The following is a 455,908-nucleotide window of genomic DNA, read 5'->3' on the forward strand; positions in this document are numbered from 1 at the left end:
GCGGCTGCACGCCCGCATCTGGCGCCCCGCGGACGCCGAGACCGCCCCCGTGCCCGCCCTGCTCGAATACCTTCCGTACCGCAAGAGCGACTGGACCTCCCCGCGCGACGCGCAGCGTCACCCCTGGTACGCCGGGCACGGCTACGCCTCCGTACGGGTCGATCTGCGCGGCAGCGGGGACTCGGAGGGCGTGATGCTCGACGAGTACACGGCGACCGAGCTCGCCGACGGCGTCGACGTCGTCAACTGGCTGGCCGCACAGCCCTGGTGCACCGGCAAGGTGGGGATGTTCGGGATCTCCTGGGGTGGTTTCAACTCGCTCCAGATCGCCGCCCTGCGCCCCGCCCCGCTGAAGGCGATCGTCACCGTCTGCTCCACCGACGACCGTTACGACAACGACGTCCACTACACCGGCGGCGCCGTCCTCGGCATCGACATGCTCGCCTGGGCCGGGACCATGCTCGCGTTCACCGCCCGCCCCCCGCACCCCACCTCCGTCGGCGAGGACCGCTGGCTGCCCATGTGGCGGGAGCGGCTGGACGCGCTGGAGCCGTATCTGCACACCTGGCTCGCCCACCAGGAGCGGGACGACTACTGGCGGCACGGCAGCGTCTGCGAGGACTACGGCGCGATCGAGGCCGCCGTGCTCGCGGTCGGCGGCTGGGCCGATCCGTACCGGGACACCGTGCTGCGGCTGCTGGAGCACCTCGACGCGCCCGTACGCGGGCTGATCGGCCCCTGGTCGCACCAGTACCCGGACCGGGGGCTGCCCCCGGGCCCGGCGATCGGCTTCCTCCAGGAGACCCTGCGCTGGTGGGACCACTGGCTCAAGGACGAGCCGACCGGCGTGCTGGACGAGCCGATCCTCCGTGCCTGGATCAACGACCCCGTACCGCCCGCCACCTCGTACGAGACGATGCCCGGCCGCTGGGTCGGTGAGGACACCTGGCCCTCGCCGTCCGTCAGCTGGGACGAGCGCCCCCTCGGCGGCCCTGCCGACGAGCCGGTGATCGTGCGCTCGCCGCTGCACACCGGGCTGGACGCCGGCCGTTTCTTCCCCTTCGGCAACGCCACCGATCTGCCGCCCGACCAGCGCGAGGAGGACGGCCGTTCGGTCTGCTTCGACTCGGCGCCGCTGGACGAGCGGGTGGAGATCCTGGGCCGCCCCCGCGTACGGCTGCGGCTGGACAGTGCCACCCCGCGCGCCCATGTCATCGCCCGGGTCTGCGATGTGGCGCCCGACGGCTCCTCCACCCTGGTCACCCGTGGGGTGCTCAACCTGCTGTCCCGGAAGGGGCGGGAGCGGGCGGTGGAGTGGCGGCCGGGGACGTACGAGGACGTGGAGTTCGAGCTGAACGCCACGGGGTACGCCTTCCCGTCCGGCCACCGCGTCAGGGTTGCCGTCTCCGACGCGTACTGGCCGTGGGTCTGGCCGCACGGCGAACGCGGCCGGCTGACCGTACGCCCCGGTCAGAGCGCGCTGCTGCTGCCCGTACGGGATCCGGGCCCCGACGCGGCCCGCCCGCCGATCACCTTCGAGGAGCCCGAGCAGGCCCCGCCGCTCCCCGTGACGGTCGACCCGCCCGCCGAACCCCGCCCCGAACGCACCGTCACCCATGACGTCGCCACGGGGGAGTATGTGCTGGAGGTGGACCCCAACTACGGCGGCTCCCGCACCTATCCGGACGGACTGCGCTACGAGGAGAGCGCCCGCGAGACCTACCGGATCCGCTCCGGCGATCCGCTGTCGGCCATGGCAAGCTCTCGGTGGACCATCCGGCTGCGGCGCGGGGACTGGGCGGCGGAGGTCGTCACCGCCATGGAACTGCGGGCCACGGCGGAGGAATTCATCATGGACAGCAGCATCGAGGCACGGGCGAACGGAGAGACAGTGGCCACGCGCGCATGGCACCGCACCACACCGAGGACGTCCGCGTGACGTCCCGATCCGAACGCCGCCCGCCGCGCCGCGCCGTCGCCGCCTCCGCCCGCACCCGGCAGCCCACCGAGGTGCGCCGCCGGCTGATCGTGGAGGCCGCGGTGCCGCTCATCGCGGAGCGCGGCACCAAGGCGGTGGGGGTGCGCGAGGTGGCGGCCGCGGCCGGGGTGTCGGTCGGCACGGTCACGTACCACTTCGAGAGCGTGCAGGAAGTCCTCTCCGAGGCGATGGTGCTGCACATCGAGCGCTACTACGCCGCGCTGAGCGACGCCGCGGGGCAGGCCACCAGCGGCGCGGAGGGGCTGCGGCTGCTCATCGACGCGCTCTTCACGGAGGACACGGACCAGCACTGGCGGATGTGGTTCGACTACTGGAACGCGGGCGAACGGGACCAGACCTTCGCCCGTGGCCAGGCCGAGCGGTACGAGAGCTGGCACGGCGAGATCCGGGCCCTGGTGGAACGGGGCCGGACGGAGGGCGACTTCCGCTGCGACGACCCGGCCGACTTCGCCCACCGCTTCTCCGCCCTGGCCGACGGCCTCGCCCTGCGCCGCCTCCGCCAGGTCCCGGCCCTGAGCGTGGCCGACGCCCGCCGCCACCTGCGGCGCTTCGTGGAGGCTGAGCTGCGGGGCTGAGGCGTGCGCGCCGTCAGCGCCCCGAAGGGGCGCCGGGAACTGCGCGACCAGCCACCACGGCGCCGCAGTCGGCCGACGACGCATCGCGACACTTCCAGCGGAGCGCTTAGGCGTCGCCCGAGGCCGTCGTCTCAGACGACCCCGCGTCGAGGCCGGTGAGGAAGGCGGTGAGGACGCGGCGCAGGCGGGGTGCCACCTCGACGATCGCGTGGCCGAGGCGGGGGTCGGTCTCGTAGAGCTCTCGTAGGCGCGGGCCGGGGCTGGCCATCTGCCACAGGGCCCCGGCCAGGCTGGTGGCCGTGGCGACGAGGTCGACGGTCTGGAGCTCGGTCAGCCCGAGCAGCCGTCGCAGCTCGGCGTCGATCAGCTCGATCTCCTCGAGCGTCACCAGTTTGAAGTCGCGCACCGAGTCGATCGACACATTGCGTTCGAGGTTCATGGGCGCCTGGGACAGCAGGTCGCAGAACATCGGCCGGGCGGCCAGTGTGGCGGCGACGACCTCGGCGACCTCCGGGGCCGTGGCGTGCGTCCGGCGTCCGAGATCGCCGCGCAGCTCGGCGGACCACTGCCGCCAGCCCTCCGCGGTGAGCCTGAGGAAGATCTGCTCCCGCGTCTCGAAGTAACGCAGCAGGGCCGACTTGTGCATCCCCACGGCCCCGGCGATGTCGGTGAGGGTGACGTCCCGGACCCCGCGCTCGCGGGCGAGGGCACGGGCCGCGTCCAGGATCGCCTCTTCCCGTGCCTGCTTGGCCTGGGCACTGCGCGCACGTTGGAAGGCAGGCGTCGTCATGCCGGACATCATAGGAACCTTTAACAGAACGGTGTTGCGTAAATAAGAGAACGGTGTTGTACTAACGGCATGAGTTCACAGGTCATGGGTTCACGGGTCTGGTTCATCACCGGTTCTTCGCGCGGTCTCGGCCGCGCCCTGGTCACCGCCGCCCTCGAGGCCGGTGATCGCGTCGTGGCCACGGCCCGGCGCCCCGAGGCGCTCGCGGAGGTATTCAAGGAGTACGGCGACCGCGTTCATCCGCTCGCGCTGGACGTCACCCGCCCCGAGGCGGCGCGCGAGGCCGTCGAGGCGGCGCTCGCCCGCTTCGGGCGCATCGACGTGCTCGTGAACAACGCGGGATACGCGAATGTGTCGCCCATCGAGACCTCGGACGACGAGGACTTCCGCGCCCAGTTCGAGACGAACTTCTGGGGCGTCTACCACGTCACGAAGGCCGCGCTCCCGGCGCTGCGGCAGCAGGGGTCGGGCACCGTCGTGCAGATCTCCTCGATCGGCGGCCGGGTCGGCGGATCGCCGGGCATCGCCTCCTACCAGGCGGCCAAGTTCGCGGTGGACGGCTTCAGTCGGGTCCTCGCCGCGGAGACCGCGCCGCTCGGCGTGCGCGTCATGGTCGTCGAACCGAGCGGCTTCGCCACCGACTGGGCCGGCTCCTCCATGACGGTCCACCCGATCCCCGACGCCTATGACGCGACCGTCGGGGAGATGAACCGGCGGGTGCGGCAGAGCACGGACGGGGCGGCCGGGGACCCTGAGCGCGCCGCCGAGATCATCGTGCGGACCGTCCACCGCGGCGAGGTCCCGGGCCATCTCCCGCTGGGCGTGAACGCGGCGACCATGGCGCGGGACTACTCCCAGCACCAGCTCGCCGAGGCGACCGCCTGGGAGAAGGTCAGCCGCTCGGCCGACTTCGGCGAGCCGTACCCGGCGGAGTTCCCGGCCGGGGGTGCGGCCGGGTGAGGGTCTGCCGGGCTACCCGCGGCGGATCGTGCGCCCCGCGAGGACGTCCGTCCGCCGTCCGTCCTCGATCACGGAACGGCCGTCGATGAGGACGTGGGGGATGCCGGTCGGCAGGGTGCGCGGGGCCTCGAACGTCGAGCCCGCCGCCACCGTCTCCGGGTCGAACAGGACGAGGTCCGCGCGGTAGCCCTCGCGGATCCGGCCCCGGTCGGGGAGGCGGAGGCGGGCCGCGGGGCGTGCGGTGAGGTGGGCCACGCACTCCTCCAGGGTGAGAACGCCCAGCTCACGGACGTAGCGGCCCAGGTACTGGGGGAAGGTGCCGTAGGCGCGGGGGTGCGGTTTGGCGCCGTTCAGGATGCCGTCGCTGCCGCCGGTGTGGGCGGGGTGCTGCATGATCGCCTGGACGTTCTCCTCATGCCCGACGTGCTGAAGGATCGTCGGGCCGAGGCGGTCGTCCAGGAGGAGACGGCGCGCGGTGACCCAGGGGGCCTCGGCTCGCTCGCGGGCGCTCGCGGCGACCGTTTTGCCGATGTATTCGGTGAGGGCCGGGTCGTTCACACCGGAGATCTCGATGGTGTCCCAGTTGATCGGCACCCCGTGGCAGCCGTCCGCCCCCTCTTCCTCCATGACGTGCCGGATGCGCTCGGCCTCGGCGTCGTCGCGCAGCCGCGCGAGGGCCGCCTCGGGGCCGCCCTCGGCCGCCCAGCTCGGCAGCATCGCGGCGAGCGTGGTGCAGCCGGGGAGGTAGGGGTAGGTGTCGAGGGTGATGTCGGCGCCGTCGGCGATCGCGGTGTCGAGGAGGGCGAGCAGCTCGGGGGCGCGGCCCTTGTTGAGGTCGAAGTTCATGGTGGCGTGGGCGAGGTGCAGCGCACAGCCCGCCTCCCGGCTGAGGGCCACCATCTCCTCGTAGGCGCGCAGGGCGCCGGCGCCGTACGAGCGGTGGTGCGGGCAGTAGTAGCCGTCGTACGCGGCCACGACCCGGCACAGCTCGGTGAGTTCGGCGTCGGAGGCGTACATCCCGGGGGTGTAGGTCAGCCCGGAGGACAGGCCGACCGCCCCCTGTTCCAGCCCCTCCGCCACCAGCGCCTTCATCCGCTCGACCTCGGCGGGCGTCGCGTCCCGGTCCTCCCAGCCGAGGGCGAGCATGCGGACGGTGCCCTGGGGGATGAGATACGCGGCGTTGACCGCGATGCCCTGGCCGTCGAAGCCGTGGTCGAGGCGGTCCAGGAACTCGCCGACGGTGCGCCAGGTGAAGTCGATGTCCGAGCCGTCGCCGTTCCAGCCGGTGATGGCGGTACGGATCTGGGCGAGCGTGCGGTCGTCCACGGGCGCGTACGAGAGCCCGTCCTGGCCGATGACCTCCAAGGTCACGCCCTGGGCGGCCTTCGCGGAGTGGTCGGGGTCGCGGAGCAGGGCGAGGTCGCTGTGGGCGTGCATGTCGATGAAGCCGGGGGAGAGGGCGAGGCCGTCGGCGTCCACGACGCGGTGGGCGGTGGGGCGCGCCCCGCTCCCCTCCGGCACGATGGCGGCGATCCGGCCGCCGTCGACGGCCACGTCTGCCCGATACCGGGCTTGCCCGGTGCCGTCGATGACGTCCGCACCGCGAATGACCAGCTCCATGGGGTTGCCCTCGCTTTCTGCCGCCCGCGTCTGGGGCGCGCTGTCCTTTTTCCCACCCACCCGCTCTTACCCGGTGGGGGACCCTGCGGGTCCCCCACCCCCATCCCCGCGGCCGCGGGCCTGGCGGCCCGCAAGCCGGGCGGCCTGTGCCCGTGCTCAGCGTGGGACTTGTGCCCCGGCCGCCGAGCCTGGCGGGGCTCCGCCGCGGGCCTGGCGGCCCGCATGCCGGGCGGCCTGTGTCCGTGCTCAGCGTGGGACTTGTGCCCCGGCTGCCAGGCCTGGCGGGGCTCCGTCGCGGGCTTTGCGGCCCGCATGCCGGGCGGCTTGTGTCCGTGTCCAGCGTGGGACTTGTGCCCCGGCTGCCAGGCCTGGCGGGGCTCCGTCGCGGGCTTTGCGGCCCGCATGCCGGGCGGCTTGTGCCCGTGTCCAGCGCGGGCCTTGCGCCCCCGCCGCCAAGGCCGGCGGGGCTCCGTCGCGGGCTTTGCGGCCCGCGAGCCGGGCGGCCTGTGCCCGGGCCCAGCGCGGCACTTGCCCCCCGGCCGCCAGGCCCGGCGGGGGCTCGCGCCCCCGGCCCGACCCCTGCCCCGGGGCCCCGGTGCCGCTCCGCGGGATCCTGGTGGGCGGAGATCCCGCGTCCCGGGACCGGGGGTGACCCCGGCGGGGTCCGGGGCGGAGCCCCGGGGAAGGGTGGGTCAGAAGAAGGTGCGGATGTAGTCCGTGACCGTGCCGTCCGACTCCGCCACCGGGATCAGTTGCCACTTGTCGAAGCTGGTGCAGGGGTGGGAGAGGCCCAGGGCCACCCAGTCGCCCACCTCCAGCGCCGTGTCGTCCGCGACCGAGACCCAGGCGTGCTGGTCGGAGAGGGCCGTGACGGTGAGGCCCGTGGCGGGGCGGGTGGTGGCGTCCCGGGCGGAGCGGATGAGCTGGGGTTCGGGCATGTCCAGGTCGTAGGCCGCGTCCCGCTTGCCCGCGTTGAGGAAGGCCTGGCCGGGTTCGGGGCGCGAGACGACCTGGGCCCACAGGCGGAAGGCCGGGTGCAGCTCGCCCTCCTCCGGGACGCGGTTGAAGGGGGTGAGGTGCCGGTAGTGGCCGTCGTCGTGGGAGACGTACGCACCCGAGCGCAGCAGCTTCAGCACCGGGCGCGACAGCGTGGGCAGTTCCGCGAAGACGTCCGCCACCGCGTCGAACCAGGCGCTGCCGCCCGCGCTGACGACCACCTCGTCCAGGTCCTCGAAGCGGCCCGCCGCGTCGAAGTCGGCCGCCAGTGCCGTGAGGCGGCGCAGCCAGGCCCGTACCCGCTCGCCGTCCGGCTTCGGCACCTCGCCCTCGTAACCGGCCACCCCGACCAGTCGCAGGGTCCCGGCGGCCGCGACCGCGTCGGCGACCGCCGCGCACTCCGCCTCCGTACGGACCCCGGTGCGCGCTCCCTCGCCGCCGCCCAGCTCGACCACCACATCGACCGGCCGCCGCGCGCCCGCCTCCCGCAGGGCCGCGTCCATCAGCTCCACGCCGCGCACCGAGTCGACGTAGGCGACGAAGCGGAAGTCGGGGTCGGCGTCGAGTTCGGCCGCGAGCCAGTGCAGGGCGGCGGCGTCGACGACCTCGTTGGCGAGGAAGATCCGCTGGATGCCGAAGGCCCGGTAGATCCGCACCTGGGTGGGGACGGCCGCGGTGATGCCCCAGGCCCCGTGCGCGAGCTGGCGCTCGAAGAGCTGCGGGGCCAGGGAGGTCTTGCCGTGCGGGGCGAAGGCGAGCCCATGGGCGGCGGAGTAGCGCTCCATCGCCACCAGGTTGTGCTCCAGCGCCTCGGCCGACAGCGCCAGTACGGGCGTGGTGAAGCCACCGGTGAACAGGGAGCGCCGCTCGGCGGCGAGCTCGCCGACCGTAAGGCCCTCGGCGTTCGGCGGCAGCCCCTTGAAGCGGTGGTCGACGCGCTCCCGCGCGAGGGCGGCGACGGCCTGGTCGCGGTGGTCGGTGGCCATGGAGCGCCTCCATAACGATTTCGGTTGCAATATCTGCAACGTTCATTGCGCATAACGCTTAGCGCTGTCTAACATCCCGCCCAGCACCGGGTCAACGGTGTGGCGTACCCCCATCCGTCCACCCACGAGGAGCGAGACCAACCGTGTCCCACCTCCGCAGCGTCGATGTCGTATGTCTTGGCGAGTCGATGGTGACCTTCGTGCCGTCCCGGCCGGGCCGGCTGTCGGATGTCCCCTCGTTCGCCCGGGGCATCGGCGGCGCCGAGTCCAATGTCGCCTGTGGCCTGGCCCGCGCCGGGCACAGCGCGCGCTGGATCAGCCGGGTGGGCACGGACGGCTTCGGCGAGCACCTCGTACGGGAGATCGCGGCCACCGGTGTGGACACGGCGTACGTCCAGCGCGATCCGCGCCGCCCCACCGGGATCTACTTCCGTACGGCGGGGGAGCGTGCCGTCGGCTCCGAGACGGCCGAGGGGGACGGCGGTGACGCCGCCTCGGAACCGCTCGCCGAGGTGCTCTACTACCGGGCCGGATCCGCCGCCGCGGCCATGTCCCCCGCGCTCGTCCCCCGGGAGCGGGCCTGGTCCGGCCGGGTGCTCCATCTGACCGGGATCACCCCGGCCCTCTCCGAGGACTGCCGCGCGCTGATGCGCGAGCTGACCGCCCCCGCCGCCGGCCGCCCCCTCGTCTCCTTCGACCTCAACTATCGGGTCTCGCTCTGGCAGCGGGAAGAGGGAGCCGACGACGCCGAAAGCGGGCCCGGCGTCCTGCTCGACCTCGCCCGCCGCTGCGACCTCGTCTTCGTCGGCGAGGACGAGGCCGAGGCGGTCTGGGGAGTACGCGGCCCGGAGGCCATACGGGCCGCACTGCCCGAACCGGAGGTGCTGATCGTCAAGCAGGGCGGCGCCGGTGCCACCGCCTACGCCCGCCACCCGGACGGCGACGGCACCGACACCGTCACCTTCGAACCCGCCCCGCGCGTCGACGTCGTCGCCCCCGTCGGCGCGGGCGACGCCTTCGCCGCCGGTTTCCTCTCCGGCACCCTGCGCGGGCTGTCCGTCGCCGAACGGCTGCGCCACGGCCACCTCATGGCCGCCGCCGCGCTCACCGTCCCCGGCGACCTCGGCACCCCGCCCTCCCGTGCGCACGCCGACCACCTGGTGGCACTCGATGCCACGCGGTGGGGCACACTGCGATTCGGCCCCGGCTGGACAGATCTGCCGAGTCCCGCCGAAAAGTGGGCCGAGACCGCAGCGGTGGAGGTACCCGACTCATGAGCCAGACCGTCGACCGAGCGCTGAGCATCCTGCCGCTGCTGGCGGAGGGGCCGGCCAATCTGGAGCAGGTCGCCACGCGGCTGGGCGTGCACAAGTCGACCGCGCTGCGGCTGCTGCGCACCCTCCATGAGCACGGCATGGTCTACCGCCAGCAGGACCAGCGCTATCGCCTCGGCGCCCGCCTCTTCGCGCTCGCGCAGGAGGCGGTCGAGAACCTCGACGTGCGCGAGATCGCCCACCCCCATCTGGTGGCGCTCAACGAACGGTGCGGGCACACCGTCCACCTCGCGGTGTACGAGGAGAACGAAGTGCTCTACATCGACAAGGTGGAGAGCCGCTACCCGGTGCGGATGTACTCGCGGATCGGCAAGCCCGTGGCCATCACCGTGGCCGCCGTGGCCAAGCTGCTGCTGGCCGATCTGCCCGAGCCCGAGCGGCGGACGCTGGCCGAGCGGCTCAGCTACCCCGCGTACACGCCCCGTTCGACGCCCAACGCCGCCGCGTTCCTCAAGGAGCTGGCGACCGTGCGCGACCAGGGCTGGGCCACCGACTTCGGCGGCCACGAGGAGTCGATCAACTGCGTCGGGGCACCGATCCGGGGAGCGGACGGGCGGGTCGTCGCCGCCTGCTCGGTGTCGGCGCCGAACGTCGTCGTCAGCTCCGATGAACTCCTCTCCCTGCTGCCGCTGGTGCGCCGCACGGCGGAGGAGATCAGCCGGGAATACTCGGGCGGCGCCCCGGTGTCCGCACCGGTGTCCCACACCTCGCAGAACCCCTCCCGAGTAACAGCCGAAACACCCGAGAAGAGAGCCGAGAAGACCTCCTCATGACCGAGAAGCTCCAGAAGACCGCGATCACCCCGGCCACGCACACCACACCGCCCGCCAAGTTCTCCCACGGCGTGAAGAAGGGGAACATCCTCCAGGTCGCCGGTCAGGTCGGCTTCGGCCCCGCCGTCCCGGGCCAGGCCCCCACCCCCGTCGGGCCCACCCTGCGCGAGCAGACCCTCCAGACCCTGCGCAATGTGCAGTCCGTGCTGGAGGAGGGCGGCGCGAGCTGGGAGGACGCCATGATGGTGCGCGTCTACCTCACCGACACCGGCCACTTCGCCGAATTCAACGAGATCTACAACGAGTTCTTCGCCGACCTCAAGGAGGCCCCGGCCGCCCGTACGACGGTCTACGTCGGCCTTCCGGCCGGTCTGCTCGTCGAGATCGACGCCCTGGCCGTTCTGGGCTGACGCCCGAAGCGGCCGCCGCGCGAAACGGCCTGCCGACCCCGAACCCCGCAGCGGGCGGGAGCTTTCCCCGCCCGCCGCGGGTTCCACCCCTGACTCGTCCTCACCGTCCCCGTCGTCGGAAGCTCGAGCCCTGATCCCCCCCACCCAGGTTCTGCTCCAGGTTTTCCCAGCGCGCGGCCCCCCGCCGTGCGGCGATACCCCCTACCCACATCCCGGAGTTCCCCATGCTGCTCGCGGCCGCTCCCGCTGCCGAGACCCCACCCCACACCGGTGGTCTGCTCGCCCTCATCCACGGCACCGCCGGTCTGCTGACCGTCGCCGCCCTCGGCATCGCCCTTCTGCTCTACCTGATCATCAAGGTCCGGTTGCAGCCCTTCGTGGCGCTGCTCGGCGTCTCCATCGCGGTCGGTCTGGCCGCCGGTCTCTCGGTCACCGAACTCTTCGGCACGGTCCAGAAGTCCGACGCCGTCTCGCTCATCGAAACCGGTATGGGCGGCATCCTCGGCCACATAGCCATCATCATCGGCCTGGGCACCATGCTCGGCGCGATCCTCGAGGTCTCCGGCGGCGCGGAGGCGCTCAGCGCCCGGCTGCTCGGCCTCTTCGGGGAGCGGCGGGCGCCGCTCGCGATGGGGCTCACCGGTCTGATCTTCGGCATACCCGTCTTCTTCGACGTCGGCATCTTCGTCCTCGCGCCGATCGTCTACGCGGCCGCCAAGCGCAGCGGCAAGTCGATCCTGCTCTACGCGATGCCGCTGCTCGCGGGGTTGTCCATGACCCACGCCTTCCTGCCGCCGCACCCCGGCCCGGTGGCCGCGGCCGGACTGCTCCATGTCGACCTGGGCTGGGTCATCCTGATGGGCATCGTCGTGGGCATCCCGTCGGTGCTGGCCGCGTGGGGCTACGCCGCCTGGATCGGCAAGCGCATCTTCGTGCCCGTACCGCAGGACATGGTGGAGGCGGCCGAGGAGTCCCGGGAGGCGGTCGCGGCCCAGCAGCGCGCCTCCGGCGCCACCCCGGCCGAGCAGCCGGTCTCGGTGGCCACGGTGCTCACGATCATCGGTACCCCGCTCGTGCTGATCCTCTGCGCCACGTTCTCCTCCGTCGCGCTGGACCCGAGCACCGGCCGCTCGGTCATCGAGTTCTTCGGCCACCCCTTCGTGGCGCTGACGATCGCCCTGCTCCTCGCCTACTACCTGCTGGGCATCCGGCGCGGCTGGTCCCGCAAGTCCCTGGAGACCGTCTCCACCGCCTCCCTCAAGCCGGTGGGCAACATCCTCCTGGTGGTCGGCGCGGGCGGCGTCTTCGGCGCGGTCCTCAAGGGCAGCGGCGTCGCCCAGGCCCTGGCCGACGCCTTCGACAGCGCGGGCCTGCCGGTCATCGTGCTGGCCTGGCTGATCTCGGTGGTGCTCCGGGTGGCCCAGGGCTCGGCGACGGTCGCGATCGTCACGACGGCGGGCATCGTCACCCCCATGGTCTCCGGCGGGGACTACTCGCAGGCCCATCTGGCGCTGGTCATCATGTCCATCTCGGCGGGCTCGATCTTCGCCTCGCACGTCAACGACGGCGGCTTCTGGATGGTGGCGAAGTACTTCGGCATCTCCGAGAGTGACACGCTGAAGTCCTGGACGGTCCTGGAGACGGTGCTGTCCGTGGCCGGTTTCGTGGTGGCGGCCCTGCTGAGCCTCGTCATCTAGCGGACGGGGCCCCGCGCCCGCATGACGACGGCCCCCGAATCCCGGCAGAAACCGCCGGGATTCGGGGGCCGTCGCTGCGGGCTCAATTCCGCTCCCTGCCCAGTTGGCATTCACCGCGGCATTCACCCTTGCCATGCACTAATGGGAGCATCCGAATTTGATCAAATAATGGCAAAGAATACTGGTCGAAACGTAAGGTTCTTGCCCAGCGGCGACATCGCGAATGCCAAGTCGCTTCGTGTTCTCCATACATTCAACTCTCCACCTCCATGAGAGGCATGATCAATTCATAGGCTCCTTCCGGCACTTGAAGGAGGGAACCCATGGAAGAACTCCGCGCAATCCGGGCTCGCGGCATCACGAAGAGCTTCGGTGATGTCGTCGCGCTGGACGGCATCGATCTCGATGTGACGCAGGGGCAGATCCACGGCCTGGTCGGACCGAACGGCGCCGGAAAGACGACGTTGCTCGGCCTTCTGCTGGGGCTCGCGGTGGCCGACAGCGGTCGCCTGGAGGTCCTGGGTACACCGGTCGAGCGGGCACTCGACGCTCCCGACGGTGTCGCCGGTTTCGTGGACGGCCCCGCTCTCTACCCCTCGCTCACCCCACGGCAGAACCTCGCCGCGCTGGCCGCGCTCCGCGGCCACGACGCGCGCACGGCGGGGATCGACGACGTACTCGCCGAGGTCGGTCTCACCGACGTCGCCGACGACCGTACCCGCGGCTTCTCCCTCGGCATGCGCCAGCGGCTCGGGCTCGCCGCCGCCCTGCTGACCAAGCCCCGGCTGCTGGTGCTCGACGAACCGTCCAACGGCCTCGACCCGGCGGGCAAGAAGCATGTGCACGGTGTCCTCAGCCGGCTCGCGGCCGGCGGAACCGCCGTCGTGCTCTCCAGCCACAACATGGACGACCTCGAGGCGCTGTGTTCCGAGGTGACCATTCTCGCCGCCGGATGCGTCGTCTTCTCCGGCGCGCTGCCCAAGCTTGCCACCGAGAACCGTGAACTCGACTACCGGCTGCTCACCTCCGACCCGCGGGCCGCGCGCCGGCTGGCGGACGAAGCGCCGGGGATCCAGGTCGTCGACGACGCCGGGGTACGGAAGGACGCCGAACTGCTCGTCGTACGCGCCCTGGTGCCCGCCCTCGACCAACTCGTGGCGCGGCTCGTGGCGAGGGGCGTCGCGCTGCGCGAGCTCACTCCCGTGGTGTCGCCGCTCGAAGCCGCGTTTCTCGCCCTCACCGAACAGCAGGAGGCGGGCAGATGACCGCGACCCTCACCCGGAGCCCGGAACAGGAAAGCGGGCAGCCGACCGGAGGCCGTCGCGTCCCCGTCACCCGCGCCTGCCGCTTCGAGTTCGTCAAGCTCGTCTCCCAGTGGCGGATCCGCTTGCTGGTCCTCGCCTGCTGGATCGCTCCCGCCCTCTTCGTCGCCGGGGTGAGCCAGCAGAGCACGCTTCCCGTCGACACCCTCTTCGGGCGCTGGATGCTCGCCTCCGGGTGGGCCGGGCCGCTGGTGATGCTCGGTTTCGCGGGGACCTGGGCGCTGCCGCTGCTGACCTCGGTCGTGGCCGGTGATGTGTTCGCCTCCGAGGACCGGCTCGGCACCTGGCGCCATCTGCTCGTCGCGGTCCGCTCGCCCCGGCGGATCTTCGTGGCGAAGGCGGTGGCCAGTCTCACCGTCCTGCTGCTGCTCGTGGCCGGGCTCGCGGTCTCCAGCACCGTCGGCGGCCTCCTCGTGGTCGGCGACCAGCCGCTGGTCGGTCTCGACGGCCATCTCCTGGCACCGTCGGACGCCGCCGTCTCGGTCCTGCTCTCCTGGGTCTGCGTCCTCGCCCCGACCCTGGCGCTCGCCGCGCTCGGCCTCCTCGGGTCGGTCACGCTGGGACGGTCCCCGATGGGGCTGCTGGTGCCCGTGCTCGTCTCGCTCGCGATGGCGGTCGCCCAGATGCTGCCGCTTCCGGTGGCCGTGCGCGTCGCCCTGCCGAGCTACGCCTTCATCTCCTGGAACGGTCTGTTCACCAGCCCTCAACAACTCGGCCCGCTGTTGATCGGCATCGTTGTCAGCCTCGTGTGGGCCGTGGTCGCGACGGCGCTGGCGTATGTGCTCTTCGTACGGCGCGACTTCACCAACCCGGCCCACGACGGTTCGGGCCGCCGCGCGATCACCGTCGGCGTCCTGCCGCTCGTCGGGGTGGCCGCCGCGTCGTTCGCGGTCGTCGCCGCGACGACCTCGGCGACGGGCTCCGGGATCGAGCAGGACAAGGTGCAGCGCTCGCTCGCCACGGCGTTCGCGCACCTGTACCGCATGCAGACCGACCAGCTCAACCGGCCCGCCGTCACCGAGGCCCAGTTGAAGGCCACGGCGGCGTGCAACAAGGGAAGCGTCAGGGTCGCGGCCGAAGGTCCGGGCAATGACTGGCGCTGCGTCGTGACCTGGCATCTTCCCGGCGTCGAGGCCACCGGACAGGCCATCTACCAACTCGACGTCACTCCGGACGGGCGGTTCATGGCCGATGGCGATGGACCGAAGGAAGTGAACGGCTACTTCCTGGTGCGGACCCCCGATGGTGACGCGCCGAACCCGCTGTGGCAGTTCGACGGCAACGTCGAACTGCTCGACACCACCCCGAAGGGATAACCCTCAATGCAGGTGACTCGCCGCCGCAAACTCGTCGAGGAAGCCCGGATCAACCTCATCAGCAGACGCATCGGCCGCCGGATACCGCTGTTGACGGCGGGCACCACCGCCGTCGCCCTCGTGGCCGCCGGCACGGCGCTCGGGCAGACCCACCAGTTCGGCACGGAGCAGGTCGGCCAGGTAACCAAGAACGGCCAGGTCGTCTCCAGCAACCAGTACATCGCCCCGTACGGCGACCGTCTTGTCATCAACCAGGGCAAGATCATGTCGTCCTCGGTCAGCCCGGACGGCACACACATGGCCGCCTCGGTCACCGACGGTGGCGCGGCCCTGGCCATCGTGGACCTGAAGAACTGGAAGACGCAGCAGCTGGTCAGCAACGCCGCGTCGTCGAACCCCCGCATCGGCAGCAACAACGTGGGCCAGGAAGGCCCGACGTACTCGCCCGACGGCAAGCAGCTGTGGCTGGGCCAGCCGGACGGCTACACCGTGTTCACCGTGAACGCGGACGGCGGCGTCGCCGGCCCGCGGACCGTCAGCATCCCGGCGCAGGGGGCCAAGCACGCCCTGGTGGGCGCGGTGGCGTTCTCGGCCGACGGCAAGACCGCGTACTCCGCGGTCAACGGTCAGAACCGGGTCGTCGCCATCGACGCGGAGACCGGGACCATCAAGCAGAGCTGGAACGTGGGCAACGCCCCGCGCGGCATGGTCGTCGTCGGCGACAAGCTCTACGTGAGCAACGAGGGCGGCCGCCCGGCCAAGCCTGGCGAGCCCACGATCAACTCGTACGGCACGCAGGTACTCGCCGACCAGAAGACCGCCGCCACCACCAGCGGCACGGTCAGCGTCATCGACCTGGCGAAGCAGGACGCCGCGGTCTCCAGCATCGAGGTCGGTCTGCACCCGACCGCCGTGTACGCCAAGAACGGCGTGGTGTTCGTCACCAACACCGCCGACAACAACGTGTCGGTCATCGACACGGCGAAGGACAAGGTCGTCCAGACCATCTCCACCCAGCCGTGGGCCAAGGCCCGGGTGGGCTACGAGCCCGACGCGGTGACCCTCACCGACGACGGTCACCTGCTGGTGACCCTCGGCCGGGCCAACGCCGTCGCCGTCTACAAGTTCACCTCCGCGCAGGAGCCGGTCAGCTACATCGGTCTGCTCCCCACGGACTACTTCCCCTCGGAGATCACCACCTCCGGCAAGGAGGTGTACGTCTCCAACACCCGTGGCATCGACGCCCGCCGTAAGGCCACCGGCGGTCACGGCACCCACGACACGACCTCGAGCGTGCAGAAGTTCACGCTGCCCGACGACAGCGTGATCAGGTCCTCCACCGGCAAGGTCTTCAAGCAGAACGGCTGGAACGGCGAGTCCCTCAAGAAGACCGACGGCACCCCGGCCAAGCCGGTGCCGGTCCCGGTCAAGCTCGGTGACCGCTCGACGATCAAGCACGTCTTCCTGCTCGTCAAGGAGAACCGGACCTACGACCAGGTCTTCGGTGACATGCCGCAGGGCAACGGCGACCCGTCGCTGACCGAGTTCGGTGAGAACGTCACGCCGAACCAGCACGCCCTGGCCAGGCAGTTCGGCCTGTACGACAACACGTACGACATCGGCACCAACTCCGCCGAGGGGCACAACTGGCTGATGCAGTCCGACGACCCGGAGTACACCGAGTCCTCGGCCGGGGAGTACGCCCGCAGCTACGACACCGAGGACGACGCCCTCGGCCACCAGAAGACCGGCTTCATCTGGACCGGTGCCCAGGCGGCCCACAAGTCCGTCCGGAACTTCGGCGAGTTCCAGCAGTTCCTGACCAAGCCGTCGGACGCCAGCTGGCAGAACCTGTACTGCGACACCAAGAACATGGCGTCGACCGGCCAGGACACCGCCTACCCGCTGAACTCGACCTCGCCGATCCCGTCGCTCAACGATGTGTCGGTGCACGGCTTCCCGAAGTTCGACACCAGCGTGCCGGACGTCTACCGGGCACAGATCTGGAAGAAGGACTTCCAGAAGAACGGTCCGGCGAACCTGAACATGTTCTGGCTCTCCAGCGACCACACCGGTGGCCCGGTGAGCCCTGCCTCCCAGGTCGCGGACAACGACCTCGCCGTGGGCCAGATCGTTGACGAGATCTCGCACAGCAAGTACTGGAAGGACTCGGCGATCTTCGTCGTCGAGGACGACTCCCAGGCGGGTCTCGACCACGTCGACGGCCACCGTGCCCCGGTCCAGATCATCAGCCCCTGGGCCAAGCACGGCAAGGTGGACAGCCACTACTACTCACAGATCAACATGGTGCGGACCATCGAGCAGATCCTCGGGGTCCAGCCGATGAACCAGAAGGACACCGCGGCCACCCCGATGGCCTCGGCGTTCACCCAGAAACCGAACTTCACGCCGTTCAAGGCGCTGCCCAACCGGACCTCGCTGACCGACGGGGTGAAGACCCCGCCGTCCTGTGGTCTCGACACCCCCGCGGCGCAGAGCCCGAAGGCGGCGGCCGTGCCGTCGGCCTCGGTGCCGGCGGACATGAAGAACGTCGCCGCCGAGTGGGACCAGTGGAAGTCGAAGCAGCGGCTGACCGGCCCCAACGCCGTTCCGGACTACGCTCCCCCCGCCCAGATGAACCACCTCACGTGGTACCAGACACACAACTGGGCGAAGCCCTACCCGGGTGAGAAGAAGATCTACGCTCCCAAGGACGTGCCGGGCGCCTACATCCCGTCGGCGGAGAACGACGGCTGACGCGGGCTCTCACGTATCGGGCGGCCCCTGGTCGGCATCATCGCCGATCAGGGGCCCTGCGTTGTGGCGGATCAGGTGATGGGGAACTCCCCGCGTTTGACGGCGGAGACGAACGCCGACCACGCGGACGGCTCGAATACGAGCGCCGGGCCGTGGGGGTCTTTGCTGTCGCGGACGGGTATGTCGGCGTGGCCCCGCGCTACTTCGAGGCAGTCGCCGTTGCTGGGCCCGCTGTAGCTGGACTTGAACCACCCGGTGAGGGAGGAGGCGTCGGAGACGGTGTGATCAGTGCTGGCCATGTTCGTGTTCCTCCGCTATGGCCCTGATCAGGGCCAGGGATTCGTCATGCGACACCGCATCGCCCATGGCGAGATCGTAGGCCGACTGGCAGGAGCTCACCAGGGTCGGATCGTCCATCAAGTTGCCCGTACGGAGACCTTCGACGTATGCGACGGGTGCGGCATCGGTGAAGCGCATGAGGGTGACCATGCTCTCGATGAGAGCGTGAGCCCCGATGCCGAACGGCAACACATGCAGCCGCAATCGTCCAACCTCGGCCATGTCCGCGATCTTGCGCAGTTGTTCCGCCATGGCATGCGGCCCACCGACCCGGCGCCGGAGCACTGCCTCATCCAACAGGGTCCACATGACGGGGCTCAACGGATTATCGAGGATCCGGGCACGCTCTACGCGGTTGACCACGCGCCGGTCAAGATCCTCGGTGCGGTAGTTGGGGCTGGCCGTGCGCAGCACCGCACGTGCGTAGGCGTCGGTCTGGAGCAGCCCAGGAACGAGAGAGAGTCCGTACAGCCGAAGCTCTGACGCCTGCCGCTCCAATTCCGCCGCGACCGCGAAGTGGTCGGCGAACTTCGACTCCAGATCCTCCAGCCACCGCGCGAAGAACCCGTCCGTCCCCAGCGCCTGGTCGATCCGCGCCGCGTCGTCCGGCCTCGGCAACCGGCGTCCCGCCTCAAAGTGACTGATCAGCGTGGGCGAGCACACCACGCGCTCACTCAGCGCTTCCTGCGTCATCTCGGCGGCTACGCGGCGGAGCCTCAGCTCCTCGCCGTACTTCTCCCTGGCGGTGCGTGGCCTTCGATCCATCTGCATGGGCTGACTCCCCGTGTTGAAAGGTGCCTTGTCAGGCGCGCCCTCCTAGCAGCGTAGCCAGCACGACCCCCACTCTGTGAGGAAATCGCCACACAGCGTGAAGAAACGCAGGACCCTCGCGACCGGGGTGCACCGGCCCGAGGGCGTGGCCCACCAGCTAATAGGAGCTGATGAACGTGAACAACCCTAGGGAGCGGCGCCTCGCATGCGTGAGTGCACTTCTCGCCTTATCGCCGTCCGGCTGTCAGCGGGCCGGGGCTCGGGCGGTGATCCGCGGTGCGGAGGTGTCCGGATGGGTGCGATGACCGGTCTGCGCCTGCTGCCGTGGACGGACCCCGACGGCAAGCCGTGTTACCTGGCGTCGGACGACGGGAACAGCCCGCTGAGCCGACGTGCGGACGCCATCGAGGCCGTACAGGTGTCGATGGCGGCCGAACTCCTCCGGCACGCCCGGGTGCTGCTGGACGCCCCCAGGGCGGACCGGCGAGAACTGCGCTACCTCGCGGACCGGTTGTGCGAGGCGCTGCGCGACCTGTTGCGGGTCGCCGAGAGCAGGGGCGCCCGCCTGCCCTCGTACGACGAAGGCGACGGTCCGGCGCCCGGAGGGGGCGGCTGTGACTGACTGGCAGATCGGTCCGGTTCCGGGCCGGGGCTTGCGCCGGGTGAACGGTGAGGCACTCGCGTTGCCGTTCCACATCAGCAGGGGCGGGCAGCATTGCGCCATCGCCGAACTTGAGTTGACCCCGGCCGAGGCGGAGCAGTTGCACGCGGCCCTGTGTTACGCGCTCGGTGAGCAGCTCCCGCCGCCCGACGCGCCCGAGTGCCGTCAGCCTGTCCGCTACCCGGGCGGCCGACGGCGGTACTGAGGAGGACCACGCTCGCGGCCTTCGCGAGGCGCCGTCCCGGGGGCTCCCCTCTGGGATGGCGCCTGCTCAAGTCCGTCCGCCTGAGAGTCCGCACGACGAAGCCGCATGGCGGAAACGGCCCGCCGTACAGGCGGGTGTGACCTGGCTCCTCAGTTCTCCTTGGCGTCTTTCCCCTGGTCACAGCCGCGTTAGCCGGATGTTAGAGGGGCGGCAGGGCGCACGCGGGTGTCGAGCGCTGCCGCACTGAAAACCTGGAAGCCGCCTTCGCCACAGGTGAGGACGCGCTCCCGGTGCCGGAGGACGGTGGGACGACCGCCACCATCGTCCTGATGAACAAGGGCTCCTACTCCTGCAAGCTCGGCGGCTTCCCCGGTGTGGACCTGACCTCGATCAACGGCGGCGAGCGCTGGTCCCTGGCCCGCTCCTCGCAGAAGTGGAGCTCCCTGGAGGTGGAGGCCGGCCAGAGCACCGAGTTCACCCTCAACCTCGCCTTCACCAAGGAAGCAGAGGGCTTCTACCAGCCGGCCTGGGTCGAGATCACCCCGCCCAACGAGACCAAGGCCCTCAAGAAAGTTTTCCGAAGGGCGCTCGTAGCCGAACTCGCGGGTGGTGCGCCCAGAACGGTACCGGAGCGGGCTGGGGTTCGTCCGAGCCTGCCGAACCGGCCTGGGTCTCTGACGTCGAAGGCAGATGCCGCCAGTTCAGAGATAGCTGATGCCGGTCAGTTCTTCGGCCGCCGCCCAGAGCTGCTTGCCAACAGCGGGGTCGGCCGCCTCCCGACTGAGCCGGGCGTCGGTGACCCGGCCCCTCGTCTCCCCAAGCATGGACGGTCCGAAGAACTGGCCGCCCCGCAGGCCGGGTTCGGTCGCGGCGCGCAACTGCGGCAGTGCGCCCTGCTCCACGGACTGGGTGGCCAGGAGGCCGACCCACGCAATCAGCTGCCCGAACCGGCCACGGTGCTCCCAGGCGCGCGGGGTCAGGTTGGTGCGGGTGAGACCGGGGTGGGCCAGCGTGCTGACGATCGGCGATCCGGCAGCGCGCAGGCGGCGGTCCAGTTCAACGCCGAAGATCGTCGTTGCGAGTTTGGACCGGCCGTAGGCGGGAGCGGCCCGGTAGTTACGCTCGAACATCAGGTCGTCGAAGTCGAGGTGCGCGTTCTTGTGGGTGATCGAGCTGAGGTTGACCACCCGGGCTTCCCGCGCCGCGGCCAGCTTGTCGAGCAGCAGGCCGGTCAGCGCGAAGTGGCCCAGCATGTTGGTGCCGAGCTGCAACTCGAAGCCGTCGACGGAGGTGCGGCGCGGGCCGAGCAACACCACTCCGGCATTGTTGACCAGCAGGTCGATCGCCGGGTGGTCGGCGGTCAGCCCCGCGGCGAATGCCCGTACCGAACCGAGGGAGGCCAGGTCCAGCTCCCGTACCTCGACGTCGCCGCCGATCCGGCGGGCGGCCTCCTCACCGGCGTCGGTGTTGCGGACGGCGAGCACGACGTGGGCGCCGTGGCGGGCCAGTTCGGTGGCGGTGACCAGGCCGAGGCCCGAGTTCGCGCCGGTTACGACGGCGATCCGGCCGTGCTGGTCGGGAATGCGGTCGGCGGTCCATCCGGTCATCCGCTGCTCCTGAGGGTGTCGGTGCGGTACACCGACGACGCTAGGAGCGGTGCGCGCCGGATCGGTCGTTCTCGGTTGCCTAGGTCTGCGGGACCTACCTTGCCTGCCCGGCGACGCGGCACACTTGGGGCATGAGCCACCCCTACGCTCGTGAGCTGGGAGATTTCCTGCGTGCCCGGCGCGGCAGACTGCGTCCGCACGACGTCGGTCTGGAACCCGGCGGCCGGCGCAAGGTCACCGGGCTACGGCGCGAGGAGCTGGCACTTCTGGCCGGGCTGAGCACCGACTACTACCAGCGGATGGAGCAGGGCCGGGAGGTACGCCCGTCCGACGACGTCCTGGACGCGCTCGCCCACGCACTCGGACTCGACGACGAGGAGCGCCGGCACCTGTTCACCCTGGCCCACGCCGCCCGCCGGCCCATGCCCGCCCGGGCGGACCACGGTCCGGAAAAGGTGCCGGACAGCACCCGGCGACTGCTGCGGGTGATGGACACCCCGGCGCTCGTACTCGGCCGGCACCTCGATCTGCTCGCCTGGAACCCGATGGCGGAGGCGCTGCTCGGCAGCCCGGACGCCCACCCGTCCGACCGGCTCAACATGCTCCTGCTGATGTTCGACGACACGCTGACCGGCGAGCGGAGCTGCCCGGACTGGGAGCGGCAGGCCCTGGACTACATCGGCATGATGCGCGCCGCCGTCGCCGCTGACCCCACCCATCCGCGCGCCACCGCGATCGTGGGTGAGCTGAGCATCCGCAGCGCCGAGTTCCGGCGGCTGTGGGCCCGGCACGACGTACGCGCGTCGGTCAGCGGCTCCAAGACCTTCCGGGTCCCCGAGGTCGGCGACATCGTCCTGGACTGGGACACCTATCCGCTGCCCGGCAGACCCGGCCCGGTCATGCTGGCCTTCACCGTCGAACCGGGCAGCCCCGACGCGGACCGGCTCCAGCTTCTGGCGTCTTTGCACGCGACCCGCTCGGCACGCGCCGACAGGCGCTCCTTCTAGAAGACGAGCGTTCGCCGTTGTGCAGCGCCCGCTCGCCCGGACGGCCGCGAGCGTCATCAACGCCTCAGCTCACTGGTAACGACCACGCGTCATGGAGAGCGGCAGAGCTTCGGAAATCCTGACGGAACGTCGAACTCTCGACGCGATCGAGTGAAACCCCGCTCACCAGCGCCGCAGGTCAGGAGAAGATGCGTCGAACAGAAGGAACTCACGGGAGTCCCGACAACAGCCGACGCCTCGCGGGGCGCCGTCCCGGCGGGCTCCCCGCCGGGACGGCGCTCGCGTCGGGCCGTGCTCCCTGGCCCAGGCCGACGCTCAGGTGCAGTACTGCGCTTCCTTGCCGATCGAGCGGTACATGCAGTCCGCGTTCTCCACGAGTTGGAGCACCGCGTCGCGGTTGCGGCTGGTTTCGCGGTCGATGACCTCGTCGGGCGGGTAGAAGCCGCCGGCGCCGGAGTCGCTCGGGTACATCTCGAAGGTGTAGGCGAAGACCTTCTGGGTGCCCCACAGATAGTCGTCGATCGCGCCGTCGGTGATGTAGAGCTCGCTGGACTGCTCGGGGGTGTAGCCGTTGCTCGCGGCCATCTTCTTGCCGACCGCCGCGAAGGCGTCGTAGTCGTCCCGCGTCATGCCGGTGGTGGTTTCGTCGTACGTCCAGCCGAAGGGCCACAGCACCAGTTCGCTGTAGGTGTGGAAGTCGATCGCGGCCTTGATCTGCTGCTTGCCGCCCACGACCCGGCTGCGGGCGAAGTCGGCGACGACCTTCACCTCGGGGGCGGAGGCGGCACGGGGGCCGCGGTAGGTCTCGGAGCTGGGTGAGGTGGAGGAGCCGCCGCAGCAGCCCCACTTGAAGTCCCAGTTGCGGTTGAGGTCGGTGCCCACGGACGACGAGCCGGAGTTGGGCTGACGGTTCTTGCGCCAGCTGCGGTAGGAGCCGGTGGCGATGTCGTACTCGCCGCCGTCCGGGTTCACATCCGGGACGATCCAGATCTCCCGGCCGTTGACGGCATTGGTGATCCGGGAGTCGCTGCCGTAGCCCTCGGTGAACTGTCGCACCAGATAGAGCGCCATCTCCACCGTAAGGTGCTCACGGGCGTGCTGATGGGCGGTGAAGAGGACCTCGGGCTCGTTCTCGTCCGTGGCCACGTTGTCGCTGATCTTGAGGGCGATGATGTCGCGCCCCTCGTACGACTTTCCGATGACGCGCTTGCTGAGGATCGACGGATACTTCGCCACCGCGGCGTTGATCTCGGTGTTCGCTTCGGCGTAGTTGTGGTACTTCGCATCGGCCGACGGGAAGTCGAACGGCTTGGCCGACCTGCCCTCGGCGCGGTCGGGCGGGCCCGGGAGCGCGGTGAGCCGGTAGCCGAGCGCGCGCAGCCGCTTGGCCTGCGACGCGTCGGCGGTGACGACCACGGAGCGGGCGTCCACCTCGTCGATGGACACGCCCGTGGCGGCGATGGCGGAGCGGTCGGCCCGGGTGGCGGGGCCGGAGACCTCGTACTGCCGCACGCTCTCGTCGGCGCCCTGGGCAGTGGATGATGCGGTGCGGTCGGTGCCGGGCCGTGGAGCGGGATCATCGGCCTGAGCTGCCATGGGGGCGGCGAGTGCGAGGGTGAGCAAGGCGGTGAGGGCGGTGGCCCGTCTACCGCTGATGCGACGTCGCATGACATCTCCTGGGGGGTGAAGGGCGAGCGACTGCTGCGCCAGTGTTCGGCCATGCGCATGACATGCGCAAGGGTGGGAAATGGTCGAAGCCGAAGGAATCTCTCATCGAGGGAAGGAACCCCCCGCATGAACAGATCTCTCGTCGGTGCGCTCTCGGCCCTGTTACTGGGCGGCGCGACCCTCGTCGGCGCGGGCGCGGCGCCCGCGACGGCCGCGTCCCCCGCCAAGGCCCCGGCCCCCGCCAAGGTCTCCGCCAAGGCCCCGAAGGCGGCCGACTTCGCGGGCACGGTGGCGCTCAGCAACTGCTCCGGCTCCGTCGTCCGCACACCGGGCTCGGCCGACAGCGACCCCGCGCTCGTGCTCTCCAACGGCCACTGCCTGGAGAGCGGCTTCCCCGGCGCGGGAGAGGTGATCGTCGACCAGCCGTCCAGCCGGAGCTTCACCCTGCTGACCGCCTCGGGCGGCCGGGCCGGCACCGTCCGGGCGAGCAAGGTCGCGTACGCGACGATGACCGACACCGACATCTCGCTGTACCAGCTGACGTCCACGTACGCCCAGATCCAGTCGTCGTACGGCATCAAGGCGCTGACGCTGTCGGACAGCCGCCCGACCCAGGGCTCCGCCATCAATGTGGTCTCCGGCTACTGGAAGAAGATCTACTCCTGCAATATCGACGGATTTGCATATCGGCTTAAGGAGGGGGACTGGACCTGGAAGGACTCGGTCCGCTACACCTCCGCCTGTAACACGATCGGCGGAACGTCCGGCTCCCCCGTCGTCGACCCGGCGTCCGGCAAGGTCGTGGCCGTCAACAACACGGGCAACGAGGACGGCGGCCGCTGCACGCTCAACAACCCGTGCGAGGTGGACGAGAACGGCACGGTGACGGTGCGCCAGGGCATCAACTACGCCCAGGAGACGTACCCCATCACCAAGTGCGTGAGCACCGGCAACAAGATCAACCTCAACCTGGCGGGGTGTGTGCTGCCCAAGCCCTAGCGAACAGCTGTACGCCGGTGCGCCCCGCCCATGACGAGCGGGGCGCACCGGCGTACGTCGAACTGTCGTTCGCGCAGTCCTGTGGGTCTACAGCCCGTGGACGTGCGAGCCGACCGCCTTCGACCAGGCGTTCCCGCCGGCCGCGTCCCAGTTGGTGGACCAGGTCATCGCGCCACGGATGCCGGGGTAGGTCTTGGACGGCTTGAAGGAGCCGCAGCCGGAGCCCTTGGCGAGGCAGTCCAGGGCGTCGTTGACGACGCTCGGCTCGACATAGCCGGAGCCGGCGCCGCTGGTGGAGGCGGGCACGCCGATGCCCACCTGGGACGGGTCGAGGCCGTTCTCGAGCTGGATGCAGGCGAGGCCGGTGAGGAAGTCGACCGAGCCCTGTGAGTAGACCTTGCCGTCACAGCCCTGCATCGAGCCGCTGTTGTAGTACTGCATGTTGACCACCGTCAGGAAATCCTTGATCGCCAGGGCGGTCTTGAAGTACTCGGTGGACGCCGACTGCATGTCGATGGTCTGCGGCGCCATGGTGACCACGACATCGCTCTTCTTGTCGTGGACGGCCTTGAGGGCCTTGGTCATGTACGTCGAGTTGACGCCGTTCTCCAGGTCGATGTCGACGCCGTTGAAGCCGTACTTGTCCATCAGGCCGGTGATGGAGGAGGCGAAGGCGTCCGCCGAGGCGTCGTCGCTGACCGAGATGGAGCCCTTCTCGCCGCCGACGGAGACGATCACGGACTTCCCGGCCGCCTGCTTGGCCTTGATGTCGTCCTTGAACTGCTGCTCGTCGCTGTAGCCGGTGGCGGGGTCGAGCTTGAAGTCGACCGCTCCGGGGGTGCCGGTGGCGTCGGCGAAGGCCACCGCGATGATGTCGTAGTCGTCGGGGACGTCCGAGAGCTTCTGCTTCGTCGCGCCGTTGTCGAAGTTCTGCCAGTAGCCGGTGACGGCGTGCTCGGGGACGGCGGCGGCGTGCTGCTTCGCGTCCGGGTGCTCCTCGGACGCGTTGGCCGAGCCGGCGGATATGAGCCCTCCTGCGGCGAGGGCGACGACTGCGGCGGCTCCGAGCAGCCGCTTGGTGAACTGTGCGCGTACCACGACAGCCTCCGTACGTGGGGGGATGTGGGGGAGGTGGTGCCAGTGCGCGTTCAGGGGCCCCTGTGGCGTGCGTATAAGGTGGTCCAGACCAATAGCGTTGTCAAGCCCGAGCGACATCTTCCCTGCACGTGAGGGTGAAAAATGCGGATGAGGGGGCCAAGAGCGGTTGCGCTCCCGGCCCCCTTGGCCCCTCCCCGCGAACGGGGCCGCGTCACGTCCCCCCGGAAGGGGCCGCGTCACGCTACGACAGACCGTGGACCTTGGGGCCCACCGCGTTCGACCACGCGTTGCCCGCCGTCGCGTCCCAGTTGGTGGACCAGGTCATCGCGCCGCGCAGACCCGGGTAGGTCCGGGACGGTCTGAAGGAACCGCAGTTCGTGCCGCGGGCCAGACAGTCCAGGGCGTTGTTCACGACCGTCGGGGAGACGTAGCCGCTGCCCGCGCCGCGCGTCGAGGCGGGCAGGCCCAGGCCGACCTGCGACGGGGAGAGACCGCCCTCCAGCTGGATGCAGGCCAGGGCGGTCAGGAAGTCGACCGAGCCCTGTGAGTAGACCTTGCCGTCGCAGCCCAGCATCGAGCCGCTGTTGTAATACTGCATATTGACCACCGTCAGGATGTCCTTGATGTTCAGCGCCGTCTGGAAGTAGGCGTTGGACGTGGACTGCATGTCGATGGTCTGCGGGGCCATGGTGATCACCAGGCCGGAGCCGGCCTTCGCCGACAGGGAGCGCAGCGCCTGGGTCATATAGGTGGCGTTGAGGCCGTTCTCCAGGTCGATGTCGACGCCGTTGAAGCCGTACTCGCGCATCAGGGCGTAGACGGAGTTGGCGAAGTTGTTCGCGGAGGCCGAGTCGTTGATCGAGACCGTGCCGTTCTGGCCGCCGATGGAGATCACGACGGACTTCCCGGCCGCCTGCTTGGCCTTGATGTCGTCCTTGAACTGCTGCTCGCTGCCGTAGCCGACGGCGGGGTCGAGGGTGAAGTCGACGGCTCCGGGGGTGCCGGTGGCGTCCGCGAAGGCGACCGCGATGATGTCGTACTGGTCCTGGACCTCCCGCAGCTTCTGCACGGCCGCGCCGTTGTTGAAGTTCTGCCAGTAGCCGGTGACCGCGTGCTTGGGCACGGTGCCGCCGCCCTCGCCGCCGCCGGCCGAGGTGGTGCCCGTGACGGCGGCCGACCTGGGCGACTCGCCCGCCGCGTTGGTGGCGGTGACCTGGAACTGGTACGAGGTGGACGGCGCCAGTCCGGTCACGGTCGCGGAAGTGCCGCCGACCGACTGCACCTTGGAGCCGTCGCGGTAGACGTTGTAGCCGGTCGCGCCGGTCACCGGGGACCAGGAGAGATCGACGGAGGACGAGGTGACGGCGCCGGCCTTGAGGCCGCTCGGCGCGCCCGGCACCGGGTCGCCGGGGTCGCCGCCGGGGCCGGTCAGGCTGATGTCGTCGGCGTAGTAGGCGGGCTGGCCGTACCAGCCGTGGGTGTAGACGGTCACCGAGGTGGTGTTGGCGCCGGTGGTGAAGCTGGTGCTGAGCTGCTGCCAGCCGGTCGCGGAGGGCGTCCAGGTCGAGACGTCGGTGGTGCCGGTGCCGCTCGCGCCGAGGTACACATAGCTGCCCTGGACCCAGCTGCTGAGGGTGTACGAGGAGTTGGGCTTGACGGCCACGGTCTGGGCGCAGCGGGCGTTGTCCGAGCCCGCCGGGGTGGCCTTGAGGGCGGCCGAGCCGCTGTGGACGGGGCTCGCGACCGTGGTGCCGCTCGCCGCCGAGCAGGTCCAGCCGCTGAGGCCGGACTCGAAGCCGGGGTTCTGGGCGAGGTTGGCGGCCGCGGCGGTCGCGGTGCCGCCGCCGAGGGCGGCAAGGCCGGTGGCGCCCAGTGCGATGGTGGCGAACGCGCCGGTCAGCCGGGCGACGTTGCGTCTGAGTCGGGTGGGGCGGGGGTGTGGGGCACGGTCCATGACTGCCTCCGTGGGGGAATCCGTTGGGAAGTCGGCGTGAAGGAGGAGATTGCGGACGGTGGCCACCGTGTGAACGTAACGTGGTCCAGACCAATGCCCTTGTCAAGGGGATGCGCACACTGAAGGATCGGGCCCGGGGTGCGTAACCCAGAGGAACTGTTCTCTCACGCCGTTTTCGTGGATAAAGTGACGACGCACCAGGACAGGGGCAGTAAGAGACAGGGGCAGTAACGACCTGCGGCCGCCGCCGCTCGGCGCCGATGTGAGACGGGGTAGCCGACGTGCCCACCGCGATAGCAGTCACCGGCCGCGAGCTGGTGCTTCCGCCGCCCGACGGGCAGACCCCGTCGGCCGTAGTGCTCCGCCCGCCGGACGCACAGTCACTCGACGACGCCCTCGCCGAGGTCGGGACCCTCCTCGACCAGCAGGGCTATCTCGTCGTGCTCTACCCCGCCGCGACCCCCGCGGCCGTGGTCCGCAGGCTCCATACCGTGCGCTCCGTACTGGAGAGCGACCGGATGGCGCTGCTGCCGCTTGAACTCCCGCCGCTGGCCGTGGCCGTGCTGGCACGTCAGCTGCGCCAGCTGTCCATATCCGACTTCAGTCCCGGCGTGCTGGCGTGCGCCGCCCGGCTGCTCTCCCACTACATCCACGCGGGCGCCCTGCTGGGCAGCGTCGCCAAGCTGGACCGGGTCCCGGTCAGCCTCACCTCGCACGTCAAGTCCTGGGTGCCCGGCGCCCACTTCGGGGTGCTCGCCCACCCCACCCCGCACCTGGTCAAGGTCGGCGGCGCGACCGAGCTGCCCGCCCCCGGGTACGCCACCTCCATGACGATCGCCCGGGGCCAGCTCGGCAGCCATGGCTACGGGGGCGGCGGCGCGGGCCGCGACGACTGGGTCACCGGCGCCCTCGCCCCCGCCTGGGGCGTACGCGGCGTGGAGGAGGTGCCGCTGCCCGCCGAGTCGGCGCGCTGGTGGGGCACCCCGAAGCTGATCGAGTTCGCCGCGGCCATCCCCGACCTCTCGGTCCTCTACCAGCTCGTGGCCTCCGTACGGAGAGAGGAGTGCCACTGGTGCGGCTTCGAACTCATCGGCGACCGCTGTGCCTTCTGCTCCTGCCCGGTGGCCCGCGGCGATGAGATCCCCGCACTGCTCACGTCCCCACGTCCCGCCCTGACCAGCCGGTAACGTCCCCGAACGAGGTTGTGCGACCCATGAATTCACGCCAGCGCCGCGGAGTCATCCTGCTGCTCCTGTCGGTCCTGTGCGCCGTCGGCGCCTTCGCCGGAGTCCTCTCCGTCGTCAACGACGTGGAGTCGAAGGTCGGCCCCGAGACCACGGCCTACAAGCTCACCTCGGACGTCAAGCCGTACAAGGCGCTGGAGGCCGGGGAGTTCGAGAAGGTCTCGATGCCCAAGCGCTATGTGCCCTCCACCGCCGTCACCGATCTCGACGAGCTACGCGGGAAGATCGCCGTGACCCAGCTGACCAAGGGGTCGCTGCTCCAGCGCGACATGATCGTGAACCGGCCCGCCCTGAAGCCCGGGCAGCAGGAGATCGCGATCATGGTCGACGCGGCGACCGGCGTCGCGGGCAAGATCACCCCGGGGGCGCGGGTCAACATCTTCGCCACCTTCGAGGGCGACACCCAGGGCGAGAAGCCGGTCTCCAAGCTGATCGTCGCGGGCGCCGAGGTGCTCGACCTCGGCAAGATCACCGCCCTGGAGCCCGACCAGGACGACAAGCGGCGGATCAACGAGGCCGTGCCGATCACCTTCGCGCTCGACACCAGGAACGCCCAGCGCGTCGCGTACGCCGAGTCGTTCGCCTCGCATGTGCGGCTCGCGTTGGTCGCGCCCGGCGGGGGCCCCTCCATAGACCCCGACGACCGCACCTACACCCTCGACGGCGACAAATGAGTGAGGAGGTGCCGCGGTGACGATCAGAATTCTGCCGGCCGTCGGCGACCCCGACGCCGCCCGCTCCCTCAGCGGGCTGCTCGGCCAGTTGCCCGGTGTCGAACCGTCGGCGCCGGTGGGCGACTCGACCCTGCTGCTCGACACCCTCGCCTCGCTGGCCGCCGCCTCCCTGGAGGAGCTGCCGGAGGTCGTCCTCGTCCATGAGCGCATCGGCCCGGCCCCGGCGCTGGAGCTGATCCGCGAGATCGCGCTGCGCTTCCCGGCGGTGGGCGTGGTGCTGGTGACCGCCGACGCGGGACCCGCGCTGTACTCGGCCGCCATGGACGCCGGGGCCCGCGGCATCGCCGGGATACCGCTGGCGTACGAGGAGCTGGCGACCCGGGTGCAGGGCGCCGCCCAGTGGGCCACCGGTGTGCGGCGCCATCTCGGGGGCGGCGGCGATCCGTATCCCACCGGGCCCGGCGGCAAGCTGGTCGCGGTCGCGGGCGCCAAGGGCGGGGTCGGCACCACCGTGACCGCCGTACAGCTCGCGCTCGCCGCGCGCGCCGCCGGCCGTAAGGTCGCGCTGGTCGACATGGACCTCCAGTCCGGGGACATCGCCTCGTACCTCGACGTCCAGTTCCGGCGCTCGATCGCCGATCTGGCGCAGATCAGCGACATCTCGCCGCGGGTGCTCCAGGACGCGGTGTTCACCCACCAGACCGGGCTCGGGCTGCTGCTCGCGCCGGGCGAGGGCGAGCGCGGCGAGGAGGTGACCGACGGCACCGCCCGGCAGGTCATCGGCGCGCTGCGGTCGCGCTTCGAGGTCGTGATCGTCGACTGCGGTACGCAGATGACCTCCGCGGGCGCCGCCGCCGTGGAGCTCGCGGACATCGCGCTGCTGGTGACCACCCCGGACGTGGTCGCGGTGCGCGCCGCCAAGCGCATGGTCCGGCTGTGGGACCGGCTCCAGATCCGCAAGGCGGAGGAGACCGTGACCGTGGTCAACCGGCACTCCCGCAGCGCGGAGATCCAGCCGCAGCTGGTCCAGCGGGCCACCGGCACGACGGTGGCGCGCACGGCGATCCCGGCCGGATTCAAGGAGCTCCAGCCCGCCGTCGACTCGGGCCGGATGCACGACCTGGACGCCAAGTCGGCCGTCAAACAGGCGCTGTGGGGGCTGGCCGGTGAGCTGGGCCTGGCGGAGGCGGCACCCCCGGGCGGCGGCCGCCGCGCCGGCCACCGGGGCGGCCACGCGGCCGGGGGCGGCGGCGAGCGCGCCCTGCCGGGGCTGCGGCGGCGCCATGCCATAGAGGCGGGCGGCGACCCGGCGCAGGACGGCGTGGGCGACGGCACCGACGCGCTGAACGAGATCGCCCCGCCGTCCACCAGGGGCTTCCTGCGCAAGCGGGGCGGCGGCGACCGCGGCCAGGTGACGGTCGAGTTCCTCGGCGTCCTGCCGCTGGCGCTGATCGTGCTCGCGGTCATCTGGCAGCTGGTGCTGGTGGGCTACACGTACTCGCTGGCGGGCAACTCCGCCGACAAGGGCGCCCGCGCGGGCGCCGCCAAGGGCGCGGGCGCCTGCCAGGACGCGGCCGCGAAGGACATCCCCGGCTCCTGGACCGCCGACATCGACTGCGGCGGCGGCGACGGCACCGTCTACAAGGCCACGGTCAAGCTCCACGTCCCGATCCTCTTCCCGGGCGCCGCCGACTTCCCCTGGACGGTCACGGGCACGGCGGGCGCGGCGGACGAGACCGACCTGGCGGGCGGAGGACACTGAGATGACCCGTCACCACATGCGCGCGCGGCTCGCCTCCGGCGGCCCCGCGACGGCCCCCCGCCGCCCCAGCCGCCCGGTGGCGGCCACCACGCCGGGCGACGGCCTCGCGGCCCCGGGGGACGGGCGTACGCCGCCGAGCGGCGGGCCCTCCGGCCGTCCGGCGGCGCCCGGACCCGCCGCGGCGCCGGGCGCCGGGCCCACCGCGACGGCCGCCGCGCGACGCCGCGGTGGGGCGGTCGACGTGCCGCGGACGCGCGGGATGGCCGCTCACCTGTCGTCGCCCAGCCCGGTAGCCCTGCGACGGGGTGGGGCGACGGACCGCTGGGGCCGCCGGGTCGCGGCTGTGCCGAGAGCCGTCCGGCGGGCCGCCGGGGCCGCGGCGCGCCACCTGGCCGCAGGTTCTCCGCGTGCGCGTGGCCGCGCGGGAGCGTCGCTGGGCGAACCGGCGGGGGTACGGCGGCTGCCCGGCGGGGTCCTCGCCCGTACGGGGCCGCGCCCCGGCGGGGCGCGCCGGGGGCGGGGCGACGCCGGGTCGGCGTCCATCGAGTTCCTCGGGTTTCTGCCGATCCTCATCCTCGTCGCGCTCGCCGCCGTGCAGCTCGGCATCGCCGCGTACGCCGCGCAGCAGGCCGGCACCGCGGCGCGGGCGGCGGCGCGGACGGCGTCCCTGGACGAGCCGCGGACCAGCCCGCAGGCCGCCGGCAAGGCGGCGATGAGCGGGTGGCTGGCCGACGGCGCGAGCATCGGCAGCGGTGGCTGCGGCGGCGGGGAGGCGCAGGCCACCGCGACCGTGGTCATCCCCTCGGTCTTCCCCGGCATCGCGGACTTCGGCAGCGCCGAGAGGAGCGCCACCATGCCGTGCGACGACGGGGACGGCGGTACGGGCGACCTGGCGTCGGCCGCGTTGGGAGGCGAACGATGAGCCTGCGGGCCCGTATCACCGCACCCGAGGGGCCCGGCGAGGGCAGCGGGCGCCAGGACGGGCACCTCGTCTCCGCCTACCGCGCCAAGCTGCTGGAGGAGATCGACCTCGCCGAGATGTCCTCGCTCTCCACCGCCGAGCGCCGCTCCCGCCTGGAGCGCGTGCTCGGCCACATCATCAGCCGCGAGGGCCCGGTGCTGTCCACCAGCGAGCGCTCCCAGCTGATCCGCCGGGTGGTGGACGAGGCGCTCGGCCTCGGGGTGCTCGAACCGCTCCTCGAGGACACCTCCATCACCGAGATCATGGTCAACGGCCCGGACCAGATCTTCGTGGAGCGGGCCGGCCGGGTCGAGCTGGTCCCCGTCCGCTTCGCCTCCGAAGAGCAGCTGATGCAGACCATCGAGCGCATCGTCTCCACGGTCAACCGCCGCGTGGACGAGTCGAATCCGATGGTCGACGCCCGGCTCCCCTCCGGTGAGCGCGTCAACGTGATCATCCCGCCGCTCGCCCTCACCGGTGCCACGCTCACCATCCGCCGCTTCCCCCGCGCCTACACCCTCCATGAGCTGATCGGCATGAGCACGCTGGACGAGCAGATGCTGATGCTGCTCGCGGCGCTGGTGCGGGCCAAGTTCAACGTCGTGGTCTCCGGCCCCACCGGATCCGGTAAGACCACGCTGCTCAACGCCCTTTCCGGGCTGATCCCGGACGGGGAGCGCATCATCACCGTCGAGGACGCCGCAGAACTCCAGCTCCAACAGAGCCATGTCATCCGGCTGGAGTCCCGGCCGCCCAACGTCGAGGGCAAGGGCCGGATCACCATCCGCGACCTGGTCCGCAACTCCCTCCGGATGCGCCCCGACCGCATCATCGTCGGTGAGGTGCGCGGCGGGGAGACCCTCGACATGCTCCAGGCCATGTCCACCGGCCATGACGGCTCGCTGGCCACCGTCCACGCCAACAGCGCCGAGGACGCGCTGATGCGGCTCCAGACGCTCGCCTCCATGTCGGACGTGGCGATCCCCTACGAGGCGCTGCGGGACCAGATCAACAGCGCCGTGGACTGCATCGTCCAGCTCGTCCGGCACGCCGACGGCTCGCGGCGGATCAGCGAGATCGCGCTGCTCGACAGCCATGGCCACGAGTCGTACCGCATCGCCACCGTCTGCCGCTTCGACGCCCAGCCGATGGGCGCGGACCGGGTGGTGCACGGGCGGTTCGGCTACTTCCCGCTGCCGGAGCGGGTCGCCGAGCGGCTGCGCATGGCCAGCGAATCGGTGCCGCCCGCCTTCGGCGTGGCCGCCTTCCCGGCACAGCTGGCCACCCGCGCGGCCGGATACGACCCGTACGACCGGCCGCCGTTCGGCCGGCCCCCGCAGGACCGACCCCCGTTCGACCCCAGGGACCGGAGGTAGCAGGGCCCATGGACCATCTCGCGACGGCCGCCCTCGGCGCGACGCTGGTGTGCGGCGCGCTGGGCGTCGTGGGCGTGCACACCTACATACGCGGCAAGGAGCAGCAGCGCGCGCTGATCGACCGGCTGTCGGAGACCGGCCCGCTGCCGGGCACCGCCCGTGCGCGCCGCTTCTCGGGGGTCGACCGGCGGCTGCGCACCACCTCCCTCGGCCGGAAGCTGGAGCTGCGGCTGGCGGCCACGGGCCTGGAGATCACCCCGGGGGAGTTCTTCGTCTACACGGCGGGGGCGGCGGCCGGGCTGTGGGTGATCGCGGCCTCCTTCCTCGCGGCGTTCTTCGGCCCGATAGCGGCGGTGGTCGCCGTCTGGGGGTCCTTCGCGTTCCTCAGCTGGCAGCGCCAGAAGCGGATAGAGCGCTTCATCAACCAACTGCCCGAGCTGTCGCGGATCCTGGCCAACGCCACCCAGGCCGGGCTGGCGCTGCGCACCGCGCTCGGCATGGCGGCGGACGAGATGGAGGCGCCGGCGGGCGAGGAGCTGGCCAAGGTCGCGGCCAAGCTGGCCGTCGGCCACTCGATCGACGACGCGCTGGAGGAGCTGGCCGAGCGGCTGCCGTCCCGGGAACTGGTGGTGCTGGTCACCACGCTGGTGCTGTCCAACCGCGCGGGCGGGACCGTGGTCAGCTCGCTGCGCAACCTCACCCAGACGCTGGAGGAGCGCAAGGAGACCCGGCGGGAGGTGCGCACCCAGCTCTCGCAGGTGACCGTCACCGCCTATGTCGTACCGCTGCTGGGGATCGGGACGCTGCTGCTGATGAACCGGATCTCGGCCGGTTCGCTGGACCGGATGACCTCGTCCTTCTGGGGGCAGGCGGCGGTGGTCGTGGCCTTCTGCCTGTACGGGATCGGCTTCTTCCTCATCCGCCGCATGTCCAAGATCGACGTCTAGCGAAGTCCGGCGAATCCAGGTAGAGGGGACGTGAGGGAGATGGCACTGCTGCTGGCGCTGGCGGCCGGTCTCGCGGTGGCGGGCATCGCCTACGGCATCACGCTGTACCGCAGCGAGGCCAAGCTGCCCAGCGATCTGGCCGTGGCCCTGGAGGTCGGCTCCAGCCGGGCGACCGTGGTCGGCTCGGCCGTCGACCGGCTGGGCATGCGCTACGCCCCGCTGGTGCTGCGGCTGATGGGGGAGAAGCGGGTGGCCCGGGTCCGCCGCCGGATCGATCTGGCGGGCAACCCGGGCGGTCTGACGGTGGATCGCTACGCGGCCCGGCGGGCGGTCTACGGGGCGCTCGGCTTCGTCGGTGCGCTGGTGATGCTGATCAAGGGTCAACTCCTGCTGGCGCTGCTGCTGGTGGCGTTCGGGCTGTTCTGGATCGAGGTGGGCATCTGGGCGGCGGTGCGCGAGCGCAAGGACGCGATCGAGCGGACGTTGCCGGACTTTCTGGACGTTCTGGCCGTCGTGGTGAGCGCCGGTTTGAGCTTCCGGCAGGCCCTGGACCGGGTCGCCGAGAAGTATGAGGGTCCCTGGGCGGATGAACTTCGCATCACACTTCGGCAAATGGACATGGGGGTCAGCCGCCGTCAGGCGTTCGAGGAACTACGTAAACGTAATGACTCAGAACAGGTCGCGCAGTTCGTCACCGCCCTTCAGCAGGGCGAGGAGCTGGGCGCTCCGATTGTCGAAACGTTGATCGCCATTGCGAACGACATGCGCCGTACGGACGCCCAGAACGCCCGGCGGCGCGCGGCCCGCGCGGTGCCGAAGGCGACCATGGTCATCACGACCTTCATGGTGCCCGGAACCATGGTGTTGCTCGTCGCGGGGTTCTTCATCGGCTCGGGCACCGACTTCGGCTCGGTGACCGGGGACTGACGGTCTCTTTTAGGTGAAGCTCCTTCGCGGTTGCAATTGAATGTGGGACAGTCGTCGACGGAGAACTCCTCGGTGCGGGAGGGGGTGAGACGGATGCGCGGTCGGGGTTGGTCGTCACGCCCACGGTTCGAACGTGGTGAACGGGGAAGTCAATGCTTCCTAGGGCACTGTTCCGAGACGGCTGTTTCGGCGTACTTTGCTCGTGTCGCGAGCGACACCACGGGGGTTGAGTCGCCGGACCACACAGGGACGGCAGCCCATGGAGGGGAACACAATGGGGAAGCGCGTCATGCGGAACGATCGGGGACAGACCTCGATCGAATACCTGGGCATCATCGCCGTGGTGGTGGCCATCGTGCTGGTCCTGTCGACCACGGACTTCGGCAGCATGATCGCAAACGCCATCTCCGACAAGATCTCACAGGTCGTCGGCATCTGACCGGTCCCGTGACAGCGCGCCGAGATCTCAGGAGCGACGCGGGGCAGGCGTTTCCGATCTACATCACGGCGGTGGCGGGCCTGCTCTTCCTGGCGCTGGCCCTCTTCGCCGTCGGCCAGGCCGGAGCCACCCGCAACGGCGGACAGACCGCCGCCGACGCGGCGGCCCTCGCGGCCGCCCAGGACTACCGCGACCAGTTGCGCAAGGGGTTCCTGGAGGCGATCGCCAACGGCAGCGCATGGGACGACCTGCTGAACGGACGGGGACCGGGCGTGGGCGACGCCTGTGATCAGGCGCAGTGGTTCGCCGACCAGAACGGCGCGTCGCTCAGCGGAGACGGATGCGTCCCGGGCTATCTGCCGACGTCCTTCACCGTCACCGTGAAGACGCACAAGCCCGTGGGCAAGACCGTCATCCCCGGCACGGAGAGCAAGTACGGGGAGGCGACGGCCAAGGCGGTCGTCACCCCGCGCTGTACGGCCGAGTCGCCCGCCCCGCCGACCGAGCGGCCCGACGACGGCGGCAAGGGCGACGACGGCGGTGGCGGTAAGGACGACGGCAAGGGCGGCGACGGCGGTAAGGACGACGGCAAGGACGACAAGCCGCCCATTGACCTCCTCTGCGACGGAACCGACCTGACCATCGACCCGACGCGTCTCGATCTCTTCCCCGACGCCAAGGACCTCTTCTCCGTGCACCTGGCCGACTGACGGCCTACTGACGAGCGAACGAAGAGCAGAAGAGCAGAAGAGCAAAGGACAGCGAGCGATGAGCATTCGGCACACGACGAAGGCCCGGAGGGGGGCCGCCGCGACGGCGCTCGCCGCGGCCCTGGCCCTCGCCGTGGCCGGGTGCGGCAACGGCGACGGCGACAAGAAGCCCGACGACGCCGCGGACCGGACGTCGACCGCGGGCAAGGACAACGGCGACGAGCAGGAGCCCGCGGCGGACTCCTCCAAGACCATCGGCGAGATGAAGGGGCCCGGCGGGGTCGTCGTCACCCTGCACTCCGCGGTGCGCGACGACGGCGGGTTCGTGACCGTGAACGCCACCGTCACCAACCACGGCAGCCGGCTCTTCAACGCGATCGACTGGCGCTCGAAGGAGACCGAGGTGAAGTCGCTCTCGTCCGTCTCCGGCGCGTCCCTGGTCGACGAGAAGGGCAAGAAGCGCTATCTCGTCCTGAGGGACACCGACGGCCAGTGCCTGTGCACCACGGGGCTCTCCGGAATCAAGCCCAATGAGAGCCGTCCGCTGTTCGCGCAGTTCCCGGCCCCGCCGAAGAGCGTCAAAGAGATCGACTTCCAGATCCCGACCATGCCGTCCGTCAGCATCACCCTCTCCGGGTGAGCCGCGCCATGACACCGCAGACGACGGCCCGCCCCGCGCGCCGCGGCCCCGTGCTGGCCGCGCTGGCCTCCACCGCGCTCCTGGTCACCCTCACCGCCCCGGCGCCGCCCGCCCACGCGGACAGCGGCCCCGGCGCGCCCGCCGACACCACCCCGCCGGTGAAGATCGACGCCAATGACTCCGATCTGAAGATGCCCGAGGGCGCCAAGCTGGCGCCCGGTCGGGTCCTGGACATCAAGTCCGTGGTCGAGACGGACGACGGCGACGAGCGGCGGGAGGACACCAACGCCAAGGTGAAGTTCGCGCTCCAGGCCGAGGTGCTCTTCGGCAAGGACAGCGCGAAGCTGGGCGGCGACGCACGGGCCCGGATCAAGGAGATCGCCTCCGAGGCCGAGCGGCAGAACGCCAAGAGCGTCCGCGTCTTCGGCTTCACCGACGACCTGGGCTCCGCGGGCCACGGCATCGTGCTGTCCAAGCAGCGGGCCAACGCGGTGCAGCAGGCGCTCGCCGAGGACCTCGACCCGTCCGTCAACTACGAGATCCGGGGCTACGGCGAGCAGTACCCGATCGCGGACAACGCGACCGAGGAGGGCCGCAAGCGCAACCGCCGGGTGGAGGTCAGCTTCCCCAGGACCGCCTGACCCCTCCCAACCGGGGCTCCGCCCCGGACCCCGCTCCTCAAACGCCGGAGGGGCTGATTTCAGCCCGTCCGCCCCGAACCGCGGTCCTCAATCGCCGGAGGGCCCGATTTCAGCCCGTCCGGCGATTGAGGACACGCCCGAAGGGCGTCCGGGGTCCGGGGGGCGGAGCCGCATATCGAAATGGTGCGGGAAGGGGCGGGGAGGGGAACAGCCCGCCGCAGGCGAACCGGCCGAGCGTGGTCGCGGTGCCCGATGCCGCATCATGGGTGTGTTGATCGCACCCTTCGCCGGAGTTAGTTCTGAGTACCGCCGTCGCCGAGACCCTTGCTGTCGCCCTGCTCCTCGGCGTACTGGCTTTCGCGGTGGTACGGCCCCGGGGCCTGCCGGAAGCGGTCGCGGCCGTGCCCGCCGCCGGGATCGTGGTGGCCATCGGGGCGGTCTCGCCCGCCCGGGCCTGGGCGGAGGCCTGGGAGCTGCTGCCCGTCGTGGGCTTTCTGGCCGCCGTGCTGCTGCTGGCCCGGATGTGCGCGGACGAGGGGCTCTTCGAGGCGGCGGGACAGGCCGTGGCGCGGGCCTGCGCGGGGCGTACGGACCGGCTCCTGGGCGGGGTCTTCGCCGTCGCGGCCGCCGTCACCGCCGTGCTGAGCCTGGACGCCACCGTGGTGCTGCTCACGCCCGTGGTGTTCGCCACGGCGGCCCGGCTCGGGGCGCGGTCCCGGCCGCATGTGTACGCGTGCGCCCATCTGTCGAACTCGGCGTCCCTGCTCCTCCCGGTCTCCAACCTCACCAATCTGCTCGCCCTGGAGGCCGGCGGGGTCTCCTTCACCCGGTTCGCCGTGCTGATGGGGCCCGCCTGGCTGGTGACCATCGGCATCGAGTACCTGGTCTTCCGCCGCTTCTTCGCCGACGATCTGGCCGCCGGGACCAGCGAGCCCCCGCCCGCCGACTGGCCCCGGGTGCCGGTGTTCGCGGTGACGGTGCTGCTGCTGACCCTCGCCGGGTTCGTCGGGACCTCGCTGGCGGGCCTCGACCCCCAGTGGGCGGCCTGGGCGGGCGCCCTCGTGCTCACCGTAAGGGCGCTGCGGCACCGCCGGGCGACCGTAAGGGAGGCGATCGGGGCGACCGGGCCGCTGTTCTGCCTGTTCGTACTGGCGCTCGGGGTGGTGGTCCAGGCCGTGCTGGCGGGCGGCCTCCAGGAGGCGCTGGGCCAGGTGCTGCCCACCGGGGCGAGCCTGCACGCGCTGCTGGGGATCGCGGCGGTCGCGGCGGTGCTGGCCAACCTGATCAACAACCTGCCCGCCGTGCTGGCGCTGCTGCCGATCGCCTCCGGTGGCGGCCCCGGGCCCGTGCTCGCCGTGCTGATCGGCGTCAACCTGGGCCCCAACCTCACCTATGTCGGCTCCCTCGCCACCCTGCTGTGGCGGCGCATAGTCCACCGCCACGACCCGGAGACCGGCTCCGACCTGGGGGTGTTCACCCGCCTGGGGCTGCTGACCGCACCGGCGACCGTGGTGGCCGCGACGGCGGCGATGTGGGCGATGCTGAGGGTCACCGGAAGCTGAGGCTCGGCTGGGGCGCACCGAAAGCCGAGGGGCCGCCGGCGCGACGGTTCGTCGCGGCGGCGGCCCCTCACCCTGCTGTCAGGACCCGAGAGGGCCTGATGTCAGGATTCGATCCAATGTCAGGATTCGATCCAGTTGTGCGCCTGGGCGATCTCGAGGACCCGCCTGCGCACCTGCTTGATCTGGTCGGCGGTCAGACTGCCGCCCACCTCGACCAGCGCCTCGGTCAGCTCCTGCCGGAACTCGGTGACCGACAGCACATCGCACATGGTGTCGTCGCCGTCCGGACCGGCGGAGGGCCGTACGACCGGCGCTGCGGCACGCTCGACGATGCGCACCTCGGAGGCCTTGGGCCCCTTGTCGCCGTACTCGGGAACGAACCGCACCTTGGACCCGGGCTGGAACAGGTGCTTCTCGTCCAGCAGGTCATTGGCGTGCATGAAGACGTCCTCGCCACCGTCGTCCGGAGCGATGAAGCCGTAGCCGCGGAACTCGTCGAAACGCAGAATCTTGCCCGTGGTCGTCACCGTGCTACCCCTACCCCTATACCTCTACCTCGATGACCTCGACCGCGATCGAGGGTGTCCTGACCATGACCGATCGAGGGTGTCCCAACCATGACACCGAGACGTCAGCGTACAGAAGGTGGCGGCGACGCTGAAGGGCCGGGGGCGATCACGACGCGCACGCCCCGCCGCACGCCCCAGTGCTCCAACGCGCCCGCCTCCGCCTCCAGCACATGACGGGACCGCAGCCGGGGCCGCCCGAGCCGCCCGGGGCGCAGGGTGTGGACGTCCAGGACGGTGAGGTGCCGGTCCAGATAGGCGACGTCGATGGCGAACCGCATCCGGAAGGTGTGCACCCCGCTCGCGGGGGTGAGCAGGAGCGCGCCGGTCAGCCCGTCCCGCCCGAGCAGCCCGCGGGCGCGGGCGCGGTAGGAGGCGGCGATGGTGAGCGGAATGGCCTTCGCGCGCCCCGCGCCGCCCGCCACGCCCCCCGGGTCCTCCTTCGCGCCCATCGGGCCGCCGCCCGAGCCGCCGTCCGCGCCGCCCGAGCCGCCCACCACGAGCAGCGTCCCCGTACCGTCCCGCCAGCGGCCCATGACCCGCGCCCCCTTCGCCCGTTCCACGCCGTCCGCCCGTCCCGGCAGTGTTCCACCGGCCGGTCGCTTCCGTAGGCTCGGCCCGTGCAACCGCTGCTGATCGTGCTCGCCGCCGCGTACGGCGCGGCCGCCGGGCTGCTCGTACCGCGCCCGCTCTACCGGCTGGCCGTCGAGCCGGAGGAGCCCTGGCGCGGCGCCTGTCCGCGCGGGCACGCGCTCACCGGCCCGGCGCGCGGCTGGCTGGGCCCCGCCCGCTGCTCGGGCTGCCGGGACGGCGAGCGGGACTACGGGACCGGCCCGGTGCTCGCCGCCGTGCTCACCGCGCTGGTGTGCGCGGGCCTGGCGGCGGCCGTCGGCGCGCGCCCCGAGCTGGCCGTGTGGCTGCTGCTGGTGCCGCTCGGGGTGCTGCTCACGGCCGTGGACCTGGCGGTCAACCGGCTGCCGGACGTCCTCACCCTGCCCATGGCGGGCGGGGCCGCGGCGCTGCTCGGCGCGGCGGCGCTGCTGCCGCACAGCGCCGGGTCCTGGACCCGGGCGCTGCTGGGCGGCGCGGTGCTGGGCGGGGCGTATCTGGTGCTGTTCCTGATCAGCCCGAGCGGGATGGGGTTCGGCGACGTCAAGCTCGCGCTGACCCTCGGGGTCGCGCTCGGCTGGTACGGCTGGGACGTGCTCTTCGTGGGCGCCCTCGCCGGGCTGCTGCTGGGTTCCTGCTGCGCCGTGGGCCTGGTGCTGACCCGGCGGGCCGGGCGCCGGACCGCGATGGCGTTCGGCCCGTTCATGATCCTCGGGGCGGGCGCCGGACTGGTGCTGGGGGCGCTCGGCGCCGGATGACATCGGCGCGCGGAGGGACGGCCGCGCCGAGATGCATGGACATCCCCTCACGAAGCGTTATGGTGGAAGCCCCCCTCGGGCCGGTCCGTACTCCCCCCCCACGGACCGGCCCGCTCTATTCCGGGCTTCTGGGGCCCAAAAGGGCGGCACGTATCCCACACGGTCGGCTACGAAGCGTGACGGGATGCGATCATTCGGCCGTCCCGGTTAGCCAGTCCCCCTGCCCCGCAGTAGGGTGTCGGCCTTGGGGCGGACTGCCATGGCGAGCCATGTGAAGCACTGAGGGGCTGGAAGACGTGAAGTTGCGCGACCTGGTGTACGGGCTCTACGCACGCCGGGTGGAAGGCCGCCTCGATCACGCCCAGGTGCCCAAGCACATCGGCGTCATCCTCGACGGCAACCGCCGCTGGGCCCGCGCGGCCGGCGGCACCACCGAGCAGGGCCACAAGGCGGGCGCCAGCAAGATCCAGGAGCTGCTCGGCTGGTGCAGCGAGACGGACGTCGAGGTCGTCACGCTCTGGCTGCTCTCCACGGACAACCTGGACCGCCCCGAGGAGGAGCTGGTACCGCTCCTGAGCATCATCGAGGGCGCGGTCCGCGACCTGGCCGCCGACGGCCGCTGGCGGGTGCACCACGTCGGCAACCGCGATCTGCTGCCCTCCCGCACCCAGACGGTCCTCAAGGAGGCCGAGCGGGACACCGAGGGCATCGACGGAATACTGGTCAACGTGGCCGTCGGGTACGGCGGACGGCAGGAGATCGCCGACGCGGTGCGGTCGCTGCTGCTGGACCACGCCACCAAGGGCAGCTCCTTCGAGGAGCTCGCCGAGATCGTCGACATCGACCTCATCTCCGAACACCTGTACACCCGTGGGCAGCCCGATCCGGACCTGGTGATCCGCACCAGCGGCGAGCAGCGGCTCTCGGGCTTCATGCTGTGGCAGAGTGCCCATTCGGAGTACTACTTCTGTGAAGTTTTCTGGCCCGCCTTCCGCAAGGTCGACTTCCTCCGCGCGCTGCGCGACTACGCCGCCCGTCATCGCAGGTACGGCAACTAGTTCCCGCTAGTAGTACCGCAGTTCACCGGCTCGGGGCCGGACGCCGGCCGGCGTCCGGCCCCGAGCCGTGCAGCGCGCTGGTTTCACAACGTTCATATCCGCGCCGTCATATGCCGTTGCATGCCCCCGCACGTTCGAGGGAATATCCCTTCCAGGTCGACGCCCTGTCCCACCTGTCCAGTTGGGCGTCGAACTGCCAGCGGACGGCATCGGGTCGTTCGCCCGGGAGGCCCTTTGCACACGGACGACTGTGCGGATCGTGCGTATGACGCGGAGGGCCGGCGCTCGGCCCTCCCAGTAGGGCCTGAGCCCGGTCCGTTCCCCGTCTGCGGCGGGGACACCTCACTCCCGCGACGCCGTCGCACCCCAACCTCTCCCGAGGGGGTTCGTCCACCCGTGGTGACCAGCAAGAAACGCCGCGAGCACGACCGGCGCACCTATGTCCTCGACACCAGCGTCCTGCTGGCCGACCCCAATGCCATGGCCCGCTTCGACGAGCACGAAGTCGTGCTGCCGGTCGTGGTGGTCACGGAACTGGAGGCCAAGCGGCACCACCCGGAGCTCGGGTACTTCGCACGGCAGGCGCTCCGCCTGCTGGACGAGTACCGCGTCCGTTACGGCCGTCTGGACGCCCCGATCCCAATCGGGGAACTGGGCGGCACGCTGCGTGTCGAGCTCAACCACTCCGACCCGGGCATCCTCCCCGCCGCCTTCCTGAACCACGGCGGCAAGGTGGGGGACAACGACTCGCGGATCCTCGCGGTCGCCAGAAACTTGCAGGCCGAGGGGTACGACGTCACCGTCGTGTCCAAGGACCTGCCGCTGCGCATCAAGGCGTCCTCGGTGGGGCTGCTCGCCGAGGAGTACCGCGCGGAGCTGGCGATCACCGACTCGGGCTGGACCGGGATGGCGGAGCTCGCCGTCTCGGCCGAACAGGTGGACGACCTGTTCGCCGCCGAGACGGCGTATGTCCCCGAGGCGGCCGGACTGCCCGTGCACACGGGCCTGGTGCTCCAGTCCGAGCGCGGAAACGCGCTGGGCCGGGTCACCCCGGACGGGCAGGTGCGGCTGGTGCGCGGCGACCGCGAGGCGTTCGGCATCCACGGGCGCAGCGCGGAGCAGCGCATCGCCCTGGACCTGCTGCTCGACCCGGAGGTCGGCATCATCTCGATGGGCGGCCGGGCCGGCACCGGCAAGTCGGCGCTGGCGCTGTGCGCCGGTCTCGAGGCCGTGCTGGAGCGGCGTCAGCACCGCAAGGTGATGATCTTCCGCCCGCTGTACGCGGTGGGTGGCCAGGAGTTGGGCTATCTGCCCGGCACCGAGGCCGAGAAGATGAGCCCTTGGGCACAGGCGGTCTTCGACACCCTGTCCGCGGTGACCAGCGCCGAGGTGATCGAGGAGGTCGTGGGGCGCGGGATGCTGGAGGTGCTGCCACTGACGCACATCCGCGGCCGCTCGCTCCATGACGCCTTCGTCATCGTCGACGAGGCCCAGTCACTGGAGCGGAATGTGCTGCTGACCGTTCTGTCCCGGATCGGCGCCAACTCCCGGGTGGTGCTCACCCACGATGTGGCGCAGCGGGACAACCTCCGCGTCGGGCGGTACGACGGTGTGGTGGCGGTCGTCGAGAAGCTGAAGGGGCATCCGCTGTTCGCGCATGTCACCCTGACCCGCTCCGAGCGTTCGCCGATCGCGGCGCTGGTGACCGAAATGCTGGAGGACGGCCACATCTGAGCCGGTTGAGTCGTTTGCGGCCACAGGGCGCCGCGCGGAAAAGCCAACGAGCTTAGCCGCGCGGCGTCTTGGTGCGCGGGGATTTCCAGAAATCCTAGGGCGTAAACAGGATGTGAGCTTTCACACCTGGCGGGGAATTGCCTACGGGGCTCCGCGTCCGGCAGTGTGTGGGTTCTGTCAGGCCCCGCATACGGCACACCAGTACCCCCAGCGGTACCGAGCATCAGCAGTAACAGAATTGAACAGCGTTCGCCGTATGCCGCCCGAGCACCTCGAGGATCTCCCGCGGGGGATCCCCACCGGGCCCGTGCCTCCCGTGACCAGCCAACCCCATCGCACCACCGGGGACGGAACAAGGGGAGGACAGCGCCAGGGGCACGATTGCGCCCGCGAGGTCACCTAAGCGGGCGATGCTGGAAGGAAACCGAGTGAGCCGGATTTCGGTCCGGGGATTCGCAGTGGCTTCGGCCACCGCGGTCACCACTGTGGGCGCCGTCGTCGGCGTCGCCGCGGGCGGACAGCAGCAGCAGGGCTCGTCCGACCCGATCGAGGCGACCGCCGCCGATTCGACGCTCCTTGCGGACATACCTGCTGGGCAGCAGGCCGTCGCGCAGACCGCATCCCTGACGCAGCAGGCGGACGTCCAGTCCACCGCGGCCGACGCGGAGGCGCGCAAGTCCGCAGAGGAAGCAGCCCGCAAGCAGGCGGCCAAGGACGCGAAGGCCAAGAAGGCCGCCGCGGACAAGGCAGCCGCCGAGAAGCTGGCCAAGGAGCGCGAGGCCAAGGAGAAGAAGAAGGAGGAGGTCGCGAGCCGTTCGGCGTCGCGTGACGCCTCCAGCTTCCCTCAGCAGGCTTCGTACACCGTGGCCGAGGTCCAGGCGATGGCGCGGCAGATCGTGCCGAGCGGCCAGTTCCAGTGCTTCAGCAACATCGTGGACCACGAGTCCACCTGGAACTACAAGGCCAGCAACCCCTCGTCGGGTGCCTACGGTCTGGTGCAGGCGCTGCCGGCCGGCAAGATGGCCTCGGCGGGCGCCGACTGGCAGACCAACCCGGCCACCCAGATCAAGTGGGGCCTGAACTACATGAACGAGCGCTACGGCAGCCCGTGTGACGCTTGGTCGTTCTGGCAGGCCAACGGCCACTACTGAGCCTTCGACCGGGCCCCGCCCGGTAGCGGCCCAGCATCGAACGCTTCACGAAACCCCCGGCTCAGGTCGGGGGTTTCGCGCATCCTCAGCAGGTAACGTCTCCTTGACGGCCTAGGGGGAAACTGGGGGTAGGAAACGAGAAATGTCCAAATTGCCGCAGTGGATCGGCAGGCTGGGAACCGGACTTACCCGGCTCGCCCACCGGCTCGAATCCCAACAGGCCGAGATGAGGGGGCGCGAGGGCGACGGCGACACCGGCCCGCGGATGCCACCGGGGCCCGGACCGGGGCCCGAACGGGGAGCTGAACCGAGGCCTGGACCGGGGCCCGGACCATCCGAAGAGCGCGCGCGGGCCACCGAAAGCGCCGAGGGCCGGAAGAGCCCGGAAGGCCCCGAGAGCCCGGCGAGCCCCGAGACCCCGACCCCCGAGGGCGCCGAGACCCCCGAGGGCGCCGCCGGGGAGGGCGAGACCGCCCGGCCGGAGCAGCCGGCCAGCGTGCCCGCCCCGCCCGCCTACGCCCCAGCCGTCTCCGCCAGACCCGACCCGGTGGCCGCCGTGCCCTGGGGTGTCCGCGTGGCCGCCGAGGCGGCCTGGCGGCTGCTGGTGCTCGGCGGCACGGTGTGGGTGCTCATGCGCGTCATCAGCTCCGTCCAGCTGGTGGTGCTGTCCTTCACCGTCGCGATCCTCATCACCGCGCTGCTGGAGCCCACCGTCACCCGGCTGCGCCGACGCGGTGTGCCGCGCGGGCTGGCCACCGCGCTCACCTTCATCGCCGGATTCGTCGTCATGGGCCTGGTCGTGTGGTTCGTGGTCTGGCAGGTCATGGAGAACGTCGACGAGGTCTCGGGCGAGGTCCAGGCCGGTATCGACGATCTGCGCCGCTGGCTGCTGCACAGCCCGTTCCATGTGACCGAGAAGCAGATCAACCATGTGGCCAAGAGCCTGCGCGAGGCGGTCGGCGCCAACACCGAGCAGATCACCTCGGCGGGGCTGGAGGGCGTCACGGTCGTCGTCGAGGTGCTGACGGGCATCCTGCTGACGATGTTCTCCACGCTGTTCCTGCTGTACGACGGCCCGAAGATCTGGAACTGGACGCTCAAGCTGGTCCCCGCCCGGGCCCGCGAGGGCGTGGCGGGCGCGGGCCCGCGCGCCTGGTCGACGCTGACCGCGTATGTGCGCGGCACGGTGATCGTGGCGCTGATCGACGCGATCTTCATCGGCGTGGGGCTGTTCTTCCTCGATGTGCCGATGGCCGTGCCACTGGCCGTCTTCATCTTCCTCTTCGCCTTCATCCCGCTGGTCGGTGCGGTGGTCTCCGGCGCGCTCGCGGTGGTCGTGGCGCTGGTCACCCAGGGCGTGTTCACGGGGGCGATGGTGCTGATCGTGGTGCTGGCCGTCCAGCAGCTCGAGGGCCATGTACTCCAGCCGTTCATCCTCGGCCGGGCGGTGCGGGTCCATCCGCTGGCCGTGGTGCTCTCGGTCGCGGCCGGTTCGCTGATCGGCGGCATCGGCGGCGCGGTGGTGGCCGTTCCGCTGGTGGCGGTCGCCAATACGGTGGTCGTCTACTTGCGCGGCTACAGCCAGGAGAACGCCCTGCGCGCCGTCCCGGGCCCGCACGGCGCCACCGCCTCCGGTACGGCGCCCACCTTGCCGCCGGGCGCGCCGCCCGGGGAGGGCGGGGCCTGATGATCCGGCCCGGTGCCACGGGCCGATGGACGAACGCCGAAGGGCGGCCCCACCGATCGGTGGGGCCGCCCTTCGAGTGTCTACGGGACTCTTCGGGTCAGCCGCCCGCGGCCAGGACGCCCTCGGCGTCCAGGGTGGCGCCGACCGCCTGAAGCACCGAGGCGATCTTGAAGGCTTCCTGGATCGTCTCGCGGTCCACGCCCGCCTTGCGGAGCACCTGCTCATGTGAGTCGAGGCACATTCCGCAGCCGTTGATAGCGGACACGGCCAGCGACCACAGCTCGAAGTCGACCTTCTCCACGCCCGGGTTGCCGATGACGTTCATCCGCAGCCCCGCGCGCAGGTTGCCGTACTCCGGGTCGGACAGCAGATGCCGGGTCCGGTAGTAGACGTTGTTCATCGCCATGATGGCGGCCGCCGACTTGGCGGCGGTGTACGCCTCCGGCGAGAGGTTGGCCTTGGCCTCCGGCTCCAGCTCGGTCAGCACACGCGCCGAACGCGAGGCGATCGCGCAGGCCAGCACGGTGCCCCACAGCTGCTGCTGGGGAAGGTCCGAGTTGCCGATCACCGAACCGAGGTTCAGCTTGAGGTCCTTGGCGTAGTCCGGCAGCGCGGACTTCAGCTCATCGAGTGCCATGGCGAATCAGCTCACTCTCCGGAGAGGAGGGCCACCGGGTCCAGGGTGTCCTCGCCCTTGCTCCAGTTGCAGGGGCACAGCTCATCGGTCTGGAGGGCGTCCAGCACCCGCAGGACCTCCTTGGGGTTACGGCCCACGGAACCGGCCGTCACCATGGTGAACTGGATCTCGTTGTTCTGGTCCACGATGAACACGGCGCGCTGCGCGAAGCCGTCCTCGCCCTCGATACCGAGGTCGCGCATCAGCTCGTGCTTGGAGTCGGCCATCATCGGGAACGGCAGGTCGCGCAGGTCCGGGTGGTCCTTGCGCCAGGCGTGGTGGACGAACTCGGAGTCGCCGGAGAAGCCCAGGATCTGGGCGTCACGGTCGGCGAACTCGTCGTTCAGCTTGCCGAAGGCCGCGATCTCGGTCGGGCACACGAAAGTGAAGTCTTTCGGCCACGCGAAAACGACCTTCCACTTGCCCTCGTAGGTCTTGTGGTTGATCTGCTCGAATTCCTTGCCGCTCTCCAGCGACACGCAGGCGGTCAGGTCGTACTCGGGGAACTTGTCACCGACGGTGAGCACGCGTACTCCTTGCAGCTTTCGCGTAGGAAAGACCCGGTCGTCCGGGTTTCCTGGGGTTGGACGGTCCTACCTTGGCACAGAGTGCATTGATCAGTGAAATAGCTACACTCGGTGGGGTTGATTGGAGGTGGCTATCAGTGGCCGCATCACCCACACCGCCCGGCAAACCGCGTCAGCCGAGTATTTCCCAGCTCAGGGCCTTCGTCGCAGTTGCGGAGCAGCTGCACTTCCGCGATGCCGCCGCCGCCATCGGGATGAGCCAGCCCGCGCTCTCGGGCGCCGTCGCCGCGCTCGAGGAGGCACTCGGTGTCCAGTTGCTCGAGCGTACGACGCGCAAGGTGCTGCTCAGTCCGGCGGGGGAGCGGCTGGCGGTCCGTGCACGCACCGTGCTCGAAGCGGTCGGGGAGCTGCTGGAGGAGGCCGAGGCGGCGCGGGCGCCGTTCACCGGTGTGCTGCGGCTCGGGGTGATCCCGACCGTGGCGCCGTATCTGCTGCCGACCGTGCTGCGACTGGTGCATCAGCGCTACCCCCGGCTCGATCTCCAGGTGTACGAGGAGCAGACCGCCTCGCTGCTGGAGGGGCTGACCCACGGCCGCCTGGATCTGCTGCTGCTCGCGGTGCCGCTCGGCGCGCCCGGGGTGGTCGAATTGCCGCTGTTCGACGAGGACTTCGTGCTGGTCACCCCGCGGGACCACTGGCTGGGCGGACGCGATGACATCCCCCGCGAGGCGCTCAAGGAGCTGGATCTGCTGCTGCTCGACGAGGGCCACTGCCTGCGCGACCAGGCGCTGGACATCTGCCGTGAGGCGGGCCGCACCGAGGGCACCCCGGTGACCACCAGCGCCGCCGGGCTCTCCACCCTGGTGCAGCTGGTCGCGGGCGGGCTCGGGGTGACGCTGCTGCCGCGTACCGCGCTCCGGGTGGAGACCGCGCGCAACGACCATCTGGCCACCGGCGACTTCGCCGATCCGGCGCCCGCCCGCCGGATCGCGCTGGCCATGCGGGCGGGCGCGGCGCGCACCGAGGAGTTCGAGGCGTTCGCGGAGGCGCTACGGGAGGCGCTGCGGCCGCTGCCGGTACGGGTCGCCCGCTGAACATGCGTGCGGGGCCGATCCGCCTGAACATGCCACCGGGGGCCGTTCCCGCAGGTGGGAACGGTCCCCGAAGACGGCTGGAGTTCCTACTCCGTCCGCAGACCCTCCGGCCGCATCATCCGCCACAGCGGCGGCAGGCTGACCAGGGTCACCAGCAGGATGACCCCGCCGCCGACGCCGGTCATGGTGGAGAGGCCGGTCCAGTCCACGGCCAGCGGCTGGCCGACCATCTTCAGCAGCATCACGCCCAGCGCCAGCCCGCCCGCGATCGACAGGGCCAGACCCAGCACCACCGGGACCGCGGTCTGCCAGAGCACGGACCAGCTGAGCGTGGTGCGCCGGGTGCCGAAGGCGACCAGGACGGACAGCAGCCGCTTGCGTTCGCGGAGCTGCTCCAGGGTGGTCACGATCATGCTGGCCCCGATGAGCAGCAGGGTCGCGGTGGCGCCGATGAACAGGGCCTTGCGGATGGCCTGGAACTCATCCGACTGCGAGGTGCTGGTGAGCCGCATGACATCCATCGCCGGGGAGAGCGCCGCGCTGGTGTTGCGCACGTACTCGACCCCGTCCGGGACCTTCCGGTCCAGCCGGATCATGGCCGACGCCTGGGGGTCCGGCAGATCGGCGGCGTCGAAGGCGCCGGGGGTGGCGAAGATGCCGGTGCGTTCGCCTCCGGTCGGGTCCTGCCGGGGCTTCGTCTTCGTGGCCGAGCGGGGGATCGTCCACAGCTTCTTCTTGCGCAGGTCAGGCGTACCGTCCTCGCGGTAGGCGAGGTTGACCTGGGCGCCCGGTTTGGCGAAGCCCTTCCCTTCCCCGTAGTAGCTGGGCGAATCGACGAGGAAGACATCGCCGTTCTTGCAGCTCGTGACGCGGACCACCTCGCGGAGCGTGGGGCAGTCGGCGACGGTGATGGCCTCCTCCGGGACCGACGACGGGTCGTCCTTGCTGCGGTGCACATCGGAGACGTAGTCCTCGGTGACACCGAGCAGATCGCGCACGCCCTTGGTCGCACGGTACTGCGCGAAGGCGTCGCGGGCCTGGTTGCCGTCGCTCACCGGGACGTTCGCCATCAGCTGGGCGCGGTTCGGGTCCTGGCCGGTGTCCTCGGTGTTCTGGGCCCCCACGCTGGCGAAGAGCATCTGGAGCGCGATGGCCCCGGCGACGGCGACCGTGATGCCGCTGACCGCGCGCGAGGCGGTGCCGCTGCTGAGCTGGAGCCGGCGGGTGGCGAGCTGCCAGGGCACCGAGCCCCTGCCGCCGAACCGTTCCACCACGGCCTCGACGACCCAGGGCAGCAGGGCGGTGATGCCGATGAGCAGCAGGACGGCACCGGCCGCGGCCTGGTACGCCTTCATGTTGCCACCGCCGCCGCTGCCGGCCCCGAAGCCGCCCGCGAGCGGCAGCAGCAGAGCCATGCCCAGCAGCGGCAGCAGCAGCCGCCACCACAAACGGCGGCGCTTGGGCTTGGCGTTCCGGACCACGCCCAGCGGCTCGATGGCGATACCGCGCAGGGCGATCAGCGTGACCATGACGGCCGAGGCGGGCACGGCCGCCGCGATCACCAGGGCGAGCGGGGCGCTCGGCACGATGTCGGAGGTGAAGAAGCTGATGCCCCAGACCTCGACGCTGCCGATGATCTGCCGCGCCAGCAGGAACATTCCGGCGCCGACGGCGAGCCCGAAGAGGGAGCCGAAGAGCGACTCACCGGCGGCGATCCGCCGGGTCATATGGGTGTCCGCGCCGACCAGCCGCAGCGCGGCCAGCCGCCGGTCGCGTCGCTCACCGCCGAACCGGGCCGCGGTGGCGATGAAGATGAGCACCGGCAGCAGCAGCACCACACAGCCCACGATGATCAGCAGCAGCAGCGCGGGGTCCAGGGGCTCGCTCTTGCCCTTCTTCTCCTTGCCCCAGTGGTCGATGTGATAGCTGGAGTTGACGTGGCCGAACGCCTTCTGGGAGATCCCCGCGTAGTAGGTGAGTTCGGTCGGGCCGGACAGGCCGCTGTCGCCGATCACCCCGATGGCGCGGTACGGGAACCGGTCCCGGAGCAGCTTGCCCTCGTCGGAGTCGAGCAGCTTCTTCAGCGCCGGGGACACCCACATCTCACCGGCGGCCGGTATCCGGTCAATGCCGGGCGGCAGGGGCGGCTTGCCCTTGCCGTCGGGGGCCATGACCATGCCGCCGATGTCCCGGTCGCGATAGGTGGTCCCCGCGCTGGCGATCCGGATCGTCTCGGGGCCGGGCTTCACCTCGGTGTCCATGAAGCTGAGCGCGGAGCGGGCGTCGCCCCGGTCATTGCGCTCCTGGTACATGTGGGGGACGGAGGAGGCCAGCAGCAACAGCGCCACCCCCAGGCCGACGCCCACCGCCGTCATGATCGTCCTGGCCCAGCTCTCCCGGCCGCCGGTGACCGCGAACCGGCCGCCCATGGCCAGATCGGCGGCCCAGCGGGCGACGGAGACACGGGAGCGTGGCTCCTCCGCCGGGGCGTCCTGGCCGCTCATCGGACCCCTGCCATGTCCCGGGCCTTGCCGTCGCGGACGACGACCTCGCGGTCGGAGTAGGCGGCGACCCGGGCCTCATGGGTGACCAGCACCACGGCGGTACGGGACTCCCGGGCGGCCTCGGTCAGCAGCTCCATCACCCGCTCCCCGTTGAGCGAGTCCAGCGCACCGGTCGGCTCGTCGGCGAACAGCACCCGCGGCCCGGTGACCAGCGACCGGGCGACGGCGACCCGCTGCCCCTGACCGCCGGAGACCTCGCCGGGCCGCTTGTGGGCCACATCGGCGACCTCGAGCCGCTCCATCCACGCCGCCGCGCGGGCCTCGGCCTCCTTGCGCTTGGTGCCGTTCAGCCGCAGTGGCAGTGCGACGTTCTCCACACAGCTCAGCTCGGGGACGAGCTGGCCGAACTGGAAGACGAAGCCGAACTCGCCGCGCCGCAGCCCGCTGCGCTCGGCGTCCGAAAGGGCGGTCAGCTCGCGCCCGTTGTAGTGGACGGAGCCGGAGTCCGGCTTCACGATCCCGGCCAGGCAGTGGAGCAGCGTCGACTTGCCCGAGCCGGAGGGGCCCATGACGGCGACGACCTCGCCGGGGTGGATGGAGAAGTCCGCACCGTCCAGGGCGGGGGTGTGACCGTACGTCTTGTGCAGGGACGTGGCGATCAGCAAGGAGCCTGCCGGGGTCATGAACGCACCGCCTTGGCGAGTTGGCCGAGGCGGGCGGCGGTGAGTTCCAGCCAGCGCAGATCGGCCTCGAGGTGGAAGAGGGCGTGGTCGCAGATGAGTTGGTCGGTGAGGTCGCCGCCGCGCTTGCGCTGGGTCAGATCGCGCATCAGCCGCAGATGTTCGGCGCGCTGGACGTCGAGGAGATCGGCCGCGTCGCGCCCGGTGAGCAGGGCGATGATGACCTTGGTGTAGAGGACCGACTGGAGATAGGGCTCGGGCTTCTCGGGCTGGGTGAGCCAGTGCTCCACATCGGTGATGCCCGCGTCGGTGATGGCGTAGCGCTTGCGCTCCGGGCCACCGCCGTGCTCGATGCCGTCGACCTCCACCAGGCCGTTCTTCAGGAGCCTGGACATGGTCGAGTAGACCTGCCCGTAGTGCAGCGGGCGGTCGTGTCCGAATCTTTCGTCGAAGGCTCGCTTGAGGTCATAGCCGTGGCGCGGGCCGCCTTCGAGGAGTCCGAGCAGGGTGTGGCCAATTGACATGCCCAGCACTCTACACCATGCGTATACCTGGAGTGTATAGCTGCGCCGAGGCGTGCGTTGCCGCAGGTCGGAGGGGGTTCGGCTGGGGTCAGGGCTGGCGCGGCTCGCGGCTGGTGCCCTCCGGGCCCTCGGTGGGGTCCGTGCCCTCCGCGCCCTCGGCGGGCCGCCTCGGCGGGCGGCCCCGGCGTGGGATCGGGCGCGCCGCGCCGGGCAGTCGGCCCGCGTCCGCGAGCGCCTTGCGCAGCAGGAACTCGACCTGCGCGTTGGCGCTGCGCAGTTCGTCGTTGGCCCAGCGCGCGAGGGCGTCATGGACGGCCGGGTCGAGCCGCAGCAGCATCTGTTTGCGCTGCCGCGGCTGTCGTGCCGTGCGCCCGCTCTCGTCCGTCACTGGTACAGCGTGCCCGTGTTCAGAACGGGCTGCGGGGAGCGGTCCCCGCAGAGCACCACCATCAGATTGCTGACCATCGCGGCCTTGCGCTCCTCGTCCAGCGCCACGATCTCCTCCTCGGCGATCCGGGCCAGCGCCGCCTCGACCATGCCGACCGCACCGTCCACGATCTGCCGCCGCGCGGCCACCACCGCGCCCGCCTGCTGGCGCTGGAGCATCGCGGAGGCGATCTCGGGGGCGTAGGCGAGGTGGGTGAAGCGCGATTCGATGATGCGGACACCGGCCGCCTCGACCCGGGCGTGCAGTTCGATAGCGAGCTTCTCGGTGATCTCCTCGGCGTTGCCACGCAGCGAGAGGGCGCCCTCCTCATGGGCGTCGTACGGGTACTCGATGGCGATGTGCCGGACGGCGGCCTCGGTCTGGGTGGCGACGAACTCCAGGAAGTCGTCCACCTCGAACATCGCCTGGGCGGTGTCCTCGACCTTCCAGACGACGACCGCGGCCAGCTCGATCGGGTTGCCGTAGGCGTCGTTGACCTTGAGCACCGCGGTCTCGTGGTTGCGCACCCGGGTGGAGATCTTCTCCCGGCTGGTGAGCGGGTTCACCCAGCGCAGCCCGTCGGTGCGGATGGTGCCGCGGTAGCGGCCGAAGAGCTGGACCACCCGGGCCTCGCCCGGCGCGATGGTGTTGAGGCCGCACATGGTGAGGATCGCGGCGAGGATCACCAGGATGCCGGAGACGATCAGCAGCGTGGACCAGGCGCCCTTGTGCTCGGCGGCGACGGCGGCGCCCGCGAGGATCAGCCCGACGCCGCCCGCGAGTCCGGCCAGGCCCCCGAGCAGGGCCAGCCCGCCGCTGACGTTGTGCGCGGGCCGCTCCCGGACCCGGGGCTCCGGGAGGGGTGGTATGTCGGCCTGGTCGGTTATGGGCTCTGTTGAGGTGGCGTCGGACATGGAGGCTCCCCGCTTCGTTCGGTGGTGCGTCTAGCAAAGTGATAGCACATTACGGGCCGGTGGCAACCCTTGGCGCCCGTAAGCCGTCAGTTCCCTTGGGGCGGGTGCTTTTTGTCACCTTCGGAAAAAGCTTGATCGATGGGCATTTGAGGGTTGTTGCGGTGTTAGTTTCATGAGCTGGCCTGGGGGGCTTACGGACTGGAGCGGCGGGAGCGATGGGTAGAGCGGAAGAGCGGCGCGCGCGGCAGAAGAGCGCTCGCAGAGCCAAGCGGGCGGCGAAGTCGGGGGGGATACGCCGCTTCTTCACCTGGAAGTGGCTGCTGGGGTACGTCCTGGGGCTTGGCGTGCTGCTCGTCGGGGCGTTCTTCGTCCTCTATCTGTTGGTCGAGGTTCCGCCCGCCAACGCCGCGGCCAAGGCCGAGGCCAACATCTACAAGTACAGCGACGGCACGATCATGGCGAAGACGGGTGACGTCAACCGTGAGTCCGTACCGCTGTCCAAGATCCCCAAGAAGGTGCAGCACACCTTCGTCGCCGCCGAGAACAAGGACTTCTACGGCGACTCCGGCGTCTCGTTCAGCGGCACCGCCCGCGGTCTCATCAACACCGCGCTGGGCCGGGGCAAGCAGGGTGGCTCCACCATCACCCAGCAGTACGTCAAGAACTACTACCTGAGCCAGGAACAGACCGTCAGCCGCAAGCTGAAGGAGCTGGTGATCTCGCTCAAGGTCGACCAGCAGAAGTCCAAGGACTACATCCTCGCGGGCTACATCAACACCAGCTACTACGGCCGCGGCGCCTACGGCATCCAGGCCGCGGCCCGCGCGTACTACAACAAGGACGTCGAGGACCTCTCCGTCGCGCAGGGCGCCTATCTCGCGTCGGTGCTCCAGGCGCCCAGCCAGTACGACTGGTCGGCGGCGGGCCCCAACGGCAAGCGGCTGGTCAAGGCCCGATGGAACTACGTCCTCAACAACATGGTCGAGAAGGACTGGCTGTCCAAGAGCGAGCGCGAGGGCATGAAGTTCGACGTCCCGGTCCCTCCGCGCCCCATCCCCGGACGCGACGGCCAGGCGGGCTATCTCATCGACGCCGCCAACAAGGAGCTGATCAAGGCCGGGGTCTCGGAGAACGAGATCGAGGCCGGCGGCTGGACGATCACCCTCAACATCGACAAGAAGAAGCAGAAGGCGCTGGAGAAGGCGGTCCGCACGGAGCTGACCGACAAGCTGGACCCGAAGAAGCGCAAGGTCGACAAGTACGCCCAGGTGGGTGCCGTTTCGGTGGAACCCAAGTCCGGTGGCATCGTGGCGATGTATGGCGGCACGGGCTACACCGAGCACTACTTCAACAACGCCCTCCGCGAGGACTACCAGCCCGCCTCTACGTTCAAGCCGCTGATCCTGGCTGCGGGGCTGGAGAACGGCTCCACCACGCAGGACGGCACCCCGATCACGGCGAGCACCATCTACGACGGCACCAGCAGGCGGCCGGTCAAGGGCTCGCTCACCGGCTTCGCCCCGCCGAACGAGGACAACAAGTCCTACGGGCCCATCTCCGTCCAGAAGGCCATGAACAACTCCGTCAACTCCGTCTTCGCGCAGATGGCGGTGGACGTGGGCCTGGACAAGGTGAAGAACACCGCCATCGACCTCGGTATGAAGAAGGACGCGGGCGGCTTCGACGTGCGCCCCGCGATGTCGCTGGGCGTGATGGGCGCCAGCCCCAAGGACATGGCCGGGGTCTACGCGACCCTCGACAACCACGGCAAGAAGGTCACCCCGGCGATCGTGAAGTCCGCCGAGAAGGGCGATGAGCGGCCCGAGTTGCCCGATCCGGTTAACGGCCAGGCGATCAGCCGTGGCGCTGCCGACTCCGTCACCTCCGTGCTCACCGGGGTGGTCGACGACGGCACCGGCCAGGCGGTGCGCCAGCAGGGCCAGGCGGTCGCGGGCAAGACCGGCACCTCCGACGACAACAAGTCGGCCTGGTTCTCCGGCTACACCCCCGACCTGGTGACCTCGGTCGGCATGTTCGGCGAGGGCGAGAAGAAGCAGGTCTCGCTCAAGGGCACCGCGGGCGGCGGCCGCGTCAACGGCGGTGACTTCCCGGCCAGGATCTGGGCCGCGTACACCCAGTCCGCGCTGAAGGGGGACAAGGCCTCGAAGTTCGACCTGGACACCGACATGGGAGCGGCGGTCAAGCCGCCACCGTCGCCGAGTACGAGCGCCACCTCGGAGTCGCCCTCGTCCAGCCCATCGGCGAGCGAGTCCGCCAGCGAGTCGCCCTCGTCGTCCCCGTCGTCCAGCCCGTCGTCCAGCGCCTCGTCCAGCGCCTCGTCGTCGGCATCGCCCTCGGGCGACGGCGACTCCCCGAGCCCGCCCGACCCGTCGAGCTCGCCCTCGGGCGACGGCGATGGCGGCGGCATCCTCCGCCGACAACAGCAGTGACGCCCGGTGCGGGCGTGCCACTGGGCACGCCCGCACCGGATCACGGAGCCCTACGGCCGTACGGCCGTCAGAAGTTCTCCTCGATCTGGCTCTTCAGCATCGCGAGGGCGAAGAAGCCGTAGAAGCCGATGGCCAGCAGCATCATGCCCAGCCGTGGCCCCCGCAGCCGTACGGCGGCCGGCAGATCGCGGCGGTTGAGCCGGATCAGCAGCGCCGTGTAGACGAGGGTGACGAGGGAGGCGGTGCAGGTGGAGATGGTCAGCAGCACGATCGGCTGGTTCACCCCGGACAGCAGGATCGCCGAGCCGATGGCGACCTCGGCCCACACCACCGCGAAGTACAGCCGACCCTCGGTCCAGAAGGCCGAGTCGCGCAGGTAGGTGCGCTTGGCGAAGTCGCTGACCACCCGTCCGATGATGTCGAGCAGTCCGATCGAGGCGGCCCAGAGCGAGACTGTCGCCACCGCGAAGAACAGGATCTTCAGCCAGTCGCCCACCTGCTGCCCCAGCAGATCGCCCTGGAGCCGCAGGAACTCCGGGCTGTTCTCCACATCGTCGCGCCCGAAGAGGGTTTCGTACGCGAGCATGCTCATCAGCCCGATCGTCACCAGGCAGATCACGAAGAACGACACGATGTGTTCGGTGTTGGCCCGCCGCCACCAGACCCGCCAGCGGGCCAGATTGGCCTCGTCCTCCGGAAAGGCGTAGCGGTCGGCGCCCGACGCCTCCGACTGGCCGGTGATGGGGGAGACCAGCTTGGGGACATGGGCGCCCATGCCGTAACCCTTGTCCCGGATCCAGTTGCTGAGCACCAGGTTGTGCACCCCGCCCGCCCCGGCGGCGCCCAGCGCGCTGAGGATCATGGTGAAGGTGATGCCGTCCGGGATCCGGCCGGCGCCGGTGACGGTCTTCTCGCCCGCCGTGGTCCAGGTGTGCCACCCGATGACGGCGACCGCGACGACGGCGAGGAAGAACAGCGTCAGGATGACCTTGACCAGCTCGACCTTCTCGATCGTGCGGTAGACCACCGGTGAGACGGTCAGCACCACCCCGAAGCCCACCAGCGAGCCCACGGTGATCCAGACGACATCGCCGCCGCCGGTCAGATAGGTGAGCACGGTCGATCCGGAGGTGGCCCAGCCCGGCCAGACGTACTGGAACGCCCCGGCCAGGCAGATCAGGATGCCCCACGCCGTGGACCAGCGGGAGAATCCGGCGACCACGGTCTGCCCGGTGGCCAGGGTGTAGCGCTCGATCTCCAGGTTGATCACGGTCTGGATGGCCAGGGTCACCACCGCGAGCCACAGCAGTCCGAGCCCGCCGACCGAGGTCAGATACGGCCAGAGGATGATCTCGCCCGCCGCCATGCCGATCCCGACGGCGACGACCCCCGGGCCGACCATCGTGCGCAGCGGTGGTGGATCGGGCAGATCGAGACAGTCGGGCGGGGCGGCGGTGGGGGACGGGCGCTGGGCGGACGGTGTCGACGACGCTGACGACATGGCGGCTCCTCGGGGGACGGCGAGGCCGTATCGGGACAAGGGGGATCGGGGGGTTCAGCGGGTGCGGGCGTGCTGGGCGGCCAGGCGTACGGGCGCGTTGGCCGCGCCATAGCCCTGGTAGCCGTCGATCCGCTGGACGATCTCGAAGAAGACCCGGCCGACGGTGGCCGTGTACAGGTGCAGGAAGGTGCCGCTGTCGTCCCGGTCGTAGAGCAGGCCGAGCTCCCGCAGGGTGCGATGGAGCCCGGGGTCGAGCTCATGGCGCGCTTCGAGGTCGTCGTAGTAGTTGTCGGGGATGGGCAGCAGGGGCGCGCCGCGTTCCCGCAGCCGGCGCGCGGTGGCGACGATGTCCCGGCTGTGCAGCGCGATGTGCTGCCGCAGCGAGCCGGACGGCCCCGAACCCGGGCGGATCTGGGCCACGTTGAGCGCGAGCCGCACCGAGCCGTCGGCGCCCGAGACGGCCCGGCTGCGCAGCAGCCCGTACGGATCGGCCAGTTCCAGGGACTCGTGCGGCCGCAGCCCCAGGACGGCGCGGTAGAACAGCGACGCCTCGTCGAAGTGGTGCCGGGGCTGGGTGAGCGCCACATGGTCGATATGGGTGATCCCGGCGGGGGAGGCGGAGGCGGCGCGCGGGGTGAAATCGCCGGTCCAGCTGGGGTGGTCGGGGTGTTCGGTGCGGCAGAAGAAGAGCTCGGTGGAGTCGGGCGCGGCCACCGCGTCCAGCGGGGCGTCCGCCACGGCCCGGTGGCGCGGCAGTACGGGGGCGAGCAGGGCCCGGGCCCGGCCCGCGGAGGCGGCCGGGTCGGGGGTCTCCAGGCCGATGGCGGCGAGCGCCGGTTCGGGGTGCCCGGTGGTGGCGTCGAGCCCGGAGTTGAGGACGATCCGGGCGTCGCCCTGCTCCCACAGTTCCACGGGCTTGGAGTGGTGGCGGCCGGTGCGGGCGAAGCCCAGCTCGGTCAGCAGCGCGGGCAGCTCCGGGCCGGTGGAGGCCAGTTCGGCGAAGGCGAAGCCGGTGGGGACGACGGGGGCGGGCAGATCGGTGCGGCCCGCGGCCTCCTCCAGGGCGATCAGCGAGCGCAGCGCGTCCACGGCGGTGCGAGCGGTGTCGCCCTGCCGGAAGACGTCGTTGAAGACCTCCAGGGACAGCGGCCCGTCGTAGCCGGCCCGCAGGACGTGCTCCAGCAGCCCGGCCACGTCGAGACCGCCCTGGCCGGGGAAGCAGCGGTAGTGGCGGCTCCACTGGAGGACGTCCATGGCCATCAGCGGGGCGTCGGCGAGCTGGAGGAAGAAGATCTTCTCGCCGGGGATCTCCTCGATGCCCTTGGGGTCCGAACCGCGCGAGAGGATGTGGAAGCTGTCCAGGCAGATGCCGAGCGCGGGGTGGTCGGCCTGCCGGACGATCCGCCAGGCGTGGTCGTAGGTGTTCACATGCCGCCCCCAGGCCAGCGCCTCGTAGGCGATGCGGATGCCGTGGGCGGCGGCCCGTTCGGCAAGCAGCCGCAGCTGCTCGGCGGCGAGGGCGTCGTCGTCGAGGGCGGCGGGGGAGACGCTGGAGCACACCAGCATCAGATCCGCCCCGAGCCGCTCCATGACCGCGAACTTCTTCTCGGCCCGGCGCAGCGTGCGGGCCAGGAGGTCCTCGGGCACGGCCTCGGCGTCGCGGAACGGCTGGAAGAGGTCGATGGTCAGGCCGAGTTCGGCGGCCCGGTCCCGGATCCGTTCCGGTGACAGGGGGCTGGCCAGCAGGTCGTTCTCGAAGATCTCGACCCCGTCGAAACCGGCGGCGGCGATGGCGGTGAGCTTCTCCTCGAGGGTGCCGCTGAGGCACACGGTGGCGATGGACTTGCGCATGATCAGCCTCCGGCGGGGAGCTCGAGCAGGTCGGAGAGGTCGGTGAGCATCTGTTCGGCGTCGGGTTCGCGGCCGGTGAAGAGGCGGAAGGCGTCGGCGGCCTGGAAGACGGCCATGCCGCCCCCGTCCAGGGTGCGGCAGCCGGCCGCGCGGGCGGCGGCCAGCAGCGGGGTCTCCAGCGGGCGGTAGACCACCTCGGCGACCCACAGCCCGGTCCGCAGCAGCTCCACGGGCAGCGGCAGCCCGGGGTGGGCGGCCATCCCGGTGGGGGTGGCGTGCACCAGCCCGTCGGCGTCGCCGACCGCCGCCGGGAGCCCGCCGGGCGCGACGGTACGGACCCGGGCCGCGCCGAACCGTGTCGCCAGCGTCTCGGCGAGCCCGGCAGCTCGCGCCGGGTCGGTGTCGGCCAGCGTCAGCCGGTCGGCGCCGACGGTCAGCAGCGCGTGGGCGACGGCGGCGCCCGCCCCGCCCGCGCCGAGCAGCACGATCTCGCCGGTGGGCGCGTCGGGCAGACCGCGGGCGAAGGAGCGGGCGAAGCCGGACCAGTCGGTGTTGTGGCCGATGGCCCGGCCGTCCTCGCCGAACACCACCGTGTTGACCGCGCCGAGCAGCGCGGCGTCCTCCGACAGCCCGTCGAGGTGCTCGATCACCGTCTGCTTGCACGGGTGGGTGATGTTCAGCCCGTCGAAGCCCAGCCGGGCGGCGGCCCGCACCAGCTCGCCCACCCCGTCCGGGCCGAGCCCCAGCGGATCGATGTCGATCAGACGGTAGAGATACCGCAGCCCGTGGCGGTCGGCCTCGCGCTGGTGGAGGGCGGGGGAGAGCGAGGGGCCCACCCCGGATCCGATCAGCCCCACCAGACAGGACTCCCGCCCCTCCCGGCCTCCCCGCGACTGCCGCGTGCTGCCCCGCATACCGGCGACCTCCCGCCTTCCCGACTAATGTACGAACTGGTTCGTTAGTAGCGTGGACAGTAAAGGCCCAGGACCGCCCTCTTGTGAACCCCCTGGACGTAGCCCTGGACGTAGAGTGGCCCCAGCATGAGCGATCAGCCGCCGAAGAACAGCCGTCTCCGCGACGCCGTCCGCACCCAGGCCGAGATCCTGGACGTCGCCACCCGCGAATTCGCCGAGCGCGGCTACGCCGGGGCCCGCGTCGACGAGATAGCCGCCCTCACCCGCACCACCAAGCGGATGATCTACTACTACTTCGGCGGCAAGGAACAGCTCTACATCAAGGTCCTGGAGCGCGCCTACACCGGCATCCGCGAGGCCGAACAGGCCGTGGACGTCACCGGTCTCGACCCCGCCGAGGCCATCCGGCACCTGGCCGAGCTGACCTTCGACCACCACACCGAACACGCCGACTTCATCCGGCTGGTGTCCATCGAGAACATCCACCGGGCCGAGCACCTGGCCAAGTCCGAGACGCTGGCCAAGGCCGGCACACCGGTGATCGACCTGATCTCCGGGATCCTCGCCCGCGGCCGGGAGCAGGGCGTCTTCCGGGGCGACGCCGACGCCGTCGACGTCCACCTGATGATCAGCTCATTCGCCGTCTTCCCGGTGGCCAACCAGCACACCTTCGGCACCCTCTTCGGCCGCGACCCCCTGGACCCGGGGCGCCGCGCCCACTACCGCCGGATGGTCGGCGACATGGTCGTGGCGTACCTCCGCGCCGGGGCCTGAAACCGTACGGCGACCGTACGGCGCAGGGCCCGGCGCGAGGGGCGGGGTCGGCTCAGGACGGCATCGCGAGCTCGAACCAGACGACCTTGCCCGTGGACAGCCGGGTCGCGCCCCAGCGCCGCGCCATCCGGTTCACCAGATACAGCCCGCGCCCGCCCTCGTCGGACGGCCGGGCCTGGCGCAGCCGGGGGAGCTGCGGCACATCGTCGCCGACCTCGCAGCGCAGGACGTCCGTGCGCAGCAGCCGCAGCGTGATGGGCCGCTCCGCGTAGCGCACCGCGTTCGTCACCACCTCGCTGACCAGCAGCTCCACCGCGTCCGTCAGATCGTCGAGGTCCCAGCGGGCCAGCGCCCGGCGGGCCAGTCGGCGCGCCTGCCCGGCGGTCTGCGCCTTGGGGTCCAGGAACCAGTACGCGACATCGCTGGGCGCGATGCCCTCGAACCGGGCCGCGAGCAGCGCCACGTCGTCGTCGCGGTCGCCGGGGCCGAGCATGTCCAGCACCTCGTCGCACAGCGGCTCAAGCGGCGGCGGGTTGGGGCCGGTGAGCCGGGCGGTGGCGGTCAGCCGCTCCCGCAGCTGCTCGATCCCGGTCCACACATCGCGCATCCGCGACTCGACCAGGCCGTCGGTGTAGAGCATCAGGGTGGCCCCGGCGGGCGCGTCCAGCTCGACCGCCTCGAAGTCGACACCGCCGACCCCGATCGGCGCCCCCGGCGGCACCCGCAGCACCTCGGCGCGGCCGCCCCGGTGCAGCAGCAGCGGCGGCGGATGGCCCGCGTTGGCCACCACGATGCGGTGCGCGACGGGGTCGTAGACCGCGTACAGGCAGGTGGCCATGCGGTCGGTGCCCAGCCGCTGGGCCTGCTCGTCCAGGTGGTGCAGCACCTCCTGGGGCGGCAGGTCGAGCCCGGCGAGGGTCTGCGCGGTGGTGCGCAGCTGGCCCATGATCGCGGCGGAGGTCATCGAATGGCCCATCACATCGCCGACCACCAGCGCCACCCGGTTGCCCGGCAGCGGGATCGCGTCGTACCAGTCGCCGCCGACCCGCGCGGTCTCGGCCGCGGGCAGATAGCGGCTGGCCAGCCGGACGCCGGTGGGCTGCGGCAGCGAGTCGGGCAGCATGGTGCGCTGGAGCTCGTCCGCGATGTACACCTCGCGCCCGTACAGCACCGCCTTGTCGACGCCGAGCGCGGTGTGGGTGGCCAGCTGGGCCGCCACCAGCAGATCGTCGGGTTCGAACGGCGGCCGGTCCGGGCGGCGTACGAACACGGCCGCGCCGATCACCCGGCGGCGGCCGCGCAGCGGCGCCAGCACGGTGCGCTGACCGGTCGCCACCGACGGCCCTTCGCCGAGCAGTTCCGGCAGCGCGGCGCGGGCCGCCTGCGAGTCGCCGAAGACCGGCCGCACCCCGCGCAGCACCTCGGCCAGCGGGCCGCCCGCCTCCACCTCGCACAGTTCGGCGGCCGGGCCGCCGCCCACCGCGGGCGACAGATCCGGCTGGGAGGGCAGCAGCGACAGCCGGCCGCTGTCGGTGTCCTGGTCCAGCGGGATCCGGTCGGTGCGGCGCAGCCGCAGCACCACCGGGCCGACCGGGCGCTCGTCGCCGACCGGCAGCGGATCGCGCAGATAGACCAGGATCGCGTCGGCGAAGGTGGGCACGGTGGCCCGGCACAGGCCCAGCACGATCTCGTCCAGGTCGATGCCCCGGGCGATCCGGCGGGTGGCGGCCCCCACGAACCGCAGCCGGTCGCCGCTCCGGTCCCGCGCGGTGGCCGCCTCGGCGGCCGCGGAGCCGCCCGCGGGCGGCACGGTGGGCGCTCCGCCCTCCGGCGCGCTGTAGGCGACCTCACCCGCCGTGGCCGCCGCGGTGTGGGCGTCGCCGGATCCGGATGCTCTGCGGGCGTCGTTGGATCCGGGTGCTGTGTGTGGATCGCCGGACCCGGCCGCCGCGTGGGACTCGCTCGACCCGGCCGCCGCATGCGTTTCGCCGGACCCGGCCGCCGCATGGGCCTCGCCAGATCCGGTTGCCGTATGTGCTTCACCAGCCCCGGCCGTCGCGGAAGCCTCGCACGGCCGCTCCGGATGCTCGCCCGCGCCGGTGCCCCGGCGCGCCGCTTCCCGGCCGCGTCCGTCGCCCTGGGCGGCCGGGGGCTGCTCGTCGGGGCCGGTGCCGCCGTTCGCTCCCGGCCGGCGCGACGCGCCTCTTGCGGCATTGCGATCCGCGTCCCACACAGGCTCGCCCTCCGGTGTGCCGTGCTCCGGCTGCGCCGGGTGCTCGCTCTCCGCCGTGTTCCGGCGCTCCCTGCCTCCGCCACCGCGCGCCGCGGCGGCGCTCCCCCGCCCGTCCGCGCCGTCCGCGCCGCTCCTGCCGCGGCCACGGCGCGCGGGCCCGGTCCGGTCGGCGCCCTCGCCGCGCTCGGGGGCGGCGCCGCGCCCTCTGGCGCGGGGCGCGGGCTCCCCGGCCGGACCCGGGGGTCCGTCGTGGGCCGCCGGGCCGGCGGGCCGGTCCGTGGGGTAGGCCGGACGCGGGCGGCCGTCACCCGGCTCCTGGCCGGGGGCAGCCGTCTGCCGCACGGCGGTCCGCGGGTCCGGGACCGCGCCGTGCGCGTCGTCGGGCGCGGCCGCGCCCGGGGCGGCGGCAGAGGTGGCCGCCTGCCGCCTGCTGTGGGAGGTGGGGTGCTCCGTCACGCGTGGGTTTCCATCCGTCCGGGGCCGTGCGCCCGCGTCTCGTGGGCGCACCGAGTGTCAGGCACGTCGTCGGCAGTTCAGATAGAGCTGGATCTCGGGTGGTACGTCCGTGCTGGCCGGGGCGTACGCGTGCGAGTCCTCCCCGGCGACCTCGAAGCCCGCATCGCGGACGGCCTGGCGCAGCTCGTCCCGCAGATAACCGGATACCCGGACCGAGTTGCCGAGGAACGGAATGGGGAAGTCGTCGATGTCCGCCTCCACCATGCCCAGCCCCAGCAGCCCCCCGGGTCTCAGGACGGCGTGCAGGGTCCGCAGTGCGTACGGGATCTCCGGGCGGGGCAGCAGCAGCAGCGTGAAGTAGGCGGCGATGCCGTCGAACGGGCCGAGCTCCCGGGGGCCTCCGGGGCCGTACCGGCCGCCCACCCGCAGATCGACGATGTCCACATGGTGGAAGGTGGCCTCCGGCACATTGTCCCGGGCCAGCTTGAGCATTCCCGGGGAGATGTCGATGCCGACCACCTCGTGCCCCGCGTCGACCAGCTGACGGGCCGTGGGCAGGCCCGTACCGCAGCCGACGTCGAGCACCCGGGAGCCGGGCGGAAGCGTCTCGGCCAGCCAGCGGCCGGCGTCGATCTGGCCCTCCTTGTGCGGAAAGGCGTCGTCGTAGCGGTCGCCGATGTGGTCGAAGGCTTCCGCCTGACCGCTGCGGTCCAGCGCGAGGCGGTCGAAGTCCGCGTAGCCCTCGTAACCGTCCCCGTGCTCGTCCTCACCGCTCACGACTCCGCCCCCTCCTGTGACATTACGTCAGATCTTGCGCATCGCCCGTGACTTGCGCCGGCGTCTGGTGTCCCGCATGGGCAGTGTTCCGGACGACGATCCTACGTTTGAAACACTGGGACACGACAAGAGGTTCATGACCTCGAGTGTGCCGAGGTGTGCTTCTTGTCCGTACGGCCCCAGTCCGCCGGAAGAGCGGGCACGGACCACGCGGGGTCGGGCCGCCAGTTCTCCCACCCGTCCCGGAAGGGCGCTCCCCAGGACTCGATGGTCGCCGCGGCCGCCTGCCCGGCGGCCCGGACCCGCTCCGCCTGCTCGGGACCCATCAGCCCGGCCCGCTGCGCCTGCGCGAACTCGTCCTCGTCCTTCCATTCCCAGCTGCGGTCGGGGTAGACCGCGATGTCCAGGAAGTGGTCCTCGGAGTCCATTCCGCGGTCCCAGCGGACCAGCGGCTCCTCCAGGTTCACGTACCAGTTCCGGAACTGCCAGCCATGGTCCCAGAACAGCCACACCGACCACGGCTCGCCGGGCCGGGCCAGCTTCAGCACACCGGTGCCGAACCACTGGGACCGCGCGGTGGTCCGCGGCTTGGTGTACCGGGTGGACAGCGGCTCGTGGTGCACCGAGGTGCCGTCGGTGAGCTGCGGTTTGACGCAGATGGTGCCGGGGGCGAGCCAGACGGCGAGCAGCTCCGCGGTGTCCTCGACGACGGTTACGGGACGGCAGATGTGGATGAGGTGGGAGGCGTTCGCCCGATAGCGCCACAGAATGTGGTCGCCCGGTGCCCACCGGGCGATGTCCGCCGTCCCCGTCGTCTCCACGATGTCCGCTGTCATGAGCAGATCTTAGGTGCGCGCGGGCCGCGATGCCGTGACCTATGACGCAACCGGGGGCCAACGCCCGGCTAAGGATGTGTCATGCGCAGGACGTCAAGGGCCTCGTCCAGCTGGTCGAGCGTCAGCAGCCCCCGCTCCACGTAGCCGGACTCCAGCACCACCTCGCGGATCGTCTTGCGCTCGGCAAGCGACCGCTTGGCCACCTTCGCCGCCTCCTCGTACCCGAGGTAGCGATTGAGCGGGGTCACGACGGACGGCGAGGACTCCGCGTACTCCCGGGCCCGCTCGGCGTCGGCGGTGATCCCGTCGATCGTGCGGTCCGCGAGCAGCCGCGAGACATTGGTCAGCAGCCGGATCGACTCCAGCAGATTCTTGGCGATCACCGGGAGCATCACATTGAGCTCGAAGTTCCCGGCGGCCCCGGCCGTGGCGACGGTGGTGTCATTGCCGGTGACCTGCGCCGCGACCATCAGCGTGGCCTCGGGGATCACCGGGTTGACCTTCCCCGGCATGATCGACGAGCCGGGCTGGAGATCGGGCAGCGCGATCTCGGCGAGCCCGGTGCGCGGGCCCGAGGCCATCCAGCGCAGATCGTTGGCGATCTTGGTGAGGCCGACCGCGATGGTCCGCAGCTGTCCGGACGTCTCGACCAGCCCGTCCCGCGCGCCCTGCGCCTCGAAGTGGTCCCTGGCCTCGGTCAGCGGCAGCCCGGTGGTGCGGGTCAGCTCGGTGATGACGGCGGCGGCGAACCCGGGCGGGGTGTTGATCCCGGTGCCCACCGCCGTACCGCCCAGCGGCAGCTCGGCCAGCCGGGGGAGCGAGGCGCGCAGCCGCTCGATCCCGTACCGCACCTGGGCCGCGTAGCCGCCGAACTCCTGACCGAGGGTCACCGGAGTGGCGTCCATCAGATGGGTCCGCCCCGCCTTGACCACCTCGGCGAACTCGGCGGCCTTGCGCTCCAGCGCCTCCGCCAGATGGGCCAGGGCCGGGATCAGATCGCCGGTGACGGCCGCGGTGGCCGCGATGTGGATGGACGAGGGGAAGACGTCGTTGGAGGACTGGCTGGCGTTGACGTGGTCATTGGGGTGCACCGGGCGGCCCAGGCGCTCGCTCGCCAGCGTGGCCAGCACCTCGTTGGTGTTCATGTTGGACGAGGTGCCGGAGCCGGTCTGGAAGACGTCCACCGGGAAGTGGTCGTCCCAGCGGCCCTCGGCGACCTCGGCCGCCGCCTCCGAGATCGCCCCCGCGACGTCCTTGTCCACCACGCCCAGCTCGGCGTTGACCAGGGCGGCCGCGCCCTTGATCCGGGCCAGCGCCTGGATGTGCGCCCGCTCCAGGCGCTGCCCGCTGACGGGGAAGTTCTCCACCGCCCGCTGGGTCTGGGCGCGCCACTTGGCGTGCGCGGGCACCCTGACCTCTCCCATCGAGTCGTGCTCGATGCGGTAGCCCTCCTGGGGGCCGTCGTCGCGGTGGCTCTCGTCGGTCATGGGGACACCTCCGTCCAGCACAGCGTCTTCACGTCACGCCGTGTTCCCGCGCCCGCTGAGCCGAACGGGTGAGCCCGGTCACCGTACGGCCTCGGGCGCCCGTGGGGTGTCCACCTCGCCGGTGCGCTTGAGTTTCTGCCACGGCAGCAGGGCGCCGGTGGCCGCGGTGACGCAGGAGTGCAGCAGCACCAGATACATCAGCTGGCGGTAGGCGATCTGCTGCAACGGCAGTACGGCCAGTGCCCGGTAGCTCTCCCGGTCCAGCCGGAACGCGTACGCCGCGCCCAGCAGCTGCACCAGCAGCAGCGCCGCCCACGCCAGCAGCGAGCGCACCGGGTCCAGGAAGATCACCCCGTAGAGGGTGAAGAGGTCGATCAGCGGCGCGCACAGCGGGGTGAGGATCTGGAAGAGCACCACCAGCGGCATCCCCACCCGCCCGAACCGCCCCGAGGGCCCCCGGTCGATCAGCGAGCGGCGGTGCTTCCACAGCGCCTGCATGGTGCCGTAGGACCAGCGGTAGCGCTGCTTCCACAGCTGGCCGAGGGAGTTGGGCGCCTCGGTCCAGGCGCGGGCGTGCTCCTGGTAGACCACCCGCCAGCCGGCCCGGTGCAGGGCGATGGTGATGTCGGTGTCCTCGGCCAGGGTGTCCGCGCTCATGCCCCCGGCCTCCAGCAGCGCCCGGCGGCGGAAGGCGCCGATCGCGCCGGGGATGGTGGGCATGCAGCGCAGCAGGTCGTACATCCGCCGGTCGAGGTTGAAGCCCATCACGTACTCGATGTGCTGCCAGGCGCCGATCAGCTTCCCCCGATTGCCGACCTTGGCGTTGCCCGCCACCGCGCCCACCCGCGAGTCGGCGAACGGGCGGACCAGCTCCCGGATGGTGGTGGGCTCGAAGACGGTGTCGCCGTCCATCATCACGATCAGCTCGTGGTGAGCATGGGCGATGCCCCGGTTGAGGGCCGCGGGCTTGCCCGCGTTGGCCTGGCGCAGCACCCGTACGTTGGGCAGCCCCATCGCCTCGGCGATATCGGCGGTGCCGTCGGTGGAGCCGTCGTCCACGACCAGGATCTCGATGGGGTGGGTGGAGGCGGACAGCGACTTCAGGGTGTTGGCGATGCACTCCTTCTCGTTGTACGCGGGCACGATCACGCTCACCGGATCGGTGACCTCCTGCACCCGGCTCCAGCGCCGCCGCTCCCGGGAGCGCCGGTGCCACCAGGCGAGGATCACCATCAGCAGCAGCCGCCCGATCACCGAGAAGCCCACCAGGCCCAGCAGTCCCATCAGGAACGGCAGCGCGCTGTGGCTGACCGCGGCCGCCCAGATCAGCGCCCGGCCCTCCCAGACCGGCAGGGCGCGGGCCGGGTGGTTGGCGCTGTGGGCGCCGAGCGCGCCGGTGACCGTGGTGAAGGAGTAGCCCTTCTTCTTCATCCGCTCGATGTAGATCGACAGGGCTTTCACCGTGCGGGCGCGGTTGCCGCCCGCGTCGTGGAAGAGCACCGACGCGCCCTTCCTGCCCTCGGGGGTGGCGTTCTGGACGATCTCCTTCACCGGGGGCCGCTGCCAGTCCTCGCTGTCGGTGTCCACGAAGGCGCTGACGTAGCCCTTGGAGCCGATGTGCTGCTGGACCGGCCAGGTGCGGTCGTCCAGCGCGCGGACCTTGGAGGCGTACGGCGCGCGGAACAGCGAGCTGGTGATGGACGCCGCACCGGCCAGGGCCAGCTGGGACTGGGCCAGCTCGCGGTCCATGCGCCCCTTGTCCTGGTACGACAGGTCGACATGGGAGAAGGTGTGCACCCCGACCTCATGGCCCGCGGCCCGCATCCGGCGGACCAGCTCCGGATGGCGGATCACCATCTGGCCCAGTACGAAGAAGGTCCCCCGCACCTTGTGGCGGCGCAGCACGTCGAGGATCTCCGGGGTCCAGCGCGGGTCCGGGCCGTCGTCGAAGGTCAGCGCGATGGTCTTGGACGGGATGGCGTGCTCGGTGGCCTTTCCCCGGTGGTCGAAGGTGATCACCGGGCCGCCCTTGCGCAGCCGGTCGGGGACCGTGCGCGCGGCCTCTGAGCGGTGCACCCGGGCGTCGTTGCCGACCTCGGCGTGCAGATAGCCGTCCAGCAGCAGGGTGCACACCAGCGCGAGGAGGGTCGCGAGGGCGAGCGCCATCCGGGTGCGGGTGCGGAGCTTGCGCAGCCTGACGGTACGGAACCTGCTGGTGAGCTTGAGTCTGCCGATGACCCTGAGCCCGAGCGTGCCCTTGATGCCCGGTCCGCCCGTGCGGCGCGCGGCGCGGCGGCCGGGGCCGGTCAGGCGGAACACCGTACGGGGCGCGCCGTCCTGACGGGGTGCGGGGAGCCGGCGGCGCGGCCGCGGCAGCCTCGGCGGTCTGCCGCCGCTCACGACGCCTCGTCCTCGGCCTTGGGGCCGCCCTTGGCGGTGCCCGGCTCGTCGGCCGGGGCGCCGTCTCCGGCGGGCCCCTTCGGGGGCTTGGGCGTATCGGTCTGCGGGGGCTTCTGGGACTGGGGCTTCTGGGGGGACGCGTGGCCGGGCCGCGTGGTGTGGCCGGGGGCCTGCGGATGGCCGGAGCCCTTGGCGGGCGGCTCGGCGCCGGCGGGGTGCTGCTTCGACGGGGTGTGCGACGCGCCCGCGGGCCGCTTGCCGGGCTGGTGGCCGGCCGGATGTGACGGCGTGTGGCCGGCCGTGTGGTGCTTGCCGGACCGGTGCCCCGCGGTGGACCGGGGGCCGCCGGGGCGGTGGTGCGCGGGGGAGTGCCGCGCCGCCGCGCGGGGGGCCTTGGGCGGGCCGGGCTGCGGAGGCGCGGGCCGTGGCCGGGTGGTGATGGGGGGCAGGGCGACGGGCTCCCGGGCGTCCCGGTGCGCCGGGCGCCCCGAGGCGTGCCGCTCGCGCCGGTGCTGACGGTGGGTCGGCCCGTACCCGTCGTCCCCGTACTCCTCCTCGTAGCCGTACGCGTGCGCGTCACGCCGCTCGTGCGACTCGGAGGGTCCCGAACGCTCCTCGGGGGTGTGGGTCGGGCCCCGGCCGAACGCCTCGGTGGAGACGGGGTGTCCGGGGATCAGCGTCTGCGGCGCGAACGGGGTACCGCCCGCGTAGGCCAACCCCAGGACCGCCGAATAGCCGAGGCAGGCGGCTCCCGCGATGACGCCCACATGTCGTACTAGTCGGCCACGGCGCCCGGACAGGTCCACGAACACGGGCCCCTTCCGGGCCACGTCAGCGCGGAGGGGACGCGAAGGCGCGCGCTCGGCCACATCTGACTGAGGATCCATACGGAAGAGGTTAATGCAGAAAATACGACATGCGATATATAAGTCAAACATGCGGTGTGTCATAGTTCAGTAGGCTTCACCGAATATGCGAGGTTTGGCGGGGAGAGGGCACGGGCGGCACAGACCCCCGGCGCCTCGTACCGGACCCCAAGGAGGAGCCAGAGCCATGAGGGCCAGCCCCCGCATGAGCGGAATCGCCGTGGCCGGCGCGGTGGTCTGCGCCACCATCGCCGTATGGGCGGGACACCAGAAGCAGTCGCCCGAGCCGCACGCCGCGCCCTCACAGCCCCGGGCGTCACAGCCTCCCGCGGCGCGCCCGCCCGCCGAGTTCGTGCCGTACGTCAACGCCTGGTCGGACTCGGGGTACGACATGGCCGCCGCGGCGTCGCGCGGGGTCAAGGAGTTCTCGCTGGGCTTCGTCGTCGCGGACGACGGCTGCACCCCGGTGTGGGACGGCGGCACCTCGCTGGAGGACCAGGGGCTGGAGGCCCGGATCGAGGGCGTCCGCCGGGCGGGCGGCGACGTACGGATCTCCTTCGGCGGCGCCGAAGGCACCGAGCTCGCCACCGTCTGCACCGACGTCCCCGAACTCGCCTCCGCCTACGCCGAGGTGATCGAGCGTTACCAGTCCGCCAGGATCGACTTCGATCTCGAGGGCGAGGTGCTCGCCGACACCGAGGCGGCCGCCCGCCGCGCCCAGGCGCTCGCGCTCATCCAGCGCACCCACGAGGGCCTGAACATCTCCTTCACCCTGCCCGCCATGCCGGACGGGCTGACCCCGCAGGGCGTCGCCCAGTTGGAGGCCGCCAAACAGGAGGGGGTCATCCTCTCGGGCGTCAACATCATGGCGATGAACTACAGCGGCGACCACACCGGCGACATGGGCGACTACGCCGTCCAGGCGGCCACCGCCGCCCAGGCCCGGATCCGCGAGGTGTTCGGCATGTCCGACGCCGCCGCCTGGAAGATCCTCGCCGTGACGCCGATGATCGGGGTCAACGACGTCACGGGCGAGACCTTCACGCTGGAGGACGCGGCCGGGCTGGCGCGGTTCGCCGCGGAGAAGGGGATCGGACGGCTGTCGATGTGGTCCGCCGAACGGGACCAGCCGTGCACCCCGGAGATGACCCGGTCCGCCATCCCGACCGCCCCCACGGCCGGTGCCGCGGCCCCCGAGCCGACCGCGAACATCGTCCCCAACACCCGGTGCAGCGGCGTCACCCAGCGCCCGGGCGCCTTCGAGGCGGCGCTGAGGGGGTGAGGGGCTGAGGGGCTCCGCCCATCCGCCGTGGGAGACGGCGGACAGGCGGGGGCCGGGGTGGCGACGCCGTACCGGCCCCCGTGGGCGTGTGCTCAAGCACGACGACGGGGGCCGCTGGGGGACCGCCCGGCTCTTCGTCCCTCCGGGCGGGCGGCCGTCTCAGGAGCGCTTGAATCGGATCGGGTTGTTGTGTTCACGGTGGCGAGGGCACTGACACGGCGGCCATGCCTGCCCCAGCCCGTAGGTCTCGCTCTTCTCCCCGACGAGGACGGACACCATCGCGCGCCGTGCGGTGACGATTCCGTCGCGCGCCATGCTGTAGACGCGCATGGTCATCGCCGGCCGTTCGCTCCGGTCGGGCGGGCTGTCGGCGTTCACCGAGCGCCCTTTCACCCGGGCGGCGCGAGGAGTTGGAGCACGCTGCGCAGACTCCGTTTCACCGCCCCCAGGTGGTAGGCCAACTCTTCCGGCGCGGCGGTGGACAGCCGGAGAGATTCGGCCCCTGCCAGGGTCTGCCCGGCGACGATCACCACCGCGCTCTCAAGACCCTCACGGGTGGGCATACCAGCCGTGACGCACGCAGGACACAGCCCCCGAGTGCGGGTTGGCGGGGCTGTGCGGCCCGAAAACCCCGGGGGTGGCGCACAGAGCGCACCCGGGCCCCGGAGGGAAAGGGGAGGGCGTGGTCCGGGGATTGACGATCACCGGATGACCACCATGCCATGCGGGGCGCACATCAGCTCCACGCGAGGGATGACGCCGCCCCGCCGCTGTTCGCGCCGCTGCTCATGGGCCAGGCGCAGGGCTGTACTGAGGCGGGTTCCTGGCCGCCCAGGGGCAGGGCCGCTGTGCCCGATCCGGGAGTCGGCACGTCGCCGTGCGGGCTTGTGGCCACCGGCTGGGCCCTGGCGGCGAAGTCCACGTATCCCGGCCTGGGCCGCGAGCTGCCCGCGCGCGGCGCGAGGGGCATCGCTCCGGACCGATGACGGCCGCGCGGCCGTAAGGCGAGAAACGCACTCACCCATGCGGAGAACCGCTGGATAGGGTTGTTCATTGTTCATCAGCTCCCCACGCCCCCGGACGCGGCCACGTCGCGGGGGTCTTGCCTTTCTGACACAAGCGTGCCGCAACTCACTTACGCTCAGGTGTGGTTCATATCCCGATGTCCATTTGGGGAAATGAGAGGACGGCACATGGCGGCACGGCCACGCGAACTCACGCCCGAACGATCCGCCCGACATTTGTTCGGTGCGAAGATGCGTGCCCACCGAGAGCGTGCGGACATGAGCCTTGAGCGGTTGAAGGATGTCGTGATGGTGAGCACGAGCCACCTGTCCCGCATCGAGACGGCCGATGCCATGCCCCCGCCCGACCTGCCCAAGCGATTGGACGCCGCCTTTGGAACGGATGGGATCTTCGCAGAGCTGTACGGGCTTGCCCGCCGGGAGATCCACCCCGACCAGTTTCGGCGGCGTATGGAACTTGAGGCACAAGCGCGGGTCATCGAGGAGTACGCCGGTCAAATCGTGCCGGGGCTTGTGCAGACCGAGGGTTACGCCCGCGCCCTGTTCGAAACATTCGACCCCAAAGCCACGGCAGAAAAGATCGAGGAGTTGGTCAACGCCCGAATGAGTCGGCAAACCCTATTGGGCGCCGATTTCCCGCCCGATATCTCACTTATCCTTGACGAGGCAGTTCTGAGGCGGGCATTCGGCGGGCCGACCGTGATGCGCGCACAGCTTTCTCGTCTGGTTGACCTGACGCTGACCCCCACGAGCGTGGTCCAGGTTCTACCGTTCGAACATGGCGGACATGCCCTGGTGGGGGGAACGCTGACGTTGATGACTCTCGACAACGGTGCTCGCGTAGCCTACGAAGAGAGCATTTCTACGGGGACGTTACTCGAGGACCTTGCAGCGGTCTCGGCGCGCCAGCGGGCCTACGATCTACTGAGAGCCTGCGCTCTGTCGCCGAGCGACACGTCGACTTTCATCCGATCCCTGATGGAGGTACTACCCGATGAGTGCCATACCTGACCAATCCGGTACCGAGTGGATGAAATCCAGTTACAGCGGGAACGGGGGCGGCAGTTGTGTCGAGTGGGCACCTGACCTCGCGTCGGCCGGCATCGTTCCTGTTCGGGATAGCAGGGACCCGTATGGTCCGGTGTTGGCCTTCCCCGTGTCGTCCTGGTCATCGTTCATATCGGCGGTCAAGGCGGGCAGTTGCCAGCAGCCTGATCGGCCCTGACGGAACACCGGATACGGCCCCAGTGCCGCTCGGCAGGGGCCGTTCAGCCAGCCGTGGGGGCTGTCAGTGGTTCACGTGCCGTTGCCTCCTGCGGGGTGGGCTCTCGGGGCGCCTCCGGGAACATCTGGTCTCCGTCGTGTTTCCCGCCATCCGCCTGGGCGGTCACCAGGTCACGTGGGTGCCGGAACGGGACTCCGCGCCAACTTTCGGCGTCAGGCGTGCGCGTCTCGTACGTATCGACGGCAGCCGCAGCGCTCAAGACGCTCGACCTTCCCAGGGTTCCACCGGTGCGCGTGGGGGCGATGCCCGCCCGACAGGCGACGGGTCAGCCTGCCGGGCGAGGTCTATGCGACCACGGCCCGACCGATCAAGGTTCCGATATGGCCAGGGGTCGGGGCTTCGAGAACCTGAACCGACGCTTCTTCGAAGCCAGCCGTACGCAGGTGGCTTTCCCACATCCGGGGCGTGTAGCTGTAGCGGTAGGTGAACATGGCCGGACCCGCGAAGCCCCCCTTGTACATGCCTTGGGGGCCGTAGGCACCAGGGATAGCGGGGGGCTGGGAGAAGACGAAGATGCCACCACGGTTGAGCCGCTGACGCACCAGGGGGAAGAGCTTCTTCGGGTCGCTGAACCAGGCAGCACCGAAGATCGAGTAAATCGCGTCGTACGTCTCAGAGTTGCGGCGTAGGTGGTCAAGAATCTCGGCGCAGATGAACTGCGCCCCCATAGGGCCCCATCGCTCCGTTGTGTTCCGCGCCATCACAGGCGACAGATCGACGCCGGTTGCCTTGATGCCCTGCTGTGCGAGGTAGGCGAGCATGCGCCCGGTACCGCACCCGATTTCAAGCACGCTTTCGGGGTTGCCGAGTAGTTCCATGCCGGGGCCGTGGTCGCCGTACTGAGTCCACCTGAACAGGGGGTCACTCTCGAACACGTCCTTATTCGCCGACTCGGCGTAGGTGTCCCAGAGTTCACGCTCATGGTCGTAGTTGTGCTGGGCAGTCAACAGGCAGCCTTCTCATGGTAGTTGGGACAGGCGCCACGCCCCCGGACGGGGCGGAGGCGGGGCACCCTAACGGCACCGGTCAGTGACTGTCCGGAACCTTGTTGTCGCACGGGGAGCACTCGGCGCCGTCGAGCTGATCCCACAGTTCCCGGTCCGCGTCGAATCCGTTCGAGCGCAGGAAGTCACCCGTGCGGATGACCAGGCCGTCAGTTCGGCGCTGGATGAGTGGCGCGTGGTGCTTGTACCGCCCGTGGTTGTACACGTCGCAGAACGCGAAGTACACGGGCGTGTCGAGAATGATCTGATGAACGCCGATGTCCACGACCTTGCCCACGCCGAGGTGCACGTTCGGGTGTTCCATGGCGGTGATCAGGTAGGCCACGGCATTACCGAGAATGCGTTCTGCCATGTCGCGAACCATGACGTTGTCTCGCCCGAGAAGCGCGATCTCGCGGTCCCACAGGTCGAGCCCGACCGATCCGGGACTCTCCAGCACGTTGTACGTGCACTCTTTGACATGGGGGCGTACAGCGTTCAGTAACGCCCGAGGGTCGCGGTATGTAGTACCGCTCATCTGAGCTTCGACCATGACGGTCATCCGGTGGTTCCCCTTTCCATTGATGGGGGTGTGACCCGTCAATGCCGCGCGGTTGCGTGGGAGACGGGAGCTCATGATCTGCCGGTCGCGGGGAGGGTGATTACTGCGCCGCACGAAGCGGCGGCGAAGAGCACGAAAGACGCCCAGAAGATGAGGTCGAGGAATCGCCTCACCATTTCCATCCGTCGGCTTCCCGCCCGCGCACTGGGGACACCGAACCTTCTCGCGGTTGTCGCACGTTGAGCAGTCCCCGTAGCCTGCGCAGTCTGGGCACCACCGTCCGCTGGCCGAAGCACGTACCGCAAATGGCGGCCAAGGAGTTCAGTCAATCGATCAGGTTGGGGACCCTGTCCCCGCATCTGGTACGGCCCGCCCGCCGCTTTTTCTTCGGGCGCTTCGGGGTCGTGGTCACATCTTTGTCCGGTGCGGGTGATTCCGAAGCTCGATATCGGCATCTGTTGCGGCCGACAGGGTGCCCCTGTCCCGCGCTTTCTGCCGCTGCTTGGCCCAACGCTGCGCAAACATCACACCCTGGCGCGAGTTTCGGAGGTCGACGCGGAAGCGACAGGTGTACCGGTTCCGCTGTCGAGGTGTTCGATGTTGCACTCATTCCCTGGGCCTCCCCGCGACTGCGTGTCGTCTCAGGGATAGTGCCGCGAGGCACCCGGCAATGCGAGCGCTATTGGCGTTGTCGGGTAAAGATCATGGACCACTCGGCCAAGAGTTCCCGGCAGTCATCGCCGAAGACTGCGTATCGCTCGTATGCCTCAAAGTCCCTGAGATATGCCGTTACGTCTCTGTGGTCCCGCAAGATCAACGCGCCCGTGCCGGTTTCCACGGTGGCTAGCCGGCGGTCATAGACCGTGAATGTGTTAAGCGGCCTCTCTGGGATGTGCCCGCCCAAAGGGATCACGCCCAGTCGCACATTTGGAATGCGGGAGACGGATGCCAGCCGGTCGAGCTGCAAGGCCATCGCCGTAGGGGGGAGTAGTGGCCACCTGGCAGCCTGCTCGGTGAGAATGAAGGTGAACGACTTTGAGGATTCGTAAAGCACCTGCTGCCGTTCTAGTTTCTTCGCGATGGTCTTCGACTGGTCGCCGGGAACGTCGGAAATGCTGGCACGCACATACTCCGGCGTGGCCAGCAATCCGGTAATCATTGAGAGCAGAAAGAATCGGAACTCTGTCGAGACCGCTTCAATCCTTGCTAGTTCGTTCTGCTTCTTATCCAAGCCTCTGCGGCGAGAGGACCAGTGGTCTTGCCACTCCGTATTTGCCGTCCTCGCCAGCGAAAGGATCTCGGCAGCAACAGGACTATCCACTCCGAGGGCTTCCAGGATCAGTTCAACATCGACTAGTGAGGGTGTGAGCTTTCCGCTCTCAATGTTGCTGACCTTGGTCTGAGACATGGTGCAGTGGCGAGCGAGCCAGGTTTGAGTTTTCCCGGCTCGCTTGCGCTGGCCTCTCAAGGCTTCCGCTAGGTCTGATCTGGACTGACCCAGCCTCTCTGGCTCAAACGTCAATGCCCATCACGTACTCCTCAAAGGGCACCGACTCAGCTACCGCGATGCGCTGGTATTCGATGTACTGAGCCGCATCCCCTTCGTAGATTTCACGGTTGATCTGGCGCCCGTCCGGGTGGTAATTCATCAGCACCACTTCGGTACGGTCGAACATCCAGAAGTCCTGAACCCCCTCCAGTGGGTTATCTCGGTCGGTCACGTCAAGAATCCGGATGCGCTCGCCAGCCAATGCATGGGGTGCGTAGTACTGGGAGAACTCGAATCGCAGATAGTCCGAGAGCGGACGCGTCAGGACGTGCACACGCCCTTGTGGGCGCCCCTCTGCGACTTGTCGACGCAATCGATCGGTGTACTCGTTCGAGACGGCGTGAGGGTCGATACGGGCCCCGGCTTTAAAGGCCGCGAACTCTTCTTCCTCCTGCGGCATGAAGTATTGGGGCAGGGTCTCAAGCCTCCACGCTTCCCGCTGGAAGCCCTCGAAGCGCGCCGCCCATTCCTCACCAGCCAAGTACACGTACAGCCTCCCTCAGAACGTGCTCGGGGATCTTCACCAGTGCCTCACCGGCCGGAGGCTGGAACGCTTCGCACATGTCTCCCTGGACGACGATCCCGCCGTCGGCCTCGTCCCGGTAGATGTTCGGGCAGTCGTCCTTGCCGCAGGTGCCGTTTCCGTTACCGGTCAGGCGGGTCAGTTCCTCGCGCGCCATGCTGAAAACCCCCTTGTGGCTGGCCCCTGTCGGGGCCTGGTGGCTACGACGGTACGAGGGGCTGGCAGGCCCGGCTATGCGGCAGTGCCAATATTCGCGTAGTCGGGTAAACGGGCGTGGCGCCCGAGCCCAGGACGCCCCTGAGCGGCGCCCCATGCCTCTCCGCGTAGCAACAGACCCCCCAGCCCGGACGCCGAGGGGTCTGGAGGGTCCTACATGGTGGCTCAGGCCAGGCCAGGACCCCGCACCGGAATACTCGTGAACGTCGGCTGGGGCGCCGGGTCCTGGAAGAAGTCGTTCCCCTTGTCGTCCACCACGATGAACGCCGGGAAGTCCTCGACCTCGATCCGCCAGACCGCCTCCATGCCCAGCTCCTCGTACTCGAGGACCTCGACCTTCTTGATGCAGTCCTGGGCCAGCCGGGCCGCCGGGCCGCCGATCGAGCCCAGGTAGAACCCGCCGTGCGCGGCACACGCGTCGGTGACCTGCTTGGAGCGGTTGCCCTTGGCCAGCATGACCTTCGAGCCGCCCGCCGCCTGGAACTGCTCGACGTACGCGTCCATCCGGCCCGCCGTCGTCGGCCCGAAGGAGCCCGAGGCGTAGCCCTCGGGGGTCTTGGCCGGGCCCGCGTAGTAGACCGGGTGGTTCTTCAGGTACTCCGGCATCTCCTCGCCCGCGTCCAGCCGCTCCTTGATCTTCGCGTGGGCGATGTCCCGGGCGACCACCAGCGTGCCGGTCAGCGAGAGCCGGGTCTTGACCGGGTGCTTGGTCAGCTCGGCGAGCACCTCGTCCATCGGCCGGTCCAGGTCGACGGCGACCGCGTCCAGGTCCGGGCCCGCGCCCTTGACCAGCTCCTCCTCCGTCGTCTCGGGCAGGAAGCGGGCCGGGTCGGTCTCCAGCTGTTCCAGGAAGACGCCCTCCGGCGTGATCTTGGCGAGCGCCTGGCGGTCGGCGGAGCACGAGACCGCGATCGCGACCGGGCAGGAGGCGCCGTGCCGCGGCAGCCGTACGACCCGCACGTCGTGGCAGAAGTACTTGCCGCCGAACTGCGCGCCGATCCCGATCTTCTGCGTCAGCTCGAAGACCTTCTCCTCCAGCTCCTTGTCGCGGAAGCCGTGCCCGGTCGGGGAACCTTCGGCGGGCAGCTCGTCGAGGTAGTGCGCCGAGGCGTACTTGGCGGTCTTCAGCGCGTACTCGGCGCTGGTGCCGCCGACCACGATCGCCAGGTGGTACGGCGGGCAGGCGGCCGTGCCCAGCGAGCGGATCTTCTGCTCCAGGAACTTCATCATCGATGCCTCGTTCAGCACCGCCTTCGTCTCCTGGTAGAGGAAGGACTTGTTGGCCGAGCCGCCGCCCTTGGCCATGAAGAGGAACTTGTAGGCGCCGCCGTCGGTCGCGTACAGCTCGATCTGCGCGGGCAGGTTGGAGCCGGTGTTCTTCTCCTCCCACATGGTCAGCGGGGCCATCTGGGAGTAGCGCAGGTTGAGCTTGGTGTACGCGTCGTAGACACCGTGCGAGAGGGCCTCCTCGTCGCGCCCTTCCGTCAGCACGTTCTGCCCGCGCTTGCCCATGACGATGGCCGTACCGGTGTCCTGGCACATCGGGAGCACCCCGGCCGCCGCGATGTTCGCGTTCTTCAGCAGGTCCAGCGCGACGAACCGGTCGTTGGCGCTCGCCTCGGGGTCGTCGAGGATGCGGCGCAGCTGGGCGAGGTGGGCCGGGCGCAGATAGTGCGAGATGTCGTGCATCGCCTCGGCCGCGAGCTTGCGCAGCGCCTCCGGCTCGACCTTCAGGAAGGTGCGCCCATCGGCCTCGAAGGTGCTCACGCCCTCGGAGGTCACCAGACGGTACGGCGTGGTGTCCTCTCCCAGGGGCAGCAGGTCCGAATAGGCAAACTCTGGCATCGCGGCCATTCCTCACTCGACGGGGCTTCGGCTGACTTCGTCGACAGCGCGTCCATAAGCTTGAAGTGCTCTCCCGGATGAATCCGGGAGATTCCTGCCTACCTTACGGTGGCGGGCTTGACGTGGCGTGCGCGCCTGACGACTGCCCTCCCGGCAGCCGGGATGAGCGCGAGGCCCATCCGGTACAGGTGCAAGATGTTCCGAGCTCCGTTGTGGTCGGCGTTGCCCACCCAGCCGCAGTCAGGGTTCTTGCACGCGAACACGGCCTGGGACTCCCTGCTGCCCGGGGTGGTGCAGCCGCACATCGAGCAGCGCTGGGAGGTGCCCGGGGCGGGAACCTTGCGCACAGTGCCGCCATGGCGGGCGGTTTTGTATGTCAGCAGTTCAACCGTGCGGCCCCATGCCTCCTGGCTGATGGCGCGGTTGAGGCCGGACTTCCGCGCGACGTTCTTCCCTGGGGTCTCCATGGTGCCCTTGGCGCTCTTGACCATGTTCGTGATGTTCAGGTCTTCCACCACGACCGTGCCGTATTTCTCGGCGATGGCGGTGGTGGCCTTGTGCTGCCAGTCCAGGCGTCTGCGCTTGGCTCTCGCGCGGAGTCCTGCAATCTGGTCATAGGTGGTCCGCAGGCGGTGGGAGGTGCGCTCCCCCTGCTTGCGGAAGCTCTTGCGGTGCGCGGCCCGCCGCTCCAGTCGGCCCAGCTTGGCCTGTTCTTTCCCGGGCAGCCATGCGTGGTGGTCGAATGTCGTGCCGTCGGAGAGGGCGAGCGGCACGCTGACGCCCACGTCGATGCCGACTTCGGGGCCGGTGTGTGGCTCGGGTCTGGGTTCGAGGGACTGGACGCGGAAGGCTATGTGCCAGCCGAGCGCGTCTTTGACCAGCCGGGCTCCGGTGATCCGGTTCCCGGCGGTGGCGCGCTTTCCCACGGGGAGGTCCTTGGTCCAGCGGAACCGGACCCGGCCGACCTTGGGAATGTTGACCATGCCCCAGCGGCGGTGCACCCGAGTGATGCGCAGGTCCCGGCCCTGGGGGATGTCCATGGACATCACAGTGCGGAAGCGGGCTTTGAAGCCCGGGGCGCCCGCGCGACGCTCCCAGCAGTTCTTCCATGCCTGGAAGTAGGTCTTGAGCACAGCCTGGGCGGCCTGGGCGGGGAGCTGGGCGAGCCAGTCGATCTCCTTGCGGGCCTGGCGGATCGCCGCGTCCGCCGCAGTGAGGGAACGCTTGTCCCTGGGCAGCATCGTCCACCAGTCGTGCAGCAGGTTCCACAAGGTGCGGGCCGCATGCGCCTGGCCATCCATGAGCACGACCTGCGCAGGCGTCAGCACCAGCCGGGCACGGTGCCCGGACTGCCGCTTCTCGCATGCACGTTCCGTGGTCATACGACTACGTTACCCATTGGGTTCATGTCGCCGCGCTGGAATCCGAATCCTGATGTACGCACCGGTCGTCACGCATCGCCCCGTGTAGCCGACCGAGGCCACCACTGCGGACCCGCGCTCACGTGTAGGGCGGAGCAACTTCGGGAGGCGTTTCGCCATCGCCAAGACGGGCCTCACAGGCTTCGGGCGAGCCGTCCCCTAGTCGCGATCTAGCCCCGGCTTGGATCGCTGCCCTCGCGATGTTCGGCCCCTGGGGGCCTCACAGGCTTCGGGCAGCTGCGCCGGGCTCTGTCCGTCGAGTCGCCTCTACCCCTAGTCGCGATAGATCGCGACTGGGTACGCTGAGCCCGTGGATGAGCAGCAGCCCGTGCCCTTGACCAAATCCGCCCCCGCCCCCGCCCCCGAGGCCGCCTCGGCCCCGGCGCCCGCGCCCGCCGCGGAGGCCGAGCTCCGCGCGTCCGACGCGGACCGCGACCGGATCGCGGACATCCTGCGGGAGGCTCTCGCCGAGGGGCGGCTCCAGCCGGAGGAGCACGCCGAGCGGATCGACGCGGTCTATCGCGCCAAGACCCTCGGCGAGCTGGAGCCCCTGGTGCGCGATCTGCCCACCGCCCCCACCCGCGGCGCCGCCTCCGCTTCCGCGCGCGACGCGGAGTCGGAGTGGCCGCGCTCCCTCCCCGAGTCGGAGAACCTGATGGCGGTCTTCGGCGGTGCGACCCGCAAGGGCCGCTGGCGGGTCAGGCGCCGTACGAACGCCCTGGCGGTCTTCGGCGGCATCGAGATCGACCTGACCGAGGCGCTCTTCGAGCAGCAGGAGATCGTCATCCATGTCGTGGCCGCCTTCGGCGGGGTGGAGATCAAGGTCCCGGAGAACGTCTCGCTGCGCGGTTCGGGCGCGGGCATCCTCGGCGGTTTCGACGTCACGGCATACGAGGCGCAGGACCCCGACGCTCCGGTGATCCACGTCACCGGGTTCGCCGTCTTCGGCGGTGTGGAGGCCAAGCCCAAGCGGGGTAAGCGGCTCAAGAACCTGCGAGCGTAAGCCCTGAAGAAGGGGTGTGCACAGGGAAGTTCCGGGTGGGACAACGGTGTGCATAAGCGCGCGCACAGCGGGTAAGGCTTGGTGCATCGTCTCTCGTACGGCTGATGGGGGTGCTAACGGGGCCGTACACCTCGAGGCGGGCAAGGGTGACCACCGGAGCCGTCGTCAGGAGTAGACCGTGCTGCAACCGCATCAGCCCCTGCTGGAAGCCGCCGTGCCCCCGCAGCGCGTCCCCGCGCGGGATCAGGCCGGCCCCTGGCACTCGGAGGCGGTGTGCCGACGGGACGAGGCCGGGCTGTTCTTCGCTCCCTCCAAGGAGCCCACGGCTGCCAGGCTGTCGCGGGAGGAGGCCGCCAAGCGCGTCTGCGCGCGCTGCCCGGTCATGGTCGAGTGCCGGGAGCACGCACTGCTTCAGCCCGAGCCGTACGGAGTGTGGGGCGGGCTGACCGCGGCCGAGCGCCGGGTCGTGCTGGCCCGTCGCCGGCGCCGGGAGGCGGAGCTACAGCGCGCGGTGCGGGTCGCCGCCGCCGGCTGAACTCTTCGGGACCTGGGCCGGGCGCCGCCGGGAGGCGGAACCCGGCCCTTGTCATGCGGGGTCTGTCACGTGGCGTCTGTCACACGGCGTCGGCCGAACGACGCCGTTGGCCGAACATCGCCCTGGCTGAACGCCGCCGTTGACTGAACGCCGCCGTCACCTCGTTCAGCTCGGCCGCTCGAAGTCGACCGAGGCGTAGGCGCGCAGCTTGGCCAGCCGGTGGGTGGAGTCGATCTGCCGGATCGTCCCGGACTTGGACCGCATGACCAGCGACTGGGTGGTGGCGGTCTCCGCGCGGTACCGCACCCCGCGCAGCAGATCCCCGTCGGTGATGCCGGTCGCGACGAAGAACACATTGTCGCCGCTGACCAGGTCGTCCGTCTCCAGGACCTGGTCGAGGTCGTGGCCCGCGTCGAGGGCGCGCTGCCGCTCCTCGTCGTCCTTGGGCCACAGCTTGGCCTGGATGGTGCCGCCGAGGCACTTGATCGCACAGGCCGCGATGATGCCCTCCGGAGTGCCGCCGACGCCCAGCAGCAGATCCACACCGGTGCTCTCGCGCGCGGCCATGATCGCGCCGGCCACATCGCCGTCGGAGATGAACTTGATCCGGGCGCCCGCCTCCCGGATCTCCTTGACGATGCCCTCGTGGCGGGGGCGGTCAAGGACCACCACGGTGACGTCCTCGGGGCTGGACTTCTTCGCCTTGGCGATCCGGCGGATGTTCACGCCCGGGGGCGCGGTGATGTCGACGAACTCGGCGGCGTCGGGGCCGGTGACCAGCTTGTCCATGTAGAAGACGGCCGACGGGTCGAACATGGTGCCGCGCTCGGCGACCGCGAGCACGGAGACGGCGTTGGCCATGCCCTTCGCGGTGAGAGTGGTGCCGTCCACCGGGTCCACGGCCACGTCGCACTCCGGGCCGGTGCCGTCGCCCACGCGCTCACCGTTGAAGAGCATCGGCGCCTCGTCCTTCTCCCCCTCTCCGATGACGACGACGCCGTTCATCGAGACGGTGTGCACGAGGGAGCGCATGGCCTTGACGGCGGCGCCGTCGGCGCCGTTCTTGTCGCCGCGGCCCACCCAGCGTCCGGAGGCCATGGCACCCGCCTCGGTGACCCGGACGAGTTCCAGGGCGAGGTTGCGATCGGGAGCCTCGGGGCTGACCTCGAGCTGGGACGGGAGATGATGCTCGGTCATCGGAGCGCACCTTTCTGTACGGCGACGGACCGTGAGGGCCCCTCCGCCCCGCGAGGGGATCAGAAGGGTGAGGGTGTTCATGACTTTATCCGCTGATTGGCTAAGTGAGCAGATAGCCCCACGCATGAGCGCGCCTCACGCATGGGCGCGGCCCTGTTGCGAGGTGCGGCGACCCGATGAGGGACGATAGGGGGCGTGGCAGGTATGCGTGGCAAAGAGACGGTCCGGGACATGGTGCTGTCGCTGGCGGCGATCGGCGTCGTCGCGGCGGCCATCTACCTCTTCGGTATCCCGCATGACGAGGGCCCCAAGGGCTCCGGGGTGAAGACGGTGAACTACCGCGTGGAGCTGGCCACGGCCCGCCGCGCCGCCCCGTACCCGGTGGCCGCCCCCGAGCCCGGGAGCCTGCCCAAGGGCTGGCGCGCGACATCGGTGACCTACCGCCCGGCCGCCGCGGAGGACGGCGCGCTCTGGCACCTCGGCTTCCTCGACGAGAACGAGGAGTACATCGCGGTCGAGCAGAGCGACGGCAAGCCCGTGCCGTTCGTGGAGGAGGTCACCCAGCAGGCGCGGGAGACCAAGCGGACGCAGCGGATCGACGGCAAGGACTGGGTCCGCTACGACGGCGACAAGTACGACGCGCTGGTGCGCGAGGAGCCGGGTGTGACCACGGTGGTCACCGGGACGGCGTCGTACGGGCAGCTGACGAAGATGGCCGAGGCGCTCACCGAGAAGAAGGGCTGAGCTCACCGAGAAGAGGGGCTGAGCGAGACGCGGGCCCTTGGCCCGGACCGGTGGTCCGGGCCAAGGGCCCGTGGTTGATCACGCGTGACCGAGCGCGGTCCAGTGGTCGATCAGACCGTGGTGATGACGTCGTCGTAGTCCAGGCGGGGGCCACGGGGGAACCAGGCGTCCTCGCCCGGCTTGCCGATGTTGATGACCATCAGCGGGGTGTGGTCATCGTCCAGGAACTCCTTCTGGACCCCGGCCGCGTCGAAGCCGGTCATCGGGCCGGCGGCGAGACCGGCGGCGCGGATGCCCAGGATGAAGTAACCGGCCTGAAGCGAGGCATTGAGCGCCGCGGCCTGCTCACGGGCGGCACGCTCGGCGAAGAAGACGTCCTTGGCCTGCGGAAAGTGCGGGAAGAGCGCGGGCAGCTCCTCGTGGAACTCGTTGTCCGCGGCGAGGATCGCGACCAGCGGGGCGGTGGAGGTCTTGGGCTGGTTGCCCTCGGCCATGTGCTGGACCAGCCGCTCACGGGCCTCGGGCGAGCGGACCAGCACGATACGCAGCGGCGACTGGTTGAACGCGGTCGGCGCGTACTTGACCAGGTCGTAGATCGCCTGCACCTGCTCCTCGGTCACCGGCTCATCGGTGAAGGTGTTGGCAGTGCGGGCCTCGCGGAAGAGCAGGTCCTGGGCGGCGGGGTCGAGAACGAGTGCCATGGAAGAAACCTCTGCATAAGCGGGGATATCGCTGACGGGCTCCACTGTACGACGCTTAGATTAATGTTCAACTAAAAAGATGGTGTGGGGTGGGGAAGGTGCTCCGAATCACAATGTGGCTACGTCCGAGCCGGGCCCGGACGGTCGCCGGGCCCGGACAGTCAGCGCTCCCCGGGGCTCTCCGCTTCCTCGGCGCCTTCAGCGCCTTCGTCCTCCGCCAGCGCCGCGTCCAGCCGGGCCCTCGCGCCCTCCAGCCAGTGGCGGCAGACCTTCGCCAGCTCCTCGCCGCGCTCCCACAGCGCCAGCGACTCCTCGAGGCTGGTGCCGCCCGCCTCCAGGCGGCGGACCACCTCGACCAGCTCGTCCCGCGCCTGCTCATAGCCGAGCGTGGTCTCCGCCCGCGCGCTCTGCCCGGCCTGCCCGTCCGTCTGCCCGGCCTGCCCGGTCTGCTCGTCCGTCTTCGCCATACCCCTCACCCTATTCAGCGGGTCCGACAGCGACCCGCACCCGGAACTCGCCCTCGGAGACCCGCGCCCGCAGCTCCTCGCCCTCCGCGACCTCCTCGGCCGCCCGCACCACCGAGCCGTCGGGGTGCTGGAGCACCGCATAGCCACGGCGCAGCGTCGCGGCGGGGGAGAGCGCGACCACCCGCGCCTGGGTGTGGGTCAGCTCGGAGTCGGCCCGGTCCAGCAGATGGCCCAGGCAGCGGCGGGCGCGCTCCAGCACCGCCGTGATCCGCTCCGCGCGCTCGTCCACCATGCGGTGCGGCTCCCGCATGCACGGCCGGGCCAGCGCGGCGGCCAGCCCCCGCTCCTCCCGGTCCAGCAGCCCGTGCACACTGCGCAGCGCCCGCTCCCGCAGCTGCTGGACGCGCATCAGCTCCTCGCCCACATCGGGCACGATCTTCTTCGCCGCGTCCGTGGGCGTGGAGGCGCGCAGATCGGCGACCAGGTCCAGCAGCGGCGAGTCCGGCTCATGGCCGATCGCGGAGACCACCGGCGTACGGCACGCGGCCACCGCCCGGACCAGCTGCTCGTCCGAGAACGGCAGCAGGTCCTCCACGCTGCCGCCGCCGCGCGCCACCACGATCACGTCCACCTCGGGCAGCGCGTCGAGCTCCTTGACCGCCTCGATCACCTGCGGCACCGCGTGCACCCCCTGCACGGCCACATTGCGCACCTCGAAGCGGACGGCGGGCCAGCGCAGCCGCGCGTTCTCCAGCACATCGCGCTCGGCGGCCGAGGCGCGGCCGCAGACCAGCCCTATCAGCTGGGGCAGAAACGGCAGCGCCTTCTTGCGGTCGGCGGCGAACAGCCCCTCCGCCGCCAGCGCCTTCTTCAACTGCTCCAGCCGCGCGAGCAGTTCACCCACGCCCACCGGGCGGATCTCGGCGGCCCGCAGGGACAGCTGGCCCCGCGGCGCGTACCACTCCGGTTTGGCGTGGACCACGACCCGCGCACCCTCGGTGACCGTGTCCGCGATCTTGTCGAAGACGGCGCGGAAGCAGGTGACGGTGAGCGAGATGTCGTAACTGGGGTCGCGCAGGGTCAGGAACACCACACCGGCGCCCGGGCGCCGGGACAGCTGGGTGATCTGCCCCTCGACCCAGATCGCGCCGAGCCGGTCGATCCAGCCCCCGATCAGCCGGGACACCTCGCCGACCGGGATCGGCGCCTCCGCGGACGTGTTGACAGCCATGACCGCGAGGGTATCGGCCACCACCGACAGCAGTGGGGGTCATCGCCCCCACCAACCGGCAGCCCCCACCAACCAGCGGCCTCCCATCAACCGGCAGCCCCCCACCAACCGGCAGACCCCGCGGTCATCGCCCCTACCATGGGGGACATGACTGCAACCTCCGCCCGCCGGGTCCTGCTCGCGGCCCCCCGTGGCTACTGTGCCGGTGTCGACCGTGCCGTGATCGCCGTCGAGAAGGCCCTGGAGCAGTACGGCGCGCCGATCTATGTGCGCAAGGAGATCGTCCACAACAAGTACGTCGTCCAGACCCTGGAGAAGAAGGGCGCCATCTTCGTCGACGAGACGGAGGAGGTGCCCGAGGGCTCCATCGTGATCTTCTCGGCGCACGGTGTCGCGCCGGTGGTCCACGAGGAGGCCGCCACGCGCAAGCTGGCCACCATCGACGCCACCTGCCCCCTGGTCACCAAGGTCCACAAGGAAGCAGTCCGGTTCGCCAAGGAGGACTACGACATCCTCCTGATCGGCCATGAAGGCCATGAAGAGGTCATCGGCACCAGCGGTGAGGCCCCCGAGCACATCACCCTGGTCGACGGCCCCGACGATGTGAAGAACGTCGAGGTACGGGATGAGTCCAAGGTCGTCTGGCTCTCCCAGACCACCCTCTCCGTCGACGAGACCATGGAGACCGTGGACGCGCTCAAGGAGCGCTTCCCGCAGCTCATCAGCCCGCCCAGCGACGACATCTGCTACGCCACGCAGAACCGCCAGACCGCCATCAAGCAGGTGGCCGCCGAGTCCGACCTGGTGATCGTGGTCGGCTCCAAGAACTCCTCCAACTCGGTGCGGCTGGTGGAGGTCGCCCTCGGCGCGGGCGCCAAGGCGGGCCATCTGGTCGACTACGCGAGCGAGATCGACGAGGCATGGCTGGAGGGCGTCACCACGGTCGGCGTGACCTCGGGCGCCTCCGTTCCTGACGTGCTCGTCGAGGGCGTCCTGGAGTGGCTGGCCGAGCGCGGCTTCGGCGATGTCGAGGTCGTCCAGCCCATGCAGGAGTCGCTGACCTTCTCGCTGCCCAAGGAGCTGCGCCGGGACCTGCGGGCCGAGGCCGCCGCGGCCTCCGGCTCGCCGGAGGCCGCGGCGGTCGCCGGCCGGCCCGAGGGGTCGCAGCGGTGACGTACGGCCAGGGGGACACGGGGGCGTCCGCGGTGAAGGTATTCGGCATCGACATCGGCGGTTCGGGCATCAAGGGCGCCCCGGTCGACCTGGACCGGGGTGAGCTCGCCGAAGAGCGCCATAAGGTGCTCACGCCGCATCCGTCCACGCCCGAGGCGGTCCTGGACGGTGTGGTGGAGGTCGTCCGGCACTTCGACTGGTCCGGGCGGCCGGTCGGGGTGACCTTCCCGGGCGTGGTGAAGGACGGTGTCACCCTTACCGCCGCGAATGTCGACAAGAGCTGGATCGGCACCGATCTGGCGTCGCGCCTCGCCGAGCGGCTGGACTGCCCGGTCACGGTGCTGAACGACGCGGACGCGGCCGGGGTCGCGGAGGTGACGTTCGGCGCCGCCCGCGGCGTCAAGGGCACCGTGATCGTGCTCACCCTCGGCACCGGCATCGGCAGCGCGGTCTTCACCGACGGGCATCTGCTCACCAACACCGAGCTGGGCCATCTGGAGCTGGACGGCCACGAGGCGGAGAAGCGGGCCTCGACCAAGGTCAAGGACGATCACGACCTCAGTTGGCCGCACTGGGCGCGCCGGGTGCAGAAGTACCTCCACCACCTGGAGATGCTCTTCTCTCCCGAGCTCTTCGTGCTGGGCGGCGGGGTGAGCCGTAAGGCGGACAAGTTCCTGCCGCTGATCGAGGGCGTCAGGGCCGAGATCGTGCCGGCGCAGCTTCAGAACAACGCGGGGATCGTGGGTGCCGGGATGGCCGCGGCCGCTGCTGCCGGCGACGCCGGGTGAACAGCAGGGCCCGCCGTACGAGCACGATCACCACGGTCAGCAGCGTCCCCGCGTAGAGCCAGCCGGCTTGCAGCGACAGCGCGGTGAACACCCCCACCGCCTGTCCGCTGAACCCCGCCGAACCCTCGTTGATCGGCAGCAGCCCGACCGTGTACGCCAGCGGCGCCGTCACCGGCGCCGCCAGCAGATCGGCGGGCCGCACCCACAGCCCGCAGGCCGCGCAGGCGGGCAGGAAGAGCACGCTGTAGACGGTGGGGGAGCCGGAGAGCAGCAGCGCGTCCAGGCAGCCGATGCCGAGCATGGTGAGCGTGGTCAGCAGCCCCGCGCCCAGCCCGGTCAGCCGGGGGTCCGGGAAGGACAGCCCCCGGGCCCGCCGCAGGACGGCGGGCCGCGCCGCGGCCGCTCCGGACGGCCCCGTACGGCGTGCGGCAGGCCGGGGCGCCCGGGCCGCGCCGCCGGACTGCCCCCGGCCCTGACCCGTGCCTCTGCCCCGTCCCGGATATGCGTCGTCGGCGGCGGGACGGGGCGGCGGTGCCGCCGCGCGGCGGGGCGTACGCGTGCTGTAATGCTCCACCCGACCAACGTAGGTCGCCGGAGGGCGAGAATCCGGTCTTGGACACGCCCTTCGCAGGACCTTGGCAGTGTGTTCGACCGATTGTCAGCCCGGCCGGGTGATCGAGGGCGGCCCCGTAGACTGGTGGACCGGCCCCGGCTCCACCGGGGCCCGTCATCGGTACTCACATCCCCGCCACGGGAAGCTACGGGAAGTCGTCAACGTGTCGCTCACGATCGGAATCGTCGGTCTGCCGAATGTCGGCAAGTCGACCCTGTTCAACGCCCTCACCAAGAACGACGTGCTGGCGGCCAACTACCCGTTCGCCACCATCGAGCCCAACGTCGGCGTGGTCGGCGTCCCCGACCCCCGCCTGGACAGGCTCGCCGAGATCTTCGGCTCGGCCCGCAAGCTGCCCGCCACCGTCGACTTCGTCGACATCGCGGGCATCGTCAAGGGCGCCTCGGAGGGCGAGGGCCTGGGCAACAAGTTCCTGGCGAACATCCGTGAGTCGGACGCCATCTGCCAGGTCATCCGGGCCTTCAAGGACGAGAACGTCGTCCACGTCGACGGCAAGATCTCGCCGAAGAGCGACATCGAGACGATCAACACCGAGCTGATCCTCGCCGACCTCCAGACCATCGAGAAGGTGCTGCCGCGCCTGGTCAAGGAGGCCCGGATCAAGAAGGACAAGCAGCCCCAGGTCACGGCCGTCGAGGAGGCCAAGGCCATCCTCGACGAGGGCCGCACCCTCTTCTCCGCCGGCATCGTCCAGGGCAGCGAGCGCGCCGCCCTCCTCCACGAGCTGCACCTGCTCACCACCAAGCCCTTCCTCTACGTCTTCAACGTCGACGAGGAGGAGCTCACCGACGACTCCTTCAAGGCCGAGCAGCGCGCCCTCGTCGCCCCCGCCGAGGCGATCTTCCTCAACGCCAAGCTGGAGGCCGACCTCGCCGAGCTCGACGAGGACGAGGCCCTCGAACTCCTCCAGTCCGTGGGCCAGGACGAGCCCGGCCTGGCCACCCTCGCCCACGTCGGCTTCAACACCCTGGGCCTCCAGACCTACCTCACCGCCGGCCCCAAGGAGTCCCGCGCCTGGACCATCAAGAAGGGCGCCACGGCCCCGGAGGCGGCCGGTGTCATCCACACCGACTTCCAGAAGGGCTTCATCAAGGCCGAGGTCATCTCCTACGAGGACCTGGTCGAGACGGGCTCCGTCGCCGAGGCTCGCGCGGCCGGTAAGGCGCGCATGGAGGGCAAGGACTATGTGATGCAGGACGGGGACGTGGTGGAGTTCCGCTTCAATGTATGAACTCCCCTACGTCGCTGACCTGGGGAGATTTCCGCGGTAAGGGCGGCTGGCGATGCCGGGTCGGTTTGGCCCGGCATCGGCTGTGCCCGGAAGGGCTCATGGAGAGTCGTCGTGCTGTTCGGCCGCGGCGCGGCGGAACTCCGCGTTGATGCGCTGAGCCTCCTCGAGCTGGTCCTCGAGGATGACGATGCGGCAGGCGGCTTCGACCGGCATGCCCTGGTCGACGAGCTCGCGGGCGCGGGCGGCGATCCGCAGTTGGTAGCGGGAGTACCGGCGGTGCCCGCCCTCCGAGCGGAGCGGGGTGATGAGGCGGGCCTCACCGATGGCGCGGAGAAAGCCGGGGGTGGTGCCGAGCATCTCTGCTGCCCGTCCCATGGTGTAGGCGGGGTAGTCGTCGTCGTCCAGGCGACCACCGAGCGGATTGTCTGCTGTCATTCTCACCTCGTTGAGCAACGCGTCGAGGGGCCCTGGTGCCGTAAGCACCAGGGCCCCGAAGGAAATTCAACACCATCTGTCGGCGCTACCGCTGTGCCGACCTTCTGTCTTCCGCTACGCCGCCCGAGGAGGGCGGGATCGCGGGGATCGCGAATGCTTGACCGGGGACCACCTTCCGTTCCGGGGTCTTGCGGTACCCGGGCCGGTTCTCCATCCCCGGGCGATCCTGATGGCGTCCGCTTCCTCCGTTCTTCGCTCAGTCATCCACTCCGGGCCGCCCGGTGCGGCTGCCAGTCCCGTCGCCTTCCTGCGAACAACCTGGCTTCGCAACTCCACAGCCGCACCGACCTGGGAACTTCACGTACTTCTACCCGCCAGTTCGTGTCTGCCGGGTCTCGTTCGACTCTGTCTACGAGAAAAACCTTAACCATTCGACAGTCCAATGTCTACTCTGGCGAGTATAGATTTTGTCGTGCGTCGGCCCTCGATAGCCTGCGGCTCGTACCAGCGAGCGTGCGGCTGGTCACTCGGCCGGCTCAGGGGTGGCACCCCGGCAGGAGGCGCTGGCCCGTTCGCCGCCGCGTCCAGTGGGGGACAGCCGGACGGACCGATGAATAAAATCGGCTCTCATGTCGAACGCTGACGAACTGCTCGTTGACGTAGCCGCCATAGTGGAGTCCGAGCAGAGCAACCAGATGTCCCTGACCGTGGTCACCGGCGGCGCTGTCATCACCGGACGGTTGGCTCCCGAAGCCGTGTGGAGGCAGCGTGTGTCGGAGATCCTGAGGGACTCGGACCGCCTCGGCCCCTTCGCCGGGGTCTTCACCGCCGACGAGGCGCAGGACCGGCCCGACCGCGGCGGTCCGCCCACGCATCTGCACTTTCACGTCGCCCGGATCCTGCAAGGCAGCATGGGGATCCCCGAGACGGGCGGGATGTACCGCGTCGCGATCAAGGACGTCAGCGGTTGGACCGTTGGCGACTTCAGCTACTCCGACTCATGAGTCACGGACCCCTGGTCGGCCCTGGAGGCGCTGTCTTGCCGACCGGACACTGAACGCGTTGAGGGCTCGACCGGCGCGTGCCGGTCGAGCCCTCAACGCTGTCCTGGTCCCGGCTTTCGCCTGTCCCGTCGGTTACCTGGGCGCCGGGGTGCCGAGCTGAGCCGACGCTTCCTCAAGCGGAGTGAGGCCGCGCGTGGGTGAGATTTCGGGGAGGGCACGGCACGTGAAGCCGAGACGGGTCATGGCTCTGGTGACTTCGCCGGCGGTGAAGTCACGACGGTCCTGCCCGGTGATGACCGCGCCCACCTGCTTCACGGGGTACTGGCGGCGGCCGATGATCACGGAGTCACCGGTGACGAGCTCGGGCGTGACGCCCTTCATGGACGCCAGCACCCCACTCCTGGTCAGGTCGAACGGGAAGCGGGCGATGACACAACGCATGGGTGCCTCACAGGTAGAGGGAGAAGGTCTGAGCGGGGGAGGCGGATCAGCGTGAGAGGGCGAGAACGCCCACGGCGCAGCCGTGCTCGTCGATGACGGGCAGGGCCCCGAGCCGCCCGTGCCGCATCGTGCGCTCCGCTTCGGCGATCGTGGTCATGGGCGAGGTGAAGGGTCCGTTGTCGCCGAAGACGTCCCGCAGACGGACCCGATCGGTGTATGCGGAGCTGTCGCGGACGACGGTGAGCTGGTCCTGAGCGATCAGGCCCGTGCACCGGCCGTCCTCGTCGTAGACGAGCAGGTGCCGGGAAGGGGCACTGGCCATGACGGACAAGGCCACCTCTACGGTCATGTCGTCCCAGACCTGCGGGCCGGGCGCGTCCATGGCGTCGACCACGGTCTCGGTGGCGGAATCCGCCGGGTGCGGCGTCATCTGATCCAGCGTCAAAGGGTGCCTCCTTGGGGAATGGCCAAGAGTCCTGATCGAGGAAGGTTCTAGGCTGCCGCGTCGAGGGCGGACTGCCGCCGAGCTTTACGGTGGGTCGCCTCGCCGGTCCGGCGGTCCCCAGCGGCGCGGCCGCGTCGATCGCGAGAGTGGGGGACGCCGCGCCTGGGGCGCTCCACCCCCGCTGTGGTGATGACGACCGGAATGCCCGACGGAGTGCGCGCGCCGGTGATGTGGCTCAGCTCGGCCTCACCTGAGCGGACCTGGGTGGTCCGAGGGCGGATCCCGGCGTCCGACATGAGACGGACCGTGCCGCGGCGCTGGCCGGGCGTCACCAGGGTGACGACGAGACCGGACTCGCCGGCGCGGGCCGTGCGGCCTCCCCGGTGAAGGTAGTCCTTGTGGTCGTTGGGCGGGTCCACGTTGACCACCAGGTCGAGGTTGTCGACATGGATCCCGCGCGCCGCGACATTGGTCGCCACCAAGACCGTCACATGCCCCGTCTTGAACTGGGCCAGGGTCCGGGTGCGCTGCGGCTGCGACTTCCCACCGTGCAGTGCGGCGGCCCGTACACCGCTCTTCAGCAGGTGGCTCGTGAGCTGGTCGACGGCATGCTTGGTGTCCAGGAACATGATCACTCGGCCCTCTCGCGCCGCGATCTCTGTTGTCACCTGATGCTTGTCCGCGCCGTGCACATGCAGCACGTGGTGCTCCATCGTGGTGACCGCGGCCGCGGACGGGTCGACGGAGTGGACCACCGGGTCGATCAGGTACCGGCGGACCAGACGGTCGACGTTGCGGTCCAAAGTGGCTGAGAACAGCATCCGTTGCCCCTTCGGGCGCACCTGCTCCAGCAGCGCCGTGACCTGCGGCATGAAGCCCATGTCGGTCATCTGGTCAGCCTCGTCCAGGACGGTGATGTCGACCTGGTTCAGGCGGCAGTCGCCTCGCTCGACGAGGTCCTTCAGCCGGCCCGGCGTCGCGACGACGACCTCCGCCCCACCACGCAGCGCACCGACCTGCTTGCTGATCGGCATCCCGCCGACCACCGTGGCCATCCGCAGCCGCACGGAGCGGGCGTACGGAGTGAGCGCATCGGCGACCTGCTGTGCCAGCTCCCGGGTGGGCACCAGCACCAGCGCCAGCGGCTGCCGGGGCTCGGCTCGCCGGCCGGCCGTACGGGCCAGCAGCGCCAGGCCGAAGGCCAGGGTCTTGCCGGATCCGGTGCGCCCGCGGCCGAGTACGTCACGGCCCGCGAGGGAGTTCGGGAGGGTCGCCGCCTGGATCGGAAACGGTGTGGTCACCCCTTCGGCGACCAGCGCGGCCAGCAGCTGCCGGGGCATCTCGAGATCAGCGAACGTCTCGGCGGCGGGGAGTGCGGGGCTGCTCGTCACGGGCGGGGCGAACTCCCCCCGCGGTGCGGCGGGCCGGCCCCCGTGACCGCGCGAACGGCTCGGACCACCGGAGCGCTTGGAGACCCTAGCCCCCGAGCGGCTGCCGTCCTGTCGGGAGCCGGAACCGCCGGTACGGGTGGGGACGGAACGGGCGTTCGTACGTGTGCGGTTCATGCGGAACCTTCCTCGAAGCGGCACGCATCAAGGAATTCCCGCAGCGCTGAGCAGCGCAGAGAATCGCAAGAACGGGCCAGAACAAATACCGATACGGGTTCGGCCGGAGGAAATGCTCACCGGCTGAGACCCTGAAGCGGGCGGCGCGATCCGGGTCGGAGAGGCCGGGGCGTCGAGTGTGGCGTGACGGGGACAGCGCCCTGCGGCGCGACGATTCGGGGCCCGCGCCCAAGGCGCGTGCCCCAGCTTCTCACTGCGTGCGTCAGCTTCGGGAGGGAACGATGTTCTCGGCCATCGGGCCCTTCTGGCCCTGTGCGATGTCGAAGGTCACCTTCTGGCCTTCCAGGAGTTCGCGGAAACCTTGGGCGGCGATGTTCGAGTAGTGGGCGAACACGTCAGCGCCGCCGCCGTCCTGCTCGATGAAGCCGAAACCCTTTTCCGCGTTGAACCACTTCACGGTGCCAGTAGCCATGTGTCACATCTCCCTTGGGGCAGTGCCCGTGAGCCCGCGCTGTGCGGACTCCGCGTCGCGCGATGATTGCCCAGCCCGGAATGTGACCGGAAATACAGAAGAACTGCCATTGGCAGGGAAAGACAGTGAGGGCGCTTGAAGATTTTGGGAACCACAACTGCAACTCGAAGCAACACTAGCACGGCGCCTGCGGCTGCGCATGATAAATCATTTCGCTCTGTCTGGCACGTCAGAAATCTTCTTCGCGCGCTGAATCGATTTCTCATTTCGTCACCACAGGTATGGTCCGCCCGGAACACGGCCGAGTGGCCGGGCACAGACTACTTGCCGCTGCCGCACCCAGTGACCTTCAGCGGACACCGTAACGGCCGAGGAACATGGCGATTCCCTCTTCCACGACCACGTCGAACGGCGGGATGTTCATGACGTCCGGCCCGATCGCCATGACCTGCGGCCAGATGATGAATTCCTGGAGGAGTCCCAGGAACTGATGTGCCGCCAGCCCCGGGGACGGGCAGTTGATCTTGCCTGTCTCGTGCAGACGCTGTAGGCACTCGGTGAGTGCCCTGGTCAGCGGCTCCTTGCCGACTCGGTAGAACTCCTCGGCGATCCAGGGGCTCCGGCGGGACTCGGCGATCACCAGCCGGGTGAAGGCGACCTGGTCCGTGTCGTCGATGAAGGTCAGCAGGATCTCGGAGAACTGGCGCAGGAATCCGGCCGGGTCGCCGTCGCTCTCCAGGCTCCGTTCGAGGCGTGTCGACAGGTCTTCGAGCGGCAGGCTGGACCAGTGGTGCTCCATCACCGCGCGGAAGACCGCCTCCTTGCTGCCGAACTGGTTGTAGACCGTCTGCCGGGCGACCTCGGCTTGGGTGGCGACCCGTTCGAGGTTCACGCCGTCGTAGCCGTCCCGCAGGAAGAGCGCCTTCGCCGCCGCGAGGATCTTCACTCGGTTGCGGGAGCGGCCCTTGCCTTGCCGGGCGGGCTGGGAGGGCGCGGGGATCACCGTCAGGCACCTCTTTCTGTACTGGACGCACCAGTCTAGTGCGGCGCGATGCGCGGATCCGGGCTCTGGCCGGGACCCTTGTCAACCTTCAAGTTGGACTGTACTGTCCAGTCAAATTCTGGGGGGTCGATTAGCGGTTCAGCCCGGAAGGAGATGAATGCGATCTTTCTCAGGGGTGACTGACCCCTCCGTCGCGGCACGGCTCGACCGGCTGCCGATCACCAAGCTCCACAAGCGCTTCGCCGGTGTCATGGCGCTGGGCAACTTCTTCGAGATCTACGAGCTGTTCCTCGCCGGGGTTCTGGCGACCACGCTGAAGACGACCTTCGACCTGGCCGGCTTCGAGCTGTCGCTCGTCCTGGCCTCGGCGTTCGTCGGAGCCTTCGTCGGGGCCGTGGTGATCGGGCGGCTCGCGGACCGGGTCGGTCGGCGGACCGCGTACATGGTCACGCTGACCCTGTACTCCGCGGCCACGCTCGGCTGCGCCCTGTCCCCGGACCTGTGGACGCTCGTGATCTTCCGCTTCGTGGCCGGTGTCGGCCTGGGCGGGGAGCTGCCGGTGACGGACTCGTTCCTGGGCGACATCCTCCCGCCGGCCCGGCGCGGCTACTACGTGGCATGGGCCTTCACGGGTGCCTACCTCGCCGTACCCGCCGTCGGCTTCCTGGGTCTGGTGCTGGTGGACGGCGCTCCGCTCGGTGTCGCCGGATGGCGCTGGATGTTCGCCATCGGGTCGCTCGGGGCCCTGCTGACGTTCCTGGTGCGCAGAGGTCTGCCCGAGTCGCCTCGCTGGCTGGAGTCGGTCGGACGCACGGCGGAGGCCGACGCCGTCACCAGCCGCTTCGAGAAGGCCGCCGAGGCCGAAGGCTGGACGCCCCCCGCGGGCTCCGGCGAGGCCGAGCAGCCGCCGGACGCCGGGTCTCCGGTCGAGCCGGTGCCGGTCCGGGCCATCTTCCGTCGGCCGCTGGCCCGCCGCACGGTGATCATGGCGATCCTGTGGATCCTCGCGCCCATCGGCTTCTACGGCTTCGGCAACCTCGCCACGCTCGTCCTCGCCGACAAGGGATTCGACCTCGACACCTCGCTGGCCTATCTGACCTTCTCGTTCATCGGCTATCCGCTCGGCTCCGCCCTCTCCGTGCTGATCATGGAGAGGGTGGAACGGAAATGGATCCTGTCCGCGTCGCTGGCCGGCATGGCGGTCTTCGGGCTCATGTACGGGAGCGCCCGCTCGGCGGCCATGATCATCGCTTCGGGTTTCTGCTTCACCGTGGTGGCCAATGTCATGTCAAATTCGGGCCATATCTACCAGTTGGAGCAGTTCCCCACGAGTGTGCGCACCACCGCCACCGGCTGGCTGTACTCACTGAGCCGGCTCTCGACGGCGGCCGCCCCCTTCTACCTGGTCCCTCTCCTGGACGCCTACGGAGCGGCGGTCGCCTTCACCGTTGTCGCCGTGGCGATGCTGCTGGCCGCGGTCGCGGTCGTCTTCGGCGTACGGACCACGGGACTGGGGCTGGAAGCCATCTCGGCTCCGGCCCGCGCGGCGGCCCGCGCCGCGGTCGCCCGGCCGGGCGACCCAGGAGGGGTGACGTCTCCCGTCGGGTCCACATCCCCCGTCATTCCCGAGAACACGCACTGACCTCCGCCAGCCGCCAAGCCACCAAGCCGTCACACCGCCGAGCCGTCACACCGCCAAGCCGTCACACCGCCAAGCCGCCACGCCCGCCAGGAAAGGGACCCCCATGTCAGAGATCCTCTGGAACCGCATGACCGCTCGCGCTCTCAAGGAGCTGGCCGCCCAGGACGCACCGGTGCTGCTTCCCGTGGGCTCCACCGAGCAGCACGGTCCGCACCTCCCCACCGGCGTTGATGACTTCCTCAGCGCGGAGGCATGCCGCCGGGCAGCGAGGATCATGGTCGCTCAGGGCAGGCCCGTGGCCGTCGCTCCGTCCCTCTGGTGCGGGCTGGCGGACCATCATGTCGAGTTCGGCGGCACCTTCACCCTCACCCTGGCGACGTACCACGCGCTGTTGCGCGATGTGTGCCGCTCCATCCTCATGGCCGGCTTCAGCAAGATCCTGATCGTCAACGGCCACGGCGGCAATGTCACGGCCTTGAACGCCATCAGCGGTGAGCTCTCCCGGGAACTGTCCGCGCCCATCGCCGTCACCAGCTACTTCACGGCCGGGCAGGCGCGGATCGCGGAGATCCTGGAGGACCAGGACACCCTGATGCACGCCTGCGAGGGCGAGACATCCATGGCGATGGCGATCGTGCCGGACCTCGTCGACCGGGGACGGCTCCCCGAGGCGGTCGGCCCGGAGATCGCGCTCCAGTCGGATCCGAGCGAGGCGATCCACGTACCGCGCCCGTTCCACACGGTCACGTCGTCGGGCGTGGCGGGTGACGCGCGCAGGGCGTCCGCCGAGAAGGGCGACGCCATTTTGGACGCATGCGCGGAGGCCATCGCCGAATGGCTGATGAAATAACCCTGGCGCCCGGCGGGCACATCCGCTGGGCTGACCCTGGTGCCACCCACAGGTCCTTATGTATGGGACGGGCGCGGGCGGGAGGCACCTCCCGGCACGGCGCGGGCGGAACGAGGAACGCGGAACGAGGAGAGGGGCATCGACATGACGCAGGCGCCGAAGCAGGACGGCTATGCGGCTGAGTACCGGCGCAGCCTGGACGATCCGGAAGGCTTCTGGCTGGACGCCGCTCGTGCCATCGACTGGACCGTCGCCCCGACCCGGGCCCTCGACGCGTCGGAGGCCCCGCTGTACCGGTGGTTCCCGGACGGGCGGTTGAACACCTGCCACAACGCTCTGGACCGCCACGTCGACGCCGGGCGCGGCGAGCAACTCGCGCTGGTGTACGACAGCCCGGTCACCGGCCGCAAGGCGGCGTTCACCTACCGGGAGTTGCGTGACGAGGTCGCGCGGTTCGCCGGAGTGCTGACCGGGCTCGGGGTGGCCCAGGGCGACCGCGTCGTGATCTATATGCCGATGATTCCCGAGGCTGTCGTCGCCATGCTGGCCTGCGCCCGCATCGGCGCCGTCCACTCGGTCGTCTTCGGCGGATTCGCCGCGCGTGAGCTCGCCGTGCGTATCGACGACGCCCGCCCCAAGCTCGTCATCGCCGCCTCGTGCGGCATCGAACCGGCCCGTGTCGTGCCGTACAAGCCGCTGCTGGACGATGCCCTCGCGCTGGCCGAACACCAGCCGGAGCACTGTGTCATCCGCCAGCGGCCGCAGTGCACGGCGGAGATGACCGGCCGTGACCTCGACTGGGACCGGGTCATGGAGACCGCCGAGCCGGTCGGCTGCGTCCCCGTGGGCGCCACCGACCCGCTGTACATCCTCTACACCTCCGGCACCACCGGTCGGCCCAAGGGCGTGGTGCGCGACAACGGCGGCCACGCGGTCGCGCTGCGCTGGTCCCTGGAGAACGTGTACGACACCCACCCCGGTGAGGTCTTCTGGGCGGCCTCGGACGTCGGCTGGGTCGTCGGCCACTCCTACATCGTCTACGCGCCGCTGCTCACCGGCTGTACCACCGTGCTCTACGAAGGCAAGCCCGTCGGCACGCCGGACGCCGGTGCGCTGTGGCGGGTGATCGCCGAACACCGTGTGACGGCACTGTTCACCGCGCCGACGGCGATCCGCGCGGTGAAGAAGGAGGATCCGCGCGGAGCGCTTCTGGACGCCCATGACATCGGATCGCTGCGCCATCTGTTCCTGGCCGGCGAGCGCCTGGACCCGGAGACCTACCGCTGGGCCACCGATCTGCTCGGCGTTCCGGTGGTCGACAACTGGTGGCAGACCGAGACCGGCTGGCCGATCGTCGCCAACCCGATGGGCCTGGAGCCCTACCCGCTCAAGGCCGGTTCGCCCACCGTGCCCATGCCCGGCTACGACGTGCGCATCCTCGACGCGACGGGCCGCGACGCGCCGCCGGGCGCCGACGGCGCGGTGGCGATCCGGCTGCCGCTGCCGCCCGGCACGCTGCTCACCGTGTGGCAGGACGACGCACGGTATGTGCGCTCGTACCTGTCCGCCTACAGCGGGTACTACCTCACCGGCGATGGCGGCCGTAAGGACGACGACGGCTATGTCTACGTCATGGGCCGCGTCGACGACGTGATCAACGTGGCCGGGCACCGGCTGTCCACCGGCGCGATGGAGGAGGTGCTGGCCGCTCACCCGGATGTCGCCGAGTGCGCTGTCGTGGGCGTCGCCGACCCGCTCAAGGGGCAGGTGCCGCGCGGTCTCGTCGTGCTCAAGGCGGGCCTCGACCGCGATCCGCGGGGCATCGCCACGGAACTCGTCGCCGCCGTCCGGGAGACGATCGGCCCCGTGGCGGCGCTGCGCCGGGTCGACGTGGTCGCCGCCCTGCCCAAGACGCGCTCGGGGAAGATCCTGCGCCGCACCATGCGCGACATCGCCGACGGCCGGGACACCGAGCTGCCCTCCACGATCGACGATCCCGCGGTGATCGAGGCGCTGCGACCGGTACTCCGCGGCGACGTCTAGTCCGTCCAGCTCGGACTTGATCACTGGTGGATCTCCCGACCCCACCGCGCATGCATGATCCGCCGGGTGCCGGTAACCCGCCGGGGGTCCACCACAGACGAGGAGGGGAGCAACGCCGTGCGCATCGGAATCATCGGAGCGGGTCACATCGGCTCGACGCTGGCCCGCCACTTCGCCTCGATCGGCTACGAGGTGGCGATCGCCAACTCCCGAGACCCGGACACCCTGGCCGACCTGGTGACCGACATCGGCGGCCGGATCCGCGCGGTGACCGCCGAGGAGGCGGCCCGGACCGGCGAGGCGGTGGTCGTGTCCATCCCCTACGGCCGCTACCGGGAGCTGCCGACCGAACCGCTGCGCGGCAAGGTCGTCATCGACACCTGCAACTACTACCCCGAGCGGGACGGAAACGACCCGGACCTCGACTCCGACGCCACCACCTCGAGCGAGAAGATCCAGGCTCACACCGGTGCCAACCTGGTCAAGGCGTTCAACGCGATCTACTGGGAGAACCTCCGCGACCACGCCCGCCCCAAGGGCGCCACCGACCGCGTGGCCATCCCGCTGTCCGGCAACGATGAGGAGGCCAAGGCCGCCGTGGCCGGACTGATCCGCGACATCGGCTTCGACCCCGTGGACGCCGGCCACCTGGGCGGGGGCGGCCGCAAACACCAGCCGGGCAGCCGCGTCTACGCCACCGAGCTGTCCTCCGCCGAAACCAGCGCCCTCCTGAGCGTCGCCTGAGCCCAGCGCTGACGCCTATGGGCGCACCTCGTCAGCTCTTCCGGTTCGGTACAAGCCTGCTCAGGTCGATCTTGATTTTGAACGGGACGGGGCGCTCCAGGATCTGCCGGAAAATGCCTGCCGGAGCGTAGACACCCGTCGGCTCGTCGAGTTCGTACACATGCACGACTGGCGCGCCGTCCTGTTCCTCCACACGCCAGTAGTGCTGGATCCCGGCCTCCGCGTACTTGCGCAGCTTGACCGTACGGTCGCGGTGCGCGGACTCGGGCGAGACAACCTCCACCACCAGCTGTACGTCCTCCGGGGCGTACCAGGTGCGATCGGGATCGAACGGTTTCGTGGTCACCAGGAGATCGGGCTCCGGGCGATTGCGGGCGTCGAGCCGTATGGTCATCTCTCGTTCGATGTCGAAGCCGTCCGATGCCTGCTCCATCAGCGTGGTGGTCAGGGCGGTGACGAGACGGCCATGCCATGACCGCTGGGGCGACATCATGAAAACGAGTGCGCCGTCGATGAGCTCGGTGTGGCGCGGTGCCTCGGGGAGACGGTCCAGGTCCTCCGCGAACCAGCCTTCCGCGCGCGGCGGGCGCATCCAGTCGGGCAGTGCGGTCATGGCTCAACGGTAGCGGTTTCGGGCGATGGGAGGGCGCCGCCTTCCCCCGTCGTCAGGGCTTCTTCGGCTTGCCCTCGCCGTACAGCCACACGTCGAAGAGGCGGGTCAGGTCCTTGCCCGATTTCCGCTCGCACAGCTCGATGAACTGCTTGGTGTCGGCGTTGCCGTGGCGGTGGTCCTTGAGCCAGGTGCGGAGGATGGTGAAGAAGGCCGTGTCGCCGACGGCTCGGCGGAGCTGGTGGAGGACCATCGCGCCGCGGCCGTAGACGGGCGGGTCGGAGACGCTGGCGACGGTCGGGGGGTCGGCGGGTGGGAAGTCCCAGATGCCCTCGCTCTCGTCGTCGGTGCCGTCGTAGAAGTCGTCGAAGATCTGCTGGGCGCTACGGCCGTCGTGGTCCTCCTCCCACAGCCACTCGGCGTAGGTCGCGAAGCCCTCGTTGAGCCACATGTCCTTCCAGACCCGGGGCGTGACCGAATTGCCGAACCACTGGTGGGCGAGTTCGTGGACGACGAGGGCCTGGTCCGGGGCCGCGTCGAAGAACGGCTTGGTCTGGGTCTCCAGGGCGTAGCCGAGGCCGGGGAGGTGGCCGACGACGGCGCCGGTGGAGGAGAAGGGGTACGGGCCGAAGGTGCGGCTCTCCCAGGTGATGACGTCGTCGACCTGCCTGGCGATGTCCTTGGCACCGGCGGCCTCGGTGGGGTCGACGGCCAGGTACGCGGGCAGGCCCTGGCCGGTGGTCGTCGTACGGACGCCGAAGCGGCCGATGGCGACCGTGGCCAGGTAGCTCGCCATGGGCTCGCCGGTGTGCCACCGGAAGGTGGTGCGGCGGCCCCGGGTCTCCTGTCCCTTCAGCTCGCCGTTGGAGACGGCGGTGTAGCCCCGGGGAACGGTGACGGCGATGTCGTAGGCGGCCTTGTCGGAGGGGTGGTGGTTGCCGGGGAACCAGGTCATGGAGCCGGTCGGCTCGCCGAGGGCCACCGCGCCGTCGTGGGTGCGGAGCCAGCCCTCCTTCCCGGTGTCCTCGCCGGTGAGGGTCTTCGGCTCGCCGTCGTAGACGACGGTGGCCGTGAACGTGCGGCCCTCGGGGAGGGCCGCGGCGGGGGTGAGCACCAGCTCGGTACCGCTGCGGGCTGCTTTGGCGGGGCGGCCGTTCACCGTGGCCTTACGCACCCGCAGCCCGTCGAGGTCGAGGTGGAAGGAGCTCAGGGCGCGGTCCGCGCGGGCGGTGATCCGGGCGGTGCCCTTGAGATGGTGCGAGCCGGGGGTGTAGTCGAGGGCGAGGCGGTAGCCCCGCACGTCGTAGCCGCCATTGCCGAGCCGAGGGAAGAGCGCGTCCCCGATCCCGGCGCCACCCGCCCCGGCACCGGACGCCCCGCCCGCATCCTGCGCCCCGCCCGCACCCTGCGCCCCGGCACCCCCGGTGCACCCTGCGCACAGGGCGATGAGCAGCACCCCGGGCGCCACCCGCGAGAAGCGCCGTCTCGCCGTGCCCGCCGCGCGTGACCCGCTCATCCCCGCTCCGGCCCGGACGCCGGGGGTTCGGCCCACTCCGGCATCGGTTCGTCGTCCATCTCACGTCCCTACGCTTCGGCGGCTGCTCCTGCGGCTGCTCCTTAGGAGCGTAATGCGCCCGACGGGCCGAAACGTGCGGGACCGCCGATGGCACGACACCGCGTCACGGCCGCAAAGGGCGGTGCGGTGTCCGGCGTCGGGCAGCTCACCGACTTTGGGCGACTTAAACGTCGCTGAGCTGCGGTTCACCACTTCTAGTGAAGCCCTGGCCTGTAGTTGCAATCGACAACCCTGAGTTGCCAAGCTGTTGCTGACTGTCAACCCAGGGAGTGCACGTGGCCTTTGGTGACCAGCCCGCATACCTCCGCGTCGCCGACGATCTGCGGAAGAAGATCACCGCGGGTGAGCTGCCGCCGCATGCGCGTCTCCCCTCTCAGGCCAGGATCCGGGAGGAGTACGGGGTTTCGGACACCGTGGCGCTCGAGGCACGCAAGGTGCTGATGGCCGAGGGGCTGGTCGAGGGGCGTTCCGGGTCGGGGACGTATGTGCGGGCGCAGCCGGTGCCGCGGCGGGTGGTCCGGGGTGGGTTCCACACCGCCGGGGAGACCACGCCGTTCCGGCAGGAGCAGGCCGACGACCGGATCACCGGCGCCTGGGAGGCCGAGAGCGAGCAGGAGGAGGCCGGGGGCGAGATCGCCGGGCGGCTGGGGGTCGAGGTGGGGGAGCGGGTGATGCGCACCCGCTATGTGTTCCGGTCGCAGGGGGAGGTGGTGATGCTCTCCACCTCCTGGGAGCCGCTCGAGCTCACCGGCCGTACGCCCGTGATGCTGCCTGAGGAGGGCCCGCTGGCCGGGCGCGGGGTCGTCGACCGGATGGCCGCCCTCGACCTGGTGGTGGACAACATGGCGGAGGAGGTCGGCGCGCGCCCCGGCCGGGCCGAGGAGGTGCTGGCGCTGGGCGGGGTGCCGGGCCACTGGGTGATGGTCGTCTCGCGTACGTACTTCGCGGGCGGCCGCCCGGTGGAGACCGCCGATGTGGTGGTGCTGGCCGAGCGCTACCGGATCGCGTACCGGCTCCCGGTGAAGTGATCGTTCGCCCGCTGTCGGTGCTCGTCGATAGTCGGACGGCCCGTCTCGGCTTGTCTTACCGCGAGTTAACCGCCGCCCCGCCGCCGTAACGGTCCGGCAATGGCTCGCAGCGGACGCGCGTCACCTGCGACTTCTACCGTCCTCGGGCGTAAACGGAACGGCCCGAGCGACAGGGGAAGCCGGTATGACGGATGCGGTCGATACGGTCACACCTGAGGCGGGAGCGCCAACACAGGCGGGAGCGCCAACACAGGCGGGAGAGCCGACAACCGCCCCGCGGCGCGGCTACGCCCGGCTGGCGGCGGACGAGAGCCGTGAGGACTACTCGCTGCGCTACGCACCCCACTCCTACCGCCGCTGGTCGCCCACCATGGTCGCCTCCACGGCGCTCGGCGGCATCGCCTATCTCGCGGACTTCGCCATTGGCGCGTCCATCGTCTTCACCTACGGCTTCACCAGCGGTATCGCCTCGATCCTCACCGCGGCGACGATCATCTTCCTGACCGGCATCCCCATCGCCCGCGCCTGTGCGACCTACGGCCTGGACATGGATCTGATCACCCGGGGCGCCGGATTCGGCTACTTCGGCTCGACGTTGACCTCGCTGATCTACGCCAGCTTCACCTTCATCTTCTTCGCGCTGGAGGGCTCGATCATGGCGCAGGCCATGCATCAGGCCCTCCATATCCCGCTGCCGGTCGGCTATCTGCTGACCACCCTCATCGTGATCCCGATCGTCTTCCGCGGTATGGGCGCGCTCGCCAAGGTGCAGGCGTGGACCCAGCCGATCTGGCTGATCGGGCTCGCCCTGCCGTTCGTGGTGCTGGCCTTCGAGGCGCCGGACTCCTGGGGCGCGTTCGCCTCCTTCGGCGGGACCGAGGGCGCGGGCTCCGGATTCGACTGGATCGGATACGGCCTGGGCACGGGTGTCGCGCTCTCGCTGATCGCACAGATCGGTGAGCAGGCCGACTATCTGCGGTTCATGCCCGTGAAGACCGATGAGAACCGGCGGCGCTGGAATCTGGCGGTCCTGGCCGCCGGCCCCGGCTGGGTGGTCATCGGCGCGGCCAAGCAGATCGGTGGCGCCTTCCTCGCGTTCGTGGCGCTCGACGCGGTCGGCAAGACCCATGCGCTGGAGCCCATCGCCCCGCAGATCGAGGCGCTGAAGCCCTGGCTGGGCTCGGTCGCGCTGCCCGCCGCCGCGCTCTTCGTGGTGGTCTCCCAGATCAAGATCAATGTGACCAACGCCTACAGCGGCTCGCTGTCCTGGTCCAACTTCTTCTCCCGGGTCACCCACCGCCACCCCGGCCGGGTCTGGTACATCTTCCTCAACCTCGCCATCGCGCTGGCGCTGATGGAGATGAACATGTTCGCGGTGCTCAACAAGCTGCTGGGCTTCTACTCCAACGTCGGCATCGCCTGGATAGCCGCCGTCGCCGCCGATCTGGTCATCAACAAGCCGCTCGGGCTGAGCCCGAAGTACATCGAGTTCAAGCGGGCGTATCTGCATCCCGTGAACCCCGCCGGATTCGGTGCGATGGTGATCGCGTCGGCGGTCTCGATCGTCGCCTTCTTCGGGGCCTTCGGGGAGGTGGCCGAGGCGTTCTCGACCTTCATCGCCTGTGGTCTGGCGCTGGTGCTCTGCCCGCTGCTGGCCTGGCTCACCGGGGGTCGCTACTACCTGGCCCGGACGAACCCGGTGAACGGGCCCGGTGCCGACGTCCCGGACATCACCGCCACCCACCTGTGCGCCTCGTGCGAGACGGCGTACGAGCTGCCGGACATCGCCGACTGCCCGGTGCGGGCGGGGGCCGTCTGCTCGCTGTGCTGCTCGCTGGACGCCGAGTGCGGGGATGTGTGCCGCAAGGCGCCCACGGGTGAGCCGGTGCTGATGCCGCTTCCCACGGTGGGCGGCCCCGCTGTGGGCGGCCCCGCTGTGGCCGGCCCCTCCGCGAGTACATGAGCTGAGCGCGGTTCCCGCGCCCTCTGTTGCAAAACTCACATCAGTGCAGGTGAAAGGGGTTACTGGAAGGGGACCCTCCATTTCGCTCTTACGATGGATCGGTTTATGTCCGGTCGTCGGGGGGCGAAAGGAGTGCCAGGAACTTGAGCACGGAGCAGGGTTCCCACTCGCATTATCGAAGGTCACTCGGACCGGTGGCCCTCACCGCCGTGGGTCTCGGGTCGATCATCGGCTCCGGCTGGCTGTTCGGCGCCGAGCGCGCCGCCGCGCTGGCCGGGCCCGCCGCCATTCTGGCCTGGGTGATCGGCGCCGCCGTGGCCCTGACCATCGCCCTGACCTACTCCGAGCTGGGTTCGATGTTCCCCAAGGCCGGGGGCATGGTCCGGTACGGCCAGTACTCGCACGGGTCACTGGCCGGATATCTGGCCGCCTGGGCCAACTGGATCGCCATCGTCTCGGTGATCCCCGGTGAGGCCACCGCCTCCGTGCAGTACATGTCCTCCTGGGACTTCGGCTGGGCCAAGGCGCTGTACGACGGGAAGGAGCTGACCGGCAGCGGTGTCGCGTTCGCGTCCGTGCTGCTGCTCTTCTACTTCTTCCTCAACTGGTTCGCGATCACCCTCTTCGCGAAGACCAACACCGCGATCACCGTCTTCAAGGTGGTCGTGCCGACCCTGACCGCCGGCGCGCTGCTGCTGTCGCACTTCGACACCGGCAATGTCACCGGCAACGGCGGCTTCACGCCCAACGGCTGGAGCTCCGTTTTCACCGCGGTCGCCGTCTCCGGCATCGTCTGGGCCTACAACGGCTTCCAGTCGCCGCTCAACATGGCGGGTGAGGCCCGTGAGCCGGGGAAGTCACTGCCCAAGGCCGTCATCAGCTCGATCCTCATCGCGCTGGTGATCTACGTCGCGCTCCAGATCGCCTTCCTGACCGCCGTCCCCGCCGCCGATCTGAAGCACGGCGGCTGGTCCGGGCTCTCCTTCAACTCCCCGCTCGCCGATCTCTCCCTGGCCTGGGGCCTGAACTGGCTGGCGATGCTGCTGTACGCGGACGCCTTCATCTCCCCGTCCGGCACCGGCATGATCTACGCGGCCACCACCTCGCGCATGATCCAGGGCGTCCAGGAGAACGGCCATCTGCCGGGGATCTTCGGCAAGGTCGACCCCAAGACCGGCATTCCGCGCCCGGCGCTGCTGCTCAACCTGGGGATCGCCTTCATCTTCCTCGCGGTCTTCCGCGGCTGGGGCTCGCTCGCCGAGATCGTCTCCGTCGCGACCGTGATCTCGTACATCACCGGCCCGGTGGCCGTGATGTCGCTGCGCCGCCTCTCGCCGGAGCTGCCGCGCCCGGTGCGGCTGCGCGCGATGCCGGTGATCGCGCCGATCGCGATGGTCTTCGGCTCGCTGGTGCTGTACTGGGCCCGCTGGCCGCTCACCGGCAAGGTCATCTTCATCATGGCGATCGGGCTGCCGGTCTGGGCCTGGTACGAGCTGCGCAAGCCGTGGGCGGAGCTGCGGCCGCATCTGGCCGCCGGCGCCTGGATGGTCACGTATCTGCTCGTCATGGCGGCGGTGTCGTGGGCCGGCGGCAAGGACTTCGGCGGCCGCGGCTATCTGCCGGGCGGCTGGGACATCGTGATCGTCGCGCTGATCGGGCTGGCCTTCTACTTCTGGGGCGTACGCAGCGCATGGCGCAATCCGACGCTGCTGGAGGCCGAGCGCGAGCTGGGCGCCACCCCGGCCGACGAGGCGGGCGAGGGCGGCGACGGTGACCGGGTGAAGGCCGAAGTCGGCGTCTGAGACATGGCCGGATGAGTGCCTCCTTGTAAGAACACGTATCCGCTGCGTGAAGGTAGGGCGTAGGCTCGGGCATATGCGGAACGGGATTTCCTTAACGGTGTCGCGGGGTCGTGCGCCCGGGCGCGCCACAGCGGAGGGGGCGGGGAGATGAGTGACGGGAACGCTGTGCTGCCCTGGCTCGTGATCCGCCAGGACAACAACGGCAACCGCTACCGCGTCGGGCGCTACGCCACCAGGACGGAGGCCCAGGAGGTGGCCGACCGCCTGGAGGGTGAGGGCCAGGAGCAGCTGTACGTGGTCGAGCGGACCGCTGCGTCCCGTCAGTCCGGTTAGCCCGAGTCCGGTCGGCCTCTTTCTGAGCCCCGGGGCGCTCCCGCCCCGGGGCTCCGGTGTGCTTCCGCGCAGGCTAGGGTGCGGATCATGAGCGTGCGTGTGGTGGTGGGCGGAGCGGTGTTCGACCGGGGACGGCTGCTGGCCGCGCGGCGCAGCGCCCCGCCCGAGCTCGCGGGCCGCTGGGAGCTGCCCGGCGGCAAGACCGAGCCCGGGGAGACCCCGCGGGCCGCGCTCGTCCGCGAACTGCGCGAGGAGCTCGGGGTCGAGGTCGAGCCGCTCGAACCGCTGCCGGGGGAGTGGCCCCTCAAGCCCGGCTATGTGCTGCGGGTATGGACCGCGGCCCTGCGCTCCGGTGAGCCGCGTCCGCTCCAGGACCACGACGAACTGCGCTGGCTCCCCCCGGACCGGGTGGACGAGGTGGACTGGCTGGACGAGGACCGCCCCGCGGTGGCGGAGGCCGTCCGCCGCCTGCGCGCGGGCGATGCCGGGACGTCAGGCGCCGGGTCGGCCGATGCCGGAGCGTCAGGCGCCGGGTCGGCCGAGCCCGCCGAGGGGACCCGTCCACGCACTTCCTGAGAACGTCCCGGGCGGGAAAATCCATGGGGTTCGAGCCGCCTCCGTCTGGTTAGGAGTGAGGGGGAGCGCTGATCATGAGCGCTTCACCAAAAGCCGGGACGGACTCTGATGGCGGGCTGAGATAGTGCTGTGATCGTGAAGACCGTACTCGGGATGGCCGAAGTGCTGGATACTCGGCTATCTGAAGCCGGTCGGAGCACCTGAGCCGGAGGGGACGGGCGCATGAGCGAGAAGCCAGCGGGAGCTGATATGCCCGAGGAGACGGTGGGTTCGCAGGTGTCGCCGATGTCACAGGGGTCCTCGATGTCGGACATGTCGTCCATGTCCTCGATGTCGGCAGTGTGGCAGAGCAGTCCTCCCGGCTCGATCTATGACTACATCCGGGTCGCCTCCTTCGCGCTCGGGCCCGACGGCCGGATCGCGCAGTGGAGCGAACGGGCCGGGGAATTGCTGGGGCTGACGGCGAACCAGGCCATCGGCAGGGATCCGGTGGAGGCGTTCGTACCGCCGGAGTACCAGGAGACGGGCCAGCGCGCGGTGGCCGACATCCTCGACGGCCGGGAGTGGACCGGGCTGGTCCCCTACCGTAACCCCCGGACGCCGAGCGGGCATGGCATCGCCGAGGTCTATGTGATGCCCGCTCAGGACGAGCACGGGAAGCGGGCCGCGCTCTGTATCGCGGTGGACGTCAGCGCGTTGCGCGGGCTGGAAACTGATCTTGCTTCGTCACAGGCCGTTTTCGGTCAATCTCCGCTCGGCTTCTTCCTCTTCGGGACCGATCTGCGGATCCTCCGCGTCAATGAGCGCTTTGCCAAGGTTTTCGGTCGCCCCACCGAGGAGTACCGCGGTACGACCCCGCACGATCTGCTGCCGCGCGGCGAGGCCGACCGGCTGGCCGCCGCGCTGCGCCAGGTCCTGGACACCGGCCAGTCGCTGACCGATATGCCCATCGTGGGCCAGGCGCCGGGCAGCCCCGACCGCCGCCGCTGGTCGGTCTCGCTCTACCGGCTGCACAGCGGCTCCGGCCGCCCCATCGGCGTCGCCGGGCTCGCCACGGATGTCACCGGCCGCCGCCGCGCCGAACAGGAGGCCGCGGGCGTACGGCGCAATCTGGCGCTGCTGAACGAGGCCGGGGCCCGAATAGGCACCTCGCTCGACCTGGAGACCACCGCCCGCGAGCTGCTGGACGTGGCCGTACCGCAGTTCTGCGACCTGGCCTCGGTCGACCTCTACCAGGGGCTGCTCTCCGGCGACGAGACCCCGCCCGGGCTCGCCGACGGCAGCGCCGAGCTGCGCCGCGTCGCCTTCGCCAGCGCGGTCTCCGACGGCCCGGTCGCCTACGGCGACATCTGCCGCGTCAACACGGTGGAGGACCCCAAGCCCATCCAGGTCGGCGAGGTGCACCGCTACCCCTTCAACTCGCTGTGCGCCCACGCCCTGCGCACCGCCCAGGTCCGCGTCGTCCCCGGGCGGGACGGCAGCGAGGCCCTGGAGCTCGGGGCCATGCTCCAGTCCACCCTCGTGGTGCCGATGGTCGCGCGGGACACCGTCGTCGGTCTGGCCCAGTTCTCCCGCACCAAGGGCAGCGAGCCGTTCGGCGAACGGGACCGCGCGCTCGCCGTCGAGCTGGCCGCCCGCGCCGCCGTGAGCATCGACAACGCCCGGCTGTACCGCAGGGAACATGAACGCGCGCTGATACTCCAGCGCAGCCTGCTCCCGCCCGGTGACCCGGAGGCCGCCGGGCTCGATATCGCCTGCCGCTATCTGCCGGGGAACGCGGCGACCGAGGTGGGCGGCGACTGGTTCGACGTGATCGAGCTGCCCGGGCACCGCACCGCGCTGGTCGTCGGCGACGTGATGGGGCGGGGGCTGCGCGCCGCCGTGGCCATGGGCGAGCTGCGCACCGCCGTACGCACCCTCGCCCTGCTCGACCTGGAGCCCGCCGAGGTGCTCTCCGCGCTGGACGAGATCGCCCGGGGCCTCGGCACACCGGGCGGCTCGCACGCCGGCGCGCGGCCCGGCTCGCGCGCCCTCGTGCGCGACGGCAAGGCCGCGGAGGACTCCTCCGATCTGACCGAGGTCTACCTCGCCACCTGCGTCTACGCCGTCTACGACCCGGTCACCCGGCGCTGCACGTTCGCCAACGCCGGGCATCCGCCCCCCGTCCTCGTGGAGCCGGGCGAGGACGCCCTGCTGATGGAGGTCCCGCCCGGATTGCCGCTCGGCGTGGGCGGCGAGCCGTTCGAGGAGATCGAGGTCGAGCTACCCGACGGCGCGCTGCTGGCCCTCTACACCGACGGTCTGGTCGAGTCCCGCGACCACACCCTCGACGAGGGGCTCCACGCCCTGCGCGCGGCCCTCAACACCCCGGACGGCGCCGACGGCGGGAACGCCGCGGCCGGATCGGCCGGATCGGCCGGATCGGCCGGATCCCTCGAGGACGTCTGCGACCACGTCCTGAGCACCCTCGACACCCACCACGGCGAGGACGACATCGCCCTGCTGATGGCCCGGGTGCAGGGTCTGTCGGCCGAGTCGGTCGGCGACTGGCGCCTCCCCAGCGCCCCGCAGTCCGTGGGCCGGGCCCGCGAACTGGCCCGGGAGCAGCTGGAGTCCTGGGGCCTGGACGAGCTGGTGGACACCACCGAGCTGCTGGTCAGTGAGCTGGTGACCAATGCCCTGCGGTACGGCGAGGGCGAGATCCGGCTACGGCTGCTGCTGGACCGCACGCTGGTGTGCGAGGTCTGGGACGGCGGTCTGGTGCAGCCCCGGCGGCGGCGCGCCCGGGACACGGACGAGGGTGGGCGCGGGCTCCAGTTGGTCGGGCTGCTCAGTGCGGGCTGGGGCAGCCGCAGGACCCCGCTCGGCAAGACCGTCTGGTTCGAGCTGGCCCTTCCGGACGGCCAGGCCTCGGGGCCGGACTCGGTGGAGGCGCTGCTCAGCCTGTGGTGACGGGTCGCGGCCGGTTACGGCAGTGGGCCCCCGCCGGCAGTGGGCCCCCGCCGGCAGTGGGCCCCCGCCGGCAGTGGGCCCCCGCCGGTGGTGGGCCCACCGGTGGTGGCGGGCCCGTGACACGATCCGCGGGGAGCGCTGCTGCTCCCGGCGGATCTTTCCCCACCCCGCCCCTTCCCGAACTGGGGCTCCGCCCCAGACCCCGCTCCTCAAGCGCCGGAGGGGCTGGATGGCGGGGCTTCGCCCCAGGCCCCGCTGCTCAAGCGCCGGAGGGGCTGGATGGCGGGGCTTCGCCCCAGGCCCCGCTGCTCAAGCGCCGGAGGGGCTGGATGGCGGGGCTTCGCCCCTGACCCCGCTGCTCAAGCGCCGGAGGGGCTGGATGGCGGGGCTTCGCCCCAGGCCCCGCTGCTCAAGCTTCCCCAGCTACCGCTGGGAGGTGCCCCCTGGAGGGGCTGGAAGGTGGGGCTTCGCCCCTGACCTCCGGGGTCTGGGGCGGAGCCCCGGTTTCGGGAAGGGGCGGGGTGGGGAGCAGCCCGCCGCAGGCGTCACTCCCCCCGGCGCCGGATCTTGTTGCCGAGCCAGACCAGCGGATCGTACTTACGGTCCGCCGCCCGCTCCTTCAGCGGGATCAGCGCATTGTCGGTGATCTTGATCTGCTCGGGGCAGACCTCCGTACAGCACTTGGTGATGTTGCAGTAGCCCAGCCCGTGCTCCTCCTGGGCGGTGCTCTTGCGGTCAAGACCGGTCTCGGCCGCCGCGTCCAGCGGATGCATGTCCAGCTCCGCGACCCGCATCAGGAACCGCGGCCCGGCGAACGCCTCCTTGTTCTCCTCGAAGTCCCGCACCACATGGCAGGTGTCCTGGCACAGGAAGCACTCGATGCACTTGCGGAACTCCTGGGACCGGCCCACGTCCTCCTGCCACATCCGGTACTCGCCCGGACCCAGCCCCTTCGGGGGCACGAAGGACGGCACCTCACGGGCCTTGGCGTAGTTGAACGACACATCCGTCACCAGGTCCCGCACCACCGGGAAGGCCCGCAGCGGGGTGATGGTGATCGTCTCGTTCCGTTCGAACACCGACATCCGGGTCATGCACAGCAGCCGGGGCCGGCCGTTGACCTCGGCGCTGCACGAACCGCATTTGCCCGCCTTGCAGTTCCAGCGGACCGCCAGGTCGGGGGCCTGGGTGGCTTGCAGCCGGTGGACGATGTCGAGCACGACCTCGCCGTCGTTGACCTCGACGTGGAAGTCCTTCAGACCGCCGCCGTCCTGGTCGCCCCGCCACACCCGGAAGTGGGCCTCGTACGCACTCACTGGGTCAGCTCCTCGTCCGTCAGGTACTTCACCAGCTCGTCCTTCTCGAACAGGTTCAGCAGGTCGGGCCGGATGGGCGGCATCTCACGCCGCTCGAGCCGGATCTGGCCGTGCCCGGTGTCGGGGGCCGCAAGACCGCCCGAGGGGTCGGAGAGCCGGCAGACCAGATTGAGCCGCCGCCATTCGCGGTCCATCTCCGGGCAGTCGTCGCGGGTGTGCCCGCCGCGGCTCTCGGTCCGCTCCAGCGCGGCGCGCGCCACGCACTCGCTGACCAGCAGCATGTTCCGCAGATCGATCGCCAGGTGCCAGCCGGGGTTGAACTGCCGGTGGCCCTCGACCCCGGCGCGGCGCGCCCGGATCCGCAGACTGGCCAGCCGGTGCAGCGCCTCCTCCATCTCCTCGGCCTTGCGGATGATTCCCACCAGGTCGTTCATCGACTGCTGGAGCTCCTGGTGGAGGGTGTACGGGTTCTCCGGCGGCCCGGCCGGGCCCGCGGTCTCGTCCGGCTCACCGGCCTCGGCGCTGAACGGGCGCAGCGCCTCGGCCGCCGCCAGGTCCAGCTGCGCCTCGTCCGGCACCGGACGGGTGCCCGAGTCCGCGATCTCCTGGGCGTAGCGGGCCGCGTGGAGCCCGGCGCGGCGCCCGAAGACCAGTAGGTCGGAGAGGGAGTTGCCGCCGAGCCGGTTGGAGCCGTGCATTCCGCCCGCGACCTCGCCCGCGGCGAAGAGACCGGGCACGCCGGTGGCGGCCGCGGTGTCCGGGTCGACGTCCACCCCGCCCATCACGTAGTGACAGGTGGGGCCCACCTCCATGGGCTCGGCGGTGATGTCGACGTCCGCGAGCTCCTTGAACTGGTGGTGCATCGAGGGCAGCCGCCGCTTGATGACCTCGGGGGGCATCCGGGTGGAGACGTCGAGGAAGACCCCGCCGTGCGGGGAGCCCCGGCCCGCCTTCACCTCGGCGTTGATGGCGCGGGCCACCTCGTCGCGGGGGAGCAGCTCGGGCGGGCGGCGGTTGTGGTCCGGGTCCTCGTACCAGCGGTCGGCCTCGTCCTCGGACTGGGCGTACTTCTCCTTGAAGACGTCCGGGATGTAGTCGAACATGAACCGCTTGCCCTCGCTGTTGCGCAGCACCCCGCCGTCGCCGCGCACCGACTCGGTGACCAGGATCCCCTTCACCGAGGGCGGCCAGACCATACCGGTCGGGTGGAACTGCACGAACTCCATGTTGATCAGCGGGGCGCCCGCGAGCAGCGCCAGCGAGTGGCCGTCGCCGGTGTACTCCCAGGAGTTGGAGGTCACCTTGAAGGACTTGCCGATACCGCCGGTGGCCAGCACCACGGCCGGGGCCTCCAGGGCGAAGAATCGGCCCGATTCGCGCTCGTAGCCGAAGACCCCGGCGACCCGGTCGCCGTCCTTGACGATCCGGGTGACCGTGCACTCCTGGAAGATCTTCAGCCGGGACTCGTAGTCGCCGGTGGCGGCCTTGTCCTCCTGCTGGAGGGAGACGATCTTCTGCTGGAGGGTGCGGATCAGCTCCAGGCCGGTGCGGTCCCCGACATGGGCGAGGCGGGGGTACTCATGGCCGCCGAAGTTCCGCTGGGAGATCTTGCCCTCCGGGGTGCGGTCGAAGAGCGCGCCCCAGGTCTCCAGCTCCCAGACCCGATCCGGGGCCTCCTGGGCGTGCAGCTCGGCCATCCGCCAGTGGTTGAGGAACTTGCCCCCGCGCATGGTGTCGCGGAAGTGCACCTGCCAGTTGTCGCGCTCGTTGACGTTGCCCATGCTGGCGGCGATGCCGCCCTCGGCCATCACCGTATGGGCCTTGCCGAACAGCGACTTGCAGATGACGGCGCAGCGCATGCCCTGCTCGCGGGCCTCGATCGCGGCACGCAGCCCGGCGCCGCCCGCGCCGATCACGACCACGTCCCACGCCTGCCGCTCGACTTGCGTCATCGGATGAGCACCTCTCCTAGAAAAAGCGGGGATCGTCGAAGGCGCCGCTCGCCACCAGATAGACATAGAAGTCCGCGACGGCGACGCTGATGAGAGAGGCCCAGGCCAGCTGCATATGGCGTGCGTTGAGCCCGCTCACCCAGCCCCAGAGCCGATAGCGCACCGGATGCCGGGAGAAGTGCTTCAGCCGGCCGCCGACGATATGGCGGCAGGAGTGGCAGGAGAGGGTGTACGCCCAGATCAGCACGATATTGGCGAGCAGCACCAGGGTGCCCAGGCCCATATGGCCCCAGCGGCCGTGCTCGTCCCGGAAGCCGAGCACGGTGTCATAGGTGAGGATCCCCGCGACGATCACCGCGAAGTAGAAGAAGTAGCGGTGGATGTTCTGAAGGATCAGCGGGAAGCGGGTCTCGCCGGTGTACTTGGCGCGCGGCTCGGCGACCGCGCAGGCGGGCGGCGAGGCCCAGAAGCCCCGGTAATACGCCTTGCGGTAGTAGTAGCAGGTGAGCCGGAACCCGAGCGGGAAGATCAGGATCAGCAGCGCCGGGGACAGGCCCCACCACGCGCCGAAGATCTCCCAGTTGGCGCCGCCCTTCATGGGCACGCAGTTCTGGGCGACGCAGGGCGAGTAGAAGGGGGAGACGTACGGCTCGGCGTAGTAGTCGTCCCCCGCGAAGGCCCGCCAGGTCGAGTAGACGATGAACGCGAACAGTCCGGCGGCGGTGATGGCGGGGGAGAGCCACCAGCGGTCGCTGCGCAGATGGCGGCCGGGGATGGCGGCGCGCGAGGCGCTGTGCACGCCGTGCGGGGCCGTTCCGGAGCCTGCGGGTGCGGACGTGGTGGCTTGGGGGTCGGTGCCTGTGGCCAAGGGGAACTCCGCGGTGGAGTGGTATGGGGGGACGGTGGGGATGCGCCCCGTGACGGGAGGCGCTCCGGCCCGTCCCTAGGGCGCGTGGCGATCTCGTGCGCCGAGGCCCTCGTCGTCGACGTCCGACCACAGCGCACTGTCGTACGGGGCGTCGGGGACCGGAACCATCTCGGGGCGTGATCGCTCCACGGGAGCCGTCTCGCGCAGCAGGGCGAGGCTCTCGCGCAGGTGGTCCGCGTCGGTGCGGACCCGGCGTATCTCCAGCCCGCCGGCGCCCACCCGCTGCTCCAGCCGGGAGACGGAACGGACCAGGTCATCGAGACAGCGCTGGACGGCCGTCAAGTCGTCGTTCAAGGACATGACTTGCCCTCACTTCCGCGGTTGCGGTTGGCGACGCTCATGCGACAGCGAGTGTTACGCGCCACGGTCCTGGTTGTGAAGGGATCTGTCGGGATTGGCGCCGTCACCGGCGGGATTCCGCCGCCGCGCGCCGGAGTGCGCGCCCGCCGCATTGATCCGGGCGGGTGATCCTTTCCCCTCATGGCCGTCTCCATGGCCCTCTCGGCGTGCTGTCCCATGAACCGTCGCTTTGAGTGAGGAGTATATGCGATCAGCGTCACACTATGCCAAATGCGCATATATCCGTCACCCTGCGGAGGTACGAGCCATGCCGATCACCAGGAGCCGCCGCACCATGCTGCTCGCCGCGGGAGTGATGCTGCCGCTGCCCGTACTGACCGGTTGCAGTTCGGACGACGACGGCCCGCCGCCGCGCGCCGCCTGGGACATCGCCTCCGCACCCCGCTCCGGGACCGCCGGCACCGGCACCCTGCGCTGGGCCCTGGACGCCACGCCCACCACGCTCAACGCCTTCCAGAAGACCGCGGACACGGGAACCCAGCGGATCGCGGGCGCCGTGCTGCCCTCCCTCTACACCCTCGACGCCCGCGGCCGCCCCCAGCGCAACGGCGACTATCTGACGTCCGCCGACGTCACCTCGACCGATCCCAAGCAGGTCGTGGTCTTCAAGCTCAACCCCAAGGCGGTGTGGAGCGACGGGCGCCCGATCGGCGCGGAGGACTTCCAGGCCCAGTGGAAGGCGCTGCGCGGCACCGACGACACGTACGGGACGGCGCGCAACGACGGATACGACCGGATCGCCAAGGTCGAACCGGGGGACAAGGAGCACGAGGTCAAGGTCACCTTCGCCAAGCCGTACACCGATTGGCGCTCGCTGTTCACGCCGCTGTACCCGAAGAGCGTGATGGGCAACCCGGCGGTCTTCACGGCGGCGGCGAGCAAGGGGCTCGCGGTCGGCGCCGGGCCCTTCATGGTCCGCGAGGTCACGGACTCCGAGGTCACCCTCGTCCGCAACCCCCGCTGGTGGGGCGACCGGGCGCGGCTGAGCCGGATGGTCTTCGAGGCGGTCCCGGCCGAGAAGCGGGCCGAGGCGCTGATCGCCGGGCGGCTGGACCTGGCCGAGGTGGACCGGACCACCGCCCGGCGCATCCAGGCCACCGCCCCGGGCAAGCAGGCCGCGGGCGCCGGGCGGGGCTCCTCCTCCGCCTCGGGCAAGGCGGGTGCGCCGGAGGCGTCCACCGGCGGCCGGGAGGCGTCCGCTGGTGGCCGGGAGGCGGCGGAGACGACGCGTACGGGGGCGGGGCCCACCGGGAACGGGGCGGCGCGGGAGGAGGCGGAAGCCCGGGCAGGGGCCACCGGCGACACCGACAAGAACCGGGCGCGGACCCGGGCGCTGAGCAGGTTCACCCTGCGCAAGGCCCTGGACCCCGGCTACACCCAGCTCGCCCTGAACGGCACCAAGGGCCCGCTCGCCGATGAGCGGGTGCGCCGCGCGGTGGCCCGCGCGATCGACCGGAAGGCCCTGGCGAAGCTGGTGCTCAAGCCGGTGGGGTTGCCGTCCGAGCCGCTCGGCAACCATCTGCTGATGGCGGGCCAGCCGGGCTACAAGGACCACAGCGGCGCCCTCGGCGACCCGGACACCAACGCCGCGCAGTCGCTGCTCGCCGACGCGGGCTGGCGGGCGGGCGGCACCGGCCGGCAGAAGGCGCTGGACGGCAAGACGGACGACCGGGGCAGGAGGCAGAGCGCCCCGACCGCCACCGAGAGCCCTACGAATCCCGCCACCGAGAGCTCCACGAGTCCCGCCACCGAGGGCTCCACGAACGAGAGCTCCACGAGTCCCGCCACCGAGAGCGCCTCCGGCGCCGTGTCCTTCACTGCCTCCGGCGCCCCGCCCGCGGCCGGTGACGCCGGGCGGTCCGGACGGCTCCGGGAGACGGCGGTCGTACGGAAGAAGGGACGGCCGCTGGTGCTGCGCTTCGTCCTCCCCGACGACCAGACGGGCGCCCGGCTGGGCACGGTCGGCGAGCGCATCGCGCGAATGCTGGAGAAGATCGGCGTACGGACCGAGATCACCAAGGTCTCCGGCGAGAGCTACTTCCGGGACCACATCGCCACCGGCGACTACGACCTGGCCCTCTACTCCTGGCCCGCCTCCGCGTACCCGGCCACCGACGCCCGCCCCATCTACGCCAAGCCGCAGCCCGCGGCCGACGGCTCCCTGGTCGTCGAGCAGAACTACACCCGGGTGGGCACCGACCAGATCGACCAGCTCTTCGACCAGGCGCTCTCCGAGCTGGACGACGGCGCCTCGCGCTCGCTGGTCAGCCGGGCGGATGCGCGGATCTGGGCGGCGGCCGGATCGATTCCGCTCTATCAGCGGCCCCAGCTGGTCGCGATGCGCAAGGGTCTGGTCAACGCGGGCGCCTTCGGCTTCGCCACCCCGCGCTACCAGGACATCGGCTTCCGCCGCTAAGGGGTGTCCACCGGTCCGCAACGCCTGCGGCGGGCTACTCCCCTCCCCGCCCTTCCCCGAAACTGGGGCTCCGCCCCAGCCCCCGGCCCGGAACTCCATCCCTTCCCCCAGCATCGGTATGCGGCCCCGCCGCGTGGCAGGACGACGCCCCGGGTCCCGGGGTCCAGGGGCGGAGCCCCTGGTAGTGGGAAGGGGCGGGGAGGGGAAAGACCCGCCCGGAACCCTCCCCGTGGAGCCGCCGCCGAAGGCGGCTCCGGGCGGGGGACCGGCGCGGGGATGGGCCGCGAGATGGGGTGCGGGATGGGCTGCGGCATTCGTCCGCGTGCCGTCCCCGTACCATGGGGGTGAGGCCGAGGCGTGATCAGCCCGGCGGAAGGCGCGCCGCCCAAGGAGCGCGCCGCCACCCAACAACCGGGAGAAGCGCGCTTTCATGCCCACGCGCCACGACATTCGTAACGTCGCCATCGTCGCCCACGTCGACCATGGCAAGACGACCCTCGTCGACGCCATGCTCAAGCAGGCGGGCGCGTTCGCCGCCCACCAGCAGGTGGACGACCGGGTCATGGACTCCAACGACCTGGAGCGCGAGAAGGGCATCACCATTCTCGCGAAGAACACCGCCGTGAAGTACCACCCGGCGGACGGCGGCGACCCCGTCACCATCAACATCATCGACACCCCCGGCCACGCCGACTTCGGCGGTGAGGTCGAGCGCGGCCTGTCCATGGTCGACGCGGTGGTCCTGCTGGTGGACGCCTCCGAGGGGCCGCTGCCGCAGACCCGCTTCGTGCTGCGCAAGGCGCTCCAGGCCAAGCTGCCGGTGATCCTGTGCATCAACAAGACGGACCGCCCGGACTCCCGGATCGACGAGGTCGTCAACGAGGCGTACGACCTCTTCCTGGACCTGGACGCGACCGAGGAGCAGATCGAGTTCCCGATCGTCTACGCGTGCGCCCGTGACGGTGTGGCCTCGCTGACCAAGCCGGAGGACGGCACCGTCCCGGCCGACAGCGACAGCCTCCAGCCGTTCTTCTCCGCCCTGCTGGAGACCGTCCCGGCGCCGGAGTACGACGCGGCCGCGCCGCTCCAGGCCCATGTCACCAACCTGGACGCGGACAACTTCCTCGGCCGTATCGCCCTGCTCCGGGTCGAGCAGGGCGAGCTGAAGAAGGGGCAGACGGTCGCGTGGATCAAGCGCGACGGCACCATCTCCAACGTCCGGATCACCGAGCTGCTGATGACCGAGGCGCTCACCCGCAAGCCCGCCGAGGTGGCAGGCCCCGGTGACATCTGCGCGGTCGCGGGTATCCCGGACATCATGATCGGCGAGACCCTGGCCGACCCGGAGAACCCGATCGCGCTGCCGCTCATCACCGTCGACGAGCCCGCGATCTCGATGACCATCGGCACCAACACCTCCCCGCTGGTCGGCCGCGGCCCCGGCGGCAAGGGCGCCGACAAGTCCGCCGTGAAGGACCGCAAGGTCACCGCGCGGCTGGTCAAGGACCGGCTCGAGCGCGAGCTGATCGGTAACGTCTCGCTGCGCGTGCTGCCCACCGACCGCCCGGACGCCTGGGAGGTGCAGGGCCGCGGCGAGCTGGCGCTGGCGATCCTGGTGGAGACCATGCGCCGGGAGGGCTTCGAGCTCACCGTCGGCAAGCCGCAGGTGGTCACCCGGGAGGTGGACGGCAAGCTCCACGAGCCGATCGAGCGCATCACCATCGATGTGCCCGAGGAGCACATGGGCGCGGTCACCCAGCTCATGGGCACCCGCAAGGGCCGGATGGACAACATGTCCAACCACGGCTCCGGCTGGGTCCGCATGGAGTTCATCGTCCCCTCCCGCGGTCTGATCGGCTTCCGTACCGAGTTCCTGACCGCGACCCGCGGCACCGGTATCGCCCACTCCATCCACGAGGGCCACGAGCCGTGGTTCGGCGAGCTGAAGACCCGTAACAACGGCTCGCTGGTGGCCGACCGCTCGGGCGCGGTCACCGCCTTCGCGATGACCAACCTCCAGGAGCGCGGGGTGCTGTTCGTCTCGCCGGGCACCGAGGTGTACGAGGGCATGATCGTCGGCGAGAACTCCCGCTCCGACGACATGGACGTCAACATCACCAAGGAGAAGAAGCTCACCAACATGCGGTCCTCCACCGCGGATGTGACCGAGTCCCTGGTCCCGCCGCGGCTGCTCTCGCTCGAGCAGTCCCTGGAGTTCTGCCGCGACGACGAGTGCGTCGAGGTGACGCCGGAGACGGTGCGGATCCGCAAGGTGGTGCTGGACCAGAAGGAGCGCGCCCGCACCGCCGCCCGCGCCAAGCGCTGACGCGCCCGCACGCCCGCGCGCCGAGGGCTGACGCCCCGGGCTCCGGTCGTACGGTCCGCCACCCCTTCGGTAGGGGTGGCGGACCGCCTGCGCCCTCACCACCAGGGATCAAACGGTTTCCGCGTCAAGCGCGTTGAGTTGGAGCCGGACCCGTTGGGCCTCCTCGGAGCGGCCTTGCGCGCGGTACTTCTCCACGGCCTGCTGCCAGGCGTGGCGGGCTTCGATGTCCCGCCCCAGCGCGTGGTGGGTGTCGCCCAACCGGACCAGGGTGTCGGCTTCCTGATGGGCATTGCCTGTCTCGCGCCGGATGGTGAGGGCCTTGCGGTAGTGGTCGAGGGCTTGGTCATGGTTTCCGCTGTGGTGGGCGATATAGCCCAAGCTGTCCAGGGTGGCCGCCTCGCCGTGCCGGTCACCATGTCGGCGAAACAGCGTAAGCGCCTCCTCGCAGTGGCCGTGAGCTTGTGCGTACTGACTGAGCTGGGCGTGATACCAAGCCACCGCATTGAGCGCGTTGGCTTCCCAAACGGGATCCCTGAGGCTTCGCTGGAGGTCCAAGGCGCGTTCAGCGTGATCCAATGCCCTTTGATGGTCGCCCAGCTCCGACCAGACCCATCCGAGAGAATCGTGGGTGTGCGCCTGGCCGACGGCATCATCAGCCATCTCGAACAGGCTCAGTGCCCGCAGCAGATAGTGCCGGGCTTCACCGCTCTGACCCGCGAAGGCATGGGCATGGCCGAGGCGCCAGTGGGACAAGGACCGCGCGAGGGGCTGCCCCAGTTTCTCGGCGGCGTCGAACCCGTCCCGCCAGACGGACAGATGGTCGTCCAGGAGCCCGCGAAGGTAGTGGAAGGTGTCCATGGCCCACGCCAACTGCCAGGCCGGAGTGTTCCACCCCTTCTCCATCGTCAGTCGCTGGGCGGCGAGGAGGCATGGGTGTTCGGCGTCGAACCAGGCCAGTGCCGCCGTCGAGTCCTCCAACGGCTGCGGCCCGCAGTCGGCCGGCGGGCCGAGCTCGATCAGGTGGCGGTGTGGCCTCAGCAGATGGTCGGCGGTGCCCGCGGTGTGAAGGTAGAAGTCGATCAGGCGGCGCAGAGCGGTGTCCAGCGCTTCGGGGGAGAAATCCAGCTCCCCGCGTTCCATGGCATAGAGGCGGACCAGGTCGTGCATGTGGTAGCGGTCGGGAGGACCCTGTCGCACCAGATGCGCGGCTTCGATACTGCGCAGCAGAGCACGAGTACGGGGCACGGGTTGACCGATGAGGGCGGCGGCCGCCCGCAGACTGATATCCGGCCCGGGCGCCAATCCCAGCAAAGCGAAGACTTGGGCCGTCTCGGGGGCCAGCGCGCGGTATGAGGCGGCGAAGACCCCCCGGAGGTCGCCACTCACGTCGCCGGTGTCGAACACGTCCAGTTGGGCGGCGTCTTCACTGAGTTCGTCGGCGAGGACCGCGAGGGAGAAGTCGGGATGCGTGGCGGCGCGGGCGGCCAGGATGCCCAGCGCCAGTGGTAATCCCGCGCATCGCCGCACAAGAGCGGACACGGACTCGGGCTCGGCGGCGACCCGCTCCGCCCCGAGGCGGTGGTGGAGCAGCTCGCGGGCCTCGGCGTCCGAGAGAACGTCCAGGGCCAGCGGACGGGCGCCGTAAACGGTGGCCAGGCCGGTCAGCTGGTTGCGGCTGGTGATCAGGACAGCGCAGCTGGGGCTGCCGGGCAGAAGCGGGACGATCTGCGCGGCGTCGCGGGCATCATCCAGCAGGATGAGGAGGCGTTTGCCGGCGACCAGGGACCGGTACAGCCCGGCCTGGGAGTCAGGGTCGGAGGGAATGGCCTGCGGAGCGGTGCCGAGCGTCTCCAGGAAGCCACGCAGGGCCGTCGTCGGAGACAAGGGCTCAACGGCGGGGTCGAAGCCGCGGAGATTGACATACAGCTGCCCATCGGGAAACTCCTCGAGATGGCGGTGCGCCCAGTGCAACGCCAGCCAGGTCTTGCCGATGCCGCCGGTGCCTCCCAGGGTCGAGATCACCACCATCCGGTCGGCGTCGGCCCGCGAGGCCAGAATATGATCCAGCTCGTCCAGTTCACGGCTCCGGCCGGTGAACGGCGAAGGGGGCAGGGGAAGTTGCTGCGGTACCGGTAGCGCCGACATCGCCTGCGGAACGGAGGCCGAGTCGCTCAGCGCCGGATCGGCGACCAGCATCCGCTGGTGCAATCCGTGCAGTTCGGGACCGGGGTCGATGCCGAGCTGCTCGGCCAACCGCTTACGGGTGCTGTCGAAGCACTCCAGGGCCTCACCCTGGCGGCCGCATCGGTAAAGAACCTCCATCAGCTGGCCAACGAGACGCTCGTCCAGCGGATGAGCCGCTACCCACTCCCGCAGATCGGCCAAGAGAGCCTCGGAACGTCCGAGACGTATTTCGATGTCGTGGTACCGCAGCGACGCCGCGATGCGCTCCTCATCCAGCCGTGCGCGGGTGGCCTCAACCCAAGCGCCGGTCAACCCGGAGAGTGCGTTGTCCGTCCACAGCCCAAGCGACTCGCGCAGAAGGGCGGCCGCCCGCTCGTCGTCGGCGGCCGCGCGTGCATCCCTCTCCATGCGGCGGAAAAGGTGGAGATCAATCTGTTCCGGGGCGACCTCGAGCACATACCCCCCTCCCTGACGGGTCAGGTCGACGCCGCCGGTCTTGGAGCCCGGGGACTGTAGCGCGGCACGAATGCGGGTGATGTAGCTGTACAGCGTGGAGCGCACGGTACGCGGTGGTGCCTCGCCCCAGACGCGATCGATCAACTGATCGATGCCGACCACCCTCTGAGCTTCGACCAGAAGCACCGCCAGTACCGTACGTTGCCTCGCAGGACCGATGTCGATGCGACGACCTTCGACGGACGCTCCCACGGGGCCGAGTAAATGAAAGCGCATAGGCCACCCCACTCAGCGCAACTCACAGAGGCAGCGGGCACGCCATGCCTCACCACCCAACACTGTAGCCATCTGGGTGGGATAGTCGTCGCTACGCGGTGCCAGAGGGAAGGATCGTCCGCACCGATACGATCGGGACCCGCCTATAGAGGCAGATCGGCCTGCCCGAACTCCGCGGCCTGCATCATGTACAGATCACGGAACGTCCCGGGGCGCCCTAACAGCTCTTCGGGTGCCCCGATGTCGACGACACGGCCCTTCGCGAGCACGACGACCTGTTCCGCGTGGCGCGCTGATGCCAGTCGGTGAGTGATGAGGAGGACCGACTTCCCCGAGTCTGCCAGGGCGCGAAGTTTCTCGAAAGCCTGAATTTCTGACTTGGGGTCGAGGGAAGAGGTCGGTTCGTCACAGATGACGAGGTCCGCATCACGGAAATGCGCGCGCGCCAGGGCGATACGCTGCCATTGTCCTCCTGACAGTTCCTGGCCACCGCGAAAAGTGCGATCCAGAACGGTATCCCAACCGTGCGCGAGGCTGTTGAAAAGGCACTCAAGATCAGCATACGATACGGCGTCTTTGAGAGCGTTGACGTCATCCGACTTCCTGGTGTCGGAAATTGTGATGTTACTGCGCGCGGTAAAAGGGTAGTGTTTGAAGTCCTGGGTGAGCAGTGCTATATGCTGGAACATTTCATGACGGTTGGCGCGGGCAATATCAATGCCGTTCCAGTACACGCTCCCGGCTTGTGCGACATAAAGTCCGGCCATGATCTTGGCCAAGGTCGACTTCCCGCTTCCGTTCTCCCCCACCAGGGCGACCACCTCGCCCGGACGGACGGACAGACTCACGTCGCGGACAGCGGGCACCTTAGTGCCGGGGTACCAATAGCTGACTCTTCTTACCTCCATCGCCCGGAACGGTCCGGTAATCGATTTTCCTTCAGTCGTCATCGCGCGCAACTCGGCCTCATTGCAAGCCCTCCTCCAGTCGTTGAAGAAAAGCGCTTGTTCATACAGCTGATTGATGCTCATGACGAGTCGCTGCAGCCCTGACGTCCCTATCCTCATGGCCAATAGGGCAGTCGCCGCCCCGGCCATCGCCATGTGTTGCGTGGCGAGCAGTGCGGCGAGAATCGCATAGGCGGCCACAGTGGATACTCCTGAAACCGCAGACGCTACTAGTTCGGTAAGGGTTGCATTTCTGGAGATTCGACTCTGCTCAGCTTCGCCACCCGCAGCCATTGATTCGTAATGCGCCAGCAAATAAGCCCCGGCGCCATGCACACGAAGTTCCGCAGCACCGTGCTGCTCCGTCAGCAGCCGGCCGAGTGCCTGCTGCTGCCTGATATGTTCGACCCGTGACTGCATGAACTGATAAGAGCGTCGGGCGTTGCGAACGGCCCCCCACCCTTTGGGAATTACCACGAAGAGCAGCAGAGGCAGCAGAACGGGATGAAGAATGGCGAGGACTCCACCCATGGCAAGCAGCGAGACTGCGCCGCCGATGATGGCTGCACTATGACCAATCATACGGCCGGCCGAGATTGTCCCAGGTTGCGCGGAGTCGACCAGGGTCCGAAAATCCGGGTCTTCGAGTGACGTTAACTCGACACGCACCACGCGGCGCAACAGATCAGTGGCGGCGAGTTTTTCAACCTTCGGCCCGAGCCGGTTCGTTGCCCCCGTGCTGATGGCGCGGAGAAACGCGCTGACCGTACTCGCACTCCCGATGTACAAGAGAGACGGTGCTGAACTTCTTGCGTGCTCCCAGGTAGTACTCCCCATGAAGAGGGAGGCCAGAATCGTGTTGATCGACAGCAAGACATACGTGGCAGCGGCCCCTTGACCCACCTCTGCCACAAAGAAGACCATCAGCGTCTTACGGTCCGCGCGCCAGCCCAACTGTACGGTCCGTCGCAGTAGCGCAGGGAGCTGTCGAAGCATCATAAAGAAACGAGCACCCTGAGCTGCGCCCTCATGCCGCGTCATTCCATGCGATGTGCGAAGACGTCCGCCGAACAGCTCCTTCTCTGATCGGGCGCCGACCTCCTCCGCCTCGGCGCCATCAAGGATTCTGTGCATGAACAGATCGCCGTTCTGCGCCACCGAAGATACGAGAGGAGGAGCTCCCCTCCATGCTCCGACCGATCCTGATGAGTCGGTCGACTTCCGACTCGGCCTCCATATCACCGATCAGCTTCTGCAGTGATTCGAACTTCTCCTGCAGCTGAAGTTCCACGCGCCGGCGATCATTTGACGGGAGGTATGGGTAATCGTCAAACGAAGGATCGTCGAGAAGTTTATGGAGGGTGAGCATCAGCAGATCTCGCCATAGTCGTGGTCGAACCGTTATGGAGAGATGCAGCGATACATCACTTTCTGTGCAGACAAGGTGGGGTGTTCGATAAGGAAGGTAGAAGATGTCGCCCGCTGTGAGAGTGACGTCGAAGTCAGGTGGGCCCAGTTTTTCTGTGTCGCACAGTCCGGTACCCTCGTAGCGATCATTCCAGACCTGCCAATGCTTCTGTCCGGCGAGTTGAACGACGAAGACGTCGACTGCATCCCGGTGGGCCTCGTAACCTCGGGAATGCGGCGGGGTCACGAAGGCAACCGCATCGCTTCGCGAGGCAAATGTGCGGCTGAACACCCGACAAAAGTCTCGCACCTGTGGAAATATCTGATTCAAAGACATCCACGTAACGCTGGCGCCGGACTTGAACAGCTCATGCACTTTTTCCGGAACTACCGCATCCGGTATCAGAGTCCCTTGCACCACGGTGGCTCGTGTAAACCATTTCGCATCCACCGGCTTTCCGTCTTTGGTAATACCGATATACGGTGGCCGAACCGCCTCCAAATTGACAAGATCGTCCAGATCCGTCAGCGAAAGGATCTCTTGGGGGTCGCCCGGCACGGCACCGCGCTTGAGCAGCGGGCGCTTGTCGAAGTACTCCTCGGCGAAAAAGTCCGCGTCACCGAGCAGATCCTCGAAACTATATCTTTGCACGAGGTACGTCCCTTTCTGCAGACAGCGAAGCTATGCGATGAGCATGCACATTTCCCAGTCAGGATGACTTGAGTCGGTGGCGTAGGATTCCAGGGCAAGCGAGATTCCGGTCGCTCCTTCGAGGAATCCGGGTACATCGGCTCCCTGCGGCACATTGAGCATTGCGGCGCGAAATCCGAACGGTGCCTCTTCATCCAGCTCGGACAAGATTCTCTCTGCTATCCGATGACTGAAGTCAGTCAATCTGTCATCCGAGATCACATGATTGCACGCCCTCACCATATGCAGGAGGCCGGCCCATCCATGACAGAGTGATGCGTCTTGAATTCCCATCTCGCCCAGTGGGATAGAAAGCAGCGAAAGCAATGACTGCGCGGCGATTTCATGCCAGTTCGAGTTCTGGAGAGCCAACGCGGCCAATTGAATTGCCCGCGTTACGCCCGGCGTACCATAACACCACGAGGGGCGCGGCCGGTAGCGGTCGCTGGAAGTCTGGTTGCTCCAGTCGGTAAGTGTCATGAGCCGCGGCCAATAGATCCCGTGGGCATCCTCGCTTATAGAATCCAGGAGCACACCCACTATTTCCTCGATAGCTTCTCGCTGTCCCTCGACGATTACGCCGGAACTGTACGCAGTGGCGAGAAGAACGAGTGGGCCACAGATCCCATGGGCAAGGCCCAGATTGAGGTGGCCGTCGCTGAAATCGCCCTGCGGAGACTCACCTCGTGGCCCCTCCAATGCCCACCACCCGGGAACCCGGTGACCACGGAACGGAACTCTCTGACTCAGTTCAACGAATCTTGAGAGGATGAGGCGCAGCTCCGTCTCTCCCGCTGCACCTCGGGCGAGAAGATATCTACCGATACCGCTGAGCCCTCGGGTGACATCAAAATCTGCGAGTGCGGACAAACGGGCCTTCGCCGAACATTCGACCATCCATCGCGCCTGTTTCTTCACCCGTTGGTCAAGGTGCGCCATGGCGTTTATGTATCCGGCGCTCCTGGCACGGTGGGCCATCAATGTCGCGAAGGCCAGTGATCCGACGCCCAGGTACATGCCCCGCTGTTGAGGGATGTGTGGGTCAGCATCGCTCACCGACAGGGCGTACGCCCCGGCGGACAGATATTCATGAGCGCGGAGGACATCATCATTCTGTCCGGAACGCGCCCCGCTGAACGCAAGCGAGACACCCGCATACCCGCTGGTGAGCGATAAGTCATCCCAGAGGAGTTCGTCACGGCCGTGCATCGATGCTGCCGCCGGTACATGCGTATGATGGACAGTGAAGTCCTGATCGGCTAGTGCCCTCTTAATGAGTCGGACGGCGTCCTGTGCTTGTTCTTTGTAGCTCCTCGTCATAAGCGAGTGATCCAATTCATGAGTGGGAAAACCGAAAGCAGATCAGACAAGTCCCCGGCGCCGCTTGTGCCAGTACGCAGAAACGGCTCCGCGAAGAATGGCGTAACTGCGCTTTTCCTTCTCCGGGTTGATTCCTATCAGCCTATTGTGCTGCATATGGAGAAGTGATGTGATGGTGCCTTCGTTGGCCGGATGAGCCTTGTCGATACCTATGGCCACCGCATAATTCTGGCTCGCTTCCGACGGCTGCCACAGCGTCTTGAGCGTAGGAGCGGAAAATATCTCCGCAAGCCTTTCGGCGGCTCTTCCGGGTACAATCAACCTTTCTGCCTCAGCGCGGTGCTTTTTATAGTATTCGTGTTCGGCCTCCTTCTGGAAAGCATGATGAACCCAGGATGCCCAGTCCCAGGATCCAAGGGAATCGAGGAGCGCCGCATAGTTGAGGGCCGCCCACAGTTCGTCGGCCATATTAATCCCGCTGTGCGCTCGGCCCCTTAGCTGAATAAGTGCGGAAGTGCTGTCCTGGTGGAAAATCTCTTCGGCCCAGCTCATTGCCGCGCGGCCGCCGTAGCGATGTTCCTCCGGTTCATATGAAGCCAGTTGCATCGAGGAGATGGCACCAGACATCTGCAGCCGTCGTGTATGCCGCTCCAAGGCGGTGAGGACATGATTTCGGAGAGCCTCGGCATCCCCGTGAAAGCGGACCCGCAGATGTGGCTGAGGATCGCGGTATCTCATGAAGAACCAACGTCGCACATGCGGTCTTACTTCTTCAAGGAGCAGCGGAAGCTGGTGCGTGATAAAGAAGTTCTGTCTCTCTGATTGTGCGTAGAACTTTGCAAACAGCCATTTACCTCCGGGGGGATGGACAGTCTTGTTCTCTTCATGGACTACTGTGATCTTCTGTCCGGTGAATGGGGCGGGCGGGCGATGACGAGACTTCAGCGGTATGATGAGTTCATTACTGTGACCGTTGAGCCAGCCCAGTCGTCGGCCGCCATCCGTCATATCCTCGAGGAGGGAGACCTCCCCTCGAGTCAACTCCTGGCGCAGCATCTTTCGATGCCAATGATCGTTGAGGTCGATGCATATCGCCTGGTCCCGCCGTTTGATGTGAACGGTGTCCGGCACCCGGTAACGCTCGCGCCATTCGTCCAGACTTCTATTCCATGCCCGCCAACTCTTGGAAGTGTCCCGCATATGACGGTCGGCCTTCCACCGCAGTGGTGACAGCACGGTTCTTCCGTGTGTCACGCGTGGCAGGACCGGAAGAGCCTCGAGGCCGGCCCATCGCCACGCATACCATGGTTTGGCGCAAGAGAAGCTGAAGTCACTGAGCAATCGGGCCAGGTTCGGTGCTCCAGATTCCAAGTCCAGCATGTGGGGCACAACGGGGGTGACCCGTTGCCCAGTACGCCGCCAGGTGATCTCAAAACCACGAGCGTTTGATGAAACCAGCAGTTCTCGCCAGTCTATGACGCCCGGTTTTCGGAGGTCAGAGAACACCCCCAAGGGAATTTCAAAAGGCAGGAGATTCGTGGGAACCTGTATGACATTCAGTGCTCGAGGTGAGCTGGGGGTGAAGGTGACCTGCGCGTCGATGGTTTCCTCGTCACCTCCGGAACTCATGAGCTGGGCGGTGGTTCGGGAGGAGTCGAGAAGATGAGAGAATCGAGCTGTCGCAGCGCCTGCCACCCATGATCCGGCGAACGGTGAGGTGAGCAATTGAAAGTCACCGTTGTCCAGATCATGCGGATCGCGTGCCAAGACCTGAAGGCACAACTCCAGCGATCGAAGAGGCACCTGAGGCTTGCCACCGGACAAATGATTCAGTATTTCGTCCGTGAGGGCTAATTCTCGGTCACCCGCCAGTAGGGCATCGTGTACGATTTCGCCGAGAAATCGTCGTCTCTCGAGTGTCGCTGCTGTCTCTCGTCTAGACTCCTCATGCAGTAATCCCTCCGCAGGCGGATTGCGATAGCCACTGGGGTAGCCAAGACCTTTGTGTGGGTCGATCAATTCCGGAAGTGCCACAGCCGTGTGGATCCCGTACTTATCCCGGAACTTGACCAAATAATCGTTCAAGTGCGCACGCGGTTCGGCTTCCGGGGCTATGCGCCAGATGGTCGTGGCGTAGTTCTCCACTTCCTGGACGACCATGTGCGGCAGGGTTACCCGAACTCCAGAGCGCATTCCCGCGTTAATCGCAGGTTCTACTCCCTGTGACGTTTCCCGGATCGCTGCGAGTGCCCGATCCCAAGCGGCCCTTCCCGCACCCGATCCACTCTCTTCGTAGTCGGTAAGCGCAGATTGGACTTTCCTGAATCCATGCCCCGCAGCTGTTTCGATGAGTGCGTTACTCAGCTGCTCGGAATAGGTTTGGTCGATTTTGTTGGGAGAAATCGACGTGAGGAGGAAGCCATAGGAGATCATTTGAGCCAGCAAGCGGTCGATATCGCTCTCCGAGTACTGCGGGAAGGCGACCCCTGCGCTCTTTATCAGGTGATCGTACGGTATTGGCCCGCGTGCCGCTTCCAACAACCACTCAATGAACCCAGAGCAGCGAATGGAGGTCTCCCTCTGCGCTGTTCCTGACCTTGGCGATCTCTCCGCCCCGGCCACGACCCATGAGATATAGATGCGGCCGTCACGCACGGCGTGCAGGTTGTTGATCACCACGTTTACCCGACGCCGAATGGTTTCAACGTTCAACCACTGGGATACCGCCTCGTGCAGCCAATGACCGTCCAGGCTGGCAGATTTCTTGTTCGGGTCCCCATGAGTGACATCGGCAACTGGTCCGAGGGAGGAGCGCGCCACGCCGGCGAAGAGTCCGAACGGGGTTGACCTCCCCTCCATGCGCAAGGCGTACCGGGTCATGGACATCGCGATACTGGTGAGCTTTTTCAAGCTGAGCTCGCGGCCGCTTTCCACGTCGTCGAGCGCGCGCGAGAGAGCTGCGCTGGCTATGTGGACTGCCTCGCGGAGCACGGCGTCCTTTGCGAGATTGCTGATATATGTAACGAGGTCGGCCCGGGTTGTCGTTCCGTCGTCCGTCAGCGCAGGACTGGCGACGTGCCGCCGATGCCTGGGCAGTGCGGAAACTCGCAACGTAAGCGTGTCGCATGCGTTGAAAACGAGGTTGTCCATCTGTACCTATCCCGCTCGCTTTGCAGAAAAATGAGCGGGGAGGGCCCGCTGGGAATGGCCTCCCCGCTCGTATCGCACTATGTGAGTGTCAGCACAGCAGGCACATGGAGACAGGATCAAGCGTGCTGGGCGAGCCCCCACCAGTGCTGCAGCAGTCGGCGGTGACCCAGCACATTGTGCTGGTCGTGGCGGATTCTTCGAGGGTCGTCCCATTGCCGGTTACCGGTGTGAGCTGGATATCCAGATCGAGATCCAGGTCTGCAAGGGAGCGGGAGTCCGCTCTTTCTTCGAGAAGCGGGATGGCGGCCATGGCTGTGCTCCTTGTCTGCTGGTGTCAGTGATTGCCGAGGTCGTGCGGCGGGGCCGGGGGGTTGTCTTCGTTGAATGGTGCGAACGGGGGATTGTCGAAGTCGAGCGGCGCGATCGGTCCCCGGTGGTCGTAGTTGGCGGGCGCGATCGGTCCCCGGTGGTCGTAGTTCGCCGAATGTGCGGAGAGGCCCGAATCGGCCATGGCCAGTGGGGCAACTCCCAACACGGCTATTCCTGCGGCGGCCGTGGAGACGAAGGCCCTGACGACGAAGCGTCCATGCTTCATATGTGCTCCTCGCTGTCGTATGCGTCCGATCGTGGCAGGTGAGCAAGGAAGGAACCTTGAAAGGTTCTTGAATCGCGTTGTGTGGTTCCGAAGGTCGTGCCGACGGGGCGCTTCTGATCGAGCGGGGCCAGGGTCGGCACCGACGCGCTGTACCCACGAAGCTGCGGCTACCGGGAGGAGAAGGAGCCCGGCCGCCTGCTGCACGCGCCGGGCGCTGACCGGCGCTGCGCGCGCCGGCGCCGGGCGCCCCGCGTGCCGCCGTACTGTGGATTCATGATCTGCCAACGGCCCGGGCTCATCGCTTCCTTGCGGAGTGCGGGCCGCTCCCATGACGGGAAGGGGTCAGTCAAGCGCTTATCCGGATTCATCTGTTCGGATATCGGAGTCCGAGCTCCGCATGATGTGTTAACAGTCCGTTTCGCGTGTGTCTGTCTGGGGTAGTTTTGTCCGGATTTCGAAGCTCCGCGCGTAGATCCTGTGACCAAAGCGAGACCCATAAGGTGTGGTTTAAGGGCCGGGCGTGCTCAATCATGGGGTCCATTGAGCTCGGGTCAACGGGTCACGCGCTGTGGGGGGCGCCGACTCACGAGCACACTGGGGCACCGCAGGTCTTCTCCGTCGGGGTGACGGTGGACGATGCGCGTGCCCCCTCGTAGTGGACAAGTGGACTCATGAGGAGGAGCCCGATGCGTGGTGCCAAGAGCGCCAAGTGGGTTGCCATAGCCGGCGTCGTCTCTCTCGCCGCCACGGCGTGTGGTGGCGGGGACAGCGGCAGCTCCAATGCCAACAAGAAGGTCGATCCCAAGGGGATCGTCAGCTACGCCAACGGTGAGCCGCAGAACTCGCTGATGCCGGCCAACACCATGGAGGCGTACGGCAGCGTCGTCATCGACTCCCTCTTCACGGGTCTCGTCGGCTACGACAAGGCCGGCAACATCACGTACGAAAACGCCGAGTCGGTCACCCCGAACAGCGACAACAGCGTGTGGACCGTCAAGCTGAAGCCGGGGTGGACGTTCCACAACGGCGAGAAGGTCACCGCGAAGTCCTACGTCGACACATGGAACTGGGACGCCAACCCGGCCAACGGCCAGCAGAACAGCGCCTGGTACCGCGACATCGAGGGTTACGACGAGGTCCACCCGGAGAAGGGCAAGGCCAAGGCCAAGGCCATGTCCGGCCTGAAGGTCGTCGATGACAACACCTTCACCATCAAGCTGTCGAACCCGATCCCGTACTTCGCGTACAAGCTCGCCTACCAGTCCTTCTACCCGCTGCCTTCGGAGGCGCTGAAGGACCCGAAGAAGTTCGGTGAGAGCCCGGTCGGCAACGGCCCGTACAAGTTCAAGAGCTGGGAGCACAAGAAGTCGATCCAGGTCACCAACTGGGACGGTTACAAGGGCGCCAACAAGCCGAAGAACGGCGGCATCAACTTCAAGGCGTACACCTCGCCGCAGGCCGCGTACAACGACCTGCGCTCGGACAACGTCGACACCATGCCGCTGGTGCCGGACAGCGAGCTCGCCAACTACAAGCAGGACTTCGGCAAGCGCGCCATCAACACCGAGTTCTCCGCGCTGAACACCATTAACCCCGCCTATTACACGAAGCAGTGGAAGGACATCGACCCCAAGGTCATCCAGGGCCTGTCGATGGCGATCGACCGCGAGACCATCGCCAAGACCACCTTCTTCGGCAACCGTGAGCCGGCCACCGGCTGGGTCGCCAAGGGCGTGAAGGGCTACCAGGCCGACGCGTGCGGTGAGTACTGCAAGTTCAACCCGGCCAAGGCGAAGCAGTTCATCAAGGAAGGCGGCGGCGTCCCGGGCAACAAGATCTCTATCCAGTACAACGCCGACCAGCCCCACAAGGGCTGGGTCACCGCGGTCTGCAACAGCATCACCAAGGCGACCGGTGTGAACTGCGTGGGCGACCCGGTCACCGACTTCCAGGCCGACACCGAGATCCGTGACCAGAAGAAGGTCAAGTCGATCTACCGTTCCGGCTGGGTGCTCGACTACCCGTTCAACGGCAACTTCCTCGCCGACCTGTACGGCACCGGTGTCGACGGTAACAAGGGCGACTTCTCGGACAAGAAGTTCGACGCCCTCGTGAAGAAGGCCGACCAGGCCAAGACGGTGGACGAATCAGCGAAGCTGTACCAGGCCGCCGAGAAGGAACTGCGGAACTCGATGCCCGGCATCCCCACCTTCTACACCAAGGTCAACTCGGCCTACTCGAACAACGTGAAGAAGATCGAGTTCGACCAGGCCGGCGACCCGATCCTCTGGAACGTCGAGGTCTTCAAGAAGTAAGTCGCTACGGAGCATTCCGTCCCGCAGCGGCGTCCGGCGATGCCGGGCGCCGCTGCGGGCGGCTCCGGAATGGACGGAGGCACCAATGGGGCGCTACGTCGCGAGGCGACTGCTCCAGATGATCCCGGTATTCATCGGGACAACCCTGTTGATCTTCCTCATGGTCAACGTGCTCCCCGGCGACCCCGTACGGGCGCTGTGGGGAGACAAGCCGCCGGACCCCGCGCAGGTCGCGCAGATCCGGCACGACAGAGGGCTAGACCTTCCGCTGTGGCAGCAGTACCTGCACTACATGGGGGGCCTGTTCCAGGGGGACTTCGGCAGGACCATCGCCGGTAACCGGCCGGTCCTCGACGAGATCACGCAGGCGTTCCCGGTGTCGATCCGGCTCGCCGCCATGGCCTGGACCTTCGAGCTCGTCGTCGGCATCACCCTGGGCGTCATCGCCGGCATCCGGCGCGGCAAGGTCATCGACACCGCCGTCACGCTGTTCACCCTGGTGGTCATCTCCGTCCCGATCTTCGTCATCGGTCTGGCCTGCCAGCTGTACTTCGGAAACGACCTCGGGTGGATCACGCCGACCGTCCAGGACTCCACCAACTTCGGTCAGCTGATGGTCCCGGCACTGGTGCTCGGCATGGTGGGCCTCGCGTACGTGGCCCGGCTGACCCGCACCTCGATCGCGGAAAACCGGTCCGCCGACTACATCCGCACCGCCACCGCCAAGGGTCTGCCGCGCAGGCGGATCATTACCGTGCACCTGCTGCGCAACTCGCTGATCCCCGTGGTCACCTATCTCGGCACCGACATCGGCAGCCTCATGGCCGGCGCCGTCGTGACGGAGGGCATCTTCAACGTGACCGGCGTCGGCAACCTGCTCTTCGAGGCGCTCGCCCGCCGCGAGGGTGCGGTCATCGTCGGCATCGTCACCGTTCTGGTGCTCGTCTACCTCCTCGCCAGCCTGCTCGTCGACCTGCTTTACGCGGTCCTGGACCCGAGGATTCGTTATGCCTGACCTCACCAAGACCCCGTCCGCGAGGGATGAGGCCGCCGCGGTCGTCGTGGGCACGCCCGTCACCTCGCACGCCGGTCCGGCGCCCGAGAAGCCGCGCAGCCTCGGCGCCGACGCTTGGCGGGACCTGCGCCGCAACCCGCTGTTCGTGGTCTCCGGACTGCTGATCCTGGTGATCCTGCTCGTCGCTGCGTTCCCCGGTCTGTTCACCGGCGCCAACCCGAACACCGGCGACCAGGCCAACCACTTCCTGGGCAAGCCGAACCTCGGCCACGTCTTCCAGGAGGACTGGTTCGGCTACGACGGCACGGGCCGCAGCCTGTACGCGCGGGTGCTCTACGGCGCCCGCAACTCGATCATCGTCGGCCTCGGTGTGACCCTCCTCGTCACCGTCTTCGGCGGTCTGATGGGCATGCTCGCCGGCTACTTCGGCGGATTCTGGGACAGCCTTATCTCGCGTCTGACCGACGTGTTCTTCGGCATCCCGTTCCTGCTCGGCTCGATGGTCGTGCTCAACGCCTTCACCGACCGCACCGTCTGGGTGGTCACGGGCGCGCTGGCCTTCCTGGGGTGGACGCAGATCGCCCGTGTCATGCGCGGCGCGGTCATCACGACCAAGCACGCGGACTACGTGGTGGCGGCCAAGGCCCTGGGCGCCGGCACCAGGCGGATCCTGTTCCGGCACATCCTGCCGAACGCGATCGCACCGGTGATCGTCGTCGCGACCATCTCGCTCGGCACATATATCGTCGCTGAGTCGACGCTGTCCTATCTGGGCCTCGGGCTCGGTGGCGACTCCATATCCTGGGGCGGCGACATCTCGGACGGCACCCAGTTCATCCGCAACTTCCCGCACGTACTGCTCTTCCCGGCCGGCGCCCTGAGCATCACCGTGCTGGCGTTCATCATGATGGGCGACGCCGTGCGCGAAGCCCTCGACCCGAAGCTGCGCTGAGGGAGGCGTACGTGACCATTACCGACATGCCTGCGGACGTCCCCGCCCCACGCTCGGGTGAGGACGTCGGTGGGAAGCTGCTCGACGTACGCGATCTGCATGTCGAGTTCCACACCCGCGACGGCATCGCCAAGGCCGTCAACGGAGTCAACTACAGCGTGGACGCGGGCGAGACGCTTGCCGTGCTCGGGGAGTCCGGCTCCGGAAAGTCCGTGACCGCGCAGGCGATCATGGGAATCCTCGACATGCCGCCCGGCAAGATCCCGCAGGGCGAGATCCTCTTCCGCGGCCAGGACATGCTGAAGATGTCCGCCGAGGAGCGGCGGAAGATCCGCGGCAACAAGATCGCGATGATCTTTCAGGACGCGCTGTCCGCCCTGAACCCGGTGCTCTCCGTCGGCTACCAGCTCGGCGAGGTATTCCGGGTCCACGAAGGGCTCTCGCGCAAGGAGGCCAAGACCAAGGCCATCGAGCTGATGGACCGGGTCCGCATCCCGGCGGCCAAGGAGCGGGTGAGCGACTATCCGCACCAGTTCTCCGGCGGTATGCGCCAGCGCATCATGATCGCCATGGCGATGGCGCTGGAGCCGGACCTGATCATCGCCGACGAGCCGACCACGGCGCTCGACGTGACCGTCCAGGCCCAGGTGATGGACCTGCTCGCGGAGCTCCAGCGCGAGTACCACATGGGTCTGATCCTGATCACCCATGACCTGGGTGTGGTCGCGGACGTCGCCGACAAGATCGCCGTGATGTACGCGGGCCGGATCGTCGAGACCGCCCCCGTGCACGAGCTCTACAAGCGCCCGGCCCACCCCTACACCCGCGGTCTGCTGGACTCCATCCCGCGCCTGGACCGCAAGGGGCAGGAGCTCTACGCGATCAAGGGGCTGCCGCCCAATCTGCTCAAGATCCCCACGGGCTGTGCCTTCAACCCGCGCTGCCCCAAGGCGGAGGACATCTGCCGCCGGGACGTCCCCGCCCTGGTGCAGGTCACCGAGCAGGACGGCACGGAGCTGCCGGGCCGCGGCAGCGCCTGCCACTTCTGGAAGGAGACCCTCCATGGCTGACGCCAACGAAACGCCCATGGAGCCGACCGACACCACCCCGAACGTCACGGAGGTGGAAACGGTCGAGGCGGCCACCGAGGACGAGGCGGTCGCGGCACTCGAGGCCAAGGTCGACCGGGGCGAGCCGATCCTCCAGGTGCGCAATCTGGTCAAGCACTTCCCGCTGACCCAGGGCATCCTCTTCAAGCGGCAGATCGGCGCGGTCAAGGCGGTCGACGGCATCTCCTTCGACCTCTACCAGGGCGAGACCCTCGGCATCGTCGGCGAGTCCGGCTGTGGCAAGTCCACCGTCGCCAAGCTGCTGATGACCCTGGAGACCGCCACCGCGGGCGAGGTCTTCTACAAGGGCCAGGACATCACCCGGCTGTCGGGCCGCGCGCTGCGCGCGGTCCGCCGCAACATCCAGATGGTGTTCCAGGACCCGTACACCTCGCTCAACCCCCGGATGACGGTGGGCGACATCATCGGGGAGCCCTTCGAGATCCACCCCGAGGTGGCCCCGAAGGGCGACCGCCGCCGCAAGGTCCAGGAACTCCTGGACGTGGTGGGCCTCAACCCCGAGTACATCAACCGCTACCCCCACCAGTTCTCCGGCGGCCAGCGCCAGCGCATCGGCATCGCGCGCGGCCTCGCCCTCAACCCGGAGATCATCATCTGCGACGAGCCGGTCTCCGCGCTCGACGTGTCCGTCCAGGCACAGGTCATCAACCTGATGGAGGGCCTCCAGGACGAGTTCAACCTCTCCTACATCTTCATCGCCCACGACCTGTCCATCGTCCGGCACATCTCCGACCGGGTCGGCGTGATGTACCTGGGCAAGATGGCCGAGATCGGCTCCGACACCGAGATCTACGACCACCCGACGCACCCCTACACCCAGGCGCTGCTGTCGGCCGTCCCGGTCCCGGACCCGGAGTCGCGCGAGGGCCGGACACGCATCATCCTCACCGGCGACGTCCCCTCCCCGGCCAACCCGCCCTCCGGCTGCCGCTTCCGCACCCGCTGCTGGAAGGCCGAGGCCCGCTGCGCGGAGGAGGTCCCCCTCCTCGCCATCCCCGAGCGCTTCGCCGGCACGGATTCGCCTGCGGCGCATGAGTCGGCGTGCCACTTCGCGGAGGAAAAGGACGTGGTCCACGCCTAGCGCCCCCGCGCGGGCCGCAGTTTGAACGACGAGGGCCGCCCGGACCGTGAATAGCACGGTCCGGGCGGCCCTCCTCGTCGTTCAGGATCCGTCTGACTCGGGCCAATGCTGTACCCGGACGATGAAGACGGTGGTGAAGCGACGATGCTCCTGATACCAGACGATCAGTCGACCCTCTGCATGGTCGAGTAATCGGGACACCCCGGACTCATGGATCGGCGGGTCGCCGAGGTACTTGACGGCGGCGGCGTCGGCCAGCCGCTGGGCGAGCCGCTCCACGTCGTGCTTGATCTGCGGATTCAGACCCCCGACCACGTTCTCGGCATCGGGTAGGTATTCCCAGGTCCAATCGCTCACGCTGCGACCTCGCGACGCGCGGCGTCCAACAGCAGTCCGATCTCGGCTGAGGCCCGCCGGGCGTCCTCGATGTTGGGCGCCTCGGCGACGGCCGCCTCCAACTCGTGGAGCCGTCGGGCCCGCCCGGGATAGCGCCGCAGAGCCACGAACACGCCCCAGCGGTGGAGGAAGGTGTGCATGGGGACGGTGCTGTCGGTCTGCACCGCCTCCTGCCACGCGCTGTGGAACTCTTCCTCGAACCGGACAGCCGCGCTGAGGTCCAGGGAGCGCACGGCGACCCGCAGCGCCTGTTCGGTCAGCGGCGGCATGGGGAACAGCGGCTCGTCGTGGGAGTCCTCTATGGGCTGTGTGCTCACGGCGCTGTCTCCTCCGATGTGCCGTAGGTCGTCCACGTAGGGTGATCGCTTCAGGCCAGCGTTCATCCAGTTTGCCCCATCACGGATGGCGGCGGGGCCAGCGTGAACCAAACAGCTTTGCCGGATACGCCTGCGTCCTTGTCGGTGTAGTCGTGCACGCCCCAGGCGGCGGAGCACGATTCGACGAGCGTGAGCCCGCGCCCGCTCTCGTCCTCGACGTTCGCCGTCACCGGTTGCGGCAGCCCGCAGCCGGAGTCCCATACGGTGACCCGGAAGTCGGACGGCGACGGCTCCCAGTCCATGCTGACGTACGCGTCGGTGGTGGTGTTCCGGTACGCGTTGGTGACCAGCTCCGACACGAGCAGCTCGGCCGTGTCCACGATGCAGTCGAGCCGCGCCGCCCTGAGGATGTGACGGATGGTGGCCCGTACGACGCTCACGGCGCGTGGGTCGTGGGGGATGAACAGGCCGTAGGACCAGGGCTCTTCGGGCGTGCGCATGGGGCAGCCTCCGGTTGAGTGCCTATTGTGACTGGCGCCATACGTAAGGTAGCGATACGGCGCGTATATATTCAACCCGTGGGGGCGTGGTGAAGTTACGGAGTGGACGCGTGTGCGTGCGCCGCGCAACACTCGCCGAACGAGAGAGGGGAACCGCATGGGGCTCAGGGGCGATCCCACGTACCGGCAGCGTCGATTCGGCATCGAGGTGCGCAGGCTGCGGGAGGCGGCGGGGCTTACTGTGGGCGAGGCGGCCCAAGTGGTGGGGATGCGTCAGCCGCACTTCAGCAACGTCGAGGCGGGCCGCACTGGCCTATCGGCCGAACGCCTCCAGAAGCTGTCCCAAGCACTGAGTGGTACGTATACGTATCCCGTTGATGCCCTGCTGGCCCTGGGGCAGGAATCCGGGAAGGGATGGTGGAGCGACTACCGCACGACCCTCGGTGTGACTCACCTCGACTTGGCAGAGCTGGAGGCCGGAGCCGTTGCCCTGCGCAACTACGAGCTGCTGTTCATTCCGGGGCTGCTCCAGACCAGCGACTACGCAACCGCTGTGCACAGCGGCGGCTTTTCGCCGACCGTAAGCGAAGTGCGCGACTCGGCTGTGGAATTCAGGATGCGGCGTCAGAAGGTCCTGTCGGGCGAGCGGCCTCCTCGTTTCCACGCGATCATCCATGAGGCGGCGTTGCGCGTTCTCTACGGAGGGCGTGCGGTGATGCGTGACCAGCTTCTGCGGCTGATCGAGGTGTCGCGCTTGCCGAACGTCACGATCCAGGTCGTCCCGATCGACAACGAGGGAAGCGCGGCCTTCAGCCACCCGTTCATGGTGATCGACCCAGGCGTGATGGAATTGGGCACGGTGCTCGTCGACCAGGTGGGCAAGGCGCAGTTCCTCGACGAGCGCCAAGCGCTGGCCGAGTATGGGGAGTCGTTCGAGAGATTGAGTGAACTGGCCCTGCCTCCGGTCGATGCTGAGTCTGTGCCGGAGGCTCGTACGGCGAAGGATTCCCTCGGGCTCATCCAGCACATCCTCTACCCGCTTCTCTAAGGAGAGAGCTGCATGTCCTCGCTTCCGTGGCGGAAGTCCAGCTTCAGCACGGGCGACGCCCCCAACTGCGTCGAACTCGCCGCCGACTCCGTCGGCACCCCGCACCTCCGCGAGAGCGACGACCCGGAGGTCGTCATATCCACGACCCCCGCCGCGCTCCGCGCGTTCCTGCGGGCCGCGAAGGCGGGGGCATTGGACCGCCCTTCCCAAAGTACTTGATCTGGCGCAACTAATTTGTCAAACGATTTCCAGAGGGGTACCCCACCCCCGGCAACCCGGAGCCGGTCCGGCGGTCCGGCGACGGTCTCGGCCCCCACCCCCGACCCATGCTCAAATGCGCCGAAGGCGCGAGACGGCGCCGCGCCGCGCCTCGTAGGGTCGTGGCATGACTGCCCCTCACTCACCGGTCTATGAGGCGTTCTACACCCGCACCCCTTTCCAGCTCTTGACGAGCGCTGGGTGGAAGCGACGGGTCGCCTTCCGGGCCGATGAGTCCGGTGTCACCCTGGGCGGCGCCGCATTGCGATACCGCCGGTTCCTGGCCGTCGTTCCATGGCGGGACATCGAAGCCGTCGTGGTGTGGGCCAGGCAAAGCCGCACGGAGAAGCCGGAATGGTACGTAAGTCTGAAGCTGTGGCCGGGCGTTCCCGCCCCTCCCGGCCCCAACCGGAAGCTCACCCAGCAGTTCGCCGCGGGTTTCGCACCGCACATCGAGTACGAGGTCGTCAGGAATTGCCGGCGCATCATGCTCTGGAAGGTCGATCGGGCCCGGCTCGCCGTCGCCGTGCAGGCGTTCGCGCCTGAAGTGCGACTGCTTTTCCCTCCGGTGTACCAGGTGCCCCAGGGGCCGGGCTCGAACCTGGGGAACGACTCCGGCGGGAGCATATTCGACATCTTGCCCTGAACGTCATGCCCTGACCTCCGCGCGCTCCTCCGCGAAGTGGCACGCCGAGGCGTGGGCGGCCGGGCCCGCCAGGCTCGACGGCACCGCCAGCGCCGGAACCTCCACCGCGCAGCGGTCCTGGGCCTTCCAGCAGCGGGTGCGGAAGCGGCAGCCGGAGGGCGGGTTGGCGGGAGAGGGGACGTCGCCCGTCAGGAGGATGCGGGTCCGGGCCCCGCGCGGTTCCGGGTCCGGGACCGGGACGGCCGACAGCAGGGCCTGGGTGTAGGGGTGCGTGGGGTGGTCGTAGATCTCGGGGCCGGTGCCCGTCTCGGCGAAGCGGCCCAGGTACATCACGGCCACCCGGTCGGAGATATGCCGGACCACCGACAGATCGTGCGCGATGAAGACGTAGGAGAGGTTGAACTCGTCCTGTAGGGACTCCATCAGGTTGACCACCTGTGCCTGGACGGAGACGTCCAGCGCCGAGACCGGTTCGTCCGCGACGATGATCTCCGGTCGTAGCGCCAGACCCCGCGCGATGCCGATGCGCTGGCGCTGGCCGCCGGAGAACTGGTGCGGATAGCGGTTGATGTGCTCGGGGTTCAACCCCACCACGTCCAGGAGTTCCTGGACCGCCCGTCGCCGGTCGCCCTTCGGGGCCGCCTCGGGGTGGATCTCGAAGGGCTCCCCGATGATGTCGCCCACCGTCATCCGGGGGTTGAGCGAGGTGTACGGGTCCTGGAAGACCATCTGGATGTTGCGGCGGACGGCCCGCAGCGCGCGGCCCGACAGCCGGGCGATGTCCTCGCCCCGGTAGTGGATCGTCCCGGCGGTCGGCCGTTCCAGGCTGACCAGCAGCTTGGCGACGGTGGACTTGCCGCAGCCGGACTCGCCGACGATGCCGAGGGTCTCCCCGCGCCGCAGGGCGAACGAGACCGTGTCGACCGCCCGTACCGCGCCGGTCTGGCGCTTCACCAGCACCCCCCGCGTCAGCGGATAGTGCTTGGCCAGGTCGCGGACCTCCAAGACCGGCCCATCCGGCTCGGGCATGTGCTCAGGCATGCAGCTCCTCCTTCCAGAAGTGGCAGGCGCTGGTCCGTCCGTCGGCCCCGGCGTCCTCCGCCACCTCGTACAGCGGTGGCCGTTCGACGCGGCAGACCTCCTGGGCGCGCGGGCAGCGGGGGTGGAAGGGGCAGCCGGGCGGCAGGGCGAGCGGACTGGGCGGCGCGCCCTTGATCGCGTAGAGCCGCTCGCCCCGATGGTCCACGCGCGGCACGGAGTCCAGCAGGCCACGGGTGTACGGGTGGGCGGGGCGGCGGTAGAGGTCGCGTACCGGCGCGGTCTCCACGATCCGGCCCGCGTACATCACGGCGATGGTGTCGGCCACGTCCGCGACCACGCCCAGGTCATGGGTGATGAGGACCAGCCCCATCGCGTACTCCCGGCGCAACTCCGCGAGCACCTCCATGACCTGGGCCTGAACGGTCACGTCCAGCGCGGTCGTCGGCTCGTCGGCGATGATCAGGTCCGGCTCCAGCGCCATCGCCATGGCGATCATGATGCGCTGGCGCATCCCGCCGGAGAACTGATGCGGATAGTCCCCGGCCCGCTGCCCCGCCGCCGGGATGCGGACCCGGTCCATCAGCTCGACCGCCCGCCGCCGGGCGTCCTTGCGGGACATCCCCCGGTGCACCTCGTACATCTCCGCGAGCTGGGCGCCCACGGGAAGCACCGGGTTGAGGGCGGAGAGCGCGTCCTGGAAGATCATCGCCATCGCGGCGCCCCGGATCCGGCGGCGCTCCTCCGCGCCCATCGTCAGCAGGTCCCGGCCCTGGAAGAGCACCTGGCCGCCGGTGATCCGGCCGGGCGGGGAGTCGAGGATGCCCATGATCGCCTGGGCGGTCACCGACTTGCCGGAGCCCGACTCGCCGAGCACGGCCAGCGTCCGACCGGCGTCGACGGCGTACGAGACACCGCCGACCGCCTCGGCGATCCCGTCCCGGGTGCGGAATTCCACGCGCAGGTCCCGTACGTCCAGCAGGCGGGCCGCCATGGCTAGCGCAGCTTCGGGTCGAGGGCGTCGCGCACCGCGTCGCCGAGCATGATGAACGCGAGCACCGTGATGGACAGCGCCCCGGCCGGCCACAGCAGCATGTGCGGGGCGTTGCGGATCTGGGTCGCGGCCGAGGAGATGTCGATCCCCCAGGAGACGGTGGGCGGTTTGAGCCCCACGCCGAGGAACGACAGCGTGGCCTCCAGCGAGATGTAGGTGCCCAGCGCGATGGTCGCGACGACGATCACGGGCGCCACGGCGTTGGGCGCGATATGGCGCAGCAGCGTCCGGCCGCTGCTCGCGCCGAGCACCCGCGCCGCCTGGACGTAGTCGTGCTCCTTGACGCTCACCACCGAGCCGCGCGCGATCCGGGAGATCTGCGGCCAGCCCAGCAGCACGATGAAGCCCACCACCGGCCAGACCGAGCCGCTGGTGACCACCGACAGGAAGACCAGCCCGCCCAGCAGGATCGGGATGCCGAAGAAGACATCGGCGATCCGCGAGAGCAGCGCGTCCCACCAGCCGCCGAAGTACCCGGCGAGCCCGCCCAGCACGCTGCCCAGCAGCGCCGCGCCGAGGGTGGCGCAGATGCCCACGGTGATGGAGGCGCGGGCGCCGTAGACCGTGCGGGTGTAGACGTCGCGGCCCTGGAGGTCGTAGCCGAAGGGGTGGCCGGGGGCCGGGCCGTCCTGCGCCATGGCCAGATCGCCGTGGTACGGGTTTCCGCTCGCGATCAGCTGCGGCCAGATCGCGATCACGACGAGGAAGAGGATGATCAGCGCGGAGACGACGAAGATCGGATTGCGGCGCAGATCGTGCCAGGCGTCGGTCCACAGCCCCCGCCCGGTCGGCGCGGCCGGTTCGCCGGAGCGGCGGCCGGGCTCCCCGCGCCAGGGCAGCGGGAGGCGCCAGGGGCCGCGCCGCGCCCCGCCCCTCGGGGCTGGCCCGTCCTTCAGGGTCTGGGGGCCGGAGGCGGGGAGGTCCATCGGACCGCCGCCGCTGCCGGCCGGTGCGATCGCCTCGGTCATGTCGTAGCGCGGGTCAAAGGGCTCAGGCATACCGGATCCTCGGGTCGAGCACGGCGTAGAGGAGGTCGACGAGCAGATTGGCGAGCAGGAAGACGATCACCAGGATGGTCACGAAGCCGACGACGGTCGGCGAGTTCTGGCGCAGGATGCCCTGGTAGAGCTGGTAGCCCACACCGTGGATGTTGAAGATCCGCTCGGTGACGATGGCCCCGCCCATGAGCGCGCCGACGTCCGTGCCGATGAAGGTCACCACCGGGATCAGCGAGTTCCGCAGCAGATGGCGGGTGACGATCCGGTGGCGCGGCAGCCCCTTGGCGACGGCGGTGCGGACGTAGTCGGCGCGGGCGTTCTCCACGATGGAGGTACGGGTGAGGCGGGTGGTGTACGCGAGCGACACCAGCCCCAGCACCACCCCGGGCAGCAGCAGTTCGTTCAGCGGGGCCTCCGGCGAGACCGACGGCCTGGCCCAGCCCCAGCTCACACCGAACAGATACTGGAGCACCGTGCCGCTGACGAAGGTCGGGACCGAGACCACGACCAGGGTGAGCAGCAGCACCGAGGTGTCCAGACCCCGGCCCCGGCGCAACCCGCTGAGGACGCCCAGGGTGATGCCCAGCGCCATCTCGAAGGCGACCGCGACGAGGGTGAGCCGGAGGGTGACCGGGAACGCGCTCGCCATCAGCTCGGTCACCGGCTGCCCGTTGAAGGCCGTACCGAAATGGCCGCTGAAGATCTGCCCCATGTAGTGCGCGTACTGCCGCCACAGCGGCTCATCCAGATAGAGGTCCTTACGGATCCGGGCGGCGGTGGCGGGGTCCGGGGCCTTGTCGCCGAAGAGCGCGGCCACCGGGTCGCCGAGCGCGTACACCATGAAGAAGATCAGGAAGGTGGAGCCGATGAAGACCGGGATCATCTGCAGCAGCCGCCGCAGCGCATAGCGGCCCATGGCTCAGCCGACCCTGATCTGTGAGTAGACCGGCACGCTGAACTGATTGAGCGCCACCTCGCTGAGCCGCCGCGAATAGCCCGCGCTGCCGTTCTGGTACCACAGCGGGATCGCGGGCATCTGCTCGGCGAGGATCTTCTCCGCGTCCCGGAAACCGGCGATGGCCCGGCCGTCGGCGGAGGCGGCGTTGGCCTGGTTCACCAGCCGGTCGAAGCCGGTGTCGCTGAAGTGGCCGTCGTTGGAGGAGGCGCCGGTGTAGTACAGCGGCTGGAGGAAGTTCTGGATCAGCGGGTAGTCCATCTGCCAGCCGGCCCGGAACGGCCCGGTCATCTTCTTCCCCGCCATCTTGTTGCGGTAGTCGGCGAAGGTGCCGACCGGTTTGCCGACACAGGCCCGGTCGTTCCGCAGCACGGTGTTGACGCTGTTGCAGACCGCGTCCACCCAGTCCTTGTGGGAGCCGGTGTCGGCGTTGTACGTGATCGTCATCCGGCCGCCGGGCAGTCCGCCGCCCGCCTTGATCAGCTTGCGCGCCCGGACCGGGTCGTAGCGGCAGGCGTCCCCGCACAGCCCCGGCTGATAGCCGCCCTGGCGGCGCAGGACCGGCGAGGTCCAGTCGGTCGCGGGGGTGCGGGTGCCCTGGAAGATGCGTTCGGTGATCTGCGCGCGGTTGATCGCCATCGAGATGCCCCGGCGGACCTTGGCCCTGGCCGGGCCGCTCCAGACGTGGTCGTACATCGGGAAGGTGAGGGTCTGGATGATCCCGGCGGGCTGGTTGATGTAGCGGTTGCCGAGGTCGGAGCGGACGAATTTCAGCTGCTGCGCCGGGACATCGTCGACCAGATCGAGATTGCCCGCCTGGAGATCGGTGTAGGCGGTGTTGCTGTCCGTGTAGACACGTAGGTCGACGCCTTTGTTACGGGCCTTGTCCGGGCCGAGGTAGCCGTCCCAGGCCCGCAGCTTCATCACCGAACCCTTGGCGTACGACCGCACCTGGTACGGGCCGTTGCCGATGGGCTTCCTCAGCCAGGCGGCGTGGTCCGTGAAGAACGCCCGGGGCAGCGGCACATAGGCGTTGTAGCCCAGAGTCTTGGGCCAGGTGGAGAACTTCTGGGTGAGCCGGACGGTGAAGGTCCGGTCGTTCCTGACCCGCAGCCCGGAGAGGGTCTTGGCGGTGGGGGCGGCGCCGGAGGCGGGGTGGACCTTGTCATAGCCCTCGATGTACTCGAAGAAGTAGGCGTTGCGCTGCTTGTGGTCGATCCGGGCGCCGTAGTTCCAGGCGTTCACGAAGGACGCGGCGGTGACCTTCTCCCCGTTGGCGAACCGCCGGCCCTTCTTGAGGGTGATGGTGTAGTTGCGCTGGTCGGAGCTTTCGATCCGCTCCGCAAGCGCGTTCTTGGCCTCGCCGGTCCTCGGGTCGTAGCGCTTGAGCCCCCGGAAGATCATGTCGAGGACCTTGCCGCCCTGGACGTCATTGGTGTTGGCGGGCTCCAGCGGATTGGGGGGATCGCCCCAGGAGGAGCGGACGACACCGGCGTCGGCGCCGCCGCCTCCTCCGCCGCCGCAGGCGGTCATGGCGGTCGCCGTGGTCGCGGCCGTCACGATCAGGACGACGGCGCGTACGGACTGCCGGGCCCCCAGGGGATGCCAAGCGCGGACGGGGTGCCGGGCACCCGGGGAAGGCCGGGCACGCAGGGGATACGGTGCTCCGCGACGCATGGCGCCTCCCGACGATCCGGTCCAAGATCGGCCTTACGGGGCATCCGGCGGATCTCTCCCCCTCCCCGCGGGCTCCGCCCCCAGACCCCGGGGTCCAGGGGCGAAGCCCCTGGTTTCGGGAAGGGGCGGGGAGGGGAGTGGCCCGCCGCAGGCGGCAAGATCCGTCGATCACCACCTAGGCCCATCTGACATCCGCCGGGGCGGCGGCGCACGTCGATGACCGCTGTCCGGGGTGACGGGGCCGGAGGTGAGGGAAGTAGGTGTGCCACCGGGCGTCGCGGACACTCCCCGTCCGCGACCACCCCTACCGTGCGGCCCATGGAGATCCGTCCCTTCCGCATCGCCGTCCCCGAAGCCGACCTCGACGATCTGCGCCGACGCCTGGCACGCACCCGCTGGCCGGAGCGGCTCCCCGGCGCCGGCTGGTCCGACGGGGCGTCGCTCGACCATGTCCGTGAGCTGGCCGGGTACTGGGCCACCGGGTTCGACTGGCGGGCGCGAGAGGCGCGGCTGAACGCGTTTCCGCAGTTCACGACCGAGATCGACGGGCAGCGGGTGCACTTCCTCCAGGTCCGCTCGCCCGAGCCGGATGCCCTGCCGCTGCTGATCACTCACGGCTGGCCGGGTTCGGTCGCGGAGTTCACCGAGGTCATCGGCCCGCTGACCGATCCGCGCGGACACGGCGGCGACCCGTCCGACGCCTTCCACGTCGTCATCCCGTCCCTCCCCGGCTTCGCCTTCTCCGCCCCGCCCCGCGAGCCCGGCTGGGGCATCCGCCGCATCGCCACCGCGTGGACGGAGCTGATGCGGCGCCTGGGGTACGAGCGCTACGGCACACAGGGCGGCGACTTCGGCTCGCTGATCTCCCCCGAGGTGGCCCGGGTGGCGCCGGCCCGGGTCGTCGGCGTCCATGTCAACGCCCTGGTGACCGCGGGGTCGGCCGACGCGGCTGATCCGGAGGAGCTGACCCCGGCCGAGCGCTCACGCCTCACCGGGCTCGAACGCTGGCACCGCGAGCTCTCCGGCTACGCCGCCATCCAGGGCACCCGCCCCCAGACCCTGTCCTACGGCCTCGCCGACTCGCCCGTCGGCCAACTGGCCTGGAACGTGGACTGGTTCGCCGCCCACGGCGACAAGCCCGAGGCGCTCGACCGTGACGCGGTCCTGACGAACGTCTCCCTGTACTGGTTCACCAACACGGCGGGCCCCTCCGCCCGCCTCTACAAGGAGGCCGCCTCGGCCTGGGGTGCGTCCCCCGAGCGCTCCGGGGTCCCCACCGGCGTCGCGGTCTTCGCGGGCGACACCGCGATCCGCCGCCTCGCCGAGTCATGGCATGCGATCACCCACTGGTCGGAGTTCGAGGCAGGCGGTCACTTCGCGGCGATGGAGGTCCCGGAGCTGCTGGTGGGCGACGTACGGACGTTCTTCCGCGACCTGCGCTGACCTGCGCTGACCTGCGCTGACCTGCCTGGGCTGATCAGGGCGCGACCGGCCCCGGGGAACGTCATTTCGTCAGGATCGCGCTCGCGACAACGTCGAAGAGGTGATCGGCGCGTGGCGCGAGCGAGGGTTGGTCGCCGAGCCATGCGAGCGCCGCGATCAGCGCGAACAGGTCGGTGCCATCGATGTCCGTCCGTGCCATGCCCGCGTCCTGAGCACGGGTGAGCAGCCGCGTGCCGGCCGCGCGGAGGGTGACGCACGAAGCGTGGAGCGCGGATTCGGTGTCCTCGATGGCGGCAGCCATCAGCACGGTCACGCCCCGGTACTCGGTTGTCCAGGCGACGCAGTCGCGTAGCCACGACACCAGCGCGTCCTCGGGCGAGCTCGACGTCTCGAGTTCGCCCGCCCTTGCCGTCAGCTCGTCGAAGCTCGTGTGGAGCAGGGCCTCGAGCAGCACCTCGCGCGTCGGAAAGTGACGGAGCAGCGTCGCGAGCCCCACACCGGCCTTGCGTGCGATGTCGCGCAGCGACGCGTCGACGCCCTGCTCGGCGATGACGGTGCCCGCGACTGCGAGCAGGTGGTCACGGTTCTTCCTGGCGTCGGCCCGCATCTGCCCCTCTTGACTATCCGGCTTGACTATCCGGATCAGTGGTCCATATATTCGGATCAGTGGTACGAATATATGGACCACTGATCCGATCAGCGTATCCCCTGGCAGGGGTAGGAGAAAATGATGTCGACACGCACGATGAGGGCGATCCGGCTGCACGACTTCGGCGGCCCTGAGGTGCTGCGTTATGAGGAGGCGCCGGTCCCCGAACCGGGGCCGGGCGAGGTGCTCGTCCGCGTGCACGCGGTCGGTGTCAACCCTCCCGACTGGTACGCGCGCGAGGGCATGCCCAACGTACCTCCCGAGCTCAAGCCTCCGTTCCATCTCCCCCTGATTCCGGGGACCGACGTCTCGGGCGTCGTGGCAGCCGTCGCCGCCGATGTCACCGGCTTCGCGGCCGGGGACGAGGTGGTCGGCCTGCTGCGCTTCCCCACCGCTCTCCAGGGCGGCGCGTACGCCGAGTACGTCACCGCGCCGGCGTCCGACCTCGCCCGCAAGCCCGCTGCCATCGATCATGTGCACGCGGCCGGCCTGCCCATGTCGGGGTTGACGGCGTGGCAGTTCTTGATCGAGCTCGGGCACGACCATCCCTCGCCGTTCCAGGAGGCCCGGCACCGTCCGGTGGCGCTCGACGGCGAGACCACGGTGCTCATCAACGGCGCCGCCGGTGGTGTGGGGCACCTCGCTCTCCAGCTGGCCAAGTGGAAGGGGGCGCGCGTCATCGCCGTGGCCTCCGGCGCCCATGAGACCTTCCTGCGCGAGCTCGGCGCCGACGAGTTCATCGACTACACCAAGGAGCGGCCCGAGGAGGCCGCCCATGACGTCGATCTCGTCCTGGACACCGTCGGGGGCCCCGACAGCAGGCGCTTCCTGCGCACCCTCAAGCGCGGCGGGTCCCTCTACCCGGTGTACTTCGGCGAGTTCGACGACGAGGAGAACGCGAGGCTGGGCGTCACGGTCACGTCCACCCAGGTCCGCTCGCACGGCGCGCAACTCGCCGAGCTGGGACGCCTGCTCGACGCGGGCACGGTTCGCGTCGCGGTGGACAGCACGTTTGCGCTCGCGGATGCCCGAGCGGCGCACGAACGCGCCGCCCGGGGGCATATCCAAGGCAAGATCGTGCTCACGGTCGCCTAGGAACGAGCCGTTCGGCGGTGCGGCGAAGGCGGAGACATCGCTCCTCGGGAGGGGTCCCGGGCGGTCCCGCGGATGATGGGCCGCCCGTAGCCGAGGTGAACGTAAGGAAGTTCCGCCATGACCCCCGTGCGAGTCGACTGGCTGTCCATCGTGCTCGGCCCCCTCGCCCTCATCGCGCTGGCGTTCGCCTTCTCCGCCCAGCGCTCGGCGGTCAAGCGGGGCGAATCCATGTCCGGCTGGGGCAAGGCCGCGCAGGGCGTGGGGATCACCTTTGTGCTGTTCGTGGCCCTGTCCAACATGATGTGGGGTACGTGAGGTGGTGGCAGCCGGCCGTCAGTCCTGCTGAGCGATCGCACCAGGCGCGCCTGCCGCGCCCCCCGCGTCATGGACGGCAGGACGCCTGCCGCGATCGCCCTGCCGCGCGCTTGGCCGCGCGCTTGGCCGCGCGCTCGGCCGCGCGCTCGGCCGCGCGCGAGAGCCGGGCCGAGACGCTCATGCCCTCGCGGTCCGCCGCTTCCTTGGCGGCGCTCAGGGTCTCGCTCGGCATCGTGATCGTGACACGTTCGAGGCTCATACCGGCGATCATGCAGGCGGACTACCCATTCCCGGTGCCCACGGACGGTGGTTCATCCGGACGAGGGGACGGGCAGATTGTGGGACGGCCCACCGGCGTGTGTGAGGAGAGTCCCATGACCAGCTCGCCCTTTCCGGCGGAACCGCGGATCGTCCTGATCGGTGACCCACGGGTCCGGGCGGTGCCGGTGCGCGAATGCGGTGAACCGCTGGTCGACTGCCGGGGGCGGATGCGCGTGGACGGTCGGCGGGCCGATCCGGCGGGGCACTTCGCGCACCTCCGGGCCGGAGTCGCCGAACGGCTCGAGCGGGCCGAGAAGTCGCTGCCGGATGACTGGCGGTGGTTGCTGGTCGAGGGTTACCGGCCGCCGGCGCTCCAGCGGGAGATCTTCGACGGCTACGCGGCCACGCTGCGGAAGCTCGATCCGGGCGCCGACGAGGAGCGGATCCGGACGGCGGCCAGCCGCTGGTGTGCCCCGGCGGAGACGGCAGGGCACGTCGCCGGGGCGGCGATCGACCTCACCGTGTGCACGCGGGACGGTACGGAGATCGACATGGGCAGCCCGGAGGCCGCGACACCGGAGGAGAGCGGCGGGGCCTGCTACACCCACGCCCCCGGCCTGTCCGCACGGGCCCGCGAGAACCGGGCGCTGATGATCGAGGCGCTGTCCTCGGTCGGCATGGTCAACTACCCCACCGAGTGGTGGCACTGGTCATACGGCGACCGCTACTGGGCCTGGTCCACGGCCGCCCCCACGGCCGTCTACGGTCCCGTCCCGGAGCCCTGACGGGCCGCGAGCCCGGCGGCCGGGTCACCCCCGGCGGGCCGGGGTCACCAGGGGCGCGGGACCACCTCGGCGCCGACCGGCTGGAGGGCGAGGGCCGGGCGGGGGTGGATGTGGTCCGGGGTGGTCAGCTCCAGCCGGAAGCGGCGCCAGATGTCGGCCACCAGGTGGACCGTCTCGGTGGTGGCCACGGCGGCTCCCACACAGACGCGGGGGCCGAGCCCGAACGGGAAGTACGAGCCGCGGGGCACCGAGGAGGGGCCGCCGCCCAGCCAGCGTTCGGGGCGGAACGCCTCGGCCTCCTCCCAGAAGCGCGGATCGCGGTGGGCCACCCACTGGCTGACGGTGACGGTGGTCCCGGCGGGGATGAGATAGCCGCCGAAGTCGAGGTCCTGCCGCGCGTCCCGGCTGGTCAGCCAGACCGGGGGGGTAGAGGCGCAGCGCCTCGCGGACGACGGCGTGGGTGTAGGGCAGGGCCTCCATCCGGGAGAGCCCGGCGGGGGTGGTGGCGAAGGCGGCGTCGGCCTCGGCCCGGACCCGCTCGGCGATCCGGGGGTGCCGGGCCAGCAGGACGCTCGTCCAGACCACCGCGTCATTGGTGGTCTCGAAACCCGCCATGATCAAGGTGGCCAGCTCGTCCCGGAGCTCCTCCGGTGAGGGGGCGGGGGTGCCGTGGACGAGGGCGTGCAGCACGGGGGCGCGCTCCGGGTCGTTCGCGGCGGGGGAGGCGGCCAGGGCGCGCAGGGTGCGGTCGATCCGGGCCATCGAGCGGCGGATGCGCAGCTTGCGCGGGGTCGGCACCCACTCGGGCAGCAGGACCGGCGAGGTCGACAGGTCCATGATGGGCGCCACCAGCCGGGCCACTTCGGCGGTGTCCCGGTCGCTGAACTCGTCCCCGAACATCAGCTGGGTGACCAGCCGCAGGGTCACCACGGCGATGTCGTCCTGGAGCGTACGGGCCTGGCCGGGCCGCCAGGTGCGCAGCAGCTTCTCGCCCTGGGCGTCGACAATTTCGGCCGCCCTGGTGGACAGCGACCGCCCGAACGCCGGTTGCAGCCGGTGCCGTTTGGCCTTCCACCGGTCGCCGTCGCTGTTCATGGTGGAGTGCGGGAAGCCCTGCCGCCGTGAGCCGCGCCGGGTGTCCGCGCTGGCCTTGGAGAACAGGGAGTCCCGGTCGACCAGCATCTTCTCCACGTCGCCGGGGTCGGTCAGCAGGACGTTGTTCTCACCGAGCCGGACCACGTCGCCGTAGCGGCGCGAACAGTCGGTCAGGAAGCCCAGCGGATCGGAGGAGAAGGCGTGCAGATTGCCGAGGTACTTGTCCCCGGAGGGGCCCGGCAGGTCGGTGCGGTAAGGAGCGGCGGTCATGGACGTCCCCTCGGATCGTGGCCGACGGCGGTGGCCACGGCATCGCGCCGCGGCCACCGCCCGCTCATCCGCGCCGGTTTAGTAGTACGAGTACGGCAGCGTGAGACGGTCCTTACGAGTGAGCCGGGCGAAGAGCGCTCCGGTGAGGATCAGCTTGCGCATGGCGAACACCTCCCTCTCGTTGGGGGCCGGACGCAGTGGGATCACTGTTCCGGCATGCGCTAGACAGTAAATATCCGGCGCAGAACTATCAAGAGTTGACATTTTCCATCAGAAGGTAGTGGATCGCTTAATTCCTTTTACCCGGTGGGTTACCCGTGTTATCCGTGTTGACCAGTTATCGAAAGCCGTGTCATTGTGCGAGTTCGCTTATGATCGCGACGTGTCGCAGAACGACCCACGGAACGCCCCGCGGAACGACCCGTCGAACGACCTTCAGCGCATCATCGACTTCCGGATCTCCTTCGCCCGCCGACAGGCCGGTGAAGTGCGGGAGGTGCCGGGCGGTTTCCTGGTGCTGCACCGGCAGTACGAACGCTCCCATGAGCACAATCAGCTCCATATCACCGGGCCCGCCGACCCCGAGGGGCTGCCCGAGCTCGCCGATGAGGTCATGGCCTTCCTGCCGCACCGCCGGATCACGGTCCATGACGAGGCCCTGGGCCTGATCTCCGTGCCCGCGCTCGAACAGGCCGGATACACCCATGTCACCGAGGTGCTGATGGTCCACACCGGGCCGGTGCCGGAGGCCGGGGCGGCCGATGTGGTGGAGCGGGAGCTGGGGCCGGATCCGCACGGGCTGCTGCGGCGGGCGGTGACGGCGCAGCAGTGGCGGTGGATGCCGGACGCGGACGAGAAGACCGTGCACGACCTGGTGGAGCGGCGCACCGCCCGGCGGGCCGGGGCCGAGGAGGTGCTCTTCCTCGCCGCCCACGACGACAGCGGCGAGATCGTCTCCTGGGCCGATCTGTATCTGGAGCCCGCCGCCGGGGTCGCCCAGATCGAGGAGGTGGCGACCGCCGAGCCGTATCTGCGCCGCGGCTACGCCGACTCCGTCCTGGCCGGCGCGCTGCGCCGCGCGGCCGCCGCGGGGTGCGCGCTGCGGTTCCTCGTCGCCGACCAGGACGACTGGCCGCTGCGCTGGTACGGCCGTCGCGGGTTCCGCGCCGTCGGGCGGGTGCACTCCTTCTCGCGGTTCTGACGGCGGACTCGGTTCTGACGGCGGACTCGCGGTGCTGAGGCGCTGGTTCAGCTTCTTACGGCTCCTTGCGCGGCAGGGCCTCCGACTCCGCCGCGATCAGCGCCGGGTCCAGCACCACGTCCTCCTCGCGGGCCTCGAGCGTCGGGTCCTCGGGGAAGTGGCAGGCGGACAGGTGGCCCTCGCCGTTGCCGTCCAGGCGGATGAGCGGTGGCTCCTCCCGCGCGCAGATGTCCTGGGCCTTCCAGCAGCGGGTGCGGAAGCGGCAGCCGGAGGGCGGGTTGATGGGGGAGGGGACGTCCCCGGCGAGCCGGATGCGCTCCCGGCGGGTGGTCCGCACGGCGCCCGGGCCCTCCGCCTCCTCCTCGGCCATCACCACCGCCGCGTCCGGCACCGCGGACAGCAGCGCGTGGGTGTACGGGTGGCGGGGGCGGCGGTAGATGGACTCGCGGTCGCCCACCTCGACCACCTTGCCCAGGTACATCACGGCGACGCGCTGCGAGAAGTGCCGTACGACGGCGAGGTCATGGGCGATGAACAGGAAGGCGATGCCCAGCTCCCGCTGGAGCTTCTGGAGCAGATTGACGACCTGCGCCTGGATGGAGACGTCCAGCGCCGAGACCGGCTCGTCGGCGACGATCAGCTTGGGTTCCAGGGCGAGCGCGCGGGCCACCCCGATGCGCTGGCGCTGACCGCCGGAGAACTCGTGCGGGAAGCGGTTGTAGTGCTCGGGGTTGAGGCCCACGATCTCCAGCAGCTCGCGCACCCGGGCCTCGCGGCCGCCCGGCGGCTCGATGCCGTTGATCTCCATGGGCCCGGAGATGATCGTGCCGACGGTCTGCCGGGGGTTCAGCGAGGAGTACGGATCCTGGAAGATCATCTGGATCTCGGAGCGGATCGGGGCGAGCTCCTTGCGGCCCGCGTGGGTGATGTCCCGGCCCCGGTAGGTGATCCTGCCGCTGGTGGGTTCCAGCAGCCGGGTCAGCAGTCGGCCCGTGGTGGACTTGCCGCAGCCGGACTCGCCGACCAGCCCGAAGCTCTCCCCGGCGTGCACGGTCAGATCGACCCCGTCCACCGCCTGTACGGCCCCGACCTTCCGCTTGAACGGAAAGCCGCCCATGATCGGGAAGTGTTTGGTCAGCCGCTCGGTGACCAGGAGGGGTTCGGGTGTGCCCGACTCGATGCTCATGCGTCAGCGCTCCTAAGCCCTGGTCCCTAGCCCAGCCGGGGCTTGATCTGCTCGGTGAAGAGGGTCTGTTTCCGCTCGGCGCCCAGATGGCAGGCGGCGCCGCGGCCGTCCGGCAGCGACGGCCGCTCGGTGGCGCAGCGGTCGCCCCCCACCTGGTCGGTGTAGCGGCACCGCGGATGGAACGGGCAGCCCGGCGGGGGGCTGAGCAGGCTCGGCGGGGAGCCGGGTATGGGGCTCAGCGGCTCGTCCACGGCGGAGGTCAGCCGCGGCATGGAGCCCAGCAGTCCCCAGGTGTACGGGTGCTGGGGCGCCCGCAGCACCTCGCGGACCGTGCCGCGCTCCACGGCCCGGCCCGCGTACATCACCAGCAGGTCGTCGGCGGTGTTGGCCACCACGCCCAGGTCATGGGTGATGAGGATGATCGCGGAGCCGAACTCCTGCTGGAGGTCCTTCAGCAGATCCAGGATCTGCGCCTGGACGGTGACGTCGAGGGCGGTGGTCGGCTCGTCGGCGATCAGCAGATCGGGGTCGCAGACCAGCGACATCGCGATCATCGCGCGCTGCCGCATCCCGCCGGAGAACTGGTGCGGATAGTCGTCCACCCGCAGCCGCGGGTTGGGGATGCCGACCTTCTCCAGCATCTCGATCGCGCGGGAGCGGGCCTCGCTCTTGGAGGCGCCGGTGTGCTTGCGGTACGGCTCGGCGATCTGGCGGCCCACCGTGTAGTACGGCGACAGGGCGGTCAGCGGGTCCTGGAAGATCATCGCCATGGTGTTGCCGCGCAGCCGCTCCAGGGTGCGCTCGGGGGCGCCGGTCAGCTCCTGCCCGTCCAGCAGTATCTCGCCGCTGACGGTGGTGGTGCGCGGGTCGTGCAGGCCCAGCACGGTGAGGTTGGTGACGGACTTTCCGGAGCCGGACTCGCCCACGATGCCGAGCGTCCGGCCGCGTTCGAGGTCGAAGGAGAGGCCGTCGACGGCCTTGACGATCCCGTCCTCGGTGGAGAACCGGACGTACAGATCGCGTACGGACAGGAAGGCGCCGTCGCCGGGGGCCGGTGGCGGCGTCGCGCCGTCGTCGGGCTTGGTGAGTGTGGTCATCTCGGCAGCTCCGGGTCTGTCAGGCGAGGCGCACGCGCGGGTCGATGAAGGCGTAGGCGGCGTCGACCAGGATGTTGAACACCACGATGGCCGCGGAGCTGACCAGCATCACGCCCATCAGCATGGGCAGATCGGTGAGCTGGACGGACTCCACCGCCAGCCGTCCGATGCCGTGCAGGGTGAAGGTGTACTCGGTGACCATGGCCCCGCCGAGGAGCGATCCGAGGTCGATGCCGAAGATGGTGACGATGGGGGCGATGGCGCCGCGCCAGGCGTAGCGGAAGAAGACCGTACGGCTGGAGAGCCCCTTGGCCCTCGCCGTGCGGACGTGGTCCTCCTGTAGCTGCTCGACCATCTGGGAGCGGGTCATCCGGCTGTAGTTGGCCATGAAGATCAGCGAGAGCACCACCCAGGGCAGCAGCATTCCGCTGAACCACTTCGCCGGGTTCTCGGTGAAGGGGTAGTAGGCGGGCTGGTCCATGATCCCCAGCCCGCTGACGAACCAGGCCAGGGCGAGCACCCCGACGAAGTAGATCTGCATCGAGGCGCCGAGCAGCGACAGCGAGCTGAAGAACTTGTCGATCCAGGTGCCGCGCCGCCAGGCCGCGATCATGCCGATGCCGATCCCGCAGACCAGGAAGACGGCGGCGCCGCCGAGGGCGAGCGAGAGGGTGGTCGGGAAGCGGTCCACGATGGTGCTCCAGACCGGCTCCTGGCTGACGAAGGAGTAGCCGAAGCAGGGCGCGGCACAGTGCCCCACGGCGAAGTCCCGCCCGGCGACGATCCCCACCATGAACTTCCAGTACTGGACCGGCACCGGCTGGTCCAGGCCCAGATTCTTGTTGATCATGGCGAGCGAGGTGGGATCGCAGTTCTTGCCGCAGGCGAGCCGGGCCGGTTCGGCGGGCAGGGCGAAGAAGAGGAAGAACGTGATCGCACTGATCAGGATCATGATCACGATCGCGCCGAGGGACCGGCGGGCGAGGAATCTCAACATGACGTCGGTGATCTTCCGCTAGGGGCGGGTCCCGGCCGCGTCCGCCGGGGCGGACGCGGCCGGGTTCTGCGCTGCCTGGGTGCGGCCGCGGCTCCGTGGAGAAGGTGACTACTTGATGAAGACGGCCGTCGGGTCCACGGCGCCGTAGACCGAGTTGAACTTCACTCCGCCCAGCCCTGAGCCCCAGAGGGTGAACAGCCGGTTGTAGAAGGTCGGGACGGCGGGGATCTCATCGGTCAGGATCTTCTCGCTGAGCTTGATCCACTCCGAGGTGGCCCGGCTGAGGTCGCTGACCTTCGTGACCTTGCCGATCTCGTCGTTGACCGACGGGACGTTGAGGTGCGAGTAGTTCGCGGAGTCGTCGTAGACGTTCTGGCCGCCGTACACCGGCGGGACCACGGTCGAGGCGGACGGCCAGTCGGCACCCCACGAGGACCGGTACAGGTCGAACTTGTTCTTGACCTTTCCGATCTGGGTGTAATAGGTCGACTGGTCGATCTCCTTCTTCTGCACCTTGAACCCGGCCCGCTCCAGGGCCTGCTCGACGACCACCGAGGCGTCCTGGTGGGTGTCGCCGTTGCCGTAGGCGTAGACGAGCTCGTAGTTCTCCTTGCCCGCCTCCTTCAGCAGCTCCCTGGCCTTCTTGGCGTTGCCGCCGGGGTACTTCTTCTTCTGGAACGGGTCGAACGTGGGGTCGTAGCCCTTGAGCGTGGGACCGACCAGCCCGCCGCCGATCTCACCGGCCTTCGGACCGCCGAACTGCTGGAGGTACTGACCGCTGGGGAAGGCCCAAGCGATCGCCTCGCGCACCTTCTTGTCCTTGACTCGATCGGTGTTGATCGAAACGACATCCACATAGGGCTGCGTTTCGGTCAGCGACCGGGCCATCGCCTTCTTGTCCTTGAGGACCGTGGAGATCTGCGACGGGTCGACCGCGTTGGTCCACGTCATCCCGTTCCGGTCGGCGCCCTTGTCCGCCTGGAGCCGGCGGGTGGAGTCCACCCACTGGTGGCCGAAGGAGACGTCGAACTTCTCGACGTACTGATGGCGTATCGGGTCGGTCTTGGGGTCCCACTTGTCGTTCTTGACGAACTGGATGCCCTTGCCCGGCTTGAAGTTCTGGATCTTGTACGGACCGGAGGCCAGCGGGGCCTTGTCGTACTTCTCCTTGGTGTCCTTGGCCGACGGCACCGCGCCGATGTTGGGCATGGCGACCGCGAACGGCACCTCGGCGCGCGGCTGGTCGAAGTGGAAGACGACGGTCTTGTCGTCCGGGGTGTCCAGCACCGACTTGGGCAGGTGTTTGCCCTTGTAGGGGCCGTCCGGAAGCGCCTTGCGGTACTTCTGGCCCTCCCCGGAGAGCCACTGCTGGAGGTAGGTCGGCCCGTTGGTCTGATACGGCGCGTAGAGCCGCTCGACGGCCTGGCGGACGTCCTTGGAGGTGATGGGCGAGCCGTCCTCGAACTTCAGCCCGTCCTTGAGGGTGTACGTCCAGGTGCGGCCGCCGTCGGAGGACTTGCCGGTGTCGGTGGCGAGGTCGCCGACCAGCTTGGCCTTGCCCGTCTTGTCGTCGAACTGGTAGTTCGTCAGCGTCCGGTTGTAGAGCGTCTGCATGATCAGCTCATCGCTGACATAGATCTGCCCCGGGTCCAGATGCTCGAAGGCGTCCCGCTGGAGCACCGTGACGGTGCCGCCCTTCTTGGCGCCCGGCAGGTCCTTGGCCGGTCCGGTGGAGTCGGCGGCGGTGCCCAGGGTGATGTCCTGGGACTCCATCTTGGGCTCGTTCGAATCCTTGGGATTCGAACTGCCGCCACCGCTGCTGCACCCCGCGAGCGCCAGGGCCCCCGCGGCCAGGGCGACGGCGAAGGTACGGGCTCTGCGACTGTTCTTGGACGGTTCTTCGATGTTCACGTTGCCACTGCACCTGCCTCATCGGACGGAAGACTTGCCGTTCACTGCCTTGGGCTCGCCGGCCCCCGGTCACCGCGTGGTCTTCGGGTCCATCGCGTCCCGGACCGAGTCCCCGAGCAGGTTGAAGGCGACCACGAAGACCACCATGGCGATGCCGGGGAAGAACATGTAGGTGATGTCGCCCTCGTAGAAGTTCGCGCCCTTGGCGAACATCCGGCCCCAGTCGGGGGTCGGCTCCACCACGCCGACGCCGAGGAAGGACAGCGCCGCCTCCGTCGTCACGAAGTTCGGCAGCATGAGCGTGGACTGCACCAGGATGGGCGTGACGAGGTTGGGCAGCAGCTCCTTGCGGACGATCCGCCACGGTGAGGCGCCGGTCACCCTGGCCGCCTCGACGAACTCACGCTCCCTCAGGGAGAGCACCTGGCCGCGCAGCAGCCGGGCCAGCTGCATCCAGCCCAGCAGCCACAACACCATCACCAGGGCCGTCACCCGGAAATAGGTGGGCGTCTCCTTCTGCGGGCTGACGAACAGCGCGGTGACCACCGGCATGAAGGCGACGAAGAACAGCTGCTGCGGAAAGGACAGCAGCAGGTCGATGAGACGGCCGAGGAAGTAGTCGGTGCGGCCGCCCGTATAGCCCGCCACCACGCCGATCACGATGCCGGTGAGCGTGGACAGCACGGTCGCGGCCAGCCCGATCAGCAGCGAGGTGCGGATGCCGTAGACGAGCTGGGTCAGCACATCGCGGCCCAGCTTGGGCTCGATGCCGAACCAGAACTCGCCGTCGATGCCGCCGTTGGGCTTCATCGGATAGCCGGTGAGGGGGTCCAGCAGCTCGGGCCGGTCAAGGCCGTAGGTGGTGTACGGATCCTTGCCGTACAGCCAGGCGATCACCGGCGCCAGCACGGCGACGGCGAAGAAGAAGACCACCACGCACGCGGAGACCACACCGGTGCGGTCGCGTCTGAAGCGCCGCCACATCAGCTGGCGGGGCGCCAGACCGGCCGGCGCCTCGCCCTCCGTGCCGCCCGGTGCGGTCTTTTCGACCACGCCGGTCTGGGATGGACTCGTCATCGAAGTAGCGTCCCCCCGCACTGGTGTCACACCGTCAACTCGCGTTGTCTATGCGCGTCATGTCGCCGCCCGCTCGCCAGGGTTGGTGCATGCGTGTCGGGTTGAGCGGACTGTCGCAATCGGGGAACGGCGCAGTCAAGGGTCCGGCGAGGGTGGATGTGCCGCTCGTTCGAACCTTGAGCGAAGATTTGGCAGATCGAGGTCCGGGCGTGCTTGACAGAGATCCCCCATGGGGGACAAAGCATGGACTATGGGCAGGAAACGCGTTAACACACCGGCAACTCATCTGTCGCAACACCGATATACGGACGCGTCAGGCTGAACTGCGTACGGCCGTGCGGGTGCCGTGGACCGGCCGGGGCGCGAGATGTCGCCCCGGCCGGTCGCACCACTTCGGGGGCTTGGCCGACATGTCTCCCGGTGGTCTCCGGACGGACGCGATCCGCATTTTTCTTCCACGATCGGTATTTTTCTTCGGCCCGCGACGGTTGCCCGGGGTGCGAGGCGGGGGAGACCTACGGCTATGGGGCAGGGACGGATACTCAACAGCGGAGCGCGCGTCTTCGGGGCGCTCGTCTGCGCGGTTCTCGGGCTGATCTCACTGGGATGGATCATCCACGACCTGGACAAGGCCGATGAGGCGAACCATCTGTGGTGGACCTGGGCCGGGCTGCCGTTCCGGGCCACCGGAGGGATCTTCGGCTCCTCCCTGCTCGACCTCGCGCTGCTGCTGGTCTACGCGGTCGTCGGGATCACCGCCCTGCGCTCACCGTCCGCCGCGGGCGCGCTCGGCGCGGTCGCGGTGGTGACCGTCGCGGTGCGCCTGCCCAGCCTGTGGAACCTGAACTCCGACTGGCTCCAGGGCATCCCCGGCGATCTGAAGACCCGGGCGAATGCCAGCGCCTGGGCGCAGGTGGTGCTCGCGGGACTGCTGCTGGCCGCCGTGGCCGCCGCACGCCGCCCCGTCGACCCCGCCGCCCCGCCGGTCTCGCCCGCCGACCGGCCGCCGGGCCGCCCCGCGCCCGGGGCGGCGGTCGTCGGCGCGCTCTTCCTGGGCGCGATCGGGGTCGTCATCGCCGCCTGGCAGATCTACTGGGCGCAGGAGCGGGGCTGGGAGATCTACAAGTACCTGCTCACCGGCAAGCACACGCTGCCCACCCTGCTCTCGGCGCCCGGTGCCTGGGTCGCGTGGGCGGCGGTGGCGCTGTGCCTGGCCGGAGCGGCCGCCGCGCTCGCCCGCGCCCCGCTGGCGCGCCCGCTGGGGATGGTGGCGGCGGCGCTGGTGACGGCCATGGGGATCAGCGAGGCGTCCCTCTACATCAAGCTCGACTATCTGGACCATCTCAGCGATCTGCCGACGGTGGGCGTGCTCAGCGTGCTCACCGGCTTCTTCGAGGCGATCGCGGGGCTGATCGCCCTGCTCGTGCTGGCGCGGCGGGGCGTGGAGGAGTACGCCGCGGGCGCCGGGGGCCTCGGAGGCGCCCCGGCGTACGGCGGCGGCTATGGGAACAGCGGCTACGGCAGCGGCGGCTACGCCCCGTCCCCGCCCGCCACTCCGCCGCTGGTACCCCCGCCACCCGGCACCCCGCCCACCGCGCCCCCGCCCCCGTCCGCACCTCCGCCGCCACCGGGCTGGTGACGGCGGTTCGGAGGCGCCCCGAAGGGGCGCGGGGCTGTGTCGATGTGCGGCTCCGCCGCGTGGGCGCGACCAGCCACGACGCAGCCGCAGACAAAAGACGGCAGCCTGCGGCTCTTCCCACGCGCCTAGCGCCTAGCGCTACCGCAGGCCGAGGGCCCGCTTGAGGAAGTCCACCTGGAGCAGGAGCAGATTCTCCGCGACCTGCTCCTGCGGGGTCATATGGGTCACCCCGGACAGCGGCAGCACCTCATGCGGACGGCCCGCGGCCAGCAACGCGGAGGAGAGCCGCAGGGTGTGCGCGGCCACCACGTTGTCGTCCGCCAGACCATGGATGATCATCATCGGACGTACCGTGTCGGCCGCACCGGACAGCCCTTCGTCGGTCATCAGCGCGTTGGCGGCGTAGACCTCGGGCTGTTCCTCCGGCAGGCCCAGATACCGCTCGGTGTAGTGGGTGTCGTACAGCCGCCAGTCCGTCACCGGGGCGCCCACCACGCCCGCGTGGAAGACATCGGGGCGGCGCAGCACCGCCAGCGCGGCCAGATAGCCGCCGTAGGACCAGCCGCGGATGGCCACCCGGCCGAGGTCCAGCGGATAGCGCCCGGCGAGCGCCGTCACCGCCTCGACCTGGTCCTCCAGCGTGACCGCGGCCAGGTCGTCGCGCACCGCCTTCTCCCAGGCGGGGGAGCGGCCGGGGGTGCCGCGGCCGTCGGCGACGACCACCGCGAAGCCCTGGTCGGCGAACCACTGCGAGGTGAGATGGGCGTTGTGCGAGGCGACCACCCGCTGGCCGTGCGGGCCGCCGTAGGGGTCCATCAGGACCGGCAGCGGTCCGTCGCCCTCCTGATAGTCGCTCGGCAGCAGCACGGCGCACGGAATGTCCCGCTTGCCCGCGAAGACGAGCTCGGGGCGGGCGGTGATGACGGGCCGCTCCGGGTACGCGTCGAGCTCGGCGATGCGTTCGGCCGCGCCGTGGTCGGCGGGCCGGAGGAGCTCCACGCTCACCCCGGGCCGCTCGAGGCCCGTGTACGACAGCGCGATCACCTCGCCGCCGCGCACGGCGGAGTGGACCGCCGGGAAGGGCCGCCTGCCGACCGGCTCCCAGCCGCCCTGGTCGCCGCTGCCCCGGAACCAGGCGCGGTGGACGGCGATCTCACCCGGCTGCTCGGGCAGCGGGGCACCGGCCCCCGGGGAGGCGGAGAACAGCACGTCGTCCGTGCCGATGTCGAGGACCGCGCGCGCCTGGAGGGCGCCGGAGGTCAGCTTGCGGTCGCCGACCATCAGCACCCGGGCGCCCCCTTCGTCCGCGATGCGGACGAGTCGTCCATCTTCGGTCCAGGCCGGCACCCCGGGGAAAAGATCCAGCCAAACCGCGTCCTCGTCCACATGGACCGTGCTGGTCCGGCCGGTGTCGGTGTCCACGGCCAGGTAGAGCTGGCTGCGCTGGTCCCTGGCCTGGACCAGAAGCAGCGGCGGACCGTAGGCCGACCAATGCACCCGCGCGAGGTACGGATAGCGCTCCCGGTCCCACTCGATCTCCGTACGGGAGCCGTCCAGACCGAGCAGAACCAGCCGCACCTCCGCGTTGGCGGTGCCGGCGGCGGGATAGGCCACCTCCGCGGGCTCCCGGCCGGGGTGGGCGGGGTCGGCGATCCACCAGCGCCGTACGGGGGACTCGTCGGCCCGGGCGGTCAGCAGGGCGTCGCTCCGCGGCGACCACCAGAAGCCGCGTGAGCGGTCCATCTCCTCGGCCGCGATGAACTCCGCGAGGCCGTAGGTGACGGAGTCCCCCTCCGGCTCGGCGAGCGCCCGGTCCCCCTCGCCGTCCGCGCCGGTGACCCGCAGCGCCCCGCCCGCCGCGTAGGCGATGTGGCGGCCGTCGGGGGAGGGGCGCGGGTCCACGACCGGGCCGGGGACGCGCAGCTCGCGGGTGGTGCCCGTGGCCAGTTCCGTGGTGAACAGCCGCCCGGAGAGGGCGAAGGCGGCCCGCTCGACCGCGGCGTCCACCGCGTAGCCGACCACCCCGGCCGAGCCCTCGCGGCTGCGCTCGCGTCGCGCCCGCTCCTCGGGGGACAGCTCCTCGTCGGCGCCGCCGAGCAGCTCGGCCGGGTCTGCGGCGGGGTACTCGCGCCGTCCGGCGAGGTCGTACACCCACAGCAGGCCGGTCCGGTCGGTGCCCGAGCGGGAGCGCAGGAAGACGACGCGTGAATCGTCGGGGGCCACGGAGAGGGCCCGCGGCGTCCCGAGGGTGAAACGTTGGGTGCGCGCGTGCTGCCGTGGGAACGAGAGCTGTCCGGTCATAGGGGGAGCGTACGGCCGTCGGATCATCGCGGGGGAGGGTACGGATCGGTAGGCCGGGCGGGCGTTGCCCCTGGCACGGTCCGGCCGGGACGGCACCGGTCTCAAGCGGCCCCGGGCGATGGCGAGATGGCGCATAACCAACGAGAAGTAGCCCCCGGGGCCGGGAAGTTCGTGCGATCAGGCATGCGCCCCTGTCATGCTCCCGTGCACCGAGTCGTGTGCACACCGCCATAGTTATGATCGATTGCGCATAGTGGGTAGCCCCCCTGTGGCATCAATATGTTGTCCGTCCGAGTGCGTGTACCTGGAGGTGAGCCGCTGTGGCGCTCTCGATCTCGATGTCAGTGCTGCTGCTGATCATCGTCTTCATGCTCGTGAACAAGGCAGGACTGAAGGCGGTTCATGCGATCGTCTGTGTCCTCCTCGGCTTCTACCTGGCCAGTTCATCGGTCGCTCCGACGATCGACGACCTCACCACCAACGTGGCGGACATGATCGGCGGCGTGAAGATCTGACCCCGAGCGGGGCCGGGGCGTGCGACCCATGGGCACGTGTGTGCGAATCGTAGGCTGTGCCCATGACCGTTCTTCCCGCCCGTCGTCTGCTGCTGGTGCACGCACATCCCGACGACGAGTCGATCAACAACGGCGCGACCATGGCGAAATATGCCGCCGAGGGCGCACACGTCACCCTGGTGACCTGCACCCTCGGTGAGGAGGGCGAGGTCATTCCGCCTGCCCTGGCGCATCTCGCCGCCGACCGGGACGACGCGCTCGGCCCGCACCGGATCGGCGAACTCGCCGCGGCCATGGACGCCTTGGGGGTCGAGGACCACCGCTTCCTGGGCGGGCCCGGCCGCTATCGCGACTCCGGGATGATGGGCGCCCCGCAGAACGACCGGCCGGACTGCTTCTGGCGGGCCGATCTGGACGAGGCCGCCGGGCATCTGGTGTCCGTGGTCCGCGAGATCCGGCCACAGGTCCTTGTGGCGTACGACACCAATGGGGGCTACGGCCACCCCGATCACATCCAGGCGCACCGCGTGGCGATGCGCGCCGTGGAGCTGGCCGCCGATCCCGGCTTCCGCCCCGATCTCGGCGAGCCGCACGACATTGCGAAGGTCTACTGGAACTGCGTGCCGCGCTCGGCCGTCGAGGAGGGCTTCGCCCGGCTGCGGGCCGAGGGCCGTGACTCCCTCTTCCCCGGCGTCGCCACGGTGGACGACATCCCCGGGGTCGTGGACGACGCGGACGTCACCGCGCTCATCGACGGCGTCCCCCACGCCGCGGCGAAGGCCGCGGCGATGCGCGCCCACGCCAGCCAGATCGCGGTGGACGGCCCCTTCTTCGCGCTCTCCAACGACCTGGTCCAGCCGATGTTCCTCCACGAGCACTACCGGCTCGTCAAGGGCGAGGCCGGGGCGGACCGCGAGGACGACCTGTTCGCGGGGGTGACGGCATGACGGCCCCGCGCCTGGGCGGATACGCCCTGCTCGCCGTGGCCGGAGTGCTGGTGGGCGCCGCGGGCGCGCTGGTCCAAGCGGCGTGGTTCCCCGGCGGGTTGCTGCTCGCGCTGCTCGCGGTGGCGGGCCTGTGCTACGGCGGGGTCAAGGCCATGGGCGCGCGGATGGGCGGCGGAGTGCCCGCGGGCGCCTGGACGGTGGCCGTGTTGCTGCTCACTTCCTCCCGTCCGGAAGGGGATTTCCTTTTCGGCGCCGGGCTGGGGTCGTACGCTTTCCTCCTCGGCGGGATGTTCATCGGTGTGATGTGTGCCACGCTGCCTTTGGTGCCGCAACCTCCTGGCCCGCCGGTCCGACTTGGTAAGTGACGTGACGTTTTCGGCGCGACGTCCCCGGCACTCGGAGGCCCTTCGGGCACACGGCGAAGGGTGCGCCTCGGGCGTACCGGATGCGGTGATCCGGCGGCCGTCAAGTGCGCGTCCGCACCGCCCAGTATGGTGGTGCCGCCGCCGAGCCGCCCGCGCGAGGTCTGACGGGCGGCGGAGCTAACTGGGAGAACCTGCTTTGAGCCGTGAATCTGACAGTTCGTCCTCCGGGCCCCGGGAGGGAAGCGGCGGTGCCGCCTACCCGTCGGGCACCCCGCCGTACGGATCCCGCCAGTACCCCTCGCCGAACCCCACGCAGGAGGCCCCGCAGGGTGCCGCCGAGGATGGGCAGGCGCGTGCCGCGGCCAAGCCGGAGGAGCCGAAGACCGAGACCACGCTGACGACCCGGATCAAGATCAACATCCCGGGGTCGCGGCCCATCCCGCCGGTGGTCATGCGCACACCCGTCGCGGAGGACGGCGTGCCCGCGCCGCGCTCCGGCGGGGACGAAGACGCCCCCGAGCGCACCAGCGCCCTGCCCCGGGTCGACTTCACGCCGACGCCCGAGCGCGGTGTGCCGGCCGAGCCCGGCGGGGCCGACGAGCCCACCGAGGGCCGGGAGAGGAAGAGCGGCAAGGGCGACGGCGAGCGGACCAGCGACTGGTTCGCGCCCCGTAGGCCCAGAAGCGGCTCGTCGGCCACCGGCAGCACTCCGAAGCCGCCGGTGCCCCCGGCCCCGGACACCACGCAGGGGTTCCCGGCGCCCGACACCACCCAGGGGTTCCCCGCGCCCGACACCACGCAGGGTTTCGCTTCCCCGGAGACCACGCAGGGATTCCCGGCGCCGGACACCACTCAGGGGTTCCCGGTACCGCAGCAGGGCGGCGGCCCCGTCGCCGATCTGCCGTACTTCACCGACGCCCAGGCGCCGTCCGGCCACCCCGAGCCGACCGGGCCCACCACCGGCCCGGTCACCGGCGACATGTACGTGCCGCCGTCCGGCCCCGGTGCGGGCCCGCGCGACGGCGACCTGCTGGCCCCGCCGGGACCGGGCCCCGCGGGCGGCTCGTACGGCGGTGACCCGCAGACGCCTCCGGGCGGAGTGGGCCCGCTGGCCGGGGGAGGCCCGGCCGGTCAGCCGCCGACCCCGCCGGGTGGTTCGCCGCTGTCCGGCAGCCTCGGCGCCACCACCGGCGTGGGACCGCTGACCGGTCCCGGGGCGGGGCCCGCGGACGGCCCCGGAGCCGATCCGGCCCCCTCGCTGTTCCGCGACCCCGAGCCCACGCCGACCGGTGGCGTGCCGCCGGAGCAGATCTCCAGCGACACGCTGGTCAGCGGGGTGCCCGTGGTGCCCTCGACCGAGGGCCGGGCCAAGCCGCCGTCCCCGTCTGCTCCGGGCGGTCCCGGGGCCCCGGCGCCCGGCGGCAACAGCGCCCCGGCGCCCTCCGCCCCGAAGGCCGGTAAGCCCAAGAAGAAGGGCCGGTCCAAGGTCGTCATGGCCGGGGGCCTGCTGTTCGTGATCGCGGGCGGGGCCTACGCGGCCGGTCTGGTGATGAACCACGCCGATGTGCCGAACGGCACCACCGTGCTCGGCGTCGACATCGGCGGCACCTCCAAGGAGGTCGCCGTCGACAAGCTGGACACCGCGCTGGGCAAGCGCACCACCGCCCCGCTGACGGTGTCGGTCGACGGCCAGGAGAAGGAGATCAAGCCGTCCGTCGCGGGCCTGGCGCTCGACACCGAGGCCACGGTCCGGGACGTCGCGGGCCGGGACTACAACCCGGTCACCGTGATCGGCTCGCTCTTCGGCGGCACCCATGAGGCCGACCCGGCGGTCACCGTCGACGAGGAGAAGCTGCGGGACGCCCTGGAGCGGCTCGCGGGCGACTCCGGCACGGCCCGCGAGGGCGGCATCAGCTTCACCTCCGGCAAGGCCGTCCCGGTGTACGGCAAGGAGGGCAAGGGGCTGGACGTGGACAAGGCGGTCAAGGCCGTCTCGGACGGGTTCCGGCTGCGCGCCGAGACCGGCCAGAACAAGGCCATCACCCTGCCGGTCACCATCAAGCACCCCACGGTCAGCAAGGCCGAGGTGGACCGGAAGCTGAAGACCTTCGCCGAGCCCGCGATGTCGGGGCTGGTCACGGTGCAGACGGACGCCCAGCACTCGATCCCGTTCGGCCCGGACAAGTCGCTGCCGAAGATCCTCTCCATGCGGGTGGTCGACGGCAAGCTGGTGGAGCACTACGACCTGGCCGTCCTCAAGCAGCTCTACGGCAGCACCTTCGACGGCGTGCTGCTCGAGCGGGGCGACGGCTCCAAGAAGCCCGTCACCCCGGAGGACGTGGAGTCGGCGCTGCGCCAGGCGCTGCTCGGCAAGACGCCCAGCGAGCGCATCGGCATCGTCGGCAAGGACAACTGACCGGCCCGTCACCCACGGTCGGACGACGCGGCCCCCGCCCGGCACCGGGCGGGGGCCGCGTCGTCGTCCGGCCTTCCGGCCCGCGTCACGCCGCGGCCCATGACATCTGTCATCCCCAGGTCACGACCGCTGACACTGCCGGGCACACCCCGCCCTCGGCCAGTCTCATGGCCATGACCCCATCGACCGCTGTTTCCGCCCCCGGCACCGGGGCCGCCACCACGGGCGCGCCGCCCGTGGTCCGCTTCGAGAAGGTGAACAAGTCCTACGGCGGCGTGCGCGCCGTGGCGGCGAGCGGCCGTGCCAGGCGCGCCGGGAGCAAGGCGTCCCCTTTGACGACAGGCCCTAGTTTGACGACAGGCCCTGGCGACCGCCGAAGGGGCCCGCCGGTCGGCGCGGGGCCGGTGGCGCGCTCAGTTCAGCATCGCGCGGGCGGCGCGGGCCTGGCGGCGTATCGTCTCGGCGGCGTCGGGCTCCACCGCCGCCACGACCTCCGCGTACTCCTCCAGTTCCCTGGCGCCGGTCAGGAACTCGCCCCGCTCCACCAGGAGTTTCGCCCGCTCGTAGCGCAGCTCTGCCGGATGGCTGGGCAGCAGCAGGGACAGCTCCAGCGCCCAGAGCCGGACATCGGTGCGCTCGGGGCGTGCGGACGCCCAGGCGCGGATGTTGTTGAGGATCCGCAGCACGATGTCCAGCGGCCCGGCCGGGGTCAGCATCGACGGCGAGAGCGGGGTGCCCGTGGCCCCCGACACCAGCGTCGCCGCGTCCTCGGCGGACAGCGGCTGCCCGCCGTCGAACGGATCGGCCAGCACATGGCCGCCGTAAGGATCGCCGAAGCCGACCACGAAGTGGCCCGGCAGCCCCACCCCGTACACCGGCGCGCCCGCCCGCCGCGCCACCTCCATCCACACCACGGACAGCAGGATCGGCAGTCCGCGGCGGCGCCGCAGCACCTGGTGGAGGAGCGAGGACTCCAGCCGCCGGTAGTCGGCCGGGCCGCCCCGGAAGCCATGGCGCTCGCCGAGGAGGCGGGCCAGCGCGGCGGCCCAGTCCTCGGGGCCGCCGGGGGAGAAGGGGAGCTGACCGGCCAGCCGGTCCAGCTCGATCTGCGCTTCGTCGATTCCGCTCTCGTCCAGGCCGGGGTCGGCCTCCATGCCCACCAGCAGGCACAGCAGCGCCAGATCGGGGCGCTCTTCGCGGGCCGCGTCGGCGAACCAGCGGCGGCGGGAGACGTCGTTCATCCGTGGCATAGCCGCCTCGTACCCTGCTCAGCGCGGATCCTCCCCGGACGCGCGCCAGTGATGGTAGCTGTGGTGGACGGTGAAGCCCATCCCCTCGTAGAGAGCGTGCGCCCCGCCATTGTCCGTCTCCACCTGGAGATACGCGGCCGAGGCGCCCTCGTCGAGCGCCTTGCGGGCCAGCGCCGTCATCACGGCCTTCGCCAGGCCCTGGCGCCTCCGCTCCGGGGCGACCTCCACGGCGGTGAACCCGGCCCAGCGGCCGTCCACCACACAGCGCCCGATCGCGGCCGGGGCGCCGCCCTCATCCGCCGCTATGGTCGCGAACCACACCGACGGGCCGCCCGACAGCACCGTCCGCGCCTCGGGCGAGGGCTCGCCTGACGACCGCTGGTAGCGGGTCAGCCAGGCGTCGTCGAGTTGGCGGGAGAGGGTCACCGCCGAGGTGTCGGCGTCCAGGTCCCCGATGGGGGCGAGCGCCGCGATCTCCATCCGCGAGGAGACCTCCCGTACCCAGCCGCGGCTCTCCAGCTCCGCGGCGAGCACCTCCTGGGCGCCCTCGGCGCCCGTGCTGACCTGGATGTACGCGGGCAGCTCCCGAGCCGCGTACCACTCGGTCACCCGGCGCAGCGCCGCGTCGAGCCCCATCCCGGGGTCGCCGAGGGGCAGCACCGAGTTGGCGCGCCGGGTGAAGCCGCCGGAGGCGCGCAGCGTCCACTCGCCCAGTGGCTCGCTGATCACCGGCGGCCAGGCCCGGGCGGCCACCCGGTCCAGCTCGGGCGCGCTCGCGGCGGGGCCGCGGCGGCGGGCCGGAGCGGCGGGCACCACCTTCCCCGCCACCAGGGACGACTCGGCGATCCGCACCGGCTCACCGGTACGCCGGGTGATGGAGAGCGTGCCCTCGGTCCACGATGTGAGAACGCCGACCACGTCGGTGAAGGTCGCGCCGGGCTCACGATCTTCGGTCACAAGCCTGACCGAGACGCGTTTTCCCACGTCATCCGGGGTGATCCGGACTTCGAGACGTCCGCCAGTGGTGAAATCCACAGCTCTGTCAGCCCCTCATGTGCGCTCGGTGCCCAAGAACGGAGATACTAGGTGTGGGCATCGACGACGCCGCGCTCCCGCGCGATAGCAGCCCTAACGAGGAGGAACGACAGCGTGACCTACGTCATCGCGCAGCCTTGTGTCGACCTGAAGGACAAGGCGTGCATCGAGGAGTGCCCCGTCGACTGTATCTACGAGGGCCAGCGGTCCTTGTACATCCACCCGGACGAATGCGTCGACTGCGGGGCCTGTGAGCCGGTCTGCCCGGTCGAGGCGATCTTCTACGAGGACGACACTCCCGAGGAGTGGAAGGACTACTACAAGGCGAACGTCGAGTTCTTCGACGAGCTCGGTTCGCCCGGTGGCGCGAGCAAGCTCGGCCTGATCGAGCGGGACCACCCCTTCATCGCCGCGCTTCCGCCGCAGGAGCACGACGAGTAAACCCCTGCCCCGGCGCCATCGCCCGGAAGCAGTCGGCGGTCCCGTATGGCCTTGTGGCCTGCGGGACCGGGCTGTTTCCCGGGCCTTGCCGGCGCTCCCGCGGGTTTCCCCGGCGCTCCCGGCTCCCGCGGGTTTCCCCGGGCCCCTCGGCCCGGGCAGTTCCGAAGAAAGCGAGCCACCCCGTGCCACCCGTCTCCGCCCGCCTCCCGGTCTTCCCCTGGGACCGGCTCGAACCGTACAAGGCGACCGCCGCGGCCCACCCCGACGGCATTGTCGACCTTTCGGTGGGCACCCCCGTCGACCCGGTCCCCGAGCTGATCCGCGCGGCGCTCGCCGACGCCTCGGACAGCCCCGGCTATCCGACCGTCTGGGGCACGGCCGCACTGCGCGACGCCCTCACCGGCTGGGTGGAGCGGCGGCTGGGCGCGGCCGGGGTGACCCACACCCAGGTACTGCCGGTGGTCGGCTCCAAGGAGCTGGTGGCCTCGCTGCCGACGCAGCTGGGCCTGGGCCCCGGCGACCGGGTCGCCTTCCCGCGGCTCGCCTACCCGACGTACGAGGTGGGCGCGCGGCTGGCGGGCGCCGAGCCGGTGCCGTACGACGAGCCTACGGAGCTCGACCCGGCCGGGCTGAAGCTGCTCTGGCTCAACTCCCCGTCCAACCCCACCGGCCGGGTGCTGTCCGGGGACGAGCTGCGCACCGCGGTCGCCTGGGCCCGTGCCCACGGGGTGCTGGTGGTCAGCGACGAGTGCTATCTGGAGCTGGGCTGGGAGGCCGATCCGGTCTCGGTGCTCCACCCGGAGATCTCCGGCGGCTCCTTCGAGGGGCTGGTGGCGGTCCACTCGCTCTCCAAGCGGTCCAATCTGGCGGGCTACCGGGCGGCCTTCCTCGCCGGTGACGAGGCGGTGCTGGGCGAACTGCTGAAGATCCGCAAGCACGGCGGGATGATGGTCCCCGCACCGGTGCAGGCGGCCACGGTCGCGGCGCTCGGCGACGACAAGCATGTGACGGAGCAGCGCGAGCGCTACGAGCGGCGCCGGGCCGCGCTGCGGTCGGCGCTGGCGGGTCACGGCTTCCGCATCGAGCACAGCGAGGCGTCGCTGTACCTGTGGGCGACGCGGGACGAGCCCTGCTGGGACACCGTGGGCGCCCTCGCCGAGCTGGGCATCCTGGTGGCCCCGGGCGAGTTCTACGGCGCGGCCGGAGAGCGGCACGTCCGGGTCGCGTTCACGGCGACCGACGAGCGCGTGGAGGCGGCGGTCCGCCGGCTGGCGGGCTGAGAGCGGGAAGCCGACTGGGGGCGGCGGATCGCGACGCCTGCGGCGAGCTGCTCCCCTCCCCGCCCCTTCCCGAAACTGGGGCTACGCCCCAGACCCCGGTCCGGGGCTTCGCCCCTTCCCGCGACATCGGTGTGCGGCTCCGCCGGGTGGTGGGGCTTTGCCCCGGGAGCCGGGGTCCAGGGGCGGAGCCCCTGGTATCGGGAAGGGACGGGGAGGGGAAAGCCCCGATATGCGGCCGCCGCGTGGTCCGCTGGGCACCCCGCTACGGGCCGATGGACCCGGAGGGGCCCGGGGAGTGCGAGTGCTCCCCGGGCCCCTGCGTACGTCCGGTGGGCGATCAGCCGAGCAGCGGCAGGCCCTTGATCGGCAGGCCCCTGACCGGGAGGTCCGCGCCCTGCGGGGCGCTGGGCGCGGGGGGCTGCGGGGCGGTGGCCGGCGCGGCCGGGGCGGCCGGGGCGGGCTGCGCGGGTCGCATCGCCTTGCCCTTGCCCTTGCCCTTGGCGTGGGCGCCGCCCTTGCCCTTCCCGTGCCCGAGGGCCCGGCTCTCGCTCTTACCGGCGGCCTTGGCGTGGGCGGCCCTGGCCGGGGCGCTCTTGGCGGCCTTGTGGGACTTGGCGGTCTTCCCGCCCTTGGCGGGCTTCGCGGGCTTTGCGGGCTGCGCGGGCTTGGCCGGGGTCACGTTCGCCGGGGCGGCCCGGCCCGGCAGGATCTCCTTGACGGTCCCGCCGGCCTTGCCGCTGACGTCACCCGCCGTGCTCCCGACCTGCTGCGAGGCGACGTCGGCGACCTCACCGACCGAGGCGGCGTCCAGCGAGGACAGCCCCAGGTTGGAGGTCTGCGGCTGGGCCGGCTCCGCCGCACTCGCGGCGCCGGCGGCGCCGACGACGGGAGTCGCGCTCGCCGCGACCAGTAGCGCGGCGCGGGCGATCCGACGGGTGAGAGGGAGGGACATGGTGCTCCTTTGGCGAGGGGACAATTGGCGTCTGCGTCCGGCGATTCGGACGCTGTGAATACCGCGTGAACCTCGCGAAGGTTGCGGTGCCCCAAGGCAAAGAGTTGGTAATGCGTCGCATTATCCGTTTCTGCGCGTAATACGCCCGGACCATTCCGCCGTACGTACCACGCAATCCACCGTCAGCCGCTCTGAACTGCGGTGATTCCATGCGCTATCGCATGGTGTCGATCCGTACTTCCGCCCCGGAAATCCCCTTGGCCGGACGCCAACCCGCCCCGGAATTCCGTGCATTCCATTCGCGGCCGCCGTAAGAGACATGTTCGATACGCAACTCGTCCGAGTGGGCCACCGCCCAGTGCGCGATCTCCCAGCCGCGCTGCCCGGCACGCCCCGGGGCCGCCGCCTTGGGCACCGGAACCAGCACCGTGTGCGGCGAGGGGGCGGCCTGCTGACCGCCGCCGTGCCCGGCCAGGGCCGGCCGCGCCTCCGTCTCCGGGCCGAACTCCCGCTTGAGCGCGGCCCGTACGCGCACCGGATCGCCCGCCTCGCCGTCGTCCGGCGGTCCCGGGCAGCTGAGGGCCGCCCCGGAGCGCCCGGTGAGGGCGCCGGTCAGCACCACCGCTTCGGTCTCGTGCTTCGCGTACGCCTGCGGGAAGCCGCTGCGCTGCACCCGCTGCGCCGCCACCGTCAGCGGCAGCCGCGAATAGCCGGGCATCCGCACCAGGTCGTCGTAGAACTGCCCGGCGGCGTAGACCGGATCGCGGATCTGCTGCACACTTCCCCAGCCCTGGGAGGGGCGCTGCTGGAACAGCCCCTGCGAATCCCGATCGCCGTGGCGGATGTTGCGCAGCCCCGACTCCTGGAGGGCGGTGGCCAGCGCGATGGTGACGGCCCGCTCGGGCAGTCCGCGGGAGGCGGCCACGGCCTCGATCGTGGCGGCGTTCACGGTCTGCTCGGGGGAGAGCCGCACCTGGACGCCGCCCGCCCGTACGACACAGCGCGGCGGTCCCACACCGCCCGTGACCAGCTGCGCCGCCAGATAACCGGCCAGGCCCAGCAGTACGGCACAGGCGACCGCGGCCCGCAGCAGACGGGCGCGGTGGGAGAAGACGGACAGGGGCACGGGCCACACGGTACTGGAGCCTCCCGCGGCCTGTTTCCGGTTCCGGGGCGCGGGGTGGGGAACGCCACGTTGGCGGGGGTGACCGGGGGCCGGGGGCCGGGTGGTCGGCGGCCGGGGCCGGGGGCCGCCCGGGGGCCGCCCGGGGGCCGCCCGGGGGCCGCCGGGCGCACGGGCCGACCGGCTAGGGTCGCGGGTATGGCACACCCAGCACTCGACCTGTCCCTGGACGCGGCCCGGCTCACCGCCCGGCTCGTCGACTTCCCCTCGGTCAGCGGTGAGGAGAAGGCGCTCGCCGACGCTGTGGAGCAGGCCCTGCGGGCCCTGCCCCAGCTGACCGTGGACCGGGACGGGGACGCCGTCGTGGCCCGGACGAACCTGGGCCGGGACGAGCGGGTCGTGCTGGCGGGCCATCTGGACACCGTGCCGATCGCCGACAACGTGCCCTCGCGCCTCGACGACGACGGCATCCTGTGGGGCTGCGGCACCTCCGACATGAAGTCCGGCGTCGCCGTACAGCTCCGCATGGCCGCCACGGTGCCCGAACCCAACCGCGACCTCACCTTCGTCTTCTACGACCACGAGGAGGTCGCCGCCGAGCTCAACGGGCTGGGGCGGCTGGCCAGGAACCACCCCGAGTGGCTGGCCGGGGACTTCGCCGTGCTGCTGGAGCCCACCGACGGCAAGGTCGAGGGTGGCTGCCAGGGCACGCTGCGGGTGCGGGTGAGCACCCAGGGTCGGCGCGCCCACTCCGCGCGCAGCTGGCTCGGCGAGAACGCCATCCACAAGGCCGCGCCGATCCTGGACCGGCTGGCCGGTTACCTGCCCCGGCGGGCGGAGATCGACGGGCTCACCTACCGCGAGGGCCTCAACGCCGTGACGATCGAGGGCGGCCACGCGACCAATGTCATCCCTGACTTCTGCACGGTGACGGTGAACTTCCGCTTCGCCCCCGACCGCTCCGAGGAGGAGGCGCTCGCGCACGTCCGCGAGGTCTTCACCGGCTTCGAGGTCGAGCTCACCGACAGCGCGCCCGGCGCCCTGCCCGGTCTCGCGCATCCGTCGGCCGCCGCGCTCGTGGCGACGCTCGGGGTGGAGGTGGCGCCCAAGGACGCCTGGACCGATGTGGCCCGCTTCTCGGCGCTCGGCGTGCCCGCCGTGAACTACGGCCCCGGCGATCCGAAGCTGGCCCACACCCGCGAGGAGCACGTCCCGGTCGCCGCCGTCCTGGAGGCCGAGGAACGACTGCGGGCCTGGCTGACCCACTAGGCGATGCCCAGCGGCCGGTGACGCCCGCGGCGGGTTGTTCCCCTCCCCGCCCCTTCCCGAAACTGGGGCTCCGCCCCAGCCCCCGGATCGGGGCTGCGCCCCAGACGCCGAGACCGGGGCTGCGCCCCAGACCCCTGGACCGGGGGCTTTGCCCTAGACCCCGAGATCGGGGCTGCGCCCCAGATCCTGGACCGGGGTTTCGCCTCAGGCCCTGGGCCGGGGCTGCGCCCCAGACCCCGAAGCCGGGGTTCCGCCTAGGCTCCGGGCCGGAACCCCGCCCCAGACCCCGGACCGGGGCTCTGCCCCTTCCCGTGGCATCGATATGCGGCTCCGTCCCGGGCCTCGGGGTCCAGGGGCGGAGCCCTTGCCACGCGGCGGAGCCGCATGTCGATACTGCGGGAAGGGGCGGGTAGGGGAGAGAGCCCCGCCGGGCACCACACCCCCCTAGCGCCGCTAGCCGACCGTGCACCTGTGTGATCAGCGGTTCGGCGGGTGAGCGTGGCCCGGATTTCGGCTTTATGCCGCCCGAGGGGCCTACCCTGAAGCACAGATCTTTGACCAGATCTTGGTCTTGGCGAAGGGAGCACTCAGTGGGCAACGCCGAAGAAGAGCGAGCGCTGCGGGAGCAGCGTCTGGGCCCGGTCGTGCGCCGCCGCCATCAGATGCGACCCGAGACGACCGACCAGCGGCTTCTGGACACCCAGGGGGCCACCCACTGGGTGCACGAGGACCCGTTCCGGGTGATGCGCATCCAGTCGGAGTTCGTCGAGGGCTTCGGCACCCTGGCGGAGCTGGGCCGGGCGATCAGCGTGTTCGGTTCCGCCCGTACGCCCGAGGGGTCCCCGGAGTACGAGGCGGGGGTGCGGATCGGCCGGGCCCTCGCGGAAGCGGGCTTCGGGGTGATCACCGGCGGGGGCCCCGGCGCGATGGAGGCGGCCAACCGCGGTGCGACCGAGGCGGGCGGTGTCTCGGTCGGCCTGGGCATCGAGCTGCCGTACGAGCAGGGCCTGAACCCGTATGTCGACATCGGGGTCAACTTCCGCTACTTCTTCGTACGGAAAACGATGTTCGTGAAGTACGCCCAGGGGTTCGTGGTGCTGCCCGGCGGGCTCGGCACGCTCGACGAGTGCTTCGAGGCGCTCACCCTCGTCCAGACCAGGAAGGTCACCCGCTTCCCGATCGTCCTCTTCGGCAGTGCCTACTGGAAGGGCCTGGTCGACTGGCTCACCAACACCCTCATCGCCGAGGGCAAGGCGTCCCCGCACGACCTGGACCTGTTCCACCTCACCGATGACATCGACGAGGTGATCGACCTGGTGACCAAGGAGTCCGGCCCCTGACCGCGGGCGTCTCCTCAGGGCCCACTCAGGCCGGTCCCCACGGGCCCACTCAGGCCAGTCCCCACGGCCCACTCAGGCCGGCCCCCACGGTCCACTCAGGCCAGCCCCCGGCGGGCGACCGCCGGGGGCCGGTGGCCCGCGATGGACGACACCATGTCCAGCACCTGACGGGTCTCCGCCACCTCGTGCACCCGGTAGATCCGGGCCCCCAGCCAGGCCGATACGGCGGTCGTCGCGAGCGTGCCGATCAGCCGCTCCTTGACCGGCCGGTCCAGGCTCTCACCGACGAAGTCCTTGTTGGACAGCGAGACCAGGACGGGCCAGCCGGTCTCCGTCAGCTCGCCCAGCCGGCGCGTCGCCTCCAGTGAGTGGCGGGTGTTCTTACCGAAGTCATGGCCCGGGTCGATCATGATCCCGTCGCGCCGCACCCCCAGCTCGACGGCGCGCTCGGCGAGCTCCAGGGTGACCCGCAGGATGTCCTCCACCACGTCGTCGTAGCCGATCCGGTGCGGGCGGGTGCGCGGCCGGGCCCCGCCCGCGTGGGTGCACACCAGCCCGGCGCCGTACCGGGCGGCGACCTCGGCCAGCTTGGGGTCGACCCCGCCCCAGACGTCGTTGAGCACATCAGCGCCCGCGGCGCAGACCGCCTCGCCGACCTCATGGCGCCAGGTGTCCACACTGATCACCACGTCCGGATGGCGCCTGCGCACCTCGGCCACGAAGCCCACCGTGCGGCGCGCCTCCTCCTCGGCGCTCACCTCGTCGCCAGGACCGGCCTTGACGCCGCCGACGTCGATGATCGCGGCGCCGTCCGCGACCGCCTGCTCCACCCGGGCCAGGGCGGGCTCGTCGCTGAAGGTCGCACCCTGGTCGTAGAAGGAATCCGGCGTCCGGTTCACGATCGCCATGATCACCCGGTCGTTCTCGCCGAACTCACGTCGTCCCAGCCGCAGCATCGAACTTCCCTCACGTCTTCTTCCAGGTTGCGGGCAGCGACGATAACTGTCCGAGGGGCATGGCACGATCGGGGCAGACAGTTATCGAGGCCGACGGACACAGACTCAACCATGCATCTGACGGGGAGACGATCACCGTGTTCTTGTTCTTGCTGATCGCGCTGGTCGTGGTGGTCGGCGGGGTCACGCTCGCCGTCGTCGGCGGCGGTGACGGCCCGCTCACCGACGCGCCCCCCGACCGGCTGGACGATCCGCTGCCCGCCGACCGGCCGCTGGCGCGCGCCGATGTGGAGGGGCTGCGGATCCCCATGACGCTGCGCGGCTACCGGATGGCGGATGTCGACGATGTGCTGGGCCGCCTCGGCGCCGAGCTCGCCGAGCGGGACGCCCGGATCGCCGAGCTGGAGGCGGCGCTCGCCGGTCCGCGCCCGAAGCCCTTGTCGCCCTCCGGGCCCGGCCCCGATCCGCTGTCGGCCCTGGAGAGCGACCATGGCTTCGGGCCGGGCGGCCTCGAGGGCCCCGGGCCCGAGCGGCGCGGCGTGCAGGACGGCGGCTTCGAGGACAGCGGTTTCGACGGCGGTTTCGAGGGCAAGGGCTTCGACGCCTTCGGGCGGCGCGGTTTCGAGGGGAACGGCCTCGAGGGCCGCGGATACGAAGGGCATGGCGCATGAGCGAGCAGGGTGTGGTCGAGGGGCCGGACGGTCTGCCGCGCTGTCCCTGGGGCCTGGAGAGCGAGACCATGGCCGACTACCGCGTCTACCACGACACGGAGTGGGGCCGCCCGGTCCACGGCGATGACGCGCTCTATGAGCGGGTCTCCCTGGAGGCGTTCCAGTCCGGGCTGTCCTGGCTGACGATCCTGCGCCGCCGGGAGGGGTTCCGGGCCGCCTTCGCCGACTTCTCGATCAAGAAGGTCGCGGAGTTCACCGAGGCCGACGAGGCGCGGCTGCTCGCCGACCCCGGCATCATCCGCAACCGCGCCAAGATCGCCGCCACGATCGCCAACGCCCGCGCCGCGGCGGCCCTGGCCCCCGGTGAGCTGAGCGAGCTGATCTGGTCCCATGCCCCGGCGTCCGACGGCCGCCCGGTCCCGCGGACCTTCGCCGATGTCCCCGCGATCACCCCCGAGTCCACGGCCCTCAGCCGCGACCTCAAGAAGCACGGCTTCCGCTTCGTCGGCCCCACCACGGCCTATGCGCTGATGCAGGCGTGCGGCCTGGTCAACGACCATCTGGCCGACTGCCACATCCGCGACGCGGTCTGAGCGCCCCGACCGCCGGCCGCCGGGGCGGGGTCCCGTCAGCGGCCGGTGAACCTCGGCTTCTCCTTGTTCACGAACGCGTTCACCGCGATGGCGTGGTCGTCCGAGGCCCCCGCGCGGCGCTGCAACTCGTCCTCCATGGCCAGGGCCTCGGTGAGGGTGTGGCCCGCGGCGAAGGCCAGGGACTCCTTGATCGCGGCATAGGCCGCGGTGGGGCCCTCGGCCAGCCGCCGGGCGACCGCCGCCGCCTCGGAGGCCAGCTCCTCCGCCGGGACCACCCGGTGGGCGATGCCCAGGCCGAGCGCCTCCTGGGCGTCGATGGTGCGCGGGAAGAGCAGCAGATCCGCCGCCCGGCCGTAGCCGATCAGCCGCTGAAGGGTCCAGGAGACGCCCGAGTCGGCGGTCAGCGCGACCCCGGCGAAGGAGGTGTTGAAGGAGGCGGTGTCGGCGACGATCCGGTAGTCGGCGGCGAAGGCGAAGCCCGCCCCGGCGCCCGCCGCGACGCCGTTGACCGCGGCGACCACCGGCTTCGGCATCCCGGCGATCGCGGTGACGATCGGGTTGTAGTGCAGCGCCACCGTGCTCATGGTCGACCCCTCGCCGCTGCCGTCGCGGTCGGCGGCCAGCAGTCCGGTGTGCTCCTTGAGGTCCTGGCCGACGCAGAAGGCGCGCGGCCCGGAGCCGGTGAGCAGCACGGCCCGTACCGCCGGGCTCTCCGCGGCCTCCAGCAGCGCGTCGCGCAGCGCCTCCTTGGTGTCGATGTTCAGGGCGTTCATCGCGTCGGGACGGTTCAGCGTGATCGTCGCGAGACCCTCGGTGAGGTCGTAGAGCACGGTGTCGGCCATGGCGGTCCTCCGGCGGTGGGGCGAGGCGGGTGGGCGGCTCGGGCTGCGGCCGCACCGGCGGGCCCGGGAGAAGGCCCGCCGCGGCGGTCAGCGCACAGCATGCCGGAGATCATGACCGACCGACATGTGACCTGCGTCAAAGAACCGACCCTTCGTTCGGTGACGGCGGGCGTACGCTACCGCGATCCCCTCCCCGAATTGAGTGGTTTTGGGAGAGCGCCTCGTACAGGCGTTGCCGACCGATGTTGGTCATCGGGTCGTGCCATGCGGGATAATGACGGGGAAGCAACGTGTTCGATGCCGGTGACACCTGGGTTGTCGGCTGCGATGAGCTGGTTTCAGGAAGGGGAACGAGCATGGCGGCCATGAAGCCGCGGACGGGCGACGGCCCGCTCGAGGTGACCAAGGAGGGGCGGGGCATCGTCATGCGCGTTCCGCTCGAAGGCGGCGGTCGGCTCGTCGTCGAGCTGACACCGGACGAGGCCGACGCCCTCGGCGACGCCCTGAAGAAGGTTGTCGGCTGACGGCTTGCGGCCCACCATCACCCGCGCGCTGCCCCGGCGGCCGGTACGTCAGGTACCGACCGCCGGGGCAGCGCTTGTAGGGGGTTCCGCCGGAGGCGGCGGACGGCTGTTCCCGGCCCTTCCGACTGTTCCGGCCGTTCCGGCCGTTCCGGCCGCGCGGTTTCGGCCCCGCCCGGCCGCGCGGTTTCGGCCCGGTCCGGCCGTTGGGATCCAGCCCCGACCGGACGTGGGGATTCAGCCCCGCTTGACCGCGCAGAGCAGGCCGTCGCCGACCGGCAGCAGGGACGACTGGAGCACGGTGGACTCCCGTACGGTCCGCAGCAGCTCGCGCACCCGCAGCACCTCCGTGGGCTGGGCCGCGGAGTCCACGGTCCGCCCGTTGGTGAAGACCCCCTCGAAGCAGACCAGTCCGCCGGGCCGCAGCAGCCGCAACGATTCGGCGAGGTAGTCCAGGCACTCCAGCCGGTCGCCGTCGCAGAAGACCAGGTCGTATCCGCCGTCGGCCAGCCGGGGCAGGACGTCGAGGGCGCGGCCGGGGATGAAGCGGGCCCGGTTCCCGGTGAATCCGGCCTCGCGGAACGCCTGCCGGGCGAACTGCTGCATCTCCGGTTCGGTGTCCACGGTGGTCAGCACGCCGTCCGGGCGCATTCCGCGCAGCAGGTGGATTCCGGAGACGCCCGTCCCGGTGCCGATCTCGGCGACGACCTTGGCGTCGGCGGTGGCAGCGAGCAGCCGCAGCGCGGCGCCGGTGCCTGCCGACACCGAGCGCAGCCCTGCTTCCCGGGCCCGGTCACGGGCCCAGTGAAGGGCTTCGTCCTCGGCGACGAACGCGTCGGCGAACGCCCAGCTCGTCTGCCGGTTGCCGGTAATGACCCTCTCCTGTCCCCGTAGTTGGCGCAACGGTGACTGTATCCGCTGCGCACGGGAACCCGCAGATGGGACCAGGCGTTGTAGAAGCCGGGGGGACTGTATGGATCACGACCAAATGCAGGTCAAAAATGCTTATCCGGAGCTAACGGGCGAGGTGGATATGGTAGGGGCTCTACTGGAGACCACCAGAGCCGACAGGGGAGGTGCGGCTGCGGCCGGTGACCGGCGAGTGCTGAAGCGCTTTCGCAGGTCAGTGGGCGAGCCGAAATCCGTGACCAACACCGCTGACCGTTCTCACCCCCGTAGCCCGAAGGGCACGGGAGGTGCGCCCCTCGCCGAGTCCGCCACCACCGCGACCTTCGCCACGGATGCGGACGCGGCGTGGACGCCTCCCACCTGGGAGGAGATCGTCAGCACTCACAGCGCACGGGTCTACCGCCTCGCCTACCGGCTCACCGGTAACCAGCACGATGCCGAGGATCTCACCCAGGAAGTGTTCGTCCGCGTCTTCCGCTCGCTGTCGACGTACACCCCGGGCACCTTCGAGGGCTGGCTGCACCGCATCACCACCAATCTCTTCCTCGACATGGTCCGCCGTCGGCAGCGCATCCGCTTCGACGCGCTCGGCGAGGACGCGGCGGAGCGGCTCCCCAGCCGCGAGCCCTCTCCCCAGCAGCACTTCAACGACACCCACTTCGACGCGGATGTGCAGCAGGCGCTGGACACCCTCGCCCCGGAGTTCCGCGCCGCCGTGGTGCTCTGTGACATCGAGGGGCTGTCGTACGAGGAGATCGCGGCCACCCTGGGCGTCAAGCTGGGCACCGTGCGCAGCCGTATCCACCGCGGCCGCTCGCATCTGCGCAAGGCGCTCCAGCACCGCGCCCCCGCGGCGCGGACCGGTCAGCAGCATGAGGTCGCCGCGGCGGCGCCGGGTGTCACGGCCCCCCGGCTGAGCGGGGAGGTCGGAATCGCGTGACCCGATCAGGCGGTCCGTCCCCCGCCGAGCAGCATCTCGGCGACCGCCTTGCGGCTCTGGTCGACGGTGAGCTGGGGCATGACGCGCGGGAGCGCGTCCTCGCCCATCTCGCCACCTGCTGCAAGTGCAAGGCGGAGGCCGATGCTCAGCGTCGGCTGAAAAACGTGTTCGCCCAGACGGCGCCCCCGGCACCGTCGGAGGGCTTTCTGGCCCGGCTCCAGGGCCTGCCGGCCGCGGGCGGCGATGACGGTATGGGTGGCTCCCCGTTCGGGGGCTCGGGCGTCTTCGGCCCGCGCGATCTGCGCGGCGGATCGCGGGATGTGCGCGAACTGGGCGATGTGCGGGAGCCGGAGGAGAGACGGGAGCGGGCGTTCGCCTTCGTGCCCGCGATGCCCCCGGGTACCGCGATCGCACCGGCGGCGTCGGCCCGCGCCTCGCGTCAGCGCGGCTTCCGGATCCATGAGGTCGAGCGCCCCGCCCCGCGCCGCAGGTTCGCCTTCGCGGCGGCCGGAGCGGTCTCCCTGGCGGCCTTCGCGCTCGGCGCGGCCCTGCCGCTGGACGCGGCGGTCGACCCCCCGGGCAATTCGGCCGACGGGGCCGACACCGCGGTCTCCCCGGCGGGCGCCGACACCGCCGTGAACGCGGGCGTCCGGGAGCGCACCCGCCAGGACGTGGGCCTGCTGGCCACCACGGACACCCGCACGGGCGCCCCGTCCCCGACGGCCACCCCGTACCCACCGTCCCTGCGCCAGCCCGTGGCGGCGCTGAATCCGCTGATACAGCCGATTCTGTCGGTCACGGAGCTGCTGCGGACGTCGAACTCCACGCCCCCGGCCCCCCGGCCGACCCAGCTGGAGGTCCCGTCCGGGCCCGCGTCGGGCGGCTCGCCGTACCTCGGGGTCAGCGCGCCCCCGAAGTAGCACGGAAGAAGTAGCGCGGAAGCGGTACGACGGCGATCACGGCATCCCGTTTCCGGCCGCCCGTGTCTTTGCCGATCATGACAAGGTCTTTTCGTCCGCCCTGCGCGAGCGCCGACGGACCTGATTGAATCGCCTCCGGGCAGCGCGACCCGGAGGCGGCGATGTATACCCCGGACGGGTGCGGTCCCTGCCTGTCTGCGGGAACTTGGGGAGATCATGGACGAGCCGAGGGCCCCTGGGCCCGAGCCGAAGCCGAAGTGGTGGAGCCGCCCGGCCGCCGCGCGACCCGGCGACCGGCCGAACGACGCGGCGGAGGGCGCCGGGGAGCGTACGGAGGCGGTCGCCGAGCGAGTGGCGCCGGAGCCGGTGGACGCCCCCGTGGAGGGCCCGGCGCCCGAGGAGCGGGCGCCCCGGCCGTTGCACGAGCCCGATCCGTACAGCACCCCGCCCTACGGCGACCCCGGGCCCTGGGCCCCGGCCCCGCCGGTTCAGCACCCGGTGGCGACCCCCGCGCAGGGCACGCATGTCCCGCCCGGGATGGCTCAGGCGCCGCCCCGGACGCCGTCCCAGGCGCCCGGGATGACCCCGCCGCACGGCACCACCGTGCCGCCCGCCGCGGGGCCCGTACCGGGCCGGAGCGCGCCCCCGCCCCTGCCGCGGCACCCCGGGATGACCCCGCCGCACGGCACACAGCTGCCTCCGGGCCCCGGAGAGCCCCACCAGGGCCACCAGGGCGCCCCCATGGCCCAGCCCGCCCAGAACGTCCAGTGGGGCGGCTACGACCCCTGGACCGTGATCCCGCCGCCCGCCGAGCGCGAGCGGAAGACCGTCTCCCGCCGCGGCGCCTGGATCGCCGTGCTGCTGATCGCCCTGGTCGCGGGGTGCCTCGGCGGCGGTATCGGCGCCTACGCGGAGCGGGACCGCGCCTCCGGGGGCGTCGATGTGAAGCTGCCGCAGGCCCCGGTCGAGAAGGAGGCCAGGTCCCCGGGCAGCGTCGCCGGGATCGCCGCCCGCTCATTGCCCGGCGTGGTGACCATCCATGTGCGCGGCGGCGCGGAGGAGGGCACCGGCACCGGCTTCGTCCTCGACAAGCAGGGCCACATCCTCACCAACAACCACGTCGTCCAGCCCGCCGGCACGGACGGCGACATATCGGTCACCTTCAACGGCGGCCAGGATGCCAAGGCCGAGGTGATCGGCCGGGACGCCGGGTACGACCTCGCGGTGATCAAGGTGGACCGCGTCTCCGGGCTCACCCCGCTGCCGCTGGGCAACTCCGACTCCGTGCGCGTCGGCGACCCCGTCGTGGCCATCGGCGCCCCCTTCGACCTGGCGGGCACGGTCACCTCCGGGATCATCAGCGCCAAGGAGCGCCCCATCACCGCGGGCGGCGAGAAGGAGGACGGCAGCGACGTCAGCTATGTCGACGCGCTCCAGACCGACGCCCCGATCAACCCGGGCAACTCCGGCGGCCCCCTGGTCGACCGCAAGGCGCGGGTCATCGGGATCAACAGCGCGATCCGGGCCGCCGACGACGGCTCGGGCCTCGGCGGCGGCCAGGGCGGCAGCATCGGTCTGGGCTTCGCCATCCCGATCAACCAGGGCAAGCGGGTCGCCGAGGAGCTGATCAACACCGGGAAGGCCACCCATCCGGTCATCGGCGTCACCCTCGACATGGGCTACACGGGCGACGGTGCCCGGGTGAACACCAAGGGTGCCGACGGCGGTGCGCCGGTCACCGCGGGCGGCCCCGGCGACAAGGCGGGGATCAAGCCCGGTGACGTGATCACGGAGGTGGACGGCGTCCGGGTGCACAGCGGCCAGGAGCTGATCGTGAAGATCCGCAGCCACCGCCCCGGGGACCGGCTCGGGCTCACCGTCCGGCGCGACGGCAAGGAGCGCGCCGCGGAGCTGACCCTGGGCTCGGCGAGCAGCGGCTGACGCCCGTTGTTGGCCCGGCCGTCTCCCGCGCCGACCCCACCGCCAGGTACGGTATTGAGTGGCCCAGGCCGGGGCCCGGACGTCTTGAGGAGCTGCAAGGTGTTGGACATAGGACCTCTCGAGCTTGTCGCGCTCGTTGTCCTTGCGGTGCTCGTCTTCGGCCCGGACAAGCTCCCGAAGGTGATTCGGGACGTGACGCAGTTCATCCGGAAGATCCGGGAGTTCTCCGACAGCGCCAAGGAGGACATCCGCTCCGAGCTGGGGCCGGAGTTCAAGGACTTCGAGTTCGAGGACCTCAACCCCAAGACGTTCGTGCGCAAGCACGTGCTGGACTCGGATGAGCTGGGCCTGAAGGAGATCCGTAACGGCTTCGACCTCCGTAAGGAGATGGCCGAGGTCGCCGACGCGGTGCACGGCCGGGAGAGTGATCCGCCGCAGGGCTCTTCAGGGGCTTCCGGCACCACCCCGCTGTCCCTGTCCAAGGACGACTCCAGCACGCCTGACCTGCTGCGCAAGCGCGAGGAGCCGGGGCGCGAGGAGCGTCCGCCGTTCGACTCCGACGCCACTTGATCCCCCCGTATGCCCGGCCTGGTTGACCCGTATGGCTATCCTCCCTTTGTCCGGGGTGAGGGTCGCCCGAGGGGGGCGGGCCGCCCACGACGCAGGGCAAACGAGGAGGCCGCGCGCACATGGAGACCACGGGTCGGCTAGGGGAACGAGGGGTGGCAGCGGCCGCGCAGGGGATGCCCGCCGACGCCCGGCGGAGCGTCGACGGCTATCTGATGGCCGCCTTCCCCTGGTACGGGCTTGACGAGGCGTTCACCGGCCCCCGCTGGCTGATGCAGGTGGGTGCGGCGGCGGACGGCATCGTCGAGTACGGCTCGACCGGCCATGGCGAGGAACCGTCCCTGAAGGTCGAGACCGATATGGACCAGCAGCGCTTCACGGTCGTCGTCACCGTCGCCAGCCGCCCGGGGCGGGACAGCGCCGACGGCACCGGCAAGCTGGAGGCCACCTCGGTCTCCTCGGCCGCCTGGCTGGCCGGATCCGGTCTGTTGTCGTGCACCTGGCCGACCCGCATGGAGCGGGCGCTGCGCCAGGACTGGCTGGACCAGCAGACCGCGATCGCCTGGGAGCTGGCGGACGATCTGGAGGGCGAGAGCTGGTCGCAGCTGTCGCTCCCGGTGGACGGGGTGCCGACCGACTTCCACTACCGCGAGTCGGAGTACGGCTGGGTGCTGGCCGGTACGGCGAACGAGGACGTGCACATCGGGGCGTACGGGCGCGGGATGAGCGCCTACGGCCTGGGCTTCGCCGTCGTGAAGGACATCGCCCGCTACGACGGGCAGGACGGGTAGGGCCGTACACGGCTGAGAGGGGCGGTTTCCCCGGGGAAACCGCCCCTCAGCCTCGCTCAGAACCTGTTCAGAACTTGTTGCGCGGGGTGACGCCCAGCGACATGCCCGCGAGGCCGCGCCGGCGCCCGCCGATCTTGCCCGCGATCGCCTTGAGCGCGCTGCCCGCCGGGGAGTCGGGGTCGGTCAGCACGACCGGCTTGCCCTCGTCGCCGCCCTCGCGCAGCCGTACGTCGATCGGGATGGCGCCCAGCACCGGCACCGTCGTACCGGTGGTCCGGCTGAGCCCGTCGGCGACCACCTGGCCACCGCCGGTGCCGAAGACGTCGACCATCTCGTCGCAGTGCGGGCAGGGCAGCCCGGACATGTTCTCCACCACGCCGACGATCTTCTGATGGGTCTGGACGGCGATCGCGCCGGCCCGCTCGGCGACCTCGGCCGCGGCCTGCTGCGGCGTGGTCACCACCAGGATCTCGGCGTTGGGCACCAGCTGGGCGACGGAGATCGCGATGTCGCCGGTGCCCGGGGGGAGGTCGAGCAGCAGCACATCGAGGTCGCCCCAGTAGACATCGGCCAGGAACTGCTGGAGCGCGCGGTGCAGCATCGGCCCGCGCCAGACCACCGGGGCGTTCCCCGGGGTGAACATCCCGATCGAGATCACCTTCACACCGTTCGCGGACGGCGGCATGATCATGTTCTCGACCTGGGTGGGCCGTCCGTCGGCGCCCAGCATGCGGGGCACCGAGTGGCCGTAGATGTCGGCGTCCACCACGCCGACCTTGAGCCCGTCGGCGGCCAGCGCGGCGGCCAGGTTGACCGTCACCGAGGACTTGCCGACCCCGCCCTTGCCGGAGGCCACCGCGTACACCCGGGTCAGCGAGCCGGGCTTGGCGAAGGGCACCTCGCGCTCGGCCTGGCCGCCGCGCAGCGAAGCGGCCAGCTCACGCCGCTGCTCGTCGCTCATCACCTCGAGGTCGACCGTGACTCCGGTCACACCCTCGACCTCGGCGACCGCCGTCCGCACATTGCCGGTGATCGTGTCCCGCATCGGACAGCCGGAGACCGTGAGGTAGACCACCACGGCGACCGAGCCATCCGCCGCGATCTCGACGGATTTGACCATGCCGAGTTCGGTGATCGGCTTGTGGATCTCCGGGTCGTTGACCGTCGCGAGCGCGGCGCGTACCGCGTCTTCGCTCGGCGCTGGGAGGGTGTCGGTAGCCATACGGAGATGGTACGGCGCCGTGGGCGGGGCGCGGACGGCCGTCAGCGGTCGCGTTCCTCACTCGGCCGGGGTTCGCCGTGGCCGCCCGGCCGCGGGGCGCTCCGGCCGCCGTCCGGCCCCTGGCGCAGGTCCGCCAGCTGGTCGCGGAGCCAGTCGCGGGTGGCCACCTCGCCCAGGCCCGTCCGCAGTGCCGCGATCTCCCGGGTGAGGAACTCGGTGTCGGCCATAGACCGTTCGTTCCGCTTGCGGTCCTGTTCGAGGCTGACCCGGTCGCGGTCGGCCTGCCGGTACTGGGCCAGCAGGATCAGCGGGGCGGAGTACGACGCCTGGAGCGAGAGCATCAGCGTCAGGAAGATGAACGGGAACGGGTCGAACCGCAGCCGCGGCGGCGCCAGGATGTTCCAGAGCAGCCATAAGGCCACGAAGGCCGTCATCCAGGCGATGAACCGCCCGGTGCCCAGGAAGCGCGCGATCCGCTCCGACACCTTGCCGAACGCCTCGGGGTCCCAGCGCGGCAGCGGACTGCGGCGCGGCGCCTTGGGCCGGTCCAGACGGCCGCCGTCACCGTCCATCGGCGGCCTTCGGCAGGGCCATCCCGGCGTGCAGCTCGCGCTCCCGCCAGTCGGACGGCAGCATATGGTCCAGGACGTCGTCGACCGTCACCGCGCCGAGCAGCGAGCCGGTCTCGTCCACGACGGGCGCCGCGAGCAGGTTGTACGTGGCCAGATGGCCGGCGACGACAGGCAGCGGGCTGTCCGGCGGCAGCGTCGGCAGATCGGAGTCGACGGCCGCGCCGACGAGGGTGAACGGTGGGTCGCGCAGCAGCCGTTGGAAGTGGATGATGCCCAGATAGCGCCCGGTGGGCGTCTGGTCGGGCGGGCGGCAGACATAGACCTGGCCCGCGAGCGCGGGGGTCAGGTCCTGGTCGCGCACCCGGGCCAGCGCGTCCGCGACGGTGGCGTCCGGGCGCAGGACGATCGGCTCGGTCGTCATCAGACCGCCCGCCGACCCCTCCTCGTACGACATCAGCCGCCGCATGTCCGCCGCGTCCCGGGGGCGCATCAGGTCCAGCAGCCGCTCCTTGTCGGGTTCGGGGAGCTCGGAGAGCAGATCGGCCGCGTCATCGGGGTCCATGGCCTCCAGGACGTCGGCCGCGCGCTCCTCCTTGAGCTTGCCGAGGATCTCCACCTGGTCGTCGTCGGGCAGCTCCTCCAGGACGTCCGCGAGCCGCTCGTCGTCCAGGGCCGCCGCCACCTCGCCCCGGCGCTTGGCGGACAGATGGTGCAGCACATTGGCCAGGTCGGCGGGGCGCAGCTGCTCGAAGGTGGCCAGCAGGTTCTCCGCGCCCTGTCCCTGCTCCTCCAGCGAGAAGCCGGTGACCGCCGACCAGTCCACGGTCAGCGTCTCGCCGCGGCGGCGCAGCGCGCGGGTCCTGCCGCGGCGGACGAAGACCTTGTCGACCTCCCAGTCCCGGCGCGAGGGCAGCTGGCTCATCGCCACGTCCAGGACCGTCACCGGCTCATCGGTCTCGACCATCCGCACCGTGCGGTCGAGCAGTTCGCCGATGACCAGGGTCTCGGTGGGGCGCTGTTCGAAGCGGCGCATGTTGAGCACGCCGGTGGTGATGACCTGGCCGGACTCCACGCCGGTCACCCGGGTCATGGGCAGGAAGATCCGGCGCCGGCCGACCACCTCGACCACCAGGCCGAGCACCCGCGGCGGGCGGCCGGCCAGCCGCAGCATCGCCACGACATCGCGCACCCGCCCCACCTGGTCGCCGTTCGGGTCGAAGACGGCGATGCCCGCGAGATGCGAGACGAAGACCCGGGGGGTGCCTGTCGGCATGCCCTGCCTCCCCTCGTATCCGGGGTTACTTGTCAGGTTTCGTGGTCGTTCAAGGCAATAATCCGCTCTTCACCGGGTTCAGGCTAACGTGCCCGCACCTGCCCTGCCGCCGGGCGAGGGCACCCCGGCACCCTGCGGACACCGGGGGACGGCACCGGTACGCTGCCCTACTGCACCGGCATCAGGAGGCAGAGCGGACGTGCGCACCCGGAACAGGGCTGTCGTTGCGGCGATGTGCGCGGGGTTGGCCGCCACGCTCGCCGCGTGTGGCGGCGGCGGGGAGAAGGACCCCGACGCGGGGACGAACGGCGTGGGAAAGCTCCCCGCCACGAAGATCGAGAGCAAGGCCCGTCTGGCGGCCAGTAGCGCGAAATCGGTGCGGCTCTCCGGCAACCTCGTCACCAGTGGAGCCACCTACAAGCTGGACATGCGGCTCAACGCCGACGGCGGCACGGGCCAGGTCTCCACCAAGGGCTCCAGCTTCGAGCTGCTGCGCGTCGGCAAGGAGCTCTACCTCAAGGCCGACGCGGGCTTCTGGTCGCACGACGGCTCGCACGCCGGCGAGAGTGGCGGCGGCGAGAGCGGCGGGGGCGTGGGCAACGCGGCCGGCAAGCTGGACAACAAGTATGTGAAGGTCCCCTCCGGCGACCCCTCCTACCAGCGGCTCAGCGGTTTCACCGATATGAAGCTGCTGCTCGACGGGTTGCTCGGACTGCACGGCAAGATCGCCACGGGCGACCACGGACAGGTGGACGGCGTGCGGACCATCACCATCAGCGCCGGCAAGGCCGGTGAGGGCGGCTCGCTCGACGTCTCCCTGGAGGGAAGGCCGTATCCGCTGCGGCTCCAGCGGGCGGGCGGCGCGGGCGTGATCCGGCTCGCGGACTGGAACCAGGGCTTCAAGCTCACCGCCCCGGAGAAGGGCCATGTGCTCGACTACGGGCAGCAGATCCCGGAGACGCCGTAGGCGCGGGTGAGCCTTGCCCCTTCCCGGCACCAGACGATATGCGGCGCCGCCGCGTGCGGGGCTCCGCCCCTGGACCCCGGGGTCTGGGGCGGAGCCCCAGTTGCGGGAAGGGGCGGGGAGGGGGAAGCACCGCTGTGCGGCTCCGCCGCGTGGCCCGCCGGACACCCCGTAGGACACGTCCTTCCCGTAGGACACGTCCTTACGGTCGTCGGTTCGCTGGGACGCGTCCTTACGGGCGTCACCCGGCTAGGACGCGTCCTTACGGGCGTCACGGGCCCGCTTCTTGCGGCGGGCCAGGAGCTTGGGGAGCGCGGCCGGGATCGGTCGGCGGGTGATCGCCGGGGACGGCAGCGGGGCCGCCGCCAGGGAGCCGGTGGGGTGCCCGGCGAGCGCCCCGGGCGCCGGCTCCAGCCGCAGCACCCGGCACTCACGGGCCCAGCGCTCCGCGATGTGGTCGGCGTCCGCCGCGTTCAGCCGCTTGCCCTTGAGCTCGTCGACCGCCGCGGTCCACGCCTCGCCGCCCGGGGCCAGCTCGGCCACCCGCGCGGACCAGCTCACCAGGCGCCCGCCCTTGTCCTTGCTGCGCACGGTCACGGTGGCGCTGCCGCCGTCGGTCAGCCCGAGGTCCTCGAGGGGCTGTTCGTCGGGCCCGTCCCCGACGAGCAGGACCGCGCCCTCGTGCCAGATGTGCCACAGGGCGCGCGGGGCACCCTCGGTGCCCTGGACCCAGATGAGGGCGGACTTCTTGGCCGCCTCCTCGACAAGGGCACGGTCCATCGGCGTCTGCGTCATGCCGACAGCCTAGGCCAGTCCGACACCCGTCCCAGCTCGTGAAATGTCAGTTCCGTCGCGGGGCCACGCGCCTTACCCTGGCGCCGTGCCCACCGCCCGTGCCGCCCGCGCCTCAGCCCCCGCCGCCACGCCCACCGCACCCGGTGACGGTGGCCGCTTCCACAGCGGTCCCGTGGACATCGCGCTCCTTACGGTCGCCATCGCCGGGGTCTCGCTCTCCGCGCCGCTGGCCGCCGCGACGGTGGCGCCCGCGCTCGCCATCGCCTTCTGGCGCAACGCCATGGCGGTGGGCGCGCTCACCCCGTTCGCCCTGTGGCGCCACCGGGGCGAGCTGCGCGGGATGGGCCGCCGGACGGCACTGCTGTCGGTCGGGGCGGGGGCGCTGCTCGCGGTGCACTTCGGGGCCTGGCTGCCGAGCCTCCACATGACCTCCGTGGCCTCCTCGACCGCCCTGGTGACCACCACCCCCATCTGGACGGCGCTGCTGCTGCGGCTGCGCGGCCACCGCCCGCCCGCGCTCGCCTGGCTGGGCATGGGCCTGGCGATCCTCGGTGTGGTGATCCTCACCGGGGTCGATCTGTCCGCCTCCCCGCGTGCCCTGCTGGGCGACGGGCTCGCGCTGCTGGGCGGGATCGCGGCGGCCGGGTACGTGCTGCTCGGGGCGGAGGTGCGCCGTTCGGTGAGCACCACCGCGTACGCCTACGTCTGCTACACCACCACCAGCGTGCTCCTGCTGTTGACCTGCCTGGTGGCGGGCGCGGAGCTCGGCGGCTACAGCGGCACCACCTGGCTGCGGCTGGCCGCGCTGACGGTCACCGCGCAGCTGCTGGGGCACACCCTCATCAACCGGGTGGTCAAGGGCCTCGGCCCGTCCGTCACCTCGACCGCGATCCTGCTGGAGACGCCGGGGGCGGCCCTGATCGCGGCCCTGTGGCTGGGCCAGATGCCGCCCGTGGCCGCCTACCCGGCGCTCGGGGTGATCCTCGGCGGGCTCGCGCTGGTCATCATGGCGGACGGGAAGGGCGCGTCGAACGAAACCGGCTGAGTGAGGGCGAGGCCCGCCCGCCGTCCGGCCCTACAGCCAGCCGTTGCGCTTGAAGCCGCGGTGGATCGCGAAGCAGATGCCCACCGTGACCACGAGCACGGTCGGGTAGCCGAACTTCCAGCGCAGCTCCGGCATGTAGTCGAAGTTCATGCCGTAGATCCCCGCGATCATCGTCGGCACGGCGAAGATCGCCGCCCAGGATGTGATCTTCCGCATGTCCTCGTTCTGCGCCACCGTGGCCTGCGCCAGATTGGCCTGGAGGATCGAGTTCAGCAGGTCGTCGAAGGCCAGCACCTGCTCGCTGACCCGCGCCAGATGGTCCGCGACATCCCGGAAGTACTTCTGGATGTCCGGGTCCACCAGCCGCATCGGACGCTCGCTCAGCAGCTGCATCGGCCGCAGCAGCGGCGAGACGGCCCGCTTGAACTCCAGGACCTCGCGCTTGAGCTGGTAGATCCGGCCCGCGTCGCCGCCCCGCCGGGAGGTCGCGGCCGAGAAGACGTCGATCTCGACCTCGTCGATGTCGTCCTGGACCGCGTCGGCGACCGCCAGATAGCCGTCGACCACCTGGTCGGCGATGGCGTGCAGCACCGCCGAGGGGCCCTTGGCGAGCAGCTCCGGGTCCTGCTGGAGCCGGTGGCGCAGGGCGCGCAGCGAGCCCTGGCCGCCGTGCCGGACGGTCACGATGAAGTTCCGGCCGGTGAAGCACATCACCTCGCCGGTCTCCACGACCTCGCTGGTCGAGGTGAGTTCGGCGTGCTCCACGTAGTGGATGGTCTTGAAGACCGTGAAGAGGGTGTCGTCGTACCGCTCCAGCTTGGGCCGCTGGTGCGCCTGCACCGCGTCCTCGACCGCCAGCGGGTGCAGCCCGAACTCCTGGGCGATCCCCGCGAACTCGCGCTCGGTCGGCTCGTGCAGCCCGATCCAGGCGAACCCGCCCTCCTCGCGGACCCGCTCCATGGCCTTCGCCGGGCTCACGTGTTCGCTGACCCTCTTGCCGTCGCGGTAGACCCCGCAGTCGACCACGGCGCTGGTGACCGACGGGTCACGCGTCGCGTCGTAGTCGCTGGCGGTGCGGGAACGGCGCAGGGCGGGCCGAACGGCTGCGCGCAGGTCACGGATCATCGACATGACGGGCTCCTTCACAGGCCGGCCGTCAGCGGCGGGCGCGCGGCGCAGCGCGGCGCCCGGAAGGTGGACGTACGACACCCCGTGCCCGTACGTCCGCAAAGCGGGCGGCGCTCCGTGCGATGGCGCTGACGGAAGGTTCTTCGGAACTGAACAAAGCGGTACGAAGGCGCTCTACCGTCAGATGCCCTGGATGCGAGTGGGCTTCGCGTGTTTCACCGCACGGCGGCGGGGTACGGAAGGCTCAGATCATGAAGCCGCATACCAAGGGGAAACGACGGGAGAACTGTCGGTACTGCACGGTCGACTAGGATCCACCGCAGCCCCACCTCCTCCGGCCGGTCCCCCGTGAGGGACGATCTGTAACTCCCTGGGCAGAGATTAAGGCTATCAGTCGGCAGAAGCGTTACGTCGCCGCTTTGCCTGTTCGATACGCGATCTATGCTCACCGCATGTCAGACGTTCTTCAGCTGGTCGAAGCCCGGTTGATCACCGCGCTGGGCGAGCCGGACGCCCGCGCCGCCGTCACTTTCGTCGGTACGGACCGCATCGAGGTGCTGCGATTCCGCGATGAGAGCGATGTGATCCGCTACGCCACCCTCGGCATGTCGGACCATCCTATGACCAGCCCGACCGCCGCCGTCGCCGACCCGCTGCGCGGGCCGCGCGCCGAGTTGGTGCTGACCGTGAGGAGGGGCGGTTCCGGTCCCGACCTCTCCGTACTCGACGAGGTGCTCCGCCCGCTCGCCGTGCTGGCCGCCTCGCCCCAGGTCGAGGGGGTCGTGGTGACCCCCGGCGCGTCGCTGGACCTCGGCGGGCCGCTGTGGCCCGGGGCGCCCTTCAGCTCCGTCCTGGTCGCCGAACCGGGCGGCCTGGTCGAGGACTTGGAGCTGCTGGAGCCCATGGAGCCGGTGCGCTTCCTGCCGATGCTGCCGATGACCACGAACGAGGCGGCGTGGAAGCGGGTGCACGGCGCCGGCGCCCTCCAGGACCGCTGGCTGCGGCACGGCACGGATCTGCGCGACCCGGTGCGGCCCGGGGTGCCGTTGTCGGGCTGAGATCCGTACGGAAGCCCCGCGATGCCCCGGGCGCGAAGCCGGACGGGAGCCGTGGCGGGGCCGTACGGGAAGCCTGGCAGGGCCGTAAGGGAACCCTGGCGGGGCCGTACGGGAACTGGTGCGGGAAGTGACCTCCGGACGGGTGATCGTCCTTGACGCGACGACGACCGGGGAGGACCGTGGGGCCCTATGAGGGGCGAACCCAGTTGCCCGAAGTGCGGTGGCCGGGTGCGAGCGCCCGGTCTCTTCGCCGACTCCTGGCAGTGCGGTGTGCACGGCACGGTGCACCCCCTCCAGCCGGTCGTCCCGCCGAGCGTCGAAGCACTCGTGGTCGTCACCAACCGCGCCCGGGTGCCCGTATGGATGCCGTGGCCGCTGCCCGTGGGCTGGCTGTTCACCGGTGTGGCCTGCGCCGGGGACGACCGCAGCGGCGGCCGTGCCACCGCCGTGGCCTGCTCGGGACCCGGACCGCTGGGCGGCCCGGGTGAGCTGCTGCTGATCGCCGAGGAGCTGGGCGTCGGCCTCGGCGCGCGGTTCGCGGGCCTCCCGGGGCCCGATCCGGGGCCGGGGATGCGGGTGGACAAGCCGCCGCACGTCAAGGTGCTGGCCGCCGGGCGGCCCACCCCGCTGTGGCATGTCGAGGGCACCCCGGACGACCGCGCGGTCTTCGCGGGCGAGGCGTGCGGGCTGTGGCTGTGGGCGGTCGTCTGGCCCGAGCAGACCGGGCTGCTGATGTACGACGAGCTGGTGCTCACCGATCTGCGGGACGCGGGGGCCGAGGTCGACCTGGTGCCCTGCGGGGCGCTCTCCCCGAGGCTGCTCTCGCCCTGAGCCCCGTCCCCCGCCCTGAGCCCCGTCCCGTTCCCTCCGGGCCGGTACGTCATGCACAGGTCAGGGCCCGCCGACGCGGGCGGGTGCGGGCGTGGTTATGCTGGGGCGTCCCCTCGGTCCATCCCGAACGCAGCTTGGAGCCCGTGCCGTGCGCATCGATCTGCACACCCACTCCACTGCGTCGGACGGTACCGACACCCCCGCCGAGCTGGTACGGAACGCCGCCGCCCAGGGGCTGGACGTCGTCGCGCTCACCGACCACGACACCGTCGGCGGCTATGAGGAGGCGACGAAGGCGCTGCCCTCCGGGCTGACGCTGATCACCGGCGCCGAGCTGTCCTGCCGTCTCAACGGGGTCAGCCTGCACATGCTGGCGTACCTCTTCGACCCGGCCGAGCCCGAGCTGGCGCGCGAGCGCGAGCTGGTGCGCGACGACCGGGTGCCCCGGGCCCGGGCGATGGTCGCGAAGCTGCGCGAGCTGGATGTGCCGATCACCTGGGAGCGGGTGGCGGAGATCGCCGGGGACGGAGCCGTCGGACGGCCGCACATCGCCACCGCGCTGGTCGAGCTGGGCGTCGTGGAGAGCGTCTCGGACGCCTTCACCCAGGACTGGCTGGCCGACGGCGGCCGGGCGCATGTGGAGAAGCACGAGCTGGACCCCTTCGACGCGATCCGGCTGATCAAGGGCGCCGGCGGGGTCGCGGTCTTCGCGCATCCGCTGGCCGTCAAGCGCGGCCAGTGCGTTCCGGAGAGCGCGATCGGCGAGCTGGCGGCGGCGGGCCTCGACGGTATCGAGGTCGACCATATGGACCACGCCGAGGACACCCGTGCGCGGCTGCGCGGTCTCGCCGCCGAGCTCGGCGTGCTCACCACCGGCTCCAGCGACTACCACGGCAGCCGTAAGACCTGTCGGCTCGGCGAGTACACGACCGATCCCGAGGTCTACGGGGAGATCGTGCGCCGGGCGACCGGGGCCTTCCCGGTGCCGGGCACGGGCGGCTGAGCCCCCGCCGCTCTCCCGCTACTCCGTCTTCCCTTCGTCTCCCGTACCGCATCAGCACGCACCGCTGCTCGTCCCCGCAAGGCCATTCACCGTGTTCGACGTCGCCGTTTTCGGCTCCCTCTTCCTCACCCTGTTCGTGATCATGGACCCGCCGGGCATCACGCCCATCTTCCTGGCGCTGACCTCGGGCCGCCCCGCCAAGGTCCAGCGCCGGATGGCGGGCCAGGCGGCGGCCGTCGCCTTCGGCGTCATCGCCGTCTTCGGCATCGGGGGTCAGCAGATCCTCGACTATCTGCATGTCTCGGTCCCCGCGCTGATGATCGCGGGCGGGCTGCTGCTCCTGCTGATCGCGCTCGATCTGCTCACCGGTAAGAACGACGAGCCGACCCAGACCAAGGACGTCAATGTCGCGCTCGTCCCGCTCGGCATGCCGCTGCTGGCCGGGCCGGGTGCGATCGTCTCGGTGATCCTCGCCGTCCAGCACGCGCGCGGGATCGGCGATCAGGTGGCGGTGTGGACCGCGATCGCGGCCATGCATGTCGTGCTGTGGGTCACCATGCGCTACTCGCTGCTGATCATCCGCGTGATCAAGGAAGGCGGAGTGGTGCTGGTCACCCGGCTGTCGGGCATGATGCTCTCCGCCATCGCGGTGCAGCAGATCATCAACGGCGTCATCCAGGTGGCCCACACCGCCTGACACGCACGAGCGCCCCCGTACCGTCTGTACGGGGGCGCTCGATGCTCTGTGCTGCTGGGAGGGCCTTACGGCACTACCGGGCGGCGGTGTCGGCTGGACGGATGTAGATGCGCTGGCCGATTGCGGCGGCCTGCTGCACGATCCGGTTGACGGAGGCGGCGTCTACGACGGTGCTCTCGATGGCGCTGCCATCGATGTCGTCCAGGCGCATGATCTCGAAGCGCAAGGCTTCTCCCTTCGTCTGATCCTCCTGAGGAGAACTGATGTGTACGGAGTCGCGCAGCGTCGCTGCCGCGCCCTCCTGTACGTGTTCAACCAAAGGGTCCCCCGAAAACATTCCCTACGCTAATAAAATTTTTTCGCAGCCTAAGTATCCGCTGGTAGCCGGGGCGGGGTCCGGTTGTGCCCCTCACAGAGCCGCCCGGAGAATGAACCGCGTATGAGTGAAGCCATGCCTCCGGGCCAACAAGACCTCGCCTCGATCGTCGCGGGCATCGAACGCACGAACGAGCTGCTCCAGCGCGTACTGGCCGAGGTCGCGACCACCCCCTCGACTCACGCGATCTTCGTGGACGCGGGGTACGTCTATGCCGCCGCCGGGCGGCTGGTCGCGGGCACGGAGGACCGCCGGGCGTTCGAGCTGGATGCCGAGGGGCTCATCGAGGCGTTCATCGACAAGGCGCGCACGATCTTCCCGGACAGCAGGCTGCTGCGCGTCTACTGGTTCGACGGCGCCCGGCGCCGGATCCACACCCCGGAGCAGCAGGGCATCGCCGAGCTGCCCGACGTCAAGGTCCGGCTCGGCAACCTCAACGCCAACAACCAGCAGAAGGGCGTCGACTCGCTCATCCGCTCCGACCTGGAGTCCCTCGCCCGCCACCGCGCCATCGGCGACGCCGTGCTGATCGGCGGCGACGAGGACCTGGTCTCCGCGGTCGAGGCGGCGCAGGGCTACGGGGCACGCGTCCACCTCTGGGGCATCGAGGCCCTCGACGGGCGCAACCAGGCCGAGCCGCTGCTGTGGGAGGTCGACAGCCAGCGCACGTTCGACCTCGACTTCTGCAAGCCGTACGTCACCCGGCGGGCCACCGGCTACGAGCCGAACGGCGACGCGCCCCTGTGCGGGCCCGCCCCGACCCGGGACGAGGTGCGCTTCGTCGGAGCGCAGATCGCCGCCCAGTGGCTGTCCGCACGCGGCCGTGAGACCCTCGCGGAGCTGCTGCCGGGCCATCCGTATCTGCCCGGCTCCGTGGACCAGGAGCTGCTGATCGACGCGGAGGGGCTGCTGCGGCTCTCGCTGCGCGCCCACGCCGATCTGCGGCGGGCGCTGCGGGACGGCTTCTGGGAGCATCTCCAGGCGCAGTACTGAGCCTGCGGAGTTTCTGAGCGGGCTTGGGGCTCGGCCGACGTCATGGGCCTCGGGCTCAGCCCACCTCATGGGGCTCGTGCTCAGCCCACGCCTTCGTGCTCAGCCGAGGTCGCGCCAGAAGGAGATCAGGGCGTCGGCGGTGGGATGGGCCCGCTCGGCGTTGGGGGAGTGCCCGGCGCCCTCGATCACGGTCCGGCGGGCGGACAGCCGTCCGGCCATTTCGTCCATCAGCGGCACCGGCCAGGCGTAGTCCGCCTCGCCTGAGAGCACATGGACGCGCAGCCGCAGCGCCGCCAGCTCATCGACCCGGTCCGGCTCGTCGGAGAGCTGCCGCCCGGTGGCGATCAGCTGTTCCGGTACGGTCCCGAGCCAGCGCTGATGCAGGAACTCCGCCACCCCGGGCGGTGTCGACTGATCGGCCGCCTCGGGCGGATCCAGCTCGCGCATCGCCTGCCATACGGACTCCATGTCCATCACGGTCAGCGCGTCGATCAGCAGCTTGATCCGGGCGCGCTGCGGGGCGGAGATGGCCGCCGGGCCGGAACTCATGATCGTGAGTGAGGCGAACGCCCCCGGGTCGCGCAGCGCGGCGGTTCGCGCGATCAGCCCGCCGAGCGAATGCCCGAGCACATGGACGGGGTCTTCGGTCGCCGCGCTCAGGGCGGTGACCTGCGCGAGCAGGTCCTGCGCCAGCTCGTCCTGGGCGTACGCGGCCTCCTTACGGGGGCCAGGGCTCTCGTGCTGCCCCCGGCCGTCGACGGCGACGGCCCGGAAACCGGCCGCGGCGAGCGGCTCCAGCAGCGCGATGAAGTCCTCCTTGCTCCCGGTGAACCCCGGGACCAGCAGGACGGTCCCGCGCGCCGCCGAAGCGGGCCGCGCGTCATGGACGGCGAACTCGCCGCGCGCGGTCCGGAGGCGGTAGGCACGGGCGCTCGCGGGCAGTGTGAGAAAGGGCGGCCTGCTCATGGGACGAGGCTATACAGCCCGCGGGAAACGGCACATGAACGCCCAGGGGCCCGAACCGCGGTGTCGCGGAACGGGCCCCTGGGCGTGCTGCTGTGGCGTGTCACCGTGGTGCCGTTGTGCCGGGTCAGCCCTCGACCGTGGCCTCGACGGCCTCGGCCGCCTTGGCGCGCGTACGGCGCCGGGGCTTGGCGGGCGCGGCCTCGGCCTCGTCCGCCGCCGGTGCCGCCGTGGCGGCCTTGGCGCGCGTGCGGCGCCGCGGCTTGGCGGCTTCGTCGCCCTCGGCCTCGGTGGTGCCTTCGGCGCTCGCGACAGCGGCTTCCGCGGCCTTCGTCGCCTTGGCGCGGGTGCGCCGCGGCTTGGCGGGAGCCTCGGCGGCCTCCGCCTCCGGCTGCGCGTCGACGGCGTCGGCCTTGGCGGCGGCGCGGGTGCGACGCCGGGGCTTGGCCTCCTCCGTCATCCCTTCGGCCGTCTCGACGGCGGCCTCGGCCGTCTCGACGGCCTTACGGGTGCGGCGGCGGGGCTTGGCGGGGGCGTCGGCGGTTTCGGCGGCGTCCACCGGCTCCGTCGTGCCCTCGGCCGCTGCCACGGCGGTCTCGGCCGCGGCAGCCTTACGGGTGCGGCGCCGGGGCTTCGCTTCCTCCACCGTGCCCTCGGCCGTCTCTGCCGTTTCGGTGGCCTTACGGGTGCGGCGGCGGGGCTTGGCGGGGGCGTCGGCGGTTTCGGCGGCATCCACCGCGTCCGTCGTGCCCTCGGCCGCTTCCGCGGCGGTCTGGGCTGCCTCGGTGGCCTTGGCACGCGTGCGGCGCCGCGGCTTCGCGGCTTCGGCGGCCTCGGTGGTGCCCTCGGCCGTCTCGACGGCCTCCGCGGCTTTGGCGCGGGTCCGGCGGCGCGGCTCGGCCGGGGCCTCCACGGCCTCCGGAGCCTCCGCTGTCGCCACAGCCGTCACCGCGGCTTCCGCCGCCTCAGCGGCGTGCGCGGCGTCCGTGGACTCAGTCACGCCACTCTCGGCCGCCTCGACGGCCCTCGCACCCCGTGTGCGGCGGCGGCGCGGCTTGGCGGCGGCCTCGGCGGCCTCAGCGGGCTCCGCCTCCGGCTGAGCCGCCTCCGCCGTCTCGACGGCGGCCGTGGCCGCCTCGGAGCCGGCCGACGCCATGCCGCCGCGCGTACGGCGGCGTCGGCGGGGCCTACGAGGCTCGGTGGCGCCCTCGGCGGTGTCGGCGGCGGACTCGGCCGCCGCCGCGCCCTCCGGTGCGCCCGCGTCGTCCAGGTTCACACCGCCACGGGTGCGGCGCCGGACCCGGCGGTTGCGCGCGGGACGCTCCTCCGCGGCGGGGGCGGTGGGGGCGGCGGCCCGGCGGCCACGGCCTCCGCGGCCGCCGGTCTCGCCCAGGTCCTCGACCTCCTCGGCGGCGAGCCCGGCCCGGGTGCGCTCGGCACGCGGGAGCACACCGGTGGTGCCCTGGGGGATGCTCAGCAGCTCATAGAGGTGCTCGGAGGTGGAGTACGTCTCCTCCGGCTCGTTGAACGGCAGGTCCAGCGCCTTGTTGATCAGCTGCCAGCGCGGGATGTCGTCCCAGTCGACGAGCGTGATCGCGATGCCCGAGGCGCCCGCGCGACCCGTACGGCCGATGCGGTGCAGATAGGTCTTCTCGTCCTCGGGCGACTGGTAGTTGATCACATGCGTGACGCCCTCGACGTCGATGCCGCGCGCGGCGACGTCGGTGCACACCAGCACGTCGACCTTGCCGTTGCGGAAGGCACGCAGCGCCTGCTCGCGCGCGCCCTGGCCGAGGTCGCCGTGGACCGCGCCGGAGGCGAAGCCACGGCGCGCGAGCTGATCGGCGATGTCGGCGGCGGTGCGCTTCGTACGGCAGAAGATCATCGCGAGACCGCGGCCGTCGGCCTGGAGCACCCGCGCCACGACTTCCGGCTTGTCCAGGGAGTGGGCGCGGAAGACATGCTGCGTGATGTTGGCCACAGTCGCGCCCTCGTCGTCCGGCGCGGTGGCACTGATGTGCGTGGGCTGCGACATGTAGCGCCGGGCCAGCGAGATGACCTGGCCCGGCATGGTGGCCGAGAAGAGCATCGTCTGGCGCTTGGCGGGCAGCAGCTGGATGATCTTCTCGACGTCGGGCAGGAAGCCCAGGTCGAGCATCTCGTCGGCCTCGTCCAGGACGAGCGCCTTGACGGCGGAGAGCCGCAGCTTCTTCTGGCCCGCCAGGTCCAGCAGCCGGCCCGGGGTGCCGACGACCACGTCGACGCCCTTCTTCAGCGCCTCGACCTGCGGTTCGTAGGCGCGGCCGCCGTAGATCGACACGACGCGGACGGCGCGGACCTTACCGGCGGTCAGCAGGTCGTTGGTCACCTGCTGGCACAGCTCGCGGGTGGGGACGACCACGAGCGCCTGCGGGGCGTCGGTCAGCTGCTCGGGCTTGGCCCGGCCCGCCTCGACGTCGGCGGGGACGATGACGCGCTCCAGCAGGGGGAGGCCGAAGCCCAGCGTCTTGCCGGTGCCGGTCTTGGCCTGTCCGATGACGTCGGTGCCGGAAAGGGCGACCGGAAGCGTCATCTCCTGGATGGGGAACGGGGACGTGATGCCGACGGCTTCCAGGGCCTCGGCAGTCTCGGGGAGGATCCCGAGTTCTCGGAAGGTGGTCAGGATGCTTGCCTCTTCTGTGAGCGCGGCGGGAGGCGGCGAAGGGGGTCGCACGGCGCCCGGGTGCACCGGCCTTGGGGATGGCCGGTTCGGCGCGGGACCACGGCCTTCGCTCGAGCGCACACGCCGCGAGCGGGTCCCTCCTGCCGTGCGCATAGGTGATGCGCGCCGCGCGGAGGGCGGTCGGGTTTGGAGCCGATCGGGCCACCGACCGGGCATCCGCATTCGTGGAACGACCCGCCGATACTCGGCGGGCGCATTTATCACTGTACCCCGTAAGCGCGCATCTGTGACCGGGCTGTCCGATGCGGGGCATCCGTGGGCATGGCTGACCAGGGCCTTCCCCGGGGCGCGGAGCGGGCTATTGTGCGCTCCATGGAGACGCCTGACACACCTGAGACGCCCGCCGCGACCACCGGGGACCGCGCAGGGGACGACGCAGCTCCGGGGAAGGACGGCGGGGAGAAGGCCCCGGAGCCCACCGGGATCGCCGCCCAGGACTGGGACACGGCGGCCGCCGATCCGCAGTACCGGGCCGCCGTGGTGGATCTGCTCGGCGCCCTCGCGTACGGCGAGCTGGCCGCCTTCGAGCGGCTGGCGGAGGACGCGAAGCTGGCGCCCACCCTCGAGGACAAGGCGGAGCTGGCGAAGATGGCGTCCGCCGAGTTCCACCACTTCGAGCGGCTTCGGGGGCGGCTGTCGGCGATCGGCGAGGAGCCCACGGAGGCGATGGAGCCGTTCGCGGCGGCGCTGGACGGGTTCCACCGGCAGACCGCGCCGTCCGACTGGCTGGAGGGCCTGGTCAAGGCGTATGTGGGCGACTCGATCGCCAGTGACTTCTACCGCGAGGTCGCGGCCCGGCTGGACTCCGACACCCGCGATCTGGTGCTCCAGGTGCTGGACGACACCGGCCACGCCTCGTTCGCGATCGAGAAGGTGCGGGCCGCGATCGAGGCCGATCCGCGGGTCGGCGGGCGGCTGGCGCTGTGGGCGCGGCGGCTGATGGGCGAGGCGCTGTCGCAGGCCCAGCGGGTGGTCGCGGACCGTGACGCGCTCTCCACGATGCTGGTCGGCGGGCTGGCCGACGGCTTCGACCTGGCGGAGGTGGGCCGGATGTTCTCCCGGATCACCGAGGCCCACACCAAGCGGATGGCCGCCCTGGGGCTCGCCGCCTAGGGGCGCCCGACGGATCGTGGCGGCTGCGGCGGGCTGTTACCCTCCCCGCCCCTTCCCACAACTGGGGCCTCCGCCCCAGACCCCGGGGTCCCAGGGGCGGAGCCTGGTATCGGGAAGGGGAGGGGAGAGGAAAGCATCGATATGCGGCGCCGCCGCGTGGTCCGCACGGCCTTACGCCGGGACCGAACGCCGGCGGCGCGTCCTGGCCGGGCGGATGAGGAGCGACAGCAGCGCCGCCGAGAAGCCGAGCGCGACGATCAGCACGGCCGCCGTGTGCCCCGAGCCCAGCACCGTATGGGTCAGCAGAGCGCCCAGAAGCGCGGCGGCGGGGCCGGTGGACAGGACGAGGGGCCGTGCGGGCAGCCTTCGGGGGAGCCGGTGGAGCGCCCCGTACGCGATGACGAGACCGATCAGTACCGAGGCGAGCGCTTCCCAGAACAGCATTGGCGCGTCCTTCCCGTGAGCGGACCGGGACCGATACGTGATCACGAGTCGGTCACGCCCGTCCTACCCGTGCCCGACCGGAGGCAACCCTGTCCATGGGGGCGGTCTGCGGCGCATGTCGAGCCGGGGGCGTGCGTGCGAGCGCAAACGGCGGCGGGGCCCGGTGGTCTTGCTCCACCGGACCCCGCCGCTGTGGGTGAATCCTCAGGCCGCGCCGAAACCGACCTTGCGGGCGGTCGGCTCGCCGAGCTCGACGTAGGCGAGCCGGTCGGACGGGACCAGGACCTTGCGGCCGTGGGCGTCCTCCAGGGTCAGCACCTGAGACTTGCCACCGAGTGCCTCGGCCACCAAGCGCTCGACCTCCTCGGCAGACTGCCCGCTCTCCAAGGTGATCTCGCGGGGCGCGTGCTGCACGCCGATCTTGACCTCCACGGCCTTGTCCCTCCGACGGTCATCTGGGGTAGCGCGATCATCCGCGCTGTACCCAGCACACACTAGCCGGGCCGGGACACCCGCCGGGGGCCGCGGGTGAACGCCGGCAGCGAACACGCCCGCCGCCGCGAACACGCCCCTTCGCGGCCGGGAACGCTTCCCCGGCCGCTCAGTGGCCGCGCTGATCCGCCCCGCAGCGCTCAGCGGGTCCGCTCGGCGGTCCCGCTCAGTGGCCGCCCTCGGCCCCGTGCAGCGGGAAGCCCGCGATACCCCGCCAGGCCAGCGAGGTGAGCAACTGTACGGCGGTGTCCCGCGGCACGGCGCTCTCGCTGGAGAGCCAGTAGCGCGCGACCACCTGGGACACCCCGCCGAGGCCCACGGCCAGCAGCATCGACTCGTCCCGGGACAGCCCGGTGTCCTCGGCGATGACCTCGCAGATCGCCTCGGCGCACTGGAGCGAGACGCGGTCCACGCGCTCGCGCACCGCGGGCTCGTTGGTCAGATCGGACTCGAAGACGAGCCGGAAGGCGCCGCCTTCCTCCTCGACGTAGGCGAAGTACGCCTCCATGGTCGCCGCGACGCGCTGCTTGTTCTCGGTGGTCGAGGCGAGCGCGGTGCGCACCGCCTGGAGCAGGGCGTCGCAGTGCTGGTCGAGCAGGGCCAGATACAGCTCCAGCTTGCCCGGGAAGTGCTGGTAGAGCACCGGCTTGCTGACCCCGGCGCGCTCGGCGATGTCGTCCATAGCGGCCGCGTGGTAGCCCTGCGCGACGAAGACCTCCTGAGCCGCCCCCAGCAGCTGATTACGTCGGGCTCGGCGCGGCAGGCGCGTACCCCGTGGGCGCGCCTCGGTCTGCTCGATGGCTGTCACGCCGCCTCCCATTGAATGATCCCTGTGCACGATGTCCATCGCGCCCGCCATCGTACTTTTGGGTAACAGTGCGGCGCGCTGTTCGTGCGGAGAATTTCATGTACCGGACTCTATGAAAAGCCCATAAATGACGCTGGTCACCGGTAGTCCTCCTCGTTCTCCTCGACGATCCGTGCCTGTTCCGCCCGGTCGGCCTCGTTGGCTTCCACGAACTCGTCGGCCCTGGGCCGTTCGTCGCGGCGGGAGATCACCTCGCGGTGCTGTTCGACGGCGTCCGCCTCGGGAGCCTCGACGTCGCGCGTGGCGGTCTCGTCGGCGTTCTCCACGGAGTCCTCGAAGGTGTCGGGGTCGGATGGGTCGATGGACATGTACTCCCCTTCCCTGTTCCCTGTGGCGGCTTCGCACCGGTGGTTCGCCAGTGGTGGGCGCCAGTGATGGGTTCCCACTTACGGCGGCTTTCCACTGACGGCTGCCCATTGGCTGCCATTCGGTGGTGAGCCAGTGGCAAGGTGATCGCCCCTGTGACTTACGAGCCTAGGAGAGGTCACTTTCGGACGCTACGTGGTCTGTGAGCGTGAACACACGGTCGCGCGCGTGATCGTCTCGTAACATTGCCGCATGTCTTCGACCGAGCCGCCGGAAGCACGCATGGTCGCGGCGGTGCCGCCCGCGAGGTCCGTGCGGGTCGGAGCGGGGGAGAAGGTGCGGACCGCCGCCCTTCCGGGGCTCACGCTGACCGTGCGCTCCCGTCCGCCGTCCGCCTCCGGGCTGCCGCCCGCGCTCTTCGTCCACGGCCTCGGCGGCTCCTCGCAGAACTGGTCCGCGCTCATGGAACTGCTCGCCGACCGGGTGGACGGCGAGGCGCTCGACCTCCCCGGCTTCGGTGACTCCCCGCCGCCGGACGACGGCAACTACTCGATAACGAGCCATGCCCGCGCCGTGATCCGCTACCTCGACGCGCAGGGTCGCGGACCGGTCCATCTGGTCGGCAATTCGATGGGCGGTGCGATCGCCACCCGCGTCGCCGCGGTGCGGCCCGATCTGGTGCGCACCCTCACGCTCGTCTCGCCCGCGCTGCCCGAACTGCGCCCGCAGCGCACCGCGGTGCCCACCGGACTGCTCGCGGTGCCCGGGGTGACCCGGCTGTTCACCCGCTTGACCAGGGACTGGGACGCGGAGCGGCGCACCCGCGAGGTGATGCTGCTCACCTTCGGAGATCCGTCCCGGGTCACCCGGGAGGCTTTCGCCCACGCGGTCGAGGAGTTCGAACGCCGACTCGACCTCCCGTACTTCTGGGACGCGCTCACCCGCTCGGCACGCGGTGTCGTCGACTCGTACACCCTGGGCGGTCAGCACTCCCTGTGGCGTCAGGCCGAGCGGGTGCTCGCCCCGACGCTGCTCGTCTACGGCGGCCGCGACCAGTTGGTGTCCGTGAGGATGGCGGATCGGGCCAACGCCACCTTCCGCGACTCGCGTCTGTTGACGCTGTTGGACGCCGGGCATGTCGCGATGATGGAGTATCCCGAAGCGGTGGCGCGCGGGATGCGCGAGCTGCTCGACGATGTTGATCAACGAGATGACCGGGACAGCCGGGAGGCGCGGGGGGCCGTACCGGTGTCCGGCGCGGACGGGAGCGGTGCGGCGCGTGGGTAAACACAGCGCACGTGGCAGCCAGGAGGGCCGGGAGAGCCGGCCCGCCGTGGCGGGCTCCGGCCAGGGGCAGGGCTCGGGCCCCGCGTTCGTCGAGTACCGCGCGTCCGGTGAGGCCCCTGCGGCCGACGGTGGCAGACCGGGGACCGGGCGCCGCCGGGCCGCACCGGGGCCCGGCGCCCCGGATCCCGGGATCACCCCGCCGCAGGGCGTGCCGAGGCTGCCGCACGGTGCCGGCGGGCCCGCGGCGCGCACCAGGGGCGGACATCCCGAGCAGCGCGAGGCGGGCGGCGGCTGGGGCGCGGTCGGTGGCCGCGGCGGCGGTCCGGGCGGGGTCAGGGGTCCCGGTGGGCCCGGCGGCGGTCCGGGCGGCGTCAGGGGTCCCGGTGGGCCCGGCGGCGGTCCGGGCGGGGTCAGAGGCCCCGGCGGACCCGGCGGTCAGCGGCCCCCTTACGGCATGCGCACCATGAACCCGCCGCAGCGCCCCACCACGGGCGGCACGGGTGGCGCGGCCGGTCTGATGCCCGGTACGCGCAAGGAGTACATCGAGGCTTTCGACGCCCCCGACGCCCTGGACTGCGACGGCGACGACGTCTTCGCCGCCGGTGCGCCGGGCGGCGTGCCCCCGCAGCGCCGTACGCAGCGGACGGCCACCCCCTCCGGGGGGATCGGCGGCGGCTCGGGCGGCGACGGCGGAAGCGGGCCGGACAACGACGAGCAGGAGCCCCCGGGCAAGGGGGCGCGCGGTGTCGCCAAGGGCGGTAAGGGGCGCACGTTCACCGGTATCGCCGCCGCGGCCGTGACCACCGTGCTGGCGGTCGTGGTGGCCGGACAGGTCGCGGGCGGACCGCAGGGCGGCGGCGGTAAGACGCAGGCCCAGGGCGGCTCGGAGCAGGGCGACGACGCCGCCTCCCGCGGCTCCCATGACGACGACGGCCGCGGTGCGGCCCGTTCGGCGAACTCGCCCGCCCCCGTCACCTATGACGAGAAGATGGCGGCCCTCTATCCGCTCGACGCCAAGCTGCGCGGATCCGGCGCCTTCCAGACCGTCCGCGGGCACGACAAGGCGCCCGGCCGGGGGCAGGTGATGCGCTACCGCGTGGACGTGGAGAAGGGGCTGCCGCTCGACGGTCAGCTGTTCGCCGAGGCCGTGCACAAGACGCTCAACGACGACCGCAGTTGGGGGCACGGCGGCGTTCGTACCTTCGAGCGGGTCTCGTCCGGGCATGCGGACTTCGTGATCACCCTCGCGAGCCCCGGGACCACGGCGGCGTGGTGCGCCAAGTCCGGCCTGGACACCACCGAGGACAACGTCTCCTGCGACTCGGCGTCCACCGAGCGCGTCATGATCAACGCCTATCGGTGGGCGCAGGGCGCCAAGACCTTCGGCGACGACAAGATGCACTCCTACCGCCAGATGCTCATCAACCACGAGGTGGGCCACCGTCTCGGCCACAACCACGAGATCTGCTCCAAGCAGGGCGCGCTCGCGCCGGTGATGATGCAGCAGACCAAGTTCCTGTCGACGGACGGCGCCACCTGCCGCCCCAACGCCTGGCCGTTCCCCAAGGGATGACGGGCCCGTACCGGCGCATATAGCGCCTCGCAACGCCTGAATTCCCGATAGGTCACGTGCGTTCACCCCTTCCGGTGGTGCGACGGACAACCGTCCATCGCGCCATGGCCCTGCGCGCATAACGTGCTCCCGCTGCCTGACGGCGGCCGCCGCCGGTGACGGCGGCAGACGAACGGCCCGTTTGGGAGATCGGGGGTGCGCTCATGCGCGTGGGACTGCTTACGGAGGGTGGCTATCCGTATGCGACCGGTGATGCGCGGGTGTGGTGCGACCGGCTGGTGCGCGGGCTCGCCCAGCATGAGTTCGAGGTGTACGCGCTCAGCCGCGACCCCGGCCAGGAGGGCGCGGGCTGGGGCGGGCTGCCCCGGCACGTCGGCCGGGTGTGCACCGCGCCGCTGTGGGGAGAGCCCGAGCCCCGGCGGGGCGGTTGGGGCGGCCGTCGGCAACGGCGGCGGTTCGCCGAGCACTTCGGGGAGCTGGCCGCGGCGATCAGCGCGCCTTACGGTTCCGGCGCGCCCCATGGCTCCGGTGTGCGTGGCCCCGATGCCCCCCATGGCTCCGATGCGCTCCATGACTCCGGTGTGCTCCATGGCTCCGGTGGGCCCGGGTGCTCCACGGACCAGGCGGACCGTTTCGCCAATGGTCTCCACGGTCTCGCGGACTTGGCGGGGGAGTACGGCGGACTGTCCGCCGCGCTCCGCTCCGAGGACGCCGTAAGGACGCTGGAGCGGGCCTGCCGCACGCTCGGGGCGCCGCACGGCGCGCAGCGGGCGCGGGTCGCCGATCTGCTGACCGTCACCGAGGCCCTGGAGCGCGCACTGCGTCCGCTGTCGCTCGACTGGTACGGCGACGGCGCCGGAGGCGACCCGGGGCTGTCCGGGGTGGATCTGTGCCACGCCGCGACCGGCGGCGCGGCCGTGCTCCCCGGGCTGCTGGCCAAGCGCCGCTTCGGCACCCCGCTGCTGCTCACCGAGTACGGGGTACGGCTGCGCGAGTGCTATCTGGCGGGCGCGACCGGTGCGGCAGGCGCGACCGGTACGGCCGGTGGCGCGGAGGCCGGACGGCCGCTCTCCGGGCCCGTACGGTCCTTGCTGACCGCGTTCCACGGCCGGCTGGCCGCCGAGGCGTACGCGCGGGCGGATCTGATCACCCCCGGCAACACCCACACCCGCCGCTGGCAGGAACGGTGCGGCGCCGACCGGGAGCGGCTGCGCACCGTCTACCCGGGCATGGACGCCGCCCGCTTCGCGGAGGTCGGCGAGCAGGGCGCGGCGCCGTCCGAGGGCGACGACCGGACGCTGGTGTGGGTGGGCCGGATCGAGCCCCCCAAGGACGTCATCGCCCTGCTGCACGCCTTCGCCGAGGTGCGCCGGTGGCAGCCGGACGCACGGCTGAGGATCATCGAGACCCGGCGCGGCGAGGACCCGGAGCCGGACGGCTATCCGGCCCACTGCCGGGCGCTGGCCGACCATCTCTTCCCCGACGAGGCGGCGGACGCCCACTCCGCCGGTGACAGCCCCGTCTCCTTCGAGCGGCTCGGCGACCCCGAGGTGCCGAGCCTGGCCGACGCCTATGGGGCGGGCTGCGTCGTGGTGCTCTCCAGCGTGGTCGAGGGCTTTCCGGTCGGGCTGGTCGAGGCGATGTTCTGCGGACGGGCCACGGTGTCCACGGATGTGGGCGCGGTGTGCGAGGTCATCGGGGGCACCGGCCTTGTGGTGCCCCCGCGCAACCCCCGGGCGCTCGCGGACGCGTGCCTGGCGTTGCTGAGCGATGCCGAGCGCTGTGCGCGCCTGGGCGCCGCCGCGCGCGCCCGTGCGCTGGAGCTGTTCACCGTCGAGCAGAACGTCGCGGCCTTCCGCGGGATCTATCTGGAGCTGATGTCGCACTGCCCGGTGCCGCGTGAGGAGGTCGGCGAGGGCGGCGGGCCACTGCCGTTCGCCCGTCCCGCCGAGGCCCATGTGCCGGGGCGCTGGACCGCGGGCCGCGACGGTGACGGATTCGGGCACCGGCCGCCCGGTCCTGCCGCCTCCCGCCCCGCCCCGGAGCACACCCCCACCTGGGCCGGTCCACCGCCACCCGAGCCGCTGGGCGTGGGCCCGCGCCCGTCCGAGGAGGGGGCATGACCACGCCTTCCCGGTGGAACGGCCCGTTCGATCCGGCTTCCGCCGACCGCGGCCCCGCCCCGGATCGTGGCCCCGCCTCTGACAGCGGCCCCGCCTCTGACAGCGGCCCCGCCTCCGATCGCGGACTCGCCGCCCTGTCCGGGGCCGCTCGGGTGCCGGTCTCCGGGGTGCCGGTCTCCGGGGTGCCGGTCTCCCGGCGGCCGGACGAGGCGTCCGCGCGCACCGGCGCCGGGAAGGGGCAGGTGAAGGGGCGGCGCGGGCCCGCCGATCCGGTGCGGGCGCTGATGCACCGCCACCACGACCTGTGCGCCCGAGCCGTCGATCCGCTGGAGATCGCCGCCGGGCTGGAGGCCCACGGTGTGACGGACCGCACCGCCGCGCGCTTCCGGCACCGCGATGTCTTCTCGCTCGCCGAGGAGCTGTACGCCCGGGTGCCGCGCGCCGAGGAGCCCGCGCCCCCGGCCGCCCCCGCGCCGGGGCGCGCGCCTGGCGTGCGGATGACGCTCGCGGCGCTGTGGCTGTTGCCGGGCGCCCTGTGCGCGGCGACCGCCTCCGTGGCCCTCCGCGTCGATGCCATCCGTAAGGACACCACCGTCGGCCTCGCTCTGGGCGCGGGCGGCGCCGTCCTGACGCTCATCGCCCTGTGGCTGTGTCTGCGCCGCGGCCCCCTGCGTGTCCCTGGGTGCGGGCGCGGGGGCCGTATCGCGCACGCCCTCGGCGCCGGCTGGCTGCTCGGGTACGCCGCTGCCGGGAACTGGCTGCTCACCGGGCTCCTCGACGGGCGCCGCCCCTACGACGCGGCGCCCGCGGCCGAGGCCGCCGTCCTCCTCGCCCTGGCGGCCGCGCCCGCCGCGTGGTGCGCCCGCTGGTTCGCCTTCAGAGCGCGCCGCAGGCTGGCGGTCAGCCGTGGTCTGGAGGAGTTCGCGGCGGGGGTGCGCCCGCTGTTCGCGGGCGTGGTGACGGCCTTCCTCAGCGCTCTGGCGGCCCTGGTGCTCGCGGCCCGGATCACGGTGCCCGGATCGCCTCCCGCCGCCGCGCCCCTCTCGACGGCCGAGGCCGCCGTCGTGGCGCTCTGCGGGCTGCTGTTCCTCGCCCGGCTGCTCGCCGTCCACGGCTTCCGCAGGGCCGCGCTCGGCGGCATCGCCGTGGCCTGCGCGGTCCAGGCCGTGGCCCTGGCGACGGCGGCGGCCGCCCGGCTGCCGGGCGCCGCGCCGCTCGGGGAGCCCGTGGCACGGCTGACCGCCACCCAGGGCGTGGCAGCCGCCCCCGCGGCCGCCTGCGGTGCCGCCGCGCTCGTCCTGCTGATCCACGCGTTCGGCGTCCTGTGCCGGGCCTCCGCCCATGGCGGCCCCGGCGCGCGCACCGCCCGGGCCGCTCATGACATCCGTACGACCCGCACCGCCCCGTAAGGCGCCCACCGCGCCCCCATAAGGCGCCTGCCGCGTCCGTAAGGGGCCCACCGCGTCCGTAGGGCGCCCACCGAACCCGCCACCCCCCGTCCTTCCCCCCCCTCAATGAGTCCGAGGAGCAACCACATGAGCTGCGACATGACCGATCAGCGCGCCGGTACGGGGAGGCGCGACCGATGAGAGTCCTGTTGCTCGGGTCCGGCGGTTTCCTCGGCCGCTATGTGGCCGAACACCTGCTCGCCGACCCCGCCGTCCAGCTCACCGCGCTCGGCCGCGGCGACGACGCCGATGTGCGGTTCGACCTCTCCAACGGCAGCCCGGGCGCGCTCACCCGCTTCCTCAACGCGGTCCACCCCGGCGTGGTGATCAACTGCGCCGGTGCGACCCGCGGCGGGGCGCGCGAGCTCACCCGGCACAACACCGTCGCCGTGGCCACCGTCTGCGAGTCGCTGCGCCGCAGCGGCTGCGGTGCCCGCCTCGTCCAGATCGGCTGCTCCTCCGAGTACGGGCCCTCGCAGCCCGGCTCCTCGACCGCCGAGGACGCCGTGCCGCGCCCCGGCGGCCCGTACGGTGTGAGCAAGCTCGCCGCCACCGAGCTGGTACTGGGCTCCGGGCTGGACGCGGTGGTGCTGCGGGTGTTCTCGCCCGTGGGCCCCGGCACTCCGGCCGGTTCGCCGCTGGGGCGGCTCGCGGAGGCGATGCGGCGCGCGATGCAGTCCGGGGAGAGCGAGCTCAAGCTGAGCGGCCTGGGCGTGCAGCGCGACTTCGTGGACGTACGGGACGTGGCGCGGGCGGTCCATGCGGCCTCGCTGTCGGCCGCGCAGGGCGTGGTCAACATCGGCAGCGGGCGCGCCGTAAGGCTGCGCGAGGCGGCCTCCGTGCTCGCCAGGGTCGCCGGGTTCGGCGGCGCCCTGCACGAGATCGACAGCCCGCCGGGGCGCGGGGGACCGCATCACGTCCCGGCCGCCGCGGTCCACGTCCCGGCGCCGGGGCATCCCCATGGCGCGGCCCACGGCCATGCCACCGCCCACGGCCACGCCCCCGCCCACCCCCAGGTGGCGGGCGAGCACGGCGGCGGCCCGGCGGGCGCCGGCGGCGCCACCACCTACCCCTACCCGGACGGCTGCGGGGGCTGGCAGCAGGCCGATGTGCGCACCGCCCGCGACCGGCTCGGCTGGCGCTCCAGGATCCCGCTGGAGGAGTCGCTCGCCGACATCTGGATGGAGGCGGCATGTCGCATCTGATCCCCGCGGACCCCGGGCACGAGGTCCCGGCCACCGCCGCCCGGCTGGGCTTCGGAGTGCCCGGCTACGCCCACCCCCTGGTGGCGCCCACCGAGTGGGCCGAGCTCACCCGCCCCGGCGCGCCCCTGCACTGGGCGGTCCTCAACGTCGCCCGCGGCCCCGGCTCGCGCAGGGATCCGCACTGCCTCACGGCGGCGGCCCGGCTGCGCGCCACGGGCGTACGGGTGCTGGGCCATCTCGACCTGCGGTGCGGCACCCGCCCCTTCGGCGAGGTGATCAGTGACGCGAACCACTTCCTGGACTGGTACCAGGTGGACGGCTTCTGTCTGGAGCGCTGTCCGGTGGACCGCCCAGGACTGCCCGAGGTGCGTCGTACGGCGGCCACGCTGCGCGCGCTGCTGGGCGGGGCCTATCTGGTGCTCGGCCAGGGCATCCATCCGCATGAGGGCTATATGGAGCTCGCCGATCAGCTGGTGACCTTCCGGGGCTCATGGCCCGACTACCGTTGGTCCCAGGTGGCAGAGTGGACCGCGGGGTATCCGCCCGAACGGTTCTGCCACCAGGTGCACGGCGTTCCCCGCCGACATCTCGGGGAAGCGCTGAGGATCGCCCGCTGGCAGGGCGCGGGCACGATCTACTTCACCGACCGTACAGCCCATCCCGAGGGGCGGACCTGCACCGATTCCCCCTGGACGGCCCTGCCCGGCTACTGGGACGAAATCGTCTCGCGACTCGGACCACGTGTCATGGAATGAGATGGGGCGTGGCAGTGTTACGAGAAGAAAACCACCCCGCTCACGCGGGGGTGAACCGTCTGCTCCCTCCCCTTACGGAGTCCCCGTGTCGCTGCCACCCCTGGTCGAGCCGGCTCCCGAGCTCACCGTCGACGAGGTCCGCAGGTACTCGCGCCATCTGATCATCCCCGATGTCGGGATGGACGGGCAGAAGCGGCTGAAGAACGCCAAGGTGCTCTGTGTGGGCGCGGGCGGCCTCGGCTCCCCGGCCCTGATGTACCTCGCCGCGGCCGGCGTGGGCACCCTCGGCATCGTGGAGTTCGACGAGGTCGACGAGTCCAACCTGCAGCGCCAGATCATCCACAGCCAGGCGGACATCGGCCGGTCCAAGGCGGAGTCCGCCCGTGACTCGGTCCTGGGCATCAACCCGTATGTGAACGTCGTGCTGCACGAGGGCCGTCTCGAGGCGGACAACGTGATGGAGATCTTCTCCCAGTACGACCTGATCGTGGACGGCACCGACAACTTCGCCACCCGCTACCTGGTCAACGACGCGTGCGTGCTGCTGAACAAGCCGTACGTGTGGGGTTCGATCTACCGCTTCGACGGCCAGGCGTCGGTCTTCTGGTCCGAGCACGGCCCCTGCTACCGCTGCCTGTACCCGGAGCCCCCGCCGCCCGGCATGGTCCCGTCCTGCGCCGAGGGCGGCGTGCTGGGCGTGCTGTGCGCCTCCATCGGCTCCATCCAGGTCACCGAGGCCATCAAGGTGCTCACCGGCACCGGGGACCCGCTGGTCGGCCGTCTGATGATCTACGACGCCCTGGAGATGACCTACCGCCAGGTCAAGGTCCGCAAGGACCCGGACTGCGCGGTCTGCGGCCCGAACCCGACCGTCACCGAGCTGATCGACTACGAGGCGTTCTGCGGTGTGGTGTCGGACGAGGCCCAGGAGGCGGCGGCCGGTTCGACGATCACTCCCAAGCAGCTCAAGGAGTGGATCGACGACGGCGAGAACATCGACATCATCGATGTCCGCGAGCCCAACGAGTACGAGATCGTCTCGATCCCCGGCGCCCGGCTGATCCCGAAGAACGAGTTCCTGATGGGCGGCGCCCTCCAGGATCTTCCGCAGGACAAGAAGATCGTCTTGCATTGCAAGACGGGTGTCCGGTCGGCGGAAGTCCTGGCCGTGCTGAAGTCCGCGGGCTTCTCCGACGCCGTCCATGTGGGCGGCGGCGTGATCGGCTGGGTCAACCAGATCGAGCCCGACAAGCCGGTCTACTGATCTCCGGTACGCACCGCCCGTAAGGGGGCCGGACCGCCGCGCCGACGGCGATCCGGCCCCCTTACGGCTGTCGTCGGCCCCTTACGGCTGCCGCGAGAGCGTCAGCGGCACGTCTTGCCGCCCGCGGGCACCTTCCCGTCCAGCAGATAGGCGTTCACGGTCTTCGTCATACACGCGTTGCCGCTGTTGTACGCGCCATGGCCCTGCCCCTTGTAGGTGACCTCGACGCCCACGCCCTTGCCCAGCTCCCGCACCATCTTCCGGGCCCCCTCGTACGGGGTGGCCGGGTCGCCGGTGTTGCCGACCACGAGGATCGGCGCCGAGCCCTCGGCGCTGACGTCAGGGGTGTCCGTGGTGCCGTCCACCGGCCAGCCGGTGCAGCCGAGCATGCCCCAGGCCAGATACTCGCCGAAGACCGGTGACGCCTTGCGGAAGCGCGGCAGCTGGGCCTTCACATCGGTCACCGTGTAACGCTGCCGGTCGTCCACGCAGTTGATGGCCGCGTTGGCGGCGTTGATGTTGCTGTAGCGGCCGTCCTCGTCGCGGCCGGACATCGAATCGGCCATCGCGAGCAGCATGTTGCCCTCCTCGAGCTGCATCGCCTCCTGCAACCCGAGCGTCAGGTACTTCCAGCTCTCCTTGTCGTAGAGCGCGGCGGCGATACCGCTCAGCGCCCCGTCCTGGGTGAGCTTGCGGCCGCTCTCGGTGGACAGCGGCTTCTTGTCGAGCTTCTTCAGGAAGGCCACGATGCGGTCGGTGCCCGCCGCCGGGTCGCCGCCGGTCGGGCAGGCCGTGCCCTTCTTGGCGCAGTCCGCGAGGTAGTTGTCGAGCGCGAGCTGGAACCCCTTCGCCTGGCCGTAGGAGCCCTGCTCGGGGTCCTCGGTGGGGTCGACCACGGCGTCCAGGACCGCGCGCCCCACCCGCTTCGGGTACAGGTGGGCGTAGACGCCGCCGAGTTCGGTGCCGTAGGAGATGCCGAAGTACGACAGCTTGTCGTCGCCCAGCACCTGCCGCATGAGGTCCATGTCACGCGCGGCGCTCACGGTGTCCACATGGCCGAGCACCTTGCCGGAACGCTTCTCGCAGCCCTTGATGAACGCCTTGGCATCGGCCATCGCGGTCTTGACCTCGGCGTCGTCGTCCGGGGTGCTGTCCACGGCGTCCGAGGCGTCGATCTCCTTGTCGCTCCGGCACCGCACCCCGGCGCTCTCGCCGACCCCGCGCGGATCGAAGCTCACCAGGTCATAGCGTGAGCGCAGGGTGTCGTAGGCGGTGGCGAAACCGGGGAGCGAGGAGACACCGGAGCCGCCGGGGCCGCCGAAATTGAACACCAGGGAGCCGATGCGCTCGCCCGATCCGGTGGCCTTGGCGCGGATCATGGCCAGATCGATCGTTTCGCCTCTGGGCTTCGCGTAGTCCAGCGGCGCCTTGAGAGTGGCGCATTCCCACTCGCTTCCCGGCTTCTCACCGGTGCCCTGCATCGCGGTCGGGGCAGGGCAGGACGACCAGTTGAGCTTCTGACCGGTGAGCGAGCCCGGCAGCCCGGAACCCGAAGGCGCGGCCGGGGCCGACGCCGAGGGCTCGGACGACGCCTTGCCCTGCTCGTTTCCCCCGTCGTCGTCGCAGCCCGCGACGGCGAGGAGGGTGACCATGGCGGTCATGGAGACCAGCGCCCTGGTCCGTATGGTGCGTGGGGAACTCGGCATATCCGGAGATCCTATGAGGAGGCGGGGGCGGAATCGTCCGCAACTCTTCTCAAAGCCGTCACGGTTCGCGCCTTCGTACGGCGGGCCCGGCCACGGACCCCGGCTCTAGGCGCAGACTTTGCCCTTCGGCGGCACCGTGCCCTGGAGCAGATAGGCGTTGACCGTCTTACGGACACAGGCGTTGCCGCTGTCGTACGCCCCATGGCCCTCGCCCTTGTAGGTGAGCTGGACGCCGACCCCGGGGCCCAGCTCCTTCGCCATCCGCGCGGCACCCTCGTACGGGGTCGCCGGGTCACCGGTGTTGCCGACGACCAGGATCGGTGCGGCCCCCTTGGCGCTCACGTCGGGCGTGGTCCAGGCGCCGTGGACCGGCCAGTCGGCGCACTGGGTCAGGCCCCACGCCATCATGTCGCCGAAGACGGGGGAGACCTTACGGAAGGCGGGCAGCTTCCGCTCGATGTCCGGGACCGTATAGCGCTGCCTGAAGTCGGCGCAGGTGATGGCGGTAAGGGCGGACTGGAGGGTGCTGTAGCGGCCGTCCGGGCCGCGTCCGTTCATCGCGTCCCCCAGGGCCAGCAGGATCCTGCCGTCGCCCTGTTGGGCGGCGGCGATCCCCTGGGTGAGGTACTGCCAGTACTCCCGCGAGTACAGGGACTGCGCGATACCGCCGTCGGCCAGGGACTCGGTCAGCTTCCGGCCGCCGTAGCCGCGCACCGGACGGCCGTCGAGCCGCTTCAGCAGCGTGCGGATCCGGTTCTGGGTGGGGCAGCTGTAGACGCTGGTCCTGGTGCATGCCTTCAGATAGTCGTCGAGGGCGCGCTGAAACCCCTTGGCCTGGCCGAGCGCGCCCTGTTCGGGTGTCTGCATGGGGTCCACGACCCCGTCGAAGAGGGCGCGCCCCACCTGCTTCGGGTACAGGTGGGCGTAGACGCCGCCGAGTTCGGTGCCGTAGGAGACGCCGAAGTAGTGCATCTTCTTGTCGCCGAGGACCCGCCGCATGAGATCCATGTCACGGGCGGCGTTGGTGGTGCCGACGTACGGCAGGATCGTGCCGGAGTTCTTCTCGCATCCGGTGGCGTAGGTCTTCACCCGGCGGACCAGGCTCTTCACCTCGGCGTTGTCGTCCGGGGTGGAGTCGGCGGCGTAGTAGGCGTCGAGCTGCCGGTCCCCGAGACAGCGCACCCCGCTGCTGCGGCCGACCCCGCGCGGATCGAAACTGACCAGGTCGTAGCGGGTGCGCAGTTGCTTGTAGCTGCCCGCGAGCGCCGGGAGGGTGGCCACGCCCGAGCCGCCGGGGCCACCGAAGTTGAAGATCAGGGAGCCGATCCGATGGCGCCGGTCGGTGGCCTTGGCGCGGATCATGGCGATGCCGATGGTCTTGCCGTGCGGCTTGCGGTAGTCCAGCGGCACATGGAGCGTCGCGCACTCCCACTCCCCGCCCGGGGCCTTGGTGGCGGCCGCGTCCTGGCTCGAGGAGGGGGCGGGACAGCCGGCCCAGTGCGGCTTCTGGTGGGCCGAGGTGTCCGGCCGTCCCCCGCCGCCACCGCATCCGGCGGCCAGGGCGGTCAGCAGCAGGGCGGCGGACAGCGCACCGAGGCGCAGAGGTCGGGACACGGCGGCTCTCCCATGGGTGGGGGTACCGCCATCGTGAGGTCCGTGGCCGCCGCACGCGCGCACAGCGGGGGCGTACGGGTGAGGGAGGCCCCGGGTGCCCGGCGGCCGCGGGAGGGCCCCAGCGGGGCTTCTACGGGCGCTACAGCGCCTCTTCGCGGGTGAGCCTCTCCAGCGCCCGTTCGCGGGCGGGCACCGGCGCTACAGCGCCTCTCTGCGGGTGAGGTGGGTGAAGGCCACCCAGCCGGGCAGCACCGGCAGCCAGAAGACCATCAGCCGGAAGAGCAGCACCGCGGGCGCCGCCGTCTCGTACGGCAGTCCGGCGAAGGTCAGACCCGCGATCAGGGCGGCCTCGACCGCGCCCACACCGCCGGGGGTGGGCGCCGCGGACCCCAGGGCGTTGCCCGCGAGGAAGACGACGGCGATGCTCGCGTAGCTCAGCTCACCGCCGAACGCCCGGATCGCGGAGTCGAGGCACATCACGTTCGCGGCGGTCAGCAGCAGGGTGCCGCCGATCCCGGCGAGCAGCTTCTTGGGCCGCTGGAGCACGTCCAGCATGCGCGGGACGACGCCCGCGAACAGCGACCGCACCCGGGTGGAGACGAACTTCCGCAGCACCGGGATGGCGGTCACCACCAGGACCAGGACGGCGGCCGTCAGCAGCCCGGCGATCACCGTCCGGGACGGCGAGAGCGCCGGGGTGCGCTCGGTGCCGGTGATGTAGCCGAAGGTCAGCAGCAGCACGATATGGCTGGCGAGCCCGAACAGCTGGGAGGCGCCCACACTGGCCACCGCGAGCCCCGGCCGCACCCCCGCGCGCTGGAGGAAGCGGGCGTTGAGGGCGACCCCGCCGACCGCCGCGGGCGCCACCAGCTTCACGAACGAGGCGGCCACCTGTGCCAGCACCGTCCGCCCGAGCGGCACCTTCTCCGGGACGAAGCCGAGCAGGCTCAGCGCCGCGGCCAGATAGGTGAGCGCGGAGAAGACGAGCGCGAAGATGACCCAGATCCAGTTGGCCTCGCCGACCAGGGCGCCCAGCTTGAGGTGGGTGAACTGGGACAGCAGGAAGTACGCGGCGAAGGCCCCCGCGCAGAAGCTGACCAGGGTGCGCGGCTTGATGCGCTCCAGCCGTTCGGGCTGTATCGGAGCCTGGGGCCGCACCAGCAGCACCTGCTGGCGGATCTGGGAGAGCAGATCCTCCTCGCGGGCGTCCTCCAGGGCCTCCTCGATGGCGCGCTTCTCCGCCTGCTTCTCGGCCTTGGCCGTCTTACGGTCGCCGGCGGCCGCCTCCGGGCCCCCGGCGGCCTCCTGTGCCTCCCGCGCCTCGGTCTCCCGGGCCTCCTTGGCCTCCTTGGCGGCGTGGGACGCCTCCAGGACGGCCTCCCGGTGGCGCTGGGCGCGTTCGCGCGCGAGCTGGCGCAGGGTCGCGCGGGTGCCCCGGCCGAGCGCCAGGGGCTGGAGCAGCGGAAGGCTGCCGGCGACCGCGTCCGGGCCGAGGACCTCCACCGCGGCGGTCACGGAGCGCTCGGCGCCCACCCGCAGCCCCAGGGTGGTCAGCAGCTGAGCGATGTCCATCCGCAGCACCACGTCACCGGCCGCGATCTCGCCGCTGCGCAGATCGGTCAGGAAGACCGTGCCGTTGCGGTCGATGAGCAGGGCGTCGCTGTCCAGCCGCCGGTGGGCGATCCGCCGCGACTGGAGCGCCTGGACCTGGTGCCAGGCCTCGGCCAGCAGCTCGTCGGTGATCGCCTCGTCCGGCAGGGCGTGCAGCGGGCGTCCCCCGACGTGCTCGTAGACGAGCATCACGGCGTCCGGGCCGAGCTCGGAGGTGGCGATCAGCTTGGGCGCGTTGGCCCCGGCCGCGATGGCCGCGTAGGCGAGCAGCGCCTCCTGCTCCAGGGCCTGGCGCAGTGACTGGAGACTGCGCGGCGGGGTGATCGTCCGCAGGGTCAGCCGCTGCCAGACGCCGTAGAAGAAGCCCTGGGCCTGCTGCTCCCGGTCGACGACCGTGACGTCCAGGGGCGGGCCGTCCTCCAGGGTGACCAGATAGCGGCGGCCCCGGTCGCCATGGCCGCCGTGCTCGTCCTCGGGTTCCTCCGCGCGCATGGCGCTGACCGGGTTGAAGCCGACCCGGCGCAGCCCGGCGAGCAGGTGCTGGCCGGTGGGGCGCACATTGGGGGAGCCGACCGCGTAGAGCGTGCCATAGGCCACCGCCCAGCCGATGAGCACCGTAAGGATAATCGAGAACGGTGTGGTGTAGCCGCCCACCAGCACCGCGAAGGCGTCGAGCAGCAGTACGCACCACATCGCCACCCGCCAGCGCGGGCGCCGGGCCATGCCGACGGCCGTCATATAGGCGATGACGGGGGCGAGATAGCCGTGCACGGGGTCGCTGAAGGTGCCGCCGGGCGCGGGCTGGGTGAGCGCCTCGCGGAGCGAGCCGGGGGCGCCTCTGGCGACCCAGAGGTCCATGGCCAGGGACACCCCGTGGGCCAGCACCGCGGCCAGCACGCCGTCGGCGATCCGCAGTCCGTCCCGTTTGATCAGCCGCTCGAAGGCGAAGGCCACCGGCAGGACGAGGACGGCCACCCCGGCCGTGAGCCCCGCGAAGTCGATCAGTAGCGGGGGCGCCTGGTCGGCGCCGTGCCCGATGTCCTTCTCCAGACCCGCGGTGGTGCCGTGGGCGAAGGCCGCGATGGCGAGCACGATGGCCATGCCGAGGATCCCGAGCAGCGTCCGCAGCAGATCGGAGGGGCGGTGCACACGGGCCGGCAGCAGCGGCTCGTCGCCGGACACCCGGTCCACATGGCCCTCCGGTCCGTCCGGGCCGCAGTCATCCCCCGAGCCCGGGGCCGCTGTCTCTGGCCGTCCGGACGGTGTCGTGGAGTGCGGCAACGCCTCAGGGGTGCGGGCCTCCTCCTCCGGAGGCTGCGCACCCTGCTGCTTCGCCGTCTCTTCTTGATCTCGTATCACCAGTCACCGCCCGGAAGATGGTGGCATGCCCGGGCTGCGGAGGGGGGCATCAGGGTGCATTTCGGGGACGTGGACCCCGAATGGTACGCCCTGCTGAGGATTCCCGCACAATGCGTGATCGAACCGCGATCCGGCCCGGAGCGGGCCCGTCGCGGCCCCGCGCGGGGCACGCGGGGGTGCGCTCCGCGGGGCGTGCGGAGGGGCGTGCGGCGCAGCGTGTGGCGCGGTGTGTGGCGCGGCTGTCGTCGGGGCTGTCGGAGGGGTGCGGCAGGATGGGGCGGATGAGCCGGGAGAGCAGGGAGCCGGAGGACGGGGGCAGCGCCGAGGAGCTGCCCGAGTACGCCGAGCGGGTGCTGGAGGTGGCCGAGCTGATCCCCTCCGGCCGCGTGATGACCTATGGGGACGTCGCCGAATGGCTGGAGGAGGGCGGCCCGCGCCAGGTCGGGCGGGTGATGGCGCTCTACGGGGGCGCCGTGCCGTGGTGGCGGGTGGTGCGCGCGGACGGTGTGCTGCTGCCCGGCCACGAGCTGCGCGCCCTTGACCACTACCGCGAGGAGGGCACCCCGCTGCGCGAGGCGGCGCGTTCGGCCGAGGGCCATGTGCCGCGGATCGACATGGCCAGGGCGCGGTGGGACGGGGGCGGGCAGGACCACGGCCGGTAGCGGGGCGGATTTCGCAAGCGTGGCGGGACCGGGGCGGCCGTCCCCGGGGGCGGCGGACGCGCGGCCGTGCCGGGGCGCGGTGCGCGCGGGGCCGTACGCGTGCGCGGCGGGCCCGCGTTCGTACCGGCGTCCGATGAGCGTGAAGCGGGGAGCGCGTGCGGCGGGCCCGCGGTCGTACCGGCGGTATCCACAGCCATACGGGTGAGGCCCCACGGCACATGAGAGGCTGTCCCGCACCCAGCCAACCCACCAGGACCGGCGATCCAACGTGAGCTCCTCCCCCTCGTCCCTTCCGCGGCAGCGGCAGGCACGGCAGCCGTCCTCACGGCAGTCGGCCCAGGGCGTCTACCGCCTGCTCCGTCAGCGGCCGCAGCCAGGTGCCCTTCCTGTCCTGGACGCACGGCAGCGCGCTGTGGTTGAGCATCGGGGCGGTCCTTTGCTGGTGCTCGCCGGGCCCGGCACGGGCAAGACGACGACGCTCGTGGAGGCGGTGGCCCGCCGGGTGCGCGAGGGCGCGGATCCCGAGCGGCTGCTCGTGCTCACCTTCAGCCGTAAGGCGGCCGTCGAACTGCGCGACCGCATGTCCGCGCGCCTGGGCGGCGCGAGCGCCCCGCGGGCCACGACCTTCCACTCCTATTGCTACGCCCTGGTCCGCGCCCACCAGGACGTCGACCTCTTCGTGGATCCGCTGCGGCTGCTCTCCGGACCGGAACAGGACGTCGTGGTCCGGGAGCTGCTCGCCGGTCAGGCCGAGCTGGCGAGCGAGGGCCGGGCCTTCGTCCGCTGGCCGGACGACCTGCGCGCCTGCCTGACCACGCGGGGCTTCGCCGACGAGGTGCGCGCGGTGCTGGCCCGCAGCCGGGAGCTGGGCCTCGGCCCACGGTCGCTGGGGGAGTTCGCCGAGCGCACCGGTCGCCCCGACTGGTCCGCCGCGGCCGGCTTCCTCGCCGAGTACCTCGACGTCCTGGACGCCCAGGGGGTGCTGGACTACGCGGAGCTGGTGCACCGCGCGGTGCTGCTCGCCGGTCGGCCGGAGGTCGCGGCCGAGCTGGCGGGGCGGTACGACGCGGTGTTCGTCGACGAGTACCAGGACACCGACGTGGCCCAGGGGCGGCTGCTGCGGGCGCTCGCGGGCGGCGGCAGGACCCTGCTCGCCTTCGGTGACCCCGATCAGTCGATCTACGCCTTCCGCGGCGCCGACGTGGGCGGCATCCTCCGGTTCCGCGAGGACTTCCCGCGGCTGGACGGGCGGCCCGCCGACATGGAGGTCCTCACCGTCTCCCGGCGCTCGGGGGCCGCCCTGCTCGCGGCCACCCGGCAGATCACCGCCCGGATGCCGCTCACCCGGCTGCCCGCGCGAGCCGTAAGGGCGCACCGGGAGCTCGCGGCCACCCGCGACGGCGGCCGCGTCGAGGCGTACACGTACCCCACAGCGGGCGCCGAGCTCGACAACGTGGCCGACATCCTGCGCCGCGCCCATCTGGAGGACGGGGTGCCTTGGCGCGAGATGGCCGTCCTGGTGCGCGCCGGGGGGCGCTCGATTCCCGGTGTGCGCCGGGCGCTCACCTCGGCGGGAGTCCCCGTCGAGGTGGACGGCGATGACATCCCGCTGCGCCATGAGCCCGCCGTGGCCCCCCTGCTGACGGCGCTGCGGGTGGCCGCCACGGCCGCGCTGCCGGACAGCGGCGGGCTGTCCGCGGTCCTCGGTGTCGAGACCGCCCTGACCCTGCTCGCCTCGCCCCTCGGCGGTATGGACGCCGCCGATCTGCGCCGCCTGGGCCGTGCGCTGCGCGAGGAGGAGCGGTCGGCCGGGCGGGCGGTGCCGCGCCCCTCCGACGTCCTGCTCGCCGAGGCACTCGCCGAACCGGAGCGGCTGGCCGTCCACGACCCGGCGTACGCGCGCGGCGCCCAGAACCTCGGGCGGCTGCTGCGCACGGCCCAGGAGGCGCTGGCCCGGGGCGGCACCGCCGAACAGGCGCTGTGGGGGCTGTGGGACGGCACCGCCTGGCCCGGCCGCCTGGAGCGGGCCGCCCAGCGCGGCGGCACCGCCGGGCGGAACGCGGACCGCGACCTGGACGCGGTGTGCGCGCTGTTCGAGACCGCCGCGCGCGCCGAGGAGCGCACCGGCGGCCGCGGCGCCCTCAACTTCCTGGAGGAGATCGACGCCCAGGACATAGCGGCCGACACCCTCTCCCGCCGGATGGTCCGCCCCGACGCCGTACGGCTGATGACCGCTCACCGCTCCAAGGGGCTCGAATGGGCCCTGGTGGTCGTCGCCGGGGTGCAGGAGGGGCTGTGGCCCGATCTGCGGCGGCGCGGTTCGCTCCTGGAGGCCGACCGGATCGGCCGGGACGGGCTGGCCGAGCCGCTGCCGCCGGGCGCGCTGCTGGCCGAGGAGCGGCGGCTGTTCTATGTGGCGGCGACGCGCGCCAAGCAGCGGCTCGTGGTCACCGCCGTCAAGGCCGCCTCCGAGGACGGGGACCAGCCCTCCCGCTTCCTCGCCGAGCTGGGCGTCCCGCCCACCGACGTCACCCACCGGCCGCGCCGCCCGCTGTCCGTCGCCGCGCTCGTCGCCGAGCTGCGCGCCACCACCGTCGACCCGGACGCCTCGGAGACGCTGCGGGACGCCGCCGCGCGCCGGCTGGCGCGGCTCGCGGCGCTGCGCGACGAGGAGGGCCGCCCGCTGGTCCCGGCCGCCCACCCCTACCGCTGGTGGGGGCTGTACGAGCCGACGCACAGCGAGGTCCCGCTGCGCGACCGGGACCGGCCCGTGGCGCTGTCCGGCAGCGCGCTCGACCAGCTCGTCAACACCTGCTCGCTCCAGTGGTTCCTGGGGCGCGAGGTGAAGGCGGACGCGCCCTCGACGGCCGCCCAGGGCTTCGGCAACGTCGTGCACGTCCTGGCCGACGAGGTCGCCTCCGGCCGCACCCCGGCCGATCTCGCGGTCCTCATGGAGCGCCTGGACTCCGTATGGGACGCGCTCGCCTTCGACGCCCCCTGGAAGTCACGGCAGGAGAAGGAGCAGGCACGGGCGGCCCTGGAGCGCTTCCTGCGGTGGCATGTGATGGAGCGCGGCGGCCGCACCCCGGTCGCCACCGAGCACTCCTTCGACGTCACGCTCGAAGCCGACGTCTACAAGGTGCGCATCCGCGGCAGCATGGACCGCGTCGAGACGGACGAGCGGGGGCGCGCCTATGTGGTCGACTTCAAGACCGGTAAGCAGGCCGTGACCCGCGGCGATGTCGAGCACCACCCCCAGCTGGCGGTCTATCAGCTGGCGGTGCGCGAGGGCGCCGTGGACGACGTCTTCGACGGCGGGCGGCCCGAGCCGGGCGGCGCGGAGCTCGTCCAGCTGCGGCAGGGCGCCGCCAAGAAGGACGGCGGCGACGACGTCCCCAAGGTCCAGGCCCAGGAGGCGCCGGACGGGGAGTGGGTGGGGCAGCTGCTCGCCACCGCGGCCGGGCGCGTCCTGGACGAGCGGTTCGCCCCGAGCACGGGCGACCACTGCGAGCGCTGCGCCTTCCGAAGCGCGTGCAGCGCGCGGGCGGAGGGGCGCCATGTGGTCGAGTGACGCCGTCGCGTACGGGGTTGGGGCGGCGCGGCACGGGGCTGGAGCGGCGCGGCACCGGGTTGACGCCATGGCCCGTCGAGCCGTGAGCCCGGGGCGGCTGTCGACCGGCGCGGCGGGGCGTGTCGGTGGGCACCGATAGCCTCACTGGAGTGTCAGCCCGCATCACCGATCCCGAGGAGCTCAAGGAACTCCTCGGGATCCCGTTCACCCCGGAGCAGGTGGCGTGCATCACCGCACCGCCCGCCCCGCAGGTGATCGTCGCCGGGGCGGGCTCCGGCAAGACCACGGTGATGGCCGCCCGTGTCGTCTGGCTGGTCGGAACCGGACAGGTCGCGCCCGACCGGGTGCTCGGCCTCACCTTCACCAACAAGGCCGCCGGAGAGCTGGCGGAGCGCGTCCGTAAGGCCCTCGTCACGGCGGGCATCGTGGACCCGGACCCGGATCCGGGCGCCACCGAGGAGGCCCCGGGCGAGCCCGTCATCTCCACGTACCACGCGTTCGCGGGACAGTTGCTCAAGGACCACGGGCTGCGCGTCGGCCTCGAACCGAGCGCCCGGCTGCTCGCCGACGCCACCCGCTTCCAGCTCGCCGCGCGCGTCCTGCGCTCCGCCCCCGGCCCGTATCCGGCACTCACCCGCCCCTTCGCCGACCTGGTCACCGATCTGCTCGCGCTCGACGCCGAGCTCGCCGAGCACCTCGTCCCCACCGGGCGGCTGCGCGCGTACGACACCGAGCTGCTGCGGACGCTGGAGGGCACGCGGCTCACCAACGAGGCGCTGCGCAAGGTGCCCGAGGCCGCCCGCGCCCGCCAGGAGCTGCTGGGCCTGGTCGAGGCGTACCGCGAGGAGAAGCGCCGCCGCGATCTGCTCGACTTCGGCGACCAGATCGCCCATTCGGCCACCCTGGCCCTGGACCACCCGGAGGTCGGCCGGATCCTGCGCGAGCAGTTCACGGTCGTGCTGCTCGACGAGTACCAGGACACCTCCGTCGCCCAGCGGCTGCTGCTGTCCGGCCTCTTCGGCGGCGGCACCGGACACCCCGTCACCGCCGTCGGCGACCCCTGTCAGGCCATCTACGGCTGGCGCGGCGCCTCCGTGGCCAACCTGGACGACTTCCCCGAGCACTTCCCGCACGCCGACGGCCGCCCGGCCGAGCGTTTCGCGCTCAGCGAGAACCGGCGCAGCGGCGGCCGCCTCCTGGACCTCGCCAACGGGCTGGCCGCCCCGCTGCGCGCCATGCACGAGGGCGTCGAGGCGCTGCGCCCCGCGCCCGGCGCCGAGCGGGACGGGGCGGTGCGCTGCGCGCTGCTGCCCACCCACGCCGAGGAGCTGGCCTGGCTCGCCGACTCCATCGCCCACCTGGTGCGCACCGGCACCCCGCCCGGTGAGATCGCGGTGCTGTGCCGTACGGCGGGTGACTTCGCGCAGATCCAGGGCGCGTTGGTGGAGCGGGACGTTCCGGTGGAGGTGGTGGGCCTCTCGGGGCTGCTGCATCTGCCGGAGGTGGCCGATCTGGTGGCGGTCTGCGAGGTCCTCCAGGACCCGGGGGCCAACGCCGCGCTGGTCCGTCTGCTCACCGGGCCGCGCTGGCGGATCGGCCCCCGCGACCTCGCGCTGCTCGGCCGCCGCGCCCGTGCGCTGGTCTCTTACGGCGGGCCGGACGGGGCGGAGGACGATCCGGACCGACGGCTCGCCGAGGCCGTCGAGGGCACCGACCCCGCCGAGGTGATCTCCCTCGCCGACGCCCTCGACACCTTCCTGGAGGCGGGCGGCGGCCCGGACGACGGGCTGCCCTTCTCGGCCGAGGCACGGGTCCGGTTCGCCCGGCTCGCCGCCGAACTCCGCGAGCTGCGCCGCTCGCTGGCCGATCCGCTGATGGACGTCCTCCACCGGGTCCTGGCCACCACGGGTCTCGAGGTCGAGCTGTCCGCCTCACCGCACGCCCTGGCCGCGCGCCGCCGCGAGACCCTCGGCAACTTCCTGGACGTCGCGGCCGCCTTCGCGGGCCGGGAGGGCGGCGCGGCCGTGGACGGCGAGGCCACGCTTCAGGGCTTCCTCGGCTTTCTGCGCACCGCCGCGCAGTACGAGAAGGGGCTCGACAACGCCCTGCCCGGCGGCGAGAACACGGTCAAGGTGCTCACCGCCCACAAGGCCAAGGGGCTGGAGTGGGATGTGGTGGCGGTGCCGGGGCTGGTCGCCAAGCAGTTCCCGAGCGAACAGTCCCGCGAGTCCTGGACGGCGAACGCCAAGGTGCTGCCGCACGAGCTGCGCGGGGACGCGCGGACCCTCCCGGACGTCACCGCCTGGGACAGCAAGGGGATCGCGGCCTTCAAGGACGCCATGAAGGGGCATCAGCGGACCGAGGAGCTGCGGCTGGGCTATGTGACCTTCACCCGGCCGCGCTCGCTGCTGCTCGGCTCCGGCCACTGGTGGGGCCCCACCCAGAAGCGTCCGCGCGGCCCGTCGGGCTTCCTGGACGCGCTGCGCGAGCACTGCGAGGCGGGGTACGGCGAGATCGAGGCATGGGCCGAACCGCCGGAGGAGGGCGCGGAGAACCCGGCCCTGCGGCAGTCGGCGGCCGACCGGGCCTGGCCGCTTCCGCTGGACCCGGCCGCGCTGCGCCACCGGCGCCGCGCCGCCGATGTGGTGCTCGCCCATCTGGCGCGCATCGAGACGGCCGGGGAGGAGCCGGCCGCGCGGGACGAGGCGCGCCCTTCGGCGGACGGGGACCCCTTTCCGGAGCCCCCGGAGGAGCTCGAACCCCTGGAGGACCCGGAGTGGCCCGAGCCTCCGGAGGGTCCTTACGGTTCGTACGAGGACGAGCCGTACGACGACGCACCGCCCCCGGGCCCTTACGACGCACCGCCCCCCGACCCTCACGGCGCGCCGGGACCTGGCGCACCGGAGACCGATGTGTCCGAAATCACGTCAGAACCGGCCGCGGACGAGCCGACGCCCGAGGAGGCCCGGCTGATCGGGTCCTGGGACCGCGATCTGGACGCGCTCGCCGGGGAGCTGCGCCGGGCCCGCGAGACCGTGCACGAGGTGCCCCTGCCGGGCACGCTCACCGCCTCCCAGCTGCTGCGCCTCGCCGCCGACCCGGACGGCTTCGCACGGGAGCTGGCCCGCCCCATGCCCCGGCCGCCGCGCCCCGCCGCGCGGCGCGGCACCCGCTTCCACGCCTGGGTCGAGTCGCGGTTCGAGGCGCTGCCGCTGCCCTTCCTCGGCCCGGACGAGCTGCCGGGCGGCGAGGACGACGAGGCGGAGATCGCCGACGAGCGGGATCTGACCGCGCTCAAGGAGGCGTTCGCCCGCACGCCGTACGCCCGTCGCACCCCTTACCGCGTGGAGGTGCCGGTCCAGCTGACCCTGGCGGGCCGCACCATCCGCGGCCGGATCGACGCGGTGTACCGCGAGTCGGGTACGGGCCCCGACGACGGCCCGCGCTACGAGATCGTCGACTGGAAGACCGGCCGCTCCCAGGACGCCGACCCGCTCCAGCTGGCCATCTACCGCGTCGCGTGGGCCGAACAGCACGGGCTGCCCCTGTCGGCGGTCACGGCGGCCTTCGTGTACGTACGCAGCGGTGAGGTGGTCCGCCCCGCCGGGCTGCCCGGCCGGGCCGGGCTCGAGCGCGTCCTGCTCGGGGAGCCGGGGGACGCGGACGTCGGCGGGGACGGGGATGTCGACGGGGACGTGGCCATTGGCCGGGACGGAGACGGGGACGTCGGAAGGGACGGAGACGCGGACATCGGCTGGGACGGAGACGCGGATACGACCGGAAATGACCGTATCGACGCCGGAACCGTCACCGAGAGCGAGCGCACCTGAGCGGCCCGGAGGCCCCCGCCCTCGCCCGGCCGCGGGCCGGATAGGCTCACATGCATGAGCAACACCCCGGACACGGACAACGCCGTCCGCGCCTTTGTGGACGGCCATCGCGCCGCCTTCCTCGCCGAGCTCTCCGAGTGGCTGCGCATCCCGTCCGTATCCGCCGACCCCGCCCGCGCCGAGGACGTCCGGCGTGGCGCCCAGTGGCTCAGGGACCACCTGGCCGCCACGGGCTTCCCGGTGACTGAGATATGGGACACACCAGGCGCCCCGGCCGTGTTCGCCGAATGGCCGTCCGGTGATCCCGACGCCCTTACGGTGCTCGTCTACGGCCACCACGACGTCCAGCCCGCCGACCGCGCGGACGGCTGGCGCACCGACCCCTTCGAGCCCCTCATCGAGGACGGGAGGCTCTACGCCCGCGGCGCCGCCGACGACAAGGGGCAGGTCCTCTTCCACACCCTGGGGATACGGGCGCACCTGGCCGTTACCGGCCGTGCCGCGCCCGCGGTGAACCTCAAGCTGCTGATCGAGGGCGAGGAGGAGTCCGGCTCCCCGCACTTCCCCGAGCTGGTCCGCGCGCACGCCGACCGGCTGGCCTGCGACACCGTGATCGTCTCCGACACCGGGATGTGGTCCGAGGACACCCCGACCGTCTGCACCGGTATGCGGGGCCTCGTCGAGTGCCAGATCGACCTCCACGGCCCCGGCCAGGACATCCACTCCGGCTCCTTCGGCGGCGCGGTCCCCAACCCGGCCACCGAGGCCGCCCGGCTGGCCGCCGCGCTGCACGACGACGACCGTAAGGTGGCGATCCCCGGCTTCTACGACGGCGTCGTGGGGCTGACCGACCGTGAGCGCGAGCTCTTCGCCGAGCTGCCCTTCGACGAGGCGGGCTGGCTGCGGACCGCGCATTCACGGGCCACGCTCGGCGAGGCCGGGTACTCCACCCTGGAGCGGATCTGGGCCCGTCCGACCGCCGAGGTCAACGGCATCGGCGGGGGCTACCAGGGGCCGGGCGGAAAGACCATCGTGCCCTCGGCCGCCCAGCTGAAGCTGTCCTTCCGGCTGGTGGCGGGCCAGGACGTGGAGAAGACCCAGTCGGCCGTGCGAGACTGGGTCGCCGCCCAGCTCCCGGCCGGGATCCGCCATGAGATCACCTTTTGGGGCGCCACCCGCCCCTGTCTGACCCCGCTGGACCACCCCGCGCTCCAGTCGCTCGTCCGCGCCATGGGGCGCGTCTTCGGCCAGGAGGTCCGCTTCACCCGCGAGGGCGGATCGGGCCCCGCCGCCGATCTCCAGGACATCCTCGGCGCTCCGGTGCTCTTCCTGGGCATCTCGGTGCCGTCCGACGGCTGGCACGCACCCAACGAGAAGGTCGAACTCGGCCTGCTCATGAAGGGCGCCGAGACGGCTGCCCACCTCTGGGCCGATCTCGCCGAGAATGGACGGAATTAGCTTGCTCTGTTATGTGAACCACCCATTGCTCTGGGGGAGTTGGAAGCAGCCGTGACCACCTCGACCGACCACGCCACCGACCGGCCGATCACGCTCAGCGCGCCGAGCGGCATCGACCGCTCCGCGCACCACCGCTTGGACGAGGCGTGGCTGGCCGCCGCGTGGAGCCACCCGACGACGCGCGTCTTCGTGGTCTCCGGCGGCCAGGCCCTGGTCGACGACGCCCCGGACGGCCGCACCGAACTCGTCATGACCCCGTCCTTCGAGGCCCCGCCCACCGAGAACCACCGCTACTTCCTGGGCACCGACGAGGAGGGCGTGCGCTACTTCGCGCTCCAGAAGGACTCCCTGCCGGGGCGGATGGACCAGTCGGCACGCCCCGCCGGGCTGCGCGAGGCGGGCGCGCTGCTGTCCGAGCGCGACGCGGGGCTGCTGGTGCACGCGGTCGCGCTGGAGAACTGGCAGCGGCTGCACCGCTTCTGCTCACGCTGCGGTCAGCGCACGGTGATCGCGGCGGCGGGCCATATCCGCCGCTGCTCGGCGTGCGGGGCCGAGCACTACCCGCGCACCGACCCCGCCGTGATCATGCTGGTGAAGGACGATCAGGACCGGGCGCTGCTGGGGCGCCAGGTGCACTGGCCGGAGGGGCGCTTCTCGACGCTGGCGGGCTTCGTGGAGCCGGGCGAGTCGATCGAGCAGGCCGTGGTCCGCGAGGTGGCGGAGGAGGCGGGTGTCACGGTCGGCGAGGTCGAGTACGTGGCCAGTCAGCCGTGGCCGTTCCCGTCCAGCCTGATGCTCGGCTTCATGGCCCGGGCCACGTCCTCCCGGATCCAGGTGGACGGGGAGGAGATCCACGAGGCGCGCTGGTTCTCCCGGGACGACCTGCGGGCCGCGATCGAGTCCGGGGAGGTCCTGCCTCCCTCCGGAATCTCGATCGCGGCCCGGCTGATCGAGCTCTGGTACGGCGAGCCGCTGCCGCGGGGCTGAGTCAGGCCCCGACCTTGGCCTTGACCTGCGCCAGGGACGGGTTGGTCAGGGTTGACCCATCGGGGAAGAGGACGGTCGGCACGGTCTGGTTGCCACCGTTCGCCTTCTCGACGAAGGCCGCGGACTCCGGGTCCTGCTCGATGTTGATCTCGGTGTAGGCGATGCCCTCGCGGTCCATCTGCCCCTTCAGGCGTCGGCAGTAGCCGCACCAGGTGGTGCTGTACATCGTCACAGTGCCGGACATCGGTCTTCGCTCTCCTTGGGGTCGTGGTGGGTGGGCAGAAGGTGAACGCACACCCTCCGCCGGTCATTCCCGGATTCATATGACCGGAGGGCCACGGCTGTGGACAACCGGCATCGGGCGTCTCAGGGGACCTGGCAGCATGGCGGGGTGACAGCAGCAACGTCCTCCACTCTGTTCCCGCAGGGCTCCACGCCGGGTGCCTACGCGGCCACGCCGCGTGACGCCGACGCGGTGCTCGACGGACTCGACCCCGAGCAGCGCGAGGTGGCGACGTCCCTGCACGGCGCGGTCTGCGTGCTGGCCGGGGCCGGCACCGGCAAGACCCGCGCCATCACCCACCGGATCGCCTATGGGGTGCGCGCGGGGATACTCCAGCCGGCCAGTGTGCTGGCCGTCACCTTCACCAACCGCGCGGCGGGGGAGATGCGCGGCCGGTTGCGGCAGCTCGGCGCGGGCGGGGTGCAGGCGCGCACCTTCCACTCGGCGGCCCTGCGTCAGCTCCAGTACTTCTGGCCCAAGGCGGTCGGCGGTGAGGTGCCGCGGCTGGTCGAGCGCAAGGTGCAGCTCGTGGCCGAGGCCGCCGCCCGGTGCCGGGTCCGGCTGGACCGCAATGAGCTGCGCGATGTGACCGGCGAGATCGAATGGTCGAAGGTCACCCAGACCGTGCCCGAGGACTATCCGGCCGTGGCCGCCAAGTCCGGCCGCGAGGCCCCCCGGGACGCCGCCGAGATCGGCCGGATCTACGCCACCTATGAGCAGTTGAAGCGCGACCGCGGCGTCATCGACTTCGAGGATGTGCTGCTCCTCACGGTCGGTGTGCTCCAGGAGCGGCCGGACATCGCCGATCAGGTGCGCCGTCAGTACCAGCACTTCGTGGTCGACGAGTACCAGGACGTCAGCCCGCTCCAGCAGCGGCTGCTGGATCTGTGGCTGGGCGAGCGGGACAGCCTCTGCGTGGTCGGCGACGCCAGCCAGACCATCTACTCCTTCACCGGCGCCACCCCCGACCATCTGCTGAACTTCCGCACCCGCCACCCCCGGGCCACCGTGGTCAAGCTGATCCGGGACTACCGCTCGACCCCCCAGGTGGTCCACCTGGCCAACGGGCTGCTGTCCCAGGCCCGCGGCCGGGCCGCCGAGCACCGGCTGGAGCTGGTCTCCCAGCGGGAGGCGGGCCCCGACCCGGCCTACGCCGCCTATGCGGACGAGCCGGCCGAGGCCGAGGGCACCGCCCGCCGGATCCGTGAGCTGATCACCCCGGTCGAGCAGGGGGGCGGCGGGATCCCGGCGAGCCAGATCGCGGTCCTGTACCGGGTCAACGCCCAGTCGGAGCTCTATGAGCAGGCGCTGGCCGATGCCCAGGTGCCCTATCAGCTGCGCGGCGCCGAGCGGTTCTTCGAGCGGCCCGAAGTCCGCGAGGCGGGGCTGCTGTTGCGCGGCGCGGCCCGCGGGGGAAGCGCCGACCCGGCGCTGGCGGACGCCGACATCCCGTCCCAGGTGCGGGCCGTGCTGACCACCCGTGGCTGGACGTCCGAGCCCCCGGCGGGCTCGGGCGCGGTGCGCGACCGCTGGGAGTCCCTGGCCGCCCTGGTGCGGCTCGCCGAGGACTTCGCAGCGAGCCGCCCCGGGGCCACGCTCTCCGATCTGGTGGCGGAGCTCGATGAGCGGGCGGCGGCGCAGCACGCCCCGACCGTCGAGGGTGTGACCCTCGCTTCACTCCACGCGGCCAAGGGCCTCGAATGGGACGCCGTCTTCCTGGTGGGTCTCACCGAGGGAATGATGCCGATCACCTACGCCAAGACGGAGCAGCAGATCGAGGAGGAGCGCCGGCTGCTCTATGTGGGGGTCACCCGTGCACGGCGTCATCTGACGCTGTCCTGGGCGCTCTCGCGGGCTCCCGGCGGCCGGGCCTCCCGTCGCCCCACCCGCTTTCTCAACGGGCTGCGGCCCGGCTCCCAGGCCGCCGCCGCCCGCACCCCGGGCGGGGGCGGCGGGATCGAGCGCGGGGCGGCGGTCCCGGGCGGGGGCGGCGGGGTGCGCAGGCGGCGCGGCCCGGTCCACTGCCGGGTGTGCGGCCGGGCGCTGACCGACGCGGGCGAGATGAAGCTGATGCGCTGCGAGGGCTGCCCGTCCGAGCTGGACGAGGCGCTCTATGAGCGGCTGCGCGACTGGCGGGCGGAGCAGGCGGGGCAGCTGGGGCAGCCGGCGTACTGCGTGTTCACCGACAAGACACTGCTCGCGATCGCCGAGGCCGTTCCGGGAACCGAACCGGAGCTCGCCCGCATCTCCGGTGTGGGAAGGCGCAAGCTGGACCGGTTCGGGGCCGATGTTCTCGCGCTGTGCGCGGGCCGGGAACTGCCCTCCGCACTCGACGACGAGGGCGACGGCGATGCCGGGTGAAGCCATTCGGGTGACCCTTGGCAAAACTCGACGGAAAAATAGTTTGCGCGCGTGGAGGGCATACCCATAGCCTTCCGAGCACGGAGCACAACGGCCCTTCCAGGAGCCGAGGATTCCGTGTTGTACTTGAACACCCGGACTGGTTTCGGACCGGTCCCTGAGACGCCGAGAGGAGGCGAAGACCAGTGATCAGCTACATCAACACCATCAAAAAGGCCGATCGGTCGGTCGTCGCCACATGCCTGCTCGGATCCGCACTGCCTGGCACCGGTATGCCCGGCGCCAATGAGGCGCGTCTCAGTGAGCGACCGATCCAGGCACCTGCGGTAGCAGCAGCGGCACAGGCAAAGGCCTATGCCTTTGCGGCCAATGGTGCCGAATCCCGGACGACGCAGCAGCACCACAAGACGTGGGCCTTCCGCAGGCTCGAACCCTGGAGTTATCCAGCCTGATCCAGGATCAGGTCGGCACCTTCCAGGGCCGCGGAACCCACACCGGGATCCGCGGCCCTTTTGATTTGCCAGAGCCCGGCCACCAGCCGGACCGAAGAGACGAGGAACACACACCGTGCAACTCAACGCACACGCCCCGTCCGCATCGACCGACCTGAACCGCCCGCCTGACTCCTCGGAGGACTCCTTGACCCCGCTCACCGCCCTCACCGAACTCGATGACGCCATCGAGAACCTGGGTGTAGCCGTGCCGTGCCGCTCGTACGACCCGGAGGTCTTCTTCGCCGAGTCCCCGGCCGACGTCGAGTACGCGAAGTCGCTGTGCCAGACCTGTCCGCTGCGGGAGGCATGCCTCGCCGGTGCCAAGGACCGCCGGGAGCCCTGGGGCGTCTGGGGCGGCGAGCTCTTCGTCCAGGGCGTGGTGGTGGCCCGCAAGCGGCCGCGTGGTCGCCCGCGTAAGAACCCGGTCGCGGCATGAGCACCACCGGCACCATCGATCGCCCAGCGACGCACGACCCCATGAAGCAGGTCCCGACGATGACCCCACCGGTCTCCGAAACCCCCGCACCCGATACCTCCGGTGCGCCCGAGGCGCGCCAGAACAGGAACCGAGAAATGCAACTCATGCAAGAAGCCCTGGCACGTGCGCATATGCACGACCGGTTGCAGGAGGCCGAGTCCGAACGGCAGGCCGTTCGGCTCGCGGCCGCCCGCCGGATGCAGCGGCGTGCGGAGCGTGCCTCGCTCCGCGCCCGCCGCGCCCTGGCCATGGCGGTCATGCAGTAACCAACACACACCGACGGGTCCTACGCCGACCCATCGCGTTACCACGGGGGGCCGGTCCGATCGGACCGGCCCTTCGGCTATCCCAAGGCGCCCGAGTTCAGGCCAAGACGCCCGCGCTCAGGCCGAAATCTCCGCGCTCAGGCCGAGGTCTCCGCGGCCTCGGGCTCCTCCTCGGCGCCGTCCGCGGCCTCTTCCCCGGCGTCTGCCGCGGGGCCTTCTTGGGCGTCTGCTTCGGCGCGGTCCCCGGACTCCGGGTCCGCGGCGAAGCCGGGGACCCATGCCTCGAGCTCATCCCGCATCCGCACCGTGGCACCCAGCTGGCACAGCACCCCGATGGTGCTCAGGGTCACCCGGTGAATCAGCAGATAGGCGGGCGGCAGATTCAGCTGATTGCCCAGCTCATAGACGGGGGAGTGGCGGTCGGCCATCCGCGCCGCCTGGCTGCGCAGCCACTGCCGGTCGAAGACGAACGCGTCGACCTGGGCCGGTTCGAGCATCGGCAGCAGGAAGTCCAGCAGATCATCCGGGTCGAGCTCGATCGTCGGCTTGACGAAACCCTCACCGCGCATCAGGTCATAGACCCCCGCCGCGTCGCCCTCCAGCGCCATGCGCAGCGCGATGCCGATGGGCTCCGGAAGCCCGCCGGGGAGCCGGTCCACCGAACCGAAGTCCAGGACGCCCAGCTTCCACCGCTCCGGCGGCCCGTCCGGGGCGTCACCGGTCAGCAGCCGGAAGTTCCCCGGATGGGGATCGGCGTGCAGCAGCCCGGTGCGGGACGCCCCCGAGAAGAGAAAGCGGGCCAGCAGCTGCCCGGCACGGTCCCGCTCCTCCTGCGTGCCGTCGGCTATCACCTCGGAGAGCGGCACCCCCTCCAGCCATTCGGTGATCAGTATCTGATCGCTCTGGTGCACCACCTCGGGCACCACGATCTCCGTGTCCTGTGCGTACTCCTCCGCATGGATCCGCTGGGACGCCGCCTCCAGCTCGTAGTCCAGCTCCTCGGCGACCCGCTCGCGCAACTCCGCGATCAGCGGCTTGACGTCCAGCCCCGGCACCAGCGGCCCCAGCACCCGGGCGAACCGGCTCAGTTGGCTGAGGTCGGACAGCAGCGCCTCGCCCGCCCCGGGATACTGCACCTTGACCGCCACCGTGCGCCCGTCGTGCCAGACCGCCCGGTGCACCTGCCCGATCGAGGCGGCCGCCGCCGGCTTGTCCTCGAACTCCTGGAACAGCTCCGGCCAGTCCGGGCCCAGCCGCTCCTCCAGCGCCGCGTGGACCGTGCGGCTGGGCATGGGAGGGGCCGCTTCCTGGAGCTTGGTCAGGGCCGCCCGGTAGGGCCTGGCTATTTCCTCGGGCAGCGCCGACTCGAAGACCGACATGGCCTGCCCGAGCTTCATGGCCCCGCCCTTGAGCTCGCCGAGGACCTTGAACATCTGCTCCGCGGTGCGCTGCTGCACCTCGCGTGCGACGATCTCCGCCGGCCGTCCCCCTATCCGCTTCCCGAGCCCCCATGTGGCGCGCCCCGCGAATCCCAAGGGCAGCGCCGCCAGTTTGGCGGTACGGGTGATCGCCTTGCGCGGCAGATCGGTCATGCGCCCCTCCAACTACAGCCGTGCCATCCCGGAAGGTGGCCTCCGGGCCCCCGTGCCCACTCCGCGGACGTGGGTCACCCGGACATTGTCGCGTGCGGTGCCTCTACGGCCGAGGCATATACGGCATCCTCCTCCCCGGCCGCTCCACAGCCGCATCCGGGATGTGCTTCGATCGGGCGCGCCTCCCAGACGAGCGAGGGAAGCGCCAGCTCCCACCGGACCCCCGCGCCTCCGGAGGGACGGCCGTCGAGGAAGGCCAGCGCCTGGACCGCGGTGAGCCCCGCCACCACCATCGCCAGCGCCGTGTCACAGGCCGGGGCGGTGCGTCGGCGCCCGGACCGCCACTGCGCGAGCATTCGCGGCCAGACCGGCTCCCGCTCGGCTCGGCCCGCCGCGGCGCAGCCCGCGCAGGGCGTGATCCCCGGCACCACCAGAGGGCCCACCACCCCCGTGGCCTCGATGACTCCCGTATAGAGATGGGGTGTGCCGGAGGCGAGCAGCGGTCGGGTCTGCTCGGGATCCGGTGCGTACGCCGCGAGGCCGTCACGCGGGGCGATCACCACCAGCGCCAGCCCGGGCTGGGCCGAGGCGGCCGGTTCTCCCGAAGGAGCCGCCCGCTTTCCCGAGGCGGTCCGCTCTCCTGAGGGGACCTTCGCCCGTGAAGGGCCGCGCTCTGGCGCGGAGGTCCGCAGCCGCGCCGACCGGCGGGGGAGCGGAGCGGGGGCGGCCTGACGCACCACCCGGCGCGCGGCCAGATCCCGGCGCTCCCCGATCTGCTCGGCCGACAGCCCGCCGGGAGCCACATCCCAGGGCTCGACACAGCCGCCGTCCACCACATCGACCCGGCCGATCCCCGAGCCCGACAGCGCGGCCGCGACCGCCGCCCCGACCCGCCCCGCGCCCCGCACCTGAACCCGCATCGCCCGCCGCGCGGCGAGCAGCCGCGCCGCCGCTCCGGGCTCGGGGTGCAGCACCGACAGCGCCCCCGCGTCGGGCCGCAGCCGGTCCAGGGCCGCGGCGGGCTCGCCGCCGTCCCTCGGCTCGTCCAGCAGACCGGCCGCCGCCAGCCGGTCCACCAGTGCGTCGGCCCGTCCCTCCGGCAGCCCGATGGCGCGGGCCTCCTGCCGCAACAGCGGCAGACCGCGGGTGCCGTCCAGCAGCTCCAGAAAGCTGCCCGTGGCCGTGTCCACCGGCCCCATCACCACCGCATGCGCCCGGGCCACCCCGAACTGCACCGTGTCCCGGCTCCGCCAGCCGCGCCGCAGCGCGGGCTTGAGCATCGGATGCATCGCCGTTCCCTCCCCCGTTTGATGTGCCGTTCCCGTTTGATGTGCCGTTGTTGTGCCGTCGATGTGCTGTCCGTTGAACCGCCTTCAGCATGCGGCCCGGCGCCCGGACCCCGCAGCGCGTTATCCACAGGCAGTGGATTAAGTCGTACGAACGCCGGTCGTACAAGTCGTGCACACCGTGGAGTGGTTCGGTCCACAACCATTGGCGGCGCGGGACTTCCCCGGCTGCCAGCGGGTAACGTCGGGGCGTGTCCGCCGACCCGCCCCCTCGCACCGTGGGACAGAACGTCTCCCGCAGCGCCGCGAGCGCACCGAGCACCGTCCCGAGCCCGCAGAGCCGAGGCTCCGACGCGAACGCGGTCGAGGTCCGCCGGAGCACCCGGCGGCGCAGGACGGTCTCCGCCTATCGCGAGGGCGACCGCACCGTCGTCCTCATCCCCGCCCGGATGTCCGAGGCGGAGGAGCAGCGCTGGGTGAGGGTCATGCTGGAGAAGCTGGCGGCCCAGGAGAGCAAGCGGATGCTGGGCGACGCGGAGCTGGCCGCCCGCGCCGAGTGGCTCTCCGGTCAGTACCTGAGCGGGCGGGCCCGGCCCGACTCCGTCCGCTGGGTCACCAATCAGAACACCCGCTGGGGGTCGTGCACCCCGGCCGAGGGCAGCATCCGGCTCTCGCACCGGCTCCAGGGCATGCCGGAGTACGTCGTGGACTATGTGCTCCTCCACGAGCTGGCCCATCTGCTGGTGCCGGGGCACGGCCGCCGCTTCTGGCAGCTCCTGGAGGCGTATCCGCGGACCGAGCGGGCGCGGGGCTATCTCGAAGGGGTGGTCGCCGCCGCGCGGTTGCCGCACCTCTCCGGCCCCCCGGACGACCAGCCGTAAGGCGACCGTGCCCGGGCGGTGAGGGATCAGCACCCGGGAGCCCCCGGGCCGTGCGGGAACCACATCCCGGTTCCCGGCGTCGCTCATAGTCGGCGGCAGCGGCTAGCCTGGCGCGCAACGCACACACCGGTACGGCGATGGGGGACGGTCCTAACGTATGGCCAGGGAATTCCAGCGCGGCCACAAGGCCAGGATCAGTGATCTGACGGCCGGGAGGGATCTGTACGTCGGGGTGCAGATCGCCGGACCCGGCCTGAGCTTCGACATCAGCTGCTTCGGTCTCGACGCGAACGAGCGGCTGTCGGACGACCGCTACTTCATCTTCTTCAACCAGCCGAAGTCCCCTGAAGAAGCGATACAGCAGCTCGGGCCGCAGGCCGGTGACACGGATTCGTTCCGCGTCACGCTCGACAGCGTGCCGGCCGCCATCCAGAAGCTCTCCTTCACCGCGACCATCGACGGCGCCGGGCAGATGTCGCAGGTCGGCCCCGGCTACCTGCGGATCGTCGCGGGCGGCGAGGAGGTGGCCCGGTACTCCTTCACCGGCTCGGAGTTCAGCACCGAACGCGCGGTGATGCTGGGCGACTTCTACCTCAAGGACGTCTGGCGGTTCGCCGCCGTCGGACAGGGCTTCGACGGGGGACTGGAGGCGCTGCTCAAGAACTTCGGCGGTGAGGTGGCCGAGGAGGAGCCCGCCCCCGCGCCCGCCCAGGGCGCCACGCCCGGTTTCGCGCCGCCGGGACAGGCCGCCCCCGCACCGGGCTTCGCGCCCCCGGCCGGAGCCCCTGCCCCGCCGGCCCCTCCGGCTCCCGTCCCGCCCGCACCGCAGCCCGCCCCCGCCTTCGGCGCTCCCCAAGGAACGCCACCCCAAGGAACGCCACCCCAGGGAACGCCACCCCAGGGAACGCCACCTCAGGGCACGCCGCCTCCGGGTGCACCCCAGGGCACGTCCCCGCAGGGCGTTCAGCCGCCCGCCCCCGGCACCCCGCAGATGCACGGCGCCCCCACCATCGCCGCGCCCATCGCGCCTCCCGGCCAGGTGCCGCCGCCCGGCCAGGTGCCGCCCCCGGGGCAGGTACCGCCGCCCCCGCCGCCGGGCCAGTTCCCGGGCCAGCAGCCGCCGTTCGGCCAGCAGCCGGGCCAGGCCCCGCCCCCGCCCGCCCCGTACGGCCAGCCGCCCGCCCAGCCCTACCCCGGTCAGCCCGGCCAGCCCGGTCAGCCGGGCCAGCCCGCTCCTTACGGTCAGCCGCAGCCCATGGGCGGCGTCCCTCAGGGCGGTGGCGCGCCCGGGCTCCAGGCCGCGCTCTCCAAGTACCGCGAGGCGCCCACCGGCCAGCGCTGGACGCCGCAGAACTCCAGGCTGATGCGGGTCGACCTCGGCGTCGGCGGCCAGCCCGTGCTCGCCCGCCAGGGCACGATGGTGCTTTACCAGGGCAAGGTCGACTTCAGCTACAAGGGCGCCGGTTTCCGCGGCCGGATCGTCGGCAACGCGACCGGCCAGGAGATGCAGCTGATGCGCTGCACCGGCCAGGGCCAGGTCTTCCTCGCCGAGAACGCCGCCGAGCTCCACCCGATCGAGCTCCAGGGCGACGCCATCTGCGTCTCCGCCGAGAACGTGCTCGCCTTCGACGAGTCGCTGCACCACGAGGTGCGCCGGATCGAGGGTCACGGCATCCCCGGCGGCGCGCTGTTCACCATGCAGTTCCAGGGCACCGGGACCGTCGTGGTGAAGACCGAGGGCACGCCGGTCGTCCTCCCGGTCACCCCGACCACCTTCGCCGACAGCAACGCCATCGTGGCGTGGTCCGCCGGAGCCCAGGTGATCATCTCCAGCCAGGTGCGGCTGCGCCGCAGCGCCTACCCCGGCCACAGCGGGGAGACCGTGAACCTCCAGTTCCGTGGCGCGCCCGGCAACTTCATCGTCGTCCAGCCCTACGAGGTCTGAGGGAGCCCGATATGGACCAGCAAATGATCTCGGGCTTCGCACCCGCCCCGGTCGCCGCCCGCATGGAGAACCACGGCGCCAGCATGCTCAAGGTCGCCATGCAGAGCGGCCAGGACCTCTTCGCCCGCACGGGCTCGATGGTGGCCTACGAGGGCTTCGTCCAGTACGAGCCCAACCCGCCCGCCGTACGGCAGATGGCCTCCCAGTGGCTGACCGGCGAGGGCGCCCCGCTGATGCGGTGCAGCGGCGACGGGCTGCTCTACCTCGCCGACTACGGGGCCAACGTGGTCTGCATCAACCTCAACGGCGACTCGCTCTCGGTCAACGGCACCAACCTCCTCGCCTTCGACGCGCACCTCCAGTGGGGCGTCGAACGCGTCAAGGGCATCGCCAAGTTCGCCGGACAGGGCCTGTTCAACGTGGGCGTCTCCGGCACCGGCTGGGTCGCCCTGACCTCCCGTGGCACCCCCATCGTGGTCGACTGCGGCCGCGGCGAGGACGAGACCTATGTGGACCCGGACGCGCTCGTGGCCTGGTCCTCCGGGCTCAAGGTGAAGGGCAAGCGCAGCTTCAAGGCGTCGTCCCTGATCGGCCGGGGCAGCGGCGAGGCCTATCAGCTCGGCTTCTCCGGGCAGGGCTTCGTCGTCGTACAGCCCAGTGAGGACAGCACCGACCGGCTCCGGGCCCGGGGCTGAGAGGGAGGGACACCAGATGCAGAGCCCGCTTTTCGCCTTCACCGAGGCCCAGACGCAGGACCGTTACGCGCTCCAGAACCCGCATCTGCTGCGGGTCGCCCTGAGCGGCCATGAGGACGTGCTCGCCCGTAAGGGCAGCATGGTCGCCTATCAGGGGCTCATCGAGTTCGACGGTGAGTACCAGACGCCCGGGCAGCACAGGGCCCGGGCCCGCACCGGTGAGGGCCTGGACCTGATGCGCTGCTCCGGGCAGGGCACGGTCTACCTCGCCAACCTCGCCCAGCACATCCATGTGATGGACGTGGACCACGACGGGCTGACCGTCGACAGCTCCTATGTGCTCGCGCTGGACTCCACGCTGCACTGGGAGTCGATCGCGGTGGACAGCCAGTTCGGGATCTCCGGATCCGGCAAGTACAACCTCAACATCTCCGGTCAGGGCAAGGTCGCGCTGATGACCTCGGGGCAGCCGCTGCTGCTCCAGGTCACCCCGGACAAGTACGTCAACGCCGACGCGGACGCCATCGTCGCCTGGTCCAGCTCGCTGCGGGTCCAGATGCAGGCGCAGACGCACTCCTCGGGCGTCTGGCGGCGGCGCGGCAACACCGGCGAGGGCTGGGAGCTCAGCTTCCTCGGCCAGGGTTACGCCCTGGTGCAGCCCAGCGAGCTGCTCCCGCCGCAGAACGCGGTGGTCGGGGGCGGTATGGCCGCGCAGTTCGGCATGGGCCAGCAGGGCGCCCGCGGTCAGAACCAGGGCAACATCTTCAGCAACTGACCGAGGTCACCGCTGATGGAGCACGGCGGCCGCGGACCCCTCGGGTCCGCGGCCGTCCCGCATTCCAGCGGGCTCCTCGATTCCAGCGGGCTCCTCAGCGCAGCCCCGCGCGCTCCTCAGAGCAGCGCGCGGGTGCGCGTCACCAGGTGGCGCACCGACTCGTCGGCCACGTCCGCCACCTCGTCGTAGCCGAACCAGCGCAGATCCAGCGACTCGTGGCTGATGGCCGCCACCGCGCCCCGGGGCGCCACCGCCGCGTACTGGACGTCCAGGTGCCAGGCACAGGGGGTCTGGTGCCGGTCGAGCCGCACCGGGCCGCCGGGCAGCAGCGTCAGCCCCGCGATCCCGGACTCCTCGCTGGCCTCGCGCAGCGCCGCGCCCGCGAGCGTGGCGTCGTCCGGCTCGCAGTGGCCGCCCATCTGGAGCCACATCCGCAGCTTCCGGTGCAGGGTGAGCAGCACCTGCTCCCGGTCCGGGTCGATCACCAGCGCGCTCGCCGTGATGTGCCCGTCCCCGCACGCCTTCCACATACCGTCCGGATACGCGGCCAGATGGTCGCCGTACAGCCGCCGCAGCCGCTCCTGGGCGGCATCGGGCGCGGGCCACTCGGTGAGCACCCGCGCCGCGTCCTGGTGCAGACTCACTTCTCGCCGTCGCCCCGGTCGCCGCCCTCGCGGCCCTTACGGAGGTCGGGACCCTCGGAGCCGCCCTTACGGTCCTCATCGCCGCCCGCCGCCTCGCCGAGCATCTTGTCCAGCTCGGAGAAGTCCAGCTGCTCGCGGTGGACGAAGCCGTCCGGGTCGTCGAGGTCCTGCGCCGTCGGCAGCATGTCCGGGTGCGCCCAAAGACCGTCGCGCCCCTCCAGGCCGCGGGCGTCGGTGAGGGAGGCCCACAGCCGGGAGGCGTCCCGCAGCCGACGCGGCCGCAGCTCCAGCCCGATCAGCGTGGCGAAGGTCTGCTCGGCGGGGCCGCCGCTCGCCCGGCGCCGCCGCAGCGTCTCGCGCAGGGCGTCGGCGGACGGCAGATGCGGCTTGGCGGCGGCGTGCACCACCGCGTCGACCCAGCCCTCCACCAGCGCCAGAGCGGTCTCCAGACGCGCCAGCGCGGCCTTCTGCTCGGGGGTGTCCTCGGGCTGGAACATGCCCTGCTGGAGTGCTTCCTGCAACTGCTCGGGGTGGGTCGGGTCGAGCTGGCCGACCGCGTCCTCCAGCTTGGCGGTGTCGACCTTGATGCCGCGGGCGTACCCCTCGACCGCGCCGAAGAGGTGCGAGCGCAGCCACGGCACATGGGCGAACAGCCGCTGGTGGGCCGCCTCGCGCAGCGCCAGATACAGCCGGACCTCCTCCTTGGGCACGCCGAGGCCGGAGCCGAGCGCCGCGATGTTGACCGGCAGCAGGGCCGCCTTGCCCGCCGGGCCGAGCGGCAGCCCGATGTCGGTCGAGCCGACCACCTCACCGGCCAGCACGCCCAGCGCCTGCCCGATCTGGGTGCCGAACATGGCGCCGCCCATCGAGCGCATCATGCCGAGCAGTGGGCCGGCCATGGCCTGCATCTCCTCGGGCAGCACATCGCCCATGGCGGCGCCGACGCGCTCGGCCACCGGGTCCACCAGGTCCTTCCACACCGGCAGGGTCGCCTCGACCCATTCGGCGCGGCTCCAGGCCACCGCGGTCCCCGAGCCCGAGGGCAGCGAGGTGACGCCGTCCAGCCACAGGTCCGCGAGCCGCACGGCCTCCTGGACCGCGGCGCGGTCGGCCGGGCCGACGCTCTCGTCCTTGCTGCCGTCGGCGGTGCCGCGCGCGACGGTCTGGCGGGCGATGTCCTTGGCCATGTCCCAGTTCACCGGGCCGCCCTCGTACGAGAGCATCTGCCCGAGCTGCTGGAAGGCGGCGCCCAGGTCGCCCGGGTTCAGCGAACCGAACATCGCGGCGAACGGATTCTCCGCGCCGCCCGCTCCGCCGGGTCCGCCGCCGAACCCGAAGGGATTCGCGGGGCCCTGCTCGCCGCCCTGGCCGCCCTTCTTCTTGCCGTCGTCGCCGTCCTCCGGCTCCTCCGGCGGAAGGCCGAATCCGAATGGGGAGTCACTCACGGGTTTCCTCGGCTCGTTGGGCCACCGGCCCCGGGCCGGTGGCGGATGCCCGACATCACCACCCAGCCTAGACACCTCGCCGGTTTCCGGGCTCGGTGCTTCGCTGATCGCCGCCCTGCGGCAGGATGGACGTCACCTGGTACGTATGCGTGCATGCGCTGCGTACTGAAGACAACCGCTGGAGACGCCCGGTGAGTTCCCCAGACCGAGAAGTTCGCGCTGCGCGAAACGATACGGCCCGCACCGCACGACGACCCGTCGTGGCGGTGACCGGTGCCGCCTCGGGCCCAGGTGCCCTGCTCACGCAGCGGCTCGCGGAGTCCGAAGAGGTCAAGCAGGTCCTGGCCATCGACGAGCGCCGCGGTGAGGTGACCGAGGCGCAGTGGCATGTGCTGGACGTCCGCGATCCGGCCATCGCCGAGAAGCTGCGCGGCGCCGACGTGGTGGTCCACCTCGCCGTCGACCTGGATCTGGGCACCGACGCCGCCGCCCGCACCGCCTACAACGTGCGCGGCACCCAGACCGTCCTGACGGCCGCCGCCGCGGCCGGGGTGCGCCGGGTGGTGCTGTGCACCTCGGCGATGGTCTACGGGGCGCTCCCCGACAACGCCGTGCCGCTGGCCGAGGACGCGGAGCTGCGGGCGACCGCCGAGGCCACCGGCGTCGGCGACCTCCTGGAGATCGAGCGGCTCGGGGAGCGCGCGCCCCGGGCGCATCCGGGGCTGAATGTGACCGTGGTGCGCCCTGCGCTCCTGGTCGGCGGCACGGACACCGCGCTCACCCGCTACTTCGAGTCACCGCGGCTGCTGGTCGTCGCCGGATCCCGTCCCACCTGGCAGTTCTGCCATGTGGAGGACCTGGTCGGCGCGCTGGAGTACGCCGCCCTGGAGAAGGTCGAGGGCGAGCTGGCGGTCGGGTGCGAGGGCTGGCTTGAGCAGGAGGAGGTCGAGGAGCTGTCCGGGATCCGGCGCATGGAGCTGCCCTCGGCGGTCGCCCTGGGCGCCGCCTCCCGGCTGCACCGGCTCGGTCTGACGCCGTCCCCGGCGGGCGATCTCGCGTACACGATGCACCCCTGGGCGGTCAGCGGCAGCAGGCTGCACGCGGCGGGCTGGCGGCCGCGCTGGACCAACGAGGAGGTCCTGGCGGAGCTGCTGGAGGAGGTCGCCGGCCGCCATACGGTCGCGGGTCGGCGTCTCGGCCGTAAGGACGCCACGACGCTCGGCGCCGCGGGCGCGACCGTGGCCCTGGTGGGCACCGCGGCGATCGTGCGCCGCGCCCGTAAGGCGCGCCGCCGAGCCTGAGACAAGCGGCCCGGAAGGTGGTTTCCGGGATCCGGTAGTCCAGTGGCTCCACAGATTCCCCGAGGGCGGGACGGTACGGCACGATGGACGACATGGCACATTCGTACGATCACCCCGGCGAGCTCGCGGCCGCCCATCCCATCCGGCTGCTCGCCGTCCGTGACACACCCCTGTCGGTGGACGAGGTGTTCGGGGCGGTGGGCGATGCCGCGGCGGGCGGTACGGCGCTGTTCGTGGGCACCGTGCGCAACCACGACGGAGGCGCGGAGGTCGGCGCCCTCGGCTACTCCGCGCACCCGACCGCCGAGGCCGAGCTGCGCCGGGTGGCCGAGAAGGTCGTGGCCGACTTCCCGGTGCGCGCGCTGGCCGCCGTGCACCGGGTGGGCGATCTGGCGATCGGCGATCTGGCCGTGGTGGTGGCCGTCTCCTGCCCGCACCGCGCGGAGGCGTTCGCGGCCTGCCGCCGGCTGATCGACGACCTCAAGAGCGAGGTCCCGATCTGGAAGCACCAGACGTTCGCGGACGGCACCGAGGAATGGGTGGGCGCGTAGCGCCTCGTTGAGGGGTGGTGGTCGGGCGACGGGAGGGCGGGTGGGCGCGTAGGGGGAATGCGCATGCGCGTGGGGGCACGGAAGGGTGTACTCCGCTTGCGTAACCCCCACCCTGCCGTAAGCGTTGAGCTGGCAGAGGATTAATCTGCTCATCTGTCAGTCGCGGTCCTGAACCGCGATTTTTCAAGGGGTCGGGAGGCTGCTGTGGCCGCGCTTCTCTGGTTGCTGATTCCGTTGTTCGCGGCGATAGGCGCGGCGATATACGCCGGCATAGCCGCCCGAGCCGGTAAACGGAAGTCCGGGGGGGACGTAGCTGAGCTGGCCGGATACGCCCGCTTCCGCGAAGCGATGGAGCGCCGGCCCTCCGATTCGGACGCCGCGGCCTGAGGCCGTCGCCCCGTCCGCGCCGCCCCTCGTACGGACGGCCCCGACGGTGGACTGACGGACGCGTCCCGTACTGTCGTTCCATGCCACGCCGCACTGCGACGATGCTCGCCTCCCTTCTGATGCTGATCGCGCTGCTGTGCGCCGGAGTGCTGATCCCGGTGCCGTATGCGGAGATGTCCCCGGGGCCGACGTACAACACCCTGGGCGAGCACAACGGGGAGTGCGTGCTCCAGATTTCCGGCCGCAAGAGCTGTGAGACCACCGGCGGGCATCTGAACATGACCACGGTCCGGGTCACCGGGTCCGAGTACCGGATGAACCTCGTGGAGGCCGTCTACGGCTGGCTGGCGCACGATGACGTGGTCGTGCCGCACAGCACCCTCTACCCGGACGACAAGACCCCGGACCAGGTGGACCAGCAGAACGCCGAGGAGTTCACCCAGTCCCAGGAGTCCGCCAAGGTCGCGGCGCTGCGGGCGCTGAAGAAGCCGGTCACCGCGCATGTCATCGTCGGCGCGGTCCAGAAGGGCGCCCCGGCCCAGGGCACGCTGCACGCGGGCGATGTGATCAAGTCGGTGGACGGCACGGCGGTGCGCGAGCCCGATGACGTGGCCAAGCTCGTCACCAAGCACAAGCCGGGCCAGAAGGTGGTCTTCTCGGTCGTCCCGGCCAAGAACGTGGCGGCGGCGGAGAAGAGCGGCAAGCAGCCCACCGGCGAGGAGCGCGTCTCGGTCACCACCACGAAGGCGGACAAGGGCCCGGCCCGTGCCATCGTGGGCATCCAGGCCGGGGTCGACTACACCTTCCCGTTCCGGATCGACATCAAGCTGGCGGACGTGGGCGGGCCCAGCGCGGGTCTGATGTTCGCGCTGGGGATCGTGGACCGGCTCTCGCCCGGCGATCTCACCGGCGGGAAGTTCATCGCGGGCACCGGGACGATCGACGACAAGGGCACGGTCGGCCCGATCGGCGGCATCGAGATGAAGACGATCGGCGCGCGCGAGGCGGGTGCCCGGTACTTCCTCACGCCCAAGGAGAACTGCGCGGCCGCCGCCAAGGACGTGCCGAGCGGGCTGCGGCTGGTGAAGGTGCACACGATCGACGACGCCCTTACGGCGCTCGAGAAGATCCGTAAGGGGGACACCGCCGGTCTGCCGAAGTGCACGACGGGCTGAGCGGCGCCCCCGTTCCGGGGGTCGGGTCGCGGGGGTCAGTCGGTGGCGAAGGTGGCGGCGAGCGCGTCGGCCAGGCCAGGCACCAGACCGGCCCCGGTGAGCACCTCGGTCGGGGAGTCCTTCTCCCGCAGCCGCAGGGCCGACTCACGCGCGCCGTCCCGCAGCACGGCCACGGTCATCCGGACCTCCTGGCGGTCCGGGTGGTCGGCGACCCACTTGGCCAGCGCCGCGTCGTCCAGGCCCTCGGGCACGGAGCTCTCGGCGGACGGCGGCAGCATCTGCCGCTCCACGGTCAGGGCGCAGCCGGTCACCGCGTCCGGCCAGGCGATGGTGGCGAGGAACTCGTCCAGTGGGGCGCCGGAGGGCAGCTCGTCCTGCTCGATGGGGGTCAGGGAGGCGATCTCCTCGCCGCCCTCGTCAAGGCCGAGCTGAGCGGCGAGGCCGGGCTCCTCAGTGCGCAGCCGGGCGGTGTCGACAAGGGCGAAGAGCCGGGCGGGCTGGTCCCAGCCGAGCCCCGAGGCGTACTCGTCGATTTCGAGTACGGCTCGGGTCAGTGGATTCGAGGTCAGCGGGCCGCTGCCGGGGGTTGCGTTGGACATGGTTCATATCGTGCCCTGTTCGGACCCGGAAACGGGAACTGAGTAAAGCCTGAGTAAGTTGCATCAGGTGGGCCCTGGAGTTCAGGGTTCCTCAATCGACAGCGAACTTCGAGGTGCGCACCTTGGCTTTCCAGATGCCGGACCGCGGCGGAGGCCCGACGGGGCCGCGGGTGAGAGTCGGCCGTCCGTCCCGGCGTGCCAGAACCCTGCTCATGACCTTGGGCGTGCTGGCCGTGTTGGCCATGCTCTTTGTCATGTTTGCCGGATTTTGGACGGATTGGCTCTGGTATCGCTCACTTCATTACTCTTCCGTCTTCAGCACCACCCTGAAGACGAAGATTGGGCTGTTCTTCGTCTTCGGCGTGCTGATGGCCACGGCCGTCGGGATCAACATCTGGCTGGCCCACCGGCTGCGGCCGCCGCTGAGCGCGATGTCCATGGAGCAGCAGAGCCTGGACCGCTACCGGATGGGCATCGCCCCGTTCAAGAAGTGGGTGCTGCTCGCGGTCACCGCCCTGGTGGGGCTGATCGCGGGCGCCTCGGCGGCCGGCCAGTGGCGCATCTGGCTGCTGTGGGTCAACGGGGTGCCGTTCGGGCAGAAGGACCCGCAGTTCCACAAGGACGTGGCCTTCTACGCCTTCGATCTGCCCTGGTACCGCTTCCTGCTGAGCTTCGGCTTCGCGGCCACGGTGCTCTCGCTGATCGCCGCCGCCCTGGTGCACTACCTCTACGGGGGCCTGCGGGTCACCAGCCCCGGCGCCCGCGCGACCGCCGCGGCCACCGGCCATCTGTCGGTGCTGCTGGGCGTCTTCGTGGCGCTCAAGGCGGTGGCGTACTGGCTGGACCGCTACGGCCTCGCGGTGAAGTCCAGCGACTTCAAGGCGACGGGCAACTGGACGGGTCTGCGCTATGTGGACGCCAACGCCTATCTGCCCGCCAAGACCATCCTGTTCTGCATCGCGGCGATCTGCGCGGTGCTCTTCTTCGCCACGCTCTGGCGCCGCACCTGGCAGCTGCCGGTCATCGGCTTCGGGCTGATGGTGCTGTCGGCGATCCTGATCGGCGGGCTCTACCCGGCGATCGTGCAGAAGTTCCAGGTCCAGCCGAACGAGCAGGCCAAGGAGGCGCCGTACATCCAGAAGAACATCGAGGCCACGCGCAAGGCGTACGGCATCGATGACTCCAAGGTGGCGGACTACTCCGGCAAGAACGACAGCGACGGCGGCGGCGAGAAGCTCCGTAAGGACGCCAATACGACGGCCAGTTACCGGCTGATCGACCCCAGCGTCATCTCGCCGACCTTCCAGCAGCTCCAGCAGGAGCGCAAGTACTACCAGTTCCCCTCGACGCTCGACGTCGACCGTTACAAGGGCGCCGACGGCAAGGACCAGGACACCGTCGTCGGTGTTCGCGAGCTGAACCTCGACGGCATCCCCAAGCGGAACTGGATCAACGACCACTTCACCTACACCCACGGCTACGGCATGGTGGCGGCGAAGGGCACCACGACCGACCCCAACGCGGACCCGGCGGGCTCGCCGGACTTCACCGAGTCCGGGCTGCCCACCAAGGGCTCCAGCGGCGGCGGTGTCGGCACCTACAAGCAGCAGGTCTACTACGGCGAGAAGACCGACCAGTACTCGATAGTCGGCGGCCCCCAGAAGGAGCTCGACTACGAGAAGAACGGCGAGCGGACCACCAGCTACAAGGGCAAGAGCGGGGTCAGCCTCTCCAACCCGGTCAACCGCGCCGCCTACGCGGTGGCGTTCGGCGAGCCCCAGATCCTCTACTCGGGCGCGATCGGGGACGGTTCGCGGATCCTGTACAACCGCACCCCCAAGGAGCGCGTCGAGAAGGTCGCCCCCTGGCTGACCATCGACGGTGACGCCTATCCGGCCGTGGTCCATGGCCGGATCAAGTGGATCGTGGACGCCTACACCACGACCAACGGCTATCCGTACGCCTCGCGGACGACCCTGGGTGACAGCACGGCCGACTCGCTGAGCAACGGGGACCGCTCGGTGGTCGCGCAGCAGAACAAGGTCAACTACATCCGCAACTCGGTCAAGGCGACCGTGGACGCCTATGACGGCACGGTCAAGCTCTACGAGTGGGACTCCAAGGACCCGGTCCTGAAGACCTGGGAGAAGGCGTTCCCGGGCACGGTCGAGCCCAAGGAGAAGATCAGCGGCGAGCTGATGGAGCATCTGCGGTATCCGCAGGACCTGTTCAAGGTCCAGCGCGAGCTGCTGACCCGCTACCACGTCACCGACCCCACGCAGTTCTACAGCGGCAGTGACGCCTGGCAGGTGCCCGAGGACCCGACCCACAAGGAGGGGAACGCGGTGCCGCCGTACTACCTGAGCATGCGGATGCCCGATCAGAAGGGGCAGACGTTCTCGCTGACGACGACCTTCACCCCCAACGGGCGTCCCAACCTGGGGGCGTTCATGTCGATCGACGCGGATGCCAACAGTAAGGATTACGGCACGATAAGACTGCTGAAGGTCACCTCCAACGTGCCCGGCCCACAACAGGTGCAGAGCGAGCTCAACGGTGATCCGGAGGTCGCCGAGTTCGTCCGGAACCTGAGAGGCACCGACTCCGACATCGAGTACGGCAATCTGCTCACCGTGCCACTGGACAACGGCTTCCTCTATATCGAGCCCGTCTACGCACGCGGCGGCAGCGCCAACTACCCGCTGTTGAAGAAGGTCGGCGTCTCCTACGGCAAGGAGACGGTCTTCAAGGACACCCTGGGCGAGGCCCTGGACGCCGTCTTCGGCAAGTCGTCCGAACAGCGGCCACCGGGCGACGGCGGCCAGGAGGAACCGCCGTCGAGTGACAACCCCACGGTGAAGGACGCCCTGAAGGACGCCCAGGCGGCCTATCAGGATGCCCAGGACGCCCTCCAGAAGCAGCCGCAGGACTGGGAGGCGTACGGCAGGGCCCAGGAGGATCTGAAGGACGCGCTGGACCGCGCCGCCAAGGCGGAGGGCAAGGCGGTCGGCGACAAGCAGGGGCAGCAGCAGAACCAGCCACGGAGCCAGAGCGCCGGCGGCGGTTCCGACAAGAAGGGCGGCTGAACCGTGACGACCTGCGAGAACGGCCGGGCGGTCGGCCTCTCGCGCCGTGGTACGGTGGTTCCACCACGGCGCGGGGTGGAGCAGCTCGGTAGCTCGCTGGGCTCATAACCCAGAGGTCGCAGGTTCAAATCCTGTCCCCGCTACTGACACACGAGGCCCGGATCCGCAAGGATCCGGGCCTCGTTGTGTGTTGTATGAGCGTCCACTCGGGGTATGCGGATACAAGCGTTTGGGTTGTCTCTCTGTGGGCATGTCGACAAAACGCTGAAGTGACCTCCTCGGCTGCGGTATACCAGGTGTACGCCGGATGCGGGTGATGCCACGATGGGATTTATGGGGGACAGGGTCAGTCTGTTGGAGACAGGGCGTTTTGCGCACACGCATGACGATGCCGAGGAGGAGACCCGGCACCGTGGTGCCGCCGAGGCCGGTGACACCGCCGCGATGAGCGCGCTTGGCGCACTGCTGCTGCGCCGTGGCGACCTCGACGGCGCCGAACCGCATCTGCGGGGAGCCACCGCGGCGGGCGATCGCGCCGCCGCCAACAACCTCGGCGTTCTGCTGCACCAGCGCGGCTACGCCGATGAGGCCGCCGGCTGGTGGCGCATAGCCGCCGTCGCCGGATCTCCCGCAGCGGCGCACGCCCTGGGCCGCCATCACCGCGAGCGGGGCGACGAGCCCGCCGCCGAGTACTGGCTGCGCCAGTCCGCCGAGTCCGGCCACACCCTGGGCGCGTACGCGCTGGGCGATCTGCTGGAGCACCGCAGTGACATCGGGGCCGAGCGCTGGTTCCGTACGGCCGCCGAGCGCGGCCACCGCGAGGCCGCGTACCGCCTCGCCCGCATCCTCGACGACCGTGGCGACGAGGGGGACGAGCCGGCGGCCGAGCGGCGCCGTGGCGCCGACGGGGGCGGCCGGGAGGAGGCCGAGCAGTGGTACCGGCAGGCCGCCGCGCGCGGTCACCGGCGCGCCGCCCTCCACCTCGGCACGCTGCTGGAGAAGCGCGGTGAGACCAAGGAGGCCGGACGCTGGTACCTGATGTCCGCCAAGGACGGCGAGGCCCGGGCCGCCTGCGCGCTGGGCTTTCTGCTGCGTGACGCGGGCGACACCGACAGCGCCGCCGTCTGGTGGCACCGGGCGGCCCAGGACGGCGACGGCAACGCGGCCAACGCGCTGGGCGCGCTCCACGCCGACCGTGGCGAGACCCAGACCGCCGAGCGCTGGTACCGCGCCGCGCTCGACGCCGGGGACATCAACGGCGCCTACAACCTCGGGCTGCTCTGCGCCGAGCAGGGCCGCACCGCCCAGGCCGAGCAGTGGTACCGCCGCGCCGCCTACGCGGGCCACCGCGAGGCCGCCAACGCGGTCGCCGTGATGCTGCTCCAGCGCGGCGACGCGGCGGGCGCCGAGCCATGGTTCTCCAAGGCGGCCGAGGCGGGCAGCGTCGACGCCGCGTTCAACCTGGGGATCCTGCACGCGGGGCGGGGCGAGGACCGGGCGGCCCGGCAGTGGTACGAGCGGGCCGCGGCCGCCGGGCACACCGAGGCCGCGTTGCAGGTCGGCCTCGCCCTCCAGCGGGAGGGCGACCTCCAGGGGGCCGAGCGCCATCTGCGCTGCGCCGCGGGCGGCGGCAGCGCGGAGGGCGCCTTCCGGCTGGCCGCGCTGCTGGACCGCTCCTCGGTCGGCGGCGACCCGGCGACCGGCACCGGCTTCGGCAGCTCGTCCGGGACCCGCTTCCCGACCCCGCCGCCGGACGACGGCTCCGGGCCGCACGTCCCCGAGTACGAGGAGTGGTACGAGCGCGCCGCGCGCCAGGGCCACCGGCGGGCCCAGGTGCGGGTGGGCATGTTCGCGGCCGCGCGCGGCGATGTGGTGGAGGCCGCGCGCTGGTACCGCACGGCCGCCGAGGCGGGCAGCAGCAACGGCGCGTTCAACCTGGGGCTGCTGCTGGCCCGGGAGGGCAGCGAGCCGGAGGCCGCCCTGTGGTGGACGCGTGCCGCCGAGGCGGGGCACGGCCGGGCAGCGCTGCGGCTCGCGCTGCTCGCGGCCCGTCGCGGGGCGCTCGCCGAGGGGCAGCGGTGGTGTGCGCGGGCGGTCGAGCTGGGGCCCGCGGAGGTCGCCGAGCGGGCGGCCCGGCTACGAGAGGCGCTCCAGCAGGAGCTCACGGCGTAGGGCGGCGGGCTCGCGGCGTAGGGCGGCGGGCTCGCGGCGTAGGCGGCAGGGCTCACGGCGTAGGGCGGTGGGCTCGCGGCGGAGCGCGCCGGGCCGGATCCCCGGCCCGGACCCGGCCAGGCTCGGCCCGGACCCGGCCCCCAGCCCAGGCTCGGCCTCGGCCCGCCCGGATCCGGTGCGGGGACCCACCGCCGGGGGTCTCGCCGGTAACCGGTTTGCTCCTGCTGTCCACCCCGGGTTAAGGTTGCTACACAACGACGCGGGGTGGAGCAGCTCGGTAGCTCGCTGGGCTCATAACCCAGAGGTCGCAGGTTCAAATCCTGTCCCCGCTACCACGGCGAAAGGCCCGGATCCTCCAGGATCCGGGCCTTTCGTCTGTCGCTGCCCCATGGCCTCCTCAGACCGCGCAGTCGGGGCACAGCCCCCGGTACGTCACCTCGACCGCGGAGATCGCGAAGCCGTAGCGCTCCTGCGTGGGCAGGTCGGCGAGCAGGTCGCCGGAGGGGTGGACATCGCGGATCGTGCCGCAGTGCGCGCACACCAGGTGCTGATGCGCGTGATGCGCGTTCGGGTCGTAGCGCTTGGCTCTGCCGTCCGTGCTGACCTCGATCACCTCGCCGAGCGTGACGAGCTCGCCGAGGGTGTTGTACACGGTCGCGCGGGAGATCTCGGGCAGTCGCTCGGCCGCCAGCGCGTGGACTTCGTCGGCGGTGTAGTGCACGTGGTCCCCGTCGAGGACCTCGGCGACGACACGCCGCTGCGCCGTCAGCCTCCAGCCGCGTCCCCTGAGCCGTTCCAGCAGGTCACTCATGCCATTCACCTATCAGTCAGATAAGGACAAGGGTAGCAGCGGACGAGTCCTTGACCAGACCGGGTACGAATCTCAAACCCATCTTGACTTAGACAATGTCCAATGTAGGATCGTGGCCAGCCCCAGACCAAGGGACAGCATGCGAGTACGCAGGAGGCGCACGTGACGGTCCAGGACAACATCACTGGTCCGCTGACCACGGAGTCCGGGGCTCCGGTGGCGGACAACCAGAACAGCGAGACGGCGGGCGCCGGCGGTCCGGTCCTGATCCAGGACCAGCACCTGATCGAGAAGCTCGCCCACTTCAACCGCGAGCGGATCCCGGAGCGGATCGTGCACGCGCGGGGCGCCGGTGCGTACGGCACCTTCACCGTGACCGCGGATGTGACGAAGTACACCCGCGCCGCGTTCCTCTCCGAGGTCGGCAAGCAGACCGAGACGTTCCTGCGCTTCTCGACGGTCGCCGGCAACCTCGGCTCGGCGGACGCGGTGCGCGACCCGCGCGGTTTCGCGCTGAAGTTCTACACCGAGGACGGCAACTACGACCTGGTCGGGAACAACACCCCGGTGTTCTTCATCAAGGACGCCATCAAGTTCCCCGATTTCATCCACACCCAGAAGCGCGACCCGTACACCGGCTCGCAGGAGGCGGACAACGTCTGGGACTTCTGGGGGCTCTCGCCCGAGGCCACCCACCAGGTGACCTGGCTGTTCGGCGACCGCGGCATCCCCGCCTCGTACCGCCACATGAACGGCTACGGTTCGCACACCTACCAGTGGAACAACGCCGCGGGCGAGGTCTTCTGGGTGAAGTACCACTTCAAGACCGACCAGGGCATCAAGAACCTCACCACCGCCGAGGCGGCCGAGACCGCCGGTCTGGACCCGGACAGCCACCAGCGCGATCTGCGCGAGGCCATCGAGCGGGGTGACTTCCCGACCTGGACCGTGCAGGTGCAGCTCATGCCGGCGGCCGACGCGGCGAACTACCGCTTCAACCCGTTCGACCTGACCAAGGTCTGGCCGCACGAGGACTACCCGCCGATCGAGATCGGCAAGCTGGAGCTCAACCGCAACCCGCGGAACATCTTCGCCGAGGTCGAGCAGTCGATCTTCTCGCCCGCCCACTTCGTGCCGGGCATCGGCCCGTCCCCGGACAAGATGCTCCAGGGCCGCCTGTTCGCGTACGGCGACGCCCACCGCTACCGCGTCGGCATCAACGCCGACCACCTGCCGGTGAACCGTCCGCACGCGGCCGAGGCGCGCACGTACGGCCGGGACGGCTTCCTTTACGACGGCCGTCACGCGGGCGCCAAGAACTACGAGCCCAACAGCTTCGGCGGCCCGGCCGAGACCGGCCGGGCGCTGTGGCAGCCGTCGCCGGTGTCCGGCCGGACCGGGGACCACGAGGCCCCCTCGCACGCCGAGGACGACGACTTCGTCCAGGCGGGCAACCTCTACCGGCTGATGTCGGACGACGAGAAGGAGCGCCTGATCGAGAATCTGGCGCAGTTCATCGCCAAGGTCTCCCGCGATGACATCGCGCAGCGGGCGATCGAGAACTTCCGCAAGGCGGACGCCGACTACGGCAAGCGGCTGGAGGCCGCGGTCCAGGCCCTGCGCGGCTGACGGACGCTTGCCGTACCAACCGAAGAGGCCGGACGCCGTTGGGCTCCGGCCTCTTCGTGTGCCGGTTGGGCCGGTTGTGCCGGTTCGGGTGCCGGGCGCGGTGCGCCGGGCCCTTACGCCGGTACGGGCTGGGGCGCCGGGGCCCAGCAGCGGATGATGTCGCGTACGGACACCACCCCGACCGGGTCGCCCGCGTCGAGGACGACCAGATGGCGGAAGCCGCCCTGGGACATCGCGCGGGCCGCGTCGTCCAGCGTCCACCCGGGGGCGGCGAAGACGACGTCGGCGGTGGTGTGGTCGTGTGCGGTCTCCTGGTCGGGGTCCTGGCCCGCCCCCAGGGAGTTGAGGATGTCGCGCTCGGTGAGAATCCCCAGGCCGCTGGTGTCGGGATCGAGCACGATGGCCGATCCCACCCGGCGGGCCGACATCAGCCGGGCGGCCTGGCGGAGCGTATGCGCGGGGCCGATGGTGAGGACCACCGAGCTCATGGCGTCACGGACGTGCATGGGCATGGATGGAGCCACCTCCTTGGTGAATCCCCGATCCCATTAGAGAAAGGATTCACAAGTTCACAAGGTCTGGAATTCTCATGTTCACATGCCTCGGTGAGTCCAACAAGGGCGCGCGGAAGCCGATCTGCCGCGGAGCGCGCCCCGCGCTCCGGTTCACACTCCGGTCAGCCCGGAAGGCCCCTCAGGGCCGCAGGTAGTCCAGCATCACCCCGTGCAGCAGCCCATTGGACGCCGCCGCATCGCCGCTGTTCGGGCCGGGTACGCCGTCGAGTCCGGTGAAGCGGCCGCCCGCCTCCTGGACGATCACCGCGTTGGCCGCCATGTCCCACAGCGACAATTCCGGTTCGGCGCAGATGTCCACCGAGCCCTCGGCCACCATCATGTACGGCCAGAAGTCGCCGTAGCCGCGGGTGCGCCAGCAGGCGCGGGTCAGATCGAGGAAGCCGTTCAGCCTGCCGCGCTCCTCCCAGCCGCTGAGCGAGGAGTACGCGAACGAGGCGTCGGAGAGGTTGCTCACCTTCGAGACCGCGAGCCGGCTCGCGGAGGACAGGCTGCGCCCGGTGTACGCCCCGAGCCCCTCGGCGGCCCACCAGCGCCGTCCCAGTGCCGGTGCGGAGACCACGCCGACCACCGGCCGGTCGCCGCCCTCGCCGCGCTCCATGAGGGCGATCAGGGTGGCCCAGACCGGGACCCCGCGTACGTAGTTCTTGGTGCCGTCGATCGGGTCGACCACCCAGCGCCGCGGACCGCTGCCCTCGCTGCCGAACTCCTCGCCGAGCACCGCGTCGCGCGGCCGGGCGCGCTGGAGCGAGGTGCGGATCAGCTCCTCGGCCGCCTTGTCGGCCTCGCTCACCGGCGTCATATCGGGTTTTGTCTCGACCTTGAGGTCGAGCGCCTTGAACCGCTCCATGGTGGTCGCGTCGGCAGTGTCGGCGAGAACGTGGGCGAGACGCAGGTCATCGTGGTAGTCGGGCATGGCCGAACAGTATCGACAGGAAAAGACGCGGAGCCACACGACTCCACAACGGCCAGGGGACTTCGGCTGGACGGCCCTCTCGCGCGGGGCGCTTGCGCGGGGCTCTTGACTTCATCTGGCGGCCCGTCAATTCTGTCGGGCACGTGCCCGGCCGGGAGGCGAGGATGCCCCTTCCGGGCGGCGACGACGATGCCCGCTCTGGGAGGCGACGATGCCCGCAGCGCGTGAATCCTTACTCGACGCGGCTTTCGCCGCGCTTGAGCGCCGTCCGTGGCCGAGGGTGAAGATGTCCGAGGTCGCGGCGGCGGCCGGGGTCTCCCGACAGACCCTCTACAACGAGTTCGGCAGCAAGGAGGGCCTCGCCCGCGCTCTGGTGCGGCGCGAGGCCGACGCGTATCTGCGCGGGGTCGAACGGGCGCTGTCCGGGGTGTCCGGGGCGGCTGCCCCCGGGGAGCGGCTGGCCGCCGCGGCGGTGTGGACGGTCCGCTCGGCGACCGAGAACCCGTTGGTGCGGGCGGTGCTCACGGGCTGCTGGAACGAGCGGTTGCCGGCGTCCGTGACGTCCGTGAGTTCCGTGACGTCCGTAAGGACGACACCGCCGGGGGAGCCGGAGCCGCTGCCCGCGCCGGGGGAGCTGATCGGCGAGGCGCGGGACCGGGCGGTGCGGCTGCTGGAGGGCGACTGGCCGTCCGGCGCGGTCGAGCTGCCGCTGGCCTGTGAGGCGGTCGCGAGGCTGGCCCTGTCGTACGTGGTGGCGTCCGCGCCGGCGGCGGATGTGGCCCGTATGGTGCGCGCCGTGCTGGGCTGAGCGGGGCCGAGGGGGTACGGGGCGTCTGGTGGATCGTGGCGCCTGCGGCGGGCTGTTCCCCTCCCCGCCCCTTCCCACAACTGGGGGTCCGCCCCAGACCCCGGGGACACAGGGGAGAAGCCCCTGCCACGCGGCGGAGCCGCACAGCGGTGCTTTCCCCTCCCTGCCCCTGCCCGACACCTGACGATATGCGGCTTCGCCGCGCGGGGGGCTCCGCCCCTGGACCCCGCCACGCGGCGCGGAGTCCCGTCACGCGGCGCGGAGTCCCGTCACGCGGCGCGGAGTCCCGTCACGCGGCGCGGAGTCCCGTCACGCGGCGCGGAGTCCCGTCACGCGGCGCGTGGCCGCATATCGATGCCGCGGGAAGGGGCAGAGCCCCGGTTCGGGGTCTGGGGCGGAGCCCCGGTTCGGGAAGGGGCGGGGAGGGGAACAGCCCGCCGCAGGCGTCGGGATCCGTCCGCCACCCCCCCCAAGGGGCCTACGGGCTCAGTGGGCTGAGCCGGAGAGCTGGAGCCCTATCACGCCGACGATCACCAGCGTGATGGAGATGACCTTGAGCGTGGAGACGAGGTCGCCGAGGAAGACCATGCCGTAGATCGCGGTCCCGGCCGCCCCGATCCCCGTCCACACCGCGTACGCGGGCCCCACGTCGAGCTTCTTCAGGGACAGCGTCAGCAGCCCGAAGCTGCCGAGTGCGAACGCGCAGAAGGCGATGGTCGGCCAGAGGCGGGTGAAGCCGTGCGAGAGCTTGAGGCAGACGGCGAAGCCGGTTTCGAGTAGCCCGGCGACCACGACCAGCAGCCACGCCATAGAGATGCCCTCCCGTGCCGCCGTGGGCTGCCGTCGCCCGGGGCGTCCCCGGTCGCCTGGATTGCTCGAGCCGTCTCGATTGCTTGATGCGATTATCCATTTACCGCCCGGATGGAGCGGCAAACACGCTCTGCCAGGGGGCGTCCGGCGGATCGTGGCGCCTCCGGCGGGCTGTTCCCCTCCCCGCCCCCTCCCACAACTGGGGCTCCGCCCCAGACCCCGGGGTCCAGGGGCGAGGCCCTGCCACGAGCCGCAGCCGCATACGGGCGCCGCAGGCGATCGACGCGATCGACGCGATCGACGGCTCAGGGCGCTTCCAGGCCGTCAGCGGAGCGCCTAGTCGCCCTCCCGCCGCTCGCGGGTGGCCAGCAGCCGCCGGAGGGAGTAGAGCCGGGCCGGTTCGGCGTGGCCGTCGGCCACCCACTGGTCCAGCGCGCAGTCCGGCTCGTCGTGGCTACAGGCGCGCGGGCAGCCCTCGGTGCCCGGCTCCAGGTCCGGGAAGGCGTGGATGACCCGCGCCGGGTCCACGTGGTGCAGCCCGAAGGACCGCACGCCCGGTGTGTCGATCGCCCACCCCTTGGCGTCCGGCAGGGGGAGCGCGAGTGCGGAGGTGGTGGTGTGGCGGCCGCGGCCGGTGACCGCGTTCACCCGGCCGGTGGCCCGCTGGCGGTCCGGGACCAGCGCGTTCACCAGCGTCGTCTTGCCGACGCCCGAGTGGCCGACGAAGACGGTGATCCGGTCCGTCAGCCGCTCCCGCACCCGGTCGGCGGCGTCGCCGTCGGCCAGCTCGTCGCGGCTGGTGACGACATAGGGGACGCCGAGCGGCTCATAGGTCCTCAGCATCTCGTCGGCGGGCGCCAGATCGGACTTGGTGAGGACGAGCAGCGGCTCCAGGCCCGCGTCGAAGGCGGCCACCAGACACCGGTCGACCAGCCGTGGGCGCGGCTCCGGATCGGCCAGGGCGGTCACGATCGCGAGCTGGTCGGCGTTGGCGACCACCACCCGCTCGTACGGATCGTCGTCGTCGGCGGTCCGGCGCAGCACGGAGGAGCGCTCCTCGACCCGGACGATCCGGGCGAGCGTGTCCCTGTCGCCGGAGAGATCCCCGACGACCGCGACCCGGTCGCCCACCACGACGCCCTTACGGCCGAGCTCGCGGGCCTTCATGGCGGTGATGGTGCGGTCCTCGACCAGGACCGTGAGCCGGCCGCGGTCGACCGTGAGGACGAAGCCCTCGGCTGCGTCCTCGTGTTTGGGGCGGATGTTGGTGCGCGGCCGGTTGCCCTTGCGGTTGGGGCGGATCCGAACGTCGTCCTCGTCGGTGTGCTTGCCGTAGCGGCGCATGAGTCCAGGCTCTCAAGATCTCCGCGCCGAGGTCGTCGTCGCGTCGAGCATGCCGGTCCACAGACCGGGGAAGTCGGGGAGGGTCTTGGCGGTGGTCGCCACGTTCTCGACCAGCACGCCGTCGACGGCCAGGCCGAGGACGGCGGCGGCGGTGGCCAGCCGGTGGTCCTCGTAGGTGTGGAAGATCCCGCCGTGCAGCGGGCGCGGGCGGATCCGCAGGCCGTCCTCGGTCTCGGTGACGTCCCCGCCCAGCTCGTTGATCTCCTTGGCGAGGGCGGCGAGCCGGTCGGTCTCGTGGAGCCGCAGATGGGCGATGCCGCGCAGCACCGACTCGGAGTCGGCCAGCGCCGCGACCGCCGCGATCACCGGGGTGAGCTCGCCGACCTCGTGCAGATCGGCGTCGATCCCGGTGATCCGACCCGTTCCGGTGAAGGTCAGGCCGGTGTCGGTGAGCTCGCAGGAACCGCCCATCTCGGTGAAGATCCGGCGCAGTTCGTCCCCGGGCTGGGTGGTGCGCTCCGGCCAGTCAGGGATCGTCACCCGGCCGCCGGTGACCAGGGCGGCGGCCAGGAACGGCGCCGCGTTGGACAGATCGGGCTCGACGACCAGGTCGCGGCCGAGCAGCGCGCTCGGCGCCACCCGCCAGACGCCCCGCTCGCCGCCCGCCTCCGGGGTGTCCACCCGCGCGCCCGCCGCGCGCAGCATGTCCACGGTCATCCGGATGTGCGGCAGGGAGGGCAGCGCGGCGCCGATGTGACGCACTTCGACGCCCTGGTTGAAGCGCGGCGCGGACAGCAGCAGGGCGCTCACGAACTGGGAGGACGACGAGGCGTCGACGGGGACCGGGCCGCCGTCCAGCGCCCCGCCGCCGTGCACGGTCATCGGCAGCGCGCCGCGGCCGTCGTCGTCGATGCGGGCGCCGAGGGCGCGCAGCGCGTCGATCACGCCGTGCAGCGGGCGCTCATGGGAGCGGGGGTCGCCGTCGAAGTGGACGGGGCCGTCGGCCAGGGCGGCGACCGGCGGCAGGAAGCGCATCACGGTGCCGGCGTTGCCGACGTCGATGGTGGCCGGGCCGTGCAGCCCCGCCGGGATGACCCGCCATGCCTCTCCGCCACCGGAGGGGCCGCTGGAGCCGAGCGCGCCGTCGGACACCGTCTCCTCGATGCCGACGCCCATGGCGCGCAGGGCGGCGGCCATCAGGAGGGTGTCGCGGGAGCGGAGCGGGCGGCGCAGCCAGCCGGGTTCGGCGGCGAGCGCGGCCAGGATCAGACCGCGGTTGGTAACCGACTTGGATCCGGGCACGGTGACGGTCGCGTCGACCGCTCCATCGACGGTCGGAGCGGGCCAGAGGGCGGTGTGGTCGCCCGGGGAGGTCTCAATGCCGGTCATGGGTCTCACTTTAGTGGTTCGCCCGGAGTGCCAATCTTGATCGAAAGTGGTGAAACCCAGTCGAAACACGGCGCTGCTACAAGCTGCTCCAAGGCGCCCATGAGGTGGCGGCGGTGGCGCGCCGGGCGCTCGTACGGGGGGCACGGCCCCAGCGGCCGGGGTCACAGCCCCAGCAGCCAGCGCCCTCCGGCGAGCAGCGAGCACAGCGAGACCACGTGGAAGAGCAGCAGCCAGGCGCCGGCCGGAATGCCCGTCAGCCGGGCGAGCTGGTCGGGGTCGGAGTCGTACGCGCCGCCGTGACGGCGCTTGCGCTGGAGCTCGAAGGCCGGACGCACGCCCCCCAGGAGGAGGAACCACACCACGGCGTACGCGAACCCCGCCTGCACGTCCGGCCCGGTGAGCCAGGAGACGAGGAAGAAGGCGGCCCCGCTGATGACGACCGTAAGGACGCCATAGGCGTTGCGGATCATCACCAGCATCGCGACCAGCAGCGCCGTCGTCCCCCACAGCAGCAAGGTGATGTGGTTCGCCGCCAGCAGCCAGGCGCCGCCGAGGCCCAGCAGGGAGGGGGCGGTGTAGCCGGACGCCGCGGTGAGGATCATGCCCAGGCCCGTGGGCTTGCCGCGCGAGACGGTCAGCCCCGAGGTGTCCGAGTGCAGCCGTATGCCGTCCAGCCGCCGCCCGCTGAGCAGGGCGACCACGGCGTGGCCGCCCTCGTGGGCGATGGTGATGGCGTTACGGGCTATCCGCCACGCCGTGCGGAAGACCACGACCGCGAACGCGATCACGCCGGTGGAGACGACCAGCCAGGTGGTGGGGTCGGGCTGGGCGCCGGTCACCCGGTCCCAGAGATCGGCGGCGTTCGTTGCGTCCATGTGCGGGCGGCTCCTCGCGTCGGTAGGGGTCGTGGCAGTGTGGCACCTATGTGCGGTCGATACGCAGCGAGCCGGAGGCCGGAGGATCTCGTCGGGCTCTTCGGAGTGGAGAAGTGGGAGCCGGAGGAGACTCTGGCGCCGGACTGGAACGTCGCGCCCACCAAGGACGTGTACGCGGTGCTCGAACGCCCCCTCAAGGACGCAGCCGAACCGCGCCCGGTTCGTCAGCTGAGGGCGCTGAAGTGGGGGCTGGTGCCGTCCTGGGCGAAGTCCCCCGGGGGCGGCGCCAAGATGATCAACGCACGGGCCGAGACCGTGCACGAGAAGCCGTCCTACCGGCGCCCGTTCGCCTCGCGGCGCTGCATCCTGCCCGCCGACGGCTACTACGAGTGGGTCACCGCGGCGGGGGAGCGGCAGCTGGAGGAGAAGGGCAAGCGGAAGCGGCCCCGCAAGCAGCCGTACTTCGTGACCCCGGTGGACGGCTCGGTAATGGCCATGGCCGGGCTGTACGAGTTCTGGCGGGACCGGACGCTGCCGGACGAGCACCCCCGGGCGTGGTGGGTCACCTGCACGGTGATCACCACCGAGGCGGACAAGGAGCCCTTCGGGGGCGCGGCCCGGGACGAGGGGCCGGGCTCGCTCGCCGAGATCCACCCGCGGATGCCGCTGGTCCTCACCGAGGACCGCTGGGCCTCCTGGCTGGACCCGGGCCGCACCGACCCCGACGACCTGCTGCCGCTGCTGGCGCCGCCGCCCTCCGGGCTGCTGCGGGCGTACCCGGTGGCCACCGGGGTGAGTGATGTCCGTAACAACGGCCCCGAGTTGCTCGAGGAACTCGAGGCCCCGGAGGAGGGCACGCTGTTCTGATGGCCGCGAAGAAGACGGATGAACCTCGGGAGAAGACGGACACACCTCGGGTCACCACCGAGATGGTGGCGACCCCGGCCGGGGACGCCCGGATCACCTGGCACCACGCCCCCGGCGCCCATGCCCTGCTCGCCGCCAGTCACGGCGCGGGCGGGGGCATCGAGGCGCGGGACCTGCGCGCGCTGGCCGGGGCGCTCCCCGGGCTCGGGGTGAGCGTCGCGCTGGTCGAGCAGCCGTGGCGGGTGGCGGGCAAGAAGATCGCGCCCGCGCCCTCGACCCTCGACACCGGATGGCGTGCCGTATGGCCCGCGCTGGAGAAGGCCGGGCTGCCGATCGTGGCGGGCGGCCGCAGCGCCGGGGCGCGGGTGGCCTGCCGGACCGCGGCGGAGCTGGGCGCGAAGGCCGTGCTGGCGCTGTCGTTCCCGCTGCACACGCCGGGCAAGCCGGAGCGGTCCCGGGCCGAGGAGCTGCTGGCCACGGGCGTGCCGACGCTGATCGTCCAGGGCGGCCGGGACCCGTTCGGGCGCCCGGAGGAGTTCCCGGAGCTGCCCGCGGCCATGGAGCTCGTGGAGGTGCCGTACGGCGATCATGTCTTCGGCCTGCCGAAGTCGGCGGACCTCGACGAGCCCGCGGCGCTCGCCCTGATCACCGGGGCCGTCACCGACTGGCTGCCGCGCGCCCTGGGCTGATCGCCGACCGCCGCCCCCTCCCTGGCCAGGGGCGCCGGGGCGGGGGCGGGGCGGGAATGCGACGGGAGGGATCCGTGTTGAACGCGCTGTCGGTACTCACCGTGTAAGAGGCACTGATACGCGGAATACGAGGAAAGGGAGTCCCCCGCATGGGTTCGCTTGCTTGCCCGGCCCGTCCACGCGGCGCTGACCTGGACTGGTCTCAGCTGTCGGCGGCGCAGGCCGTGAAGATCGAAGCGGCGGGCGCACCGGATCGTCGTCTATTCTCCGATTCCAGCGGGTCCACATCCGGACCCGACACGAAGCTGGAGGAGGTGGGTCAGGTCACTGGGACCGACGCAGGTACCGACGGCGTGACCGAGGGAGAGCCGGTCGAGCGGTCGCAGGAGTCGTCCTCGGAGCGGAACGCGCGCTTCGAGCGGGACGCCCTTGCCTTCTTGGACCAGATGTACTCGGCCGCGCTGCGGATGACGCGTAACCCGGCTGACGCCGAGGACCTCGTGCAGGAGACCTACGCCAAGGCGTACGGGTCCTTCCACCAGTTCCGCGAGGGCACCAACCTCAAGGCATGGCTGTACCGCATCCTGACCAATACCTTCATCAACTCGTACCGCAAGAAGCAGCGGGAGCCCCAGCGCAGTGCGGCCGAGGAGATCGAGGACTGGCAGCTCGCGCGCGCCGAGTCGCATATGTCGACCGGTCTGCGCTCGGCCGAGTCGCAGGCCCTCGACCACCTGCCCGACTCCGATGTCAAGGAGGCCCTTCAGGCCATCCCCGAGGAGTTCCGCATCGCGGTCTATCTCGCGGATGTCGAGGGCTTTGCCTACAAGGAGATCGCGGACATCATGGGTACACCCATCGGTACGGTGATGTCCCGGCTGCACCGTGGGCGCCGCCAGCTGCGCGGTCTGCTGGAGGACTACGCCCGTGGGCGCGGGCTGGTCCCGGCCGGCGCGGGCGCCGCGGCGGACGAGTCGCACGATCGGAAAGGCGCGGACTCATGAGCTGCGGAGAGCCGCATGAGACGGACTGCTCCGAGGTTCTCGACCACCTCTACGAGTTCCTCGACCACGAGATGCCGGACGGCGACTGCGCCAAGTTCGAGGTGCACTTCGACGAGTGCTCCCCGTGCCTGGAGAAGTACGGCCTCGAGAAGGCCGTGAAGAAGCTCGTCAAGCGGTGCTGCGGCCATGACGACGTGCCCACCGACCTCCGGTCGAAGGTCATGGGGCGGATCGAGCTGATCCGCTCCGGGCAGGCGGTGCCGGAGCGCGAGATCACGACGGAGACGAAAGCGCCGGGCAGCGCGCCGAGCAACGCGCCGAGCAGCGCCCAGGAATGACCCCGGGGCTCGAGCCCAAGTGACCGCGCAGCTCGGGCTCAAGTGACCCCGCAGCTCGGGCTCATGTGACCCCGGGGCTCCGGCCCCAGCGGATCCCTGGTCGAACGCCAATCGAGTTGGCGCGTTCTCATTCCCACCCTCGGTGATCAGATCATCACTCGAAGGGGTGTAATCGGACAGTCCCTCCGGTCCCATACGCCCCGTCTCGTCCTAAGCTCCCCAACCACCTGAACCGCCCCGCCCGAGGGGGCGGCGCAATGGCCATGGATGGGGAGGAGGACACCGTGCGGGCACTTCCCCACGGGGCGCGCGCCTATGTCCTGTGCGCCGTGCTCGCCGGGGCGTACTGCGCCGCCCCGGCCGTACGGCCCGGAGCGGCCGTCCCCTGGGCCACGACCGCCCTGCTCGCCGCGGTGCACGCGGTCGGCTCCAGGGTTCGCGGCCGCTGGCCCGAATGGTGCAGCCCCGTCCTTCTGGCCGGGGCTTTTCTGCTGCCGCCCGCCGCCGCGGCGCTGGTCGCCGTGCCCGGGGCGCTGCTCGCCCGCGTCGAGCGGCCACCCGCCGGGGCGCGGCGGGCCTGGCGCGCCGCACGGCTCTCACTGGCCGTCTGGACCGCCTCATGCGCCTTCGCGGCCCTGGACGGCCCCGGGACCCTCAGCGCCCTCTGGGCCCTCGGCGAGGGCGCCCAGGTCCCCGCTGCGCAGGCGTCGTCGTCCGGTGCGCCCGGCTTTCCGTACGCCCTGGCGGCCGCCGTGGCCGCCGCGCTCGTCCTGGGCCTGACCGCCACCGCGCTGGAGGGCGGGGTGCTGGTCACCGCCGAGCGGCAGTCCGCGCGCGCCGCCTGGTGGGGGCGGCTGCCCGGCGCCCTCGCCCCGTATCTGGTGCACGGGCCGGCCGGGCTGGCCATGGCGGTGCTGTGGCGTAGCCCTTACGGACCGGCGGCGGCCCTGCTGGTGCTGCTGCCGATGTACGTCTGCGCCTGCGGCTTCGTGCTCTACCGCCGCGAGAGCGCCGCCCACCAGGCCACCATCCGGGCCCTCGTCCAGGCGGTCGACATCAAGGACCGCTACACCCGCGGCCACAGCGAGCGCGTCGGCCGCGCCTCCGCGATGATCGCCCGCGAGCTGGGCATGAGCGGCGACCGGCTGGAGGCGCTGCGGATCGCGGGCATCCTCCACGACGTCGGCAAGCTCGGCGTGCCCACCCGGCTGCTGCGCAAAAACGGTCCGCTGACGCCCGACGAGCGCCGGGTGATCGAGCTGCACCCCGAGTACGGCGACGAGATGGTGCGCGGCATCGGCTTCCTGGGCGAGGCGCGGGCCGCGATCCTCCACCACCATGAGCGGCTGGACGGCAGCGGCTATCCGTACGGGCTCGCCGGGGCGCAGATCCCGGAGTTCGCCCGGGTGGTCGCGGTGGCGGACGCCTTCGACGCGATGACCTCGACACGTACGTACCGCAGGGCCCGGCCGGTGCCCACGGCCGTGGCGGAGCTGCAACGGTGCGCGGGCTCACAGTTCGACCCCCGCATGGTGGGGGCCCTCACCCGCGCCCTGGACCGCCACGGCTGGCACGCGGCGGTCACCGCGGACGCCCCTGAGGAGCGCGGAAACGTCCCGCCAGAGCCCGCCGCCTCGCCCCTGGTACGTGCCGCCGCCCCGGGCGCGTCGGACGCCCCCGGCGGACCCCACCCCGGCGCGGGCACCCCCGGCGGTGGACCATGACCCCCGCCGAGGACCCCACCCCGCCCAGCACGAACGATTCCCCCCGTGCTTCCCGGCCCACCCACGAGAAGCCCGGGGAATCCCCGGACACCTCGGCCAGAGGCGGACCGGGGGCCCCGGGCCGCCCCGGTTCCGATCGGGGCCCTCGGCCCGTCCCCGGGCGAGCTGACGCGGGGGCCGGGGGGTCCGCGGGCACCTCGGCCGGAGGCGAGCCCGGCGCCTCGGGTCGCCGCGGTGCGCGTGAGCGGGATGAGAGCGCGGCTCAGTGGCCCGCCAGGGTGGCCCGCTCCACCTCAGGAGCGGCCACCCCCCGCGCCATCGCGCGGATCGCCGAGCGGCATGCCCGTGCCGTCCACCGTGCCCGCCGCCAGCGGGCCGAGACCGCCGCCGCCCGGGAGGAGGGGCGGGAGCGCATATCCCGGGGTCGTTATGGCGGCCTTACGGTCGTCGCCGTGTATGGCGCGGCGGGGGCGCTCGCCGTGGTGGCGCTGGTGTGGACCGAGTGGCATGGGGTGCGGCAGGCGGAGGCGGCGCTGGCCTTCGGGGCGCTTATCGCCGTCGGGGAGGCGATCCGGTGCGTAGAGGCGCCGCCAGCTCTGGCGGGCGGCGGCGGGGGAGTGCCCGATCCGCGCGGTGAGCCCGCGCCCCTCGCCGCCGCCGGCGCCCTCGGTTACGCCCTGCTCGGGCGGCTCGGCGGGGAGCCCGCCGGCCACGGCGTCCTCCAGGTGGTCACCGTCGTCGTGGCCGCGTCGCTCGCCGGGCTGGTGGCGCCGCTCGCGCTCGGCTGTCCGGTCGACCCCGGCCACACCGCCCGCCGGGTGCTGACCGCCGCGTTCGCCGCCGTCTGCTTCCAACCGCTGCACCGGACCGGCCGTTTGGCCGACTGGCTCGGCCACGGCCCGTTCATCGTCGGCTATTTGCTCGCCCTGCTGGCCCTGACCGCCCTGTGCGACGCGGTCCTGGCCGCCGCCCTCGCCCGCGCCCGTACCGGCTGGCCTTACGGCCCGCTCCTCCGCGACGAGCTGCGCTCGCTGCCCGGGGTCGGGGCGGCGGTGTGCGCGACCGCGGCCGTGATGGCGCTCACCGTGGCCGTCGCCGGGTTGTGGCCGGTGCCGGTGCTGGCGGTGCCGCTGCTGCTGATCCAGTACTCCTACCGCCGCTACGCCGGGATACGGGCCACCTACCGCCAGACCATCGCCTCCCTGGCCCGGGCGACCGAGATAGCCGGGTACACCCCGACGGGCCACGCCCGCGAGGTGGCCGGGCTCAGCCGGGCCGTGGGGCGTGAGCTGGGCCTCTCCGAGCCCCGGCTGACCGTGCTGGAGTACGCGGCGCTGATGCACGACATCGGCCAGCTGTCGCTGGTGGACCCGGTGCCCGCGGGGGCCACCGAGCCGCTGCCCGCCCCCGAGCAGCGCAAAATCGCGCTGCTCGGCGGCGCTGTGGTGCGCCAGACCGGGGTACCCGCCGAGGTGGCGCTGGTCGTGGAGCGCCAGGCGGACCCGTACCGCGAGCAGCCGCTCGCCGCGCGTATCGTGCGCGCGGTGAACGCGTACACCGAGCTGGTGGGCGGGCCCGCGGCCGAGGGAGCGGCCGGGGTGGCCGCGCTGCGCGCCCTGGAGCGGCTGCGGCTGGCCACGGCGCGCGACTTCGACCCGGTCGTGGTCGAGGCGCTCGCCACGGTGCTGTCGCGCGGGGTTTACGGCCGCCCCCGGTGAGAACTGATAACTCGCCGGTAATGAGCGGGGCTCCCGAGGGGCATGGTTGGATGCGAGGAGAGGGGTGCCAGGCCAGATGGCCGGTGGCAAGGAGGTGTGGTGGGCGTCGCATCCCGGCCGCAGCGTGAGGGGTCGGGCTGAGATGTCCGCGAATGTGTGGCAGGTTGTCTTCAAGGGAGGGCGACGCCGTCCGCGAAGGCATCTGGTACGGGACGACTTCGATACCGGCAGGCGGGAATCGTGAAGATCTTCGGCAAGGTACGGCACCGGCCGTCCGCCTCATGGCGGCAGGCCACGGACCGTGCGTTCACGCTCATCGGCGACGGCCGGTACGAGGACGCGGGCGCGCTGCTGACCCGCGCCGCCGACCTGGAGCCGTGGCTGTCGGAGTCCTGGTTCAACCTGGCGCTGCTGCACAAGTTCCGGCACGACTGGGAGCAGGCGCGCGCCGCGGGGCTCCGGGCGGTCGCGCTGCTGGACCGCGAGACGGGCGCTCCGGACTGGTGGAACGTGGGGATCGCCGCCACCGCGCTCCAGGACTGGCCGCTGGCCCGCCGCGCCTGGCAGGCGTACGGGCTGAAGGTGCCCGGAGAGGCGTCCGCGTCCGGTGAGCCGCTCGGCATGGAGCTGGGCAGCGCGGCGGTGCGGCTGTCCCCGGAGGGCGAGGCCGAGGTGGTCTGGGGCCGCCGGCTGGATCCGGCCCGGATCGAGGTGCTGTCCATCCCGCTGCCGTCGTCCGGGCGGCGCTGGGGCGAGGTGGTCCTGCACGACGGTGTGCCGCACGGTGAGCGGGTGACCTCCGCGGGCCCCGCGTACCCGGTCTTCGACGAGATCGAGCTGTGGGCGCCGTCCCCCGTGCCGACCTGGGTGGTGCTGCTGGAGGCGGCCACCGAGGCCGACCGGGACGCCTTGGAGCGGCTCGCGGCGGACGCGGGCTTCGCGGCCGAGGACTGGTCGTCGTCGGTGCGGCTGCTGTGCCGTTCCTGCTCGGAGAGCCGGATGCCCAGCGACGAGGGCGAGGGCGAGCATCTGGACCCCCACGACCACAGCGAACCGGGCCACCCTGGGCCGCTGGGCCACCGTATGGCGGGGTCGGGGTCGCTGTGGGTTCCCGAGCGTGAATGCGGGATCGCGGCGCCTGGGGGGTTGGTGCGGGGGTTGCTGGACGGGTGGGTTGCGGACAGTCCGGACACGCGTGAGTGGCGGGATCTGGAAGAGGTCTGCTGACCGCCTGGCGGCTGGCGGATCGTGGGCGCCTGCGGCGGGCTTGTCCCCTCCCCGCCCCTTCCCGAAACTGGGGCTCCGCCCCAGCCCCCGAACCGGGGCTCCGCCCCAGACCCCGGACCCTGGGCCAGGGCTTCGCCCCAGACCGCGGGCCGGGGCTGCGTCCCGGACCCTGGACCCTGGGCGGGGGCTCCGCCCAGATCCCGGAGCGGTCCGCCCAGACTTCGGACCCCGGGCCGGGGCTCCGCCCCAGACCCTGGAGCGGGCCGCCGCCCAGACCCCAGACCCCGGCCCAGGGCTCCGCCCAGACCCCGGACCGGGCTGCGTCCCGGACCCCGGATCCTGGGCCAGGGCTTCGCTCCAGACCGCGGGCCGGGGCTGCGTCCCGGACCCCGGCCCAGGGCTCCGCCCAGACCCCGGACCGGGCTGCGTCCCGGACCCCGGATCCTGGGCCAGGGCTTCGCTCCAGACCGCGGGCCGGGGCTGCGTCCCGGACCCCGGGTCCTGGGACGGGGCTCCGCCCCACACCCCGGGCCCTGGGCCGGGCCTTCGCCCCAGACCCTGGGCCAGGGCCCTGCCTCAGACCCCGGAGCAGGGCTCCGCACGGACCCCGGGTCCTGGGCCGGGGCTTTGCCCCAGACCCCGAACCGGGGCTCCGCCCCAGCCCCCGGACCCCGGAGCGGGGCTTCGCCGCAGGCCCTGGGCCCTAGGTCGAGGCTCCGCCCCAGTCCTCGGTCGGGAGCTCCGGGTGTGTTCGGTCATCCGACTGCGTCGGCGTGCCGACCGCGTCCCGCGGACGGGCCTGGCGCCCTGCTCACCGGCCGGCCGCTCGACCATCGCGGCGCAGGTGGCGTGGTCGGCGCACCGGCCGGGGAGCTGAGCGCGGCAGCGGTCGACGCGGCGGCACCCGGGGTCCAGGGGCGGAGCCCTTGCCACGCGGCGGAGCCGTATGTCGGTGCTGCGGGAAGGGGCGGGGAGGGGAAAGACCCGCCAGCGGCCCGTCACACCGCGTAAGCGCGCCGCACCCCGCCGCGCCGTGCCCGTACCCTGTAGGGCGACGCATCACGGTTGAAGGAAGGCATACGGCGGACGATGTCGCAGCAAGGGACGAAGCAGCGGGTGGACGACGAGTTCATCGTGGACACGGAGGACTGCGAGGAGCGCGAGCGGGCCTTCCGCGAGCGCGGCACCGCCCGCCCGATCACCGTGTACGGCAACCCGGTCCTGCACAAGGAGTGCCGGGACGTGACCGTGTTCGACGAGGAGCTCGCGCGGCTCGTCGACGACATGTTCGCCAGCCAGCGGGCGGCGGAGGGCGTGGGCCTGGCCGCCAACCAGATCGGTGTCGACCTTAAGGTCTTCGTCTACGACTGCATGGACGACGAGGGCGTTCGCCATGTGGGCGTGGTGTGCAACCCGGTCCTGGAGGAGCTGCCCGCCGACCGCCGGGTGCTGGACGACTCCAACGAGGGCTGTCTGTCGGTCCCCACGGCCTACGCCGAGCTGGCCCGCCCCGACTACGCGGTCGTGCGCGGCCAGGACCTCGACGGCGAGCCGATCGCCGTGCGCGGCACCGGCTACTTCGCGCGCTGCCTCCAGCACGAGACCGACCACCTCTACGGCTACCTCTACATCGACCGGCTCTCCAAGCGCGACCGTAAGGATGTGCTGAAGCAGATGGCCGAGGGCACCGCCCGCTATGAGACGGTGCCCAACGACTGAGTGTGTCCTAGCTCACAGGGCGGGCCGGGTCCCTCGGGGTCCGGCCCGCCCCGTTGCCGTCAGAAGTCTTCTGACATCAGAAGCTGACATAGAAGTCTTCTGACATCAGAAGTCGTCGTCGAACGCCACCGATCCCTCGACCGCGACCTGGTACGCCGAGGCGCGCCGCTCGAAGAAGTTGGTCAGCTCCTGGACGTTCTGGAGCTCCATGAAGGAGAACGGGTTCTCCGAGCCGAAGACCGGCGCGAAGCCGAGCCGCTGGAGGCGCTGGTCGGCCACGCACTCCAGATACTCCTGCATCGACGCGGTGTTCATGCCCGGCAGCCCGTCCCCGCACAGATCGCGGGCGAACTGGAGCTCCGCCTCGACGGCCTCCTTCAGCATGTCGGTGACCTGCCGCTGGAGCTCGTCGTCGAAGAGGTCCGGCTCCTCCTCGCGGACGGTGTCCACGACCGAGAAGGCGAACTCCATGTGCATCGACTCGTCGCGGAACACCCAGTTGGTGCCCGTCGCCAGGCCGTGCAGCAGCCCGCGCGAGCGGAGCCAGTACACGTAGGCGAAGGCGCCGTAGAAGAACAGCCCCTCGATGCAGGCCGCGAAGCAGATCAGGTTGAGCAGGAAGCGGCGGCGGTCCGCCTTGGTCTCCAGCCGCTCGATCTTCTCCACCGAGTCCATCCAGCGGAAGCAGAACTCCGCCTTCTCCCGGATGGAGGGGATGTTCTCGACGGCGGCGAAGGCCGCGGCGCGGTCGTCCGGGTCGGGGAGGTAGGTGTCCAGCAGCGTCAGATAGAACTGGACGTGCACCGCCTCCTCGAAGAGCTGCCGCGACAGATACAGCCGCGCCTCGGGGGAGTTGATGTGCTTGTAGAGCGTCAGCACCAGGTTGTTGGCCACGATCGAGTCGCCGGTGGCGAAGAAGGCGACCAGACGGCCGATGAGGTGCTGCTCACCGGGGGAGAGCTTGGCGAGGTCGGCGACGTCGGAGTGGAGGTCGACCTCCTCCACGGTCCAGGTGTTCTTGATCGCGTCCCGGTAGCGGTCGTAGAACTGCGGGTACCGCATCGGCCGCAGGGTCAGCTCGAACCCGGGATCCAGCAGGTTCTTGACGTGGCCCGGCGCGGTGTTCACGGTGGTCATCTCGGATGCGGTGGGCATTACTGGCAGGCCTCGCAGGACTCGGGGTTTTCCAGGGAGCAGGCGATCGCGTCGGCCTCGGCCGGGGCCTGCTGTACGGGGACGGTGGGGGTGGGGGTGGCGGCCGCGGCGCCGCCCCGGGCGCTCTGGGCGATCCGGGTGGCCGGACGCGAGCGCAGGTAGTACGTGGTCTTGATGCCGCGCTTCCAGGCGTAGGCGTACATCGAGCTGAGCTTGCCGATGGTCGGTGAGGCCATGAACAGGTTCAGCGACTGGCTCTGGTCCAGGTACGGCGTGCGGGCCGCCGCCATGTCGATCAGGGCGCGCTGCGGGATCTCCCACGCGGTGCGGTACAGCTCCCGTATGTCCGCGGGCACCCAGGAGAAGTCCTGGACCGAGCCATTGGACTCGCGCAGCGCCTCACGGGTCTGGGCGTCCCAGACGCCCAGCTTCTTGAGGTCGTCCACCAGATAGGAGTTGACCTGGAGGAACTCCCCGCTGAGCGTTTCGCGCTTGAAGAGGTTGGAGACCTGCGGCTCGATGCACTCGTAGACGCCCGCGATGGAGGCGATGGTCGCGGTCGGCGCGATCGCCAGCAGCAGCGAGTTCCGCATCCCGGACTTCGCCATCCGCGCGCGCAGCGCCTGCCAGCGCTCCGGCCAGGTGGCCACCGCGTCCGTGTAGTGGTCCGGGTGCAGCACACCGCGCGCGGTGCGGGTCTCGGCCCAGGCGGGGTGCGGGCCGTGGCGCTCGGCGAGCTCGCAGGACGCCTCGTACGCGGCGAGCATGATGCGCTCGGAGATCCGCGTGGAGAGCGCCGTGGCCTCGGACGAGTCGAACGGCAGCCGCAGCCGGAAGAAGACGTCCTGGAGCCCCATGAGGCCCAGACCCACCGGGCGCCAGCGGGAGTTGGAGGCCCCGGCCTCCTCCGTGGGGTAGAAGTTGATGTCCACCACGCGGTCGAGGAAGGTCACGGCGGTGTGGACGGTGGCGTCCAGGCGCTCCCAGTCCAGCTGCCCGTCCTCGCCCAGGTGCGCGGCGAGGTTGACCGATCCGAGATTGCACACGGCGGTCTCGCCGTCGTTCGTGACCTCCAGGATCTCGGTGCAGAGGTTGGAGGAGTGGACGACCCTGCCGGGCTCGGCGGTCTGGTTGGCGGTGCGGTTGGCGGCGTCCTTGAACGTCATCCAGCCGTTGCCGGTCTGCGCGAGGGTGCGCATCATCCGGGCGTACAGCTGGCGCGCCGGGACCTGCTTGACGGCCTTGCCCTCGGCCTCGGCCCTGCGGTACGCGGCGTCGAACTCCTCGCCCCACAGGTCCACCAGATCGGGCGCGTCGGCCGGGGAGAACAGCGACCAGTCGGCATCCGCCTCGACCCGCCGCATGAACTCGTCCGGGATCCAGTGGGCGATGTTGAGGTTGTGGGTGCGGCGGGCGTCCTCGCCCGTGTTGTCCCGCAGCTCCAGGAACTCCTCGAGGTCCGCGTGCCAGGTCTCCAGGTAGACACAGGCCGCGCCCTTGCGCCGGCCGCCCTGGTTGACGGCGGCAACCGAGGCGTCGAGCGTGCGCAGGAACGGCACGATGCCGTTGGAGTGCCCGTTGGTGCCCCGGATCAGCGAACCGCGGGCCCGGATGCGGGAGTAGGACAGGCCGATGCCGCCCGCGTGCTTCGACAGCCGCGCCACCTGGTGGTAGCGGTTGTAGATAGAGTCCAGCTCGTCCAGCGGGGAGTCCAGCAGATAGCAGGACGACATCTGCGGATGCCGGGTGCCGGAGTTGAACAGCGTGGGGGAGCTGGGCAGATACGACAGCGTGCTGGTCAGCCGGTAGAGCTCGGCCACATCGTCCAGCGCCCGCTCCGAGAGGTTCTCGGCGAGCCCGCAGGCCACGCGCAGCAGGAAGTGCTGCGGGGTCTCGATCACCTGACGGGTGATCGGGTGGCGCAGCAGATAGCGGCTGTAGAGGGTGCGCAGCCCGAAGTAGCCGAAGCGGTTGTCGGCGCCGTCGGCCAGCGCCCGCTCCACCAGCGCGTCCAGCCGCTCGGCGTGGGCGGCGGCGAACTCCGCGGTGGAGTCGGCGAGCAGGCCCTCGCGGTGGCCCACCCGGACGGAGGTGGAGAAGGAGACCGCGCCCTGCCCGGCCGCCTCCTCCGTGATGGTCAGCGCCAGCAGCCGCGCCGCGAGCCGTGAGTACTCCGGCTCCTCGGCGATCAGTCCGGCCGCCGCCTCGGTCGCGAGCCCGCGCAACTCCGCCTCGTCCGAGCCGGGATGACGGCCGCGCAGGGCGGCGGCCGCGACCTTGCCGGGGTCGGTGGCGGGCAGGTCGGCGGTGAGTCCGGTCAGAGTCCGTAGCAGGGCGGTCCCGGGCGCGTCGTCCGCTGCCTGAGAAGCCGCCTGCGCTGAAACCGGATCGGCGGGCGCGATGGTCACTGAGGTGCTCTCCTTCGCTCGGTCAGGGCCTGTCCGGATCACAACTCCGGACGGGCCTGAGGCCGCGAAGGGTGGTGCGACGGTCGCGTACGGGCATGCCGGTGCCGCACTCCTCGTACGCCAGACACACCACGCAGCGTCCATCGGCCCAACCCTCGAGGCCGGGGGACGTGTTCACAGGGCTGTCGGCAGGCGCTCGGACTTACGGGCACGCCGAATTGAGCGCACACGTACACCGTTGCGGGACAGTTCCGGATTCCCACCGGATTCCCCTGCGGCGACAGCGAGGACGAGCATACATCTTGTGTTGGCCGACGCACGTGCCCCCATATCTTGTGTCGGAGCTGCGGAGTTTCGCATGAATGTGCTAGTGCGTTCCGGCCCGGCGAGCCAGCGTCCTGGTCGGGCGGCGCCCAGGCGGGGCCTACTTGCCGGTCTCCTTCTCGTACGCCTTGATGACCTCGTCGGTCGGGCCGTCCATCAGCAGCTCGCCCTTCTCCAGCCACAGCACCCGGTCACAGGTGTCCCGGATGGACTTGTTGTTGTGGCTGACGAGGAAGACCGTGCCGGCCTCCTGACGGAGCTCCCGGATCCGGGCCTCGGAACGCTTCTGGAACTTCCTGTCACCCGTGGCCAGCGCCTCGTCGATCATCAGCACATCGTGGTCCTTGGCCGCGGCGATGGAGAACCGCAGCCGGGCCGCCATACCCGAGGAGTACGTACGCATCGGCAGGGTGATGAAATCACCCTTCTCATTGATACCCGAGAAGTCCACGATGCCCTGGTAACGCTCCCGGACCTGCTCACGCGACATCCCCATCGCCAGACCGCCCAGGATCACATTCCGCTCACCGGTCAGGTCGTTCATCAGCGCCGCGTTCACCCCCAGCAGCGACGGCTGACCATGGGTGTAGACCTTGCCGCGCTCGGTGGGCAGCAGCCCCGCCACCGCCTTCAGCAGGGTCGACTTCCCCGACCCATTGGACCCGATCAGACCGATCGACTCACCCTTGTACGCCACGAAGGTGACCCCGCGCACCGCGTGCACCTCACGCATGCCCGGCGCATTCTTGCGGCCCAGCAGGCGGCTGAGGGCGGCGGTGGCACTGCCCTTCCCCTTGGGGCCGCCGTTGACCCGGTAGACGATATGGACGTCGTCGGCGATGACGGTGGGCACCCGCGCCGGCGCGGAAGCCGCCCGAGCGGCCTGGTCGGCCCGCTCCGCCTGGGCACCTTTGTCGAGGGTCTGCTCAGCCACGGCCGTACTGCTCCTCTGCCTTCCAGAAGTACACGAATCCCCCGACACCGAAGAGCACCGCCCAGCCCAGGGCCAGCGCCCACACATGCGGCGGCAGGTTCGACGAGGGGTAATCGTTGATCAGGGCGTACCGCATCAGGTCCATGTAAACGGCCGCCGGATTCGCCAGCATGGCGTCGCTGATCCAGCCGCTCGCTCCCGCGTGTTCGAGGGTGCGGGCCAGCGGAAACATCACGCCCGAGGCATACATCCAGGTGCGCAGAATGAAGGGCAGCAGCTGCGCGAGGTCCGGTGTTTTGGCCCCGAGCCGCGCCACGATCAGCGACAGGCCGGTGTTGAAGACGAATTGCAGGGCCAGGGTGGGGACAATCAGCAGCCAGGCCAGTGCCGGGAAGTGGCCGAAGCCCACCAACACGACGGCCAGCACGATCATCGAGAACAGCAGCTGCTGGAGCTGCTGGAGCGCGAACGAGATGGGGAGTGAGGCGCGAGGGAAGTGCAGGGCCCGCACCAGCCCGAGATTCCCGGAGATCGCCCGTACGCCCGCCATGGCGGAACTCTGGCTGAAGGTGAAGACGAACACACCCGTCACCAGGAACGGAATGTACACGTCGTTCGGCAGGCCCCGGTTGCTCTTCAGCAGCATGCCGAAGATGAAGAAGTAGACCGCCGCGTTGAGCAGCGGGGTCGCCACCTGCCACAGCTGACCCAGCTTGGCCTGGCTGTACTGGGCGGTGAGCTTTGCCTGCGAAAAGGCCAGGATGAAGTGGCGTCGGCCCCACAGCTGACGGCTGTATTCACGCAGCCCCACCCGAGCGCCACTGACCGTGAGGCCATGGGCGGCTGCCAGGGCCGCGAGATTCTCGGGAGGGCGGATCCGTTCGCTGTCTCGAACGAGGAGCTGGCTCACGTAGACACCTTTCGGCCCTGCGGCTGGCCTCGGCACTTACGACGGAACGGATGCGTTCCGTCGTTGCGTAACCTAGAGCAGGCGACGATGGAACGCAACCGTTCCGCCGTCGAGTAGGCTCAAGCCATGGAGAAGGAGCCAACCAAGCCCCGGCGTGTCCCCGCGGGCGCCGCGGTACTCCAGGAGAACGTCACGGACGCCATCCGCGCGGCGGTCTTCGAGGAGCTGGCGACCGTCGGCTATGGGCGCATGTCGATTGAACGAGTGGCGCGCCGGGCCGGGGTGGGGAAAGCGGCCATCTACCGTCGCTGGCGTTCGAAACTTCCCATCGTTCTCGAGGTCGTCTCCGCCTTGGCGAAACAGGGCCTGCCGACGCCGGACACTGGTTCTCTGCAAGGCGACATAAAGGTTCTGCTGGAAGCGACGGCTCGGGTTCTCTGGCATCCGATGGCCGCGCAAATCATTCCTGACCTTTTCGCGGAATCCGCGCGTAACCCGGATATGGCCCAGGCATTGCAAGCGGCAGTGCGGGATTCCCAGCGCGGGATCGCCGACGTGGTCATCCGCAACGCGGTCAACCGGGGAGAGCTGTCAGCCGACACGGATGTCGATCTCGCTCTTGACCTGGCCAGTGGCCCGCTTTACTGGCGCCTGAGCACCATGCGATCGCCCCTCCCCGAGGGATATCTGGACGGCCTGGCCGCGGCGACCACCGCTGCTTTGGCCGCCGCTCGTATTTCTGGCTGAACGGCGGCCGGTCTCACAGCTCCACGGTGAAGGCCCAAAGGGTGATGTCCGTGCCGGGGAGGGGTGCCCAGTCGCGTTCCGGGGCGCGGGTGAAGCCCAGGCGCTCGTACAGGCGGTGGGCGGCGGTCATCGCATGCTGGCTGCTGATCACTATTCGTCGCAGGCCCAGTGCGCGGGCCCGGTCCAGGCAGGCACGCACGAGCGCTTCGGCGGCGCCGCGGCGGCGGGACTCGGGACGGACGGCCAGCATCCGGAACTCGCCCTCGCCGGGGCGGGCCAGCTCCGCGTACGCCCCGCCGTGCACGGCGAATGCCACGGCACCCAGGACCTCGTCGCTCGCGGCGTCCGCCGCGACCAGCAGCTCGGCCTCGGCCGCCCGGCGGCGGGCATCGCGCAGGGTGGCGAGATAAGAATCACTGTCCCCGAAGTCCAGGAGGCCGTCCCCGAGATACGCCTGCGCGGTGAGCTCTCCTATCTCGTCCAGCTCCTCGTCCCGCGCGCGCCTGATGGTGATGTCCATGCCCGCAGTATGCCGCAGGCCGGGTTCCCGGCGTCACTGGGTGACGGCGCTGATCACTCCGGTGGAGCCCGCGCGCTTGTTGGCGGCGTCGGCTTCCTGGTGGGTGACATAGCGCCGGACCGTGCCGTCCGGCAGCGTCAGCTCATAGACGACAACGGGTTGGGGCGGCCATTGAGCCGCCGTTCCGCCGCAGTTGCAGGCCATGGTTGCCCTTCCTTTCCCTCGGGTCGTTGGTGCGGTGGGGTGGGGTGGGGGTGCGGGGGTCAGTCCAGCCATCGTGAGGCGATTCCGGCCAGGTAGGAGAGCGTCAGGGCGGTGGCCGGGAGGTGGAACCACGCGGTGGTGTGCAGCAAGGAGGCGTAGACGGCGATGGCGGCGGCCACCCATGTGCTGGTGCACCAGCCGCAGTTGACCAGGTAGGTGGGGCGGGAGTCGTCGCCGAAGCGGTCGGCGACCCAGGTTCTGAACCCCGCCGCCAGGGTGTCCTTGGTGATGAAGCGGGTGATCCGGCAGGTGGTGCCGAGGGCGAGAAGGAACGCGGCGAGGCTCATCGGATCGTTTCCTCCCCGGGTGGTCATACGGGGTCGGCACGGCCGATGGCACTGCTGGGTCGGCGCTGCCGATATCACTCATTAGAGGCGTGACGGGCGATGGCAGGCCATACCCCTTGGTGCGCATTCGCCCGAATAGCCGAGCGCTTGTCATACAAGTTCGGCGCCACGTGCGCCCTGATGCGCCAAACGAGTGATGGCCGCCGTGAGCCCTTGAGCGTCGCCGAGGGGCGTGGATAACTGGAAACGTGGCCGTCGAGGCCGCCCCATACCTCGTCGGCCACCCCAGGAGCCGGGCGTCCACCCCATGGCTCCGCCCTTCATCCGCGCACCGCTGCCGCGCACTGTTCTGTTCCCGCACACCGTTTCCGCGCGCCGACCGGCCGCCCGCGGCTCATCCGTTCCTCCGGTGCGGTCTGTCTCGACCGCGCGGTGACGGCGGGGCGTTCACCGGCGGTGTGCGCACGTCCGTCGGCATGCCGCCGGCGCACATCACCCGAAGCCGAACCCGAACCCGAAGCCGAACCGGAACCCGAACCCTTCCCCGGGAGGACCGACCATGACCTCGACCGCTCTCGCGACCGCCGCCGCCACCAACGCCGCCGCCGCGGGCTACTGGCCGCCGGTGGGACCGCCGACGCTGCTCGCCGTGGTGCCCGACTCCGGCCCCGCGGCCGGTGGCAACTACGTCCGGCTGTTCGGCCAGAACCTGCGCGGCGTCACCGGTGTGTCCTTCGGCGGCACGCCCGCCACCATCGTCTACCAGGACAACCCCGGCGGTGGCTGGGGCGGCGGTGGAGGCGGCTGGGGCGGCGGCGGAGGTGGCTGGCCCGGTGGCGGCGGCAACCCCGGCTACGACGGCATCGTGGTGATAGCCCCGCCGCACGCACCCGGGACCGTCCAGGTCACCGTCACCACCGCCGCCGGGACCAGCAACGGCCTGCCGTACACCTATGTGGCACCGGCCCCGCCCGCCGCCGTCGCCATCACCCCGACCGTGGGCCGGACCACCGGTGGCACCCTGTACGTGATCACGGGCACCAATCTGACCGGCGTCACCAGCGTCACCTTCGGCGGAAGCCCCTCGACCATCCTGGCCATCAACCCCGCCGGGACCAGCCTGATCGGCATCACCCCGGCGGGCCCGGCCGCGGGCGGCAACGTCACCGTGACCCTCACCGGCCCCGGCGGCAGCGGCAATGTGCCCGGTGGCTTCACCTATTTCGTCGCGCCGCCCGCACCGGTGCCCGTCGCCATCACACCCGCCACCGGACCCGCCGCCGGCGGCACCGCGTTCACCATCACCGGCACCAGCCTCGGCGGTGTGCTGGGCGTGCTGTTCAACGGCGTTCCCGCCACCGGCGTGACCGCCACCCCCACGACGGTGGCCGGTATCACCCCGCCCGGGGCAGTCGGCAACGCGACCGTCACCCTGGTGACCGCCTTCGGCACCGTCACCGTGCCCGGCGGCTTCCTCTACGTCTGACCGCACACATCCGGCCGATACGTCTGACCACGCACATCCGGCCGAACCGCGCCGGTCACCGGGCCGCTTCCACCAGGGCCCGGTGACCGGCGACGTACGGTCGAGCTGCTGAGGACGCACCGGTCACCTTTGCTCGTTCCCGGCCGTCAAGGGCGGTATGGATGTCTACGAAGCGGTCATGAGCCGACGGGCGGTGCGCGGGTTCACGGATGAGCCGGTTCCGAGGGAAGTGCTGGAGCGGGTGCTCTCCGCCGCGGCCCGTTCACCCTCCGGCGGGAACCTCCAGCCGTGGCGGACCTATGTGCTCTCCGGTCCGCCGCTGGCCGAGCTCAAGAAGCGCACCGCCGAGCGGGTGGCCGCGGAGGATCGCGGGGACGAGCGGGAGTACCCGATGTACCCGCCCGAGCTGAGCGGTCCGTATCGAGAGCGCCGCGCCGAGGCCGCCGAGCGGCGGTACGCCGCACTCGGCATCCCACGGGACGATCCGCGGGCCCGCCACAGGGCCGTCGCCGCCAACTGGGACTGCTTCGGCGCGCCTGCCGCGCTGTTCTGCTACCTCGACCGCCGTATGGGACCGGCCCAGTGGGCCGACGCCGGGATGTATCTCCAGACCGTGATGGTGCTGCTCCGCGCCGAGGGGCTGCACAGCTGCCCCCAGATGGCGTGGTCGGTGTACCGCCGGACCGTCGCGGAGGTCGTATCGCCCCCGGAGGGGCTGATCCTCTTCTGCGGCATGTCGATCGGCCACGAGGACGTCGGCGTGCCGTACGCCCGCACGGAACGGGCCCCGCTCGCCCGGACGGTCACCTTTCTCGATGACTAGAATCACGTGCTCAACTCACAGATTATCGCCGCCAAGGTGCATGCGTGCACTTGACCACGCCCCTTCATCGTGTGCATTCTGCACACGATGAACTTACCCATGGAAGGCGAAGCCATGCCCCGTGTCCCGGAACCCGAAGTGATCATCTGCGGCGCCGGTGCCGCCGGACTGACACTCGCCATCGATCTCGCCCGCAGAAATATCGGCTTCCTGCTGATCGACAAGGCGGCCGGGCCCTTCAGAGGATCCCGGGGCAAGGGGATCCAGCCCCGCAGCCAGGAGGTGTTCGAGGACCTCGGCGTCATCGACCGGATCGTGGCCTCCGGCGGGGAGTACCCCGTACAGCGCTTCTACACGGACGAGGGTCCGGTCGACCGGTCCGCCTTCGAGCTGTCCGGCCCGACGCCGGAGGAGCCGTACCAAATCCCCCTGCTGGTCCCGCAGTTCCTCACCGAGCGCTGTCTGCGCGAGCGGCTGGCCGAGCTCGGGCACGCCCCGCTCTACGGCCACGAGCTCACCGGAATCGACCAGGACGACGACGGCGTGTCCGCGCGGATCGCCACTCCGTCCGGGGAGCGGACCGTGCGCGCCGCCTACCTCGTGGGCGCCGACGGCGGATCGAGCTTCGTCCGCAAGTCCCTGGACATCGGCTTTCCCGGCCGGACGCTCGGCGTGCGGGCCGTCGTCGCCGACGTCCGCGCCGACGGCGTCTCGACGGACGCCTGGCACCGCTGGGGGGAGGGCACGGACACGCAGGTGTCACTGTGCCCGCTGTACGGCACGGACATGTTCCAGTACGTGGGGCCGGTCCCCTTCGACGTGGACATCGACGTCTCGGCGGCGGGCCTGACCGCCCTCTTCCACGAACGCACGGGCCGCACCGACATCGTCGTCCGCGAGGTGTCCTGGGCTTCCGTCTTCTCGATGAACGCCCGTCTCGCCGACACGTATCGGATCGGCCGGGTGCTCCTGACCGGTGACGCCGCCCACGTCCATCCGCCGACGGGTGGGCAGGGCCTCAACACCGGCGTGCAGGACGCGTACAACCTCGGCTGGAAGCTCGCCGCCGTCCTGGACGGCGCGCCGGACCCCCTCCTTGCCAGCTACGAGCAGGAGCGCCGCCCGATCGCCGAGGCCGTCCTCGGCCTCTCCGAGCGGCTGCTGGAGGCCGCGAAGAGCCGCTTCACCAGCCGGGGTCGCGAGGTCAGCCAACTCGACCTCGGCTATGCTGACTCGCCTCTCACGATCGCCACGCCGCACCGGGACAAGGGCCCGCTGGCCGGGGAACGCGCCCCCGACGCCCCCGTCACCGGGGCCGGAGGGCTCGACACCCGCCTCTTCAGCCTCTTCCAGGGCCCCCACTGGACCCTGCTCGGCTACGAGGCCGACCGCACCGCCGCCCCGACCGCTCGCAAGGGCCTGCACATCCACACCACCGGCCCGCGCGGCGATCTGAACGACGCCGGGGGCCACTTCCGTGACGCGTACGGCCTGGCGGCCGGGCAGTGGGTGCTCGTCCGGCCCGACGGATACATGGCGGCCATCGCCGACCTCCACACCATCGAGGCCCACCTCGACGCCGTCGGGTTGCGCACCGGGGGTGCCTCACCCGGGTGGCGGTAGTCTCTGGGCCATGGCCACACGACGCCAGCGGCAGGTCACGCAGCGACGGCTGCATGAATCGATCATCGACCTCATCGCGATCATGAACCAGCCGCACCGGGACGAGATCCTCATCGCCGAAGCGGGCATCCAGCTCGACCGGGCGCTCTTCCCGCTGATCGTGGGCATCCACCGGTTCGCCCCGATCGGCGTGGTCGAGCTCGCCGACCGAGCGGGCCGCGACCACACCACGGTCAGCCGCCAGGTCGCGAAGCTCGCGGAGTTGGGTTTGGTGGAGCGCCGCCCCAGCGCGGAGGACCGCCGCGTGAAGGAAGCCCTCCTCACCGAGGAGGGGCGCCGCGTCATCGACGCGATCGACGCCGCGCGCGGGCGGCTCAACCAGCCGGTGTTCGAGCAGTGGAGCGACCGGGATCTGGTGGAGCTGGAACGGCTCATGCGGCGCTACGTGGACGACCTGGTCGGTTTGTCCGCGGCCGGAAAGGCCGCGGACGACCGCTGATCCTTAGGCCGTGCCGAGGTGGTCGAGCCGCCCTGCCTTGGCGCTGCGTATGAGGGCGCCGAGGGCGGTTGGGTTGGTGGTGAGGATGGTGTCGGGTTCGTCGCTCTCGCGGAGCCGGATCGTGGCGTTGCCGGGTGCCGATACGTAGAGGCAGTTGGCCCCTTGGGCGCTGTACGAGGACTTCCGCCAGGGGTGGGTGCGCATGCGTTCCCTCTCAGGTGTCCTGCGCGATGCCATGGATCAGGTCGCGCGACTTCGCGGGCTCAAGGGCGCAGCTTTCCATCCGGTCCAGCACCGAGCGGTACATCACCAACTTGGCTTCCGCGTCGACGAACTCGCAACCGTGATCCGTGTCGAGCTGGACGGTGTCGAGCTGCGGCACCGGGCCGTGAGCATAGACGATGGGCTGGCCCGAGCCCGGGAACGTGCCGCCGCCGAAGGGGATCACCAGGATGGTGATGTGCTCGTGTTCGCTCATCTCGACGAGGTGGCCGAGCTGTTCGCGGGTCGTCTCCGGGCCACCGAAGCCCATGCGCAGGGCGGCCTCGTGGAGGATGGCCGTCAGTGGGGTCGGCTGGTCCCCGTAGAGGACCGCCTGCCGCTTGATGCGGAACGAGACCCGGTGCTCCACCTCGTATCCCGCGAGGGGCGGAATGGCTTCGTTGAAGATGGCGCGCGCATGCTGGGTGGTCTGCAACAGGCCGGGCATGTGGACCACCGATGCGATGCGCAGGGCCGTGGCGTGGTGCTCCAGTTCGGCAAGGTCGAGCAGGCCGGGGACGAGGATCTCGCGGTACTCCTCCCACCAGCCACGGGTGCGGCCGCCGGTCATGGCGGCCAGCTCCTCGACGAGCCGCGCGTCCGCGCAGGTGTAGTTGCACGCCATGGCGCGGACGCGTTCGGCGCCCACGGCGTACCGCCCGGCCTCGATGTTGCTGATGCGGGACTGATTGACGCCGAGGAGTGAGGCGGCCGCGGTGGTCGACAGCCCGGCGCGATCGCGTAGCTTGCGCAGTTCAGCGCCCAGTCGTTGCTGACGCAGCGTCGGGGTGGTGCTCGACGGCATGGTTCGTCCTCCCGGTCGGCACACAGTGTGCACGTGTCACCCACACAGGGCAACTTGGCCCATATTTCGTCGCTGGAATGGAATATAGGCCATCGCAGGTTCTACGGTGTGTGCCCGGACATCGCACAACTCCGCGCACAGACAGGAGACTTCATGCCCACCCTTGCGCCGGAAACGCCGGAAAACCCCTGGTCCTACTCACTACGACTGCCCCATGACCCCCGCGCCTCGGCCATCGCCCGCATTACCCTCCGTGCGGTCCTCGCCCGGCACGGGCTGGGCGAGTTCACCGACCCCGCGACCCTCGTGGCGAGCGAGATGGTCACCAACGCGTACCGCCACACCACCGGCCCGGCCGAAATGCGTATCCGCACCGTGGAGGAGGGGCGTCTGCGGATCAGCGTGTGGGACACCAATCCGGACATCCCGCCGCCCTTCGACAAGCCCCCGGCCCTCTTCGACCGCTCGTCCGCCCTCGCGGAGGCCGCCGCGAACACCGAGGCCACGTACGGCCGTGGCCTCCTCATCGTCCGGATCTGCGCCGACAACTGGGGCGGTTACGCCCTCGCCGACGAGCTGTTCGGCAGGAGCGGCAAGCTGCTCTGGTTCGAACTCGACCCGACGCCCTGCGACGCCTTCGGGATCGCCGCCTAACGAGGGGACGTGCCGGTGTCAGGCCGGGGTGAGCGCCGGGGGGAAGTCCAGGTCCGGCTCGTCGTATGAGCCGCTGTATCCCTGCTCCTCCTCCTGCTCCCGCTTCTTCTCCGGCCAGCTGGGATCCATCGCGCAGGACGATGTGCTGACGAAGCCGGAGAGCCGCTGATATTCCGGTTCCCAGGTCACCTGGATCGCGTAGCCGCCGTCGCGCTCCGCTTCTACGCTCCACTCCTCGATCTGCTCGTTCTTGCTGTACTCCGTGATGTGCCATCCCTTGCCCTCGAGGCGGTCGCGCACCCCGCGCAGGGCGGGGAGCGCGTCCGCCTTGCGCACCTTGCTCAAGGTCCACTCCTGGTACAGCCGGTACGCGCCGTCCACGGGCGGGTCGGCGAAGCTGAACAGGCCGTCCGGGTAGCAGTCGTTGGACCCGTAGGTGTTGTTGGTGAAGACGTCGACGTAGCCGCCTTCGAGGGCGCGGTCGATGCCGAGTGCCGCATAGGCGTCCTGGGAGTAGCCGGAGAGCCGGCGCGCCGTCTTCTCCGGGTCGACGTCGGGATAGGTCGAATCCGTGCTCGCGTACGCGAGCAGGGCCATGGCCACGGCCAGCACAAGGAGCACCACGCTGGCGCACCCGGCTCCGCACCCGCCGCAGCTCTTTCCGGCGGAAGCCTCGCTCTCGGTCATGTACCGGACGGTAGGTCCCGGCCCCGGCGGGCCGGATCCGCGCGGCCGCTCATCGCGGCGTAGGTACCCGTACTCATACGAACGGGCCTGCACGCACCGCATTAGCCGTCATTAGCCGTCCGTTAGCAGAACGCCAATCCGCTCTTCGAAACTGAAGATCGTCCGGGAACGAGCCGAGAGAACAGAACAACAGGAGCACCACGATGAACACCGTCACCAAGCGCTTCCGCGGCCGCGCCGGCCGCCGCATCGCCGCCGCCCTCGTCGTCGCCGCGGCGCTGGGCCTGGGCGCCACGGCCTGCGGTCCTGACGACTCCGAGTCCGCGGGTTCCTCGAACTCATCGGCCTCCGCCTCGGCCACGAGCAGCTCCTCCTCGGACAGCTCCGGCTCGCAGGGCCAGGACAGCGGCAGCACCGGCGGCGGGTCAGCCTCGAACGGCGGCGGGTCAGCCTCCAGCGGCGGCGGGTCAGCTTCGAACGGCGGCGGCTCCGCCTCCAGCGGCGGCGGGTCCGCCTCCACCAGCGGCGGTTCGGACGCCACCGGCGGCGGCGCCGCAAACGCGGGCAACCACCGCACGGTCGTCGGCAAGCTGAAGTACCTCGCGCCCGGCAAGCTGATCGTCAAGCCTGATGACGGCAGCACCGACCAGGCGTTCTACGTCTCCAACGCCACGCAGGTCCTCGGCGCGGCCGCGATCTGCGGCGAGGAGTCCGGACACGTGGCCCTCGGCAAGGACGGCTACGGCACCACGAAGTGCACCGTGGACGATCTGGAGAAGGCCGCGAAGACCGGCAGCGTGACCGTCCGCGTCACCATGAGCACCAAGTCCGGCGGTGCCGAGACGGTCGAGGAGAAGTACCACCCGTAAGTCCCTCGCCACACGAATGGGCCGTCGGCTCCCGCGAGGGAGCCGACGGCCCGTTCGACGTCAATCCGCGCGGCCCGCCGCCAGGCGTCAGTGGCCGCCCGGGGCGCCCGCCGTGGCGGGCGGGAGGTCGGTCTGGACGCCCGGGTCGCCCGCGTCCGCCTTGTAGTCGGCCGAGGACGTCTCGTCCACGCCGTCCGGGGCCTTGACCGCCCGCAGGATCAGCGTCAGGACCACCGTGACCACCACGTTGAGCACGAAGGCGGTGAGGCCGATGTAGCCGATCTCGCCGATACCCGGCACATCGGCGGTGTTGCCGAAGTGCTTCTGGGTGCCGCTCGGGGTGTCGTACGCCTTCCACGTTCCGTAGACCATGCCGACCGCCCAGCCCGCCAGCAGCGCCCAGCGGTGGAACCAGCGGGTGAACAGGCCGCCCACCAGGGCCGGGAAGGTCTGGAGGATCCAGATGCCGCCCAACAGCTGGAAGTTGATCGCGACGGTCTTGTCCATGCCCAGCACGAAGATCAGCGCACCGACCTTCACCAGCAGCGAGACCAGCTTGGAGACCTTGGTCTCCTCCTCGGCCGTGGCGTTCGGCCGCAGGAAGTCCTTGTAGATGTTGCGGGTGAAGAGGTTGGCCGCGGCGATCGACATGATGGCCGCCGGGACGAGCGCGCCGATGCCGATCGCGGCGAAGGCGACGCCCGTGAACCAGTCGGGGAACATGTCCTCGAAGAGCTGGGGGATGGCCAGCTGGCCGTTCTCGACCGTCACCCCGGCGGCGATGGCCATGAAGCCCAGCAGCGCCAGCAGCCCCAGCATCAGCGAGTACAGCGGCAGGATCGTGGTGTTGCGGCGGATCACCTCACGGCTGCGGCTGGAGAGCGTCGCCGTGATCGAGTGCGGATACATGAACAGCGCGAGCGCCGAGCCCAGGGCCAGCGTGCCGTACGCCCATTGGCCCTCCGCGGCCGGCGCCAGCCCGCCCGCCCCGGCCTTGGTGAACTTGTCGTTCGCCGCGCTGAAGATGTCGTCGAAGCCACCCAGCTTGATCGGGATGTAGATGATCGCCACCGCGATGACGATGTAGATCAGGGTGTCCTTGACGAACGCGATCAGCGCGGGGGCGCGCAGACCCGAGGAGTAGGTGTACGCCGCGAGCACACCGAAGGCGATCAGCAGCGGCAGGTCCTTGATGAACCAGTTGGTGTTCTCGCCGCCGCCGACGCCCATCACGTCCAGCACCGCCTGGATGCCCACCAGCTGGAGGGCGATGTACGGCATGGTGGCGAGGATGCCGGTGATCGCGACGGCCAGCGAAAGTCCCTTGGAGCCGAAGCGGCCGCGGACGAAGTCCGAGGTGGTGACGTACCCGTGCTTATGGGACACCGACCAGAGCCGGGGCAGGAAGGTGAAGATCAGCGGGTAGACCAGGATGGTGTACGGGACCGCGAAGAACCCGGCCGCGCCGGTCGCGTAGATCGCGGCCGGGACGGCGACGAAGGTGTACGCGGTGTACAGGTCGCCGCCGAGCAGGAACCAGGTGATCCAGGTGCCGAAGCTGCGGCCGCCCAGACCCCACTCGTCGAGGTTGTTGGCGTTCTCGGCGGCGCGCCAGCGCGCGGCCAGGAAGCCCATGACCGTGACGGCCACGAAGAAGAAGATGAAGACGGCGAGCGCGACGCCGTTCACTCCGCCGTTCATGCGGAGTCACCCCCCTTGCGCTCCCGCCGCTCACGGCGGACCAGGACGTAGGCGACCGAGGTCAGCACGGCCGAGATCGGCACCCAGAGCATCTGGTACCAGTAGAAGAACGGGATCCCGATGAAGGCCGGCTCGACCTTGCCGTACGAACCGACCCAGAGCATCCCGACAAACGGGGCGATCAGGCACAGAGCGGCCACGACGCGCGTGGGCGTCACGACCGGTCTCCTGCCGGGTGAAGCGGACGTGTCTGACATGTGGCGGGCTCCAGTCCCCTCGGCTCATCACCTGCGTCGCAGTCGATACCTGCGGCACAGTCGATCACCTGGATCACAGCTGATCATTTGTGTAATGCGCAGGAAATCTAAGCCCGGGGCCCGGCGGCAGTCACTACCTGTCCGTATATCGGTATGAGAAAGTTGACGTCTCCCCCTCATGGATGAGGGGATTCCCGCCTGGCCGCCGTTGTTGAGCGGCGACCTTCGGGTGGTTCCTGCTTCATCCACCCACCGCCCGGCTTGCCGGGTCTTACACGGGCTCCACAGGCGTTTTACGTGTCGGCCCGCCCGGCCGCCATGATGCTCCGCCCCTCAAGGCGGAGGTTGTACTCAGCGTTCTGGTCCCGGTCGTGCCGGGCTCCGCAGTCGCATGTCCAGGTGCGTATCGGCAGCCCTTTCTTCCCCTTCGGCCCGGTGAGCGCGCCGCAGTTGGAGCACAACTGGGTGGAGGGAAAGAACCGGTCCACCTTGACGAAGGTCCGCCCGTATCGTGCGCATTTCACTTCGAGGGTACGGGCGAACATGCCCAAGGACTGGTCCTGAACGGACTTGCCGAACCGGCCGCGTGCCATGCCCTTCACGTTCAGGTTCTCCAAGTAGGCCGCTTGGCTCTCGCGGACCACCTGGGTGGTTTCCTGCTCGATGAAGTCGCGCCGCTGATCGGCGATGCGCGCGTGGATCTTGGCTACGGCCAGCTTGGCCTTACGACGGTTGCTGCTTCCCTGGGCGCACCGGCTCAGCTTGCGCTGGGCGCGGCGGAGTTTCTTCTCCTGACGGCGGAAGAACTTCGGAGAGGCGATCTTGCGCCCGCGCAACACCGCATACGAGGACAGGCCCAGGTCGATGCCGGTGTCCGTCTCCTCCCGGTCCAACTCGGGAAGCGGCTTGTCATCGGTCTCGACCACGAACGACGCGAAGTACCTTCCGGCCGCGTCCTTGATGACCGTGACCGATGACGGGTCGGAGGGAAGCTCCCGGGACCAGCGGACAGAGATGTCGCCGATCTTCGGGAGCCGGAGCCTGCCCTCCCCGGTGATGGAGAAGCGGGCGGCTTTGGTGAACCTGACCGCCTGGCGGGAGGTCTTCTTCTTGAAGCGCGGCGGCCCGATCTTCGGCCCCTTGCGTGTGCCCTTCTTCGAGGCGAAGAAGTTAGAGTACGCGGTCCTCAAGTCGCGCAGGGACGACTGGAGTACGACCGCCGATACCTCGCCGAGCCATGCACGCTCGGGCGCCTTCTTCGCCTCGGTGATGACCAGCTTCGCCAGCTCGACAATCGACGGGACTGGCTTTCCCTGCTTGTATGCCTCCTGTCGGATGCGTAATGCGTCGTTCCATACGACGCGGGAGCACCCGAACGCCTTCGCCAGCTTGATCCCCTGCGGGGCGCTCGGATACACGCGGAACTGGTACCTGAGCTTCACGACAATCACGATATCACCGTGACACTATGATGGCATCATGGTTCAGTTGACTCTGCGGCTCCCCGATGATGTACATGCCCGGCTGACCGCTCAGGCGGAAGCCGACCGGCGGTCCCTCAACTCGGAGATCATCCACCTGCTTGAGGCCGCTCTCACCGCCGTGGGCGCAGACGACGAATCGCCCTGACGGCGATTGGTCTTTCCCTGCCCCGCTACGCGGGAAAGCAGCTACACCTCCGCCCTGAAGGGTGGAGTACTGCCGACGGATCCGATAGCCGGTCAGCAGTACCAGGGCTCTGGCCGGTCAGTCGTAGAGCTGTCAGCGGTACCAAAGCCCGGCTGAGCCCGGCGGCGCCGCCACGCTGCTCAGTCGTTCGGCCGCTGGAGCCGGGCCACGAATTTGTAGCGGTCCCCGCGGTAGACCGACCGCACCCACTCCACCGGCTCCCCGGACGCGTCCCGCGAGTGCCGCGAGAGCATCAGCATCGGCAGCCCCACGTCGGTGCCCAGCAGCCCCGCCTCGCGCGGGGTGGCCAGCGAGGTCTCGATGGTCTCCTCGGCCTCGGCCAGCCGGACGTCGTACACCTCGGCCAGTGCCGTGTAGAGCGAGGTGTACTTCACCAGGCTGCGGCGCAGCGCGGGGAAGCGCTTGGCCGACAGATGGGTGGTCTCGATCGCCATCGGCTCACCGCTGGCCAGCCGCAGCCGCTCGATGCGCAGCACCCGCCCGCCGGCGGCGATGTCCAGCAGCCCGGAGAGCCGGTCGTCGGCGGTGACATAGCCGATGTCCAGCAGCTGGGAGGTGGGCTCCAGGCCCTGGGCCTTCATGTCCTCGGTGTACGAGGTGAGTTGCAGCGCCTGGGAGACCTTGGGCTTGGCCACGAACGTGCCCTTGCCCTGGATCCGCTCCAGGCGACCCTCGACGACCAGCTCCTGGAGCGCCTGGCGCACGGTGGTGCGCGAGGTGTCGAACTCCGCGGCCAGGGTGCGCTCCGGTGGGACCGGGGTGCCCGGTGGCAGGGTCTCGGTCATCTCCAGCAGGTGGCGCTTGAGGCGGTAGTACTTCGGGACGCGCGCGGTGCGTGCCCCATTGGAGCCGTTGCCGTCGCTCTCGGCCGTCGTGGTGGCCGCCGCTGCCGCCGTTGCCCCCTCGGTCTCCATCGCGCCCTCTCCGACTCCTGGTCCGCTGCCGTCACCGGCGTCTACCGCCGTCACCGGTCTCCTGAAGAATCCAGCGCCTCACATCGTGGCACGGTCCCGGCTCCGGGCGGTCCGCCGGTCCGGATGTCGGGAAGTGTCGGTCCGGTAACGGAGCCGCCGGTGACTCTTATACACCCTTGACACCCCAAAAGGTCTAGGCCAAGCTGCGGGCACTGGTCTGGACCATTAAACCCCCTGATCCGGCCTTCTGAGGAGAGTGCTGTGAAGCGTGGGCTCATAGCGGCGACGGGTGTCGCGGCAATGCTGGTATCCGTCGCGGCCTGTGGGTCCGACGGCGATGACGACAAGGCCGGAGCGGACGGTTTTAAGGGGCAGACGCTCACCGTCTGGGCGATGGACGGCTCCACGCCGGACGGCTGGACGAAGGATGTCAAGGCCGCTTTCGAGAAGAAGACGGGCGCCAAGCTGAAGCTGGAGACCCAGCAGTGGAACGGCATCCAGCAGAAGGTGACCACCGCGCTCTCGGAATCCAATCCGCCGGATGTGCTGGAGATCGGCAACACCCAGACCCCGTCCTACGCGCAGACCGGCGGACTGGCCGAACTGGATGACCTGAAGAAGTCGATCGGCGCCGACTGGTCGGAGTCGATCAACAAGTCCGCGGTCTACGACGGCAAGCAGTACGCGGCGCCGTGGTACGCGGCCAACCGGGTCGTCCTCTACAACAAGAAGATCTGGGCCGAGGCCGGGATCAAGGACACTCCCAAGACCCGTACCGAGTTCTTCCAGGACCTCGACGCCATCCAGAAGAAGACCGAGGCCGAGCCCATCTATCTGCCGGGCCAGAACTGGTACTTCTTCGACGGGCTGACCATCGGCACCGGCGCCGACCTGGTGAAGAAGGACGGCGACAAGTGGGTCTCCAACCTCGCCGACCCCAAGGTCGGCAAGGCCATGGACATCTACAAGCAGTACCAGTCCTTCAGCAAGGCCCCCAAGGACAAGGACGAGGCCACCCCGCAGCAGGGCGAGGTCTTCGCCAAGGGCAAGACCGGCGCCTTCATCGGCATGGGCTGGGAGGCCGGGATCGCGATCAAGGCCAACCCGAAGATCGAGAAGGACATCGGCTACTTCACCATCCCGGGTGAGACCGCGGGCAAGCCGGAGGGCGTCTTCCTCGGCGGCTCCAACCTCGCGATCGCCGCGGGCAGTGAGAAGCAGGAACTGGCCAAGGAGTTCCTGAGGATCGCGCTCAATGACACCCACGAGGGACAGCTCGCCAAGGAAGGCGGCGTCATCCCCAACAAGGAGTCGCTCCAGGCGCAGCTCAAGGGCAACGCCGCCGCGCAGGCGGCCGCCCCGGCCGCGGCGACCGGCGGCACCACCCCGCTGATCCCCGAATGGGCCGCGGTGGAGAACGCCCCGAACCCCGTCAAGACCTATATGACCGCCGTGCTCAACGGTAAGTCGCCCGCCGAGGCGGCGAAGTCGGTCGAGGACGAGCTGAACAAGCGCCTCAGCCAGGAGCGTTGAGCCCGATGGCCGTAGCGACCGAACGCCAGGACCCCGGCCCGGCGGCGGCCGGGGTCCGCCGGGGCGGGGCACCGCCGGGCACCCGCCGCCCGGCCCCGGGCCCCGCCGGGCGCGCACGGCTGACCGGCGCCGCCCCGTACCTCCTGCTGCTGCCCGCGCTGGCGGCGACCGCGCTGCTGCTGGGCTGGCCGCTGGTCAAGGACGGCCTGCTGTCGTTCCAGAACCTCAATATGCGGCAGCTGATCCAGCACCTCACCGAGTGGAACGGGGTCGACAACTACCGCGAGGCGCTGACCAGCGAGGACTTCTGGCGGGTCACCCTCCGGTCGGTGATCTTCACCGCGGTCAACGTGGTGCTGATCATGCTGCTCGGCACCCTGGTCGGACTGCTGCTGGCCCGCCTCGGCAGCACGATGCGGCTGCTGCTCTCGGTCGGCCTGGTGCTGGCCTGGGCCATGCCGACCATCGCCGCCACCACCGTCTTCCAGTGGCTCTTCGCCACCCGCTTCGGGGTGGTCAACTGGGTGCTGGACGCGCTCGGCTGGCACTCCATGGCGCACTACAACTGGACCGGCGGCCAGTTCTCCACGTTCTTCGTCATCACCGTGCTGATCGTCTGGCAGTCGATCCCCTTCGTGGCGATCAACCTCTACGCCGCGACCACCACCATCCCCGGTGAGCTCTACGAGGCGGCCGCGCTCGACGGCGCCGGCGGCTGGAAGAGCTTCACCTCGGTGACCTTCCCCTTCCTCAAGCCGTTCCTGCTGGCCACGACGTTCCTCGAAGTCATCTGGGTCTTCAAGGCGTTCGCCCAGGTCTTCGCGATCAACGAGGGCGGCCCCGACCGGCTCACCGAGACCCTCCCCGTCTACGCCTTCATCGAGGGCGTCGGCAACCAGCACTACGGCATGGGCGCCGCGATCTCGCTGCTGACCATCGCGGTCCTGCTGGCGCTGACCTCCTACTACCTCCGGATCGTGCTCAGGCAAGAGGAGGACGAGCTGTGAAGCGCTCACCGCTCGCCCGGCTGTGGCCCAACGCGACCGCCGTCGTGCTCTTTCTCGGCTTCGCGTTCCCCGTCTACTGGATGTTCAGCACGGCCCTCAAGCCGACCTCGGACATCATCTCGGAAGACCCGGTGTGGTTCCCGACCGGAGCCACGCTCGAACACTTCCGGAAGGCCATGGACGCGGAGCACTTCTGGACCCTGGTGGGCAACTCGCTCACCGTCACCCTCTCGGCGGTCGGCCTCTCCCTGCTGATCGCGCTGCTCGCGTCGTTCGCCCTCGCCCGGATGCGGTTCAAGGGGCGCCGCGGCTTCCTGGTGACGTTCATGATCGCGCAGATGGCGCCCTGGGAGGTCCTGGTCATCGCCATCTACATGCTGGTGCGCGACGGCGACATGCTGAACAGCCTGCTTCCGCTGACCCTGTTCTACATGGTCATGGTGCTGCCCTTCACCATCCTCACGCTCCGCGCCTACGTGGCCGCGATCCCCAAGGAGCTGGAGGAGTCCGCGATGGTGGACGGCTGCACCCGTCCGCAGGCGTTCATCCGGGTGATCTTCCCGCTGCTCGCCCCCGGCCTGATGGCCACCTCGCTCTTCGGCTTCATCACGGCCTGGAACGAATTCCCGCTCGTGCTCATCCTGAACAAGGATCCGGGCGCCCAGACGCTTCCGCTGTGGCTGTCCAGCTTCCAGACCGCCTTCGGCGACGACTGGGGTGCCACCATGGCGGCGGCGTCGCTGTTCGCCATCCCGATCCTGCTCCTGTTCCTGTTTCTGCAACGCAAGGCGGTCGGTGGGCTCACTTCCGGCGCTGTGAAGGGATGATCCCGGTTTATGACGACCCTCGCACACGACTCGGCCACCCTCACCCGCGACGCTCTCACGGTTCTCCAGCCCGGCTTCACCGGAACCACCGCCCCCGACTGGGTGCTGCGGCGGCTCGGTGAGGGGCTCGCCTCCGTCGGCCTGTTCGGCCGGAACATCGCCACCCCCGAGCAGCTGGGCGCCCTCACCGCCCAGCTGCGCGCCGAGCGCGACGACGTCCTGGTGGCGATCGACGAGGAGGGCGGCGACGTCACCCGGCTGGAGGTGCGCACCGGCTCCTCCTTCCCCGGCAACCTGGCGCTCGGCGCCGTGGACGACCCGGAGCTGACCCGCGCCGTCGCCCGCGAGCTGGGCCGCCGCCTCGCCGAATGCGGCGTCAACCTCAACTGGGCGCCCTCCGCCGACGTCAACTCCAACCCCGACAACCCCGTCATCGGCGTGCGCTCCTTCGGAGCCGAGCCGGGGCTCGTGGCGCGGCACACCGCCGCGTACATCGACGGTCTCCAGGGCGCCGGGGTGGCCGCCTGCACCAAGCACTTCCCCGGCCACGGCGACACCGCCGTCGACTCCCACCACGCCCTGCCGCGCATCGACGCAGGTCTCGACACCCTGACCGCCCGCGAACTGGCGCCCTTCCGCGCCGCCGTCGCCGCCGGGACCAAGGCCGTGATGAGCGCGCACATCCTGCTGCCCGCCCTCGACCCCGACCTGCCCGCCACCCTCAGCCCCGCCGCGCTGCACGGCCTGCTGCGCCGGCCGGTGGCCGACGGCGGACTCGGCTTCGACGGGATGATCGTCACCGACGGCATGGAGATGCGGGCCATCGCCGACGCGTACGGCATCGAGCGCGGCAGCGTCCTGGCGATCGCCGCGGGCGCCGACGCCATCTGCGTGGGCGGCGGGCTCGCCGACGAGGGCACCGTGCTGCGGCTGCGCGACGCGCTGGTCACCGCCGTCATCGAGGGGCGGCTGGCGGAGGAGCGGCTGGCCGAGGCGGCGGCGCGGGTGCGCGCCCTGGGGGAGTGGACGCGCCGCTCCGGAGGACCGCGCACGGCGCACGGCATCGAGCCCGCCGCGGGGGTGGGGCTCGCCGCCGCGCGCCGGGCGCTCAGAGTCACCCCGGCCGGGTCCTCGTACGAGCCGGTGACCGGACCCGCCTACGTGGCCGCCTTCACCCCGATGGCCAACATCGCCGTCGGCGAGGAGACCCCCTGGGGCGTCGGCGCCGAACTGGCCCGGCTGCGCCCCGGCACCGGGGCCGCCACCTACGGGCGGCAGGACGCCGATGCCCTGGGCGTCCATGGCCTGATCGAAAATATGCTCGACACCGCGGGGGACCGTAGGATCGTGGCTGTGGTCCGCGATGTCCACCGCCACCCCTGGATGGCCGACGCGCTGGACGCCCTGCTCGCCGCCCGGCCGGAGACGGTCGTCGTGGAGATGGGGGTGCCCCAGGCGCCGCCCGCCGGGGCGCTGCACATCGCGACCCACGGCGCCGCCCGGGTGTGTGGACGGGCGGCCGCGGAAGTGATCGTCGGCAACGGCGCCGGTGACCACCCCGGGGACTGACTCCTCAGCCCCTCGGCCCAGCCCGGCACATCAGCCACCTGGAGGCACCCAGCATGTCCGCCACGACGACGGCCCAGCGCAGCGACCAGCCGGGCCGGATCATGTCCGGCGAGATGGCCGAGCAGCCCGCCGTGCTGCGCCGCATCCTCGACCAGGGCGCCCCGAGGATCCGCGAGGTAGCGGAGCGGATCGCCGCCCGCAACCCGCGCTTCGTCCTGCTCACCGCCCGGGGCACCTCGGACAACGCGGCGCTGTACGCCAAGTACCTGCTCGAGGTCCTGCTCGGCAAGCCGTGCGGGCTGACCTCCATGTCCACCACCACCGCGTACGGCGCCCAGCCTGACCTCACCGACGTCCTGGTGATCACCGTCAGCCAGTCCGGTGGCTCCCCCGACCTGGTGGCCTCCACCGAGGCCGCCCGCGCGGCCGGTGCGATCACCCTCGCGGTGACCAACAACGCCGACTCGCCGCTCGCGGCCGTCTCCGAATTCCACATCGACGTCCTGGCCGGGCCGGAGAAGGCGCTGCCCGCGACCAAGACCTACACCGCCGAACTGCTCGCCCTCTACCTCTTCGTGGAGGGGCTGCGCGGCGGCGACGGCGCGGCCGCCAAGGTGCTGCCCGACCTCGCCCAGCAGATCCTCGACCGCCAGGACGAGGTCCGGCTGCTCGCGGCGCGCTACCGCTTCGCCGAGCGGATGGTCCTCACCTCCCGGGGCTACGGCTACCCGACCGCCAAGGAAGCCGCCCTGAAGCTGATGGAGACCAGCTACATCCCGGCGCTCTCCTACTCCGGCGCCGATCTGCTGCACGGCCCGCTGGCCATGGTCGACAACATCTCGCCGGTGATCGCGATCGTCACCGAGGGCAAGGGCGGCCAGGCGCTCCAGCCGGTCCTGGAGCGGCTGCGCGGCCGGGGCGCGGACCTCGTCGTCATCGGGAGCGCGTCGGAGGTGGAGCGGGCCTCGGCGGGGTTCGCCCTGCCGACGGACGGCGTCGCCGAGGAGGTCCAGCCCATCCTGGAGATCCTGCCGCTCCAGATGCTGGCGTACGAGGTGACGATCGCGCGCGGGCAGGACCCGGACGCGCCGCGGGCGCTGGCGAAGGTGACGGAGACCCGCTGAGCCTTGCGGCGGGGCCCACTGAGCCCTGCGGCGGAGACCCGCTGAGACACACAGAAAAGGAGGCTCCCGCGGCCTTCGAGAGGCGCGGGAGCCATGTGTAACACCCGCGGGCCGCGGCGCCAGGGCGGGACCCTCAACCCGCCCGGCACCGCAGCCCGGAGTTGCGTCGGCCCAGCGGCCGACCTGAGGACTCCCGGGCGGTCAGGGCAGAGCGCTCCGGGTTCCTCGATCCGCCCTCCTGTGCGGGGAGAGCGGAAGATCGCAGTGCTCGATATTCTGGACTAGACCACTGCTGTCTGTCCACGCTTATGCGCGAATAGGCTAATCCACCGGTGAGGGTAGGCTCACAACGTGCCCTCCATGAACGACCTCGTACGCCAGCACACCGCACTCGACGATTCCGATCTCGAGTGGCTCCACCTGCTGGTCTCGGAGTGGCAGCTGCTCTCCGACCTCTCGTTCGCCGATCTTGTGCTGTGGGTCCCCACCAGCGACGGCACCCGGTATGTCTCCGTGGCCCAGATGCGGCCGAACACCGGGCCCACCTCCTACCAGGACGACATGGTCGGCCATCTCGTCCCCCGTGGCCGCCGCCCCATGCTGGACGCCGCCCTGGACGAGGGCCGGATCGTCCGGGAGGGCGACCCCGAGTGGCGCGAGGAGGTGCCGGTCCGGGTGGAGTCCATCCCGGTCCGGCGGGAGAGCCGGGTCCTCGGCGTGATCGCGCGGAACACCAATCTGCTGACCGTACGGACCCCCAGCCGGCTGGAGCTCACCTATCTCCAGAGCGCGTCCGACCTCGCCCAGATGATCGCCGCGGGATCGTTTCCGTTCCCCAATCAGCAGGTCGACATGGACGCCTCACCGCGCGCGGGCGACGGGCTGATCCGGCTCGACGCGGACGGGGTGGTCCAGTACGCGAGCCCCAACGCGCTCTCCGCGTACCACCGGCTGGGCCTCGCCGCCGATCTCGTCGGCCACCACCTGGGCAAGACCACCGCCGAACTAGCCCCGGTGCGCGGCCCGGTGGACGAGGCGCTGGTCAAACTGGCCAGCGGCTGGGCGCCCCGGGAGTTCGAGGTCGAGGGCGGCGACGGGGTCATCCAGCTGCGGGCCATTCCGCTCAAGCCCAAGGGGCTGCACATCGGCTCGCTGGTGCTGCTGCGGGACGTCACGGAACTGCGTCGCCGCGAGCGCGAGTTGATCACCAAGGACGCCACCATCCGGGAGATCCACCACCGGGTGAAGAACAACCTCCAGACGGTGGCGGCCCTGTTGCGGCTCCAGGCCCGCCGCATGGACTCGGAGCAGGGGCGGGAGGCGCTCAACGAGGCGGTGCGCAGGGTCGGCTCGATCGCGATCGTCCATGAGACCCTCTCGCAGAACCTCGACGAGCGGGTCGAGTTCGATGACATAGCCGACCGGGTGCTGGCGATGGTGGCCGAGATATCGCCCGGGAAGGTGACCGGCCGCCGCACCGGGCGGTTCGGCATCCTCGACGCCGAGGTGGCCACCCCGCTGTCCATGGTCCTCACCGAGGTGCTCCAGAACGCGCTGGAGCACGGCTTCGGACCGGGGGAGCAGGGCACGGTCGAGGTCTCGGCGGTGCGCGGGGGCAGCGGTGAGGAGAGCCGGCTGTCGGTGGTCGTCCAGGACGACGGGCGCGGGCTGCCCGAGGGGTTCGACCCCCAGCGGGCCGGAAACCTCGGGCTTCAGATCGTCCGCACCCTGGTGGAGGGGGAGCTGGGCGGGACGTTCGACATGGTGCCCGCCCCGGAGCGCGGCACCCGGGTGATGCTGGACTTCCCGGTGGGTGCGGAGAAGCACTGAGCGCGTTGCGAGTCCGTGAGCAACCTGTTACCGGAAAGCACTGAGCCCCGGACCCATCTGGTCCGGGGCTCAAAGCTCATGATGCTGTGCGCATGGGGGTTACTACGCGCTGCGGCTCGGGGGCCACGGGGTGCCGGGCTTCAGGCGCTGGCGTTGCGTGCCCGGTTGCGAGCGGCACGGCGCTTCATGGCGCGGCGCTCGTCTTCGCTCATTCCACCCCAGACGCCGGAGTCCTGGCCGGACTCAAGCGCCCACTGCAGGCACTGCTCCATGACGGGGCAGCGGCGGCAGACGGCCTTGGCTTCCTCGATCTGCAGCAGCGCAGGACCGGTGTTGCCGATGGGGAAGAACAGCTCGGGGTCTTCCTCGCGGCAAACGGCGTTGTGACGCCAGTCCATGGCTGCTCCATCTCCTCGTATTGCGGGCTCGTTGCTTGTGAATGTGAACGCTTTCACGAATCCCCTCGCAACGGTAGGGTGCCGAACCAGTTGGGGCTGGTGCGGTCCTGTGGAATGAGGAGGGGGTTCGGGCTCTCAAGGGGGCCTTTCAGAAGGCCGTCCCGATCGCCAAGAAGAGACTCGCAAACCTCGGCGACGGATACAACCCCTTCCGGAAAGTTTTTTTTGATTCCTTGGTGTCGGCTCGGTCACAGCCGTACTTCCGGTGGGTGGAGTCCAGGGTAAACGTTCGACTGGAAGGACTTTTTGCGGTCTCACTCACACAATCACACGCAGTGCACGGCGTACGCCTGTGAACGTCACGCTCGTACGCAGTCCCAGGTGGTCACCGTCCATCTGGAACGGCAGTGGCGCCTGGGATTGCAAGGTGAAGTCCGTGAGATCGTGAAGCGCTACCACATGCTTGCCGCGGGGCCCGCGCTCGGGGGTCGACATCAGCAGCTGGGTCGCGTAGCGGGTCACCGCCGGCGCCGACAGCTTGGCGAGTCCCAGCACGTCGAGGGCGGTGTCGAAGGACGCCTGGGGCGCCGCGTAGACCGGGCGGTTGCCCAGAAAGGTCCACGGGGAGGTGTTGCAGACTATCGACAGCGCGAGCTCCTCGATCGGGTCCTCGCCCGGCCGCCCGATGGTGATGGTGCCCTGCCGCCGGTGCGGCTCCCCCATGAACTGCCGCACCATCTGCCGTATGTAGAGGGCATGGGTGGACCGCTTGCCGCGCTCGCGCTGCTGCTCCACCCGGCCGATGACGCTCGCGTCGAAGCCGAGCCCGGCGCAGAAGGTGAACCAGCGGGCCGGGACCGACTCGTCCCGGGTGCCGGGCGTGCCGCCCGCGAGTCCGAGGCCCACGGTGCGCTCGGTGCCGTCTCTCAACGCGTCCAGCAGGGCGCCGGTCGCCTCGACGGCGTCATTGGGCAGCCCGAGGGCGCGGGCGAAGACATTGGTGGAGCCGCCGGGCACGACCGCGAGCCGGGGCAACTCCTGTGGGGCGGGGCCATGGTGCAGCAGTCCGTTGACGACCTCGTTGACGGTGCCGTCGCCGCCGAACGCCACGACCAGTTCATGAGTGCCGCCGTCGACCGCCCGCCGCGCCAGGTCGCGGGCGTGCCCCCGGTACTCCGTGGTCGCCACGTCCAGCTTCAGATCGCTGGCGAGCGCGTGGAACAGAACATCCCGGGTGCGGGCACTGGTGGTGGTTGCTGCCGGGTTGACCACGAGGAGTGCGCGCATGCGCGCCAGCCTACCTATCCGTGACGACCGGCCCCAGGGGGGTAGGGGCCGGGCGCCTCGAGGACGGCTAGGCTGCTGGCGTGAGCAGTAAGAAGTCCGCTACGGGGAAGTCCGCTACGGAGAAGAAGGCGCAGAGGGCCACGGGGCAGGGGCAGAAGGCGACGGCCCGGCCGGGCGCCGCGGCCGCCAAGGCGGCCGACGCCGCCGGTGCTCCCGCCGACGCCGCGCCCACCGGGCCGCGCCCCGCTCGGCTGACCGCCGCCGCGGTGCTGGCCGCCGCGGAGGGCGTGGTGCTGCTGGGCTTCGGCGTCTACGTACTGATCATGGGGCTGACCGGGGATCCGGAGAGCCCCCAGCAGGCGGAGATGCTCGGGGTCACCGTGCTGGCGCTGGCCCTGCTGCCGCTGCTGGCGGCCCGTGGGCTGTGGCTGCGGCGCCGCTGGAGCCGCGGCCCCGCGACGATCACCCAGCTGATGGCGCTGCCGGTGGCCTGGACGCTGGTGCAGAACGGTGGCGGGCTGATCGCCGCCGGGGTGGCCACCGGCGTCGCGGCGCTCGCGGTCCTGGCGCTGCTGATCAATCCGACGGCGACCGAAGCTCTCGGCATCGGTCCGCGCGACGCATAGCCGGTTTCCGCCTGCGGCGGGCTGCTCCCCGCCCCGCTCCTCCCCGAACTGGGGCTCCGCCCCAGACCCCGCTCCTCAATCGCCGGAGGGGCTGGAAGGCGGGGCTCCGCCCCAGGCCCCGCTCCTCAAACGTTGGGGGGCTGGGAGGCTGGGCTCTGCCCTAAGCAGGTCAGAGGAAGTCCGCTACGGTTCGGGCAGCGCCCCGAAGGGGCGCGGGGAACTGCGCGACCAGCCACGACGGCACCGCAGCCGGCCGACGACCCATCGCGACACTTCCCGCGGAGCGCTTAGGCCCCGGGTCGGGGCCCCGGCCCCCTTCCCGCGGTATCGATATGCGGCTCCGCCGCGTGGCAGGGGCTCCGGCCCAAGTCCAGGGGTCCAGGGGCGGAGCCCCTGCCGCGCGGCGGAGCCGCATGTCGGGTGCTTCGGGAAGGGGCGGGGAGGGGAAAGGACCACCGGGCACCCCGTGGCGCGCGCTCGCTACTCCTCGACCAGCAGCTTGTCGCGCAACTGCGCGAGCGTGCGGGCCAGCAGCCGGGAGACATGCATCTGGGAGATGCCGACCTCCTGCGCGATCTGCGACTGCGTCATATTGCCGAAGAAGCGCAGCAGCAGGATCTTCTTCTCGCGCGGGGGCAGATCCTCCAGCAGGGGTTTGAGCGACTCGCGGTACTCGACGCCCTCGAGCGCCTCGTCCTCCGCGCCGAGGGTGTCGGCGACCGCCGGGGACTCGTCGTCCGTGTCCGGGACGTCCAGGGACAGGGTGCTGTAGGCATTGGCGGACTCCAGCCCCTCCAGCACCTCCTCCTCGGAGATGGACAGATGCTGGGCCAGCTCATGGACGGTCGGGGCGCGGCCATGGCGCTGGGAGAGCTCCGCGGTGGCCGTGGTCAGCGACAGCCGTAGCTCCTGGAGCCGGCGCGGCACCCGCACCGCCCAGCCCTTGTCGCGGAAGTGGCGCTTGATCTCGCCCACGACCGTGGGTGTCGCATAGGTGGAGAACTCCACACCGCGGTCCGGATCGAACCGGTCCACGGACTTGATCAGCCCGATGGTGGCGACCTGGGTGAGGTCGTCCAGCGGCTCACCGCGGTTGCGGAAGCGCCGGGCCAGATGCTCCACCAGCGGCAGATGCATACGCACGAGGTTGTTGCGCAGCTCGGCCCGCTCGGCGGAGCCCTCCGGCAGCCGTCGCAGCTCGGCGAACATCGCCCGCGCGCCACTCCGGTCCTGCGGATCGTGCTGCTGATGCACCTGCTCGTGCTGATCCATGTGGTCCGCCCGCTCTGGTCGGTCTCCTGCCGCCTCCGAGTCCGCGGGATGCGGCCGGGCCGGCGGGTGCGGGATGGCCGGGGTACCTACTCCCCGCGATGATGCAGTGCTCACGGAGCCCCCTTGTTCCGTCACGGCTGTCCGGGGCCGGCGCCGCGCTCCTTGTACAGGCTGATGCTGACCGTTCGGTCCTCGGCCACCGTCGAGTCCACCTTGCCCGCCAGTGCGGAGAGCACCGTCCAGGCGAAGGTGTCGCGCTCGGGGGCGCGACCGTCGGTGGTGGGAGCCGAGACGGTCACCTGGAGTGCGTCGTCGATCAAGCGGAAGACGCAGCTCAGCACACTGCCGGACACGGCTTGCTGAAGCAGGATCGCGCATGCCTCGTCTACGGCGATACGCAGATCCTCGATTTCGTCGAGGGTGAAGTCCAAGCGGGCTGCGAGGCCGGCGGTGGCCGTCCGCAGCACCGACAGATAGGCACCCGCAGCGGGCAGCCGGACTTCCACGAAGTCCTGGGTCCCGGGCTCGCCTGCGATCTGGGACACCCTCACCTCCAAGGTGACACAAGCTGATTGAGCTGAGCTGATTGGAGCGTCGGCCCCGAACCCTTATGGTGGAGGGTGATACGGGTCGACGCTGTATGTACTTTGGCTGCGACGCTATCGCGATCTGCGGTTCGGTGTCGCCCGGACGATGCACGGCCCCCATCACGGGTGAACCCCGGCCCACAAGGCCGCGATATCACTCATAGTAAGCACATGAGTACGCAGCGTGGCTAGAGGGTTTGCGGTCTCAATTCGAAAGAGATGTCGCCTCACTCAGGAAATCGCTGGTCACGGCGGTGCCCATGGCCTGAGCGGCCAACGCTCGCAGTGGCTCTCCCGAGAGCCTGCGCACCGTCCATTCATCCATCGCCTCCGCGCCGATCGCGGCGTAGAAGCCGATCGCGGGCTCGTTCCAGTCGAGCACCGACCATTCGAAACGGGCATATCCCCGCTCCACGCAGATCCGCGCCAGCTCGGCGAGCAGCGCCTTGCCGTGGCCGCCCCCGCGGGCCCGCGGGGTGACGTACAGGTCCTCCAGATACACGCCATGGGTGCCTGTCCAGGTGGAGAAGTTACGAAACCACAGGGCGAACCCCACCGGACCGGCGGGCTTTCCGGCGCCACCCGCCTCCTCGGCGATCAGCGCGAACACCGCGGGATGCGCCCCGAAGAGCGCCTCGCGCAGCTGCTCCTCGGTGGCCTTCGCCTCCTGCGGAGCCCGCTCGTAGTCCGCCAGCTCGCGGATCATCGCATGGATCGCCGGAACGTCGGACGGCTTCGCTGATCGGATCATGTGGTGAAGGCTAGCGGGCCGCACCGACAAACGCGGCAGTCGATCTCCGACATTGCGCGGAAAACGCCAAGACCAGGGCGTCCGCGGAGCCGGGACCGACCACACACCGGCATCTCACCCCACGATGAGCTGATCCATCTCACCCCACGATGAGCTGATCGACGAAGCACCAGCGCCAGTCCTCACCCTCCTCGAAGCTGCGCATCACCGGATGGCCGGTCTCCTCGAAGTGGCGGGTGGTGTGCTGGTACGGCGAGGAGTCGCAGCAGCCCACATGGCCGCACACCAGACACTTCCGCAGCTGGACGGGGTGGCTGCCGACCGCCAGGCATTCGGGACAGGTGTCGGACCGCGGCTCCGGTTCGGGACGCGGCAGTGCGGGAACATGCGGGCACTCGTTCATGATTGCCAGACTAAAACGCCGCGCGAGCGGAGCACATGGACGACCGTCGGGACGGCCGACGGAGACAGGGCCGGACGATGGATGTATTGCCGTTGTTGATGCTGGTCGCGGGCAGCGCGGCGGTCGCGGGCGCGGCGCGCCGGACCCCGGTGCCCGCGCCGCTGATGCTGGTCGCGGCCGGGCTCGTCGTCTCGTACCTGCCCGGGGTGCCGGACTACACGCTGGACCCGCATATCGTGCTGCCCCTGGTGCTGCCGCCGCTGCTGCACAGCGCCGCGCTGGACAGCTCGTACCTCGATCTGCGGGCCAATCTGCGGCCGATCGCGCTGCTCTCCGTCGGGTACGTGCTCTTCGCGACGGTCGCGGTCGGCGTGGTCGCCCATCTGCTGATCCCGCAGCTGCCGCTGACCGCCGCCCTCGTGCTGGGCGCGGTGGTGGCGCCGCCGGACGCCGTGGCCGCCACCGCCATCGCCCGCCGGATCGGGCTGCCCTCCCGGCTCACCACGCTCCTCCAGGGCGAGTCCCTGTTCAACGACGCGACCGCGATCACCGCCTACCGGGTGGCGGTGGCCGCGGCGGTGGGGGAGGGCGTCAGCTGGGCCGAGGGCCTGCGGGAGTTCGCCTTCGCGGCCATCGGCGGCGTCGTGGTCGGTCTGATCCTGATGGTGCCGCTGCACTGGCTGCGCACCCGGCTGCGGGACTCCCTGCTCCAGAACACCCTCTCGCTGCTCATCCCCTTCGTCGCCTACGCCGTCGCCGAGCAGTTCGAGGCGTCGGGCGTGCTGGCCGTCGTGGTGGTCGGGCTCTACCTGGGACACCACTCCTGGCAGGTCGACTTCGCCACCCGGCTCCAGGAGGCGGCGGTCTGGCGCATGATCGACTTTGTTCTGGAGTCGGCGGTCTTCGCGCTGATCGGGCTGCAACTGCGGGTCGTGATGGGCGGCCTGGGGGAGTACGGGGCGGCCGAGGCCGCCTGGTACGCGACCGTCGTCTTCCTGGCCGTGGTGGTCACCCGCTACGTCTGGGTCTTCCCGTCGACCTTCGTGCCGCGCATGCTCTTCCCCGGGATCCGCGAGCGCGAGCCCGGCACCAACTGGACCGCGCCGGTCATCGTCGGCTGGGCCGGGATGCGCGGTGTGGTCTCGCTGGCCATCGCCTTCTCGATCCCCGAGACCGTGCACGGTGGCGCGCCCTTCCCGGCCCGCAATCTGATCCTCTTCCTGACCTTCACGACCGTCATCGGCACCCTGGTGATCCATGGGCTCACCCTGCCGTCCCTGATCCGGCTGCTCGGGCTGCCCGGCCGCGATCCCCACGCCGAGACCCTTGCCGAGGCCCAGGCGCAGAACACGGCGTCGCTGGCGGCCGAGCGCCGACTGGCGGAGCTGCTGGCCGATGAGCGCAACGCCCTGCCGTCGCCGCTCGCCGACCGGCTGCGCACGGTGCTGGAGCAGCGCCGCAACGCCGTGTGGGAGCGGCTGGGCGCGGTCAACGAGGTGACCGGCGAGTCGGCGGACGACACCTATCGGAGGCTGGCCCGGGAGATGATCGAGGCCGAGCGGGCGGTGTTCGTGGATCTGCGGGACGCCCGGCGGATCGACGAGGAGATGCTGCGGTCGCTGCTGCGGCGGCTGGATCTGGAGGAGGCGGCGCTCTACCGGGAGGGGGCCACGGAGGATGGGGCCTGAGCCCTGGCCCTCTTCGCGCCGCCTGCCGTGCCCGTGCCGGCGCCGGCGCCGGCGCCCGTACCCGGACCGGCGCCCGTGCCCGCGCCCGTACCCGGACCGGCGCTAGGGGGTGTCCGGCGGATCGTGCCGCCTGCGGTGGGATGTTCCCCTCCCCGCCCCTTCCCTCAACTGGGGCTTCGCCCCAAGGCCCCGCTCCTCAAGTGCCGGAGGGGCTGGATGGCGGGGCTTCGCCCCAAGGCCCCGCTCCTCAAGTGCCGGAGGGGCTGGATGGCGGGGCTTCGCCCCAAGGCCCCGCTCCTCAAGTGCCGGAGGGGCTGGATGGCGGGGCTTCGCCCCAAGGCCCCGCTCCTCAAGTGCCGGAGGGGCTGGATGGCGGGACTCCGCCCCAAGGCCCCGCTCCTCAAACTCCCCCAGCTACCGCTGGGAGGTGCCCCCTGGAGGGGCTGGAAGGTGGGGCTCCGTCCCAGGTCCCGCTCCTCAAGCTCCCCCAGCTGCCGCTGGGAGGTGCCGCCCGGAGGGGCTGGAAGGCCGGGCTTCGCCCCAGATCCCGGGGTCTGGGGCGAAGCCCCGCCATGCGGCGGACACTCCGTAGGTGAGCGTCCTACTGTCCTACTTGAGCTGTTCGCGGATCCGGTCGCGCATCGAGGCCATGGTGAAGCCGCGCGGATCCACCTTGCCCGGCTGCCATTCGAGGTGGCCGATCACCGAGCGCTCGGTCCAGCCGTGATGCCGGCACACGGCCGCCGCGGCCCGCGCGATCGCGTCCAGCTGGGCCTCGGGCCACGGGTCCTCGCCGTCGCCCAGGTTCTCGCATTCGAAGCCGTAGAAGGCGCGGTTCCCGTCGGTGTTCGCCTCGTTGTCCGACGGGAGGGCCTTCTCGGCGATCACCGCCCGCAGGACGTCGTCGTCGCCGAGCCCGGCGTGGTTGGCGCGGCCGTAGCCGACCAGATGGACGCCGCCGTCCTTGGCGATCACGCCATGGCACAGTGGGCCGGGCAGCCCCTCGAAGCCGTCCCGGCAGATCTGCACGGTCTCCTCGGTGCCGGAGGTGACGGTGTGGTGGATCATCACCCCGTGCACCGGGCCCCACGGCCCCTTGTGGTTCCGGTTGTGGTGCCGCCAGTCGCCGACCTGCGTCACCCGTAAGCCCTCATTCGTCAGCGCCGCCAGGAAGTCCCCCGCGGACATGGGTGAGGCCATGCCCCGCCTCCGTTCTGGTCCTGAGGCGGGCCCCGGTCGCGGTCCGCCTCGTTCACTCGCTTGCTTACCCGCCGCACACCCATAAACGCATGGGGTGATGAATGGTGGGGGGCGCGTTATCGTGCGGACCGGCTCATCCGTACGACCTCGCAACAGGAGACGCACCGCACCATGGACTACCAGGCAGTGCTGGAGGAGGTCGCGGCCCATGTGGAGCCGCAGATCGGCCGGGGTCGGGTGGCCCAGTACATCCCGGCGCTCGCCTCGGTGGACGCGGACCGCTTCGGGATCGCCCTCGCCGACGTGGACGGCCGGGTCACCGGGGTCGGCGACTGGGAGCGGCCCTTCTCGATGCAGTCCATCTCCAAGGCGTTCAGCCTCGCGCTCGTCCTCGCCGACGACGGCGAGAAGCTGTGGCGGCGGGTCGGCCGGGAGCCCTCGGGCAACCCCTTCAACTCCCTGGTGCAGCTGGAGTACGAGCACGGCATCCCGCGCAATCCGTTCATCAACGCCGGGGCGCTCGTCGTCACGGACCGGCTGCACACCCTTACCGGTGACGCCAGCACCACCATGCTGGACTTCCTGCGGGCCGAGAGCGGCAATCCGGACCTCGCCTTCGACCAGGAGGTCGCCGTCTCCGAGACCGCCCATGGCGACCGTAATGCCGCCCTCGCCCACTTCATGGCCGGGTACGGCAATCTGGACAACCCCGTGCCGACCGTCCTCGAGCACTACTTCTGGCAGTGCTCGATCGAGATGAGCTGCCGCGACCTCGCCCTGGCCGGCAGCTTCCTCGCCCGCCACGGGCTGCGCGCGGACGGCTCCCGGCTGCTGTCGAGCAGCGAGGCGAAGCGGGTCAACGCGGTCATGCTCACTTGCGGTACGTATGACGCGGCGGGCGACTTCGCCTATCGCGTCGGGCTGCCCGGCAAGAGCGGGGTCGGCGGTGGCATCGTCGCGGTGGTGCCAGGCCGCTGCACGCTGTGTGTCTGGAGCCCTGGCCTCGACGCGCGCGGGAACTCGGTGGCGGGGGTGGCGGCGCTGGACCACTTCACCACGCTGACGGGCTGGTCCGTCTTCTAGGGGCGTCGGGTGGGCCCTTGCCGCCCGCGGCGGGCTGTTCCCCTCCCCGCCCCTTCCCGAAACTGGAGCTCCGCCCCAGACCCCGAAACTGGAGCTCCGCCCCAGACCCCGAAACTGGAGCTCCGCCCCGGGCCCCGGGTCGGGGCTTCGCCCCAGGGCCTGGACCGGGGTTCCGCCCCGGACCCTGGATCGGGGTTCCGCCCCGGGCTCCGGATCAAGGCTCTGCCCCGGGCCCCGAAACTGGGGTTCCGCCCTGGGCCTTGGATCGGGGCTCTGCCCCGGGCTCCGGATCGGGGCTCTGCCCCCGGCCCCGAAACTGGGGTTCCGCCCTGGGCCTTGGATCGGGGCTCTGCCCCGGGCTCCGGATCGGGGTTCCGCACCGGGCCCCGAAACTGGGGCTTCGCCCCAGGCCTTGGATCGGGGTTCCGCCCCAGGGCCTGCACCGGGGCTCCGCCCTCAGACCCCGGACCGGGGCTCCGCTCCAGGCCCTGCACCGGGGCTCCGCCCTCAGACCCCGGACCGGGGCTCCGCCCCTTCCCGCGCCGTCGATATGCGGCCTTGCCGCGTGGCGGGGGCTCCGCCCCAAGGCTCGGGGTCCAGGGGCGGAGCCTCTGGTATCGGGAAGGGGCGGGGAGGGGAAAGCCTCGATATGCGGCCACCGCGTGATCCGCCGGACACCACGTAGCGCGGGCGCATGGCTCCGGCGCGGGCGCGGGAGCGTGGACGGCGCGTTGGCGGGGGTGGCTGCGTGGCCTGGCGTGGTGGCGGGGGGTGACTGCGCGGCCCGCCGTGGCGGCGGGGGTGGCGCGTGGCCTGGCGTGGCGGGAGCATGGAGGGGAGTGGTGGTGAGCAGGAGGTGTACCGCCATGCAGCACGAGATGCGCGCCGAATACGAGGAGGGCAGCTCGGGGCGGGTCGCGGGCGCGCCGGTCAAGATCTGGCACATGGTCCGCGGGAATGGAACGACCGCGATGTGCGGGCGGGAGCTGGACCCGGACGCCGAGACCCAGGCCGCCGACCTGTGGGCCACGGGTGACGCGGGGCCCTTCTGCCACTCCTGCGGCGCGATGTATCTGCGCGAGGTCCCTTGAGCGCCTCGAGCGAGTACCGGGAGCGGAATGCGCTGATCGGCCACGGCGCCGTGGTGTGGACCCGTACGGCCGGCACCGGGCCGCAGCGGGTGCTCCCCGACGGCTGCACGGATCTGATCTGGAGCGAGGCGGGACCGGGAGCGGACGGAGAGCTGCTGGTCGCCGGGCCGGACACCCGCGCGCACCTGGCCCCCGGCGCGCCGGGCACCCGGGCTGTGGGGCTGCGGTTCGCGCCCGGCACGGGCCCCGCCGTGCTGGGCGTACCGGCACATGAACTCCGCGATCTGCGGGTGCCCTTGTCCGCGCTCTGGCCGGGCCCGGAGGTCCGGCGGCTGGCCGAGCGGATCGCCGCCGGACAGACGGCCGCGGACCGCCTTCTGGAGGAGGCGGCCCGCGGACGGCTGCGGACGGCGGAACCCCCCGATCCGGTGCTCGCCGCGATCGTCGCGGGGGTCTCGCGCGGAACGGGCGTGGCCGGGATCGCCGCCGCCGTGGGCCTGGGGGAGCGGCAGCTGCACCGCCGCTCCCTCGCCGCGTTCGGCTACGGCCCCAAGACGCTGGGCCGGGTGCTTCGGCTGAACCGGGCCCTGGACCTGGCGCGCACCGGCCTCCCCTTCGCGGAGGTCGCGGCCACGGCGGGCTACGCCGACCAGGCCCACCTCGCCCGCGACGTCAGGGCGCTGGCGGGAGTGCCCCTGGGACGTCTGCTGCGGGGGTCAGGAGGGTAGCGGGGCGAACACGTCGATGCCGTTGTTGTCGGGGTCGAGGACCGTGGCGTAGCGCTGGCCCCAGGGCGCGTCCCACGGCTCCAGCTTGCCGCGTACCCCCGCCCCGACGAGGTCCTGGTAGGTCTTGTCCACGTCGGCCGGGCTGTCGCAGGCGAAGGCGAGCCCCACCTGGTGGGAGCCGCTCGGCGGCGTCCATTCCGGGTCGAAGGAGCGCACCGTCGCGACGGTGTCCCACATCAGCCGCGTGCCGCCGGGCAGGGCGGCCTCGACGTGGGGCTGGGTGTCGGCGTCGGCGGGGATGTCGAGGCCGAGGCGGCGGTAGAAGGCGAGGGAGGCGGCCATGTCGGCGACGACCAGGCCGATGGCGTCGAATCGTGCTGTCATACGGGCAGCGTAGGGAGCGCCAGGGTGGCCGGTCTTGAACGAATCGGACGTCGAGGCCGGGATCGCCGACGGCGTCACGGGCAGTGGATGACCTGGCCCGCGTACGACAGGTTGCCGCCGAAGCCGAAGAGCAGCACCGGGGCGCCGGAGGGCACCTCGCCGCGCTCGACCAGCTTGGAGAGGGCGAGCGGAATGCTGGCCGCCGAGGTGTTGCCGGACTCCACCACGTCGCGGGCGATCACCGCGTTGACAGCGCCCAGCTTGCGCGCGACCGGTTCGATGATCCGCAGATTGGCCTGGTGCAGTACGACACCGGCCAGGTCCTCCGGGGAGAGCCCGGCCCGTTCGCACACCTTCCGCGCGATCGGCGGCAGATGGGTGGTGGCCCAGCGGTAGACGGTCTGGCCCTCCTGCGCGAACCGGGGCGGCGTGCCCTCGATACGGACCGCGCCGCCCATCTCCGGTACCGAGCCCCACACCACCGGGCCGACGCCCGGCCGCTCGGCGGCCACCACCACGGCCGCGCCCGCGCCGTCGCCGGTCAGCACGCAGGTGGAGCGGTCGGTCCAGTCGGTGGCCGCGCTGAACTTCTCCGCGCCGATCACCAGGGCCGCGGTGGCCGCCCCGGCCCGGATGGTGTGGTCGGCGGTGGCGAGGGCGTGGGTGAAGCCGGCGCACACCACATTGAGGTCCATGGTGGCGGGGTGGGCCAGCCCGAGCCGGGCGGCGACCCGGGCCGCCATATTGGGGCTGCGGTCGATCGCCGTGCAGGTGGCGACGAGCACGAGGTCGATGTCGGAGGGGGCGAGCCCGCTGTTGGCCAGCGCCTTGGCGGCCGCCGCCGCGGCCATCTCGTCGACCGTCTCGTCGGCGCGGGCGAGATGGCGGGTGCGGATGCCGACCCGGCTGCGGATCCACTCGTCGCTGGTGTCGACCATGGCCGCGAGGTCGTCGTTGCCGAGCACCTTCGCGGGCTGGTAGTGGCCGAGCGCCAGTACGTGCGAGCCGGTCATCGGTCATCCCCTTCGCGCCAGTGTCGACGTATCCGCGCAATTTTGCGGAGATCTCGACGGACAGTCTGCGGTGTGTCCAGTCTTGAGCGGAGCAGACGTGCCGTGCGCTCGGGTTACTCACCAATCTTGGGCGCCAAGATCTGGAGTTCCCGGCCTTTCCCCGGCGGGTGTCGAGGGTCGTGGCGGAAGGGGATGACCTCTGACCGTGGCTCAGGAGAGCCGACTCAGGGCAATCGACTCAGGGCAGTCGGTTGGGGACAGTCGGTTCGGGACAGTCGGTTCGGGACAGTCGTTTCAGGACAGCTGGCCGTCGTAGTCCGGGAGCTTGAAGGACTTCTCGGCGTGGCCACCGCTGATGTCGGTGGGGCTGTTGCCGATGTTGGCGATGATCGTGTAGCCGTTCTTCTCGATCTCCGCCCGCTTGGCGGTCTTGTACTCCGCCACGTCCTGGAAGAGGTCCGGCAGATGGCGTACGTACAGACCGGCGACCGAATAGCCGACCTTCTCCAGGTTGTACTCGGTCGGCAGGTAGATGATGCCGGGGCGCGCGGTGACGAAGAAGATGGCCACACCGCGGTCGTGGGCGTACTGGGCGAGCTTCAGCACCGGCCCGACGGCGGGCTGGGGGTAGCTGAAGCCGAAGTCCGTCTCCAGCGAGGTGTTGTCGATGTCCAGGACGATGGCCTGCTTCTCGCCCGAGGGGTCGGCGGTGCGCTCCTCGATGTACGGGCGGGCCTGCTCGTCGATGATGGCGCGAACATCACGCTGCCAGGTCTCGTAGTCGACCTCCTCGGCGGCGGTGGTGGCGCTCGACGGCGCCGCCGTGGCTGCCGCGGCCGCCGTGATGGCGGTGAAGTCGCTGGTGCCGGGCGTGGCGCTGGTGCCGCTGGTGCCGGGCGTGGCGGCGGTCGCCGTGGTGGCCGTTCCGCCGACGCCGATGGCGAGGGCGACGACCACCGTCGTCATGCCGAGCCGCCGTGATCGCACGCGTCCTGCTGTCATCGGTCACTTCCTTCGCGTCGAGGCGATTGCCGGATGGCAGGTTCACGGCTGCCGGTGGACATGAGGAGACCTCTGCTTTACCGGCGAGTAACAGTTCGCGACCGGGGGGCCCAAATACGCCAACGACACGTGCCGGGCCGTTCATTGACTGGTCAGCCGGTAGATGGGTATGTCATCTACTGAAGGGCCGGCCTGGACCCCGGCGATGACCGGCGTGGCTGCGGGCTCCGGTGTCGCGCGCCTCCACCAGGTCAAGGAGGCTTGCATGTTCGATGATCGGCCCGCCTTCGGCGTCCGAGTCCAGGTGCTCGGCGGCGTCACCGTCGCCGAGATCGCGGGAGAGCTGGACATCTTCGCCGCGGGGCGGATCGTGGCTCGGCTCGATTCCCTCGTTCAGGTGCGGTGCCCGGATCTGGTCCTGGACCTACGGCCGGTCACATTCCTGGACTGCGCCGGATTGTCTTTACTGTGCCGGTTGCGCAATCGGGTGCTGGAGCGGGACGGGCGGCTGCGGCTCGTCATCGCCGATCCGCGCTTTCTGCGGCTGCTGCGCACGGTCCGGCTGGACGACGCCTTCGAAGTACTGGAAGATCTGACTCCGGCGATCGCGGGCGCGGCGAGTCCGGTGGCCGGAGGGGGCGGCGACGCCTTCACGTAGGCCGTATCTGACCAAGTGTCAATAGTAAGAACCGAAATTCACTCGGACGAGCGGTCTTTACTGGCGGAATGCTGCGTCCCTCCCTCTGTAACCGGGGGTCACCCCCTTACGCTCGCGAGACGTCGCCTGGGGACCCGGCGGATTTCGCACCCGATGCCCGACCCTGCCCGCTTCCGGGACCTGACGAAGGTGAGAGGGGGCAGTGTGCCGTTCCGAGGGGATATCGCGATGACGCAGCAAGGCGCTCCCCGTGAGGCGCCGGTGCCGCTGGATCGCGGTGCCCAAGACGCCGTGCGGGTGCCCGCGAGCGGGGATCCCGGCCGATCCGATGATGTGGTCGCGCGGGCCCGTACGCACCGGGTCGGCGGGTACACCGTCGTGGAGCTCCACGGTGAGATCGACATCGCCGGGGTGGGCAGTGTGGGACCGGCGCTGGACGCGGCCACGGCCGGGGACCGGCCCGCGGTGATCGTGGACTTACGTCCGACGGCCTTCTTCGACTGCTCGGGCCTGGGGCTGCTGTGCCGGGCCCATCGGCGTGTCCGGGAGCGGGGCGGGCGGATGCGGCTGGTCTGCGACGATGCGTTGATCCTCCGCACGCTTCGGGCGGGGCGGATGCTGGATGTGCTTGGGCCGGTGGCCACGATGGGGGAGGCGCTGGGCGAGGAGGGGTAGGGGGCGGCGGGTCGTGGCGCCTGCGGCGGCTGTTCCCCTCCCCGCCCCTTCCCGAAACTGGGGCTCCGCCCCAGACCCCGTGCCGGGGTTCCGCCCCGGGTCCTGTACCGGGGCTTCGCCCCAGGCCCCGGATCGGGGTTCCGCCCCGCGCCCTGTACCGGGGCTCTGCACCGGGTCCTGAACCGGGGTTCCGCCCTTGGGCCCTGTACCGGGGCTCTGCACCGGGTCCTGTACCGGGGCTTCGCCCCAGGCCCCGGATCGGGGTTCCGCCCCGCGCCCTGTACCGGGGCTCTGCACCGGGTCCTGTACCGGGGGTTCCGCCCTGGGCCCTGTACCGGGGCTCTGCTCCGGGTTCCGTGCCGGGGTTCCGCCCTGGGCCCTGTGCCGGGGTTCCGCCCCAGGCCCTGTACCGGGGCTCGGCCCCTTCCCGCTGCATCGCTATGCGGCTCCGCCGCGTGCTGGGGCTCCGCCCCAAGCCTCGGGGGCCAGGGGCGGAGCCCTTGCCGCGCGGCGGAGCCGCAAATGGACGTTGCGGGAAGGGGCGGGGAGGGGAAAACCTCGGTATGCGGCCGCCGGCCGCCGCGTGGTCCGCTGGACGCCCCGCAGGGAGCGCTCGGGGGAAGCAGCGGCGCTCAGACGCGGCTTGCTGAATCAAGCAGGGGCATGGCCGAAGGTGGCGGCCGGGCTCAGGGGCGGCGGTCCTGGGGTGGGGTTGCCCGATGGCCCCGGTGCTGGCGCCCGCGGCCCCAGGCGCGATGGCGGGGCCGTCCGCCGCCCGGCAGGGTCTCGTGGCTCTCGGGGGACATGCGGTTGCCGTTCTGGACATTGGTCCGGTGGATCAGCAGGGCGCCCACGGCGATCAGCGCGAGGATGACGACCACGGTGATCAGGGTCTCCATGGTGCTCACTCCCTGGGACCGGGGCCCACAGCTGGAGGGAATCCGGCCGGTTTGTGCGAAATGCTCCTGGTGTCTATACGGTACCTCCGGCCGGAGGTGGCGTCGCTTCCCGTGTGCGGCGGCCCCGGAGGCCGCGTGCGCCGATACCGCGTCCGCACACGCCGAGCGCCCGCACCCGGCGTCGGGAACCGGGTGCGGGCGGTCAGGCCCTGATCCAGCGGATCAGTGGGTTCGGCGGGCTCAGTGGCCTCAGTGGCTCTTGGCCAGCTGCTTCTCGAGCTTGGCCAGGCCATTGGCCCAGAGCTGGTTGACGCGGTTGATCTCGGCCTGGTTCGGCTGCGAGTTGGTGCAGGACGTGCCGGGGCCGCCACCGGACATCAGCTCGCTGCACGGACCCGAGTAGTGGTCCGGAAGCCCCAGCACATGGCCGGTCTCGTGCGCGGTGACCCGGGTCGAGTCGTACTGCTGGTTCTGGGCGTAGTCCAGGAAGACATAGCCGCTGCCGTGCCCGTCGGTGCTCGCGTACGAGCCCCGGGGGTCATTGCCCTCGCGGTAGGTGAAGTCCGGGCTGCCGCCCTCCTGGAGCTTCACGTTTCTCACCGCGGAGTTCCAGATCTGGGTGGAGCGGGCTATCACCGACTTGAAGGTCGGGGCCTGGCTCGCGCTGTAGGTCACGGTGACGGCCGCCGTCGCACTGCGCGCCTTCGCCCGCTTCTCCAGCGCCGACTTCATGACGGCCTTGATGAAGGCGTCGGTGTCGGCCCGCTCCTCGCCGCTCGCCGTGTAGGCGGCGGCCGCGGCACCGCGCTGGGTCGTGGAGTGGTCGGGCGTGGCCGCGGACGCGGGCATGGCGGACAGGGACACCGCCAGGCCGAGGCCGATGGTCGCGGACAGCGCCAGCTTGGGGAGTGACATGTGGGGGACTCCTCATCGTCCTCGGGCCCCGGTCGCCGTGTGGGGTGGCGGCCGGGGCCGTGGGATGAACTCTTGGCTGACGCAGAGTCTTGAGGAGAACCGGCCGCACGCGGAGATATCAACCGGTGATAGGACGAGGGCATATCCCCCGGCCGGGCGTTCAGGGCCCCGCCGATGACCGGCGTTTGACACCCCGTTGACCCGTGTTTGGCCACCGATTGATCGATTCCGGTACGGGTTGGCGGGATTTCAGAGTCTGGTGTGACGGACAAGTGCGCAGTTATGCTCCCGCCGTGGAGCTCGAGGTGAGGCACCTCCGTGCACTGTGCGCCATAGCCGACACCGGCAGCCTACGGAAGGCGGCGCGGCAACTGGGCATGACCCAGCCGTCCTTGACGACCCAGCTCCGGCGGATCGAGAACACCATCGGCGGCCGGCTGTTCTCGCGGGAGGTCACCGGCAGTCGGCCGACCCCGCTGGGGCGGTCCGTGCTGTGCCGCGCCCGGTCGATCGTGGCCGAGATGAACGCCCTCGTCGACGAGGTCCGGCTGGAGGCGGGGCAGACCGCAGACGCCCGGCTGCGCATCGGCAGCACGGGCAGCCGGGCCGTGGTCGGCTGGCTGCGCAGGCTCCGCGCCCGCTATCCGGACGCGGACACCACCATCCACATCGACGTCTCCGCCAACGCGCTGCTTCAGATGGTCGCCGCGAACCAGCTGGACGTCGCCTTCGTCCACGAGGTCGAGGGCGCGCCGCTGCGGGTGCCCGAGGGCGTGGAGCGCCGGGTGCTCGTGGAGCGGGAGCCGCAGTTCGTGGCGCTGGCCGAAACCCATCCGGCCGCCGCGCGGCCCGTGGTGCTGCTCGCCGACCTCGCCGCCGACCAGTGGATGGTGGACCCCAGTGTGGACGGCGAGGGCCCCGGGCTGCGCAGGGTGCTGGCTGCCGCGGGGCTCAATCCGAGGGTGGTCTACGGGGACTATCTGACCGCCGCCGACCTGGTCGCCTCGGGCGAGGTGGTCACCCCCTGCCAGCCCACCGCGCGGTCCCGCCAGGGCGTGGCGGTCCGCCCGCTGCACGGGGATCCGCTGACGGTCCGGCTGTTCCTGGCCTCGCGGGCGGTCCCGGCGGCGGCCCGTAGCGGCGCTGACGGATCCGCTCCGGGCGCGGTGGCCCGTACCGGTGGCACCGAACTCGTCCCGGACGCGGTGGCCCGTACCGGTGCCGCCGAACCCGTCCTGGACGCGGTGGCCGGTGTGCCCATCGGCGTCGACGCCACGGCGCCCGGTGTGCCCATCGGCGTCGACGCCACGGCGCCCGGTGCCCCCATCGGCGTCGACGCCCCGGCGTCCGGTGCGTCCCTCGACGTGGACGCCCTCTTCGGCGACCTGGCGGACGCGTACTTCGAGATCGCCTGGGCGAGCGTCGCGTACCGCCAGTGGCTGGTCCGCAACGAGAGCCCGCTGCTGCGCTTCCAGGAGTCCCCGACCCCCGACGAGCTCGACATCCTGGGGCTCGCCGGTCCCGCCGAGGTCTCGTAGCCCCGAACTCGTAGCCCCGAACGCGTAGTCCCGAACGCGTAGTCCCGAACTCGTAACCCCGAAGGTGTGGCGAGCGATGACTTTCGCTCCGCCGGGCGGTCCAAGCACACGGGACCGCACCGGACCGCCACGCCATGCGAGGAGCGAGCAGATGATCACCGAGCACGAACCGCAGACCGCGCTGGACACCCGTTTCAGCAGCCCGGACGCCACCGCCACCGCCTGGCCGGAGGGGCGTGCGGGGCTGGCGGCCGCGGAGCTCTACTGGCTGTCCACGGTCCGCCGGGACGGTCGCCCCCACGTCACCCCGCTGGTCGCCGTCTGGCTCGACGGCGCGCTCTGCTTCTGCACCGGCCCCACTGAACAGAAGGCCCGCAACCTCGCGCACAATCCGCGCTGCGTCCTCACCACGGGTGCGGGCGTGCTGCGCGAGGGTCTCGACCTGGTGGTCGAGGGCACGGCCGAGCCGGTGCGGGATGACGCCACGCTGCGGCGGATCGCCGCGGCGTACGTGGAGAAGTACGGCGAGGAGTGGACCTTCGAGGTGCGCGACGGCGCCGTCCACCACGAGAGCCATGAGGCCCTGGTCTACCGGGTCGCCCCGGCCACCGCGTTCGGCTTCCGCAAGGGCGAGTACGGCCAGACGCGCTGGCGCTTCTGACGTCCACGGTCGCTCCCCCGCCGCCCCGGGCCGTTCAGTCCAGTCGGTCCAGGCCGAGCAGGTCGCCGGGCAGCCCCACCGGCAGCGTCTGCTCCGACCAGATCGTCTTGCCCTCGGCGGTCTGGCGGCTTCCCCAGCGCTGGCTGAGCCGCGCGACCAGCAGCAGCCCGCGGCCGCCCCCGTCGAAGGTGCGGGCGCGGCGCATATGCGGGGCGGTGCTGGAGGAGTCGGTGACCTCGCAGATCAGCGAGTGGTCATGGATCAGCCGCAGCTGGATGGGCGGGACGGCGTGCCGGATGGCGTTGGTGACCAGCTCGCTGACGACCAGCTCGGTGGTGAAGACGGCCTCGTCGAGCCCCCATTCGGTCAGCCGCTGCGTCACGTTCCGGCGGAACCGCGCCACCCACGCCGGGTCGGCGGGCACGTCCCAGGTGGCCACGTGCGCCGCGTCCAGGGCGCGGGTGCGGGCGAGCAGCAGCGCGACGTCGTCCAGCACGCCCTCGCAGGTGCCGCTCAGGGAGCCGCAGGGGTGGGCGAGCGCGTCGGCCAGCAGCAGAGCACTTCATCCTCGCCATCCCTCCGGGGACGGCACCGGGTCCGTCCACCAGGGCTCCCTTCCAGCCTGGTCCACTCCGGTCCGGGCATCAACCACAGCCGGGAGCCCGGAGCGGACGCTTTGGGGCACGCGGGGGTCAGACCACCGCGGGCCGCGCGGGCCGCAGATGGCGCCCGGCCCATTCGGCGAAGCCGGTGAGCGGGAGGCCGAGGGCCCGCGCGAACTCGGGGCGGGCGGGCTGGCCGACCGCGTTCAGCCACCCGTGCCCGAGGCCCCACTGCGGCATCCCGGCGGCGAGCGCCTCGTCCACGGTCATGGACGGGGCGGTCACTTCGGCGCCCGTGACCTCGGAGAGGACCTCGGCGACCCGGGTCATGGTCATGTGGTCGCCCGCCAGTTCCAGCTCGACCTCATGGAACCGCTCGGGCTCCGCGATGGCCGCGGCCGCCGCCGTACCGATGTCGGCGACGGCGATGAGGGAGAGCTCGGTGCCGGGCTCGAGGATGGTGGCCAGGCCGCCCTCGGGGCCGTTCGGGAGCAGGGACAGGAAGTTCTCCATGAAGAAGGCGGGCTTGAGGAGCGTCCAGTGGCGGAAACCCGCCTCCCGGATCCGGTCCTGGAGGCCGCTCTTGGTCGCGAAGTAGTGCTCCATCGCCGCCCAGCGGCCCTCCGCCCAGCCGGGCGCGGTGTGGTGCTGCCCGGCGCCCGAGACGGAGGTGTGCACGAACTGTGCCACCCCCGCGTCCCGCGCGGCCTCGATCAGGTTGCGCCCCTGGATCCACTCGGAGTCGCCCTGGAGATCGTTCATATCGGGCATCTGGATCGAGAAGACGGCACGCGCCCCCTCGGCGGCCCGCCGCACCGAGTCGAGATCGAGCAGATCGCCGCCGACCAGCTCGGCACCGAGCGCCGCCACGGCCTTGGCCCGCTCGCCGGCCGGATCGCGGACCAGGGCCCGCACGGGAACGCCCGCCGAGAGCAGGGCACGGGCGGTGGCGCCGCCCTGCTGTCCGGTGGCACCGGTGACGAGGACGGGGGCGGAGGTCGTGGCGGACGTCGGGGATTCCACGGTCATGCTGCTGCTCCTCGGGCAGAAGGTATCGACTGATCGGCAAGTCGACTGAGAACACTAAACGGCGGGCCCCGCCACTTATGACTCGGTACGATACGGAGGCCCCCGCCACTTAGCAACCCGGAGGTGACGCCATGCCCGCCCAGCGCGCGGACGCCCGGCGCAACTACGCGCGCATCCTCGCCGTCGCCGAAGAGGAGGTCGCCGCACGCGGCGCCGACGCCTCCCTGGAACAGATCGCCCGCACCGCCGGAGTCGGCTCGGCCACCGTGCGCCGCCACTTCCCCACCCGGCGGGCCCTGCTGGAAGCGGTCTTCCGCGAGCGCATCGAATCCCTGGCCGCCCGCGCCCGCGAACTCGCGGAGGCGGACGACGTACGGGCCGCCCTGCTCGACTGGCTGGGCGCGCTCACCGTCTACTCCGCAACGGTCCAGGGTCTGGCCACCGCGCTCCTACGGGACGGCGAACTCGACCCGGAGCACGCGAACCCCTGCGTGAACACCCTCGCCGAGGCGGGCGAACCCCTGCTGCGACGAGCCGAACGGGCCGGTGCGGTGGCCCCCGGCGTGACCCCGGTCGACCTGGTCACCCTGATCGCCGGCATCGCCCTGACCACTCAGCACCACCCCGACCCCGCCACCGAGGCGACCCGGCTGCTGCACTTGACCGTGGCGGGCATCAGCCCGCGGGGGTGAGGCGAGGCGCCAATCCCGGTGCCCGGCAAGGGCATTCAGGGCAAAGAAGACCGCACCCGGGCCACTCGGGGCGGCTCGGGTGCGGTCTCGTGGTGCTAAGAGAGGGCCGGGTCAGCCCTTCTTGGTCTCCCAGAAGATCTTGTCGATCTGGGCGATGTAGTCCAGGGCCTTCTGCCCCGTGGCCGGGTCGGTCGAGCCCTTGGCCGCGCTCAGGGCCTTGAGGGCGTCGTTGACCAGCTGGTGCAGCTCGGGGTACTTCTCAAAGTGCGGGGGCTTGAAGTAGTCGCTCCACAGCACCGAGACATGGTGCTTTGCGAGCTCCGCGCGCTCCTCCTTGATGGTGGTGGCACGAGCGCGGAAGTGCGGGTCCTCGTTGGCCTGGTACTTCTCCTGGATGGCCTTGACGGACTCGGCTTCGATGCGGGCCTGGGCCGGGTCGTACACACCGCAGGGCAGGTCGCAGTGGGCGCTGACCTGAACCTTGGGGGCGAACAGGCGGGAGAGCATAGAGCTGTCCTTCCATTCGTGATCGTCTTCTCAGGTGCGAGATTACTCCGTGGGGGAAGCCTTTTCTCGGGTGCCCCGGGGGGCTTAGGTCAAAAGTCCAGTGCAAGGCTGGGATGCCTGGGATCGTGATGGGTGCAGGGTGAGGACCGGAGGTGCCGTGATGCGGGAGCAGCAGGGCGATCGCGGGCAGGAGTCGGACCGCGACCAGCGCGGGCTGCTGCGGATCGGGCTCGCGGAGGTGTACAACCCGTCGATGCAGCCGACGCTGTACCCCGGCGACCAGTTGGTGGTGCGCTACGGCGCGCCCGTACGGCCGGGGGACGTGGTGGTTCTGCGCCATCCGTTCCGGCAGGATCTGCTGATCGTCAAGCGCGCGGTGGAGCGGCGCGAGGGCGGCTGGTGGGTCAGGGGCGACAACCCGTACGTGGAGAACGACAGCCGGGAGTTCGGCGTCGTGCCGGACGAGCTGGTGGTGGCCCGGGCCTGGGTGCGGCTGCGGCCGCTGCGGGGCGCCGGGCGCGGTGGTCAGCGGTCGATGGCCGGGCTGGTCTCCTGGGCGGTGTCCGCCGTACGGCCGGTGGGCTCGCGGTCCTGGTGGCGGCTGCGCTCGGCGCCGGCCGTCCGCTCGGCGTCCAGGCGTTTGCGGGCGCGGTAGGCGGCCACATTGGCGCGGGTGGCGCAGCGGTCGGAGCAGTAGCGCCGGGAACGATTTGTCGATGTGTCGAGATAGGCGTTGCGGCAGGGTGACGCCTCACAGATGCCCAGCCGGTCGGCGCCCAGCTCGGTGAGGTGGAAGGCCAGCCCCATCGAGGCGGTCGCGGCGTATCCGGCGCCCGCGTTGGCGGCGTAGTCCGCGATGTGCATATGCCACTTGGGGCGGCCGTCCTCGTCGCGGAGCTCATGGCCGGAGATCTGCGGACTCACCGGGAACTCGATGAGCAGCGCGTTCAGCAGGTCCACCGCCAGTACCTCGTCGCCGCCCGCCGCCGCCTCGAAGACCGCGCGCAGCCGGGCCCTGACCGACCTCAGCCGGGTGACATCCGCGTCGGTCGTCCGCCGGGCCTGACTCTCCCCGAAGAGCGCCCGTACGGCCTCCACCGAGGTCAGGGTGTCGGTGCCGCGGCTCGGCTCCTCGCTGTTGACCAGGCGCACGGCGAGATCCGAGTAATAAGCCAGTTCCACTTGTGGTCCTTACGAACGGCGGTCTAGGGTCACATCAGGTCAGGTAAGAGGCGTTCTGCCTACGAGGGTATTACGGGCGGCTGCGCCGAGACGATGACGCATGGCTTGGAGGGGCTCGATGACGGACACCGTCGCCGTGGCGGACTGGCAGGCGTGGCAGCGGAGCTGGGACCGGCAGCAGGAGTGGTACCTCCCCGATCGTGAGGAACGGTTCCGGGTGATGCTCGACGCGGTCGAGGCCGTCGTCGGCCCGGAGCCCCGGATCCTCGACCTGGCGTGTGGCACGGGCAGTATCTCGGACCGGGCGCTGCGCCGGTTCCCGGGCGCCACCAGCACCGGCGTCGACCTCGACCCCGCGCTCCTGACGATCGCCCGCGGCCACTTCGCCGCCGAGCCGCGCGCCGAGTTCGTGACCGCCGATCTGCGCGACCCGGCGTGGACCGAGCGGCTGCCGCACCGTGCGTACGACGCCGTCCTGACCGCCACGGCGCTCCACTGGCTGCGCTCGGACGAGCTGCGGGTGCTGTACGGGCAGGTCGCGGGCGTGGTGCGGGAGGGCGGGGTGTTCCTCAACGCCGACCACATGCCCGATCCGGAGACGCCCCGGCTCAACGCGGCCGACCACGCGTACCAGAAGGCGCGGCAGGCGCGGGCCAGGGCCGAGGGCACCCAGGACTGGGTGGACTGGTGGCAGACCGCCGCGCGGGACGAAGTGTTGGCGGGGCCGGTCGCCGAGCGGTTCTCGATCTTCGGCGATCCGGCGGACGGCGACCACGCGGACGGTGAGACGCAGCCCGTCGCCTGGCATGCCGGGGCACTGCGCGCGGCGGGCTTCGGGGAGGCGCGGGCCGTCTGGTGCTCGCCCTCGGACGCGATGGTGCTCGGGCTGAAGTGATCCCGGGGCGGAGTGCGCGAGGGCGGTACGGCCATCGGCCCGTACCGCCCTCACACATGTGCCGCGCCTAAGCGCTCCGCTGGAAGTGCCCTGACCTGCCGTCGATCGTCCGCGGCGCCGTCGTGGCTGGTCGCGCCCGCGCGGCGGAGCCGCATGTCGACACGGCCCCGCGCCCCTTCGGGGCGCCACCGAACCCCAGCCGAATTCCGCCGATCCGGTTACAGCACCTTGGACAGGAACGACTTCGTCCGCTCGTGCCGCGGATTGGTCAGCACCTCCCGCGGATGCCCGGACTCCACCACCACGCCGTCGTCCATGAAGACGACCGAGTCCCCGACCTCGCGCGCGAAGCCCATCTCATGCGTCACGACGATCATCGTCATGCCGTCCTCCGCGAGCCCGCGCATCACATCGAGCACATCGCCGACCAGCTCCGGGTCGAGCGCCGAGGTGGGCTCGTCGAAGAGCATCAGCTTCGGCTCCATCGCCAGCGCCCGCGCGATCGCCACGCGCTGCTGCTGGCCGCCGGAGAGCTGGGAGGGGTAGTTGGCCGCCTTGTCGGCGAGGCCCACTCGGTCCAGCAGCTTCAGCGCGCGCTCCCGGGCCACCGCCTTGGACTCCCGCTTGACCTGGACCGGCGCCTCGATCACGTTCTCCAGCGCGGTCATGTGCGGGAAGAGGTTGAAACGCTGGAACACCATGCCGATGTCGCGCCGCTTCTCGGCGACCTCGCGGTCCTTGAGCTCGTAGAGCTTGTCGCCCTTCTGGCGGTAGCCGACCAGATCGCCGTCCACGTACAGCCGCCCGGAGTTGATCTTCTCCAGGTGGTTGATGCAGCGCAGGAAGGTGGACTTGCCGGAGCCGGACGGGCCGATCAGGCAGAACACCTCACGCGGGGCGACCTCGAGGTCGATGCCCTTGAGGACCTGAACCGGGCCGAAGGACTTGTGGACGCCCTCGGCCTTCACCATGGCGGTCATGCGCCGACACCTCCGGAGCGGTTGCTGAAGGAGAGGAGATTGGCCCGGACCCGCTGGAGCGGGGTGGCCGGGAGGCTACGGCTCGAGCCGCGCGCGTAGTACCGCTCCAGGTAGTACTGGCCGACGCTGAGCACGGAGGTGAGGATCAGGTACCAGGCGGCCGCCAGGAAGAGCATCTCCGCCGTGGCGCCGGAGTTCTGCCCGACCTCGGAGGTGGCCTGGAGCAGGTCCCAGTACTGCACCGCGATCACCAGCGAGGTGGTCTTGAGCATGTTGATGAACTCATTGCCGGTCGGTGGCACGATCACCCGCATCGCCTGCGGCAGCACCACCCGGCGCAGCGTCTTGGCGTGGCTCATGCCGAGCGCCTGGGCGGCCTCGGACTGGCCCTCGTCGACCGACTGGATGCCCGCCCGGCAGATCTCGGCCATGTACGCGGCCTCGTTCAGGCCCAGGCCCAGCAGGGCGGCCAGGAACGGGGTCATGAAGTCCGACCACTCGTCCTTGTAGATCGGCATGATGTTGATGTAGTCGAACACCAGGCCGAGGTTGAACCAGACCAGCAGCTGCACATAGACCGGGGTGCCGCGGAAGAACCAGATGTAGCCCCAGGCGATGGAGGCGGTCACCGGGTTCTTCGACAGCCGCATCACCGCGAGGATGACGCCGAGGGCCACGCCGAGCACCATCGAGAGGATGGTGATCCAGACGGTGTTGCGAACGCCCCTGAGGACCTCGCCGTCGAAGAAGTAGTCCGGGATGGCGTTCCAGTTGACGTCACCGCGGGCGAAGGCGGAGATCAGCAGCGCGATCAGGGCGATGGCGATGATCGCGGCGACCCAGCGGCCGTAGTGCCGCACCGGGATGGCCTTGATGCTCTCCGGCGCCGGCGGCGGGACGTCGACCGGCCCCGCCTTTTCGATCTTAGTAGTCACGGATGGTGCCTTTCAGCGCGAGCGCGGACGGGGGAGGGCCGGATCACTTGCCGCCGTTGATGATGGCCTTGGTGACCGCGCCGTCCTTGACGCCCCACTTCGCGATGATCTTGTCGTATTCGCCGTTCGCGATGATCAGGGCGAGGGCCTGCTTGAGGGCATCGCGCAGCTGGGTGTTCTTCTTGGCGACGGCGATGCCGTACGGGGCCGCCTCCACCTGATCGCCGACGAGCTCGAAGTCCTTGCCGCCGCCGGAGGTCTTCACCGCGTACGCGGCGACCGGGAAGTCGCTGGAGCCGGCGGCGGCGCCACCGCCGCGCAGCCGGGTCTGGGCCTCGGTGTCATTGCCGAACGCCTCGACCGAGATCTTGCCCTTGCCCTTCTTCTGGCAGGTCTTCGACTGGGACTTGGCCAGGTCGTGGGAGACCGTGCCGCGCTGCACGACGATCTTCTTGCCGCACAGGTCGTCCCAGGTCTTGATGCCCGAGTTGGCGCCCTTCTTGGTGTAGATCGAGACACCCGCGGTGAAGTAGTCGACGAAGTCGACGCCCTCGCCCGCCTTCTTGCCGGTGTCCGGGTCGACACCCTCCTGGCGGCCCTTGTTGTCGGTCATGGCCGACATGGCGATGTCGTAGCGCTTGGAGCGCAGACCCGAGAGCAGGGTGTCGAAGGTGCCGTTGTTGAACTCGAACTTCACCCCGAGCTGCTTGCCGAGGGCGTCGGCGACATCCGGGTCGATGCCCATGACCTGGCCGTTCTTCTTGAACTCGACCGGCGGGTAGTTGATGTCCGAGCCCACCTTGATCACCTTGGAGCTCTGGATCTCCTTGGGCAGCTGGTTGAACAGCGGGGCGGAGTTGCTGTTGGACCCGCCCGTGGCCTTGTCGGTCTGATCGCCGCAGCCCGTCAGCAGCAGGGCACCTACCACCGCTATCGCGCCGACGGGGGCCATCCGGGACTTCAGGGTGGCCCCACGGGGCGTGAAGCTGGCGGTCATGCTGATTCCTCCGGCAGGGTGAGGGGGCGAGATCTGGGGAACACGTTTGTGGGTGCCGCGATCTCGTGTGATTGGGGCATCTTGTCATCGCACGGGCCCGTACGGGCCGCTGGCCATGTCAAAATCGGATAACGGGCGATCCCCGTGGTGCACAACCGGACAGCGGTACCGGCCCGACAGTGGCGGCCGGTGACGCGGGGCAGGCTCATGATCATGCGGGGAACGGCGCGTGACGGTGGCGTGGACTTTCCCTAGAGCTTTGCCCGCCTTCAGGCGTAATGGCTGGTTTTCCGGCGTCATGGCACCAGAACTCGTTCGTCCCTCGACGCGCGCTTCAGGTAGAACAGACGGCTACACCCCTCACCCGGGGCTCAGGGCGCGTGTGCGACGCGCCCGGCGTTCGTACCCACACCCATGCGGTGGTCATCCGCTGAATGGGACGACGCGGTGCCCGCCCGCTCCGAACCTGGGGCGGATACCCTCGACAGAAAAACGACAAAGGGGTCAAAACAGTGGCAGCGGAGATGGTCAATCCTCGCAGCGACAGCACAAGCGGCAGCGGCGAAGGAGCTGAAGGCGTGACCGACGGGGAGCCCTTCGATCCGGCGTTCGCCCTGCACCGCGGCGGCAAGATGGCCGTCCAGGCGACCGTGCCGGTGCGCGACCGGGACGATCTGTCCCTCGCGTACACACCGGGCGTGGCCAAGGTGTGCAGCGCGATCGCCGAGCAGCCCGAGCTCGTCCATGACTACACCTGGAAGTCCCAGGTCGTGGCCGTGGTGACGGACGGCAGCGCGGTGCTGGGGCTCGGCGACATCGGTCCGGAGGCGTCCCTTCCGGTGATGGAGGGCAAGGCGATCCTCTTCAAGCAGTTCGGCGGTGTGGACGCGGTGCCGATCGCGCTCGACTGCCGGGACGTGGACGAGATCGTGGAGACCGTCGCCCGGTTCGCGCCCTCGTTCGGCGGCGTCAATCTGGAGGACATCTCCGCGCCCCGCTGCTTCGAGATCGAGCGCAAGCTCCAGGAGCGGGTCGACATCCCGATCTTCCACGACGACCAGCACGGCACGGCGGTGGTCACCCTCGCCGCGCTGCGCAACGCCGCCAAGCTGACGAACCGCGCGCTGGGCCAGCTGCGCGCCGTCATCTCCGGGGCGGGCGCCGCCGGTGTGGCCATCGCCCGGATCCTCACCGAGGCGGGCATCGGCGATGTGGCGGTGTGCGACCGCAAGGGCGTCGTCTCGCCGGACCGCGAGGACCTCACCGACGTCAAGCGCGAGCTGGCCGGCTTCACCAACAAGGCCGGACTCACCGGGTCCCTGGAGGCCGCGCTGGACGGCGCCGACGTCTTCATCGGCGTCAGCGGCGGCACGGTGCCGCAGGACGCGGTGGCCAAGATGGCGCCGGACGCCTTCATCTTCGCGATGGCCAACCCCAACCCGGAGATCCACCCGGACGTCGCCCACCAGTACGCGTCCGTGGTCGCCACCGGGCGCAGCGACTTCCCGAACCAGATCAACAACGTCCTCGCCTTCCCCGGCATCTTCGCGGGCGCCCTCCAGGTCCGGGCCTCCCGGATCACCGAGGGCATGAAGCTCGCGGCCGCCGAGGCGCTGGCCGCCGTGGTGGCCGACGAGCTCAGCGCGGACAAGGTCATCCCCTCGCCGTTCGACGAGCGGGTCGCCCCCGCTGTGACCGCGGCCGTCGCCGCGGCCGCCCGCGCGGAGGGCGTCGCCCGCCGCTGACGCCCCGCCCGCCCGCCCCGCCAGGGGCCCGGGTGGCGTTCGCTGACGGCCAGGTGCGTTTACGGGCCGGGCCGCCCCTCAGCCGGAGGGGCGGCCCGGCCCGTGCGCTGTCCGGCCCGTGCGCTGTCCGGCGGGCGAGCTGCCCGGCGGGCGAGCGGGGTCACACCGTGGTGCGGTTCCGTGGGGTCGCCCCGCGGCCTAAGGTCGGGATCATGTTCGCTGCCTATGCCGCACGTATCGACCGTGACCAGCCGCTGAGCGGCCTCGAACTGGGGGAGCGCCCCGAGCCGGAGGCCCGGCCGGGCTGGACCACCGTGAACGTCAAGGCCGCCTCGCTCAACCACCACGACCTGTGGTCGCTGCGCGGTGTGGGCCTCGGCGAGGAGTCGCTTCCGATGATCCTCGGCTGTGACGCGGCCGGGATCGACGAGGACGGCAACGAGGTCGTCCTCCACTCCGTCATCGGCCAGAGCGGACACGGCGTCGGCCCGAAGGAGCCCCGCTCCATCCTCACCGAGCGCTACCAGGGCACCTTCGCCGAGAAGGTGACCGTCCCCAGCTGGAATGTGCTGCCCAAGCCCAAGGAGCTCTCCTTCGAGGAGGCCGCCTGTCTGCCCACGGCCTGGCTGACCGCGTACCGCATGCTGTTCACCAACGCGGGGGTGCGCCCCGGCGACAGCGTCCTGGTCCAGGGCGCCGGGGGCGGTGTGGCCACCGCCGCGATCGTGCTGGGCGCGGCCGCCGGGCTGCGGGTGCTGGCCACCAGCCGTGACGAGGCCAAGCGGGCCCGCGCCGTCGAGCTGGGCGCCGAGGGCGCGTACGAGCCGGGGGAGCGGCTGCCGCGCCGGGTGGACGCCGTGATCGAGACGGTGGGCGCCGCGACCTGGTCGCATTCGGTCAAGTCCCTCAAGCCCGGCGGCACCCTGGTGATTTCGGGCGCCACCAGCGGCCCCAACCCGAAGGCCGCCGAGCTCAACCGGATCTTCTTCCTGGAGCTGAAGGTCGTCGGCTCCACGATGGGCGGGAAGGACGAGCTGGAGGACCTGCTGAGCTTCTGCGCCGCGCGCGGGGTACGGCCGGTGATCGATTCGGTGCTGCCGCTGGACCGGGCCCGCGAGGGGTTCGAGAAGATGGCGGGCGGCGATCTCTTCGGCAAGGTCGTACTGACGGTCTGAGTCGTGCCGGCGGTCTGAGTCGTGCCGGCGGTCTGAGCCGCGCCGGCGGTCTGAGTCGTACTGGCGGTCTGAGTCGTGCCGACGGTCTGAATATCACGGCGGCATATTCCTGGGCGTTGTGCGGATCCCCGGCCGTTGCGCGGGCCGGGGATTCGCGGAGTAATGCGGGCGGCTGCCGACCGTCACGCTCCGGTGAATTCCCGGAATTCCGTTACGACGCCGACGGCCGTACGAAGCTCCGCCGGAAGCGATAGGAGCGGGACGAGGCATCCACCCGGGCGGGGAAGTCGAGCACCCGGTCCCAGGCGGACGAGCCGCCGCCGCGCGGCCCGTCGGCCGCCAGCGCCGCCTCGTACGCCTCCACGTCGGTCCAGCGGGCGTAGTTGAGCACCCGGGCCCGGTCGGTGGACAGATGGCGCTCGCCGTCGGCGATCAGATGGAAGTCGGCGGAGAGCAGGCCCGGGTCGGGCTCGCGCTCCAGGGCCTCGATGACCAGATCCACCCAGGACCGGCGGACCTGGGGATCGGGGTCGTTGAAGTCGATCTCGACCACGACGAACAGCCCGGGGTCCGTCGTGGCGCCCTGGTCGGCGGCCGGTGCCTGGAAGCCGCGGTAGTGACGGTAGTAGGCGAGGCCGAGCCGCTTGATGTCCGGGACCGCGGCGTCGATCGCGTCGTTGCGCTGCTGGCGCTGAGTCCGGAAGAAGGCGTGGTACGCGGCCTCGTCGGCCCACTGGGAGTGGTGCATCAGCGTATCGCCGTCCGTGCCCTCGTAGAGGTTGTACGAGAGCAGCTCGGGCGCCGGCCAGGGGCGGCTGTCCCAGGCGGCGGCGATGGCGTCGACCGCGGCCCGCTGCCGTTCCGGTGTGCCGACGCTCCAGGTGCTGAACAGCGCGGCGCCCACATCGGGCCGGGTGAGGTCGGGCAGCGGTCCGGGGCTGGTCGGGGCGGACATGGCGGGCTCCTTGCGGTTGGCGACGTCGGAACGCCGGGCAGGCCGGGGGAGAGGGCATCGGGGCCGGAGGGGCGCGCTCCCCCGTGGTGCGCCCCTCCGACCCCGATCCTGAAACTTCAACCGCGGTTCAGGTCAAGCGGCCAGGGGCGCGGGGATGTGCCGATATACGGCTCCGCATACCGGCTCCGCATACGGCTCCGCCGCGTGGGCGCGACCAGCCACGACGGCGCCGCATCGGTGCTTTCCCCTCCCCGCCCCTTCCCGTTACCAGGGGCTTCGCCCCTGGACCCCGGATCCCGGACCCCGGGCGCCGGACCCCGGGCGCCGGACCTCTGGGCGCCGGGCCCCGGACCTTGGGCGCCGGGCCCCGGGCCCCGGGCCCCGGGCCCTGGACCTCGGGCGCCGGACCTTGGGCGCCGGACCCCGGGCCCCGGGCCCTGGACCTCGGGCGCCGGACCTCTGGGCGCCGGGCCCTGGACCCCGGGCTCCGGACCTTGGGCCCCGGACCCCGACCTCAGGCCCCCGGCCCCCGGACCTCAGGCCCCCGGGCGGCGGACCCCGGACCCCGGAGCCCCGGCTCCGGACCTTGGGCTGCGGACCTCGGGCCCCCGGACCTCAGGCCCCCGGACCTCGGGCCCCGGGCCCTGGACCTCGGGCGCCGGACCTTGGGCGCCGGACCCCGGGCCCCGGGCCCTGGACCTCGGGCGCCGGACCTCTGGGCGCCGGGCCCTGGACCCCGGGCTCCGGACCTTGGGCCCCGGACCCCGACCTCAGGCCCCCGGCCCCCGGACCTCAGGCCCCCGGGCGGCGGACCCCGGACCCCGGAGCCCCGGCTCCGGACCTTGGGCTGCGGACCTCGGGCCCCCGGACCTCGGGCCCCCGGACCTCGGGCCCCCGGACCTCGGGCCCCCGGACCTCGGGCCCCGGATCCCGGACCCCAGGGCGGGGAGCGGAGCAGCACCGTCCCGGGCGGCGCGATCTGCCGGATATCCCTGGGCGCGGGTAGCCACTGCCCCCGGCATCGGTGTGCGGCTTCGCCCCAGACGCCGGGGTCTGGGGCGGAGCCCCAGTTTCGGGAAGGGGCGGGTAGGGGAACAGCCCGCCGCAGGCGTCACCCCAACCCGGACAGCAGCCCTACGCCCGCTTCCCCCGCAGCAGCGCCGTGATCCGCGCCGCGGCCGCCCCCAGGTGGTGGCGGGCCTCGGCCAGCTGGGCGTCCGTCACCCCGTGGTCGCGGGCCGCGTCGCGGACGTCGTCCCGGAACCGATCGAGCAGCCGCTCCAGATCGCGGGCGGGGGCGCCGGAGGGGGTGAAGTCCCCGGCCCACTCGGGCTCCCGCACCCCAGTCGCGCCACCGCCGCCACCGCCCCCGCCCCCGGCGCTCGGCTTCTCCTGCCCGCCGCCGCCCCCGGCGCTCGGCTTCTCCTCCCCGCCACCGCCCTCCGGCTCCGGCTTCGTCACGTCCACCCGCTCCACCGTGACATCCGGCCCGGACGCCTCCTCGTCCCAGCCCCAGCCCCAGTCCGAGCGCGAGGTGCCCGGCCGGGAGATCCGGCCCATACCGCGTGACACCTCGGCCAGCCCCTCGCGCACCGCCCGCTGCCAGTCGCCCGCCCGGATGTGCTCCTGCGTCTGCTCCTGGACCCGCCGGGCGATCCGCTGGACCTCCTCGCGCGCGAAGTCCTGCGCGTCCCTGGCCTGCTTACGGGCGCGCTGGGCGTCCTGCCGGGCCCGCCGGCTCTCCTCCTTGGCCCGGCGCGCCTGCTCCTTCCACTCCTCCTTCGCGCGCCGCATCTCCTCCTTCGCCTGCCGCCAGGTCTCCTTGTCGCCCCACGCCCCCTCCCACGGGGCCTGCTTGTCCTGGGCGCCGCCGGAGGCGCGGGCCTGCTGGGCCGCCTCGCGCATCTCGCGCCGCAGATCGCTCGCGGAGCCGCGGACGTCCTCCCGGATCTCGGCGGCGAGTTCGGCGACCGACTCGCGGATCTCCAGCTCCAGATCGGCCAGCTCACCGCTGCGGTCGGCCAGTTCGGCGCGCCCGGCGTCGGTGATGGAGTAGACCTTGCGGCCGCCCTCGGTGGTGTGGGTGACCAGCCCCTCGGCCTCCAGCTTGGCCAGCCGCGGATAGACGGTGCCGGCCGAGGGCGCGTACAGCCCCTGGAACCGCTCCTCCAGCAGCCGGATGACCTCATAGCCGTGGCGCGGCGCCTCGTCGAGCAGCTTGAGCAGATACAGGCGCAGTCGGCCGTGGGCGAATACGGGGGGCATCAGAGGACCTTTCCCTGGGTGCCGTCGGTGGTGTCCGTGTCCGTGTCGTCCTCGGACGGCGGACGGCGCAGCAGCGCGATGGCGCCCGAGACGGTGGTGGCCTTCAGGCTGCCATTGCCCGTGCCGAGCCGGCCGGTGATCCTCTTGGCGCCCCACTGGCCGGTGACCCGCAGATCGTCGAAGCCGTTGGAGACCGAGCCGCTGGCCGTGTTGGCCTCCACCTCCGCGTCGGCGGGGTGCGGCAGCCGGATGGCGATCTCACCGGAGACGGTGGTGAGGCAGATGTCGGAGCACTTGGGGGCGGGCGCCAGGTCGAGCACCATGTCGCCACTGACCGACTCGGCCCGTACGGAGGGCCCGGAGCCCTCGATCACGGTGAGGTCGCCGGAGACGGAGTGGAACCGCAGATCGCCGGTGACGGCCTGGGCCTCGACCCGGCCGGATACGGTGTCGGCCTGGACCGGTCCGGTCAGCCCGAGCAGGGTGAAGTCGCCGGAGACACCGTGCAGCTCGGCACGGCCGGACAGCCCGGAGACCACGGCGGAGCCCCCGACCACGCCGACGGTGGCGCTGGTGCCGACGGGCACGGTGAGGGTCACATGGGCGGTGCGGGTGTAGTGCCCGAGCCACTTGCGGAAGCCCTTCCGGGGAAGGTCGTCATAGCCGACGCTCAGAGTTCCGTCGATGTGGGTGACCTTCAGCGGCGGGCCGTCGATCTCGGAGACCTCGAGGCGGGCGGGGCCGGGGGCGGCGCCGACCACATTGACCGTGCCGCCCGCGATCTGGACGTCGAGCGCGGACACCGGGTCGTCGAGGGTGAGCTTCTGTGGCGCGTTGATCGACCACTGTGATCGGGCTGACATCCCTGGCCTCCCCTGGCTGGACGTGCGACGCGCCATCTGGACGCAACATATCGTGTCTCCTGCACAACACGATATATCGCGGACAGGCGGAGTCAAGCCCGGTCCGCCCCTGATACGTCCCGGGCCCGCCCCCGGCTCGTCCCTGATCCATCCCCGGCCCGGCCCCGCATCCGTGCACAAACGCACGAGGGTGCTGGAAGATGCATGGCGCAGTCATCGTTTCTCTGTGGGCTGAATCGCACTTTTTGAAGAAACTCCTCCGGACTGAGAATTTCCGCTAGAGCCTCGCTAGAGTCCTGGTAGAGCATCATGGAGACATATGTTCGGGACTGTTACCTTCGTGGCCTCAGAATCGGGAAGGAAGAGGGGCCGTGGGGGAATGACGTCACAACCCTTGAATACCTCGGTACCACAGCAGGACGCGGAGCCGAACTCGGTTGCCCGGCTGTTGTTCAGGGCGGCGCGCGACCATGCCCATTCGGGGGTGTGCTATCTGGTCGGCCCCACCGCGAGTGAATCCGTGCGGCAGTCTTATCCGGAACTTCTGGAATCGGCGCTCGGGCTTCTCTCCGCACTCCGCGACCGGGGATTGCGGCCGCAGGACAAGGTGGCCCTGCTGCTGGACCGGCAGCCGGAGTTCCTGACGGTCTTCTGGGCCTGTCTGCTGGGCGGCTTCGTGCCCTGCCCGATGGTGCCGATCTCCGGCGACCCGGCCCGCTGGGCGGCCCAACTCACCCACGTCAACGAGCTGTTGGACGGCCCGCTGCTGGTGACCACCGAGGCGACGCGGGCCGAGCTGCCCGAGGTGCCCGGGCTCGCGGTGGCCGTCGTGGAGGAGCTGCGGGCGGCCGAGGACGCCTCCGGAGCGGAGCGCGGACAGCCGCCCGCCGTGCACTCCGCGGCCCCGGACGACCTTGCCCTGCTGGTGCTGACCTCCGGCTCCACCGGGAATTCCAAAGCGGTCATGCTGACCCATGGAAATATTCTGGCGTCGATGGCCGGAAAGGCGGGGAAGCAGCGGCTCACCGCTGCCGACACCACCTTCAACTGGATTTCCTACGACCATGTGGCCGCGCTCCTCGAAGCGCATATGCTGCCGCTGTACGTCGGCGCCGAGCAATTGCATGCGGAAGCCGCGGTCATTCTCGAGGAGCCGCTGCGTTTCCTCCGGATCATATCCCGCCACAAGGTCACGATGACCTTTACGCCGAACTTCCTCCTCGGCCCGCTCAATTCCTCCGTCCATGAGGTGGCGGAGGAGATATCTGAGGGCGGCGAAGGGCTCGATCTCAGCGCGCTGCGCCATATCGTCAGCGGTGGTGAGGCGAATGTCGTCGCGACCGGCGAGGCATTCCTGGCGCATTACGCCCCGTACGGACTGCGGGAGGCCGCGCTCTGGCCCGCCTTCGGCATGACGGAGACCTGCGCGGGCAGCATCTACAACCGCGCGTTCCCGGTCACCGACGCGGGCCAGGAGTTCGCCAACCTCGGCACCCCCGTCGAGGGGCTCCGGATCCGGGTCGCCGACGACGACCACCGGGCGCTGCCCGAAGGCGAGGTCGGCGAGCTTCAGCTCAGTGGCCCGATGATCACCCCCGGCTACTACAACAACGCCGAGGCCACCGAGGAAGCCTTCACCCCCGACGGCTGGTTCCGCAGCGGCGACCTCGGCCGGATCGACGAGGGCAGGCTGACCCTCGTCGGCCGCAGCAAGGACAGCGTCATCGTCAATGGCGTCAACTACTTCAGCCATGAGATAGAGGCCGCGCTGGAGCAGCTCGACGATGTCGCCGGCGGCTATGTCGCGGCGTTCCCGACCCGCCGCCCCGGCAGCGACACCGAACAGCTGGTCATCGCCGTCAGCCCCGAACCGGCGGACGACGACGAGGCCGGGCTGCACCGCATGATCACCGCGGTGCGCTCCACCGTCGTGATGCACTGGGGCTTCCGGCCCTCCCTCATCCTGCCGCTGCCCAAGGACGCGTTCCCCAAGACCAGCCTCGGCAAGACGCTGCGCCGCCGGATGCGCCAGCGCCTGGAGTCCGGCGGGTACGACGACGTCATCGAGCGCGTCGCGGAGCTGACCACCCGCCGGCTCGGCGGCCACACCCCGCCCGAGGGCGAGACCGAGCGGATCCTCGCCGAGATCTACGCCGAGATGTTCGACACCACCGCGGAGCGGATCAGCGCCACCGCCAGCTTCTTCGACCTGGGCGGCACCTCGCTGGACATCCTGCGGCTGCGCCGCCAGGTCCACCGGCGGCTGGGGGTCGCGGACCTGCCGGTCATCACGGTGCTCACGGCGCCGTCGGTACGGCAGCTCGCCGCCCGGCTCGACGGCGGCGGCGCGCCCGGCGGCGCGGTCTACGACCCGGTCGTACCGCTCCAGACCGGTGGCGAGAAGACCCCGCTGTTCTGCGTCCACCCCGGCGTCGGCGAGGTCCTGGTCTTCGTCAACCTCGCCAAGTACTTCGTCGGCGACCGGCCGTTCCACGCGCTGCGCGCCCGGGGCTTCAACGAGGGCGAGAAGCCCTTCACCAGCTTCGAGGAGATGGTGGAGTGCTATGTGGAGGCCATCCGCGCCCGCCAGCCGCACGGCCCCTACGCCGTGGCCGGATACTCCTACGGCGGCGCCGTGGCCTTCGAGATCGCCAAGGCGCTCGAGGCCCAGGGCGAGCGGGTCGACTTCGTCGGCAGCTTCAACCTTCCGCCGCACATCAAGTACCGCATGGACGAGCTCGACTTCATCGAGACCGCGACCAACCTCGCCTTCTTCCTCGACCTGATCAACAAGAAGCAGTCGCTCGACCTCCCCGCCGAGCTGCGCCCGCTGTCCCAGGAGGAGCAGCTCGCGCATCTGCTGCGGATCGCCCCGCCGACCCGGCTGGACGAACTCGACCTGGACCTGGCCAAGTTCACCGCCTGGGCGGAGCTGGCCCATGGCCTGACCACCCTGGGCCGCGACTACCACCCCAGCGGCACCACCCGGTCCATGACGGTCTTCTACGCGATCCCGCTGCGCGGCACCAAGGAGGACTGGCTGGCGAACGAGCTGCGCCGGTGGGACGACTACACCACCGAGCCCAACCGGTATGTGGACGTGCCCGGTGAGCACTACACACTGATGGGCCCGCGGCATGTCGCGGTCTTCCAGGCGGTTCTGCGCAGGGAGCTCGACCGTGCGCTGGACGACGCCGACCGGGCCCGGACCGTGGGCCAGTCATAGGCCCGTAAGGGCAGGCACAACGCCCGACAGGGCCCAGGCACAAGGCCCCGAAAGGGTCAGGCACAAGGCCCCGACAGGCCCAGGCACAGGACCCGACAGGGCCAGGCACAAGGAGAAGAGCAGGGTGGAAGGCAAGAAGATCCTGGTCACCGGCGGCACCGGGCAGGTCGCCCGGCCGGTGGCCGAGGCGCTGGCCGAGCGCAACGAGGTGTGGTGCCTGGGCCGGTTCGGCACCCCCGGTGTCGAGAAGGAGCTGAACGACCAGGGGATCACCACATTCCGCTGGGACATGAACGACCCGCGCGAGGCGGCGTACGAGGGGCTGCCCGACGACTTCACCCATGTCTTCCACTCGGCGGTGCGCCGCGGTGAGGACGGCGATGTCAACACGGCCATCGAGGTCAACTCGGTGGCCACCGGCCGGCTGATGTCCCACTGCCGGACGGCGGAGGCGTTCCTCTTCGTCTCCACCGGGGCGCTCTACAAGCGGCAGACCCTCGACCACGCGTACACCGAGGACGACCCCGTGGACGGAGTGGCCGACTGGCTGCCCGCCTACCCGGTGGGCAAGATCGCCGCGGAGGGCGCGGTACGGGCGTTCGCCCAGGTGCTGAACCTGCCGACGACCATCGCCCGGCTCAACATCGCCTACGGCCCCGGCGGCTACGGCGGGGTGCCGATGCTCTACTTCAAGCGGATGCTCGCGGGCGAGCCGATACCGGTGCCCATGGAGGGCCAGAACTGGTGCTCCCTCCTCCACACCGACGATCTCATCGCCCACGTCCCCCATCTGTGGCAGGCCGCGTCGACCCCGGCCACGCTGGTCAACTGGGGCGGGGACGAGGCGGTCGGGATGACCGACTGCGTGCGCCATCTGGAGGAGCTCACCGGGGTCACCGCCCGGCTCGTCCCGAGCGAGGTCACCCGGGAGACATACCAATTCGACCCCACGAAGCGGCGGGAGATCACCGGCCCCTGCCGGGTGCCGTGGCGCGAGGGCGTACGGCGCACGCTCCAGGCGCTCCACCCCGAGCACCTTCCGTCTTGAGCCGCGGCACACCGCCGTCTGAGGAGTGGCCACCACCATGGCATCACCGAACATCGAGGCCATCCAGGCCTGCTACGCGGGTTTCCGCGACCGTGACATCGAGGGGATCCTCTCGGGCATGCACCCCGATGTGGAGTGGGTGCATCCGGAGGGGATGGCCAAGTACGGGCTCGGCGGCACCAAGCTGGGCCATGCGGGCATCAAGGAGTTCCTCGCCCGGGTGCCGACCGTGCTGGGCGGGATGAGGCTCGCGCCGAAGGAGTTCATCGAACAGGGCGACCGGGTCGTGGTGTTCGGCACCCGCGAGGTGACCTCGCTGAGCGGGAGGACCGTGACGCTGGACTTCGTCCACTCGTGGACGATGCGGGACGGCAGGGCGACGAGGATGGAGGACATCTTCGACACGGTGGCGTTCCATGAACTGATCGAGAGCTGAGCGAAACCGACAAGCCCCTCCAGCTCATACAGCTCATACAGCCGTCCGCTCCCGCGCCGAGAAGGCACGGGAGCGGACGGCCGTTCTTCCGGAAGATCTCAGACCCTACGGACTCAGACCGTACGGAAGACCTCCTCGTACTCCAGGCGCGGCAGCCGCCCCATCCAGGCGTCCGGACCCGGCTTGCCGATGTTGACCACACAGACCGCGGCGTGCCGCCCGTCCTCGAAGAACTCCTTGGAGACGGCCGCGTGGTCGAAGCCGATCATGGGCCCGGCGGCGAGCCCCGCGGCGCGCACACCCAGGATGAAGTAGCCCACCTGGATCGCGGTGTTGAACCGCGCCGACCCCTCCCGGGCCTCGGGGTCGGCGAAGATCGCCTGCGGGTTCTCCATGAACGGCACCAGCCGCGGCAGCTCCTCATGGAAGTCCAGGTCCGCGGCGAGCACCGCCACCAGCGGGGCCTTGGCCGTCTTCTCCTGGTTCCGCCCCGTCATATGCGCCACCAGCCGGGCGCGCGCCTCCTCCGAGCGCACCAGCACCACCCGCAGCGGCTGCTGGTTCAGCGAGGTGGGGGCGTACTTGACCAGTTCGTGGATCGCGCGGACCTGTTCGTCCGTCACCGGCTCATCGGTGAAGGTGTTGGCCGTACGGGCCTCCAGGAACAGCTGCCGCTGCGCCTCCGGCGCCAGGGTGAGAGGGCGCAGGGCCTCGCTGTTCTCCGGTGCGCTCATGGAGCTCTCCTTGTGAAGCGATGGTGAAACGACGTGATCCGCCGATGAATTAATTGGACTAGACGGGCTAGTCCATTGCGGTAAACGAAGGCTAGACTCACAAGTCCATCGAGGGCAAGACCGGCTTGGGGCGAGGAGGTTGGGCCGTTGCGGACGGACAGCGGTCCCCGGCGCGGCGCGGCGGGACGGCCCGTGGGCCCCCAGCCCGCCAAGCGGCAGGCGATATTGGAGGCGGCGGTGGCCGTCTTCCTGCGCGAGGGGTACGACCGGGCGAGCGTGGACGTCATCGCGGACGAGGCCCGCGTGTCCAAACAGACCGTCTACAACCACTTCGGCGACAAGGAGCGGCTGTTCATCGCCGCCGTCGAGGAGGAGCGGGAGCGGGTGGCGGCCGGTTTCGCCGCCGGTTCCCCGTACACCCTCGGGCCGGACGGCGCCGGGCCACCCGAGGCGTACGACTCCGGCGACGCCCGCACCGCGCTGCTCGCCTTCGGCCACCGGGTGCTCGCCGTACTGCTCGACGCGCGGGCCTCCGCGCTGCGCCGCCTGGTCATCGCCGAGGTCGCCCGCCACCCCTCGCTGCGCCCCGCGTGTGCGGAGGGGGAGCCCCAGCAGCTGGTGAAGTACCTCGCCGAGATGCTCGGCCGGCGCACCGGCAGCGGTGAGCTGAGCGTGCCGGATCCGGCCACCGCGGCCCGCCAGTTCGTGGCCCTGATCATCCAACAGGGGCTCTACCAGTCGATGTACGGCACCCGCCCGCTCGCCGAGGACGAGGCCACGGCCGTCTGCGAGAGCGCCGCCGATCTGCTCGTCCGTGCGTACGGCCCATGAAGCCGTACCGCCCATGAAGCCCGAAGAGAGGTGCCACCCATGCGGGTGAGCGTGCTCGGACCGCTGACACTCGGCCTCGGCGCCCGGTCCGGAGTGCCCAGCGCGATGAAGCCGCGCAAGGTGCTGTCCCTGCTGCTGCTCAACGCGGGCCGGATGGTGCCGGTGCAGTCGCTGATGGCCGAGCTGTGGGGCGATCAGCCGCCGCGCACCGGGCTGACCACGCTCCAGACGTACATCCTGCATCTGCGCAAGCTGCTCGCCGAGGGGCTGGGGATGTCGTCGGCCGCCGTCACCCGGGATGTGCTCCAGACCCGGCCCGGGGGGTACGCCATGGTGGTGAGCCCGGGGGAGCTCGACGTCCATGAGTACCGCGACCTCGTCGCCGAGGGCGAGGGCGCGCTGGAGGCCGGCGACGAGCGGACGGCGGACACCTCCTTCCGGCGGGCGCTGGCCCTCTGGCAGGGCCCGGCCCTGGTCGACGTCACCCCGCACGGGCGGCCGCTTCAGGCGGAGGTCGCCCGGCTGGAGCAGTCCCGGCTCACGGTCACCGAGCGCGGCATCGAGACCCGGCTGCGGCTCGGCGGCCATCTGGAGGTGCTGAGCGACCTCGCCTCGCTGGTCGTGGAGCACCGCTTCCACGAGGGCCTGCACGGTCAGTACATGCTTGCCCTCCACCGCTCCGGCCAGCGCACCCGCGCCCTGACGGTCTACCAGCGGCTGCGGATGGCGATGACGGAGGAGCTGGGGCTCGAGCCCTCGGCGAAGCTTCAGCGGCTCCAGCAGGCGGTGCTGGTGTCCGATCCCCGGCTGGACCACGAGGCGGGGACGGCGGGGCGGGGGCCGGTGGTGGCGTGAGGGGTGGCCGGGGCCGCGCAGCGCTGTGGAACGCGCGGCCCTCGGAGACTGTAGCCCTGAGACGACGCGGCCCTCAGGGGCCGTAGCCCTCAGACGTCGTCGTCCTCAGAGGCCGTAGCCCTCAGACGACGTAGCCCTCAGACGTCGTCGTCCTCAGAGGCCGTAGCCCTCAGACGACGTAGCCCTCAGACGTCGTCGTCCTCCTCGTCGAGCCGGGCCAGCCAGGTCGCCAGCCGCTCCACCGGGACCTCGAAGTCCGGGTTCAGGTCGACGAACGCCCGCAGCTGCTCGGCGAGCCACTCGAAGGTGACCTCCTCATCGCCGCGTCGCTGCTCCAGCTCCTCGATACCGCGATCGGTGAAGTACAAGGGTCGCTCCGGAAGGGGTGGTGTGGATCTACCCGCCCAGGATATGCGGCCCCGCACTCCGGTGAGCGACCCGAGGGGCGCCGGGGTTGACGTTGACGCGGGCGTCAATGTTTAGGGTGCATCGACATGACCGACATGACAGCAGCGCACTTTTCCGGCAGAGCAGTGATCGTCACCGGCGGGGGCACGGGGATCGGGCGGGTCACCGCCCGGACCTTCGCCGAGCAGGGCGCCCAGGTCCTGGTGGTCGGCCGTACGGCGGCCCGGCTCGCCGAGACGGCCGCCGATGCCCCGGGCATCCGGCCGCTGGTGGCCGACGTCTCGGCCCCCGGCGCCGCCGAGTTGATCGTGAACACCGCGATGGAGGCGTTCGGCCGTATCGATGTGCTGGTCAACAACGCCGCCGTGGTCCGGCAGACGCCGCTCGGGGACATCCGGCGGGAGGCCGCCGAGGAGATGCTGGCCGTCAATCTGCTCGCCCCGATGTACCTCACCCAGGCCGCCCTCCCGCAGCTGAGCGAGAGCGCGGGTGTCGTGATCAACGTCAGCACGGCCATCGGCCAGCGTGGCTGGCCGATGGCCGGCGCGGAGCTGTACGCCGCGCTGAAGGCCGCCCTGGACACGCTGACGCGCAGCTGGGCCGTCCAACTCGCGCCGCGCGGGGTGCGCGTGGCCGCTGTGGCCCCCGGCCCCATCGCCACCGGGATCGGGCACCACCAGGGGCTCGACGCCGAGCAGGTCGCCGCCCTGCGGAAGACCCTGATCGAGCATGTGCCGCTGGGACGGCTCGGCCGGGCGGAGGAGGTCGCCTTCTGGATCACGCAGCTCGCGCGGCCGGAGGCGGCCTACACCACGGGGGTCGTACTACCGGTGGACGGCGGGGCGCTGGTCGGCTAGGCGCGAGCCGTCGGGCGCCCTGTCCGCCGGTAGTCTCGCGGCCATGCGGATAGGGGAGTTGGCGAAGGCCACCGGTGCCACGACCAGGGCCTTGCGCTTCTACGAGGAGCGAGGGCTGCTGAGCTCCGCACGGGCGGGCAACGGCTACCGGGTCTACGACGAGCGGGCGGTCCGGCGGGTGGCCAACATCCGGTATCTGCTCGACGCCGGGCTCACGCTCGAGGACATCGAGCACTTCGGCGCCTGCCTGGACGGCGACCTGCCGAGCAGCCGGCCCGCCGAGGCCATGCTGGACATCGCGCGTCGCCGCCTGAGCGTGCTGGACGACCGGATCGACACCCTCACGCGGGTGCGCGACGAGCTCGCCGGGCGGCTGGCCGCCGCCTCCGGCGGCCGGATCGCGGTCAGTCCGTCCGGCTGAGCAGCCAGGACACCAGCGCCCGGACGGCGCCGCCGAGCGCGGCGGCGGCGAGGGTGAGAAGGGCGGGACGGCGGCGGTTCGGCATCTTTGACCTGCTTTCGTCACCTTCTCGGCCGTGAACGGCCAAGCTTGTACGCTCGGTCGTTCGCACCTCGTCGCGCTCCCGACTGTCCCCTACGACAGGACGGTCACGGGTCGCATCCACCCAGCCCCCGGCTAATGTCAGAGGGAAGGTGCGGGTGCGGTGACAAACACCCACGCCGAGCGTGCGCGATCGCGTACGTTGACCCCGGCGACGACATCGGCTGGGCCAGCGAGCCCGCACCGACGACAGCGAAAATGATCCCGGGCGGGCCGGTTGGTCCGCCCGGTATGCCCGCAGCGCGGACAGCGCTGTGAAGTGTGGGCCGCGTCCACCTCAATTTACGGCGGGCAAGGCGCCGCCGGGCAGAACGGCTTTTCCTCCTCTGGAGTTCAGCGCGTTTGCGGGCCTGCCAGCGCCGGTAGCGGGACAGGCGACGCCCCTGGTAATTCGTGCCGTCGGATGTGGTGGCGAGGTTCACGATGCCCCGGTCGACTCCGATCCAGTCCACCGGCTCGTACACCTCGGGGTCAGGCAGGTCGCAGGTGGCGATCAGGAACCACTTCCCGCCCCGACGCACCAGGTCGCTCTCGCCCTTGCGATGGGCGACGAGCGTCTTGAGCTGTTCGGACGAGCAGGCGAACCGGATGCCGCGCATCCGCCCGGCCACCGTCCAGATCGACACCGTGCGTGCGTCGTACTGCCAGGACGGGCAGCGATCGTCGAACGGCTGGGCCGCCTCCGGGCGAAAGCCGATGGGAGCGCCGACGGCCTTCCGGTAGCGCTTGGATGTGGTCAGGCCCAGGTTCCCCGCTCTCAGGTTGGCCCTCAGCGTCGCATAGGCGTCGACGACCTTCTTCACAGCCCGCACCGCCGGCTGCGCTGACAGCCCGAACATCGCCTTCAGATCCGTGTACACCTCCTTCTGCGGCCCGTTGCGGTCCTTCGACTCCTTGGCGAAGGCAACTTGCGAGGCGTAGGTCGCGGCCCGGTTACAAGCATGCAGGGTCGCTTCCAGGACCGACGCCTGCTCGGACGTCGGCAGCAGCTTCACCTGCACCACTAGCTTCATGACATCGGACCGTAGTACGACCACCACACACGCGACCGCCACTTCCATGACGATTATCCGTCCCGGTGACCTATGAGACGGTTGTTCGCATTTTCCGGCTCCGTCGGGCAGCCGTGCGGGTGCTCCACGCTCGTGGAAAAGCGGATGGCGCAACGCTCCGCGTTCGCTGGGACGGGGAGCGATTCCCCCGGCGTGAACGCCGGGGCCCAGATAGGGTCTCGCCATCCCCAGGTGATAGCGCCATGGCAGCGGTGCCCCATCTGGCCCTTCGAGCCGCTGCCGGTCTGACGACAGCCCGCATACGCCGGAAGGCCCGGCCCCGCGCGACGCGGGACCGGGCCTTCCGTAATCGGCTGAGGGCCTCAGATCTCGAAGACCTCGGCCACCAGCGCCCCCTGCTCCGACTGGTGCCGCTTGTTCGACCCCACCGCGGGCGAGGACGAGTGCGGGCGGGAGACCCGGACCAGGCGCTCGGCGGCGGGGACGTCCGCGCCGACCGACAGCTCCAGGTGGTCGATCAGGTTGAGCGCGATAAACGGCCAGGCACCCTGGTTCGCCGGTTCCTCCTGCGCCCAGACGAACTTCTCGACGCCCGAGTACTTGGCGATCTCGGCCTGGAGCTCCGCACCCGGCAGCGGGTACAGCCGCTCCAGGCGGATGATCGCCGTGTCGTTCGCACCGCGCTTGTCCCGCTCCGCGGCCAGGTCGTAGTAGACCTTGCCGGAGCAGAAGACCACCTTGCGCACCGCGGCCGGGTCGACCGTCTCGTCGCCGATCACCGGGCGGAACGAGCCGGAGAGGAACTCCTCCGTCTTCGACGCCGCGGCCTTCAGACGCAGCATCGACTTCGGGGTGAAGACGACCAGCGGCTTGTGGTGCGGGTTGTGGACCTGCCAGCGCAGCAGGTGGAAGTAGTTCGACGGCAGCGTCGGCGCGGCGACCGTCATGTTGTTCTGCGCGCACAGCTGGAGGAAGCGCTCGATCCGGGCCGAGGAGTGGTCCGGGCCCTGGCCCTCGTAGCCGTGCGGCAGCAGCAGGGTGACACCAGAGGTCTGGCCCCACTTCTGCTCGGCCGAGGAGATGAACTCGTCGACGATGGTCTGCGCGCCGTTGACGAAGTCACCGAACTGCGCCTCCCACATGACCAGCGCGTTCGGGCGGGCCAGCGAGTAGCCGTACTCGAAGCCCATCGCCGCGTACTCGCTGAGCAGCGAGTCGTAGACGTTGTACCGCGCCTGGTCCTCGGTGAGGTACAGCAGCGGGGTGTAGTCGTCGCCGGTCTCGCGGTCCACCAGCACCGCGTGGCGCTGGCCGAAGGTGCCGCGGCGGGAGTCCTGGCCGGCGAGCCGGACCGGGGTGCCCTCCATCAGCAGCGAGCCGATGGCGAGGGTCTCGCCCATGCCCCAGTCGATCGAGTCGTCCTCGATCATCGCCGCGCGCCGCTGGAGCTGCGGGAACAGCCGCGGGTGGACGGTGATCCGGTCGGGGGTGTTGACCTGGGACTCGGCGATCCGCTTGACGACCTCCTGGGAGACCGCCGTCTGGACCGAGACCGGGAACTCCGCCTGCGGCTCGGGGACCTCGGCCGGGGCCGGGGCCGAGACCGCGTCGCGGACCTCGGTGAAGACCTTCTCCAGCTGGCCCTGGAAGTCCTGGAGCGCCTGCTCGGCCTCTTCCAGGGTGATGTCGCCGCGCCCGATCAGCGACTCGGTGTAGAGCTTGCGCACCGAGCGCTTCTTGTCGATCAGGTCGTACATCAGCGGCTGGGTGAAACCGGGGTTGTCGGTCTCGTTGTGACCGCGGCGGCGGTAGCAGATCAGGTCGATGACCACGTCCTTGTTGAACGCCTGGCGGAACTCGAAGGCGAGCCGCGCGACGCGCACGACGGCCTCCGGGTCGTCGCCGTTGACGTGGAAGATCGGCGCCTCGATCATGCGCGCGACGTCCGTGGCGTACATCGAGGAGCGGGACGCGGCCGGGGCGGCGGTGAAGCCGACCTGGTTGTTGATCACGATGTGCACGGTGCCGCCGGTGCGGTAGCCGCGCAGCTGCGACATGTTCAGCGTCTCGGCCACCACACCCTGGCCCGCGAAGGCCGCGTCGCCGTGGAGGGCGACGGGCAGCACGGTGAAGTCGGTGCCGGCCTTGCCGATGATGTCCTGCTTGGCGCGGACGACGCCCTCCAGGACCGGGTCCACGGCCTCCAGGTGGGAGGGGTTCGCGGCGAGCGAGACCTTGATCTGCTCGCCGTCCAGACCGGTGAAGGTGCCCTCGGCGCCCAGGTGGTACTTGACGTCACCGGAGCCGTGCATGGACTTCGGGTCGAGGTTGCCCTCGAACTCGCGGAAGATCTGCGCGTACGACTTGCCGACGATGTTGGCCAGCACGTTCAGCCGGCCGCGGTGGGCCATGCCGATGACGACCTCGTCAAGACGCGACTCGGCGGCCGCGTCCAGCACCGCGTCCAGCAGCGGGATGACGGACTCGCCGCCCTCCAGGGAGAACCGCTTCTGGCCGACGTACTTGGTCTGGAGGAAGGTCTCGAACGCCTCGGCCGCGTTGAGCCGGCGCAGGATGCGCAGCTGCTCCTCGCGCTCCGGCTTGTCGTGGTTGCGCTCGACGCGGTCCTGGATCCACTTGCGCTGCTTGGGGTCCTGGATGTGCATGAACTCGATGCCGGTGGTGCGGCAGTACGAGTCGCGCAGCACGCCCAGGATGTCGCGCAGCTTCATCATGGACTTGCCCGCGAAGCCGCCGACCGCGAACTCGCGCTCCAGGTCCCACAGGGTGAGCCCGTGCTCGATGATGTCCAGGTCGGGGTGCTTGCGCTGGCGGTACTCCAGCGGGTCGGTGTCGGCCATGACATGGCCGCGGACCCGGTAGGAGTGGATCAGGTCGAAGACCCGCGCGGCCTTGGTGACGTCGTCGTCGTGGCTGACGTCGATGTCCTTGAGCCAGCGGACCGGCTCGTAGGGGATGCGCAGCGCCTTGAAGATCTCGTCGAAGAAGTCGTTCTCGCCGAGCAGCAGCTGGCTCATGACCCGCAGGAACTCGCCGGAGGCGGCGCCCTGGATCACCCGGTGGTCATAGGTGCTGGTCAGCGTCATGACCTTGGAGATGCCCAGCTTGTTCAGGGTGTCCTGGGAGGTGCCCTGGAACTCGGCCGGGTACTCCATGGCGCCGACGCCGATGATCAGGCCCTGGCCGGGCATCAGCCGCGGCACCGAGTGGACGGTGCCGATGCCGCCCGGGTTGGTGAGGGAGGCCGTGACGCCGGTGAAGTCCTCCATCGTCAGCTTGTTCGCGCGGGCGCGGCGGACGATGTCCTCGTACGCCTGCCAGAACTCGAAGAAGTTGAGCGTCTCGGCCTTCTTGATCGCCGCGACCACGAGCTGGCGGTCGCCGTTGGGCTTGACCAGGTCGATGGCGAGGCCGAGGTTGATGTGCTCGGGCTTGACCAGGGTCGGCTTGCCGTCCTTCTCGGTGAACGAGTGGTTCATCGAGGGCATCGCCTTCAGCGCCTGCACCATGGCGTAGCCGATCAGGTGCGTGAAGGACACCTTGCCGCCGCGGGCGCGCTTGAGGTGGTTGTTGATGACGATGCGGTTGTCGAACAGCAGCTTCACCGGGACCGCGCGGACCGAGGTGGCGGTCGGCAGCTCCAGCGACGCGTTCATGTTCTTCGCCACGGCGGCGGACGGGCCGCGCAGCGTGACCAGCTCGGGCCCCGCGGAGGGCGCGGCGGGCTCCTTCTTGGAGACCGTCGGCTCGGCCGGGGTCGGCTTGGCCGGCGCGGGCTTGGCCGGGGCCGCCGGGGCGGCCTTCGCGGCGGGGGGCGCGGGCTGTGCCGCCGCGGGCTGCGCGGCAGCGGGAGCGGCGGGGGCCGCGGCGGCCGGCTTGGCCTCGGCGGGCTTCGCGGCCGGGGCGGCGGGCTTGGCCTCCGCGGGCTTGGCCGGCGCGGGCTTGGCCGGGGCCGCCGGGGCGGCGCTCGCGGCTACTCCCTGTGGTGGCGTGGCCACCGCGGAGCCGGTGTCCTGACCCGGCTTGTAGTCGGCGAAGAAGTCCCACCAGGCTCGGTCGACCGAGTTCGGGTCCTGGAGGTACTGCTGGTAGATCTCGTCGACGAGCCACTCATTGGGGCCGAAGGCAGCGGCAGGGTTACTCCCCTGCCCGTCCTGTTCATCGGTCGAGACGCTCGAGGTGTTGGGGGACTGTGGCGACACGGCGGCAACCGCCCTCTTCCGCTTCCTAAAGGTGGTGGACAGCGGGAATAAAGGCTACGCCCCTTGGACCCTTACGTGCAGGCCGCACTGGTCATCGTCGCGCAAGTCACATTGATCGGCGGGTTTCAGCGCATGACGTACCGGGAAACACACGGGGTTTCGTGCGTTTCCTCCGGCGCGGGGCAGCGCAGACGTGCATCCCTGCCGCTCGTATGTGCGCGACAGGGTCGACTTTACTTCAGCTTTGATCTCAGGGGGTCCCTGGTTTGGGTTCCGGGACAGGTCCGGGGAGGCTGACCTTGATCCGGCAGCCGCGCGAGGACTCCGCCACCCCTATCCGCCCGCCGTGCAGATCCACCGCCCAGCGCGCGATCGCCAGCCCCAGACCGGTGCCGCCGTCGCTGACCGGCCCCGGCCGCCGCCGGCCGTCCACCGAGCCGTCCGGGGAGAGCCCGCCCCGGTTGAACCGCTCGAAGACCCGGTGCCAATCCGCCTCCGGAATGCCCGGGCCCTCGTCCAGCACCTCCAGCTCCAGGCTCCCCGGGCCGTCACCGCGCCGGGCGCGCACGGTCACCCGGCCGTGTGCCGGGCTGTGCTTCACCGCGTTGTCGATGAGGTTCGCCACCACCTGGTGCAGCCGCTCCGCATCGGCGTGGGCGGTCAGCTCCGGCGGCGAGACGTCCAGGTTGAGATGGACGTCCTTACGGGTGTGCGCGCCCGAATGGGACTCCGCGCCCTTGGCCATGCCGGCCTCCTTGAGGATCCCGGCCAGATACGGCCAGACCTCGAACCGCCGCGCGTGCAGCGGCACCACCCCGTTGTCGAGGCGGGACAGATCGAGCAGCTGGTCCACCAGGCGGCCCAGGCGCTGGGTCTGCTTCAGCGCGACCCGCATGGTCTCCGGATCGGCGTCCGAGACGCCGTCCACCACGTTCTCCAGCACCGCCCGCAGCGCCGCGATCGGGGTGCGCAGCTCATGCGAGACGTTGGCCACCAGCTCCTTGCGGTGGGTGTCCACCGCCTCCAGGTCGGCCGCCATCCGGTTGAACGCGGACGCCAGGTCGCCGAACTCGTCCCCGCGCTGCGCCGCCCGCACCCGCCGGGTGTAGTCGCCGTTGGCCATCGCCCGGGTGACCTCGGTCATCTCGTCCAGCGGGGCCGTGAGCCCGTTCGCCACGAACTGGGTGATCAGCAGCGAGGCGATGATCGAGAAGATGGTGATGACGCGCAGCTCGGTGTCGGAGTGCATCGCCGCGAAGACGAGCAGCGTGGTGATGATCACCGAGCCGACGACCAGCGCCCCCAGCGCCGCCTTGACCGAGCGGTACGGGTCGAAGGGGCGCAGCGCCTCCCAGACCCGGGCCCAGGTGGCGCGGGACCACGCCCGCCGGCCCGTGGGGGCCCCGGGCAGCCGGGAGACCTTGGGGACCCCGCGCGGCCAGAGCCTGGGGGACTTGTCCGCCCGGACCTGGGGAGCCCGGCGCGCCCAGCCCCCGCGTGCCAAGACCTTGGGAGCCGTGTCCTTGGGAGCCGTGCCTGCCCGGACCTTGGGGAGCCTGCGTGCCCAGCGGGCCCTCGTCATGCCGCCGGGGTCTCGAGGGCGTAGCCGACGCCGTGCACCGTGCGGATCCGCTCCGCGCCGATCTTCCGGCGCAGCGCCTTGATGTGGCTGTCCACGGTGCGGGTGCCCGAGGCGTCCGCCCAGTCCCACACCTCGGCCAGCAGCTGCTCGCGCGAGAGCACCGCGCGCGGGGTGTTGGCCAGACAGACCAGCAGATCGAACTCGGTCGGGGTGAGGTGCACATCCGAGCCGCGCACCCGCACCCGGCGCTGGGCGTGGTCGATCTCCAGCTCGCCCAGGCGCAGGATCCCGCTGCGCGGGGTGTGCGCGGCCAGCGCCGCCCGCTCCACCCGCCGCAGCAGTACGTGCACCCGCGCGGCCAGTTCGCGCATGGAGAACGGCTTGGTCATGTAGTCGTCGGCGCCGACCCCGAGCCCCACCAGCATGTCGGTCTCGTCGTCGCGCGCGGTCAGCATCAGCACGGGCACCGGCCGCCGGGCCTGCACCCGCCGGCAGACCTCCAGGCCGTCGAAGCCCGGCAGCATCACGTCGAGGACGAGCAGATCGGGCTGCCACGCCTCGGCCGTGTCGACCGCCGCCGGACCGTCTCCCGCCGTCTGGACCTGGAACCCCTCGGCGCGCAGCCGGGCCGCGATGGCGTCCACTATGGTCGGGTCGTCCTCGACGACGAGGACCCGGCGCTGTGCGCCAGGGGTGGTCGTGGCGGCCCCGTTGTGACCGTTGTGAGTCTGCTCCATACGCCCGCCCCTGCGTCTTCCGGTGAAACCCGCGGCTCGCGCCTGGTCATCGCTCAGCCGCGTTTGGTAGGCAAGCAAGCGTAAAGCCAGCGTACGCGGCTTTGCTACGCGCCCCGAACCGCGAGATGCACGACGTCGGGAACACCCCGGGCAACGGCGACCTCTTCCGTACGCACCTGTGTGAACCCGGCATTCCGGAGAGATTCCTCGAACGCGGGCGACGGCTGCGCCGACCATACGGCCAGCACCCCGCCCGGTGCGAGACGCGCCGCGCAGGCCGCGAGTCCGGTGGGGGAGTAGAGGCCGTCGTTGTCCTCGGTGACGGTCCAGTCGGGGCCGTTGTCGATGTCCAGGCACAGCGCGTCATAGGTCCGCGGGCCCGTTCGCAGCCACTCGACCAGATCGGTGTGGACGATCTCGGTGCGCGGATCGGCCAGGGCCCCGGCGGTCATGGCCGCCAGGGGGCCCGCGCGGTGCCAGTCGATCACCGCGGCCTCCCGTTCGACCACCTCGATCCGCCCCCACTGGGGCTCCGTCACCGCCTCGACCAGCGAAAACCCGACGCCGAGCCCGCCGATGAGCAGCGCGGGGGAGGGGCGGTCGGCGGGCAGCGCGTCGAGGGCGGCACGGATGAGCAGCCGCTCGGAGCGGCCGTCGGAGGTGTCCATGAGGAAGCAGCCGTTGGCGATGATCTCGAAGACGGCGCCGTCCGACGGTCCCGCGCCGCCGCGCCGCCGCAGCACCACCTCGCCGTACGGGCCCTCCCGGCGGTCGACGGTCACCGGCCGGTCGTCGGCGTCGGCGTGGAGGTCGTACGGCGGCTGCGGCTGCATGGGTGTGGAGTCCTCCCGGGGGGTTCCTGACCCCGCCATCCTCGCGCCGCCCCGGCTCGCCGGTCCAACCGGTTCACGGTGCCGCGGGGCCGTGCGGTGGCGTGGTGTGGCGTCGTCCATGTCACAGCTGATGGTGCCGTGACATGACTCACGGCGTCCTGGTTGTTGTTTCGGTCGTGGCGGATAAGCGGGGAGCAGGGGGAGCGGCGGCGGGAGTGAGAGAGGGGCGCGGGCGTTGACGACATCGGTAAGGGCGACATCGGCGAGAGGGGCGGACGCGTCGGCCGTTCCGGGTGCGCGGGCGGCGGACGGCGGTGACCCGGACGGCCCCCGGGCCGTCGCCCCTGCCGGGCCATGCGCTTCCGTGGCCGATGCGCGGCGGGTGGTGGGCGGCGGCTGGCCCGCGGCCGTCGGGGCCAGCACACCGCGGGTGCCGAGCGTCGGGCGGGCGCATGGGCACCACAGGGCGGCGTTGGCGCGTTCGCTGTCGCGCGCGCTGCTCACCGTGCCGTTCACCCTCGGCTACACCCTCGTCCTGCTCGGCACCGGGCTCTACGCCCGCCTCGGCGATCCCGGCACCGTGCGCGATCTGCTCGCAAGCTCCAGTACCGATGTGTTCCACCTCTCCCAGCGGCCGCTGCTCACGCTGCTGGTCAGCGCCTTGTGGGCGGTGGGCGGGATCACCTCGCCGTATCTGGCCGTCTTCCCCTTGGTGCTCGGCGCGCTGGAGCGGCGGCTCGGCGGGGTGCGCACCGCCGCGGTGTTCCTGCTCGGTCATGTGCTGGCGACGCTGCTCACCGAGGTCCCGGTGGCCGTCTCCGTGGCCGCCGGGCATCTCCCGGACAGCTCGCTGCGCCGCCTCGACTACGGCGTGAGCTACGGGCTGATCGCCTGCGCCGCCGCGCTCGCCGGGCTGCTGTCGCCCCGGCGCCGGCGGACGCTGCTCGGCGGGGTCGCCCTCGCGCTCGTCGCCGGGATCCTCGTCGACGTCGATCCGCTCACCGGCTGGGGCCATGCCTTCGCCCTGCTGCTCGGTGTCGTCTCTTGGCCGTATGTCCGGCGAAACATCAGATGGCGCCCGCAGGCAGCGCGAAAGGACGACGCCCCGCCCGGCTTCGCTCACAGCGAACGAGCCTCCGGGAACACCTGAACCCCCTCCGCGCATTGAGTGGGCATTGACTTATTGAGTCCTTGTGGCTCAACTTGCCTGCCGAAGGGGAGATCATGGCTTCGCTGTCCACACCGCTCACCCTGCCCGTACTGCCTCTCGACGATGAGGTGGTGCTCCCCGGCATGGTGGTGCCGCTGGACCTTTCCGATGCCGAGGTACGCGCCGCGGTGGAGGCCGCCCAGGCCGCCGCACGCTCCAGCGGGAGCGGAGGCGGCAAGCCGAAGGTGCTGCTGGTGCCGCGCGTCGACGGCACCTACGCCGGTATCGGCACGCTCGGCACCGTCGAGCAGGTGGGCCGGCTCTCCGACGGAGACCCCGGCGCGCTGATCCGCGGGGTGCGCCGCGTCCGCATCGGGGCCGGGACCACCGGACCCGGGGCGGCCCTGTGGGTGGAGGGCACCACGGTCGAGGAGATCGTGCCCGACCCGCTGCCCGGTGCCGTCACCGAACTGATCAAGGAGTACAAGGCGCTGGCCACCAGCTGGCTGCGCAAGCGCGGCGCCTGGCAGGTCGTGGACCGGGTGCAGCAGATCGACGATGTCTCGCAGCTCGCCGACAACTCCGGCTACTCGCCCTTCCTGTCCGTCGCCCAGCGCGTCGAGCTGCTGGAGACCACCGACCCGGTGGCCCGGCTGAAGCTGGCCGTCACCTGGCTGAGCGACCACATCGCCGAGCAGGACGTGGCCGAGTCGATCGCCAAGGACGTCCAGGAGGGCGTCGACAAGCAGCAGCGCGAGTTCCTGCTGCGGCGCCAGCTCGAGGCCGTCCGTAAGGAGCTCGCCGAGCTCAATGGCGACCCCGAGGACGAGTCCGACGACTACCGCGCCCGCGTCGAGGCCGCCGATCTGCCCGAGAAGGTCCGCGAGGCGGCCCTGAAGGAGGTCGACAAGCTGGAGCGGTCCAGCGACCAGAGCCCCGAGGGCAGCTGGATCCGCACCTGGCTGGACACCGTCCTGGAGCTGCCCTGGAACGAGCGCACCGAGGACGCGTACGACATCCAGGGCGCCAAGGCCGTGCTCGACGCCGACCACGCGGGCCTGGAGGACGTCAAGGAGCGGATCACCGAGTACCTGGCGGTGCGCAAGCGCCGCGCCGACCGGGGCCTCGGCGTCGTCGGCGGCCGCCGCGGCGGCGCGGTGCTGGCCCTGGTGGGCCCGCCCGGCGTCGGCAAGACCAGCCTGGGCGAGAGCGTCGCCCGCGCGATGGGGCGGAAGTTCGTCCGGGTCGCGCTCGGCGGCGTCCGCGACGAGGCGGAGATCCGCGGCCACCGGCGCACCTACGTGGGCGCGCTGCCCGGCCGGGTCGTCCGGGCCATCAAGGAGGCGGGCTCGATGAACCCCGTCGTCCTGCTGGACGAGATCGACAAGGTGGGCTCCGACTTCCGCGGCGACCCGGCCGCGGCCCTGCTCGAGGTCCTGGACCCGGCGCAGAACCACACCTTCCGCGACCACTACCTGGAGGTCGAACTCGACCTGAGCGACGTGGTCTTCCTCGCCACCGCCAACGTCCTGGAGGCCATCCCGGAGGCGCTGCTCGACCGGATGGAACTGGTGCGCCTGGACGGCTACACCGAGGACGAGAAGGTCACCATCGCCCGTGACCACCTCCTGCCCCGTCAGCTGGAGCGGGCCGGTCTGGAGCCGGGCGAGGTCACGGTGACCGACGAGGCGCTGCGCAAGCTGGCGGGCGAGTACACCCGCGAGGCGGGCGTACGGACCCTGGAGCGGTCCATCGCCCGGCTGCTGCGCAAGGTGGCGGCCCAGCACGAGCTCGACGAGCGCGAACTGCCCTTCACCGTCGACGTGGCGGAGCTGCGCCCGCTGATCGGCCGGCCGCACCACACCCCCGAGTCCGCCCAGGACCCGGCCGAGCGCCGCACCGCCGTCCCCGGCGTGGCGACCGGGCTCGCGGTCACCGGCGCGGGCGGTGATGTGCTGTTCGTGGAGGCGTCGCTGGCCGACCCGGAGACGGGCGGCGCGGGGCTGAGCCTCACCGGTCAGCTCGGCGACGTCATGAAGGAGTCCGCCCAGATCGCGCTCTCCTTCCTGCGCTCGCACGGCGCGGAGCTGGAGCTGCCGGTCGGCGATCTGAAGGAGCGCGGCGTCCACCTCCACGTCCCGGCGGGCGCGGTGCCCAAGGACGGCCCGAGCGCGGGCATCACCATGACCACCGCGCTGGCCTCGCTGCTCTCCGGCCGCCAGGTGCGCCCGGACGTGGCGATGACCGGCGAGGTGTCCCTGACCGGGCGGGTGCTGCCCATCGGCGGCGTCAAGCAGAAGCTGCTGGCGGCGCACCGGGCCGGGGTGACCACCGTGATCATCCCCAAGCGCAATGAGCCCGACCTGGACGACGTCCCCGCCGAGGTCCTGGACAAGCTCGACGTCCACCCGGTCTCGGACGTCCGCCGGGTGCTGGAGCTGGCCCTCGAGCCCGCCCGCGCGGCGACCTCCGAGGTTCCGGTAGCGGCGTGACGGACGCTGCCGGTAGCGGCGGCCCGGGGCCCTGTGTCGAACGGGGTTCCGGGCCACGCGTGACGTCTCGGGCGTGCGTATCGTTGGACTGTCCATCGCGTGCACAACGAGTGCGCGGTGGGGAGGAGCGGCACGATGACCGTCACAGAGACTGACAGGATCGAGATGGCCGACAGCGATGCCCGCAGCCTGGATGAGATGTTCGACCGGCTGGAGCGGTTCCAGGTCCCCGAAGGCTACAAGGTCGAGGTTGTCAGGGGGGCCGTCTTCATGTCGCCGCAGCGGGACGTCCATTGGTACATCATCCGCAGGATCGTGCGGGCTCTCGAAGATCGCTTCGGGATGAACGTGAACGTGCTGTCGGACGTCCGCATTGACTTCCCCGGGTACATGAACGGCTTCTGCCCGGATGTCGTCAAGGTCGCGCAGGGTGCCGAGAAGACCCCGCAGGGCCGTTGGTGCTGTGAGGACATCGAATTCGTCGCCGAGGTGATCTCAAGGGATACGGCGGCGAACGACTACGGTCCCAAGAAGGCGGCCTATGCCCAGGCCGAGGTCCCCGTCTATCTGATCGCTGACCCGTATACGGGGAAGTGCCGCCTTCACACCGAGCCCAAGGACGGCGCGTACCACGTCGAGAGCACCATCGACTTCGGCGTGCCGGTCGACCTGACCGGCACGGTCGTCGACCTCACCCTCGCCACCGACGAGTTCCCTCGCGACTGACCCCGCCGCGTTCGAGCTGCCGGCCTCCGGCGTGATAGGTGAGCGGCCGGGCCCTTCCGTGTGCGCGAGCGGCGCTACGCCCGCCCACCAGGACGCGTACGTAAGAGGCGCTACGCCCGCGCCGGGCACGCCTGCGCGACCAGCGCCCGCGCCGCCTCCCGGGCGGCCTCCGTGAACTCCGGCCTCGGCTCCAGCGCCGCCGCGGCCATCGCCCCGTCCACGAGCACGGAGATCTGCGTGGCGAGCCGCTCGGGGTCGGCGGCCCCGGCCTCCCGGGCCAGCTCGGTCAGCCAGGCCCGTACGGCGCGCTTGTGCTCGACCGTCGCGGTGTGGGTGGCGGTGCCCGGCTCGGTCTCGCCGGCGGTCCTGATGAACGCGCAGCCGCGGAAGCCGTCGCGCTCGGTCGCCGAGTCCAGCGCGTCGAAGAGGCCGACCAGCCGGTCCCGGGGGTCGGCGCCGGCCGCCTCGGCGGCGTCCCGCAGCGCCCCGCCCCAGCGCTCGTCCGAGCCGCGCAGATAGGCCAGCACCAGATCGTCCTTGGTGCGGAAGTGGGAGTAGAGCGTCGCCTTCGCCACGCCCGACTCGGCGATGATCCGGTCCACTCCGACCCCGCGCACCCCATGGGCGTTGAACAGGGCGGTCGCGGTGGACAGGATCCGCTCATGGGCGGAGGGGCGGGCGCTGCTCATGATCAAGCTCCTTGACGCGGACACACGGGGCCGTGCGGGGTGACCGAGGCCGGGGAGCGACCGGGGCCGGGATACGACCGACGCCCTCCAGCGTACAGACAGACCTGTCCGTACGCCGGAGGGCGGGACGCGCCGCATGCGGTCGGCGCGCCAGGTGTGGGGGGTGACGCGATGCGGGGCTCAGCCGTTGGCGAGCGCCTGCACCCGGTCCATGGCGCCGTTGAACTTGTTGTGGTCGCCGACCGTCGGGCCGGTGGAGGTGTACTGCCAGATGGTGTGGAAGCCCCAGCCGGCCGGAAGCTCGCCGACGGACGAGCCGTAGCGCGGGATCCACAGCGGGTTGACGCCACCGAAGGCGGCGGAGTTGCCCGTGCAGGTCTTCCACCAGCTGGTGGAGGTGTAGATCACCGGATCGCGGCCGGTGCGCGACTTGTAGGTGTTGCTGAAGGACTGGATCCAGTTGACCATCGCACTGGCACTCAGCCCGTAGCAGGTCGCGCCGTACGGGTTGTACTCCATGTCGAGCGCGCCCGGCAGGGTCTTGCCGTCCTTGGACCAGCCGCCGCCGTGGTCGACGAAGTAGTTGGCCTGCGCGGCACCGGTCGAGTTGTCCGGCAGGGCGAAGTGGTACGCGCCGCGGATCATGCCGACGTTGTACGAGCCGTTGTACTGCTGGGAGAAGTACGGGTTGGTGTAGCTGGTGCCCTCGGTCGCCTTGACGTAGGCGAACCGGACGCCGCTGCTCCACAGCGTCGACCAGCTGACATTGCCCTGGTGGCTGCTGACGTCCACGCCCTCGACGGTGGCGAGCAGCCCCGTCGGCGCCTCACCGGTCGTGGATCCGCCCTCGTGCTTGGCTATCTGGGAACCCGCCCAGTCGTCCTCGGGATGCGGGATGGCCTTGTCGCCCTGGACCTGGGCGGCGAACGCCGAACCGGGCAGCGCGAGGGTCATGGCGAGGAGCGCGGCGAGAGTACCGATCAGCGCACTGAGGGCGCGTCGGACCGAACCAGGTCTGTGCACGGGCATGGCGTTGCCTCCGAAACCTCGGTGGGGGGAGCTCCGATTGGAATGACCATGTCAGGAGTTGACGCTACGGGCGTAGATAGGCCGGCGGAAGGGGGAGAGTGTGATGCCGTTGGTCTAATCCTGCGAAATACTGGTGGAGCTGCGGTAACAGCCGCGCGTGGTAGAAACTTTCACGAAGTGAAAACCCGGAGAGGGCTCTGACGTGCACAACAACGGGGCGTTGCCCCCTGAGCGGGGTGAGGGGGGCACCATGGGCGGCATTGGTGTGGACCATGCATTCCTGGCTCTGGAGCGCGAATTGGCGGTTTTCCTCCGCAGAGCCCGTGCCGCTTCGGGGGAATTGGCCCGGGAGGTCCACCCGGAGCTCGAATCCGCCGCCTATGGACTGCTGATGCGGCTGGAGGACGCCGGTCCGCAGCGCGCCACCGAGCTCGCGGGCTTCGTGGGCGTCGGAAAGGCCACGATGAGCCGTCAGCTCCGGGCTCTCGAGGGGCTCGGACTGGTGACGCGGGCGCCCGATCCGGCCGACGGCCGGGCCTTCCTGGTGGAGTTGACCGAGGAGGGGCGCAGCCGCTTCCGTGCCGTGCGCGGCGCGCGGCGGGCGCGGTATGCGCGCCGTCTCGCCGCGTGGGAGCGCAGCGAGGTCGCCGAACTCGCCAGGCTGCTGCACCGGTTGAACGCGGAGCAGGAGGCCGACGACCGCGGTCAGGCGGCGCGCGCGGCGCAGGAGTAGGGCGCTCATACCCGTCAGGATCGGCGACCCGCGCGCATCCGGCGACGCGGATGTGGCAACCGCGCTACCCGCCCCGGGAAGGGCGGCCCCCGCGGTCAGGGCTCCACGAAGACCACGGCCGCGTCGTCATGGGTCTTGCCCCGGGGGAAGGCCGTACGGTCCGGATCGGCGTGCTCGGCCGCCCGTACCCGGTCGATCAGCGCCTGCGGGCCCTCCTTGCGCAGTAGCGCGAAGCACTCGGTCCAGTCGCCCTCGCCGAACCGCTCCACCCAGCGCGACGCCCCGTCGGTGAGCGCCGCCAGCGCCCGTACCTCGCCGCGCGGGAGCTCCCCGGTGACCGCCTTACGGGAGACGCCGGGGTCGGCGGCGGCGGTGAAGAAGCCGTCCGCCGCGTTGCGCAGCGGGGCGAGCCGCCGGCCCTCGGCCCGCAGCCGGTCGATGCGGTCGTCCAGGACCGGGGTCACTCCGTCATGGGTCCGCTCGATGAGCAACACCGAGTCGGACAGCACCAGATACTCGATGCGCTCGGGGTTCCAGCGCGCTGTGACGACGGTTGCCTGAGGTGTCAGAGGGTGAGAAAGGTCACATGTTGAACTATGAGCGGCGGCGGTCCGCGCGATCGCCTCGGAGAGGCACTGTGTCAGTGGCATATCCCGCCGCGAACCGGACAGTTCGAGCAGCGATCCGCCGAGCCGCGCGGTGAACCAGTCCACGCTGTGGACGCATCCGTCCCCTCCCTCGGGCGGGGTCACCCCGTCCAGCACCACGAGCGCACCGCCGCTCCCCGAGGCCGGGAGGGCTACTGATGCGTAGTCCTCGTTGGGACAGTGCTGATCGCCGGAGGCGGTCGCGAGTTCGATGCGCATTCCCTCAGTCTGCCGGAGCCCTGTCGATCACCACGGTGGCGAGGGCCGGACCGGGCGTTGGTCCGTACCAAATCCGTCGCCGGTTTCTCCGCTGCCTGATTGGGGCGGGATTGACACTTCTGGGAAGCTGCGGGTGGGCATCTTCTCAGGGCGCCGAGGTCTTTACCAATCCGCGCAAGGTGGTGGGAAGGTATGGCCGCGAGCCAAAGTTGGTGGTCAACTACGCAATACGGTTCACTCGTTCGGGTGGCCGGGCGGGTGATGCATACCTGCCCCAGACCCGTCCTGAAAGGGTCGGAATCCCTGCCAGAGGTGGGGAAACACAATTGTTGATCCGTCGTCACCCCTGGTCCACGTCAGCGGTCGGGCGAGAATGGATTGTGAGCACCGGTGCGGAAGAAGCGGCTTCGGGGCACCACGCGCGAGGCGGTCGGCGAGCCACGCCAGGATGAGGCGGCGCCGCGACGCCGCACCGTACGCGTCCGTCGTCGGCTCACCACGTCCGTCGTCCTCGTCTCCGTCGCCGTCCTCGGGGCCGGAACCCCCGCCGTGCTGCTCGCCCTCGACGACACCACCGACGCCCAGCACCTCGTCGACCTCGCGGAGACCAACCGCGGCGCGGTGACCCTCGCCCACGCCCTCGCCGACGAGCGCGACGCCATGACCCGCTATGTCGCCGACGGCCGCACCTCCGCCTCCGGCCGCGGGGTCTCCGAGGAGATGCGCGCCCGGGTCGACCGCCGGGTCCGGGAGGTGCGCGAGGACGTCCCGGCCTCCGTCCGGCGGCGCCTGGACGCCCTCCCCGGGCTGCGGCAGGAGGCGCTGACCGGCAAGGGCTCGGCCACCGACGTCTTCACCGCCTACACCCGGACCGTCCAGGCGCTGAACGGCATCACCGACACCCTCGCCCGCCGGCTCCCGGCCGAGGCCGAGTCCGGCGGCACCGCCGCGCTGGCCCCGCTCGGCCGCGCGGTGGAGGAGGCGTCCGCCACCCGCGGACTGCTGCTGGCCGCGCTCGACGCGGGCGGCGGCCAGCCCACGCTGGTCTCGGCCGCCCAGCGGACCAACGTCCGCGAGCAGTCGGCGCTCGACGACTTCGAGCAGCTCGCCCCGGCCGCCATGCGCGAGGCCTACCAGCGCACCGTCAGCGGCGCCGAGGTCGGCTCCGCCGAGCGCTACCTCGCCCGGCTCACCGACCAGGGCCGCCTCGCGGGCAATGACTTCTTCCTCCAGAAGGACCGCGTCGAGGCCGCCCTGAACGCCCGGATCGACCAGATGCGCGGCGCGCAGTCCTCGCTGGCCTCCGCCGAGGCCGCCCAGCTCGCGCGGGTGCGCGACGACGAGGTCACCGACCTGGAGCTGCGCATCGGCATCGTCGGTGCCGCCCTGCTGGTCGCCCTCGGCGCCGGAGTGCACAGCGCCCGCTCGATGACCCGGCCGCTGGCCGCGCTCCGGCTCGGTGCCCGGCGGGTCGCCGCCGATCCGGCGGCCGAGGAACCGGTCGCGTTCACGGGCCGCGACGACGAGTTCGCGGACGCCGTACGGGCCGTCAACGAACTGCACGCCAAGGCCACACAGACGTACGAGCGGGTCGCCGAGCTCGAGCGCGAGCGCACCCGGCTCGTCGGCGAGCGGCAGCGGCTGGCCGATGAGCGGGACGGGCTGCGCGCCGAGCGGGACGCGGTCACCACCCGGCTGGAGGGGCTGCGGGCCCGGGTCCACGGCAGCTTCGTCAGCCTCGCGCTGCGCTCGCTGGGCCTGATCGAGCGCCAGCTCGCCATCATCGAGTCCCTGGAGGAGCGGGAGCAGGACCCCGACCGCCTCGAGACGCTCTTCCAGCTCGACCACCTGGCCACCGGGATGCGCCGCTACGGCGAGAACCTCCTGGTGATCGCGGGCTCCGAGCAGAAGGCCACCCACCCGGGGCCGGTGCCGCTGCTGGATGTGCTGCGCGCCTCGATCAGCGAGGTCGAGCGGTACGACCGGGTGCAGATCCAGGCGCTGCCGCCACATGCCCAGGTCGCGGGGTTCGCCGCGGACAGCGTCAGCCACCTGATCGCCGAGCTCCTGGAGAACGCGACATCGTTTTCTCCGCCGGACGCGGCGGTCCAGATCTCCGGCTGGCTGCTGGAGACCGGCGAGGTCATGCTCTCCGTCCAGGACGAGGGCATCGGCATGACGCCCGAGCGGTTCGTGGAGCTGAACAACCGGCTCGCCGACCCGGTGCCGGAGTACTGCCAGGGCCCCCAGCCGGAGGACCCGCTGGGCCTCGGGCTGTATGTGGTGACCCGGCTCGCGGCGCGCCACGGCATCCGGGTGCAGCTTCGCGAGCAGCAGCCGGGCGGGGTGGCGGCCGTGGTCGTCCTCCCGACGAAGATCCTTCCCTCCGGTCCGCCCGGCGCCGGGCTGCCGCCCGCCCCGCCGGTGGGCGCGGGCGCGACGTTCGGCGCCACCGGGCCGTCGTCCTTCCTGGGCTTCCCGGGCTCGGAGGCCGAGGCGAACTCCAACGCGCTGCCGGGGCAGGCCCGTTCGGTCGCGCGCGACCAAGAGGGTGTGGCGGAGACCGATGCGGAGCCGATCGCTCCGCTCGCGGAGCCGGTGCCCGAGCCGGACCAGGTGCCCCAGGGGACCGCCGAGCCGGGGCCCGAGGACGAGCCCCGTACCGAGCCCGAGCCCGTCGACGCCGCCGCCGAACCGGAGCCGAGCGCCCCCTGGGCCGTCCCCGGTGCGCGGTGGGGGCTGACGGGGGACACGGGCCGCGACTACCCCATGGAGCCCACGCCGCCGCGCGGCCATCCGGCCCCGGAAGGCGCCGGTGCGCCGGCCCCCGAAGGCGCCGGTGCGCTGCCCGCCCTGCCCAAGCGCGTCCCCAAGCTGGCCCAGGCCGTCGGGCCGGACGGCGCCGGGTCCGGCGCGGACGACAAGGCCCCGGCACCTCGGCCCGAGGAGCCGGAGGTCCCGGCCGTCGAGCAGACGATGGAGCTGACGCTCCGCCGCCTGCGCGAGAGCCAAGGGGACCCCGAGGACCGCGATGACCGCTCGGACCGTACGGGTCCCGACGGCCGCGAAAGCCGCAAGGACCGCGAGGACCGTAGGGACCGTGAGGGTCGCGACGTACGTGCGGACGCGGCGGACCGCGCGGACGCCGACCGCCGCGACGACCTCGCGGACCCCGGCGACCACGCGGACCGCGAGTGGTACATCGGCGGCCACGGCATACGCCCGGTCGGCGCGGCCGCCTGGGGCCCGGCCCACGGCGCCCCGGCCAACGGCGGCCCCGCCAACGGCGCCCCGGCGTCGTACGACGGCCCGGAAGACAGCGTCCCGTCGCCGCCCGGCGGCAGGACGGCGGAGGGTGGTGAGCGGGCAGGCGGCGGTGAGCCGTCCGCCGATCCGTACGCCATCGGCCCCGACCAGCACGCCCGCCCGGACGACGAGCCGATGCGCACCGACAAGGGGCTTCCCAAGCGCCGACCGCGGAACGTGGCGCTCCGGGAGCCCGACGCACGGGAGCGGACCGGCTCGGTGGACGCGGAGGAACTGCGGCGCCGGCTCGGTGGCTTCCAGCGCGGCGCCCGCGAGGGGCACCGTGACGCCGCCGCCGAGATCGCCGCCCACGGCGAGCCCGCTCGGGGGCACGGGGGAGCAGCAGGGCAAACGGGGGCGCAGAACGAGGGTGGCACGGTTGAGGAGGCACGCGGGTGAATGCGCCCAGTAGTACCTACGGGTTGAGTCGCGAGGCCCGTAATCTGCACTGGTTGCTGGCGAACCTGGTCGAGGAGGTGCCGGGCGTCCGTTCGGTCGTGGTCGTCTCGACCGACGGACTGATGCTGCTCTCCTCCGACACACGGCACCACGCCGCGGCCGGGTCGGCCGATCCGTCGGTGCAGGACGGCCCCAAGGGCTCCAGCGCGGATCTGGCGACGATCGTCTCGGGGCTCGGCAGCCTCACGCTCGGCGCGGCGAAGCTGATGGACGCCGGGAGTGTCAAGCAGACGATGGTGGCGATGGACGAGGGCAGTCTGTTCGTCATGTCGATCAGCGACGGTTCGCTGCTGGGCGTGCACGCCACCCCCGACTGCGACATGACCGTCGTCGCCTATCACATGGCGCTGTTCGTGGGCCGGGCCGGACATGTGCTCACCCCCGAGCTCCGCAATGAACTACGCAGGTCGCTGGAGCACGCACAGTGACGGCCGCCGGGTCCGGCCGACCCGCCCGTAAACCCGCTCGCGTACGTCCGTACTCACTCACCGGTGGCCGCACCCGCTCCGGCCATGTGCTGCTGGTGGAGACCTTCGTCGCGGCGCTGGAGTCTCCGGACGGACGGCTCGACCTGGCCCCCAGCGGGTTGAACTCCCGGATGCTGCCGGAGATCCGGGCGATCATCGAACTGTGCGCCAGGATGCGCTCCGTCGCGGAGGTCTCCGCGATGCTCAAGATCCCACTCGGTGTGGTGCGCGTCCTGCTCAGCGACCTGGCCGACCAGGGAAAGATCCGCGTCTACGGCACCGGGCGGGGCCCCGGCCAGCCGGACCGCGCGTTGCTCGAAAGGGTGCTCAGTGGACTTCGCAGGCTCTGAGACGATCACGGCGACCCCGCCGGCGACGTCGGAGATACCCGGGGCCGGGATGCCCGGGGCCGAGGAGGTGCTCCAGAGGTGGCAGACGGACCGCTCCCGCGCGCCGATCGCCACCAAGATAGTGATAGCGGGAGGCTTCGGCGTCGGTAAGACGACCTTCGTCGGCGCGGTCTCGGAGATCACTCCGCTCCAGACCGAAGCGCTGATGACACAGGCCAGCGAGAGCGTGGACGACCTCGAGGCGACGCCCGAGAAGCTGACCACCACCGTCGCGATGGACTTCGGCCGGATCACGCTGGAGAACGATCTGGTCCTGTACCTCTTCGGCACCCCCGGTCAGCAGCGCTTCTGGTTCATGTGGGACGACCTGATGCGCGGGGCCATCGGCGCGGTGGTGATGGTCGACACCCGGCGCCTGGACGAGAGCTTCCCGGCGCTGGACTACTTCGAGAGCCTCAAGCTGCCCTATGTGGTGGCGGTCAATCACTTCGAGGGGACTCCGCTCTACCAGGCCGAGGACGTACGGGACGCGCTCTCCGTGGCGTCCTCCGTACCCGTGGTGATGATGGACGCCCGGCGCCGGATCGCGGTCGTGGACGCGCTGCTGGCGCTGGTGAGGCACGCGGTTGACGTGTCTCCCGAGTGACGTAACCTCGGCTCCGCCCGTGGGATGGAATGCTCCGTTCCTCTTTTCGGTCCGAGCGTGAGGGAGAGTCGACAGTCATGCGGAAGATACTCATCGTGGGTGCCGGTCAATCCGGCCTCCAACTCGCCCTCGGCCTCCAGTCCCAGGGCTACGAGCCCACGCTGATGTCCAACCGGACGGCCGATGAGATCCGCGGCGGGCGGGTGATGTCCACCCAGTGCATGTTCCGCACCGCGCTGGGCCACGAGCGCGATCTGGGGCTCAACTTCTGGGAGGAGCGGGCGCCGCGGATCGAGGGTCTCGGGGTCTCGGTCGCCGGGCCGTCGGCTCCCGGGGGCCATCCGCGGGTCGTCGACTGGGTCGGCCGGCTCGACGGTTACGCCCAGTCCGTCGACCAGCGGATCAAGATGGCCGGCTGGATGGAGACGTTCGAGCAGCGCGGCGGCCAGGTGGTCATCCACGGCGCCGCCGTCTCCGACCTGGACGTCCTCGTCAGGAAGTACGACCTGGTGCTGGTGGCCGCGGGCAAGGGCGAACTGGTCTCGCTCTTCGGCCGGGACGCCGCCCGCTCCCCGTACGACACCCCGCAGCGCGCCCTCGCGGTCGCCTATGTGCACGGGCTCGGCCCGCGCCCCGAGCACCCCGACGTCGACGCGGTGCGCTGCAACCTCGTCCCCGGCGTCGGCGAGCTCTTCGTGATGCCCACGCTCACCACCAGCGGCCGCGCCGACATCCTCTTCTGGGAGGCCGTCCCGGGCGGTCCGGCCGACGCGTTCCAGGGCATCACCGACCCCTCGGAGCACCTGGAGCGCGCTCTGGAGCTGATGGAACACTTCACGCCCTGGGAGTACGCGCGCGCCACCAAGGTCGAGCTGACGGACGCGGGTGGCACGCTGTCCGGGCGGTACGCGCCGACCGTACGCCACCCGGTCGGGCGGCTGCCGGGCGGCGGTCTGGTGCTGGGCGTGGCCGATGTCGTGGTGACCAACGACCCGATCACCGGCCAGGGCTCCAACTCCGCGGCCAAGTGCGCGGCGGCCTATCTGGAGAGCATCCTCGAGCGCGGCGACCGGCCGTTCGACGAGGAGTGGATGCGGACGACGTTCGACCGCTACTGGGAGAGCGCGCGGCACGTCACCAAGTGGACCAACGCGATGCTGGCCCCGCCGCCGGAGCACATCGTGAACCTGCTCGGCGCGGGGTCCGCCTTCCCCGCCGTCGCCCACCGCATCGCCAACGGCTTCGACGACCCCTCCGACTTCGAGAACTTCTTCTACGAGCCGGAGAAGGCGGCCGCCTTTCTGGACGAGGTCAGGGAAGAGGCCGAGGCGGCTGAGGCCGAAGCCGAGGTGGAGGTCGAGGTGGACGACCACGCCCCCGAGGCCGTCCGGTCCTTCCGCTGACACCGGCCGTCTCCTTCCGTTGGTACGAGCCGTCACCGCTTCTTGGCCACCGTGACCGGACCCGGGCGCACCACGCCCTGCAACGGATTGGAGGCGAGCGGGGAGAGCTTCACCCGCTGGCCGGGGCGCGGCGCCTGGACCACCTGGCCGTCGCCCGCGTACATCGCCACATGGCTCGCCCCCTTGTAGTAGATCACCAGATCGCCGGGGCGCAGCTGGTTGAGCGGTACCCGTGGCAGCTGGCGCCACTGCTCCTGGCTGGTGCGCGGGATGGTCCGCCCGGCATACGCCCAGGCGGAGGAGGTCAGCCCCGAGCAGTCGAAGGAGTTCGGCCCCTCGGCGCCCCAGACGTACGGCTTGCCGATCTGGTTCAGGGCGTAGGCGAGCGCCCGCCGCCCGGCCTCCGCGGACGCCATGCCGGGGCGGCGGCCGGGGGACTGGTGAGGGCGGGGGCCGGGCGCGGTGACGGTGGCCACCGGGGAGGGGGCGCCCGCCACCGGGGTGTCCCGGCGGTCTCCGGGGGCCGGGGCGGCGCCGCCTGTGCCGCCGTTCGTGCCGCCGCCCGTGCCGTCGTTCGTGGTGGCGGGCGGGCCCGCGGCGCCGGGCGAGGCGCCGTCTCCGGAGCCGAGCGCCCCGGAGGCGAGCAGTTTGCGCTGGGCCTTCGCGGTCTCCTGGCGTTCGCGCTGGGCCACCTGGGCGATCTGGCGGGTGCTGAGCGTGGCCAGCAGCTTCTCGATGGAGCGGAGCTGCTTCTTCACCTTGTCCCGCTGTTTCTTCCGCTTCGCCGCCAGGGACAGCTGTTTGTCCAGCGCGGTCCGCGCCCGGGTGGCGATGGTGTCGGCACGCCGCTCGCCCTTGGTCAGCCGCTGGATCAGGGCGGCCTCGCGGCCGGCCGCCCGATCCAGCTCGCGCGCCTCGTCGGCGGCGTTCTCCGGATGCGGGGTGAGCAGGGTCAGCAGGAAACTGTAGGAGGAGAGCGCGCTGTGGCCCTGGTACTGCCGGCGGGCCAGCCGACCCGCGGCGTCGTGGCTGTCGGCGAGCTTCGTACGGGCGTGGACGAGCTGGGCCGTGAGCTCCCTGGCCCTGGTGCGCTGCTTGTGCAGCTTCTCCTCGGTCCCGTTGTAGGCCTCCGTCGCCTCCTCGGCCTTCCGGTACAGCGTCTTGAGCTGCGTCAGCAGCTCGGACACGGACCGGTCGGCGGGGCGGGCGGGGGCGGCCGACGCCTTGGCCGCCGGGACGGCGGGCACCAGCGCGGCGGCCGCGGTGATCGCCGCCGCGCAGACCGAGCCCACGATCCGTCCTGACACGTGATCACCTCCGGCTCCGAGACGCCTCTGTCCGGCGTCCAGCTCAGCAGGGATCGTGGCATGACGTTCGTATCTTCAGGAGAATTGTGGGCGAGTCGGGCGAATACGGTCACCCGTCCGGCGGGCGGGCGGTCGGCTCGGCCCGGCAGCCGACTCGGCCCGCCGGTCGGCTCGACCCGGCGGTCAGTTCGGCTTGGACCACGGCCACTTCGGCCCGCCACCCGGCTTTCCCTCCGGGTCGTACTCATAGGCCCAGCCCCGGACCAGGCCCAGCCTGGAAGTGGCGGCGGGAACCCTGCGGTAGACATACACCGTCGGCGGTTCGCCCGCCTCGTCCTCCACCGGCACCTCGTAGGTCTTCGGCGGCTGACCCGTGAGGCCGACCAGCACCGGCAGTACCCGGCCGTCCAGCGGCCCGCCCACGAAGGGCGTCTCCTCGCTTCTCACGCCACGACCGTACGTCTCAGGACGACCGTACGTCTCACGACGACCGTACGTCTCACGACGACCGTACGTCTCACGACGACCGACGTCTCACCGGGACGTTCGCTTCACCGCGGCCGTACGTCCCACCGGCCGCGCCCGTCAGGACAGCAGATGCGACGCCTCGCCCAGCGCGGGCACCACACGGCGCGCCAGCCGCCCGACCGGCCCATCGGCGGGCTCCATCCTGAGCGCGGCCTTCATCACCCGGGCCGTCTGCGGATCGGTGGCCGCGGTGGCGGTCAGCATCGCCACGAACTGGTCCACCAGCCAGTCGCGCAGCTCCTCGAGCGACGGCCGCTTCTCCTCGTCCAGCCAGATCAACGAGGCCGCCTCGACGGCCGTGATCCAGGTGCGCACCATCATCCGCAGCCGCGCACCGGGCTCCTTGACCGCCAGATGGAGCAGGATCTCCTCGGCCGCCGCCCGCCGCACCTCGTCCACGATCGCGTTCGTGTGCGAGGTCTCGGCCACGCTGCCGCTCTGCAACAGCGCGCTGAACCCCGCGTCATGCTCGTCCACAAAGCCCAGATAGCGGTCCAGCACCCGGCTCAGCCGGGCGCTGAGCGGACCGCTCCTGGGCTCCTCGAAGCACTGTTCCAGCTCATCGGCGGCGCTGCGCAGCGCCGCCTCGTACAACTGCTGCTTACCGCCCGGGAAGTAGCGGTAGACCAGCGGACGGGAGGCCCCGGCGGCCGAGGCCACATCGTCCAGCGACACGTCCTCGGGCGCGCGGTGGGCGAAGAGGTCGAGCGCGGCGGTGAGGAGTTCGGCGCGCCGCGCCTCGACGCTCAGCCTGCGGTAGCTGCCCCGGCGCGCGGCCGGTGGGCCCGCGGTGGCCGGGGGTTCCGCCGCCGGGCGCGCGGCGGCACTCGCCTCCGCCGGGGGTGCCGCCTCCGGGGGCGCCGGAGCGGTGCCGCTGCCTGTCGTCATGCCTGGCAGCGTAACCGCCCATCGTGACGAAGCGGATGCCCCCTTCGGCCCGACCCGGATGGGCCCTTGGGTCCGGCCCGAACGCGCCCTTGGGCCCGGCGGCCCAACGCCCCTTGGCCCGGCGGCCGATGGCTCCGTCCCGCGCCATCGATCCGCGGCTCCGCCGCATGGCAGGGCTTCGGCCCGTGGACCCCGGGGCCTGGGGCGGAGCCCTCACGCGGCGGAGCCGCATATCGACGCTGCGTGGGAAGGGGCGGGGAGGGGAAAGCATCGATATGCGGCTCCGCCGCGTGGCCCGCCGCGGGCGACCCCCTAGGCCAGCAGCCCCGAGCTCTTCCAGAGTCGGCGCCCCACACCCCGCATCACCCCGACGTCATCGAGGAATTCGGTGAGCTTGCGGGCGCCGTTGCGCATCACCTCGCGCCGATGGGCGCTGGCCCGCACTTGAGCGACGGCCGCGCGGCGGTCGAGTCCCACGTCCGTGTAGACCTTGGGGTTGATGAACGCCTGGGAGAAGATCCGGGAGAACTCCCCGGAACCGATCCGGGTCAGCTCCGCCTCCCAGCGCGGCGCCCGCAGCATCTGGCGGCGCAGTTCCTCGCGCGCGTACCGCACATGGCGGGCCTCCTCGACCACATGGATCCGGGTCACCCCGCGAATCAGCGGCTGAACGCGCTCGTCCGGGAAGGTCAGCCGCTGCATCCAGTCCAGGATCTCCTCGCCGAGGAGGGTCGCGGTGAACGAACCGGGCGTGGTGGAGAACGTCTTGAAGAACCGGCCCAGGTTGTGGTGGAGCGGGGCGACCGGATACGCCGGAGTGCCGCCCTTGGTGATCAGCCGCGCGAACATCTTGGAGTGGCGGCACTCGTCGGCGATCTCGGTGAGCGCGTACCGCACATGGGCGCTGGTCGCGGGCTTGTCGTAGATGTGCCGGGTGAGCAGCTGGATCAGGATGATCTCGAACCATATGCCCAGGGAGGCGAGGGCCGCCGCCTCGTGCTGGGACAGCAGCAGCCGCTGCTCCTCCGACATCCGGCGCCACATGGGCGTGTCGTACAGCGACACCAGCTCCGGTGGCCAGAACCACTTGCCGGGCTCGAACGGCGCGTCCCAGTCCAGTTCGGTGTCGGGGTCGAAGGAGTGCTTGGCGGAGGACTGGAGCAGCCGCTCCGCGACCCGTTCGCGGTCCTTGATCAGCCCGAGCGCGTCCCGGAGCGCGGGTGGTTCGGTCATGGTGGACATCGTCGAGGGCACCTCACTGATGGCTCGGGCAGACGCCGGTGGGAACGGTTACCGGCGGATACCTCTTATGAGACTCCGCGTCAGCAAGGCCGTCAATCCCTTGGGGAGGTCTTATTGACCGCCGAGTAACGGACGTGTGAGCCTGCCGAGTACGCATCCGTTCACGGGGGAGCGAGGCGAAGGAGGCGTCGGTGGCGACGCAAGAGCTCTACGCGATGGATCCCGGAGACCCCCTCTGGCAGGTGCCCGCCGGCGGCGCCGCCCGGTTCAGCTGGGAGTACGACGATCACCGGGCCCGGCTGCTCGCCCTCTACCAGAAGGGCAAGGACAAGCAGTGGGACGCGGTCAAGCGGATCGACTGGGGCCTGGACGTGGACCCGTACGATCCGCTGGGCACCCCCGATGAGTCGCTCGCCCTCTACGGCACCCGCCACTGGGACCGGATGACCGACCGGGACAAGGGCGAATTGCGCCATCATGTCGCCGCCTGGCAGTTCAGCCAGTTCCTCCATGGCGAACAGGGCGCGATGGTGTGCGCGGCCCGGATCGTGGAGGCCGCGCCCGACCTCGACGCCAAGTTCTACTCCGCGACCCAGACCATGGACGAGGCGCGCCACGCCGAGCTCTACGGCCGCTTCCTGCACGACAAGCTCGGCACGGTCTACCCCATCAACACCGATCTGCGGACCCTCCTCGGCGACACCCTCCGCGACTCCCGCTGGGACATGGCCTACCTGGGCATGCAGGTGCTCATCGAGGGCCTCGCGCTCGCCGCGTTCGGCCTCATCCGCGACACCACCGACAAGCCGCTGCCCCAGCAGATCCTCGCCTACGTCATGCAGGACGAGGCCCGCCATGTGGCCTTCGGCCGGATGGCGCTGCGCGACTACTACCGGCAGCTGAGCGACGCGGAGCTGCGCGAGCGCGAGGAATTCGTCATCGAGGGCTGCTACTTGATGCGCGACCGGCTGCGCGGCGTGGAGGTCCTGGAGAACTTCGGCATCCCGAAGGCCGAGGCCGAGGAGTACTGCGAGCAGTCGCAGTTCCTGCATATGTTCCGCAAGCTGCTCTTCAGCCGGATCGTGCCGTGTGTGAAGGACATCGGGCTGTGGGGCGAGCGGCTCCAGCGGGCGTATGTCGACATGGGCGTGCTGGAGCTGGGCGACAGCAACCTCGACCTGCTGATGCACCAGGACGAGGAGCTGGCCGAGCGGCTGGACCAGCAGCGCTTCGCGGCGGAGGAGGCGGCGCGCACGGGCGAGGTGGACGAGGCGATCGCGGAGGGCGCGGCGGAGGCGCGGGCGTAGTACGTACATGACGCCCAGGCGTGAGTACGCACATGACACCCCCTCAACCTCGCCTCAGCGCACCGGCCTTGGTAGATTCATGATCACCGCCAGCGGAGAAGGCCGAGGTCATTGGGGTGACCTCGGTCCGATGGCGTTCATATGCGTTCATATGAAGGAACGGCCGAAGGGTGCTCTCCACGGCGGTGGGGGGCACGCCTTTGTTCCGGCGTTCCGGAGGATGATGGTGGGGTGCGGATTCGAACGAGCACCAGTGAAGAACTCCCCGTCCTCCAGGACATAGAGCGCGCCGCCGGACTCTGCTTCCGGGACATCGGAATGGACGAAGTCGCCGATGACGAGCCCCTGAGCCTGGAAGAGCTGAGCCGCTACCAGCGGGCCGGACGGGCCTGGGTCGCGGTGGACGACGCCGACCGGGCGATGGCGTACCTGATCACCGACCCCGTCGACGGAAACATCCATATCGAGCAGATCTCGGTCCATCCCGACAGCGCCCGCCGTGGCGTGGGACGGGCCCTGATCGACCACATCGCGACGCGGGCCGCGGGCGACGGCGTCCCCGCGCTCACCCTGACCACCTTCCTGGACGTGGCCTGGAACGCCCCGTACTACGCCGCGCGGTGCGGCTTCCGAACCCTGACCGAGGCCGAGCTGACCCCCGGCCTCCGCGAGATCCGGCTCAGCGAGGCCGGTCATGGGCTGGACCGCTGGCCGCGGGTGTGCATGCGCAGGGATGTGGGCTAGCCACCGCCTACGCGCACAGTTCCGCCGTCCATGTGTGCACGGTTCGGCCGCCGCCTCAGCGCACAGCTCCGCCACCGCCCGCCCGAACGCCCGTAACCGCGCGGTCTCGTCCGCCCGCCGCCACACCAGGCCGAGCATCGAGTCCGGCACCCCCTCGACCGGTACGAAGGTGATGTCCCGGCGGCGGTGGTACTCCGCCGTCGGGGCGCACAGCAGCATCCCGCCCCGGCCCGCCGCGACCGCCGCCAGCCCCTCCTGGAGCGTGTGCACCAGTGGCCCGCGCGGGATGGGCCGCCCGCCGGGGGTGGCGACGGGCGCCATCGCGTCGTGCCAGTAGCGCGGCGCGGGGCGGACGGGCCGATCAGCGGGCAGTCGGCCAGCGCCTCGGCGTCCACCCGGCCGCGGCCCGCGAACGGATGGCGGGCCGAGACCACCACGGTCTGCGGCTGCTTGGAGAAGACCGGGCCGAGGACGAGGTCGGGCTCGGCCACCGGCAGACAGACGATCGCGGCGTCCACCTCACCGGCCCGCACCGCGCCGAACGGATCGGCCAGCGGGATCTCCACGGTCGTCGGCTCACAGCCGGGGTGGCACTCCCGGAAGGCCGCGATGGCCGCGGTCACCCGTTCGTCGGCGGCCCCCTGGAACCCGATCCGCAGCACGCCGTCCACCCCGCGCGCCGCTCCGCGGGCGGTCTCGAAGGCCCCGTACAGCGCCTCGTAGGCGGGCCGGAGCTCGGTCAGGAACCGCTCGCCGAGCGGGGTCAGCCGCGCCCGGCGGCTGGTGCGCTCCAGCAGCCGGGCGCCGATCCGGCGCTCCAGGTTCCGCAGCAGCTGGCTCACCCGGCTCTGCGAGACATACAACCGCTCCGCCGCGCGGCCGAAGTGGAGCTCCTCGCTCAGCACGAGGAAGCACTCCAGCTCGCGGATCTCCAACCCGGCCATGGGCCATGGCCTCCCACCGACGCCGATTGATGAGCTTCGCTCATGGAAGGCTGAAAACTTCGGCGTTGTTCCCGCAGGGGCACGGCTGTTCGCTAAAGACATGTCCAATAGCACGGAACTCAGCGCTCCGGCAGGCACATCCGGGTCACCTCCTGAGGTGCGCTCGCCGTTCAGAGCCCGGCTCGGGGCCCGGCTCGGAGTCCGGTTCGGGGCCTGGCTCGGGTCCCGGCCCGGGTCCTGGCTCGCCGTCGTCGCCGTCGCGGTCGGCACCTTCGCGGTGGTCACCACCGAGATGCTGCCGGTCGGCCTGCTCACCTCGATCGGCTCCGCGCTCGGGGTCTCGGACGGTACGGCGGGGCTGGCCATGACCGTGCCCGGCCTGGTCGCCGCGCTCGCCGCCCCGCTGCTCACCGTCACCGTCGGCCGCTACGACCGGCGGCTGGTGCTGTGCGGTCTGATGGTGCTGCTGGCCGTCGCCAATCTGCTCTCCGCGCTGGCGCCCGGCTTCGCCGTCCTGCTGTTCGCCCGGGTGCTGGTCGGGGTGAGCATCGGCGGGGTGTGGTCGATCGCGGGCGGGCTCGCGGTGCGGCTGGTGCCCGAGCGCTCCGCGGGCCACGCCACCACGCTGATCTTCAGCGGTATCGCGATGGCCTCGGTGCTCGGTGTGCCGATCGGCACGCTCATCGGCGATCTGGTCCACTGGCGGGTCGCGTTCGCCGCCTTCGCCGCGCTGTCGCTGGCCGTGGCCGCCGCCATGGCCGTCACCCTGCCGCCGCTGCCCGCCACCGGCACCATCCGGCTGCGCGAGGTGCCGGGCCTGTTCCGCAACGTCCGGCTGCGGACCGGCCTCATCACCACCCTGCTGCTGGTCACCGGCCACTTCGGCGCGTACACCTACGTCCGCCCGGTGCTCGAGGACGTCGCCGGGGTCGGGGCGGGCCTGATCAGCACCCTGCTGCTGGCGTACGGCGTGGCGGGCATCGCCGGGAACTTCCTGGCCGGCGCCACCGCCCACCGCGATCCGCGCCGCACCCTCATGGTCATCTTCACCCTGCTGGCGGCGGCCGAACTGCTGGTCCCGGTCGCGGGTGCCACGACGGCGGGGGCGGCCGTACTGCTGCTGGTGTGGGGCCTGGCGTACGGCGGGGTGTCGGTGACCTGCCAGACCTGGGTGCTGCACGCGGCGCCGGACGCGCGGGAGGCGGCGTCGGCGCTGTACGTCGGCGTCTTCAACGTGGCGATATCGCTGGGCGCGCTGCTCGGCGGCCGGGCGGCGGACGGGATCGCGGTCCCGAGCGTCATGTGGTTCGGGGGCGCGCTGGTGGTCCTCGCCCTGGCGAACGTGGTGCTGTTCGGCAGACGGAGGTGAGGCGGGGGCCGCGGGGAGTACGGAGGTCGTCGCGAGGGCCACGTCAGGCCATGTGGACCCGGCGATCAGGTGAGACCCTGAAACCAGGGGACTCGTCGGCGGGAGTGGGTCCGATGGCAGTGAGCATGCACGTGGTCTGGAGCAAGTGCGAGCCGGGACGCGTCATCTACGAGACGCATTCCATCGAGACGGTCACCGATGGCTCGGGCGTCCACGCGACCGTCGACAGCCATACGTATGAGATCTCCCTCCGCAGCCGGGCCCAGGCGGAGTCCATCGCGGACGAGGAGGGTTTCGAGCTGTACCGGAAGGGCGAGGCGTGGGAGAGCCTCCCCGAGGAGGAGGGGCTTTCCGAGGAGGAGAGCCTCTCCGAGGAGAACGAATGAGTAATCCGAGGAGACCGAATGAGTAAGGAGCAGCGCCCAGGGCGCCGCTCCTTACCTGTCGCTCTTTACGTCGTGCTCCGCCGGGCCCCGCTCAGGGCCCGGACTCACTCCTCGCCGTCGTCGCCGTGCCCCAGCAGGAAGTCCACATCCCGCCGCTCGGTGCCCGCCGCGCCGCCGACCGTGACCTGGCGGGTCGCCGGGGCGTAGCCGCTGGCCACCACCGTGTAGTGGTCGCCGGTGAGCGCATCGAAGCCGAAGGACCCGTCCGCACCGGTGATGACCTGGCCGACCACGTCCCCGGACGCGTCCAGCAGCGAGACCCGCGCGTCCCCGAGCGGCCGGCCGCCCCGGTCCCGTACGGTGCCCCGGACCCGGGCCGCGGGCGACAGCTCGGCGTCCACGCGCACCGGCTCACCGGCGGTGAGCTCCACCTGAGTGGCGTACGGCCGGTGCCCGGCGGCGGTCACGGTCAGGGCGTACGTCCCCGGAGCCAGCTCCGGCAGCCCGAACTCGCCCTTCTCGTCCGCGGTCGCCGACCCCGCGACCTCGCCCTCGGGCCCGGTGGCCGTGGCGGTCGCACCGGCCAGCGGCTCGCCGCCGAGGGCCCGTACGGACCCGGTCAGCCCGCCCCCGCCGGACAGCCGCAGATCGCAGACGACCGGCAGGTCCGAGACCAGCAGCGTGGCGGCCTGCGGCTGATGCCCGGCGGCCGAGCCGATGAGGACGACGCTCGCGGTGTCGGGCGTGGGCAGGTGGTACCGGCCGTCGCGGCCGGTGACCGTACGGCCGAGCTGACGGCCGCCCGTGTCGATGAGGGTGACGGCGGCCTCGGCGAGCGGGGTGTCGCCGGGGCCGAGGACCCGGCCGTGGATGACGCCGCCGGTGAGGTCGGGGAGATCGTCGACGCCCACGACCTCTTCGGTGGCGGCGGCGACCGCGGCGGGAGCGACGGCGACGGCAGCGGGAACGGGCTCGGCCACCGGAGCCGAAGTGGCCACGGGACCCGAGCTCGCCGTCCGCTTGGCCCGCTGCCGCCCGGGCAGGCAGAGGGCGATCAGCAGACCGCCGACCGAGGCGGCGCACGCCACCAGGAACGAGACCTTGAACCCGTCCTTGCTCGGCAGCGCCGCCCCACCGAAGTCGATGGTCTGGTGCGCCAGGATCACGCCCACCACCGCGCTGGAGGTGGACATGCCGATCGACCGCATGAGGGTGTTGAGCCCGTTCGCCGCGCCCGTCTCGGCGGCGGGGACGGCGCTGACGATCAGGGTGGGCATCGCCGAGTACGCGATGCCGATACCGACGCCGAGCGCGGTGGACAGCACCACGACCTGCCAGATGTGGTCGATCATGACGAGCCCCGCACCGTACGTCGCGCCGATGACGAGCAGCCCGAGGACCAGCGAGACCTTCGGCCCTCTCGCGGCGTTGATCCGCGCGGACAGCGGGGAGACCAGCATCATCGCGACGCCCATGGGGGCGAAGTAGAGCCCGGCCATGACCATCGACTGGCCCAGGCCGTACCCGGTGGCCTTCGGCAGTTGCAGCAGCTGCGGCAGGATCAGCGACATCGCGTAGAACGAGAAGCCGACCATGATCGAGGTGAGGTTGGTCAGCAGCACCTGGCGCCGCGCCGTGGTCCGCAGATCGACCAGCGGCTCGGCGGTACGGAGCTCGAAGACGCCCCAGAGCAGCAGGATCACAACGGACGCGCCGAACAGCCCGAGCGTGGTGCCGCTCGTCCACCCCCAGTCACCGCCCTTGGTGATGGGCAGAAGCAGACAGACGAGACCGGCCGTCAGCCCGAGCGCGCCGATGGCGTCGAAGCGGCTGGGGGTGCGGACGGAGGACTCCGGGACGACGGCGAGCACGAGGGCGATGGATATCGCGCCCAGCCCCGCGGCCCCGTAGAAGAGCACATGCCAGTTGGTGTGCTGCGCCACGAACGCGGCGGCGGGCAGCCCCAGCGCGCCGCCGATGCCGAGCGACGAGCTCATCAGGGCCATCGCCGAGCCGAGCTTGTGCGGCGGGAGCTCGTCCCGCATGACGCTGATGCCGAGCGGAATGGCGCCCATGGCCCCGCCCTGGATGGCCCGGCCGATCACCATCACCACCAGGTCGGAGGTGACGGCGCAGGTCAGCGAGCCGATGACCATCAGCGCCAGCGCGACCATCAGCATCCGGCGCTTGCCGAACATGTCCCCGAGCCGCCCCATGACGGGCGTGGAGACGGCACCGGCGAGCAGGGTGGCGGTGACCACCCAGGACGCGTTGGAGCTGGTGGTGTGCAGCAGCTGGGGCAACTCGGTGACCAGCGGAACGACCAGCGTCTGCATGACGGACACGGCGATGCCGCAGAACGCGAGCACCGCCACGAAGCCGCCGCCGACCTCCCGCGGGAGCGGCGTGCCGGACGGCGCGGCGCTCAGGGGTTCCGCGACGCGAGGTGGGGCTGACTGGGGCATGCGAATGCCGCCTCCAAAGAAAGTTCAGTTCAGGAGATTGATGGAAGCATGAGAGATGTGCATCCTACACAGGGTGTGTATCGTGCACACTTCCATTGAGGGGCGCGGGGGAGGCGAGGAGGAATCGTGCCGGATCGTCGGCTGGAGCGACTGGAACGCGAGCTGATGCTGGTGGCCAGGTGCTCGGTCCTGACCCCCCGCGAGCGCAAGGGCCAGGCGACGGACGCCCCGGCCCCTCAGACATCCCAGGCCCAGGCCCCCAAGACACCCCAGGCCCAGGCCCCCACGACACAGCCGGACACCGGCACAACCCCTGGGGTCGAATCATGCACCCCCACCCGCCTGGACCGCTCCGGCTATCTGCTCCTCTCCCGCCTGGACGTCGAGGGCGCGATGACCATCGGCCAGCTGGCCGACGCGTTCCAGCTGGACGTCTCGACCGTCAACCGCCAGACCGGCGCCCTGCTCCGGTCCGGCCTCGTCGAACGCATCCCGGACCCGGAGGGCGGCCTGGCCCGCAAGCTCCGCGTCACCCCGCGGGGCGCCGACCGCATGGCGGCGGAACGGACCTGCCGGCAGACCGACCTGTCCCGGCTCCTGGAGTCGTGGACCCCGGAGGACGTGGCCCGCTTCGAGGACGTCCTGACCCGCTTCAACCGCGAGGTGGAACGCCAGGAGGGCCGGGCCTGGCCACGGGAGACGGACGAGGCGGCCCGCAGTCCGGAATGAGGGAGCGGCGAAGAGCGTTGTGAGGGGCAAAGGGACATGACGCCCGTCACACCCACCGAGGAGGCCAGGAAGAAATGTCCACCCCCGCTTCCCACCCCAAGACCACCGGCACGAGCGGCGGACACCGCGTGGACGTGGAGCGCGGCACGCAGCGCGTCACGGTCACGATCGACGGCCGCGTCGTAGCGGAGTCCACCCGCCCCCTGCTCGTCCACGAGACCGGTCTCCCGGTCCGCTACTACCTCCCCCCGGAGGACGTGGACCTGACTCTCTTCGAGCCCACCGACACCCACACCATCTGCCCCTTCAAGGGCGAGGCCGCGTACTGGACCTACCGCGGCCCGGCAGGCGAGGGCGCGGAGCCGCGGCCGGACGTGGTGTGGGCGTACCCGCAGCCGATCGAGAAGGTGTCGGAGATCAAGGACCACCTGTCGTTCTATGACGAGGTGGCAAAGATCGACGTCACAAAGTAAAAGAACACGGAAGTACCCAAACAGGCCCCTCACCCGGACATCACCCCATCAGGGGCCTTCCAAGATCCCCCCAGGGGGAACCTCTGACGCGTGCACATCCACGCGTACTCGTGGCTGGGCGAGAAGGAGCTGTTCGACCGGGAGTCCCTCCGCCGCCCGCCCGACCGCCCCCACCCGCCCGTCACGGCGGAGGACGAGGAGCACTACCGCACGTTCCTGGAAACGTTCCGTCACTCGGAGCTCCCCCCACTGGAAACGTCCCTCTGGCTCCTGAAGACCCCCGCCCTCATCCGCGCCACCTTCGAAGAACCGAAGGACGCGGCGGCGTGGCTGGGCCGCGAACTGACCGAACACGCCCCCGGCTTCCTCTCCCACCAGGAAGCCGACACCGCCCGCCAGGCCCGCCTGGTCACCACGGCCATCGACCGCCTCACCCACGGCACGGACGTCTCCTTCGGCTTCTACCTGGGCCGCACGTCATTCCTCTCCCTGGCCCTGGTGACCTGCACCCCCAACCACTGGGTCGCGACCCTGCCGTGCCCCCTCACCTGACCGGCGGCATCCGACGTACCTGCCGCGCTGAGGCGCCGACCTCACCCGCGCATATCGACAGTGCGGAGTGCGCCGAGAACGCCGTCCTCGGCTGAATGGAACTCTGGGTAGATCTTTTCAGGATCGGTATGCATGCGGTAATCCCATACGATCCAGAAAATTCCGAGTGTGATGATGGTGAGAAAGAGGTAGATTCCAAAGCTGCGACGCAGGTTCTCGTTCACTTCAAGAGTCACGGGATAGTTGACCATCCCCAACTTGGCCCAGATGGTGCCCAGTTGGTCATAGAAATCCTGCTCGGTCAGCTGTATCTCCCACCAAAATCGCATCGTGCGGTAGGTGGCATAGAACCCGTAAATGCCGAGCGTGAGAAATGAGAGCGCGAGGGACGCTCCTGCCTTGATCGGCTTGTGTTCGTCCTCGAAGCGCTCCTTCATGAATCGCCAGAGGTCGTTGAGGTCATCGCGGGCCGCTCCGTAGTGTTCGTGCTGCTCGGCGAACTGGCGGGTGGCGGTGATGACCGCAGCGGTGTATTGGGCCTGGCGCTCCCTGAAGAGATCAGTGCGTTTCAAGCGACGATAGAAGATCACAATCGAGTAGATGCCAAGGGTGACCCACCTGAGCAGAAAGTAGTAGAGAGGCCAGCTGACGAACCTCTGGTCGGTGGCGCGCCGCTGGTGCACATAGCGATCGACCTGACGAACTGCGTGGATCTGTTCCATGCTGATTCCAGTCCTCTCATGCTGGAACAGACGTGATATGTGCCTCCCTTTCCATCATCGCTCCTGCCCTGTTCATCCGTAAGCGGCTCCAGGGCCGGGGGCGCAGAAGCGCGGCGAGCTCCCGTCCGAGTTCAGCGTTCAGCCGAGGGCCCCGCGGACAGGATGTGTCCGGCGGGGCCGTGGTGCGGGTGCGTGCGTCCTTGGGAGGCGGCTCAGCTGAAGTTCACGTCACTGCACAGGAAGTACGTCTGGTCCATGTGCGATGCCTGCCAGATCGTGTAGACGACGTGGCGGCCGGTGTAGCCGGAGGTGCTGACGTCGATCGAGTAGCTCTGGCTGGGGGCGTACTTGCCGGTCGTGGCGACCAGTTGCAGGTCACTCCACTTGAGCGGCTGGGTGGTGGGGTCGTAGCCCTGCCGGCTCACGTAGACCTTGAAGTAGTCCGCACCATGGCTGGCCTGGTCGTACAGCTTGACGGTGAACTTGCCGCCGATCTTCGTCGTCTGCCAGGCGCCCGGCTTGTCCAGCGAGTTGTAGCGGCCGCCCTCGGTGTGGCCACCGCTGCACAGCTGCCCGTCCGGGATCGCCGCCGGGAAGTTGCCGGCGGAGCCGTTGCGGTACAGCCCGTTCCAGTTCCACATGGCATTCGGGTTGTCCTGCCACGCCTGCCAGCACATGGGGTCCAACTGCGCCATCTCGGGGTTCTGGAAGTCGTCTCCCCAGCGCAGCCAGCAGCCGTAGTTGCGGGACGCGGGGTCGACGACGGATCCATGGGCGCTCGCGGTGGTGGACCACGGGATCAGACACAGCAGCGCCGCGGCCAGCAGGCCGAGGGCGCGAGATGCCCAACGTAAGGAATTGCCGCGTTCATGACAAATCATTTCGCGATCTTCCTCCATCCTCCTCGGGGGACCGGGAGAGCGGATGGGAGCGCTCCCAAAGTGGGGGCTTCCCCGAGGGGGAGCCCCCGAAACGTAGAGCCGGAAGCCACGCACCGAAAGGGACGTTCAGCAAGAGGTGCCGCGCCCACTCCCATCGACCGGAGGCGACCACTCCCCAGCCCTCAGCGGCAGTTGACCGACAATCGCGCGCATCCATCCACCCGACAGTCCGTCAGTGGCACCCACCCCCACCCGGGGTAGTCGGCAGGACATGGGCGAGATTCTGGTCGGCACGTGTTCATGGACGGACCGCGCGCTGGTGTCCAGCGGCTGGTACCCACCGGGGCTGCGCGACGCGGAGGGAAGACTGCGCCACTACGCCGCCCAGTTCCCGGTGGTGGAGGTCGACGCCACGTACTACTCCCTGCCCAGCGCCCGCAACAGCACCCTGTGGACCGAGCGCACCCCGGACGGTTTCCGCTTCGACGTCAAGGCGTTCTCGCTCCTCACCGGCCACCCGACGACTCCGAACGCCCTGCCTGCCGAGCTGCGCGACGCACTGCCCGGACGAAGGGGCGGACGACCGAGGCCCGCAGACATCGATCCGGCCGTGCTCGACGAGGTATGGCAGCGCTTCAGCGGAGCGCTGGAACCCCTGAAGAGGTCAGGACGGCTCGGCACCCTGCTCTTCCAATTCCCGCCCTGGTTCACCCCCGGCGACGCACAGTCAAAGGCGTTCCTCGCCCAGTGCGCGTGGCGCACGGCGGGCTGGCCCGTCGCCGTGGAATTCCGGCACCCCGCCTGGTGGCAAGAGGACGAGCGTGCCAAGACCGAGGCGACCCTCAAGGACTGGGACATGTCCGCCGTGGCCGTAGACATGACCCAGAAACTGCCCACCTCCATACCCCCGGTCACCCCGGTCACCTCACCCGGCCTCGCGGTGGCCCGCTTCCACGGCCGCAACGACGCCTGGGGCACCGGCACCAAGGAGGAGCGCTTTCGCCACACCTACGCCCCGGAGGAACTGAGGGAGTGGATCCCCCGCCTCCACGAAATGGCCGAACAGGCCGACGAGGTCCATGCCCTGTTCAACAACTGCTGTGCCGACGCGGCCGTCCGCGCCGCGGAGTCAATGCGGCATCTGCTCGGGGCACCCGCGGGCACGCGGTTACCACATGGCCGCCGTCAGGGGCTGGTCTGACATCCCGTAACAGACGAGACAGCGGCATACACCCCCATCCGCGGCGCGTCCCAAAAGTACGCCACAATAGGGTACTTCAGCGACAGAATCGGGGAGGGGCAACGGGGTGACGTTCGCGCAAGAATGGACCCAGCTCAAGCAGAACGCCGCAGGGCGGATGAAGCTGGACAGTGCCGGGACGGAGTCAACGGGCGGAGCGGGGGACCTGAAATCCAGCAAGGCGGCGTGGCGCAAGGCGGGTGAGGGCGTCGGGTCGCTACGTGAAGGCATCCGAAAGGCGCTGACGGAGCTCGATGAGGGGCAGAAGGGGTTGGGTAAGGACGCGGGGTGCCAGACCGCCGCGGCCCAGCGCGCAGTCCTCGACTCCTGGAAGCGTTACGCCAAGGACGTGAGCAAGCGGTGCGGTGAGCTCAGGAAGGCGATGGAGCAGACGGGCCACGATCACGCGAACATCGACCAAGCGGTCAAAGCCGAGGTCGACAAGTTGAAGGCCAAGTACGAGGACACGCCCGCCGTCGGCGGCCGGACCGCGCACGGGTGAGGCGGGCATGGACTTCACGACGCTCAAGGCGCTCAAACCATCGGAGTTCGAAAACGCTGCCGACGGGTATCGAGCGATGGGGAGCATGGCGTCCGCGGCCAAAGAGCATATCGACAACCAGATAGCGGTCGGGATGCGGAATTCCCTGAAAGGCGAGGCACTGGAGGCGGCGCAGGGACAGTTACGGCAGCTGTCGCGGAACTTCCACTACACACAGGTGGAATGCGGGCTGATCAGTACGGCGCTGAACGGTTTCGCCTTCGATGTGGACGCGGCGAAGAAGAAGCTGGACGCGGCATTGGAGGATGCCGGGTCTCACAAGTTCACGGTGAATTCCGACGGCTCGGTCAGCTATCCGGCGGCCGGCAAGGAGAGCGACGGCAAGAAGCCCGAGGGCGGTAAGGCCGACGGTGTCACGGATCCGACGGCGTCGGCGGTCGACCGGCAGGCGGCCAACTTCGATCCCAACCCGAACTTCAAGATCGCCCAGGGCATCGCCAACCGCATCGCGCATGCGCTGGAGGAGGCCACGGAGGCGGACGAGAAGTGGGCGCCGAAGCTGCGAGCGCTGAAGGCCGACGACGATCTGGTCGTTTCGGGCCGTGACTGGGTCGATGTGAAGTCCGACACCGGCGGGGTGAACAAGGCCGCCAAGGATTACCTGGACTTGCTCAAGGACCCGCCGAAGCAGGGCACTCCCAAGGAGAACGCCTCGTGGTGGAAGGGCCTCAGCGAGGAGCAGCGGGCCGAGTACATCACCCTGCACCCCGACTCGGTCGGCCGGATGGACGGACTCCCGGCCGACGTACGCAGTGAGGCGAACCAGCTCGTGCTCGCCGAGACCCGCGGCGCGGCACAGGGACAGCTCAATGATTGGCTGAAGAAGGAGCCGAAGCACTACGAGCCGTACCTCAACCCGATGACGGGCACCACCATGGAGAATGTGCAGGTGCCGACGGAGGAGTGGAAGAGGTGGGACGCGAAACGCAAGGAGATCCAGAGCCGTATCGACGGCATGGACGCCATCCAGAGTCGCTTCGACACCTACACTGGTGAGAACAACCGTCCCTATCTCCTGGGCATCGATAACCAGAATCGCGGGCACGCCATCGTGTCCATAGGCAACCCCGACATGGCGGACAACGTAGCCACCTACGTGCCGGGAACCTTCGCCAAGCTGAGTTCTGTCGACGGTGACATCCGCAGGGCGGAGCTCCTCCAGAGGCAGGCGGAGCGTGCGGATCGGCATCACTCGACGGCGTCGATTCTCTGGCTGGGCTATGACGCGCCACAGAGCATCATGGGAGACGCTTCGGAGACCAAGTTCGCCGACGAGGCCCGCAAGCCCTTGAATGACTTCCTGACCGGTATCGATACGGCTCACGGTGGACATGTGAACTCGACGCTCATAGGTCACAGCTACGGCAGCCTGGTGGCCGGAGAGACCATGCGGGACCACCCCGATGTGCCCGTGGACAACGCGATCGCCGTGGGTAGTCCGGGCATGGGGGTCAAGCATGCCGACGACCTGAACATCCCGCGGGACCACATGTGGGCGGCCACCGCCAAGAACGACTTGATCAACCTCGCCCCTCCCAAAGCCGGGTTCCTGGCGCCTTTGAACCCGATGGAGTACGTGCGGCTCTTCGACGACCACACGATCGTCCACGGGACCGACCCCACGACCGACGACTTCGGTGGTCAGACGTTCAAGGTCGCCGATGGGAAGGCCCCCGGCTCGGACGGACTCATGCCCGCCCACTCCCAGTACTGGGAGGGAGAATCCCTCAAACACATGGCCGAGATCGTTACCGGAGGGCGACCGTGAAACTACGCACCATGATGGTGGCGGTCGCCCTGCTGGCCCTGGCGCTCGCGACGACGGCGTGCGGATCGGAGCAGGACGGCCAGGGCAAGCACGACAAGGCGACATCGAAGCAGGTCACCATGGATGAAGAGCAGGCCACCAAGCGCGCAGAAGAGATCATTCACCAGGCCGTCGACGGCATGTCGCCCAAGCCGACTCTCAAGCGACGTGGCCCCGTGCCCGTGGGCCCCTGCGTCGCCGATGACCATGGCTCTGACGATCGGCTGCAGCTCAGCCTCAGCTACGACCTCACCGGGGTCCCGGGCTCGGCGGCCAAGAAACTGGTGCGGCAGGCCCGGGACGCCTGGGTGAAGCAGGGCTACAAATTCCAGGACTCCGACGAGGACTGGTCCAAGCCCTTTCCATCGGTCGACATGCGCACCGAACCCGATGACTTCTGGATGGACGCCGTCACCGGGGTCGTGGACCGGGCCAAGGGGGAGGGCCTCGCTTCCATCGGGGTGACCTCGCCCTGCTTCGCCCCCGCCGATGAGCCCGCGTCCAAGGCCGACAACACGGCTCTGCACTCGGCGCCGGCCGCCGACGACCCCGGTGTGCGCCGTGCCCTCGACCACTCCAGCCGGATCTACGACGCGCTGCGGGTCAGGCACGCCTCGCGGGGCGAGGACAACGGCGTGCGTACCGTTGAGGACGCCGACGGCACCTGGCTCCACCACGACTGGTCTACCGACCCGCTCACCGCCGAGGAGGCAGCCGACGCGATCGGACGGGCACAGGCGTACCTCGAGAACGCCAACTGGACCGTACGCCACGTCGCCACGGGTGCCTCTGTGCCTGCCCTGTTCGCCCTCCATGAAGAGGACAAAACGGTGGCGCAACTCGTCCCCTCGGCCGAGGGAACGCTACGCGTCGCGGTGACCACTCCCGCCGCCCACGTCACCGTCACGGACGTCTGACGGTGCCAAACCGCTTCGGGCTCCGGCTTTCGGCGGCGTCCGGGTGCGCACACGCGAAGACCCCGCACTCAGCGTCTGGGCTGATGGCGGGGTCTGCTTGGCACCTTCTGCGAGGTGCCCCCCCCGGCGGGGGACGCGGCATATGGGGACGAACTGAGCCATCGATGCCCGGTGAGCTGGTGATCCAGACGGCCTTCCCGCTGCCGGTGACCCGAGCACGCACATAACCGGCCGGCGCCCCGCCCGCACCGCGCGGAGCCGCCTCCGGTGGTTCGGCCGTCGCAGAGCCACCGGGTACGGGCGAGGACCAGGATGCCGCCGGGTGCGCTGGCGGGTGATCGCGTCATGCCCTGTTCGCTCCGTCGGGTGTCTGCCGCCTACGGGCCTGCTGGAGTTGGTCCCGGAGCGCTTGGACCTCCTCGTCGGTGATCGGTCCGTGTTCGGCCTCGGCGACCGTGATGAGCTCGTTGAGGTTGTCGTGCTCGATCTGGCGGGCCACGGCCGCGGTGACGTATGCGGACAGGCCGGACGGCCCGCTGCGAGCGCGAGCGGCTTCGGCGATGTCCCGTGGCATCGTGATCGAGTACTTCTGGGTGGACTCGGACATGCTCCTTATGCTGCAACGCATACTCCACGCGATCCTGTGAGTTGTCAGGGTGCGAGGTCGGTCAGGAGCTCGTCGAGGACGGTTTCCTCCTCGACGCGTACGCCGAGTTCGCTGAGGGCTGCCCGCAGGTCGGGGTCCCAAGGAGCGGTGGCAGGTGTGCCCGTCAGGGATGGTGCCATGGGGCTTCTGCTGGCGGCGGCGCGGTAGTCGGCGGTGGTGTAGCGCCAGGGGTGCCAGGGCACGCGTCGCAGCAATGCGGCGGCGATGCGTATGCCGCCCCAGTCGAAGTCGCCGTGGTAGAGCAGCTTTGCCCGGTGGGAGTGCAGGTGGCGCAGGAGGGTGAGGGCGGCGGCCGAGGGCTGGCCCTGGAGACAGATCAGGGGTGGGCAGGCCGGGCCGTAGGTGTCGGCCGCGGTGGCGAGCACGGTCGGGTTCTCGCAGATGTGCACCACCGGGGGCGCCTCGCGGGGAGGGGTGCGGGTGAGCTGGCGCAGGGTGAGCACGGCGGGTTCCCCGGTGCCGGTGGCCCAGTCGAGTGCGGGTGTGCCGCGTAGGCCCAGGGTCAGGACGGTGGAGGACAGGGCGTCCTTGAGGAGGCCCGCGGAGGCCCATGCTTCGCGGCGCCACTCGGCTCCGGTGCCGTCGGGGAAGCCGGTCAGGGCGCGGATGCCGGAGTGGACGAGGGTGGCGAGCGGGGTGCCGTCGTCGAGGGCGTGGGCATCGCCGAGGGCGCGGGCGGCGAAGGCCGGGAGGGAGACGGCCGGATCCGCGGGCAGGCTCCGCAGCGCCGTCGCGGTGGAGGCGACCAGGGCCCGGGCGGCCTCCGGGCCGCGTGCGAGGCGGCGGACGAGGCCGCTCACGCGTATGTGCTCACACCAGTCGGCCAGTTCGGGCCGCTCGGAGCACAAAACGGTGAGCGGGGTGTACGCGTCGTGCCAGGCGTCCGCCTCCCGTCGGCGTGCGTCGCTGAGGAGGGTGACGGGTCCGGTGAGGGCGATGACGGCGGTGGCGAGGCCGTCGGGGCTGACGCCGGAGCGGCGCAGGATGGTGTCGACGGCGTCGAGCCGGACGCTCAGCGAGCGCCCGCCGCCGGGGGCTCGGCCCAGCAGGCGCTCGGCGGCGGCCCGCTCGCCGTCGGTGGGCGCGGCCAGGATGACCGGGCCGGTGAGTGGCTCGGCGCGTTCCATGCGGCGGCGTATCCGGTCCAGCAGCCAGGCACAGCCCGGATCGCCGAGGAGACGGGTGAGGCGGCCGTGGTCGACGCGCCCGGCGGGGGTGTCGGATGCGCTCATGTGAGGGCCTTCCCCCTTTCTCGCCACGGGCGGTCCTTCCTCGTCACGGGTGGCCCCGCGTCACTTCTCAGGCCCACAGGGCGTCCTGGTCGGGTGCGGGGCTCTCGGTGGGGGTGGGCTCGGGCGCCCCGGGGGAGTGTGCCGGTGCGGGGACCGTCACCATGCGGCGGTCGGGTTCGGGGGCCCGTGCCCGCTCGGTGCCGTCCCACTGCCAGCGGGTCACCAGGACCGCGTCGATGTCGTCGACGCGGGAGAGCTGCGCGATGGCGATGCCGGGCACTTGCGGGTAGCAGGCCCATTCACGCTCGCTGGTCATCACCACGTCCAGGTCGAAGGCGTGGAGCAGGCCCAGGCACTTGGCGCGGGAGTCGTCGTCGACGCCGGCGAAGGCTTCGTCCAGGGTGACCAGGCGCGGGGCGTGGGGAGCGGCGGTGGCGTAGTGAGCGGAGGCGGCGGCGAACAGGGGTACGGAGACGGCCAGGACGCGTTCGCCGCCGGAGGCGGGCCCGGTGGCGGGCACCCAGGCGCCGTGCTGGTGGCGTTCGATGCCGAATTCGTGCCAGGCGCGGTAGTCGAGCGCGGTGGTGAGCACTTCCAGCCAGCTGCCTGTGGCGTTTTCGGCCTGCGCGCGGGCGATCTGGGCTTGCAGGAACTCGCCGACCGCCGCCCGGTCCTCGGCCGCCCAGGCGTCGGCGGACTGGCGCAGCCGCGCCCGCGCCTGTGCCAGTCCGGCCGGTGCCTTGCGGGAGGGCTGCCACATCAGGCGCAACTTCATGCCGGTGGAGGTGGGCCGCTGCTCAAGCTCGGTGTTCATGGCGCGTACCTGGCGCTCGGCGGTGTCGATCAGCTCCTGAAGGGTGCCGGCGACCTCGGTCAGCAGGTGGGTTTCCAGGATTTCGCGTTCGTGCGCCGACAGTATGCGGGTCAGCTCCTGGACCTCGGTGGCCAGCGCCCCGGCCAGTTCGGGCACGGCCCGCCCGTGGCCCTGGTAGACGAGGTCGACGATCATCCCGTCCTCGGTCATGCGCGCCGTGGCGCTGTGGCCGCCCCGGGAGAGGACGTCCTGGAGCTTCTTGTACTCCTCGCTGAGCCGCTTCTGCACGCGTTCCCAGGCGCCCTCGGAGTCGTCCGTACCGGACAGTGCCGCCTCGATCGCTCGGGCGAGTGCGATCGCCGGGGTGGCGGCCCAGGAGCCGTCGTCCAGCGGCGGTACGGGAGCCTCGGGCAGGGCGACGGTCAGCAGGCCGGTGGTCGCGAACCGCTGGAGCGCGGCGATGGCCGCGGCGCGCGTGGCCGCCGCTTCATGGACGTCCTTGTCAAGCTGCTCGATACGGCCCTCGGCGCGGCCGGCGCGGCGGTCCGCGGCGGAGTACTCGTGTCGGGCCTGCTTCTGGTCCCGCTCGCACGTGGCGAGGGCACCCGCGGTTTCGGCCAGACGGCGCTCCAACTCGGCGACGGCCGCGCCGACGGTCGAGCGGAGCGTGGTGTGGTGTTCGTCCGCGGCGGCGGCGAGCCGGGCCGCCTCGGCCATACGCTGGTCCAGTTCGGCCACCCGTTCCCCGGTCCGGCCGGCTTCCGCCTGCTCGTCGGCGACAGCGCGGCGCGCCTCGGCCCGGTCGCGCAGGGCCGGCCACAGGGCGGCGAGGGCGGCCGTGTGGTCGGCCAGGGCCCGGCGGACGGCCGTGAGGGCCGGTCGGTCGGCGGGCAGGTTCACGGCGTCGGCCGTCTCGGTCAGTGCGGTGGCCGCTTCGGCCTCGCGGCGGGCCGCCTCGGTGAGTTCGGCCGCGCGTTCCTCCTGGCGGGTTCGGGCCCGGTGGGCGGCGTCCGCCGCCGCGGCGGCCACCGCGTGGGCGTGGCGCAGGGGGGCGTCGTCGGGGAGGGCGGCCAGTTCGGCGTCCAGGGTGCGTCGGCGAGCGGCCACCGTGGCGCGTTCGGCTTCGCGGCGTGCCGTGCTGTCGGTCAGGGCGTCCAGTTCGCCGCGCAGGGTGGCGATCCGGGCGCGGCGTGCTTCCTCGCGGGCGCCTTCACCCACGTACACGGCTGCTTCTTTCGACCAGCTGCCGGTCAGCGCGCCGATGCGGAAGCGACCGTCCGCCGCCACCCAGGTGCCGGGTGCACCGGCGCCCCCGAGACCGACGGCCGCCAGGAGAGCGGACACGGCCGGTTCACCGACCTGCGTGGCCCGGGGATCGCCGTGGTCGACGGCGGGCCGGAGCGCGTCGGCGAGGACGGAGCCGACCGGCGGCGCATGCGAAGCCGGCGGGGACAGCAGCACGTCGTGCCCGCTCGCCTCCAGAAGGGTGCCGTCCGGGCACACCCACGCGTCCAGGAGCCCGGACGCCTCCAGCGCGGCCTCCAGCCCCGCCCGTTGATCCGGAGTGACGTGGTCGTGGAAGTCGACCAGCCTCCACAGAGGCGCTCCGGGAGTCCGGTCGCGCAGGCCCGGGGTACGGGTGCGGGGTGCCTCCGGTCCGTGCTGGCCACCGGCCTCCAGCTCCGCCAGCTCCCTTCTCGCCGCGGTGCTCCGCTCGGCCAGTTCGGCCAGCCGCTGGCCGAGTGCGGCGGCTTGGTCGGCCAGGTCCGCGGCCTGCGCGCGGTGCGCTGCCGCGGTCTGCTCCCGGGCGGGGCTGGGGCCGTGCAGATGCGTGCCCCAGTCGTCCAGAGCGTCCAGGAGCCCCGTCGGGTCGGGAAGGTCCAGTTCCGTGCACCGGTCGAGGTGTTCGCGTACGGCACCCACCAAGTCTTGGCCCGCCTGTGTGGCGGACGCCTCCGCCTGGACCTGGCGTTCGGTGGTGTGGGCGGCCTCGGCCTGGGTCTCGTCCAGGCGGCGGGCCGCGGCCCGCCGTTCGCCGGCAGCCTGCTCGGCCCCCGCGGCCAGCTCCTCCACGTGGTCGAGGGTGCGCCTCCGGCGTGCCACCGACTCCTCGGCCGCGTGGCGCAGTTCCGCCTCCGGGACTGCGTCGTGGGGCCCCAGCACGTCGTCGAGCCGGGCCGCTCTGGCCGTCTCCCCTGCCTGGCGCAGCGTGCTCCCGACCCGCTGCTCGGCCGCCGCCAGCCGTCCTTCGGCGCCCGTCAGGCGGCCGAGAGCGCGGGAGTTCGCCTGGGCGGCCTGGTCCCGGTCCGCCTCCGCACGGGCCCGCTCGCCGGCGGTGCGCCGCGCATCGGCCGCCGCCTGCTCCAGCTCCCGGGCGCTGCGCATCTCCGGACCGCGCGCAGCGCGGCGTCCTGGGCCGTCAGCCGCACGGCCGTCTCCTCCAGCTGGGCGATCCGCTCCGCGGCCTCCGCCCGTTGCCCCTCGGCCTCCTCCCGCTCGGTCCGAGCCTGGGACAGATCACGGTGCAGTTGTTCGTAGCGGGCGTGTTCGCTGCGTGGCAGCCGAGCCCGTCGGCGGGTGGCCACGCGGGCGTAGCGGCGGTAGTGGTCGAGGAAGGCGGAGGCGGCCCGTTCGGCCTCACCGGCCGCTCGCAGTTCCTCCTTCTCCTCGTCCAGGGAGCGGAACGCCTCGGCCACATCGGCGATCACCGCCTGGTCCATGGGCGGCAGCGCCTCGGTCAGCGCGCGGGACAGCGCCGTCTCGTTGGGGCGCTTGGACAGCTGGGGCTGGCGCAGCTGGATGAGCAGGTCCACCAGGGCGGCGTAGCGCCGCTCGCCGAGCCCGAACAGCGCCTCGTCGACCGCCCTGCGGTACGCCTTCGCCTGGTCGTAGATCATGCCGCGGCCGGCGATGGCCTCGGCCAGGCGATCCCGCGACAGTGCGGTGCCGGTGGCGTCGAGCAGGGTCAGCTCCTCGCCGACGCGCTGGTCGGTGACCGCGTACCAGTGGCGGGCGATACCGCGGCCCGTTACCGCCTTCAGCCCGCACAGCAGCGTGCGGAAGTGGGCCCGGCCCGAGTCCTGGTCACGGCGGCCGAATTCGATCCAGGTGTAGCCGAGCCGCTCCGGGTGCGGGTGCCGGCCGCCGAGCAGCAGGTTCCACTCCATGCGCTTGCCCGGGTCGGCGTCGGGTTCCACCCTGCGGGCGGACAGGTCGCCGTCCAGGAGGAAGGGCAGGGTCAGGGCGAGCACCTTGGACTTGCCGGTGCCGTTGTTGCCGCGCAGCAGCAGGCGGCCGTCGCGGAACCAGAACTCCTCCGTGTCGTAGTGGAAGAGGTCGACCAGGCCGATGCGCAGCGGCTGCCACCGGCCGGGTGTCGGGTCGGGCAGGGCGGTCACGACTGCGGTGCCTTTCGCTTGGGTGTCCGGGGCGTGCGAGGAGCACGGGGTGTGCGGGAGGATGCCGGTCCCGGTTCCGTCACGACGGTCTCGCCGACCGCGTACCGCGCGAGCGCGGGCAGCGGGACGATGCCCTTCGGGGTGGCGGCGACCAGGCCGAGCGCGGTGAGCCTCTCCAGCGCCTGGCCGACCAGCTCCGCCTCCGCGCCGGGCTGCTTGGCGCTCTTCGACCAGAACGCACCGTGTTCGGCGGCCAGCTCCTGAACCTTGCGTTCGAGGTCGGCGCGGCTCACCTCGCCGTCCATGGCCGCCAGGTGTTCGGCGAGCAGCAGGGTGACGTGCCCGTGCGTGCCCTGCTCCGGCATCCGTACGTCGGTCAGATCGTCGTGCGGGTCGACCATGGCGATGCCCTCGGCCCGCACCTCGGGAACCAGGCCGGTCAGTTCCATGATGCGGGCGGTGAGGAAGGCGCGCTGGCGGGTCAGGTAGACGAGTTCCTCGTCGGTCAGCTCCTCGTAGTACAGCACCGGGTCGTCCAGCAGCCTCCGGGTCAGCCGCTGGCGGATCGCGCGGAAGCGGAGCTCGTCGCTGTCCAGCGCGCTCTCGGCGGTCAGCTCGGCCAGCCGGTCCTCGAAGTCCTCGGTGATGATCGTCGACGGGCCCCGGCGGGCGGCCAGCAGCCCGGCCAGGACGCGCCGTTGCACGTCGTAGAGCACGTCGCCGCTACCGCTGACGTATGCCTCTTCCTCGCCGGCCACCCGGCGCAGCACCCCATGGCGCAGCAGCAGCCGCACCACCGCCGCCAGATCCAGGCGTTCGTCGCGGCGCTCCATGGTGAACTCCACCCCGGCGGCGGCCAGGTGGGGATCGGCGGCGTCCAGCACCACCTGCTCGGCCAGGCGGCCCAGGGCGATCTGCGCCTCACCCCGCTCCAGCGCGGCCAGCGCCAGACACAGCAGCACATACCGGCGGCGCGTGAACGGGGCGCGGCCACGGGACGCCTCGCGCGCCGGATGGGTGGGATCGGCCAAGGTGCCGGGCGTCCGGGCCAGCCGGGCGGCCTCCGCGTCCACCCGCAGCGACCAGCCGGTGTTGCGGTCGAACCAGTCGCGCAGCTCCGAGGCGTGCTGCCGTACCAAGCGGAACTCGTCCGCGTGCGAGCCCCGCGCCAGCAACAGCGGCTCCTTCAACAGCGTCCGGGCCGCCTTGTGCACCTCGGCCGTTCGCCGGCCGTCCAGCACCTCGCCCAGGGGCGTGGTCATGGCTCCCCCTCAATCGTCTCGGCCGGTGGGTGGCCGTCCCGCGCGGCCGGGCCGGGTGAGGTCGGTGATCTCGATCAGGTGGTCGGGGCCGCGGAAGGTCCCGCCGGGCGTACGGATCTCGGCCGTCGTCCCGTCGGCGAGGGCCGTCAGCCGGATCTCCATCGAGCCGTCGTTGCTGGTCGCCACCGTGTTCGTCATACCGGGTCGCCACGTGGCCAGGGCATCGCCGAGCAGCTGCAAGAACAGCCCGAAGGCCACCGGGTCCAGTTCTCCCACCGTGGACAACCGTATGGTGTCGTCCGTCGCGAGCCGGGCACGGGCGGCGGCGATCTCCTCCGCCTGCCTGGCGGCGATCTCCGCGAGCCGGTGTCGCTCCTCGGAGCGGTCCCGCACCCGGCGGGCCCGCCCGCGGCGTTCGTAGCTCCCGGTACGGCGCAGTTGCGGGCTGATCCGCAGTGGCTCGGCCTCGGCCCACGACGTGGACGCGGGCACCGGGCGGGCCGTGCGCTCGGCCAGGGTATCGGCGTCCACGGTCAGATGACGCGCGGAGTACAGGCCGAAGGCGGCGCGCCACAGCCGGTGCCGCGCCTCGTCGTCCGGGGCCTCGGCGAACCAGCGGGCCAGGGTGCGGAAGTCCGCGGACCGGTCCGAACGCCCGGCCCGCCGCTCATTCAACTGCCTGACCACCGCGAGGAGTTGTGGGATCGCCCCGAGGGCCCGCCCGCGCAGCAGCCGGGCCTGCGACTCACGGCCGTCCGCGGAGACGAACCAGGCGGTGAGCCCCGACCACTTCGCCGCCCACCGCTCATACGCCTGCTCCTCGGCGCTTTCGGCGTCCTCGGGCGCGGCGTCGGCCGCCTCACGGGCCGCCGCCAGCCGCAGCAGCACCCCGGCCCGCCCGTCCTGCTCCAGCTCGCCGATGAGCACCGCGATCCGCCCGCCCAGCGTGATCAGGTCCTGGATGAACCGCTCCAGGTACTGGATCAGCCGGTCCTTGTAGGCGAGGAACACCTCGACTTCCACACCGTGCAGATCCATGGTGCGCTGGAGCGACCCCATGAACGCCCGCGCGTTCTCCGCCAGCGCCTCGAACCGGCCCGTCAGCGCCGAAAGCGCCAGATGCGCCTTCGCCGCGTCGGGCCCGCCCTCCTCCCGCTCAGCCACGATCACCAGAAGGGCCCGCAGCTGCGTGACGATGTCGTGCAGCGCCACCGCCTGCAGCGCACCGCGCCGCCCCAGCGCCTCGTCGTACACCGACAACGCCTGTTCGGCGGCCTCCCCGGCCTGCGTGAGCTGATAGATGAACCGCTTGCGGTAGAAGTCCTCGACCGCGGTGACCCGCGAGGTGTCCGGATCCGCCCGCAGATTGCCCCACTCCACGAGGCTGTCCAGCGCCTTCACCACCGCGTCCGGATCCGTCGGCCGGTACTCCGGCGCCAGCGCGGCATGCACGTCCTCGGGCCGCAGATGCACCGCGAACCGCTCCTTCGCCGCGAGGAACGCACGCATCACCTGACGGTACAAGGCCGCGTTCGGCACGGTCAGATGGATGAACGGCGCGTGCTCGCTGCCGCGCGGACCGGAAGCTGGTGACGTCATCGTCCCGGCATTCTTCCCGACACGTACACCAGGGCGGAAATCCCCGCCGCGGGGGTTGACAGGATGGGCTGCGGGGATTGACAGGATGCCCTGCCGCTTACGCGTCACACTCCGCTCGCGCAGAGCGACCGGTCGCTTGCAGACCACGCTGATCCCAACGAGAGGCACGATGACGCGCGAGCCGCGCGCCACGACACGCGGTACGTGCCACGGTGTCAGGTCGATGGACCGGTCGTGTTCGGCCGGCGCGACGGGCCGCAGGCCGGGCTTCCCAGCGCGTCATGGCGGTCCCCGAGCAGTGTCGGCCTTATGTCGCGTTGCGCGTTGGTCGTATTCAGCGACGCCCCGCGGAACGCCCCGCGTGGACCTCCGACGTAGCCGGCGTTGTAGCGTTTCGTGCAGCCGTTCGGCTCTCGTTGCCCGTCGCAGCCACCCACGGGCAACATGCCAGGTGAACACCGCACGTGTAAGGAGCAGAACGACATGGCACGATCAGAGTCTGCCAAGGGGATAACGATCCGGGTCGCCGCGGCCACGTTGCTGGCGGCGGCGCCGCTCATGGCTGCGTGCTCGGGCGGCTCGAACTCCTCTTCCGCCTCGAACAGCAGCAGCGCCTCCCCCTCGGCCGACGCGTCGGACAACTCCAGTGCCTCGTCGGGCGACGGCGGCTCCAGCGCACAGGCGGGCGGCCAGTCCACAGTGCCCTCCGCGGTCGGAGCCTGGGTCAGCGCGGTCATCGAGAAGGACGCGAAGCAGGCATGCCTGCTCTCTGCGCAGCCGGGCAGCGGCTCGTCCCCGAAGGCCGCCACCCCCGAGACGTGCGACGCGTCGACGACGCAGAAGATGGCCCCCGGTTTGAAGTCCATGAGCAAGGCGTTCTCGCCGCGGAACGCCTCTGGCAAGCCGACGGTCAAGGTCGACGCGCCCACTCCCAAGGGCGATAAGGCAGTCGTCCCGGCGGCCAAGATCACCGTCGACGGAAAGCCCCTGCGGGCGATCATGCTGTCCCGCTCGCACGGCGTGGACCCGAAGTCCTTCACGGCCAAGGTGGAAACCGCCAAGGTCAACGGGAAGTGGTACATCGGCGACTTCGACATGGACAGCGGTCATCAGACACTGCGGCCTCAAGGGCAGTAGCTGCGTCAAGGGCGGTAGCTGCGGCGTGGCGTGATCTCTCGGCCGTCCGGGAGTGCGTTGGCAAGGCGTCGGCGTCGCGGCCCGCGGCGGGAGCGGATGGGCGGGATGCCGCCGACCACCGGCTGCGGATCGAGGCTGTCGTGGGTGTTCTCGGCGGAGACGCCCGGCGAGAGCGGGAATCCGCTGCGGTCACGGTTTTAGATCATGTCCTGCACGGTGAGGCGGCAGGAACGTTTCGCCCGGCACAGGGCAGCGGCGAGACCGAGGAGACCCAGGTTCGCGGGGGTCGTTGGTAGCGGGTGCTGAGCCGGCGGTAGCCGGACAGTCACGACACCGTTCTCCCGGTCACCCGGGCGTGCCGTTCCGTTTCCGACCCCCTGCGGGTCGTGGCACGCGCCCGGTTGCGCATACGCGAAGACCCCGCATCCAGCATCGTGCCTGGTAGCGGGGTCTTTCGGCACCTTCGCCGAGGTGCTCTCGGCGGGGGACCCGGCGAATGGGGGCAAATCGACCCATTGGTGGGCGGTGAGCTGGTGATCCAGACGGCCTTTCCGGTGAATCGAAGGGGACGCCTGCGAGGGCGACTACGACGGCGACGAGGTGCTGTGCTACGCCGGGGAGAACCTCGCCGAGATCTACGGGTGCAAGATCCGTGAACTGATGCGCACCGCGGGCCGGGCCATGGAGTAGGCCCGCCACCGTGTCGACGCGAGGCAGGCCGGGGAGCACCTGCGACCCGGGGCTGAGCTTCAGGAGGGGGATATCAGGTTGCCGCGGTAGCCGCGCTGCGGGAACCCGGCGGCACCACGCCAAGGGAGCGCTCACGGGTCCTGCTGGTGGGCAGCGCGAATCTCGCTGAATCCGGGGCAAGAAGGAACCCGGAAGCCCGGGTGCTCATCACCGGCGGCACCGCTCCGCACAGGGCCGCCGAACACATCCGGCGACTGAGGTGCCGGGGTTGGAGGCCAAGCCTGCCGAAGTCGTCAGCTCGCGCCCCTGTCCTCTCCTAGGCTGGCGGTGCATCAGAGCACAACCACAGCAGAGCGGAAGAAGCATGCGCGGCCTCACCGAGGCGAACCTCAAAATGCTGGCCGGCCCCCGTTCCTACGAGCGCGGGCTCGGCTACCTGGACGCGGTGTCCGGAGTCGAGGTCGGTGACGGCTGGGTCACCGCGAGTGTCCATGGCACGGAGCGGTACGAGGTGGAGCTGACGCTGGACGGGCCAGGTGGGCTGTCCGTTCCCAAAAGATCTGAACGGATGAGGTGTCTCCGAGCTGGGCCTTGTCAGTTCTGCTGGGACGATTCCGAAGCCGGGCGGCCCAGTGGATCTGAACGGTGGTGAGCCTGCTTGTGGACGAGCTGGGGTGGCCCATTTGTTCTGTCGGACGGTGGGGCTGTGACCTGGAGTCTTTCAGTTCTGGTGGGACTAATCCCGTAGGGCGTCGTAGTCGTCCGGCGTCGTCACCAGCATCAGTGATCGTCCCAGGGAGTCGGTCCAGCGAAAGAGAGCGTCGTTGGAAAAGGCGTGGGAACGGAGTTTTTCGCGGAGGGTGGGGACGTTGAGCCTGTGCTCGGCCTCTGTGTAGACGGCGTCGATGGTGCGCCGGTGCTGGCTGAGGTTCGTCCATCGGCGAGGTGCCCGTAGTGCCCGCCAAACAGGATCGGCCACCATGCCCAGCAGCGTGACGAACTCTGGATAGGTGGCGATGTACTCCCGCTCGTCGACGCGTCGTCTGATGATGTTCCCGTAGACGGCTTCCTTGGGAGGGAGCCGGGTGAGGCGGTCGTTCCAGCGTGACAGCAGATGGGGTTGGTTCTTGTTCAGGAGCCAGGAGCGGACCAAGTGCTGCGCTTCCTTCGTTCCTGCTTCCAGGGTGTCGGGGAAGCGGCGGGCGATTCGTCGGTGGCGGTGCTGAGCGGTGACGAGCTCTGGGAGGTGGCCGACGCGGTAGTGGCGATTGCCGTCGACCCAGATGCCGTGTCGGCGGCAGAGCTGGAGATCGGCGGGGCGGTGGGCGAGGACGGGCCCGGTGATCCCGCGCCGATGCATGCAGTGTGAGCAGGCGACGTAGAGACGCCGACGGTAGCGGACGACGTCACCAGCGGTGCGCGCCTCAATCCTGGCGATCGCTGGTAGCAGCATCCGGAGGGTCTCGGGCGCAAGACCCGTCAGGATGGCCAGCCGTGGCAGAACCATCGGAGTCCAGCGCCATAGTGTGTCTGTCCGCTTGCCGACCTGCGCGTTTTTGAACGGTGTAAGGGCTTTCGCCAGTTGGCCCGCCGTCACTTGGTTGGCGGCGGCGAGGCGGTGCAGATACCAGCCGAAGACCTCCCCGTGGACCGGTGGCAGAGGAAGCGGCAGGAGTCGGACCGGGGTTTCCCAAGGCTCCATTGCTCAGGCTGCCTTCGGTCTGCGAGTGCGCTTGGCGCGGCGGTGATCAGGCTGGGACTGCTGGACGGCGTGGTCGAGCTCGATCTCGTCGAGCATGCGCTTGGTGATCTTTTCTGTGCCGGCGTCAATGGCGTCGACGGCGGCTTCGCGGATGAGCTGGGAAAGGCTGCCGATCAGCCCGCCGGTGCGTTCGTGGAGGTAACCGGTCATGGCGACCAAGGTGCCGGGGCGATGAGCGTGTAGTCGCAGGGAGTCTTCCATGGTCGCCACCAAGGCCTGCCAGTGCTCCTTGTCCGCGCGATTCTTGTGGCCGAAGGGCCGAGAGGGGATGACCGTGTAGCGGCCGGCGATCTGTTGCCCGCGGGTGCCTTGGAACAGGCTGCTGGTCTCGACGTCGAGACCAGCAAGCACGAAGGTGGCCGCGATCCGTTCCGAGAGGTACTTCAGCTGGTCGGATGCCTCGGCTCCGTGGCGGGTCGTCAGGTCGAGGTTGTGGATCTCGTCGACCAGGACGAGCGTGGTGCCGAGCTTGCCGAGCAGGTCGCAGACGGCGTTGGTGATCTGGACCTGGCTCATGCGGTGCTCCAGCGGGACGCCGAGGAATCGGGCGAACTCGCCTGCGAGCATCTTGGGGGTGGCGGCTGGGGGAACGGTGACGAAGACGACTGGCAGTCCGCCGACGGCGGCGGGGTTGCGACGCCGGGTGATCTGTTCGACGTTCTTGCCCAGCTGAGTGATCGCGGTGGTCTTGCCAGTGCCGGCCGAACCGGACACGATCAGGCCGCGCCGGGCGGAGACCTGGTGCCGGTTGAGCACGATGCGTTTGCGGCCGGTGGTGACGACGCCGCGGATCGTGGGGGTGTTCACGATGACGGATCGTGTGTGGTAGTCGATCCGCGCCTCTTTGTAGGACTCCAGTTCGTCCTCGTCCAGGACTGTTCCGGGTGGGAGGGACGGTGGGGGCTCGGGGTTCTCGTCGACGAACGCCCGCCAGCCTTCCTTCGTGGTCAGCGACGCCTGTGGATTGGCGATGTCCTGTGGCGGCGCCTGACTCACAGGCGGCTCCCGTCAGTGAAGGCGTCGAAGACGCCGAAGGGGATGACGTTCGACGGCTGTTCCAGGACGGTGGTCTCATCCTCGGTGTCTTCCGGAGCAGGTGCCTGTGGCAGCGCGTCCACGGGCCGAGCGGGCTCCAGGGCGGCGCGGGTGCGGGCCGCGATCCGGCGGTCCGGCCCGCTTTCCGCCCGGGTCAGCAACTGGTCTACTGCGGCGGCCACGGCGGCCTGGTCGGTGTCGTCCCGGCACCGCATCGCGAGCAGGTCCCGGGCCCGACGCCAGGTGAAGTCAGCGAACGGCGCGGAGACCAGGTGTCGGTGTGTCCACGGAACAGTGATCCACTCTCCGGTGCGCGCGTCGCGTACCCAGACCTGGGACAGGTCGTAGGGGTCGTAGTGGACCTCCCAGAGCCCGCCTTTGGCGGTCACTCCCGAGGAGCGACGCCGTAGACGGTTCAGTCCGGGGCAGTTGTAGGTGCGGTGGTCGATGCGGATGCCGTAGTCATTGACCGACCGCCAGAGTGCTGGCAGCAGCTCCAGGTAGTCGGGGCCGCTCAACGGCATCGGCAGGTAGCCGGTGCGGGAGACCAGCAGGGCATATGCGTCGTTGGGAGACATGGGCTGGCCCGGTAGGAACGGGCTGCGCAGTCCTTCATGTGACCGTTGCTGCCAGCAGGCCACGATCCACTCCTGCAACAGGTCGTCCAGTTCCGCGAGCGTCCATACGGCCTCGACCCCGGCGCCACGGCGGGTCGTGTTCGAACCGGTGTAACCAGGGATGTGCTGGCAGAACAGCGTGTTGATCGAGGAAAACGTCCGCTCGACGATTCCCTTGTCAGTCGGGGTGCCCGGGCGGGACGGCTGGACGGAGATGCCCAGCGACCGGCAGGCGGTCAGGAAAGTGTCGGAGACGAACACCTTGCCGTGATCGATGCCGATCGTCTCCGGCACGATCACCGGCTTGGCGGCCGCCTGCTCCAAGCGGGCGTCGATGTCCAGCAGCCTTCGGTGGGGGATCAGCGTCGCCGACATCGCCAGCGCGTCCGACCAGCCGGGCCGCAACGGCTCCGGGACCAGCATCTTGGCCAGCAGCAGCGCGGCGTCCACGGCCTTGGTCCCTGCCGGTCGCAGCACCGCAGCGCAGATCGACCTCGTTGCCACGTCGACGGCGATCGTGAGCTCCGGGCGTCCGCTCACCCCGTCCTCCAAGACCACCATCACGTCCAGCGGTGTCGTGTCCATCTGCACCATCTCGCCGGGGCGGCAGGCCGAGGAAGGGGTGAACGCTCCTGGCGGGCGGCGAGCCGCTGACCTGCGGGATGTGGCCTCATCGAAGGCGTGCGTACCCTCGCTCATCGCTTCGACGAGCCGGTAGAACGCCGACTTCGACGGCATCGCCACTGTGCCCGGCCCATGCCGTTCCGCCAGCAGCGCCTCCACCCGCCGACGTAGCCGGCCGCGGGTGCCAGTGGACTCGTTCGTCGTCGCGGCCAGGATCTCCGTGACGGCGGCCACGACCCGGTCATCGGCCCGTCCCGTCGGTGAGGACAGACGAGTCGCACGGTGATCGACCAGGCCCCACAGACCCTGCTCGCGGTAGCGCCTGCGCATCCGCTGAACGGTCCCCACACTTGCCTGCCAGCCGATAGCCCGCAGTTCCGCCGCCTTGGCCGCCACCCGCTCCTCCACCGTGTGGCGGGCCGGGTCATATTCCGGACGAGGTAGGGCTGTGGGGTCAGCATCCAGCGGCCTGCCGAACTCCACCTCGGTCACATGCCGTTCCCAGGCTGCCGCCTTCTCGGCCTCCCGCTCCGGCACGATGTCCAACAACGCGAACGGCGGCATGCGGCCCTGATCGGTTCCCTGGCCGATGAGCTCAAAGCCTTCCGAGACCAGTAGATGCGACAGCAACACCAGGCTCGCCGACCCGGCTTCGTCGAGGAGCCGCACTGTCGTCCCGGACAGGCCCACGACCGTGTGCAGCCGGTCATCCATGCGCACCCGATCCCCGACCCTCAACGCTGCCCGTGCCCCTGGGTGCCCGCTCACCGGGCCTCCGCACGTGACACCAGCGTGGCATCCGCCAGGGGGTGCGACAGATCCGCTGTCAGCCGTCCCAGCCAGAGCAGGTGGAACACCGTCGGCAACACCGCGATGGGATCACCGAGCAGCGCAGCCTGTGTCACCAGCGGCGACGGCATCGAGAACAGGGCGAGCGACTGGGTGGCGAGCCCCTCATCGGCCCCGTGTCGTGGATGCCGGTATCCCGCCAGCCAGCGGACGTTCGCCATCCGCACCGGATCCACCTCGCCGACGACGCGGTATCCCCACCCCGCCGCCTCACAAGCCGCCCGTGTCGCCGCGAACTTGGCCGCCGACCGTGCGTCGATCCGGTCCAGGGGTCGGCAGTCCACCACCAGCCCCCGCCCGTCCTTGAAGCGAGCGAAGTAGTCCGGAGCGTGCGAGACCCGCTTGCCCCGCTCGTCCTCCCAGAACAGCCACAACGGCTGCGACAGCAGCCCCATCACCTGTGGCGTGAAGTCGAGCAGCATCGCGTGATCCCGCTCCAGCCAGGACTCGAATCCCACGTGCCCACCGGTCGTCGACGACCAATACAACCCAGGGAAATGCCGCTGCCCGCGATATGACGGGAAGTCGCGGACCGGCCGCCCGGCCTCGAACGGCACCGAGACCGCATCCGCCAACGGCAGCCGATGTTCGCCCTGGTCGTCTCGCCAGCCGACCTCGAAGCCGTCTACTTGTGACGGCTTCGTCCCCTCCAGCACACCCAGCCCCATGTATGCCACTTTGCAGACCGGCAGGGACTGGGCAGCTCGAATGGGACCAAACCCCTCGTCCAGGTGATTACACAGTCCGGCGCGATCCCCCGTCGCTGGGCAGCGTTATGAAGTGGTGGCGGCGCAAGCCCCACCTCCCGTGGACACCGACCCCCGACCTCGCTCACATTCGGCAGGAGTTGAGCGTCACGTCGACGGCCGGGTGAGTTTGGCGGCCACGGCGTCGAGGACCCAGTCCAAGCCGGTCGCGAAGGATGTCTCGGCGTCCACATCCGTGCCGTCGTACACGGCCTTGGCCAGTGCCGGGAAGCGGCCGGTGGCCAGCATTCTTGTCACATGCGGGCCGTGGGCGCGCTGCCAGTCGTGCTTGGACAGGCCCGTGGCGCGCTCGGTCCGTAGGTTCGTGATCTCGCGCCTGATCGCGCCGGTGAAGTAGGCGCTGACCGTCTCCACGGCTCGCATGACGGTATCGATGTCGGTGAGGTCGTCGAGGGCGACCAGCGTGGCCTCGGTCACGGCGAGGCCGTTCGGGCCCAGGGCCGGGCGGCGGCCGAGCAGGTCGGCCAGCCATTCGTGACGGAGAGCTGCCTGCCTGGTGCGGTGGGCGAGGATGCGCAGCGCCTCCCGCCAGTCACCGGGCTGTTCCTCGGGGAGAATCTCGGCGTAGACCTCGTCCACCATGAGGTCGAACAGCTCCTCCTTGGTGGAGATGTATCCGTACAGCCGCATCGGACCGGCATTCAGCCGGCCGGCGACCTTGCGCAACGACACCGCCTCCAACCCACCTTCGTCGGCCAGCGCGATGGCGGCGGCCACGATCCGCTCCCGGTCGAGCGGCACGGGGCGAGTCGGCGGCTCCGGTCGGTCCCACACAGTCATGGGCACATCGTACTGTTGCGATGCAGTGCATTGGAGAAATACAGTGTATCGACATGAGATACCGCATCGCTGTGGTTGGGGGCGGCCCTGCCGGCCTTGCCTTCGCCCGTGTCCTGCACCGCCATGGCCACCCTGTCACCGTTCTCGAACGCGATCCCGCCCCCGACGCTCGACCCCCGGGCGGCACGCTGGACCTGCACGAAGGGATGGGCCAGCTCGCGCTGGACAAGGCAGGGCTGCTGGCGGAGTTCCAGGCGCTGTCTCGTCCCGAGGGGCAGGCCATGCGCATCCTGGACACGGCCGGGACCGTCCTGCGCGACTGGCGACCCCGTCCAGATGACCGGGCCAATCCCGAGATCGACCGTGGGCAACTCCGTGACCTGCTACTCGGCCCTCTCGACGTCCAGTGGGGCCGGGGCGTGACGCAGGTGGTGCCGGGGACCCAGGATGGCGTACTGGTCCACTTCGCGGACGGGCGGCAGGAGACGTTCGACCTCGTGGTCGGCGCGGACGGCGCCTGGTCCCGGGTCCGCCCGGCGGTCTCGTCGGCGACACCGCACTACACCGGCGTCACCTACGTCGAGACCTCCCTCGACGACATCGACACCCGCCACCCCGACCTCGCCCGGCTGATCGGCGACGGTTCCGTAGCTGTATACGGCGCGAACCGAGTACTCGTCGCCCAGCGCAACAGTGGCGGCCACGTCAAGGTGTACGCCCAGTTCCGCGCGCCGCTGGACTGGCACGCGAACCTGGACCTGGCCGACGTCGAGGCCGTGCGATCGGGTCTGCTGGCTCTGTTCGACGGCTGGGCCGCTCCCGTCCGCAACCTCCTCCGCCCCGGCACCGCTTTCGTCCACCGCCCTCTCTACGTTCTGCCCGTGTCCCACACCTGGACCCACGTCCCCGGGGTGACGCTCCTGGGCGACGCCGCCCATCTGATGCCTCCGTTGGGAGCGGGCGCGAACCTCGCGATGCTGGAGGGCGCCGAACTCGCCGAGTCCATCGCCACCGGCCCTGGGGATCTGGATGAGGCCGTCCGCGCCTTCGAGGAACAGATGTGGGCACGGGCCGGCAAGTGGGCGAAGATCACGACGGCCGGTCTGGAACGCCTCGTGAGCTCGGACCCCGCCGAAGCCCTCGCCCTCTTCGACGAAGTACAGCCATCCTGACTGCCAAGCGCGAGAGTGCCAGCACCAACAGCTCGCCACGGTTCCACGAGGTAGTACGGCACCGCCGCGGCCCCTTCCGACAAAACCACCGCCGTTAGGCGAACGCACGGACGCCTGCGCTGAACATGGCCCTCAAACCGCCCGCCAGAATCCGGTTCGCCACTCCTCGCGGGCCGGTGGGGCAGCTCGCTGCGCAGGTTGTCCGGGACTCGTTCACTTCGCACCGCAGACCCGGCGGGAAACTGCAGATATACCGGGAACGGACATGGGCTGTCCGGAGAGTGCGACTGCCCGTACGGCATGGAGGGCAACTTCTGCAAGCATCTGGTCGCCCTCGGCCTGACGGTGCTCGCCCAGCGGGAGAGCCTGCCGCGGCAGCGGAAGGCGGCCCGGGACCGTGCGCAGGACCTTGACGGGTGGCTGTCCGCCCTGTCCAAGGACTCATTACTCGCCCTCGTACGGGAACTGATCACCGAGGACCGGCAGCTGCGCCGCCGCCTGGAGCTTCGGGCCGCGAGCGCTCGCGGCGACCTCGCCGCGGTCCGGGCCCGCATCCGCGATCTGCTGGACATCTCACCGTTCGCGCAGTACGGGTACGTCGAGTACGCCGATGCCCGCGCCTACGCCGATCAGGCCGGGCAGGCGGTGTCCGCGATCGGCGCGCTCACCGGTTCGGGCCGGGCCGACGACGCGGTCACCCTGGCGCGGGAGGCGATGAAGCTGCTCGCCGACGCGGTGGAGAGCGTCGACGACTCGGACGGATGGCTCGGGCAGGTCGGTGCGGACCTCGCCGACGCCCACCTCGAAGCGTGCCGTGCGGCACGCCCCGACCCCGGGGAACTCGCGCGCTGGCTGGTGGGCCATGCGCTCGGCGACGTGGATGACGGCCTGACGAACATCGATCCGCTCGACTATGAGGAAATCCTCGGCGATGAGGGGATGGCCGTCCTGCGGAAGTCGGCGGTCGAGGCGTGGCGGGGTAACCGCCGCGGCTGGGCGGAGAAGTACCTGATGGAGCGTCTGGCCAAGGCGGGAGGTGACGTGGACGCGGTGATCGCCATGCATGCGGCCGACCTCTCACCGAACGGCCACACACACCTGGTCATCGCCCACGAGTTGGACACCGCCCGGCGCCCCGACGAGGCCCTGCGCTGGGCGGAACGTGGCATCCAGGAAACCCGGGGCACCTGCGACCTCGCCGTCATCGACACCGCCCTCGTCGACTACCTCTGCGACCGCTACGCGCAGGCGGACCGGCTCCCCGATGCCGTCGCCCTGCGCCGCGACCACTTCGGCGCCCGCCGCACCCTGCTCGCGTACCAGCAACTGCGAGCCGCCGCCCGGGCCGCGGACTGCTGGCCGGCCGAGCGTGAGGGAGCGCTGGCTCTGCTGCGTGCCGACGCGGAGCAGCAACAGCCCTCCCGGTACTGCGGCCCGATCCTGATCGACGTCCTGCTCGACGACAAGGACACCGACGCGGCCTGGCAAGCCGCCACCGAGACCGGCGCCCACGACCAACAGTGGCTCACGCTCGCCGACCAGGCCCGCGCCACCCGCCCCGCCGACGCGCTCGGCGTCTACCGGCGCCTGGCCGAACCCCTCACGCAGCAGACGGGCAACGCGACCTACGAGCAGCTGACCAGCCTGCTGCTGAGCATCCGCGACTGCCACCGCCGCCTGGGTACACAGGACGAGTTCACCACGTACCTCACCGCCCTGCGCGCCGACCAGAAGCGCAAACGAAACCTGATGCGGCTCCTGGACCAGCACGGCCTGTGAACCCACAACCGGCCCCTGAAAGCCGAGCCTGTACGACCGGAGCCTGGGGCGTCCGACGGCCGGTTGGGAATCGTCGTATGGCATGGGCCGACTGCTGTAGTGAAGCGCTTCTCGCAGGCTCGAGTGCCCGGCGGGGGACTCGGTACATGGGGGCGAACCGAAGCATCGATGGGCGGTGAGCTGGTGATCCAGACAGTCTTCCCGGTGCCGGTACCCCGAGCGCGCATGTAGTCGACCGGAGCTCCGACCGCACCGCGTGGGAGCCACCTCAGGCGGCTCCCACACCACCACCAGGCGGCTTGGCCGTGAGGCAACTGCATTGTGTAGCAATGGCCCGCTCGACCACCTCAACCGGAGGCGGGCATGGCCCGCGTCAGGCAGGCTGACGACAGGAATTGAACCTACCCCTGATCCCATGGCGGCAGACAGCGAGTGCTCGACCTGGCTGGCACATATGACCACGGCTTTGCACATGCCATACCTCAGATTGGCCGAGCCTCGTTCACCCCTTCATATAATGAACCTTTTGCCATAGGTTCGTTCGGTCGAGGGGGCGTCGCATGGGCAGCGGGGGCGGCGGCAAGGTTCTGGACATCAAGGTGGCGGACATCAAGTCCGTCGCGCCGACCTTTCATCACCAGGCGGTGAAGCTGAGTGAGGCGCTGACCACGCTGATCTCGACGCTGGACGGCTATGGCGAGCCATGGGGGGACGATAAGCCGGGGAAGGACTTCGCCAAGCAGTACAAGCCGAACCAGAAGCACATCGAGTCGGCGGCCGGGATTCTCGTCCTCGGACTGACCAGCATCTACGAGGCGATGAACGACATGGCCGATGGGCATGTCGACAACGACAAGCTGATCGAGGGCATGTTCACCAAGGCCAAGCACGGCTCCGCCCATGGGCCAGGCGCGGGCGGCCATCGGTGAGCTTCGGCAGCGATATCGAGGAGAAGGCCAAGGCCCTCCTCATGAAGCTGGGCATGTGGTGGCCGGATGCCAACTCCGGCACCCTGCGGCATGCGGCCGATGCCTGGCGGACGTTCGCCGACAGTGTGGACGATGTGCGGGTGGCGACCGACAAGGCGGCCACGACGCTGATTCACCACAACAAGGGTGAGGCGATCGATGCCTTTGAGACGTTCTGGGGGCGTTATGCCAAGGGCAAGGACGAGGGGTGGCTGAGTAATCTCGCCAAGTCGGCCCGGAACATGGCGAAGTTCCTGGAGAAGTTCGCCGACAAGGTCGATGACGCCATCGACGCGCTGAAGGCGCAGATCGCGATCGACGCGGCCGCGCTGGTCGGTGGTCTCCTGCTGACCCCGTTCACCGGGGGCGCCTCGGACGAGGTGGCCGCGGAGATCATCGCGATGGCGAGCGGGCTGGGCATCGCGGTGGAGGAGGCGGTGGCGACGCTGGCCGCGGAGATCTTCACCGGTGCGGTCTTCACCAGCGTGCTGTCGGTGACGATCGACGCGGCGGTGGCCCAGCCGGTGAAGATCGCCCTGGGGCAGCAGCAGGGTTTCAGCCTGGATGAGGTCAACCAGGCGGCCAAGGACGGCATGATCGACGGGGGTATTTTCGGCGCCGGGTTCGGGGTGCTCAAGCCCGGTGTGATGCCGAAGCTCACCGGCGTCCCGGACCTGCTCAGGCCCCCGAAGGTGCCCTCGCTGCGGCCGAACCTCATCGAGGAGGGCCCGGCCGCCCGCCCGGCCAAGAAGTGCCCGTGCACGGGTGAGCCGATCGACATCGCGACGGGTGCGATGCTGATGGAGCAGACCGATCTGACGCTGCCGGGGTCGCTGCCGCTGGTCTTCGAGCGTACCCATGTGTCCTCGTACCGGGGCGGGGTGTGGTTCGGCCCGACGTGGGCCAGTCTGCTGGACGAGCGGGTCCAACTGGACGCGGAGGGCGTGGTGTTCGCCGCGGCGGACGGGATGCGGCTGGTGTATCCGGTGCCGGAGCCGGGGGTGCCGACGCTGCCCGCGAAGGGCGCGCGGTGGCCGCTGGAGTGGGACGGCAAGCCGGACGGCGTCATGACGGTCACCGATCCGGAGGCGGGTGTGGTGCGGACGTTCGTCCGTCCCGCCGCGACGGAGGAGGCGGGCGCGGTCTATCTGGCCCTGGAGAGCCTTCAGGACCGCAATGGCGCGCGCATCGACATCGAACGCGCCTCGGGCGGGAACCCGCTGGCCATACGCCACTCCGGGGGCTACTACCTGGCCATCGACACCGAGGGCCAGCGGGTCACGGCGCTCCGGCTGCTGGATGAGCCGCCGTCGGTCTACACCCCCGAGCAGGGCCGTGAGGGCGGCACGGTGGTGATGCGCTACGGCTATGACGAGGCGGGCAACCTCACCGAGGTCATCAACTCCAGCGGTATGCCCCTGCGGTTCACCTACGACGGCGAGGGGCGGGTGACGTCCTGGACGGACCGCAATGGCACGTCGTTCCGGTACGTCTACGGGCCGGACGGGAAGGTGGTGCGCACCGAGGGCAGCGACGGCGTCTTCAACGGCAGCCTGGAGTACGACGACGCGGCGCGGACGACGGTCTACACGGATTCGCTCGGCCACGCGACGTCGTACCGCTACAACGCCGATGGGCAGCTGATCGAGGAGACCGATCCGCTGGGCCACACCACGCTGACGGAATGGGACGCGCGCGGCGACCGTAAGGTCGCGGTGACGGATCCCCTGGGCCGTACCACCCGCTACGCGTACGACGAGGACGGCAACCTGACCGGCGTCACCCTGCCGGACGGGGCGCGGGCGGAGGCCACGTACAACGCGTTGTGCCTGCCGGTGGAGGTCACCGAGCCGGGCGGCGGGACATGGCGCCACACGTACGACGACACGGGGAATCTGACCGCCACCACGGACCCGACGGGGTCGACCACCACCTACGCGTACACCGACCGGGGCCACTTGGCCGAGGTGACGGACGCGCTGGGCAACACCACGCGTCTGACCCCGGATGCGGCAGGGCTGCCCATCGCCGTAACGGACCCGCTGGGGCACACCACGAGCGTCCGGCGGGACGCCTTCGGCCGGGTGGTGGAGGCGACGGATCCGCTGGGCCACATTACCCGTATGGGCTGGACGACCGAGGGCAAACCGGCGTGGCGGGAGGAGCCGGACGGCGCCCGGGAGAGCTGGACCTGGGACGGCGAGGGCAATCTCCTCACCCACACCGACCCGGCGGGCCACACCACCCACCAGACGTCCACCCACTTCGACGTACCCGCCACCCGCACGGAACCGGACGGCGCGAGGTACGCCTTCGCCTACGACACCGAACTGCGGCTGACCGGGGTCACCAACCCTCAGGGCCTGACCTGGACCTACACCTACGACCCGGCGGGCCGGCTCACCTCCGAGACCGACTTCAACGGCCGCACTGTGGCCTACACCCACGATGCGGCGGGCGACCTGCTGACCCGCACCAATGGTGCGGGCGAGACGCTGCACTTCACCCGGGACGCGCTGGGCCGCACGACGGAACAGCGCGACGAGGCGGGCACACGGACGACGTATGCCTATGACGCGCAGGGCGCCCTGACGCGAGCGGCGAATCCGGACGTCGAGCTGACCCTCGAACGGGACGCGCTGGGCCGAGTCCTGTCGGAAACGGTCAACGGCCGGACGACGACGTACGCGTATGACGCCGTGGGCCGCCGCACCGAACGCACGATGCCCTCGGGCCTGAGGAGCGCCTGGACCTACGACGAGTCGGGCCGCCCCAGCCAACTGGCGGCGGGCACGGCGGGCACCCTGACCTTCACGTACGACGCGGCGGGCCGCGAGACGGAACGCCACCTCGGCGAGTCCGTGACACTGACGCAGACCTGGGACGGGTCAGACCGCCTGACCACCCAGACGATCGCCGAGGGCCGTGGCAACGAGGCGAACCGCATCCTCCAACACCGCTCCTACGCCTACCGCCCGGACGGCTACCTCACCGAGATCCGCGAACTGACCTCGGGCACCCGCCGCTTCGACCTCGACCCGTCCGGCCGCGTGACGGCGGTCCACGCGCACGGCTGGACCGAGACGTACGCCTACGACACGGCGGGCAACCTCACGAATGCCACGGCCCCTGACCACGCGTCCCCCGGCGACCGCGAGTTCACCGGCACAGTGATCCACCGAGCGGGCCGCACGACGTACGAACACGACACCCAGGGCCGCCTGACCCGCCGCACCCGCAAACTCCTCAACGGCCAGACCCGCACCTGGACCTACACCTGGAACGCGGAAGACCGCCTGACGGACGCGACAACCCCGGACGGCGACCACTGGCACTACACCTACGACCCCCTCGGCCGCCGCATATCCAAACAACGCCTGGCCGAGGACGGCACGGTGGCGGAATCGCTGACGTTCGCATGGGAAGACACCCGCCTGGCTGAACAATCCACACCAGAGGGCAACCACACCACCTGGGACTACACCCCGGACACCCACCGCCCTCTGACCCAAACCGACCACACGTCACTGGTGCGCGAGCCCGGCGAATCCCTCATAGAGAAATTCACCGGAGCCGATGACGACACCACACCACGCTTCCACGCCATCATCACGGACCTGGTCGGCACCCCAACGGAGTTGGTCACCGCGGCCGGTGACCTGGCCTGGCAACACCGCACCACCCTCTGGGGCACAGATTTCCCCACCGGGGCAAGCACATCAACGGTCGACTGCCCCCTCCGCTTCCCCGGCCAATACGCCGACCCCGAAACGGGCCTGCACTACAACTACTTCCGCCACTACGACCCGGAAACGGCCCGCTACGTCACCCCAGACCCCCTCGGCCTGGACCCCGCTCCCAACCACCATGGATATGTGGTCAATCCGATGGGGTGGGCCGACCCGCATGGCCTCAAGTGCGTCAAGGTCACGTCGAGGATTCACGATGACCCACTCCTCGTCCGGGCCGCCCAGAAGGCAGGGAAGGACGAGAGGGTTCAGCACGACCTGGACGACCTCGTGGCCAAGTATCGAGAAGGCAACGACAATCCGGGAATCGGTAGCAAGACTCTACCGGGGTCGAATATACGGTACCTACGGGGCAGTAATGGTGGTCGTGTATTCTTCCAGGAGACGTCCGACGGAATAGAGATCCTCGGTAAGTCGGACAAGAAAAACGAGCAACAGGTCATCAATCGCCTCATGAAACTCTACGGTCACTGACATGTATGAAATCAGCGAGAGTGGTCTCAAAGTCGAGATCGAGCTTGGTGGGGACTCTCCCGAGACGGTGGAAAACGCCGATGGGTGGGTCGAGTTGCCCAATGGCGAAAAGTGGGCGGCCACTTTCCTTACCTATGCCGAAGTCGGCAGAATTCTGGACAGGTGGTCACGTACCGGGGAGTTCTTGAACGGAGGGTACTTCGTCTGCTCGGATTTGGTTATGGTTCGGAATCCGGGCGCTCGTGAGATGTTCAACGCCGTGAAAGACATGGTGGCGACCGGGTCGCACAGGGGGCATCTGACACGAGTCGATCCCGAGTGAACTGGCTCTTTGGCGAAAGGTGACGACAGTCGAGCACCCACCCAGGTGTCTACAAGCCGCTGAAAGCGATCTACTGAACAAGCTCCTTTCAGCGCGATTCCCCGGCGCTGAGCAATTGAGGCAGCAGGTTCCTCAAACGCGTGTCGTCGGTCGCTGGGGGAGTGATTCACCCAGCGTGGACCTCAAAGTGCTCGAGCCTTTTCCGCCAGCAGAGGTCTCCGACGGGGTGATCCCTGCTACTGGCGCAGTGAAGGACGCCTCCGGAGAGTTGGTCGGCGAACTGCTGCTCTGGGTAAGCGACGGAAGGCTGTCGGCGCTGGAGTACTCCTGGTACACCGACGAGGCCCCGACGGCGCTGCCTGACCCGGGCGATGTGACCGTTGCTGTGGAGCAGTGAGCAAGGAAGGAGTTCCCGGAGTACTGCTCCTGGAGCGCGCTGCGGGAGGAGCTGTCACGGACCCCCGACGCGCCTGATATCGATCTTCGCCCTCAAGGCGGTTATCTCGAATACCGAGTACCGGAGACCAAGGTCTCCGTGCTGGTGGTGGATAGCGAGGAGGAGCGTGACGACTGCCCGGGGCATGGGGACGTCTGGAGCCTGAGCCTGGGCTGATGGCTTCGGAGGGAGTGCGACGTCGGCCCACCAAAGCCTTGCTGGACGGGCTGACGTCGCACTCGACCACCGGCCGGTGGGTTAGCCGGCTTCCTCGACCCGGATGCGGGCAACCCCTGCCCGGGAAGCCGCGACGGTGGCGACCGCCGTCGCGGCCAGGGCGGCGCTGACCCACGCCGCGTCCCGGTAGTCGCCGGTCGTCCCGGTCGCGACGCCCGCGATCAACGGGCCAAGGAAGGCGCCCGCGTTGAGCGCGACCGTGGCGAATGAGCCGCCCAGCGACGGGGCCTGGGGCGCGACGTGCATGACGCGGGCGACGAGCGTTGAGCCGATGCCGAACGACAGGGCGCCCTGGACGATCGTCACGACGAAGAGCGGGACCGTATGCGCACTGGACGCGGCCAGCACCGCCCAGCCCACCGGCAGGACGCACAGCGCCAGGAGCAGGCCCCTCCCCAGCCCGCCGTCGGCCTTACGCCCCGCCGTGGTCACCCCCACGAACGCGCCCACCCCGAACGCGGCGAGGAGGGCCGGGACCGCGGTGGCCGGAAGGTGGGCGATGTCCGTGGCGATGACGGCCAGGTAGGCGAAGGTCGCGAAGGTCGCGCCGTTCACCACGGCCGCGAGGACCATGGCCCACCGCACCGGACGCGACCGCAACGCACCCGCCTCCCGCCGGACCGAGACCTCCGCCCGACCGGCCGCGTCGGCGGGCGCCTGACGGAAGACCAGCGCCAGCGCGGGCAGGCACAGGGCGGCCACGGCCCAGAACGCGGAACGCCACCCGGACCAGTCCCCGAGCAGCGCCCCCGCGGGGACGCCCGCGACGCACGACAGCGTGACCCCGGACAGCAGCACGGCGGTGGCCCTGCCGCGCTTCTCGGCGGGGACCAGCGCCGTCGCGGTGGACATCGCGACCGCCAGGAAACCGGCGTTGACGATCGCGGCGACGACACGCGTTCCGAAGAGCACGACGAAGTCGGTCGTGACCGCGCCGATCACATGCACGACGACGAACGCCGCCAGAAAACCGGCCAGCGCGCGCCGCCGCGGCCAGCGCGCGCTCAACGCGGCCATCACCGGGGCGCCGACGATCATCCCGATCGCATAAGCGGACGTCAGACTCGCCGCGGCTCCCACCGATACGGAGAGGTCGCGGGCGATTCCCGGTACGAGACCGGACAGCATGAACTCGGACGTCCCTTGCGCGAAGACGGCGAGCGCGAGGACATAAAGGAAGACAGGCAAGAGGTCGACTCCAGCGATCAGCGATCAGCGATCAGCGATCAGCGATGAGCGTATGCGGGCAAGAGCGGCCGCGTGCTGGATGCCGGATCGGGCTACGTCACGAGCCCGAGATAAGGAACCAGACACACGGAGTCGTGTCCGGTCGCCGGAAGCGAGATCGACCCGGAAATCAGGTCAGGTCAGTGGTCGGAGAACGACTCGCCGCCGAGCGACCGGCGGCTCCGTTCTGTCTGATTCAGGGCTCATCACGTCGGGCACCGTACCCACAACCCCCACCGAGATCAATCCGATTTCGGCGCGCCCCAGCCCCTCCGGTACGCGGCCCAGTCACCCGGCGTCGCCGCGAAGTCCACATACAGCGCCACGCCGAACCGCTCGCGGCGCGCGTCCTCGCGGCTCAGCCCGAGGCGGGCGCCCCGGACGGCCGCCGCCACCGTCTCGGCCGATTCACGGTGGCCGATGTCGTCGGTGTGGAAGGCCGGGAGGCCCATCAGCAGGTCGGTGCCGCGCGGGGTCGCCTCCAGGGCCAGTCGCGTCTGCTGCGCCACATAGCCTCCGTACAGGCTCTCCATGGGCATCGCCGTGTCGTAGGACATCACCGCGATCTGGTCGACCCGGCGAGCGACCGCGCCGAAGTACGACTGCGACCACCACTTGGGGTGACCGGCGACGAAGCCCGCGACGGAGTGGAGGGAGGGCAGCGGGTCGATCTGGTGCGCGGCCACCGACAGCGGTGCGCGGTGGGCGCGGGTGACCGTGTGCACATCGTCCAGCAGCGACAGGTAGTCCCGGTCGCCGGAGTGCAGGGGCTCCAGATCAAAGTGGACGCCCGCGAACCCCGCGTCCAGCACCTGGCGCGCCGAGCGCACGACGCGTGCACGCGTCGCCGGTGCGCCGAGGTCCATCCCCGTCTCGCCCTCGGTCGACAGCACATCGCCGAGCCACGCCTGAACGCGCACCCCGGGCAGCTCCCGCCGCACCGCGTCCACCAGCCACCGGGCCTTCGGACAGCGCGCCGCGCGCAGGCTGCCGTCATGCTCCAGCGGGCCCGCGTGCACATACAGATCCCGGACGCCGGTGCCGCGCATCCGCTGGACCAGCTCGGCTGGCTGAGCCTCACCATTGCGCCCGTCCACCCAGGCATGCCCCAGCCACACCGCGTCCCGCTCACGGGTCCGCGTCCCGGGCGCGGGATCTCCCGCGTACTGGAGCCGCAGCGACACCCCGGCGGTCAGCACGGGCACCACCAGCAGCACAGCGGCACCCGCCGCCACCCGCTTGGGCCACTTCAGCCGCGGATGCGCCCAGCCCCGCACCAACGCCATCCGCCCCCGCCCGAGCAGGGAGCCCGCTCGGCGCAGCACGCGGAGGACGGGAATGCTCAGCCCTGGGACGTCTTTGCCGCGGCGCAGTCGCCGCAGGTGCCGAAGATCTCGATCGTATGGGCCACGTCCACGAAGCCGTGCTCGGCGGCGATCGCGTCGGCCCACTTCTCGACGGCGGGGCCCTCCACCTCGACCGCCTTGCCGCAGGCGCGGCAGACCAGGTGGTGGTGGTGCTCCTCGCTGTTGCACCGGCGGTAGACCGCCTCGCCCTCCGTGGTGCGGAGGACGTCGACCTCGCCGGCGTCGGCGAGGGACTGGAGGGTGCGGTAGACGGTGGTCAGGCCGACCGAGTCGCCCCGGTGCTTGAGCATGTCGTGGAGCTCCTGCGCACTGCGGAACTCATCCACCTCGTCCAGTGCCGCCGCCACCGCGGCGCGCTGCCTGGTGGACCGGCCGCGTACTGGGGGACCGGCGGTCGCCACAGCTGCCTCCTCAACCTCGCATGCTCCGTCGCTCTCGGGGCTCGTTCCGCGCCCACTGCGCTTTCTGCCCGGCCATTGTGCCAGTTATCGCTCGGGCAACGGACGAGAGTGATCGGATGGGCGACGGAGCCGGGCATCGGCCGGGCAGGGGACCACAAGCGGTGGCCACGAGCGGTGGACTATACGAGTACATCGTCCCTCAAAGTGCACCGTTCCTCGGCCTCGGCCACCCGCCCCGCGCGTCTTTTCGCCAGGGGCGCGGCCAGGGCCGTGATCACGGCGAAGACGCCGATGGCGAGGACGACGATGCTGGCTCCCGGCGGGACGTTCTTGTAGAAGGAGAAGACCGTGCCGGACAGGGTCACCACGACGCCTATGGTGACCGCCAGCGCGAGCGTCATCGCGAAGCCCCGGGTGGCCTGCTGGGCGGCGGCGACCGGGACCACCATCAGGGCGCTGACCAGGAGCAGGCCCACCACGCGCATGGCGACGGTGACCGTGACGGCCGCGGTGACGGCCAGCAGCAGGTTGAGCGTGCGGACCGGAAGGCCGGTCACCCGGGCGAACTCCTCGTCCTGGCAGACCGCGAACAGCTGGCGGCGCAGCCCCAGGGTGATCAGTACGACGAAGGCGGCGAGCAGGGAGATCGCGACGACGTCCTCGGGGGAGACCGTGGTGATCGAGCCGAAGAGATAGGTGGTGAGGTTGGCGTTGGAGCCGGTCGGCGAGAGGTTGATCAGCAGCACACCGCCCGCCATCCCGCCGTAGAAGAGCATCGCGAGCGCGAGATCGCCGCGGGTCTTGCCGTACCAGCGGATCAGCTCCATGAGGATCGCGCCGAGGGCGGAGACGACGACGGCGGTCCACACCGGGTTGGTGCCGGTCAGGAAGCCGAGGGCGACGCCGGTGAGGGCGACATGGCCGATACCGTCGCCCATGATCGCCTGGCGGCGCTGGACGAGGTAGATGCCGACGGCGGGCGCGGTGATGCCCACCAGGACCGCGGCGAGCAGGGCCCGCTGCATGAAGGCGTAGTCGAGGATCTCGAGCATCTCAGGTCAGCAACCCTGTCCGGATCGGTTCGGCGTCGGGCGCCGCGTGGGGATGGACGTGATCGTGGCCGGGCAGCGCGTGCTGGCCCACGGCCTTGGGCGGCGGTCCGTCGTGGACGACGCAGCCGTCGCGGAGCACCACCGCGCGGTCGATCAGCGGCTCCAGCGGGCCGAGCTCGTGCAGGACGAGCAGGACCGTGGCGCCGCCTGCGACCTGCTCGCGGAGGGTGCCCGCGAGGATCTCCTGGCTGGCGAGGTCGACCCCGGCCATCGGCTCGTCCATGATCAGCAGCTCCGGTTCGCCCGCGAGGGCGCGGGCGATCAGTACGCGCTGGTGCTGACCGCCGGACAGGGCGCTCACCGAGTCCCGGGCGCGGTCGGCCATGCCGACGAGCTCCAGGGCCCGCTGGACGGCCGCCCGGTCGGCCTTGCGCGGCGGCCCGAACCGGCGGCGGGCCAGCCGCCCCGCCGAGACGACCTCGCGCACGGTCGCGGGGACGCCACTGGCGGCGGTGGTGCGCTGCGGTACGTAACCGATCCGCGCCCAGTCGCGGAAGCGGCGGCGGGGGATGCCGAAGAGGGTCAGCTCACCGCCGCTGAGCGGCACCTGGCCGACGATGGACCGTACGGCGGTGGACTTGCCCGAGCCGTTGGCGCCGAGCAGCGCCACGACCTCACTGCGGCGGACGGTCAGATCGATACCGCGCAGCACGGGGCGGCCACCGAGGGTGGCCGTCGCGCCGCGCAGGGATATGGGGTCCGCGGCCCGGTCCTCGGCCGGGTCCCCGGACTCCCCGGCAACTCCGGATTCCCGGGTCTCCTCGGCTTCCATGGCTTCCTCCGTCACTTGGCGCCCAGCGCCTTCTTCAGCGCGTTCAGATTGGCTCGCATGACCTGGATGTAGTCATCGCCCCTGGACTTGGAGCCGATGCCCTCGATCGGATCCAGCACATCGGTCCGCAGATGGAGATCGCCCGCCAGCGTCCTGGCCGTGCGATCGCTCACCAGGGTTTCGAAGAAGACGGTGTTGACCTTGTCCTTCTTGGCGATGGTGTGCAGTCCCCTGACCCGGGCCGGGCTGGGCTCGGACTCGGGGTCGAGCCCGGAGATCGCCTCCTGCCGCAGGCCGTAGCGCTCGGCGAGGTAGCCGAAGGCGGCATGGGTCGTGATGAAGGTGTCCGAAGAACGGCCCTTCAAACCGCTCCGGAAGTCCTGATCGAGCGTGTTCAGCTCCTTGACCAGGGCGGTGGTGTTCTTCTTGTACGTCGCGGCGTGCTCGGGGTCGGCCTTCTCCAGCGCCTTGCCGACGCCCTTGGCCACCTGGGCGTAACGCACCGGATCCAGCCAGATGTGGGGATCGGCGGCCGCGTCGCCGGAGTGGTCGTGCCCCTCGTGCCCCGCTTTCCCCGCCTCACCCTCGCCGCCGTGCCCGTGGTCGCTCTCGACCTCCGTGCCGTGGTCCTCCAACGAGGTGTACGAGGCCGCGTCCGCCACCTGCCTCGGCTCGGCCTGGGTGATGGCCCGGTCGACGGAGGGCTGGAGCCCCTTGAGGTAGACCACCAGACCGGCCTTGCTGAGATCGGCGGTCTGCCGGGGGCTGATCTCCAGATCGTGCGGTTCGACGCCCGGCTTGGTCAGGGAGGAGACATGGACGGCGCTCCCGCCGATCCGCTGGGCGAGGAATTGCATGGGATAGAAGGACGCCACCACATCCAGCTTGCCGTCCGTCCTTCCGTCCCCGGCGTTGGTGGAGCAGGCTGTGAGGGTGGTCAGACCCAGGGCGGCGGCTCCCACGAGGGCGGTCGTGGGCCTGAGGCGGCGTATGTTCATGACTCTCATTTTCAACAAAGATGGAAACGATTGTCAACAACTGTCCTCTTGTTGATCGCTTCGACTACCGATTTGATCCGGGGGGTGCCGCCGCCGGTAACCTGAAGCATTCGCTTCGTCGTCAATGTCGTCATCAATGAAGAGAGCACCGTGGCCGCCGACAAGATCGACACCATCGTCAGCCTCAGCAAGCGCCGTGGCTTCGTCTACCCGTGCAGCGAGATCTACGGCGGCCAGCGCGCCGCCTGGGACTACGGACCGCTCGGCGTGGAGCTGAAGGAGAACATCAAGCGGCAGTGGTGGCGTTCCACGGTCACCTCGCGTGACGACGTCGTCGGACTCGACTCGTCCGTGATCCTGGCCCGTGAGGTGTGGGAGGCGTCCGGCCACGTCGCCACCTTCACGGACCCGCTGACCGAGTGCACCTCCTGTCACAAGCGGTTCCGCGCGGACCACCTGGAGGAGGCGTACGAGGCCAAGCACGGTCGGCTCCCCGAGAACGGCCTGGCCGACGTCAACTGCCCGCACTGCGGCAACAAGGGCAGCTTCACCGAGCCCAAGCAGTTCTCCGGGCTGCTCGCCACCCACCTCGGCCCGACCCAGGACTCCGGCTCGGTCGCGTATCTGCGCCCCGAGACCGCCCAGGGCATCTTCACCAACTTCCTCGCGGTTCAGCAGACCTCGCGCAAGAAGCCGCCGTTCGGTATCGCGCAGGTCGGCAAGTCGTTCCGCAACGAGATCACGCCGGGCAACTTCATCTTCCGTACGCGTGAGTTCGAGCAGATGGAGATGGAGTTCTTCGTCAAGCCGGGCGAGGACGAGAAGTGGCACGAGTACTGGATGGAGCAGCGCTGGAACTGGTACCGGGACCTCGGTCTCCAGGAGGCGAACATCCGGTGGTACGAGCATCCCAAGGAGAAGCTCTCCCACTACTCCAAGCGCACCGCTGACATCGAGTACCGCTTCAACTTCGGCGGCTCGGAGTGGGGCGAGCTGGAGGGTCTGGCCAACCGCACCGACTACGACCTGAAGGCGCACTCCGCGGCGTCCGGCCAGGACCTGTCGTACTTCGACCAGGAGGCCGGCGAGCGCTGGACCCCCTACGTCATCGAGCCGGCGGCGGGCGTGGGCCGCGCGATGCTGGCCTTCATGCTCGACGCGTACGTCGAGGACGAGGCGCCCAACGCCAAGGGCAAGATGGAGAAGCGCACCGTGATGCGGCTCGACCCGCGGCTGGCGCCGGTCAAGGTCGCGGTGCTGCCGCTGTCCCGCAATCCGCAGCTCTCGCCCAAGGCCAAGGGGCTCGCCGCGGACCTGCGCAAGCACTGGAACATCGAGTTCGACGACGCGGGCGCGATCGGCCGCCGCTACCGCCGCCAGGACGAGATCGGCACGCCCTTCTGCGTCACCGTGGACTTCGACACCCTCGATGACAACGCCGTCACCGTGCGCGAGCGCGACACGATGAAGCAGGAGCGGGTCTCGCTCGACCAGATCCAGTCCTACCTCGGTGGCCGTCTGATCGGCTGCTGACCCGGTCCGGGCGCGGTCGCCCGGATGACGGTCCGGGCCGGCGCGCCCGGACCACGGGTACCGGACACATACCCGACGACGGGCTCCGGTGCCGCGGATACGAGATCCGTGGCACCGGGGCCCGTCGACTCGGCAGAACGGGGGGTTCACCAGGCGTGCGAGGCGTGACGCATCACATCACCGCCATCCACGAGGACGGCACGGTCTACGAGGTGAGCTACGGCTACGGTCCGGGGCAACGGCGGCTGCTCGGCTGCCGGCACTGTGACTGGCAGGAGCGGATCACCTACGGCGGCGCCCGGCACAAGGGGCTCGATCACCTCGCCCAGGCGCACGGGGCCCTCGGCTCCCCGCGGATGACCGCCGACGCGGCGGCGCGGCGGCAGGTCGTCCTGATCATGCTGGCCTGTTTCGCGGTGGCCGCGGTCATTGTTTGGTGGGCCGCCTCCCAGGGGTGAGCCGCGGGTCGTCGCGGACGGTCCGCCGCCCCAGGCCGAGCGCCAGCGCCGTGCACAGCGCCGCCAGCGGCAGCTCCGCGCAGAGGGCCATCGCGACCGCCGCCGCCAGCTCCCCGCCCGGCGCGGCCGTCACCGTGTCGAACCACGCGTCCACCACCAGCAGCGCCCCCGTCGCCGCCGCGGTCAGCCGGTGGCGGTCGTCGCCGCGCCGACGCAGCGCGGCGGTGGCGAGCAGCCCGAGCGCCTCGAGGGCGTCCAAGCCCACCCACGCGACGTTCCAGTGGCCGACCCGCGCCGTGGACGGCAGCGTCCGGGCCAGTACGTACAGCCAGGGGACCAGCGCCGCGCCCGAGACCAGCAGCACCGGCTCGGGGCTTATGTGGTTGATCCACGCCGGCCGGGAGCGAGACGTGCTCCGGCCGGGCCGGGCGGGGGCGTACAGAGCGGTCATGGGGCGGGTCTCCTTCCGGACGGCCCGGGGATCGGGCCTGCCCACCAGCCTGGTGCGACGGCACAGCGATCCGCTGGACCGGCTGACCTCGCGCGAGCGGGACGTACTGGAGCTGATGGCGGGCGGGCGGTCGAACGCGGGGATCGCGGGGGCGCTGGTGATCAGCGAGAGCGCGGTGGCCAAGCACATCAACTCCATCTTCGGGAAGCTGGACCTGCCGGTCGCCGAGGCGGACCACCGCAGGGTGCTGGCCGTGCTGCGCTTCCTGGGCGTGCGCTGAGGGGCGCCCCGAAGGGCGCGGGGCCGCGTCGATATGCGGCTTCGCCGTGTGGGCGCGACCGGCCACGACGGCGCCGGGGACGGTCGACGGCAGGCCGGGGCACTTCCAGCGGACTGCTTAGGGGGTGCCGGCGGATCGCACCGCCTGCGGCGGGCTGTTCCCCTCCCCGCCCCTTCCCGATACCAGGGGCTCCGCCCCTGGACCCCGGGGCCTGGGGCGGAGCCCCCGCCCGGGGTTTGGGGCAGAGCCCCGGTCCGGGGTTTGGGGGCGGAGTCCTCGCCCGGGGTTTGGGGCGGAGCCCCGGTCCGGGTCCGGGGTCTGGGGCGGAGCCCCAGTTGTGGGAAGGGGCGGGGAGGGGAACAGCCCGCCGCAGGCAACAGCCCGCCGCAGGCGTCACGACCCGCCGGATACCCCCTAACGGGCCCGCAGCCCGTCCAGCAGCAGCTCGCAGACGGCCGCGAAGGCCGGATCCATGTCCGGGTCCGACCACCGCGGCGCGTAGACGGGGTCGTGGAACTGCGCCGTCGCGTCCCACAGCGCCCGGCCCGTGACACGGGCGTCCCGCATCGTGAACTCCCCGCTCGCGATGCCGCTTTCGACGATCGTGGTGAGCTGGCCGACCATCGTCTCGACATGGCGCGCGGCGATCTCGCTGTTCTCGGTGGCCAGCGCCAGATACGTGGCGAAGAGCTCCGGATCGACGCCCGCCTTACGGCGCTTGGCGGCGAACAGGGTGAGCAGCCAGTCCTCCAGCCGGTCGGCCGCCGGGCCCTTGGCGCGGGCGATCCGGGACAGGCTGTCGTGCTCCTGGTCCAGCCACCGCTCGGTGACCGCCTCGCGCAGCGCCGTCTTGGAGCGGAAGTGGCGGTAGACGCTGCCGTGGCTGACCCCCAGCGCCCGGGCCACGTCCACCACCGTGGCCTTCGCGGGGCCGTAGCGGCGCAGCACGTCCTCGGTGGCTTCGAGGATGCGGGCGGGCGTCAGGGGGGTCTCGGGCGGCGGCGGCATCGGGTCCCTTACTTCTTCTCGCTGTCGAGGGTGGCCATCTGGGCCTCCGGGTAGCGGGCGCCCGCGGCGGCGTCCGCCGGGACGGCCTCCTCGATGGCGGCCAGGTCGTCGGCGTCGAGCGTAACGTCAAGCGCGCCCAGGGCCTCGGCCAACTGGTCGCGGCGGCGGGAACCGACGAGCGGGACGATGGCGGTGGAGCGCCGGACGCCCTGCGCGAGCACCCACGCGATGGCGATCTGGGCGACGCTGACGCCCTTGGCGTCGGCGATCTTGCGGAGCGCCTCCACGAGTTCGAGGTTGCGGTCGAGGTTCTCGCCCTGGAACCGCGGGGCCCTGTTGCGGAAGTCCTGGGCGTCCGTCGTGCGCTCCCGGTTCCAGTGGCCGCTGATCAGCCCGCGCGAGAGCACTCCGTACGGGGTGATGCCGATGCCCAGCTCACGGCAGACGGGCAGGATCTCGTCCTCGATGCCGCGCGCGACCAGCGAGTACTCGATCTGGAGATCCGAGATCGGGGCGACGGCGGCGGCCCGCCGGATGGTCTCGGCGCCCACCTCCGAGAGGCCGATGTGCCGTACGTAACCCGCCTGTACGGCCTCGGCGATGGCCCCGACCGTCTCCTCGATCGGGACGGCCGGGTCGAGGCGGGCGATGCGGTAGATGTCGATGTGGTCGGTGCCCAGCCGCTGGAGCGAGTAGGCGAGGAAGTTCTTGATGGCGGCAGGGCGCCCGTCATAGCCGGTCCAGGTGCCGTCCGGGCCGCGCAGGGCGCCGAACTTCACGCTGGTCAGGGCGCGTTCGCGGTGGGCGGCGGGGGCGGTGCGCAGGGCCTCGTTGATGAGCAGTTCGTTGTGGCCCATGCCGTAGAAGTCGCCGGTGTCGAGCAGGGTGATCCCGGCGTCGAGTGCGGCGTGGATGGTGGCGATGGACTCGGCGCGGTCGACGTCGCCGCCGTACATGGCGGACATGCCCATACAGCCGAGGCCGATCGCGGAGACGTGGGGGCCGGTGGTGCCGAGCTGGCGGTTCTGCACGGGGGTGACTCCTTGGGATTCCGGGGTGGGGCGTCCAAGGAGAGCGTGGCATGTGCGATGACAGATTTCAATATCTGTCATCGCTCGCCAGTCACCCCGTTCGATCGTTCCGCTTGTACTGCTTGTACCGCTTGTTCTCCGCGACCTGCTACGACACCTTGCGCGGCAGCCGCAGGCTCATCAGCAGGGTCAGCGCGATCGCCCCCAGCTGGGCCGCGAGCGTGATGACCAGCGCGTCACCCATGCCCGCCGACGGCCCCAGGGACAGGAAGAGCGTGCCGAGCGTCGCCACGCCCAGCGCCAGCGCCGACTGCTGGGTGGTGACCATCACGCCGCTCCCCACCCCGGCCCGCTCGCTCGGCACATCGGCCAGCACGATCCGGATCAGCACCGGAAGCTGGAGCCCCTGCCCGAACCCGGCCAGCGCGACGCCCGGCAGCAGCCCGGCCAGCGACAGATCCGGCCAGTCCCGCCAGATGGCCACCATCAGCAGCGCGATGCCCACCGCCTGGATCAGCCCGCCCGCGGTCACCACACGGCTGCCGTAGCGGCCCACCAGGCGCGGCCCCATCAGCGAGGCCACGAAGAACGTCGTGGCCATCGGCGCCAGCGCCAGCCCGGCCTCCACCGGCCCGTACCGCAGCCCCTGCTGGAGCGCGACCGCGATGACGAACATGAAGCCGCCGAAGCCGATCGAGAACGGCACCACCATGGCCAGCCCGCGCCGCAGCCCGGGCAGGGCGAACAGGCTCGGCGGCAGCAGCGGCGTGTGCCCCGCGCGGTCCCGGCGTCGCTCCACGACGTAGAACGCGACGGCCACGAACGGGAACGCGCCCAGCCCCAGCCAGGTCCACAGCGGCCAGCCCGCCGCCCGCCCCTCGGTCAGCGGCACCATCAGGGTGATCAGCGACAGCGCCAGCAGTACGGTGCCCGGCACGTCCACCGGCGCGGGCCGCTCCGAGCGGGTCTCGGGGACCGTACGGACCGCGAGAACCAGGCCGATCAGCGCGACCGGCACATTGACCAGGAAGACCGCGCGCCACCCGGTGCCCGCGATGTCCGCGGCCACCAGCACACCGCCCAGGATCTGCCCCGCGACCATGGACAGACCGGCCGTCGCGCCGTACATGCTGAGCGCGCGGGCGCGGCGCGAACCGCTGGTCGAGGAGTGGATCGTGGCCAGCACCTGCGGAAGCATCAGCGCGGCCGAGGCGCCCTGCGCCACCCGGGCGCCCACCAGGCTCCAGGCGTCCGGCGCGAGCCCGCAGGCCAGCGAGGTCAGCCCGAAGGCCGCCATCCCGGAGAGGAAGAGCCGGCGCCGCCCGAAGGTGTCGCCCAGCCGCCCGCCGAGGACCAGCAGCACCGCGTACGCCACGCCGTATCCGGCGACCACCAGCTCCAGTACGGCCGGACCGGCGTGGAGGTCGTGGTCCATGGTGGGCAGGGCCACATTGACGATGAAGAAGTCGATCAGCGGCAGCGCCGCGCCCAGCAGCACGGTGAACAGACCGAGGGGGCTCAGCGCGGGTCCGGAGGAGGTGTGGGTCCGCCCGGGGGTCTTGGCCGCACCCGGGGCGGCGGTTCTCGTTCGTATCGTGGAAATCTGCGTTTCGGTCACGCTTACGAAGATCCCGCGTTGCTCAAGCTGGTACCAGAGTGTCTTTATCCTGGTACAAGAAGTACCTGGCAACCGGCTGAGCCCTCGGGCACCCTGGAGCCATGACCACGATGGTGCACGATGCCACGGCCGGGGCCACGGCCGAGAGCAGGAGCGCGGGGGCTGAGATACGGCGGGGCGAGCTGGCCGCGTTCCTGCGCAGCCGCCGGGAGCGGATCACGCCCGAGCAGGTGGGGCTGCCGCGGGGCCGCCGCCGGCGCACCCCCGGGCTGCGCCGCGAGGAGGTCGCGCAGCTCTCGACCGTGGGTGTGACCTGGTACACCTGGCTGGAGCAGGGCCGCGACATCCATGTCTCGGCGCAGGTCCTCGACGCCATCGCCCGCGCGCTGCTCCTGGACCGCAGCGAGCGCGCCCATCTCTTCGCGCTCGCCGGTGCCATCGATCCGACCCCGGCGAGCGAGTGCACGGGCATTCCGCAGTCGCTCCAGCTCATGCTGGAGCGGCTCGAGCCGTTCCCCGCCTGCGTCCAGAACAGCCGCTTCGACCTGCTCGCCTACAACCGCAGCTACCGGCTGCTGATGTGCGACCTGGACCAGGTGGCGCCGGAGGACCGCAACTGCCTGTGGCTGGCCTTCACCAATGACGAGTGGCGCTCCAGCCTGGTGGACCGGGACGAGACGATCCGGCTGATGGCGGCCAAGTTCCGCGCCGTCATGGCCGAGCATGTGGCCGAGCCCGCCTGGAAGGCGATGGTGAAGCGGCTGGAGGAGGTCTCGCCGGAGTTCCGGGAGATCTGGGCGCGGCATGAGGTGATCCGGCCCGGCGACAAGATCAAGGTCTACCGCCAGTCGCGGGTGGGCATCCTCCGGCTGGCCTCCACCAGCCTGTGGACCGGCCCCCAGCAGGGCTCCAAGCTGCTCACGTACACACCGGCGGACGTGGAGACGCAGGAGCGGCTGGAGCGGCTGCATGCGCTGGCACTCGAGGAAGAGGCCACGACGGAAGAGGCCACGACGGAAGAGGCCACAACGGAGGAGGCGGCCCCGGCGACGGTCTGACCCGCCGGGCGCCGGGGGGCCTCCTCGCGCATTGCGCCTTACGGGGCGTGTCCGGCAGGGCGGATCATTCCCCCTCCCCGCCCCTTCCCGTAACCAGGGGCTCCGCCCCTGGACACCGTTTCCTGGGACTCTGCCCCCGGCCCCCGGCCCCCGGCCCCCGTGGCCCGGGGCTCTGCCCTGGTGAGTTCGCGCGGGCTCCGTTACGGCCCCTCTGTTCGTACGCGAGCGGTGGGCAGCAGGAGGGCGTGGCGGTCGGGGTGATCAGTAGAGGTGGCGGACGAAGACGTCCGACTTGCCGTTGGTGTCGCCGGGCACGATGTCGTCGGCCGTGGAATGGAAGACCACGTCGCGCCCACCGGCGCTGACCGCGTCGGTCCCGGCCGAGGCGGGCTGGTTCGAGACGATCTCGTCGGTGCCCGTCTCCAGGTCGCGCAGCGTGAGCGACGGTCCGTTCGTGTCGTGTGGGGCGTACAGCAGATAGCGGCCGGTGGGATCGATGGCCACGCCCCGCACGTTCGGCACCAGTTGGTCGGCGCCCGAGCGCTCGTCCTGGACGTAGGTGTCGGAGCCCGAGATGTAGACGATCTTGCTGCCGTCCTTGCTGATCTGAACGAGTGTCGCCGCCTTGGCCGGGCCCTCGATCGGGCCGGCGGAGGTGTCGTCGGTCTGGTCCCACACGAAGACGTCCTCCGCCTGGCCGTCCTGGTAGGCCACGAAGCGGCCGTCGCCGCTGATGGACGGCCGGGCCGAGACGGTGTGGCCGAACTCGGTGACGGTCTGCGTGTGGTTGGCCTGCCAGTCCTGTACCTCGATGCGCTGCCGGGACGGCGGTCGGCTGAAGGTGGCGACCTGGGCGATGTAGCGGCCGTCCGTGCTCAGCGACGGCTGGCTACAGCTGAGGCCCGAGCAGTTGATGCCGATCGTGCTTGCCGAGCTCACCCGGGACAGGAAGGTCGTCGTGTCCCTTTGCAACAACCCCCACAGGGCGACATATTGCCCGTCACCGCTGATCACCGGCGGCTGGATCGGTGGGGTGAGGGTGCTCATCAGTGTGGTCTGGCTCGTCCGCTGGTCGCGGACGAACACCCGCTGCCCTGTCGCCGGGGTGGCGGGTGCGAGGTTCTTCGCCGACGACGCGAAGGCGATACGCCGGCCGTTGGCCGTGATCGTGGCGCCGGCGGAGTCGCCGTCGCCCTGGGTGCCGTCGGTCGCGACACTGATCCGCTCGACTCCGGCTCCGCGGTCGCTCGCGGCGCCCGGCACGGTCATGGGCTCAGCCGAAGCGGCTCCGGGCAGCGCCGTCATGACCGCGCAGACCACGACCGTGGCGCCTAAGGCGGCCCGCACACGTCTGGTGGCACTCCGATTCGCGTTTCCCCTCATTTTCCCCCCTAAGGCAGGACATGGTCCTTCTCCCCGGTTCCCCAACCGAGGGCCACAAGCATGCAACCGCGATGGCGCTGTGGGGTCAATGCGTCGCATAACTATCGAGAGGCGCGGTTCCGGTCAGATGAGAGCGGTCGGTTTCGCAGCGCGCAGGGCCGGAGTCTGGGGCGGAACCCCACCACGCGGCGGAGCCCCACCACGCGGCGGAGCCCCACCACGCGGCGGAGCCGCCCATCGATGCTGCGGGAAGGGGCGGAGGGGGCGGCCCGCCGCAGGCGGCACGGTTCGCCGGACGGCCGCCCCCTCGCGCCTATGGCGCCTTCGCGTTCGCCGAGGTCTGCCCCGTCGGCTTGCCCTCCTCGAACAGCGCGGCCGCGTGCCGGGTCGTCCTCTCGGCCCACTGGCCCGTGGTCACCAGCCCCAGCAGCAGGATGACGGCACCGCACGCGGCGATGATCCACCACGCGGGACGGGCCGCGTCCACGAACGACGCGGCGGCCGCGGCCGAGGCGGCGTGCCCCATTCCGCCCGCCGCCGACGCGGCGCCCGCCGCCAGCACCGCGCCGATGACCGCGACACCGAGCGACTGGCCCACCTGACGGCTGGTGGAGGCGACGGCCGCGGCGACCCCCGCCTGGGAGCGGGGCATCCCGGAGACCGCCGTATTGGTGATGGGCGCGTTGACCATGCCGAAGCCGAGGCCGAACAGCACATAGCCGATCAGCAGCCCCGCATCGCTCGCCTGGACGTCGAAGACGGCGAACAGGATCCCGCTGGCCGTTATGGCCACCCCGGCCACCAGCATCGACGGCCGCGGCCCGCGGGCGCCCACCAGCCGTCCGGACAGCGGCGCGCAGACGAAGCACATGAACGCCATGGGCAGCATCCACAGCCCGGCGTGCAGCGCGTTGAGCCCGCGCACGTCCTGGAGATAGAGCGTGTTCATGAAGAGATAGCCGCCGAGCGCCGCGAAGGCGCACACCGCGACGACCGTCGCCCCGCTGAACGGCGCGCTGTGGAAGAACCGCACATCGATCAGCGGTTCCGCGCGCCGCCGCTCGTAGCGGATCAGCGTGAGCAGCCCCAGGGCGGCGATCCCCGCACAGATCGCGATCAGCGGCGAGTCCCAGCCGCGGTCCGGCGCCTCGATGATCGCGTAGGTGAGGGTGCCCAGCACCGCGATGACCAGCAGCTGGCCGACGGGATCGGCCCGGCGCGGCCTGGGGGCACGCGACTCGGGGACGTAACGGGCGGTGAGGAGCAGCGCCGCGAGCCCGACCGGAATGTTTATCCAGAAGATCGAGCGCCAGCCGACGGACTCCACCAGCAGCCCGCCCACGATCGGCCCGGCCGCCATGCTGATGCCGACGACCCCGCCCCAGGCCCCGATGGCGCGGGCCCGCTCCCTGGGCTCGGTGAAGACGTTGGTGATGATCGACATGGCGACGGGGTTGAGCATCGAACCGCCGATCGCCTGCACCATCCGGAAGAGGACCAGCGTCTCCAGATTGGGCGCGAGGCTGCACAGCCCCGAGCCGAGGGTGAAGATCACCAGCCCGGTCTGGAAGGTGCGCTTGCGTCCCACCCGGTCGGCCGTCGACCCCGAGAGCATCAGCAGGGCGGCGAGGACCAGGGTGTAGGCGTCGATCGTCCACTGCATCCCCGAGACGGAGGCGTGCAGATCACTCCGTATCGAGGGCAGCGCGACATTGAGAACCGTGTTGTCGAGGCTGACGAGCAGCAGGCTCATGCAGCAGATCGCCAGCACAAGCATGCGCCGCCGATGGCTGAGCTCACGCATGGTTGAACGCTACATCGATACCGTCGGTGCGGCGGTCAGCACCGCCCTGTCGATCCCTCTCGCGGGTGCGGGACGCGTTCCCTCCCGCGGGTGCGGGACAATAAGAGATCGGCCCCGCCCTCCCACCGTAGTACGCACGAGGAAGCTGATCCCATGACGCAATCGCCGCAGACGCCGCACCCGGAGCGGACGCAGCTGCGGATCGGACCCCATACGGTCCAGCCGCCGGTCGTCCTGGCACCGATGGCCGGGATCACCAACGCTCCGTTCCGCACCCTGTGCAGGGAGTTCTCGGGTGGCAAGGGCTTGTTCGTCAGCGAGATGATCACCACCCGGGCGCTGGTGGAGCGGGACGCCAAGACGATGCGGCTGATCCACTTCGACGGCACCGAGAAGCCGCGCTCCATCCAGCTGTACGGGGTGGACCCGGTGACCGTCGGCAAGGCCGTCCAGATGATCGTGGACGAGGACCTCGCCGACCACATCGACCTCAACTTCGGCTGCCCGGTGCCCAAGGTGACCCGTAAGGGCGGCGGCTCGGCGCTCCCGTACAAGCGGCATCTGCTGCGCTCGATCCTGCGCGAGGCCGTGACCGCCGCGGGCCCGCTGCCGGTGACCATGAAGATGCGCAAGGGCATCGACGACGACCACATCACCTTCCTCGACGCGGGCCGGATCGCCGTCGAGGAGGGCGTGACCGCGATCGCCCTGCACGGCCGCACCGCGGCCCAGCACTACGGCGGCACCGCCGACTGGGAGGCGATCGCCCGCCTGAAGGAGGCCGTCCCCGAGATCCCGGTGCTGGGCAACGGCGACATCTGGTCCGCCGACGACGCGGTCCGGATGATGGGCGAGACGGGCTGTGACGGCGTGGTCGTCGGGCGCGGCTGCCTGGGGCGGCCCTGGCTCTTCGGCGACCTGGTGGCCGCGTTCGAACCGGGCGGCGGGGCGTCGGTGCCCGGCTCCGGCGTGTCGGTGTCCGGTCCCGGCGCGTCGGTGTCCGGCTCCGAGACCCCGGGGTACGCGCGGCCGACGCTCAAGGAGGTCGCGGCCGTGATGCGCCGCCACGCCGAGCTGCTCGCCGAGTGGCTGGAGGACGAGGAGCGCGGCGTGATCGACTTCCGTAAGCATGTCGCCTGGTACACCAAGGGCTTCTCGGTGGGCTCGGAGATGCGCAAGCGGCTGGCGATCACCTCGTCACTCGCCGAGCTGGACGCCCTGCTGGCCGAGCTGGACCTGGACCAGGAGTGGCCCCCCGGCGCCGACGGCCCGCGCGGCCGCACCTCGGGCCGCAACCGCGTGGTGCTGCCCGACGGCTGGCTGGACGACCCGTACGACAGCGCGGGCGTCGGCGCGGACGCGGAGCTCGACACCTCGGGCGGCTGAACCCGGTAGTCCGGGGGTCACACGGGGTCATCACCGGTTAAAGTGATGGGCTCGTGGTCGCGGTGGGATCTGGACGATCTGGGGGGATCGGTGACAAGCGTCGTCTTCGTCCACGGCACGGGGGTCCGGGCCAAGTCGTACGAGAAGAGCTTCGCACGGGTCATGAGCGGCCTGGGGCGGGTGAGAGCCGATGTCCGGGTCGCCCGCTGTTTCTGGGGCGAGGAGCACGGAGCCTCGCTGGGGCTCGGCGGGGCGTCGCTCCCGGTGCGCACCAAGAACCGCGGCGTCGGCGGTGACGGCGCGCTGGACGAGGACGATCCGCTGGCCGTATGGGCGCTGCTGGAGGTGGATCCGCTCGCGGAGCTGCGGGAGTTCGCGCAGGCGGCGCACGACGACGGCGAGGAGACGGGCTTCGCGCCCGGCCGCGTCGACCCCTGGGAGACCGTCGCCGACACGGTGCGCGGGCTGACGCTCGCCGGCACCGGGCAGACCGGTGGCGGTCTGCCCCGGCTCGTCGCGGATCTCGCGCCGCATCTCGACGAGGCCGCCGACCGCGTGGCCGACGAGATCTCCGGCAGCCTGGGCGGCAGCTCGCCCGCCGACGGCATCGAGCCCATCGCGGCCCGCGCCGTGTACGCCCTGGCCGTCCAGCTGGCCGAGGGTCCGTACGGCGACGACGAGCCGCTCGCGGTGGACGGCGCCGACCGCGACGCGGTCGTCGGCGCGCTCACCGATCAGCTGGGCGGCGGTGACCGGGGCGGATTCGTCGCCGGTGCCGCGAAGGGCGTCGCCGTACGGGCGTTCAACGCCTACGTTTCGCCGTTCTCCTGGCTGGCCCAGGCCCAACGGGGCCGGATCACCAAGGGTTCCGTCCCGGCCAGTGGCGACATCCTCCGCTATCAGGTGCGCGGCGCCGGGGTGCGCGCCGCGATCCGGGCGGCGGTGCGCGACGCGGTCGAGACGGGGGACGGCCCGGTGGTGCTGCTCGCCCACAGCCTCGGCGGTATCGCCTGCGTCGATCTGCTCGCCGAGCCCGATCCGCCCGCCGGGGTGGAGCTGCTGGTGACGGTCGGCTCCCAGGCGCCGTTCCTCTACGAGCTGGACGCGCTCACCGCGCTGCGCCGTGATGAACCGCTGCCCGGCGCCTTCCCCCGCTGGATCAACGTCTACGACGAGCGGGATCTGCTCGGCTTCGTCGGGGAGAAGGTCTTCCCCGGCCGGGTCACCGATCTGCGCGTCAACACTCGCCAGCCCTTCCCGCGCGCCCACACCTCGTACTTCGCCCATCAGCGGCTGTACGACCTGCTGGCCCCGGAGCTGCCGAAGTGACAGCGGTGGAGCACGACTGGCGCCGCACCCACGCCGTGATCGTGGCGGTCGAGCAGTACAGCGGCGGTGATGGCTGGACCCTCGACGGCCCGGTGAACGACGCGCTCGCGATGCGGACGTGGCTGACCGGGCTGGGCGTGCCGCCGGAGAACATCCGCCTGCTGGCCTCGCCCACGGAGGGGAACAAGGCCGCCGTGGAAGCGGCGGACCGCGACTACCGCCCGGCGGACGGCCCCACCATCCGTCAGGTCTTCATGGAGGAGCTGCGGTCCCTCGACGCGGACCGGCTGTGGATCTACTGGGCGGGGCACGGCGTACAGGCCCCGGGAGGCAGCTGGAGCCTGCTGTACCCGGAGACCCGGGACCGGGACATGCGGGGTCTCGACGCGCTGAACCTGATGACGCTGCTGCGCACCGAGCATCTGCCGAAGTGGGGCGTGGACCGGGTCACCGTGGTCATCGACGCCTGCTGGCAGGCCCTTCCCCTCCGCACCCACCTGATGATCGCCGAGCCGGAAAAGCTCACCAAGAGGCCGGTGATCAACAACGCCCGCGAGATCTACTGGATGCGCGCCTGTCAGCCCGGGGCGGTGTCCAAGAACCAGCAGGGCGCGGGCCTGTTCACGTCCGTGCTGTTACGGCAGCTCGAAGCGGCCTCCGCCGGCGGCGTGGCGCCGGACCTCGACCGGGTGTGGCAGGGGGTCCAGGACGAGTTCGAGCGGCTGGGCCGGGAGGAGGGACTGCGGCAGTTCCCGACCGTGCACATCAGCAGGGGAGACCGGAACGGTGAGGACATCCCGCTCGGCCCGCCCCCTTCGCCGCTGGACGAGCAGCAGCGGCGGGAGCGCGCCAAGCTGATCCACGCGATCGGCGCGCTGCTGGGAGAGCGTCCCGGACGCGCGGCGGAGGTCGTCGTCGGGCTCTGCGAGCAGTTCGCCACCGACCCGCCCGCCACGACGCCTCCCTCGGCCGAGGAACTGGTCGACTGGGCGCTGGAGAACCCGCACGGCATCGTCACCCTCTTCGCGGAGCTGAGCGCGCAGGCCCCGGTCCGTACGGAGATCCGCAAGGCGTGCCACGTGCTCCAGAACCAGTGGCTGACCCGCGCCGAGCACGCGGAGCTGGTCGGGCTGCTGGAGCGGCTGGGCCGGCGGGGGCGGCACGACTTCGCCGAGGTCGCCCGCGAGAAGTACCCCACCATGGCCCTGCCGTCCCTCGACCCGGCCGCCCTGGTCGACGACCTCGAAGCGGTGCTGCTCCCTCCGCCGAAACAACTCCCGCAGCTGCTGCGTGTCGTGGAGCACTTCGCCGCGCTCTGCGGGGGAGCGGTCGCGGGAGAACTGCAAGCGTGGTCGCTGGAGTGCGCCAAGCGGATCGATCTCGAGGGCCAGCTGCACGAACGGCGCGGTGAAGCGCAGGAACACGCCGAGCGCGTACAGGCCGACCCGGACACCGTCACGGACCAGGGGGCACCTCCCGGCGGTGGCTGGGGGAGCATCCAGATACGGCTCCACGCACCGAGCGGGGACGGGCAGCGGCGCGCCTATGAGGTCTGGTCGCGGCGCGGTGACAACGTCAACTCCCTGGCGAAGGCCGATACCCCCGCCTCGCTGGAGGAGATACAGCGCGGCCTCGATCGCCTCCTGGGCGGGCATGCCCGCACCCATGACACGCTGGTGGAGTTCTTCGTGACCCCCACCGACCTGGAACTGGCCGTGCACCGCTGGCAGCTCGACGCCGAGGGGCGGCTGGAGCGCTCGCTCGGCACGGAATATCCGGTCGTCGTGCGCTGCGCCGAACTCCGGGAGCACCAGCGGCATCTGTGGGAGCGGCGCTGGGAGCGGGTCGGTACCGCGGGCACCGAGGATCTGCACTGGCTGTCCGCCCACTATGAGACGTTCAAGCAGGTCAACGGCGACCTCCAGGGCCAGGAGGACGCTCCGGGCGTGGTGCTGACGTCCCCGGTGCGGGCTCGTTCGGAGGTCTTCAACGCCTGTCTGTTCGGCGGCGTGCCCGTCCTCATATGGCATGGCGAGGCGGAGGGCGCCGCCGCGCAGGCCGAGTTGGAGACCCTGCTCCGCACCGAACGGCTGCGGTCCCTGCCTCAGCATCTGCGCAAGCTCCGGTCGGCGAGCGAGGCCGACGCGAGCCACCACGGCCGCCATATGGCCCTTCTGTGGGACGATCCGCACCGCCCGCTCCCCGACCAGCTCGACCTGTCCGCACCCTGAGGAGAGACGAAGAAGATGGCACAGGACTGGAGGCTCTTCCAGGGCGGCGACACCCGGCCCCACAAGGTGGAGACCTGGCCCCCCGCCCCGCCGTGGCGGCGCTTCGGCGATGACGCGCGGCGCCGGGACACGGAGCGGCCGCTGCCGTATCTGATCTCCGACGAGGACCGCGACGTCGTCAACATGGCGCTGCATCTGCACCGCCCGCTGCTGGTCACCGGCCGGCCAGGCACCGGCAAGTCGACCCTGGCCCACGCCATCGCCCGCGAGCTGATGCTGGGCGAGGTGCTGCACTGGCCGGTCAACAGCCGCTCCACGCTCACCGAGGGCCTCTACTCATACGACGCGGTGGGCAGGCTGCGCGAAGCCTCCCTCAAGCGGCGCGCCGACGAGACCGCCGGGACCGAACCGGACATCGGCGACTATCTGCGGCTCGGCCCGCTCGGCACCGCGCTTCTTCCGGCCCGCACACCGCGGGTGCTGCTCGTGGACGAGCTCGACAAGGGCGATGTCGACCTGCCCAATGACCTCCTTACGGTCTTCGAGGAGGGTGAGTTCGAGATCCCGGAGCTGGCCCGCCTGGGGGAGGGGAGGACGGTCCATGTGCAGTACGCCGGCTCCCGGGAGAAGGTCGGGATCACCAGCGGCTGGGTCAGCTGCTCCGTCTTCCCCGTCGTCGTCATCACCAGCAACGGTGAGCGCGAGTTCCCCCCGGCGTTTCTGCGCCGCTGCGTCCGGCTCGACCTCAAGCAGCCCGACGAGGCGCAGCTCCAGCGCATCGTCACCATGCATCTGGGCGAGGAGGTCGGCGCGCGGGCCCAGGAGCTGATCGCCGACTTCGTGTCCCGGCGCAACGAGCGGGAGCTGGCCACCGACCAGCTGCTCAACGCGGTCCGGCTGCGCTCCTCCGGGGTGCGGGTCGACCAGGACGTCCTCGACAAGCTGTTCCGCTCGCTGAACGAAGTCGACGCGCAATGATCGAGCGGCTGTGCGCCCTGCTGGAGGACGCGGGGGTCGAGCTCTCCGAGGTGGAGCTGCGCGACGTCCTGTGGTTCGCCGCCACCACCGCCCCGGCGCGCGGCGAAGGGGACGGCGACGAACCGGCGCCGTCCCGGCGTTCCGCCGCTCCCGCCTCCGGCGCGGCCGACGGCGAGGACGAGGCGAAGGGCGCCCAGCGGCAGCTCCCCGGGGCGCTCACCCCCGGCGAACCCGAGCCAGGACCCCTCGTCCCCGCCGGGCTCTACGCCCCCGGCGCCGCCCGCCCCGCCGCGGCCCGCCCGGCGCGTGCCGTCGGCGTCCGGGGCGTCCGGGCGCTCCCCGGGACGCGCCGGCTGTCCCGCGCGCTGCGGCCGCTGCGGCGCAGCGTGCCGTCGCGCACGTCCTTCCGCGTCGACGAGACCGCCACCGCCGAGTGGATCGCCGAGACCGGTCTGCCGGACGTGGTGCTGCGCCCCCGCCCGGAGCGCTGGCTGAGCGTCGCGCTCATCGTGGACGACGGCCCGTCGATGGTGCTGTGGCAGCAGCTCGCCGCCGAGGTGCGCGGACTGCTGGAGCGTCAGGGCGCCTTCCGCTCCGTACGGACCTACGGCCTGGACAGCGCCCAAGAGGACCGACCGGTGCTCAGGGCGCGGCCGTACGCCCCCGGCGCCCCGCGCCGCACCGCCCGCCAGCTCACCGACACCTCCGGCCGCACCGTGATGCTGGTCCTCTCGGACGGGGTGGGCCCGGGGTGGCGCGGCGGCGCGATTCCGCGGCTGCTGCGCCGCTGGGCCCGCCACTCACCGGTGGCGGTGCTCCAGCCGCTGCCCGCGCGGATGTGGCCGGAGCGCGGTATGCCCACCCAGCGGTTGCTGGTCGACGCGGGCGGCCGCGAGGGCGCGCCGGGCCGCGCCCTGTCGGTGCGCCATCCGGTGCTGCCGCGCGGCCTGGTGTCGTACGAGGGCATGACACCGGTGCCCGTGCTGGAGCTGGCCGAGGGCGAGCTGGGCGCGTGGGCGGCGCTCACCGGTACGGGCGGCGGCGGTGAGCCGCTGCCGGTGATGCTGCTGGACGGCGCGGAGAAGCCGGTGGCCGCGCGGGCCACGGCCCAGGTCCCCGAGCCGAGCGCCGAGGAGCGGCTGCGCCGCTTCCGGGGCGCCGCCTCGCCCGAGGCCCAGCGCCTGGCCGGGGCGCTGGCCACGGTCCATCCGCTGACCCTGCCGGTGATGCGGCTGATCCACCAGGCGGGCGCGGGCCGTGGGGAGCGCTTCCACCCGGCGCAGCTGGCCGAGGTGTTCCTGGGCGGGCTGCTGCGCAGACGGGAGGGGAGCGCGGAGGAGTACGAGTTCCACCCCGGCGTCGTGGATCTGCTGCTGGACGCGGTCCGGACGTCGGACGCGCTGGAGACGGCGGCGCAGGTCACCGAGTTCCTGCTGCACCGTCAGGGCAGCGGCCCCGAGTTCCGCGCCCGGCTCTCGGGCGACCACGGGGACTCCCGCGTCGCCGAGGAGGCCCTTCCGTTCGCGGCGGCCTCACCGGAGCTGCTGTCGCGGCTCGGACTGCTGGAGGACGCGGCGGAGGAGGAGCCGCCGCTGGAGCGGCAGGAGCCCCCGCGGCAGCCGCCCGAACCGGCCACCCCGCCCCCGACCCGCGAGGTCCCGCCCCGGTCCTACACCTCGGAGCGGGTCCAGCCGCTGATGATCGCGCTGGTGCGGCGGCTCGCGGCGGACAACGGATTGCCGAGGGGGGTGCGCTACCAGGTCGACCAGGTGCTGGACAACGCCGACGCGCGGAACGAGGAATCCGGCTGGTGGGGCGTGCGGTTCCTGCCCAACCTGGCCTATGAGCTCGTCAGGGCCGGATGGAATGCGTACGCCGAGGAGCTGAAGGAGGCGGCGCGGGAGCAGATCGCGGGGCTGAGGTCCGCTGAGGACCTCGAATCCCGCAACCTCCGTGGGCATTTGGCGATCACCCTGAACAAGCTCGGGGAGCGCGACGAGGCGGAGCGCGAGCTGCGGGCGGTGGTCGCGGTCTCGGCGCGGGTGCACGGCGAGGAGCACGACTACACCCTCTTCGCCCGCAGCTACCTCGTGGACCTGCTCCACGACGCCGGGCGGCTGGAGGCGGCGGCGGAGGAGTCCCGCACGCTGCTCGAGGCGTGGAACCGGCGGGAAGGCGGCGACCATCGGGCGGAGGTCCTGTCCCGGCGCCAGGTCTACGGGCGGGTGCTGGTGGACCTCGCGCGCGTGGAGGAGGCCGCGCGGGAGTTCCGGACCGTGGCCGCCGGGCGGCGGGAGCTGGACGGCCCCAGGCATGCCAGGACCGTGACCCCGCGGGTCTGGCTGGCCGTCGCGCTGCGCAGGCTCGGGCTGTACGACGAGGCCGAGGCCGAGCTGCGGTCGGTGGTCGAGGACTGCCGCTCGGCGGAGTCGGACGTGGACGACGCGCTGCTGACGGCGGAGTTCGCCCTCGGCGAGCTCTTGGACACCAGACAGCGCAACGAAGAGGCCGAGGCGCTGTGGCGGGAGTTGGTCGAGCGGACCTCCGCGGGCCTGAAGCCGTGGAACTGGCGGATCCGCCGTGCGCGGCGCAACCGCATTCACCGGCTGCGCGCCCTGAGCCGGTACGCCGAGGCGGAGGCCGAGCTCGACACGCTGGTGGAGGAGACGGTCGGCACGCTCGGGAAATGGCACGACGACTCGCTCATCGCCCAGCGGCTGCGCGCGTTCGTCCTGGAGGACCAGGGGCGGTACGACGATGCGCGGCCGATCTACCGCGAACTCCTGGAACAGCAGATCCCGGTGTTCGGGGAGGACCATTCCAACGTCCTGAGCACGCGCTACTGCCTGGCGACCAGCATGCGGCTGGCGGGGCTGAACGAGGAGGCGCTGGCGGAGTACACCGAGGTGCTCGACGACTGGCTCCGCGTCGTCGGACCGGATAACCAGTCGACCCTCATGACCCGGGGCGGCCGGGCCAGAACCCTGGCCAACCTGGGACGCCGGGAGGAGGCCGAGGCCGAATACCGCGTGGTCGTGGAGGGGGAGGCCCGGGTCCTTGGCCGGGACGCCCCGCTCGCGCTGACGACACGTCTGAACCTGGCGGCGCTGATGCGCGATCAGGATCGCTATGAGGAGGCCGAGGCGGAATTCCGCCAGGTGGTCGAGGGGCGCGTCCGGGCGCTGGGCGCCGAGGCCGAGGCGACGCTGGCCGCGCGGCACAGCTGGGGGTACGTGCTCAACAAGCTCGGCCGGTTCGCGGAGGCCGAGCGGGAGATCCGGGAGACGATCAGGGGGCGGCTCCGCGTGCTGGGCCCGGAGAACACCGGAACCCTCTGGACCCGCCACAACCTCGGCATCACCCTCAAGGGCCTCGGCCGCCTCGACGAGGCGGAGGCCGAGTGGCGGGCCGTGCTCGAGATCTGCGAGCGCGTTCTGGGCGACGAGCACAACTGCACCGTGAAGACCCGCGAGGCCCTCGCCGGGTTGCGGGAGCCCGGGGACGACCAGGCGTCCTGAAATATGGCGCGATCCATTCGCTGAGGACGGCGGTCCCCGGCTCCCTGATGCGAAGCGGGGCCGCATCAGCCGTATCAGGGGACCGCGGAGGTGCTGCCCCTCGTCATTCGCGGAGGTGGTCGTCCCCTCTTCCCGGCGTGTCGCTCATCTGAGCGTGCCCCCTCTCGTTGTATCCAAAAGGCGAGACAATGGGCTGTGACAAGGCGTGATTCTCGCCACTCTGATCGGGTCTTCGCTCAGATGAGCGGCAACCGAGAGGTGAATCGGTGGCATCCCGCTGTGCTCACCTCTCCAATGCGTGGCACTCAGTGCCACCTACTTGATGTTCGACACCTCGAACCATCGGTTACGTATAGTGAAATTCCAAGCGTCCATCACGGGCGGAGGGTGGGTGTGTGTTCGAGGCTTGAAGACATCTCGTAAGGGTCTCGTTCGGGCGCCGCACTTTCGAACACGTGGCAGGCGGGTGGTTACAGCCGTATGACGGTGGAGTGGACCTGCTCAGGGGCCTTTGATCTGGGTACGCTCCCCGCCGTCAGGGCAGCCGAGCCGAGGAGATCGAGTCCCGTGCCGGAAACACAAGATCAGCAGAAGTTCGTTTACGACTTCACCGAGGGCAACAAGGATCTCAAGGACCTGCTCGGCGGAAAGGGAGCCAACCTCGCCGAGATGACCAATCTCGGTCTCCCCGTGCCACCGGGCTTCACCATCACCACCGAAGCCTGCAAGGTCTACCTGGACAGCGGTGCGGAGCCCCCGGCCCTGCGCGACGAGGTGAGTGCGCACCTCGACGCGCTCGAAGCGAAGATGGGCAAGAAGCTCGGCCAGGCGGACGACCCCCTCCTCGTATCCGTACGGTCCGGCGCCAAGTTCTCGATGCCCGGGATGATGGACACCGTCCTCAACATCGGCCTCTCGGACCAGTCCGTGGCCGGGCTTGCCGCGCAGGCGGGTGACGACCGGTTCGCCTGGGACTCCTACCGGCGCCTCATCCAGATGTTCGGCAAGACCGTGCTCGGCGTGGACGGCGACCTCTTCGAGGAGGCCATCGAGCAGGCCAAGCACGCCAAGGGCGTCACCGTCGACGTGGACCTCGACGCCGCCGACCTCAAGAAGCTGGTCGGCGAGTTCAAGGACATCGTCGCCAAGGAGACCGGCCGGGGCTTCCCCCAGGAGCCGCGCGAGCAGATGGACCTCGCCGTACGAGCCGTGTTCGACTCCTGGAACGGCGACCGCGCCAAGCTCTACCGCCGCCAGGAGCGCATCCCCCACGACCTCGGCACCGCGGTCAACATCTGCTCCATGGTCTTCGGCAACCTCGGCCCCGACTCGGGCACCGGCGTCGCCTTCACCCGCGACCCGGCCAGCGGCCACCAGGGCGTCTACGGCGACTACCTCCAGAACGCCCAGGGCGAGGACGTGGTCGCGGGCATCCGCAACACGGTGCCGCTCGCCGACCTCGAGCAGATCGACCAGCGGTCCTACGACCAGCTGATGCAGATCATGGAAACCCTCGAGACGCACTACAAGGACCTGTGCGACATCGAGTTCACCATCGAGCGCGGCAAGCTGTGGATGCTCCAGACCCGCGTCGGCAAGCGCACCGCCGGGGCCGCCTTCCGGATCGCCACCCAGCTGGTCGACCAGGGGCTGATCGACGAGGCCGAGGCGCTGCGCCGGGTCAACGGGGCGCAGCTCGCGCAGCTGATGTTCCCGCGCTTCGACCACGAGGTCGCCTCCGGTGACACCGTCCAGAAGATCGGCCGGGGCATCGCCGCGTCCCCGGGCGCCGCCGTCGGCAAGGCCGTCTTCGACTCGTACACCGCCGTCAAATGGTCGCGCTCGGGCGAGAAGGTCATCCTCATCCGCCGCGAGACCAACCCCGACGACCTCGACGGCATGATCGCCGCGGAGGGCATTCTGACCTCGCGCGGCGGCAAGACCTCACACGCCGCCGTCGTCGCCCGCGGCATGGGCAAGACCTGCGTATGCGGCGCCGAGGAGCTCGAGGTCGACACCAAACGGCGCCGGATGACCGTCCCCGGCCGGGACGGCAAGGACGGGATCGTGATCGAGGAGGGCGACGTCGTCTCGATCGACGGCTCCTCCGGCAAGGTCTACCTCGGCGAGGTGCCCGTCGTGCCCTCGCCGGTCGTGGAGTACTTCGAGGGCCGGATGCACGCGGGCGCCGACGAGGCCGACGAGCTGGTGGGCGCGGTGCACCGGATCATGGCGTACGCGGACCGAGTACGCCGACTGCGCGTACGGGCCAACGCGGACAACGCCGAGGACGCCGCCCGCGCCCGCCGGTTCGGCGCCCAGGGCATCGGGCTGTGCCGCACCGAGCACATGTTCCTCGGCGAGCGCCGGGAGAAGGTCGAGCGGCTGATCCTCGCCCACACCGAGGAGGAGCGGGACACGGCGCTCGGCGAGCTGCTGCCGCTCCAGAAGAACGACTTCGTCGAGCTCTTCGAGGCGATGGACGGGCTGCCGGTCACCGTCCGGCTGCTCGACCCGCCGCTGCACGAGTTCCTGCCCGACATCACCGAGCTGTCGGTGCGCGTCGCCCTCGCCGAGTCCCGCAAGGACCACAACGAGAACGATCTGCGGCTGCTCCAGGCCGTGCACCGGCTCCATGAGCAGAACCCGATGCTGGGCCTGCGCGGGGTGCGGCTGGGCCTGGTCATTCCGGGGCTGTTCGCCATGCAGGTGCGGGCGATCGCCGAGGCCGCCGCCGAGCGCCTGGGCGCCAAGGGCGACCCGCGGGCCGAGATCATGATTCCGCTGGTCGGCACGGTCCAGGAGCTGGAGATCGTCCGCGAGGAGGCCGAGCGGGTCATCGCGGAGGTCGAGCAGGCCCGGGGCGTGGACCTCAAGCTCACCCTCGGCACCATGATCGAGCTGCCGCGCGCCGCGCTGACCGCCGCTCAGATCGCCGAGTCCGCCGACTTCTTCTCCTTCGGCACCAACGACCTCACCCAGACCGTCTGGGGCTTCTCCCGCGACGACGTCGAGGCCAGCTTCTTCACCGCCTACCTGGAGAAGGGCATCTTCGGCGTCAGCCCGTTCGAGACCATCGACAAGGACGGCGTCGGCTCCCTCGTCCGCGCCGCCGCCCAGGCGGGCCGCGCCACCCGCCCCGACCTCAAGCTGGGCGTCTGCGGTGAGCACGGCGGCGACCCGGAGTCCGTCCACTTCTTCCACGAGGTGGGCCTGGACTACGTCTCCTGCTCCCCGTTCCGCATCCCCGTGGCCCGCCTGGAGGCCGGCCGCGCGGCGGCGAACGGCCGGTAGCGGCCGGTGAACCGGTAGCGGCCGGTAAGACCACCGGAGTCGGCGCCGGGAACACCCACCCTCACCCCCGGCGGCGGCTCCGGATCTCAAAGGGGGCGGCACCTTGTGCGGAGGTGCCGCCCCCTCATTCGTCTGTCAGTCGAGGGGCGTATCGGGTGACCGGAGCCAGAGTCGCTGTCCGCCGGGGGACACGGTCAACCCGAAGTCGCCGGGGCCCGGGCTGCCATCGTTCACGTACGCCTCGTGCACGGCGGTGGCCTCCTCCCACAACCGGCGTGGGCCGTAACTCCACACCTCCTCCTGGGTGACGGTGGCCGCCGACCCGTTTCGATCGTGGAGCCACATCTGATAGTTGCCGTCGGGCGTTCCGTCGGCCATGACCACGCCCGGCAGTTTCGCGCCCGCGTAGAGGGCGAAACCGAGGCCCGCCATGGTCTCGGCGGGAAGCGCGCCGGTGCCGCCGCGCCGCCCCGTTCCGCTGTCCACCGGGGCGTCCGGGCGAGGGCGTTCCGAGCGCATGGGCATGAACCGGGCTCCGCCGACGAACCGGCCGGAGGCCACCCCGTCGCCGCCCACGTCGAGCCGTACCAGCGCCCCGGACCAGAAGTCTCCTGCCAGCGGGGCGAGGATGAGCCCGCCCGGCTTGGTCTGCCGCACCCATGCGTAGGGGATGCGGCGCACCGAACAGGTCGCGATGATCCGGTCGTACGGCGCCCCGGACTCCCACCCCCGTGCGCCGTCGCCCCACACGACGTCGGGGCTGTATCCGGCGTCCTTGATGACCTTCGCGGCCTTCTCCGCCAGCACCGGATCGACCTCGACGGTGGTGACGTTCCGGCTCCCCAGGCGCGCGGCGAGCAGCGCGGCGTTCCAGCCGCTGCCGGTGCCGATCTCCAACACGCGCTGCCCGTCGGCGACCTCCAGCGCGGTGAGCATGCGCGCCACCATCGTGGGCATGGAGTTGGACGAGGTCGCGATGGCCGGGCCGTCGCTCTGCCCGTCGTCCACCTGCGTCACGATCGGCACATCCCGGTAGACGAGGTCCCACCAGGCCGCGTCCGTCGTCACGGGAACGCAGGTGGCCCGCTGCTCCCAGATGTCGGCGGGGATGAAGTGGTGGCGTGGGACAGCGGCGAAGGCCGGGCGCCATGCGTCCGGGAGTTCGCCGGACGCGGTGAGGGCTTCCACCAGTGCTGCGTGGCGTGGTCGCCAGTCCTCGGTCATGGGCCCTCACTTCTCCCTCGGGGCGGCGTGTCGTCCGGCGGGGGCGGCGGCGGGGGCCGTCCACGGCTTGATCGGGGCGGGGTCGCCCTTGTGCTTGTTCTCGACGGTCATGGTTCTACCTCCTGGGTGCAGGTGCTTGGGCGTCTGTGCTGAAGGCCCGTCCCGACCGGGCCCGCCGCGTGGCCTCCTCGTAGGCGCGCAGCAGCCCCTCCCCGGTCTCGCACTCGGCGCCGGGCGTCCGGCAGGACAGGCAGCCCGCGGCGTGCTCGATGGCCGTACGCCATGCCTCGTCGGCGAACGGGTCCTTGGTCTCTTCGGTGGTGTGCTCGGGGGCCGTCACCGGCCGTCCCTCCGGCCGTCACCGGCGGCGGACAGCAGCGCGCGGATCAGTGCCTTGTACAACAGCCGCGGGTCGGTCAGGTACCCGTCGCGGGTGAACGGGACCCGCCAGTGCGAGCCGGGCGGGGTGAGCCGGTCCACGGGAGGAACGCCGAGGTAGGTGGCGACGCCTTCGACCGCACCGAGGACGTGGACGCGGTAGAGGTTCCAGGTCGCGGCGGAGCCGGGGGCGATGAGCCAGTAGAGGGTGTTGCAGCGGTCCTTGATGACGGCACCGGACCGGGCGCCGAGGACGCCGAGGGCGTGCTCGCCGATGTTCTCGGGCACGCGGACCGCGTCCCACCATGTGCCCGTTGGTAAGGCCGCGGCCTGTGATCCGGTGGGTGGTGTCCACTGCTCGGTGTTGGTCGTCATGGGCGGCTCCGTGCACGGTCTGTGTTCTGACCGTCACATAGTGGCTACCCGCAAGCACCTGTGCGTTGCTCAACTGGCAACGCACAGGTGCTTGACTGACTACAGAGCGTGCGCTAGACGCCGCACCACGCTGCGAACTCCCTCAGGCGCTCGTCCGCACGCTGTCGCGCCCGCAACAGCGTCGCCACCGTCTCGTGCGTCGAATGGTGATAGCGCGTCAACTGCGACGACGCCTCACGCGCCGCGCGCAACGAATCCAGCGCATCGTCGTGCTGTGCTGTCCACGCTTCGGCGCGGGCTCGGTCGATCCAGTAATGTGCCGCCCGCGTCGGCGGATAGTCCTCCGGCAGGCTCACCTGAACGGCGTGGTCGAGCGCCTCCGCGTGCTCGTCCCGATCACCAGCCGCTGCGATCTGGTGCAGCCGAACGTTCAGCGGACCGAAGGCCAGGGCGTAGTCGCGTGTTTCGCCTGTCTCGCCGGCCAGTTCGGCGGCCTCCCCGAGCCAATCGCCGGCGGCGGCCTCGTCGCCATAGCGTGCCGACAGTACAGCGGCTCGGAGCTGAAGCGTGCCCCGCACGGCTCGGGTGGCACGATCGCCGTCGTCGTCCAGGTCTCGCAACGCGTGCCGCATCAGCGAGATGCCCCGGTCCAGACGGGAGTTGTCCGCCGCCATCTGCGCCCGCTCGTATCGCTCGATCGCGACCTGCCGCGGGTCACCGGACCGTGGCGCGGCGACCGCCATCCGGGACAGCGCGAGGCGAGCCAGATCCATGTAGCCGAGGCGATAGGCGACGATCGCCGCGGTGCGTGAGATTTCCGCCTGTAGATCATGGGCCCGCTCCCGGCGATGACCCGCCGGTGCCTGCGTCTGGGTGGCGATCGCGGCCTCGCTGATCAGGCCCGGCAAGCGTCCGGCGATCTGGAGGAATTCGGCCTTCACCCGAAGCTGTACGAGCCGCGCGGTCTCGGCCTCCAACGTCTCGAGCGGGCGGGGCGGCGGGCCGTCGTCCGGCGGGATGTCCCAGTCATCGAACGAGGTGCTGATGGGAGTGAGCAGGGCGTCTAGCTGATCTTTCTGGAGGGCCTGGACGTAGGGCTGGCCTCGCAGGACGGAGACGCTCACGCCGAGCGCACGGGCGACGGACGCGATGATGGGTTCGCTGGGGTAGCGCTCGCCGTTCTCGATTCGGGAGAGTTGGCTGGTGGAGACGTGGGCGCGTCGCCCGAGTTCAGAGAGGGAGTAGTCACGGATGAGGCGGAACTCGCGGATGCGCGCGCCGATGCTCTCTGTAGACGTGTCGGTGCTGCCGGGCATGATGACTCCCGTTCTGTGCTGACACTCAGAACGGTACCCGCGCCCGACGCCACGCGTGCGGCTGATCGGCCCCATTCCGGTGGCGGCCGTCGCGCCTCCTTGACGCGCCCGTCGTGGGCATCCCGGATCTCAAAGGGGGCGGCACCTTGTGCGGAGGTGCCGCCCCCTCTCACTCCCCCCACGGGAGCTGTTGCCGCGCGCATCGGCTACGTGCGGCAACACAAGTGCCCAGTCGCCGTAACGTACTCGTCACCCCCCACGGGAACGAGCAAACTGGCTCTGAGCACCGCCTGTTGAATTCCGGACGGCCGTCGGAAGTTTTTCCCGGTGGCCCCCGGTTTTCCTGGGGAACAGCTTTCCCCTTCCGGGCTCCGCGCCGCTCCCCGTTTCACATCTGGCTAAAAGGGCGTGGTGACTGACCGTGCCAGCGTGCATACTCAACGGTGATCGGGGGGCGGTCGCAATGGCACGTGTGGGGGTCTTGTGCTCCGTGTTCATTTCAGTGAACTCGATCTGGCCCGGCTGCGGATGGCGGTCCGCCCGGACGCACTCTGGGAAACCGTTTTAAGTTTCCATAGGTTGCGGGAGAACCGGGCCGAGTCCGTATACGGGAAATGGCGTTCGGAGGCGCGAAACCGACTCAACGGCGAAGCGCGGCTGCTTGCGCCGCTCATTCCGTCGCGCGGGTATTTCCCGGACTTCCTGACACCCGCCGAGGGGGTAATCGGTTGCGATGCCGCGATGTCCGCGCTGCGCGCCATCTCGGGTGAGCGCTTGCACTCGGAGCTGGCCGGGCTTCCGGCGGCCCGGGCGCTTCCGGGGTGGATACGGGATCTGGCGCAGGGCGAGCGAAGATCGCTGGAGCGGCTGATCAGCACGCTGCGCGCCTACCACAAGGCCGCCGTCGCCCCGTACTGGCCGCATATCCAGGCCCGGATCGAGGCCGACCGGGTGGCCCGGGGCCGCGCCCTGCTGGACGGGGGCGCCGACGGGCTGCTGGCCTCGCTGCCGCCGACGATGCGGTGGCGGGCGCCGGTGCTGGAGGTGGACTATCCGGTGGACCGCGATCTGTGGCTGCGGGGGCGGGGGTTGCTGCTGCTGCCGTCGTTCTTCTGCCGGGGTACGCCGGTGACCTTCCGGAACCCGGATCTGACGCCCATTCTGGTCTACCCCGTCGAACACGCCCGGTGCGGTCTGATTCCCCGCCCCGAGCAGCGGTCCGCCGTGACGTCCGGGCCCGGGGCCCGGTCCGGAACCGGGTCCGGGTCCGCCCAGACGCTCGGCAAGCTGGTCGGGCAGACCCGTTCGGCGGTGCTGCTGGAGGTCGGCGGCGGCTGTACGACCAGTGAACTCGCCCGCAGGGTGGGCGTATCGCTGGCCTCGGCCAGTCAGCACGCCAGTGTGCTGCGCGAGGCGGGCCTGGTGCACACCCTGCGCCAGGGCAGTGCCGTCCTGCACACGCTGACCCCACTGGGGGCGGCGCTGCTGCGGGGCGGGGCGCCGGGGGAGCGCGTCTTCGGGGTACCGGCGGCGCTGCCGCCGGTCGCCACGAGCGGACGGGGGCCGTCAGGGCGCGGATGAGGCTTGCTGGTCCTCCGCGTCACGAGTCTGCGTCCCCGGCGTGGCCCCGGTGGCGAGTTCGCCAGTGGCCACCTTGCTGTGCCGGTGGCCCCGGCAGAGGTAGATCAGCAGTCCGCCGGCCATCCAGCCTCTCCGGGGGACACCTCCCAGCGGTAGCTGGGGGAGATTGAGGAGCGGGGTCTGGGGCGGAGCCCCAGTTGTGGGAAGGGGCGGGGAGGGGGAAGTCTCGATATGCGGCTCCGCCGCGTGGCCCGCCGCAGGCGTCACGATCCGTCGGACGCCTCCTGGGCCCTGAGCACCCCGGGAAGGTGCTCGGCCAGTCGTTCGTAGTCGGAGACGGTGTTGTAGACGTGGGCCGAGAGCCGCAGGAAGCCCCGGCCGTCCCAGGTGGTGATCGCGGTCTCGATGCCGGTGTCGGCCGCGATCCGGCGTTGCAGTACGTGCGAGGACTCGTGGTCGGTGGCGAGTCCGGCGGGCAGTGGGATCAGCCGCATCGCCGGGGCCTCGCTGCCGCCGACGCCGGTCAGGTCCGCGCCCAGGGCGTCGGCCAGCAGCCCCTGGGCCCCCTCGGCCAGCTTGGTCATCCGGGCGCGGGCGGCGTCCCAGCCGTACGTCTCCTCGATGAACTCCAGCGAGCGCGGCGCCGCGAGACAGGCGGTGAGGTCCAACGTGCCCTGGACGTCGAAGCGTTGCGGGAAGGGGCCCGGGGCGCCCCAGGAGTCGGTGAGCGGCCACAGGTCCTGGGCGTCGGGCCCGCGCGCGATCAGCGCCGCCGTACCGCGCGGCGCACAGCACCACTTGTGCAGATTGCCCACCCAGAAGTCGGCCGCCCCGGCCAGCCCGACCGGATCGGCCAGCATGCCGGGTGCGTGGGCGCCGTCGACCAGGAGCTTCGCCCCGGCGGCGTGGGTGAGCCGGGCGATCTCCGCCACCGGGAAGAGCCGGGCGGTGGCCGAGGTGGTCTGGTCCACGACCACCAGCGCGGTGGCCTCGCTCAGCGCCCCCGCGAAGACGGCCGCGATCTCCTCGGCGGTCGCCTCCAGCGGGATGTGCAGCGTCCGCATCCGGGCGCCGGCCCGCTCGGCGGCCCGCGCCGTGCCCATCGCCACCGCGCCGTAGGTGTGGTCGGTCAGCAGCACCTCGCCGCCGGGCGGCAGCGGCAGACAGCCCAGGACGGTGCTCACCCCGGCGCTGGCGTTGGGCACCAGGGCGGTGTGCTCCGCCGGGACCCGCAGGAACCGCGCCACGGCGGCGCGCGCCTGCCCGACCCGCTCGGGCAGCTCCCGGAACCACGCGTCCGGGTTGGTCTCCATCTCCTCGCGCAGCGCCCGCTGGACCTCCTGGACGGTGCGCGGCACGGCGCCGAACGAGCCGTGGTTGAGATGGACGACCGAGGGATCGAGCGTCCAGTGCGACGACGACGGGGTGGTCATGGGCCCCTTCCCTTGACTGACGGAGTTGGCATAGTTATCCGATGACTTCTCCGAGCTTCCGGGAACGGTAGAGGGGTGAGGCCGTTTTGAACAGGGTCTCGACGGAAATTGGGGGCAACGAAGCCGACCGGTAGCATGAAGTCATCTAATGACTTGGTCGGAGCCGGGCAGGAAGGGGTGGCGGGATGACCGCGACCGACGAGGCGGCGGACGGCCTCCGCGCCATGATCGCCAAGGGTGAGCTGGCCCCCGGGCAGCAGCTCCCCGCCGAGCCCGAGCTCTGTGCGCGGCTCGGCGTCTCGCGCGGATCGCTGCGCGAGGCGGTGCGCTCCCTCGCCGCCCTCGGGCTGCTGGAGTCCCGCCACGGCTCCGGCACCTTCGTATCGGCGCTGCGCCCCGGGCAGATGCTGGCCGGGTTCGCCGCCACCGTGGACGTCCTGCCGCTCGACGGGCTGCTGGAACTGTTCGACGTCCGCCGGCCCCTGGAGCCCAGGCCGCCGCGCTGGCCGCCGCCCGCGCCGACGAGCGGGTCGTCGCCCGGCTGCGCGAGGTGCAGAAGCGGCTGGCCGTCGCCGAGGACGAGGCGGAACGGCACGCGCTGGACCGGGAGTTCCACTCCACCCTCTGCGAGGCGAGCGGCAACGAGGCACTGGCCGCCCTCGCCGATGTGCTGCGCGCCCGGGGCAGCCACTACAGCATCTACGGCGCCGCCGAGGCCGACATCATCCGGCTGGCCAGCGACCTCGGCCACGAGGAGCTGATCAACGCCATGGCCGCCCGCGATCCGGCGGCCGCCGCGGCGGCCGCCACCGCGCATCTGTCCCAGACCGAGGTCTGGCTGCGGCGGTACGCCCCGCTGCCGGACGACGGCCCGGCCGCCGGATGGGCAGCCCGGATGCCGGATGAGCCGCTCGGCCGCCGGATGAGCCGCACCGGCCTCAGTCGTCGATGCCCGTGCGCTCGACGCCCGCGACGATATGGCGCTGGAGCACCAGGAAGACCACCAGCAGCGGCACGATCGACACCGCCGCCGCCACGAACAGCTCATGGAGGTTGACGGTCTGGGCGGTGGTGAACGTCGACAGCGCCACCTGCACCGTCCACGTGTCCCGGTCCTGCCCGATGACCAGCGGCCACAGGAAGGAGTTCCAGGCGCCGATGAAGACGATCGTGCCGACCGCCGCGAACACCGGCCGGGAGTTCGGCACCACGACGCGCCAGTACGTACGCCAGTAGCCAAGCCCGTCCACCCGCGCCGCGTCCTCCAGCTCCCGGGGGAAGCCCAGGAAGTACTGGCGGAAGATGAACGCCGCGACCGCGCTGAACAGCGTGGGCACCACCAGACCGCGCAGCGTGGACACCCAGCCGAGCGAGCTGACCAGCACGAAGCTGGGCACGAAGGTGACCGCCGCCGGGACCATCAACGTGCCCAGGATCCAGTAGAAGACCACATTGGCGTAGGCGTACGGGATGCGCGCCAGACCGTACCCGGCGAGCGAGGCCAGCAGCAGGGTGCCCACGGTGGTGAGGACCGCGATCAGCGAGGAGTTGAGCAGCGCGTGCGCCATCGGCACATTGGGGTCGTCGAACAACTCGCTGACGTTGGACCAGTGCAGCTCGCGCGGGAAGAACGTCCACTCCGGCGAGGTGATGTCCGCCTCGCTCGACAGACCGTTGCGCACCAGCAGATAGAACGGGATCAGGAAGACCAGCGCGAGCGCGAGCAGCAGCACCAGCCGCACGGCGCGCCCCACGCCGACGAGGGCGTCCCGGACGTCGCGTGCGTTCCGGACGTCGCGCGCGTTCCCGCGCCGGACCTCGCGCGCGTTCCCGCGCCGGACCTCGCGCGCGTTCCGGCGCCGGGCGTCGCGCGGCTTCGGGGGAGTGGGCATCAGTCCTCCTTACGGCCCAGGCCGAACCAGCGGGCCTGCACCACCGTCACCACCGCGATGATCAGCGCCAGGATCACCGCGCCCGCACTGCCCAGGCCCAGGTTCTGCCCCTGGCCCAGCGCCGTGTAGTAGAGGTAGACCAGCGGCGGCCGGGCGTAGGGCGGATAGCCGCGCGAGTCCGACAGCAGGTTGTAGAACTCGTCGAACGCCTGGAAGGCGTTGATCACCAGCAGAAGGACCACCGCGACCGAGGTCGCCCGCAGCTGTGGAAAGGTGATGTGCCGGAACACCTGCCAGCCGGGCCGCGCCCCGTCCACGGCCGCCGCCTCGTACAGCCGCGGGGAGATGCGCTGGAGCCCGGCCAGGAACAGCACCATGTAGAACCCCGCCTGGAGCCACAGCCGTACGGTCACGATGACCAGCCAGTACCAGGGCGGGTCCGTGGTCGACAGCCAGGCGATCTGATCGGCGCCGAACCAGTCCAGCACGGTGTTGGCCAGCCCGAAGCGCACCCCGTTGAAGATCGACATCTTCCAGATCAGCGCCGCCACCACATACGAGCACGCCACCGGCAGGAAGAACACCGACCGGAAGAACGCCTGCGCCCAGCGCAGTCGGTTGACCATCAGCGCCAGCGCGAGCGAGAGCGCGTAGGTGGCCGGGACGATGAAGGCCGTGAAGACCAGGAAGGTCACCAGGCTGCCGGTGAACGCGTCGTCGCCCAGCATCGCCGTGTAGTTGTCGAAGCCGACGAACTCCGTGGGCGAGACGGTGTTGTGCGCGTCGAAGAAGCTGAGGTAGACGCTCCAGGCCAGCGGGACATAGGTGAAGAGGGTCAGTCCCAGGACGAACGGGCCGACGAATATCCAGAACCACAGATGGCGGTTCTGCGGGCCCAGGAGCCTGCGGACGAACGTCCCCCGCATCAGCTCTTCTTCTTCACGCGCCGCAGCTCCGCTTCGGTCTTGCGGACCACCGACCGCAGCTCGCTCTCCGGGTTGGCCCCGCTCTTGATGATCCGGCTCAGCGCGTCCTGGTAGGCCGTCTTGCTCGCGGAGGTCCACAGCAGCGGTTCGGCATGGCCGTGGTCGGTGGCGTAGCGCACCGCCTCACCGGCCGCGCCCTGCCGCAGCTTGGCCGCCTTCGTGGCGAGCGAGATCCGGGCGGGGATGTGGAAGCCGTAGCGGAGCGCGAAGTCCTCCTGGTAGTCGGTCCGTTCGACCCACAGCCACTTCACATACGCCTTCGCCAGCGCCGTGTCCCGGGCCCGGGCGCTGACCGCCGACCCGTACGCGCCGACCGGCACCGCGGGCGCGCCGTGCGCCCCGTCCTGGGGGAACGGCAGCACCCCGAAGTCGTCCCCCAGCGCCTTCTTCACCTGCGGCAGCGCCCACAGCCCGGACCACTGCATGGCGGTGAGCCCCTGCGTGAACGCGGCCGGGTCCGACCAGTCGGAGGGCGCCCCGAGCAGCAGCGACTTCTCCGCGTAGAGCTGGCGCAGCTTCCCGAGCGTCCGGGCGGCGGCCGGGTCGTCGAAGCCGACCTTGCCGTCCGCGGTGACCAGGGTGAGCCCGGCGGCGTTGAGCGGGGTGCCGCCGAGGACGCCGGGGCCGCCGTCATTGCCCAGGAAGAGCCCCTTGACGTCCTTGGTGGTCAGCTCCTTCGCCGCGTCGATCAGCGCGTCGAGGCTGCGCGGCGGTTCTACTTTCGCGTCCTTGAGCATGCTCTTGCGGTAGAAGAGCAGCTGGGTGTCGATGACCTGCGGTACGGCCCAGATCTTGCCCTGATACGTCTTCGGGGCGAGCACGGCCGGGTTGAAGTCGTCCTTGGCCTCGCTGAGGAGATCGGTGAGATCGACCACTTGGCCGCCCCGGATCTGGTCCAGCGTCGGGCCGTTGACCTCGAAGACATCCGGGCCGGACTTGGTGAGCAGCGCGGCGGCGGTCTGCTGGTCGTAGTTGCCCGGCCGCCACTGCACCTGGACGTTCGCCTTCAGATACGCGTCGGCGTAGCGCCTGACGGCCTGTTCGGTGCCGGGCTCGCCGTACTGGTGGTACCACTGCTCGAGCACCGGCTGGCCGGCGTGGTCATCGCCGTCCCGCCCGGTGTTGGACCCACAGGCGGAGGCCAGCGCCCCGGTGAGGGCCAGCCCTCCGCCCGCACCCAGCAGCCTTCGGCGGCTCATGGACATTGGTGTGCGCCCCCTCGTCTCCCGGACCCCCGGTCTCCGTACGACTCAACGATCAACGATGGAGGCGGATTACGACAGAGGTATTGCGGGCGGATGTCACTTTTCGGTATCGGAATGTGACGCAGAGTCGACGTCGCTGTCGGAGTCGGGGTGGGGCTCGGCGTCGAGCTCGTCGAAGACGCGCTGGGCGGTGGCGAAGGCCGAGTTGGCGGCCGGGACACCGCAGTAGATCGCCGACTGGAGCAGCACCTCGCCGATCTCCTCACGGGTCAGCCCGTTGGTGAGCGCGGCCCGGATGTGCATGGCCAGTTCGGCGTCATGGCCGTGGGCGATCAGCGCGGTGAGGGTGATACAGCTGCGGGTCCGCCGGTCCAGCCCGTCGCCGGTCCAGATCTCGCCCCAGGCGTAGCGGGTGATGAAGTCCTGGAAGCGGACGGTGAACGGGGTCGTCCGGGCCACCGCGCGAGCCACGTGCGCGTCCCCGAGGACGGCCCGGCGCACGGCCATTCCGGCGTCGTGGCGCGAGGCGTCATCCCGTGGCTGCGACGGTGCTGGGTCGTTGAGGTGGGTGAGCAGCGCCCCGGTCACCGCCTCCGGCCGCTCCACGCTCGCCAGGTGGGCAGCCCCGGCGACCTCCAGCAGGCTCGCGCCGGGCACGGCGTCGGCGATTTGGCGGGCGTGGGAGGGTGGCGTCGCGGGGTCGTCCCGACCGGCGACGACGAGGGTGGGCGCGGTGATCTTCGCCAGGTCGGCCGTCATGTCGTACGCGGCGAGAACGTCGCAGCAGGCGGCGTAGCCCGCACGGTCGGTGGCCCGCAGATCCTCGATCAGCGCGGCGCCGACGGGCGTGCGGGCGAAGTCGTGCGAGAACCAGGTGCCGGGGCGGCTCGCCACCATCGCCTCCGTCCCCTCGGCCCGTACGAGCGCGGCCCGCTCACGCCAGACGGCGGGGTCGCCGAACCGGGCCGAGGAGCAGACGACGGAGAGGCGGCTGATCCGGTCGGGGTGGTGTGCGGCGAGATGCAGCCCGACAGCGCCGCCGATCGAAATCCCCGCGTACGCGAACCGCTCCCAACCCTGCTCGTCGGCGAGCCGCAGCACGAGGCCGGCGAGATCGTCGATGGTGGCCGAGCCGTCCGAGGGCAGCAGCGTGGCGGGGGAGCCGCCGTGACCGGGCAGATCCCAGCGCAGGACGCGGTGGCCTCGGGCGAGTGCGGGGAGCTGGGGCTCCCAGACGGCGAGGGAGGTGCCGAGGGAGGGGCCGAGGATGAGGGGTGGGGCGGTGGGGGGTCCGGTGAGGTTGTGGTGGGGTGGGGTGCTGGTCATGGGGTGGGTGCTCCGGGGGTGCTCCGGTGGGTGGGCGGGTTGTGTTGTGCGGTGGGCCTGGGCGCGGGCCGGTGGGTTTTCCCCGCCCCGCCCCTTCCCGAACCAAGGGCTTCGCCCCTGGTCCCCGGGGTTTCGTTGCCTGGTGCGGGCCGGTGGGTGGGTTGTGCCCACCCGTTCCGCCAGGGGGCACCTCCCAGCGGTAGCTGGGGGAGGAACGATTGCCCACAACCGGGGGCATATCCAGCCCCTCCTGCGGTGTTGGGGCGCCTCCAGCCCCTCCGGCGCTTGAGGAGCGGGGGTTCGGGGGCGGAGCCCCCGGAGCGGGGGCTGGGGCGCAGCCCCAGTTTCGGGAAGGGGCGGGGTGGGGAACAGGCCCCCGCAGGGGTCACCCATCGCGGGCCAGGGCCCGCATCGTCAGGGCAGGGGCCGCGCCCACATACATGGTCGGGTCCATCAGTTCGCGCAGGCGCTCCGCCGGCAGGACACCCGACAGCGCTTCGGCCAGCCCCGCCCCCTCCCGAGCCGCCTCCTCCCGAGCCGCCTCCGCCAGGACCTCCTTCGCACGGGCCCGCCCAAGCCCCGGCACAAGCGCGGCGATCAGGCGTTCGCTGACGATCAGCCCATCCGTCAGCCCCAGGTTCGCGGCCATCCGGTCAGGAAAGACCCGCAGCCCGGAGGCGAGTTCCGCGGCATCGCGGGCGGCCCCGCCCGCGAGCCGGAGCAGTTCCCGCAGGGGTTGCCACTCCGCATGCCACGCCCCACCCGGCCGTTCGTCCTCCGCGGCGAGCGAGCCGAGCAGGGTCGCGGCGAGCCCCGGGGCCTGACGGGCCGCGGCGGCCATCAGCGTGGCACGCACCGGGTTCGACTTATGCGGCATCGCGGACGAGCCACCCCCCGCCCCCTCCGCCACCTCACCGATCTCCGTCCGGGAGAGCACCAGCACATCCGCCGCCATCTTCCCCAGCGCCCCCACGGCGAAGGCGAGCGCGGTGCCCAGGTCGGCGACGGGGGTGCGCAGGGTGTGCCACGGCAGTCCGGGCTCGGCGAGACCGGTCTCCTCGGCGAACCGGCCCAGCAGCGGAACCCCGCCGTCGAAGGCGGCCAACGTGCCCGCCGCACCGCCCAATTGGGCGGGCGGTCGCAGCGCCGCGAGCCGGTCGCGGGCGTCCAGGGCGAGCGCTCGCCAGCCCGCCGCCTTCAGCCCGAAGGTGGTGGGCACGGCGTGCTGGGTGAGGGTGCGGCCGGGCATCGGGGTGTCCCGGTGCGCGGCGGCGAGCCGCGCCAGCTCCGCCGCCGTACGCTCCAGATCGGCCACGATCGGCGGCAGCGCCCGCGCGGCCACCAGCATCGTGGCCGTGTCCACGATGTCCTGGCTGGTCGCGCCCCGGTGGACATACGACGCGGCCTCGGCGTCCCTACGGGCCACCGCCGCCGTGAGATCGGCGACCAGCGGGATGACCGGGTTGCCCCCGGAGCGGGCGCGCAGCGCCAGATCGCGTACGTCGTACAGCTCGGCGCGGGCCGCGCCCGCCACCGCCTCCGCCGCCCCGGCCGGTGCCACCACCCGCGCCAGCGCGGCCTCGGCGTCCAGCATGGCCTGAATGAACGCCGTGTCGCCCGTGGCGGCCT

General features: G+C 70.8%; 400 protein-coding genes, 2 tRNA genes, 10 pseudogenes and 1 riboswitch (2 of these 413 cut by a window edge). Of the genes and pseudogenes, 209 read left to right on the forward strand and 203 right to left on the reverse strand.

From position 1 onward, the window contains the following. Both KHP12_RS31925 and KHP12_RS31930 read left to right on the forward strand, forming a co-directional pair. A protein-coding gene (locus KHP12_RS31925; RefSeq protein ID WP_086880846.1) for a CocE/NonD family hydrolase crosses the window boundary here: on the forward strand, window positions 1–1,939 show its 3' portion. The gene continues 74 nt to the left of window position 1, outside the view; only the last 1,939 of its 2,013 coding nucleotides appear in the window; its start codon lies beyond the left edge, outside the window; the stop codon is at window positions 1,937–1,939. Further along, window positions 1,936–2,574, forward strand: coding sequence for a TetR/AcrR family transcriptional regulator (locus KHP12_RS31930; RefSeq protein ID WP_244202656.1), 639 nt, complete (start codon window positions 1,936–1,938; stop codon window positions 2,572–2,574). Before KHP12_RS31925 ends, KHP12_RS31930 begins: the two co-directional genes overlap by 4 nt. A 106-nt stretch (window positions 2,575–2,680) precedes the next feature. Here KHP12_RS31930 and KHP12_RS31935 read toward each other — a convergent pair whose 3' ends face one another. Then, window positions 2,681–3,364: a TetR/AcrR family transcriptional regulator gene (locus KHP12_RS31935; RefSeq protein ID WP_086880850.1), complete on the reverse strand. Its 684-nt coding sequence runs from the start codon at window positions 3,362–3,364 to the stop codon at window positions 2,681–2,683. Window positions 3,365–3,448: 84 nt separating this feature from the next. On the opposite strand from KHP12_RS31935, the gene KHP12_RS31940 reads away from it, so the two are divergent. Continuing rightward, complete coding sequence (locus KHP12_RS31940; RefSeq protein WP_372455317.1) at window positions 3,449–4,324, forward strand: SDR family NAD(P)-dependent oxidoreductase; 876 nt, start codon at window positions 3,449–3,451, stop codon at window positions 4,322–4,324. A 12-nt stretch (window positions 4,325–4,336) separates the two neighbouring features. Here KHP12_RS31940 and KHP12_RS31945 read toward each other — a convergent pair whose 3' ends face one another. Together KHP12_RS31945 and KHP12_RS31950 are read right to left on the reverse strand one after the other, a co-directional pair. Continuing rightward, on the reverse strand, window positions 4,337–5,944 hold the full coding sequence (locus tag KHP12_RS31945) for an N-acyl-D-amino-acid deacylase family protein (RefSeq protein ID WP_086880849.1): 1,608 nt from the start codon (window positions 5,942–5,944) through the stop codon (window positions 4,337–4,339). A gap of 692 nt (window positions 5,945–6,636) precedes the next feature. Then, entirely contained in the window at window positions 6,637–7,926 is a 1,290-nt protein-coding gene (locus KHP12_RS31950) for an alanine racemase (RefSeq protein WP_086885288.1), read from the reverse strand. Between the two features lie 188 nt (window positions 7,927–8,114). Here KHP12_RS31950 and KHP12_RS31955 point away from each other — a divergent pair, with 188 nt between their 5' ends. The 7 genes from KHP12_RS31955 to KHP12_RS31985 all read left to right on the forward strand — a co-directional run bounded on the left by KHP12_RS31955 (window position 8,115) and on the right by KHP12_RS31985 (window position 17,535). Further along, complete coding sequence (locus KHP12_RS31955) at window positions 8,115–9,203, forward strand: sugar kinase (RefSeq protein WP_244203324.1); 1,089 nt, start codon at window positions 8,115–8,117, stop codon at window positions 9,201–9,203. After that, window positions 9,200–10,033, forward strand: a complete 834-nt coding sequence (locus tag KHP12_RS31960) for an IclR family transcriptional regulator (protein WP_086885290.1) — start codon at window positions 9,200–9,202, stop codon at window positions 10,031–10,033. Before KHP12_RS31955 ends, KHP12_RS31960 begins: the two co-directional genes overlap by 4 nt. Next, window positions 10,030–10,443 carry a RidA family protein gene (locus KHP12_RS31965; RefSeq protein ID WP_210609788.1) on the forward strand — a complete coding sequence of 138 codons (414 nt, stop codon included), beginning with the start codon at window positions 10,030–10,032 and terminating at the stop codon, window positions 10,441–10,443. Before KHP12_RS31960 ends, KHP12_RS31965 begins: the two co-directional genes overlap by 4 nt. Before the next feature lie 224 nt (window positions 10,444–10,667). Beyond that, window positions 10,668–12,140, forward strand: a complete 1,473-nt coding sequence (locus KHP12_RS31970) for a GntP family permease (RefSeq protein ID WP_037950696.1) — start codon at window positions 10,668–10,670, stop codon at window positions 12,138–12,140. 323 nt (window positions 12,141–12,463) lie between these two features. Beyond that, entirely contained in the window at window positions 12,464–13,405 is a 942-nt protein-coding gene (locus KHP12_RS31975) for an ABC transporter ATP-binding protein (protein WP_086881499.1), read from the forward strand. Continuing rightward, complete coding sequence (locus tag KHP12_RS31980) at window positions 13,402–14,778, forward strand: ABC-2 transporter permease family protein (RefSeq protein WP_086881500.1); 1,377 nt, start codon at window positions 13,402–13,404, stop codon at window positions 14,776–14,778. Before KHP12_RS31975 ends, KHP12_RS31980 begins: the two co-directional genes overlap by 4 nt. 6 nt (window positions 14,779–14,784) lie before the next feature. After that, window positions 14,785–17,535 carry a bifunctional YncE family protein/alkaline phosphatase family protein gene (locus tag KHP12_RS31985; RefSeq protein WP_086881501.1) on the forward strand — a complete coding sequence of 917 codons (2,751 nt, stop codon included), beginning with the start codon at window positions 14,785–14,787 and terminating at the stop codon, window positions 17,533–17,535. Between the two features lie 71 nt (window positions 17,536–17,606). On the opposite strand, the gene KHP12_RS31990 is transcribed toward KHP12_RS31985, so the two are convergent. Beyond that, a complete protein-coding gene (locus KHP12_RS31990) occupies window positions 17,607–17,834 on the reverse strand; it encodes a DUF397 domain-containing protein (protein ID WP_086881502.1) in 228 nt (75 codons plus the stop codon). Continuing rightward, window positions 17,821–18,645 carry a helix-turn-helix domain-containing protein gene (locus KHP12_RS31995; RefSeq protein ID WP_086881503.1) on the reverse strand — a complete coding sequence of 275 codons (825 nt, stop codon included), beginning with the start codon at window positions 18,643–18,645 and terminating at the stop codon, window positions 17,821–17,823. Before KHP12_RS31995 ends, KHP12_RS31990 begins: the two co-directional genes overlap by 14 nt. A 292-nt stretch (window positions 18,646–18,937) precedes the next feature. Here KHP12_RS31995 and KHP12_RS32000 point away from each other — a divergent pair, with 292 nt between their 5' ends. The 3 genes and pseudogenes from KHP12_RS32000 to KHP12_RS32010 all read left to right on the forward strand — a co-directional run. After that, window positions 18,938–19,267 carry a hypothetical protein gene (locus KHP12_RS32000; RefSeq protein ID WP_086881504.1) on the forward strand — a complete coding sequence of 110 codons (330 nt, stop codon included), beginning with the start codon at window positions 18,938–18,940 and terminating at the stop codon, window positions 19,265–19,267. Beyond that, window positions 19,260–19,511 carry a hypothetical protein gene (locus KHP12_RS32005; RefSeq protein WP_086881505.1) on the forward strand — a complete coding sequence of 84 codons (252 nt, stop codon included), beginning with the start codon at window positions 19,260–19,262 and terminating at the stop codon, window positions 19,509–19,511. Before KHP12_RS32000 ends, KHP12_RS32005 begins: the two co-directional genes overlap by 8 nt. Before the next feature lie 248 nt (window positions 19,512–19,759). Beyond that, window positions 19,760–20,068: pseudogene (locus KHP12_RS32010) on the forward strand (DUF4232 domain-containing protein); the annotation flags it as partial. Window positions 20,069–20,212: 144 nt separating this feature from the next. On the opposite strand, the gene KHP12_RS32015 reads toward KHP12_RS32010, so the two are convergent. After that, the gene (locus tag KHP12_RS32015) at window positions 20,213–21,118 is read right to left on the reverse strand and encodes an oxidoreductase (RefSeq protein WP_086881506.1); all 906 of its coding nucleotides are present in this window, start codon (window positions 21,116–21,118) and stop codon (window positions 20,213–20,215) included. Between the two features lie 131 nt (window positions 21,119–21,249). Here KHP12_RS32015 and KHP12_RS32020 point away from each other — a divergent pair, with 131 nt between their 5' ends. Further along, a complete protein-coding gene (locus tag KHP12_RS32020) occupies window positions 21,250–22,125 on the forward strand; it encodes a helix-turn-helix transcriptional regulator (RefSeq protein ID WP_086881507.1) in 876 nt (291 codons plus the stop codon). A 315-nt stretch (window positions 22,126–22,440) separates the two neighbouring features. On the opposite strand, the gene KHP12_RS32025 is transcribed toward KHP12_RS32020, so the two are convergent. Next, window positions 22,441–23,793, reverse strand: coding sequence for a M14 family metallopeptidase (locus KHP12_RS32025; protein WP_107471742.1), 1,353 nt, complete (start codon window positions 23,791–23,793; stop codon window positions 22,441–22,443). Between the two features lie 126 nt (window positions 23,794–23,919). Here KHP12_RS32025 and KHP12_RS32030 point away from each other — a divergent pair, with 126 nt between their 5' ends. Further along, window positions 23,920–24,792, forward strand: a complete 873-nt coding sequence (locus KHP12_RS32030; RefSeq protein WP_086881509.1) for a S1 family peptidase — start codon at window positions 23,920–23,922, stop codon at window positions 24,790–24,792. 87 nt (window positions 24,793–24,879) lie between these two features. On the opposite strand, the gene KHP12_RS32035 is transcribed toward KHP12_RS32030, so the two are convergent. Both KHP12_RS32035 and KHP12_RS32040 read right to left on the reverse strand, forming a co-directional pair. After that, a complete protein-coding gene (locus KHP12_RS32035) occupies window positions 24,880–25,890 on the reverse strand; it encodes a chitinase (RefSeq protein ID WP_086881510.1) in 1,011 nt (336 codons plus the stop codon). A gap of 241 nt (window positions 25,891–26,131) precedes the next feature. Then, window positions 26,132–27,844 (reverse strand): chitinase, encoded by a 1,713-nt coding sequence (locus KHP12_RS32040; protein WP_107471743.1) that lies wholly within the window; start codon window positions 27,842–27,844, stop codon window positions 26,132–26,134. 281 nt (window positions 27,845–28,125) lie between these two features. Between KHP12_RS32040 and KHP12_RS32045 the strand changes: the two genes are divergently transcribed. The 12 genes from KHP12_RS32045 to KHP12_RS32100 all read left to right on the forward strand — a co-directional run bounded on the left by KHP12_RS32045 (window position 28,126) and on the right by KHP12_RS32100 (window position 39,727). Beyond that, a complete protein-coding gene (locus KHP12_RS32045; RefSeq protein WP_086881511.1) occupies window positions 28,126–29,031 on the forward strand; it encodes a hypothetical protein in 906 nt (301 codons plus the stop codon). 26 nt (window positions 29,032–29,057) lie between these two features. Then, entirely contained in the window at window positions 29,058–29,762 is a 705-nt protein-coding gene (cpaB, locus tag KHP12_RS32050) for a Flp pilus assembly protein CpaB (RefSeq protein ID WP_086881512.1), read from the forward strand. Between the two features lie 16 nt (window positions 29,763–29,778). After that, the gene (locus KHP12_RS32055; RefSeq protein WP_086881513.1) at window positions 29,779–31,524 is read left to right on the forward strand and encodes a CpaE/TadZ family protein; all 1,746 of its coding nucleotides are present in this window, start codon (window positions 29,779–29,781) and stop codon (window positions 31,522–31,524) included. A gap of 1 nt (window position 31,525) precedes the next feature. Beyond that, window positions 31,526–32,446 (forward strand): TadE/TadG family type IV pilus assembly protein, encoded by a 921-nt coding sequence (locus KHP12_RS53475; RefSeq protein WP_372455241.1) that lies wholly within the window; start codon window positions 31,526–31,528, stop codon window positions 32,444–32,446. Further along, window positions 32,443–33,861: a TadA family conjugal transfer-associated ATPase gene (locus KHP12_RS32065; RefSeq protein ID WP_086881514.1), complete on the forward strand. Its 1,419-nt coding sequence runs from the start codon at window positions 32,443–32,445 to the stop codon at window positions 33,859–33,861. The genes KHP12_RS53475 and KHP12_RS32065 overlap by 4 nt, the downstream gene beginning before the upstream one ends. A gap of 8 nt (window positions 33,862–33,869) precedes the next feature. Continuing rightward, window positions 33,870–34,808 (forward strand): type II secretion system F family protein, encoded by a 939-nt coding sequence (locus tag KHP12_RS32070; RefSeq protein ID WP_211833973.1) that lies wholly within the window; start codon window positions 33,870–33,872, stop codon window positions 34,806–34,808. Window positions 34,809–34,847: 39 nt separating this feature from the next. Further along, window positions 34,848–35,735 (forward strand): DUF5936 domain-containing protein, encoded by an 888-nt coding sequence (locus KHP12_RS32075; RefSeq protein ID WP_086881516.1) that lies wholly within the window; start codon window positions 34,848–34,850, stop codon window positions 35,733–35,735. 289 nt (window positions 35,736–36,024) lie between these two features. Further along, entirely contained in the window at window positions 36,025–36,174 is a 150-nt protein-coding gene (locus tag KHP12_RS32080; protein ID WP_162496074.1) for a hypothetical protein, read from the forward strand. An 8-nt stretch (window positions 36,175–36,182) separates the two neighbouring features. After that, window positions 36,183–36,884 (forward strand): pilus assembly protein TadG-related protein, encoded by a 702-nt coding sequence (locus KHP12_RS32085; protein ID WP_086881517.1) that lies wholly within the window; start codon window positions 36,183–36,185, stop codon window positions 36,882–36,884. A gap of 58 nt (window positions 36,885–36,942) precedes the next feature. Continuing rightward, window positions 36,943–37,524 (forward strand): hypothetical protein, encoded by a 582-nt coding sequence (locus KHP12_RS32090; RefSeq protein ID WP_086881518.1) that lies wholly within the window; start codon window positions 36,943–36,945, stop codon window positions 37,522–37,524. Window positions 37,525–37,532: 8 nt separating this feature from the next. Continuing rightward, window positions 37,533–38,165 carry an OmpA family protein gene (locus KHP12_RS32095; RefSeq protein WP_051572940.1) on the forward strand — a complete coding sequence of 211 codons (633 nt, stop codon included), beginning with the start codon at window positions 37,533–37,535 and terminating at the stop codon, window positions 38,163–38,165. Between the two features lie 299 nt (window positions 38,166–38,464). Then, window positions 38,465–39,727, forward strand: a complete 1,263-nt coding sequence (locus KHP12_RS32100; RefSeq protein WP_086882806.1) for an SLC13 family permease — start codon at window positions 38,465–38,467, stop codon at window positions 39,725–39,727. Between the two features lie 119 nt (window positions 39,728–39,846). On the opposite strand, the gene KHP12_RS32105 is transcribed toward KHP12_RS32100, so the two are convergent. Together KHP12_RS32105 and KHP12_RS32110 are read right to left on the reverse strand one after the other, a co-directional pair. Beyond that, a complete protein-coding gene (locus KHP12_RS32105; protein ID WP_037950628.1) occupies window positions 39,847–40,254 on the reverse strand; it encodes a cold shock domain-containing protein in 408 nt (135 codons plus the stop codon). A 104-nt stretch (window positions 40,255–40,358) separates the two neighbouring features. Then, window positions 40,359–40,829, reverse strand: coding sequence for a DUF192 domain-containing protein (locus KHP12_RS32110; protein WP_086882807.1), 471 nt, complete (start codon window positions 40,827–40,829; stop codon window positions 40,359–40,361). Window positions 40,830–40,913: 84 nt separating this feature from the next. Between KHP12_RS32110 and KHP12_RS32115 the strand changes: the two genes are divergently transcribed. The 5 genes from KHP12_RS32115 to KHP12_RS32135 all read left to right on the forward strand — a co-directional run bounded on the left by KHP12_RS32115 (window position 40,914) and on the right by KHP12_RS32135 (window position 47,290). Then, window positions 40,914–41,660, forward strand: a complete 747-nt coding sequence (locus tag KHP12_RS32115; protein WP_210609790.1) for a prepilin peptidase — start codon at window positions 40,914–40,916, stop codon at window positions 41,658–41,660. A 296-nt stretch (window positions 41,661–41,956) separates the two neighbouring features. Continuing rightward, window positions 41,957–42,718: an isoprenyl transferase gene (locus tag KHP12_RS32120; protein WP_037950620.1), complete on the forward strand. Its 762-nt coding sequence runs from the start codon at window positions 41,957–41,959 to the stop codon at window positions 42,716–42,718. 396 nt (window positions 42,719–43,114) lie between these two features. Continuing rightward, window positions 43,115–44,452, forward strand: coding sequence for an RNA 5'-3' helicase PhoH2 (gene phoH2 / locus KHP12_RS32125; RefSeq protein ID WP_086881655.1), 1,338 nt, complete (start codon window positions 43,115–43,117; stop codon window positions 44,450–44,452). 428 nt (window positions 44,453–44,880) lie between these two features. After that, the gene (locus KHP12_RS32130) at window positions 44,881–45,603 is read left to right on the forward strand and encodes an aggregation-promoting factor C-terminal-like domain-containing protein (protein WP_455712905.1); all 723 of its coding nucleotides are present in this window, start codon (window positions 44,881–44,883) and stop codon (window positions 45,601–45,603) included. A 142-nt stretch (window positions 45,604–45,745) separates the two neighbouring features. After that, on the forward strand, window positions 45,746–47,290 hold the full coding sequence (locus KHP12_RS32135; protein WP_086881653.1) for an AI-2E family transporter: 1,545 nt from the start codon (window positions 45,746–45,748) through the stop codon (window positions 47,288–47,290). A gap of 97 nt (window positions 47,291–47,387) precedes the next feature. Here the strand turns inward: KHP12_RS32135 and KHP12_RS32140 are convergent, their stop codons facing one another. Both KHP12_RS32140 and KHP12_RS32145 read right to left on the reverse strand, forming a co-directional pair. Continuing rightward, the gene (locus tag KHP12_RS32140) at window positions 47,388–47,927 is read right to left on the reverse strand and encodes an alkyl hydroperoxide reductase (protein WP_037960309.1); all 540 of its coding nucleotides are present in this window, start codon (window positions 47,925–47,927) and stop codon (window positions 47,388–47,390) included. 11 nt (window positions 47,928–47,938) lie between these two features. Next, complete coding sequence (locus KHP12_RS32145) at window positions 47,939–48,493, reverse strand: peroxiredoxin (protein ID WP_037960307.1); 555 nt, start codon at window positions 48,491–48,493, stop codon at window positions 47,939–47,941. 137 nt (window positions 48,494–48,630) lie between these two features. Here KHP12_RS32145 and KHP12_RS32150 point away from each other — a divergent pair, with 137 nt between their 5' ends. Further along, complete coding sequence (locus tag KHP12_RS32150) at window positions 48,631–49,587, forward strand: hydrogen peroxide-inducible genes activator (protein WP_086881652.1); 957 nt, start codon at window positions 48,631–48,633, stop codon at window positions 49,585–49,587. Window positions 49,588–49,673: 86 nt separating this feature from the next. Here KHP12_RS32150 and KHP12_RS32155 read toward each other — a convergent pair whose 3' ends face one another. From KHP12_RS32155 to KHP12_RS32175, 5 genes are all read right to left on the reverse strand, one after another. Beyond that, complete coding sequence (locus tag KHP12_RS32155; protein WP_086881651.1) at window positions 49,674–52,091, reverse strand: ABC transporter permease; 2,418 nt, start codon at window positions 52,089–52,091, stop codon at window positions 49,674–49,676. After that, the gene (locus KHP12_RS32160; RefSeq protein ID WP_086881650.1) at window positions 52,088–52,774 is read right to left on the reverse strand and encodes an ABC transporter ATP-binding protein; all 687 of its coding nucleotides are present in this window, start codon (window positions 52,772–52,774) and stop codon (window positions 52,088–52,090) included. Before KHP12_RS32160 ends, KHP12_RS32155 begins: the two co-directional genes overlap by 4 nt. Beyond that, entirely contained in the window at window positions 52,771–53,295 is a 525-nt protein-coding gene (locus KHP12_RS32165; RefSeq protein WP_037960297.1) for a PadR family transcriptional regulator, read from the reverse strand. The genes KHP12_RS32160 and KHP12_RS32165 overlap by 4 nt, the downstream gene beginning before the upstream one ends. 88 nt (window positions 53,296–53,383) lie before the next feature. Further along, a complete protein-coding gene (locus KHP12_RS32170; protein WP_245011012.1) occupies window positions 53,384–53,632 on the reverse strand; it encodes a type II toxin-antitoxin system antitoxin in 249 nt (82 codons plus the stop codon). 47 nt (window positions 53,633–53,679) lie between these two features. Continuing rightward, window positions 53,680–54,636: an SPFH domain-containing protein gene (locus tag KHP12_RS32175; protein WP_086881648.1), complete on the reverse strand. Its 957-nt coding sequence runs from the start codon at window positions 54,634–54,636 to the stop codon at window positions 53,680–53,682. A gap of 215 nt (window positions 54,637–54,851) precedes the next feature. On the opposite strand from KHP12_RS32175, the gene KHP12_RS32180 reads away from it, so the two are divergent. Next, window positions 54,852–57,086 (forward strand): transglycosylase domain-containing protein, encoded by a 2,235-nt coding sequence (locus KHP12_RS32180; RefSeq protein ID WP_086881647.1) that lies wholly within the window; start codon window positions 54,852–54,854, stop codon window positions 57,084–57,086. Between the two features lie 67 nt (window positions 57,087–57,153). On the opposite strand, the gene KHP12_RS32185 is transcribed toward KHP12_RS32180, so the two are convergent. Genes KHP12_RS32185 through KHP12_RS32195 form a run of 3 tightly spaced genes read right to left on the reverse strand, consistent with a single transcriptional unit; the run spans window position 57,154 to window position 61,352 of the window. After that, on the reverse strand, window positions 57,154–58,587 hold the full coding sequence (locus tag KHP12_RS32185; protein WP_210609792.1) for an Nramp family divalent metal transporter: 1,434 nt from the start codon (window positions 58,585–58,587) through the stop codon (window positions 57,154–57,156). A gap of 54 nt (window positions 58,588–58,641) precedes the next feature. Next, entirely contained in the window at window positions 58,642–60,438 is a 1,797-nt protein-coding gene (locus KHP12_RS32190; RefSeq protein WP_086884541.1) for a bifunctional sugar phosphate isomerase/epimerase/4-hydroxyphenylpyruvate dioxygenase family protein, read from the reverse strand. A 2-nt stretch (window positions 60,439–60,440) separates the two neighbouring features. Beyond that, window positions 60,441–61,352 carry a shikimate dehydrogenase gene (locus KHP12_RS32195; protein WP_086884540.1) on the reverse strand — a complete coding sequence of 304 codons (912 nt, stop codon included), beginning with the start codon at window positions 61,350–61,352 and terminating at the stop codon, window positions 60,441–60,443. 126 nt (window positions 61,353–61,478) lie between these two features. On the opposite strand from KHP12_RS32195, the gene KHP12_RS32200 reads away from it, so the two are divergent. After that, on the forward strand, window positions 61,479–62,126 hold the full coding sequence (locus KHP12_RS32200; RefSeq protein WP_086884539.1) for a TetR/AcrR family transcriptional regulator: 648 nt from the start codon (window positions 61,479–61,481) through the stop codon (window positions 62,124–62,126). Between the two features lie 52 nt (window positions 62,127–62,178). On the opposite strand, the gene KHP12_RS52965 is transcribed toward KHP12_RS32200, so the two are convergent. The 6 genes from KHP12_RS52965 to KHP12_RS32230 form a co-directional block, all read right to left on the reverse strand. Continuing rightward, window positions 62,179–64,359, reverse strand: coding sequence for a SpoIIE family protein phosphatase (locus KHP12_RS52965; protein ID WP_344313883.1), 2,181 nt, complete (start codon window positions 64,357–64,359; stop codon window positions 62,179–62,181). Between the two features lie 513 nt (window positions 64,360–64,872). Further along, window positions 64,873–65,592 carry a class I SAM-dependent methyltransferase gene (locus KHP12_RS32210; protein ID WP_086884537.1) on the reverse strand — a complete coding sequence of 240 codons (720 nt, stop codon included), beginning with the start codon at window positions 65,590–65,592 and terminating at the stop codon, window positions 64,873–64,875. A gap of 134 nt (window positions 65,593–65,726) precedes the next feature. Continuing rightward, the gene (gene fomD / locus KHP12_RS32215; protein ID WP_086884536.1) at window positions 65,727–66,428 is read right to left on the reverse strand and encodes a cytidylyl-2-hydroxypropylphosphonate hydrolase; all 702 of its coding nucleotides are present in this window, start codon (window positions 66,426–66,428) and stop codon (window positions 65,727–65,729) included. Window positions 66,429–66,496: 68 nt separating this feature from the next. Next, on the reverse strand, window positions 66,497–67,915 hold the full coding sequence (locus KHP12_RS32220) for a class II fumarate hydratase (protein WP_037960273.1): 1,419 nt from the start codon (window positions 67,913–67,915) through the stop codon (window positions 66,497–66,499). A 78-nt stretch (window positions 67,916–67,993) separates the two neighbouring features. After that, the gene (locus KHP12_RS32225) at window positions 67,994–70,315 is read right to left on the reverse strand and encodes a bifunctional polysaccharide deacetylase/glycosyltransferase family 2 protein (RefSeq protein WP_086884535.1); all 2,322 of its coding nucleotides are present in this window, start codon (window positions 70,313–70,315) and stop codon (window positions 67,994–67,996) included. Further along, window positions 70,312–71,202, reverse strand: coding sequence for a hypothetical protein (locus tag KHP12_RS32230; protein WP_210609794.1), 891 nt, complete (start codon window positions 71,200–71,202; stop codon window positions 70,312–70,314). Before KHP12_RS32230 ends, KHP12_RS32225 begins: the two co-directional genes overlap by 4 nt. A 166-nt stretch (window positions 71,203–71,368) precedes the next feature. On the opposite strand from KHP12_RS32230, the gene KHP12_RS32235 reads away from it, so the two are divergent. Next, window positions 71,369–72,463, forward strand: a complete 1,095-nt coding sequence (locus KHP12_RS32235) for a chitinase (RefSeq protein WP_211833974.1) — start codon at window positions 71,369–71,371, stop codon at window positions 72,461–72,463. A 159-nt stretch (window positions 72,464–72,622) separates the two neighbouring features. On the opposite strand, the gene KHP12_RS32240 is transcribed toward KHP12_RS32235, so the two are convergent. Both KHP12_RS32240 and KHP12_RS32245 read right to left on the reverse strand, forming a co-directional pair. Further along, on the reverse strand, window positions 72,623–72,841 hold the full coding sequence (locus tag KHP12_RS32240) for a hypothetical protein (RefSeq protein ID WP_086883638.1): 219 nt from the start codon (window positions 72,839–72,841) through the stop codon (window positions 72,623–72,625). Between the two features lie 11 nt (window positions 72,842–72,852). Next, entirely contained in the window at window positions 72,853–73,026 is a 174-nt protein-coding gene (locus KHP12_RS32245) for a hypothetical protein (RefSeq protein ID WP_211835032.1), read from the reverse strand. Between the two features lie 630 nt (window positions 73,027–73,656). On the opposite strand from KHP12_RS32245, the gene KHP12_RS32250 reads away from it, so the two are divergent. Together KHP12_RS32250 and KHP12_RS32255 are read left to right on the forward strand one after the other, a co-directional pair. After that, on the forward strand, window positions 73,657–74,499 hold the full coding sequence (locus KHP12_RS32250; RefSeq protein ID WP_211833975.1) for a helix-turn-helix domain-containing protein: 843 nt from the start codon (window positions 73,657–73,659) through the stop codon (window positions 74,497–74,499). Window positions 74,500–74,518: 19 nt separating this feature from the next. Further along, window positions 74,519–74,713, forward strand: coding sequence for a DUF397 domain-containing protein (locus tag KHP12_RS32255; protein WP_308289555.1), 195 nt, complete (start codon window positions 74,519–74,521; stop codon window positions 74,711–74,713). 344 nt (window positions 74,714–75,057) lie between these two features. Here the strand turns inward: KHP12_RS32255 and KHP12_RS32260 are convergent, their stop codons facing one another. From KHP12_RS32260 to KHP12_RS32290, 7 genes are all read right to left on the reverse strand, one after another. Further along, the gene (locus KHP12_RS32260; protein ID WP_211833977.1) at window positions 75,058–75,720 is read right to left on the reverse strand and encodes a class I SAM-dependent DNA methyltransferase; all 663 of its coding nucleotides are present in this window, start codon (window positions 75,718–75,720) and stop codon (window positions 75,058–75,060) included. A gap of 79 nt (window positions 75,721–75,799) precedes the next feature. After that, window positions 75,800–76,318, reverse strand: a complete 519-nt coding sequence (locus KHP12_RS32265) for a hypothetical protein (RefSeq protein ID WP_211833978.1) — start codon at window positions 76,316–76,318, stop codon at window positions 75,800–75,802. A 679-nt stretch (window positions 76,319–76,997) separates the two neighbouring features. Continuing rightward, entirely contained in the window at window positions 76,998–77,840 is an 843-nt protein-coding gene (locus tag KHP12_RS32270; protein ID WP_211833979.1) for a helix-turn-helix domain-containing protein, read from the reverse strand. Beyond that, window positions 77,830–78,354: a DUF6879 family protein gene (locus tag KHP12_RS32275; protein ID WP_086883637.1), complete on the reverse strand. Its 525-nt coding sequence runs from the start codon at window positions 78,352–78,354 to the stop codon at window positions 77,830–77,832. The genes KHP12_RS32270 and KHP12_RS32275 overlap by 11 nt, the downstream gene beginning before the upstream one ends. Beyond that, window positions 78,338–78,547: a hypothetical protein gene (locus KHP12_RS32280; protein WP_030822507.1), complete on the reverse strand. Its 210-nt coding sequence runs from the start codon at window positions 78,545–78,547 to the stop codon at window positions 78,338–78,340. Before KHP12_RS32280 ends, KHP12_RS32275 begins: the two co-directional genes overlap by 17 nt. 224 nt (window positions 78,548–78,771) lie before the next feature. Continuing rightward, on the reverse strand, window positions 78,772–80,460 hold the full coding sequence (locus KHP12_RS32285; RefSeq protein ID WP_086883636.1) for a fumarate hydratase: 1,689 nt from the start codon (window positions 80,458–80,460) through the stop codon (window positions 78,772–78,774). A gap of 89 nt (window positions 80,461–80,549) precedes the next feature. Beyond that, window positions 80,550–81,833 carry an RNA-guided endonuclease InsQ/TnpB family protein gene (locus KHP12_RS32290; RefSeq protein WP_086883635.1) on the reverse strand — a complete coding sequence of 428 codons (1,284 nt, stop codon included), beginning with the start codon at window positions 81,831–81,833 and terminating at the stop codon, window positions 80,550–80,552. A 349-nt stretch (window positions 81,834–82,182) separates the two neighbouring features. Between KHP12_RS32290 and KHP12_RS32295 the strand changes: the two genes are divergently transcribed. Together KHP12_RS32295 and KHP12_RS32300 are read left to right on the forward strand one after the other, a co-directional pair. After that, window positions 82,183–82,875, forward strand: coding sequence for a DUF1707 SHOCT-like domain-containing protein (locus tag KHP12_RS32295; protein WP_086883634.1), 693 nt, complete (start codon window positions 82,183–82,185; stop codon window positions 82,873–82,875). Window positions 82,876–83,053: 178 nt separating this feature from the next. After that, window positions 83,054–83,410: a WhiB family transcriptional regulator gene (locus tag KHP12_RS32300; RefSeq protein WP_020868722.1), complete on the forward strand. Its 357-nt coding sequence runs from the start codon at window positions 83,054–83,056 to the stop codon at window positions 83,408–83,410. Window positions 83,411–83,575: 165 nt separating this feature from the next. On the opposite strand, the gene glpX is transcribed toward KHP12_RS32300, so the two are convergent. Next, window positions 83,576–84,607, reverse strand: coding sequence for a class II fructose-bisphosphatase (glpX, locus tag KHP12_RS32305; RefSeq protein WP_020868721.1), 1,032 nt, complete (start codon window positions 84,605–84,607; stop codon window positions 83,576–83,578). Window positions 84,608–84,811: 204 nt separating this feature from the next. On the opposite strand from glpX, the gene KHP12_RS32310 reads away from it, so the two are divergent. After that, window positions 84,812–85,351 (forward strand): DUF4245 domain-containing protein, encoded by a 540-nt coding sequence (locus KHP12_RS32310; protein ID WP_078559528.1) that lies wholly within the window; start codon window positions 84,812–84,814, stop codon window positions 85,349–85,351. A 110-nt stretch (window positions 85,352–85,461) separates the two neighbouring features. Here KHP12_RS32310 and KHP12_RS32315 read toward each other — a convergent pair whose 3' ends face one another. The 3 genes from KHP12_RS32315 to xseA all read right to left on the reverse strand — a co-directional run bounded on the left by KHP12_RS32315 (window position 85,462) and on the right by xseA (window position 87,750). Next, window positions 85,462–86,052, reverse strand: coding sequence for a malonic semialdehyde reductase (locus KHP12_RS32315; protein ID WP_037960264.1), 591 nt, complete (start codon window positions 86,050–86,052; stop codon window positions 85,462–85,464). Window positions 86,053–86,213: 161 nt separating this feature from the next. Next, window positions 86,214–86,519: an exodeoxyribonuclease VII small subunit gene (locus KHP12_RS32320; RefSeq protein ID WP_037960261.1), complete on the reverse strand. Its 306-nt coding sequence runs from the start codon at window positions 86,517–86,519 to the stop codon at window positions 86,214–86,216. A gap of 10 nt (window positions 86,520–86,529) precedes the next feature. Beyond that, window positions 86,530–87,750, reverse strand: coding sequence for an exodeoxyribonuclease VII large subunit (gene xseA / locus KHP12_RS32325; RefSeq protein ID WP_086883642.1), 1,221 nt, complete (start codon window positions 87,748–87,750; stop codon window positions 86,530–86,532). Between the two features lie 138 nt (window positions 87,751–87,888). Here xseA and KHP12_RS32330 point away from each other — a divergent pair, with 138 nt between their 5' ends. Further along, window positions 87,889–88,923, forward strand: coding sequence for a 4-hydroxy-3-methylbut-2-enyl diphosphate reductase (locus tag KHP12_RS32330; RefSeq protein ID WP_086883633.1), 1,035 nt, complete (start codon window positions 87,889–87,891; stop codon window positions 88,921–88,923). 32 nt (window positions 88,924–88,955) lie between these two features. Further along, complete coding sequence (gene ppgK, locus KHP12_RS32335) at window positions 88,956–89,711, forward strand: polyphosphate--glucose phosphotransferase (RefSeq protein ID WP_086883641.1); 756 nt, start codon at window positions 88,956–88,958, stop codon at window positions 89,709–89,711. On the opposite strand, the gene KHP12_RS32340 is transcribed toward ppgK, so the two are convergent. Further along, complete coding sequence (locus KHP12_RS32340; protein ID WP_086883632.1) at window positions 89,617–90,285, reverse strand: DUF6542 domain-containing protein; 669 nt, start codon at window positions 90,283–90,285, stop codon at window positions 89,617–89,619. The genes ppgK and KHP12_RS32340 overlap by 95 nt on opposite strands. Window positions 90,286–90,487: 202 nt before the next feature. Here KHP12_RS32340 and ychF point away from each other — a divergent pair, with 202 nt between their 5' ends. Further along, window positions 90,488–91,576 (forward strand): redox-regulated ATPase YchF, encoded by a 1,089-nt coding sequence (ychF, locus tag KHP12_RS32345; RefSeq protein WP_086883631.1) that lies wholly within the window; start codon window positions 90,488–90,490, stop codon window positions 91,574–91,576. A 96-nt stretch (window positions 91,577–91,672) separates the two neighbouring features. On the opposite strand, the gene KHP12_RS32350 is transcribed toward ychF, so the two are convergent. Continuing rightward, window positions 91,673–92,011 (reverse strand): helix-turn-helix domain-containing protein, encoded by a 339-nt coding sequence (locus KHP12_RS32350; RefSeq protein ID WP_037960250.1) that lies wholly within the window; start codon window positions 92,009–92,011, stop codon window positions 91,673–91,675. 629 nt (window positions 92,012–92,640) lie between these two features. On the opposite strand from KHP12_RS32350, the gene KHP12_RS32355 reads away from it, so the two are divergent. Then, the gene (locus KHP12_RS32355) at window positions 92,641–93,015 is read left to right on the forward strand and encodes a GvpU-like protein (protein WP_086883630.1); all 375 of its coding nucleotides are present in this window, start codon (window positions 92,641–92,643) and stop codon (window positions 93,013–93,015) included. A gap of 132 nt (window positions 93,016–93,147) precedes the next feature. On the opposite strand, the gene KHP12_RS32360 is transcribed toward KHP12_RS32355, so the two are convergent. The 5 genes from KHP12_RS32360 to KHP12_RS32380 all read right to left on the reverse strand — a co-directional run bounded on the left by KHP12_RS32360 (window position 93,148) and on the right by KHP12_RS32380 (window position 96,941). After that, a complete protein-coding gene (locus KHP12_RS32360; RefSeq protein WP_086883629.1) occupies window positions 93,148–93,456 on the reverse strand; it encodes an SCO5918 family protein in 309 nt (102 codons plus the stop codon). 46 nt (window positions 93,457–93,502) lie between these two features. Next, window positions 93,503–93,901 (reverse strand): CBS domain-containing protein, encoded by a 399-nt coding sequence (locus KHP12_RS32365; protein WP_037960242.1) that lies wholly within the window; start codon window positions 93,899–93,901, stop codon window positions 93,503–93,505. Between the two features lie 47 nt (window positions 93,902–93,948). After that, window positions 93,949–95,466 carry a DEAD/DEAH box helicase gene (locus tag KHP12_RS32370; RefSeq protein ID WP_086883628.1) on the reverse strand — a complete coding sequence of 506 codons (1,518 nt, stop codon included), beginning with the start codon at window positions 95,464–95,466 and terminating at the stop codon, window positions 93,949–93,951. Window positions 95,467–95,728: 262 nt separating this feature from the next. Then, on the reverse strand, window positions 95,729–95,938 hold the full coding sequence (locus KHP12_RS32375) for a cold-shock protein (RefSeq protein ID WP_086883627.1): 210 nt from the start codon (window positions 95,936–95,938) through the stop codon (window positions 95,729–95,731). A 349-nt stretch (window positions 95,939–96,287) separates the two neighbouring features. Next, window positions 96,288–96,941 (reverse strand): TetR/AcrR family transcriptional regulator, encoded by a 654-nt coding sequence (locus tag KHP12_RS32380; RefSeq protein WP_086883626.1) that lies wholly within the window; start codon window positions 96,939–96,941, stop codon window positions 96,288–96,290. 175 nt (window positions 96,942–97,116) lie between these two features. Here KHP12_RS32380 and KHP12_RS32385 point away from each other — a divergent pair, with 175 nt between their 5' ends. The 4 genes from KHP12_RS32385 to KHP12_RS32400 all read left to right on the forward strand — a co-directional run bounded on the left by KHP12_RS32385 (window position 97,117) and on the right by KHP12_RS32400 (window position 102,220). Beyond that, window positions 97,117–98,583 carry an MFS transporter gene (locus KHP12_RS32385; protein ID WP_308016858.1) on the forward strand — a complete coding sequence of 489 codons (1,467 nt, stop codon included), beginning with the start codon at window positions 97,117–97,119 and terminating at the stop codon, window positions 98,581–98,583. Window positions 98,584–98,710: 127 nt separating this feature from the next. Further along, complete coding sequence (locus KHP12_RS32390; protein ID WP_246648737.1) at window positions 98,711–99,433, forward strand: creatininase family protein; 723 nt, start codon at window positions 98,711–98,713, stop codon at window positions 99,431–99,433. Window positions 99,434–99,577: 144 nt separating this feature from the next. Continuing rightward, window positions 99,578–101,476 (forward strand): propionyl-CoA synthetase, encoded by a 1,899-nt coding sequence (locus tag KHP12_RS32395; protein ID WP_086883623.1) that lies wholly within the window; start codon window positions 99,578–99,580, stop codon window positions 101,474–101,476. Window positions 101,477–101,593: 117 nt separating this feature from the next. Next, complete coding sequence (locus tag KHP12_RS32400) at window positions 101,594–102,220, forward strand: NADPH-dependent F420 reductase (RefSeq protein ID WP_086883640.1); 627 nt, start codon at window positions 101,594–101,596, stop codon at window positions 102,218–102,220. Between the two features lie 31 nt (window positions 102,221–102,251). On the opposite strand, the gene KHP12_RS32405 is transcribed toward KHP12_RS32400, so the two are convergent. Then, window positions 102,252–102,833: a Uma2 family endonuclease gene (locus tag KHP12_RS32405; RefSeq protein WP_086883622.1), complete on the reverse strand. Its 582-nt coding sequence runs from the start codon at window positions 102,831–102,833 to the stop codon at window positions 102,252–102,254. Window positions 102,834–102,885: 52 nt separating this feature from the next. After that, complete coding sequence (locus tag KHP12_RS32410; RefSeq protein ID WP_210609796.1) at window positions 102,886–104,346, reverse strand: M1 family metallopeptidase; 1,461 nt, start codon at window positions 104,344–104,346, stop codon at window positions 102,886–102,888. Window positions 104,347–104,681: 335 nt separating this feature from the next. Here KHP12_RS32410 and KHP12_RS32415 point away from each other — a divergent pair, with 335 nt between their 5' ends. The 6 genes from KHP12_RS32415 to KHP12_RS32440 all read left to right on the forward strand — a co-directional run bounded on the left by KHP12_RS32415 (window position 104,682) and on the right by KHP12_RS32440 (window position 113,060). Continuing rightward, a complete protein-coding gene (locus KHP12_RS32415) occupies window positions 104,682–105,434 on the forward strand; it encodes a GntR family transcriptional regulator (RefSeq protein WP_037960225.1) in 753 nt (250 codons plus the stop codon). 184 nt (window positions 105,435–105,618) lie between these two features. Continuing rightward, on the forward strand, window positions 105,619–107,397 hold the full coding sequence (locus tag KHP12_RS32420; protein ID WP_244203099.1) for a purine-cytosine permease family protein: 1,779 nt from the start codon (window positions 105,619–105,621) through the stop codon (window positions 107,395–107,397). A 143-nt stretch (window positions 107,398–107,540) separates the two neighbouring features. Continuing rightward, entirely contained in the window at window positions 107,541–109,199 is a 1,659-nt protein-coding gene (locus tag KHP12_RS32425; protein WP_086883912.1) for an APC family permease, read from the forward strand. Between the two features lie 147 nt (window positions 109,200–109,346). After that, the gene (locus KHP12_RS32430) at window positions 109,347–109,532 is read left to right on the forward strand and encodes an SPOR domain-containing protein (RefSeq protein WP_037960218.1); all 186 of its coding nucleotides are present in this window, start codon (window positions 109,347–109,349) and stop codon (window positions 109,530–109,532) included. Between the two features lie 87 nt (window positions 109,533–109,619). Beyond that, complete coding sequence (locus tag KHP12_RS32435) at window positions 109,620–110,108, forward strand: (deoxy)nucleoside triphosphate pyrophosphohydrolase (protein ID WP_244203100.1); 489 nt, start codon at window positions 109,620–109,622, stop codon at window positions 110,106–110,108. A gap of 222 nt (window positions 110,109–110,330) precedes the next feature. Next, window positions 110,331–113,060: a SpoIIE family protein phosphatase gene (locus KHP12_RS32440; RefSeq protein ID WP_211833980.1), complete on the forward strand. Its 2,730-nt coding sequence runs from the start codon at window positions 110,331–110,333 to the stop codon at window positions 113,058–113,060. Window positions 113,061–113,605: 545 nt separating this feature from the next. Here KHP12_RS32440 and KHP12_RS32445 read toward each other — a convergent pair. The 4 genes from KHP12_RS32445 to KHP12_RS32460 form a co-directional block, all read right to left on the reverse strand. Next, window positions 113,606–114,376: a succinate dehydrogenase/fumarate reductase iron-sulfur subunit gene (locus KHP12_RS32445; RefSeq protein WP_211833981.1), complete on the reverse strand. Its 771-nt coding sequence runs from the start codon at window positions 114,374–114,376 to the stop codon at window positions 113,606–113,608. Beyond that, window positions 114,373–116,328: a fumarate reductase/succinate dehydrogenase flavoprotein subunit gene (locus KHP12_RS32450; RefSeq protein WP_211833982.1), complete on the reverse strand. Its 1,956-nt coding sequence runs from the start codon at window positions 116,326–116,328 to the stop codon at window positions 114,373–114,375. The genes KHP12_RS32445 and KHP12_RS32450 overlap by 4 nt, the downstream gene beginning before the upstream one ends. Window positions 116,329–116,344: 16 nt before the next feature. Further along, window positions 116,345–117,196: a succinate dehydrogenase subunit SdhC gene (gene sdhC / locus KHP12_RS32455; RefSeq protein ID WP_211833983.1), complete on the reverse strand. Its 852-nt coding sequence runs from the start codon at window positions 117,194–117,196 to the stop codon at window positions 116,345–116,347. A 75-nt stretch (window positions 117,197–117,271) separates the two neighbouring features. Beyond that, window positions 117,272–117,556, reverse strand: a complete 285-nt coding sequence (locus KHP12_RS32460; protein ID WP_020868672.1) for an Rv0250c family protein — start codon at window positions 117,554–117,556, stop codon at window positions 117,272–117,274. Between the two features lie 307 nt (window positions 117,557–117,863). Here KHP12_RS32460 and KHP12_RS32465 point away from each other — a divergent pair, with 307 nt between their 5' ends. Then, window positions 117,864–120,032 carry an ABC transporter family substrate-binding protein gene (locus KHP12_RS32465; RefSeq protein WP_211833984.1) on the forward strand — a complete coding sequence of 723 codons (2,169 nt, stop codon included), beginning with the start codon at window positions 117,864–117,866 and terminating at the stop codon, window positions 120,030–120,032. 430 nt (window positions 120,033–120,462) lie between these two features. Next, window positions 120,463–122,358 carry a translational GTPase TypA gene (typA, locus tag KHP12_RS32470; RefSeq protein ID WP_210609799.1) on the forward strand — a complete coding sequence of 632 codons (1,896 nt, stop codon included), beginning with the start codon at window positions 120,463–120,465 and terminating at the stop codon, window positions 122,356–122,358. A 108-nt stretch (window positions 122,359–122,466) separates the two neighbouring features. Here typA and KHP12_RS32475 read toward each other — a convergent pair whose 3' ends face one another. The 7 genes from KHP12_RS32475 to KHP12_RS32505 form a co-directional block, all read right to left on the reverse strand. Continuing rightward, complete coding sequence (locus KHP12_RS32475; protein WP_086879993.1) at window positions 122,467–125,274, reverse strand: AfsR/SARP family transcriptional regulator; 2,808 nt, start codon at window positions 125,272–125,274, stop codon at window positions 122,467–122,469. Window positions 125,275–125,417: 143 nt separating this feature from the next. Beyond that, window positions 125,418–127,379 carry an ATP-binding cassette domain-containing protein gene (locus KHP12_RS52970; protein WP_086879992.1) on the reverse strand — a complete coding sequence of 654 codons (1,962 nt, stop codon included), beginning with the start codon at window positions 127,377–127,379 and terminating at the stop codon, window positions 125,418–125,420. After that, the gene (locus KHP12_RS32485; RefSeq protein WP_167442360.1) at window positions 127,339–128,280 is read right to left on the reverse strand and encodes a JmjC domain-containing protein; all 942 of its coding nucleotides are present in this window, start codon (window positions 128,278–128,280) and stop codon (window positions 127,339–127,341) included. Before KHP12_RS32485 ends, KHP12_RS52970 begins: the two co-directional genes overlap by 41 nt. Window positions 128,281–128,310: 30 nt before the next feature. Then, window positions 128,311–129,639 (reverse strand): lanthionine synthetase C family protein, encoded by a 1,329-nt coding sequence (locus KHP12_RS32490; protein ID WP_086879990.1) that lies wholly within the window; start codon window positions 129,637–129,639, stop codon window positions 128,311–128,313. A 42-nt stretch (window positions 129,640–129,681) separates the two neighbouring features. Beyond that, window positions 129,682–132,789 carry a lantibiotic dehydratase gene (locus tag KHP12_RS32495; protein WP_086879989.1) on the reverse strand — a complete coding sequence of 1,036 codons (3,108 nt, stop codon included), beginning with the start codon at window positions 132,787–132,789 and terminating at the stop codon, window positions 129,682–129,684. 88 nt (window positions 132,790–132,877) lie between these two features. Then, window positions 132,878–133,099 carry a hypothetical protein gene (locus KHP12_RS32500; protein ID WP_086879988.1) on the reverse strand — a complete coding sequence of 74 codons (222 nt, stop codon included), beginning with the start codon at window positions 133,097–133,099 and terminating at the stop codon, window positions 132,878–132,880. 24 nt (window positions 133,100–133,123) lie between these two features. Further along, a complete protein-coding gene (locus KHP12_RS32505) occupies window positions 133,124–133,384 on the reverse strand; it encodes a hypothetical protein (RefSeq protein ID WP_143677825.1) in 261 nt (86 codons plus the stop codon). A 686-nt stretch (window positions 133,385–134,070) separates the two neighbouring features. On the opposite strand from KHP12_RS32505, the gene KHP12_RS32510 reads away from it, so the two are divergent. From KHP12_RS32510 to KHP12_RS32530, 5 genes are all read left to right on the forward strand, one after another. After that, entirely contained in the window at window positions 134,071–135,699 is a 1,629-nt protein-coding gene (locus KHP12_RS32510) for a peptide ABC transporter substrate-binding protein (RefSeq protein ID WP_086879987.1), read from the forward strand. Between the two features lie 85 nt (window positions 135,700–135,784). Then, window positions 135,785–136,714 (forward strand): ABC transporter permease, encoded by a 930-nt coding sequence (locus KHP12_RS32515; protein WP_086879986.1) that lies wholly within the window; start codon window positions 135,785–135,787, stop codon window positions 136,712–136,714. After that, window positions 136,707–137,666, forward strand: a complete 960-nt coding sequence (locus KHP12_RS32520; protein WP_086879985.1) for an ABC transporter permease — start codon at window positions 136,707–136,709, stop codon at window positions 137,664–137,666. Before KHP12_RS32515 ends, KHP12_RS32520 begins: the two co-directional genes overlap by 8 nt. Before the next feature lie 26 nt (window positions 137,667–137,692). Next, entirely contained in the window at window positions 137,693–138,736 is a 1,044-nt protein-coding gene (locus tag KHP12_RS32525; RefSeq protein WP_086879995.1) for an ABC transporter ATP-binding protein, read from the forward strand. Beyond that, on the forward strand, window positions 138,729–139,877 hold the full coding sequence (locus KHP12_RS32530; RefSeq protein ID WP_086879984.1) for an ABC transporter ATP-binding protein: 1,149 nt from the start codon (window positions 138,729–138,731) through the stop codon (window positions 139,875–139,877). The genes KHP12_RS32525 and KHP12_RS32530 overlap by 8 nt, the downstream gene beginning before the upstream one ends. Before the next feature lie 81 nt (window positions 139,878–139,958). On the opposite strand, the gene KHP12_RS32535 is transcribed toward KHP12_RS32530, so the two are convergent. The 3 genes from KHP12_RS32535 to KHP12_RS32545 all read right to left on the reverse strand — a co-directional run bounded on the left by KHP12_RS32535 (window position 139,959) and on the right by KHP12_RS32545 (window position 141,090). Then, window positions 139,959–140,234, reverse strand: coding sequence for a hypothetical protein (locus tag KHP12_RS32535; RefSeq protein ID WP_086879983.1), 276 nt, complete (start codon window positions 140,232–140,234; stop codon window positions 139,959–139,961). Continuing rightward, complete coding sequence (locus tag KHP12_RS32540; protein WP_086879982.1) at window positions 140,231–140,590, reverse strand: hypothetical protein; 360 nt, start codon at window positions 140,588–140,590, stop codon at window positions 140,231–140,233. Before KHP12_RS32540 ends, KHP12_RS32535 begins: the two co-directional genes overlap by 4 nt. A gap of 62 nt (window positions 140,591–140,652) precedes the next feature. Further along, on the reverse strand, window positions 140,653–141,090 hold the full coding sequence (locus KHP12_RS32545; RefSeq protein ID WP_086879981.1) for an ATP-binding protein: 438 nt from the start codon (window positions 141,088–141,090) through the stop codon (window positions 140,653–140,655). Between the two features lie 157 nt (window positions 141,091–141,247). Between KHP12_RS32545 and KHP12_RS32550 the strand changes: the two genes are divergently transcribed. The 3 genes from KHP12_RS32550 (at window position 141,248) to KHP12_RS32560 (ending at window position 143,042) form a co-directional block, all read left to right on the forward strand. Beyond that, window positions 141,248–142,138, forward strand: a complete 891-nt coding sequence (locus KHP12_RS32550; RefSeq protein ID WP_086879980.1) for a helix-turn-helix domain-containing protein — start codon at window positions 141,248–141,250, stop codon at window positions 142,136–142,138. A 12-nt stretch (window positions 142,139–142,150) separates the two neighbouring features. Further along, a complete protein-coding gene (locus KHP12_RS32555; RefSeq protein WP_086879979.1) occupies window positions 142,151–142,357 on the forward strand; it encodes a DUF397 domain-containing protein in 207 nt (68 codons plus the stop codon). A gap of 166 nt (window positions 142,358–142,523) precedes the next feature. Further along, window positions 142,524–143,042, forward strand: coding sequence for a hypothetical protein (locus tag KHP12_RS32560; RefSeq protein ID WP_208652851.1), 519 nt, complete (start codon window positions 142,524–142,526; stop codon window positions 143,040–143,042). Between the two features lie 3 nt (window positions 143,043–143,045). Here KHP12_RS32560 and KHP12_RS32565 read toward each other — a convergent pair whose 3' ends face one another. The 5 genes from KHP12_RS32565 to KHP12_RS32585 are packed head-to-tail and all read right to left on the reverse strand — an operon-like array spanning window position 143,046 to window position 148,620. Then, complete coding sequence (locus KHP12_RS32565) at window positions 143,046–144,083, reverse strand: ABC transporter ATP-binding protein (RefSeq protein ID WP_372455243.1); 1,038 nt, start codon at window positions 144,081–144,083, stop codon at window positions 143,046–143,048. Then, window positions 144,076–145,074 carry an ABC transporter ATP-binding protein gene (locus tag KHP12_RS32570; protein WP_086879977.1) on the reverse strand — a complete coding sequence of 333 codons (999 nt, stop codon included), beginning with the start codon at window positions 145,072–145,074 and terminating at the stop codon, window positions 144,076–144,078. Before KHP12_RS32570 ends, KHP12_RS32565 begins: the two co-directional genes overlap by 8 nt. A 2-nt stretch (window positions 145,075–145,076) precedes the next feature. Continuing rightward, complete coding sequence (locus KHP12_RS32575; protein ID WP_086879976.1) at window positions 145,077–146,132, reverse strand: ABC transporter permease; 1,056 nt, start codon at window positions 146,130–146,132, stop codon at window positions 145,077–145,079. Beyond that, the gene (locus KHP12_RS32580) at window positions 146,125–147,048 is read right to left on the reverse strand and encodes an ABC transporter permease (protein ID WP_086879975.1); all 924 of its coding nucleotides are present in this window, start codon (window positions 147,046–147,048) and stop codon (window positions 146,125–146,127) included. The genes KHP12_RS32575 and KHP12_RS32580 overlap by 8 nt, the downstream gene beginning before the upstream one ends. A 3-nt stretch (window positions 147,049–147,051) precedes the next feature. Continuing rightward, window positions 147,052–148,620, reverse strand: a complete 1,569-nt coding sequence (locus KHP12_RS32585; protein WP_086879994.1) for a peptide ABC transporter substrate-binding protein — start codon at window positions 148,618–148,620, stop codon at window positions 147,052–147,054. Window positions 148,621–149,082: 462 nt separating this feature from the next. On the opposite strand from KHP12_RS32585, the gene KHP12_RS32590 reads away from it, so the two are divergent. Then, a complete protein-coding gene (locus tag KHP12_RS32590) occupies window positions 149,083–150,207 on the forward strand; it encodes an epoxide hydrolase family protein (protein WP_086879974.1) in 1,125 nt (374 codons plus the stop codon). Window positions 150,208–150,268: 61 nt separating this feature from the next. On the opposite strand, the gene KHP12_RS32595 is transcribed toward KHP12_RS32590, so the two are convergent. Next, the gene (locus KHP12_RS32595) at window positions 150,269–150,814 is read right to left on the reverse strand and encodes a TetR/AcrR family transcriptional regulator (protein ID WP_086879973.1); all 546 of its coding nucleotides are present in this window, start codon (window positions 150,812–150,814) and stop codon (window positions 150,269–150,271) included. A 123-nt stretch (window positions 150,815–150,937) separates the two neighbouring features. On the opposite strand from KHP12_RS32595, the gene KHP12_RS32600 reads away from it, so the two are divergent. Next, entirely contained in the window at window positions 150,938–151,951 is a 1,014-nt protein-coding gene (locus KHP12_RS32600; protein ID WP_210609801.1) for an NADP-dependent oxidoreductase, read from the forward strand. Window positions 151,952–152,068: 117 nt separating this feature from the next. Next, on the forward strand, window positions 152,069–152,266 hold the full coding sequence (locus KHP12_RS32605; protein ID WP_086885399.1) for a hypothetical protein: 198 nt from the start codon (window positions 152,069–152,071) through the stop codon (window positions 152,264–152,266). A 67-nt stretch (window positions 152,267–152,333) separates the two neighbouring features. Here KHP12_RS32605 and KHP12_RS32610 read toward each other — a convergent pair whose 3' ends face one another. After that, window positions 152,334–152,525, reverse strand: a complete 192-nt coding sequence (locus tag KHP12_RS32610; protein ID WP_210609803.1) for a hypothetical protein — start codon at window positions 152,523–152,525, stop codon at window positions 152,334–152,336. Between the two features lie 115 nt (window positions 152,526–152,640). Between KHP12_RS32610 and KHP12_RS32615 the strand changes: the two genes are divergently transcribed. After that, window positions 152,641–153,312 carry a M15 family metallopeptidase gene (locus tag KHP12_RS32615; RefSeq protein ID WP_210609805.1) on the forward strand — a complete coding sequence of 224 codons (672 nt, stop codon included), beginning with the start codon at window positions 152,641–152,643 and terminating at the stop codon, window positions 153,310–153,312. A 44-nt stretch (window positions 153,313–153,356) separates the two neighbouring features. Here the strand turns inward: KHP12_RS32615 and KHP12_RS53480 are convergent, their stop codons facing one another. From KHP12_RS53480 to KHP12_RS51460, 3 genes and pseudogenes are all read right to left on the reverse strand, one after another. Beyond that, window positions 153,357–153,725, reverse strand: a complete 369-nt coding sequence (locus KHP12_RS53480) for a cytochrome P450 (RefSeq protein WP_372455318.1) — start codon at window positions 153,723–153,725, stop codon at window positions 153,357–153,359. 16 nt (window positions 153,726–153,741) lie between these two features. Beyond that, a pseudogene (locus KHP12_RS51455) lies at window positions 153,742–154,677 on the reverse strand (cytochrome P450); the annotation flags it as partial. Window positions 154,678–154,755: 78 nt separating this feature from the next. Beyond that, a complete protein-coding gene (locus tag KHP12_RS51460; protein ID WP_218053458.1) occupies window positions 154,756–154,884 on the reverse strand; it encodes a cittilin family RiPP precursor in 129 nt (42 codons plus the stop codon). A 175-nt stretch (window positions 154,885–155,059) separates the two neighbouring features. Here KHP12_RS51460 and KHP12_RS32630 point away from each other — a divergent pair, with 175 nt between their 5' ends. Beyond that, window positions 155,060–155,878: a GNAT family N-acetyltransferase gene (locus KHP12_RS32630; protein ID WP_167442439.1), complete on the forward strand. Its 819-nt coding sequence runs from the start codon at window positions 155,060–155,062 to the stop codon at window positions 155,876–155,878. Between the two features lie 55 nt (window positions 155,879–155,933). On the opposite strand, the gene KHP12_RS32635 is transcribed toward KHP12_RS32630, so the two are convergent. The 5 genes from KHP12_RS32635 to KHP12_RS32655 all read right to left on the reverse strand — a co-directional run bounded on the left by KHP12_RS32635 (window position 155,934) and on the right by KHP12_RS32655 (window position 162,146). Continuing rightward, on the reverse strand, window positions 155,934–157,064 hold the full coding sequence (locus KHP12_RS32635) for an ABC transporter ATP-binding protein (protein ID WP_086881052.1): 1,131 nt from the start codon (window positions 157,062–157,064) through the stop codon (window positions 155,934–155,936). A 26-nt stretch (window positions 157,065–157,090) separates the two neighbouring features. After that, window positions 157,091–158,161 carry an ABC transporter ATP-binding protein gene (locus KHP12_RS32640; protein ID WP_086881051.1) on the reverse strand — a complete coding sequence of 357 codons (1,071 nt, stop codon included), beginning with the start codon at window positions 158,159–158,161 and terminating at the stop codon, window positions 157,091–157,093. Between the two features lie 19 nt (window positions 158,162–158,180). Then, window positions 158,181–159,158, reverse strand: coding sequence for an ABC transporter permease (locus tag KHP12_RS32645; RefSeq protein ID WP_086881050.1), 978 nt, complete (start codon window positions 159,156–159,158; stop codon window positions 158,181–158,183). A gap of 108 nt (window positions 159,159–159,266) precedes the next feature. After that, a complete protein-coding gene (locus tag KHP12_RS32650) occupies window positions 159,267–161,069 on the reverse strand; it encodes an ABC transporter substrate-binding protein (RefSeq protein WP_244202683.1) in 1,803 nt (600 codons plus the stop codon). A gap of 69 nt (window positions 161,070–161,138) precedes the next feature. Then, on the reverse strand, window positions 161,139–162,146 hold the full coding sequence (locus tag KHP12_RS32655; protein WP_086881049.1) for an ABC transporter permease: 1,008 nt from the start codon (window positions 162,144–162,146) through the stop codon (window positions 161,139–161,141). Window positions 162,147–162,669: 523 nt separating this feature from the next. On the opposite strand from KHP12_RS32655, the gene KHP12_RS32660 reads away from it, so the two are divergent. Beyond that, a complete protein-coding gene (locus KHP12_RS32660; RefSeq protein WP_211833985.1) occupies window positions 162,670–163,785 on the forward strand; it encodes a hypothetical protein in 1,116 nt (371 codons plus the stop codon). A gap of 138 nt (window positions 163,786–163,923) precedes the next feature. Here KHP12_RS32660 and KHP12_RS32665 read toward each other — a convergent pair whose 3' ends face one another. Next, on the reverse strand, window positions 163,924–166,086 hold the full coding sequence (locus KHP12_RS32665) for a S9 family peptidase (protein WP_086885282.1): 2,163 nt from the start codon (window positions 166,084–166,086) through the stop codon (window positions 163,924–163,926). Between the two features lie 320 nt (window positions 166,087–166,406). Here KHP12_RS32665 and KHP12_RS32670 point away from each other — a divergent pair, with 320 nt between their 5' ends. From KHP12_RS32670 to KHP12_RS32685, 4 genes are all read left to right on the forward strand, one after another. After that, on the forward strand, window positions 166,407–166,601 hold the full coding sequence (locus KHP12_RS32670; protein ID WP_037952186.1) for a hypothetical protein: 195 nt from the start codon (window positions 166,407–166,409) through the stop codon (window positions 166,599–166,601). 62 nt (window positions 166,602–166,663) lie between these two features. Continuing rightward, complete coding sequence (mshB, locus tag KHP12_RS32675) at window positions 166,664–167,548, forward strand: N-acetyl-1-D-myo-inositol-2-amino-2-deoxy-alpha-D-glucopyranoside deacetylase (RefSeq protein ID WP_086885283.1); 885 nt, start codon at window positions 166,664–166,666, stop codon at window positions 167,546–167,548. Continuing rightward, window positions 167,545–167,913 (forward strand): DUF6113 family protein, encoded by a 369-nt coding sequence (locus KHP12_RS32680; RefSeq protein WP_044570320.1) that lies wholly within the window; start codon window positions 167,545–167,547, stop codon window positions 167,911–167,913. Before mshB ends, KHP12_RS32680 begins: the two co-directional genes overlap by 4 nt. Window positions 167,914–168,109: 196 nt before the next feature. Continuing rightward, window positions 168,110–170,329 carry a peptidoglycan binding domain-containing protein gene (locus KHP12_RS32685; RefSeq protein WP_208653225.1) on the forward strand — a complete coding sequence of 740 codons (2,220 nt, stop codon included), beginning with the start codon at window positions 168,110–168,112 and terminating at the stop codon, window positions 170,327–170,329. Between the two features lie 413 nt (window positions 170,330–170,742). On the opposite strand, the gene KHP12_RS32690 is transcribed toward KHP12_RS32685, so the two are convergent. Together KHP12_RS32690 and KHP12_RS32695 are read right to left on the reverse strand one after the other, a co-directional pair. Next, window positions 170,743–171,579 (reverse strand): transglutaminase-like domain-containing protein, encoded by an 837-nt coding sequence (locus KHP12_RS32690; RefSeq protein WP_086885285.1) that lies wholly within the window; start codon window positions 171,577–171,579, stop codon window positions 170,743–170,745. 18 nt (window positions 171,580–171,597) lie between these two features. Next, window positions 171,598–172,614: a GNAT family N-acetyltransferase gene (locus KHP12_RS32695; RefSeq protein ID WP_086885286.1), complete on the reverse strand. Its 1,017-nt coding sequence runs from the start codon at window positions 172,612–172,614 to the stop codon at window positions 171,598–171,600. A 114-nt stretch (window positions 172,615–172,728) separates the two neighbouring features. Between KHP12_RS32695 and fdxA the strand changes: the two genes are divergently transcribed. Both fdxA and dapC read left to right on the forward strand, forming a co-directional pair. After that, the gene (gene fdxA, locus KHP12_RS32700) at window positions 172,729–173,055 is read left to right on the forward strand and encodes a ferredoxin (protein WP_014054705.1); all 327 of its coding nucleotides are present in this window, start codon (window positions 172,729–172,731) and stop codon (window positions 173,053–173,055) included. Between the two features lie 182 nt (window positions 173,056–173,237). After that, on the forward strand, window positions 173,238–174,335 hold the full coding sequence (dapC, locus tag KHP12_RS32705) for a succinyldiaminopimelate transaminase (RefSeq protein ID WP_210609813.1): 1,098 nt from the start codon (window positions 173,238–173,240) through the stop codon (window positions 174,333–174,335). A 337-nt stretch (window positions 174,336–174,672) separates the two neighbouring features. Here dapC and KHP12_RS53485 read toward each other — a convergent pair whose 3' ends face one another. Both KHP12_RS53485 and KHP12_RS32715 read right to left on the reverse strand, forming a co-directional pair. Continuing rightward, on the reverse strand, window positions 174,673–175,287 hold the full coding sequence (locus KHP12_RS53485; protein WP_372455244.1) for an ATP-binding protein: 615 nt from the start codon (window positions 175,285–175,287) through the stop codon (window positions 174,673–174,675). Between the two features lie 214 nt (window positions 175,288–175,501). After that, window positions 175,502–176,422, reverse strand: a complete 921-nt coding sequence (locus KHP12_RS32715; RefSeq protein ID WP_086886591.1) for a VldE C-terminal domain-containing protein — start codon at window positions 176,420–176,422, stop codon at window positions 175,502–175,504. 186 nt (window positions 176,423–176,608) lie between these two features. Between KHP12_RS32715 and dapE the strand changes: the two genes are divergently transcribed. Next, window positions 176,609–177,679 (forward strand): succinyl-diaminopimelate desuccinylase, encoded by a 1,071-nt coding sequence (gene dapE / locus KHP12_RS32720; protein WP_037952210.1) that lies wholly within the window; start codon window positions 176,609–176,611, stop codon window positions 177,677–177,679. A 590-nt stretch (window positions 177,680–178,269) separates the two neighbouring features. Next, on the forward strand, window positions 178,270–179,019 hold the full coding sequence (locus tag KHP12_RS32725) for an LOG family protein (protein WP_037952212.1): 750 nt from the start codon (window positions 178,270–178,272) through the stop codon (window positions 179,017–179,019). A gap of 95 nt (window positions 179,020–179,114) precedes the next feature. Here the strand turns inward: KHP12_RS32725 and folP are convergent, their stop codons facing one another. Then, the gene (folP, locus tag KHP12_RS32730; protein ID WP_086885987.1) at window positions 179,115–179,975 is read right to left on the reverse strand and encodes a dihydropteroate synthase; all 861 of its coding nucleotides are present in this window, start codon (window positions 179,973–179,975) and stop codon (window positions 179,115–179,117) included. A 131-nt stretch (window positions 179,976–180,106) separates the two neighbouring features. Between folP and KHP12_RS32735 the strand changes: the two are divergent. Continuing rightward, window positions 180,107–180,403: pseudogene (locus tag KHP12_RS32735) on the forward strand (DivIVA domain-containing protein); the annotation flags it as partial. 239 nt (window positions 180,404–180,642) lie between these two features. Further along, a complete protein-coding gene (locus KHP12_RS32740; protein WP_037952218.1) occupies window positions 180,643–181,239 on the forward strand; it encodes a DNA-3-methyladenine glycosylase I in 597 nt (198 codons plus the stop codon). Between the two features lie 35 nt (window positions 181,240–181,274). Here the strand turns inward: KHP12_RS32740 and chcB are convergent, their stop codons facing one another. Then, entirely contained in the window at window positions 181,275–182,081 is an 807-nt protein-coding gene (chcB, locus tag KHP12_RS32745; protein ID WP_086885988.1) for a 2-cyclohexenylcarbonyl CoA isomerase, read from the reverse strand. Between the two features lie 356 nt (window positions 182,082–182,437). Here chcB and KHP12_RS32750 point away from each other — a divergent pair, with 356 nt between their 5' ends. Continuing rightward, the gene (locus tag KHP12_RS32750) at window positions 182,438–182,605 is read left to right on the forward strand and encodes a DUF3117 domain-containing protein (RefSeq protein WP_003966491.1); all 168 of its coding nucleotides are present in this window, start codon (window positions 182,438–182,440) and stop codon (window positions 182,603–182,605) included. 234 nt (window positions 182,606–182,839) lie between these two features. On the opposite strand, the gene KHP12_RS32755 is transcribed toward KHP12_RS32750, so the two are convergent. Further along, window positions 182,840–183,505, reverse strand: coding sequence for an O-methyltransferase (locus KHP12_RS32755; protein WP_037952223.1), 666 nt, complete (start codon window positions 183,503–183,505; stop codon window positions 182,840–182,842). Between the two features lie 130 nt (window positions 183,506–183,635). On the opposite strand from KHP12_RS32755, the gene sigE reads away from it, so the two are divergent. The 5 genes from sigE (at window position 183,636) to KHP12_RS32780 (ending at window position 188,670) form a co-directional block, all read left to right on the forward strand. Beyond that, window positions 183,636–184,451: an RNA polymerase sigma factor SigE gene (sigE, locus tag KHP12_RS32760; protein ID WP_078559185.1), complete on the forward strand. Its 816-nt coding sequence runs from the start codon at window positions 183,636–183,638 to the stop codon at window positions 184,449–184,451. Further along, the gene (locus tag KHP12_RS32765) at window positions 184,448–185,371 is read left to right on the forward strand and encodes an anti-sigma factor family protein (protein ID WP_086885989.1); all 924 of its coding nucleotides are present in this window, start codon (window positions 184,448–184,450) and stop codon (window positions 185,369–185,371) included. Before sigE ends, KHP12_RS32765 begins: the two co-directional genes overlap by 4 nt. A gap of 216 nt (window positions 185,372–185,587) precedes the next feature. After that, window positions 185,588–187,312 (forward strand): S1C family serine protease, encoded by a 1,725-nt coding sequence (locus tag KHP12_RS32770; RefSeq protein ID WP_210609815.1) that lies wholly within the window; start codon window positions 185,588–185,590, stop codon window positions 187,310–187,312. Between the two features lie 99 nt (window positions 187,313–187,411). Then, complete coding sequence (locus tag KHP12_RS32775) at window positions 187,412–187,882, forward strand: sec-independent translocase (protein WP_037952227.1); 471 nt, start codon at window positions 187,412–187,414, stop codon at window positions 187,880–187,882. Between the two features lie 119 nt (window positions 187,883–188,001). Next, the gene (locus KHP12_RS32780; RefSeq protein WP_037952229.1) at window positions 188,002–188,670 is read left to right on the forward strand and encodes a hypothetical protein; all 669 of its coding nucleotides are present in this window, start codon (window positions 188,002–188,004) and stop codon (window positions 188,668–188,670) included. 67 nt (window positions 188,671–188,737) lie between these two features. Here the strand turns inward: KHP12_RS32780 and KHP12_RS32785 are convergent, their stop codons facing one another. The 3 genes from KHP12_RS32785 to KHP12_RS32795 are packed head-to-tail and all read right to left on the reverse strand — an operon-like array spanning window position 188,738 to window position 191,737. After that, on the reverse strand, window positions 188,738–189,892 hold the full coding sequence (locus tag KHP12_RS32785) for an Mrp/NBP35 family ATP-binding protein (protein WP_086886304.1): 1,155 nt from the start codon (window positions 189,890–189,892) through the stop codon (window positions 188,738–188,740). A gap of 41 nt (window positions 189,893–189,933) precedes the next feature. After that, the gene (locus KHP12_RS32790) at window positions 189,934–190,464 is read right to left on the reverse strand and encodes a DUF1003 domain-containing protein (RefSeq protein ID WP_086886305.1); all 531 of its coding nucleotides are present in this window, start codon (window positions 190,462–190,464) and stop codon (window positions 189,934–189,936) included. Continuing rightward, window positions 190,454–191,737 carry a magnesium transporter MgtE N-terminal domain-containing protein gene (locus KHP12_RS32795; RefSeq protein WP_086886306.1) on the reverse strand — a complete coding sequence of 428 codons (1,284 nt, stop codon included), beginning with the start codon at window positions 191,735–191,737 and terminating at the stop codon, window positions 190,454–190,456. Before KHP12_RS32795 ends, KHP12_RS32790 begins: the two co-directional genes overlap by 11 nt. A gap of 199 nt (window positions 191,738–191,936) precedes the next feature. Between KHP12_RS32795 and KHP12_RS32800 the strand changes: the two genes are divergently transcribed. Beyond that, a complete protein-coding gene (locus KHP12_RS32800; protein WP_208653290.1) occupies window positions 191,937–192,704 on the forward strand; it encodes a hypothetical protein in 768 nt (255 codons plus the stop codon). Window positions 192,705–192,950: 246 nt separating this feature from the next. On the opposite strand, the gene KHP12_RS32805 is transcribed toward KHP12_RS32800, so the two are convergent. After that, window positions 192,951–193,496 carry a hypothetical protein gene (locus KHP12_RS32805; protein WP_086883316.1) on the reverse strand — a complete coding sequence of 182 codons (546 nt, stop codon included), beginning with the start codon at window positions 193,494–193,496 and terminating at the stop codon, window positions 192,951–192,953. Between the two features lie 43 nt (window positions 193,497–193,539). On the opposite strand from KHP12_RS32805, the gene KHP12_RS32810 reads away from it, so the two are divergent. Continuing rightward, entirely contained in the window at window positions 193,540–194,541 is a 1,002-nt protein-coding gene (locus KHP12_RS32810; RefSeq protein ID WP_246648743.1) for a DMT family transporter, read from the forward strand. Window positions 194,542–194,571: 30 nt separating this feature from the next. Here KHP12_RS32810 and corA read toward each other — a convergent pair whose 3' ends face one another. Continuing rightward, on the reverse strand, window positions 194,572–195,672 hold the full coding sequence (corA, locus tag KHP12_RS32815; RefSeq protein WP_086883314.1) for a magnesium/cobalt transporter CorA: 1,101 nt from the start codon (window positions 195,670–195,672) through the stop codon (window positions 194,572–194,574). A 449-nt stretch (window positions 195,673–196,121) separates the two neighbouring features. Here corA and KHP12_RS32820 point away from each other — a divergent pair, with 449 nt between their 5' ends. From KHP12_RS32820 to KHP12_RS32835, 4 genes are all read left to right on the forward strand, one after another. After that, window positions 196,122–196,727 carry a suppressor of fused domain protein gene (locus KHP12_RS32820; RefSeq protein WP_086883313.1) on the forward strand — a complete coding sequence of 202 codons (606 nt, stop codon included), beginning with the start codon at window positions 196,122–196,124 and terminating at the stop codon, window positions 196,725–196,727. A gap of 189 nt (window positions 196,728–196,916) precedes the next feature. Next, window positions 196,917–197,558, forward strand: a complete 642-nt coding sequence (locus tag KHP12_RS32825; protein WP_086883312.1) for a DUF6758 family protein — start codon at window positions 196,917–196,919, stop codon at window positions 197,556–197,558. Window positions 197,559–197,706: 148 nt separating this feature from the next. After that, window positions 197,707–198,561 carry a PHP domain-containing protein gene (locus KHP12_RS32830; RefSeq protein ID WP_086883311.1) on the forward strand — a complete coding sequence of 285 codons (855 nt, stop codon included), beginning with the start codon at window positions 197,707–197,709 and terminating at the stop codon, window positions 198,559–198,561. 91 nt (window positions 198,562–198,652) lie between these two features. Continuing rightward, window positions 198,653–199,258 carry a MarC family protein gene (locus KHP12_RS32835; RefSeq protein WP_037952251.1) on the forward strand — a complete coding sequence of 202 codons (606 nt, stop codon included), beginning with the start codon at window positions 198,653–198,655 and terminating at the stop codon, window positions 199,256–199,258. 73 nt (window positions 199,259–199,331) lie between these two features. On the opposite strand, the gene KHP12_RS32840 is transcribed toward KHP12_RS32835, so the two are convergent. Continuing rightward, window positions 199,332–199,484, reverse strand: coding sequence for a DUF8834 family protein (locus KHP12_RS32840; RefSeq protein ID WP_020868604.1), 153 nt, complete (start codon window positions 199,482–199,484; stop codon window positions 199,332–199,334). A 213-nt stretch (window positions 199,485–199,697) separates the two neighbouring features. On the opposite strand from KHP12_RS32840, the gene KHP12_RS32845 reads away from it, so the two are divergent. Continuing rightward, entirely contained in the window at window positions 199,698–200,627 is a 930-nt protein-coding gene (locus tag KHP12_RS32845) for an NYN domain-containing protein (RefSeq protein WP_086883310.1), read from the forward strand. Window positions 200,628–200,726: 99 nt separating this feature from the next. Here the strand turns inward: KHP12_RS32845 and KHP12_RS32850 are convergent, their stop codons facing one another. Together KHP12_RS32850 and KHP12_RS32855 are read right to left on the reverse strand one after the other, a co-directional pair. Then, window positions 200,727–201,593, reverse strand: coding sequence for an alpha/beta fold hydrolase (locus KHP12_RS32850; RefSeq protein ID WP_086883309.1), 867 nt, complete (start codon window positions 201,591–201,593; stop codon window positions 200,727–200,729). A 124-nt stretch (window positions 201,594–201,717) separates the two neighbouring features. Beyond that, entirely contained in the window at window positions 201,718–204,162 is a 2,445-nt protein-coding gene (locus tag KHP12_RS32855; protein ID WP_210610470.1) for a DEAD/DEAH box helicase, read from the reverse strand. A 453-nt stretch (window positions 204,163–204,615) separates the two neighbouring features. Here KHP12_RS32855 and KHP12_RS32860 point away from each other — a divergent pair, with 453 nt between their 5' ends. Continuing rightward, entirely contained in the window at window positions 204,616–205,425 is an 810-nt protein-coding gene (locus KHP12_RS32860) for a ferritin-like fold-containing protein (RefSeq protein WP_182467109.1), read from the forward strand. Window positions 205,426–205,596: 171 nt separating this feature from the next. Here the strand turns inward: KHP12_RS32860 and KHP12_RS32865 are convergent, their stop codons facing one another. The 4 genes from KHP12_RS32865 to KHP12_RS32880 all read right to left on the reverse strand — a co-directional run bounded on the left by KHP12_RS32865 (window position 205,597) and on the right by KHP12_RS32880 (window position 207,537). Beyond that, window positions 205,597–205,869 (reverse strand): hypothetical protein, encoded by a 273-nt coding sequence (locus KHP12_RS32865; RefSeq protein ID WP_037952263.1) that lies wholly within the window; start codon window positions 205,867–205,869, stop codon window positions 205,597–205,599. 204 nt (window positions 205,870–206,073) lie between these two features. Next, the gene (locus KHP12_RS32870; protein ID WP_037952266.1) at window positions 206,074–206,301 is read right to left on the reverse strand and encodes a DUF3107 domain-containing protein; all 228 of its coding nucleotides are present in this window, start codon (window positions 206,299–206,301) and stop codon (window positions 206,074–206,076) included. Window positions 206,302–206,527: 226 nt separating this feature from the next. After that, window positions 206,528–207,169 (reverse strand): TetR/AcrR family transcriptional regulator, encoded by a 642-nt coding sequence (locus tag KHP12_RS32875; protein WP_037952404.1) that lies wholly within the window; start codon window positions 207,167–207,169, stop codon window positions 206,528–206,530. 137 nt (window positions 207,170–207,306) lie between these two features. Continuing rightward, window positions 207,307–207,537, reverse strand: a complete 231-nt coding sequence (locus KHP12_RS32880; RefSeq protein WP_086886150.1) for an Rv3202a family protein — start codon at window positions 207,535–207,537, stop codon at window positions 207,307–207,309. 250 nt (window positions 207,538–207,787) lie between these two features. Here KHP12_RS32880 and KHP12_RS32885 point away from each other — a divergent pair, with 250 nt between their 5' ends. The 7 genes from KHP12_RS32885 (at window position 207,788) to moeZ (ending at window position 217,190) form a co-directional block, all read left to right on the forward strand. After that, window positions 207,788–208,822 (forward strand): alpha/beta fold hydrolase, encoded by a 1,035-nt coding sequence (locus KHP12_RS32885; protein ID WP_086886149.1) that lies wholly within the window; start codon window positions 207,788–207,790, stop codon window positions 208,820–208,822. Next, window positions 208,806–210,395, forward strand: a complete 1,590-nt coding sequence (locus tag KHP12_RS32890; RefSeq protein WP_211833987.1) for a DUF3152 domain-containing protein — start codon at window positions 208,806–208,808, stop codon at window positions 210,393–210,395. The genes KHP12_RS32885 and KHP12_RS32890 overlap by 17 nt, the downstream gene beginning before the upstream one ends. 203 nt (window positions 210,396–210,598) lie before the next feature. Then, window positions 210,599–212,518, forward strand: a complete 1,920-nt coding sequence (locus tag KHP12_RS32895; RefSeq protein WP_210609819.1) for a DUF3492 domain-containing protein — start codon at window positions 210,599–210,601, stop codon at window positions 212,516–212,518. After that, complete coding sequence (locus tag KHP12_RS32900; protein WP_211833988.1) at window positions 212,515–213,927, forward strand: hypothetical protein; 1,413 nt, start codon at window positions 212,515–212,517, stop codon at window positions 213,925–213,927. The genes KHP12_RS32895 and KHP12_RS32900 overlap by 4 nt, the downstream gene beginning before the upstream one ends. Window positions 213,928–214,103: 176 nt before the next feature. Further along, window positions 214,104–215,171 (forward strand): SDR family oxidoreductase, encoded by a 1,068-nt coding sequence (locus tag KHP12_RS32905; protein WP_210609823.1) that lies wholly within the window; start codon window positions 214,104–214,106, stop codon window positions 215,169–215,171. After that, entirely contained in the window at window positions 215,159–215,926 is a 768-nt protein-coding gene (locus tag KHP12_RS32910; RefSeq protein ID WP_037952293.1) for a spherulation-specific family 4 protein, read from the forward strand. The genes KHP12_RS32905 and KHP12_RS32910 overlap by 13 nt, the downstream gene beginning before the upstream one ends. 85 nt (window positions 215,927–216,011) lie before the next feature. Beyond that, window positions 216,012–217,190: an adenylyltransferase/sulfurtransferase MoeZ gene (gene moeZ / locus KHP12_RS32915; RefSeq protein WP_037952294.1), complete on the forward strand. Its 1,179-nt coding sequence runs from the start codon at window positions 216,012–216,014 to the stop codon at window positions 217,188–217,190. Between the two features lie 101 nt (window positions 217,191–217,291). Here moeZ and KHP12_RS32920 read toward each other — a convergent pair whose 3' ends face one another. The 3 genes from KHP12_RS32920 to KHP12_RS32930 form a co-directional block, all read right to left on the reverse strand. After that, window positions 217,292–218,896, reverse strand: coding sequence for an alpha/beta hydrolase (locus KHP12_RS32920; protein ID WP_211833989.1), 1,605 nt, complete (start codon window positions 218,894–218,896; stop codon window positions 217,292–217,294). A gap of 105 nt (window positions 218,897–219,001) precedes the next feature. After that, window positions 219,002–220,510 (reverse strand): alpha/beta hydrolase, encoded by a 1,509-nt coding sequence (locus KHP12_RS32925; protein ID WP_211833990.1) that lies wholly within the window; start codon window positions 220,508–220,510, stop codon window positions 219,002–219,004. 198 nt (window positions 220,511–220,708) lie between these two features. Continuing rightward, entirely contained in the window at window positions 220,709–223,480 is a 2,772-nt protein-coding gene (locus tag KHP12_RS32930) for a flippase-like domain-containing protein (RefSeq protein WP_086886400.1), read from the reverse strand. A gap of 281 nt (window positions 223,481–223,761) precedes the next feature. On the opposite strand from KHP12_RS32930, the gene KHP12_RS32935 reads away from it, so the two are divergent. From KHP12_RS32935 to nudC, 5 genes are all read left to right on the forward strand, one after another. Further along, on the forward strand, window positions 223,762–224,142 hold the full coding sequence (locus KHP12_RS32935; RefSeq protein WP_276522295.1) for an MGMT family protein: 381 nt from the start codon (window positions 223,762–223,764) through the stop codon (window positions 224,140–224,142). Between the two features lie 391 nt (window positions 224,143–224,533). Continuing rightward, window positions 224,534–227,713: an ATP-dependent helicase gene (locus KHP12_RS32940; protein WP_244203404.1), complete on the forward strand. Its 3,180-nt coding sequence runs from the start codon at window positions 224,534–224,536 to the stop codon at window positions 227,711–227,713. Between the two features lie 149 nt (window positions 227,714–227,862). Further along, on the forward strand, window positions 227,863–231,543 hold the full coding sequence (locus KHP12_RS32945; protein WP_308016855.1) for an ATP-dependent helicase: 3,681 nt from the start codon (window positions 227,863–227,865) through the stop codon (window positions 231,541–231,543). Window positions 231,544–231,597: 54 nt separating this feature from the next. Further along, complete coding sequence (locus tag KHP12_RS32950) at window positions 231,598–233,001, forward strand: dipeptidase (protein WP_210609827.1); 1,404 nt, start codon at window positions 231,598–231,600, stop codon at window positions 232,999–233,001. Between the two features lie 51 nt (window positions 233,002–233,052). Beyond that, window positions 233,053–233,988, forward strand: coding sequence for an NAD(+) diphosphatase (nudC, locus tag KHP12_RS32955; protein WP_210609828.1), 936 nt, complete (start codon window positions 233,053–233,055; stop codon window positions 233,986–233,988). A gap of 1 nt (window position 233,989) precedes the next feature. Here the strand turns inward: nudC and KHP12_RS32960 are convergent, their stop codons facing one another. Further along, window positions 233,990–234,232 (reverse strand): mycoredoxin, encoded by a 243-nt coding sequence (locus KHP12_RS32960; RefSeq protein ID WP_037952302.1) that lies wholly within the window; start codon window positions 234,230–234,232, stop codon window positions 233,990–233,992. A gap of 147 nt (window positions 234,233–234,379) precedes the next feature. Here KHP12_RS32960 and KHP12_RS32965 point away from each other — a divergent pair, with 147 nt between their 5' ends. From KHP12_RS32965 to KHP12_RS32980, 4 genes are all read left to right on the forward strand, one after another. Continuing rightward, entirely contained in the window at window positions 234,380–236,632 is a 2,253-nt protein-coding gene (locus KHP12_RS32965) for an ATP-dependent DNA helicase UvrD2 (protein ID WP_308016854.1), read from the forward strand. Between the two features lie 185 nt (window positions 236,633–236,817). Beyond that, window positions 236,818–237,084: a hypothetical protein gene (locus tag KHP12_RS32970; RefSeq protein WP_078559187.1), complete on the forward strand. Its 267-nt coding sequence runs from the start codon at window positions 236,818–236,820 to the stop codon at window positions 237,082–237,084. Window positions 237,085–237,199: 115 nt separating this feature from the next. After that, entirely contained in the window at window positions 237,200–237,562 is a 363-nt protein-coding gene (locus KHP12_RS32975) for a WhiB family transcriptional regulator (protein ID WP_037952306.1), read from the forward strand. Continuing rightward, window positions 237,559–237,870 (forward strand): putative WhiB-interacting protein, encoded by a 312-nt coding sequence (locus KHP12_RS32980; protein ID WP_037952307.1) that lies wholly within the window; start codon window positions 237,559–237,561, stop codon window positions 237,868–237,870. The genes KHP12_RS32975 and KHP12_RS32980 overlap by 4 nt, the downstream gene beginning before the upstream one ends. 137 nt (window positions 237,871–238,007) lie before the next feature. Here the strand turns inward: KHP12_RS32980 and KHP12_RS32985 are convergent, their stop codons facing one another. Both KHP12_RS32985 and KHP12_RS32990 read right to left on the reverse strand, forming a co-directional pair. Then, window positions 238,008–239,462, reverse strand: a complete 1,455-nt coding sequence (locus tag KHP12_RS32985) for an ABC1 kinase family protein (RefSeq protein ID WP_086882522.1) — start codon at window positions 239,460–239,462, stop codon at window positions 238,008–238,010. 74 nt (window positions 239,463–239,536) lie between these two features. Next, on the reverse strand, window positions 239,537–240,751 hold the full coding sequence (locus KHP12_RS32990; protein ID WP_211833991.1) for a ThiF family adenylyltransferase: 1,215 nt from the start codon (window positions 240,749–240,751) through the stop codon (window positions 239,537–239,539). A gap of 248 nt (window positions 240,752–240,999) precedes the next feature. Here KHP12_RS32990 and KHP12_RS32995 point away from each other — a divergent pair, with 248 nt between their 5' ends. From KHP12_RS32995 to KHP12_RS33010, 4 genes are all read left to right on the forward strand, one after another. Beyond that, a complete protein-coding gene (locus KHP12_RS32995; protein ID WP_210609831.1) occupies window positions 241,000–241,629 on the forward strand; it encodes a M48 metallopeptidase family protein in 630 nt (209 codons plus the stop codon). A 157-nt stretch (window positions 241,630–241,786) separates the two neighbouring features. Further along, entirely contained in the window at window positions 241,787–243,574 is a 1,788-nt protein-coding gene (locus KHP12_RS33000; protein WP_211833992.1) for a TerD family protein, read from the forward strand. A gap of 11 nt (window positions 243,575–243,585) precedes the next feature. Beyond that, window positions 243,586–244,269 carry an AIM24 family protein gene (locus tag KHP12_RS33005; RefSeq protein ID WP_037952321.1) on the forward strand — a complete coding sequence of 228 codons (684 nt, stop codon included), beginning with the start codon at window positions 243,586–243,588 and terminating at the stop codon, window positions 244,267–244,269. Window positions 244,270–244,285: 16 nt separating this feature from the next. Continuing rightward, the gene (locus KHP12_RS33010; protein WP_037952324.1) at window positions 244,286–245,044 is read left to right on the forward strand and encodes an AIM24 family protein; all 759 of its coding nucleotides are present in this window, start codon (window positions 244,286–244,288) and stop codon (window positions 245,042–245,044) included. A gap of 116 nt (window positions 245,045–245,160) precedes the next feature. On the opposite strand, the gene KHP12_RS33015 is transcribed toward KHP12_RS33010, so the two are convergent. Next, window positions 245,161–245,688 (reverse strand): NUDIX hydrolase, encoded by a 528-nt coding sequence (locus KHP12_RS33015; protein ID WP_086886485.1) that lies wholly within the window; start codon window positions 245,686–245,688, stop codon window positions 245,161–245,163. Beyond that, window positions 245,685–247,133, reverse strand: a complete 1,449-nt coding sequence (locus tag KHP12_RS33020) for a zinc-dependent metalloprotease (RefSeq protein ID WP_086886484.1) — start codon at window positions 247,131–247,133, stop codon at window positions 245,685–245,687. Before KHP12_RS33020 ends, KHP12_RS33015 begins: the two co-directional genes overlap by 4 nt. Window positions 247,134–247,324: 191 nt before the next feature. On the opposite strand from KHP12_RS33020, the gene KHP12_RS33025 reads away from it, so the two are divergent. The 4 genes from KHP12_RS33025 (at window position 247,325) to KHP12_RS33035 (ending at window position 250,547) form a co-directional block, all read left to right on the forward strand. Continuing rightward, window positions 247,325–248,434: an NAD-dependent epimerase/dehydratase family protein gene (locus KHP12_RS33025; protein WP_086886330.1), complete on the forward strand. Its 1,110-nt coding sequence runs from the start codon at window positions 247,325–247,327 to the stop codon at window positions 248,432–248,434. Window positions 248,435–248,517: 83 nt separating this feature from the next. Next, complete coding sequence (locus KHP12_RS33030) at window positions 248,518–248,985, forward strand: molybdenum cofactor biosynthesis protein MoaE (RefSeq protein ID WP_137979447.1); 468 nt, start codon at window positions 248,518–248,520, stop codon at window positions 248,983–248,985. Between the two features lie 204 nt (window positions 248,986–249,189). Further along, the gene (locus tag KHP12_RS51465; protein WP_020868566.1) at window positions 249,190–249,372 is read left to right on the forward strand and encodes a hypothetical protein; all 183 of its coding nucleotides are present in this window, start codon (window positions 249,190–249,192) and stop codon (window positions 249,370–249,372) included. Between the two features lie 80 nt (window positions 249,373–249,452). Further along, window positions 249,453–250,547, forward strand: coding sequence for a YlbL family protein (locus KHP12_RS33035; protein ID WP_210609835.1), 1,095 nt, complete (start codon window positions 249,453–249,455; stop codon window positions 250,545–250,547). A 35-nt stretch (window positions 250,548–250,582) separates the two neighbouring features. Here KHP12_RS33035 and KHP12_RS33040 read toward each other — a convergent pair whose 3' ends face one another. After that, window positions 250,583–251,146: a PPA1309 family protein gene (locus KHP12_RS33040; RefSeq protein ID WP_037952339.1), complete on the reverse strand. Its 564-nt coding sequence runs from the start codon at window positions 251,144–251,146 to the stop codon at window positions 250,583–250,585. A gap of 134 nt (window positions 251,147–251,280) precedes the next feature. Between KHP12_RS33040 and KHP12_RS33045 the strand changes: the two genes are divergently transcribed. The 4 genes from KHP12_RS33045 to KHP12_RS33060 all read left to right on the forward strand — a co-directional run bounded on the left by KHP12_RS33045 (window position 251,281) and on the right by KHP12_RS33060 (window position 256,739). Then, window positions 251,281–254,232 carry a UPF0182 family membrane protein gene (locus KHP12_RS33045; RefSeq protein WP_086886044.1) on the forward strand — a complete coding sequence of 984 codons (2,952 nt, stop codon included), beginning with the start codon at window positions 251,281–251,283 and terminating at the stop codon, window positions 254,230–254,232. 69 nt (window positions 254,233–254,301) lie between these two features. Then, window positions 254,302–254,375, forward strand: a tRNA-Met gene (locus tag KHP12_RS33050). Between the two features lie 181 nt (window positions 254,376–254,556). Further along, entirely contained in the window at window positions 254,557–256,404 is a 1,848-nt protein-coding gene (locus KHP12_RS33055) for a tetratricopeptide repeat protein (RefSeq protein ID WP_107471931.1), read from the forward strand. 258 nt (window positions 256,405–256,662) lie between these two features. Continuing rightward, window positions 256,663–256,739 (forward strand) — tRNA-Met (locus KHP12_RS33060). Window positions 256,740–256,801: 62 nt separating this feature from the next. Here KHP12_RS33060 and KHP12_RS33065 read toward each other — a convergent pair. Then, entirely contained in the window at window positions 256,802–257,215 is a 414-nt protein-coding gene (locus KHP12_RS33065) for a Fur family transcriptional regulator (RefSeq protein WP_086886042.1), read from the reverse strand. 162 nt (window positions 257,216–257,377) lie between these two features. On the opposite strand from KHP12_RS33065, the gene KHP12_RS33070 reads away from it, so the two are divergent. Beyond that, complete coding sequence (locus KHP12_RS33070; RefSeq protein WP_086886041.1) at window positions 257,378–258,844, forward strand: catalase; 1,467 nt, start codon at window positions 257,378–257,380, stop codon at window positions 258,842–258,844. A 113-nt stretch (window positions 258,845–258,957) separates the two neighbouring features. On the opposite strand, the gene KHP12_RS33075 is transcribed toward KHP12_RS33070, so the two are convergent. Next, a complete protein-coding gene (locus tag KHP12_RS33075) occupies window positions 258,958–259,350 on the reverse strand; it encodes a CBS domain-containing protein (protein ID WP_037952410.1) in 393 nt (130 codons plus the stop codon). Between the two features lie 187 nt (window positions 259,351–259,537). After that, entirely contained in the window at window positions 259,538–260,332 is a 795-nt protein-coding gene (hisN, locus tag KHP12_RS33080) for a histidinol-phosphatase (protein WP_037952348.1), read from the reverse strand. A 211-nt stretch (window positions 260,333–260,543) separates the two neighbouring features. Here hisN and KHP12_RS33085 point away from each other — a divergent pair, with 211 nt between their 5' ends. After that, a complete protein-coding gene (locus KHP12_RS33085; RefSeq protein ID WP_210609837.1) occupies window positions 260,544–261,140 on the forward strand; it encodes a TetR/AcrR family transcriptional regulator in 597 nt (198 codons plus the stop codon). A 486-nt stretch (window positions 261,141–261,626) separates the two neighbouring features. Here KHP12_RS33085 and KHP12_RS33090 read toward each other — a convergent pair whose 3' ends face one another. From KHP12_RS33090 to KHP12_RS33105, 4 genes are all read right to left on the reverse strand, one after another. Then, a complete protein-coding gene (locus KHP12_RS33090; protein ID WP_046090402.1) occupies window positions 261,627–261,950 on the reverse strand; it encodes a DMT family transporter in 324 nt (107 codons plus the stop codon). Between the two features lie 336 nt (window positions 261,951–262,286). Then, window positions 262,287–263,294: a ribosome small subunit-dependent GTPase A gene (rsgA, locus tag KHP12_RS33095; protein WP_086885971.1), complete on the reverse strand. Its 1,008-nt coding sequence runs from the start codon at window positions 263,292–263,294 to the stop codon at window positions 262,287–262,289. A 12-nt stretch (window positions 263,295–263,306) separates the two neighbouring features. Continuing rightward, window positions 263,307–264,683: a 3-phosphoshikimate 1-carboxyvinyltransferase gene (gene aroA, locus KHP12_RS33100; protein WP_086885972.1), complete on the reverse strand. Its 1,377-nt coding sequence runs from the start codon at window positions 264,681–264,683 to the stop codon at window positions 263,307–263,309. A 161-nt stretch (window positions 264,684–264,844) separates the two neighbouring features. Then, a complete protein-coding gene (locus KHP12_RS33105) occupies window positions 264,845–265,558 on the reverse strand; it encodes a M50 family metallopeptidase (protein WP_020868553.1) in 714 nt (237 codons plus the stop codon). Window positions 265,559–265,606: 48 nt separating this feature from the next. On the opposite strand from KHP12_RS33105, the gene KHP12_RS33110 reads away from it, so the two are divergent. From KHP12_RS33110 to def, 8 genes are all read left to right on the forward strand, one after another. Continuing rightward, window positions 265,607–266,425 carry an SOS response-associated peptidase gene (locus KHP12_RS33110; RefSeq protein WP_086885973.1) on the forward strand — a complete coding sequence of 273 codons (819 nt, stop codon included), beginning with the start codon at window positions 265,607–265,609 and terminating at the stop codon, window positions 266,423–266,425. After that, window positions 266,425–267,114, forward strand: a complete 690-nt coding sequence (locus KHP12_RS33115) for an alpha/beta hydrolase family protein (RefSeq protein WP_210609839.1) — start codon at window positions 266,425–266,427, stop codon at window positions 267,112–267,114. Before KHP12_RS33110 ends, KHP12_RS33115 begins: the two co-directional genes overlap by 1 nt. Before the next feature lie 314 nt (window positions 267,115–267,428). Next, window positions 267,429–268,118 carry a sigma-70 family RNA polymerase sigma factor gene (locus KHP12_RS33120; RefSeq protein ID WP_037952362.1) on the forward strand — a complete coding sequence of 230 codons (690 nt, stop codon included), beginning with the start codon at window positions 267,429–267,431 and terminating at the stop codon, window positions 268,116–268,118. Beyond that, on the forward strand, window positions 268,115–268,456 hold the full coding sequence (gene rsrA / locus KHP12_RS33125; RefSeq protein WP_037952365.1) for a mycothiol system anti-sigma-R factor: 342 nt from the start codon (window positions 268,115–268,117) through the stop codon (window positions 268,454–268,456). Before KHP12_RS33120 ends, rsrA begins: the two co-directional genes overlap by 4 nt. A 284-nt stretch (window positions 268,457–268,740) precedes the next feature. Beyond that, window positions 268,741–270,180: an HD-GYP domain-containing protein gene (locus KHP12_RS33130; protein WP_211834934.1), complete on the forward strand. Its 1,440-nt coding sequence runs from the start codon at window positions 268,741–268,743 to the stop codon at window positions 270,178–270,180. Window positions 270,181–270,632: 452 nt separating this feature from the next. Next, complete coding sequence (locus tag KHP12_RS33135) at window positions 270,633–271,898, forward strand: HD-GYP domain-containing protein (protein WP_107471952.1); 1,266 nt, start codon at window positions 270,633–270,635, stop codon at window positions 271,896–271,898. Between the two features lie 240 nt (window positions 271,899–272,138). Next, window positions 272,139–273,125: a tetratricopeptide repeat protein gene (locus KHP12_RS33140; RefSeq protein ID WP_020868546.1), complete on the forward strand. Its 987-nt coding sequence runs from the start codon at window positions 272,139–272,141 to the stop codon at window positions 273,123–273,125. 1,089 nt (window positions 273,126–274,214) lie between these two features. Beyond that, on the forward strand, window positions 274,215–274,844 hold the full coding sequence (def, locus tag KHP12_RS33145) for a peptide deformylase (RefSeq protein WP_037952368.1): 630 nt from the start codon (window positions 274,215–274,217) through the stop codon (window positions 274,842–274,844). Between the two features lie 105 nt (window positions 274,845–274,949). On the opposite strand, the gene KHP12_RS33150 is transcribed toward def, so the two are convergent. The 4 genes from KHP12_RS33150 to KHP12_RS33165 all read right to left on the reverse strand — a co-directional run bounded on the left by KHP12_RS33150 (window position 274,950) and on the right by KHP12_RS33165 (window position 280,575). Further along, the gene (locus KHP12_RS33150; RefSeq protein WP_166484182.1) at window positions 274,950–275,981 is read right to left on the reverse strand and encodes a ribonucleotide-diphosphate reductase subunit beta; all 1,032 of its coding nucleotides are present in this window, start codon (window positions 275,979–275,981) and stop codon (window positions 274,950–274,952) included. A 17-nt stretch (window positions 275,982–275,998) separates the two neighbouring features. Beyond that, a complete protein-coding gene (locus KHP12_RS33155; protein WP_086886308.1) occupies window positions 275,999–278,407 on the reverse strand; it encodes a ribonucleoside-diphosphate reductase subunit alpha in 2,409 nt (802 codons plus the stop codon). A 134-nt stretch (window positions 278,408–278,541) separates the two neighbouring features. Beyond that, window positions 278,542–278,706: riboswitch (adenosylcobalamin (AdoCbl) riboswitch) on the reverse strand. A 125-nt stretch (window positions 278,707–278,831) separates the two neighbouring features. Further along, window positions 278,832–279,665: an ABC transporter ATP-binding protein gene (locus KHP12_RS33160; RefSeq protein WP_372455245.1), complete on the reverse strand. Its 834-nt coding sequence runs from the start codon at window positions 279,663–279,665 to the stop codon at window positions 278,832–278,834. Continuing rightward, entirely contained in the window at window positions 279,658–280,575 is a 918-nt protein-coding gene (locus KHP12_RS33165; protein WP_210609844.1) for an ABC transporter permease, read from the reverse strand. The genes KHP12_RS33160 and KHP12_RS33165 overlap by 8 nt, the downstream gene beginning before the upstream one ends. 126 nt (window positions 280,576–280,701) lie before the next feature. On the opposite strand from KHP12_RS33165, the gene KHP12_RS33170 reads away from it, so the two are divergent. Continuing rightward, on the forward strand, window positions 280,702–281,322 hold the full coding sequence (locus KHP12_RS33170; protein WP_086882471.1) for a TetR/AcrR family transcriptional regulator: 621 nt from the start codon (window positions 280,702–280,704) through the stop codon (window positions 281,320–281,322). Window positions 281,323–281,335: 13 nt separating this feature from the next. On the opposite strand, the gene KHP12_RS33175 is transcribed toward KHP12_RS33170, so the two are convergent. Genes KHP12_RS33175 through KHP12_RS33185 form a run of 3 tightly spaced genes read right to left on the reverse strand, consistent with a single transcriptional unit; the run spans window position 281,336 to window position 282,393 of the window. Then, complete coding sequence (locus tag KHP12_RS33175) at window positions 281,336–281,842, reverse strand: GNAT family N-acetyltransferase (RefSeq protein WP_210609846.1); 507 nt, start codon at window positions 281,840–281,842, stop codon at window positions 281,336–281,338. 33 nt (window positions 281,843–281,875) lie between these two features. After that, the gene (locus KHP12_RS33180) at window positions 281,876–282,046 is read right to left on the reverse strand and encodes a DUF7196 family protein (protein WP_198549114.1); all 171 of its coding nucleotides are present in this window, start codon (window positions 282,044–282,046) and stop codon (window positions 281,876–281,878) included. Between the two features lie 59 nt (window positions 282,047–282,105). Further along, window positions 282,106–282,393 (reverse strand): hypothetical protein, encoded by a 288-nt coding sequence (locus KHP12_RS33185; protein WP_086886580.1) that lies wholly within the window; start codon window positions 282,391–282,393, stop codon window positions 282,106–282,108. Window positions 282,394–282,952: 559 nt separating this feature from the next. Here KHP12_RS33185 and KHP12_RS33190 point away from each other — a divergent pair. The 4 genes from KHP12_RS33190 (at window position 282,953) to KHP12_RS33205 (ending at window position 286,824) form a co-directional block, all read left to right on the forward strand. After that, the gene (locus KHP12_RS33190; protein ID WP_210609848.1) at window positions 282,953–283,879 is read left to right on the forward strand and encodes an IPT/TIG domain-containing protein; all 927 of its coding nucleotides are present in this window, start codon (window positions 282,953–282,955) and stop codon (window positions 283,877–283,879) included. Window positions 283,880–284,036: 157 nt separating this feature from the next. After that, window positions 284,037–284,702, forward strand: coding sequence for a nitroreductase (locus KHP12_RS33195; protein WP_086879196.1), 666 nt, complete (start codon window positions 284,037–284,039; stop codon window positions 284,700–284,702). A 114-nt stretch (window positions 284,703–284,816) separates the two neighbouring features. Further along, complete coding sequence (locus KHP12_RS33200) at window positions 284,817–286,325, forward strand: FAD-dependent oxidoreductase (protein WP_211833993.1); 1,509 nt, start codon at window positions 284,817–284,819, stop codon at window positions 286,323–286,325. A 10-nt stretch (window positions 286,326–286,335) separates the two neighbouring features. Further along, entirely contained in the window at window positions 286,336–286,824 is a 489-nt protein-coding gene (locus KHP12_RS33205; RefSeq protein ID WP_037962871.1) for a MarR family winged helix-turn-helix transcriptional regulator, read from the forward strand. Between the two features lie 3 nt (window positions 286,825–286,827). Here the strand turns inward: KHP12_RS33205 and KHP12_RS33210 are convergent, their stop codons facing one another. Then, complete coding sequence (locus KHP12_RS33210) at window positions 286,828–287,028, reverse strand: DUF397 domain-containing protein (protein WP_086879195.1); 201 nt, start codon at window positions 287,026–287,028, stop codon at window positions 286,828–286,830. Between the two features lie 10 nt (window positions 287,029–287,038). After that, window positions 287,039–287,890, reverse strand: coding sequence for a helix-turn-helix domain-containing protein (locus tag KHP12_RS33215; RefSeq protein ID WP_086879194.1), 852 nt, complete (start codon window positions 287,888–287,890; stop codon window positions 287,039–287,041). A gap of 153 nt (window positions 287,891–288,043) precedes the next feature. On the opposite strand from KHP12_RS33215, the gene KHP12_RS33220 reads away from it, so the two are divergent. Further along, window positions 288,044–288,544 (forward strand): ATP-binding protein, encoded by a 501-nt coding sequence (locus tag KHP12_RS33220; protein WP_086879193.1) that lies wholly within the window; start codon window positions 288,044–288,046, stop codon window positions 288,542–288,544. Between the two features lie 18 nt (window positions 288,545–288,562). Here KHP12_RS33220 and KHP12_RS33225 read toward each other — a convergent pair whose 3' ends face one another. Continuing rightward, the gene (locus KHP12_RS33225) at window positions 288,563–289,231 is read right to left on the reverse strand and encodes a hypothetical protein (RefSeq protein ID WP_211833994.1); all 669 of its coding nucleotides are present in this window, start codon (window positions 289,229–289,231) and stop codon (window positions 288,563–288,565) included. Between the two features lie 203 nt (window positions 289,232–289,434). Here KHP12_RS33225 and KHP12_RS33230 point away from each other — a divergent pair, with 203 nt between their 5' ends. Further along, window positions 289,435–290,100, forward strand: a complete 666-nt coding sequence (locus KHP12_RS33230) for a hypothetical protein (protein WP_211833995.1) — start codon at window positions 289,435–289,437, stop codon at window positions 290,098–290,100. 87 nt (window positions 290,101–290,187) lie between these two features. On the opposite strand, the gene mctP is transcribed toward KHP12_RS33230, so the two are convergent. From mctP to KHP12_RS33245, 3 genes are all read right to left on the reverse strand, one after another. Continuing rightward, window positions 290,188–291,801 (reverse strand): monocarboxylate uptake permease MctP, encoded by a 1,614-nt coding sequence (mctP, locus tag KHP12_RS33235; protein ID WP_086879190.1) that lies wholly within the window; start codon window positions 291,799–291,801, stop codon window positions 290,188–290,190. Further along, window positions 291,798–292,058 (reverse strand): DUF3311 domain-containing protein, encoded by a 261-nt coding sequence (locus KHP12_RS33240; RefSeq protein WP_086879189.1) that lies wholly within the window; start codon window positions 292,056–292,058, stop codon window positions 291,798–291,800. The genes mctP and KHP12_RS33240 overlap by 4 nt, the downstream gene beginning before the upstream one ends. Window positions 292,059–292,351: 293 nt before the next feature. Beyond that, complete coding sequence (locus tag KHP12_RS33245) at window positions 292,352–293,500, reverse strand: RNA-guided endonuclease InsQ/TnpB family protein (protein WP_308289522.1); 1,149 nt, start codon at window positions 293,498–293,500, stop codon at window positions 292,352–292,354. Window positions 293,501–293,537: 37 nt separating this feature from the next. On the opposite strand from KHP12_RS33245, the gene KHP12_RS33250 reads away from it, so the two are divergent. Then, entirely contained in the window at window positions 293,538–293,687 is a 150-nt protein-coding gene (locus KHP12_RS33250; RefSeq protein WP_086879188.1) for an Arc family DNA-binding protein, read from the forward strand. Window positions 293,688–293,866: 179 nt separating this feature from the next. Here the strand turns inward: KHP12_RS33250 and KHP12_RS33255 are convergent, their stop codons facing one another. Then, window positions 293,867–294,661 carry a GntR family transcriptional regulator gene (locus KHP12_RS33255; protein WP_037962893.1) on the reverse strand — a complete coding sequence of 265 codons (795 nt, stop codon included), beginning with the start codon at window positions 294,659–294,661 and terminating at the stop codon, window positions 293,867–293,869. 261 nt (window positions 294,662–294,922) lie between these two features. Here KHP12_RS33255 and KHP12_RS33260 point away from each other — a divergent pair, with 261 nt between their 5' ends. From KHP12_RS33260 to KHP12_RS33285, 6 genes are all read left to right on the forward strand, one after another. After that, window positions 294,923–296,194 (forward strand): extracellular solute-binding protein, encoded by a 1,272-nt coding sequence (locus KHP12_RS33260; protein WP_086879187.1) that lies wholly within the window; start codon window positions 294,923–294,925, stop codon window positions 296,192–296,194. A gap of 5 nt (window positions 296,195–296,199) precedes the next feature. Beyond that, window positions 296,200–297,201 (forward strand): carbohydrate ABC transporter permease, encoded by a 1,002-nt coding sequence (locus KHP12_RS33265; RefSeq protein ID WP_086879186.1) that lies wholly within the window; start codon window positions 296,200–296,202, stop codon window positions 297,199–297,201. Continuing rightward, window positions 297,198–298,028 (forward strand): carbohydrate ABC transporter permease, encoded by an 831-nt coding sequence (locus KHP12_RS33270; RefSeq protein ID WP_086879185.1) that lies wholly within the window; start codon window positions 297,198–297,200, stop codon window positions 298,026–298,028. Before KHP12_RS33265 ends, KHP12_RS33270 begins: the two co-directional genes overlap by 4 nt. Window positions 298,029–298,037: 9 nt before the next feature. Further along, complete coding sequence (locus KHP12_RS33275) at window positions 298,038–299,597, forward strand: glycoside hydrolase family 3 protein (RefSeq protein ID WP_086879184.1); 1,560 nt, start codon at window positions 298,038–298,040, stop codon at window positions 299,595–299,597. A gap of 53 nt (window positions 299,598–299,650) precedes the next feature. Further along, window positions 299,651–300,721: an SIS domain-containing protein gene (locus KHP12_RS33280; RefSeq protein ID WP_086879183.1), complete on the forward strand. Its 1,071-nt coding sequence runs from the start codon at window positions 299,651–299,653 to the stop codon at window positions 300,719–300,721. 360 nt (window positions 300,722–301,081) lie between these two features. Continuing rightward, complete coding sequence (locus KHP12_RS33285) at window positions 301,082–302,551, forward strand: sensor histidine kinase (RefSeq protein ID WP_211833996.1); 1,470 nt, start codon at window positions 301,082–301,084, stop codon at window positions 302,549–302,551. A 140-nt stretch (window positions 302,552–302,691) separates the two neighbouring features. Here the strand turns inward: KHP12_RS33285 and KHP12_RS33290 are convergent, their stop codons facing one another. Further along, window positions 302,692–302,949 (reverse strand): WhiB family transcriptional regulator, encoded by a 258-nt coding sequence (locus KHP12_RS33290; RefSeq protein ID WP_014054815.1) that lies wholly within the window; start codon window positions 302,947–302,949, stop codon window positions 302,692–302,694. Between the two features lie 318 nt (window positions 302,950–303,267). Next, window positions 303,268–304,236 (reverse strand): diacylglycerol/lipid kinase family protein, encoded by a 969-nt coding sequence (locus KHP12_RS33295; RefSeq protein ID WP_086879181.1) that lies wholly within the window; start codon window positions 304,234–304,236, stop codon window positions 303,268–303,270. An 80-nt stretch (window positions 304,237–304,316) separates the two neighbouring features. On the opposite strand from KHP12_RS33295, the gene KHP12_RS33300 reads away from it, so the two are divergent. After that, the gene (locus tag KHP12_RS33300) at window positions 304,317–304,862 is read left to right on the forward strand and encodes a hypothetical protein (protein WP_086879180.1); all 546 of its coding nucleotides are present in this window, start codon (window positions 304,317–304,319) and stop codon (window positions 304,860–304,862) included. 480 nt (window positions 304,863–305,342) lie between these two features. Here the strand turns inward: KHP12_RS33300 and KHP12_RS33305 are convergent, their stop codons facing one another. From KHP12_RS33305 to KHP12_RS33320, 4 genes are all read right to left on the reverse strand, one after another. Continuing rightward, complete coding sequence (locus KHP12_RS33305; protein WP_086886059.1) at window positions 305,343–306,248, reverse strand: RNA polymerase sigma factor SigF; 906 nt, start codon at window positions 306,246–306,248, stop codon at window positions 305,343–305,345. Window positions 306,249–306,265: 17 nt separating this feature from the next. Then, the gene (locus KHP12_RS33310; RefSeq protein ID WP_014054819.1) at window positions 306,266–306,679 is read right to left on the reverse strand and encodes an ATP-binding protein; all 414 of its coding nucleotides are present in this window, start codon (window positions 306,677–306,679) and stop codon (window positions 306,266–306,268) included. A gap of 247 nt (window positions 306,680–306,926) precedes the next feature. Continuing rightward, window positions 306,927–307,472, reverse strand: a complete 546-nt coding sequence (locus KHP12_RS33315) for a GNAT family N-acetyltransferase (RefSeq protein WP_086886058.1) — start codon at window positions 307,470–307,472, stop codon at window positions 306,927–306,929. Between the two features lie 139 nt (window positions 307,473–307,611). Next, entirely contained in the window at window positions 307,612–307,875 is a 264-nt protein-coding gene (locus KHP12_RS33320; RefSeq protein WP_086886057.1) for a UBP-type zinc finger domain-containing protein, read from the reverse strand. A 77-nt stretch (window positions 307,876–307,952) separates the two neighbouring features. Between KHP12_RS33320 and KHP12_RS33325 the strand changes: the two genes are divergently transcribed. Continuing rightward, window positions 307,953–309,563 carry a Na+/H+ antiporter gene (locus KHP12_RS33325; RefSeq protein WP_086886056.1) on the forward strand — a complete coding sequence of 537 codons (1,611 nt, stop codon included), beginning with the start codon at window positions 307,953–307,955 and terminating at the stop codon, window positions 309,561–309,563. A gap of 609 nt (window positions 309,564–310,172) precedes the next feature. On the opposite strand, the gene KHP12_RS33330 is transcribed toward KHP12_RS33325, so the two are convergent. Beyond that, a complete protein-coding gene (locus tag KHP12_RS33330; protein WP_208653282.1) occupies window positions 310,173–310,763 on the reverse strand; it encodes an N-acetylmuramoyl-L-alanine amidase in 591 nt (196 codons plus the stop codon). A 171-nt stretch (window positions 310,764–310,934) separates the two neighbouring features. On the opposite strand from KHP12_RS33330, the gene KHP12_RS33335 reads away from it, so the two are divergent. The 3 genes from KHP12_RS33335 (at window position 310,935) to KHP12_RS33345 (ending at window position 313,665) form a co-directional block, all read left to right on the forward strand. Next, window positions 310,935–311,846: a glutaminase gene (locus KHP12_RS33335; protein ID WP_086886233.1), complete on the forward strand. Its 912-nt coding sequence runs from the start codon at window positions 310,935–310,937 to the stop codon at window positions 311,844–311,846. Between the two features lie 866 nt (window positions 311,847–312,712). Then, window positions 312,713–312,937 carry a hypothetical protein gene (locus tag KHP12_RS33340; RefSeq protein WP_020868512.1) on the forward strand — a complete coding sequence of 75 codons (225 nt, stop codon included), beginning with the start codon at window positions 312,713–312,715 and terminating at the stop codon, window positions 312,935–312,937. Next, window positions 312,934–313,665 (forward strand): helix-turn-helix transcriptional regulator, encoded by a 732-nt coding sequence (locus tag KHP12_RS33345; protein WP_086886556.1) that lies wholly within the window; start codon window positions 312,934–312,936, stop codon window positions 313,663–313,665. Before KHP12_RS33340 ends, KHP12_RS33345 begins: the two co-directional genes overlap by 4 nt. On the opposite strand, the gene KHP12_RS33350 is transcribed toward KHP12_RS33345, so the two are convergent. The 3 genes from KHP12_RS33350 to KHP12_RS33360 all read right to left on the reverse strand — a co-directional run bounded on the left by KHP12_RS33350 (window position 313,654) and on the right by KHP12_RS33360 (window position 316,064). Further along, on the reverse strand, window positions 313,654–314,049 hold the full coding sequence (locus KHP12_RS33350) for a VOC family protein (protein ID WP_086886557.1): 396 nt from the start codon (window positions 314,047–314,049) through the stop codon (window positions 313,654–313,656). The genes KHP12_RS33345 and KHP12_RS33350 overlap by 12 nt on opposite strands. Window positions 314,050–314,123: 74 nt before the next feature. Further along, window positions 314,124–315,062 (reverse strand): beta-ketoacyl-ACP synthase III, encoded by a 939-nt coding sequence (locus tag KHP12_RS33355; RefSeq protein ID WP_086886558.1) that lies wholly within the window; start codon window positions 315,060–315,062, stop codon window positions 314,124–314,126. 294 nt (window positions 315,063–315,356) lie between these two features. Further along, window positions 315,357–316,064: an HAD family acid phosphatase gene (locus KHP12_RS33360; protein WP_086886559.1), complete on the reverse strand. Its 708-nt coding sequence runs from the start codon at window positions 316,062–316,064 to the stop codon at window positions 315,357–315,359. Window positions 316,065–316,329: 265 nt separating this feature from the next. Between KHP12_RS33360 and KHP12_RS33365 the strand changes: the two genes are divergently transcribed. Together KHP12_RS33365 and KHP12_RS33370 are read left to right on the forward strand one after the other, a co-directional pair. Beyond that, window positions 316,330–316,722, forward strand: coding sequence for an STAS domain-containing protein (locus KHP12_RS33365; protein WP_211833997.1), 393 nt, complete (start codon window positions 316,330–316,332; stop codon window positions 316,720–316,722). 228 nt (window positions 316,723–316,950) lie between these two features. Further along, complete coding sequence (locus KHP12_RS33370) at window positions 316,951–317,397, forward strand: STAS domain-containing protein (protein ID WP_210609852.1); 447 nt, start codon at window positions 316,951–316,953, stop codon at window positions 317,395–317,397. 686 nt (window positions 317,398–318,083) lie between these two features. Here the strand turns inward: KHP12_RS33370 and KHP12_RS33375 are convergent. After that, on the reverse strand, window positions 318,084–318,296 hold the full coding sequence (locus KHP12_RS33375; RefSeq protein ID WP_086880705.1) for a hypothetical protein: 213 nt from the start codon (window positions 318,294–318,296) through the stop codon (window positions 318,084–318,086). A gap of 249 nt (window positions 318,297–318,545) precedes the next feature. Beyond that, window positions 318,546–319,211, reverse strand: coding sequence for a snapalysin (snpA, locus tag KHP12_RS33380; RefSeq protein ID WP_086880706.1), 666 nt, complete (start codon window positions 319,209–319,211; stop codon window positions 318,546–318,548). Window positions 319,212–319,504: 293 nt separating this feature from the next. On the opposite strand from snpA, the pseudogene KHP12_RS51475 reads away from it, so the two are divergent. Together KHP12_RS51475 and KHP12_RS33390 are read left to right on the forward strand one after the other, a co-directional pair. Continuing rightward, a pseudogene (locus KHP12_RS51475) lies at window positions 319,505–320,350 on the forward strand (LysR family transcriptional regulator); the annotation flags it as partial. 550 nt (window positions 320,351–320,900) lie between these two features. Further along, window positions 320,901–321,410: a pyridoxamine 5'-phosphate oxidase family protein gene (locus KHP12_RS33390; protein WP_208652911.1), complete on the forward strand. Its 510-nt coding sequence runs from the start codon at window positions 320,901–320,903 to the stop codon at window positions 321,408–321,410. A gap of 34 nt (window positions 321,411–321,444) precedes the next feature. Here the strand turns inward: KHP12_RS33390 and KHP12_RS33395 are convergent. Together KHP12_RS33395 and KHP12_RS33400 are read right to left on the reverse strand one after the other, a co-directional pair. Further along, window positions 321,445–321,960, reverse strand: a pseudogene (locus KHP12_RS33395) (ATP-binding protein); the annotation flags it as partial. Window positions 321,961–322,102: 142 nt separating this feature from the next. Beyond that, window positions 322,103–323,041 (reverse strand): NmrA family NAD(P)-binding protein, encoded by a 939-nt coding sequence (locus KHP12_RS33400; RefSeq protein WP_211833998.1) that lies wholly within the window; start codon window positions 323,039–323,041, stop codon window positions 322,103–322,105. 131 nt (window positions 323,042–323,172) lie between these two features. On the opposite strand from KHP12_RS33400, the gene KHP12_RS33405 reads away from it, so the two are divergent. Beyond that, entirely contained in the window at window positions 323,173–323,733 is a 561-nt protein-coding gene (locus KHP12_RS33405; RefSeq protein ID WP_086880708.1) for a TetR/AcrR family transcriptional regulator, read from the forward strand. Window positions 323,734–323,844: 111 nt separating this feature from the next. Here KHP12_RS33405 and sodN read toward each other — a convergent pair whose 3' ends face one another. After that, a complete protein-coding gene (gene sodN, locus KHP12_RS33410; protein ID WP_086880709.1) occupies window positions 323,845–324,240 on the reverse strand; it encodes a superoxide dismutase, Ni in 396 nt (131 codons plus the stop codon). 253 nt (window positions 324,241–324,493) lie between these two features. On the opposite strand from sodN, the pseudogene KHP12_RS53490 reads away from it, so the two are divergent. Next, window positions 324,494–324,661 (forward strand): annotated as a pseudogene (locus tag KHP12_RS53490) (S24 family peptidase); the annotation flags it as partial. Window positions 324,662–324,765: 104 nt separating this feature from the next. Here KHP12_RS53490 and KHP12_RS33420 read toward each other — a convergent pair. Beyond that, window positions 324,766–325,422 carry a CGNR zinc finger domain-containing protein gene (locus tag KHP12_RS33420; protein WP_037965021.1) on the reverse strand — a complete coding sequence of 219 codons (657 nt, stop codon included), beginning with the start codon at window positions 325,420–325,422 and terminating at the stop codon, window positions 324,766–324,768. Between the two features lie 118 nt (window positions 325,423–325,540). On the opposite strand from KHP12_RS33420, the gene KHP12_RS33425 reads away from it, so the two are divergent. Next, window positions 325,541–326,317 (forward strand): class I SAM-dependent methyltransferase, encoded by a 777-nt coding sequence (locus KHP12_RS33425; protein WP_211833999.1) that lies wholly within the window; start codon window positions 325,541–325,543, stop codon window positions 326,315–326,317. A gap of 218 nt (window positions 326,318–326,535) precedes the next feature. On the opposite strand, the gene KHP12_RS33430 is transcribed toward KHP12_RS33425, so the two are convergent. The 3 genes from KHP12_RS33430 to KHP12_RS33440 are packed head-to-tail and all read right to left on the reverse strand — an operon-like array spanning window position 326,536 to window position 329,229. Continuing rightward, window positions 326,536–327,288 (reverse strand): amino acid ABC transporter ATP-binding protein, encoded by a 753-nt coding sequence (locus KHP12_RS33430; protein ID WP_037965037.1) that lies wholly within the window; start codon window positions 327,286–327,288, stop codon window positions 326,536–326,538. 5 nt (window positions 327,289–327,293) lie between these two features. Beyond that, window positions 327,294–328,232, reverse strand: a complete 939-nt coding sequence (locus tag KHP12_RS33435) for an amino acid ABC transporter permease (protein ID WP_086880711.1) — start codon at window positions 328,230–328,232, stop codon at window positions 327,294–327,296. 43 nt (window positions 328,233–328,275) lie between these two features. Then, window positions 328,276–329,229, reverse strand: a complete 954-nt coding sequence (locus tag KHP12_RS33440) for an ABC transporter substrate-binding protein (protein WP_086880712.1) — start codon at window positions 329,227–329,229, stop codon at window positions 328,276–328,278. A 512-nt stretch (window positions 329,230–329,741) separates the two neighbouring features. Between KHP12_RS33440 and KHP12_RS33445 the strand changes: the two genes are divergently transcribed. Both KHP12_RS33445 and KHP12_RS33450 read left to right on the forward strand, forming a co-directional pair. Continuing rightward, window positions 329,742–330,974 (forward strand): NAD(P)-dependent malic enzyme, encoded by a 1,233-nt coding sequence (locus KHP12_RS33445; protein WP_138913861.1) that lies wholly within the window; start codon window positions 329,742–329,744, stop codon window positions 330,972–330,974. Between the two features lie 212 nt (window positions 330,975–331,186). After that, window positions 331,187–332,149 (forward strand): zinc-binding dehydrogenase, encoded by a 963-nt coding sequence (locus KHP12_RS33450; RefSeq protein WP_164428199.1) that lies wholly within the window; start codon window positions 331,187–331,189, stop codon window positions 332,147–332,149. Between the two features lie 211 nt (window positions 332,150–332,360). On the opposite strand, the gene KHP12_RS33455 is transcribed toward KHP12_RS33450, so the two are convergent. From KHP12_RS33455 to KHP12_RS33465, 3 genes are all read right to left on the reverse strand, one after another. Next, entirely contained in the window at window positions 332,361–333,104 is a 744-nt protein-coding gene (locus KHP12_RS33455) for an antibiotic biosynthesis monooxygenase (protein ID WP_086886536.1), read from the reverse strand. Between the two features lie 1,134 nt (window positions 333,105–334,238). Continuing rightward, window positions 334,239–335,369 (reverse strand): PadR family transcriptional regulator, encoded by a 1,131-nt coding sequence (locus tag KHP12_RS33460; protein ID WP_210609854.1) that lies wholly within the window; start codon window positions 335,367–335,369, stop codon window positions 334,239–334,241. Then, window positions 335,369–336,232 (reverse strand): DUF4097 family beta strand repeat-containing protein, encoded by an 864-nt coding sequence (locus KHP12_RS33465; protein WP_086884813.1) that lies wholly within the window; start codon window positions 336,230–336,232, stop codon window positions 335,369–335,371. The genes KHP12_RS33460 and KHP12_RS33465 overlap by 1 nt, the downstream gene beginning before the upstream one ends. Before the next feature lie 379 nt (window positions 336,233–336,611). Between KHP12_RS33465 and KHP12_RS33470 the strand changes: the two genes are divergently transcribed. The 3 genes from KHP12_RS33470 to KHP12_RS33480 all read left to right on the forward strand — a co-directional run bounded on the left by KHP12_RS33470 (window position 336,612) and on the right by KHP12_RS33480 (window position 340,942). After that, a complete protein-coding gene (locus tag KHP12_RS33470; RefSeq protein ID WP_211834000.1) occupies window positions 336,612–339,458 on the forward strand; it encodes a non-ribosomal peptide synthetase in 2,847 nt (948 codons plus the stop codon). A 124-nt stretch (window positions 339,459–339,582) separates the two neighbouring features. After that, window positions 339,583–340,506, forward strand: coding sequence for an NAD-dependent epimerase/dehydratase family protein (locus KHP12_RS33475; RefSeq protein WP_211834001.1), 924 nt, complete (start codon window positions 339,583–339,585; stop codon window positions 340,504–340,506). Between the two features lie 37 nt (window positions 340,507–340,543). Next, the gene (locus KHP12_RS33480) at window positions 340,544–340,942 is read left to right on the forward strand and encodes a nuclear transport factor 2 family protein (protein ID WP_086884810.1); all 399 of its coding nucleotides are present in this window, start codon (window positions 340,544–340,546) and stop codon (window positions 340,940–340,942) included. A 113-nt stretch (window positions 340,943–341,055) separates the two neighbouring features. Here KHP12_RS33480 and KHP12_RS33485 read toward each other — a convergent pair whose 3' ends face one another. Next, window positions 341,056–341,676: a malonic semialdehyde reductase gene (locus KHP12_RS33485; protein ID WP_208653190.1), complete on the reverse strand. Its 621-nt coding sequence runs from the start codon at window positions 341,674–341,676 to the stop codon at window positions 341,056–341,058. Between the two features lie 147 nt (window positions 341,677–341,823). Between KHP12_RS33485 and KHP12_RS33490 the strand changes: the two genes are divergently transcribed. Together KHP12_RS33490 and KHP12_RS33495 are read left to right on the forward strand one after the other, a co-directional pair. Then, window positions 341,824–342,507, forward strand: coding sequence for a TetR/AcrR family transcriptional regulator (locus KHP12_RS33490; protein WP_086884809.1), 684 nt, complete (start codon window positions 341,824–341,826; stop codon window positions 342,505–342,507). A 39-nt stretch (window positions 342,508–342,546) separates the two neighbouring features. Beyond that, window positions 342,547–343,362 (forward strand): AfsR/SARP family transcriptional regulator, encoded by an 816-nt coding sequence (locus KHP12_RS33495; RefSeq protein WP_037964996.1) that lies wholly within the window; start codon window positions 342,547–342,549, stop codon window positions 343,360–343,362. Between the two features lie 185 nt (window positions 343,363–343,547). Here KHP12_RS33495 and KHP12_RS33500 read toward each other — a convergent pair whose 3' ends face one another. Continuing rightward, window positions 343,548–343,730 (reverse strand): DUF6104 family protein, encoded by a 183-nt coding sequence (locus KHP12_RS33500; protein WP_037964994.1) that lies wholly within the window; start codon window positions 343,728–343,730, stop codon window positions 343,548–343,550. Between the two features lie 126 nt (window positions 343,731–343,856). Between KHP12_RS33500 and KHP12_RS33505 the strand changes: the two genes are divergently transcribed. Together KHP12_RS33505 and KHP12_RS33510 are read left to right on the forward strand one after the other, a co-directional pair. Further along, complete coding sequence (locus KHP12_RS33505) at window positions 343,857–344,627, forward strand: SDR family NAD(P)-dependent oxidoreductase (RefSeq protein ID WP_086886379.1); 771 nt, start codon at window positions 343,857–343,859, stop codon at window positions 344,625–344,627. A gap of 43 nt (window positions 344,628–344,670) precedes the next feature. Next, window positions 344,671–345,048, forward strand: coding sequence for a MerR family transcriptional regulator (locus KHP12_RS33510; protein WP_086886378.1), 378 nt, complete (start codon window positions 344,671–344,673; stop codon window positions 345,046–345,048). Window positions 345,049–345,236: 188 nt separating this feature from the next. On the opposite strand, the gene KHP12_RS52975 is transcribed toward KHP12_RS33510, so the two are convergent. From KHP12_RS52975 to KHP12_RS33535, 5 genes are all read right to left on the reverse strand, one after another. After that, entirely contained in the window at window positions 345,237–346,250 is a 1,014-nt protein-coding gene (locus tag KHP12_RS52975) for a transposase (RefSeq protein ID WP_425574595.1), read from the reverse strand. A 314-nt stretch (window positions 346,251–346,564) separates the two neighbouring features. Beyond that, window positions 346,565–350,425, reverse strand: coding sequence for a multifunctional oxoglutarate decarboxylase/oxoglutarate dehydrogenase thiamine pyrophosphate-binding subunit/dihydrolipoyllysine-residue succinyltransferase subunit (locus KHP12_RS33520; RefSeq protein ID WP_210609856.1), 3,861 nt, complete (start codon window positions 350,423–350,425; stop codon window positions 346,565–346,567). A gap of 250 nt (window positions 350,426–350,675) precedes the next feature. Continuing rightward, a complete protein-coding gene (locus KHP12_RS33525; protein ID WP_246643140.1) occupies window positions 350,676–352,007 on the reverse strand; it encodes a sensor histidine kinase in 1,332 nt (443 codons plus the stop codon). Continuing rightward, window positions 352,004–352,744: a response regulator transcription factor gene (locus tag KHP12_RS33530; RefSeq protein ID WP_086709713.1), complete on the reverse strand. Its 741-nt coding sequence runs from the start codon at window positions 352,742–352,744 to the stop codon at window positions 352,004–352,006. The genes KHP12_RS33525 and KHP12_RS33530 overlap by 4 nt, the downstream gene beginning before the upstream one ends. A 104-nt stretch (window positions 352,745–352,848) precedes the next feature. Continuing rightward, window positions 352,849–353,577, reverse strand: a complete 729-nt coding sequence (locus KHP12_RS33535) for a spermidine synthase family protein (protein WP_211834002.1) — start codon at window positions 353,575–353,577, stop codon at window positions 352,849–352,851. 364 nt (window positions 353,578–353,941) lie between these two features. On the opposite strand from KHP12_RS33535, the gene KHP12_RS33540 reads away from it, so the two are divergent. From KHP12_RS33540 to KHP12_RS33550, 3 genes are all read left to right on the forward strand, one after another. Continuing rightward, window positions 353,942–354,727, forward strand: coding sequence for a rhomboid-like protein (locus KHP12_RS33540; protein WP_308036104.1), 786 nt, complete (start codon window positions 353,942–353,944; stop codon window positions 354,725–354,727). A gap of 74 nt (window positions 354,728–354,801) precedes the next feature. Next, window positions 354,802–357,219, forward strand: a complete 2,418-nt coding sequence (lon, locus tag KHP12_RS33545) for an endopeptidase La (protein ID WP_086885174.1) — start codon at window positions 354,802–354,804, stop codon at window positions 357,217–357,219. A 135-nt stretch (window positions 357,220–357,354) separates the two neighbouring features. Next, the gene (locus KHP12_RS33550) at window positions 357,355–357,945 is read left to right on the forward strand and encodes a Uma2 family endonuclease (protein ID WP_086885173.1); all 591 of its coding nucleotides are present in this window, start codon (window positions 357,355–357,357) and stop codon (window positions 357,943–357,945) included. A 110-nt stretch (window positions 357,946–358,055) separates the two neighbouring features. Here KHP12_RS33550 and KHP12_RS33555 read toward each other — a convergent pair whose 3' ends face one another. Next, window positions 358,056–358,634, reverse strand: a complete 579-nt coding sequence (locus tag KHP12_RS33555) for a TetR/AcrR family transcriptional regulator (RefSeq protein ID WP_211834003.1) — start codon at window positions 358,632–358,634, stop codon at window positions 358,056–358,058. 180 nt (window positions 358,635–358,814) lie between these two features. Beyond that, window positions 358,815–359,663 (reverse strand): lysozyme, encoded by an 849-nt coding sequence (locus KHP12_RS33560; RefSeq protein ID WP_086885171.1) that lies wholly within the window; start codon window positions 359,661–359,663, stop codon window positions 358,815–358,817. A 250-nt stretch (window positions 359,664–359,913) separates the two neighbouring features. Between KHP12_RS33560 and KHP12_RS33565 the strand changes: the two genes are divergently transcribed. Further along, window positions 359,914–360,396: a MarR family winged helix-turn-helix transcriptional regulator gene (locus KHP12_RS33565; RefSeq protein WP_078559135.1), complete on the forward strand. Its 483-nt coding sequence runs from the start codon at window positions 359,914–359,916 to the stop codon at window positions 360,394–360,396. A gap of 95 nt (window positions 360,397–360,491) precedes the next feature. On the opposite strand, the gene KHP12_RS33570 is transcribed toward KHP12_RS33565, so the two are convergent. After that, the gene (locus tag KHP12_RS33570; protein WP_086885170.1) at window positions 360,492–361,262 is read right to left on the reverse strand and encodes a protein phosphatase 2C domain-containing protein; all 771 of its coding nucleotides are present in this window, start codon (window positions 361,260–361,262) and stop codon (window positions 360,492–360,494) included. A 390-nt stretch (window positions 361,263–361,652) separates the two neighbouring features. On the opposite strand from KHP12_RS33570, the gene KHP12_RS33575 reads away from it, so the two are divergent. The 5 genes from KHP12_RS33575 to KHP12_RS33595 all read left to right on the forward strand — a co-directional run bounded on the left by KHP12_RS33575 (window position 361,653) and on the right by KHP12_RS33595 (window position 367,893). After that, on the forward strand, window positions 361,653–364,967 hold the full coding sequence (locus KHP12_RS33575; RefSeq protein WP_211834004.1) for a sensor histidine kinase: 3,315 nt from the start codon (window positions 361,653–361,655) through the stop codon (window positions 364,965–364,967). Then, a complete protein-coding gene (locus KHP12_RS33580; RefSeq protein WP_078559134.1) occupies window positions 364,964–365,455 on the forward strand; it encodes a roadblock/LC7 domain-containing protein in 492 nt (163 codons plus the stop codon). Before KHP12_RS33575 ends, KHP12_RS33580 begins: the two co-directional genes overlap by 4 nt. Further along, window positions 365,452–365,844: a DUF742 domain-containing protein gene (locus KHP12_RS33585; protein WP_020868455.1), complete on the forward strand. Its 393-nt coding sequence runs from the start codon at window positions 365,452–365,454 to the stop codon at window positions 365,842–365,844. The genes KHP12_RS33580 and KHP12_RS33585 overlap by 4 nt, the downstream gene beginning before the upstream one ends. A 49-nt stretch (window positions 365,845–365,893) precedes the next feature. After that, window positions 365,894–366,490 carry a GTP-binding protein gene (locus KHP12_RS33590; protein WP_245010162.1) on the forward strand — a complete coding sequence of 199 codons (597 nt, stop codon included), beginning with the start codon at window positions 365,894–365,896 and terminating at the stop codon, window positions 366,488–366,490. Between the two features lie 77 nt (window positions 366,491–366,567). Beyond that, window positions 366,568–367,893 (forward strand): styrene monooxygenase/indole monooxygenase family protein, encoded by a 1,326-nt coding sequence (locus tag KHP12_RS33595; RefSeq protein WP_246648752.1) that lies wholly within the window; start codon window positions 366,568–366,570, stop codon window positions 367,891–367,893. 32 nt (window positions 367,894–367,925) lie between these two features. Here the strand turns inward: KHP12_RS33595 and KHP12_RS33600 are convergent, their stop codons facing one another. The 4 genes from KHP12_RS33600 to KHP12_RS33615 form a co-directional block, all read right to left on the reverse strand. Continuing rightward, window positions 367,926–369,200, reverse strand: coding sequence for a C40 family peptidase (locus KHP12_RS33600; RefSeq protein WP_210609862.1), 1,275 nt, complete (start codon window positions 369,198–369,200; stop codon window positions 367,926–367,928). Window positions 369,201–369,383: 183 nt separating this feature from the next. Then, the gene (locus tag KHP12_RS33605) at window positions 369,384–369,647 is read right to left on the reverse strand and encodes a DUF8847 domain-containing protein (RefSeq protein ID WP_037951124.1); all 264 of its coding nucleotides are present in this window, start codon (window positions 369,645–369,647) and stop codon (window positions 369,384–369,386) included. Between the two features lie 138 nt (window positions 369,648–369,785). Then, window positions 369,786–370,616, reverse strand: coding sequence for a TetR/AcrR family transcriptional regulator (locus KHP12_RS33610; RefSeq protein ID WP_244203044.1), 831 nt, complete (start codon window positions 370,614–370,616; stop codon window positions 369,786–369,788). A gap of 312 nt (window positions 370,617–370,928) precedes the next feature. Next, complete coding sequence (locus tag KHP12_RS33615; protein ID WP_037951122.1) at window positions 370,929–371,858, reverse strand: AurF N-oxygenase family protein; 930 nt, start codon at window positions 371,856–371,858, stop codon at window positions 370,929–370,931. A 191-nt stretch (window positions 371,859–372,049) separates the two neighbouring features. On the opposite strand from KHP12_RS33615, the gene KHP12_RS33620 reads away from it, so the two are divergent. Both KHP12_RS33620 and KHP12_RS33625 read left to right on the forward strand, forming a co-directional pair. Further along, complete coding sequence (locus tag KHP12_RS33620; RefSeq protein WP_086883515.1) at window positions 372,050–373,165, forward strand: ferritin-like domain-containing protein; 1,116 nt, start codon at window positions 372,050–372,052, stop codon at window positions 373,163–373,165. A gap of 231 nt (window positions 373,166–373,396) precedes the next feature. Continuing rightward, window positions 373,397–373,909, forward strand: a complete 513-nt coding sequence (locus KHP12_RS33625; protein WP_086883517.1) for a GNAT family N-acetyltransferase — start codon at window positions 373,397–373,399, stop codon at window positions 373,907–373,909. Here the strand turns inward: KHP12_RS33625 and KHP12_RS33630 are convergent. Further along, window positions 373,906–374,853 carry a LysR family transcriptional regulator gene (locus KHP12_RS33630; RefSeq protein WP_246648756.1) on the reverse strand — a complete coding sequence of 316 codons (948 nt, stop codon included), beginning with the start codon at window positions 374,851–374,853 and terminating at the stop codon, window positions 373,906–373,908. The genes KHP12_RS33625 and KHP12_RS33630 overlap by 4 nt on opposite strands. Before the next feature lie 100 nt (window positions 374,854–374,953). Between KHP12_RS33630 and KHP12_RS33635 the strand changes: the two genes are divergently transcribed. Together KHP12_RS33635 and KHP12_RS33640 are read left to right on the forward strand one after the other, a co-directional pair. Further along, window positions 374,954–376,222: an MFS transporter gene (locus KHP12_RS33635; RefSeq protein ID WP_086883514.1), complete on the forward strand. Its 1,269-nt coding sequence runs from the start codon at window positions 374,954–374,956 to the stop codon at window positions 376,220–376,222. A gap of 113 nt (window positions 376,223–376,335) precedes the next feature. After that, complete coding sequence (locus KHP12_RS33640; RefSeq protein WP_086883513.1) at window positions 376,336–376,608, forward strand: hypothetical protein; 273 nt, start codon at window positions 376,336–376,338, stop codon at window positions 376,606–376,608. A 104-nt stretch (window positions 376,609–376,712) separates the two neighbouring features. Here the strand turns inward: KHP12_RS33640 and KHP12_RS33645 are convergent, their stop codons facing one another. After that, complete coding sequence (locus KHP12_RS33645) at window positions 376,713–379,073, reverse strand: MFS transporter (protein ID WP_211834005.1); 2,361 nt, start codon at window positions 379,071–379,073, stop codon at window positions 376,713–376,715. Between the two features lie 126 nt (window positions 379,074–379,199). Between KHP12_RS33645 and KHP12_RS33650 the strand changes: the two genes are divergently transcribed. The 3 genes from KHP12_RS33650 (at window position 379,200) to KHP12_RS33660 (ending at window position 380,827) form a co-directional block, all read left to right on the forward strand. Next, a complete protein-coding gene (locus KHP12_RS33650) occupies window positions 379,200–379,802 on the forward strand; it encodes a MarR family winged helix-turn-helix transcriptional regulator (RefSeq protein WP_308016846.1) in 603 nt (200 codons plus the stop codon). Between the two features lie 74 nt (window positions 379,803–379,876). After that, window positions 379,877–380,275, forward strand: a complete 399-nt coding sequence (locus KHP12_RS33655; protein ID WP_086883511.1) for a DUF427 domain-containing protein — start codon at window positions 379,877–379,879, stop codon at window positions 380,273–380,275. Window positions 380,276–380,365: 90 nt separating this feature from the next. After that, window positions 380,366–380,827, forward strand: coding sequence for a hypothetical protein (locus KHP12_RS33660; protein ID WP_211834006.1), 462 nt, complete (start codon window positions 380,366–380,368; stop codon window positions 380,825–380,827). A 41-nt stretch (window positions 380,828–380,868) separates the two neighbouring features. On the opposite strand, the gene KHP12_RS33665 is transcribed toward KHP12_RS33660, so the two are convergent. Both KHP12_RS33665 and KHP12_RS33670 read right to left on the reverse strand, forming a co-directional pair. Then, window positions 380,869–381,549 (reverse strand): DUF4234 domain-containing protein, encoded by a 681-nt coding sequence (locus KHP12_RS33665; protein ID WP_086884872.1) that lies wholly within the window; start codon window positions 381,547–381,549, stop codon window positions 380,869–380,871. Between the two features lie 212 nt (window positions 381,550–381,761). Beyond that, the gene (locus KHP12_RS33670) at window positions 381,762–382,430 is read right to left on the reverse strand and encodes a lytic polysaccharide monooxygenase auxiliary activity family 9 protein (protein WP_211834007.1); all 669 of its coding nucleotides are present in this window, start codon (window positions 382,428–382,430) and stop codon (window positions 381,762–381,764) included. A 271-nt stretch (window positions 382,431–382,701) separates the two neighbouring features. Between KHP12_RS33670 and KHP12_RS33675 the strand changes: the two genes are divergently transcribed. The 4 genes from KHP12_RS33675 to KHP12_RS33690 all read left to right on the forward strand — a co-directional run bounded on the left by KHP12_RS33675 (window position 382,702) and on the right by KHP12_RS33690 (window position 386,956). After that, window positions 382,702–383,631: a DUF72 domain-containing protein gene (locus KHP12_RS33675; protein WP_211834008.1), complete on the forward strand. Its 930-nt coding sequence runs from the start codon at window positions 382,702–382,704 to the stop codon at window positions 383,629–383,631. A 106-nt stretch (window positions 383,632–383,737) separates the two neighbouring features. Then, window positions 383,738–384,172, forward strand: coding sequence for a hypothetical protein (locus tag KHP12_RS33680; protein WP_244203260.1), 435 nt, complete (start codon window positions 383,738–383,740; stop codon window positions 384,170–384,172). A 7-nt stretch (window positions 384,173–384,179) separates the two neighbouring features. Further along, entirely contained in the window at window positions 384,180–386,000 is a 1,821-nt protein-coding gene (locus tag KHP12_RS33685; RefSeq protein WP_211834009.1) for an alpha/beta hydrolase, read from the forward strand. Continuing rightward, complete coding sequence (locus tag KHP12_RS33690) at window positions 385,997–386,956, forward strand: hypothetical protein (RefSeq protein WP_308016845.1); 960 nt, start codon at window positions 385,997–385,999, stop codon at window positions 386,954–386,956. Before KHP12_RS33685 ends, KHP12_RS33690 begins: the two co-directional genes overlap by 4 nt. A gap of 343 nt (window positions 386,957–387,299) precedes the next feature. Here the strand turns inward: KHP12_RS33690 and KHP12_RS33695 are convergent, their stop codons facing one another. The 6 genes from KHP12_RS33695 to KHP12_RS33715 form a co-directional block, all read right to left on the reverse strand. Continuing rightward, window positions 387,300–387,563 (reverse strand): magnesium transporter CorA family protein, encoded by a 264-nt coding sequence (locus KHP12_RS33695; protein WP_086884867.1) that lies wholly within the window; start codon window positions 387,561–387,563, stop codon window positions 387,300–387,302. Window positions 387,564–387,607: 44 nt separating this feature from the next. Next, window positions 387,608–388,855, reverse strand: a complete 1,248-nt coding sequence (locus KHP12_RS33700; protein ID WP_211834010.1) for a TIGR02679 family protein — start codon at window positions 388,853–388,855, stop codon at window positions 387,608–387,610. Between the two features lie 67 nt (window positions 388,856–388,922). After that, the gene (locus KHP12_RS33705) at window positions 388,923–392,036 is read right to left on the reverse strand and encodes a TIGR02680 family protein (protein WP_246649208.1); all 3,114 of its coding nucleotides are present in this window, start codon (window positions 392,034–392,036) and stop codon (window positions 388,923–388,925) included. Next, a complete protein-coding gene (locus KHP12_RS51490) occupies window positions 391,928–393,067 on the reverse strand; it encodes a hypothetical protein (protein WP_246648757.1) in 1,140 nt (379 codons plus the stop codon). Before KHP12_RS51490 ends, KHP12_RS33705 begins: the two co-directional genes overlap by 109 nt. After that, window positions 393,064–394,329, reverse strand: a complete 1,266-nt coding sequence (locus KHP12_RS33710) for a TIGR02678 family protein (protein WP_086881456.1) — start codon at window positions 394,327–394,329, stop codon at window positions 393,064–393,066. The genes KHP12_RS51490 and KHP12_RS33710 overlap by 4 nt, the downstream gene beginning before the upstream one ends. A gap of 9 nt (window positions 394,330–394,338) precedes the next feature. Further along, window positions 394,339–395,928, reverse strand: a complete 1,590-nt coding sequence (locus KHP12_RS33715; RefSeq protein ID WP_086881455.1) for a TIGR02677 family protein — start codon at window positions 395,926–395,928, stop codon at window positions 394,339–394,341. A gap of 483 nt (window positions 395,929–396,411) precedes the next feature. Between KHP12_RS33715 and KHP12_RS33720 the strand changes: the two genes are divergently transcribed. Continuing rightward, window positions 396,412–397,065 carry a hypothetical protein gene (locus KHP12_RS33720; protein ID WP_211834011.1) on the forward strand — a complete coding sequence of 218 codons (654 nt, stop codon included), beginning with the start codon at window positions 396,412–396,414 and terminating at the stop codon, window positions 397,063–397,065. A gap of 65 nt (window positions 397,066–397,130) precedes the next feature. Here the strand turns inward: KHP12_RS33720 and KHP12_RS33725 are convergent. Continuing rightward, window positions 397,131–397,256 (reverse strand): annotated as a pseudogene (locus KHP12_RS33725) (IS5/IS1182 family transposase); the annotation flags it as partial. An 863-nt stretch (window positions 397,257–398,119) separates the two neighbouring features. On the opposite strand from KHP12_RS33725, the pseudogene KHP12_RS51495 reads away from it, so the two are divergent. Beyond that, window positions 398,120–398,302: pseudogene (locus KHP12_RS51495) on the forward strand (SWIM zinc finger family protein); the annotation flags it as partial. Between the two features lie 189 nt (window positions 398,303–398,491). Here the strand turns inward: KHP12_RS51495 and KHP12_RS33730 are convergent. The 5 genes from KHP12_RS33730 to KHP12_RS33750 all read right to left on the reverse strand — a co-directional run bounded on the left by KHP12_RS33730 (window position 398,492) and on the right by KHP12_RS33750 (window position 404,189). After that, a complete protein-coding gene (locus KHP12_RS33730) occupies window positions 398,492–399,457 on the reverse strand; it encodes a TniQ family protein (protein WP_086885452.1) in 966 nt (321 codons plus the stop codon). 3 nt (window positions 399,458–399,460) lie between these two features. Beyond that, entirely contained in the window at window positions 399,461–400,513 is a 1,053-nt protein-coding gene (locus tag KHP12_RS33735) for an AAA family ATPase (RefSeq protein WP_086885453.1), read from the reverse strand. Further along, window positions 400,510–402,507 (reverse strand): TnsB C-terminal domain-containing protein, encoded by a 1,998-nt coding sequence (locus KHP12_RS33740; RefSeq protein WP_167442746.1) that lies wholly within the window; start codon window positions 402,505–402,507, stop codon window positions 400,510–400,512. The genes KHP12_RS33735 and KHP12_RS33740 overlap by 4 nt, the downstream gene beginning before the upstream one ends. Before the next feature lie 50 nt (window positions 402,508–402,557). Beyond that, window positions 402,558–403,310 carry a TnsA-like heteromeric transposase endonuclease subunit gene (locus tag KHP12_RS33745; protein ID WP_086885455.1) on the reverse strand — a complete coding sequence of 251 codons (753 nt, stop codon included), beginning with the start codon at window positions 403,308–403,310 and terminating at the stop codon, window positions 402,558–402,560. Window positions 403,311–403,496: 186 nt separating this feature from the next. Next, on the reverse strand, window positions 403,497–404,189 hold the full coding sequence (locus KHP12_RS33750) for a TetR/AcrR family transcriptional regulator (protein WP_086885456.1): 693 nt from the start codon (window positions 404,187–404,189) through the stop codon (window positions 403,497–403,499). Window positions 404,190–404,242: 53 nt separating this feature from the next. Between KHP12_RS33750 and KHP12_RS33755 the strand changes: the two genes are divergently transcribed. The 6 genes from KHP12_RS33755 to KHP12_RS33780 all read left to right on the forward strand — a co-directional run bounded on the left by KHP12_RS33755 (window position 404,243) and on the right by KHP12_RS33780 (window position 413,050). After that, on the forward strand, window positions 404,243–405,361 hold the full coding sequence (locus KHP12_RS33755) for an FAD-dependent oxidoreductase (protein WP_086885457.1): 1,119 nt from the start codon (window positions 404,243–404,245) through the stop codon (window positions 405,359–405,361). Window positions 405,362–405,559: 198 nt separating this feature from the next. After that, on the forward strand, window positions 405,560–407,140 hold the full coding sequence (locus KHP12_RS33760; RefSeq protein ID WP_372455246.1) for an SWIM zinc finger family protein: 1,581 nt from the start codon (window positions 405,560–405,562) through the stop codon (window positions 407,138–407,140). A gap of 560 nt (window positions 407,141–407,700) precedes the next feature. Further along, a complete protein-coding gene (locus tag KHP12_RS33765) occupies window positions 407,701–408,069 on the forward strand; it encodes a hypothetical protein (RefSeq protein WP_086881451.1) in 369 nt (122 codons plus the stop codon). Beyond that, window positions 408,066–412,331 (forward strand): DUF6531 domain-containing protein, encoded by a 4,266-nt coding sequence (locus KHP12_RS33770; RefSeq protein ID WP_308289523.1) that lies wholly within the window; start codon window positions 408,066–408,068, stop codon window positions 412,329–412,331. Before KHP12_RS33765 ends, KHP12_RS33770 begins: the two co-directional genes overlap by 4 nt. Before the next feature lies 1 nt (window position 412,332). Further along, window positions 412,333–412,653 (forward strand): hypothetical protein, encoded by a 321-nt coding sequence (locus KHP12_RS33775; protein WP_086885714.1) that lies wholly within the window; start codon window positions 412,333–412,335, stop codon window positions 412,651–412,653. Window positions 412,654–412,828: 175 nt separating this feature from the next. After that, a complete protein-coding gene (locus KHP12_RS33780; RefSeq protein WP_208653248.1) occupies window positions 412,829–413,050 on the forward strand; it encodes a hypothetical protein in 222 nt (73 codons plus the stop codon). Between the two features lie 297 nt (window positions 413,051–413,347). Here KHP12_RS33780 and KHP12_RS33785 read toward each other — a convergent pair whose 3' ends face one another. From KHP12_RS33785 to KHP12_RS33810, 6 genes are all read right to left on the reverse strand, one after another. Beyond that, window positions 413,348–414,514: a Cmx/CmrA family chloramphenicol efflux MFS transporter gene (locus tag KHP12_RS33785; RefSeq protein WP_086885713.1), complete on the reverse strand. Its 1,167-nt coding sequence runs from the start codon at window positions 414,512–414,514 to the stop codon at window positions 413,348–413,350. A 281-nt stretch (window positions 414,515–414,795) separates the two neighbouring features. Beyond that, on the reverse strand, window positions 414,796–415,839 hold the full coding sequence (locus KHP12_RS33790; protein ID WP_244203370.1) for a glycoside hydrolase family 18 protein: 1,044 nt from the start codon (window positions 415,837–415,839) through the stop codon (window positions 414,796–414,798). A gap of 56 nt (window positions 415,840–415,895) precedes the next feature. Further along, window positions 415,896–416,321 carry a Fur family transcriptional regulator gene (locus tag KHP12_RS33795; RefSeq protein WP_086885712.1) on the reverse strand — a complete coding sequence of 142 codons (426 nt, stop codon included), beginning with the start codon at window positions 416,319–416,321 and terminating at the stop codon, window positions 415,896–415,898. A 179-nt stretch (window positions 416,322–416,500) separates the two neighbouring features. Next, window positions 416,501–417,373, reverse strand: a complete 873-nt coding sequence (locus KHP12_RS33800; RefSeq protein ID WP_037946098.1) for a metal ABC transporter permease — start codon at window positions 417,371–417,373, stop codon at window positions 416,501–416,503. A 1-nt stretch (window position 417,374) separates the two neighbouring features. Beyond that, the gene (locus tag KHP12_RS33805; RefSeq protein WP_244203369.1) at window positions 417,375–418,205 is read right to left on the reverse strand and encodes a metal ABC transporter ATP-binding protein; all 831 of its coding nucleotides are present in this window, start codon (window positions 418,203–418,205) and stop codon (window positions 417,375–417,377) included. Between the two features lie 11 nt (window positions 418,206–418,216). Next, window positions 418,217–419,203 carry a metal ABC transporter substrate-binding protein gene (locus tag KHP12_RS33810; protein WP_086885711.1) on the reverse strand — a complete coding sequence of 329 codons (987 nt, stop codon included), beginning with the start codon at window positions 419,201–419,203 and terminating at the stop codon, window positions 418,217–418,219. Window positions 419,204–419,353: 150 nt separating this feature from the next. Here KHP12_RS33810 and KHP12_RS33815 point away from each other — a divergent pair, with 150 nt between their 5' ends. Together KHP12_RS33815 and KHP12_RS33820 are read left to right on the forward strand one after the other, a co-directional pair. Next, window positions 419,354–420,736, forward strand: a complete 1,383-nt coding sequence (locus KHP12_RS33815) for a glycine--tRNA ligase (RefSeq protein WP_086885710.1) — start codon at window positions 419,354–419,356, stop codon at window positions 420,734–420,736. A gap of 164 nt (window positions 420,737–420,900) precedes the next feature. Continuing rightward, window positions 420,901–421,194, forward strand: a complete 294-nt coding sequence (locus KHP12_RS33820; protein ID WP_240813108.1) for a hypothetical protein — start codon at window positions 420,901–420,903, stop codon at window positions 421,192–421,194. Here the strand turns inward: KHP12_RS33820 and KHP12_RS33825 are convergent. Next, on the reverse strand, window positions 421,163–421,645 hold the full coding sequence (locus tag KHP12_RS33825) for a hypothetical protein (protein ID WP_244203368.1): 483 nt from the start codon (window positions 421,643–421,645) through the stop codon (window positions 421,163–421,165). The genes KHP12_RS33820 and KHP12_RS33825 overlap by 32 nt on opposite strands. A 49-nt stretch (window positions 421,646–421,694) precedes the next feature. On the opposite strand from KHP12_RS33825, the pseudogene KHP12_RS33830 reads away from it, so the two are divergent. Beyond that, window positions 421,695–421,925, forward strand: a pseudogene (locus KHP12_RS33830) (response regulator transcription factor); the annotation flags it as partial. A gap of 414 nt (window positions 421,926–422,339) precedes the next feature. On the opposite strand, the gene KHP12_RS33835 reads toward KHP12_RS33830, so the two are convergent. The 3 genes from KHP12_RS33835 to KHP12_RS33845 all read right to left on the reverse strand — a co-directional run bounded on the left by KHP12_RS33835 (window position 422,340) and on the right by KHP12_RS33845 (window position 425,582). Continuing rightward, a complete protein-coding gene (locus KHP12_RS33835) occupies window positions 422,340–422,933 on the reverse strand; it encodes a TetR/AcrR family transcriptional regulator (protein ID WP_086886463.1) in 594 nt (197 codons plus the stop codon). An 8-nt stretch (window positions 422,934–422,941) separates the two neighbouring features. Next, window positions 422,942–423,964, reverse strand: a complete 1,023-nt coding sequence (locus tag KHP12_RS33840) for an aldo/keto reductase (RefSeq protein ID WP_086886462.1) — start codon at window positions 423,962–423,964, stop codon at window positions 422,942–422,944. Window positions 423,965–424,112: 148 nt separating this feature from the next. Further along, window positions 424,113–425,582, reverse strand: coding sequence for an MFS transporter (locus KHP12_RS33845; protein ID WP_208653307.1), 1,470 nt, complete (start codon window positions 425,580–425,582; stop codon window positions 424,113–424,115). 101 nt (window positions 425,583–425,683) lie between these two features. Between KHP12_RS33845 and KHP12_RS33850 the strand changes: the two genes are divergently transcribed. Next, window positions 425,684–426,640, forward strand: coding sequence for a helix-turn-helix transcriptional regulator (locus KHP12_RS33850; RefSeq protein WP_372455247.1), 957 nt, complete (start codon window positions 425,684–425,686; stop codon window positions 426,638–426,640). Between the two features lie 261 nt (window positions 426,641–426,901). On the opposite strand, the gene KHP12_RS33855 is transcribed toward KHP12_RS33850, so the two are convergent. Together KHP12_RS33855 and KHP12_RS33860 are read right to left on the reverse strand one after the other, a co-directional pair. Further along, window positions 426,902–427,909, reverse strand: coding sequence for a TolB-like translocation protein (locus tag KHP12_RS33855; RefSeq protein ID WP_308016964.1), 1,008 nt, complete (start codon window positions 427,907–427,909; stop codon window positions 426,902–426,904). Between the two features lie 427 nt (window positions 427,910–428,336). Next, complete coding sequence (locus KHP12_RS33860; protein WP_086885057.1) at window positions 428,337–429,827, reverse strand: MFS transporter; 1,491 nt, start codon at window positions 429,825–429,827, stop codon at window positions 428,337–428,339. A 153-nt stretch (window positions 429,828–429,980) separates the two neighbouring features. On the opposite strand from KHP12_RS33860, the gene dusB reads away from it, so the two are divergent. The 6 genes from dusB (at window position 429,981) to ppdK (ending at window position 442,563) form a co-directional block, all read left to right on the forward strand. After that, on the forward strand, window positions 429,981–431,213 hold the full coding sequence (gene dusB, locus KHP12_RS33865) for a tRNA dihydrouridine synthase DusB (RefSeq protein ID WP_086885056.1): 1,233 nt from the start codon (window positions 429,981–429,983) through the stop codon (window positions 431,211–431,213). Window positions 431,214–431,303: 90 nt separating this feature from the next. Then, on the forward strand, window positions 431,304–432,542 hold the full coding sequence (locus tag KHP12_RS52980) for a lipase family protein (protein ID WP_086885059.1): 1,239 nt from the start codon (window positions 431,304–431,306) through the stop codon (window positions 432,540–432,542). Then, window positions 432,539–434,773 carry a VMAP-C domain-containing protein gene (locus tag KHP12_RS33875; protein ID WP_086885055.1) on the forward strand — a complete coding sequence of 745 codons (2,235 nt, stop codon included), beginning with the start codon at window positions 432,539–432,541 and terminating at the stop codon, window positions 434,771–434,773. The genes KHP12_RS52980 and KHP12_RS33875 overlap by 4 nt, the downstream gene beginning before the upstream one ends. A gap of 15 nt (window positions 434,774–434,788) precedes the next feature. Then, the gene (locus KHP12_RS33880; RefSeq protein ID WP_086885054.1) at window positions 434,789–435,751 is read left to right on the forward strand and encodes an AAA family ATPase; all 963 of its coding nucleotides are present in this window, start codon (window positions 434,789–434,791) and stop codon (window positions 435,749–435,751) included. Next, entirely contained in the window at window positions 435,748–439,269 is a 3,522-nt protein-coding gene (locus tag KHP12_RS52525; RefSeq protein ID WP_210609264.1) for an SAV_2336 N-terminal domain-related protein, read from the forward strand. Before KHP12_RS33880 ends, KHP12_RS52525 begins: the two co-directional genes overlap by 4 nt. A 567-nt stretch (window positions 439,270–439,836) precedes the next feature. Continuing rightward, on the forward strand, window positions 439,837–442,563 hold the full coding sequence (gene ppdK / locus KHP12_RS33890) for a pyruvate, phosphate dikinase (RefSeq protein WP_086885927.1): 2,727 nt from the start codon (window positions 439,837–439,839) through the stop codon (window positions 442,561–442,563). A gap of 135 nt (window positions 442,564–442,698) precedes the next feature. On the opposite strand, the gene KHP12_RS33895 is transcribed toward ppdK, so the two are convergent. From KHP12_RS33895 to KHP12_RS33910, 4 genes are all read right to left on the reverse strand, one after another. Next, window positions 442,699–443,787: a methyltransferase domain-containing protein gene (locus KHP12_RS33895; protein WP_211834012.1), complete on the reverse strand. Its 1,089-nt coding sequence runs from the start codon at window positions 443,785–443,787 to the stop codon at window positions 442,699–442,701. Between the two features lie 115 nt (window positions 443,788–443,902). Further along, window positions 443,903–444,127: a hypothetical protein gene (locus tag KHP12_RS33900; protein ID WP_210609262.1), complete on the reverse strand. Its 225-nt coding sequence runs from the start codon at window positions 444,125–444,127 to the stop codon at window positions 443,903–443,905. After that, a complete protein-coding gene (locus KHP12_RS33905) occupies window positions 444,124–444,540 on the reverse strand; it encodes a hypothetical protein (RefSeq protein WP_086882830.1) in 417 nt (138 codons plus the stop codon). The genes KHP12_RS33900 and KHP12_RS33905 overlap by 4 nt, the downstream gene beginning before the upstream one ends. A gap of 113 nt (window positions 444,541–444,653) precedes the next feature. Beyond that, complete coding sequence (locus KHP12_RS33910; RefSeq protein ID WP_086882831.1) at window positions 444,654–445,856, reverse strand: helix-turn-helix domain-containing protein; 1,203 nt, start codon at window positions 445,854–445,856, stop codon at window positions 444,654–444,656. A gap of 483 nt (window positions 445,857–446,339) precedes the next feature. Between KHP12_RS33910 and KHP12_RS33915 the strand changes: the two genes are divergently transcribed. Beyond that, window positions 446,340–447,437 (forward strand): ArsR/SmtB family transcription factor, encoded by a 1,098-nt coding sequence (locus KHP12_RS33915; protein WP_211834013.1) that lies wholly within the window; start codon window positions 446,340–446,342, stop codon window positions 447,435–447,437. Here KHP12_RS33915 and KHP12_RS33920 read toward each other — a convergent pair. After that, on the reverse strand, window positions 447,423–447,560 hold the full coding sequence (locus KHP12_RS33920; protein ID WP_210609258.1) for a hypothetical protein: 138 nt from the start codon (window positions 447,558–447,560) through the stop codon (window positions 447,423–447,425). The genes KHP12_RS33915 and KHP12_RS33920 overlap by 15 nt on opposite strands. Window positions 447,561–447,700: 140 nt before the next feature. Beyond that, the gene (locus tag KHP12_RS33925; RefSeq protein WP_211834014.1) at window positions 447,701–448,870 is read right to left on the reverse strand and encodes an aminotransferase class V-fold PLP-dependent enzyme; all 1,170 of its coding nucleotides are present in this window, start codon (window positions 448,868–448,870) and stop codon (window positions 447,701–447,703) included. Window positions 448,871–449,055: 185 nt separating this feature from the next. Between KHP12_RS33925 and KHP12_RS53495 the strand changes: the two are divergent. Then, window positions 449,056–449,241, forward strand: a pseudogene (locus KHP12_RS53495) (FadR/GntR family transcriptional regulator); the annotation flags it as partial. Window positions 449,242–449,420: 179 nt separating this feature from the next. Beyond that, window positions 449,421–449,927: an FCD domain-containing protein gene (locus tag KHP12_RS51510; protein ID WP_308036132.1), complete on the forward strand. Its 507-nt coding sequence runs from the start codon at window positions 449,421–449,423 to the stop codon at window positions 449,925–449,927. On the opposite strand, the gene KHP12_RS33935 is transcribed toward KHP12_RS51510, so the two are convergent. The 5 genes from KHP12_RS33935 to pcaB form a co-directional block, all read right to left on the reverse strand. Then, a complete protein-coding gene (locus KHP12_RS33935) occupies window positions 449,809–450,762 on the reverse strand; it encodes a carbohydrate ABC transporter permease (protein WP_244203285.1) in 954 nt (317 codons plus the stop codon). The genes KHP12_RS51510 and KHP12_RS33935 overlap by 119 nt on opposite strands. Continuing rightward, the gene (locus KHP12_RS33940) at window positions 450,762–451,688 is read right to left on the reverse strand and encodes a carbohydrate ABC transporter permease (protein ID WP_086885022.1); all 927 of its coding nucleotides are present in this window, start codon (window positions 451,686–451,688) and stop codon (window positions 450,762–450,764) included. The genes KHP12_RS33935 and KHP12_RS33940 overlap by 1 nt, the downstream gene beginning before the upstream one ends. Then, window positions 451,688–452,953 (reverse strand): ABC transporter substrate-binding protein, encoded by a 1,266-nt coding sequence (locus KHP12_RS33945; RefSeq protein WP_208653208.1) that lies wholly within the window; start codon window positions 452,951–452,953, stop codon window positions 451,688–451,690. Before KHP12_RS33945 ends, KHP12_RS33940 begins: the two co-directional genes overlap by 1 nt. A 96-nt stretch (window positions 452,954–453,049) precedes the next feature. Next, on the reverse strand, window positions 453,050–454,279 hold the full coding sequence (gene pcaDC / locus KHP12_RS33950) for a bifunctional 3-oxoadipate enol-lactonase/4-carboxymuconolactone decarboxylase PcaDC (RefSeq protein ID WP_210609256.1): 1,230 nt from the start codon (window positions 454,277–454,279) through the stop codon (window positions 453,050–453,052). A 385-nt stretch (window positions 454,280–454,664) separates the two neighbouring features. Next, a protein-coding gene (gene pcaB, locus KHP12_RS33955; RefSeq protein ID WP_210610405.1) for a 3-carboxy-cis,cis-muconate cycloisomerase crosses the window boundary here: on the reverse strand, window positions 454,665–455,908 show its 3' portion. It continues 40 nt past the right edge of the window; the window shows 1,244 of its 1,284 coding nt (coding positions 41–1,284); the start codon falls outside the window, past its right edge — the gene reads right to left on this strand; it ends in the stop codon at window positions 454,665–454,667.

Origin of the sequence: Streptomyces asiaticus (genome assembly GCF_018138715.1) — a bacterium.
Lineage (GTDB): Bacteria > Actinomycetota > Actinomycetes > Streptomycetales > Streptomycetaceae > Streptomyces > Streptomyces asiaticus.

Bases quoted from the DNA above. Each gene is read 5' to 3' on its own strand.
- KHP12_RS31935 (WP_086880850.1), bottom strand. From the start codon at position 3,364: ATGACGACGCCTGCCTTCCAACGTGCGCGCAGTGCCCAGGCCAAGCAG.
- KHP12_RS31940 (WP_372455317.1), top strand. From the start codon at position 3,449: ATGGGTTCACGGGTCTGGTTCATCACCGGTTCTTCGCGCGGTCTCGGC.
- KHP12_RS31945 (WP_086880849.1), bottom strand. From the start codon at position 5,944: ATGGAGCTGGTCATTCGCGGTGCGGACGTCATCGACGGCACCGGGCAA.
- KHP12_RS31950 (WP_086885288.1), bottom strand. From the start codon at position 7,926: ATGGCCACCGACCACCGCGACCAGGCCGTCGCCGCCCTCGCGCGGGAG.
- KHP12_RS31955 (WP_244203324.1), top strand. From the start codon at position 8,115: ATGGTGACCTTCGTGCCGTCCCGGCCGGGCCGGCTGTCGGATGTCCCC.
- KHP12_RS31960 (WP_086885290.1), top strand. From the start codon at position 9,200: ATGAGCCAGACCGTCGACCGAGCGCTGAGCATCCTGCCGCTGCTGGCG.
- KHP12_RS31965 (WP_210609788.1), top strand. From the start codon at position 10,030: ATGACCGAGAAGCTCCAGAAGACCGCGATCACCCCGGCCACGCACACC.
- KHP12_RS31970 (WP_037950696.1), top strand. From the start codon at position 10,668: ATGCTGCTCGCGGCCGCTCCCGCTGCCGAGACCCCACCCCACACCGGT.
- KHP12_RS31975 (WP_086881499.1), top strand. From the start codon at position 12,464: ATGGAAGAACTCCGCGCAATCCGGGCTCGCGGCATCACGAAGAGCTTC.
- KHP12_RS31980 (WP_086881500.1), top strand. From the start codon at position 13,402: ATGACCGCGACCCTCACCCGGAGCCCGGAACAGGAAAGCGGGCAGCCG.
- KHP12_RS31985 (WP_086881501.1), top strand. From the start codon at position 14,785: ATGCAGGTGACTCGCCGCCGCAAACTCGTCGAGGAAGCCCGGATCAAC.
- KHP12_RS31990 (WP_086881502.1), bottom strand. From the start codon at position 17,834: ATGGCCAGCACTGATCACACCGTCTCCGACGCCTCCTCCCTCACCGGG.
- KHP12_RS31995 (WP_086881503.1), bottom strand. From the start codon at position 18,645: ATGCAGATGGATCGAAGGCCACGCACCGCCAGGGAGAAGTACGGCGAG.
- KHP12_RS32000 (WP_086881504.1), top strand. From the start codon at position 18,938: ATGGGTGCGATGACCGGTCTGCGCCTGCTGCCGTGGACGGACCCCGAC.
- KHP12_RS32015 (WP_086881506.1), bottom strand. From the start codon at position 21,118: ATGACCGGATGGACCGCCGACCGCATTCCCGACCAGCACGGCCGGATC.
- KHP12_RS32020 (WP_086881507.1), top strand. From the start codon at position 21,250: ATGAGCCACCCCTACGCTCGTGAGCTGGGAGATTTCCTGCGTGCCCGG.
- KHP12_RS32025 (WP_107471742.1), bottom strand. From the start codon at position 23,793: ATGCGACGTCGCATCAGCGGTAGACGGGCCACCGCCCTCACCGCCTTG.
- KHP12_RS32030 (WP_086881509.1), top strand. From the start codon at position 23,920: ATGAACAGATCTCTCGTCGGTGCGCTCTCGGCCCTGTTACTGGGCGGC.
- KHP12_RS32040 (WP_107471743.1), bottom strand. From the start codon at position 27,844: ATGGACCGTGCCCCACACCCCCGCCCCACCCGACTCAGACGCAACGTC.
- cpaB (WP_086881512.1), top strand. From the start codon at position 29,058: ATGAATTCACGCCAGCGCCGCGGAGTCATCCTGCTGCTCCTGTCGGTC.
- KHP12_RS53475 (WP_372455241.1), top strand. From the start codon at position 31,526: ATGACCCGTCACCACATGCGCGCGCGGCTCGCCTCCGGCGGCCCCGCG.
- KHP12_RS32065 (WP_086881514.1), top strand. From the start codon at position 32,443: ATGAGCCTGCGGGCCCGTATCACCGCACCCGAGGGGCCCGGCGAGGGC.
- KHP12_RS32070 (WP_211833973.1), top strand. From the start codon at position 33,870: ATGGACCATCTCGCGACGGCCGCCCTCGGCGCGACGCTGGTGTGCGGC.
- KHP12_RS32075 (WP_086881516.1), top strand. From the start codon at position 34,848: ATGGCACTGCTGCTGGCGCTGGCGGCCGGTCTCGCGGTGGCGGGCATC.
- KHP12_RS32080 (WP_162496074.1), top strand. From the start codon at position 36,025: ATGCGGAACGATCGGGGACAGACCTCGATCGAATACCTGGGCATCATC.
- KHP12_RS32090 (WP_086881518.1), top strand. From the start codon at position 36,943: ATGAGCATTCGGCACACGACGAAGGCCCGGAGGGGGGCCGCCGCGACG.
- KHP12_RS32095 (WP_051572940.1), top strand. From the start codon at position 37,533: ATGACACCGCAGACGACGGCCCGCCCCGCGCGCCGCGGCCCCGTGCTG.
- KHP12_RS32110 (WP_086882807.1), bottom strand. From the start codon at position 40,829: ATGGGCCGCTGGCGGGACGGTACGGGGACGCTGCTCGTGGTGGGCGGC.
- KHP12_RS32135 (WP_086881653.1), top strand. From the start codon at position 45,746: ATGTCCAAATTGCCGCAGTGGATCGGCAGGCTGGGAACCGGACTTACC.
- KHP12_RS32140 (WP_037960309.1), bottom strand. From the start codon at position 47,927: ATGGCACTCGATGAGCTGAAGTCCGCGCTGCCGGACTACGCCAAGGAC.
- KHP12_RS32155 (WP_086881651.1), bottom strand. From the start codon at position 52,091: ATGAGCGGCCAGGACGCCCCGGCGGAGGAGCCACGCTCCCGTGTCTCC.
- KHP12_RS32160 (WP_086881650.1), bottom strand. From the start codon at position 52,774: ATGACCCCGGCAGGCTCCTTGCTGATCGCCACGTCCCTGCACAAGACG.
- KHP12_RS32165 (WP_037960297.1), bottom strand. From the start codon at position 53,295: ATGTCAATTGGCCACACCCTGCTCGGACTCCTCGAAGGCGGCCCGCGC.
- KHP12_RS32170 (WP_245011012.1), bottom strand. From the start codon at position 53,632: ATGCTGCTGCGGCTCGACCCGGCCGTCCATGACGCCCTCGCGCGCTGG.
- KHP12_RS32175 (WP_086881648.1), bottom strand. From the start codon at position 54,636: ATGTCCGACGCCACCTCAACAGAGCCCATAACCGACCAGGCCGACATA.
- KHP12_RS32180 (WP_086881647.1), top strand. From the start codon at position 54,852: ATGGGTAGAGCGGAAGAGCGGCGCGCGCGGCAGAAGAGCGCTCGCAGA.
- KHP12_RS32185 (WP_210609792.1), bottom strand. From the start codon at position 58,587: ATGTCGTCAGCGTCGTCGACACCGTCCGCCCAGCGCCCGTCCCCCACC.
- KHP12_RS32190 (WP_086884541.1), bottom strand. From the start codon at position 60,438: ATGCGCAAGTCCATCGCCACCGTGTGCCTCAGCGGCACCCTCGAGGAG.
- KHP12_RS32195 (WP_086884540.1), bottom strand. From the start codon at position 61,352: ATGCGGGGCAGCACGCGGCAGTCGCGGGGAGGCCGGGAGGGGCGGGAG.
- KHP12_RS32200 (WP_086884539.1), top strand. From the start codon at position 61,479: ATGAGCGATCAGCCGCCGAAGAACAGCCGTCTCCGCGACGCCGTCCGC.
- fomD (WP_086884536.1), bottom strand. From the start codon at position 66,428: ATGACAGCGGACATCGTGGAGACGACGGGGACGGCGGACATCGCCCGG.
- KHP12_RS32220 (WP_037960273.1), bottom strand. From the start codon at position 67,915: ATGACCGACGAGAGCCACCGCGACGACGGCCCCCAGGAGGGCTACCGC.
- KHP12_RS32230 (WP_210609794.1), bottom strand. From the start codon at position 71,202: ATGGATCCTCAGTCAGATGTGGCCGAGCGCGCGCCTTCGCGTCCCCTC.
- KHP12_RS32235 (WP_211833974.1), top strand. From the start codon at position 71,369: ATGAGGGCCAGCCCCCGCATGAGCGGAATCGCCGTGGCCGGCGCGGTG.
- KHP12_RS32245 (WP_211835032.1), bottom strand. From the start codon at position 73,026: ATGCCCACCCGTGAGGGTCTTGAGAGCGCGGTGGTGATCGTCGCCGGG.
- KHP12_RS32250 (WP_211833975.1), top strand. From the start codon at position 73,657: ATGGCGGCACGGCCACGCGAACTCACGCCCGAACGATCCGCCCGACAT.
- KHP12_RS32255 (WP_308289555.1), top strand. From the start codon at position 74,519: ATGAAATCCAGTTACAGCGGGAACGGGGGCGGCAGTTGTGTCGAGTGG.
- KHP12_RS32265 (WP_211833978.1), bottom strand. From the start codon at position 76,318: ATGACCGTCATGGTCGAAGCTCAGATGAGCGGTACTACATACCGCGAC.
- KHP12_RS32280 (WP_030822507.1), bottom strand. From the start codon at position 78,547: ATGGCGCGCGAGGAACTGACCCGCCTGACCGGTAACGGAAACGGCACC.
- KHP12_RS32285 (WP_086883636.1), bottom strand. From the start codon at position 80,460: ATGGCCGCGATGCCAGAGTTTGCCTATTCGGACCTGCTGCCCCTGGGA.
- KHP12_RS32290 (WP_086883635.1), bottom strand. From the start codon at position 81,833: ATGACCACGGAACGTGCATGCGAGAAGCGGCAGTCCGGGCACCGTGCC.
- glpX (WP_020868721.1), bottom strand. From the start codon at position 84,607: ATGACCGAGCATCATCTCCCGTCCCAGCTCGAGGTCAGCCCCGAGGCT.
- KHP12_RS32310 (WP_078559528.1), top strand. From the start codon at position 84,812: ATGCGTGGCAAAGAGACGGTCCGGGACATGGTGCTGTCGCTGGCGGCG.
- KHP12_RS32315 (WP_037960264.1), bottom strand. From the start codon at position 86,052: ATGGCACTCGTTCTCGACCCCGCCGCCCAGGACCTGCTCTTCCGCGAG.
- KHP12_RS32320 (WP_037960261.1), bottom strand. From the start codon at position 86,519: ATGGCGAAGACGGACGAGCAGACCGGGCAGGCCGGGCAGACGGACGGG.
- xseA (WP_086883642.1), bottom strand. From the start codon at position 87,750: ATGGCTGTCAACACGTCCGCGGAGGCGCCGATCCCGGTCGGCGAGGTG.
- KHP12_RS32330 (WP_086883633.1), top strand. From the start codon at position 87,889: ATGGGGGACATGACTGCAACCTCCGCCCGCCGGGTCCTGCTCGCGGCC.
- KHP12_RS32350 (WP_037960250.1), bottom strand. From the start codon at position 92,011: ATGACAGCAGACAATCCGCTCGGTGGTCGCCTGGACGACGACGACTAC.
- KHP12_RS32355 (WP_086883630.1), top strand. From the start codon at position 92,641: ATGTCGAACGCTGACGAACTGCTCGTTGACGTAGCCGCCATAGTGGAG.
- KHP12_RS32360 (WP_086883629.1), bottom strand. From the start codon at position 93,456: ATGCGTTGTGTCATCGCCCGCTTCCCGTTCGACCTGACCAGGAGTGGG.
- KHP12_RS32370 (WP_086883628.1), bottom strand. From the start codon at position 95,466: ATGAACCGCACACGTACGAACGCCCGTTCCGTCCCCACCCGTACCGGC.
- KHP12_RS32375 (WP_086883627.1), bottom strand. From the start codon at position 95,938: ATGGCTACTGGCACCGTGAAGTGGTTCAACGCGGAAAAGGGTTTCGGC.
- KHP12_RS32390 (WP_246648737.1), top strand. From the start codon at position 98,711: ATGACCGCTCGCGCTCTCAAGGAGCTGGCCGCCCAGGACGCACCGGTG.
- KHP12_RS32395 (WP_086883623.1), top strand. From the start codon at position 99,578: ATGACGCAGGCGCCGAAGCAGGACGGCTATGCGGCTGAGTACCGGCGC.
- KHP12_RS32405 (WP_086883622.1), bottom strand. From the start codon at position 102,833: ATGACCGCACTGCCCGACTGGATGCGCCCGCCGCGCGCGGAAGGCTGG.
- KHP12_RS32410 (WP_210609796.1), bottom strand. From the start codon at position 104,346: ATGAGCGGGTCACGCGCGGCGGGCACGGCGAGACGGCGCTTCTCGCGG.
- KHP12_RS32420 (WP_244203099.1), top strand. From the start codon at position 105,619: ATGACGGATGCGGTCGATACGGTCACACCTGAGGCGGGAGCGCCAACA.
- KHP12_RS32430 (WP_037960218.1), top strand. From the start codon at position 109,347: ATGAGTGACGGGAACGCTGTGCTGCCCTGGCTCGTGATCCGCCAGGAC.
- KHP12_RS32435 (WP_244203100.1), top strand. From the start codon at position 109,620: ATGAGCGTGCGTGTGGTGGTGGGCGGAGCGGTGTTCGACCGGGGACGG.
- KHP12_RS32440 (WP_211833980.1), top strand. From the start codon at position 110,331: ATGAGCGAGAAGCCAGCGGGAGCTGATATGCCCGAGGAGACGGTGGGT.
- KHP12_RS32450 (WP_211833982.1), bottom strand. From the start codon at position 116,328: ATGACGCAAGTCGAGCGGCAGGCGTGGGACGTGGTCGTGATCGGCGCG.
- KHP12_RS32460 (WP_020868672.1), bottom strand. From the start codon at position 117,556: ATGTCCTTGAACGACGACTTGACGGCCGTCCAGCGCTGTCTCGATGAC.
- KHP12_RS32465 (WP_211833984.1), top strand. From the start codon at position 117,864: ATGCCGATCACCAGGAGCCGCCGCACCATGCTGCTCGCCGCGGGAGTG.
- typA (WP_210609799.1), top strand. From the start codon at position 120,463: ATGCCCACGCGCCACGACATTCGTAACGTCGCCATCGTCGCCCACGTC.
- KHP12_RS32475 (WP_086879993.1), bottom strand. From the start codon at position 125,274: ATGCGCTTTCATTTACTCGGCCCCGTGGGAGCGTCCGTCGAAGGTCGT.
- KHP12_RS32490 (WP_086879990.1), bottom strand. From the start codon at position 129,639: ATGACGAGGAGCTACAAAGAACAAGCACAGGACGCCGTCCGACTCATT.
- KHP12_RS32495 (WP_086879989.1), bottom strand. From the start codon at position 132,789: ATGGACAACCTCGTTTTCAACGCATGCGACACGCTTACGTTGCGAGTT.
- KHP12_RS32500 (WP_086879988.1), bottom strand. From the start codon at position 133,099: ATGGCCGCCATCCCGCTTCTCGAAGAAAGAGCGGACTCCCGCTCCCTT.
- KHP12_RS32505 (WP_143677825.1), bottom strand. From the start codon at position 133,384: ATGAAGCATGGACGCTTCGTCGTCAGGGCCTTCGTCTCCACGGCCGCC.
- KHP12_RS32510 (WP_086879987.1), top strand. From the start codon at position 134,071: ATGCGTGGTGCCAAGAGCGCCAAGTGGGTTGCCATAGCCGGCGTCGTC.
- KHP12_RS32515 (WP_086879986.1), top strand. From the start codon at position 135,785: ATGGGGCGCTACGTCGCGAGGCGACTGCTCCAGATGATCCCGGTATTC.
- KHP12_RS32520 (WP_086879985.1), top strand. From the start codon at position 136,707: ATGCCTGACCTCACCAAGACCCCGTCCGCGAGGGATGAGGCCGCCGCG.
- KHP12_RS32525 (WP_086879995.1), top strand. From the start codon at position 137,693: ATGCCTGCGGACGTCCCCGCCCCACGCTCGGGTGAGGACGTCGGTGGG.
- KHP12_RS32530 (WP_086879984.1), top strand. From the start codon at position 138,729: ATGGCTGACGCCAACGAAACGCCCATGGAGCCGACCGACACCACCCCG.
- KHP12_RS32545 (WP_086879981.1), bottom strand. From the start codon at position 141,090: ATGCGCACGCCCGAAGAGCCCTGGTCCTACGGCCTGTTCATCCCCCAC.
- KHP12_RS32550 (WP_086879980.1), top strand. From the start codon at position 141,248: ATGGGGCTCAGGGGCGATCCCACGTACCGGCAGCGTCGATTCGGCATC.
- KHP12_RS32555 (WP_086879979.1), top strand. From the start codon at position 142,151: ATGTCCTCGCTTCCGTGGCGGAAGTCCAGCTTCAGCACGGGCGACGCC.
- KHP12_RS32560 (WP_208652851.1), top strand. From the start codon at position 142,524: ATGACTGCCCCTCACTCACCGGTCTATGAGGCGTTCTACACCCGCACC.
- KHP12_RS32565 (WP_372455243.1), bottom strand. From the start codon at position 144,083: ATGCCTGAGCACATGCCCGAGCCGGATGGGCCGGTCTTGGAGGTCCGC.
- KHP12_RS32570 (WP_086879977.1), bottom strand. From the start codon at position 145,074: ATGGCGGCCCGCCTGCTGGACGTACGGGACCTGCGCGTGGAATTCCGC.
- KHP12_RS32575 (WP_086879976.1), bottom strand. From the start codon at position 146,132: ATGCCTGAGCCCTTTGACCCGCGCTACGACATGACCGAGGCGATCGCA.
- KHP12_RS32580 (WP_086879975.1), bottom strand. From the start codon at position 147,048: ATGGGCCGCTATGCGCTGCGGCGGCTGCTGCAGATGATCCCGGTCTTC.
- KHP12_RS32585 (WP_086879994.1), bottom strand. From the start codon at position 148,620: ATGACCGCCTGCGGCGGCGGAGGAGGCGGCGGCGCCGACGCCGGTGTC.
- KHP12_RS32590 (WP_086879974.1), top strand. From the start codon at position 149,083: ATGGAGATCCGTCCCTTCCGCATCGCCGTCCCCGAAGCCGACCTCGAC.
- KHP12_RS32595 (WP_086879973.1), bottom strand. From the start codon at position 150,814: ATGCGGGCCGACGCCAGGAAGAACCGTGACCACCTGCTCGCAGTCGCG.
- KHP12_RS32600 (WP_210609801.1), top strand. From the start codon at position 150,938: ATGTCGACACGCACGATGAGGGCGATCCGGCTGCACGACTTCGGCGGC.
- KHP12_RS32605 (WP_086885399.1), top strand. From the start codon at position 152,069: ATGACCCCCGTGCGAGTCGACTGGCTGTCCATCGTGCTCGGCCCCCTC.
- KHP12_RS32610 (WP_210609803.1), bottom strand. From the start codon at position 152,525: ATGAGCCTCGAACGTGTCACGATCACGATGCCGAGCGAGACCCTGAGC.
- KHP12_RS32615 (WP_210609805.1), top strand. From the start codon at position 152,641: ATGACCAGCTCGCCCTTTCCGGCGGAACCGCGGATCGTCCTGATCGGT.
- KHP12_RS32635 (WP_086881052.1), bottom strand. From the start codon at position 157,064: ATGAGCATCGAGTCGGGCACACCCGAACCCCTCCTGGTCACCGAGCGG.
- KHP12_RS32640 (WP_086881051.1), bottom strand. From the start codon at position 158,161: ATGACCACACTCACCAAGCCCGACGACGGCGCGACGCCGCCACCGGCC.
- KHP12_RS32645 (WP_086881050.1), bottom strand. From the start codon at position 159,158: ATGTTGAGATTCCTCGCCCGCCGGTCCCTCGGCGCGATCGTGATCATG.
- KHP12_RS32655 (WP_086881049.1), bottom strand. From the start codon at position 162,146: ATGACGAGTCCATCCCAGACCGGCGTGGTCGAAAAGACCGCACCGGGC.
- KHP12_RS32660 (WP_211833985.1), top strand. From the start codon at position 162,670: ATGGGGCAGGGACGGATACTCAACAGCGGAGCGCGCGTCTTCGGGGCG.
- KHP12_RS32665 (WP_086885282.1), bottom strand. From the start codon at position 166,086: ATGACCGGACAGCTCTCGTTCCCACGGCAGCACGCGCGCACCCAACGT.
- mshB (WP_086885283.1), top strand. From the start codon at position 166,664: ATGACCGTTCTTCCCGCCCGTCGTCTGCTGCTGGTGCACGCACATCCC.
- KHP12_RS32680 (WP_044570320.1), top strand. From the start codon at position 167,545: ATGACGGCCCCGCGCCTGGGCGGATACGCCCTGCTCGCCGTGGCCGGA.
- KHP12_RS32690 (WP_086885285.1), bottom strand. From the start codon at position 171,579: ATGCCACGGATGAACGACGTCTCCCGCCGCCGCTGGTTCGCCGACGCG.
- KHP12_RS53485 (WP_372455244.1), bottom strand. From the start codon at position 175,287: ATGTCCCTCCCTCTCACCCGTCGGATCGCCCGCGCCGCGCTACTGGTC.
- dapE (WP_037952210.1), top strand. From the start codon at position 176,609: ATGGCACACCCAGCACTCGACCTGTCCCTGGACGCGGCCCGGCTCACC.
- folP (WP_086885987.1), bottom strand. From the start codon at position 179,975: ATGCTGCGGCTGGGACGACGTGAGTTCGGCGAGAACGACCGGGTGATC.
- KHP12_RS32740 (WP_037952218.1), top strand. From the start codon at position 180,643: ATGAGCGAGCAGGGTGTGGTCGAGGGGCCGGACGGTCTGCCGCGCTGT.
- chcB (WP_086885988.1), bottom strand. From the start codon at position 182,081: ATGGCCGACACCGTGCTCTACGACCTCACCGAGGGTCTCGCGACGATC.
- KHP12_RS32750 (WP_003966491.1), top strand. From the start codon at position 182,438: ATGGCGGCCATGAAGCCGCGGACGGGCGACGGCCCGCTCGAGGTGACC.
- sigE (WP_078559185.1), top strand. From the start codon at position 183,636: ATGGTAGGGGCTCTACTGGAGACCACCAGAGCCGACAGGGGAGGTGCG.
- KHP12_RS32770 (WP_210609815.1), top strand. From the start codon at position 185,588: ATGGACGAGCCGAGGGCCCCTGGGCCCGAGCCGAAGCCGAAGTGGTGG.
- KHP12_RS32780 (WP_037952229.1), top strand. From the start codon at position 188,002: ATGGAGACCACGGGTCGGCTAGGGGAACGAGGGGTGGCAGCGGCCGCG.
- KHP12_RS32785 (WP_086886304.1), bottom strand. From the start codon at position 189,892: ATGGCTACCGACACCCTCCCAGCGCCGAGCGAAGACGCGGTACGCGCC.
- KHP12_RS32790 (WP_086886305.1), bottom strand. From the start codon at position 190,464: ATGGACGGTGACGGCGGCCGTCTGGACCGGCCCAAGGCGCCGCGCCGC.
- KHP12_RS32795 (WP_086886306.1), bottom strand. From the start codon at position 191,737: ATGCCGACAGGCACCCCCCGGGTCTTCGTCTCGCATCTCGCGGGCATC.
- KHP12_RS32805 (WP_086883316.1), bottom strand. From the start codon at position 193,496: ATGACGCAGACGCCGATGGACCGTGCCCTTGTCGAGGAGGCGGCCAAG.
- KHP12_RS32810 (WP_246648743.1), top strand. From the start codon at position 193,540: ATGTCAGTTCCGTCGCGGGGCCACGCGCCTTACCCTGGCGCCGTGCCC.
- corA (WP_086883314.1), bottom strand. From the start codon at position 195,672: ATGTCGATGATCCGTGACCTGCGCGCAGCCGTTCGGCCCGCCCTGCGC.
- KHP12_RS32820 (WP_086883313.1), top strand. From the start codon at position 196,122: ATGTCAGACGTTCTTCAGCTGGTCGAAGCCCGGTTGATCACCGCGCTG.
- KHP12_RS32825 (WP_086883312.1), top strand. From the start codon at position 196,917: ATGAGGGGCGAACCCAGTTGCCCGAAGTGCGGTGGCCGGGTGCGAGCG.
- KHP12_RS32845 (WP_086883310.1), top strand. From the start codon at position 199,698: ATGAGTGAAGCCATGCCTCCGGGCCAACAAGACCTCGCCTCGATCGTC.
- KHP12_RS32850 (WP_086883309.1), bottom strand. From the start codon at position 201,593: ATGAGCAGGCCGCCCTTTCTCACACTGCCCGCGAGCGCCCGTGCCTAC.
- KHP12_RS32855 (WP_210610470.1), bottom strand. From the start codon at position 204,162: ATGACGCTTCCGGTCGCCCTTTCCGGCACCGACGTCATCGGACAGGCC.
- KHP12_RS32865 (WP_037952263.1), bottom strand. From the start codon at position 205,869: ATGCTGTTCTGGGAAGCGCTCGCCTCGGTACTGATCGGTCTCGTCATC.
- KHP12_RS32880 (WP_086886150.1), bottom strand. From the start codon at position 207,537: ATGTCCATCGACCCATCCGACCCCGACACCTTCGAGGACTCCGTGGAG.
- KHP12_RS32885 (WP_086886149.1), top strand. From the start codon at position 207,788: ATGTCTTCGACCGAGCCGCCGGAAGCACGCATGGTCGCGGCGGTGCCG.
- KHP12_RS32895 (WP_210609819.1), top strand. From the start codon at position 210,599: ATGCGCGTGGGACTGCTTACGGAGGGTGGCTATCCGTATGCGACCGGT.
- KHP12_RS32900 (WP_211833988.1), top strand. From the start codon at position 212,515: ATGACCACGCCTTCCCGGTGGAACGGCCCGTTCGATCCGGCTTCCGCC.
- KHP12_RS32905 (WP_210609823.1), top strand. From the start codon at position 214,104: ATGAGAGTCCTGTTGCTCGGGTCCGGCGGTTTCCTCGGCCGCTATGTG.
- KHP12_RS32910 (WP_037952293.1), top strand. From the start codon at position 215,159: ATGTCGCATCTGATCCCCGCGGACCCCGGGCACGAGGTCCCGGCCACC.
- KHP12_RS32920 (WP_211833989.1), bottom strand. From the start codon at position 218,896: ATGCCGAGTTCCCCACGCACCATACGGACCAGGGCGCTGGTCTCCATG.
- KHP12_RS32935 (WP_276522295.1), top strand. From the start codon at position 223,762: ATGAGCCGGGAGAGCAGGGAGCCGGAGGACGGGGGCAGCGCCGAGGAG.
- KHP12_RS32950 (WP_210609827.1), top strand. From the start codon at position 231,598: ATGAGCAACACCCCGGACACGGACAACGCCGTCCGCGCCTTTGTGGAC.
- KHP12_RS32960 (WP_037952302.1), bottom strand. From the start codon at position 234,232: ATGTCCGGCACTGTGACGATGTACAGCACCACCTGGTGCGGCTACTGC.
- KHP12_RS32980 (WP_037952307.1), top strand. From the start codon at position 237,559: ATGAGCACCACCGGCACCATCGATCGCCCAGCGACGCACGACCCCATG.
- KHP12_RS32985 (WP_086882522.1), bottom strand. From the start codon at position 239,462: ATGACCGATCTGCCGCGCAAGGCGATCACCCGTACCGCCAAACTGGCG.
- KHP12_RS32990 (WP_211833991.1), bottom strand. From the start codon at position 240,751: ATGCATCCGATGCTCAAGCCCGCGCTGCGGCGCGGCTGGCGGAGCCGG.
- KHP12_RS33000 (WP_211833992.1), top strand. From the start codon at position 241,787: ATGGCCAGGGAATTCCAGCGCGGCCACAAGGCCAGGATCAGTGATCTG.
- KHP12_RS33005 (WP_037952321.1), top strand. From the start codon at position 243,586: ATGGACCAGCAAATGATCTCGGGCTTCGCACCCGCCCCGGTCGCCGCC.
- KHP12_RS33010 (WP_037952324.1), top strand. From the start codon at position 244,286: ATGCAGAGCCCGCTTTTCGCCTTCACCGAGGCCCAGACGCAGGACCGT.
- KHP12_RS33030 (WP_137979447.1), top strand. From the start codon at position 248,518: ATGGACGACATGGCACATTCGTACGATCACCCCGGCGAGCTCGCGGCC.
- KHP12_RS33035 (WP_210609835.1), top strand. From the start codon at position 249,453: ATGCCACGCCGCACTGCGACGATGCTCGCCTCCCTTCTGATGCTGATC.
- KHP12_RS33040 (WP_037952339.1), bottom strand. From the start codon at position 251,146: ATGTCCAACGCAACCCCCGGCAGCGGCCCGCTGACCTCGAATCCACTG.
- KHP12_RS33045 (WP_086886044.1), top strand. From the start codon at position 251,281: ATGCCGGACCGCGGCGGAGGCCCGACGGGGCCGCGGGTGAGAGTCGGC.
- KHP12_RS33055 (WP_107471931.1), top strand. From the start codon at position 254,557: ATGGGATTTATGGGGGACAGGGTCAGTCTGTTGGAGACAGGGCGTTTT.
- KHP12_RS33065 (WP_086886042.1), bottom strand. From the start codon at position 257,215: ATGAGTGACCTGCTGGAACGGCTCAGGGGACGCGGCTGGAGGCTGACG.
- KHP12_RS33075 (WP_037952410.1), bottom strand. From the start codon at position 259,350: ATGCACGTCCGTGACGCCATGAGCTCGGTGGTCCTCACCATCGGCCCC.
- hisN (WP_037952348.1), bottom strand. From the start codon at position 260,332: ATGCCCGACTACCACGATGACCTGCGTCTCGCCCACGTTCTCGCCGAC.
- KHP12_RS33085 (WP_210609837.1), top strand. From the start codon at position 260,544: ATGCCCGCAGCGCGTGAATCCTTACTCGACGCGGCTTTCGCCGCGCTT.
- KHP12_RS33090 (WP_046090402.1), bottom strand. From the start codon at position 261,950: ATGGCGTGGCTGCTGGTCGTGGTCGCCGGGCTACTCGAAACCGGCTTC.
- rsgA (WP_086885971.1), bottom strand. From the start codon at position 263,294: ATGCGCCGCTACGGCAAGCACACCGACGAGGACGACGTTCGGATCCGC.
- aroA (WP_086885972.1), bottom strand. From the start codon at position 264,683: ATGACCGGCATTGAGACCTCCCCGGGCGACCACACCGCCCTCTGGCCC.
- KHP12_RS33105 (WP_020868553.1), bottom strand. From the start codon at position 265,558: ATGGACGCAACGAACGCCGCCGATCTCTGGGACCGGGTGACCGGCGCC.
- KHP12_RS33110 (WP_086885973.1), top strand. From the start codon at position 265,607: ATGTGCGGTCGATACGCAGCGAGCCGGAGGCCGGAGGATCTCGTCGGG.
- KHP12_RS33115 (WP_210609839.1), top strand. From the start codon at position 266,425: ATGGCCGCGAAGAAGACGGATGAACCTCGGGAGAAGACGGACACACCT.
- rsrA (WP_037952365.1), top strand. From the start codon at position 268,115: ATGAGCTGCGGAGAGCCGCATGAGACGGACTGCTCCGAGGTTCTCGAC.
- def (WP_037952368.1), top strand. From the start codon at position 274,215: ATGTCGCAGCAAGGGACGAAGCAGCGGGTGGACGACGAGTTCATCGTG.
- KHP12_RS33150 (WP_166484182.1), bottom strand. From the start codon at position 275,981: ATGACCACCGTGAACACCGCGCCGGGCCACGTCAAGAACCTGCTGGAT.
- KHP12_RS33170 (WP_086882471.1), top strand. From the start codon at position 280,702: ATGGAGAAGGAGCCAACCAAGCCCCGGCGTGTCCCCGCGGGCGCCGCG.
- KHP12_RS33175 (WP_210609846.1), bottom strand. From the start codon at position 281,842: ATGGACATCACCATCAGGCGCGCGCGGGACGAGGAGCTGGACGAGATA.
- KHP12_RS33180 (WP_198549114.1), bottom strand. From the start codon at position 282,046: ATGGCCTGCAACTGCGGCGGAACGGCGGCTCAATGGCCGCCCCAACCC.
- KHP12_RS33185 (WP_086886580.1), bottom strand. From the start codon at position 282,393: ATGAGCCTCGCCGCGTTCCTTCTCGCCCTCGGCACCACCTGCCGGATC.
- KHP12_RS33190 (WP_210609848.1), top strand. From the start codon at position 282,953: ATGACCTCGACCGCTCTCGCGACCGCCGCCGCCACCAACGCCGCCGCC.
- KHP12_RS33195 (WP_086879196.1), top strand. From the start codon at position 284,037: ATGGATGTCTACGAAGCGGTCATGAGCCGACGGGCGGTGCGCGGGTTC.
- KHP12_RS33200 (WP_211833993.1), top strand. From the start codon at position 284,817: ATGCCCCGTGTCCCGGAACCCGAAGTGATCATCTGCGGCGCCGGTGCC.
- KHP12_RS33205 (WP_037962871.1), top strand. From the start codon at position 286,336: ATGGCCACACGACGCCAGCGGCAGGTCACGCAGCGACGGCTGCATGAA.
- KHP12_RS33210 (WP_086879195.1), bottom strand. From the start codon at position 287,028: ATGCGCACCCACCCCTGGCGGAAGTCCTCGTACAGCGCCCAAGGGGCC.
- KHP12_RS33215 (WP_086879194.1), bottom strand. From the start codon at position 287,890: ATGCCGTCGAGCACCACCCCGACGCTGCGTCAGCAACGACTGGGCGCT.
- KHP12_RS33220 (WP_086879193.1), top strand. From the start codon at position 288,044: ATGCCCACCCTTGCGCCGGAAACGCCGGAAAACCCCTGGTCCTACTCA.
- KHP12_RS33225 (WP_211833994.1), bottom strand. From the start codon at position 289,231: ATGACCGAGAGCGAGGCTTCCGCCGGAAAGAGCTGCGGCGGGTGCGGA.
- KHP12_RS33230 (WP_211833995.1), top strand. From the start codon at position 289,435: ATGAACACCGTCACCAAGCGCTTCCGCGGCCGCGCCGGCCGCCGCATC.
- mctP (WP_086879190.1), bottom strand. From the start codon at position 291,801: ATGAACGGCGGAGTGAACGGCGTCGCGCTCGCCGTCTTCATCTTCTTC.
- KHP12_RS33240 (WP_086879189.1), bottom strand. From the start codon at position 292,058: ATGTCAGACACGTCCGCTTCACCCGGCAGGAGACCGGTCGTGACGCCC.
- KHP12_RS33250 (WP_086879188.1), top strand. From the start codon at position 293,538: ATGGTTCAGTTGACTCTGCGGCTCCCCGATGATGTACATGCCCGGCTG.
- KHP12_RS33255 (WP_037962893.1), bottom strand. From the start codon at position 294,661: ATGGAGACCGAGGGGGCAACGGCGGCAGCGGCGGCCACCACGACGGCC.
- KHP12_RS33265 (WP_086879186.1), top strand. From the start codon at position 296,200: ATGGCCGTAGCGACCGAACGCCAGGACCCCGGCCCGGCGGCGGCCGGG.
- KHP12_RS33275 (WP_086879184.1), top strand. From the start codon at position 298,038: ATGACGACCCTCGCACACGACTCGGCCACCCTCACCCGCGACGCTCTC.
- KHP12_RS33280 (WP_086879183.1), top strand. From the start codon at position 299,651: ATGTCCGCCACGACGACGGCCCAGCGCAGCGACCAGCCGGGCCGGATC.
- KHP12_RS33285 (WP_211833996.1), top strand. From the start codon at position 301,082: ATGAACGACCTCGTACGCCAGCACACCGCACTCGACGATTCCGATCTC.
- KHP12_RS33290 (WP_014054815.1), bottom strand. From the start codon at position 302,949: ATGGACTGGCGTCACAACGCCGTTTGCCGCGAGGAAGACCCCGAGCTG.
- KHP12_RS33295 (WP_086879181.1), bottom strand. From the start codon at position 304,236: ATGCGCGCACTCCTCGTGGTCAACCCGGCAGCAACCACCACCAGTGCC.
- KHP12_RS33315 (WP_086886058.1), bottom strand. From the start codon at position 307,472: ATGATCCGATCAGCGAAGCCGTCCGACGTTCCGGCGATCCATGCGATG.
- KHP12_RS33320 (WP_086886057.1), bottom strand. From the start codon at position 307,875: ATGAACGAGTGCCCGCATGTTCCCGCACTGCCGCGTCCCGAACCGGAG.
- KHP12_RS33325 (WP_086886056.1), top strand. From the start codon at position 307,953: ATGGATGTATTGCCGTTGTTGATGCTGGTCGCGGGCAGCGCGGCGGTC.
- KHP12_RS33330 (WP_208653282.1), bottom strand. From the start codon at position 310,763: ATGGCCTCACCCATGTCCGCGGGGGACTTCCTGGCGGCGCTGACGAAT.
- KHP12_RS33335 (WP_086886233.1), top strand. From the start codon at position 310,935: ATGGACTACCAGGCAGTGCTGGAGGAGGTCGCGGCCCATGTGGAGCCG.
- KHP12_RS33340 (WP_020868512.1), top strand. From the start codon at position 312,713: ATGCAGCACGAGATGCGCGCCGAATACGAGGAGGGCAGCTCGGGGCGG.
- KHP12_RS33350 (WP_086886557.1), bottom strand. From the start codon at position 314,049: ATGACAGCACGATTCGACGCCATCGGCCTGGTCGTCGCCGACATGGCC.
- KHP12_RS33355 (WP_086886558.1), bottom strand. From the start codon at position 315,062: ATGACCGGCTCGCACGTACTGGCGCTCGGCCACTACCAGCCCGCGAAG.
- KHP12_RS33360 (WP_086886559.1), bottom strand. From the start codon at position 316,064: ATGACAGCAGGACGCGTGCGATCACGGCGGCTCGGCATGACGACGGTG.
- KHP12_RS33365 (WP_211833997.1), top strand. From the start codon at position 316,330: ATGTTCGATGATCGGCCCGCCTTCGGCGTCCGAGTCCAGGTGCTCGGC.
- KHP12_RS33370 (WP_210609852.1), top strand. From the start codon at position 316,951: ATGACGCAGCAAGGCGCTCCCCGTGAGGCGCCGGTGCCGCTGGATCGC.
- KHP12_RS33375 (WP_086880705.1), bottom strand. From the start codon at position 318,296: ATGGAGACCCTGATCACCGTGGTCGTCATCCTCGCGCTGATCGCCGTG.
- snpA (WP_086880706.1), bottom strand. From the start codon at position 319,211: ATGTCACTCCCCAAGCTGGCGCTGTCCGCGACCATCGGCCTCGGCCTG.
- KHP12_RS33390 (WP_208652911.1), top strand. From the start codon at position 320,901: ATGATCACCGAGCACGAACCGCAGACCGCGCTGGACACCCGTTTCAGC.
- KHP12_RS33400 (WP_211833998.1), bottom strand. From the start codon at position 323,041: ATGACCGTGGAATCCCCGACGTCCGCCACGACCTCCGCCCCCGTCCTC.
- KHP12_RS33405 (WP_086880708.1), top strand. From the start codon at position 323,173: ATGCCCGCCCAGCGCGCGGACGCCCGGCGCAACTACGCGCGCATCCTC.
- sodN (WP_086880709.1), bottom strand. From the start codon at position 324,240: ATGCTCTCCCGCCTGTTCGCCCCCAAGGTTCAGGTCAGCGCCCACTGC.
- KHP12_RS33425 (WP_211833999.1), top strand. From the start codon at position 325,541: ATGACGGACACCGTCGCCGTGGCGGACTGGCAGGCGTGGCAGCGGAGC.
- KHP12_RS33430 (WP_037965037.1), bottom strand. From the start codon at position 327,288: ATGGTGAAGGCCGAGGGCGTCCACAAGTCCTTCGGCCCGGTTCAGGTC.
- KHP12_RS33440 (WP_086880712.1), bottom strand. From the start codon at position 329,229: ATGACCGCCAGCTTCACGCCCCGTGGGGCCACCCTGAAGTCCCGGATG.
- KHP12_RS33450 (WP_164428199.1), top strand. From the start codon at position 331,187: ATGTTCGCTGCCTATGCCGCACGTATCGACCGTGACCAGCCGCTGAGC.
- KHP12_RS33455 (WP_086886536.1), bottom strand. From the start codon at position 333,104: ATGTCCGCCCCGACCAGCCCCGGACCGCTGCCCGACCTCACCCGGCCC.
- KHP12_RS33460 (WP_210609854.1), bottom strand. From the start codon at position 335,369: ATGCCCCCCGTATTCGCCCACGGCCGACTGCGCCTGTATCTGCTCAAG.
- KHP12_RS33465 (WP_086884813.1), bottom strand. From the start codon at position 336,232: ATGTCAGCCCGATCACAGTGGTCGATCAACGCGCCACAGAAGCTCACC.
- KHP12_RS33470 (WP_211834000.1), top strand. From the start codon at position 336,612: ATGACGTCACAACCCTTGAATACCTCGGTACCACAGCAGGACGCGGAG.
- KHP12_RS33480 (WP_086884810.1), top strand. From the start codon at position 340,544: ATGGCATCACCGAACATCGAGGCCATCCAGGCCTGCTACGCGGGTTTC.
- KHP12_RS33485 (WP_208653190.1), bottom strand. From the start codon at position 341,676: ATGAGCGCACCGGAGAACAGCGAGGCCCTGCGCCCTCTCACCCTGGCG.
- KHP12_RS33495 (WP_037964996.1), top strand. From the start codon at position 342,547: ATGCGGGTGAGCGTGCTCGGACCGCTGACACTCGGCCTCGGCGCCCGG.
- KHP12_RS33505 (WP_086886379.1), top strand. From the start codon at position 343,857: ATGACCGACATGACAGCAGCGCACTTTTCCGGCAGAGCAGTGATCGTC.
- KHP12_RS33510 (WP_086886378.1), top strand. From the start codon at position 344,671: ATGCGGATAGGGGAGTTGGCGAAGGCCACCGGTGCCACGACCAGGGCC.
- KHP12_RS52975 (WP_425574595.1), bottom strand. From the start codon at position 346,250: ATGGAAGTGGCGGTCGCGTGTGTGGTGGTCGTACTACGGTCCGATGTC.
- KHP12_RS33525 (WP_246643140.1), bottom strand. From the start codon at position 352,007: ATGACGAGGGCCCGCTGGGCACGCAGGCTCCCCAAGGTCCGGGCAGGC.
- KHP12_RS33530 (WP_086709713.1), bottom strand. From the start codon at position 352,744: ATGGAGCAGACTCACAACGGTCACAACGGGGCCGCCACGACCACCCCT.
- KHP12_RS33535 (WP_211834002.1), bottom strand. From the start codon at position 353,577: ATGCAGCCGCAGCCGCCGTACGACCTCCACGCCGACGCCGACGACCGG.
- lon (WP_086885174.1), top strand. From the start codon at position 354,802: ATGGCTTCGCTGTCCACACCGCTCACCCTGCCCGTACTGCCTCTCGAC.
- KHP12_RS33550 (WP_086885173.1), top strand. From the start codon at position 357,355: ATGACCGTCACAGAGACTGACAGGATCGAGATGGCCGACAGCGATGCC.
- KHP12_RS33555 (WP_211834003.1), bottom strand. From the start codon at position 358,634: ATGAGCAGCGCCCGCCCCTCCGCCCATGAGCGGATCCTGTCCACCGCG.
- KHP12_RS33560 (WP_086885171.1), bottom strand. From the start codon at position 359,663: ATGCCCGTGCACAGACCTGGTTCGGTCCGACGCGCCCTCAGTGCGCTG.
- KHP12_RS33565 (WP_078559135.1), top strand. From the start codon at position 359,914: ATGGGCGGCATTGGTGTGGACCATGCATTCCTGGCTCTGGAGCGCGAA.
- KHP12_RS33570 (WP_086885170.1), bottom strand. From the start codon at position 361,262: ATGCGCATCGAACTCGCGACCGCCTCCGGCGATCAGCACTGTCCCAAC.
- KHP12_RS33590 (WP_245010162.1), top strand. From the start codon at position 365,894: ATGCCCGGGGCCGAGGAGGTGCTCCAGAGGTGGCAGACGGACCGCTCC.
- KHP12_RS33595 (WP_246648752.1), top strand. From the start codon at position 366,568: ATGCGGAAGATACTCATCGTGGGTGCCGGTCAATCCGGCCTCCAACTC.
- KHP12_RS33610 (WP_244203044.1), bottom strand. From the start codon at position 370,616: ATGACGACAGGCAGCGGCACCGCTCCGGCGCCCCCGGAGGCGGCACCC.
- KHP12_RS33615 (WP_037951122.1), bottom strand. From the start codon at position 371,858: ATGTCCACCATGACCGAACCACCCGCGCTCCGGGACGCGCTCGGGCTG.
- KHP12_RS33630 (WP_246648756.1), bottom strand. From the start codon at position 374,853: ATGGCCGGGTTGGAGATCCGCGAGCTGGAGTGCTTCCTCGTGCTGAGC.
- KHP12_RS33635 (WP_086883514.1), top strand. From the start codon at position 374,954: ATGTCCAATAGCACGGAACTCAGCGCTCCGGCAGGCACATCCGGGTCA.
- KHP12_RS33640 (WP_086883513.1), top strand. From the start codon at position 376,336: ATGGCAGTGAGCATGCACGTGGTCTGGAGCAAGTGCGAGCCGGGACGC.
- KHP12_RS33645 (WP_211834005.1), bottom strand. From the start codon at position 379,073: ATGCCCCAGTCAGCCCCACCTCGCGTCGCGGAACCCCTGAGCGCCGCG.
- KHP12_RS33655 (WP_086883511.1), top strand. From the start codon at position 379,877: ATGTCCACCCCCGCTTCCCACCCCAAGACCACCGGCACGAGCGGCGGA.
- KHP12_RS33665 (WP_086884872.1), bottom strand. From the start codon at position 381,549: ATGGAACAGATCCACGCAGTTCGTCAGGTCGATCGCTATGTGCACCAG.
- KHP12_RS33670 (WP_211834007.1), bottom strand. From the start codon at position 382,430: ATGATTTGTCATGAACGCGGCAATTCCTTACGTTGGGCATCTCGCGCC.
- KHP12_RS33675 (WP_211834008.1), top strand. From the start codon at position 382,702: ATGGGCGAGATTCTGGTCGGCACGTGTTCATGGACGGACCGCGCGCTG.
- KHP12_RS33685 (WP_211834009.1), top strand. From the start codon at position 384,180: ATGGACTTCACGACGCTCAAGGCGCTCAAACCATCGGAGTTCGAAAAC.
- KHP12_RS33695 (WP_086884867.1), bottom strand. From the start codon at position 387,563: ATGTCCGAGTCCACCCAGAAGTACTCGATCACGATGCCACGGGACATC.
- KHP12_RS33700 (WP_211834010.1), bottom strand. From the start codon at position 388,855: ATGAGCGCATCCGACACCCCCGCCGGGCGCGTCGACCACGGCCGCCTC.
- KHP12_RS33710 (WP_086881456.1), bottom strand. From the start codon at position 394,329: ATGACCACGCCCCTGGGCGAGGTGCTGGACGGCCGGCGAACGGCCGAG.
- KHP12_RS33715 (WP_086881455.1), bottom strand. From the start codon at position 395,928: ATGACGTCACCAGCTTCCGGTCCGCGCGGCAGCGAGCACGCGCCGTTC.
- KHP12_RS33720 (WP_211834011.1), top strand. From the start codon at position 396,412: ATGGCACGATCAGAGTCTGCCAAGGGGATAACGATCCGGGTCGCCGCG.
- KHP12_RS33730 (WP_086885452.1), bottom strand. From the start codon at position 399,457: ATGGAGCCTTGGGAAACCCCGGTCCGACTCCTGCCGCTTCCTCTGCCA.
- KHP12_RS33740 (WP_167442746.1), bottom strand. From the start codon at position 402,507: ATGGATGACCGGCTGCACACGGTCGTGGGCCTGTCCGGGACGACAGTG.
- KHP12_RS33745 (WP_086885455.1), bottom strand. From the start codon at position 403,310: ATGGGGCTGGGTGTGCTGGAGGGGACGAAGCCGTCACAAGTAGACGGC.
- KHP12_RS33750 (WP_086885456.1), bottom strand. From the start codon at position 404,189: ATGACTGTGTGGGACCGACCGGAGCCGCCGACTCGCCCCGTGCCGCTC.
- KHP12_RS33755 (WP_086885457.1), top strand. From the start codon at position 404,243: ATGAGATACCGCATCGCTGTGGTTGGGGGCGGCCCTGCCGGCCTTGCC.
- KHP12_RS33765 (WP_086881451.1), top strand. From the start codon at position 407,701: ATGGGCAGCGGGGGCGGCGGCAAGGTTCTGGACATCAAGGTGGCGGAC.
- KHP12_RS33775 (WP_086885714.1), top strand. From the start codon at position 412,333: ATGTATGAAATCAGCGAGAGTGGTCTCAAAGTCGAGATCGAGCTTGGT.
- KHP12_RS33790 (WP_244203370.1), bottom strand. From the start codon at position 415,839: ATGGCGTTGGTGCGGGGCTGGGCGCATCCGCGGCTGAAGTGGCCCAAG.
- KHP12_RS33800 (WP_037946098.1), bottom strand. From the start codon at position 417,373: ATGCTCGAGATCCTCGACTACGCCTTCATGCAGCGGGCCCTGCTCGCC.
- KHP12_RS33805 (WP_244203369.1), bottom strand. From the start codon at position 418,205: ATGGAAGCCGAGGAGACCCGGGAATCCGGAGTTGCCGGGGAGTCCGGG.
- KHP12_RS33810 (WP_086885711.1), bottom strand. From the start codon at position 419,203: ATGAACATACGCCGCCTCAGGCCCACGACCGCCCTCGTGGGAGCCGCC.
- KHP12_RS33825 (WP_244203368.1), bottom strand. From the start codon at position 421,645: ATGACCGCTCTGTACGCCCCCGCCCGGCCCGGCCGGAGCACGTCTCGC.
- KHP12_RS33835 (WP_086886463.1), bottom strand. From the start codon at position 422,933: ATGCCGCCGCCGCCCGAGACCCCCCTGACGCCCGCCCGCATCCTCGAA.
- KHP12_RS33850 (WP_372455247.1), top strand. From the start codon at position 425,684: ATGACCACGATGGTGCACGATGCCACGGCCGGGGCCACGGCCGAGAGC.
- KHP12_RS33855 (WP_308016964.1), bottom strand. From the start codon at position 427,909: ATGACCGTGCCGGGCGCCGCGAGCGACCGCGGAGCCGGAGTCGAGCGG.
- KHP12_RS33860 (WP_086885057.1), bottom strand. From the start codon at position 429,827: ATGCGTGAGCTCAGCCATCGGCGGCGCATGCTTGTGCTGGCGATCTGC.
- dusB (WP_086885056.1), top strand. From the start codon at position 429,981: ATGACGCAATCGCCGCAGACGCCGCACCCGGAGCGGACGCAGCTGCGG.
- KHP12_RS33880 (WP_086885054.1), top strand. From the start codon at position 434,789: ATGGCACAGGACTGGAGGCTCTTCCAGGGCGGCGACACCCGGCCCCAC.
- KHP12_RS52525 (WP_210609264.1), top strand. From the start codon at position 435,748: ATGATCGAGCGGCTGTGCGCCCTGCTGGAGGACGCGGGGGTCGAGCTC.
- KHP12_RS33895 (WP_211834012.1), bottom strand. From the start codon at position 443,787: ATGACCGAGGACTGGCGACCACGCCACGCAGCACTGGTGGAAGCCCTC.
- KHP12_RS33905 (WP_086882830.1), bottom strand. From the start codon at position 444,540: ATGACGACCAACACCGAGCAGTGGACACCACCCACCGGATCACAGGCC.
- KHP12_RS33910 (WP_086882831.1), bottom strand. From the start codon at position 445,856: ATGCCCGGCAGCACCGACACGTCTACAGAGAGCATCGGCGCGCGCATC.
- KHP12_RS33920 (WP_210609258.1), bottom strand. From the start codon at position 447,560: ATGGCCGGCGGACTGCTGATCTACCTCTGCCGGGGCCACCGGCACAGC.
- KHP12_RS33925 (WP_211834014.1), bottom strand. From the start codon at position 448,870: ATGACCACCCCGTCGTCGTCGCACTGGACGCTCGATCCCTCGGTCGTC.
- KHP12_RS33935 (WP_244203285.1), bottom strand. From the start codon at position 450,762: ATGCCCACTCCCCCGAAGCCGCGCGACGCCCGGCGCCGGAACGCGCGC.
- KHP12_RS33940 (WP_086885022.1), bottom strand. From the start codon at position 451,688: ATGCGGGGGACGTTCGTCCGCAGGCTCCTGGGCCCGCAGAACCGCCAT.
- KHP12_RS33945 (WP_208653208.1), bottom strand. From the start codon at position 452,953: ATGTCCATGAGCCGCCGAAGGCTGCTGGGTGCGGGCGGAGGGCTGGCC.
- pcaDC (WP_210609256.1), bottom strand. From the start codon at position 454,279: ATGACCAGCACCCCACCCCACCACAACCTCACCGGACCCCCCACCGCC.